Source organism: Micromonospora sp. NBRC 110037 (assembly GCF_001652995.1).
Taxonomy (GTDB): domain Bacteria; phylum Actinomycetota; class Actinomycetes; order Mycobacteriales; family Micromonosporaceae; genus Micromonospora; species Micromonospora chalcea.
In genome coordinates, this window is record NZ_BBVA01000006.1 from 1 (window position 1) to 441257 (window position 441257).

Below are 441257 nucleotides of genomic sequence, written 5' to 3' on the forward strand. Positions count from 1 at the left end.
CCTGCTTGCGCAGGTCGCGGATGTGCGCGAGGAGCCCTTGGGTGCAGCCGGCCGAGTCGGTGCGGATCAGGATCGGGGTGCCGTGCCGGTGGGAGTCCGGGATCTGGGCCAGGGCGGCGTCGAGGACGGTGATGTGGTCGGCGGTGGTGTTCGACCCGGCCCGGCCCTCCCGCAGCAGGCCGGACAGGGCCTCGCGGGTGTTGTCCAGGAAGCAGAACAACGGGTGGTAGCCGAAGGTCTTCTTCCAGGTCGGGGTCGCTGATTCCTTGTCCGAGTGGCACAGCACGATCGAGGCGTCCAGATCGAGGACCAGGCCGGGGACCGGCTGGCCAGCCGCGGTTGTCTGCGGGAGCCCGCCGCGGGTCTCGGCCAGCTGGGCCCAGGCCAGCTGGCGAGCCCGTGCCCGAGCGTCACGCAACCGACCCAGTGCCTCACCGTCCACGCCGGACAGGAGTCGCCACGCCGTCGGGTCCGACGCGACCGGACCGAACAAGTCCGCCTGGTCACGCAGCACGGCCAGGTCCGAGATCGCTTCACCACCGTCGGCGAGCATCACCGCCAGGTCCACCGCGACCCGGCCCGGGTCGTGCTGGCCACGCCGCCGCCGCAGACCGGCGAGGGCGTCGCCGAACGCCTCGGTCAGCCCGGTCACCTCCGCGACATCAGCCAGGAGACGAGCGCCGGCATGGCCGACCACGCCACGCCCGTCGGCACTCACGATGATCTTCGGGCGCGCTCCGGTAGCCTTCACTCGGTAAGTGCCTTCCGTGCGGGCGATCATGGGCCTTCGACAAGCCAGATCATCCCAGATCGGGAGGCACTTCCTCATTTCTGATCATGAACCACAGGCGGCCTTACTGAACGGCCGAGGCTAACTGCTAGAAGGATCAACGGGACCAGTATCGGTGTAGGCACGGAAATGGCGTCGGGAATTTCATTCGCCGAAGCGGCAACCCATGTAACCGCTGCGGCGATTGCGGCTACCAGTAGCCCGGATAGGGTTAGGGCGTGTCGAGCCGTTCGCTTCGAAGGCAGAAACTTTATCTCAATGGCGAATCGCCACCAGGTTGCGAAGAAATTCCCTTCCGTTGATCTTTCTGTTCGGTGATGCGCCCAGACGCGTGCCTTGTCCGACGGTTCGGACTCGATGGGGTCAGTGTGATCGGCCAGGTTGAGCTCTTGGTCAATCTGCTGGGACGGGCAACGCCCCTGGTTCACTGCATAACCCCAATCGTGCAAGCGAACAAGCTTCACTTCCTTCCTGCGTGTTGGATCGGGTGCGGTCGCTGTGCATAAAGACTGACCGACATGGGTCGTAGGACGAGACTCCTAGGCCCATTGTCATGGTCTCAACGTGCATCGCAAGACCCGTCGCACATGGTGTGCGATGTTCCAGCTTGGAGGGACGGTTGACTAGCAGCCCTGAACCCGTGAGTCTGTTGACGGGCGCCCATTGGTAACGCGAAGTGTCTTAAATTTTCCTGGGAACTGTCAGCAGCGATAAAGAGTACCGGGCATGGGAGAAGGGGATATATATGCCAGCGAAGGGGTCTGTTGAAGCGGGCAATGGCGGCGTTCCGAAACGGCGTGAGTCCGATGGCGGCATCACCCCTCCGGCAGTTGCGTCTGGAGGTGCGAGTGGGAGCAGCGGGCCGCTAACCCGTGTAACCGTCAATTTTACTCAAAGGTCAATGTTGGCGCTCGATAGTGCCGTCCGGAAGTCGGGAGATACCAGAACGGACACCATCAACCGCGCAATTCAAGTATATGATCTAGTGCAAGATGTCCTAAAGCGCGGCGATGGCCGAAGCCTGCTGATCAAGTATCCGAATGGCGAATGCGAGCGCCTGCTAATGATGTGACTACAGAGGTTGAAAGGCCAAGGTTCGAGTTATCTCGGTGGCTCGGGTTCGAGGGTCATGCCGGTGCTGGCGAAGAAGCCGGCGAGGAGATCGGTCTGTTGCTGACACGCGCGTAGTCGACGTTTGACCAGTTGGGCGAGGTGGTCGACACCGCGGGCGGCGGTGTTGGTCAGGCCGCGTTTCATCCAGCGCCAGACGCCTTCGGTGGGGTTGAGGTCCGGAGCGTAGGCGGGTAACCGGATCACGGTCAGCCACGGCCGAGTGGCGATCAGGGCCTGCATGCGGCGGCTGACGTGGGTGTTCAGGTTGTCCCAGATCAGCACCATCGGTGCCTGTAGACGCTGGTGGGTCTGGTCGAGGAAGGCGATGTAGTCGTCCTCGCTGAAGCTACCGCGTTCGCCTGTACGACCACGGTGCAGCCGGGTTCGCCACATCAACCGTCCTCGCTGTCCGGGCTTGAGGCAGACCAGGCCGGCGATCGAGACCCGGCCGGAGCCCTTGCCGGATACCTCGACCACCGGCGTGTGCCCCCGCCGGGCCCACGTCTTGGCCACCGGCGGTCGCATGACCTGGCCTGCCTCGTCCTGGAAGCAGATCCAGGCGCCTTGCGCCGCCGCTAACCTCTTACCGACGGCCACCGCCCGCGATGCCAGCCGGTGATCGCTTCGGGATCGCGTTCGATCGCCCGACGAGTGGGAACCTGCTGGCTGTACCCGATGCGATGCAGCAGATAGGACACCCCGCGCAGCGTGTAGGAGACGCCGAAGCGGCGTTCGATCACCTCGGCCACCCGCGCGAGGGTCCAGCGGGCATCGTCCCAGCCGTGCGCGATCGGCCCTTCGTCGAGCATCCCGGCCAGCTGTTTCAGCTGCTCAACCGAGAGTTTGCAGTCCGAGCCTCCCGGCCCGGCCGACGCCAGAGCCTCCGTTCCGCCAGCAGTCCACTGCCGTCGCCACAGACGCACCGACTTCTCGGAAACCCGCAGCTCAGAAGCGATCTGCGCGGTCGGTACGGACTTCTCGAACATGGTCGCGGCCTGGATCCGGACCTTCTCACGCCGGACCCGGGCTGCCGCGTTCATGCCACCACCAGCCGGATACCTCATGCCTCCGACCTACCGCCCACATCGACCCAGATCACGCAGACACGCCGACGGACGTCAGCCTTTCAACCTCTGTAGCCGCTCGACTCTTAACGCATTCGGGCAGATGTTGGACTTGAATGGCACCAATTCTTCCCAAGGGTAGAGCAGGAGCAGTCACCGCCGGGTATAGAAAGTAGGCAGGGCTGACCATCTCGCGGCGGCGGCCATTGGCGACACGGCTGCTGGGGAAAGTCCATTCCGTCTGTCCGTTGTAGTCGTGGCCGCGCGCAGCGCTGCATTATCCTGCCTTGGAGGCCCTCTTGCCGGCGAGACCCCTTGCGGCATCGTTGTAAACCCCTGTGCTCGTAATCGACGGAGCGTCGCTCGTCGACTTTGCCGGCTTCGTCTACGAGTTCTCGCAGCTGCTCTGTCACGCAACCCGAGCGGAAGCCTCGATGCCTTCAGCGACATCCTCTTCGAGCAGGACCCTGGGAGGCTGGCCGTTCTGCTGACCGCAGTCGGTGTGCCAGGCATGCAGCTGCCAGAGGCCTTGTCGGATACGCACTCGAGTTCGAACCGATCGTCCCTCGCGATCTTGTGGAGACTCGGATCAGTGCGGGCGTCTGGCAACCATGAAGGCCAGCGATGTCACCGTCGTCCCGACCTAGTCGCCTAGCGTCTGTCGACCTGCACGAAGGTTGTTGCGGCGGCGACGCCTTTGGCGACTGCGTGGGGTAGCGGCACGTTGTGAGCGAGTCGTGCGGCGAGGGTGCCGAGGAAGGCGTCACCGGCCCCGCTGGTGTTGATGGCCTTGACGTGTGATGCGGGGACGAGTGCGGTGTGGTCGGCATCGCTGTAGGCGGCGCCGCGAGCGCCAGCGGTCACCACCACCGCTCGTGGGCCCAGCTTGCGGAGTTCCTGCGCTGCGATCGACGGATTGGCATGGTGGCGGCCCAGTATCGCTGCCGCTTCGGCCTCGTTCGAAACGAACAGGTCGAGTGGGGCCAGGGCGGTCAGACCGAGCGAGGGATGTGGCACGAGGTTGCCGATGAGCGTCTCTGCGTGGTGATGCCGGAAGACGGCGTCAACGGCATCGGGCTGGAGATCGAGCTGGGTTACCACGATCGGAGCTCGTAGCTGCTGAAGTGCGTTGCGCACATGCTCGCTGGCGAGCTCAGTCTCTGTGGAGTGTGCGAGGACGATGTAGTTCTCGCCGTCGGGGGTGATCTCGATGATCGCGGTACCGGTCGGAGCCGATGGCACGACTTGAAGGAAGGACATGTCGATGGCCGCGTTGGTGAGGGCTCGGCTCAGGGAGGCGCCCCATTCGTCGTCGCCGACGTTGGTGATCAGGCTGGCGCGGACGCCCGCTTGTCGTGCGGCCAAAGCCTGGTTGAGGCTCTTGCCGCCCGGTGTGGTCGTCGCGGGTGACGAGGCGAACGTCGTCCGGCCAGCGACGGGCCGTTGGGGGATCCGCACGGTGATGTCGATGTTGGCGCGGCCGACGAAGGCGACATGCGGCGTACGGACCTGATCGGGTAGTTGGTGACTCATCCGCTGGTGGCCAGCTGGTCGAGGAGCTGTCGCACTTCCGGCTGGCTGGAGAAGGGTTCGAGTCGCCGGGCCAGGGTGGTGACGTTTCGGCGGACCCGAACCGAGCCCGTCGTGGTAGCCGTGGTCAACGCTTCAGCCGCGACGGTGGCGGCCTGGCCTGGTTCCGAAGCCGCCAGGTAGGCGTGCGCCGTGCGGGAGAGGTACACGCCCCGTTCGCGTCGGTAGCGGTCGGGCCACGTGTTGACGGCGTTGGTGAAGCTGTCGATGGCCCGACGCGGTTGGTTGAGGCGGAGCCATCCCTCGCCCTCCTGCGCCGCAAGGTACGGCCGGGTGCAGAACGAACCGAGGGCACTGCTTCCCCCGCTCGGCGGCCTGGCGGTCGCCACGAGTGTGTGGGCACGCTCGACCGCGGCCTGGAAAGCGGAGGCGTCCTGCGCGATGGCGCTGCCGTGCGCCTGCTGGATGGCGGCGAAGGCGTGCAGGAGCGGGGGCGTGTCGGGCAGGCGGGAAGCGGCACGGGCCAGCCCGACGACACAGTCCTCGTCCCCGGTTCCCACCATCCGCTGTGCCTTACGGGTCAGGACGTACGCCCAGAACTCCTGATCGTCGGCTTCCTGCGCCATGCTTCCCGCGCGGTCCAGCCAGCGGTCGCCCGCGGCCCGGTCGCCGAGATCGTCGCTGAGCCAACCCGCGAACTCGCTCCACCGTGCCTCGGTGCTGAGAAGCCGGTTACGAAGCTGTCCACGTGTCTGCCGACGCAGGGCGGCGATCAGCGCGATCTGCTGTTCGACGGTCGACAGGATGGTGAGGCCACCCAGCAGGTCGTCCGCTTGTACGAGGAGCGCGCGAAGCTCCGCGAAGTGATCGACAACGGCAGGGTCGACGGACCGTGGGTGAGAAACGCCTGTGGTGGTGACAACCGGCACGGCGGTGAGGCCAGCGGCCAGTTCCAGCAGAGCCCTCCGGCTTACCCGCAATGACATCGCCTGCCCATCGGACATGACCGCAAGCGTAACCGCGTCACCATCGTGAAAGTCCGTCTCACCTGCCACCGCGGCACCGGCGACCCGCGCGAGTGGTGCCGTCAGGCCGTTCGGACCACCGGCCGTCAGATCCGTGGCGGCGAGGTCGCGCAACGACTCCCGTGCCGGATCCGTCACCGGGACACCGTGAGTGCCAGCCGGTAGTGAGCGGTCCTCGACTTCGCCCCACCGCATGCGTTGTGCCGCTTCGACTTTCTCCTGATCAAGCTGCTGCTTCAGGCGCCGATAGTCGTCGTAGTCGGCCAGCAACTCTCCACCAGCGGCTAGGGCCGCTTCACAGCGCTGCCAGAAGATCCGGTCCGGGCATTGCTGCCCGCGCTCGACGCCCGCGATCGTGGTCCGGGAAACCGGCACCCGCCTCGCCAATGCCAACTGGGTCAGCCCACGCACGTTGCGCCAGGCGGCAAGCCTTGCACCCAGTGCCCGCTTCGCATCGTCTACCCGCTGCGGATCGATCATGACGCCCGTCCCTTCACAACCCCGTACGGACACGACGGCTGCATTGACGCAAAGCGACGTTACCGTAACCGATCTCCGCCAGAACCGGCCAGCGCCTCAACAACCCCGGCGCCGACGTCCTTGTCCGCGCCGAGCAACGTCTATCGGCGGGCGACCCGAGACCCGACTCCGGACCTTCGATGATGTGCGCGGTGTGTGCTCGAGAGCGGATGCCACCGTGGGGCAACCGGTGCCACCGGATGCCACGGCGGGTCAACGGGCCGGGTCGCTGCCGGGGTCCGTGTGCTCGGGGTGTGGTCATCGGTCGGCCCTGACCAGGGCGACGACGTGGGTGAACGTGGGCCACTCCCTGCCACCCCGGGTGAACCGGCAGGCCGCTAGACTGGGCACTCGCGCCCTCGTAGCTCAGGGGATAGAGCATCGGTTTCCTAAGACGACGCTCTATCTGTACCCATAGCTGGATGACCTGCGGGTTTCTATTTTGTTTTCACATTGGTGGGTCGCACGCGCCCGTCGCTGTGCTCGCTTGCTGAAGATCAGCAGAACAGGTGTAAGTCCTGCTCAGGCCCTTGTTAGGTCGGTTCGACGCGTCCTTGCGGGATCCGGTGAAGTTGCCGTGCCGCGTCAGTTTACGGTGCCGCGAGAGCGTGGGCCAGCAGCGCGGCGAGTTTGGCTGCGCGTGCCGGGTGGTGATGACTGATCCAGGTAACTCGTCCGATGAGGTATTGAGCGAAGTCGGGGTGGCCGGTCCGGTTCTGCGCGGCGAGGCCGGTGCGGGCGGCGTTGTGGAGGATGGCGCGGAGCTGGTCGTATTCGTCGCGTGGTGTGGCGGGGTGTTGGTTGACGACGAGTCCAGCGAGGAGTTGCCGGTCCGCGCGCCCGCGGACGCGGGTCTTGGCTGGATGGACTTGGAAGCCCTCGTCGCGGGCGATGTCGGTGACGTCGGCGATCAGGTCGTCGATGCGGCGGGTGGTGAGGTCGCCGGAGAAGGCGAGGTCGTCGGCGTACCGGCTGTAGGTGATGGCGAAGGCGTCGGCGAGGCCGGTGAGGCGTCGGTCGAGTCGGTAGGCGCACAGGTTGGCCAGTGCGGGTGAGGTGGGCGCGCCTTGGGGCAGATGGCCGGTGCGGAGCGCGGCGAGCCGGGCCGCTCGGTGCGGCAGCTCGGTCGGTGCGCGGCGCAGGACTGGGTGCGGGGTGCGGTTGGTGCAGAGTCCGGTGAGGGTGTGGGCGACGGATTCGGGGTAGCCGGCGGTGCGGAACAGGCCGTGGACGCGGGTGGCGGGGATGTGGGTGAAGAAGGCGAGCAGGTCGATCCGGACGACGACCGGCTGTGCGGTGTGGATGCCGGCGAAGGTGTGCGCGGAGCGGCCGGGGACGAATCCGTGGGCGGCGGGGTGGACCGGGATGGGGCCGAGGACCTCGGTGAGGAGCCGGCGTTGCAGGGCGCGCAGCCGGGACTTCGGTGCCTCGATCAGCCGGCCGCCCGCGGTCCACCGGTAGTGGTAATGGTGCAGGCGGTGGGCGGTGGCGCGGCGGTTCATGGCGCGTCGGTCGGCGTACCAGTCGAGGTGCTCGATGCTCAGGTCGAGCATCGCGGCCAGGTCATCGACGGTGTCTATGACTGGGGTGTGCCAGGGGCGGCGGATGGTGCGGGTCGGTGTCACGGGTCGGGCGCGGATGGCGATCGGTCGCTGGTGCTGGCGGGCGGTGGCGACTGCCGCGCGCAGTGGGTCGACGTTGCTCAGGAACGTGGCCAGTTCGCGTGGCCGGTCGGTGGGTGGGCGCGGGTAGGCGACCAGCACCGCGTCGGCGACCGGCCACAGCCAGCGCCGTCGTACTCCGAGGACGAGCCCACCCTGGTCGATGAGATCGGCGCGGCGCCAGCTGTCGCCGGCGAGGAACGCGTCGGCGAGCGCGGTGGCGAGGGCGTGAATGGTGGTCACGATCGGGCCGGTGGTGGCAGCGCGTCCCGACGATGCCCGGTCGTGCGGGTGCACAGGCTCGCGGAGCGTGCCGACGCACCTGTGGTGTGGTGCCGAGGTGAGTAGTCCGTCCCCGGGGTTGCCCCGGAGAGACCATGACCGGACCCCACGTGGGGGGCCGGCCTGGTCAGCTCGGGACACGCTGCCATGGGAGCAGCGTAGGGAACGGAGACCGTCATCGGTGTCCGCAGTGTGTGGGGCGGCGAGGAATACCGATGAGAGAGGCGGCGCCCGATGAGCTGGCCTCAACCATGACGGTCTCCTGATCGGTGTGCGATTGCTATTCGTGGCGCAAGAGTGCGGGGGTGGGGCGGCCGGCGGACGTGGTGGCCAGGATGGTGATCAGGGTGCCGAGGACGACCCCGGCGGCGGCAAGAGTGAGCATGGGCCTGATGGTGTGGAGCAGGTCGGCGAAGCTCGCAGTGCGCAGTACGGCTGCTGCCGTCCCGGCGGTGAGGATGACGGCCGCGGCGGTGATGAGTTGACCGAGGATCAGACCACTGACTGACTCGGTGAGGTCCGCGGCCGTGAGGGTTCGCCGGGGCGCGCCGATCACCGCGAGGGGGACGTTCGCGCGTCGGGTGGCGATCCTGCGGTCGACGGTGGACATGGCGAAGGCGATGAAGCCCATGGCGGCAGTGATGAGCAGCCCGGCGGTGACGAGGACGATGACGGCGCCGGCGTCGAAGCCGGTCGGGATCTCGCGGTATCCCTGCACCACTGCGGTGGGGGCGAGGGCGGCGGTGACGGCGTACCAGTCCTCGAGCTTGCCCTGGTCGGCGGTGACCTTCGCGACGATGGTCCCCTGCCGGGGCGTCTCGGCGACGACGATGTCGGTGCCTTGCCCGAACGGTGAGGTGTTCAGCGGGGCGGTGTCGGCAGGAATCGTGAAGGCCGTGACCGCGGCATCTCCGTCGTCGGCTGGCCTCAGGGTGGTCCCGGGCGGTAGCTGGTCGGACCACTTCGCCCGGTACGCCTTTCCCGGTGTGCAGGTCCAGGTGGTGTCGAACAGCACGGCGAGGCTGGCGCAACTGCCCCGGACGACAGAGACCTGTTGCTGCTGCCCGGCGACCGTGGCGATGCCGCTGAGGCTCTCGTAGTAGGCGATATTGTCGGTGCCGACGACGGGAGTCAGCTTGTCGGCGAGGGCTTGGTCACCAGTCAGGATCGTCTGCGGCAACCACCCGGTGTCGGACACCTGCCGGGCGGTGTTCGCCGCCTGATAGGCGGCGGTGCCGATGGTGCCCACGCCACCGATGAACAGAGCGACCATCAGCGCGCCGACCAGACGCGAGGCCAGGTTGGGCGCCTGCAGGACGCGACGTGCGGCGAGGGTCACCCACACCGGTCGGGCGGTCCACCGCAGCAGAGGTGCCCAGAGGCGGGTGAGCAGCGCTGGAAGAACGAGCGGCAGGGTGAGCGCCACGCCCAGCATCCCGGCGGCGAGCAACGCCAGTGCTGGCATCGTCGTGTCACCGAGCCACATCGCCGCCAGCAGCGCCATGACCGATGCGATGAAGGCGAGCAGCCGCCACGCTCGAGGTGCCGGGGTCGCGGTTCTACGGCGGGTGGTCACCGGGCGCAGAACAGCAGGCGTTGCCCCTGCCACGGCCACTATGACCGCGAACACCGCGATTATCGCTCCGGCGGTGGCGGCTCGACCGGCGCCGACGTGCACGTCCGTGGCGTACCAGCGGAAACGGCCCAACGACCAGTCGGCGCTGATTGCCCGTAGCAGCGGGAACGCCGCATAGCCGAGTGCGACGCCGATGGTGGCGGCGACACCGGTCTCGACCGCGTTGACCGCCTGTGCCTGTCGCGCCGACGCCCCGAGTAGCCGGAGCGCGGCCAGCCGCTGCTCCCGCGCGGAGGCCGACAGCCCGGCGGCGGTGGACAGCAGTACCGCCAGTGGTGCGAGGAGGAAGAACGCGAACGCGAACGCGACCATCCGTCCGGGAGTGAGCAGTCGCTCCAGATCAGAAGTGCCTCGCTGCACCGCCAACCGCCGGTTGGCATCGGAATCGCCGAAGCCCACCACCGGAACGGCGTCCGCCGGCATTCGAGCCGCGTCCACACCCACGTACGCGATCAGCTCGTCCGGCGCGGTCAGGCCCGCAGCGCCGATCGTGCCGACCACCCGCTGCGGGAAGCGCTGCCGCGCGTGCGGGTTGGCGGCGATGAGCTCACGCAGCGCCGGGGAAACCACCACCTCGCCGGCGGCCGGCAATTGCCCGACTCCGGGCGGAACGGGAGCACCACCGCTGGCCCCACTGACATTCACCCGACGTAGCAGGCGACCGGCGACCGCGTCATCGATCGTCAGGACCCGCAACCCCTGATCTGCGCCGGGTTGCGTCACCGGGGTCCGGGAGATGACCCGCAGGTCCTGGGCGTCCACCACGGTCGGCACCGCGAGCGCGCCGAGGACCAGCACGATGCCGACCGCCGCCCCGGCGCCGAGCAGCACCGTGCGCACCAGCGCCCGGCGTCCACCGCGCACCGTCAGCCGCAGTCCCAACCACATCCATGGCAGATAGCGACCTACGGCACTCATCGCGCAGCCACCGTCTCCAGCACGCGGCCATCGCGCATGCGCACCACCCGGTCTGCTCGCTGCGCCACCTCCGCGGCGTGCGTCACCACGACCACGGCGGCATGTCGTTGCCTCGCCGCGGCGAACAAGCAGTCCAGGACCGCCTCACCGCTGGTGGAATCCAGCGCGCCAGTCGGCTCGTCGGCGAAAACCACCTGTGGCTCGTGCACCAGTGCCCGAGCCACCGCGGCCCGCTGCGCCTGCCCACCCGACACCGCGCCCGCCTGCCGCGACGCCAGGTCTCCGATACCTAACTCCTCGAGCAGATGCAGCGCCCGTCGGTGAGCCACCGCTGCCCGTACCCCGGTCATCCGCAGCGGCAACTCCACGTTCTCGCCGAGTGTCAACTCCGGCACCAGGTCACCGAACTGCAACACAAACCCGAAGGAGGTCAATCGAAGGCGGCTGCGCGCCGCGTCCGACTCGGCCGACAGCTCCCGCGACCCGAAGTACACCTCGCCGGCGTCGGGACGCAGCAGGCCCGACAGCACATGCAGCAGGGATGTCTTGCCGCAGCCGGAGGGACCGGTGATCGCCACCGTCTCGCCCTTCTCGACGGCGAACGAGAGATCGTCGAGCGCGACGGTCCGGCCGAAGCGCAGCCGGACGCCTCGACAGCCAGCGAGACCGGGAAACGTCGTACGAGGCACCTTCATAGATGAACCCTATAGCCCTTCTGCTGTGGAGTGTGGGTATGAATCGCCGAACGAGCGGCCGTCGAGAGACGGCCGCTCGTCGTACCGTCGAACTAGCAGCTCACCAGTGCGAAGCTTTCCGCCTCGTTGTCGAAGTTCGCGAACGTGCGCAGGTTGCTCACGGAGGTGTTCTTCGAGATGGTGATACGGGTGCCCGAGAAGCCGTCGTTGTCGTACAGCACCGCGCACTTGCTGGTGTTGTTGATAACCGAGCTGATCTCGTTGTCCCCGTTGAATCCGTTGATCTCGTACCGGTCATTCGAGATGGTGCCCGGGACGTAGTCCACGTACTTGCTGCCGGTGTATCCGAAGTCTTCCCACATGCAGATCCGGCCGCTGGAACAGGTTCCCGCGGCGTACGCCGGGACAGCGAACCCGGCCACACCGAGGACGATTCCTGTTGAGGTGGCGGCCAAGAGCCGCTTGACACGGTGCGACATGTCGCTCCTTCTGCTGTAAGTGGAGAGGGGCGTTGCCCGCCATCCACCTTCGACTAAAACCTATTTCTCGCGCCTCAGAGCGTGCCGAACGCTGCTGCAGTCAACATTCGGTAAGCCGAAAGGTGAGGTGCCCTTGACTCGGGTGGAGATTCGGGGCAGGGCTAGCGGCGAAGATTGGCGGTCTCGTGCCGGTCGAAGCCGATGCTGGGCACATGCCCAGGAGTCGCCATATGGTCGAGCCGATCAATGCGGCAACGTCTGCTCAACGTATCCCCCGTGGATGTAGCAGTGCCGAGGTCAATGAGTCTCACAGATCACGGCCATCGATTCAACCCTTTGTGATCGGCTGGTTGCAGCATGCGTTTTGCGTGTGCACGGCGCACCTCGTGACCATGCGCCTCAGCCTCCCGCGCGTGGGCCCAGGTGTCGCATGGAAGCCACCCTGTCGTGGAGCGCCACGCCGCTTGCAGCGGGCGGCGGCGTTCCAGCTCTTGGATCGCCGTTCGACAGGTGGTGGCAGGTGCGGCGAGCGGGACGGGCTGTCCCCGCCGTCGAACGTCGTCGCAAGCCACTCGGGGTGGACGGGATGCACGCGCCCAGCGGGCGGGGTTGACACGCTCGCCCGAACACCGTCAGATGCAAGGGCCTGGCCCTCACGAAGCGGCGATCCTGCCCCGCTCATCGCCGGGTGTGGTTTCCGCCTGCGGCCACTGGTGGGCGACCTGCAACAGAGCCGTCGTGGGCGGCCATAGTGTGTTGTGAGGCAACAAATGCGACCGTCGGACGAGGAGTTGTGGTCCTCGATCGCCGCCGGTGACGAGGTGGCGTTCGGTCGGCTCTTCGACCGGTATTCCCGTCCGGTCTACAACCACGCGTTCCGGCTGACCGGGTCGTGGTCGACGGCCGAGGACGTCACGCAGGCGACGTTCCTCGTCGCGTGGCGCCGCCGGCACGACGCGCGACTCGTGGACGGATCGGCGCTGCCGTGGTTGCTGGTCGTCGCCACGAACGCGGTCCGCTCGGAGTGGCGGTCGGCGCGCCGGTGGCTTGCGCTGATTCGGCGTCTACCGGGAGAGCGGTACGCCGATGGTGACCTCGCCGAGGACGTCTCTGCGCGGCTCGACGACGAACGGCGGATGACCGAGGTCCTCGCGGTGGTCCGCCGGTTGCCGCCGGCCGAGCGGGAGGCGGTGGCGTTGTGCCTGTGGTCCGGTGTGTCGTACCCGGACGCGGCGGCCGTCTTGGGCATCAGCGAGGTGGCGGTGCGGTCGAGGGTCAGTCGTGCGCGCAGCCGCCTGGCCCGTTTGATGCCGCAGGAGATCCAGGAGGGGAAACGGTGAACGACATTCTCGACCTGCCCGCGGAGCGGGACCTGCCTCCGGGAGCGGCGCTCGCGATGCGGGCCCGGCTCCTCGGCGTCGCGAGCCCGCCTCCCGCACGTACGCCACGACTGAGGATCGCCGTGGCTGTGGCGGCGCTGCTGACCGTGGCGTCCGGGGCCGCGGCGGTGGCGTGGGACCGGCCGGACCGCTCGACCGCACAGGTGCTGGCGATGGGGCCCGGGGAGCTGTCGCCAACGCTGCAGAAAGCGGCCGAGCGGTGCCTGCAGTGGAGTTCCCCGCAACGACAGACCCGGCAAAGTCCGGGTGAGCAACCCGTCCCGGTGTCCCTGGCCGACCTCGCGGTGGCTACCGAGCGAGGTGACCGCGCGCTGGTGTTGTTCATGAACGACGTCGGCTACACCACGTGTGACGTGGAGTGGGCGGGAACGCCCCGGGAGTCCGGCGGGGGCGCCACTGAGCCGTGGCCGCACGGTGACCTGCTGCCCGGGCCGGTGCAGCGGCTGCTGCTGACCTCCACCGAGTTCGACGGCGGGGACGTCAGCGTCAGCGGCCGGGTCAGCAGCCGCGTCCACCGGCTCGTCCTCGATCACGGCGACGGCCACACCACCACAGCACGACTTTCCGATGGCACGTTCGGCCTCATGACCAGCGACGCAAGACTCAAGGCCGGCAACGACCCTGAACTGGTCAGCTACGACTCCGGAGGGATCGAGATCGACAGGCGCCCGCTGTTCCAGGCCGAGGACCAACTCGAGCACTGCTACACGGGCCCGGACGGGAAGCCGATCTACGGCAAACCGACCAGCGACTGCCGTCCCGCCGAGACGTGGGGGCGTTAGCCATGATTGGAGGCTGACCGCTGCCCGGGGCGTGGGTCGTCACTCACGGGTCAGCCCCGCCGGCAGCGCGTCCTCGCCGGGTCGGACCTGGCGGGAATTGGCCACCGGGTCACGGTCCAGGGTGTGAATCAGTGGTGCCGGGCCGCCGACGCAGGTCCAGGTGTCGTCCCACAGCGCGGAGACCAGCCATGACCGGTCGGCGGGGAAGAACAGATCGGGTAGAACGCCGTGAGCGTGGCGGATATGACCACCAGTGCGCCAGGTGAGGGCTTGCTCGAGGCCGGCCTCGACCAGCACGTACGGCCAGCTCCAGTAGAGGAACACCCTCGGGGCGTCGGGGAAGACGACGTCGTGGGCGCCGGTGTCGAGGTAGGCCAGCCACCACGGCTGGTCGGCGGTGTGCATGGTGAGGTCCTCGACCAGGGCCTGCTCGTAGGCGGCGGCGGTGACGTCATCGGCCTGGTACGTGGTGGCGTAGGCGTCAAAGACCGGCGGGATGGCGGTGGTGATCGAAACGCCGGCAGTGGTGTGCCCGGCGATCCAGCCCACGTCGGCGGCGGCGCCGATGCGCCAACTCCGCCCGTCCTTGCTGACCTGCACACCGCCATTCAAGCCGCTGCAGCGACGGTTGGCGTAGGAATCAGGCCAGTCAAGGAACGGCGGCCCGCCCGTTATGGGCAGTCACGCCGTACGCCTTCCCCGCGCTCGATCGATCCCCGGCTCTCGCACATCCTGTCCGAGGCGCCGGCCAGCGACGGCGGGAGGCTGGGTCGCCGTGCCCGCGGGGCCGGGGTGGGGATGGCTGTGTGTGTTCCGCCGTGATCGTGGCTGAGCTTCGAGGTGCCACCCGCTCCCGCCTCGCGGACGCGTTGGTTGAACGGGCACGGCCCCGGTGGCCGTAGAACCGATGCCTGGGGCGGTGGGTATGGCTGCGTGTGTTTCGCCGAGATTGCTTGGCTGACGGTAGGAGATGCCACCCGCCGCTTCATCGTCTGCGAGATTCGGTAGACCGCTGATGGAGATCCGCGACCTGCGTTCGCATCGTTAGAAGGTGCCGGCAAACCCGAACCCACAGACGAGGGCCCAACGAAGAAAACCGATCATGTGAAGGAGCGCGAGGGTGGCGAAGCTGTGGATCGGCGTGGACATCGGCAAGGCACACCACCACGTCGCCGCCGTTGATGGCGACGGTCGGCTGGTCTACTCCCGCCGGGTCGCCAACGACGAGACCGCCCTCCTGACGGTCATGGCCGAGGTGTCGACGCACGGCCGTCCGGTCTGCTGGGCGGTCGACGTCACCACCGGCCTGTCGGCGCTGCTGCTGACCCTGCTCTGGCGGCGCCAGGTCCAGGTCCGCTACGTCTCCGGCGCCGTCGCGTTCCACATGGCCGCTGCGTTCGCCGGGGAGAACAAGACCGACGCGCGCGACGCGGTGGTCATCGCCCAGACGATTCGCATGCGCCCGGACATCCCAATCCTGGATCCCTCCGACCGGCTCATTGCCGAGCTGACCGTGCTGACCGGGTACCGCGCCGACCTCGTCGGCCAGCGCGTCGCGACCCTGTTCCGATTGCAGGAACTGCTCACCGGGATCAGCCCGGCGTTGGAGCGAGCTGTGGAACTCAACCGCAAGGGCCCGATGATGGTGCTGGCCTGCTGGCAGACTCCGGCCGCGATCCGGCACGCCGGCGTCGACCGGATCACCGCCCTACTCCGACGCGGCCAAGTCAAGAACGCCGTCCAGGTGGCCGAGGCGATGGTGGCCGCTGCGCGGCAGCAGACCGTCACGCTCCCCGGCCAACGTGCCGCGGCCGTGGTGGTGGGGCAGATGGCCACCGAGATCCTCGCCCTCGAACAACGCATCGCCGCCGTCGACGACCTCATCGCCGAACACCTCAACCAGCACCCCTTGGCGCCGATCGTGGGCAGTCTGCCGGGCATGGGCCCCTTGCTTACCGCCGAACTGCTCGTCCACACCGCCGGCATGACCGAGTACGACAGCCCCGCGAAACTCGCTGCTCACGCCGGCTTGGCACCTGTTTCCCGCGACTCCGGAACGGTTTCCGGCAACCATCGGCAGCCTCGCCGCTATCACCGGCGGCTGCGGCACATTCTGTGGATGGCCGCCTTCACCGCCGCCCGAGAATGCCCCACCTCCCGCGCCTACTACGAGAAGAAACGCGCCGAAGGCAAAAACCACCGCCAAGCCATACTCGCCCTCGCCCGACGACGCGTCGACGTCCTCTGGGCCCTCATCCGCGACAACAAAACCTTCACCCAACCGGCACCAGCGGTTCGCGCCGCAGCCTGAACCAGCCCGCTCCCCGCCGACGCGACCCCGGTCCCGTCGGCCGTACCACCCTGCCTACCAAGATCATCCGAGTCACATGGAGACTCGGGGTGTGGTCCTGGGCTGGGCGAACACGGGTCCGGGGAACGTGGGTGAACGTGGGCCACTCCCTGCCACCCCAGGTGAACCCCCAGGTCGTTAGACTAGGCCCTCGCGCCCCCGTAGCTCAGGGGATAGAGCATCGGTTTCCTAAACCGTGTGTCGCAGGTTCGAATCCTGCCGGGGGCACCAGGTCAGACGCTTGATCAACGATCACTATTTCGCCTTCTACCTTGGCGCCGGCTGCCGTCACGAGGACTGAGCCTGCGTTTGGTGTTTCTGATCCACGCCAATGCACGCGAGGACTGACGCCGCGTCGGCCGCCAGGAAGAGCTGGAAATAGTAGGGAGGGTCGAGCTGCGTCACCCCGCCAAGTCGCACGGGCTGTTCACCGAGCGCATGGAGCGTCTCGACAGCCGCCGCGAACCCGAGCGTCGGAATGCCTCGATCCCTGGTAATCGCCTTCCGCCCTCGGTACGTGGACGCAAGGTTGTTGGCGGGGACCACGCCGTCCCAGATGCGGAACGACGCTCCCCGATCGAGGGCCTCACGACATGCCCTGATGACTGGGCTCTCGCCGGCAAGCAGAAACGTCAACTCATCGCGCTCCACGCAACGACGGTACAGCCATCCCGTACCGCCGAGCCGTCCCACTGAGTCTTCGCGGTCGGCGGGGCCTCGGAGTCGCACGGGTTGATCCTCCTGGGAGGCTGAGGGGGTGGAACAGTCTGCGTGGTCCGAGATTTCGGCGCTGGTGGCGGCGGCTCCGTATCCGGTGGAGGTGCTGCCGGTCGATTCGCAGCAGGCGGCAGCGTGTCTGGCGGCCCTGGAAATCACGACCAGGTCGTGGCTCGGGGCGGTGGTCGCCAACAGCGGTGCGCTGGTGATCGATCACGGTTGGCTTCGGGTGCTCGGTGGTGGGCGCGACGGGCTGCCGGGTGTGGCGGCCCAGATGGTTCCGGGGGCGGGTCGCCTGGTCGTCGCTTTCGATGTGATGGGCGGCCAGTTCGCGTGGTTGCAGGCGGAGCCGGCGGTGAGGCCGACGGTGCATTACTTCGGCCCGGAGGACCTGGCTTGGCAGGACCTTGAGCTTGGGTATGGCGACTGGCTGGAGGCGATGCTCACCGGTGCACTGACTGGCTTCTATGAGGGCTTGCGCTGGCCGGGGTGGGAGGCCGAGGTGGCCGGCGTTGCCCTGGATCAGGGGATCAGCGCGTGGCCGCCGCCCTGGACTCGGGAGGGCAAGGATCTCTCGGCGGTGTCTCGCAAGCCGATCCTGCTTGCTGAACTCGTCTCGGTTCACCAGGATGCGGCGCGTCAGCTCGGTTCTCTCTAGAACACCGCGCCGCCACGAGCCCGCGCCAGGTCAAGCCGTACGGAAATGCTCCCCTGGCTCAGCCGGGTCGGACAAGAAGGCGCGAACAGTGGCGGCGAACTGTGTTTGCGCGTCGTGATGCACCACATGACCGGCCGGCAGCTCGGCAAGGCGAGCGTGGCCGGCGCGACGGGCGATCATCTCGCGAGCGTGGCCGGCTGTCAGTTCATCGCTACGCGTTCCACGAATCAGGAGAGTCGGGCAGCTCACCGAAACCCAGTCCTTCCAGTGGTCACCGCTGAGTGCCTTCTGGGACGCCACCGTGTCGTCGATGTCGAATGAGAAGCCCCAGCCGTCGTCGGACTGGCGGAAGGAACATTCGAGGTAGGGTGTCGCCGCGCCCAGGGCCGCGGCCAGTGCGTCGCGGGTTGGCGCGTGGCGGGGGAGGCTCGTCGTGAACGACCAATCGACGTCTACGACCGCGCCGGCATCCTCGACGATGAGCGCGGTGACCCGGTCGGGGTACCGCCCGGCGTACTGATAGGCGTTCACTCCGCCGAGCGAGTGGCCCAGCACCGCCGCAGGGCCGACTTTCAAGTGCCGGTGGAACGCGGCGACGTCGGATATGTAGTCGTCACGCTCGTAGCTCTCGGCACGGTCCGACGCTCCGTGTCCGCGCTGATCGAGTGCGATCACCCGCCAGTGGGGTGCCAGCGCCTGGGCCAGCGGGGCGAATGCCGACGCTTCGTTGTAGTGCCCGTGAAGAGCCAGGAGCGGGGCACCCGATCCACCGAAGTCCAGATAGGAGAGCCTTCGGCTCTCAATCGCGAAAAACCCACGCATGGCCTGGGATGCTAGCCCCGGTCGTTGTCGGCGGTCGGGCGGCGTGAGCGGTTGGTCGCTGTGCCCGTTGCGTCCCCGGCGGTAGGGGCGACGGCGGTCAGCTGTTGGGCGTGTGCCAGGTTCGAAGCCTGCCGAGGTGCCGGATTCCGCCTACGGGCTGACCGTTCCCGACAGGTTGCTGACCCGGCCCATCGCGTCGAAGTCGACACGCAGGACCGAACCGCCCCGATCCTGCGCCGTCACCGACATCGGCGCCCGATCCAACCGCCACCCCTGCTGGTGCAGGAACGACTCGACGGCGACGCGGTGTTCCACCGGGAAGGACTGAAGCACCTGCGTCAGTACGGTCAGCACCCGCTCCGGCCGGACCGGCGCGGTGATCTGTGGCGGGGCGTCGTCGAGGTGGAAGAAGACCGCGCCGCCGTCGTACGGCCCGCGGTAGTAGCAGCGGCCGGTCAGGCCGGACGCCAGCAGGGCGAGGCGGTGTCCGTCGGCGCGCTGGAGCGGGAACGTGGGCGCGGTGAGTTCGGCGACGCCCTGCCGGTGCCCGTACTCGCGGAGCCAGCCGGCGAGATGGAGGAGCGTCGGCGGAAGGTTGCTGGCCTCGTTGGCCCAGGCCCACAGCCAGGTGCCGTCGTCGTGGCTCTCGGTACCGAGGAGCTGGATGCGGTACCGCAGGTCGGTTCCGAACGTCACTGTGCCGTCGGGCAGGTCGAGCTGCCAGTCGCGTTCGCCGAGCAGGTCGGCCAGCGCCAGTTGGCGGGCCAGGCCGGTGCCGACATGTTCGGCGAAGAGTCGATCAAACGTCGGCATCGCCGCAGTGTGCCAGACCTTCGGGTACGGGGCGGCCCCGCGTCCGGCCGGAGCCGGAGCGCGGGGCCGGCGGGTCAGCGGACCAGCGCTGCCACCAGCGTCCCGATGCAGGCGACGACGGCGGCGATGATCGGACTGAGCGTCTTGATGTACGCCAGGATGAGCCGGTGCCGGTCGGTCGGCTCGGCAACGGTTTCGTCCTCGTCCTCTGGTGTCTCGAAGTCTGACCCGTGAGGGATTACAGTCAACGTGACTCCTTCCGTTGCAGCGGTGGAGTCGAATGCGGCGTCCGGTGGCAGCCGGGCGCCGCCCTCTGTGTGAGGCGGCGCAGTACCGTTCGACGGTTCGAGCATGCTCCCGGCGGACAGCTAGCACAAGAGTGGGCAATTCACTGTCGGGTACCTGACAAGCAGATGCATCGCATCGAGAAAATTTCGGTGCCATCTCTTGCCAAATGCAATTTTCCGTGAAGCAGTTCAACCGAGCGTAACCACGTCAAAGCGCATGGTGAGCAGGCGTGCCGTCGGGCGCACCGGCTACGAGACGAGGAATCCGGTGGAGGGGCGGGTCAGGACGCCGGTCATCGGGAAGCGGGTGGAGCCGTTCCACCAGTGCCACACCACGCGCTCGCTTCCGTCGGCGGCGGCGAAGACGTCCATCCCGCCGGGGCCCTGGTGGTTGCCGGGCAGGCCGCGGATCGGGTTGAGCCCGGCGCTGCCGGTGAAGCCGAAGAAGGGCCGGGACACGCCTTCACGGATCGGGCTGCAGCGTGAACCGGGGAGAGGGCTTGCGCCGCAGCGGGCGATGCCGGTGGCGTAGCGCGCGCTGTCCCAGTTGTTGCCCGAGTACATGAGGTACCAGTCCCCGTCGGCGGCCTTCCACATCGACGGGTTCTCCACCACGTGCGTACCGCCGCTGGTCTTGGCGGTGTCCCAGGTGATGTCGGTGCTCTTGAGCATGTCCCGGCGGGTGTCCCAGATCGCGCGGCCCTCGCCGTCGGTGCGGACGGTGGAGATGCCGGTCTCGGCGCCGGAGGCGATGGCGTCGTCCCGGTAGGTGACGTACAGGTTTCCGCCGGCCACGAAGGGGTTGGCGTCGAGTGCCCACCGGCCGGCGTCCGGGCACGCCCATTCGCCCTGGTTCTGGAAGGGGCCGCGGGCGCTGTCGGAGATCGCTCGTCCGATGCACTTCTGGCCGGTGCCCTTGCGGGAGGCGGTGTAGAACATGAAGAACCGGCTGCCGAACTGCGCGACGCCGGGGGCCCAGACCGCGCCGCCGGGCTCGGCCCAGGCGCCCGGGCCGGACGGCAGGGCGTCGTGCGACGCGCAGTTCGCCATGCCCACGCTGTTGCCGGAGCCGTGGACGAGGACCGGTACGTAAAGCCTGCCGGTCGCGCCGCAGCGCGCGCCGGTCCCGGCGCCGACAGTGGTGCCGTAGGTGACGTACGAGCCGTCCTTGGCCAGCAGGGTGTCCGGGTCGGCCAGCGGGAAGGTGGACGAGTCGGCCAGCGTGGACAGGTCGCCGGTGGGTGCGGCGGCGGCGGGTGCCACCGCCGCCGCGGTGACCACCAGGGCGGCCGCGGCGAGGGTGACGAGCCCTCCGCGCGTTCGAAGGAATTTCACCGGCACTCCTTGATTGATGAAGGTAATTATCAGGGAAACGGTATCGACGGTCAGCGATGCCGTCAACGGGAGAGCGTGGGGGTCTGAGCGCGGGAAGCGGGGCCGCCCGGAGGCCTGCCGCGTTACGCTCCGTCGAGGGGACGTGTCACCCGCCGGGCCCTCAGGCCGGTGCCGGAACCCGTCGGTACCCTGGCAGGTCCTGGCCTGTCCGCGACGACATGAGGTATTCGTGAACGATCTTCGAGTGGTGGCGTTCGATCTCGACGACACCCTGGCGATTTCCAAGTCCCAGATCGATCGTCGGATGGCGGAGTTGCTCGGCCACCTGCTCACCGAGGTGGACGTGCTGGTCATCTCCGGTGGCCGGTTCGAGCAGTTTCAGTCGCAGGTGCTCGCCCACCTCGACCTCACCGAGGAGCAGCGCGACCGGCTGCACCTGATGCCGACCTGCGGCACCCGCTACTACCGCTGGTCCGACGGGGACTGGCGGCAGGTCTACGCGGAGGACCTGACCGAGGCCGACAAGGCCCGTGTCGTCGCCGCGCTGACCGAGTCGGCGCAGGCGCTGGGTCTGTGGGAGGCGAAGACCTGGGGCGACATCATCGAGGACCGGGGCAGCCAGATCACGTTCTCGGCGCTGGGGCAGTCCGCCCCGCCGGCCGAGAAGTACGGCTGGGATCCGGACGGCGACAAGAAGCGGCGGCTGCGGGACGCGGTCGCGGCGAAGCTGCCCGACCTGGAGGTACGCGGCGGCGGGTCGACCTCGATCGACGTGACCCGCAAGGGCGTGGACAAGGCGTACGGCATGCGGAAGCTGCTGGAACACCTGGACCTGAAGATCGACAACGTGCTCTTCGTGGGTGACCGCCTGGACGTGGGTGGCAACGACTACCCGGTCAAGGCGATGGGCATCCGTAGCGTCGCGGTCACCCGCTGGGAGGAGACCGCCGACTACGTCGAGAAGCTCGTCGACGACCTGGTGCGGCAGCGCGCCGAGCGCGCCTGAGCCCAGCCCCGACCCAGAGCCCGCCGGTTCCGGAACCGGCGGGCTCTGGCGGTATCGACGGTGATGAGGTAGGAACAGCCGAGAGAGCGCTCTCCCGTCCCATCACCGAACAGGCAGGCAGATGCGATCACCCGACCCCTCCCGCCGCCGTTTCCTCACGCTCACCGCCTCCGCGGCCTCGCTCACCGCCCTCGGCCTCCCGGCCGGCGCCGCCGCCGCGTCCCCGGCCGCGCGCCCCGCCCGCGAGCCCGACTTCGGCCCCAACGTCTTCGTGTACGACCCCAGCACGCCGGTCGAGGAGATCCAGTCCACGCTGGACCGGCTGTTCACCGCCCAGGAACGCAACGAGATGGGCTTCGACAGATACGCCGTGCTGTTCAAGCCCGGCCGCTACGAGGTGGACGCCCGGCTCGGCTACTACACGACTGTCGCCGGTCTCGGCGCGCACCCGGACGACGTGGAGATCCACGGCGCAGTCCGGGTGGTCGGTCAGCCCGACCCGAACTCGCCCGCCGGCATCTCCGCGCTCACCAACTTCTGGCGTTCGGCGGAGAACCTCGCGGTCACCCCGACCGACTGGTCGAACCAATGGGCCGTCTCCCAGGCGTCGCCGATGCGCCGCGTACACGTCAAGGGCGTGCTGTGGCTGGAACCCGGCAACGGCGGCTACTCCAGCGGCGGCTACATCGCCGACTCCAAGGTGGACGGCATCACCATCAACGGCTCCCAGCAGCAGTGGCTCACCCGCGACAGCGAACTCGGCGGCGAGTGGACCAACGGCGTGTGGAACCAGGTCTTCTCCGGCGTGATCGGCGCGCCCGCGCAGGGCTTCCCCGACCCGCCGTACACCACGCTGCCGACCAGCCCGGTGACCCGGGAGAAGCCGTACCTGTTCGTCGACGCCCGCGGGGCCTGGCGGGTGGCCGTACCGCGCCTGCGCCGCGACACCGCCGGCACCACCTGGGCCATCGGCGGCGCGCCGGTGCCGTCGCTGCCGCTGTCCGCGTTCTTCGTGGCCCGGCCCACCGACTCGGCGAAGCGGATCAACGCGGAACTGGCCCGGGGCCGGCACCTGCTGCTGACCCCCGGCGTCTACCACCTGGACCGGGCCCTGCGGGTACGCCGCCCGGACACCGTCGTGCTCGGCCTCGGCATGCCGAGCCTCGTGCCGGACCGCGGGGACGCGGCGCTGCGGATCGAGGACGTGGACGGGGTCCGCATCGCCGGAGTGCTCGTGGACGCCGGGCCGGTCGAGTCACCGGTGCTGGTCGAGGTCGGTGCGCGGCACTGCCACCGGTCGCACGCCACGAACCCGATCTCGCTCCAGGACGTCTTCTTCCGCATCGGCGGCCCGTACGCCGGGCGCGCGGTGACCAGCCTGGTGGTCAACAGCCGGCACACGCTCGTGGACAACATCTGGGCCTGGCGCGGCGACCACGGCCGGGCCGGCACGATCGGCTGGACCGTGAACACCGCCGCCACCGGCGTGATTGTCAACGGCGACGACGTGACCGCATACGGGCTGTTCGTCGAGCACTACCAGCGCTGGCAGACGATCTGGAACGGCGAGCGCGGCCGGACCGTGTTCTACCAGAGCGAGCTGCCCTACGACCCGCCGAGCCAGGCGGCCTGGCGCAGCCCGACCGGCAACGGCTGGGCCTCGTACAAGGTGGCCGACCACGTCCGCACGCACGAGGCGTGGGGGCTCGGCGTCTACTCGTACTTCAACCAGGGCGTCGACATCCGCTGCGACCGGGGGATCGAGGCGCCGCGCCGCGCCGGGGTGCGGTTCCACGACGCGATCACGGTGTTCCTCGACGGCAGCGGCGGGATCGAGCGCACGATAAACGACGTCGGCACCCCGGTCGTCGGCTCGTACGGCACCAGCACGGTAATCAGCTACCCGTGACGTCAGCGGCGGCCCGGCCGGTGATCCGGCCGGGCCGCCCGGCTCACCCGGCGAGCTGGTCGACGCGGGTGAGCACCTGGTCGACGAGTCCGTACTCGCGGGCCTGCTCGGCGGTGAACCAGCGGTCGCGGTCCCAGTCGCGCTGGATCTCCTCCAGCGTGCGCCCGCTGTGTCGAGCGATCAGCTCCTGCATGGTGCGCTTGACGTGCAGCATGTTCTCGGCCTGGATGGTGATGTCCGCGGCGGTGCCGCCCATCCCGCCGGACGGCTGGTGCATCATGATCCGCGAGTGCGGCAGCGCGAACCGCTTGCCCGCCGCGCCGGCGCAGAGCAGGAACTGTCCCATCGACCCGGCCATCCCGAGCGCCAGCGTCGCCACGTCGTTCTTGACGTACCGCATGGTGTCGTAGACGGCCATGCCCGCGCTGACCGAACCGCCGGGCGAGTTGATGTAGAGGAAGATGTCGCGCTCGGCGTCCTCGGCCGCGAGGAGCAGGATCTGCGCGCAGATCTGGTTGGCCGACGCGTCGGTGACCTCGGTGCCGAGGAAGATGATCCGCTCCTTCAGCAACCGTTCGAAGACCCGGTCGCCGAACGCCGGCTGCCCCTCGTCGAGCATCCAGATGCCACCCATCGCCGCCACCTCCGTGCCGCCGGTGGGCGGGGGACCGCCCGGGAACCCGGCGGTCTCCAGCGTCCGCCGGGCGCACCCGTGCGAACCAGGCTTTCTGCCCGGGGCAGATCCGCCGTGGGCAGAAGCTACGCGGCGACCGGCCGCCGCCGGCCGGCGCGGGCCCGCCGCCGGGCCAGCGTGACGGAGGTACGCGGACGGGGGCGGACGGCCGGGGCGGAGGGAGCCGGCCAGATCCGGATGCCGCCGGCGAACCCGATCGGCGTGGCGGCGTCGAACGCGGGACCGAGCGGCGCCGGCCCGAGATCCACCGGCCGCAGCACGCCGCCCAGCAGCGGCATGGCGGTGACCGGGCGGCGGGCGACGTGCGGCCGGAGCGAGACGGCGGGCCGCCGGGTGACGGGCGGCCGGGGTGACACGGCCGGGCGGCGCGTGACGGACAGCCGGGGCGGGCCGACCCGCAGGTGTGGCCCGGTGCGGGCGGACGGCACCCGGTCGAACCGGGCCGCCGAGATGCCGGGGCCGACCGGGGTCGGACGCTCCCGGCGCAGCTCGTCGCGGGCCTCTTCGAGCAGGTCGGCGAGGTGGATCCCGAGCGCGCGGCAGATCGCGGCCAGCACCTCGGAGGAGGCCTCCTTGCGCCCGCGTTCGACCTCGGAGAGATAGGGCAGGGAGACGCCGGCGGCCTGGGCCACCTCGCGCAGCGTGCGGCCCTGGCGCAGGCGGATGCGCCGGAGCACCCCGCCGATCACGCGTCGCAGCAACGACATGCCGGCCTCCTCGCGGTCGGGCGTCCCGGACGTCTCCATCATGCCCCGTCCACGCGCCCGGCACCTGCCCGGTCGGCCCCCGTGGTACCGACCGGGCCGGCGTGGATCAACGCCAGACGACCGCGCGGGAGTGCCAGCTCGGCGAGGTGAAGTAGGCCAGACCGACGATCAGGCCGGGGTCGTTGACGTTGATCGCGATGCTGCTCACCGCCCCGTCCGGCATCGGCAGCAGCTGGGACTCGGCGGTGGGTGAGGGCCAGATCATCGCCCGGCTCGTGGTGCCGTCGGTGCCGATCACCAGGCCCGAGTCGTTCACCGCCTGCGCCGTCGGGGATTCCGCGCCGGTGGCCAGCCGGTGCATCGTCGTACCGTCCCAGAAGAAGGCGGCGAACCGGCCGTCCGCGGTCCAGCTCCTGCCGACCACCTGACCGAGGTCGTTGATGCCGGTCGCGTCGCTCGTGGGTCCGCCCAGGGTGCCCAGCGACCGCAGGACGCCGTCGCGCCAGACGAATGCCTGGTTGACGAAGGGCGGATCGGTCCAGTCCTTGTAGCCGTAGGTGCCCGCGACGGTGCCGGCCTCGTTCACCGCGAGCGCGCTCGCACCCGGCGGGGCGTCGATGGTGATCTCGGTGTTCCCGGTCCGGACGAACGGCCGCCGCCCGGAGAAGCTGTCGGTGACGTGGTAGACGCCGACCACCCGGTCGCCCGCCGTGTCGTACGCGATGGAGAAGATGCCCCCGGTCAGGCCGAGATCCTGGATCTTCCCGTCCACCCAGGCCACGGCATGGCTGCTGCCGTCGGCCGCCTGGGCGGTGCCCACGATGCGCCCCCGCTCGTCGATCGCCTCGGCCTGGCTGTTCGGCCCGCCCAGCGTCCCCAGATCCTCGATCTGCCCGTCCACCCAGCGCACCGCGTGCCAGTAGCCGCTTGCCACCTGGGCCGACCCGACAACCACCCCGGCGCTGTTGACGTCCGACGCCGAGGTGCCCCCGCCCAGTGTCGGCAGCAGCACGGCCGTCCGCTTCGCCGTCGGCATCGGCGCCGGCGTGGTGCCGGTCGGCGTACCGGTGGGCGACGGTGAGGCGGTCGGCGTCGGTGTCGGTACGGCGGTCGGTGTCGGCGAGGCGGTCGGTCGTGGGGAGAAGGTCGGCGAGGGGACGACGGTGGGCTTCGGCCGGGTGGGCCGGGCCGTCCCGGGTGGGCGGTCCCCAGGCCGGTTCGCCACAGCGGGCGGCGCCCCGGCGACCACCATCCCGACTGCCACGGCAAGCGCGGCCAATGCCATGCGTGTACGCATCCGACGTCCCCTCGTCACGATCGGTGAGTCATCAGTCTCACCCGTGGGCGCGTCGATGGATCTGACGAAATCCTTACCGCTCCCGGGCCGCAGCGGCACCCGGCCCAGCCAGCCGGCTCGCGGCGTAACCGCTATCTTGAGGGCGTGCAGGCGACAGTGGCGGAGCAGGACCGACGGTGATCCATTTTCCCGCGCAACGGCGGGGGCCGCTGAGCGCGCTGAGCCTGCGCCTGCTCGCCGCCCTCGGCCTGGTCTTCGCCACCGTGGCGGTGGTCTGGCTGGACCGCGACGGCTACCGCGACGTGGACGAGAGCGGCCTGAGCCTGCTCGACTGCTTCTACTACGTGGTGGTCTCGCTCTCCACCACCGGGTACGGCGACATCACCCCGGTCAGTTCGTCGGCGCGGCTGGCGAACGTCCTGTTCATCACCCCCGCCCGGGTGCTGTTCCTGATCATCCTGGTCGGCACCACCCTGGAAGTCCTGACCGAGCAGTACCGCACCGGCCGTCGCCTGTCGCGGTGGAGGAGAACCGTGAAGGACCACGTCATCATCTGCGGCTACGGCACCAAGGGCCGCAGCGCGGTCTCCGCCCTGCTGGAGAACGGTACGGACAAGTCCAAGATCGTGGTGGTCGAGCGGAGCGGGCCGGCGCTGCGGCAGGCCACCTCCAACGGGCTGGTGACGATCGAGGGCTCGGCGACCCGCTCGTCGGTGCTGGAGCAGGCGCACGTGCGTACCGCGAAGTCGGTCATCATCGCGACCGACAGCGACGACGCCTCGGTGCTGGTGGCGCTCACGGTCCGGCAGCTCACCGCCGGTCAGGTCCGCATCATCGCGGCGGTCCGGGAGGCGGAGAACGCGCCGCTGCTCAAGCAGAGCGGGGCGCACCACGTGATCGTGTCGTCGGCGACGGCCGGGCGGCTGCTCGGCCTGTCGACCTCGGCTCCGCCCCTGATCGACGTGGTGGAGGACCTGCTCACCCCGGGTCAGGGCATGGCGCTGGCCATGCGGTCCGCCGAGCGCGACGAGGTGGGCCGCTCACCGCGTGAGCTGGAGTCGCTCGTCATCGCGCTGGTCCGCCGGGGCAAGGTGGTCACGCTCAACGACCGTGCGGGCGCGGTGATCGAAACCGGCGACATGCTCGTCCACGTCCGGGACGACCGGCCGCAGGCCACCTCCGCGATCTGACCCGGCCCGCCGGGCCGCCCGGTCAGCAGGCGCCCGGACCGCCTTCCGCGATCACTTCGCCGCAGGTCGACGACCGGCCCTGGGTAGCCCGGCGCAGGAGGTCGTAGAGCAGGTCCCGTTCGCCGGGGGCCAGCGCGCCGAGGACGTCCTCCTCCGCACCGGCGAGCGCGCACTCGGCCTCGCGTAGTCGCTTCGTGCCCGCGTCGGTGAGGCGTACCTCGTGCCGGCGGCGGTCCTCCGGCGAGCGGCGGCGCTCGGCCAGGCCGTCCGACTCCAGGTCGTTGAGCAGCCCGACCACGTTCGTGCTGTCGATCTGGAGCGTGCCGGCCAGCGCCTGCTGGCTGATGCCGCCGGAGTCGCGCAGCACGGTGAGCGCCACCAGGTGGCGGGGGCGCAGGCCCAGCGGGGCCAGCACCGACTCCGAGCGCAGCCGCATCCGCCGGGCCAGGTGGTCGAGCAGGGGCCCGGAACGGCGCTCGGACTCCTCGGCCGGTGCGGCGGACATGTGACCCAGTTTACGCGCTCCGAGGAACATCGACCTGCTATAAATAGTTGGTTCTACACTAACGATCGTCGGAGGAGGAATCACCAATGGCACACCTACTGCACATCGACTCCAGCATCACCGGGGAGCGGTCGATCAGCCGGCGGCTCACCGCCCGCGCCGCCGCCGCCTGGCGCGCCGCCCACCCGGACGGCACTGTCACCTACCGCGACCTGGGTCAGAACCCGCTGCCGCACCTGAACACCGCCAGCGGCCTCGCGCGCATGGTGCCGCCGGATCAGCACACCCCCGAGCAGCAGGCTTCCTGGCAGCTGACCCAGGAGGTGGTGGCCGAGGTGAAGCAGGCCGACACGGTCCTGCTCGGGCTCCCGCTCTACAACTACGGCCCGCCCAGCAGCGTGAAGTCCTGGGTCGACCACCTGATCGCCCCCGGCATCGCGTACGACCCGGTGACGAACGCCGGGCTGCTCGGCGACCGCCAGTTCGTCGTCCTGGTCAGCCGCGGCGGCGGGTACGGCCCGGGCACCCCGCGCGAGGGCTGGGACCACGCCGAACCGTGGCTGCCGCACGGCCTCTCCCTGACCGGGCTGGACCCGCGGTTCATCTGCGCCGAGCTGACCCTGGCCCCGGTCAACCCGGCGATGGCCGAGCTGATCCCGCTGTTCGAGCAGAGCCTCGCCGCGGCCGAGCGGGCCGTCGACGAGCTGTGGGTGCCCGCCCCGGCGGCCGCCTGACCGGGCCGCGTCACACGCGAGGGGCGGGCCGTTCCGCGGGGGAACGGCCCGCCCTTTCGCGTGACGGGTCAGCGGTGGATCAGAGGATCGTCCAGGTGTCGCCGCTGCCGAGCAGCGCCGCGAGCTGCTGCTCCGGGGTCTTGTCCACGCCCGCCTTGGCCGCCGCGACCTGCTCCTGCACAACGCTGTCGTAGGAAGGGCGGTCCACCGACCGGAACACCCCGATCGGGGTGTTGCTCAGGTCCAGGCCGGGCAGCCGGGACAGCGCGAAGGCGTACGCCGGGTCGGCCACGCCCGCGTCGTGCACGACGATCTCCTCAGCCGGCGTGTTCGCGGTCTCCCGGACCTCCAGCCCGAAGCCGCCCGGCGGGTGGACGACGCAGAACTGCCCGTCCTTGCCGAACGTGATCGGCTGCCCGTGCTCCAGCCGGATCAGGAAGTCGTCCCGGGTGGCCGGCTCCTTCAGCGGGTCGAACGCGCCGTCGTTGAAGATGTTGCAGTTCTGGTAGATCTCCACGAACGCCGAACCCTCGTGCTGGGCGGCGGCCCGCAGCACCGACTGGAGGTGCTTGCGGTCCGAGTCGATCGTCCGGGCCACGAACGTGGCCTCGGCGCCGAGCGCCAGCGACAGCGGGTTGAACGGGGCGTCCGCCGAGCCGACCGGCGTCGACTTGGTGATCTTGCCGACCTCGGAGGTCGGCGAGTACTGGCCCTTGGTCAGCCCGTAGATCCGGTTGTTGAACAGCAGGATCTTCAGGTTCACGTTGCGGCGCAGCGCGTGGATCAGGTGGTTGCCGCCGATGGAGAGCGCGTCGCCGTCACCGGTGACCACCCAGACCGACAGGTCCGGCCGGGACACCGACAGGCCGGTGGCGATCGCCGGGGCCCGGCCGTGGATCGAGTGCATCCCGTACGTGTTCATGTAGTACGGGAAGCGCGACGAGCAGCCGATGCCCGAGACGAAGACGATGTTCTCCCGGGGGATGTTCAGCTCCGGCATGAAGCCCTGCACGGCCGCCAGGATGGCGTAGTCACCGCAACCGGGGCACCAGCGCACCTCCTGGTCGGACTTGAAGTCCTTGGCGGTGAGCTTGAGGGCGACGGGCTCAGACATTCTTCAGGACCTCTTCCAGCATCGTCTCCAGCTCGGCGGCGGTGAACGGCAGGCCGCGGACCTGGTTGTAGCCGATCGCGTCGACCAGGTACTTCGCCCGGATCACGTGGGCGAGCTGGCCGAGGTTCATCTCCGGCACGACCACCTTGTCGTAGCGGCCCAGCACCTCGCCGAGGTTCGCCGGCATCGGGGCCAGGTGCCGCAGGTGGGCCTGGGCCACCGAGAGCCCGCGCTGACGCAGGCCACGGCAGGCGGCGCCGATCGGCCCGTACGTCGAGCCCCAGCCCAGCACCAGCACCCGGGCGTCGCCGTCCGGGTCCTCGACCTCGACGTCCGGCACCGGGATGGTCTCGATGCGGGCCGCCCGGGTCCGCACCATGAAGTCGTGGTTGGCCGGGTCGTACGAGATGTCGCCGGTCTTGTCGGCCTTCTCCAGGCCGCCGATCCGGTGCTCCAGACCGGCCGTGCCGGGCACCGCCCACGGGCGGGCCAGCGTCTGCGGATCCCGCAGGTACGGCAGGAACGTGGTGCCGTCCTCGCCGTTGGGCTGCGTGGCGAACTCGACCCGCAGGTCGGGCAGCGACTCCACGTCCGGCAGCAGCCACGGCTCCGAGCCGTTGGCGACGTAGTTGTCCGACAGCAGGATCACCGGCGTGCGATAGGTGAGCGCGATCCGGGCCGCCTCCAGCGCCGCGTGGAAGCAGTCCGACGGGGACTTCGGCGCGACCACCGCCACCGGGGCCTCGCCGTGCCGGCCGTACAGCGCCATGTTCAGGTCGGCCTGCTCGGTCTTGGTGGGCATACCCGTCGACGGCCCGGCCCGCTGCACGTCGACGATGACCAGCGGCAGCTCCAGCGCCACCGCCAGGGAGATCGTCTCGCTCTTGAGCGCCACGCCCGGGCCGCTCGTGGTGGTGATCCCGAGCGCGCCGCCGTACGAGGCGCCCAGCGCCGCGCCGACCGCCGCGATCTCGTCCTCGGCCTGCATGGTGACCACGCCGAACTTCTTGTGCTTGCTCAGCTCGTGCAGGATGTCCGAGGCCGGCGTGATCGGGTACGCGCCGAGGAACACCGGCAGCCCGGAACGCACCCCGGCGGCCACCAGGCCCAGCGACAGCGCCGCGTTGCCGGTGATGTTCCGGTAGGTGCCCGGCAGCATCTTGGCCGGCTTGACCTCGTACCGGACGGAGAAGTCCTCGGTGGTCTCGCCGAAGTTCCAGCCGGCCCGGAACGCGGCCACGTTCGCCGCCACCAGCTCGGGACGGGCCGCGAACTTGCGCTCCAGGAAGCGCAGCGTGGACTCGTACGGGCGGGAGTACATCCAGCTCAGCAGCCCGAGCGCGAACATGTTCTTGGCCCGCTCGGCGTCCTTCTTGGACACGTCGAGCTCGGCCAGCGCGCCGATCGTCATCGAGGTGAGCGCCACCGGGTGCACCGCGTACCCGGCGAGCGAGTCGTCGTCGAGCGGGCTGGTCGCGTAGCCGACCTTGGCCAGGTTGCGCCGGGTGAACTCGTCGGTGTTGACGATGATGTCCGCCCCGCGCGGCAGGTCGGCCAGGTTGGCCTTCAACGCGGCCGGGTTCATCGCCACCAGCACGTTCGGCGCGTCACCCGGCGTCAGGATGTCGTAGTCGGCGAAGTGCACCTGGAAGCTCGACACGCCGGGCAGGGTGCCGGCGGGAGCGCGGATCTCGGCGGGGAAGTTGGGCAACGTCGAGATGTCGTTGCCCAGCTGCGCCGTCTCCGAGGTGAACCGGTCGCCGGTGAGCTGCATGCCGTCGCCGGAGTCACCGGCGAACCGGATGACCACCCGGTCCAGCTGACGGATCTGCTTGGTCACACCCGCACCTCGCTTAACTGAGCGCCGTCGCCCTCGCCGGCCCGGCCCGCTCCGATTCTCACGTCAGAGCCTACGTCGCCACGTTAGGGCCACCTTGGTCGAGGTCCGACGTATGGGACTGGATCGGGCCGCTGTATGCCCCGCTTTGCAGCGTTTAGTACCTGGGTCCGTAACCCAGATCACCACGTATTCATGATCACCGGTCGGTTGCCGGCCGCTCCGGCACCGTGATGTCACTGCGGCGGCGCAGCGAGCGGGTCGCCAGCGTCAGCGCGAGCACGACCAGGAGGCCGGACACGGCGATCAGCGCGATCGCGGTCCGCCGGGTCGAGGCGTCGTCGTCGGTCGGCCCGCCACCGGCGGCGAGCACGCCCTGCGAGGCGGTCGGACCCGGCACGCCCACCGGCGGGGTGGCGTCCGCCGCGGCGGCGCTGATCCGGAAGCTCATCTGCACCTGCCGGTCCCGCCCGCTGCGCGGGTCCAGCCGGCCGATCACCGCGCCGGCCAGCGGGGCACGGCGCTGCGCCTCGGCCGAGGCGGCGAGCGTCAACCGCAGGGTCGCGGTCCGGCCGGCCGGCAGGACGCCCAGCTCGCACCGGGTCCGGTCGGGCGTCACCGCGGCGCAGCCGTTCTCGGTGTCGCCGGCAGTCACACCGGCCGGCAGGAGCACCTCGACACGGCCCGCGGCGTCGACAGCGCCGGTGTTGCCGAGCCTTACGGTGAGCGTGCTGGGCGCGCCGCTGATGTCGAACAGCACCTCGTCGGCGCGCAGCGAGATCCCGGGCACCGGCGGCCCGGGCGGGAAGAGCACCGGGAAGCCCTCGTCGTCGTACGCCGCTCCGCTGACCCCCGGCGCGACGGCGGTGACCTGCACGGAACCGGTCAGTGGCATGGTCCGCCAGGCGTCGCCGTCGACCCGTACCCGGATGGTCGCGCTGAACCGGGCGCCCGGCTCGGCGTCCCACCCGACGCAGCTGTGGTTGGCGCCGCCGGTCGGCTGGCAGCCCGGCGTGCCCGCGTCGGTCAGCCCGGGCGGCAGCGTGTAGGCGAGCGTGATCCGCTCCGCCCGGCCGCCGGTGTTCGTCACCGTCACCCGCAGCGTGGCAACCGTGCTGTCGGCATTCCAGTAGTCGGGGGTGAGCACCACGTCCTCGGTGTTCACCCGTACCCCGAGCGGCCCGCCGGGCGGCTGGGCCGAGGGCGGCGGCGGGGGCTGGACCGGCGGCACGACCGGCGGCGGCGCGCTGGTGGTGTTCGGGGCCGCGCTGGTCGGCGCCGGTTCGACGGGCGGGCTGCTGACCGGCGGGGCCGGCGCGGTGGTGACCGGCGGCGGAGGCGTGCTCGGGGGTGGCGGCGCCTCGGTGGGCGGCGGTGCGGGCGAGCTGGTTCCCGGGTCCGCGGTGGGGACCGGTTCGGTCGGCTCGCCGGCTGGATCGGCGGGTTCGATCACCCGGGCCAGGCCGGCCGGACCTCCGGCGGCGGCCGTGGCTCCGGCCGGCGCCACCGCCACCGCCGCCGCGACCAACGCGGGCACCAGCAGTGCGAGGGTACGACGGAGCGCGGCCCGCCGAACGGGTCGAACGCGCAGGCGGGCCATCTGTCCTCCGGGGCGGGTCAAGGTGTCCCATTATTCGGTGATGCTTGCCATCAGGCACTAGTCCTGCCAGGAAACGAATTCGTAACGTGTCCGGGACATCTGGACGGGACCGGTACGCTCCGCTCGTGACCGGATATCTCGGCTCGTACGCCACGCTCGGTCTGCTGCTGCTCGCCGCCGTGCTCTTCTTCGTGACGGCGTTCTCGGCGAACCGGGTGTTACGTCCGAGCCGCCCGGCCGAGCCGTGGGGCAAACGGGCCACGTACGAGTGCGGCATCGACCCGGTCGGCGGCGACTGGGCCCAGATGCAGATCCGCTACTACGTCTACGCCTACCTGTACGTGCTCTTCGCGGTCGAGGCGGTCTTCCTGTTCCCGTGGGCGCTGGTGTTCGACCGGCCCGGCTTCGGCGCCACCACCGTGGTCGAGATGGGCGTCTTCGTGGCGATCGTCGCGCTCGGCATCCTCTACGCCTGGCGGCGCGGCGTCCTGCGCTGGACCTGACCCGTCAGGCGCCGCGCGTCACCTGACCTCCTAGGCCAGCCCGCGCCGGGTCGCCGCCGGCGGCCGGTCGCCCCGGATCGAGGCCACCATGTCCAGCACCCGGCGGGTCTCGCGGACCTGGTGGGCGCGGAACACCCGGGCGCCGAGCCAGGCCGAGACCGCGGTGGCGGCGAGCGTCCCCTCCAACCGCTCGGGCACCGGCAGGTCGAGCGTCTCGCCGATGAAGTCCTTGTTCGACAGGGCCACCAGCAGCGGCCAGCCGGTGTCGGTCAGCTCCGCCAGCCGCCGGGTGATCTCCAGCGAGTGCCGGGTGTTCTTGCCGAAGTCGTGCGCCGGGTCGATCAGGATGCCGTCCCGGCGTACGCCCAGCCCGGCCGCGCGTTCGGCCAGCCCGGTCACCGTGGTGAGCACGTCGGCCACCACGTCGTCGAAGTGGGCCCGGTGCGGCCGGGTACGCGGCGCGAGCCCGCCGGCGTGCGAGCAGACCAGCCCGGCGCCGGTCGCCGCGGCGACCCGGGCCAGCGCCGGATCCGCCCCCGACCAGGTGTCGTTGAGCAGGTCCGCGCCGGCCGCCACCGCCTCCACCGCCACCTCGGCCCGCCAGGTGTCGATGGAGACGACCACCTCGGGGAAGGCGGACCGGACCGCGGCGATGGTGTCCACCGTCCGCCGGATCTCCTCGGCCACGTCCACCTCGTCGCCCGGGCCGGCCTTCACCCCGCCGATGTCGATGATCTCGGCGCCCTCGTCGACCGCGCGCTCCACCGCACGCAGCGCGCTGTCCTGGGCGAACGTGGCGCCCCGGTCGAAGAACGAGTCGGGCGTGCGGTTGACGATCGCCATCACCACCAGCTCACCGGGGCCGAACGTCCGTCCGCCCAGCCGCAACGCCCCGGTCATGCCTGCCTCCTCGTCGCCCGCGCTCGCCGGCCGGTCCGACGCTATCCGGTCCCGTGCGCGCCACCCCTGCCGGTCCCGTGCGTCGGACGCATTTACCGACCGGACGTCCCGGAGGGCTCGCCCGATCCCGGCCCGCATGCCACGATCTGTGCATGGGTGAGGTTCTGCTCCTCTTGGTCGTCGCGCTGACAGTCGCGGCGGTGGTGTTCGGCGTGACGGTGCTGGTCTCCGGCAAGGATCCGGGCCTGACACCGGCCGAGCCGGACGGGCGGGCCGTGCCCCTGCCGGGCAGCCGTCCGCTCGACGAGTCGGACGTGACAGGCGTCCGCTTCGACACGGCGCTGCGCGGCTACCGGATGGCCCAGGTCGACTCCGCGCTGCGCCGCGCGGCGTACGACATCGGCTACAAGTCCGAGCTGATCAGCGTGTTGGAGGCGGAGAACGCGGCCCTGCGCGACGGCCGCACCGAGGACGCCGACGCGCTGCGCCGGGCGCGCGAGGAGGCCGCCGCGACCCGCCCCGAGACCGAGCAGGCGCCCGACCCGGAGCCGGTGGTGATCGACCTGTCCGCGCCCGAGCAGCCGTCCCGTACCGACGCCGACGGACAGCCGGGAGGCACCCCGGCCGAGCCGGGCGTGGCGGAGGCCCCCGCCGCCGCGGCGACCGAGGACACCGTCTCCCCGGCGAACGGGATCGCTGCCGGCTCGGCCGACGACGACCGGGAGCGCGGTTCGGTGGTCCGGTCGGAGTCCGCGTGACCGGCGCCGGCCGCCCGGCCGACGACTTCACCGAGGCGTCCCGGCGCGGCGCCGGCGAGGTCACCGCCACCGTGATCGTCGACGCGCCGGCCGATCGCGTCTTCGCCGCGCTCACCGCCTGGGAACGCCAGTCGGACTGGATCCCGCTGACCCGGGTCCGGGTGGTCGAGGGTGACGGTGGCGAGGGCAGCCTGGTCGAGGCGGTCACCGCGCTCGGCCCGGCCGTGCTCCGGGACGAGATGCGTGTGGTCCGGGTCGACGCCCCGTACGAGGTCGGCGTGGTGCACTGCGGCAAGTTGCTGCGCGGCCCCGGCGTGCTGCGCTGCACCCCGATGGACCGCGACCGCACCCAGGTGGTCTGGCACGAGTGGTTCCACCTGCCGGGTGGCCCGGCCGGGCGGGTGGCCTGGCCGGTGCTCTGGCCCGGCTCGAAGTTCAGCCTCACCCAGGCGTTGAAGAAGTTCGCCCGGCTGGTCGAGCAGGGCCGGCTGCCCTGACCGGCGGTCGGCGCGGCGGGGCTGTCGGTGGCCCGGCCTATCGTGGACGCCGTGACTGACCTGGTGAACGGCCCCGACGGGCTGCCGCGCTGCGCGTGGGGAGCGAGCACCCCCGACTACGCCGTCTACCACGACGAGGAGTGGGGCCGGCCGCTGCGCGGCGACGACGCGCTCTACGAGCGGCTGACGCTGGAGGCGTTCCAGTCCGGCCTGTCCTGGCTGACCATCCTGCGCAAGCGGCAGGCGTTCCGGGACGCCTTCGCCGGGTTCCGGATCGAGTCGGTGGCCCGCTACGGCGAGTCCGACGTGGCCCGGCTGATGGCCGACGCGGGGATCGTCCGCAACCGGGCCAAGATCGAGGCGGCGATCGCCAACGCCCGGGCCGCGTCGGAGCTGCCCGAGGGCCTCTCCGCGCTGCTCTGGTCGTTCGCGCCGCCGCCCCGGGCGGCGCGCCCCCGGTCCTTCGCCGAGGTGCCGGCCACCAGCCCGGAGTCCGCCGCGATGGCCAAGGCGCTCAAGAAGCGGGGCTTCCGGTTCGTCGGCCCCACCACCGCCTACGCGCTGATGCAGGCCACCGGCATGGTCGACGACCACCTGGCCGACTGTCACGTGAGCGGTGACCGGGCCGGGGTGTGACCGAGCGCGCCACCTCCGGCGTGATGGGATTGGGACATGACCGACACCGAGCCGCGTACGAGCGGGACGACCGACGGTGAGACCACTACCGGCGCCTGGGCGGTGCTGCTGCCCGCCGAGCGCTTCGAGGCCGAGCGGCTGGTGCACCACGACGTGCTGGAGCTGACCGGGCCGGCCGCAGCGGACCGCCCGCGCCCCGGCGACCGGGTGGCGGTGCTGGTCGACGAGCCGCTGCGGCTGGTCGCGCTCGGCCGGGTCGCGCTCGCGGCGTCCGGGACCCGGGAGGACCCGGACGATCCGCAGTCCGACCTGGCGGCCGGGCCGCTCGTGGTCGCGTACACCCGGCGGGCGCTGGACGAGCCGGTTCCGGTCGACGGCCCGGCGCCGGACGGACCGGTGGTCGCGCTCGACCCGGCCCGCTGGCGGGCGCTGGCCGACCGGCTCGGCCCGCCGCCGGCCCGCAGCACCTGGCTGGTCAGCCTGGACCTGCCGATCGAGGCGGCGTCGCGGGCCGAGGCGGTCCGGATCTTCTGGTCCTACGTGCAGGAGCTGGGCCCGCGGGAGCTGCCGGCGTTCGTCTCGCCCTACGGCGACGAACTGGCCATGCAGGCGTTCGTGCTCGGCGTCGAGGCCAACCAGGATCCCGAAGAGGACGACTGACCCCCCGTCCCGGGCGGTAGCGTCCGGGACGAGGGCCGGCGCCGGCCGGCGTGGTCAAGGGGGTGCCATGCGGTTCCGGGACAGGGTCGTGCTGGTGACCGGCGGAGCGTCCGGCCTGGGCGAGGCGACGGCGCGCCGGTTCGCCGCCGAGGGCGGCAAGCTGGTGATCGCGGACATCAACACCGAGGGCGCCGAACGAATGGCGTCGAGCCTGCCGGACGCGCTCGCGGTGACCATGGACACCGGCGACGCCACCTCCGTCGAGCGCGGCATCGCCGAGGCGGTCGCGCGGTACGGCCGGCTCGACGTGATCTTCAACAACGCCGGCATCGACGGGCAGCAGCAGGCGCTGCACGAGATGGACCTGGCGAACTGGGAGAAGGTCCGCCGGATCAACGGCGACGGCGTGTTCTACGTGCTGCGGTACGGCATCGACGCGATGCTGCGCTCCGGCGGCGGCGCGATCGTCAACACCTCGTCCACGGCCGGGCTGACCGCGCAGGACAACATCTCGCCGTACACGTTCACCAAGGCCGGCATCGTCGGGCTGACCCGGTCCGCGGCCGTCGAGTACGCCGCCCGGGGCGTACGCGTCAACGCGGTCGCCCCGACAGTGGTGATGACCCCGCTCGTGGAGCACTTCATCGCGAACGCGCCGGACCCGGAGCAGATGCGCCGGCAGATGGAGTCGTTCAACCCGAAGCCCGGCATCCCGACCGCCGACGACGTGGCGGGCGTGGTGCTCTTCCTCGCCTCCGACGACGCGGCCTGGGTCACCGGGCACACGATCCCCATCGACGGCGGCTACGTGGCCCGCTGAGCGGGCGCGCGAGGGGTGCCCGGCGCCCGCCCCGGCCCGGTTCAGCGGCCCTCGAAGACCGGCTTCTGCTTGTTGACGAACGCCTTGGTGGCGGCGTGGTGGTCGGCGGTGGCGCCGCAGATCGCCTGCGCCTGCGCCTCGGCGGCCAGCGCGTCGGCGAGCGTGCCGGCGTCGGCGATGGAGAGCTGGCGCTTGATCGCCCCGTACGCGACGGTCGGGCCGGCGGCGAGCCGCGCGGCCAGCTCCTGCGCGGCCGGGAGCACCTGCTCGTCGTCGTCCACCAGCCGGTTCAGCAGGCCCAGCCGGCAGGCGTCGTCGGCGCTCACCGGCTCGGCGAGCATCAGCAGCTCTACGGCCTTGGCGTGGCCGACCAGCCGGGGCAGCGTCCAGGACGCGCCGGTGTCGGCGGCCAGCCCCACCCCGGCGAAGGCCATCAGGAAACGGGTCTTCGGGCCGCCGATGCGGAAGTCGGCGAGCAGGGCCAGTGAGGCGCCCGCCCCGGCGGCCATGCCGCGCACCGCGGCGACCACCGGCTTGGGCAGGTTGGCCAGCCGGGCGGCGATCGGGTTGTAGTGCGCCCGGACCGTGCCCAGCGGGTCGGCGTCGGCCGAGTCCAGCGTCTGCACGTGCTCGCGCAGGTCCTGCCCGGCGCTGAACGAGCCGCCCGCGCCGGTCAGCACCACGGCCCGGCAGGAGCGGTCGGTCTCCAGCTCGGCCAGGGTGTCCCGGAGCGCCTCCTTGAGCGCCACGTCGAGCGAGTTCATCGCCGTCGGGCGGTTCAGCGTCAGGGTGACGACGGCGTCGGTGCGGTCGACGAGCAGCGGCTCGGTCACGTTTCTAACGACCCTTCTGTCGTGCCAGGCGGTTGCTCGCGTCGAGGCACTGCTCGACGTACCGGTCGGCGGCCGGCCGGAGCCGGGCGGCGTGCCGGTCGAAGAAGCTGGCCGCGCTGGTGCCCGGCCACCGCTCGGGTAGCAGCGCCGGTGGCAGCTGCGGGTCCCGGAACAGGAACGTACGCCACGCGTGCACGAGCCGGAACCGGGCCGCGTACGCGTCCTCGTCGCTGCTGCGCACCGTGACGCCGGACAGGAGCGGCTTCTGCTCGGCGACGAAACGCTCGTACGCCCGGCCGATCTCGGCCAGGTCCCAGGCGCGGCGGACCACGCCCATCGCGCCGGGCGTGCCGGAGGTGTGGGCGGCGGTGAACCGCTCGTAGCGCACGCCCGCCTCGTCGAGCAGCAGGTCGACGTCCTCGCCGGCACGGGTGGCGACCCAGGTGCAGTCGTCGAGCGTGCCGTAGCCGAGGAAGCTGAGGTTGGCGGCGAGCCGCTGCCGGTCGCGGCGGGACGCGGGCGGGGTGAGCACCAGGAGGTCGAACCGTCCGTCCCAGCTGTGCCGTCCGGTCCGGTAGATCCGCGATGCCGCCTCGTCGAGTCGACGTGCCGCCTTCGGGGTGATCGAATACCCGGGTCCGGAGGCGAGCCGGAGTGGTTCCAGCCAGCCCTGGCGGACCATCCGGCTGACCGCGGTGCGCACCGCCGGTGGGGCGATCCCGAGCGGGGCGAGCAGCTTGACCAGGGCGGCGACGGGTGCGCGGCCACCTCGGGCCCGGAGGTGGTCGCCGTACAGGTCGAAGAGTGCCGACCGTGCCTGCATGACCGCACATTGTGACAGGCCTATCCAAGATAAGCTAGATGCTGTTACATCAATGCTGCTTCGGTTTGGGTCCGGCGGTGTTCATCAGGGAAAATCGTTGGTCGAGCCTCCCGTGATGGTTGCGGTTGGCGTTGGCGAAGTGGCTGTGGGGCAACTCACCGACCCTGGTGTAGGTCTGAGGGGAGACAACATGGCGGCGATGAAGCCGCGGACGGGCGACGGTCCGCTGGAAGTCACCAAGGAGGGCCGGGGCATCGTCATGCGTGTCCCGCTGGAGGGTGGTGGCCGGCTCGTCGTCGAGATGACTCCCGACGAGGCCACCGCGCTGGGTGACGCGCTGAAGGCGGCAGCGGGCTGATTCGAGGAGTGTCCGCGTGGCGTCCGCCGCGCGGGCGGTTCGTCATACCCTGAGCCACCGGCACCGCCGGTGGCTCAGGGCCTTCCTCTGCGGGTGAGCGATGAAACGTCCCCGTTGAAACCATTTCGGAGGTACGGTCCAGCGTGCTGGTCATTCGTCTGGTGAGTGGGCCCGCGGGGTCCGACGCTCTCGTCCTGCCCGTCCGTCCCGGGAAGCCCGACTCCGTGGACTCGTCCGGCTCTCCGGCCGAACTGGTCCCGACCGCCGTCGCGCCCGGTGACGACGTCCGGGCCGAGGCCGCCGCCCTGCTGCCCGCCACCCGGCTCACCGGCGCCGCCGGTGAGGTACGCGAGCACCTGCGTCCCGGCGGCGCTCCGGCACGGCTGTGGCTGCTCGGCGTCGGGTCCGGCGACGAGCGCGACTGGCGCACCGCGGGCGCCGCGCTGGCCCGCGCGGCGAAGGATGAGACGCAGATCACCATCGCGCTTCCCGGCGAGGCGACCGAGGCGCTGCGCGGCCTGGCCGAGGGCCTGCTGCTCGGCTCGTACCGCTTCCGCCTCACCGAGTCCGGCGGACGCCCGGCCCTGGCCGAGGCGCTGGTACTCGTCGACGACCCGGAGGCGCTCGCGGGCACGCTCGACGCCGCCCGGACCACCGCCGAGATGACCCGCCTGGCCCGGGACCTCACGAACACGCCCTCGTCCACCAAGAACCCGGAGTGGTTCGCCGAGCAGGTGGCCGGCGCCGCGTCCGGCCGGACCGGCCTGCACCTGCGGGTACGCGGTCCGCAGGAGCTGGCGGCCGAGGGCTTCGGCGGCATCCTGGCCGTCGGCGGCGGCTCCGCCAGCGGCCCCCGCCTGGTCGAGCTGGACTGGCGGCCCGACGGCGCGCGCACCCACGTGGTCCTCGTCGGCAAGGGCATCACGTTCGACACCGGCGGCATCTCGATCAAACCGGTGCCCGCCATGAAGCTCATGCGCAAGGACATGGCCGGCGCCGCCGCGGTGATCGCCGCGACGCTCGGCGCCGCCGAACTGGGGCTTCCGGTACGGGTCACCACGCTGGCCCCGCTCGCCGAGAACATGGTCAGCGGGTCGGCGTTCCGCCCCGGCGACGTGATCCGGCACTACGGCGGGCTGACCAGCGAGAGCACCAACTCCGACGCGGAGGGCCGGCTGGTCCTCGCCGACGCGATGGCGTACGCGGTCCGCGAGCTGAAGCCCGACCTGCTGATCGACCTGGCCACGCTGACCGGCGCGAACGCGGTGGCCCTCGGCAAGCGGCACGCGGCGCTCTACAGCGAGAACGACGCCCTGGCCGGCGACCTGCTCGACGCGATCACCGCGGCCGGTGAGCGGGCCTGGCGGATGCCGCTCGCCGACGACTACGTCGAACACCTGGCCAGCGACGTCGCCGACCTGCACAGCTCACCGGCGCAGGGCGCCGGCTCGGTGGTGGCCGCGCTGTACCTGCGGGAGTTCACCGGTGACCTGCGGGACCGGTGGGCGCACCTGGACATGTCCGCGCCGTCGTGGTCCGACGACACGCACGGCGAACTGGTCAAGGGCGCCACCGGCTGGGGCGTACGCGGGTTGCTGCGCTGGCTGGCGACGCTGGGCTGAATCAGGCGTGCCGGGGCATGATTCAGCTCTTCACGGCGGCGAGCAGGCCGTGGCCGACCGGCAGCAGCGCGGGCACCCAGTTCTCCGACTCGCGGATCGCCTTGATGGCCTCCCGCACGGTGACCGTCTCGACGTCCCGCGCGGCCGGATCGCCGACCCGGCCGGCCGCGAGCGCGCCGTTGAGCGCGAGCACCCCGCCGGGGCGCAGCAGCCGCAGCGCCGCGTCCACGTACGCGGCGAAGCCGGTGGCCGCCGCGTCCACGAAGACCAGGTCGTAGGCGCCGTCCGCGAGGCGGGGCAGCACGTCGAGGGCCCGGCCGGTGATGATCCGGGTACGCCCCGACGGGAAACCCGCCTCCTGGAACAGCCGCCGGGCGATGCGCTGGTACTCCACCTCGACGTCGATCGTGGTGAGCACCCCGTCCGGGCGCATGCCGCGCAGCAGCCAGATGCCGCTCACCCCGGTGCCGGTGCCGATCTCCACCACCGCCCGGGCGTTGCCGGCGGCGGCGAGCAGCCGCAGGGCGGCTCCCGACCCGGGCGTGACCGCCTCCAGGCCCACCTCGTGGGCGAGGGCGCGGGCCGTGCGCAGCACGAGGTCCTCGGTGACGTACGACTCGGCGAAGTGAAGCGCCTGGGCCGTCGAACTGCCGTGACCGGCGACCGTGGCGATGGGACACCTCCGGGGGCGGACTGGTGCGAGGGGCGGTATGCACTGTGAGCGTAGAGGCGGGCCGGTACCCGCGCAGCCGCGAGTCCGCTGTGAAGCGGTCACGGAGGGCAACCCCTGACTCCATTCGCGTCATCCGTGTAATCCTGGATGCGTCCCGCGCGTCACGGTCGTCCGGCTCCGCCGGTCTCCGGCGCGGGGCGAGGGGGACGGAGTGGGAGGCACCGACGTGACCGACGGCTGGGACTGGCGCCGGCCCGGCGGATCACCGGCACCGGGTGGACCGGCGCCGGGACGACCCGCGCAGGACGCCCCGGGTCAGGCGACGTCGCCGTGGTGGTCGGACGCGCTCGCCGACCCGTGGCGGGACCCGTACGCGCCGGCCGCCGTGGTCGTACCGGCGGCGCCGACACCGGGCGCGGGTGAGCCGGAGCCGGTCACCGATCCGGACCTGCCGACCCGGCCGGGGCTGCGCCAGATGGTGCTGATTTCCCTGGTCACCGCGTTGCTGGCCGGTTCCCTGGGCAGCGCCCTGACGTACGCCCTCCTGCGCGGCGGTGACGTGCCGACGCTCGGCGCGCAGTCGGGGCAGGCCCCGGCGCTGGCCCAGCGCAAGCCCGAGTCGCTCGCGGGCGTCGCCGAGCGGGTCCTGCCCAGCGTGGTCACCATCCGGGTGGTCAGTCTCGGCGGCACCAGCGAGGGCTCCGGCTTCGTGGTCAGCGCCGAGGGGCACATCGTCACGAACGACCACGTGGTCGCCGACGGCCCCGGAAAGGCGACGGTCGTGTTCAACGACGGCAGCACCGCCGCCGGCACCGTGGTCGGACAGGACCCGGAGTCGGACATCGCAGTGATCAAGGTCTCCCGCTCCGGGCTGACGCCGGTGCAGTTCGGCGACTCCGACGCGCTCGCTGTCGGTGACCCGGTGCTCGCGATCGGCTCGCCGCTGTCGCTCGCCAACACCGTCACCGCCGGCATCGTGAGCGCGCTGGACCGGACGATGCAGGCCGGCGAGCCGGGCGGGCCGACCCGCTACTACGCGGCGATCCAGACCGACGCCGCGGTCAACCACGGCAACTCCGGCGGCCCGCTCGTGGACGGCGCCGGCCGGGTGGTCGGGGTGAACTCGACGATCAAGTCACTGGTGGCCGACGGGCAGGAGGCCGGCAACATCGGTCTCGCCTTCGCCATCCCGATCAACCAGGCGAAGCGGATCACCGAGGACATCATCGGCACCGGCAAGGCCCGGCGTACGGTGATCGGCGCCCAGGTCGGCGGCACCGGCGCCACCGGCGGCGGGGTACGCCTCAACGCGGTCGAGCCGGCCGGTCCGGCGGCGGCCGCCGGGCTGCGTACCGGGGACGTGGTGCTGCGGCTGGACGGCCATCCGATGACCGACCCGACCGATCTGGTGGCGCTGGTGCGCAAGTACGCGCCCGGGTCGGTGGTGACTGTCGAGTACCGGCGGGGGTCGGCGCGGCAGAACGCCTCGGTGACGCTCGCCGCCGACGCGAAGTGAGCACCGGTCACCCCCTCCCGGATGGTCACCTGACGTGCGTAGTCTTGCCGTGGACACGGACGAGGAGGCCGCGGTGTTCGAGAACCTGAACTGGTGGGAGATCGGCGTCCTGCTGCTCCTGGCGCTGTTGATCTTCGGGGACCGGCTGCCCAACGTCATCAACGACGGTCTCCGGATGGTCCGCAACCTGCGCAGCATGGCGCGCAACGCCACCGGCGACCTGAGCCGCGAGCTGGGTACGGACATCCAGCTGGAGGACCTGCACCCCAAGGCGTTCATCCGCAAGCACCTGCTCAGCGAGGACGACGAGCAGGCGATCCGCAAGCCGCTGCAGAGCATGTACGACAACCTGCGCTCGGACGTCACCGGCGTGCACGACGAGCTGAAGGACGTCGCGAAGGCCGCCGACCTGCGTACCCCCAGCGTCGCGACCAGCACCCCCACCCCGCCGGCCCCCCGCCCGTCCTACGACGACGCCACCTGAGCCGGAAAAGGGACCGCCCCCTCTCGCGTGCGGCGGGAAGGGGCGGTTGGGGAGCGGTGGGAGCTAGCGGCCGGCGGGCTTCAGGCCCAGGGGCTTGCCGAGCAGGGACTCGCGACGCACGGCCAGGCGGTCGGCGACCTGGAACAGGGCCTTCGCGGCGGGAGCGTCCGGCTGCGCCAGCACGATCGGCTGACCGGCGTCGCCGCCCTCGCGTACCCGGGTGTCCAGCGGGATCTGCCCCAGCACCGGCACCTGCGCGCCGATGGTCCGGGTCAGCGACTCGGCCACCGCCGCGCCGCCACCGGCCCCGAAGACCTCCATCCGGGAGCCGTCCGGCATCTCCAGCCACGACATGTTCTCGATGACGCCGACCACCCGCTGGTGGGTCTGCAACGCGATCGCGCCGGCCCGCTCGGCCACCTCCGCGGCGGCCGCCTGCGGCGTGGTGACCACCAGGATCTCCGCGTTCGGCAGCAACTGGGCCACCGAGATCGCGATGTCGCCGGTGCCCGGCGGCAGGTCGAGCAGGAGGACGTCCAGGTCGCCCCAGTAGACGTCGGCGAGGAACTGCTGGAGCGCCCGGTGCAGCATCGGCCCGCGCCAGACCACGGCGGCGTTGCCGGGGGTGAACATGCCGATCGAGATGACCTTCACGCCGTGCGACTGCGGCGGCATGATCATGTCTTCGACGCGGGTCGGCGCGCCGTCGGCGCCGAGCATCCGGGGCACCGAGTGGCCGTAGATGTCCGCGTCCACCACGCCCACCGACAGGCCCCGCGACGCCAGCGCGGCGGCCAGGTTGACGGTCACGCTCGACTTGCCGACACCGCCCTTGCCGCTGGCCACCGCGTAGACGCGGGTCCGCGAGCCGGGCTGGGCGAACGGGATCACCGGCTCGGCAGTGGCGCCACCGCCGCGCAGCTTCGACTGCAGCTCCTGGCGCTGCTCCGGGCTCATCACCCCGAAGACGATCTCCACGCCGCTCACGCCGGGCACCGCGCCCACGGCGGCGGTGATGTCGCTGCGCAGCTTGTCCTTCAGCGGGCAGCCGGCCACGGTGAGCAGCAGCTCCACCCGGACCACGCCGTCGTCGTCCCGCTCGGCGGACTGGACCATGCCGAGTTCGGTGATCGGCCGGCGGATCTCCGGGTCGTTGACGGTGGCCAGGGCGGCCTGGATCGCGTCGGAGACGGTGCTGACGGGTGCTGACATGCCCGCAATGCTACGTCGCGGGTCATCGGCCACCGCCGCTGGCGGGGGCGGTGTGAGCGATTCGATGGCCGGTCAGCCCTCGTAGCGACCGTCCCGCGCGAAGTCGCCGTCCAGCTCGTCCCGGGGCTCGTCCAGCCGATCGGCGCCGGCCGTCCGGCGGGCCTCCCGCTCCTGCTGCCGCCGCTCCAGCTTGCGCCGCCGCTCGGCCGCCTCGTCCAGTTCCTCGCCCAGCCGGGTCAGCTCCGAGCGGAGGAAGTCCCGGGTCGCCACGTCACCCATCGCGATCCGCAGCGCGGCGATCTCCCGCGCCAGGTACTCCGTGTCGGCCTTCTGCAGCGTGGCCCGCCGCCGGTCCTCGTCCAGCGCGATCCGGTCCCGGTCCGCCTGCCGGTTCTGCGCGAGCAGGATCAACGGCGCCGCGTAGGACGCCTGCAGGGACAGGATCAAGGTCAAGAACGTGAAGGTGTACGGGTCGAATCGCAGGTTCGCCGGGGCCAGCGTGTTCCACAGGAACCAGGCCACCAGGATCAGCGTCATGTAGACGAGGAAGTTCGCCGTGCCCATGCCCCGGGCGATGCCCTCGGCCCAGCGGCCGAACGTCTCCGCGTCGACCCGGGGCAGGCGCAGGTTCCGCGGGGCGCGCGGCTGGTCCAGCCGGTCGCCCCGGCGCTGATCACTCATCGTCGCCGTCCAGGATGCCGTCGTCGGTGGTGGACGAGGGGGATGCCGCGTCCCGGTCCCGCCAGTCCCGCGGCAGGGAATGGTCGAGCACGTCGTCCACCGTCACCGCGCCGACCAGGCGGTTGGCCCGGTCCACCACCGGCATGCCGACCATGTCGTACGTGGCCATCCGGCGGGTGATCTCGGGCAGCGGGGTCGACGTCCGCAGCGGGTCGATGTCGTTCACCACGATCCCGCCGAGCAGATCGGCCGGCGGTTCCCGCAGCAGCCGCTGGAAGTGCACCATGCCCAGGTAGCGGCCGGTGGGCGTGGTCAGCGGGGCGCGGGTCACGAAGACCTGGGCGGCCACCGCCGGCGAGAGCTGCGCCTCCCGGATCCGGGCCAGCGCCTCGGCCACCGTGGCGTCCGGCGGCAGGATCACCGGCTCCGAGGTCATCACGCTGCCGGCGGTGCCGGAGGCGTAGCGCAGCAACTGGCGTACCGGGTCGGCCTCGTCCGGCTCCATCAGGTCGAGCAGCACGTCCTGCTCCGGCGGGGGCAGCTCGTTGAGCAGGTCGGCGGCGTCGTCCGGCTCCATCTCCTCCAGCACGTCGGCGGCGCGCTGGCGGTCCAGCGCGGCCAGGATCTCCACCTGGTCGTGCTCGGGCAGCTCGCTGAGCACATCGGCCAGGCGCTCGTCGTCGAGCGCTGCGGCCACCTCGTTGCGCCGGGCGTCGGGCAGGTCCTGGAGGGCGTTGGCGAGGTCGGCGGGGCGCATGTCCTCCAGGACGGCGAGCAGGTTCGCCGTACCCCGGTTGTCGCCGACCGCGCCGAGGCCGTGCACCCGGTCCCACTCGACCTGGTGGAGGTGGCCGCGCCGGGTGAGCCGGCCGGTGTGCTCGCGCACGGCGACCCGGCTCAGCGTCCACTCGCCGCCGCGGCTGCACTCCATGGCCACGTCCACCACGGAGCCGGCCCGGCCGCCCTCGACCTGGACCCGGCGGTCGAGCAGTTCCTGGAGCACCAGCAGCTCGTTCGGGCGCTTCTCGAACCGGCGCAGGTTGAGCGTGCCGCTGCCGAGCACCACCCCGTCGGGATCGATGGAGGTGATCCGGTTGATGGACAGGAAGATGCGCCGTCGCATCGGCATCTCCGCGACCAGGCCGACCACCTCCGGCGGTCGCTGGGTCGCGCGCATCCGCGCCACCGCGTCCCGGACGCGGCCGACCTGATCGCCGTTCGGGTCGAAAACGGCGACTCCGGCGAGTCGAGCGAGGTAGACCCGGTTCGGCGTGCTCACGGGCACCAGCCTAAGGGCCTACTCTCTAACAGCATGTCGACCTTGGGCTACGAGATCGTGGACGTCTTCACCGACCGCCCCTTCGCCGGCAACCCGCTGGCCGTGGTGTTCGGCGCGGAAGGGCTGGCCACCGAGCAGATGCAGGCGCTCGCGCTGGAGTTCAACCTGTCCGAGACGGTCTTCGTGCTCCCGCCGACACAGGTCGGCGCCACCTACCGGGCGCGGATCTTCACCCCCGCCGACGAACTGCCCTTCGCCGGGCACCCGAGCGTCGGCGCCGCGGTGACCGCGAGCCGGCGTGGCGTCTTCGGCGCGGGCCGGGTCACCCAGGAGTGCGGCGCCGGCGTCCTGCCGATCGAGGTGACTGCCACCGGCGCGACGCTCACCGGCGGCACGCCCACGCTCGGCCCGGAACTCGACCCGGAACCGCTGCTGGAGATGGTCGGCCTCACCGGCCCCGACCACGTCGGCCCGCCGCCGCGCGTCGCCGGGTGCGGCCTGGAGTTCCCCTACCTTCCGGTACGCCCGGACGCGGTGGCCCGGGCACGGTTGAACACGGCGGCGGCGGAGCGGTACGGCGTTGAGCACGTCAGCCTCTTCTCCTGGGACGCCGATTCGCAAACCGCGCACGCCCGGGTCTTCGTGCCGGGGCTCGGCGTGCCCGAGGACCCGGCGACCGGCTCGGCCGCTCTCGGGCTGGGCGTGTGGCTGGTCGCGAGCGGGCTGCTGCCCGGCGAGGGGCGCGCGGAGTACACCGTCCGGCAGGGCATCGAGATCCACCGCCCCTCCACGCTGACCTGCACGGTGACCGCCTCCGGCGGGCTGGCGCTGGGAGCGACCGTCTCCGGCCAGGTGATGCCGGTGGCCCGAGGCGAGATCACCGTCCCCCCGTTCATCGGCTGACCCCACCCCACCCCATCCCACCTTGTTGATCAAGGAGTTTGTGTCGGCGAACGGGCCTCTGGAGGACACGAACTCCTTGGTCAACCGGCCGGGGCGGGAGGGACGGGCCGGAATGGGGGAGGATGGCGGGGTGAGTGACGAGGTGGACGAGCGGGTGACTCCTCCGCTGGTGGACGAGGCGGTGAAGAAGGCCGCCGTCTGCTGGGTGAGCAGTGGCGGCGGCCCGGCGTACGCGCTGTGGTGCCTCCCGCTGGACGGCACGCTGCTGGTGGTCACCGGCCCCGGTGAGCAGGCCGCCCCCGGGCTGGCCGACAGCGAGACCGCCGAGGTCACGTTGCGCGGCGACCACGGCGGACGGATCGTCACCTGGTCGGCGCGGGTGACCCGGCTGCGACCCGGCACCGAGGAGTGGGACACCGCCGCGCCGCTGGTCGCGGCGAAGCGGCTCAACGCCTCAGGGGCCGCCGCCGAGCTGGTGGAGCGATGGGTGGCGCAGGGATGCGCGCTCAACCGGCTCGCGCCCGTCGGCGCCGTCGTGACCGGCACCGACCTGCCGGACAGCTCGCTGAGTGAGCAGCCCCGGCCGGCCCCCGTGGTGCGGGCCGTCCGCAAGCCGTTCCGCCTGCACCGCGTCCGCCGCCGCTGACCGCGAACCGCCGGGGCGTCAGGCGGCCGCCCGATCCGACCCGGCCACGTCCGACGCCCCGCGTCCGACGGGCCCGGTCAGGCGACGGGGACCGGGTCGAGCAGGCCGAGCACGTCCGTCAGCGAGGTCAGCGACGGCCCGTCGAAGCCGTGGTCGGCGTTGAGGACCACATGGCCGGCCAGATCCGGCGCGGCCAGCCGGACCGCGCTCAGCCCGGCCCGTTCCGCGCCGGTCAGTTCCTGGCTGTCGCCGTCGCCGACGTAGAGGCAGTCGGCCGGCGCCTGGCCGAGCCGGTAACACGCGGCGAGGTAGAGCTCCGGGTCCGGTTTGCAGCGCCCGAGGCGTACCGAGAAGATCTGGGCGTCGAGCAGCGGCGCGACCGGGAGCTGCGGCAGGAACGCCGGCAGCTCGTGCGTGCAGTCGCTGACCAGCCCGGTGCCGACGCCCCGGCGACGCAGCGCGGCCAGCACCGGGACCGCCTCGGCGCGCAGCCGGGTGTCGGCGCGTACGGCAAGGTGCCGGGAGGCGACGGCGGCGCGTACCGCCGCGTCGGACGGGTGGACGCCGAGCCGGGCGCACACCCGGCGCATGGTGGACTCGGCGTCACCGAAGGAGCCGCTGGCCCGTTCGTAGAAGCTGCTGTCCAGCACCTCCATCAGGGCCTCGGGGGAGCAGCCGAGCAGTTCGGCGGTGGCGATGTGGGCGGCTCCACGCCGCGCGCCGTGGGTCAGGGTGCCGAAGAAATCGAACAGCACGGCCTGGAATCTGGGCATGAGGGAACGCCTCCGGACGTCGAGGGGGGAGATCGCCGGGACGCATGATCGTAACGGAGTGCTGACTTTCCGTGTCGGTCGGGTGTTCGTGTGAGGATTACCGCTCGTGCCGACCGTTCCGCATCGCCCGCCGCTCGACGTGTTGACGGTGGGCGCGCTCGCCCTGGCTGTCGCCTCGGTGTCGTCCTCGGCGCCGCTCGTGGCGTTCGCCGCCGCCTCGGCGCTCGCTGTCGCGTTCTGGCGTACCGCGTTGTCGGCTGCGGTCCTCGGGCCGGTGGCGCTGACCCGTCGACGGGCCGAGCTGCGCGCCCTGACGGTCGGGCCGGGCCGGCGTGAGGGCCTCTACTGCGTACTCGCCGGGGTCGCGCTGGCCGCCCACTTCGCCACCTGGATGCCGAGCGCGCAGCTCACCGCGGTCGCGGCCGCCACCGCGCTCGGCGCGACGCAGCCGGTCTGGCAGGGCCTGATCGCCCGCTGGCAGGGGCGGCGGCTGCCGGCGGCGGTGTGGGCCGGCATCGCGGTGGCCGTGCTCGGCGCGGCGCTCGCCACCGGCGCGGACTTCGGCGTCTCGGGCCGGGCGTTCGCCGGTGACCTGCTCGCGGTGGTCGGCGGCCTGTTCGCGGCCGTCTACACCGCCTTCGGTGAGCGGGCCCGGGCCAGCATCAGCACCACCACCTACACCACCGTCTGCTACGGCGTGTGCGCGCTGGTCCTGCTGGTGGTGTGCCTGGTCGGAGGGGTACGCCTGCACGGCTTCGAGGGCACGACCTGGCTGGCGATCCTCGGACTGGTGGCCGGCGCCCAACTGCTCGGCCACTCGATGTTCAACTACGCTCTGCACCGGGTCTCCGCGACCACTGTGAGCGTGCTGATCCTGCTGGAGGCGCCCGGCGCGGCAGTGATCGGCTGGGTGTGGCTGGGCCAGCTGCCCCGGCCGCTGGCCCTGCCCGGCCTGGCGTTGCTGCTGGCCGGCGTGGCGGTGGTGGTGCTCGGCGGGGCGCGGGCCGGTCGCCGTGCCACGCCGGTCGCGGCGCCCGCCGACCCGGACCCGCTGGGCGACGCGGAGCGGGCGCGGCGACCCGGCGACGCGCCCGACTGAGCCGGTCGGGGCGAAGTCGCGCCGTTCCGGCCCCTGGATGGTCCCGTTTGCACGAAAGTGCTCAGGGTGGGGGCGGAGCGGGACGACGCGGCACAGGCGGGCACGGTCGTCACGCCCTCGGCCGAGTTCCCGCCGCTCGGCGACGAGGAACGGGCGGCCCTCGGCCGGATCGGCGAGCGGTGGCGCGGCCCGCGCCGCGCCGACGACCTGCCGGTCGACCCGACGCTGGGCCGGAACGACCACCATCCGGCGCCCACCCGCTTCGGCCGGCTGGCGCCGATCGACATGTTCACCGTGGCGCAGCCGGGGGAACTGGTCGCCACCGGCGCGGCGGACCTGCCCGGCAACCGGGCCGGCCGGTCCGTGGCCCGGGTCCGCCGGACCCTGATCGGTCCGCCGTTGTCCAGCGCGTCGGTGCTCTACGAGCGGATGCGCAAGCTGGTCGCGCTGCCGGTGCTCTCCTCGGATCTGCTCAGCTCCGTCGCGTACGGGCCGGAGGCGATGCTCGCGGTGCTGGTGCTGGCCGGGAGCGCCGCGCTCGGGCTGGCCCTGCCGCTGGCCGCCGTGCTGGTGGTGCTGATGGTCGCGGTCGGCCTGTCCTACCGGCAGACCATCCCGGCCTATCCGCACGGCGCCGGCTCGTACATCGTCGCGGGGGACAACCTCGGGCGTACGCCGGGACTCGCCGCCGCGGCCGGGCTGATGCTCGACTACGTGCTGACCGTGTCGGTGTCGATCGCGGCCGGGGTGCACGCGGTCACGTCGGCGCTGCCCGGCCTCGGCCGGTGGACAGTGCCGCTCGGGGTGCTGGTGATCGCCGTGCTGCTCGCCGGCAACCTGCGCGGCGTACGCACCGCCGGGAACATCTTCGTGCTGCCCACGTACGCGTTCGTGGTGGTGCTGCTCGTGGTGCTGGCGGTCGGGTACGCGAAGGCCGCCTCGCGGGGTTTCGCGCCGCTGCCGCCGCCCTCGGCGCCCGCGGCCGAGGGGCTGGGCCTGCTGCTGGTGCTGCGGGCGTTCTCCTCCGGGGCGGTGTCGATGACCGGCATCGAGGCGGTCTCGAACGCGGTGCCCGCGTTCCGCCCGACGGAGTGGCGCAACGCCCGCACCACGCTGGGCTGGATGGTCGCCATGCTGGTGACGCTGTTCGCCGGCCTGATCGGGCTGATCCACCTCGACGGTCTGGCGCCCCGCGCGGACGAGACGCTGCTGTCCCAGCTCGGCCGGGTCACGTTCCCCAGCGGTCCCGGGTACGCGATCCTGCAGGCCACCACCGCGCTGATCCTGCTGCTCGCGGCGAACACGGCGTTCAACGACTTTCCCCGGCTGCTGTTCTTCATGGCCCGGGACGGGCACGCGCCGCGCCGGTTCCTGCACATGGGCGACCGGCTGGCGTTCAGCAACGGGCTGGTGGCGCTGGCGCTGACCGCGGCGGTGGTGTTCGTCGCGTTCGGCGGGCACACCGAGCGGCTGATCCCGCTCTACGCGGTGGGCGTCTTCCTCGCCTTCACGCTGTCCCAGACCGGCATGGTGGTGCACTGGCGACGCCGCCGGGGGCCGGGCTGGCGTCGCCGGCTAGCGGTCAACGCGGTCGGCGCGACGCTGTCCGGCCTGGTGCTGCTGACCGCGGCGGTAGCCAAGTTCGCCGAGGGCGCCTGGGTGGTGGTGCTCGCGGTGCCGCTGCTGGTGTTGCTGTTCCGCCGGATCCACGGGCACTACGACCGGCTGCACCGCGCGCTGGCGCTGCACTCGCCGCCGTCCGCGCCGCCCGCCGAGTGCGACGAGCTGCCCCAGCAGGTACGCCACCTGGTGGTGGTGCCGGTGGCCCGGCTGAACCGGGCGTCGCTGCGCGCGCTGGCGTACGCGACCTCGCTCGGGCGGCCGACGCTCGCCGTGCACCTCGCTCCGGCGCAGGACGAGGCGGACCGGTTCCGGGACCAGTGGCGGGCCTGGGGCGACCACCTGAAGCTGGAGACGATCGTGTCGCCGTACCGGTCGGTGATCGGCCCGCTGGCGCACTACCTGGAGGCGCTGCACGCCGCGAGCCCGGACCTGACGCTCACCGTGATCGTGCCGGAGGTGGTGCTGCGCCGACGTCGGTACCGGCTGCTGCACAGCCGCGCCGAGCAGCGGCTGCGGACCGCGTTGCGGGCGCTGCCCGGCGTGGTGGTGACGAGCGTCCCGGTGCACGTGTCGCGGTGACGCTCAGAGGTATCCGGCGAAGTGGTCGGCGACCAGCGCTGCGACCGCCTCGGCGTCCCGGTCGAGGTCCACCTCGATCACGCGTACCCCGAGCGCCCGGGCGGCGGCGACCGCGTCGGCGGCGACCAGCTCGTCGCGCGCGATCCGATGACGCCACGCCCGCTCCGGGTCGCTCACGCCGGGATGCCGGGCCATCGCCCGCGGCAGCCGTTCCACCTGGTACGCGCGGAACTCCGGCGTCGGCACCAGCACCACCATCTGCCCTGTCGACTCGACGATCGGGGCAACCAGTTCGGGCCGCAGCCCCCAGCCCTCGGCGACCACCCGGCGACCGCTCATCAGCGCGCTCAGGTCGTCGAGCACCCACTCGAAGCGGCGCGGAAATCCGGCGAGGGTCTCGGCTGCCATCCGCTCCGGGTTCGTCGTCACCCAGGTCGCCTCCGCGTCCGGGCCGTCCGGCGGCTCACCCCGTCGGATCCGGTCGGCGATCCGCCGGTCGTCGTGCCCTCGCGCGTCGTGGCGGTCGTAGAGGTACGCGGTCAGCCCGTACCGCAGTGCCAACGTGACCGCGAGTGTCGTCTTGCCGGCCCACTGCGCGCCGCCGATCCAGAGTGCGCGGCGGGCGGTGGCCAGAGGATCGAAGTCCATGCCCCGACACTGCGCCTCGCCAGCCCCAAGATCAAGTCTTGTTCTCGGCGTCCCCGCGTGATGAAGTGAGGGAGAAGGCGCAGCTCAGACGTCGCGTACCTCCAGCACGCGGGTGGCGGGCGCGGCGTCGCCCAGCTCGGCGCGCAGCGCGACGCGGTCCGGGTCGACCAGGAACGCGTCCAGCCCGGCGCGGGCGGCGAACCGGATCACGTGCACCTCGGTCTCCCCGTCGCCGGTACGCAGCCGCCGTTGCAACTCGCCGCCGTGCCGGCCGAGCAGCGCCAGCACCGCGTCCTCGTACCGCCGCCCGGCGTCCGCGTCGGCGCTCAGGTCGACCAGCGCGACCAGCAGGACCTCGTTTCCCGTCGTCATGGCGTCGAGTGTCCCAGCGGACCGGCGGTCGTGGTGACCCGCTCAGGCGTCGACGCCGACGGCCTTCGCGCTGGCCGTCCAGAGCCGCGCGGCCAGCGCCGGGTCGGCCGCCTTGGGCCGGGGCCGATGCGGCTTGCGGTCGGCGTAGTAGCCGCCGTTCGTCAGCCGGGACGGATCCTGGCAAGCGAGCCAGACCAGCGTCTCGGCACCCTTCTCCGGGCTGCGGAACGGCAGCAGCCGCATGCCGAGCGCCACGATCCGGCTCTCGTTGCCGAAGCGGGTCCGCACCACGCCCGGGTGGAACACGTGCGCGGGCACCTCCGGCCAGCGCCGGGCCGCCTCGGCGGTGAACAGGATGTTCGCCTGCTTGCTGGTGCCGTACGCGCGGAACGGCCGGTACGAGCGCAGCGCGGAGTTGAGGTCGTCGGGGTCGAGCACGCCGCTGCGGTGCGCGTCCGAGCCGGTGACCACCATCCGCCCGATCCGGTCTCGCAGCAGGTTGCTGAGCAGGAACGGGGCGAGGTGGTTGGCCTGCATGCTCAGCTCGAAACCGTCGACCGTGGTGATCGGCTCCAGCACGATCGCGCCGGCGTTGTTGGCGAGCACGTCGATCCGGTCGTAGCGCTCGCGCAGGCGTTCGGCGAGCCCGCGTACGTCGTCGAGCACCGCGAAGTCGGCGCGGAACAGCTCCGGCTGCTCGCCGCAGCACTCGCGGACCCGCTCGCCCGCGGCGCGCAGCCGGGCCGGGTCCCGGCCGACCAGCACCACCTGGTCACCGCGGCGCGCCAGCTCCTCCGCGGCGGCCAGGCCGATGCCGGAGCTCGCCCCGGTCAGCACCACGATCCGACGCTCAGTGAGATCTTCCACAGGTCCATTCACCCCGGTCACGGCACGAGGTTACCGTGGCGTCACCACGCCCTTTGGGATCGTTAAGTTCTCGAAATCCACCGCTGCGCCGGCGCCTGCGCCGGACGCTGGAAGGAGCGCACCCATGACCGCTGTCGGTCGTCCCCGCCGATCCTGCCTGGCGGTGCCCGGCTCCAGCGTCAAGATGCTCGGCAAGGCCCAGGGCCTTCCCGCCGACCAGGTCTTCCTGGACCTGGAGGACGCGGTCGCCCCGCTGGCCAAGCCGGACGCGCGCAAGAACATCGTGGCGACGCTGAACGAGGGCGACTGGGCGGGCAAGACCCGCGTGGTCCGGGTGAACGACCTGACCACGCCGTGGACCTACCGGGACGTCATCGAGGTGGTCGAGGGCGCCGGGGCGAACCTGGACTGCATCATGCTGCCGAAGGTGCAGAACGCCGAGCAGGTGCACTGGCTGGACCTGCTCCTCACCCAGATCGAGAAGACGCTCGGCCTGGAGGTGGGCCGGATCGGCATCGAGGCGCAGATCGAGAACGCGGCCGGGCTGGTGAACGTGGACGCCATCGCCGGCGCCTCGCCCCGGGTCGAGACGATCATCTTCGGCCCGGCCGACTTCATGGCCTCGATCAACATGAAGTCCCTGGTGGTCGGCGCGCTGATCCCGGACTACCCGGGCGACCCGTACCACTACATCCTGATGCGCATCCTGATGGCCGCGCGGATGCACGACAAGCAGGCCATCGACGGCCCGTTCCTGCAGATCCGCGACGTGGACGCGTTCCGCGAGGTGGCGAAGCGCTCGGCGGCGCTGGGCTTCGACGGCAAGTGGGTGCTGCACCCCGGCCAGATCGACGCGGCGAACGAGGTCTACTCGCCGGCGCAGGCCGACTACGACCACGCCGAGCTGATCCTCGACGCCTACGACTACTACACCTCGGAGGCGGGCGGGAAGCTCGGGGCGGTGATGCTCGGCGACGAGATGATCGACGAGGCGTCCCGCAAGATGGCGCTCGTGATCGCCGCCAAGGGCCACGCCGCCGGCATGTCCCGTACGTCCTCGTTCACGCCGCCCTCGGCCTGATCGCGCGTCGGGCCGCCCCCGCGCCCGGGGGCGGCCCGGTGGCGTCAGTAGCTGCTGCTGGCGCTGGACGCGCCGATCGCGATCACGATCATCACGATGTAGAAGATGATGCCGGCGACCAGCAGAGCGGTCAGGATCCAGCCCACGATGATGGCCGCCGTGGCCATGCCCTCGCCCTGCTCACCGGTCTCCCGGATCTGCTTGCGCGCGACGTGGCCCATGATGGCGCCGATCGGCGCGGTGATGCACGAGGCGAAGCCGACGAGCGACAGGACCAGCGCCACGATGGCCATCGTGTTGGTGCGGGCCGGCGGCATCGCGTAGCCGGGATAGGCCCCCGGCGGCGGGTAGGTGCCCGGGGGCGGGTAGCCGGGCATCGCGGCGGCGTACGGGTCGCCGCCGGGTGGGGCGTACGGGGACTTCGCGCCCGCGTACGGGTCGGCGACCGGCGCGTAGGGATCGGCGACCGGCGCGTACGGGTCGGCCGGGCCCGGCTGGTTCGGAATCGCGGGCATGATCGGGTCGGCCGGCGGCGCCGAGTGCGGCCCGGCCGCCGAGGGGTCCTGCCAACCACCGGGCGGTGGGGGATAGCTCATCTGATCATCTCCAGGTACGTGGTCGGCTCAGGGTAGCCACCGGCTCGCGACACGGAGCACCCTCTTTCCGGGCGCGCGTTGCCCGGCGGGTCGGTACCGGGCAGGATCCTCGGCATGGCACTTGACGCGCGTGGGGGTCGGTCGCGACGGGACATGAGCCGGCCGGGGTCGGTGCGGCGCCCGCGTGGCGGCGAGCCGGTCGGCGCCGCCGACTCCGAACGGCCGGCGCCGCTGCCGGAACCGGCCACCATGCGGCTGGACGGCCGGGTCGCGCTGGTCACCGGCGCGGGCAGCGCCGACGGCATCGGGTACGCGACCGCGCGCCGGCTGTCCGACCTGGGCGCCCGGGTCGCGATCGTCTCCACCACCCGGCGCATCCACGAGCGCGCGGGCGAGCTGGGCGTCACCGGCTTCGTCGCCGACCTCACCGACGAGTCGGAGGTGGGCGCGCTCGCCGACGCGGTGGCCGAGCAGCTCGGCGACGTCGAGGTGCTGGTGAACAACGCGGGCCTGGCCAGCCGGGCCAGCCCGGAGGTGCTGCGGCCGGTGGCCCAGCTGACGTACGACGAGTGGCGCGGCGAGATCGACAGGAACCTGACCACCGCGTTCCTGTGCAGCCGGGCGTTCATCGGTGGCATGGCCGAGCGGGGCTGGGGCCGGATCGTCAACCTGGCCGCCACCGCCGGGCCGGTCAACGCGCTGCCCACCGAGGCGGCCTACGCGGCGGCCAAGGCCGGCGTGGTCGGGCTGACCCGGGCGCTGGCGATGGAGATGATCGCCGACGGGGTGACTGTGAACGCGGTGGCGCCGGGCATCATCCACACCGCGGCGTCCACCATGGCCGAGATCAAGCAGGGCCTGGGTACGCCGGTCGGGCGTCCCGGCACGCCGGACGAGGTGGCCGCCGCGATCGCGTTCCTCTGCTCGCCGGCCGCGTCGTACATCACCGGGCAGATGCTCGTGGTCGACGGTGGCAACAGCGTCCGGGAGGCGCAGTTCCGCTGAGCCTCAGTAGGTGCCGTTGTCGGAGTTGGCCCAGATCGCCAGCCCGATCCAGCCGCAGCAGGCCACCAGGCCGATCGCGGTGAAGATGTAGCTGAGGATCAGTCCCCAGGTGGCGAGCTGGTCGCCGTCCTCGCCGGTCTGCCGGATCTGCCGCTTCGCCAGGTGGCCGCAGACGATGCCGGCGGGCGCGAAGACGAACGCGAAGACCAGTGACAGGATGGCGAGCACGTTCGTGCCGCCGGGGCGTGGCCCCGGCCCGGGTGGGCCGTACTGGCCGTAGGGCGGCTGCGGGGCGTACGGGGGCTGCTGGCCCCACTGCGGATGCTGCTGGCCGTACTGCGGCTGCCCGTACGGCTGGCCGTGCGGCGGCGGCTCGTACGGTGAGGGTGGCTGCTCGTCAGTCACGCGCGCCCCTTTTCCCCAGGTGAACGGGCCCTCTCTCTTGCGGACGCTACCCGTAGCGGTGAACCTTTTCACAGCGGTTGTAGGGACTGGTCACCTTGGCTGCGCCGGTCCCGGGGCCGATACTGACCGAGCGTTCAGTTACCCCTGAGTAATGCGCCGACGACCCCGGAGGCTGAGATGGCCCGACTCGCCCAGACGCCCGGACTGACCGACGTGCAGCGGTCGATCCTGGAAACTGTCCGGGAGTTCGCCGACAAAGAGATCATTCCGCACGCGCAGCGGCTGGAGCACGCCGACGAGTACCCGAGCGACATCCTCGACGGCATGCGCGAGATGGGGCTGTTCGGCCTCACCATCGACGAGGAGTACGGCGGGCTGGGCGAGTCCCTGCTGACCTACGCGCTCGTGGTCGAGGAGCTGTCCCGGGGCTGGATGTCGATCTCCGGCATCGTCAACACGCACTTCATCGTGGCGTACCTGATCTCGCAGCACGGCTCCGCCGACCAGAAGGCCCGGCTGCTGCCCCGGATGGCCACCGGCGAGGTGCGCGGCGCCTTCTCGATGTCCGAGCCCGAGTGCGGCTCGGACGTCTCGGCGATCAAGTCGAAGGCCGTCCGCGACGGCGACAACTACGTCCTCAACGGCCAGAAGATGTGGCTGACCAACGGCGCGTACTCGTCGGTGGTGGCCACCCTGGTCAAGACCGACACCGGAGCCGACTCGGTCTACGGCAACATGAGCACCTTCCTGCTGGAGAAGGAGCCCGGCTTCGGTGAGACCGCGCCCGGCCTCACCATCCCCGGCAAGATCGACAAGATGGGCTACAAGGGCGTCGAGACCACCGAGATGGTGCTCGACGGCGTCACCGTGCCCGCCTCCGCCGTGCTCGGCGGCGAGGAGAAGGTCGGCCGTGGCTTCTACCAGATGATGGACGGCATCGAGGTCGGCCGGGTCAACGTCGCGGCCCGCGCCTGCGGCATCTCGATCCGGGCGTTCGAGCTGGCCGTCGCGTACGCCCAGCAGCGCCACACCTTCGGCCAGCCGCTCGCCCGGCACCAGGCCGTCGCGTTCAAGCTCGCCGAGATGGGTACGAAGATCGAGGCCGCGCACGCGCTCATGGTCAACGCGGCCCGGCTCAAGGACGCCGGCCAGCGCAACGACGTCGAGGCCGGCATGGCCAAGCTGCTCGCCTCCGAGTACTGCGCCGAGGTGGTCCAGGAGGCGTTCCGGATCCACGGCGGCTACGGCTACTCCAAGGAGTACGAGATCGAGCGCCTGATGCGCGAGGCGCCGTTCCTGCTGATCGGCGAGGGCACCTCGGAGATCCAGAAGACGATCATCTCGCGCGGCCTGCTCAAGCAGTACAAGCAGTAGCGTTCAGCGTTCCGCCACGCCGGGGGCCGGCTCCGGGGGTGTCACCGGCAACCCCACCGCCAGCGCCTCCGGCGTGGTCCGGAACGCCTCGATCGCGGCGATGAGCCGTTCGTCCGGCACGGCCAGGTCGCGTCCGCCGACCACCGTCCGGGGCAGCCGCTCCGGTTCCAGCCGGAGGTGCACACCGCCGGCGCGCTCGCCGGAGCGCCGGACGCCCCGGATCTCCGACCACGGGTACCAGTCCCCGCCGTACCGGAGCCCGCCGCCGGTCAACGCCAGCCGGCCGGTGAACCGCGTCTCCGCGTAGACCACCCAGCCCAGGCCGAGAGCCACCGCGGCCAGCACCGGCGGTCGCCCCGCCTCGACCTGCGGCCAGCGCTCGGTCAGGACCGAGAAACCGCCGAGGGCCACCACGACACCCGCTGTCACGTCCGCGGTCAGCCCCAGCCATCCCGCCGCCGACCGCCGGGCGACCAGCCCCGGTTCGGCGCCGTGCGGCCCGGCCACCCGGGGCCGCCAGATCAGCCGGCCGGTCCGCCGTGGCCGCCAGTACCGCTGCGCCAGGTGCCCCAGCATCACCAGCCACACCACGCCACGAGCCGCGTCGAGGTGCGACGGATCCAGCGCGAGGAGAACCCGGCCGCTCACCGCGGCCACCGCCGTACCGGCCAGGAGCGCGAACAACCGGCGGGACCACAACCCGTCGCGGTCGGGCACCGCCGCAGCCATCGGGCCGGGACCGGACATGCCCGGAAGGGTACGCGCCGCGTGCCGCGCCGTCAGTCGGCCGTCGGGCCGGAGGTACGGGTCAGTCCGGCGGCGGCCCGCTCCACGATGAGGCACCTGTCCTCGACGTAGTCGAGGCCCGCCTCCTCGGCGATCCGGCGCGCCTCGTCCGAGAAGATGCCGAGCTGCAACCACACCGCCGGGGCGCCGATCGCCACCGCCTGCCGGACCACGTCGACCGCGTCCCGCGCCGGGCGGAACACGTCGACCAGGTCGACCGGGTGCGGGATGTCGGCCAGCGTCGGATACGCCTTCTCGCCGAACAACTCGTCCACAGTCGGGTTGACCGGGATGATCCGCCAGCCGTGCCGCTGCATCTCCAGCGGTACGCGGTGCGCGGCCTTGCCCGGATCGCGGGAGGTGCCCACGACGGCGATCACGGCGGAGTCGGCGAGGATCTGCTGAGCGGAACGCATCCCCCGAGCCTAGCCCCGCCGGCGCGGGTCCTCCCCGCTAGAGGTAATGCTCAGCAGCGTTGTGGGTCTGCACCGGCAGGTGACAGGTGTAGTCACGCGGCCTGACTGGCCGGTGGGTGCATGATGGCCTCGAATTCAACGGGGTCAACCCGGACAGCGACCGCTGGCGTCGGCGGCGGTGATAGGTCCGTTCGATCCAGGTCACGATCGCGATCCGTAGTTGTTGGCGGGTGGCCCATGATCGGCGGTTCAGGACGTTGTTCTACAAGGAGTCCGAAGCCGCCGCGTCGCGCGAGTCGCTACCCTCCCGTTAGGTCAAGAAGCTTTCAGTAGTGACTATAGGAGGTTGTGCTTACGGGCGAAGGCGGGAAACTCAGCTCCCGAGCAGGGCAGACGAGCATCGGTTGCTCTGAGTGCCTCAATGAGGTTCCCCGCAGCCGTAAGGGTTTGTTTGCCGTCCCGGCAGGCCCCCGCGAGAAGCCAGATGGTGCCGTGCACCCGGGCGCCGTGGGCGCGGGCGACCTGCGTCGCGTTCCTGTCGTCCGTGATGGCCACCCCATCCCGCAGTTCGGCGGCAGCGAGGACGGACGCCTCCCCAAGGTCGCGCTCACCCGAGCCGAGCCGCGCGGCCCATTTGGTGAAGCACCGCACCTCATCGAGGGTGTCTAACTGGGCAGTGGTCAGCCAATCCGCCTCGCAAGCGACGGCCAGTTCACGATGATCCGCAGATCCCGCCCGCAACTCCTCCCGAACCACCTGAGTCGTCCAACAATCGGCATCGAGCAGCAGGTCCTGCAAGACGTCCAGCCGGTCAGCGAGAGTGAAGTGGCTGAGAACCATCGTGTCGAGTACAAGGACGGGGTTGGCTTGCGCCGACAGGCTCACGGCGCGATCTCCAGGTCGTCCTCCTGCGGCAGATCCTCGTCGGCGATGTGGCCATGCATCAACTCCAGAGCCCTCGCCCGGGTGATGCGCCTGTTCCGCCACGCGTCCATCACGGCCTGTGCGTAGGCGGGCGGTACCCGCACCGACACAAGGTCGGGCTGCGGCGCCCAGCCCAATGCCTCCATGAACTCCACATGCGTGGGCCGAACCTGGCTCCAGGATCTACGCGTCTCTGCGTCGATGGTCCCTGCCTGCTCAGCCTGCCGCAACGCCAGCAACCAAGAGGTACGGTATCGAGCCGCATAGCTCACGATCTGGTCCCGGCTCACCGTCCCGGGGGCTCCGGCTGCGGCAATCGCTTGCACGGGCAGCAGCAGTTCTGCGGCGAAGGCATCAATCACCGCCTCCCGTTCTGCACGCGAGGCACTCACGCCGAGGTCGGCAGAATACTCATCACCAATGATGAGATGCCCCAACTCGTGTGCAGCGGTAGCCCGACGGCGGCCAGGGTCGCCCGTAGTGCTTACGACAGCAACCGCGATGTCGCCCTCGACGAGCGATGCTCCGTCGCCTGGAAGGTCGGTGACCAGTACCCACTGACCTGCGCGCTCACAGACGTCCATGATGCTGCCGATCGGTGCATCGCCGAGCCCGAACCGCTGTCGCAGCCACCGGGCTGTCTGACGCGCATCATCCTCGGATTCCACTGAGTGCGGGTAGCGAAGCAGCGGACGGGTAAGCAATACGCCAAGATCCAGCAACTGCTGGACGTTGCGCAGCCACTCAACCATGGCGATTTCGAGGCGTTCCGACGATCGTGCTGCCTGAGTGTCCGTTTCCTCGGTCAACGGGGCCGCTCGTCGGGACAACACCGCCGGCGGCGGCTGAATCAAGTACTCCATCGACACTCTTAGTGCCCTGGAAAGCCGAGCCAGCTCCATGCCGTCCAAACGGCGGCTGCCAGCCTCAACCTTGGCCAGCATTGTGCGGTCCAGCCCCACCATCGCCGCGAGATCCTGCTGCGAGATCCCCAGCGACAACCGGGCTCGCCGTACCTGCTCACCGACGAGGGGCCAGACCCAACCATCAGCCATGGTGCGATAATCGCACACTTGGCGCTGGAGTGGGTCAACACACGGAAGTTCAGGGGTCAACCTCAGGGGCATTACCGCTAGAGCAGGGAGAGCTGTTCGGCGGCAGGCGCGGGCGGCGGGGTCTCCGGCAGCCGGCGGTTGTCGCCCGTCTCGCCCCGGTGCAGCCCGTGCCGGCGTGCCGCCATCCGCACCCGCGCTGTCACCTCCCGCTGGTACGCCTGCGGCGCGTACGAGCCGGCCTGGTAGAGCCGCCGGTAGCGGGGCACCAGGTGGGGGAACTCCCGGGCCAGCCAGCGGGCGTACCACTCCCGCGCGCCGGGCCGCAGGTGCAGCGGCAACGGCGTCACACTTGCCGCGACGGTGGCGGCGACGGCCGCGACGGTGGCGTCGATCGACTCCTCGTCGTCGCTGAGGCCCGGCAGGATCGGCGCCATCAGCACACCCACCTCGAAGCCGGCGTCGGCGAGCTGACGGACCGCGTCGAGGCGGCGGCGCGGGCTCGGCGTACCAGGCTCGGCCGCCCGCCAGAGCGCCTCGTCCACGAATCCCACCGAGTACGACACCCCGACCCGGGTCACCTCCGCCGCCTCGCGCAGCAGCGGCAGGTCACGCAGCAGCAGCGTGCCCTTGGTCAGGATCGAGAACGGGTTCGCGAAGTCACGCAGCGCCTCGATGATCGGCGGCATCAGGCGATAGCGGCCCTCGGCCCGCTGGTAACAGTCCACGTTGGTGCCCATGGCGACGTGCGCGCCGCGCCAGCGTGGGGCGGCCAGCTCGCGGCGGACCAGCTCGCCCGCGTTGACCTTGACGATCACCTTGCGGTCGAAGTCGGCGCCCGCGTCCAGGTCGAGGTAGGTGTGCGTATTGCGGGCGAAGCAGTTGTGGCTGACCACGCCGTTGGCGATGAAGTCGCCGGTGCCGGTGGTGATGTCCCACAGCGGAAGCTCCAGGCCGAGATCCTCGACGGTGGTCACCTGGAGGTGCGCCGCGCACTTGAGCGCCATGCCCTCGATCGAGCGCCGGGCGGTGACGGCCGGATCGGTGAGGTGGAAGAAGCGCAGCCGCTCGGGCAGCCCGCCGGTCAGCCGGAGCTGACGCGCTGCGCCCGGCATGCCCGGCACGTCGAGCGCCCACCGGAAGCCGAAACGCTCCAGCGCGCCGGACGTGCGGGCCTGGCTCCCGTCGTCCGCGACGCTGATCCGGAACACGCCCCGGTGGCAGGTGCCGGTGGCGTCGAACATGCCGGCCAGGTAGCCCAGCGACCAGTCGTCTGTCGTCTCGCCCGGCGGGTTCAGCAGGCCGGTGACGACCTCGGCCGGGCCGGACGTGCGTACCACTGTGGTCGTCGGCCGGCGGCCGACCCGGGTGACTGTGGCCCGCTCGACGGTGACCCCCGCGTCGGCCAGGTAGCGTTCGGCCAGCTCCAGCGCCTCCGCCTCGGCGGTGGCCAGCCGGAACCGGGCATCGGCCCGGTCGTCGTCGCGGAGCAGGGCGTGCAGGTAACCCCGGTGGTAGTCGGCCGAGCGCTTCGGCGCCACCGCGAACCGGCCGGTGCCCAGCAGGCGGTTGCGGGTGGTCAGGTGGGGACGGCGGCCGCCGCCCCGCATGCTCCCGGTGACGTGTTTCCAGCCGCGTTCGGTCAGGAACCGGTGGTCGCCGCTGGCGACGAGCGTGGTGCCGTCGGCCAGGGTGACCCGGTAGGCGCGCTTCACAGTGGACCACTTGTCGAGCACCGTGGTGACGACGTAGTGGCGGTAGGCGCCGCGCCGCCGGGTGCCGTAGATCCGGTCGCCGGGCTCCAGTTCGCTGATCGCCCTGGTGCGCCCGTCGGCCATCAGGATCGGCGTGTCCCCGCCCAGGCAGTAGACGCAGGCGTGTGAGCAGCCCCGGTAGGGGTTGATCGTCCACTCGAACGGCACACGCGACTGGCCGGGCACCCGGTTGATGATCGACTTGGCGCGGACCTCGTAGAACGTCATGCCGGCGAAGCCCGGGGTGTCGAAGGTGCGGGCGACGGCGCCGGGCAGCGCCAGCGGCAGGGGTGGAGCCGCCGGCGCCGCCCGATCGGGAGTCCCCTCGTCCGGGGGAGCGGAGAGGTTGTCCCAGCGCATGGAGCTCATTCGAACATGTGTACGAACAAAGCGCAAGTGACGCTGCGGACACCGCGCGCCGCCGTGCCCCGGGGCGGGGCAGGATGGGGGCATGGAGACGTCGACCTTCGTCTACGACGGCGACTGCGCCTTCTGCACCCGGTGCGCGCAGTTCATCGAGCGTCGGATCCCGACCGGCGCCCGGGTGGTCCCGTGGCAGTTCGCCGACCTGGCGGCGCTGGGCCTGACGGAGGCCGAGTGCGAGGAGGCGGTCCAGTGGGTGGGCGCCGACGGCTCCCGCGCCGCCGGGCCGGACGCCATCGCCCGGCTGCTCGGCGACAGCGGCCCGCTCTGGCGGTTCGCCGGGGCCGGACTGCGCCTTCCCCCGGTACGCGCGGCGGCCTGGCCCGCGTACCGCTGGGTGGCCCGCAACCGGCACCGGCTGCCGGGCGGCACGGCCGCGTGCGCGCTGCCGCAGGAGGCCCGGGAACGGCTGTACGGCCCGACCGGACGCCCGGGCCCGACCGCCTGACCGGCCGGGGGGCCGTGGTCAGGCGGTCGCGGTCGAGGACGGGTCGGGGGCCGGTGCCGGCGAGAGGGGCGCCGTCGCGGGCGCCGTCGGCGCGGCGGGCGGCGGACGGCCGAGCAGGCGCCTGACGAACACCACCGGACGGACCTTCTCCAGCGCCAGGAAGCTGGTCATCGCCACCAGGTGCGGCGCGAACGAGATGGTGATCGTCGCGATGGTCACCAGGTGGAACGAGTAGAAGAAGCCGACGGTCATCGTCCGCCACCGCGCCGGCAGCACGAACACCAGCGGGCTGAGCAGCTCGAACGCCAGGATGCCGAACTGCGCCACGATCAGCAGGTGCGGCACCTGCGCGATCAGGTCGGCGAGGTCGGTGCCGCGCCGGATGATCGCGCGGGCCAGCACCGAACCGTTCGCCCAGTCCAGGCCGCCGAAGCGGAACTTGGCCCAGGCGGCGAGGAAGTACGTGCAGATGACCGAGATCTGGGTGACCCGCAGCGCCCAGCCGCCCGCCTCGGTACGGGTCGGGTCGCCGTGCCGGGCGCGGCCGGCGGTGGGCAGCACGGCCAGCGCCACCAGGAGCGCGAAGCGGTCGTGGTCGACCTTGCCGTAGCTCATCGCCACGATCATCCACTCGAAGTACAGCGCGAAGACCGTCCAGCCGAGCAGCCGGTGCGCCCGGCCGGTGGCGGCGAGCAGCGCGGTGACCAGCAGCGCCCAGAACACCACGCCGACCAGGGCGGGGGTGGGGGTGGGCAGCGGGAGCAGCCGGCCGACGAGCAGCGGCTGGTAGAGGTCGCCGGGTACGTCGACCCGGGTGCGTACCCAGGGTGTGAACACCACCAGGTCGGCGGCGACGAAGAGGTAGACCAGGGTGCGGAACGCGGCGATCCGGCCGCGCGGGACCGCCTCGGTCAGCCAGGCGGTCATCCGCCGGTCTCCCAGCGCACGGCCGTCTCGTCGGTCCATCTGCCGGTCGGGCGGCCGCCCTGGATGTCGAACCAGCGGACCACGATGCGCACCTCGACCAGGTCGGGGGCGTCGGGGTGGCGTTCGGCGTACGCGTCGGCGACGGTCCGCAGCAGGCTCGGGTCGGCGGCGTAGCGGTTCTGCTGGCCCTCGATCTCGGCGCGGCGGATGCCGGTGGCGTCCTGGCCGAGCGGGACCACCGCGCCGGTGCGGTCCACGCCCTCGACCCGGGTGTCCGGGGCGGGCGCGTTCGGCGGGTCGGAGGTGGAGTACATCCGGAACGGCCCGAACGGGAAGTCGTCGTCGGTGCCGCGCACGGTGCCCAGGAGCAGCAGCGCCAGGCCGAGCAGGGTGGCGCCCACTCGGACCGCGCGCCCGCGGGCGGTCAAGGTCTCCATCGCATGGTGACGATACGGGAGTGAAGCGGCCGAAAGTGTCCCTCAGTCGGCCATTCCTCACTGTCCGTCCCGGCGGTGCGGCGGGCGTGGAAACGCCGCCGGCCGGCCCCTGGCGGGGTCGGCCGGCGGCGTCGGGTACGTCAGTGGTTGTGCTCGGCCAGCTTCTTGCGGACGTCGTCCATGTCCAGCGCCTGGACCTGCTCGATCAGGTTCTCCAGCGCGGACTCCGGCAGCGCGCCCGGCTGGGCGAACACGATCACGCCGTCACGGATCGCCATGATCGTCGGGATGGAGCTGATGTTGAACTTCGCCGCCAGCTCCTGCTGCGCCTCGGTGTCGACCTTGCCGAAGGCGATGTCCGGGTGCTTCTCCGAGGACCGCTCGTAGACCGGGGCGAAGCGCTTGCACGGGCCGCACCAGTCCGCCCAGAAGTCGAGCAGGACGATCCCGTCCTGGCCGGTCACCTCGTCAAAGTTGGCCGTGGTCAGCTCAACCGTTGCCATTGCTCTCTCCGATCACCGCGGATTGTCGTACGCCCGGTGGAACCAGGGTCAGTCCGTCCGAATTCCCGGCACGGTGGGGGCGAAACGCACAGCGCCCGGACGGTGACCCTGGGCACATCGAACTCTATCTGTGCGGGCCGCTCGTGCGGAACGCAAATGCATGCCGCACTTGCGTGACGGGACGTGATGGGAGCGTTTCCAAGGAGATCACGCACAGTTCTGGCTACGAATCAGTAACTTCGGGCTTGACGAGCATCTATCCAGCCTGCGGAGATCGCTTACCGACAGTGCGTCGGTGACTTTCCGTAGTGTTACGAAAAGGTAAATGTGACCTCCGTCTCTGTTGATGTGGTGCGCCGTACGGCAGAATTCTTCGCATCAGAGCGTGGGCGGCGGGTGCCGGGGAGGGCCCCGCCGCTCATTGCGTCCGGACCTCGGTGGCCCCCGGTGTGACATTTCCGCCGCGCGAGCGCCCCGCACCTCGCCTTAACAAGCGATAAGGCATGCTGTGCCGAACTCCATCGCCGCCTGTCGAAGGGGACAAGGATGCAGTTCGGCCGCTACTACGAGGAGTTCGAGGTCGGCGCGGTCTACCGGCACTGGCCGGGCAAGACGGTCACCGAGTACGACGACCACCTCTTCTGCCTGCTCACCATGAACCACCACCCGCTGCACATGGACGCGCACTACGCCGAGTCCGCCTCGCAGTTCAAGCGCAACGTGGTGGTCGGCAACTACATCTACTCGCTGCTGCTCGGCATGTCCGTGCCGGACGTCAGCGGCAAGGCGATCGCCAACCTGGAGATCGAGTCGCTGCGGCACGTCGCGCCGACGTTCCACGGCGACACCATCTACGGCGAGACGACGGTCCTGGACAAGCGGGAGTCGGCCTCCAAGCCCGACCGGGGCGTGGTCGCCGTCGAGACCCGCGGCTACAACCAGGACGGCACGCTGGTCTGCGTGTTCCGCCGCAAGGTCATGGTCCCCAAGAAGGAGTATGCGGCCGCCGCCGTCCCGGACGGCGTCGACCCGGAGCGTCCCAGCTTCCCCGAGCCGCGCTGACCCGCGTCCGTCCGGCTCACCGGGCCTCGTTCTCCGTTCGGCGGGGACGGGGCCCGGATCTCGTCCGGAGGCATATGCTCGGGCTGGAGGTGCCCATGAGCCACTCCGAAGCCGTAGAGCCGCCTTCCGCCGGTCGCCGCGCCGCGCCGCTCACCACCGCCGCGTACTCCGCGACGGAGTGGGACCTGCTCACCGACCTGCCCGGCCGCGTGCTGGTCGCCGCCGCGGCGCCCGGGCCCGGGCGTCCGCCGCGCGGTGTCGCCGCCGGCCTCGCCGGTCTGGACGCGGTGGCCGCCGGACGCGCCTTCGACAGCGATCTCGTCCGCGCCGTGGTGGCCGCCATCTACGCCCGCCACGACGGCGCAACCGAGCGGGACGAGCGCCTGACCGACCTGGTCGACCTGCTGGCCGCCGCCCGGGCCGCGGTACGGGTGCTGCGCCGCCGCGCCGATCCGGCCGACTCGGCGGCGTACCGGCAGTGGGTGGAGTCGGTCGCCGCCCGCGTGTGCCGCGCCGGGCAGACCACGCCGAGTCCCGCCGACCGGCGTTTCCTCGACCGGCTGGGCGGCGCGCTCGACCTGCGCTGACGCGCGGCGCCGCCGGGCCGTACCCTCGGCAACCGTGACCGACGACCAGCTCGACGTGGGTGTGGGGCCGTGGCCCGGTGACCCGCCGGACGACCCGCGCTACGACCCGGAGTTGCTCGTCGCCGGTGACCGGCGCAACGTGGTGGACCGGTACCGCTACTGGCGGCGCGAGGCGGTCGTGGCCGATCTGGACCGGCGGCGGCACGAGTTCCACGTGGCGATCGAGAACTGGCAGCACGACTTCAACATCGGGACCGTCGTCCGCAACGCCAACGCCTTCCTCGCCGCCGAGGTGCACATCGTCGGGCGGCGGCGGTGGAACCGCCGGGGCGCCATGGTGACCGACCGCTACCAGCACGTCCGGCACCATCCGACGATCGAGGAGTTCGTCGCCTGGGCGCGGGACGAGAGCCTGCCGGTGGTCGGGATCGACAACCTGCCCGGCTCACGGCCGATGGAGACCGCCGTGCTGCCGCGCCGCTGCGTGCTCCTCTTCGGTCAGGAGGGGCCCGGCCTGTCCCCGGTGGCGCGGTCGGCCTGCGACGCGCTCTTCTCGATCGCCCAGTACGGCTCGACCCGGTCCATCAATGCGGGCGTGGCCAGCGGCATCGCCATGCACGCCTGGATCCGGTCGTACGCCGGGCCGCCGCCGGACTGACGCCGCGGTTCCACCACCGGACGGAAATCCCACGCCGGTCGGCCCGCCCCGCTTGACGCCCCGCCGTGCGGGGGCGACGGTGAGGGTGTGACTGTCGCGGTGAGTTGTCCGAGATGCGCCGGGCCGGTACGCGAGCCGGACCTGATGCACGCCGAGCACCGGTGCCTGCGCTGCGGCCCGGTCGCGCCGCTGCACGTGCCCGAGCGCATCAACGACGAGATCATGGCCAGCGTGGTCGAGCGGATGGCTGCCGACCCCGACCCGACCGGCCGGCTCCGGATGCCGCTGTGGTGCCCGTGGCCGCTCCCACCGGGTTGGACGCTCACCGGCGTGGCCTGGGCGGGCGACGAACGCGCTGGAGTCCGGGCCACGCTGGTCGCCTGCGCCGGACCGGCCCCGCTGGACGGTGGACCGGCCGACCTGATCTTCGTCGCCGAGGAACCCGGCATCGGTCTCGGTTCCCGCTTCGCGGGACTGCCCGGCCCCGATCCCGGTCCCCAGGTGGAGGAGGCGTTGACCGATCCCGGCCCTGGTCATCCCGAGCGGCTGCCGCACGCGAAGATCCGCGTGGGCGGCCATCCGACTCCACTGTGGCTCGTACGCTCCGAAACGGATCGAAGCGCGTACGCCGGCGAGGCTCGGGGAATGTGGCTCCATGCGATAGCCTGGCCGGCGAGTGCGGGTCACCTCCTCGCGGAAGAAGTCGTGCTGCACGACCTCACCGAGTGGACACCGCCCGAACTCGTGTACGGCGCACCGTCTCCGTACCTGCACGGACGGGCCTGACCGCCCGCACCGGTGAGTCGGAGAGCGGACGCAGATATTCACGGTAAGACACCATGCTGATACTCTGGGTGCCGCTGCGGTAAACGGACCCGGCGCCGCGCGAGAGGATGGCCCGCTATGGTCAAGAAGGTCCTCACCTGGGCCGGCATCGCATTCTTGATCTTCTTCGTTGCGTACCGGCCCAACTCCGCCGCCGACGTCTTCAAGTCTCTCGGCGGCGGCATCATGGACATCGCGCAGGGCTTCGGCGACTTCTTCACCAACCTCGTCGCCTAGCCGCCCATGGGAAGCCCCTCCGGTCCACCCTTCGACCCGGACGACCCCGACCGGGCACGCCGGGAGCGCGACACCGAGCCGATCCCCCGGATCGACCCGGACGAGCCGCCCAGCGCCTACGGCCCCGGCCCGTACGCGGACGCGGACGACGCCGGCTACGGCAGCGCGTACACCGGTGAGGGGCGGTCCGGCCGGGCCTGGGCACGGGATCCGGACGGCTTCCCGGACCAGCCGATCTCCGAGGAGGAGCTGGCCGGGCTGCGGTCCGACGCCACCGGCATGGCACCCCGCCGGGTGCTGCCGTTGGAGGACGAGCCCAGCTCGCTCGTGGCGCGTTACCTCTTCCCCACCGAGCGCTACCGGGGCGAGTGGAAGCGCCACTGGATCCACCTCACCACCCCGATCATCGTCGGCGTGGCGGCCACGTTCGTGCTCGGCTACCTCTCCGGCTTCCTCGCCGGGCGGGACGTCGGCGCGCTGACCACCGTCGCCGTGCTGCTCTGGTTCGGCGTGATGGGCTGGGTCGCCTGGAAGGTCGCCGACTGGTGGTACGACCGGTTCATCCTCACCAACAAGCGGGTGATGGTGGTCAACGGGATCATCACCCGCCAGGTCGCGATGATGCCGCTCACCCGGGTCACCGACATGAAGTACGAGCAGAGCCCGACCGGCCGCGCGCTCAACTACGGCACGTTCGTGCTGGAGTCCGCCGGCCAGGAACAGGCACTCCGGGTGATCAAGAACTTGCCCAACCCGAACGAGCTCTACCTGCGCGTGGTCGAGGAGATGTACGAGCCGCAGGCGGTCGAGGCACGGCTTGGCAAGGAGGCCGACGAGGCGAAGGCCGACGACGGAGCTTGAAAGTTTTCGTCCGAACATCGGATGAACTGCACACCTTCCGCCATCGACCTGACCGACCGGGCCGTGGCATCCTGCCAGGCAGGACGGGGGGAGATGAGCGTGGTGAGCAGAGATCCGCTGGAGGAGGAGTTCCGCGAATTCGTCGCGGCCCGGTCCGGCGCGCTGCTGCGCACCGCCTACCTGCTCGCCGGTGACTGGGCCACCGCCGAGGACCTGCTTCAGACCGCGCTCACGAAGACCTACCTGGCCTGGAAGCGGCTCGGCGGGATCGAGGCCATCGAGCCGTACGCCCGCCGGGTCCTGGTCAACACGTCCACCAGCTGGTGGCGGCGCCGCTGGCACGGCGAGCGCCCCACCGAGGTGCTGCCGGAGCACGCCGGCGTCGACGAGATCGAGCAGCAACTCGACCGGGACGCGCTCTGGCGGCACCTGCAGGCGCTGCCCGCCCGGCAGCGGGCCGTACTGGTGCTGCGCTTCTACGAGGACATGTCCGAGGCGCAGACCGCCGCGCTGCTGGAGATCTCCCCGGGCACCGTCAAGAGCCAGACCTCCCGGGCGCTCAACACGCTGCGTCGCCGCCTGGGCTCCGAGGCGGCCCTGAGCCTGCCCGAGCCCGCCTCTCCGCCGCCCGCCCCGGCCGGCCGGCCGGGGCCGCCCGCGCGCGGAAACGAGCAGTCCGTGCCCCGGACCCCGGCGCCGCGACCCGCAGCCCGGGTGCCGCGGCCGGTACCGCCACCGGCGGCCCCGGTCCGCCCCGCCGTTCCGATCCCGGCGGAGAGCCGATGACCGGCATCCGGCACGACTGTGACAACCGGACCGGTGGCCCGGAGCGTCCATTGGCCGTGAGCGACGACGAGCTGGAGCGGGCGCTGCGGGAGACGCTGTCCCGCCGCGTCGCCACGTCCCGGCCGCTACCAGTCGACCCGGCCGGAGAGGTGCTGCGCCGGGCGCGCCGCACCGGCCGGCGGCGTACGCTCACCGGCCTGGCCCTGGCCGGCGTCGCCACCGTGTTCGTCACCACCGGCGTGGCCCAGTTTAGCGCCTCCGGCGGCGACGGCGGCACCCCCACAGTCGTGCTCGGCGACCCGCCCGGGCTCACCCCGTCCCCGCTGGCCTCGGGGCCCCCGATCACCCGCTTCGGGCCGGTCCGCGCCGAACTCGACCTGCTCGTCGGCGACCGGCTGGACACCAGCGGCGGCGAACGGCGGCAGCTGACCGGGGTCAGCGGCGTCGAACGGGCGCAGCGCGTCCACGACCGCGAGGGCTGGCTGATGACCTCGGCCGCCACCGCCGCCGGTCGTACCCTCTGGTGGGTTCCGGCCAACGGCACCGCGCCGCAGGTCATGCTCGCCGCCGCGGAGGCGGTCGCGATCTCCCCGGACGGGCGGCAGGTCGCCTGGCGGGACGGCCCCGAGGTGATCGCCGCCGGGGTGGTCGCCGGGCAGCTCATCGCGCCGGTCCGGACCCCCGCGCCCGACGGCGCCGTGCCGGTCGGGTTCGCCGGCGACGCCGTGCTGATCCAGCAGCCCGGCGAGGGCGGGGTGAGCGTCTGGGAACGCGCGCTCGGTGGGCAGCCGGCGCCGGCGAACCCGGACGTGCGCGCCGTCTACGGCACCCGGCCCGACGGCCGCCTGGTCGGCCTGATCACCGCCGACCGGCCCGGGCAGCACTGCCTGGCCCTGCTCGACCCGGCCCGCGACCTCGCGCCGGTGCGTACCGGATGCGGGGTGAAGCTGGCCGCCGACGGACTCGGCGGGGTGTCCGCCGACGGCCGGTGGCTGCTCGCGAACGGCAACGCCCGCTCCGCCCTGCTGGTCGACCTGGCCGACCCGGGCGCCTCCCCGGCCGCGCACCCGGCCGGCCCGGTGCTGGCCGGCGACGTGGCCTGGACCCACGCGGGCGTGGCGCTGCACGTGGACGCGACCGGCGGGCTGGTCCGGGTCAAGCCGGAGCGGGTGCTGGCCGGGGACCGGCCCACGGCGTCGCCTGTCGAAGGGCTGGCGCCGGGGGACCGGCCGGTGGTGGTGGCCGACGTCCCCGCCGCTCCGGAAGGCGCGTAGCGTCGGGCGGGTGAGCGATCCGGCCCGCATCGACCTGCACACCCACTCCACCGCCAGCGACGGCACGCTGACCCCGCCCGAGCTGGTCCGGGCCGCCGCCGACGCCGGGCTCGACGTGGTGGCGCTCACCGACCACGACACCACCGCCGGCTGGGCGCCGGCTGTCGCCGCGTTGCCGCCCGGCCTCACCCTGATCCGCGGCGCGGAGATCTCCTGCCGCTGGTTCGGCGTCGAGCCGGCGATCCCGCTGCACCTGCTCGCGTACCTCTTCGACCCGGCCGAGCCGGAACTGGCCGCGGAGCTGGCCCGGGTCCGGCAGGCCCGCGAGGAACGCGGCGAGCGCATCGTGCGGCTGCTCCAGGCCGACGGCATCCAGGTGAGCTGGACGGAGATCCTGGCCGGCGCGGACGGCGGCACCGTGGGCCGCCCGCACATCGCGCAGGCGCTGATCCGGGCCGGACTGGTCGCCACCACGAGCGAGGCGTTCGGGCCGGACTGGCTCGGCGAGCGGTACCGGCTGCCCAAGGACGACATCGAGGTGTTCCGCGCGGTGGCGCTGGTGCGGGCGGCCGGCGGCGTGCCCGTCTTCGCCCACCCGAGAGCCAGCCGGCGCGGCCGGATCGTGCCGGACGAGCTGATCGCGGACCTGGCCGCGGCCGGCCTGGCCGGCCTGGAGGCCGACCACGAGGATCACGACGCGGCCGAGCGGGAGCACGTCCGCCGGCTCGCCGCCGAGCTCGGGCTGCTGGTCACCGGCTCGTCCGACTTCCACGGCACGCACAAGACCGTCCGGCTCGGCGCGCACACCACCGGACCCGAGGCGTACGAGCGGATCGTCGCGCTGGCCCGCGGGGTGACCCCTGTCGCTTCGAGCTGAAGCGCTCCGGCGGCACGGCTACCGTGTCCGCGTGGATCTCAAGCTCTTCGGCGAGGTCTTCGTGACCCTGCTGGTGATCGTCGACCCGCCCGGAATGATGCCCATCTTCCTCGCGCTCACCGGGCCGTTGACGGCGCGCGACCGGAACCGGGCCGCCTGGCAGGCCGTGGCGCTGGCGCTCGGGGTCATCGTGATCTTCGCGGTGGCGGGGCAGACGATCCTGGCGTACCTGCACGTCGACCTGCCCGCACTCCAGGCCGCGGGCGGCCTGCTGCTGATCCTGGTCGCGCTGGAACTGCTGACCGGCAAGTCGGACGACCCGAGCCAGCAGGTCACCTCCAACATCGCGCTGGTGCCGCTCGGCACCCCGCTGCTGGCCGGGCCGGGTGCCATCGTGGCCACCATGCTCTTCGTCCAGCAGGCCGGCGGCGGCGTCGACTACCTGGCCATCGGGCTGGCCATCGTCGCGGTGATGGTCACCGTCTGGGTGGTGCTGCGCTTCTCCGGCGGGATCGTCAAGGTGCTGCGCCCCGGCGGCATCGAGGTGCTGACCCGCATCGCCGGCCTGCTGCTCGCCGCCATCGCCGTGCAGCTCATCGCCGACGCGATCGCCGCGTTCGTGACCCAGTACCTCAACAACGCCTGAGCGCTTCGTCCGCTGTCGTACCGGGGTGGCAGGATCTCAGGGGTGCGACGACAGTCAGCAGCCAGTGGCTCCCGGGCTCCCCGACCGCGCGCCGAGCAGTCCGAGCAGCTCGGCTTCGAGGGCATGCCGGAGCGCCTGTTCGTCTGCACACCGAGCAAACTCGGCGCGTACGCGGACTGTCCCCGCCGCTACCGCTACGCCTACGTGGACCGGCCCGCGCCGCCCAAGGGCCCGCCGTGGGCGCACAACTCGCTCGGCGCGAGCGTCCACACCGCGCTGAAGAACTGGTACGCGCTGGCCCCCGACCGCCGCCGCCCCGAGGTGCTCGGCACGCTGCTCAAGGGCACCTGGGTCCGCGAGGGCTACCGCGACGACGAGCAGGAACGCGACGCCTTCCGGCGGGCGCTGACCTGGCTGGAGAGCTACGTGGCGGGCCTCGACCCGGCCGACGAGCCGGTCGGCGTGGAACGGGTCGTCGCGGTGAAGACCGCGGTGCTCGCGTTCAACGGCCGCACCGACCGGATCGACTCGCGCCCCGGCCCGGACGGGCGGCCCGAACTGGTCATCGTCGACTACAAGACCGGTCGCACCGGCCTCGACACCGACGACGCGCGCGGCTCGCAGGCGCTCGCGCTCTACGCATACGCGGCCGAGCGGGTGTTCCGCAAGCCGTGCCGCCGGGTCGAGCTGCACCACCTGCCCACCGGCACCGTCGCCGCGCACGAGCACACGCCGGAGTCCCTGCACCGGCAGCTCACCCGCGCCGAGGACACCGCCCGCGACATCATGGCCGCCGAACGCGCGGTGGCCGACGGCACCGACCCCGACGCGGCGTTCCCCACCGAGCCGGGGCCGCGGTGCGGCTGGTGCGACTACCGGCGTACCTGCCCGACCGGCGCGCAGACCCCCGGCAAGGAGCCCTGGTCCGCCGTCGAGCGATTCGCCGACCAGGACTGAGCGCGCGTCGCCGTCAGGCCGCGGTCAGGCGGGCGGCGCGTTCCTTGGCGGCCTGCTGCAACGGGCCCTCCCGGTAGCGCCGGGGCACCGCGGCCAGCGCCAGCCGCAGCGCCCGCGCGCTCAGGTCCGCCGACAGCGCGGTGGTGGGCAGGCCCAGCCCGCCGTAGAGCCGCAACGCCCACGGCGGCAGCATCCCCAGCGCGGTGGCGGCGATACCGAGGTACGCCCAGCGCGGCGGCCCCAGGTTCAGGCCGACCCGCGCCGGCAGGCTGACCTTCCACGGGATCGGCGGCGCGGTCAGGAACAGCGCCGTCTCGGCCGCCTCCCGGGTCATCCGCAACTGCGGGCGTACGTCCCGGTAGTAGTCGGCCACCTCGGCGGCGGTGCCCGGCACGTCGTCCGGGTCCAGCCCCACCAGGGCCGCCGACCGGCGCTGCTCGGTGTAGTAGCCGTCCACCTCGTCGTCGGTGAGCGCCAGACCGGCACGCCGGGCGGTGCTCACGAACGACTCGACCTCGGTGACGTGCACCCAGCGCAGCAGCTCCGGCTCGTCGACGCGGAACTCCTCGCCGGTGAACGGGTCGGTTGCGCGCATCCGGGCGTGCCGCGCACGCACCCGCCGCCCGGCCGCCTGCGCCTCGGCCGTGGTGCCGTAGATCGTCGTCCCCACGTACGTCGCCGTGCGGACCAGCCGGCCCCAGGCGTCCGAGCGGTAGTTGCTGTTCTGCGCGACGCCCGCCATCGCACGCGGATGCAGCGCCTGGAGGTAGAGCGAGCGCAGGCCGGCGACGATCAGGATCGGTTCCTCGTGCACCTTCCACGTGACCGAACCCGGACCGAACAGGCCGAGGTCGTCAGTGTCCACCGATCAAGAGTGCCACGGCGTTCGCCGGTCACCCCCGGGTCGGTGTCCTCGGTGCGGCGCCCTCGGTGCTCGCTCAGTCGTCGGCGGAGCGGCGCGACTGGCAGGCCGGGCAGAGACCCCAGAAGGTCACCTCGGCCTCGTCCAGCTCGAAGCCGTGCGCCACGTTCGGGTCGAGGCACGGCGCGCTGCCCACCGCGCAGTCGACGTCGGCGATCTCGCCGCAGCCCCGGCACACCACGTGGTGGTGGTTGTCGCCGACCCGAGCCTCGTACCGCGCGGGGCTGCCGGCCGGCTCGATCCGGCGGGACAGCCCGGCCCGGGACAGCGCGCCGAGCACGTCGTAGACGGCCTGGGTGGAAACGGAGTCGATCCGCTGACGGACCCGGCGGGTGATCTCGTCGACCTCCAGGTGCCCACCGGCGGAGAGCACGTCCAGCACGGCGAGACGCGGTCGCGTGACCCGTAGGCCCCTCGACCGGAGCAGTTCCTCACCCGTGGACATGAATCCATGACAGCACGCAGGTGACAGGCCGACAAGCGAGCGTGCTCGCGGGTGGCCGGGGCCACAGGTGAACCGGCGGGGCCGCGTCTGCGTGTGTGGGGTTACACAGCCTCGCGACGTACGCTGTGCGCGCCTAACCACCCACTCGCCGGAGGTGTCGGTGTTCAGGGAATTCAACGGTCTGCCGCTGCACGTGCTCGTCATTCACGCGGTGGTGGTGCTCGTGCCGCTGCTGGCGCTGTTCGCCATCGCGTACGGATTGCTGCCCCGCTGGCGGCACCGGCTGGACTGGGCGGTCGCCGCGCTGGCCGTGATCACCCCGGCGGTCGCCTGGGTCGCGACCGAGTCCGGCGAGGAGCTGGAGGGGATCCTGCGCGCGAAGGGCTACCCGCCGGACCGGCTCCAGCAGATCAGTGAGCACGCGTCGTACGGGGACACGCTGTTCTGGTACGCGCTCGGGCTCGGCGCCGCGGCGCTGCTGCTCGTGCTGTCGACGAGCATCTTCGCCCGGGCCCGAGACCTACCCCGCTGGCTGTCGGTGGTGTCCGCCATCGTGTTCACAGTCGCGGTGGCGGTGCTGGCGGGCTTCGCGCTCGTGTATGTCTACCTGACCGGTGACAGCGGCGCCAAGATGGTGTGGGACGGCATCGTCTGAGCGTTGCCGCTCAGAACAGCAGCCGCGAGCAGAGCAGGCAGGTGAGCAGCACCAGCACCACGGCGACGACTGCCCCGACGCCGTAGGTGAGCCGCTGCGCGCGCTGCTCCGCCTGATCCATCGCGGCCATGTCCTGCGGCGGAAGCCGGCGGGGCGGCGCCGGCTGGACGTGCACCGGTGGCCGCCAGCCGGGCGGCGGAGGCGTGCTCGGCGGCGGTCCGGCGTAGCCACCGGCAGCCGGGTCACCGGCGGACCGGCCCGGCCAGGGCCCGCCGGCCACCGTCCAGCCGCCGGCCGACTCCGGCTTGGCCCACGGGCTCTCGGTGGCCGCCTCGCGCGACCACGGGCTGTTCGGCCCGGACGCCCCGGAGGTGTCGGCGGCGGTGACTCCCGTTCCAGCGGCGCCTTCCCCGGTCGGCTGGCTCCCGGCTTCGCCGGGTCCGGGCGCGTCCCACCCGGCGTGGTCGGCGGGGTGGCTCACGGGTCCGTGGTCGGCCGGGCGGCCCACGGGTCCGGAATCGGCGGGGTCGCCCACAGGCCCTGGGCCGCCCACAGGCCCTGGGTCGCCCACAGGCCCTGGGGCGGCCTGGCCGGAGCCCGACCCGCCCGGGCGGGACGCCCCGGCGTCGTTCTCCTCGCCCGTGGCCTGTTGCTCCGGGCGTCGCCAGGTCTCGTCGTCGGGGCTGCCACCGCTCGGCGTTGTCACGCCGTCCGACGCTACCAACGCCCCGGCCGGTCGGCCGCCCGACACCGACACCTCGGCGCGTACCTCTTGCGCGGCGGGGCGGGCTCCGACCCGCTGCCGGGCCCGACGGGATCGAGTGGCCGTTCAGGGTCGCGCCCCGTCCGTGTCGGGCTGTTCGGGATCACGGTGCAGTCCGCGCCGGGCTGTTCCCGATCGCAGCCCTGGCGGCGCCGGACGTCGCGGGGTCGAGGTGGCCGCCGTTCCGGCGGTATCGTTGCTGCTCGTGACCGACCCCGGCATCCGGGCACCGCGCGGCGACGACGACCGCGTGGTCGACCTCAGCGAAGACTTCGTGGTGCTGCCCGAACAGACCACCGACGACACCGACCGCGGCTGGGGCGAGCGCCCCGGCGGCAACGACGACTGGCTGCTCGCCGAGCGCCCGCCGCACTGGGACTGACCGCGGCTCCGCGTCACCCGCGTACGACCACGGCGAAGCGGCTGCCCTCCGGCAACCCGACCGCCCGGCGCGCCTGCTCGGGCGGCAGCGCCAGGTAGAGCGCGGAGGACCCGTCGACCGCCCCGGCGGCGCCGACCACGTCGAGCACCAGCGCGCGTGGCGCCAGCAGCGTGGGATCTGCCGACCCGCCGGCCGGCACCACCATCAGATCGACCCGGGCACCTGGACGCAGCACCGCGAGGGCGGCCGGCTCGGCCAGCCGGATCGGCACACCGACCGCACCGGCCGGCAACGCACGTGGGCCGCCGGGCGGCGTACCGGCCGGCGTCGTCGAGGCGGCCGGGGGAGCGCCGGGTTGGCAGGACGGAGGCGTCTGGAGCACCGCTGCGGCCAGCCCCAGCAGCACCGCGACGAGTGTGACCCGTAGGAGCGTCCGGCGTCGCGGCAGTCCGCGCCAGCGGACCGGACGCAACGTCGCCTCGCCATCCGCCACCGCTGCCTCCCACCGTCGGCCAACCATCCGACCGCAGGCTAGAACCGGGCCACAGTCTCCCGCCGCCCCACCGCTCACCCCTGTGGATAACCCGCCGCCCTGTGCACAACCGGCGCCTGGGCAGGGCCCGGCGTCACCACTTCGGGGAGGTGGTCACATCCGGGGCGGCCGGGGCCGCCAGTTCGGGGAAGTGGTGCTTTCCGGGCCGGTTGATGCAGCCATCTCGCCGAGCTGGTGAGCGAGGCGGGCTGATGCAGCAACCTCGCCGAGGTGGGGCGCAACTGTGACGGACAGGGCGGCCACACGCGATGTGGCCGCCCCGGAGACGGGACGGCCACGAGCGCGAGAGCGTTGGTCAGGAGGAGCTGGACGCCGCCGGCGCCTTGCTCGCCGTCGACCCGGAACCCGAACCAGAGCCGGATCCCGAACCAGAGCCAGAACCGGACGACCCCGAAGTGGAGGACGAGGACGAACCAGACGAGGACGAACCAGACGACGAGGACGACTCGGACTTGGCCGGCTTGCTCGCGGCGCTGGTGCCGTTGTCGGACCCGGACGTACGGGAGTCCGTGCGGTAGAAGCCGGAGCCCTTGAACACGATGCCCACCGAGTTGAAGAGCTTTCGCAGCCGCCCCTCACACGCCGGGCACTCGGTCAGCGGGTCGTCCGAGAAGGACTGCACCGCCTCGAGCTGGTGGCCGCACGCGGTGCAGGCGTACTGGTACGTGGGCACGTTCTCCTCCGGATCTTGGCACGGCCTGTTGGCACTCGTGGTATTCGAGTGCCAATGGTGCGTCATGACCCCCGGGTTCGTCCAGCGGAAGCGCCCGGGCCCACACCCGGGACGGCCACCAACCCGTCCGCCGGAGTGATCACACAGTGCACCGGGCGGTCGTGTGGCTGGGCGGGGACCGCCTCGACCAGCTCGCCGTCGTGCAGGAGAGCCACCGTCGGCGCGGTGGCGGGCACCCGGGCGAGCGCCCGGTCGTACGAGCCGCCGCCGCGGCCCAGCCGGATGCCCCGGCGGTCCACCGCTACCGCCGGCACCACTACGAGTCCCGCCGCGGCCACTGCGGCGCGGCCCCGGGTCGGCGCGGTCGGCTCGCGCATGCCCCGGCCGGCGGCGCGCAGCGACTCCCGCCCGGTGTAGGGGGCCCAGTCCAGGTCCAGGTCGTCGCAGAGCACCGGCAGCAGCAGCTCGGCGTCGGGCGGCAGCGCGGCCCGCAGCACCTCGGGCAGGTCGTCCCCGCCGGGCTCGGAGGCGACCGGCACGTACGCGCTCATCCTGGCCGGTCGCAGCCGGCGTACCAGGGTCACCAGCTCGGCCTGGACGGCGGCCGCCGCGACCGCGCGCTCGGGCGCGGACAGCGACCGGCGGGCGGCGAGCAGCGCGACGCGCATCTTCTGCTTCGCATCGTGCGCTTCATCCGAAAATTCCGGCACGCAACACTCCTGACGCAACGCTTGCCTAATGGTCGCTCTGTGTCAGCATCGCACCAAGGGGCGCGGAACTTCCGGGGGGAAGCTTGACGCTACGCGGGCGGTTGACGGCAGCCTTCCTCGCGGTGGTGCTCGGCCCCGTCCTGCTCGGCGCGCTCTTCGTCGGGGCGACGTTGAGCGCCGTCGACCGGAGCCGCGCCACCGAGCGACTGGGTCTGGCCGCGGCCGGTGTGCGTACCTCGATCGACGCGCTCTGCCAGCAACTGCGCGCGGCGGCCGACGCGGTCGCGCTGGTGGCCGACCCGGTCGCCCGGCCGCGTGCGGCCGACCAGGTGGTCGGCCGGGGGCTCGCCGCCGGCGTGCTGATCGCCGACGCCGCCGGCCGCACCAGCTACGCCACGGCGGGCGGTCCGCCCGGGCGCTGGCAGGACTGCGCGGGCGCCCCCGCCACCCCGATCGGCGCGCTCTCCGCTCAGGTGCGGCTGCGCGACCCGGCCGGCGCCGACCTCGGCGCGGTCGCCGCGGCGCAGCCCGTCGACCGGGCCTTCGTGGCGCGGCTCGCCGCCGTCACCGGCGTCGCGGTCACCCTCCTCGACGCCCCCGGGCAGATCACCCACACGACCGAAGAGCAGGGGGTACGCGCAGCGGTGCTGGCCGCCGCCGGCAAGGCGCGCGGGAACGGCGTGGCCGGGACGGGCGACGGCCGGTACGTGCGCCGGGTGGGCCCGATGCCCGGTCAACCGCTGCCGCTGGTGCTCTCGATTCCCGGCGAGCGCCCACCCGGCCTGTACGGCGCGCTGATCGCGGCGGTGGCGCTGGCCGCCCTGCTGGCCGTGCTGACCGCGTGGCGGCTCGCCCGGGTGACCACCCGGCCGCTGGGCGAGCTGGCCGGGGCGGTGGACCGGGTGGCGCAGGGCGACCTGAGCGCCCGGGTGCCGGTGCGCAGCCGGGACGAGATCGGGCGGCTGGCCAGCGCGTTCAACCGGATGGCCCGGGAGACCGGCAGTTACGTGGCGGCGCTGACCAGCAGCCGGGACCAGCTGCGCAACCACCTCGCCGTGCTCGGCGACACGCTCGCCAGCACGCACGACCTGCAACGCATCCTGCGGGTGATCCTGGACAGCGCGATCGCCGCCACCGGCGCCCGGGCCGGCGCGGTGCTGCTCGTCGACGCCGAGGGCGTGCTCGTCGGCCGGTGCGTCGAAGGGCTGACCGGACGCTGGCCCACGAGCGACCCGGCCGACCCGGCGACGCTGCGGGTCGCGGTCGGCGCCGGGGTGCTCGGCGCGGTCGCCGCCACCGGTGAGCCGCTGCGCGGCCGGTGGACCCCACCCGACGCCCCGACCGGGGAGCCGTCCTGCGAGACGTACGTGGCGGTGCCGTTCGCCACGCCCGGCGGCGCCGAGTCGCGCGGCCCGGACCGTCCCGGCCACCCGCCCGCCGACGGCGACCCGCCCGGCTCGGCCTGCGCCGCGCTCGGCGTGCTCGTGCTCTACGACCGGCTCGGCGGTCCCGAGTTCCACGACGACGACGTGGTGACGCTGCGGACGTTCGCCGGGCACGCGGCGGTCGCGGTGGAGAACGTCCGGGTGCACGAGGAGGCGCAGCGGCTCTCCCTCACCGACCCGCTGACCGGGTTGTGGAACTACCGCTACCTGCGCGAGTCGATCCGCCGGGAGGTGGAGCGGGCGAACCGGTTCGGCCGGATGCTCAGCGTGCTCGCGCTCGACCTCGACCGGTTCAAGCGCGTCAACGACACCTGGGGGCACGCCGCCGGGGACGCCGTGCTGGTCGAGTTCGCGCGCCGGGTACGCGGCGTGATCCGCGAGGTGGACCTCGCGTTCCGGCAGGGCGGCGAGGAGTTCGTGGTGCTGCTGCCGGAGACCGACGCGCGGGGCGCCACGATCGTCGCCGAGCGGCTCGGCGCGGTCGTACGGGACCAGCCGGTGACTGTCGAGGGAAGCACCGACGAACCGGTGCACGTGCCGGTGACCGTCTCCATCGGCATCGCCGTCTACCCGGACCACGCCGTCGACGGCCAGCAGGTGCTCGACGCCGCCGACGACGCGCTGTACGCGGCGAAGGCCGCCGGACGCGACGGCTACCGGCTGGCCCCCGCGCCCGATCCGGTTCCCACCCAGGAGATCCCGGTGGTGGCCGTGACCGTCAGCCCGCCGGACGGGCTGCCCCGGGCGGGCACGGCGGACGCGCCGGGCACCGTCCAGGGCGGCGCGTCTTCCGGTCCTCACCCGCCGCGGCAGAGCCGTGGCCGATAGTCTCGCGACATGTCGGAGCACTCAGCGAACCCCTCAGCGACCCGCGGTCGCTCCCGCGCGGTCAAGGCCGTGATCCCGGCCGCCGGCCTGGCCACCCGGTTCCTGCCGGCCACCAAGGCGGTTCCCAAGGAACTGCTGCCGGTCGTCGACCGGCCGGTGCTGCAGTACATCGTCGAGGAGGCCGCGCAGGCCGGCATCGACGACATCCTGCTGATCACCGGTCGCGGCAAGACCTCGATGGTCGACCACTTCGACCGCCGGCCCGACCTGGAGGAACGGCTCGCCAAGAAGCCCGAGCTGCTGGCCGAGGTCAAGCGCACCGAGGAACTCGCAGCGATCTACACGGTCCGCCAGCCGGAGCAGCTCGGCCTCGGCCACGCCGTCGGGTACGCCGAGTCGCACGTCGGCGACGCGCCCTTCGCGGTGCTGCTCGGCGACGAGTTCGTCAAGCCGTCCGAGCCGCTGCTGCCGGCCATGCTGGAGCTCCAGGCCCGCACCGGTGGCGTGGTGCTCGCCTTCTTCGAGGTCGACCCGGCCGAGACCAGCCGTTACGGCATCGCGTCGGTCGAGCCCGCCGAGTCGGAGTACGGCGACATCGCCGAGGTCGTCAAGGTCACCGGCATGGTGGAGAAGCCCAGTCCGGAGGAAGCGCCCAGCAACCTGGCGGTCCTCGGGCGGTACGTGCTCCCGGGGAAGATCTTCGACGCGATCCGGCGTACCGACCCGGGCAGCGGCGGCGAGATCCAGCTGACCGACGCGATGGAGCTGCTGCGTACCGAGGGGGTGCCGGTGCACGCCATCGTCTACCGGGGCACCCGCTACGACACCGGCATGCCGCTGGGCTACCTGCAGACCGTGGTGCAGATCGCGGCCGAGCGGGAGGACCTGGGCGCCGAGTTCCGCAAGTGGCTGGCCGAGTTCGTCAACAACGGCGACGAGACGGTCACCGCGGCGGTCCTCAACGGCATGCGTGACGCGTCCGGCGGTGCCGATACATGACCGCGACGGCCGACGCCGAGGCGGCCGCGAACGAGTTGACGCCGCTCGCCGACTACCTGGGCAGTGTGCTGCGCAGGTTACGCGCGCTGCCTCCACTCGACCTCGACCTGACCCAGGCGTACGGCAACGTGCTCGCCGAGGACGTGGTCGCCCCGCACTCGTACCCCGCCTTCGACCAGGCGGCGGTGGACGGGTACGCCGCGCGCTGGGAGGACATCTCCGGTGGGAGTCGGGGGCCGGGCTACGTCCCGGCCCCCTCCGGTATGCCCGGTGGCCGCAGCATCCGGCTCAACGTCGTCGGTGACCTGGGCGCGGCGAGCTGGCGGCCGGTTCGGCTCACCCCCGGCTCGTGCTTCTCGGTCGCGGCGGGCGCGCCGCTGCCGATCGGCGCCGACGTGGTCGTCCCGGTGGAGTGGACCGACCAGGGCATGGCCGCCGTCGAGATCTTCCGCGCCCCCAAACGGGGGTACGGGCTGCGCCGCGCCGGGGAGGAACTGGTCGCCGGCACACTGCTCGCCCGCGCCGGCGCGTACGTCTCACCGGCGCTGGTGGCGGTGTTCGCCGCCACCGGCATCGGGCACGTCGTGGTGCGGCCCAGTCCGCGCGTGGTCATCGTGGCCACCGGCGACGAGCTGGTCGACGTGGGCCGGGGCAGCCAGCCCGGGCAGGTGGTGGACACCAACTCGCACGCGCTCACCGCTGCGGCGGCCGAGGCGGGCGGGCTCGCGTACCGGGTGGGGATCTGCGACGACGACCCGGAGGCGCTGCGCGGCCTGCTGGACGACCAGACGCTGCGGGCCGACCTGATCATCACCACCGGCGGCACCGGCACCGGCCCGGGCGACATGGTGCGCCGCATCCTGTCCCGCCGCGAGGGCGGCCGGGCCGGACCGGTCACCTTCACAGAGGTGGCCCTCTATCCGGGAACGGCTCTCGGGTTCGGTACGGTCGGCGCCGAGGAGGTGCCGGTGGTGTGTCTTCCCGGTGAGCCCGGCGCGGCGCTGATCGGCTTCGAGGTGCTGGCCCGCCCGGCGATCCAGCTGCTGGCCGGCGCCGAGCCGGTGTTCCGGCCGAGCGTCCGCGCGCACCTGCTGGAGACGGTCTCGTCCCCGGTGGGGCTGCGCGAGTTCCGGCCCGCGCACGTGGCCGAGCGGCGTGGCGGCGGGTACACGGTGCAGCCGCTCGCCGGTGGCCCGTACACGCTCTCCGGCCTGTCCGACGCGAACGGTCTGCTGGTGCTGGGCGAGCGGGTCACCACCGCCGCCGCGGGGTCCACCGTCGACGTGCTCCTGCTGGACCGGCGCCGGTGAGCGCGAGGAGTGAGCTTGCGAGCCCCGTAGTCGCGAGCGAAAGGCAAGCCCGGTGAGGTTCTGGCGGGCTCCGGGGTGGCCGGCGGTGCTCGTGGACGGCCCGGTGGTGCTGCGGCCGTACCGGCGCTCGGACGCCGGCGCCTGGTCGGAGATCCGGCGCGCGAACCGCGAGTGGCTGGCGCCGTGGGAGTCGCACGTGCCCGGCGGCTGGTACGAGACCAACTCGCCGGCGGCGTTCCGGCTGGTCCACGCGGACCAGCGCAAGTCCGCGCGCAGCGGTGAGGGCATGCCGTTCGCGGTGTGCCTGCGTGAGGACGGCCGGGAGCGGCTGGTCGGCCACGTCAACATCGGCAGCATCGTGCGGCGGGCGTTCTGTTCCGGGTACGTGGGCTACTGGGTGGACTCCCGGGTGGCCGGCCGGGGCGTGATCCCGACCGCTGTCGCGCTCGCCGTGGACCACGCCTTCGGACCCGGTGGCCTGCACCGGATCGAGGTGAACATCCGGCCGGAGAACATGCCGTCCCGCCGGGTGGTGGAGAAGCTCGGCTTCCGCGAGGAGGCCTATCACGTGCGCTACATGCACATCGACGGCGCGTGGCGCGACCACATCGGATACGCGATGACCGGCGAGGAAGTAGTCGCCGAGGGCGGCTTGCTGGCGCGGTGGCACCGCGTACGTGACAACCGCCGCTGACGCGCCCGCACGGCGCGGCGCACTGTGAACTGGGTCGACGGCCCGTAACCTCAAGTAACTGCAAGCTGCGGCAAGCGCTGCCCGCCCGCATGAAGTGCGCCGTAAACGACGGTCGACGGAACAAGTTGCGGCGGGCGGCGCTCGCCGGAGAACTTTGGTGACGGGAGGGGTGAGGGTGCCCACGTCGGTGCTCCTCGCCGTCCTCGCCGCCGCCGGTCTGCTCGCCCTCGCTCCGGCGCTGGTCCGCCGGTACGACGCCACCGAGCGGCTGGTGGCGGAGCGGGCGCAGTCGACGGCGCGGGTGCTCCAGCGCCAGCGTCGACGGCGCACCGTGCCCGGGCGACGGCCGCTGCACCCGCCGCGCTCCCTCGTGGTGACCCTCAGTGAAGACTCCGACACGGGTAGTCTCGCCCGCCCGGTCTCCGCGCCACCGCTGCGCCGCCGTTCCGGCCGGCTCCGGCCCGTCTCCGCCGTCCCGGCCCAGTCCCGCCGACGGAACTCGCCCCGGCGGCGGCACACCCCGGCGATCTACCGCCGGCGCCGGGTGCTCGCCGCGCTGCTGCTGCTCAACCTGGTGGAACTGGGCGGCGTGGTACTTGTCGGACCCGGGTTCTGGATCAGCGTCTCGGTCACCGGCACGCTGCTCGTTGCGTACGTCGTGCACCTGCGGCAGCGTGCCCTCGCCGAACGTCGGCGGCGGCGCGCGGACGCCCGGGAGGCGGCCTGGCTGGCCGCCCGCCAGGCCGAGGTACGCCGCGAGCAGGCCCGGCGCGCGGCGGCCCGGCGGGAGGCGCAGCGCCGGCTGGCCGCCCAGCGCGAGGCGGTCCGGCGTACGGCGATGGGGCTGGACCGTCCCGCGGACCTGCCGCCCGCGGCGAGCGGCGGCTCGGTGTCCTACCGGCGGGCGGGTGGCCTGCGCGGACGCCCCTACCAGTCCGGCCGAGGCGCCTGACGCCCTCGCCTGGCGCGGCCCTCGTCGCCCGCGGCGGGCAATCTTGGAAGAAATGGGTCGCTCTGGGGGCCGCTTTCTTCCAAGATCTACGTGGGCGGTGGGGCGGTTCGCGTCGTGGGGGCGCTACCTGTTAGCCTTGTCGCCGGCCCACCCGGTGAAAGCTGGGTGGGACCGACGCCGGTTCGCCGGCGGAGGGGCTGTGGCGCAGACCGGTAGCGCACCTCGTTCGCATCGAGGGGGTCAGGGGTTCAAATCCCCTCAGCTCCACCCAGTTCAAAGGCCGTTTCCCGTGGTGGGAGACGGCCTTTTTCGAACCCGCTCGCGTCAGTCGAACAGCTGGTCGAGCGCTTTCTGTTCGAGGTCACGCCAGCGCTGGACGTCCTTCAGCGCCTTGGCGATCTCCTTCTCGTCGAGATGGTGGGCGCCTTCCTCGCGGATGCACGCGACGCTGAACGGCCGGCCTACCGACGGCGAGGTCTGCTCCAGCGCCTCCAGCACCCGTACCACGCCCACCACGCCGTACGCGACGGTGCGCGTGGTCATCCGGAAGTGGGACAGCAGCGCGCCGGCCTGCTGAGCCATCGGCGCGCCGGAGCCGATGGCGTGGAAGCCAACGTCCTCGTAGCGGCCGATGAGCCCGTTCGGGTTGATCTCCACGATCCACGGCCCGCCCTGGCTGAAGCCGGCCGCGAGCAGGTACGCCGACACCCCGCCGCCGGAGCCCTCGCCGGGCACGTCCGGGATGTAGTTCTCGTAGTGCTTCTTGAAGACGGGCAGGACGCGCTCCTGCAGCTCGCCGCCGATGTCCGGCGCTTCGAGGATGGCGGTGGCCGAGTCCTGGAGGAGGGGGCGCAGGTCGTTCAGCACTCCGCGCGCGCCGCTGCCGCCCCAGGCGGCGCAGTCGCCGAGCGGGTGCAGCTTCTGCGCGGGGAAGCTCAGACCGCGGTCGCTCTCGGTGATCTGGGAGTCCGCGCCGATCACCACCCCGTCGCTGCAGACAACGGCGAGTACGACGGTCATGGGGTCCTCCTGTGCAGGGGTGCGGGGTTGGGGCGCGAGGTACCCGGCATCCCGCCTGCCTACACCCGGCAGGGACGTCCGTGTGGCGGCTGACACCGGCCACAAGCCGGCGGTGCCCAGAATCAGACTGGGCGGTCTCGGTGAAGGCGCCACCCGGCAAACCCAGCGCCCGACAGCAGGGCGGTGGCGGCCACGAGGTTGAATACCGCGACGCGCTGCGCGCCGTGGTTCTCGGCGTCCTCCACCCCCGGCGCGAGGTCGTCGGGGTTGTATCGGATGCGTACTCGATCGCCCTCGTCGAGCTCGGGGCTGCAGCTCGTGCACTCCGCGCTCAGGGGTTCGCCGCTACGAGGTGTGAACTCCACGGTGACCTTGCTGGCGCGTCCATGACGGTCGACGTCGACGACTGTGGCGTCTGTGGTGAGGCCGCGGTTCGCGAGGCCAATCGCGGTCGTGCCGTTATAGAAGGCGGCGCAGCACATGAAGGCGGAAGAAGCGGTGAGGATGATCAACGCGCCAATCAGCTTGCGTTGTCGCGGGTGAAGTTGTTCCCAACTTTCGTCCACGTCGCGATGCTAAGCACCGACGTCAACGGGGATGCGCTACGACGACGGCTCGTGGAAGTAGACGGTGGCCGCGGTGAGGAAGAACGTGACCGCGTACGTGAACCGGCCTGCCTCGACCGCCTCGTCGAACTGCTCCTCGAACGCGCGAGCTTCGGCGGGGTCGAGTACGCCGCGCTGAGCCGCCGTACCGGCCCAACTGCGCAGGCCGAGAACGTTGTCGGCGGCGTTCGGGTTCCGAACCAGCAGCGTCCGGGGCTCGACGGTGACCTCGGCCAGGCCGAGCGTGGCGAGAATGCCGGCGTGCTGGTGAGCCAGGGTGCCGTTGCGGAGCATGACGTCGGCCCGGAATCTCAGCACGCGCCGGGCCAGATCCTGGTCGGCGATGTCGAGTACCTGCGTGTCGTAGTCGGGGTCGGCGAGAACTATCCGGCCACCCGGGCGGACGACCCTGGCGAGTTCCCTGATCGCGGCGCGGGGATCGGCGAGGTGCTGCACGGTGCGGTCGGCCCAGGCACCGTCGATCGAGTCGTCGAGGAACGGCAGCCGGTGGGCGTCGGCGACGGCGCACCGGGTCAGGCCACGGGCTCGCATGGCGACGGCCATGGTCAGGGAACGATCCACCGTCAGCACGGTGACGTCGTGATCGTCCCTCAGGCGGACCGCGCTCGCCCCGGTGCCCGCACCGACGTCGAGGTAGCGCCGGCCGGGCGACGGGCGGAGCAAGTCGCGTACCCGCTGCTGGTATGCCTGGTAGAAGGGCTCGCCGCTCAGGCGGTCGAGCACGCCCACCCACGATTTCGGGTCCGGCTGCCGGTCGACATCGGTGAATCCGTGCACGGACTGGAGCCTATTGCGCTGCTGTCGGTTGAACCCGCAGCGCCGACGCGCGTCAGCGGGGCCGCTTGTCCTCGACGTGGACGACGGTCAGCTCATGGCCGTCTCGATCTCGCTTGTGGCGCCCGTACAGACCGACAGCAAGGTCGCTGTCGTCCGAGACCTCGTCCGGGCCGACGTAGGTCAACACGTCGTTGTGATGGCCGTAGACCGCCCAGCCGGGGCCGGGATCGAGCGTGACGGTACCGAAGTCCGCAGACGGCGAGCCGACGTGGACGGGGCCGTACTCGCGCAGGATCTCGACGGCCTGTGCGGCGAGGTCGACGCCCGGCTCGGGGTCCGGCAGGACGACGCACGTGCCGTGCGCGAACACGACCCAGGACTTGCCGCTTCCCAGGATGATGCGACGCCAGGTGTCGGCCAGGCTGTCGTCGGACATGGAGCTGATCATTGCCGAGTTCGTGTGCCGTCGCTACCCGCGAACCGTCCCGCCGCCGAACCACCTGGTCAGCGCGCCCTCCAACGTCCGCTGGTCGTCGCCCACCCAGACGACGTGACCGTCCGGCCGCAGCAGCGCCGCGGGCACGTCCAGCTCGTCGCCGGTGCCGGCGACGAGCCCGACCCGGTCGGCCCAGCCGTCCACCGACAGCTTCCCGGTCCCGTCCAGCAACAACCCGCCGCCGGTACGCATCAGCTCGTACAGGCGTCCCTGCGGCAGCGGTACGTCGCGCAGCCGCCGCCCGAGCAGGGGATGACCCTCGTCGACGTCGTACCTGATGCTGATCGCGGTGACCTTCTCGATCAGGTAGCGGTTGACCTCGTCGAAGTCCATGAGCTGCGTCAGCACCTGTCGTACCGCCTGCGGTCCGGGCTCGTTCGTGGTCAGCAGCATCTGCGCGCGCGTGTTCGTCAGCACGTCGGCGGCCACCGGGCGCCGCTCGGACTCGTAGGTGTCGAGCAGGTCGTCCGGCGCCCACCCGTTCACCTCCGCCGCCAGCTTCCAGCCCAGGTTGAACGCGTCCTGGATGCCGAGGTTGAGCCCCTGCCCGCCCAGCGGCGGGTGGACGTGCGCGGCGTCGCCGGCCAGGAACACCCGCCCGACCCGGTAGTGCTCGGCCAGGCGGGTCGCGTCGCCGAAGCGGGACAGCCAGCGGGGCGAGTGCACGCCGAAGTCGGTGCCCGCGTACGCGGTCAGTTGCCGTTTGAAGTCCTCCAGCGTCGGCGGTGCCGAGGTCACGTCGGCCGCCGGCACGACCACCCGGAACACGCCGGGCCTGCCGGACGGGCCGAGCCCGAACCGCTTCTCGGTGCGGCGCACCTCGGTCATGATCGCGGTGATCTCGTCCGGTGAGGCGGTCACCTCCATCTCGCCGAGCAGCGTGTCGACTGTCGACGGCTCGCCGGGGAATCCGACGCCGAGCAGCTTGCGGACGGTGCTGCGCCCGCCGTCGCAGCCGACGACGAACCGCGCCCGAAGCGGCGGCGCGCTCGCGGAGTCGAGGTGGACGGTCACGCCGCCTTCGTCCTGCTCCAGCCCGGTCACCGCACTGCCGCGCCGGATCTCGGCCCCGACCTCGGCCGCGTGGTCGGCGAGCAGCCGGTCGGTGAGCGTCTGCGGGATGCCGAGCACGTACGGGTGGGCGGTGTCCAGGTCGGCGGGGGCGGGCTTGTCGATGCCGGCAAAGAAGCCCCGGATCGGGTGCTTGCCGCCGTTGTCGAGGAACCGCTCCAGCAGCCCCCGCTGGTCCATCACCTCGATGCTGCGGACGTGCAGCCCGAGCGAGCGCACGTACGGCGGCGGTTCGGGGTCCCGCTCCAGCACGAGCACGCCGACGCCCTGGAGGCGCAACTCGCTCGCCAGCATCATGCCGGTCGGCCCGCCGCCGACCACGATCACGTCGAACACAGCTTCCCCCGTGCCGATTGTCAGGCGACCGTCCCCTCGGGCGGCACGAACCGACCATAGCCGTTGTGCCGGTCAGCCTCGGCGGAACGTCCGGCGGTAGGTGTCCGGCGGCACGCCAACTGTGCGGTGGAAGTGCCGGCGCAGCGTCGTCGCCGTACCCATGCCTGATGCCTCGGCGACGGCGTCGATGCTGTCGTCGGTGTTCTCCAGCAGTTCCTGCGCCCGCCGGATGCGCTGGGTGGCCAGCCACTGCGACGGTGTGGCGCCGGTCGCGGCGGTGAAGTGCCGGACCAGGTTGCGGGTGCTCATGTTCGCCTGGCGGGCCAGGTCGGCGACGGTGAGCGGGCGGTCCAGCCGCGCCATCGCCCATGGGAGCAGCGCGGCGAGCGGGTGGTCCTCGCGGGCCGGGACCGGGGTGGTGACGTACTGGGCCTGGCCGCCGGCGCGGTGCGGCGGCACGACCAGGCGGCGGGCGACCGCGTTGGCGACTGTGGAGCCGTGGTCGCGGCGGATCAGGTGCAGGCAGAGGTCGATGGCGGCGGCCTTGCCGGCGGAGGCGAGCACGGTGCCGTTGTCCACGTAGAGCACGTCCGGGTCGACCTGCACGCGCGGGTAGCGGGCGGCGAGCGCCTCGGTGTGCGCCCAGTGGGTGGTGGCGCGCAGCCCGTCGAGGATGCCGGCGGCGGCGAGCACGAACGCGCCGGTGCAGAGGGAAACCATCCGGGCGCCCGCGGCGTGGGCGGCGCGGACCGCGTCGACCAGGTCGGACGGCGGGTCGGCGTCGGTGTCCTCGATCGCCGGGACGATCACCGTGTCGGCGCGGGCCAGGTGGTCCAGCCCGTGGTCGGGCGTGACGGCGAACCGGCCGACGCCGATCGGGCCGGGGCCGCAGACCACCAGGTCGTACCAGGGGTCGGCCAGGCCGGTCGGGTCGCGGACGAAGATCTCGCAGGCCGCGGCCAACTCGAAGTGCAGCATCCCGTCGGTGGCGGCGAGCGCGATGGTGGCCATGTCCGAAACTGTACGGGCATTGGCGTTTGCGACACTGGCCCCGCCCCGGCCAGCCCGGCGAGGATCGTTCCAGTCGATCTTCTGAGGGGGCGTCATGCGGGTGGCGGTGTTCGGGGCGTACGGGCACACCGGGCGGTTCGTGGTGGCGGAGCTGCGTGAGCGGGGGTACGAGCCGCTGCCGCTCGGGCGCGACGCCGGGAAGCTGGCGGCCGCGTTCCCGGAGGGGGAGCACCGGGTGGCGTCGGTGGACGATCCGGCCTCGCTGGACCGGGCGCTGGCCGGGGTAGCGGTGGTGGTCAACTGCGCCGGACCGTTCGCCTCGACCGCCGGGCCGCTGATCGAGGCCGCGTTGCGGGCCGGGATCCCCTACGTCGACGTGGCGGCCGAGATCGAGGCCAACCGGGACACGTTCGCGCACCACGCCGAGCGTGCCGAGGCGGCCGGCGTCGCTGTGGTGCCCGCCATGGCGTTCTTCGGCGGACTCGGTGACCTGCTGGTCACCGCCGCGATGCGGGACTGGACGGTGGCCGACGAGGCGCACGTCGCGTACGGGCTGAGCAGCTGGCACCCGACGGCCGGGACGGTCGCCTCCGGCGTCGTGTCGCGCGAGCGCCGCGACGGCCGGCGGGTCCGCTTCACCGGCGGGCGACTGGTGTACGCCGACGGCGACCTGCCCCGGCTGGACTGGGAGTTCCCGGCGCCGCTGGGGGTGCGGCCGGTGCTCGGCGAGTTCACCATGGCCGACGTGGTGACCGTGCCGAGTCACCTGGACATCCCGGAGGTGTGCACGTACATGACCGCTGACGCGGCCCGCGACCTGGCGGCGGGGGACGCTCCGGCCGCTGTGGACGAGCGGGGCCGGTCCGCGCAGACGTTCATCGTCGACGTGGTCGTGCGTGTCGGTGACGTCCGGCGGCGGGTGGTAGCCCACGGGCGGGACATCTACGCGATCAGCGCGCCGCTCGCGGTCGAGGCGGTGCACCGTTTGCTCACCGGGCGTACCCGGGTCAAGGGTGTCGCCTCGGCCGGCCGGATCTTCGACGCGCCGGACTTCCTGCGCGCGCTGTCGGACCACCTCACCGTGCGGTCGCTCGCGGCGTGACGGACGGAGACGGCCGGCCCCCCGGATCGGGTGGGCCGGCCGTCTCGCGGCGTGGTCAGCAGCTGGTGTAGCCGCGGCCGCCCTTGCCCCAGCTGCAGCTGTCGACCAGGCTGCCGGAGGGGTTGCGCAGGTAGGCGGTGTCGCCGTCGTTGTTCCAGACGTACGCGGCGCTGCCCCAGTAGCGGTGGGTGCCCTTGTTGGTGCCCTTGCCGGTGTGGATGACGATGCTGTTCCCGGCGGCCACCTTGAAGTCGCCGGTGAACGAGTAGACGTGGCCGGCCTTGTCGCGCACGTAGTAGCCCTTGAGGTTCTGGACCGTCTTGCGCTTGTTGGTCAGCTGGACGTACTCGGCGTTCAGGCTCGCGTTCGAGCGGGTGTCCTTGCCGGGGGAGTCGTAGTACACCTTGGTGATCATGAAAGGCGGCGTGGCGGCCTGGGCCGGAGCGGCGGCGGCGAAAGTGCCGGCGAGGGCGATGGTGATCGCCGACGCGATGCCGAGAAGCCTTCTGCGCACGATGTCCCCTTGAGGTCAGAGCGGTGTTGGAGGGCGAGAGCGTAGCGAGGATTCCCAGCCGAATTTGTTCCCGCGAGGCGTGTCCGCCCGCCTTCGGTCCGGCCGTCGGATCGATGTGTCCGGTCGTCGAACCGGCCCGGTCGGTGGGGTGAGGGTGGGACGCCGGAACGGCTATGCATTCACATGTGCCGATTGACAATGTTTGGAATCCAAACTTATTCTCGCGCTGGGCGGGTGCGCGCCCCGCCTTCCCCGTCCACGCGCCCACCCCACCACGAAGGAACCACCATGTTCCGCTCTTTCCGTACCGCCCGATTGCGGGTCGGCCTGGTCGCGGCGACCGCCGCCACACTCGTGGCCGGCACCGCACTGCTGGCGACGAACGCCCAGGCGGCGGCCGGCTGCCGCGTCACCTACACGACCGCCAGCCAGTGGCCCGGCGGCTTCACCGCGAACGTCGACGTGACGAACCTGGGTGACCCGGTCAACGGCTGGAACCTGCGCTGGACGTTCCCGTCCGGCCAGCGGGTCACCCAGGCGTGGAGCGCCACGGTCACCTCCTCCGGCGCCGACGTCACCGCCACGAACGTCGGTTACAACGGCGCGATCGCCACGAACGGCACCGTCTCGTTCGGCTTCAACGGCTCCTGGACCGGCGCGAACACCGCGCCCACCGGGTTCACGCTCAACGGCGTGGCCTGCACCGGCGGCGTCGGCGGAACCACCCCGCCCCCGCCGACCACCCCGCCGCCCACCACGCCACCGCCCACGACCCCGCCGCCGGCGGGCAACGCGATGGCCGCCGTCGCCGCCATGCAACCCGGCTGGAACCTCGGCAACTCCTTCGACGCGGTCGGCGCGGACGAGACCGCCTGGGGCAACCCGCGGGTCACCGAGGCGCTGCTGGACAACGTCCGGGCGCAGGGCTTCAACAGCATCCGCATCCCGGTGACCTGGAGCAACCACCACGGCGCCGCGCCGAACTACACGATCGACTCCGCCTGGCTCAACCGCGTACGCGAGGTGGTCGGCTGGGCGCTCGCCGACGGCTTCTACGTGGTGCTCAACATCCACCACGACTCGTGGCAGTGGATCAACACGATGCCCACCGACCGCACAGGCGTGCTGAACCGCTACAACGCGCTCTGGACCCAGATCGCCGCCGCGTTCAAGGACTCCTCGCCGAAGCTGACCTTCGAGAGCGTCAACGAGCCGCAGTTCACCGGCAGCTCCGGCGACGCGCAGAACGCCACGCTGCTCAACGAGCTGAACACGTCGTTCCACCGCATCGTCCGCCAGTCCGGCGGGAACAACGCCACCCGGTTGCTCGTCCTGCCGACCCTGCACACCTCCGCCGAGCAGGCCCGGGTGGACGAGCTGGTCAGCACGTTCAACACGCTCAACGACCCGAACCTGATCGCCACCGTGCACTTCTACGGGTACTGGCCGTTCAGCGTGAACGTCGCCGGCGGAACCAAGTTCGACGCGACGGTCCAGCAGGACCTGACCGACCAGTTCGACCGCGTCTACAACGCCTTCGTCACCCGCAACATCCCGGTGATCATCGGCGAGTACGGGCTGCTCGGCTTCGACCGGCACACCGGCACCATCGAGCAGGGCGAGAAGCTGAAGTTCTTCGAGTTCCTCGGCCACTACGCGCGCAGCCGCAAGCTGACCACCCAGCTCTGGGACAACGGCCAGCACTTCGACCGCACGTCGTTCGTGTGGAAGGACCCCGAGCTGTTCGCGCAGATCAAGTCGAGCTGGACCACCCGCTCCGGCACCGCGTCCAGCGACCAGGTGTACGTGCCGCGCACCGGCACGATCACCGCCAAGAGCCTGACGCTCAACCTGAACGGCACCACGTTCCAGGGGCTGCGCCAGGGCACCACCGACCTGGTCAACGGCACCGACTACACGGTCTCCGGCAGCACGCTGACGCTCACCGCGTCGGCGCTCACCCGGCTGGTCGGCTCCCGCGCGTACGGCGTGAACGCCAACCTCCAGGCCCGCTTCTCCGCGGGCGTGCCGTGGCGGATCAGCATCATCACGTACGACCCGCCGGTGCTCTCCAACGCGACCGGCACCACCGCCGCGTTCACGCTCCCGGCGCAGTTCCGCGGCGACCAGCTCGCCACCATGGAGGCCCAGTACGCGGACGGCAGCAACGCCGGCCCGCACAACTGGACCTCGTACAAGGAGTTCGACGTGACGTTCGCGCCGAACTACACCGGCAACACGATCGCGCTGAAGCCGGAGTTCTTCGCCGAGGTCAACGACGGTCAGCGGGTCACCCTGACGTTCCACTTCTGGAGCGGCACGAAGCTGACCTACTACGTGACGAAGTCCGGCAGCACCGTCACCGGCACGGTGAGCTGACGGCGACGGCACGGCTCGCGGCGGTGGGCGTCGACACCGCCGCGAGCCGGTCCCGGCGGAGTTCCCCGCCGGACCGATGAGTTCCCGGGCCGGCGACGGTCGACAGAGGCATGAACACGCTTACTCTGCAGACGCCCGAGGTCGACCTCGTCTACGACATTCGCACGCCGAGCGCCGCCGACGCCGGACACCGCCCGCTGTTCATGATCGGCCAGCCCATGTGCGCCGACGGCTTCGCCACGCTGGCCTCGTACTTCCCGGACCGGACCGTCGTCACGTACGACCCGCGCGGGCTCGGGCGCAGCGTCCGCAAGGACGGCCGCGGCGACGACGTGCCCGAGGTCCAGGCCCGGGACGTACGCGACATCATCGACGCCCTCGGCACGGGACCGGTGGACATGTTCGCCAGCAGCGGCGGCGCGGTGACCGCGCTCGCCCTGGTGGCCGCGTACCCGGACGCGGTGGCCACGCTCGTGGCGCACGAGCCGCCGCTGGTGCAGGTGCTTCCCGACGCCGAGGCCGCCCGGCGGGCCATGGCCGCCTGCCAGGAGGCGTACCAGAAGAGCGGCTGGGGCGCGGGTATGGCGGCGTTCATCGCCATGACGTCGTGGCGGGGCGAGTTCACCGACGAGTACTTCGCCCAGCCGCTGCCCGACCCCGCCGCGTTCGGCATGCCGACCGAGGACGACGGCAGCCGGGACGACCCGCTGCTCTCCGACCGCGCCGCGGCGGTCACCCGCTTCCGGCCGGACGTGGACGCGCTGCGCGCGGCGCGTACCCGGGTCGTCGTCGCGGTGGGCGAGGAGTCGGCGGACACCTTCACCGGACGCACGTCGGTGGCCGCGGCCGAGCTGCTCGGCGGCAAGGCCGCGGTCTTTCCCAGCCACCACGGCGGATTCCTGGGTGAGGAGATGGGCCACGCCGGGCAGCCGGAGGCGTTCGCGCGCCGGCTGCGGGAGATCCTCGACGGCGCCGCCTGACCGGACTCAGGCGCGGCGCACGTCGGTGACCATGACCGGGTAGGGGCCGGCCGGCATGTCGGCGCCCGCCTGGTCGGCCGGCACCACGTTCTCCATCCGCAGCCGCAGGGTGGCCGGGTCGGCGGTGTCCACGGTGATCCGCCACTCCCATCCGTCGCCGTACCCGGCGCTCAGCTCGACCGCCGCCGCGCCGCCTGCCGTGCCGGTCAGCGTCATCGGCGTCGGCTGCTGGTGCCACGAGTCGCCCCACCAGGCGACGAGCGAGCCCGGCTGCTCGCCGGCGGCGATCACCAGCAGACCGTCCTGCGGCCCGTCGCCCGGATGGGCCCACGAGTACGAAACGGTGGTCAGGTGGCCACCGGCGGCGGTCGCGACAATGGCGGTGGCCGGCGACTCGGCGAGCGGATCGGCGGGCATCAGACGGAAACCGCTGGTGCCGGCCCAGGACCCGGTGGCGTCAGTGAGAACCATCGCCCCAGGATAGGAACCACCCCCGACACCGCCCGCCGATGCGGATCACGCGGCGCGCCACCGGGCCCGGTCCTCGCCGGCCTTGCGCGTGCACCGCATCAGCGTGCCCTTGGCGGTACGGCCGGTCGCGCCGACCGGCGAGCAGAAAGCGCCAGGATGGACGGCGCCCTGGACGGTGCCGGTGGACGGCTTGGTGGTCCGGGGCGCGCTCGTGGTCCGCTTCGGTGTCGGCTTGGGCGTGGTCCGCTTCGGCTTCGGCCGGGGCGCCGGACGCGCGGTCGCGGTCTGCGGCGACGGCTCGGCGGCCCGCGTCGTCGGCGGAGCGGGCGGCGAGTCGGTCGGTGCGGCGACGTTCGAGGGCGAGCCGGACGAGTGGGCGGCAGGGGGCAGATCGGCGCTGCGCGCGGTCGCGGTCGAGGCGGCGCTGATCGACGCGGGCTTCTCGTCAGTCGCGCCGCCGACGGCGGCGATCCCGCCGCCGCAGCAGCACAGCACCAGCACGCCGCCGGACACGAGCACGGCTTTCGTGCCGCCGGAAAGCCGGCGCCACCAGGACTGATTCGATATCGGCCATGATCTCTGCGGTGATGGCTTGGTCACGCAACTCAGTCTGCTTGCGTCATCAATTATTGCGATTGGTCAACTGGCGCGTTTCGCATCGACGCTCGGCGACCCGTGCCGCCGATCCGTCGAGACACACAAGCCGATCATCGTGGATGACCGGACGCCGAGAGATCTTGGAAGATTTCGGCCCCTATGGCAGCCGTTTGCTTCCAAGATCTGGCTAGGCGGTGAAGTTGTCGTCGGCGTCGCGGGCGTCCTCCTGGATGTGCTCGCCGGGGCGCTTGCCGCGGATCTCGTCCAGTTCCCGCACCCGGTCGGCCTCGGCGTGTTCGTCCTGGTTCAGGTCACCCAGACGGGCCCGGGCCGGACCGGCCAGGTTCTCCAGGTCGTTGTTCGCCCGTTCGACGCTCATGCCGCCTCCCCGGATCGTCGCGTGGCGGCCCTCGCCGCCTGCCACGTCGCGTCCCCGCTGACCCGCACGGCAAACCGCCGCCACCGGATCGGCGTCAGCCCGCATCCGGCCGGCGGTCATGCGGTCGGCAGGGCCGGGATCATGTCCTCGGCGTGCCGCAGCGTGTCGGCCAGCCGGACGCGCGACTCGTCGTCCAGTGGGACCGACCGGGCCTGCCGTACCCGTTCCCGGACGGCCTCCGGCTCCCCGAGTTGCAGCGCCATCTCGGCCCGGTAGACCAGCGCCTCCACCAGGACGGCGGGTTCGTCGGCCGCGTCGGGCCGGGCCAGCGCGCCGTCGAGAATGCGCGCGGCCTGAGCGGGATTACCGCGCGAGTCGCCCTGCACCACGGCGTTGCCGAGCGTACGGGCGAGCCCGCCCCGGTCGTCGTCGGCGTCCGGCGTCGAGGCCCGGGCCACGAACCGGATCCAGTTGCCGCCCGGATCGACGATGCTGAACCCGGAATGCCCGTCCTGGTTGCGGCGGGGCCGGGGCCGGGTCATCCGGGGTACACCGGCGACCAGCACCTTGCCGTACGTGGCGCGCATGCCGTCGGCGAAGGCGCGGTGCAGGACGGTCAGGTCGTCGACCACCACCAGGCAGGAGCCGTACGAGTCGGCGGGGTCGAACCCGGGCATCCCGAAGAAGTGCAGGTTGAGGTCCTCCCGGCGCAGGGCCAGGTACGGGTTGGGGCGCTCCTGCCGGTGCGTCACCTCGAAGCCGAGCGCCTGGTAGAAGGGCGCCACGTCGTCAAGTGAGCGGCAGGGCAGCAGCGGGATGGTCGTCTCGTTCGCCATGCTCCGAGCCTGGCCACCGGGAGCGCCCACGCGCACATGGAAAGGCCCGAACGGCCGACGGGCATTGTCCGAACGGGCACCGGGGCCGGTCCGAGACGGACCGGCCCCGGTGCGGGGTCAGGCGCGGGTCAGGGCTTCCAGGACCCGGCGGTACGGAAGCGGTGCTTGTACTCGACGACGCCGTTCTGGTCCTTGACGTCGAAGATGAGCTGACCGCTGCGCTTGGAGCCGGCGGGCAGGTTGTTGCCCGAGGTCATCAGCTTGCCGCACCCCGAGAAGGCGCCACCGATGCCGTTCTCCTCGGTGCCGTCCTCGGCCACCCAGGAGAAGTAGAACGGGTTGATCGAACCGGTGCCCTTGGTGATCTCGGCGGTCACATCGGCGATCAGGAACATGCCCTTCTTCGGGCCGGGCATGATCTCGTTGCAGGCGGAGTTCCGGGTCCGGAAGTTGCCGACGGTGATCTCGATGGTGCCGTCGGTGTCGTTGACGATCAGCTTGTCGCCGGCCGGCATGTTGAAGGTCTTGTCGTCGGTGGTGCCCGGCTGCGGCGTGCCGGTGGGGCCGCCGGTCGGGGTCTGCTCGTCCGGGACGCCGTAGGTGACGCCCGGCGTGGGCAGCGAGTCAACCGCCTCCTGGGCCTTGTTCACGCCGCTGTAGACGGCGAAGATGCCGCCACCGCAGCAGAGCAGCAGCAGGAGCGCCGCGACGATGCCGATCGTGATCCAGACGTTCTTGTTCGACTTCTTGGCCGGCGGTCCGAACGGCGCTCCCGGCTGATACGGCGCGCCTGCGGGCGGGTACGGCTGCCCACCGCCCGGCGGCGGGTAGCCCCCCGGCTGCTGATACGCCGCGCCCGGCTGCTGGTACTCACTGCCCGGGGGCGGGTACGCGGCGCCCGGCTGCTGGTACTCGCCTCCCGGCTGCTGATACGCCGCGCCCGGCTGCTGGTACTCACCGCCCGGGGGCTGATACGCCGCGCCCGGGGGCTGATACGCCGCGCCCGGGGGCTGATACGCCGCGCCCGGGGGCTGATACTCACTGCCGGGCGGCGGGTACGGCGCGCCCGAGGTCGGCGGCGCCGGCGGGAACGCCTGGGTGGGAGCGGGCGGCGGGTACTGCTCACCCGGCCCCGGCTGCGGCGGGTACGGCGCCCCGGAGGCCGGCGGATACGGTGCTCCCGACACCGGCGGCTGCGGCGGCCCCGACACCGGCGGCTGCGGCGTGCCCGGAGGCGGCGGGTAGGGCGCGCCCGAGATCGGGGCCGTCGGCGCGTCCGGGGCGGGCGGCGGCTCGTAGGGGTCGCTCGGCGGCATCGGCGCGGTGGGGAACGCCTGCGTCGGCGGTTCCGGCGGCTGCTGGTTCGGGTCCGGTGACCCGGACGGAGGCTGAGGGTGGCTCACCGTACTCCTTGGGGCGCCTTCGGGATTTCAGTCGGAACGACGGTACAAGCCGGGGTCAACCCGGCCGACAGGGCGTCATCGATGTGGCAGGACGGCGGCGGTGCGGACCAGATCGTCGTCCACCGCGAACCGTCCGGTCACGCGCGACGGCGGGTCGGCCACCGGAGCGGCGGCGAGCCGGGCCGGCTCGATCTCGGCGTGGAACGTGCCCGCCTGCGGGTCGAGCGTGACGCGCGCGTCGGCGAAGCCCAGCCAGGTCCCGACGAGCGGGTGCCAGACCTTGTAGACGGTCTCCTTGGCGCTGAACAACACGGTCGGCCAGGGCATCCCGGCCGGCAGCCGGGCCAGGTCCGCCTCCTCGTCGGGGCGGCACACCTTCCGCCGTACCCCGGGGGAGAGCGGGCGGTGCCGCTCGGCGTCGATGCCGACGGCGCGCACGTCGGCGGCGCGGGCGGCAGCGGCCGCGCAGTAGTCCCGGGTGTGGGTGATCGCGCCGACCACGCCGGGCGGCCAGACCGGGGCCCGGTCCGCGCCGGCCGGCACCGGCGTGCCGGTCAGGCCGAGCGTGGCGAGTGCCCGGCGGGCGCAGACCCGGCCGGCGGTGAAGTCGCGGCGGCGGTGGAGCACCGCGCGCTCGCCCAGGGCGGCTCGTTCGGCCGGGAGCAGCTCGCCGGACCAGTCGGCCGGGCCGGCCACCGACACGGCGACCACGGCCGGCAGCAGATCACGCACGTGCGACGGATGACGGAGGCACGCGGTGAACGTACCGTAACGCTGGGGCGTGCGGTGGCGCTGAAGGTGTGTTGCGGGGAGGCAACCGGCCCATCACGACCACGATTCCGAACAGGGAAGGAGCGGCGGATGACGCGTGGCGCGGAGGCACCGGGGAGGCGGGACGGCGAGCACGTGCCGGTGACCCCCGACTGGACCTGCGGCTCGTGCGGTGACGAATGGCCCTGCGCCACGAAACGTCACCACCTGCTGAGCGAGTACCAGGTGGATCGGGCGTCGTTGAGCGTCTATCTCGGCTCCTGCCTGGCCGCGGCCACGCAGGATCTGCGCTCCGTGCCGGTCACCGCGCTCCAGGACCGGTTCATCGGCTGGGTGCCGCGCGGCTCGAGGACGATCTGAGCTCCCGGTGGCCGTCGTGTCGGGTTCACGACGGCCACCGGGAGTGGTCCTTCAGCCGCGGCGGGGCCGCCGGGTGAGCGCGAAGCCCACCACGCCGGCCACGGCGGCGAGCACGCCGCCCACGCCGGTCCACACCCAGCGCGAGCCCGCGTCGGGGAGCCAGCCGGTCAGGTCGGTCTCCTCCTCGGCCACCGGCTCGGGGGTCGGCTCGGCGGCCAGCACCGTGCCGGCCCTGGTGTTCGGCACCAGCGGCGCGGCCAGCTCGCCGTCGTCGCCGGACGCGCCGACCTCGTCGGTGGCGCCGACGAGCATCTCCACCTCGACCGGCAGGCCGAGGTCGGGCTCGGGCAGGTCGGTGACGGAGAGCCGGACGTAGTAGGTGCCGGGCAGCGGGTCGCCCGACCACGGCTCGGCCCACGGCCGTACCCGGCGCAGCGTGCAGCCGAGCGCCACGCTCGTGGCCGCCGCGTCCGCTGTCGGCGTCTGTGCGCCGGCCGTGCACGCCTGCCGGCGGCGCAGCCCGTCGAAGACGTCGACGGTCCAGGTGGACGCGCCGGTGCGTCGCTTCGGGAACGTGACGGTGGCGGTGATCTCGTGCACCTGCCCGGCGTCGGCCCGGAACGACCAGTACAGGTGGTCGCCGGTCGACGCGCCCACCTGCACCGGCTGCCCGGCGGTGACGGTGGTGGCGGTGAGGAACGAGGTGCCGGCCTTGGTCACAGTGGTCGCGCCCGGTGACGGACTGGGCGCGGCCAGGGCCGCCGCCGGGGTGAGCGCGAGACCGACGGCGGTGGTCGCCGCCGCGGCGCGGATCAGCGTACGCATGCTCAGTTCACCCTCCACGTGTGCACCCACCAGCGGGTGAGCAGTCCGGCGACCAGCCCGGTGAGCAGTCCGGCCAGCGTGAGCAGGAGCAGCAGCACCCAGCCGCGGCCGAGGTCCGGCCCGTCCGGGGCGGGGGAGGCGGCGACCACGTCGACCGTGAGCTCCACCGGCATACCCGGCTGGGTCTGCGTGCCGGGCTTGGCCGCGAAGGAGTTGCTGACCACCAGGCAGACGGTTCGCACGGCCTGCTCCGCGCCGGGGCTCGGCTCCGGGCTCGGGCCGTCGTCGTCCTCCTCCTCGGCGGCCGACCAGCGCAGTCCGGCGGAGACCACGTCGGTGCGCCCGCTTCCGGCGTCGACGCCGCGGACCAGTTCCCGCCCGTCCGGCGCGGTGGCGCGCAGCAGCACGCCGTAGTCCGGGTTGACCGGCCGGTCCAGCGCGACGCTCACCGAGGCGCGCAGCTCCTGGCCGGGCCGCACCGGCACCCGGTACCAGCGGTGCTCGGAGAACGCCTCCCGGTCGCTGTAGACGCCGGGGGCGAGCAGCGGCGCGCCCTGGCACGCCGCGCCGCCGCCGACCACCGCCGGGGTGGCCGTGTACGTGTCCCGGGCCCGGTCGACGAGCTGCTTGATCCGGCCGGTCAGCTCGTCGGCGCTCTGCGCCGCCGTGTAGGTGCCGCCGGTCGCGCCGGCGATGCAGAGCAACTGCTTGCGTACCTTCTCGTCCGGGGCGAGGCCGAGCGTGTCCACGACGAGCCGGGTGCCCTGGGCGGCCAGCTCGCGCGCCACCTCGCACGGGTCGGGCGGGGCGCAGGTGTCCTCACCGTCGGTGATCAGCACGATCCGGCGGGCGGTGCTGCCGGTGCCCAGGTCCTGCGCGGCGGAGCGCAGCGCCAGCCCGACCGGTGTGAAACCGGTCGGTCGCAGCCCGGCGACGGCGGCCTTGGCCTGGGTACGGTCCACCGGGCCGACCGGCACGATCTGCTGGGTGTCCAGGCAGCCCTGCTTCTTGTCCTTGCCCTGGTAGGTGGCGCCGAGCACCCGGATGCCGAGCTGTGTCTCGTCCGGCAGGGCGTCGACCACCTCGTTGAACGCCTGCTGCGCGACGGAGATCCGGCTGCGCCCGTCGATGTCCCGGGCCCGCATCGAGCCACTGACGTCGAGGACCAGCTCCACCTTGGGTGGCTCGGCGACGGGCTCGGAGGTCTCGTCGTCGGCCCCGGCGGGGCTCGGTCCGATCAGCGCGGCGGCCGTCAGCAGTCCGAAGAGGACAATCGTCGATCGTCTCTTGTTGATCACCGGGCGAAGTGTAGTGAGATCCACTTTGGAAGATCATCCGGGTCCGGCGTCCCTCCGCTCCTGCCTGGCGCCGGAGATCGAACCCGTTATGTTCCCGCAGGATGACCCACTGTTAGATGCCGGAGGTGAACCTTTCGGCAGTGGCGTGCCCGTCGCAAATCTGACCGGCCCGCACCCGTTGTGCCCGTGCCGGAGTGTGGTTAAGCTCTGTCTTGCGCGCCCCAATCGCCCGCTTCCCCCGTGGCAGGCGATCGGGGCGCGCTTCTTTGTGCCGGCGCCCGCGCCTCTAGATCCAGCGGCCGTCCAGCCACATCCGCGCCGACCACTCCGCGTACGGCAGCACCCGGCCCACGAAGATCGGGTAGAAGTACGCGAAACAGAGCGCCACCAGCAACACGTAGGCGCCCGCGATGATCCCGCCCACCATCCGCCGATCCCGCAGCTGCTGCGGATCGGGCGGCGCGGCCGTAGCGGTCGTCGCGGTTACCGGCGCCGGAGTGGTGATCGCGCCGAGCACATAGACCACCGCCAGCACCAGGAACGGCACCGCGGGCGCGGCGTAGAAGGAGAACATCGTCCGGCCGTCGAGCGCGAACCAGAACCACGGCAGCAGGCCGGCGGCGATGCTGAGCAGGATCGCGCCCGCCCGCCAGTCCCGCCGGGCCAGGCCGAGCCAGGCGGTCGCGGCGATCGCCGGCAGGAACGACCACCACAGCAGCGGCGTGCCCAGCAGCAGCACCTCCGACGCGCAGCTCGGCGCGCCACAACTGCCGTCCCCGGACCAGTGGAACGCCACCGGGCGGCCGAGCAGCAGCCACTGCCACGGCCAGGACTGGTACTTGTGCGGGTCGTCGAGCTGGGTGTGGAAGCCGTACGAGGCCTTGTGGTATTCCCACAGGTTGTTCAGCGCCCCGATGAACGGGGTGTCGCTCAGCTCCGGGTTGTTCGGGTAGCGCTCGGCCAGGCGGTAGTAGCCCTCGTCGCTGAGCAGCCAGCCCGACCAGGTCGCGACGTAGGTGACCACCATCAGCACGCCGGCCGCGAGCAGCCAGGGCAGCTCGTCCAGCACCGCGTCACGCCACGGACGGCGAACCCCGGCCGAACGGCGGACGCCCACCTCCCAGAACAGCACCAGCAGCGCGAACGCCGGCACGAAGTAGATCGCGCTCCACTTGACCGAGCAGGCACAGCCGAGCAGCACCCCGGCCGCCAGCCGCCACCACGGCCAGTTCCGCCAACCGGACGGAGGCCGCCCGGCCCGCCCCGGCCGGGTCGGGTCGAGCCCGGCCTCCAGGGCCCGCGTCCAGCGCCGTCGCCGGGCGTCCCGGTCGAGCACCAGCGCGCCGAACGCGGCCAGCACGAACAGCAGCAGGAAGATGTCGAGGATGGCCGTGCGGGACAGCACCAGGTGGAACCCGTCGAGCGCGAGCAGCAGGCCCGCCGCGCAGCCCAGCACCGTGGACCGGAACATCCGCCGGCCGATGCGGACCAGCAGCAGCACCGACAGTGTGCCGGCCACCGCCGCGCCGAACCGCCAGCCGAACTCCGGCGACGTCGTGATCAGGTGGCCCGGCACCGAGACGCCGCTGTCCGCGTCCTGGTAGCCGAAGGCCCACTCGCCGATCCCGATCATCCACTTGCCCAGCGGTGGATGCACCACGTACGAGGGGCCGTTGTCCTTGTAGTTCCACTCGACGCCGCGGTCGATCAGCCCGTACGCGTCCTTGGCGTAGTAGGTCTCGTCGAAGACCTTGCCGGGCGGGAAACTGAGCCCCACGAAGCGCAGGATCGCCGCGATCGCCACCACCACGGCTGTGGCCAGCCACGCCTGCCCCCGACCGATGCGGTCGTCGACGGTGGCGAGCCGGCGCCGCACGGCGGCGGGCAGCCCGCCCCCGTTGCCGTCGCCGCGCTCGGCGGTGGAAGGGTCCGGGTTCGCGCTCTGTGCTGTCGACGCACTCGTCACCCGGCGATCGTAGGCTGCGAGGGTGCCCGGTGGCGTCCATCGTCTCCGAAATTGGTACGACCATCGATGAGGGAGCACGCGCCGTGGGGGAAATGTCCGAGGTCGGACGGCTGGTGTTGCTCGGCGCGCCGCTGGGCAACCCGGCCGACGCGTCCGCCCGGTTCCGGGAGGTGCTGGCCGTCGCCGACGTGGTCGCCGCCGAGGACACCCGGCGGCTCACCCGGCTCGCCCGCGACCTCGACGTGACGGTGCCCGGCCGGATCGTCTCCTACTTCGAGGGCAACGAGGAGCGGCGCACCCCGGAGCTGGCCGAGGTGCTCGTCGCCGGCTACACGGTCGCGCTGGTCACCGACGGTGGCATGCCGAGCGTCTCCGACCCCGGATACCGGCTGGTCCGGGCCGCCCTGGACGCGGGCGTGCCGGTCACCGCCGCGCCCGGGCCGAGCGCCGTCACCACCGCGCTGGCGCTGTCCGGGCTGCCCTGCGACAGGTTCTGCTTCGAGGGCTTCCTGCCCCGTACCCCCGGCGCCCGCCGCTCCCGCCTGCGGGCGCTCGCCGCCGAGGACCGCACGCTGGTGTTCTTCGAGGCGCCGCACCGCATCGCCGGCGCGCTGGCCGACCTGGCCGAGGCGTTCGGCGCCGACCGGCCCGCCGCGCTCTGCCGCGAGCTGACCAAGACGTACGAGGAGGTGGTCCGCCGTCCGCTCGGCGAGCTGGCCGAGTGGGCCGCCGACGGCGATCCCCGGGGTGAGATCACGCTCGTCGTGGCGGGCGCGCCGGCCACGCCTGCGGTCCGGCCCGACGACGACACGCTGCGCGCCGCGGTGGCCGAGCGCGAGGCGGCCGGGCTGTCCCGGCGCGACGCGATCACCGAGGTCGCCACCGCGTACGGGCTGCGACGGCGCGAGGTGTACGCGGTGGTGCACAGCTGAAAGGAAGGGCCCCTTCTTAACGCCTGCGGTAGAGGAAGGGCCCCCTTTTAACACCTCACCTCACCAGGCGGCGGCCAGGAACCCGACGGTGATCAGCGCCGGCCCGGCCAGCGCCAGGCCGACCGCCCAGCGCCGCTGCCGCTCGTCCGCGAGCCGGGTCGCGCCGGTCCACCGGGCGATCCCGGCGGCGCACCCGGCCACCAGCGCCAGCCCGAGCAGCCAGCGCAGGTGCTGTCCGGGGCCGGTGTCCGCGTAGGCGGTCGATCCGTCCGGCCCGGTCATCCGGGCCGGCAGCAGGGTGCCGGTGGCGGTCCGCCCGGCCGGTACGCCACTGACCCGTACACCGTGGGCCTGGAACCGGTCGCCGTCGGCCAGGAAGATCCCCCGGCAACGCTGGGTGAGCCCGCCGCCCGCGCACTCGGTGATCATCACGGTGCCGCCTGTCGAATGCCCCGCGGCCAGCCAGAACGGCCCCGCGCTCACCCAGGCGAAGAACGCGGCGAGCAGGCTCAACGCCAGCAGCACGGCGAGGCCGACGGGCGGGGTCGGCGGGAGGACCGGGCGGGCCGGCGCCCGCCGGCCCGGTGGCCGGGCGGGGAGCGGGTGCGGCTCGTCGCGCAGCGGCGTGCCGTCCCAGTGCACCTCCTCGATCGGCGCCCAGCCGCCCGCCTGCGCGGCCCTACGCTGCCAGCGGGGCTGCCGCACCGGCACCCGGCTCGGCACCGCGTCCACCGGCGCGCCGGTGGTCGGCTCCACCTCGACCGGCGGGTCCGCCGGGTCGAGCCGGGGCTGCGGCGCGACGGGCGCGCCCGCCGGGGCGGGTCGCGCCCGCCGGGTGGTGGCCGCCGACGGCTCCGGCGCCGCTGGTCTGTTGGTCACGATGTTCATTTCACACCGGTACGCCCGGCTTGCGGTGAAGCTCACGCCGCGTGTCGGCGACAAATCGGACGTACGGCCGGCGCCTGCCGCCCATTGGTTCGCGGCCCGCCCACCGCAATCACTAGGCTTGCTGCTCATGAGTCACGTTCTCGCCGCGGTCGCCTGGCCCTACGCCAACGGCCCGCGCCACATCGGCCACGTATCCGGATTCGGCGTTCCCTCCGACGTCTTCGCCCGGTACATGCGGATGGCCGGCCACGACGTGCTCATGGTCTCCGGCACCGACGAACACGGCACCCCGATCCAGGTGCAGGCCGACGCCGAGGGAGTCACCCCGCGCGAACTGGCCGACCGCTACAACCGGGTGATCGCCGAGGACCTGCGGGCGCTGGGCCTGTCGTACGACCTGTTCACCCGCACCACCACGCGCAACCACTACGCCGTGGTGCAGGAGCTGTTCACCGGCCTGTACCGCAACGGCTACATCGTCCCGAAGGTCACCACCGGCGCGATCTCCCCGTCCACCGGCCGGACGCTGCCCGACCGCTACATCGAGGGCACCTGCCCGATCTGCGGCTACGACAGCGCGCGCGGCGACCAGTGCGACAACTGCGGCAACCAGCTCGACCCGATCGACCTGATCGACCCCAAGTCGAAGATCAACGGGGAGACGCCGGAGTTCGTCGAGACCGAGCACTTCTTCCTCGACCTGCCCGCCCTGGCCGACGCGCTGCGGCAGTGGCTGGACAACCGCGAGGGCTGGCGCCCGAACGTGCTGCGGTTCTCCCGCAACCTGCTCGACGACCTCCAGCCCCGGGCCATCACCCGCGACCTGGAGTGGGGCGTGCCGATCCCGCTGGACGACTGGCGGGACCGGCCGGACAAGCGGATCTACGTCTGGTTCGACGCGGTCATCGGCTACCTGTCCGCGTCCATCGAGTGGGCCCGCCGCACCGGCGACCCGGAGGCCTGGCGCAAGTGGTGGTCGGCGGACGGGGAAGGGAAGGACGCCCGCTCCTACTACTTCATGGGCAAGGACAACATCGTCTTCCACTCGGTGATCTGGCCGGCGCTGCTCGGCGGCTACTCCGGTGAGGGGGCCCGCGACGGCGAGCCGGGCGAGCTGGGCCGGCTCAACCTGCCCACCGAGGTCGTGTCCAGCGAATACCTCACCATGGAGGGGCGGAAGTTCTCCTCCTCCCGCAAGGTGGTCATCTACGTCCGGGACTTCCTGGAGCGCTACGACGCCGACGCGCTGCGCTACTTCATCGCGGTGGCCGGCCCGGAGAGCAACGACACCGACTTCACCTGGGCCGAGTTCCTGCGCCGCAACAACGACGAACTGGTCGCCGGCTGGGGCAACCTGGTCAACCGGTCGGTGTCGATGGCGGCGAAGAACTTCGGCGCCGTCCCACCGGTCGACCCGGCCGGGCTCACCGAGGCCGACCAGGCGCTGCTGGACACCGCGAAGGCGGGCTTCGCCACCGTCGGCGACCTGATCGCCCGGCACCGGCAGAAGCAGGCCATCGGCGAGGCCATGAAGGTCGTCGCCGAGGCCAACAAGTACCTCTCCGAGCAGGCGCCCTGGAAGCTCAAGGGCGAGGACGACAAGCCCCGCATGGGCACCATCCTGCACGTCGCGCTCCAGGTGGTCAGCGACGCCAACACGCTGCTCACCCCGTTCCTGCCGCACTCCGCCCAGAAGATCCACGAGCTGCTCGGCGGCACCGGCACGCACGCCCCGATGCCGGTGATCGAGGAGGTCGACGACCTCGACGGCGGGCCGTCGTACCCGGTGCTGACCGGTGACTACACGGTCGGGGCGCGCTGGGAGTCCGTACCCCTGGAAGTGGGCCGGCCGCTCGCGGCGCCGAAGCCGGTGTTCCGCAAGCTCGACCCGTCCATCGTCGAGGAGGAGCTGGCCCGGCTGACCGGCTGAGCACGCGCGCGAACCGCGGCCCCGGGGATCTCCCCGGGGCCGCGATCGTCCGCCGGATCAGGCGGTCGCCATGCTCGGCTTGCCGATGAACTCCATGATGGCCTTGTTGACCTCGGTGGGATGGGTCCACGGCGTGCCGTGCGGCGCACCCTTCAGCGTGACCAGCTTGGCGTCGGACAGCATGTTCACCAGCCGCTGGCCCGTCACCGGGAACGGCAGCACGTTGTCCTTGTCGCCCTGGATGATCAGCACCGGCACGTCGATGTTCGGCAGGTCACCGCGGAAGTCGGTCTGCCAGGCGTCCACCGAGTCGTGGGTGCCCTTGGCCGACGCCTGCGCGCCGATCTGCCAGTGCGCGTGGTACGCCTCGTCGCTGACCAGCTTCCCCCGGTTCTCACTGGCGTTGAAGAACGCGTCGCAGAACTGGGTCAGGTAGGCGAACCGGTCCTGGATGATCGCCTTCTGGAACCCCTCGAACATGCTCTTGTCGACGCCCTCCGGGTCGTCGGGCGTCTTCAGCAGGTACGGCGCCAACGGGGCCAGCAGGACCGCCCGGTCCACCCGGTCCGACCCGTACGCGCCCAGGTAGCGGGTCACCTCACCGGTGCCCATGGAGTGCCCGACCAGGATCGCGTTGCGCAGGTCCAGCTCGGTCATCAACACGTCCAGGTCGGCGGCGAACGTGTCGTAGTCGTAGCCCATGGCCGGCTGCGCGGAGTTGCCGAACCCACGCCGGTCGTACGTGATCACCCGGTACCCGGCGTTCAGCAGCGGACCGCTCATCTTCTCCCAGGTCGCCCCGTTGAACGGGAAACCGTGGATCAGCACGATCGGCTGACCGGAACCGTGATCCTCGTAGTACAGGTCGATGGGTGCGGAGTTCTCCGTACCGACGGTGACGAAAGGCATGTCGGGATTCCCCCTCAGCGCGGGCTTCTCGGACCCCAACGGCTTCCCGACCTGCCCCCGTCTATTCGTGCCGGGCCGGATAGGGCAGGTCCACCACCCGGTCGTCGGTCAGCTCGCCGCCCGGCGCCCAGACCTCGTACACGCCGCGTTCCAGACACTGCGCGCCGGTCGCGGCCACCGCGTCCGGATCCGGGCGGCGCAGCCGCAACCGCAGCCAGCCACCCTCCTCCCGCAGCACCAGGCACGGCGCCCCGCGCCAGGTCGCCGTGCGCAGCCGCCGGGCCGCCGCGTCCACCGGGTAGCGGGCCGCCCGGGTCATCGCCAGCACCCGGAACCCGCCCGGCTGGTCGGCCACCGCCTCGTACTCCGAACCCGCGTACGTGCCGACGAGCCGGGTCGAGCGCGGCGCCTCGCCGGTCGGCACGTACTCCTGATCGGCGGCCAGGCCGGGCACCGCGGCGAGCAGGTGCCGCCACTGCGGACCCGCCAGGCGCAGCCAGCCCCGCTGCTCCGCCTGGTAGGTGTAGAGCACCACCTCCACGCCCTCGGCCGGGTAGGCCAGCAGCGTGGCGTTCGCCGGCATCGGCAGGTCGGCGAACTCCCGGGTGACGAACTCCGGCACGAGCTGCGCGCTGCTCGGCACGAACCCGGTGCCCAGCACCGGCGGCCCGAGCCGGTCCCGGGGCGGCAACGCCATGAGGCCGCGGTGCGCCTCGCCCACCGGCACGTCGTAGTCGGCCGGGTCGGCGGCCCGCCAGCGCAGCGCGTACGCCACGTCACCGCCCTCGGAGTCGCCCCGCAGCACCGCCATCCCGGCTGGCGTCCGCAGGTGCGCCACGTCGTGCTCCCGGTAGCAGAAGCCGTGCGGCAGCCACCCCCGCACGTAGCCGGCGAGCTGCCGGGCGGAGAGCACCTTCACCATCCGGGTGCCCGGCCGGATCACCGCCGAGGCCCGCACCGCGGCCAGCGTCGGGTCACCCGCCGCCCCCGGCTGCTGGCTGAGCCGGTGTACGTACGCCCAACCCCGGTCCCGGTGCACCGGCATCAGCAGCGGCGCGTCCGTCTCGTCGACCGTCCCAGGGCCCCCGTGCACCGCGTCCACCTCGGTCGCGTGCACGAACCGGCGCCACGGATAGCCGCCCCCGGGCCGGGGACACCACTCGAAGCCAGGTGCCTCGTCGGCGCTGAACAGCTCGTACGCCGCGCCCCGGGCGATCTCCTCGGCCGGGTGCACCCGGCCGGCGTACGTCACGCGCAACCCGGCCCGGTCGGAGGCGGGCCCACCGGCATGGTCGGTGACTGTCACTCCGGGACGCTAAGCCCGCCAGATGTGGGGCGTGTGAACGGCCGGTGGCGGTCCGGGAACGCCGCACCGGGCCGGTGTGTGATGCTGGCCGCGATGACCGAGCAGACCGAGACCCGCAAGCAGCGCGCCGCCCGCCGGGCCGGGGAGTTCCCGCCCGCACCCGAGCCGCTGCCCGTACCCGTGCCGGACAGCCACACCCACCTCGACATCACCGTCGGCGAGTTCGGCACACCGCCGGGCGGCGCCTCCGGCGACGACCCGGTGGCCGCCGCGATCGCCGTCGCCGCCCGGGCCGGCGTGGACCGGCTGGTCCAGGTCGGCGTGGACGTCGACTCGTCCCGGTGGGGCGCCGACGTCGCCGACCGGTACGCAGCGGTGCTCGCCACCGTCGCGCTGCACCCGAACGAGGCGCCCCGGCTGGCCGACCTGGACGAGGCGCTGCGCGAGATCGAGACGCTCGCCGGCCGGGACCGGGTCCGGGGCGTCGGCGAGACCGGGATGGACTTCTTCCGTACCGGCGAGGAGGGGCGGGCCGCGCAGGAGGAGAGCTTCCGGGCACACATCGCCATCGCGAAGCGGCACGGCAAGGCGCTGGTCATCCACGACCGCGACGCGCACGCCGACGTGCTGCGCGTCGTCGACGACGAGGGCGCCCCGGACACCGTGGTCATGCACTGCTTCTCCGGCGACGCCGACTTCGCCCGCGAGTGCGTCCGGCGCGGCTTCCTGCTCAGCTTCGCCGGCACCGTCACGTTCGGCAGCGCCGCCGCGCTGCGCGAGGCCGCCGCCGTCACCCCGCCGGAGCAGATGCTGGTGGAGACCGACGCGCCGTACCTCACCCCGATGCCGCACCGGGGACGGCCCAACGCCTCGTACCTGATCCCGCTGACCGTCCGCTTCCTCGCCGAGACCACCGGCGCCGACCTGGACACCCTCTGCGCCGCCATCTCCACCAACGGTGAGCGCGCGTTCGGCCCGTGGCGTTAAGAAGGGGCCCCTCCATATCGCGAGGCGTTAAGAAGGGGCCCTTCCTTCCCCTCGGGCGGGGGCGCTTACGCTACGGGGCGTGACCGGACTCCTCGGCCCGGCGGAGATCCGGGAACTCGCCGCGCGCCTCGGCGTCACGCCGACCAAGAAGCTCGGCCAGAACTTCGTGCACGACCCGAACACAGTGCGCCGCATCGTCACCACCGCCGGGCTGACCCCGGACGACGTGGCGCTGGAGGTCGGCCCCGGCCTCGGCTCGCTCACGCTCGCCCTGATCCCGGTCGCCGCGCACGTGCACGCCGTGGAACTCGACCCGGTGCTCGCCGCCGCGCTGCCGGAGACCGCCGCCCGCTTCGCCGGCGAGGCCGCCGGGCGGCTCACCGTCCACCCAGCCGACGCGCTGCGGGTCACCGCCGCCGACCTGGCCGACCCGGCGCCGACCGCGCTGGTGGCGAACCTGCCCTACAACGTCGCCGTGCCGGTCGTGCTGCACCTGCTCGCCGAGCTGCCCACACTGCGGCACGGCCTGGTGATGGTGCAGAAGGAGGTCGCCGACCGGCTCGTCGCCGGTCCCGGCTCCAAGGTGTACGGCATCCCGTCGGTCAAACTCGCCTGGTACGCCCGCTCCCGGGCCGCCGGCAAGGTCCCGCCGAACGTGTTCTGGCCGGTGCCGAACGTCGACTCCGGTCTGGTCGCGTTCACCAGGCGCGAACCGCCCCGGCCGGACGTACCCCGGAAGGCCGTCTTCGCCGTCGTCGACGCCGCGTTCGCGCAGCGCCGCAAGACGCTGCGCGCCGCCCTGGCCGGCTGGGCCGGCGGCGCGGACCGGGCCGCCGCGGCGCTCGCCGCGGCCGGCGTGGACCCGTCCGCACGCGGCGAATCGCTCACCGTGGAGCAGTTCGCCGCCATCGCCGCGTCGGCCCCCGACGGCTCCGCCGCCGAGCAGTAGGCTGGCGCCGTTGCCCGACCCCGCCGAGGAGCTGACCGTGCAGAAGCCGTTCGACATCCGCCCGCGTCCAGGGGAGCGCACCCGGTGACCGAGGCATGGCGACCGGAGGACGAGGACGGGCAGCGGCGCGGGGCCAGCGGCCCGGTCAAGGTGCGGGTGCCCGCCAAGGTCAACCTGCATCTCGGGGTGGGACCGCTGCGCCGTGACGGCTACCACGAGCTGAACACCGTCTACCACGCGATCTCCATCTACGACGAGCTGACCGCCCGGCGCGGCGACACCCTCACCCTCACCATGGAGGGCGAGGGCGCCGGGGAGCTGGCGCTGGACGACACCAACCTGGCGCTGCGCGCCGCGCACGCGCTCGCCGGCTACGCGGGCGTCGCCCCGCACGCCCGGCTGCACCTGCGCAAGCAGATCCCGCTCGCGGGCGGGCTCGCCGGCGGCAGCGCCGACGCCGCCGCCGCGCTCGTCGCCTGCGACACGCTCTGGGGCACCGGGCTGTCCCGCGACGAACTGGCCGGCATCGCCGCCGACCTCGGCTCCGACGTGCCGTTCCTCATCCACGGCGGCACCGCGCTCGGCACCGGCCGCGGCGAGACGGTCAGCCCGGTGCTCGCCCGCCCCACCTCCTGGCACTGGGTGGTGGCGATCGCCGACGGCGGCCTGTCCACCCCGGCCGCCTACCGGGAACTGGACCGGCTACGCGACGCCGGGGCCGCCGGGACGCCGCTGGGCAGCACCGACGCGCTGCTCGCCGCGCTGCGCCAACGCGACCCGCGGGTCCTCGCCGCCACGCTCGGCAACGACCTCCAGGACGCCGCGCTGACCATGCGCCCGTCGCTGGCCGAGACGCTCAAGGCCGGCGAGGCCGCCGGCGCGCTCGCCGGCATCGTCTCCGGCTCCGGACCCACCTGCGTCTTCCTCGCCGCCGGCGAGTCCGACGCGGGGCGGATCGCCGCCGAGCTGACCGCCGCCGGGGTGTGCCGGGAGGCCCGCGTCGCGCACGGACCGGTCGCCGGCGCCCGCGTGGTCTGACGCCCCGTACCCTTGACTCAGGCGTCCCGGGCCCCGGGACGCCTGAGTCGTGAAAGGTGGGGAATGGCCAACATCGTCAACCTGGACCGGGTGTCCAAGGGGTACGGCGCCGCCGGGCCGCTGCTCACCGACGTCTCGCTCGGCCTCGACGACGCCGACCGGGTCGGCGTGGTGGGCCTCAACGGCGCCGGCAAGTCGACGCTGCTGCGGCTGCTCACCCGCACCGAGGAACCCGACGACGGCCGCGTCACCCACCGCCGCGACCTGCGCGTCGCCTGGCTGCCGCAGCGCCTGGACCTGGCCCCCGACCTCACCGTGCGGGACGTCGTGCTCGGCACCGCCTGGCTCGGCGAGAGCATGGGCGCCGAGCACGAGTGGGCCGGCGACGCGGGCGTGCGCGCCATCCTCGACGGCCTCGGCATGCCCCACCTCGGCCTGGACACGCCGGTCGGCCCGATGTCCGGCGGGGAACGCCGCCGGGTCGCGCTCGCCGCGCTGCTGGTCCGCGACGCCGACCTGCTCGTCCTCGACGAGCCCACCAACCACCTGGACGTCGGTGGCGTCGACTGGCTGGCCCGGCACCTCGTCACCCGCAAGGGCGCGCTCGTCGTGGTCACCCACGACCGCTGGTTCCTCGACGCCGTCTGCACCACCACCTGGGAGGTCGCCGACCAGACCGTCCGGGCGTACGAGGGCGGCTTCGCCGCGTGGACGCTGGCCCGCGTCGAGCGGCAGCGCGTGGCCGCCGCCACCGAGGCCCGCCGGCAGAACCTGCTCCGCAAGGAGATCGCCTGGCTGCGCCGCGGTGCCCCGGCGCGCACCTCCAAGCCCAAGTTCCGCATCGACGCGGCGAACGCGCTCATCGCCGACGTCCCGGAACCCCGCGACACCATGTCGCTGCAACGGCTCGCCACCGCCCGGCTCGGCAAGCAGGTGTACGACCTCGAACACGTGCGGCTGCACGCCGGCCCGAAGGAGATCCTGCACGACACCACCTGGCAGGTCGGGCCCGGCGACCGGGTGGCCATCCTCGGGCGCAACGGCGCCGGCAAGACCACCCTGCTGCGGATGCTCGCCGGGGTGACCGGCCCCGACGGCGGGCGCTTCGCCGCCGGGCAGACCGTCCGGCCCGCGTTCCTCTCCCAGGAACTCGCCGAACTCCCCGGCCACCTGCGCGTGCTGGAAGCCGTCGAAGAGGTGGCCCGGCGCGTGCAGTTCGGCGACCGGGAGATCAGCGCCGCCCAGCTCGCCGAGATCTTCGGCTTCGACGACCGGCGGCTCTGGACCCCGGTGAGCGACCTGTCCGGCGGGGAACGCCGCCGCCTGCAGATGCTGCGGCTGCTCGCCGGGGAACCCAACGTGCTCCTGCTCGACGAGCCCACCAACGACCTGGACACCGACACGCTCGCCGCGCTGGAGGACCTGCTCGACTCCTGGCCCGGCACGATCGTGGTGGCCAGCCACGACCGCTACCTGATCGAGCGGGTCACCGACGTCGCGTACGGCATGTTCGGCGACGGCCGGCTGGTGCACCTGCCCGGCGGCGTCGACGAGTACCTGGCGCGCGCCGCCGCGGCCGGCGGCCCGGCGCCCGCCGACCTCACCCCGGCCACCGCGGCGCCGGAACGCGAGGGCATGTCCGCCGCCGAGGTACGCACGGCGAAGAAGGAACTCAACCGGCTGGAACGGCAGATCGCCAAGCTGGAACAGAAGGAGGCGGCCCTGCACGAGCAGCTCGCCGCGAACGCCACCGACTACGCCCGGGTCGCCGAGCTGGACGCACAGCTCAAGGAGGTACGGGCCGAGCGGGACCGCACCGAGGAGACCTGGCTGGCCCTGGCCGAGGAGCTGCCGGGCGGCTGACCTGCCGCCGGGGTGGGGGGTGTGCGGCGTCACTGACCGGCGTACGGGACAATCACCGGTGGAACCCTCGTCCGAACGGTCTTTTGGAGACGCAGAGATGGCCCACACCCCCGTCAACCACCCCGCGCGGCCGATCTACCGGGCGATCGGCGGGATCGTTGGTCTGTACTTCGTCGTCTTCGGCGGCCTCGGCGTCATCGCCAGCGCCGGTGGCGATTTCTTCGCCCAGGACGACACCAAGGTTCTCGGCCAGGGCACCAACATGGCGTTCTCGCTGGTGTCGGTGCTCGTCGGCGTCGTGATCCTGGTCGGCACCGCGATCGGCCGCAACCTCGACGTGGCGATCAACCAGTGGCTGGCCTACACCCTGATGGTGATCGGCCTGGGCTCGCTGGCGTTCCTGCAGACCGACGTCAACATCTTCAACTTCTCGATCATGACCGACGTCGTGGTCCTGACCCTGGCGCTGGTGCTCCTGATGGCCGGCATGTACAGCAAGGTCGGCTCCGACGAGGAGCACGAGGCATGGCAGAAGGCCCGCCTGGTGCTCTGATCCCTCCTCGTACGAAGGCCCGGCGCGCCGCGCGCCGGGCCTTCGGTGTTTTCCGGACGCGAACGGACAACCCAGGCGACAATTGCCCCGAATCAGTCGCACGACTGGAGGGCACCATGGCGCACTTCCCGGTGAACCACCCCGCGCGGCCCCTCTACCGGGTGCTGTCCGGGCTCATCGGCCTCTACATCCTCGTCTTCGGCGTCTACGGCGTCTTCCTGACCTGGGGCGAAGGGCTGTTCGGCCGGGGCAGCAACTGGGCGCTGGGCCTGCGCACCAACCTGGCCTTCTCGCTGGTCTCGGTCGTCTTCGGCGCGGTCCTGCTGGTCGGCGCGTCCCGCCGCACCAATCTCGGCCACTACATGAACCTCACCGCCGGCGTGGTCTTCCTGGTCACCGGCATCCTGATGATGTCGGTGCTGCAGACCTCGGCGAACTTCCTCAACTTCTCGATGTCCACGGTCATCGTGTCGCTGCTGTTCGGGCTGATCCTGCTCGCCACCGGCCTGTACGACAAGGTCGGCACCGCCGAGCACGCCGAGGAGGAACGGCAGCGCCGCTACCACCCGATCGGCGAGCGCTGACGCGGCTGTTGCGCTGACGCGGCGTCAGCCCCGGGGGATCGGCCCGGGCTTCGACTCCAGGTGCGACAACCCGTTCCAGGCCAGGTTCACCAGGTGCGCCGCCACCGTCTCCTTGCGCGGCTTGCGCACCTCCAGCCACCAGCGCCCGGTCAACGCCACCATGCCCACGAGCGCCTGGGAGTAGAGCTCGGCGAGCTTCGGGTCGTACCCCCGGATGGAGAACTCGCCCGCCAGGATGTGCTCCACCTGGTGCGCCACGTCGTTCATCACGCTGCTGAAATTGCCGGTCGCCGACATCAGCGGCGACTCCCGGACCAGCACCCGGAACCCGCTGGTCTCCTCCTCGATGTAGGTCAGCAGCGTCAACGCGGCCTGCTCCAGCAGCTCCCGCGGATTGCCCGCGGTCAGCGCCGTGGTGATCCGGTCCAGCAGGGCCCGGACCTCCCGGTCCACCACCACCGCGTAGAGCCCTTCCTTGCCGCCGAAGTGCTCGTAGACCACCGGCTTGGACACCTTGGCGCGCGCCGCCACCTCCTCGATCGAGGTCGCGTCGAAGCCGCGCTCGGCGAAGATCTGCCGGGCGATCGAGATCAACTGCTCGCGCCGCTGCGTCGCGGACATCCGCACCCGGGACGGCTTCGCCGCCGGCGCGGGCCGCCGCCGGGCGCGGTCACTGCCGGGAACGTCGGTCACCCGCCCCATCCTGCCAGGCGAGGCGTACGCGGTCCGACCGGACGCCTCGTTGTCGTACGTACGTTCTAAGTTCGGTCCATGGTCGACCCACTCGCCGCCGAGGCGCGCCGCCTGCGTGTCGAGGAGCAGCTCTCCGTCGCCGACATCCGGGCCCGCCTGGGCATCGGCCGCGATCGGGTGTACGCGCTGCTGCGCGGCGTCCCGCCGCCGGAGTGGACCCGCCGGCCCCGTGCCCGTGACGACGACCGCGCCGAGGCGCTGCGGCTGCGGGCGGCCGGCCGATCCGTCAACCAGATCGCGGAGCAGCTCGGCGTGGCGAAGTCGACCGCGTACCAGTGGGTGCGGCACCTGCCGTTGAACCCGGACGACGCGACGGCCGAGCGGCGACGTGCCCATTCACGAGCGATGACGGAGGCGCGCTGGAGCGCGTACCGGGAGTCGCGGGACGCCGCGCAGGCCGCGGAACACGCCAGGTCCGCCGGGGTGGTCGGCGGGCTCGGTGAGCGGGATCTGCTGATGTTGGGCGCCGCGATCTACTGGTGCGAGGGCGCCAAGTCGAAGCCCTGGCGTCGACCGGTGACGGTCCAGTTCGTCAACACCGATCCGGGATTGCTGGCCCTCTTCCTCCGCTTCCTCGAAGTGTGCGGCGTGGACCGGACCGTGCCGACCTACCGGGTGAGCATCCACGAGTCAGCGGACGCGGAGGCGGCTGTGCGTTGGTGGGTGCGGCGGCTGCGACTGCCCGCCGAGCGGTTTCGCCGCACGGTGCTCAAGCGGCACAACCCGACCACGCCGCGGCGGAACACAGGCGACACCTATCACGGATGCCTTGTGATCACGGTGCCCCGCAGTCGCGAGCTCTACTGGCAGATCGAAGGTATGATCGCCGAGCTGTTCCGGATCACGGACGAGGCGCAAGGAAAAGTCGCTGATCCGTAGGTCTTGACATAGCGATGGGGTGTGGGGTAACGGCAACCCGCAGGCCTTTGGAGCCTTGAGCTCCTGGTTCGAATCCAGGCACCCCAGCTCATTCGTCGGATCGCTCCTGGGCGAACGACGTTTGTGTGGCCGGATGCGAATTGTGGCGAGCCGCGTGGTTAGCATGACCGCGAGACTGTCGCCGTCCCGACGGGAGAGCCACGTCGTGTCCCAGCCCCACCTCCGCACCGTTGTCGTGCTCGCCGCCGGTGAGGGCAAGCGGATGAAGTCGTCCCTGCCCAAGGTGCTGCACCCACTGCTCGGCCGTACCCTGCTCGGTCACGTCCTCGCCGCGGCCGGGCCGCTGCGCGCGGACCGCACCGTGGTGGTGGTCGGCCACGGCGCCGACCAGGTCCGGGCGCACCTGACCGACGTGGCCCCGGCGGCGACGCCGGTGCTCCAGGAGCGCCAGCTCGGCACCGGGCACGCGGTCCGCATCGCGCTGGACGCGGTGCCGGACGCGACCGGCACCGTCGTGGTGATCAACGGGGATGTGCCGCTGCTGCGGCCGGAGACGGTTCGGGCGCTCGTCGAGGCGCACGAGGAAGCCGCCGCGGCGGCGACGGTGCTGGCGGCCGAGGTGCCGGACCCGACCGGGCTGGGCCGGATCGTGCGGGACGTGCAGGGGCGGCTGGAGCAGATCGTGGAGGAGCGGGACGCCACGCCCCAGCAGCGCGCGCTGCGGGAGATCAACGCGGGCATCTACGCGTTCGACGCGGCCCGCCTGCGGGAGGCGCTGGGCAAGCTCTCCACCGACAACGACCAGGGCGAGGAGTACCTGACCGACGTCTTCGCGCTGCTGCGCGACGCCGGGGAGCCGGTGGCGGTGCACTGCGCCGCCGACCACGTGGAGACGCTCGGCTGCAACGACCGGGTGGAGCTGTCCGCGCTGCGGCGGCTGCTGCGGGACCGGGTGAACGAGGGCTGGATGCGTACCGGGGTCAGCATCCTCGACCCGCACACGACGTGGATCGACGTGACGGTGACCGTGGAACGGGATGCGGTGATCGACCAGAACACGCAGCTCCAGGGCGCCACGGTAGTCGGCGCGGGCGCGCTCGTCGGCCCGGACACCACGCTCGTGGACACGGTGGTGGGCGCGGGCGCGAGCGTGGTGCGCTCCCACGCGCTCGGCGCCGAGGTGGGGCCGGAGGCCAGCGTGGGGCCGTACGCGTACCTGCGGCCGGAGTCGCGGCTGGGCCGCAAGGCGAAGGTCGGCACGTTCGTGGAGACCAAGAAGACGTCGATCGGTGAGGGCTCGAAGGTGCCGCACCTGTCGTACGTGGGGGACGCGACGATCGGCGACCACAGCAACATCGGCGCGGCCACCGTCTTCGTCAACTACGACGGGGTACGCAAGCACCACACCACCATCGGCAGCCACGCGCGTACCGGAGCGGACAACATGTTCGTGGCGCCGGTGCGGGTCGGCGACGGCGCGTACACGGCTGCGGGTTCGGTGATCACCGGGGACGTGCCGCCGGGCGCGATGGCGGTGGCGCGGGGCCAGCAGCGCAACGTGGAGGGCTGGGTGCTGCGCAAGCGGGCCGGCACGGAGGCCGCGGAGGCGGCGCGGCGGGCCAGTGAGGATGCGCCGGAGTCGGGCGCAGCCGCAAGGGAAGGTGACTGACTCCACGGGGATCGGCGGGCCGTGGGTGGATCGCTGAACCGGGGGCATACTGCAACCGAACACTCCCCGGCCTCACCGCCGCCGGGCACCACCGACATACGGGAGCAGACGGGCCCATGGGCAGCATCGTCGCCGAAAACCGCAAGAGCCTGATGCTCTTCTCCGGGAGGGGTTTTCCGGAGCTGGCCAAGGAGATCGGTGAGGTGCTCGGCGTCGCGCCGACGCCGGCCGACGCGTACGACTTCGCCAACGGCGAGATCTTCGTCCGGTACAAGGACTCGGTTCGTGGTTCGGACGCCTTCGTGGTGCAGTCCGTGACGCACGGCGTGAACACCTGGGTCATGGAGACCCTGATCATGGTCGACGCGCTGAAGCGCGGTTCGGCCAAGCGGATCACCGTGGTGCTGCCGTTCTACCCGTACGCGCGGCAGGACAAGAAGCACCGCGGCCGGGAGCCGATCTCGGCGCGGCTGATCGCCGACCTGCTCAAGACGGCGGGCGCGAACCGCATCCTGACCGTCGACCTGCACACCGCGCAGATCCAGGGCTTCTTCGACGGCCCGGTGGACCACCTGTTCGCCATGGACGTGCTGGCGGAGTACGTGGAGCACAAGTACGCGGGCCGCCCGATGACTGTGGTGGCGCCGGACTCGGGCCGGGTACGTGTGGCGGAGCGCTGGACCGACCGGCTGGGCGGCTGCCCGCTGGCGTTCATCCACAAGACCCGCGATCCGCTCAAGCCGAACCAGGTCGTGGCGAACCGGGTGGTCGGTGAGGTCGAGGGCCGGGTGTGCCTGATCGTGGACGACATGATCGACACCGGTGGCACGATCACCAAGGCGGCGGACATCCTCAAGGAGCAGGGCGCGGCGGAGATCGTGGTCGCCTCGACCCACGCGCTGCTGTCCGATCCGGCGACGGAGCGGCTGAAGAACAGCCCGATCAGCGAGGTCGTGGTGACGAACACGCTGCCGCTGCCGTCGGAGAAGCAGTTGGACAAGCTGACCGTGCTGTCGATCGCCCCGCTGCTGGCGCGGGCGATCCGGGAGGTCTTCGACGACGGTTCGGTGACCACCCTGTTCGGTGGCCTGAGCTGAGGAGTGCCGGTCCGGTCGCCGGTGTTCCGGCGGCCGGGCCGATGCCCTGCGGAACCGGCGGCGCGGTGATATGGGGGACTGCCGGAGAGCCGGGAATTCCCTCGGGTAGACTGGTGCGGTTGCCACGGCGAGGGTGCCCGGCGGGCTGCTGACAAGCACCGCACGGAGGCGCCGTCATCGACGCGGTGCTCCGGGCGGTCGTTCATGACCCTAGCCCCAGCGAGCCCCTCGCCCCAGCACCGCCAGACGACAAGCCGCCGCAGCGAAGCATCAGGAGTTTCCCCGTGTCCGAGGTAAAGATCAGCGCCGAGCCCCGTACCGAGTTCGGCAAGGGTGGTGCCCGTCGTACCCGCCGGGCCGGCAAGGTGCCCGCCGTGCTGTACGGCCACGGCGAGAAGCCCAAGCACATCGCGCTTCCGGCGCGGGAGTTCGCCGCCGCGATCCGTAAGGGCGGCGCGAACCAGCTCTTCGCGATCGAGGTCAGCGACGGCACCCAGGTGCTGGCGCTGCCGAAGGCGATCCAGCGTGACCCGATCAAGGACACCTTCGAGCACGTGGACCTGCTGCTGGTCCGCCGGGGCGAGAAGGTCACCGTCGAGGTCCCGGTCCAGCTGACCGGTGAGGCCGCGAAGGACACGCTGATCGTGCACGACCACGACACGCTGTCGGTGACCGCCGACGCGACCAAGGTGCCGGACCACCTGGAGGCGTCGATCGAGGGCGCCGAGCCGGGCACCACGATCACCGCCGCCGACGTCGAGCTGCCGGCCGGCGTCGAGCTGGCCACCGACGAGGAGACCGCTGTCGCCTCGGTGACCGCCGCTCCGACCGCCGAGCAGCTCGAGGCCACCCTCCCCGAGGTCGAGGAGGCCACCGAGGAGGCCGAGGCCGAGGTCGGCGAGGAGACCGCCGAGGGTGCCGAGGGCGCTCCGGCCGCCGAGGGCGAGGAGGCCCCGGCCGAGGCGAAGACCGAGGCCTGACCGGTCCGCAAGGCTGTGCGACAGGCGTCCCCGGTTCCCGGGGGCGCCTGTCGGCGTATCGGGACGGCTGGTCGGGGAAGCGAGCGGGAAGGGGCGTCGGGTGACGGACGAGGCGGGGCCGTGGCTGGTGGTCGGCCTGGGCAACCCCGGCCGGGAGTACGCGGGCAACAGGCACAACGTCGGGTTCATGGTGGCCGACCTGCTGGCGGCCCGGGTGGGCGCGAAGTTCGGGCGGCACAAGCGCGCGATGGCCGAGGCCGCCGAGGGGCGGCTGGGGTTCGGCGGGCCGAAGCTGGTGCTGCTCAAGCCGTTGACGTACATGAACCTCTCCGGCGGCCCGGTGGCCGGGTTGGCGCAGTTCCACAAGATCCCGCCGGCGCACGTGATCGCGGTGCACGACGAGCTGGACATCCCGTACGGGCAGGTGCGGGTGAAGTGCGGCGGCGGCGAGGGCGGCCACAACGGTCTGCGTTCGATGTCGAAGTCGCTCGGCACGAAGGACTACGTGCGGGTGCGGTTCGGCATCGGCCGGCCGCCGGGCCGGCAGGACCCGGCTGACTACGTACTCTCGGATTTCTCCCCGTCGGAGCGCAAGGAGCTGGAGTTCCTGGTGGACCGCGCGGCGGACGTGGTGGAGTCGGTGGTTCTCAAGGGCGTGGAGCCGACGCAGAACCTGTACCACGGGGGCTGAGCAGTGGCCGGGGACCGAAGGGCGGGCGACGGGAGCATCATGGGCAGTCCTCCGATGATCGACGGCGGCTTCGCCCGGTGGCTGGCGTCGCGGGCCGGTCAGGCGCTGACGGCGTTGCGGACGGAGATGGGGTTCGCCGACGCGGGCGCGCTCCGGTCGGCCGGGGACAAGGTCTCGCACGATCTGATCCGCACCGAGCTGGCGAAGTGGCGGCCGGCGGACGCGGTGCTGTCGGAGGAGGACGAGGGTTCGCGGCTGGCCTGGACGGCGGAGGTGACGGACGCGGCGTTGTCGCGCCTGAACGCCGACCGGGTCTGGATCGTCGATCCGCTGGACGGCACCCGGGAGTACGCGGAGGAGGGGCGCTCGGACTGGGCGGTGCACGTGGCGCTCTGGTCGCGTCACGCGTCGACGCCGCACGGTCTGGTCGCGGGCGCGGTGGGCCTGCCGGCCCAGCACCGGGTGCTCGGCACGGACCATCCGCCGGCGTATCCGCCGATGACAGTGGAGGCGGCCGTGGGCGGCGGCCGGCGGGTCATCCGGTTGGCGGCCAGTCGTAGCCGTCCGCCGGTTTTCCTGACCGATCTGGCAGAGGACGTCGGCGCTCATCTGGTCCCGATGGGCTCGGCGGGCGCGAAGATCGCCGCCGTGGTCACCGGTGAGGTCGACGCGTACATCCACGCGGGCGGTCAGTACGAGTGGGATTCGGCCGCTCCGGTCGCTGTGGCGACGGCCACCGGTCTGCATGCTTCCCGGATCGACGGTTCTGCGCTGAAATACAACGGGGCCGACCCGCGTCTACCGGATCTGCTGGTCTGCCGCAAGGATCTCGCGAGTCGGTTGCTTGCAGCGTTGCAGCGGCATTCCGGGTAACCTGAGCGTTCTTCTTCACGAGTCCGACCTGAAAGGTCTGGAATCCGATGTACGGATCCGTGCGAATCGAGTTCGTGTCATGACGTCCCCCGCCGCGTACCAGGTGTCGCACCTCGACGCCCTTGAGGCGGAGAGCATCTTCGTGATGCGCGAGGTGGTCGCCGAGATGGAGCGGCCGGTGCTGCTCTTCTCCGGCGGCAAGGACTCGATCGTGATGCTCCGGTTGGCCCAGAAGGCGTTCGCGCCGGCCAACATCCCCTTCCCGGTGATGCACGTGGACACCGGGCACAACTTCCCCGAGGTGCTCGACTACCGCGACCAGCGGGTGGCCGAGCTGGGCCTGCAGCTGATCGTGGCGAGCGTGCCGGAGGCGCTGAACAAGGGCCTGGTCCGCGAGTCCGCCGACGGCATGCGCAACCGGATCCAGACGCCGGTGCTGCTGGAGGCGGTGGAGAAGCACCGCTTCGACGCGCTGTTCGGCGGCGCCCGGCGCGACGAGGAGAAGGCGCGGGCCAAGGAGCGGGTGTTCAGCTTCCGCGACGAGTTCGGCCAGTGGGACCCGAAGAACCAGCGTCCGGAGCTGTGGGCGCTGTACAACGGCCGGCACCACCCGGGCGAGTCGATCCGGGTGTTCCCGCTGTCGAACTGGACCGAGCTGGACGTGTGGCACTACATCGCGCGGGAGCGGATTCCGCTGCCGTCGATCTACTACGCGCACGAGCGCGAGGTGATCGAGCGCGACGGCATGCTCTACGCGGTGAACGAGTTCTTCCGGGCCCGCGCCGGTGAGCAGCCGTTCAAGGCCCAGGTGCGGTACCGGACCGTGGGTGACGCCTCCTGCACCGCGGCGGTCCGGTCGGACGCCGACACGGTGGAGAAGGTGATCGAGGAGGTGGCCGCCACGCGGATCACCGAGCGCGGCGCGACCCGTGGTGACGACCGGGTCAGCGAGGCCGCCATGGAGGACCGCAAGCGAGAGGGCTACTTCTGATGAGCGTCGAGACCCTGGCGCCGGCCGAGAGCGACACCGCGCGGCCGATGGACCTGCTGCGGTTCGCCACCGCGGGCAGCGTCGACGACGGCAAGTCGACGCTCATCGGCCGTCTGCTCTACGACACCAAGTCGCTGTTCACCGACCAGCTCGCCGCCGTCGAGGCGGTCAGCGCGGCGCGTGGCGACGAGTACACCAACCTGGCGCTCCTCACCGACGGCCTGCGCGCCGAGCGGGAGCAGGGCATCACCATCGACGTGGCGTACCGCTACTTCGCCACGCCGCGGCGCAAGTTCATCATCGCCGACACCCCCGGGCACATCCAGTACACCCGGAACATGGTCACCGGCGCCTCCACCGCCGACCTGGCGCTGATCCTGGTGGACGCGCGTAAGGGCCTGGTGGAGCAGTCCCGCCGGCACGCGTTCCTCTGCTCGCTGCTGCGGGTGCCGCACCTGGTTCTCTGTGTCAACAAGATGGACCTGGTCGACTGGTCGCAGGAGGTCTACGAGCGGATCGCCGACGAGTTCACCGCGTTCGCGGCGAAGCTCGACGTGCCGGACCTGACTGTGGTGCCGGTCTCCGCGCTCAAGGGCGACAACATCGTCACCCGCTCGGAGAACATGCCGTGGTACGAGGGTCCGTCGCTGCTGCACCACCTGGAGCGGGTGCACATCGCCTCCGACCGCAACCTGGTCGACGTGCGGTTCCCGGTGCAGTACGTGATCCGGCCGCAGTCCACCACCGTCACCGACTACCGGGGCTACGCCGGGCAGGTGGCTTCCGGTGTGCTCAAGCCGGGCGACGAGATCATGGTGCTGCCGTCCGGCTTCACCAGCCGGATCGCGGCGGTGGAGACCGCCGACGGCCCGGTGGACGAGGCGTTCCCGCCGATGTCGGTGACGGTCCGGCTGACCGACGAGCTGGACATCTCCCGCGGCGACATGATCTGCCGGCCGAACAACGCCCCGATGGCTGTGCAGGACATCGAGGCGATGGTCTGCTGGATGGACGAGACCCGCCCGTTGCAGGTCGGCGGCAGGTACGCGATCAAGCACACCACCCGCTCGGCGCGGGCGATCGTGCGTGGCCTGCACTACCGGCTGGACATCAACTCGCTGCACCGGGACGAGTCAGTGGGCGAGTTGAAGCTCAACGAGATCGGCCGGGTCCGGCTGCGCACCACGGTGCCGCTGCTGGCCGACGAGTACCGCCGCAACCGCACCACCGGCGGCTTCGTGATCATCGACGAGGCCACCAACCGTACGGTCGGCGCCGGCATGATCGTCGAGGCCGGCTGACCCCCTGCTTCGTAAGGAAGGGCCCCTTGTTAACAGCGCGCTGTTAACAAGGGGCCCTTCCTCTACCGCAGGCGTTAATAAGGGGCCCTTCCTTACACCCTCAGCCCAGGCGGGTGACGCCGTCGGCCGGGAGCACCGTGAGGGTGCCGGGGGCGGTGAAGCCGCGCTTCGCGTACGCCTCGGTGACGGCGGCGGCCACCGGGTCGGCGGCCTCGGCGTCGACCAGGGCGAGCACGCAGCCGCCGAAGCCGCCGCCGGTCATCCGGGCGCCGTACGCCCCGGCGGACAGCGCCGCCTCGACCGCGGTGTCGATCTCCGGCACGGTGATCTCGAAGTCGTCGCGCATGGAGGCGTGCGAGGCGGTCAGCAGCGGACCGGTGTCGCGGACCCGGCCGGCGCGCAGCAGCGCGACGGTGTCGAGCACCCGCTGGTTCTCGGTGACGACGTGCCGGACCCGGCGGCGGGTCTCGTCGTCGTCGAGGCGGGCCAGCGCGGCGTCGAGGTCGGCCACGTCGACGTCGCGCAGCGCGGTCACCCCGAGCGTCGCGGCGGCCCGCTCGCAGCTGCGGCGCCGGGCCGCGTACTCGCCGTCCGCGTGCCGGTGCGGCGCCCGGCTGTCGATCACCAGCACGGCCAGCCCGGCGGCGTCCAGGTCGAACGGGATCTGCTCGACCTCCTCGGTGCGGCAGTCGAGGAACAGGGCGTGCCCGGCCCGGCCGCGGATCACGGCGGACTGGTCCATGATCCCGGTGGGCGCGCCGACGTAGTCGTTCTCGGCCCGCTGGGCCAGCCGGGGCCACGCCTGCGCGGGCAGGTCGAGGCCGCCGAGGTCGACCAGCGCGGCCAGCACCGCCGACTCGATCGCGGCCGACGAGGAGAGCCCGGAGCCGACCGGCACGTCGGAGGCGACGGCGAGCCGCGCGCCCGGCACGTCGTGGCCGGCGGCGCGCAGCGCCCACACCACCCCGGCCACGTAGGCGGCCCAGCCGTCGACGCCGCCGGGCTCGTCGGCCTCCGCCGTGCCGAACTCGACCGGCTCGTCGTCCAGCTCCGACCAGACCGTCCAGCGTCCGTCGGGGGCGGGCGCGGCGGCGACCACGGTACGCAGCGGCAGCGCGAAGGGCAGCACGAAGCCGTCGTTGTAGTCGGTGTGCTCGCCGATCAGGTTGACCCGTCCGGGTGCCGCCCAGCGGCCGGCCGGCTCGGTGCCGTACCGCTGCCGGAAGCCGGCGGCGGCGCGGTCGGCAACGGTCATGAGGGCTGCCCCGCGACGTGGGCCCGGTAGAACGCCCAGGCGTCGCCGACCATGTCGTGCAGGGTGGGCTTGGCCGGCGTCCAGCCCAGCTCGTCGCGGGCCAGCGCGGAGGACGCGACCAGCTCGGCCGGGTCGCCCTCGCGGCGGGGGGCCACCTCGACCGGCACCGGGTGGCCGGTGACCTCGCGGACCACGTCGACCACCTGCCGGTTGGTGAAGCCGTTGCCGTTGCCCAGGTTGTAGATGCGGTGCCGGCCCGGGGTGGCGGCGTCGAGCGCGAGCAGGTGGGCGCGGGCCAGGTCCTCCACGTGGATGTAGTCGCGTACGCAGGTGCCGTCGACAGTGGGGTAGTCGTCGCCGAAGAGCTGGAGCTTCTCCCGCCGCCCGGCGGCCACGTCGAGCGCGATCGGGATGAGGTGCGTCTCCGGGTCGTGCCGTTCGCCGATGGCCAGCCCGTCGCGCAGGTACGCCCCGGCGACGTTGAAGTAGCGCAGCGAGACGGCGGCCAGGTCGTGCGCGATCGCCTCGGAGGTGAGCGCCATGTCGACGGCCAGCTTGGTCGCGCCGTAGGTGCTGGTGGGGGCCTTGACGGCCGTTTCCGGGATGGGTAGTTCGGTGGGGTTGCCGTAGACGGCGGCGGTGGAGGAGAAGACCATCCGGGGCACCCGGGCGGCGCGGACCGCGTCGATGAGCGCGATCGAGCCGACGGTGTTGGTGTGCCAGTACAGCTCGGGCCGGATCATCGACTCGCCGGCGGCGATGAGGGCCGCGAAGTGCAGCACGCCGTCGTACCCGGCGTCGGGGGTGAGCACCCGGGCGGCCTCGTGCACCGGCAGGTCGACGTGGGTCGCCTCGGGGGCGAGGGCTTCCCGGTGACCGGTGCGCAGGTCGTCCAGCACGGTCACCTGGTGGCCGTGGTCGAGCAGCATCCGGGTCACCACGCTGCCGATGTAGCCGGCGCCGCCGGTGACGAGCAGTTTCACGTCGGTCGTCCTCCTGCCTGGGCCGCGTCCCGCGGCCTTCCCGCGATCACCCTACGGCCGGGGGCGGTGTCGCGGCTGTCGAGTTGAGCCCGCCTCCATTCCATCACAATCCTTCATGACTGAACAGATCCGAACATCGGCCCGAGCGTACGGTGGCCGCTGTCTACCATCCTTCTCATGCGGGAGGGTGGTGGTCCCGGGCCCCGGCGGCGTCCGCCGGGGCGGCTCCGACGCGAACCCGGCCCGCTGGCCCGCACCGTGGCCCGCCTCGTGGTGCGGGCCGCCGACGGCGCCACCCGCCTGGTGACCGACCTGCTCGGCGCCAGCCCGGTCGCCGGCCGGGAGCGGATCAGCGAGGCCGAGCTGCGGGACCTGGTCGCGGCGAACACGCTGCTCGACGCCGACGAGCGCCGGATCATCGACGAGGTGCTGCTGGCCGGCGCCCGGCTCGTCCGCGAGGTCATGGTGCCCCGCACCGAGGTGGTCTTCCTCAGCGCGGCGCTGCCGCTGGCCCAGGCGCGGCGACTGGTCCGGGACGACCCGCACACCCGCTACCCGGTGGTCGACGGCACCCACGACGACGTGGTCGGCATGGTGCACCTGCGGGACGTGCTGCTGCGCCCGGAACCCGACCGGCCGCTGGTGGTCGGCGAGCTGACCCGCGAGGTGAAACGCCTGCCGGACAGCAAGCGCGTGCTCGCGGCGCTGACCGAGATGCGCCGGGAGGGCCACCACCTGGCCGTGGTCATCGACGAGTACGGCGGCACCGCCGGCATCGTCACCTGCGAGGACCTGGTCGAGGAACTGGTCGGGGAGATCCGCGACGAGGAGCACGGCCCGCCCGAGCCGGAATCCACCGGGCTGCCCGCCGTCGTGGACGGCCGGCTCAACCTGACCGACTTCGCCGAACGTACCGGGGTGCCGCTGCCCGCCGGCCCGTACGAGACGGTGGGCGGGTTCGTGATGGCCGCGCTGGGCCGGCTGCCGGTGGCCGGGGACGAGGTGCCGGTGGCGCTCGACCCGGAAGGCGGATCGGTCCCCGCCGATCCGGCCGGCTGGCTGCTGCGGGTGCTGGCGCTCGACGGCCGGCGGGTGTCCCGCCTGGCGGTCTCCGCCGCGCGGCTGCCCGAGCCCCGGCGTGAGGTGAACAGTCCGCTTCCGCCCGTACCCGCCCGATCCACCGGCCCGTCATGACGGACGCCGGGGCTTGCTGACAGAATTGCCGCCATGTCCGACGTACCCGCCCGCCCGCGCGTCTTCTCCGGCATCCAGCCGACGGCCGACTCGTTCCACCTCGGCAACTACCTGGGCGCGCTGCGGCACTGGGTGGCGTTGCAGGACAGCCACGACGCCTACTACTGCGTGGTCGACCTGCACGCGATCACCGCCGGGCACGACCCCAAGGTGCTCAAGCACCGCAGCCGGGTGGCCGCCGCGCAGCTGTTCGCGCTCGGCCTCGACCCGGAGCGCAGCACGCTGTTCGTCCAGTCGCAGGTGCCCGAGCACCCGCAGCTGGCCTGGGTGCTCGGCTGCATCACCGGGTTCGGCGAGGCCGGCCGGATGACCCAGTTCAAGGACAAGTCGCAGAAGCAGGGCAGCGAGCGGGCCAGCGTCGGCCTGTTCACGTACCCGATCCTGCAGGCCGCCGACATCCTGCTCTACCAGGCGAACGCGGTGCCGGTCGGCGAGGACCAGCGGCAGCACCTGGAGCTGTCCCGCGACCTGGCGCAGCGGTTCAACTCGCTGTTCGGGCGCACCTTCACGGTGCCCGCGCCGCACATCGTGAAGGACACCGCGAAGATCACCGACCTGCAGGACCCGACGGCGAAGATGTCGAAGTCGTCGTCCTCCCCGGCCGGCATCATCGACCTGCTGGAGGACCCGGCCCGCTCGGCCAAGAAGATCCGCTCGGCGGTCACCGACACCGGCCGCGAGATCGTCTTCGACGCCGAGGGCAAGCCGGGCATCAGCAACCTGCTCACCATCTACTCGGCGCTGTCCGGCCGGTCCATCGACGACCTGGTGGCCGCGTACGACGGCAAGGGCTACGGCGACCTCAAGAAGGACCTGGCCGAGGTGGTGCGCGAGTTCGTCACCCCGATCCAGGAACGCACGAACGGCTACCTGAACGACCCGGCCCAACTGGACAAGCTGCTCGCGCGGGGCGCGGAGAAGGCCCGCGTGGTGGCCGACGCGACGCTGCGTGCGGCGTACGAGCGGGTCGGTTTCTTCCCGCCGGTGCGGTTCGAGTAGCGGCCCGGGCGGGACGGGTGACGCAGCCGGAGGCCGGAGGGGTGGCGCGCGACGTGGCGGGCAATGACGCGGCGCCGGGCGGCGCGGACACGATCCAGATCGGGATCGCCGTCGACATCCCCGAGCCGTGGGGCGGGATGCTCACCCGCCGCCGGGTCGAGGCCGGCGACCCGGCGGCCGTCCCCGCGCACGTCACCCTGCTCGGGCCCACCGAGATTCCGGTACGCGCGCTGCCCGCCGTCGAGGAGCACCTGGACCGGGTCGCCGCCGCGCACCTGCCGTTCACGCTGCACCTGCGCGGCACCGGCACGTTCCGTCCGGTCACCCAGGTGGTCTTCGTGGCGGTGGCGGCCGGGATCAGCGAGTGCGAACTGCTGGCCGCCGCCATCAACTCCGCTCCCGAGCTGCGCCGCGAGCTGCGTTTCCCGTACCACCCGCACGTCACAGTGGCGCAGGACGTGCCACCCGAGGTGCTCGACAAGGCGTACGAGGATCTGGCCGACTTCTCCGCGCTGTTCCAGGTGGAGGCGTTCACGCTGTTCTCGCACAGCGGGGCTACCCGGTGGCAGCCCCGGCGCGACTTCCGGCTCGGCGGGGCGAGCTGAACATTCGACCGGCCGGGGCTCCTCCGCCACGGGCGGAGATCAGCGAGGATGACGGGGTGAACGTCTTCGGCCGGATCGAGGCGGCGGTCGGGCGCCGCATCGACGCGGCCCGGGGCCGGTCGTCGGTCTTCGACCACGTGTGGCGGGCCGGGACGCTCTACGCCGACCTGCTCGCCGGGCGGCTCGCCGCCGCCATCGCGTACTACGGCTTCTTCGCCGTGTTCGCGCTCGCGCTCGTCGCGTACTGGGTGTTCGGCGCGGTGCTGCGCGACAACGAGGAGGTCAGCCGCGCGGCCGCCCACTTCCTCGAAGAGAACCTGCCCTTTCTCGACCCGGCGCAGATCGCCGAGAGCAGCAACACCGTCGGCGTGGTCGGCCTGGTCATCCTGGTGTTCACCGGCATCGGCTGGGTGGAGGCGATCCGCTCCTCGCAGCGGCTGATGTACGGCTTCAACCAGCAGCCCGGCAACCTGGTGATGCGGCGGCTGGTCGACCTGGGCGTGCTGGTCGCGGTCTTCGTGCTGCTGTTCGTCTCGGTCGCCGCCGTGGACGCGCTGGAGTCGCTGCTGCGTTTCCTGCTGCGCAGCACCGGCTCGGTGGGCCTGACCACGGTCAGCGCGGTGCTGAGCGTGCTCGTCAACGCCGTGCTGGCCGCCGCGCTGCTGCTCGCAGTGCCCCGGCTGCGGATGAGCCGGCGCCGGCTGCGACCGGCGGTGCTCGCCGTCGCGATCGGCATCACCCTGCTCAACACGGTGGGGCGTTACTACGTGGTACGCACCGAGCGGAACCCGGCGTACACGGTGGTCGCCACCGCCGTGGGCCTGCTGCTCTACCTCTACCTGCTCAACCAGTTGGTGCTCTTCGGCGCGGCGCTCGCCGCCACCAGCCCGTACGGCCGGGTGGTGGACCTGGCCGAGGGCGGCGCCCGGGAGGTGGACGTGGAGGCGGACGTGCTCGACGAGGAAACCGAACCGGGAACGCCGGGAGGGGCGGGATGAGCGCGCGGATCCGGATCGACGCGGCGTCGGCGGTGCCGCCGTACGAGCAGGTGCGCGCGCAGTTCGCGGCGCGGATCGGCGACGGGCGGCTGCCGGTGGGGACCCGGCTGCCCGCGGTCCGGCAGCTCGCGGCGGACCTGGGGCTGGCGGTGAACACGGTGGCGCGGGCCTACCGGGAGCTGGAGGCCGCCGGGCTGGTCCAGACGCGCGGCCGGCACGGCACGGTGGTCGCGCCGGGGCGGGACGACGCCGTCGACCGGTTGCAGCAGGCCGCCGCCGGGTACGCCGCCGAGGCGCGCCGCCTGGGCGTCCCGCCGGAGCGGGCGGTCGCCCTGGTCCGCGCGGCGCTGGACGCCGGCACGCGTGGCTGAGCGTGGTCCCCTGAGCGGGGAGAGTCGAGCCGATGCGTTCCCCGGGCGGATCCCGTCCGACGATGATGGGCCGGTGGGCGCACTCGTGACACTCGACCTGCCGGACGACTCGCCGATGCTCGGCCTGCCGTGGATCATCACGTTCGGCCCGCTCGGCGCGGACGACGAGTGGGAGCCGGTGGTCTGCGGCCCGTACGAGCGGGCGCACGCGCTGGCGCTGGCCGAGGCGGTGGTGGCCGAGGAGCAGTTGATGGCGGTGGTGGAGCCGCTGCTGCCCGCGCTCACGCCGGAGGAGATCCGGGGTGAGATCGCCGCCGCGCAGATCGCCGCCGAGGACGAGGCGGCCGAGATCGACCAGGCTGACCTGTACGGCGACTTCGAGGACGTCATCGACGAGGAGCTGGAACGGGCCGCCGAGCGCGAGCCGGAGCCCGAGCCGGCGAAGGCGCCCGACCGGGAGGAGATCCGGGCCGGGTTCGCCCGGATCGCCGCGCTGCTCACCGCCAAGGGCGGCTGAGGACGCTCAGCGCGGCGGCCCGTCGAGCACGCAGAACTCGTTGTCCTCCGGGTCGACGAGCACCACGAAGCCCTCCGCGCCGGTCTGCCCGACGTCGGCGCGCCGGGCGCCGAGCCCGATCAGTCGCTCGACCTCCGCCGTCTGCCCCTCGTCGGCGACCAGGTCCAGGTGGAGCCGGTTCTTGCCGCGCTTCGGGGTGCCGCTGCCCTGCAACCAGACGGTCGGGCCGGGCCGGCCGGGCGGCGGGTAGAGCTTCGCGTTGCCGTCGTCGCCCTGCGAGACGGTGTAGCCGAGGGCGGCGGACCAGAACCGGGCCATCCGGTCCAGGTCGCTGACATCGAGGGTGTACTGCGCCACGCGTGCGGTCATCCCCTGGTGGTACCCCGGGCTGCCGGGATGGACACCGGCCCCCCGGGAGCGGACTCCCGAGGGGCCGGGACCACCTCACCCCCCACCACAAGGGGTCGGCAGCCCAGCCGCCCGTCGGCGCGGAGCACAACGGACGGCCAGGTCGTTGGCGGGTTACCCGGCTCAGCGCCGTTCGAACCACGCAGCCGCGTCCACCGGCAGGACGTGCCCGTCGCCCCGCTCGGTGAGGTCGGCGCTCGCGACGAGCGGGCGGCCGTGGCCGCTCACCGTCACGTCGGCGCCGCTGATGTTGACCACACAGGTCAGCTCGACGTCCGCGGCGGCGCGGCGGAACGCGAGTACGCCGGGCTCGGTCTCCAGCCAGGTGATGCCGCCGACCCCGGCGAGCGCCGGGTGCTCGTGCCGGATCCGCAGCGCGGTCCGGTACAGCTCCAGCGTCGAGCCGGGCGCACCGGCCTGGGCGGCCACCGACAGCTCCCGCCAGGTCGCCGGCGCCGGCAGCCAGCTCAGCTCGCTGCCGTCGGGCCCGAAGCCGTACGGGGGCAGGTCGCCGCCCCACGGGATCGGCACCCGGCAGCCGTCGCGGCTCTCCCCGGTACGCCGGAACGCCGGGTCCTGGCGCAGCTCGTCGGGGAGGTCCAGCACCTCCGGCAGGCCCAGTTCCTCGCCCTGGTAGACGTACGCGCAGCCGGGCAGCGCGAACATCAGCAGCGCGGCGGCGCGGGCGCGGCGCAGGCCGACCTCGCCGTCGCCGTACCGGGTGACGTGCCGCTGCCGGTCGTGGTTGGACAGCACCCAGGTGGTCGGCGCGCCCACGATCGTGGACTCGGCCAGCGCCGTGTCGATCACCTTGCGGAACGAGTCGGCCGACCAGGTGGCGTCGAGGAAGTCGAAGCTGAACGCCTGGTGCAGCTCGTCCGGGCCGATGTAACGGGCCAGCCGCTGCGGGGTCTCGGCCCACGCCTCGGCCACCGCCATCCGGCCGCCCGGGTAGCTGTCCAGGATCGGCCGCCAGGCGCGGTAGATGTCGTGCACCTCGTCCTGGTCGAAGTACGGCAGCCGGCCCTTGCCCAGCAGCTCGGACTGGCGCCGGCCGGTGGTCATCGAGTTGAAACCGACGTCCGGCAGGCCCTCGGCCTTGATCATTCCGTGGGCCACGTCGATCCGGAAGCCGTCCACGCCCCGGTCCAGCCAGAAGCGCAGGACGTCCTCGAACTCGGCCCGCACCTCGGGGTGACGCCAGTTCAGGTCGGGCTGGGCCGGGTCGAACAGGTGCAGGTACCACTGGCCGTCGACCACGCGCGTCCAGGCCGGGCCGCCGAAGATGCTCTCCCAGTCGTTCGGGGGCAGCTCGCCCTGCTCGCCCTTGCCGTCGGCGAACAGGTAGCGCTCACGCTCCGGCGAACCGGGGCCGGCGGCGAGCGCGGCGGCGAACCACGGGTGCGCGCTGGAGGTGTGGTTGGGCACCATGTCGACGATGATCCGCAGGCCGAGCGCGTGCGCGTCGGTGATCATCTCGTCGAAGTCGGTCAGGTTGCCGAACAGCGGGTCGACGTCGCGGTAGTCGGCCACGTCGTAGCCGGCGTCGACCTGCGGCGAGGTGTAGAACGGCGTCAGCCAGAGCGCGTCCACGCCGAGGTCGCGCAGGTAGGGAAGGCGCTGCCGGATGCCCTGGAGGTCACCGACCCCGTCGGCGTTCGCGTCGGCGAAGCTGCGGACGTACACCTGGTAGACGACCGCGGACCGCCACCAGTCGTCGTCGGCGGTCCGTGGCGTGGGGGTGGTGGCGGAGGTCATCGCTGTCGATTCCCGTTCTGTGGTGGCGCAGGGTGTCAGAGCAGAATGCCGCCACAGCCCTGCAAGAGTCAAGCATTCCTTGCGCAAGAAATGACAGCCATCACCCGCGCCGACCCTGCCCCCGTCTCCCGAATCCCGGGACGCCCACCCACCCCCACTACCGCCGATCCGGTCGATCATGAGGTTGACGGCAGTCTCTGCCCGCTTTGTCCCCGCCAACTTCATGATCGCCGCGCCCTGAGCCGGGGCTGGAGGGAAGGGGGAGGGGAGTGCGGGGCGTCAGGCGGGGATGGGGAGGGAAGGGGAGGACGGGCTGGCGGGGCGCTGGCGCTTCGGGGGGTCGGCGGGGCGGGTCACCGCGGTCGAGCCGCGTACCACCAGCTCGGGCCGGAACAGGTACTCGGAGTTCGGGGAGGGGTGGCCGTTGATCTCGTCGACCAGGGCCCGCACCGCCGCCACCGCCATGGCGGCCACCGGCTGGCGCACTGTGGTCAGCGGCGGGTCGGTGAACGCCATCAGCGGGGAGTCGTCGTACCCGACCACGGAGACGTCGTCGGGCACCGACAGCCCGCGCTGGCGGGCGGCCCGGATCGCGCCGAGCGCCATCAGATCCGAGCCGCAGACCAGTCCGGTCACGCCGCGTTCGATGAGCCGGCCGGCGGCGGCCTCGCCGCCCTCGACGCCGAACAGCGACAGCTCGGTCAGCTCGGTCAGCTCGTCGGAGGTGATGTCGGTGAGGCGCCCCATCGCGGCCTTGTAGCCGGCGACCTTGCGCTGCACCGGCACGAACCGGTCCGGGCCGGTGATCAGGCCGATCCGGCGGTGCCCGAGCGCGACCAGGTGGGCGACCGCCAGTTCGGCGGACTCCCGGTCGTCGCAGGAGACGAACGGCGCGGGGATGCCCGGCGCGTACCCGTTGATCATGACGATCGGCAGCGGCCGGGCCAGCAGCGTGCGGTAGCGGTCGTGGTCCGCGGCGGTGTCGGCGTGCAGGCCGGAGACGAAGACGATGCCGGAGACCTGCCGGTCCAGCAGCATCTCCACGTACTCGTCCTCGCGGACGCCGCCCGGGGTCTGCGTGCAGAGCACCGGTGTGTAGCCGGTGGGGGCGAGCGCGGACTCGATGATCTGGGCGAACGCCGGGAAGATCGGATTGTCCAGCTCCGGCACGACCAGGCCGACCAGCCCGGCGCTGCGCTTGCGCAACCGGGCCGGACGTTCGTACCCGAGCACATCGAGGGCGGTGAGGACGGCCTGCCGGGTCTCGGGGGCCACGCCGGGGCGGTCGTTGAGCACCCGCGACACCGTGGCCTCGCTGACTTCGGCCTGTTGGGCGATGTCGGACAGTCGAGCGCGCATGTGCGGCACTTTAGCCCAACGGCAAAGTCTTGCGTACACTTCTGCAAGCCCTTCCATTCTCTGCAACCTCTTGCTAACGTCCCCGCAACATGCGAGAGCAGCGGCGCAGCACCCCTGTGCCGGTCAGCAAGAAATTTCAGAGGTTTCCACTGGCGGGCCGCCCTTCCCCCGGCGGGCCGCCATGACGACAGGAGTACCGATGCGCATCCGTACCGCGGGTGTGGTCGCCGTCCTCGGCCTGGCGCTCGCCGCCTCCGGCTGTGGTGACAGCGGCAGCGACGACAAGCCGGCCGCCGGCGAGTCCGCCAAGGCGGCCGGCGGCAAGCTGGTCATCTGGGCCGACGACAAGCGCACGGCCGCCCTCAAGCCGTTCGCCGAGGAGTTCGGCAAGGAGAACGGCGTGACCGTCGAGGTCCAGGCCGTCTCCAAGGACCTGCAGACCAACTTCGTCACCGCCTCGCAGCAGGGCAGCGGCCCGGACGTCGTGGTCGGCGCGCACGACTGGATCGGCAACCTGGTCCAGAACGGCGCCATCGACCCGGTGCAGCTCCCGGCCGAGCAGAAGAGCGGCTTCAACGAGACCGCGATCAAGGCCGTCACGTTCAACGGCCAGCTCTACGGCGTGCCCTACGCCACCGAGAACGTCGCGCTGATCCGCAACACCGAGCTGGCCCCCGAGGCGCCGAAGACGATCGAGGACCTGGTCGCCACCGGCAAGAAGCTCAAGGCCGAGAAGAAGGCCAGCGAGATCCTGTGCCTGCAGTCCGGCCAGAACGGCGACGCCTACCACATCTACCCGCTCTACACCTCCGGCGGCGGCTACCTGTTCGGCACCACGGCGAACGGCGACTACGACCCGAAGGACCTGGGCGTGGGCAAGCCGGAGTCGATCGCTGCCTTCCAGAAGATCGCCAAGCTGGGTGAGAAGGGCGAGGGTGCGCTGAAGCGCTCCATCACCGGCGAGAACTCCATCGCCACCTTCACCGGCAAGAAGTGCGCGTTCCTGGTCTCCGGCCCGTGGGCAGTGGCCGACGCCAAGAAGGCCAACATCTCCTACGACATCTCCCCGGTCCCCGGCTTCGCCGGTGGCCAGGAGGCCCAGCCGTTCGTCGGCGTCCAGGCGTTCTACGTGGCCGCCAAGGGCAAGAACAAGGCCCTGGCCCAGGAGTTCGTCACCAACTACGTGACCAAGCCCGAGCTGGCCGTCGCGCTGTACAAGGCCGAGCCGCGCCCGCCGGCGCTGACCGCCGCCTTCGACCAGGTCAAGGGCGAGGACCCGGACCTGGCCAAGTTCTCCGAGGCCGGCAAGAACGGCCAGGTGCTCCCGGCGATCCCGGCCATGGCCGCGATCTGGGACCCGTTCGGCAAGGCGGAGGCCGCCATCATCGGCGGCGCCGACCCGGCCAAGACGATCACGGCCGCCGGCAAGACCATCCAGGGTCAGATCAAGTAATGAGCGCGCCGCTGTCCGGCCCGGGGTCTGCACCGCAGGCCCCGGGCCGGGAGCCCGCACGCCCCGGGCTCCCGCGCACGTCCCGTACCGCGCGGCAACACGCGCCGATCACCGCGACCGGCCTCGTCGTCAAGGTGGTCCTGCTCGGCCTGGTGGCCGGGATCGCGATCTGGGCGGCCTTCCCGCTCATCGAGGCCGAACACTGGATCGGGCTGGGCATCCTGGTGGCCACCACCGCCGGCCTGTTCTACCTCTACCTGAGCCGCCGGCACATTCCGGCCAAGTACCTGGTCCCCGGCACGCTCTTCCTGATCGCCTTCCAGGTCTTCCCGGTGCTCTACACCGCGAGCACCGCGTTCACGAACTTCGGCGACGGCCACCGCGGCAGCAAGGACGACGCGATCGTCGCCGTGCAGACCTCCTCGGTGAAGCAGGTCCCCGGCTCGACCGAGTACAACCTCACCATCGCCACGAAGGGCGACCCGGCGAGCGGCCCCCTGGTCTTCCTGCTCAGCGACCCGAAGACCAAGGACGTCTTCGCCGGCGACGCGGACGGGCTGCGCAAGCTGGACGCCGCCGACGTCGAGGTGAGCAGCCTCAGCGGCAAGATCACCGCCGCGGACGGCTACACCCTGCTGAACATCGGGCAGGCCAGCAGCCGCAGCGACGCCGTCACCGCGCTCATCGTGCCCACCGACGAGGGCGCCATCCGCTCCAACGGCCTCACCCGGGCCTACGAGGGCAAGGCGATCCGGGCGTACGACGCCGGCTGCGACTGCGTCAAGGACAGCGAGACGGGCAAGACGTGGACCGCCGACGAGGAGTCCGGCTCCTTCGTCGCCGCCGACGGCGAGCGTCTCGCCCAGGGCTGGAAGGTCGACGTCGGGCTGAAGAACTTCAGCACCGTCCTCACCGACCCGAACATCTCCGGCCCGTTCTTCGGCACGCTGGCCTGGAACTTCGCGTTCGCGATCGGCTCCACCGGCCTGACGTTCCTGCTCGGCATGGCCATCGCGCTCGCGCTGCACTCACCCCGGATGCGGGGTACCAACTTCTACCGGGTGCTGCTGATCCTGCCGTACGCCATGCCGTCGTTCGCGATGCTGCTGATCTGGCGGGACATGTTCAACACCGACTTCGGCCTGCTCAACAACCTGTTCGGGCTGGACGTCGACTGGTTCGGCGGCAACTGGTCGGCCCGGATCGCGGTGCTGCTGGTGCAGCTCTGGCTCGGCTACCCGTACATGTTCCTGGTGGCCACCGGCGCGTTGCAGGCCATTCCGCGGGAGCTGACCGAGGCGACCTCGGTCGACGGCGCGTCGCCCTGGCAGTCGTTCCGGTCGGTCACCCTGCCGCTGCTGCTGGTGGCGCTCTCGCCGCTGCTGATCGCGTCGTTCGCGTACAACTTCAACAACGTCAACGCGATCCTGTTCACCACCGAGGGCGGCCCGTTCGCGCCGGACAACCCGACGAACGGCGCCACCGACCTGCTGATCACCTACACGTACCGGCTCGCGTTCGGCGCGCAGGGCGCCGAGTTCGGCCTGGCCGCCACCGTCTCGATCTTCATCTTCGCGATCGTGGCGACGGTGTCGGCGATCAGCTTCCGGCGGACCCGTAAGCAGGAGGAGGTGTACTCGTGACCACAATCGCGCGGAAGCCCACGGCCACCCGCACGCCGGCCCGCCGCTCGCGTGGACGCTGGTTCGCGCAGGTCGGCTGGCGGCACGTGGTGGGCGTGCTGGCGGTGGCGTTCAGCCTCTTCCCGATCCTGTTCGTGATCTCGGCGGCGCTCAACCCGCTCGGCACGCTCTCCTCCACCGAGCTGCTGCCGACCGGCGCGTCGCTGGAGAACTTCACGAACCTGTTCGACCGGACCGCGTTCGGCCACTGGTTCCTCAACTCGCTGCTGCTGGCGGGCGTGGCCAGCTTCGCGTCGATCTTCCTGTCGTCGCTCGCGGCGTACGCGTTCTCCCGGATGCGCTTCGCCGGGCGCCGGGTCGGCCTGCTCGCGCTGCTGCTGATCCAGATGTTCCCGCAGTTCCTGGCGATCGTGGCGATCTTCCTGATCTTCACCACGCTCACCGACCTCTACCCGGCGATCGGGTTCAACACCCCGTGGGGCCTGTTCCTGCTCTACATGGGTGGCGCGCTCGGCGCGAACACCTGGCTGATGAAGGGCTTCTTCGACACGCTGCCGAAGGAGCTGGACGAGTCGGCGACCATGGACGGCGCGTCGCACGTGCAGGTCTTCTTCCGGATCATGCTGCCGCTGGTGGCGCCGATCCTCGCGGTGACCGGCCTGCTCGCCTTCATCGGATCGATCAACGAGTTCATCATCGCCAACGTGTTCCTCACCGAACCCGAGGCGAAGACGCTCGCGGTCGGCATGTACGGCCTGGTGGCCGGCGAGCGCAACAACAACTTCGGGATGTTCGCGGCGGGCACCCTGCTCACCGCGATCCCGACGGTGCTGGTGTTCCAACTGCTCCAGCGCTACATCGTCTCCGGACTCACCTCCGGAGCGGTAAAGGGCTGAGCCTCCTCGGCTCACGCTGCGGCAAGGGCGTCGTGTCGGCGTACACCGGAGCGGTTCTCGAGCGGACCGCCGCGGTCGGGTGAAACCGACCGCGGCGGGTGCCCGCCCCTCTCCCTGTCGGTACGACGCGAAAGGCAGCACCATGTCCCTTCAGCCGCACCACGACGGCTCCGCCACCTACGTCCCGGAGCAGGAGCCCGCGCTCGGGCAGACCGTCCCCGTCTTCGTCCGGGTGCCGGCCGGATCCGGCGTCTCCCAGGTGCACGTGCGCACCACCGGCGACGGCGAGCCGCGCTTCGCCGAGGCGCGGGTCGACCGCACCGACGACGGCGACGTGTGGTGGCGGGCCGACGTCGAGGTCCGCAACCCGGTCAGCAACTACCGCTTCCTGCTCGACGGCGAACGCGGCGCCCGCTGGCTCAACGCCGCCGGCCTGGCCGGGCACGACGTGCCGGACAACGGCGACTTCAAGCTGGTCAGCTACGCCCCGCCGCCGGCCTGGGCCCGGGACGCGGTGATCTACCAGATCTTCCCGGACCGGTTCGCCCGCTCGGCCGCCGCCGACGGCCGGACCGTGCCGGACTGGGCCATCCCGTGTGACTGGGACACCCCGGTCGTCGGCCGCGGCCCGGAGACGCCCCGCCAGTTCTACGGCGGTGACCTCGACGGCGTCACCGAACACCTGGACCACCTGGACCGGCTCGGCGTCAACACCGTCTACCTGACGCCGGTGTTCCCGGCGCGCTCCAACCACAGGTACGACGCGTCGAGCTTCGACACCGTCGACCCGCTGCTCGGCGGCGACGCGGCGCTGGCCCGGCTCGCCGACGCGGTGCACGCCCGGGGCTGGCGGCTGCTCGGCGACATCACCAGCAACCACACCGGCGACGCCCACGACTGGTTCACCGCCGCCGTCTCCGACGTCAACGCGCCGGAACGCGAGCTGTACTACTTCGACCTGCCCGGCTCGGACTACGAGTCGTGGAACGGGGTGAAGTCGCTGCCGAAGCTGAACTGGGGCAGCGCCGAACTGCGCCGCCGGTTCGCCACCGCCGAGGACTCGCTGCTGCGCCGCTGGCTGCGCCCGCCGTACGGGCTGGACGGCTGGCGGGTCGACGTGGCGAACATGACCGGGCGGCGGGGCGCTGACGCGTACACCCACGAGGTGGCGCGGCTGCTGCGCGAGGTGGTGGCCGAAACCCGGCCGGACGGGCTGCTGCTCGCCGAGCACGGCCACGACCACACCGGTGACCTGGACCGCGACGGCTGGCACGGGACGATGAACTACGTCGGCTTCACCGACCCGGTCTGGTCCTGGCTGCGCCACGGCGACGACCCGGTGCCGAACTTCCTCGGCACCCCGGGCGGGGTACGGCGGCGCGACGCGGGCGCGGTGCTCGCCACCATGAACACGTACCGGTCGTTGGTGTCGTGGCGCTCGTACACGCACTCGTGGCAGCTGCTCGGCTCGCACGACTCGGCCCGGATCCGCACCGTGGTCGGCGACGCGGCCCGGCAGGAGGTGGCGGCCGGACTGCTCGCCACCATGCCCGGCACGCCCGTGGTCTTCGCCGGGGACGAGCTGGGCCTGACCGGCACCAACGGGGAGGGCTCGCGTACCCCGATGCCGTGGCACCGGCGCCAGAGCTGGGACCGGCGCACGTTCGAGGCGTACCGGTCGTTGCTGACGCTGCGCCGCGACGAGCCGGCGCTGCGGCACGGCGGCCTGCGCTGGGTGTACGCGGACGCGGACACGCTCGTCTTCCTGCGCGAGGCGCCCACGTCGACGGTGCTGGTGCTGGCGAGACGTGCCCCCGGCACCCCGGTCCACCTGGCCGGCGTGGGCGCCGCAGACAACGTCTACGGCAACGCCCCAGCTCTCCACCCCGACGCCGACGGCACGGTGACCCTCCCCGCCGAGGGCCCCACGTTCCAGGTCTGGCGCCTCCGCTGACCCCACGCCCCGCCCCGTCGATCTTGCGGTTTCGGCCCGTGCCGTGCGGCTTTCGCACCGTATGCCGGGGCGGTAACTGCAAGATCGCGGGGGAGGGGTCACGGTATGACGGCAGGTCGGCCGGGTCATTACTACAAAGCGTCGTTGATGGGGGAGGATGGGCCGCGTGGAAGCTCTTCGACTGATTCTTCTCTACGTCCATCTGATCGGTTTCGCGCTGCTGCTCGGCGGCGCGATCGCCCAGTACGTCTCCGGCAAGCTGCGCATCAACGCGGCCATGCTCTGGGGCGCGATCATCCAGATCCTCACCGGCATCGGGCTGTCCGCCCCGCTGCGGGACGGGGACGAGCCGGCCCCGGCGAAACTTGTTACCAAGTTGGTGCTCGCGCTGCTCATCTTCGTCATGGTCTTCTTCTCCCGTAAGCGGGAGACCGTCAACCGCGGCCACTTCCTCGCGATCGTCGGGTTGACGCTGGTCAACGCTGCCGTCGCGGTGTTCTGGCGTTAGTTCGCCGCCAGTCGGGGAAGCTGCGGGAAACGGACGTTCGCGACACCATCGCGCACGCCCACCGGCCGGATAAGTGACCTGCCCCACCCAAGGGTTACACCGGGGTAACGGACGCTCAACAGTCGTGCACGATTGTCGGCCGGTGGGTGGGCGCGGGCGTACGCTCCCGTCCGTAACGTGGGACGCCGGCCGCACATCGCAGGCCGGCGCAAGGGCTGCGCACCGCGCACAACGCGGTGTGCAAGGGGAAGGAGACGTCTTGCGCTCTGTGCGTGGGATGCGGATTGCCTCCGTCATTGCGGCGGGTGGACTCGTGCTGGGCGCTGCCGCGTGTGGTGAGGCTCCGGACGACGACAACAACGCCGGCGGCGACGGCGGCAAGAAGTTCAGCGCCTGCATGGTGACCGACGTCGGCGGCGTCGACGACAAGTCCTTCAACGCCTCGGCCTGGAAGGGCCTGCAGGAGGCGAAGAAGGAGAACGACAAGATCGACATCAAGTACGTCCAGTCGAAGGCCGAGGCGGACTACGAGGTCAACCTGACCGGGTTCGTCAACCAGAAGTGCGACTTCATCCTGGCCGTCGGTGGCCTGATGTCGGACGCCACCAAGGCGGCGGCTGAGAAGAACCCGAACCAGCAGTTCGCGATCGTCGACGCCAACCCGGGTGTGTCGAACGTCTACCCGATGCAGTTCGACACCGCGCAGGCCGGGTTCCAGGCCGGCTACCTGGCCGCCGGGATGAGCAAGTCCGGCAAGGTCGGCACCTACGGCGGCCTGCCGATCCCGCCGGTCACCATCTTCATGGACGGCTTCGCCGACGGCGTGGCGTACTTCAACAAGGCCAAGAGCAAGAACGTCCAGGTGCTGGGCTGGGACAAGGCCACCCAGAAGGGCTCCTTCGCCAACTCGTTCGAGAAGCAGGACGAGGGCAAGAAGGTCTCCGACGCGCTCGTCGCGCAGGGCGCCGACATCGTGATGCCGGTCGCCGGTGGCGCCGGTCTCGGCACCACCTCCGCGGCCAAGGCCTCGGGCGGCAAGTACTCGGTCGTCTGGGTGGACATCGACGGCTGCGAGAGCACCCCGGACTGCTCGGCGATCCTGACCACCGTCGTCAAGAACATCCCGGACGCCGTCAAGGAGGCCGCGCTGAAGGCCGCCAGTGGCGAGAAGCTCCAGGCCACGCCGGGCTTCGTGGGCACGCTCGCCAACAACGGCGTCTCGATCGCCCCGTACCACGACTTCGACAGCAAGGTCCCGGCGGACCTGAAGGCCGAGGTCGACAAGATCAAGGCGGACATCGCCGCCGGCACCATCACCGTCACCTCGAAGGCCCAGCCGACCAAGTGACGGTCCCGCCGGCCGCCGCGGTGCGATCATCGGCAGCGGGGGCCGGCGGCCACCAGGTTTGACGATCCGGCCGTCCCGGCGCAACGGGGAAGGTACCCCGAGCGCCGGGGCGGCCGATCAGCTTGACTCCCCCCGACATCCCCACCCGGCGTGGTGGCGGCGCGGCAGGTCGCTACGCTGCACCATCGCTCGCACTCCAGGAGGTTGCGCTGAGACTCGAACTGCGCGGCATCACCAAACGGTTCGGTGATCTGGTCGCCAACGACCACATCGACCTGACGGTGGAGCCTGGAGAGATCCACGCCCTGCTCGGCGAGAACGGCGCCGGCAAGTCGACCCTGATGAACGTGCTCTACGGCCTCTACCAGCCGGACGAGGGCGAGATCCTGGTCGACGGCAAGCCGCTGAAGCTGAAGGGCCCGTCGGACGCGATCGCCGCCGGGATCGGCATGGTGCACCAGCACTTCATGCTGGTGCCGGTCTTCACCGTGGCGGAGAACGTGATGCTCGGCGCCGAGCAGGTCCGGGGGCCGTTCGCCGGCATCCTCGACCGGCGACGGGCCCGCCGCGAGGTCGCCGAGGTGTCCGAGCGGTACAACCTGCGGGTCGACCCGGACGCGGTGATCGAGGACCTGCCGGTCGGCATCCAGCAGCGGGTGGAGATCGTCAAGGCCCTCACCCGCGACGTCGACCTGCTGATCCTCGACGAGCCGACCGCCGTGCTCACCCCGCAGGAGACCGAGGAACTGCTCACGGTCATGCGGTCGCTCAAGGCCGCCGGCAAGTCGATCGTGTTCATCACCCACAAGCTTGGCGAGGTGAAGGCCATCGCCGACCGGATCACGGTGATCCGGCGCGGGAAGACGGTCGGCACCGCCGAGCCGAGCGCCAGCCGGGACGAACTGGCCGCGCTGATGGTGGGCCGCAGCGTCCGGCTGACCGTGGACAAGAAGCCGGCCACCCCCGGCAAGCCGGTCCTGGAGGTCTCCGGCCTGGTCGTGGACGACGACCGGCAGGTACGCGCTGTCGACGGCGTCGACCTGACCGTGCACGCCGGTGAGGTGCTCGGCGTCGCGGGCGTGCAGGGCAACGGCCAGACCGAGCTGATCGAGGCGATCATGGGCCTGCGCCCGGTGCTCGCCGGCACGATCAGCCTGGACGGCGAGCCGACGTCCGGCTGGTCGACCAAGAAGGTGCTCCACGCCGGCGTCGGCTACGTGCCGGAGGACCGCAGCGTGGACGGCCTGGTCAAGGAGTTCTCCGTGGCGGAGAACCTGGTGCTGGACATCTACGACCGGCCGCCCTTCGGCAAGGGCCTGTCGCTGAAGCCCGAGGCCATCGCGAAGTCGGCCCGGGAGCGGATCGAGCAGTTCGACGTCCGTACCTCCTCGGCCGACGCCGCGGTCGGCACGCTCTCCGGCGGCAACCAGCAGAAGGTGATCGTGGCCCGGGAGCTGTCCCGGCCGCTGAAGCTCTTCATCGCGGCCCAGCCCACCCGGGGCGTGGACGTCGGCTCGATCGAGTTCATCCACAGCCGGGTCATCCGCGAGCGGGACATCGGCACCGCGGTGATGGTGGTCTCCAGCGAACTGGACGAGGTGATCGGCCTGGCCGACCGGATCGCGGTCATGTACCGCGGCCGGATCATCGGCATCGTCGGCCCGGACACCCCGCGCGAGGAGATCGGCCTGCTGATGGCCGGCATCACCCCGGACGCCGCCACCCCGGACGCCGCCACCGCGACCGAGGGCGGCCCTGGCAACGAGGACGAGGCATGACCAACCCGAACCCCGTCTCGGGCTCGCCGGACAAGGAACCGGCGACCGAGGCGCAGGAGTCGCTGAGCGAGGCCCGGGCGACGCCGACGCAGCCGGCCGGTGACACCGAGCAGACGGTGCCCGCGACCGCGACCGCGAAGAGGCCGGACCCGGCCGGGGAGTCCCGTCCCGGCATGGGCCGGATGTTCCTGGACAACCTCTGGGCCGCAAACACGGTCACCGTGACGGTGCTCGCGGTGCTGCTGGCCATGGTGGTCGGCGCGGTGCTGATCATCGTGTCCGACCCGGAGGTGCTGGCCACCTACAGCTACATCACGGCTCGCCCCACGGACGCGCTGAACGCCAGCTGGACTGTGGTCAGCGAGGCGTACGCGAACCTGTTCAAGGGCGCGATCTTCGACCCGGACGCGGTCGGCTTCACCGCCGTCATGAGCCCGATCTCGGAGACGCTCACCTACGCCGCGCCGCTCGTCTTCACCGGCCTGTCGGTGGCGCTGGCCTTCCGCGGCGGCCTGTTCAACATCGGCGCCCAGGGCCAGGCGACGATCGCCGTCATCCTGGCCGCCGTGGCCGGCTTCGCGCTGCCGCTGCCGCCCGTCGTGCACCTGCTGGTGGCGCTGATCGCCGGCGCGCTCGGCGGCGCGCTCTGGGGTTTCATCCCCGGCATCCTCAAGGCCCGGGCCGGCGCGCACGAGGTGATCAACACGATCATGCTCAACTACGTGGCGGTCTACTTCCTGTCCTGGATCATCGTGCAGAACGGGGTGCAGAACCCGAACCGGGCGGACGCGATCAGCAAGCCGGTCGAGTCCTCCGCGCAGCTGCCCCGCCTGCTCGGCGACGACCTGCGGGTGCACGCCGGCATCCTGCTCGCGGTGGCGGCCACCTGGTTCATCGCCTGGCTGCTCAACCGCTCCACGCTCGGCTTCGAGCTGCGGGCGGTGGGCGCGAACCCGGACGCGGCCCGCACCGCCGGCATCAGCGTGACCAAGACGTACGTGCTGGTGATGGTGCTCGCGGGCATGCTGGCCGGGCTGGGCGGCTCGACCATGGTGCTCGGCACCACCGCTACCGCGCTGACCCCGCTGGTGATCGCGCAGATCGGCTTCGACGGCATCCTGGTCGCGCTGCTCGGGCGCGTGAAGCCGTGGGGCGTGCTGCTGGCCGCGCTGCTGTTCGGCGCGCTCCAGGCCGGTGGCAACCGGATGCAGTCGTACTCCGGCATCTCGCTGGAACTGGTCACCGTGCTCCAGGCGCTCATCGTCATCTTCATCGCCGCGCCTGCCCTGGTGAAGACGATCTTCCAGCTCCGGGCGGCCCGCGCCGCCCGGTTGCAGACGAGCCTCGCGAAGGGCTGGTGAGCATGTCCACCACCGCTGTCCCCGAGGTCGCCGTTACCGCGGTCGACGAGGGTTTCTGGACCCGTAACCGGAAGATCGGCGTGGTCCTGCTGGCGCTCGGCGTGCTCGCGGCGGTGCTGTTCGGCGCGCTCGCGACCGACCAGCACGCCCGGTTCACGCTCAGCGAGACCGAGGGCGGCGCCGCCCTGGAGATCAACGGTACGGTCGGCGCGATCCTGTTCGGGCTGATCACCGCCGCGGCCGGAGGCGCGCTGCTGGCCGGTGTGCCGAAGCGCTGGTTCGCGCTGCTGCTCGGCGCCGGGCTGGTCGCCTTCGTGCTGAGCTTCCTGTGCTGGCAGGTCTCCGCCGCGCCCGAGGGCCGCAACTTCATGCCGCTGGTGAACGTCGTGCGCGGCACGTTCATCCTGGCCCTGCCGCTGATCTTCGGCGCGCTCGCCGGTGTGCTCTGCGAGCGCTCCGGCGTGGTGAACGTGGCGATCGAGGGCCAGCTCCTGATGGGCGCGTTCTCCGGCGCGCTGTTCGGCAGCATGTCCGGCAGCGTCTGGGTCGGCCTGGTGGCCGCCGCCATCGGCGGCGCGTTCATCTCGTTCCTGCTGGCCGTGTTCTCCATCCGCTACCTGGTCGACCAGGTGGTCATGGGCATCGTGCTCAACCTGCTCGCGGTCGGCATCACCGGCTTCCTCTACGAGCGGCTGATGCAGACCGACGCGGCGAAGTACAACAGCGCGCCCCGGTTCGGCAACTGGGAGATCCCGCTGCTGTCCGACATCCCGCTGATCGGTCCGGCGCTGTTCCGGGGCAACATCTTCCTCTACCTCGGCCTGCTGCTGGTGCTGGTCATCCACCTGGCGCTGTTCCGTACCCGGTGGGGCCTGCGGACCCGCTCGGTCGGCGAGCACCCGACCGCCGCCGACACGCTGGGCGTGAAGGTGCTGCGGCTGCGCTACCGCAACGTGATCCTGGCCGGTCTGGTGGCCGGTGTCGGCGGCGCCTCGTACACGCTGGCGCTCTACTCGTTCACCAAGAACATGATCGGCGGTAAGGGCTTCATCGCCCTGGCCGCGCTGATCTTCGGCCGGTGGAGCCCGACCGGCGCGCTGCTCGCGGCGCTCTTCTTCGGCTTCGCCGACCAGCTCGCCACCTACCTGGGCGCTATCGGCAGCAGCATCCCGAGCCAGTTCCTGGCGATGCTGCCGTACCTGGCGACGATCCTGGCCGTGGCCGGGCTGGTCGGCAAGGTCCGGGCGCCGGCCGCCGACGGCAAGCCGTACATCAAGGGCTGACCGCCCGCCGCGACACCGTGCCCGGCGGGGCGACCCGCCGGGCATCGTCGTCTCCGGCCGCGCCGCGACCGATCGGCGCAAATTGGGCAGAATGGGAGTCGTGATGGAGATCGACTGGGAGCGGCTGCGGGCCGCCGCCACCGAGGTCATGCGGCACGCCTACGTGCCGTACTCGAAGTTCCCGGTGGGCGCCGCCGCGCTCGTCGACGACGGCCGCGTCGTGGTCGGCTGCAACGTGGAGAACGCCGGATACGGTGTGACGCTCTGCGCCGAGTGCGGCGTGGTGTCGCAGCTGCACGCGACCGGCGGGGGCCGGATCGTGGCGCTGTCCTGCGTCGACGCCACCGGCGAGCCGCTGATGCCGTGCGGCAGGTGCCGGCAGTTGCTGTGGGAGCAGGGCGGGCCGGAGTGCCTGGTCGAGTCGAAGGGCGGGCCGCTGCGGATGGCCGAGCTGCTGCCGCACGCCTTCGACGTGGCCGACATCGAGGCGGTGACCGGCGAGCACCCGGTGCCGGTGGTGCCGGACCGGCTGGCCGCCTGGCGGGGCCGGGGCACCGTGTTCGTGCACCCCGACCTCTCGGCCGGACAGCAGGTTTGGACGGCGTACTGGGAGCGGTCCTCCGGCGGCGCCGAGGACGCCGAGACCGGCGTGCTGGAGGAGGGCTCGACCTGGGACGACCCGGCGAGCGCGATCGAGTGGGGGTTGGCGCGTACGCCGCGCGTGGTGGTGGTGGATGCTTCGGGCACTGTCTTCTGGGCCGGTGAGGGTGAGCCTCCGTCGGAGATTCCGGTTCGTTGGGGTTGAGCTGGGGGAATCGGGCCGAGGGTGCCCGGCTCCGGGCGGTCAGGCTTGATCCCTCCGCCGGTCACCCTCGGCCCGATTCCTCGACGGTCACCGTTCGCTGGTGGGTGCGACCAAGCGCGATTACTGATTGGATCTTGTAAGTGAGTGCTTTTACGGCGGTTGACGTCATTCGGGCCAAGCGGGACGGGGGTGTGCTGAGCGAGGGGCAGATCGACTGGGTGGTCGACGCGTACACGAAGGGTCTGGTCGCCGACGAGCAGATGTCCGCGCTGGCCATGGCGATCCTGCTGCGCGGCATGACCGCGCCGGAGATCGCCCGGTGGACCGCCGCCATGATCGCCAGCGGCGAGCGGCTCGACCTGTCGCCGGTGGCCCGCCCGACAGTGGACAAGCACTCCACCGGCGGTGTCGGCGACAAGATCACCCTGCCGCTGACCCCGCTGGTCGCCGCCTGCGGCGCGGCCGTCCCGCAACTGTCCGGCCGGGGCCTGGGCCACACCGGCGGCACGCTGGACAAGCTGGAGTCGATCCCGGGCTGGCGGGCGGCGCTCACGAACGACGAGTTCATCGCGCAGCTCCGCGACGTGGGCGCGGTGATCTGCGCGGCCGGCGACGGGCTCGCCCCGGCCGACCGCAAGCTGTACGCGCTGCGCGACGTCACCGGCACCGTCGAGGCGATCCCGCTGATCGCCAGCTCGATCATGAGCAAGAAGATCGCCGAGGGCACGGGCGCGCTGGTGCTCGACGTGAAGGTCGGCTCCGGCGCGTTCATGAAGAACGCCGACGACGCCCGCGAGCTGGCCCGCACCATGGTCGAGCTGGGCGGCGCGCACGGCGTACGGACCGTCGCCCTGCTCACCGACATGTCCACGCCGCTCGGCCTGGCCGTCGGCAACGCGGTCGAGGTGACCGAGTCGGTGGAGGTGCTGGCCGGTGGCGGCCCGGCCGACGTGGTGGAGCTGACGCTGGCGCTGGCCCGGGAGATGCTCCACGCGGCCGGGCTGCCCGACGCCGACCCGGAGGCGGCGCTGCGCGACGGCCGGGCGATGGACGCCTGGCGGACGATGATCCGGGCGCAGGGCGGCGACCCGGACGCGCCGATGCCCACCGCGAACGAGGTCGAGGTGGTCACCGCGGCCGAGGACGGCTGGGTCGCGGAGCTGGACGCGTACGCGATCGGGGTGGCCGCCTGGCGGCTCGGCGCGGGCCGGGCCCGCAAGGAGGACCCGGTGAGCATCCCGTCCGGCGTGGTGCTGCACAAGCGACGGGGTGACCGGGTACGTGTCGGCGACCCGTTGTTCGAGCTGCGCGCCGAGCACGCCGAGCGGATCCCGGCCGCGCTGGCCGAGGCGCGCGAGGCGGTGCGGATCGCGCCGGACGCGCCGGAGGCGACGCCGCTCGTCATCGAGCGGATCGGCTGAGGGCCATGGTGCCGGGCCGGTCGGAGTCGCTATCCTCCCAGGCCAGGGGGGACCGACCGGCGAGGACCCGAACAGACAGGGACTGACCGTGCGCGTATCCGCCCCCGACCCCCGGGCCGTCCGGGAGGCGAGCCTGGACGAGCTGTCCCGGCTGGGCCTGCCGCTGCCCCCGCCGCAGTTCCCGCTGGTCTGGGAGCCGGGCGACGAGATCGAGCTGCGTCCGACGCCGGAGGTCGAGGCCCGGATCGCGGTGCTGCACGTGATCCTGGCCCGCTGCTTCGGCATGCCCGCGCAGGCGGCGATGAGCTGGCTGCTGGAGTCGCACCTGGTCGATTCGGTGACGCCGCCGGAGTGGCAGTTCGTGATGGGCGGCCGGGGTGACCACAGGTCGTTCGTGCTGCACCACGACGCGCTGTTCTCGCTGGCCTGGGTGCTCGGGCTGGCCAAGGAGCTGGACCCGACGGTGCCGGTGGACGAGCGGCTGGTCGAGCGGATGCCGAACCTGGTGGCGGGGGAGACGTTCGCCCAGTGGCAGGCCCGGATCCTGGCCGCGCCGCAGCACCCCGGGGACGCCGCCGCGCTGCTCGACCTGCACTACTGCCTGGACTGGGCGTACCTGGAGACGGAGAAGGCCGGCGGCGCGCTGCCGGGCCTGGTGGACGCCAACGCGATCGGTCAGCGCCGGTGGGCGCTGGAGTGGGCGGTGGTGCTGCGCGGGCCGTACCACGACGAGCCGCCGGGCTGGGAAGAGGTCGACCTCTCCACCTGAGCCGGGTCAGCGCGGGCGGTGCACGCCGAGCCGGACCGAGAGCGTGACCGGGACCGGCTCGGGCAGCGCGGCGACGCGCGCGGCGAGCCGTTCCGGTTCGGCGTGCCAGGCGCTCGGTCCCATCCCGACGAGCGTGGTGACCTCGGCGCGGGTCAGCGCGAGGCGGGCCCGGTGCCCGGTCGCGGACTCCTCGGCGAAGTGGGCGCCGAGGCTGCCCGCGACCCGGTCGGCTTTGGCCGGGTCCACCCGCAGCAGGTCCAGCGCCTCGACCAGTTCGGCCAGGTGGTCGGCGGCCGGGGTGACGACGAGCAACGCGCCGCCGGGGTCGAGCACCCGGTGGAACTCCGGGCCGTTGCGCGGCGCGAACACGTTCAGCAGCACGGCCACCGACCGGTCGGCCAGCGGCAGGCGCTGCCAGGTGTCGGCGAGCGCGGCGGCGGCCCGCGGGTGGGCGCGGGCCGCGCGGCGCAGCGCCGGCTTGGAGACGTCCAGGGCCAGGCCGGCGGCCTCCGGCAGCGCCGCCAGCACCGCCGCGAGGTAATGCCCGGTCCCGGCGCCGGGCTCGACCACCAGGGGGTACGGGTCGACGCCCGCGACGCGTACCGCTGTGGTCGCGAGCGCGGCGGCGACGGCGTCGTAGTGGCCGGCGGCGAGGAAGTCGGCGCGGGCGGCGACCATCTCGGCGCTGTCCCCGGTGTGCGGGGAGCGGCCGGCGAGCAGGTTGACGTACCCCTGCCGGGCGGTGTCGAAGCTGTGCCCGCGGGGGCAGCGCAGGGCGCGGGTGGTGCCGGCGGTGGCGGCGGTCAGCGGTTCGGCGCAGACCGGGCAGCGCAGCCGGGCGAGGATGCGGTCGTCCACGCCTCAGTCCTTCGCTTCCGGGCGGCCGGTGGGGCGGCCGGTGAGGTGGTCGACCACCCGGTGGCTGAGCGTGCCGAGCGCGGCCAGCTCCGCCGGGGTGAGCAGGTCGATCAGGTGCCGGCGTACGGCGGCGACGTGCCCGGGCGCGGCGGCTTCGACGGCCTGGCGCCCGGCCGGGGTGAGCGTGACGACCGAGCCGCGGCCGTCGGTGGCGCACTCCTCCCGGGTGACCAGGCCCCGCTGCTGCATCCGGGAGATGTGGTGGGACAGGCGGCTGCGGGACCAGAGCATGCGGTCGGCCAGCTCGCTGAGCCGCAGCCGCTGCTCCGGGGTCTCGGACAGGTCGCTCAGGACGTCGTAGTCCGGCTCGGAGAGGCCGGCGTCCTGCATCAGTTCCCGGGCCAGTTCCAGGTCGAGCAGGCGGCGCATGCGGCGGTAGCCGCGCCACGCGCGGTCCTCCTGCTCGTCCAGCCAACGCGGTTCGTCCACGGACCGATCCTACCGGTGTTGTTGACATGTCACCAAGTTGCGGTCTAGCTTGATGACATGTCAACCAAACTGCCGTCGCGGCTGGTGCGGCTGTTCGCCGGCCTGGCCCTGTTCGGCGTCAGCGTCGCGCTGATGGTCCGCGCCGACCTCGGGCTCGCGTCCTGGGACGTGCTGCACCAGGGGCTCGCCGAGCGCACCGGCCTGCCGATGGGCGTGCTGGTCAACGGTGTGGCGCTGCTGGTGCTGCTGCTGTGGATCCCGCTGCGGCAGCGCCCGGGCGTCGGCACCGTGGCGAACGTCGCGCTCGTCGGCCTGGCCCTCGACGCGACGCTGGCGCTCCTGCCGCCGGTCGCCCCGCTCGCCGGCCGGATCGGTCTGCTGGTCGCGGGCGTCCTGCTCAACGGCCTCGCCACCGCGCTCTACCTCGGCGCCCGCCTCGGCCCCGGCCCGCGGGACGGGCTGATGACCGGCCTGGCCGCGCGCGGCCTGCCGCTCGGCCCGGCCCGCACCGCGATCGAGGTGACGGTGCTGGCCGTCGGCTGGCTGCTCGGCGGCGCCGTCGGCCCCGGCACCCTGCTCTACGCGATCGGCATCGGGCCGATCGTCGCCTGGCTCGTTCCCCGGCTCACCGCGCCGGCCCCGGCCGCCGCCCCGACAGGAGTGACCTCACCATGCCCCGCCTGAACGTCGTCGTCGCCAGCACCCGCCCCGGCCGGGTCGGCCGTCGCATCGGTGACTGGTTCACCGCCGCCGCCGTCCGCCACGCCGGCTTCGACGAGGTGCGCCTGCTCGACCTGGCCGAGGTCGGGCTGCCCTTCCACGACGAGCCGCACCACCCGTCCGAGCGGAACTACGTGCACGAGCACACCCGCGCCTGGAGCGCCGAGATCGACGCCGGGGACGCCTTCGTGCTGGTGATGCCGGAGTACAACTACGGCTTCAGCGCGCCGCTGAAGAACGCGATCGACTACCTCTACCACGAGTGGCAGCACAAGCCGGTGGGCTTCGTCAGCTACGGCATGACCTCCGGGGGCCTGCGCGCGGTGCAGATGATCAAGCAGGTGGTGACCACGCTGAACATGACCCCGGTCAACGACCAGGTGGTCGTCTTCCTCCGGCAGTCGCTGGACGAGTCGGGCGAGCTGCGACCCGACCCCGGCCGCGAGGAGGCCGCCGCGCTGATGCTGGATCAGCTCGCCCGGCTGGCCGCCGCGCTCGCCCCGCTGCGGGTGACCGCATGAGCGCCCGGCTGTGGGAGCTGTTCGGCGAGCGCGGGCGCGGGGTGCTCGTCACCCTGCGCCGCGACGGCCGGCCCCAGCTGTCCAACCTCGACTACCTGGCCGAGCCCGGCCTGATCCGCTGCTCCACCACCGACGGCCGGGCGAAGGTGCGCAACCTGCGCCGCGATCCCCGGGCCAGCTTCCACGTGACCACCACCGACGGCGGGGCGTACGCGGTGGCCGAGGGCGCCGTGACGCTCACCCCGCCGGCCGCCGCCATCGACGACGCGACGGTCGACGAGCTGGTCGAGGTGTACCGGCGCATCCGCGGCGAGCACCCGGACTGGGCCGAGTACCGGGACGCCATGGTGGCCGACGGGCGGGTGGTCCTGCGGCTGGCGGTGGAGCGGGTGTACGGCTGGCGGCCCTGAACCGGCCCGGTCCACCGTCGCGCCCGTACCGGGGGTGACTAGGGTCGGAGCATGGTCGCAATCTCGTACGAGGACATCGTCAAGGTCCCGAAGGCGCTGCTGCACGATCACCTCGACGGCGGCCTGCGGCCCGCGACGATCGTCGAGCTGGCCGCCGAGGTCGGCCACGAACTGCCCACCACCGACCCGGCGGCGCTCGGCGTCTGGTTCACCGAGGCGGCGAACTCCGGCTCGCTGGAGCGCTACCTGGAGACGTTCGCGCACACGGTGGCGGTCATGCAGACCGCCGGCGCGTTGCGCCGGGTCGCCCGCGAGTGCGCGCTGGACCTGGCCGCCGACGGCGTGGTCTACGCCGAGGTGCGGTTCGCCCCGGAACAGCACCTGGAGCAGAACCTGACGCTGGACGAGGTGGTCGACGCGGTGGTCACCGGGTTCCGGGAGGGCAGCGCGCTGGCCGCCGAGGCGGGCACCCCGATCCGGATCGGCACGCTGCTCACCGCGATGCGGCACGCCGCCCGGTCGCAGGAGATCGCCGAGCTGGCCGTGCGGCACCGCGACACCGGGGTGGTCGGCTTCGACATCGCCGGCGCCGAGGCGGGCTTCCCGCCCACCCGGCACCTGGACGCGTTCGAGTACCTCCAGCGGGAGAACTTCCACTTCACCATCCACGCCGGTGAGGCGTTCGGCCTGCCGTCCATCTGGCAGGCGATCCAGTGGTGCGGCGCCGACCGGCTCGGCCACGGCGTACGCATCGTCGACGACATCACCCCCGGCAACCCGCCGGTGCTGGGCCGGCTGGCCGCGTACGTGCGGGACAAGCGCATCCCGCTGGAGCTGTGCCCGTCGTCGAACGTGCAGACCGGTGCCGCGGCCTCGATCGCCGACCACCCGATCGGGCTGCTGCGCGACCTGCGGTTCCGGGTGACTGTGAACACCGACAACCGGCTGATGAGCGGCACCTCGATGTCGCGGGAGATGGCGCTGCTGGTGGAGGCCTTCGGCTACGGCTGGAAGGAACTCCAGTGGTTCACCATCAACGCGATGAAGAGCGCGTTCATCCCGTTCGACGAGCGGCTGCGGATCATCGACGAGGTGATCAAGCCGGCGTACGCCGAGCTGATCGGCTGATCACGACTGGCGGGGGTGGCCGGAGAGCAGCGCGGCCACCCCGCGCAGCACCTGACCGGCCCGGGCCGCCTCGGCACCGAGCCCGGTCTGCCGGCGCAGCACGGCCGGCTCGGCACGCAGCAGCGCGACCCCGCGCCGGAGCAGCACCCGGGGCGCCTTGCGCTGCTCGGCGAGGTCCCGGGCGAGGCGGCGCAGGAACGTCGCGCCGCGTGGGCGGCGCAGCGCGTACGCGCCGGCGAGCACGCCCTGCCGGCGGCACTCGGCCACGATCTCGGCGGCGAAGATCCCCTCGGCGACAAAGATTGGCGATCCGTCGATGTCGAATGGCCGGGTGGCCACCCTGCGGTCCGCGCCGATCGCATAAACCGGCACTTCGGCCTTGCCCTCCCGAGCCAGTCGGGTGATTGTTTGCACCGCCATGTCCGCATCCCAGGACAGTGGGGACTCCCAATCCACCTGTCCGTTCCGACGCGGACACGTAGGGTCGTCGCCGTCCTTGTAGAAGTCGTCCAGGCAGAGCACCGGAAGTCCGGTTCGCTGCGCTATGTATGACTTTCCTGACCCGGAGGGGCCAGCGAGCAGGACAACGCGATGCGGGTGTTCCATTACCTTCAGTGACTCCGGCCAGACGGATAGCTATCAAATTGCATCAACATCTCATCACACCTCCGGTGAGGGACAACCTGGTCTTTCTCTTTGCGGGGCGGCGTGATGGAATCTCGGAGGTCCGACCCGCCGGGTCGGTCGCTCGGCGTTGCCCTCAGGTGACGTCGGGCGCGGTAATGCGAGGGCGGTGACGTGAGCAAACGGCCAACGACGGCGGGCTCCTTCCTGTCGCGGCTGCGCCGGCCGATGAGTCGGCTGCGCGACATGCCGATCTGGTCCAAGCTCGGTCTGATCATGATCGTGCCGACCATCGCCACGGTCGTGGTGGGCACCAGTGGTCTGGTCGACCACCTGGAGACGCTCAACAATGCCAACCGTGCGGGGGACCTGGCCAATCTGATCGGCTACTCGGGTGACCTGATCGACACGGTGCAGGACGAGCGGGTCGGCGCCGTGCTCTTCCTCGGCGCGAAGGAGTTCCAGACCCGGGCGCAGTACCAGGAGGGCTACAACCGGGCCAACCAGCGGGTGGACCAGGCGAAGTCGCCGTACCTGCGGCAGCGTGGCGAGATCGACGACCTGCCGCGCAACTTCGTCGGGCTGCTGGACGCGATCGACACCCAGCTGAAGGACCTCCCGGCGACGCGCAGCCAGGTGCTGAACGGCAAGCTCAAGATCAATGACGCCGACCTGACCTACCGGCAGCTGATCGAGGACCTGCTCGCGATCCGCGACTCCGCCACCCAGCTCGCCGGCGACAACGACCTGAGTGACCGGATGCGCGCGGCGGCCGCTGTCGCCCGGCAGAAGGAATTCCTGACCCAGCGCCGCGTGGTCGTCCACCAGGCGATCACCCAGAACCAGTACACCCCCGCGCTGCGCGAGCAGTTCATCGCCAGCGGCACCGGCCAGTCGCAGGCGTTCGCGACGTTCCAGGCGGTAGCCACCGACCCGGACAAGCTGTTCTACGACCAGACCGTCTCCGGGCCGGACCTGCGCCGGGCGGAGCTCTACACGAGTTTCATCTCGGGCAACAACAGCGGCTCGATGGAGAACGCCCAGTTCGGCGCGGACCAGTGGGACCAGGCCATGGTCGCCAACGCGAAGCTGATGCGGACGGTGGAGTCCCGCCTCGACGGCAACGTGGTCCGGCAGGCCGACGCGCTGCGCTCGGACACCCAGCGCCAGGTGTTCCTGGAGACCGGCCTGCTGCTCACCATGCTGCTGCTGGCCATCCTGTTCGCGTACCTGGTCGCCCGCTCGATGGCCCGCTCGCTGCGCGACCTGCGCCAGGGCGCCCTGGCGGTGGCCCAGTACGGGCTGCCGCAGGCCGTCGCCCGGCTGCGTGACCCGCAGGTGACCGGCCAGCTCACCCCGGTGCAGCTGGCCAACCAGATCGCCGAGCCGCTGCCGGTGCGCAGCAAGGACGAGTTCGGCCAGGTGACCGAGGCGTTCAACGCCGTCCACCTGGAGGCCGTCCGGACCGCCGCCGAGCAGGCCGCCCTGCGGGCGTCCGTCGCGACCATGTTCGTCAACCTGGCCCGCCGCTCGCAGATCCTGGTCGACCGGCTGATCGGCCACCTCGACCGGCTGGAGCGCGGCGAGGAGGACCCGGACCGGCTGGCCGAGCTGTTCCAGCTCGACCACCTCGCCACCCGGATGCGCCGCAACGACGAGAACCTGCTGGTGCTCGCCGGCGCGGACTCCACGCGTGTGCAGCGCGAGCCCGCCGCCCTGATCGACGTGCTCCGCGCCGCCCAGTCCGAGGTCGAGCACTACACCCGGATCGAGTTCGGGGTGATCGACCGGGACATCGAGGTCGCCGCCCACGCGGTGAACGACCTCGTGCACCTGGTCGCCGAGCTGTTCGACAACGCGACCGCGTTCTCCCCGCCCGACTCCCAGGTCATGGTGGAGGCCCGCCGGGTCGGCGACCGTGCCTCCCTATACGTGGAGGACCGGGGCATCGGCATCAGCCCGGAGCAGCTCCGTGACCTCAACGAGCGGCTGGCCACGCCGCCGCAGGTGGACGTCGCGGTCTCCCGGATGATGGGTCTGGTCGTGGTAGCGCGGCTGGCCGCCCGCCACGGCGTCCGGGTCGAGCTGCGACCGGGCACCGACCGGGGCACCGTCGCCGACGTGACGCTGCCCACCACGGTCCTGGTGCCGCGTGCCCTGGCCGGCCGTGGTCCGGGCGCGCCGGCCCTGCCGCCCGCCGCCCCGCAGCAGAGCGGACCGACGCCCGCCTTCGGCGCCCTGGCCGCTTTCGGCAACAACAACCCGCAGAGCCTGCCGCCGGCCCCGCACCCGGGCGCCTCCGGCAACCAGGTCACGCTCGGCGGACGCGCCTTCGACCCGGCGCCGCGCAACGGCTCGGGCACCCCGGCGAACGCCGGTGGCGCTCGCGCCATGCCGGCCTGGTCCGACCTGACCGGCGCCAACCCGGGCGACGGGGACGGCGGGTTCGGCTCCCGGCCCTCGTCCGGCTCCGGATTCGAGCCGCTGCCCCAGCGGCGCAACCCGGCCGAGGGCGACCCGGGCACCAGCGGCCAGCAGCCGGCGATCCCGCGCCAGCTGCCGAGCAGCCCCGAGGCGCGGCCCTACAGCCCGCCGCCGGTCTCCGCGCCGCCGGTCCCGCCGGTGTCGGCGCCGCCGCTGCCGCCGGTCTCCGGCGCCCCGGCCGCCGGCAACCCGCTGCCGTACCGTCCGGTCTCGGCCGCCCCGGTCTCCGGCGACCCGTTCTCCGGCCGTCCGGTCTCCGCGGCGCCGGTCTCCGGCGACCCGTACACGGGCCGTCCGGTCTCCGCCACGCCGGTCTCCGGGCAGCCCACGTCGGCCGCGCCGGTCTCCGGCCAGCCGGCCGCCGGTTACCAGGTCTCCGCGCCGCCGGCGAACCAGCTGCCGGCGCGACCGGTGACGCCCGGGCCGGGCGTCGGTGCGCCGCCGGTCTGGCCGCCGGTCACTCCGGCCCCGGCCCCCGCGGCGCCGGAACGGCCCACCAGCGGCATGGACATGACCACCGAGCTGCCCCGGGTGCCGCGCACGGAGATGCCGGCCACCGCGCAGCCCGCGACCGGCCAGCCGTCGGCCGCCGGCCCGGCGACGAACCAGCCGGCCGCCACCCCGGCGACCAACCGGCCGGCTGCCGCCCCGGCGGCGCGACCGGGCCCGGCAGCGCAGCAGCAGGGCAACCGCCAGCGGTACGCCGACGAGACGATGGAGCTGCCGATCTTCCGGGAGCTCGAGTCGGCGTGGTTCCGTACCCGCCGGCCCGGGCCCCACGAGGAGGCGGCGGCCCCGGCCCCGACGACGAACGGCGGCGACGCCACCCAGCAGTTCGCCAAGGTGGACACCGCCGGCCGGCCCGTGCCGCAGCCGACACCCGCAACGACAGGTAACGCACCGATGGCACACACTCCGACGGCCGGCGGAGCACCGCGTGACAACGGCGCGGCGAACGGGAACACCCGTCCCGCGTACGGCGGAGGGCTGCCCACCCGGCAGCCGACCGCGTCGCCGCAGTCCTCGCCCTGGCAGACCGCGGCCGACGACGGCTGGCGCGCCGCCTCGGCGGCCACCGAGGTGCCGGTCGCGGAGACCACCCAGAAGGGCCTGCCGAAGCGGAAGCCGATGGCGCAGCTCGTGCCCGGCAGCATCGACAAGCCTTCTGCCTCGGTGCAGCGGCGGACGCCGGAAGGCGTCCGGGGCCTGCTGTCGGCCTACCATCGGGGCGTGCAGCGCGGGCGTAACACCGACAGCAACACGACCGGCCCGGAGGGCACTCCGGGCGGGCAGCAGTCCTCGCAGTCTGGCTCAGGCCCGGTGGCCGGGAGCGGGCAGAAGGAGCAACAAGGATGACTACTACGCAGGATCTCGGATGGCTGCTCGCCAACTTCGCCGACCGGGTGCCCGGTGTGGCGCACGCGGTCGCGGTCTCGGCCGACGGCCTGCTTCTCGCCTCGTCCCGTGACCTTCCGCGGGACCGTGCCGACCAGCTCGCCGCGATCGCGTCCGGTCTGGTCAGCCTGACCCAGGGCGCGGCCCGCTGCTTCGAGGGCGGAGCGGTGTTGCAGACAGTCGTCGAGATGGACAACGGATTCCTGTTCCTGATGTCCATCTCCGACGGTTCGTCGTTCGCGGTGCTGGCGGCGCGGAGCTGCGACGTGGGTCAGGTCGGGTACGAGATGGCCCTGCTCGTGGACCGGGTGGGCGATGCCCTGACGCCGCAGCCGCGCACGGCTGTGGGGATGATGGGCTGAATGACGCGCTGGCCGGTGGGTCAGGTGCGGGAACAACAACGACAGCGACGGATGTCACCGGGGCGAGCCGGTGCCGGGTACGAGGGAGGTGAGCGGCGACATGGCGGATCGTGACGAGCCGACCGGCGCATTGGTCCGGCCGTACGCCGTCACCCGTGGTCGTACCCGTCCCCGGCTCGACATCGCCCTGGAGGCGCTCGTCGAGACGACGGTGCGCGGCCGAGCGGTTGCCACTGGCAATGGTGGCCACGGTCGTGAACACCAGTACATCGCCGCGTTGTGTGACGGACGTGTGCAGTCGCTCGCCGAAATCGCGGCGCGGATGCAGCTTCCGCTCGGCGTGGCCCGGGTGCTCATCGCCGACATGGCGACGGACGGCCTGGTCGCGGTCCACGAGCCGACCATTTTGGACGACTCCGACGACGCGGTGGGCACTGAACTGCTGGAGAGGGTGCTGAGTGGACTTCGCAGGCTCTGACATGTCGCACCGGCCGCCGGCCCCGAGCGGCCGAGTGACGTCGGCGAAGATCGTTATCGCCGGTGGGTTCGGCGTCGGCAAGACGACGCTGGTCGGCTCGGTCTCCGAGATCACGCCGCTGACCACCGAGGCGATCATGACCTCCGCCGGTGTCGGCGTCGACGACACCCGGCAGGTGCCGGGCAAGACGACGACCACGGTGGCGATGGACTTCGGTCGTATCTCGATCGACCGGGATCTGATCCTGTACCTGTTCGGTACGCCGGGTCAGACGCGGTTCTGGTTCATGTGGGACGAGTTGGTCCGGGGTGCGATCGGCGCTGTGGTGCTGGTCGACACCCGGCGGCTCGCCGACTGCTTCGCCGCCATCGACTTCTTCGAGCACCGGCGGCTGCCGTACCTGGTGGCCATCAACTGCTTCGACGGCATGCAGTACCACGATCCGCAGGACGTCCGGGACGCGCTGGCGATCTCCCGCGACGTGCCGGTGGTGCCGTGCGACGCCCGTAACCGGGAGTCCACGAAGCACGTGCTGATCTCGCTGGTCGAGTACGTGCTCACCATGCGGCGCTCGCGGGCCGTCGCACCCGCCTGACCGACGCGCGGAAGCGCCCGGCGGCCTGAGGCCACCGGGCGCTTCTTGCCGTCCGGGGACGGACACGGTACGCGGTCGCCCGGTGACCTCCAGGAAGGAATCGCCGGGCGGCGCTCCGGGTCAGCCGAGACGCGTCCAGCCGCCCCGGTAGACCTGGTAGACGGCGAGCGAGTCGGGTTCCATGCCACCGTGCCGCGCGGCGGTGAACGCGTACCCGCCCGCGATGCCCTGGACCGCCTGCGCCTGGAGCAGCGCCCGCAGGCGGCCCCGGTCCAGGCTCGTCGCCATCCGCGCCGACCACGCGAGGAGCTGGAGGGCGTCCGAGGCGTACGGGGCGAAGCCGGGGCTGCCGCCGTGCCGCTGGGTGTAGCGGGTGGCGAAGTCCCGCCGGGCCAGCTGCGCCGTGGTGGTGGCGGTCACCGCGGAGATGTCCAGGCAGGCCGGGTGCACGGCGTATGCGCCCTCCACGGCGGCGGCGTTGGCCCCCTGCACGGTGTCGTCGGCGACCGCGCCGGCGTCGAAGAAGATCGGGCCGCGGTGCCCGGCGGCGCGCAGCTCCCGTGCCGCGGCGCCGGAGTCCGGCGCGGTGGCCCAGACGACCACGCCGTCCCGCTCGCCACCAGCGACGCGCTCGGCGGCGGCGCGGAAGCGCCGGCCGGTCGCCGGCAGGCGTACCGTGCGGGCCAGGTCGGTGCTGCTGTCCGCGAGGGCCTCCCGCATCGCCCGCACACCCGAGTCGCCGTGCAGCCCGTCGGCGGCGAGCAGGGACACCTTCCGGACCTTCATGGACTCGAACAGCTCCACCAGGCGGCGTGCCATGTCCACGGCGTCCGGCGTGAGCTTGTAGGTGAACGTGCGCTCGTCGAGCGGCAGCACGATGCGGTCACCGTAGCCGAGCGAGAGGAACGGCGTCTTGACCTGCTGGGCGGCCGTCGCCAGGGCGACGGAGGTCTCGCCGAGCACGCCGCCGATCAGGGCCTGCGCCCCGGCCCGGGTCAGCTCGGCGGCGTGGCGGGCCGCGACCTCAGGATTGCTGCCGTTGTCCAGGATCTGGAGCCGGACCGACCGGACCAGGTTCCCGACCGGGAGGCCGGTGCGGTTGAGCGAGTCGGCGGTGAGCTGCAGGGCCTGCCGCTGGGCGACGCCGAGCACCGACCCCGCGCCGGTCAGCTCCAGGCTCGCCCCGACGATCAGATCCTGGTCGCTCGGCGCGCTGCTGGACGGGCCGTCCTCCGGCCGCTGGCCCTGCGGCGCGCAGCCTGCCAGCAGCACGCTCCCGGCCGCGGCGGCGAGGACGCCCCGCCGGGTGAGCACAGTGGAGTCGAACGCCGGTGTCGCCATTGGAATCGCCTTCCCACCCCGGCGAACAGGCGCCGCCGCTGGTCCGCCGGGTATGTTCCCGGCCGGTCCAGCTCAGCGTCAAATCGCCCAGGTGTGGGATGAAACACCCCACTCGTGGGCCTGGCGGACTCTGATCAGGAGCGGTAACCGGCCGAGCGGTACTCGTACTCCCGGTCGTCCTCGCGGTCCCCGGTGTCGCGGGTGAAGTCCCAGCCGCCGGCCGCCTCACGGCCCGGACGGCCGCCCACGGCGAAGCCGCCGATCTCCTGGCCACGCCGCCAGCCCCGGAAGTATCCGGTGGTGTTCTCGGCCAGGCTCGCCGCGTTCCGGACGATCCGCAGGGGACGCTCCTCGCGCAGCGGGGAGCCTGGCACCAGGTTGGCCTGCGGCACCCGCTTCGGCAGGCCGGCCTTGGTCTCCGCGCCGACGGACGGGCGGGCGGCCTGTTCGGCCGCCTGCCAGCCGGTGTCAGCGGTGCTGGACCACTCCAGGTCGGCCTCGTCCCCGTGCCCGACGAACCAGGCGGACTTGGCCTGCGCGAAGATCAGCAGGTCACCGTCGCCGTCGTCGGAGACCGGCGGCGGGCGGTGCTCCTTCGGCGCGGGACGCCGCTCGGGCGGGGCGGTCATGGGCACGCGGCCCGGGTCGCCCTGGTCGACCAGACGCAGCGGCGGCGTGTCCAGCCCGGGATCGGCCTGCCGGCTCATCTCGTCGCGCAGCGCCCGGTCGGCCAGCGGCGGAGGCTCCACCAGCCGCAGCATCGGCGGCTCCTGCGGAAGGTCGTCGGCGAGCCACGGCGGCGTGACCCGGCCCGGGTCGCTCGGCGCGTCCACGCCCCGTCCGTACGGGTAGGTGGTGCCCTCCCGCTCCCGGGCGGTGTCGTCCTCGTTGTTCACGAGCGGCCAGTTCGCCCGGGAACCCGGCGGGGCTGCCTCCGGCGCCGGTGGGCGCGGGGCCGGCACCGGGATGCTCAGGTCGGTGGCGCTGAACCCGCCGGTCGGCGGTTCCTGGTGCGGATTGGTCTTCGGGCGGGGCGGGATGACGGTGCGCTGCCGCTCCGCCCGCGCCTTGTTGATCGCCGCGGTGGTCAGCGTCGGCCGGAACGGCTCGCCGGCCTCGGCCGGCGGCACGGCGCCGCGCGGCGACGGGGCGATCGGGGTGATGCCGGGCGGCGGCGGAGGCGGCGCGGAGATGGGCCGGTTGGTGGGTCCGTCCACCCGCGACGGCAGCGGCGCGCCGGTCGGCTCGGGCCGGGACGGCGGCGCGGAGGCCGGACGGCCCAGCGAGGCAGCCGGAGCCACGGGAGTCACCGGGGCCGGAGCGACCGGCGGAGGCGTGACCGGGGCGGGAGCGACGGGTGGCGGGGCGAGCGGCCGGGGCGTCGTCGTGGCGGCCGGGCCGGAGACCGGCTCGGGCCGGCCGCGGCGCCCGCCGGGAATCGGCTCCGGGCGGCTGCGCCGCCCGGCCGGCTCGGGTGCGCCGGCCGGCTCGGGACGACCACGGTGTGCCGGCTCGGCGGCCGGCTCCGGCTGGACCGGCCGCACCGCGCGCAGGTCGGTGGCCGGGGCCAGCTCGTCGACCTGCTCACCGCGTCGGGCGGCGGCCCGGCGGCCGGTGGCGGGCGCGGGAGCGGTGCGTTCGGCGAGCGCGCCCACGAGCGCGTCGCATCCGGCGTCACAGGTCCGGACCGAGGCGACCGCCTGCCGTACCGTCTCGGCGACGGCGGCGGTGAGCGTCCGGTTGACGGTGGCCCGCCGGGGTGTCTCGGAGATGGCGACCCGCAGCGCGGTCACCGCGTCGGAGATGTCGCCCGCGTCCGCCAGACCCTCGGCGGCCAGCTGCGCGACCACCGCGTCGGCGGTCAGCCCGCCGTCGCGGCCACGGGCCGCGGAACCGGTGAGCATCCCCGGCTCGGGCAGCGCGTCGAGAACCGCGAGGGCGACCCGGTCCGCCGGGTCCGGATACGCGCGCAGCGCGGCCGGGTAGAGCTCGCGGAGCACCTCGCGCAGCGTCACCGCGGCCGAGTGCCGACCGCTCGCCAGCGCCGCGTGCGCGGCCAGGACCTGCGTGTATCCGGCTAGCTCACGCGGCGCCGGGAGGGTCACCGCGGAGAGCGCGCCGGCCTGCAGCGCGCGGGCCAGCCCGACCGCGCGGCGCTCGGCGGGCGGGGACTGCATCTCCTCCAGGGAGTCGTCGTCGGCGAAGCGCTCGGCGAAGTCGTCGACCGAGTCGTCGTCGGCGATCGCCAGCGGACGGCCGGCGGCGCTCAGCAGCGAGGTGACGATGTGGTCGTCGCTGTCCGCGGCGATGGCCGCGCCGCTCGGACCGCCGGACCGCTCCACCAGCAGCGCGACCAGCTGGGCGTACCCGGCGGCCTCGTCGGCGATCTCACAGACGTGCAGCAGACGGCCTGCGTCGTCGACCACAGCGGACGTCAGCGTCGTTCCGGCCGAAGCCGTTCGGTCGGCCGGATCTGCCGAGGCCAGACCGCAGTACACGCGCACGAGCGCCACGGCGTCGTCCTCCTCCCGGGACACAGGTCTTGCTCTGCCAGAGACTGATGCTCCCCGCTCCGGGTCAGTCGCGCCAGTCCACAACCGCAGAGATCTTGCCGACAATGGTGCGCCAACCCAAACTTGCGGTTTGTGCCCCGATTTTCTTCAGCCGGCGCCGACCCAGGAAACCACCGATTCCGCCGTTGACGGAAGCCCGCAGCGCCTCGTCCAGATCGTCCAGGCTCGAGCCGGCGGAGAGCATGTCCAGCACGGCCGGTAGCCGCAGCGCGTACGCCAGGTCACGGGCGATCTCACCAGCTTCGATGAGTAGCTCGTGGTCCCATGCGTCGTGGCCGCCGCGCAGGTTCTCCACCACCAGGTCGAGTTCGTAGGTGTCCTCGTCCAGCGGGGCGATGTCGGCCGGTTCCAGCCGTTCGGACAATTCATTCCAGCTGTCCAGTTGGGACAGGTCGTTGGGCGCGCCGGAACGGATGAAAGAGACCAATGACTCCGGGGTCTTGAACAGCAGGAGCCGGCCCTTGTGGGTGAGGAAGACCGGCACCTCCTCGTCGCCCGCGGCGTCCTCGTCCTCGTCGTCGTCCTCTTCGTCCTCGGACTCGGCCTTGTCCTCGGTCGCGTCGTCGTCCGCCTCGCCCTTGCGGCGCCCCTTGGCGGCCTTCTCGGCCTTGTCGTCGTCCTCGTCGTCCTCCTCGGCGGAGAGGGCGGCGAACTCCTCGTCGAGGATCACCACCTCCTCGTCGTCCTCGGTCTCGACGACCTGGCGGCGGGCCAGGAAGGGGTCGTCCTGGTCGCGCTCGGCGACGTCGGTCGGGGTCAGCTCGCGCGCCGGCCGGTACGCCCGCAGCGTGAAGCCGGTGCCGGCGGGCAGCGCGATCTCCACCGGGTCGATCCGCACCTCGTCCCAGAGCGCGCGGTCCGCCGGCGGGCGGTCCGCCTCGACCTCGTCGGCTGCGGCGGGCGCGTCGGTGTCGTCGAGCTCGGGCTCGTCGGCGTCGGGCCGTTGGGGCGACTGGCGGGCCACGCTGACCTCCGTGTGCGTTCGGTTGCCCACCCGGCGGCGTCGCGCCGCCGAGTGACTCTGCGCACATACCCTAGTGGGCGAACCGTTGCGGCCGGGAGCCGCACCCCTTGGCGTTCCGGAGGATCGACAAGTAGCGTTGCTACGCATGAAGGCGCAGGCGCTGCACGGACACCTCGACGCGCTGCTGCTCGCCGTGCTGGAACAGGGCCCGCGACACGGCTACGCGATCATCGAGGCGTTGCGTGCCCGCAGCGGCGGGACGCTGGACCTGCCCACCGGCACCATCTATCCGGCGCTGCGCCGGCTGGAGCGGGCCGGGCTGGTGGCGAGCACGTGGAGCACAGTCAACGGCCGGGAACGCCGCACCTACGAGCTGACCGAGGCCGGTGGCCGGGCGCTGGTGGGGGAGCGGGCCGGCTGGCGCGAGTTCAGCGCCACCGTCGGCCGGTTCCTCGGGGCGGACGAACCGCCCACGGCCCCGGCCTGAACCCCGCCGGCCGGACCGGTGGGCCGGCCGCTCGGGCGGCCGACCGGCTCAGCCGGCCAACCGCCGCTCGGCGAGCACCCAGCAGCGGGCGGCCCGGACCAGTGCGAACCAGGCCGCGGACACCACCGTCGCCCCGATGATCATCGGGGGCCAGGTGAGCGCGGCGTCCCACAGCCCGACCGACCAGCCGAACAGCGCGCCGCCGGCGGTCACGCCGAGCGCCAGGGCGCCGGTCAGACCGAAACCGATCAGCCGGGCCGGACGGACGAGCCGGGGCGACCCCCACCGGGCGGTGAGCGGGCCGACGAGCAACGCGGCCAGCGCCAGCGCGGCGATCACGCCCCAGATGACGTTCAGCCCGGCGGAGAGCAGCAGGTAGCTCGCCGGCGGCGGGGGACCGCCGCTCCAGCTCGACCCCTGCCAGGTCAGGTCACCGGCGGCGATCAGCACCACCGAGATCAGGAGCGTGCGCAGCGCCAGCCCGCGCAGCGCGCCGGTGGCCAGCTCGGCCTGGAACTCCGGCACGAGCTGCCGGTCGCTGCCGAACTCGGCGACCGCCCGCCGCTCCGCCTCCGCGCGCGGCAGGCCCTCCTCCCGGTACGCCTCGACGGCGTCCTCCAGCGCGTGCCGCGTCTCGGTCAGCAGGTCGGCCTTGAGCCGGTCCGGCCCGTACAGGCGCCCGGACAGCTCGCGCAGCCGGCGGTCGACCACCGCCTCGTCATGGACCCGCATGCGCACAAGCCTGCCATCGGGGGACGGGCTACCGCGTCAGGGAAAACCCCGATCGGATTCAGTGCGCGCTACGGCGTGACCGCCAGGTAGCCGCGTTCGGCCGTCTGCTGCCGCAGCCACTGCTCCCGGTACCACCCGGGGCGTGCCACCAGCTCGTCGTGCCGGCCGCGCTGTACCACCCGGCCGCCGTCGAGCACCACGATCTCGTCCAGCCCGGCCAGGCCGCTGAGCCGGTGGCTGATCAGCAGCACCGAGTGCCCGGCCGGGGTGGCGGCGAGCGTGGAGTCCAGCACCGCGTCGGCGGCGGACGGGTCGAGCCCTTCGGTCGGCTCGTCGAGCACCAGCACCGGCGGGGCGGCCAGCAGCGCGCGGGCCAGCGCGAGGCGCTGCCGCTGCCCGCCGGAGAGCTGCCCGCCCTGCTCGCCGACCACTGTGTCCCAGCCGTCGGGCTGTTCGCGTACCCAGTCGAGCAGGCCAGCCGCCCGGGTCGCGGCGACCAGGTCCGCCTCGGTGGCGTCCGGACGGCCGAGGAGCAGGTTCTCCTTGACCGTGGCGTGGAAGACGTACGCCTCGGCGAGCAGGCCGCCGACCACCCGGGGCAGATGCTCGTCCGGGATCCCGGCCACCGGCACGCCGCCTACGGTGACCCGGCCGGTGTCGGGGCGTACCGCGCCGGTGAGCACGGCGGCGAGCGTGCTCTTGCCGGCGCCGCTCGGCCCGACCACCGCCACCCGGCGGCCGGCCGGCAGGTCGAGGTCGAAATCGGCCAGCGCGGGGGCGGCCCCGGCCCGGTAGCGGACCGTCACGTCGGCGAACCGTACGTCGTGGCCGTCGATCGCGGGCTCCGGCGCGCTCGTCGGCGGCGCCGTGGCGGCGGGCTCGGCCAGCAGGTCGGCCACCCGGGCCAGCCCGGTCCGGAGCTGGGCGCGCTGGCGGGCCGCCGCGACGAGCGCGAGAGCCACCTCCACGGCGGCGAGCGACCCGACCGCGAGGACGCCGACGAGCACCCCGCCGACCCCGGCCCGCAGCGCCACGGCCACCACCGCGGCGGCGGTGAGGCCACCCACGAGTACGCCCGTCGCGTCCACCGCGAAGCCGGTAGCGGCGAGCCGGCGTTCCAGCTTCGCCAGCCGCGCGCCCCGGTTTTCGGCGGCGGCGAGCGCGGCGCCGGTGGCCCCGAACGCGGCCAGGTCGGCGGCGCCGTGGGTGAGGTCGACCGCGTCCACCGCGAGCGCGCCGCGCAGCGGGGCTACCTCGTCGGCGGCGCGGCGGGTGAGTCGGGTGGCCAGCGCGGGCAGCGCCGCGCCGGCCACCAGCAGGCCGATCGCGAGCACACCGGCGGCCGGCGGTGAGATCAGCGCGGCGACGCCGACCGCGAGCACGCTGACCACCGCCGCGGCCGCGCCCGGTACGAGCACGCGCAGGAGCAGGTCCTGGGCCGCCTCCACGTCCGACACCAGGCGGCTCAGCGCGTCCCCGGTACGCCGGCCGGCGTCGCGCCGGGCGGCGAGCGTGGCGAACACCCGGGCCCGTACGTCGGTGATCATGCGGAGCACGGCGTCGTGCCCGGCGAGCCGTTCGGTGTACCGCAGCACGCCCCGGCTGACCGCCAGCGCCCGGACCGCGACGATGGCCACCGTCAGCCGGTCCAGCGGCGGGCGGCCCGCCGCGCTCATCAGCAGCCAGGTGGCGGTGGCCATCAGCGCCAGGCCGGCGAATTCGGTGGCGGCGGCGAGCAGCCCGGCGCCGAGCAGCCGGCTCAGGTACGGCCGGGCCAGGCGCAGCACCGTCCGTTCCGCGCCGGGGATCATCGGGCCACTCCCGGCCCGGTGGCGGTCGGGTGCAGTTCGGTGACCCGGCCGTCCTCGACGCGCAGGATCCGGTCGGCGTCGGCGAGCAGCGCGGGCCGGTGCGCGACGAGCAGCGCGGTACGTCCGGCGACCAGCCGCCGGGTGGCGTCCAGCACGACCGCCTCGCTGGCGCTGTCGAGCCGCGCGGTCGGCTCGTCGAGCAGCACGATCGGCGCGTCCCGCAGGAACGCGCGGGCGAGCGCGACCCGCTGCCGTTGACCGCTGGACAGGCCGTGGCCGCGTTCACCGAGGCGGGTGTCCAGCCCGTCGGGCAGGGCGTCGACCACCTCGTCCAGCGCGGCGTCGGCAACCGCGGCGGCGAGCACGTCGTCCGGGGTGTCCGGCGCGCCGAGGCGGATGTTGTCGGCGAGCGACCCGGCGAACAGGTGCGCCCGCTGCGGCACCCACGCCAGTTCGCGCCGCCAGGCGTCCAGGTCGACTCCGGCCAGGTCCACGCCGTCGACGGTGACCCGGCCGGAGGTCGGTGCGACGAAGCCGAGCAGCAGGTTGAGCAGCGTGCTCTTGCCCGCGCCGCTGGGCCCGATGACGGCGATCCGGTCGCCGGGCCGGATGGTCAGCGTGACGTCGCGCAGCGCTGTGGTCCGGTCGTACGCGACGCTCACGCCCTCGAAGCGGATCTCGCCCCGGCCGCCCGGCGCGGGACGGCGGGGTTCGGTGGTGGCGGGCGCGTCGGTGGCGGAGAGCGTGAGCGCCTCGTCCAGCGCGGTGAGCCCTTCCATGCTGGCGTGGAACCGGCTGCCCGCCGCACGCAACGGCAGGTACGCCTCCGGGGTGAGCAGCAGCACCAGCAGCGCGGTGGAGAGCGTGAGGCCGCCGCCGAGCAGCCGGATGCCGACCGGCACCGCGACGAGCGCGACGGAGAGCGTGGCGACCAGTTCCAGCACCAGCGCGGACAGGAACGCGATGCGCAGCGTCTTCATGGTGGCCTGGCGGTGGCCGTCGGCCATCCGGCGTACCACGTCGACCTGCCCCTTGGACCGGCCGAACGCGCGCAGCGTGGGCAGCCCGGCGACCATGTCGAGGAAGTGCCCGCCGAGCAGTGACAGCCGCCGCCACTGCCGTTCGGTGGCGGCCTGCGCCTGCCAGCCGAGCAGCGCGCCGAAGATCGGGATGAGCGGGATGGTGAGCGCGATGATCAGCGCCGAGCTCCAGTCGGCGAACACGATCCGGGCCAGCACCGCCACCGGCACCGTGACGCTCAGCACGAGCTGCGGCAGGTAGCCGGTGAAGTAGGGGTCCAGCGCGTCCAGCCCGCGCCCGGCCAGCGTGGCGAGCTGCCCGGCCCGCTGCCCGGCGACCCAGGTGGGTCCGTGCCGGCCGACCGCGCCCAGCAGGTCGGCGCGCAGCGCAGCCTTGACCGTCGCGGCGGCCCGCGCCGCCACTGTGCCCTGCGCCCAGCTCACCAGCGCCCGCCCGGCGACCGCGGCCACGAGACCGGCCAGCGCCGGCCGGTGCAGCCGCCCGTCGAACGCGGTGGCCAGCAGCGTCGCCAGCGCGGTCGCCTGGGCGATCACCAGCAGCGCGGTCAGCCCGCCCAGCGCCGCGAGCACGGCAAGGTCGCGCCGGGCCGCGGGGACCCGACGCAGCAGACGCGGGTCGAACGGGCGGCGGTTCACCAGTACACCGGTGCCCTGCCGTCGATCCGTCCCCGGAACACCCACCAGCACATCGCCTGAAAGCCTAGTAGGGCCGGCACGAGCGGTAACGCGAGCCATCCCAACAGTGCCAGCGTCGGACGGCCGGCGGCCGCCTCGGCCACCGTCAGCGACGCTGCCGGGTCGGCCGTGGAGACCAGGATCCGGGGCCAGAGCGCGGCCCCGACCAGCGGCGCGGGCAGCGCCAGCGCCGTCGCGGTCGCGGCGAAGGCCACACCGGCCCGGGCCCGCCGCAGCGCCGCGCGGGCCGTCAGCAGCGCGGCCACGAGCGCCAACGGCAGGAGTACGGCCACAGCCGGGCGCGCCACCGCGGCGCGTACCCGATCGGAGAGCACGCCCAGGACGGTGGCCGCGCCGACGGCGACGAGTGCGGCGGGCACCAGGGCGCTCGCCAGCCGGGCGAGCGCCGGGGCGTCGGCGGAGGGCAGCCGGAGCGTGAGGAACGTCGCACCGTGCACCGCCACCAGCGCCAGCAGGGCCAGCCCCGCGGCGGCGACGAACGGGGTGGCGAGATGACCGACACCGACCACGTGCCCGTCGGCGCTCAGCGGCACGCCCTGGAGCAGCCCGCCGAGCACCGCGCCCCAGCCCAGCGCGGCGAGCACGCTGCCGACCACCACCACCCGGTCCCAGCCGGCGCGCGCCGTTCCGGAGACCGGGCGGCTGCGCAACTGCACCCCGGCGGTCACCAGCACCACCCCGGCCAGCGCGGCGAGCACCGCCGGATAGAAGCCGGAGAGCAACTCGCCCTCCAGCCGGGGGAACGCGCCGAACAGGATGCCGACGGCCGCCACCAGCCAGACCTCGTTGCCGAGGAAGAACGGCCCGAGCGCGGCGAGCGTGGCTCGGCTGCCCGGCGTCGGGCCGCGCCGGGCCAGCAGCAGGCCGACGCCGTAGTCGTAGCCGCCGAGCACGAGGTAGGTGGCGAAGAAGAGGCCGAGCAGGGCGTACCAGGCGAGTTCCACGGCGGGCTCCCTCAGACGAGCACTGGCTGGTGGTGGGGGTCGGTGTCGGGCGCGGGCGGTCGGCCGAGGGCGGGGTCGTACGCGCCGCGCGCGGCGTGCCGGGCCAGCAGCGTCCAGTTGGTCACCGCGAGCGCGCCGAGCAGCAGGCTGAACCCGATCAGCGAGGCGAGCATCAGCCCCGGCGAGACCGGGGAGACGGCCTGCGCGGTGGGCAGCAGCCCGTACGCGGCCCAGGGCTGGCGGCCGACCTCGCGGGCGATCCAGCCGAGCAGCATCGCCACGAACGGCAGCGGCAGGCCGAGCAGGATCAGCCAGAGCGGGAACCGCAACCGGATGATCCAGTCGCGCCAGAGCAGCGGCAGCAGGAGCCAGAGGGCGCCGAGCGTGAAGCCGATCAGGATCATGAAGCCGAGGCCGACGTTGGAGAGCACCGGCGGATCCCAGTCGCCGGGGCCGAACCGCGCGGTCCAGTCGGCGACGAGCGCGTCGCGCTCCGGCCCGCCGCCGAACTTCGTCGGCTGGAGCTGCGCGACCGGGCCGAACTGGGCGAAGCCGAAGCCCTGGAGCGTGCTGACCGCTAGCGCCGCGGTGACCAGGCCGAGGCGCAGCGAGGTGCGGAACAGCGCGTAGTCGCTTGTACGCCGCAGCAGGTGCCACGCGCTCACCGCGGCCATCAGCAGGCCGCCGGTGACCAGGCTCGCCGAGATCACGTGGCCGAACGCCATGCCGAACGTGGGATTGGTGAGCAGCGCGCCGAAGTCGGTGAGGTGGGCGATGCCGTCGCGGACCTCGTACCCGACCGGGTTCTGCAGCCAGGCGTTCGCCACCATGATCCAGAACGCCGAGGCGTACGCGGTGATCGCCACGCCCCAGAGCAGCGCCAGGTGTACGCCGCGCCGCAGCCGGTGCCACCCGAAGATCCACATGCCGAGGAACGTGGACTCCAGGAAGAACGCCACGAGCGTCTCGATGGCCAGCGGCGCCCCGAACACGTTGCCGACGTAGCGCGACAGCCCGCTCCAGTTCAGCCCGAACTGGAACTCCATCACGATGCCGGTGGCGATGCCGAGCACGTAGTTGATCACGTAGAGCTGGCCCCAGAACCGGGTCAGCCGCTCGTACACCGGTTTGCCGGTGAGGAAGCCGGCCGTCTGCAACCCGACCAGCAGCGTGACCAGGCCGAGCGTGACCGCCACGAACAGGAAATGGATCGAGGTGGTGGTGGCGAACTGGAGGCGGGCGAGGAGCAGCGGATCCACTGTCGTCCTCCCATGGGTCGACTCTCTTGTCGTAGTCAACCTACACGTAGCTTTACTACCTATAGAGGTGTGCGAACCCGGAGAAGTCCCTTAGGGGGCGAGATCAGCTCAGGAACAGGGCGAACGGCAGGGAGACGAGCGTGCCCGCGACGGCGAGCGCCATCGCGCCGAGCACCCGCGGCGGGCGGTCCGCGACGAGCAGCCGCTGCACCCGCACGTCCAGATCGCGGTCGCCGAGTCCGAGCGTGCCCGCCGGTTGCACCCGGTGCTCGGCGGCGGCGAACCGCCGCAGCGCGCCCGCGAGCGGCGCGTCCGCGTGCAGCTCCCGGGCCTTGTCGTCGGCGCGCATCTCGACCAGCAGCGCCACCCGCGCGTGCGCGTCCCGCACCCACTGGAACCAGGGCAGCGCCCGGCACAACGCGGTGAACGGCAGCAGCACCAGATCGTGCCGCTCCTGGGCGTGCGCCCGCTCGTGGGTGAGCACCGCCGCCAGCTCCGCCGGGTCGAGCAGGTCGAGCGTGCCCGCGCTCACCACCACCCGGGGCCGCACCCCCGGCAGGCAGTACGCCGCAGCGCTCGGGTGGTCGAGCACCAGCGCGCCGGGCACCGTCGGGTCACGCCGGGCCACCAGGTGCAGCAGCTCCCGGTGCCGGCGCTGGGCGCGTACCGCGCCGTGCAGGCTGCGTACCGTCGTGGTGAGCAGCACCACGCCGATGCCGAGACCGACGCCGACCAGGCTGAGGTGCACCGCGCCCACACCGGCCGGAAGCGTGCCGTGGGCCAGGTCGTCGGCCAGCGCCAGCAGCGCCCACCCGGTCGCCCGGTCGTAGACGTCGAGGCCCAGCGCCATCGGCAACCCCATGGCCGACAGGCCGAGCGCCAGCCCGACCGCCTGCCAGCACAGGATCGCCACCCGGGGCGCGCGCCACGTCCAGCGCGCGGCGGCGAGGACCTGCGCGGTCAGCCAGCAGGCCAGAATGGTCGCGGCGAAGTGCAGGGCGTACGCCACGGCGGCCGCCTACCGGTCCGTCGCCTCGTCGAGCGCGGGCCGACCGGGCCGGGGGTCCTCGATCCGGCCGGTCGGTCCGTCCTCGACAGTTGCGGGCCCGGTCGTCCCGGTCTCGACGGTCGTCCCGGTCTCGGCGGTCTCGGCGGTCGCTCCGGTCGCGGGGCCTGTTGCCCCGGCCTCGGCGCTGAGCGCGGCGCGGAGCACGTCCGCCTCCGTGCCGGTCACCGAACGGGCGAAACGCACCAGCGCGGCGTCCCGGCTGCCGCCGAGGTCGAGGGCTTCGAGCATGAGCTGGGCGATGTGCGCCTCGCGGGTGGCGGCGGGGCGGTAACGCCAGGCGCGGCCCTCCCGCTCGCGCTGCACCATGCCCTTGCCGGCGAGCCGGTCGAGCACGGTCATAACGGTGGTGTAGGCCAGTTCGCGGCCGTCCAGGGCGTCGGCGACCTCGCGCACCGTCACACCGCCCGAGGCGGCTGGTGCCGCGTCCCACAGCACGTCCATCACCGCACGCTCAAGGTCCCCCAGCCGAGTCACCCACCAATCCTACCCCCGGTAGTAGATCCCCTCCGCCGCCCCGGTCCCCGGTTCCGGTCCCCGCCCCTCCCTCCCGAAGATCAACACCAGCTCGGGGAGGTGGTGTGGTCCGAGGCGGCTCGATGCAGCCACCTCGCCGTACTGGTGTCGATCTAGCTCTCCTCGGACGACCCTGCCAAGATCCACTCTGCCTCGGGGAAGTGGTGCAGTCCCGGGTCGGCCGATGCGGCCCTCTCGGGGATCTGGTCTTGATCGTGCTGGCCTCGGGGTGGGCCCCTCGGCAAGATCAACGCCAGTTCGGGGAGGTGGTGGCATTCGAGGCGGGCTGATGTGACCACTTCGCCGTACTGGTGTCGATTTTGGTGCGTGGGAGGGCAGGGTCAGCGCCAGTTCGGGGAGGTGGTGCAGTCCCGGGCTGGTTGATGTGGCCACTCCGGGGAAGTGGTGTTGATCTTGCTGGGCGGCCGGGTGAGTGTCGGGGCGCGGCTCGGGTCACTTCGGAGGTTTTGGTGTTGATCCTGTCGGCCTCGTGCGGGCCCTTCGACAAGATCCACGCCAGTTCGGGGAGGTGGCGGCATTCGAGGCGGTTTGATCGGCCCACTTCGCCGTGCTGGTGTCGATCTTGCTCGGGTGGGACCGACGACCGTTCGCGGAAAGTGCGGGAACGGGAAGTGGCGGCAACCCGGGAGGGTGTGCCGCCACTTCGGGCCGGGACCGGACTGCCGTCGGTCAGACGCCCTTGGGGTGCCAGACCGTCTTGGTCTCCAGCAGCGTGGTCATCCGGGTGATGCCGGGATCGGCGTACCAGTCGTGGTCGGCCGGGGCCGGCCGGAGCACCCGCTTGAGGTTCTCCGCGGCCTTGATCTCCAGGTCGGCTGCCAGCTCGGCGTCGGTGACGCCGGTCAGGTCGATCGCGTTGACGTCCATGTGCGCGGCGAGCGTCGGCACGGTCTCGGTCAGCCGGCCGGTGAGGATGTTGACCACCCCGCCGGGCAGGTCGGAGGTGGCGAGCACCTCGGCCAGCGTCACCGCTGCCAGCGGCGCCGCCGGGGAGGCGGCCACCACGACCGTGTTGCCGGTGACGATCGCCGGGGCGATCACGCTCACCAGGCCGAGCAGCGCGGGCTCCTCGGGGGCGGCCACCGCCACCACGCCGGTGGGCTCCGGCGCGGACAGGTTGAAGTACGGGCCGGCCACCGGGTTCGCGCCGCCGTACACCTGGGACAGCTTGTCGGACCAGCCCGCGTACCAGACCCAGCGGTCGATCGCGGCGTCCACCTCGTCGGCCGGTACGCCCAGGGCGACGAACTGCTCGCGCCGGCCCTCCAGCATCTCGGCGACCCGGTAGAGGATCTGACCCCTGTTGTACGCGGTCGCCCCGGCCCAGCCCTTCACCGCGGCGCGGGCGGCCACTACCGCGTCCCGCGCGTCCTTCCGGGAGGCAAGAGACACGTTCGCGGATTGCACGAGATACGACCGTCCCGACTCGCTGCGCGGGAACTTCCCGCCGATGAAGAGCTTGTACGTCTTGCGTACCGCGACCCGCTCAGACATTGAGGTACCCCTCCAGCCCGTGCCGGCCGCCCTCGCGACCGTAGCCCGACTCCTTGTAGCCGCCGAACGGCGACGTCGGGTCGAACTTGTTGAACGTGTTCGCCCACACCACGCCCGCGCGCAGCCGGTCGGCCAGCCACAGGATCCGGGAACCCTTGTCGGTCCAGATTCCGGCCGACAGCCCGTACGGCGTGTTGTTGGCCTTTTCGACGGCCTCCGCCGGGGTGCGGAACGTGAGCACGGACAGCACCGGGCCGAAGATCTCCTCGCGGGCGATCCGGTGGGCCTGGGTGACGCCGGTGAAGATGGTCGGCGCGAACCAGAAGCCGCGCTCGGGCAGCTCGCACGGCGGCGACCAGCGCTCCGCGCCCTCGGCGGACCCGGCGTCGGACAGCTCCCGGATGCGGGTGAGCTGCTCGGCCGAGTTGATAGCGCCGATGTCGGTGTTCTTGTCCAGCGGGTCACCGACCCGGAGCTGGGCCATCCGGCGCTTGAGCGACTCCAGCACCCGGTCGGCCACCGACTCCTGGACCAGCAGCCGCGAACCGGCGCAGCAGACGTGCCCCTGGTTGAAGAAGATGCCGTTGACGATGCCCTCGACGGCCTGGTCGATCGGCGCGTCGTCGAAGACGATGTTCGCGGCCTTGCCGCCCAGTTCCAGCGTGAGCTTCTTGCGGGTGCCGGCGACCGAGCGGGCGATGGCCCGGCCCACCTCGGTGGAGCCGGTGAACGCGACCTTGTCCACGCCCGGGTGCTCGACCAGCGCCCGGCCGGTGTCGCCCGCGCCGGTGACGATGTTGACCACGCCGGCGGGCAGGTCGGCCTGCTGGCAGATCTCGGCGAACAGCAGCGCGGTCAGCGGGGTGGTCTCGGCGGGCTTGAGCACGACCGTGTTGCCGGCGGCCAGCGCCGGGGCGATCTTCCACGCCAGCATGAGCAGCGGGAAGTTCCACGGGATGACCTGCGCCGCCACGCCGAGCGGCTTCGGGTCCGGGCCGAAGCCCGCGTGCGGAAGCTTGTCGGCCCAGCCGGCGTAGTAGAAGAAGTGCGCGGCGACCAGCGGCAGGTCGACGTCGCGGGACTCCTTGATCGGCTTGCCGTTGTCCAGCGACTCCAGCACCGCCAGCTCGCGCGAGCGTTCCTGGATGAGCCGGGCGATCCGGAACAGGTACTTGGCCCGGTCCCGGCCCGGCATCGGACCCCAGACCTTCTCGTACGCGGTCCGCGCGGCGCGCACGGCGCGGTCCACGTCGTCGGCGCCGGCCTCGGCGATCTCGGCCAGCACCTCCTCGGAGGCCGGGTTCACCGACTTGAAGCTGCCGCCGGAGGCCGGGTCGACGAACGCGCCGTCGACGAAGAGCCCGTACGAGGGCTTGATGTCCACCACCGAGCGGGACTCGGGGGCGGGTGCGTATTCGAACATCGCGTTCAGTCCAGGGTGAAGTAGTCGGGGCCGGCGTAGACGCCGGTCGTCAGCTTGGTGCGCTGCATGAGCAGGTCGTTGAGCAGGCTCGACGCGCCGAACCGGAACCAGTCCGGGCTCAGCCAGTCGGCGCCGACCGTCTCGTTGACCATGACCAGGTACTTGATCGCGTCCTTGGTGGTCTTGATGCCACCGGCCGGCTTGACGCCGACCTGACGCCCGGTGGCGGCGCGGAAGTCGCGGACCGCCTCCAGCATCACCAGCGTCACCGGCAGGGTGGCCGCGACCGGGACCTTGCCGGTGGAGGTCTTGATGAAGTCGCCGCCCGCGAGCATGGCGAGCCAGGACGCCCGCCGCACGTTGTCGTACGTGGCCAGCTCGCCGGTCTCCAGGATCACCTTGAGGTGGGCGTCCCCGCAGGCTTCCTTGGTGGCCACGATCTCGTCGTAGACCTCGGCGTAGCGCCCGGCCAGGAACGCGCCCCGGTTGATCACCATGTCGATCTCGTCCGCGCCGGCCTCGACCGCCGCCCGTACGTCGGCAAGCTTGATCTCCAGTGGGGCCTGACCGGACGGGAACGCGGTCGCCACGCTGGCCAGGTGCACGCCGCTGCCGCGCAGCACCTCGGCCACGTACGGGACCATCGACGGGTAGACGCAGACGGCGCCCACGTGCGGGCAGCTCGGGTCGGCCGGGTCGGGGCGCAGCGCCTTCGCGGCCAGCGCCCGCACCTTGCCGGGCGTGTCCGCGCCTTCCAGGGTGGTCAGGTCGACCATCCGGATCGCCAGGTCGATCGCCTCGGCCTTCGCCGTGGTCTTGATGGAGCGGGTGCCGAGCTGCGCCGCCCGCTGCTCCGCGCCGACCTGGTCCACGCCGGGCAGGCCGTGCAGGAAGGTCCGCAGAGCGGTCTCGGATCGTCCCAGCTCGGAGAGATCCGACCGGGCCGACGTCGTTGTCGCCGTCATGCCCCGAATAGTACGCACTCGCGAGTCCTGTGATCTTGGTCACGGTGAACGGGTTGCGAGCGTCGTACGTGAGCGGGGTCGCTGGTCGGGCCGCACCCACCGTGCGCCGGTCCACGGAGCGGTAGGTTGAGCGATCGTGGACGTAACCGTCATTGACCATCCGCTCGCCCAGACGCGGCTGACCGCCATGCGGGACGCCCGGACCGACTCGTCGTCGTTCCGGGCCGCGCTGCGCGAACTCACCACCATGCTGGTGTACGAGGCCGCGCGCTCCTTCCCGGTCGAGAAGTACTCGATCCAGACCCCGGTCACCGCCACCGAAGGCAGCCGGCTGGCGAACCCGCCGCTGCTGGTGCCGGTGCTGCGGGCCGGTCTCGGCATGGCCGACGCCGCGCTCGGCCTGCTGCCCGAGTCGTCGATGGGCTTCGTCGGCCTGGCCCGCGACGAGGAGACGTACGAGCCTCGCGCGTACATGGAGTCGCTGCCGCGCGACCTCAGCGGCCTGCCGGTGCTGGTGCTCGACCCGATGCTCGCCACCGGCGGCTCGCTGGAGCACTGCTGCCGGCTGCTCGCCGACCGCGGCTGCACCGACATCACCGTGCTCTGCGTGCTGGCCGCGCCGGTCGGCATCGAGCGGCTGGAGCGCTCCGGCCTGCCGCTGCGCCTGGTCACCGCCTCGATCGACGAGGGCCTGAACGACTCGAAGTTCATCGTCCCCGGCCTGGGTGACGCCGGCGACCGCCAGTTCGGCGGCATGCCCCGTTTCTGATGCCGGTCCCGGTGCGGAGGGTCGGCCCTCCGCACCGGGAACCAGACTGCCCCGGCGAGTTGGTGCGCGGGGGTGCGGGGAGGCGCTAGCGTTCCGGGCCATGACTGGTGTTGCGCTCGCCGAAGAGCTGCTGCTCCTCGCGTACGACGACGAAACCGGCAAGGCCACCATGCCGCGGATCAGCCTTGACCTGGGCATGGCCGCGGCGGTGCTGGTCGAGCTGGCCCTGGCCGGACGGCTCGCGTACGCGGACGGGAACCTGGCGGTGATCGATCCGGCGCCGACCGGTGAGCCGATCGCCGACGCCGTACTCGCCAAGATCGCTGCGGAGACCCCGCACACGCCCTCGTCCTGGGTGCAGCGGCTGCGGCACGGGCTGCGCGACCGGATCCTCACCGACCTGTGCGGGCGGGGCGTGGTCCGGGACGTGGAGGAGACCGAGCTGGACTTCATCCACGTGCACCGCTACCCGGTGGCGGACCCCTCGGTCGAGGCGGACATCCGGCAGCGCCTGGCCGACGCGCTGACCAGCGGGCAGCTCCCCGACGAGCGGACCGCCGCGCTCGCCACGCTCGTCGCGGTGCTGCGGATGGAACCGGCGCTCGGGCTCACCGGCCCGGCCGCCGAGGACGCCGGGCGCCGCCTGGAGGAGATCGCCGCCGGCGCCGGGTTCTCCGGCACGGTGAGCCTGGACGACAGCGTGGTGCGCCCGTCGATCAGTCTGGTCATCGCCGCGCTGGGCCAGGCCGTCGACGCCGCCCTGGGCAAGCGGTAAGGAAGGGCCCCCTCTTAACGCCTCCGGTAGCGGAAGGGCCCCTTATTAACGCCTCGCGTTAATAAGGGGCCCTTCCTTACACCCGGTCAGAGGCCGAGGGCGGCGGCGATCTCGTTGCGCAGCTCGGTCACGGCGGCACGCGCGCGCTGCCGGGCCGCCGGCACGTCGCCGCCGGTCACCGGCTCCACCACCTCCAGGTACGCCTTGAGCTTCGGCTCGGTGCCGGACGGCCGGATCACCACCCGGGCCGCGCCGGTGCGCAGGATCACCACGTCCGCGTCGGGGAGCAGGTCGGTCGCCTCGGTCACCGGCTGCCCGAGCAGCGCGGTCGGGGTGGCCGCCCGGATCCGCGCCATCGAGTCCGCGATGACCCGCAGGTCCTCCACCCGGACCGAGAGCTGCTCGGTGTGGTGCACGCCGAACTCGGCGGCCAGCTCGTCCAGCCGGTCGAGGAGCGTACGGCCCTCGGCCTTCAGACCGGCGGCCAGCTCGGCGACCGTCAGCGCGGCGGTGATGCCGTCCTTGTCGCGTACGTGCTCCGGCGCGACGCAGTAGCCGAGCGCCTCCTCGTAGCCGTACACGAGCGGCTCCCGGCCGCCGCCGGCCCGGACGATCCACTTGAACCCGGTGAGCGTCTCGTCGTAGGGCAGACCCCGGGCCGCCGCCATGGCCCGCAGCAGCGCCGAGGACACGATCGTGGTGGCGTACAGGCCGGTCACGCCGCGTCGCATCAGGTGGTCGGCGAGCAGCGCGCCCACCTCGTCGCCGCGCAGCATCCGCCAGGACCCGGCGTCGCGTACGGCCACCGCGCAGCGGTCCGCATCCGGGTCGTTGGCGATGGCGAGATCCGCGCCGGTGCGGTCGGCGAGCGCGACGAGCAGGTCCACCGCGCCCGGCTCCTCCGGGTTGGGGAAGCTGACGGTCGGGAACGCCGGGTCCGGCTCGGCCTGCTCCGGCACCACGCCCGGCACGCCGAACCCGGCGTGCGCGAACGCGGCGGTCAGCACCGCGCCGCCCACCCCGTGCAGCGGCGTGTACGCCACCTTCAGGTCGCGCGGCCCGGTCGGGTCCACCACGGCGGCGGCCCGTTCCACGTACGCGGCCACCAGGTCGTCGCCGAGCACCTGCCCGGCCGGGCCGAGCGGCACCTCGGCGAGCGGGCCGACGGCCCGGATGGCCGCCTCGATGCCGGCGTCGGCGGGCGGCACGATCTGCGCGCCCGCGCCCAGCTCACCGCCGAGCTGCGCGCCCAGGTAGACCTTGTAGCCGTTGTCCTGCGGCGGGTTGTGGCTGGCGGTCACCATCACCCCGGCGACCGCGCCGAGCTGCCGGACCGCGAACGCCAGCACCGGCGTGGGCAGCGGCCGGGGCAGCAGCAGCGCCGGACGGCCCGCGCCGGTGGCCACCTGGGCGGTGCGCTCGGCGAAGGCCAGCGAGCCGCGCCGGGCGTCGTACCCGATCACCAGCGGGCCCTCGCCGCCCTGGGCCGCGAGCCAGCGGACGAGCCCGGCGGCGGCCTGGGTGACCACGGCGAGGTTCATGCCGTTCGGCCCGGCGCGCAGCGGGCCGCGCAGCCCGGCGGTGCCGAACGTCAGCGGGCCGGCGAACCGGTCGGCCAGGTCGGTCGCCGTGCCGGGCAGCCCGTCCAGGACGGCGCGCAGCTCGTCGCGGTCGGCCGGGTCCGGGTCGTCGGCGAGCCAGCGCTCGGCTCGGACGCGAAGGTCGTCTAGGTCAGTGGTTTCCGCCGCCATTGCCTCTTGATAGCACGGCGGCGGATCACCACTGGCCGTCGGCCTCGACTCAGTTCGCCTCGGTGAGCTGGAACGAGCCGACCATCGCGTCGAAGATCGGCTTGCTCTCCGCGAACCGCGCGTCGGTCGAGGAGAGGTAGAACGAGTAGACCTTGCCGTCCTTGACCACGCCCCGCCAGATGCCGTGACGCATGGCCTCACCCTCGCCGCAGGTGTATTCGAGCTGGCCCGCGGTCTGCCCGGCGAGCGGCTGCTCGGAAACCGACACCTCGGTGTAGGGGGCGGGACAGGTCTTGCTCTTGGCGCTGTTCTTGTTCAGGTTCCGCGAGGCGAACTCGGCCCAGCTGATCGAGGTGCCGCCCCACGGCTCGGCGATCACCCGCACCTTGCGGCCCTCGTCCTCGGGGTCGACGTAGTCGACGTAGAGGCCGCCGGTCTGCCGCTGCCAGCCCTTCGGCACCTGGATGGTCACGCCCTTGACGGTCTGCTCCTGCATTTCGGGCGCGGCGGCGGCCGAGTTCGACGGCAGCGTGCCCACGATCGGCGGTGGCGTGTCGTCGCCGCCGCTGGTCAGCGCGATCACGCTCACCAGCAGCACCACGGCGAGGCCACCGGCGGCGGCGAGCTGGACCTTGCGCGGCCACGCCTTGATCCGGCCGAGCAGGCCCTTGGCCGAGCCGAGCGCGCCGCCACCACCGGCGGCCGGAGCGGTGGCCGGCGTGGTCCACGGCTGGCCGGTGCCGGGCACCGACCACTGGTTGCCGCCGCCGTACACCGGCTGGGTGGCGTCGGCGGCACGGCCGTAGACCGGCTGGGTGGTCGGCACCTGCTGGGTGGCGTCCGCTCCGGCGCCCTGGCCGAGCCGGACCGTGGCGTCCGGCGAGATGCGCTGGGTGGCCTCGGGCGCGGGCCCGGACATCGCGCCGGTCGGGGTGTGCAGCGGGCCGGCCAGCGCGTCCGCGCTGGTCTCGTCCAGCGCGGCGTCGCCCGCCGCCGGCTTCTCGCCGGCGGGCCGCTCCCCGCGGCGCAGCGCGGCGAGCCGGTCGGTCAGCGACTCGTCCGGACCGATCATGGCCCGACCGCCGATCTGGCCGCTCGGCTTCGGCTCGGCCGCGATGGCCGGCGGCGTGGTCGGGCGCGGCACCGGCACCACCGCGTACGGGTCGGTGACCGAGTTGACCGCGGTGGCGGTGCTGGTCAGCGGCCCGGCGAGCAGTTCGCGCAGGTTGGCGCGGGCCCGGTGCACGTCCATCCGGCGGGCCGGGTCCTTCTCCAGCAGCCCCATCAGCACGCCGGTGAGCGGGCCGCTGCGCTGCGGCGTGGCGGGCGGGTCCTCGACCACGGCATGCATGGTCTCGATCGGGTCGCCCTTGTCGAACGGGGGACGGCCCTCGACCGCCGTGTAGAGCGTCACGCCGAGCGAGAACAGATCGCTGGGCGGCCCGAACTCCTGGCCCATGGCCCGCTCGGGGGAGATGAAGTGCGGCGAGCCGAGCACCATGCCCGGCGTGGTGAGCTGCACGTCGGTGGGCATCCGGGCGACGCCGAAGTCGGTGAGCACGCAGCGGCCGTCGGAGCAGATCAGCACGTTGGCCGGCTTGACGTCGCGGTGCAGCACACCGATGGCGTGCGCCACCTCCAGCGCGCCGAGCAGCGCGATGCCGATCTTGGCGACGGCGCGCGGCGCGACCGGCCCGTCCTCGATCACCATGTCGGCGAGGCTGCGGGCGTCCAGCAGCTCCATCACGATCCACGGCCGGCCGCCCTCGGTGACCACGTCGTAGACCTGCACCACGGCCGGGTGCTGGATCGCGGCGGCGGCGCGGGCCTCCCGCAGCGTCCGTTCGTAGAGCGCGTCGCGGTCGCTCGGGGCGAGCCCCGGCGGGAGGACGACCTCCTTGACCGCCACGTCGCGGCGCAGCAATGTGTCTGTGGCCCGCCAGACCGTGCCCATGCCTCCGTTGCCCACCGGGGAGCGCAGCGAGTAGCGACCACCGATGGTGGTGCCGGGCGCCGCGCGTCCAGTGGGGGGACTGGCCGGTCCGCCGCTCCACGTCGGAATCTGAGTCACAGAAAAGCCACCGGGGGATATCGAGGGGGCTGGGACACAACCCCTCTATCTTGCTGGTTCCGACGCCCGATGCGAAACCCGACGCGGCGGGCGTTTACCTACTCGACGGTATGTGGCCGGTTGCTCACCTCCGGTGGTGTGCCGTGGCCAGGTGTGCGGTATCCCTCACCCACCAGGCGGTCAGCGCGTCCTACCATCCGGTAATGAGCGATGCGCGGTCAAGCGAGTCGGGTTTCCCGATCCAGGGCGTCTACACGGCGGCAGACCTTCCGGCGGACCTGGAGGCCCGGCTGGGCGAGCCGGGCGAATTCCCGTACACCCGCGGGGTCTACCCGACGATGTACACCTCCCGGCCCTGGACGATGCGACAGTACGCCGGCTTCGGCACCGCGACCGAGAGCAACGCGCGGTACCACCAGTTGCTGCGCGCCGGGACGATGGGCCTGTCCGTCGCGTTCGACCTGCCCACCCAGATGGGGTACGACTCGGACGACCCGATCGCGCACGGCGAGGTGGGCAAGGTCGGGGTCGCCATCGACTCCATCGAGGACATGCGCACGCTGTTCGGCGGCATCCCGCTGGACAAGGTCTCCACCTCGATGACGATCAACGCGCCCGGCTCGGTGCTGCTGCTGCTCTACCAGCTCGTGGCCGAGGAGAACGGCGTGCCGGGGGCGGCGCTCAACGGCACCATCCAGAACGACATCCTCAAGGAGTACATCGCCCGGGGGACGTACATCTTCCCGCCGAAGCCCTCGCTGCGGCTGGTCGCCGACACGTTCGCCTACTGCCGGGCCGAGGTGCCCAAGTGGAACACCATCTCGATCTCCGGCTACCACATGGCCGAGGCCGGCGCCTCGCCCGCGCAGGAGGTCGCGTTCACGCTGGCGAACGGCGTGGAGTACGTCCGCGCGGCGCTCGCCGCCGGGCTCGCAGTGGACGACTTCGCGCCCCGCCTGTCGTTCTTCTTCGTGGCCCGCACCACGCTGCTGGAGGAGGTCGCGAAGTTCCGCGCGGCCCGGCGCATCTGGGCCCGGCTGATGCGTGACGAGTTCGGCGCGAAGAACCCGAAGTCGATGATGCTGCGGTTCCACACCCAGACCGCCGGCGTGCAGCTCACCGCCCAGCAGCCGGAGGTGAACCTGGTCCGGGTGGCGGTGCAGGGTCTCGGCGCGGTGCTCGGTGGCACCCAGTCGCTGCACACGAACAGCTTCGACGAGGCGATCGCGCTGCCCACCGAGAAGGCGGCCCGGCTGGCGCTGCGCACCCAGCAGGTGCTGGCGTACGAGACGGACCTGACCGCCACCGTCGACCCGTTCGCCGGGTCGTACGTGGTGGAGGCGATGACCGCCGAGGTGGAGGCGGCGGCCACCGAGCTGATGGACCGCGTGTTCGACCACGGTTCGGCGGTGGACGCGATCGAGGCCGGTTTCCAGAAGCGCGAGATCGAGCAGTCGGCGTACCGGATCGCCCAGGAGATCGACTCGGGTGAGCGGGTGGTGGTCGGCCTCAACCGGTTCCAGATCGACGAGGAGGAGCCGTACGAGCCGCTGCGGGTGGACCCGGCGATCGAGGCGGCACAGGGGGAGCGGCTGGCCCGGCTGCGCGCCGAGCGGGACTCCGGCGCGGTGGAGCGCGCACTGGCCGAGCTGCGTTCCGCAGCCGAGGGCGACGCCAACGTGCTTTATCCGATGAAGGAGGCGCTGCGCGCCCGGGCCACCGTCGGCGAGGTGTGCGGCACGCTGCGCGAGGTGTGGGGGATCTACCGGCCGAGCGATCGGTTCTGACGTTTTCAGGCGGCGGTCCCGTCGGCGCACGCAGGTGCCCGGCGCGGGCCGCCGTCGTGCGTCCGGTAGTGGTCTGAACTGGGCAAACGGGGCCGCTGAGGCGTACCGTTAGTCCCCTCCCGGGCGACGGCGCCCGGCCGGTCACGGCGGGTGGCCGGGCGGTGGCGCCCGGTGCCGCGCGTGTGCGATTCGGCGATTCGGGTAACCGGATCGGATGAACGGGACGGACAGCCTGTGCGGTCGACGGCCGGGCGGTCATGTCACCGTCGGGAGTCTTCCGGCAGCCGACAGTTGTCGCGCAATTGTCCGAGCGGCAGTTAATTGCCGCGACTAATGCGACAATTCGGAACAGCGGCCCGGATATTAGTGGCCGTTGAAACGGTTACGCGTTGTAGGAGGTGGGAGGCGGATGACGGGCTCCGACCGTGATCTACCTGCTGTCCCGCAGATATTCGAGCACTCTCACCAGGGCATTCGTGACGCTGCGCGGTCCGACCGCTACGCGAAAGATGTTGCGCAGCGTCACCGCCGGAGGTCTAGGCTGTCTGCTGTTCTACCCGATGATCCATCCATCTCTAGTGATCGAGAATTCGACGTGACGAGTGCGTTGACGCTGCCTTCCGGCGGCCCGCTGGCGTCGTCCCGGCCCGAGGCGCCGACCGGTTCCCAGCCCCTGCCCTTCGAGCTCGACCATCTCCTCGCGCTGCGCGTGCCCGGCCTGATCGCGACCCGCCGGCACCTCCACTCCCACCCGGAACTGTCCGGCGAGGAGTTCGAGACCGCCGCCCTGGTGCACCGCGAGCTGTCCCTCGCCGGGCTGAAGCCGCGCCTGCTGCCGAAGGGCAACGGCGTCATCTGCGACATCGACGGACGCCCGGACGGCCCGGTGATCGCGCTGCGCGCCGACATCGACGCGCTCCCGCTGGACGACCCGAAGGACGTGCCGTACCGCTCGACGGTGGAGGGCGTCTGCCACGCCTGCGGCCACGACGTGCACACGTCGGTGATGCTCGGCGTCGGCATGCTGCTGGCCCAGCTCGCCGACATCGGCCAGCTCGACGGCCGGGTACGGCTGATCTTCCAGCCGGCCGAGGAGATCCTGCCCTGCGGCTCGCTGGAGGTCATCGAGGCCGGCGGTCTGGAGGACGTGGTGCAGATCTTCGCGCTGCACTGCGACCCGAACCTGCCGGTGGGCAAGGTCGGCCTGCGGGTCGGCCCGATCACCGCCGCCGCCGACAACGTCACCGTCCGGCTCACCGGGCCGGGCGGACACACCGCCCGCCCGCACCTGACAGTCGACCTGGTGGACGCGCTCGGCCGGCTGGTGACCGAGGTCCCGACCCTGATCAGCCGCCGGGTGCCGGCCAACAGCGGGCTGCTGCTGGTGTTCGGCCACGCCTCGGCCGGCACCCGTTACAACGTCATCCCCTCCGAAGCGTGCGCGGCCGGCACGCTGCGGGTGATGGACCGCGACACCTGGGACGAGGCGCCTAAGATCGTGGCTCAGGTGGTGCGGGACGTGCTCGCGCCCACCGGCGCCACTGTCGATCTGGAATACCTGCGCGGCCGGCCGCCGGTGACGAACGACGCCGGCGCGATCGGCGTGCTCACCGCCGCCACCGCCGCCGCGCTCGGCCCCGACGGCATCGCCGAGACGCCGCAGAGCATGGGCGGCGAGGACTTCTCCTGGTACCTGGAGCACGTCCCCGGCGCGCTCGCCCGCCTCGGCGTGGGCCGCAGCGGGCCCAATGTGGACCTGCACCGGGCCTCGTTCGACGTGGACGAGCGCGCCATCGAGGCGGGCGTACGCCTCATGGTCCAGACCGCGCTGCGGGCACTGGCGGCGGCGCGCTGACCGGAGCGTCGGCCGGACCGGCCGGGCCCGGCGGCATCGGGCCCAGGCCCGGCTGCGGCATCGCGCCCGGGCCGGGCGGCGGCGTCCGCCGGGCCCGCCGGCGCCGCCACAGGAGCAGCAACCACAGCGGTACGCCGATCACCACCGCGAAGGGCAGCACCGCCCCGAGCACGGTCAGCGCGATGCGGGCCGAGGCCCGGAAAGCCGTCCACCCGCCGTCCAGCCCGCTGCGGAAGCCCAGATCCGCCTCCTCCTCGGCGGTGCTGGCGTCCTGCCCGAGCAACGTCACGGTGATGGTGGAGAGCGCGGTCAGGTCCGCCAGCCGGCGCTTGCGCGCCTCCAGCGCGGCCAGGTCCGCCTGACGGCTGCCCACCTCGTTCTCCAGCCGGACCAGCTCGTCCACCGAACTCGCCTGGGCGAGCAGCTTGCGGGCGCTCTCCACCCGCGCCCGCTGGGTGGCGATCCGGGCGTCCAGGTCGACCACCTGCTCGGTGACGTCCTCGGTGCGGATCTCCCGGCGCTCCTGGCGGCCGAGGCCGGCGAGCTGGTCGATCACACCGGCGAACTTGTCCGCCGGCACCCGCAGGGTCAGCACCGCCCGGGCCTCGGCGGAGCGGCTCGACCGCCGGTCGCCGCCGACGAACCCACCGGCCGCTGTCACCGCGGTGACCGCCTCCCGCGACGCGGCCTCCACATCGTCCACCCGGATCTGCATCGTCCCGGTGTAGATGATGGACCGCTGGTCGACCCGCAGGTCCGCGCCGCCGGTGCCGCCGGGAGCCGCCTGGTCGCGACCCGCGCCGCCCTCGGCGGGTTGCTCGCGCGCCGCGCCTCCGTCCATGGCCGGCGCGGCCGCGTCGCCGCCGCTGTCCTCGTCCGCGCCGCAGGCGCCCACGGCGAGCGCCGCGACCATGCCCACCGCCACCAGGGCAAGGCCCCGGAACCGTCGTCCACCCATTCCCCGTACTCCGATCGTCGGCGGCCCCGCCCACCGGGACCGATACCTCGGACGTGGCGCGTGGTCGCGCCGGTTCCGGCAGACTGCGCTGAGGACATCACGATTCGGTATGCGAGGAGTCACGATGCACGTCACCAAGTACTCGCACTCCTGTCTCCGGCTGGAGCACGACGGGGCGGTGCTGGTCGTCGACCCGGGTGGCTTCAGCGAGCCGGAGGCGCTGGACGGGGCGGACGCGGTGCTCGTCACCCACGAACACCCGGACCATGTGGACGTCGTCGCGCTCACCCGGGCGCTGGAGCGGCGGCCGGTGCCGGTGCACGGCCCGGCCTCGCTCGCCGGGGTGCTCGGCGACGCCGCCGAGGCGCTCGTCACCGTCTCGCCGGGGCAGTCGCTCACCGTCGCCGGAGTGCCGGTGCGGACGTACGGCGGGCAGCACGCGGTCATCCACCCGGACATCCCGGTGATCCCGAACATCGGCTACGTGTTCGCCGACGTCCTCTACCACCCGGGCGACGCGCTGTTCGTCCCGGACGACGTGCAGGTGGACACGCTGTTCGCCCCGATCCACGCGCCCTGGTCGAAGTTCTCCGAGGTGGTCGACTTCATCCGCGCGGTCGCCCCGCGCCGGGCGTACGCGCTGCACGACGCGCTGCTCAACGGCAACGGCCTCGGCGTGCTGGACCGGCAGTACACCGCGTTGTCCAAGACCGACTACCGCCGTCTGGAGCCGGGCACCCGGATCGACGTCTGAGCATGGCCGAGGTGCCCGCGGAGGTGATCCGGCAGCTCTACGCCACGCCGCCGGACCGGTTCGTCGCGGCCCGGGACGCCGCCGTCGCGCAGGCGCGGCAGTCCGGCGACCCGCGTACCGCCCGCGAGATCGCCAAGCTGCGCCGGCCCACGGTAGCGGCCTGGCTGGTCAACCTGCTCGCCATCCGCCGGCCCGAGCTGGTCGCCGACCTGAGCCAGCTGGCCGAGTCGCTACGCGCCGCGCAGCGCGACCTGCGCGGCGGCACGCTGCGGGAACTGTCCGCGCAGCGGCGCGCCGTCGTGGGCGCGCTGGTGGCGGAGGTACGCCGTCTCGCCGCCACCGAACCCGCCGCGCCACCGGCCGGGCGGCTGCCGCTGGGCGAGGTCGAGGCGACACTCAACGCCGCGCTGTCGGACACCGAGGTGGCCGAACAGGTGCGCGCCGGACGCCTGCTGCGGGCCAGCCACTACGCCGGGTTCGGCGAGGTGCCCCGCCCCCAGCTGCGGCTCGTGACAGGGGGCGAGGAGGCGCCTGTCGTACCGGATCGGGCGGCCGAGCGGGCCGACGCGCGCCGGGCCCGCGACGAGCGGGCGGCGCGGGCCGAACGGGCCGGGCGGCGGCGGACCGCGACCCGGGAGCTGACCCGGGCCCGGACGGACCTGGACCGGGCCGAGAAGGAGCTGGCGGCGGCCGATGCGGCCGAGCGGGACGGCGCCGCGACGCTGGACCGGATCGAGACCGAACTGGCCGAGCTGGAGCGTCGCCGGGCCGTGGCCGAGCAGGAGCTGAGCCGGGCCCGGCTGGCCCGGCGGGGCGCAGAACGGGCGGTCACCGCGGCCCGGCGCCGGGCCGGTGAGGTGGAGGCCGTGTTGGAGGCGCTCGACGCCGAAGAGGGGGATGCCGACACCGGTGACGACCGGGCAGACTGAGCGTGATGAATGGCTACGGTGGAGTGACGGGCGGCCGATGACTCCGGAACAGCTCGCCGCCGCCTGCAAACCGCTGGTGCTCGAACTCGGGGAGGCGTTCGCGCGCTGCCCGTCCACGCTGCGCCGGGCGCGGCTGCTGGGCATCTCCGGGTGGGCCTTCTACATCACCGGACGGGCCGGTGCGCTCGGTGACGTCCGCGCCGAGACCGTCGCCGCGGCGCTGGGCTTCATCGCCCCCGAGGCGGTCACCGACGGCTGGGACGCCGCCGCACGCACCGTCCCGCCGCTGGAGGTGGCCGCCGCCAACCTGGCCGAGTGCTGCCGGTGGGGCACCGCCCGGCTCGGTGACGGCGCCGAGTCGTCCCGGCTCGCCGCGCTGCTGGGCCGGGCGGTCGAGGCGGCGGACGGCAGCGGCATGCCGCTGTTCGCCGCCTGGCGGGCCATGCCGGTGCCCGACCCGTCGCCGGGCGCCCGGGCGGCGGTCGGCATGCTGCTGCTGCGCGAGCACTTCGCCGGGGCGTACCTGCTGGCGGTACGCGCGGCCGGTCTGACCCCGCTGGAGGCGGTGCTGGCCGGGCCGGAGGGCGAGGCGGGCGCGGCGGCGTGCGGCTGGGCGCCCCCGTACCCGCCGGTCGGGCCGCTGGTGCGACGCCGACTGTGGGCCGAGGCGGTGACCGACCGGCTGGCGTCGGCGGCGTTCCGCGCGCTCAGCACCGCCGAGGGGGCGGAGCTGCTGGGTCTGCTCGGCGCCGCGCGGAAGCGCGCCCGGCGCGGATAAATGGGAGGCGGCCCCGCTGGTCCGGCTGCCAGGATCTGGCCCGTGACGCTCCCCGCCGGCTGGTCGGCCCGCCGCCCGACCCTCGACGACGTGCCCGCGATCCTGGCTGTGGTGCACGCCTCCGACACGTTCGCCGTGGGCTACCCCGACTTCGACGCCGAGGATGTGCGGTCCGCGCTGATCGCGCCGTTCGTCGACCCGGCGCGGGACTCCTGGCTGGTCACCGACCCGGACGGTACGGCGGTGGCCTGGTCGATCCTGGCCAACCCCAGCGGTGCCGGCCGGGAATGGGTGGACGTCCTGGTCGACCCCGACCGTGGCGCCGACCTGCGTGCGCCGCTGCTGGCGCGGCTGCTGGAGCGGGTCGCCGAACGTGCCGCCGAGCGCGGCCTGCCCGCGCTCACCGCCCGCGCCGGCGTGTACGCGCCGGAGACCCGCTGGGCCGGTGAGCTGGCCGAGGCCGGGTTCACCCGGATCAAGCGCTACATCCGGATGAGCCGCTCGCTGGCCGACCTGCCCGCCGAGCCGGCGCCCCCGCCCGGGGTGACGGTGCGGCCGCTGCGCGCCGACGACGAGAACGACCTGCGGCTGTTCCACCGGATCTACGACACCGCGTTCCGGGACACGCCCGACCACGACCCGCTCGACTTCGAGCAGTGGCGGGACCTGCTGCCCTCGTACGGGAAGGTCTGGGACGAGTGGTTCCTGGCCGAGGTCGACGGCGAGCCGGCCGGCGCGCTCCAGTCCTCCGACCAGGCGCTCGACCAGGACCGGGGGTGGGTGCGGACGCTGTCGGTGCTGCCCGCGTACCGGCGGCGCGGGGTGGGTGCGGCGCTGCTGCGCCGGGCCTTCGCGGTCTACGCGGCGAAGGGCCGCGAAGGGGCCGGGCTCGGCGTCGACCTGGCCAACCCGACCGCACCGGTCACGCTCTACCGCTCCGTCGGGCTGGTGGAGGAGCGTTGGGTCGACATGTACGAGCGGAGCGTGCCCGCCTCGCGGGTGTGACCCGGCACCCCTCGTACCGGGGTCGCCGAGCGCGGGTGCGGCCGCACGGCGCACACTGTGGGTGTGGGAGACGCGCTACGCGGACGCGGTGCCGGTGGGGCGGGACCGCAGCTCGGTGACGTAGTCGTCCGGCGCGCCCGCCTTCTCCGCGGCGTTCGCCAGCTCCGACAGGTACCACGCGGTGGGCAGACCGCCCTCGTAACCGTCGAACACGTAGACCCACGCGGTCACGTCGCCGTCGAGCGTCGACACGCGCACGGTCAGCCTGCGGTACGTCTCGGCGGTCACGCCCTCGATCTCGTCGAGCTGCGCGGCGTCGTACGGGTGGATGTCGTAGAGCGCCACGAAGACCCGGTCACCCGGGGACTCGACAACGGTGCTGACCGAGCCCTCCCATCCGATGACGTCCTCGCCGGCGAAGGTGAGCCGCCACCCCTCCAGCCAGCCGGTACCCACCATCGGCGAATGCGGGCAGTAGGCGCGCATGCGGGCCGGGTCCAGGTTTGAGCCGTAAGCAGCGTAGAGACGCACGGCGACGACGATAGCCCGGCTGGCGGGTGGGGGAGAATACGACAGTGCGTGTCGAACCCGACGGGGAGAAGAAAGTCACTGTGAGCACAGACGAGGGGCTAATGCTGTGAGCCAGATCGTGATCATCGGCGGCGGGCCGGCCGGGTACGAGGCGGCCCTGGTCGCCGCGCAGTTGGACGCCGAGGTCACAGTGGTCGAGGCGGAGGGGGCCGGCGGCGCCTGCGTGCTCTCCGACTGCGTGCCCTCCAAGACGTTCATCGCCAGCTCCGAGGTGGTCACCGGCTACCGGGACACCGAGGAGTTCGGCGTGCACTCCGACGGCCTGGAGGCGGTCACCGTCGACGCCCGGGCGGTGCACGAGCGGGTCAAGCGGCTCGCGCTGGCCCAGTCCGCCGACATCCACACCAAGCTGGTCAAGGCCGGCGTCGAGTTCGTGGCCGGCACCGCCCGGCTCGGCGAGGACACGCTCGGCCACACCCACCGCGTGATCGTCACCCCGGCCGGCGGCGGCGAGGAGTACTCCATCGCCGCGTCGACGGTGCTCGTCGCGACCGGCGCGACCCCGCGCCAGTTGCCCACCGCCGTACCGGACGGCGAGCGCATCCTGACCTGGCGTCAGGTGTACGACCTGCCCGACCTGCCCGAGCACCTGATCGTGGTCGGCTCCGGCGTGACCGGCGCCGAGTTCGCCAGCGCGTACCTGGCCATGGGCGTCAAGGTCACGCTGGTCTCCAGCCGGGACCGGGTCATGCCGCACGAGGACGCCGACGCCGCGATGGCGATCGAGCGGGTGTTCCGCAACCGGGGCATGAGCATCCTGAACAACTCCCGCGCCGAGGCGGTCCGCCGCGTCGGCGACGGGGTGGAGGTGGTGCTCTCCGACGGTCGCCAGGTCACCGGCTCGCACGCGCTGATCGCCGTCGGCTCGATCCCGAACACCGCCGACCTGGGCCTGGCCGAGTACGGCGTGGAGCTGGCCCGGGGCGGTTATGTGACTGTCGACCGGGTGTCCCGTACCAACGTGCCGGGCATCTACGCGGCCGGCGACTGCACCGGCGTGCTGCCGCTCGCGAGCGTCGCGGCCATGCAGGGCCGGATCGCCATGTGGCACGCGCTGGGCGAGGCGGTCCGGCCGCTGCGGCTGCGTACCGTCGCGGCGAACGTCTTCACCGACCCGGAGCTGGCCACCGTCGGCGTCTCCCAGGACGAGGTGGACGCCGGCAAGACCCCGGCCCGCCAGGTGATGCTGCCGCTGTCCGGCAACGCGCGGGCGAAGATGGACGACCTGGCCGACGGCTTCGTCAAGCTGTTCTGCCGGCCCGCGAGCGGCCAGGTGATCGGCGGCGTGGTGGTGGCGCCGAAGGCCAGCGAGCTGATCCTGCCGATCACGATGGCGGTGGAGAACAACCTCACCGTCAACGAGCTGGCCCACACCATCACCATCTACCCGAGCCTGTCCGGCTCCATCACCGAGGCCGCCCGCCAGCTCATGCTCCACGAGCTGGAGTAGCCCCCTTCTTTCGTCGATCATGGAGTTGCGGCCCCCGACCCGACCGGTATGCCCGGTCTGTGCGGGGTCACAACTGCATAATCGACGACTTTGGTCAGGGTGAGGTGCAGGGCCAGGGTGGTGATGACTGCCGTCTCCGTGAGGATGAGCGCGCGCTCGATCAGGCCCAGCAGGGCCCGGTCGCCGGGGTAGGCGGACCAGATCATCGCGCCCGCCAGCAGCAGGCTGGCCACGGTCAGGCCGCGCAGCCAGGCCGCGGCTCCCGCGACCGGGTTGCGGGCCAGCAGCCAGCCGGCCACCGGTAGGGCCAGGAACGACAGCACCGAGGCGTACCGGTGCACGTACGCGGCGGTGTCCATCGGCGTACCCGGCTCGTTAGTGGGCACCACCGCCGCGGCCAGCAACCCGGCCGACCAGGCGGTGAGCAGCGCGAGCGGCACCCGGCCCGCACCGGCCCGGCGCAGCGCCGGCAGCAGCATCACGCTGGCCGCCGCGAGCACCGCCATCGCGGTGTCGATGACGCCGCCCCGATCGGAGACGGCGAAGTCGCTGACGGTCAGCGACCAGGGATCCAGATCGTCGCTCACCCCGACGTGACCCATCACCGCGAGCACCGCCGCCAGGACGATCCCGCCGAGGGCCAACAGGCCGCTGCTCCGCGTTCCAGGCATACGGCCAGCCTGTCGCCGGAACCGCCCCAGACGGATCCGGGACCACCACCCACTTCGCTACCCGGGTCGTCCCCTACCGGACCCCCGAGAACTCGTCAGGCCACGTCGAGGCGGATGTTCCCGATCCGGGCGACCACGTCGAGGTGTCCGCCCAGTCCGGTCACGTAGGCGCGCAGGATGTCCAGGTTGACGCCCTCGCCGTGCTCGATCTGGCTGATCCGTGCCTGAGACAAGCCGGCCGCTTCGGCCAGCTGGGCCTGGGTCATGCCCAGCTGCTTGCGGATCTCCGCCAGCTGCGCGCCGCTGACCGAAGCCAGCATCTGCTCGCGGAACTGTCCCCGCCTGGCCACACGCTCGCTGTCGTCCCACGAGGGATCGATACTTCGGGCCTTCGCCTTGACGTCGCGCCAGTTCGCCCCACCACTCATGGCTTTTCTTCCTTCAAGTTGATCAGGTGCTCCTGGAACCGCTCGTCCGCCAACGGAATGGCGAGCCGGTACCAACTCTGCCACTGCCCCGCCTTGTCCCCGGCCACCAGGAAGATGGCTTCACGGGAGGGGTCGAACGCGAAGATCATCCGAACCTCTGAGGCGCCGCTCGAACCTGGTCGTAGTTCTTTCATGTGGTGATATGCGCTGCCCTTGAGCCGGTCGACCAGTGGTCGGCCCAGTGCGGGACCGTGCTCCGCCAGCAGGTCGAGCGCCTCGCTGACGAGGTCAGCGGTGCTCGGCTCACTCGTGCACAGGCCCAGGAACCAAAGCTCGACCTCAGGATGAAGCCTGATCTCCCACACCTGGTCAATATAACGAAAGCTTATGCGCGTGCGGGTCAACTCGGGCCTGAGCGTCAGCTGCCGGTCGAGTCGGCGGTGGCCTCGGCGCGGGTCTGCCGGGCGCTGCTGATCCAGGTCATCGCCCACCCGGCCAGCGCGAACCCGGCCGCCGCCACCCCACCGATCAGCAGCAGCCGCCACGCCGAGTGGGTCAGCGCCGTACCGCCCAGGTGGCCGACGAGCGCGCCGTAACTGGACCAGGCGAGCGCCGCAGCCGCCTCGTAGGGCAGGAAGAGGCGGTACGGGTAGCGGCTGCGGCCGGCCGAGAAGCAGGCCGCCATCCGGCCGCCGGGCACGAACCGGCAGAGCAGGATCACCAGCGGCCCCGGCTCGCGCAGCCCGCGGGTGACCCGGGTGACGGCCCGGCGTGCCCGTCCGCGTGGCGTGGCCCGTGCCGGCCGGCGGGTCGGCGTGGTGCGGCCGATCAGGTAGCAGGTCAGGTCGCCGATGAAGACGCCGGCCGCGCCGACAGCGATGGTGACCGGCAGGCTGAGCCCGCCGTAGACGGTCAGCGCCCCACTGGTGATCATGACGAGCTGGGTCGGCACCACCGGGACGAAGGCGTCGGCGATCAGCAGGGTCAGCAGCAGCGCGTACGCCCACATGGGCGACGCGACGTCAGAGATGAGCTCGGCCACGACCGCCACCTCGCCGGAGTTCTCCGTTCGACCGGATCGAGGGTGACGCCGTGTCCGGCGTCACCACCACCGGCCCCACCTGGCGGTGACCAGCGACACCGACGGGCCGTAGGTGTGGAACGAGCCGACCCGGCCGGAAGTGACGGATGGGCGGGGCCGCGGAGCGGGGCGGCGGATCGACGGATCGCGGCGTACCGTTGGCGGGACGCGGCACCGGAGCCGTCGGGTCCCCCGTTCCCGATGTCCGGGCCGCCGCGGGTCGCCGGCAGGTCCCGTGTCGGCGACCCGCACCCTCTCTCCGAAATCCAGGTGCGCCGGTGTCGTCCGCGCGTCTACGGTCGGGGCATGCGCAGCGCGGTAGTGACCACGACGCCGGGTGTTCCCGGCGCGCCGCACTGACGTTTCCGTCGACGAGGCCCCGGGGCGATCCGCTCCGGGGCCTCGCGGCGTTCCGGGCCTGCTCGCCTCCGGGTCGTACCCGATCAAGGAGAGCGACATGATCGACCACCGCAGGCTCGGCCGGGACCTGGAGCTGTTCGTCTCCGACCCGCTCGCGGGCGCCGGGCTGCCGATCTGGCTGCCGGACGGCGCCGCCGCCCGGCACGCCGTCGAAGAGTACGTGCGGGAGCTGGAGCGGCGGGCCGGCTACCGGCACGTCTACTCGCCGCCGCTGGGCAAACGGGAGCTGTTCGAGCTGTCCGGGCACCTCGGCTACTTCGCCGACGACATGTTCCCGCCGATGCGGCTGAGCGCCGACGACGAGTTCGTGCTGCGTCCGGCGCTGTGCCCGCATCACGCGCTGGTGTTCCGCGCCCGGGGCCGCTCCTACCGGGAGCTGCCGCTGCGGATCGCCGAGCTGGGCGGCATGTACCGGGCGGAGCGTTCCGGGGTGCTCGGCGGGCTGTCCCGGGTGCGCGCCATCTCGCTCAACGACGCGCACACCTTCTGCGCGCTGGACCAGGTCGGTGACGAGGTCCGCGAGGTCCTGCGGCTGATCGGCGAGGCGCACGCCGCGCTCGGCGTCCGCCCCGCCGGGTTGCGGCTGTCGTTGCGCGGGCCGGGCCAGCGGTACGTGGGCGACGACGCGAGCTGGGCGCGGGCCGAGGACCTGCTGCGCGCGGCGCTCGACGGGGTGGACGTCGTGGAGGCGCCGGGCGAGGCCGCGTTCTACGGCCCGAAGATCGACATTCAGATCGTGGACGCGGCCGGCCGGGAGTCGACCATCTCCACCGTCCAGCTCGACTTCGACAAGCCGGAGCGGTTCGACCTGTCGTACACCGACTCGGACGGCCGCCGGAAACGGCCGGTGATGGTGCACCGCAGCCTCGTGGGCAGCATGGAGCGGCTGTTCGCGTACCTGATCGAGGTGCACGAGGGCGCGTTCCCGGCCTGGTACGCCCCGGTGCAGTTGCTGCTGCTCCCGCTCGACGCGGCGCAGGCCGACGCGGCCGCCGGGCTGGCCCGCCGGGCCGAGGCGGCCGGGCTGCGGGCCGAGGTGGACCATGCCGGCTCGCTCGGCGCCCGCATCCGCGACGCGGCCCGCAGGCGCATCCCGTACACCGGGGTGATCGGCCCCCGGGAGGCGGCCGACGGGTCGGTCTCGCTGCGTCTGCGCGACGGCCGGGTGCTCGACCCGATGCCCGCCGCGCAGGCGCTGGGCCTGATCGGCGCGGTGGTCGCGAGCCGGTCGGCGGCGCTGCTCCCGGTCTGACCCCGGCCCGTCCGGGTGCCGGGAAGGCACCCGGACGGGGACCGGTGTCGGACCTGTGGCCGGGTCCACGTCAGTTCCCGACCGGCGTGCCGGCGCCGGCACGCATTCCGTTCGGCGGGCCGGCCGGTGCCGGCGCCGGAACCTCGTCGGTGATCACCGCGCCGGTGAACTGCGCCCGGTAGAGCCGGGCGTACGCGCCACCGGCGGCGACGAGCTGCTCGTGGGTGCCCTGCTCCACGATCCGGCCCTGCTCCATCATCAGGATCAGGTCGGCGTCGCGGATGGTGGAGAGCCGGTGCGCGATGACGAAGCTCGTCCGGTCCGAGCGCAGCGCCGCCATGGCGCGCTGGAGCAGCACCTCGGTGCGGGTGTCCACCGAGCTTGTCGCCTCGTCCAGGATCAGCAGCGACGGCTCGGCCAGGAACGCGCGGGCGATGGTGATGAGCTGCTTCTCGCCGGCGCTGACGTTGCTGCCCTCCTCGTCGATCACGGTGTCGTAGCCGTCCGGCAGGCTGCGGACGAACCGGTCCACGAACGTGGCCCGCGCGGCGGCGAGGATCTCCTCCTCGGTGGCGTCCGGGCGGCCGTAGGCGATGTTGTCCCGGATGGTGCCGCCGAACAGCCAGGTGTCCTGCAGGACCATGCCGATCCGGCCGCGCAGGTCGTCGCGGCGCATCGTGGAGATGTCCACCCCGTCCAGCGTGATCCGGCCGGCGTCCAGCTCGTAGAACCGCATGACCAGGTTGACCAGCGTGGTCTTGCCCGCGCCGGTGGGACCGACGATGGCGACCGTGTGGCCCGGCTCGGCGACCAGGGACAGGTCGTCGATGAGCGGCTTCTCCGGGTCGTACCGGAAGGAGACGTGCTCGAACTCGACCCGCCCGTGCGGGTCGGCGATCCGGGCCGGCTCGGCCGGGTCGGGGCTCTGCTCGTCGGCGTCGAGCACCGCGAAGACCCGCTCGGCCGAGGCCACGCCGGACTGCAGCAGGTTGGCCATCGAGGCGACCTGGGTGAGTGGCTGGGTGAACTGCCGCGAGTACTGGATGAACGCCTGCACGTCACCGAGGCTCATCGAGCCCGACGCCACCCGCAGCCCGCCGACCACCGCGATGGCGACGTAGCTGAGGTTCCCGATGAAGAACATCGCCGGCATGATGATGCCGGAGACGAACTGCGCGCCGAAGCTGGCCCGGAACAGCTCCTCGTTCTTGGCGTGGAAGGCGGCCTCGACCTCCTTCTGCCGGCCGAAGACCTTGACCAGCTCGTGCCCGGTGTACGCCTCCTCGATCTGGCCGTTCAGCTCGCCGGTGTGCTTCCACTGCGCGATGAACTTGCCCTGGGACCGCTTCGCGATCTGGCCGGTGACCACCACCGACAGCGGCACCGCGACCAGCGCGACCAGCGCCAGCAACGGCGAGATCCAGAACATCATTCCGAGTACGCCGACGACTGTGAGCAGCGACGTGAGCAACTGGCTGAGCGTCTGCTGCAGCGTCTGCGACACGTTGTCGATGTCGTTCGTGACCCGGCTCAGCAGCTCACCCCGGGGCTGCTTGTCGAAGTACGGCAGCGGCAGCCGGTTGAGCTTGTCCTCCACGTCGGCGCGCAGCTTGAGCACGGTGCGCTGCACCACCCCGTTGAGCACCCAGCCCTGCGCCCACTGCAGGATGCTCGCGCCGATGTAGAGCACCACCGCGAACGCCAGCACCCGGCCCAGCGCGTCGAAGTCGATGCCGGCGCCGGGGATGACGTCCATCCGTGCCAGCATGTCGGCGAAGTTGCCGTTGCCCTCGGCGCGGGCCGCCTCCGCCGCCGCCTCGGTGGTGGTGCCGGGCGGGAGCTGCCGCCCGATCACCCCGCTGAAGATGATGTCGGTGGCGTGGCCGAGCACCTTCGGTCCGACGACGCTGAGCCCGACGCTGCCCAGGGCCAGCGCGAGCACGCCGGTGAGCTGGAGTCGGTACGGCCGCAGCCGCCCCAGCAGGCGGCGCGCCGACGGCCCGAAGTTCATCGCCTTCTCGGCCGGCATGCCCATGTTCATGTGCGGCGGTCCACCGGCGGGCCGGCGTCCGGCCGGAGGCAGCCGCTTCGGTTCGTTCTTCTGCTGCGGAACCGGCGCGCTCACGCGGCCACCTCCGCCGTCTGCTGCGACGCCACGATCTCGGCGTACGTGGGGCAGCTCTCCAGCAGTTCCTCATGTCGTCCCATCCCGACGACACCCCCGTCCTCGAGCACGATGATCTGGTCGGCGTCGACGATCGTGGAGACCCGCTGGGCCACGATTACCACCGCCGCGTCCGCGGTGACCGGCTTGAGGGCGGCCCGCAGCCGGGCGTCCGTGCCGAGGTCGAGCGCGGAGAAGGAGTCGTCGAAGAGATAGATCTCCGGTTTGCGTACGAGCGCACGGGCGATCGCCAGCCGTTGCCGCTGGCCACCGGAGACGTTCGTGCCGCCCTGCGCGATCGGCGCGTCCAGTCCGCCCGCCATCTCGGCGACGAAGTCACGCGCCTGGGCGATCTCCAGCGCGGCCCACAGGTCCGCGTCGGTGGCGTCCGGGTTGCCGTACCGCAGGTTGCTGGCGACGGTGCCGCTGAACAGGTACGGCCGCTGGGGTACCAGCCCGATCCGCCGCCACAGCTCATCCGGGGCGAGTTCCCGGACGTCCACGCCGTCGACCAGGACGGCGCCGGCGGTCGGGTCGACCAGCCGGGGGATCAGGGTCAGCAGCGTCGTCTTGCCGGCGCCGGTGGAGCCGATGATCGCTGTGGTCCGGCCCGGTTCGGCCCGGAACGAGATGTCGTGCAGCACCGGCGCGCTCGCGCCCGGGTACTGGAATCCGGCGCCGCGCAGTTCCAGCTCGCCGTGGCCGGTGACCTCGGTGACCGGGTCGGGCGCCGGCACCACCGACGAGTCGGTGTCCAGCACCTCCTCGATGCGTTCGGCGCAGACCGCGGCCCGGGGCACCATCATCAGCATGAAGGTGGCCATCATGACCGCCATCAGGATCTGCATCAGGTACTGCAGGAACGCGGTCAGCGCGCCGACCTGGATCTGGCCGGAGTCGACGCGCGCCGCGCCGAACCAGAGCACCGCGACGCTGGAGACGTTCAGGACCAGCATCACGATCGGGAAGATCAGCGCCTGGAGCCGTCCGATCCGCAGCGCGGTGGCGGTCAGGTCGGTGTTCGCCGCCCGGAACCGGTCGGTCTCGTACGGCTCCCGGACGAAGGCCCGGACCACCCGGATGCCGGTGATCTGCTCGCGCATCACCCGGTTGACGGTGTCGATCCGGGTCTGCATGAGCCGGAAGCCCGGCACCATCCGGCGGATGATCAGGCCCAGCGCGACGGCGAGCACCGGTACGCAGACCAGCATCAGCCAGGAGAGCCCGACGTCCTCGCGCAGCGCCATCACCACGCCGCCGACGCTCATGATCGGCGCGGCGACCAGCATGGTGCAGCTCAGCAGCACCAGCATCTGCACCTGCTGGACGTCGTTGGTGTTGCGGGTGATCAGGGACGGCGCGCCGAACCGGGCCACCTCGCGGGCGGAGAAGCTGTTCACCCGCCGGAAGATGGCGCCCCGCACGTCGCGGCCGAAGCCCATCGCGGTCTTCGCCCCGAAGTAGACGGCGGCGATCGAGCAGGCGATCTGGAGCAGGCTGACCAGCAGCATCCAGCCGCCCGTACGCAGGATCTGGTCGGTGTCGCCGACGGCGACGCCGCGGTCGATGATGTCGGCGTTGAGGCTGGGCAGGTAGAGCGAGGCGATGGTGCCGACGAACTGGAACGCCACCACGGCGACCAGCCATCGTCGGTACGGGCGTAGATGTGTGCGGAGCAGGCGGATCAACACGGATGGCTCCCCGTTGGCGGCTCGGTGTCGGACTCGCTGTCCCGGTTCAACCGACGGAGGTCTCCGTCGGACATGCCGGTGATGATTTCGATCAGGAACTCGCGGATGACCGCCCGCTTGTCCGGGTCGGCGTCGACGGACGTCAGTGGCCGGTCGCTGTGGATCATGTCGATGATGGTGCGGGCGTGCTCGCCGCCCTTGTCGGTGAGGGCGAGCCGGACGGTGCGGCGGTCCTCGGGCGCGCGGCGCCTGGTGACGAAGCCGTCGCGTTCGAGGGTGTCCACGATGCCGGTGAGCGTGGCGGGCCGGACGAAGCACAGCTCGGCCATTTCCCGGTGGCTCACGTCGCCGGATCGGAGGAGGATCATCAGGACCCGCATGCCGGCGGACGTGAGCCCGTGGTGTTCGGCGAGGTAACGCCCCCAGTGCTGCTCGACGACGTGGCCGGCGATGGAGACCAGCCGGCCGAGTGGCGCGTGGTGCAGGGCGTCGGGGAAGCGGACGAGCGGGCCCATGTTCACGAGCGTCAGATTAGCTCCCGAACCATCAGGGCCCAAACTATTTCTGAGAATCTCCTCAGCCGCGGTCGGCGCGGGCGCGCGGAGGCTCGTCCGGGGCGGTGGCGACGTACTCGCGCATCACCTCGGTGACCTCGCGCAGGAACGCCGTGGTGGCCTCGGCCTGCTCGGGGGTGAGCCGGGAGACCGCCCGGTCGACGCCGACGAGCATCGGGCGCAGCGCCTCCAGCACCTCACCCACGCCGCTCTCGGTCACCTGGAGGCTGAGCCGACGCCGGTCGTGCGGGTGCGGGGCCCGGGCGACGTGACCGGCCTGCACCAGCCGGTCCACGAGCGTGGTCGCCGAGGCGGACCGGATGCCGAGCCGGTTGCCCAGTTCGACCGGGCCCAGTGGCTCCGGGCTGGAGATCAGGTGATGGATCGCGGCGGCGTCGGTCGAGTTGAGGCCCAGGCGGCGGGCCAGCGCGGCCCGGGTGTCACCGGCGATCCGCAGCACCTCGCGCAGCGCCCGGGAGGTCTCGCTGCTCGGCGGCGGACCCGGTGCGGGCTCCCCGGTTGACGGCACCCCCTCCATGGGATAAAGCTAGCACTTCGGGTAGCTAGAAAATCTAGCTAAAGGGAGGGCGCCATGCGCGGCGACGGGCGCGGACGCTGGTTCGGGCTGCTGGCCATCAGCCTCGGCGTAGCGATGATCATCGTGGACGCCACCATCGTGAACGTCGCGGTGCCGCAGATCATCCGGGACCTCGACATCACCTCCACCGACGCGCAGTGGGTGCAGGAGGCGTACACCCTGGTCTTCGCCGCGTTGCTGCTGGTCGCCGGCCGCTTCGCCGACCGGTCCGGACGGCGGCGGATGTTCCTCGTCGGCGTCACAGTGTTCGTGGTCGCCAGCGTCCTCGCCGCGCTCGCCGGCTCCGGCGAGACGCTCATCGCCGCCCGGGTGCTCCAGGGCGTCGGCGGGGCGATGATGCTGCCCACCTCGCTCTCCCTGCTCAACGCCAACTTCACCGGCCGGGAGAAGGGCATCGCGTTCGCCGTCTGGGGCTCCACCATCGGTGGCGCGGCAGCGCTCGGGCCGCTGCTCGGCGGCTGGCTCACCACCACGTACTCCTGGCGGTGGGCCTTCGGCATCAACGTCCCGGTCAGCCTCGCCGTGATCGTGGCGACGCTCGTGCTGGTGGCCGAGTCCCGCGACGACCGGGCCGAACGCGGCCTGGACCTCACCGGCGCGCTGCTCTCCGTGATCGGCATGACCGGCGTGGTCTTCGCGCTGATCGAGGGCCGCACCTACGGCTGGTGGGAGCGGGAACGGCCGTTCAGCCTCTTCGGGCTGGACTGGACCGCGTCGATCTCACCGGTGCCGGTGGCCGCGCTCCTCGGGCTCGCCGCGCTCGGGCTCTTCCTGACCCAGCAGGTACGCCGTAACCGGGCCGGCCGTCCGGCACTGCTCGACCTGTCGCTGTTCGGCATCGGCTCGTTCCGCAACGGCATCCTGGCCGCCGCGATCGTCAGCCTGGGCGAGTTCGGCCTGCTGTTCGCGCTGCCGCTGTGGTTCCAGAACGTGCTCGGCTACAGCGCCTTCCGGACCGGCCTGGCGCTGCTGCCGCTCGCCGTCGGCAGCTTCCTGGCCAGCGGCATCGGCGCGCCGCTGACCCAGCGCTGGGGCGCGGCCCGGGTGGTCCAGCTCGGTGTCGCCGCCGAACTGGTCGGCGTGGCCGGGCTCGGATTCGTGGTCGCGCCGGACACCAGCTGGTGGGCGCCGGTGGGCTTCCTGTTCGTCTACGGCGTCGGCGTCGGCCTGGCCACCGCCCAGCTCACCGGCGTCTCGCTGTCCGAGGTGCCGGTACGCCGCAGCGGCCAGGGCTCGGGCCTGCAGAGCACCGCCCGGCAGGTCGGCTCCGCGCTCGGCATCGCGGTCCTCGGCACCGTGCTCTTCGCCGGCCTCGGCGGGCTGCTCGGCGACCGCCTGGCCGACCAGCCCGGCCTCGACCCGGCCCAGCGGGACCAGGTGGTCAGCGCGGTCAAGGAGAGCGCCGGCGCGGCGATCGGCGGGCTGGAGGCGGACCCGCGTACCGCGCCGATCGCCGAGGAGGCGAAGGCGGCGTTCTCCGACGCCACCCGGTACGCGGCATTCGCGGGCGCCGGCTTCCTGCTGATCGGCCTGGTCGCCTGCCTGCGCCTGCCGACAGTTCGCCACGGGGAGACCGGGGAATCCCAGCCCGCCGAAGCGGAGCCGTCCCGGGCCTGAGCCGGGTTCCGCCGGTCGGCGTGGGCGGGCGGGGTCGCCGGGCCCGCGGCGGGTCATCCGCCGAGGGTCACCGCCAGCGCCGCGGCCACGAAGACGACCTGGAGCACGGTACGGACGCCGAGCGGCGTCACCGGGCGCCCGGCGAGCGTGAGGCGTCGCCGTGCGGCTGACACGTTGGCCGGGAACATGGCGAGCATCAGCAGTGCCAGCCCGGCCGCCGCCGGGCGCGCGGTGGCCGGGAACAGCAGCGCGAGCGCGCCGGCCAGTTCCAGTACGCCGGTCACTGTGACCAGCAGGTCCGGCCGGGGCAGGGACGGCGGGACCATCGCGATGAGGTCGTCGCGACGGGACGCGAAGTGGGCCACGCCGGTCAGCACGAACATCAGCGCCAGCCCGACCCGCAGCGCGGGGTGCCACCCGTCCAGGGCGTCCACGCCGAGCAGGCCGGCTATCCGGGCCAGCGCGGTGCCGGCGAGCAGTGCGATCAGGGGTGCCATTGTCGATCCCTCCGACGAAAATCTTGTCGCTGACAAGATTGCGGCGATGGTGCCATCTTGTCAATGACAAGTTAGGGTGACCACATGGCCTCGTACCACCACGGCGACCTCCGCCGCGTCCTGCTGAGCACCGCCGCCGAGGCGATCGCCGAGTCCGGACCGGCCGCGCTGAGCCTGCGTGAGCTGGCTCGGCGCGCCGGGGTCTCGCACGCCGCGCCGGCGCACCACTTCGGCGACAAGGCCGGGCTGCTCACCGCGTTCGCCACCCAGGGTTTCGACCTGCTCGCCGACGCGTTGCGGCAGGCCGGGGACGACCTGCTCGACACGGGCGTGGCCTACGTCGGGTTCGCGGTGCGGCACCGGGCGCACTTCGACGTCATGTTCCGGCCCGAGCTGTACCGGGCCGACGACCCGGAGCTGGTCGCCGCCCGCGCCCGCTCCGGCGACGTGCTGCGCGAGGGGGTGGCCCGGCACACCGGGCGGGAGCCGGACGCCGACGCGCTCGCCGCCTGGTCGATCGTGCACGGCTTCGCCACGCTCTGGCTCTCCGGCGCGCTGCCGCCACGGGTGGGCGACGACCCGGAGGCTGCCGCCCGTACCGTGATCAGGCGGTTGTTCGACTGAGCGGGACCGAACGTCACCAGCTCGTCGGCAGCGGCATCCCCTCGGTGTAGCCGGCGGCGCTCTGCACACCGACGAGCGCCCGCTCGTGGAACTCCTCCAGGCTGCGCGCGCCCGCGTACGTGAACGCGCTGCGCACCCCGGAGATGATCTCGTCGATCAGGTCCTCGACGCCGGGCCGGCTCGGGTCCAGATACATCCGGGCCGAGGAGATGCCCTCCTCGAAGATCGCCTTCCGGGCCCTGTCGAACGCGCTGTCCTCGGCCGTACGGGCGCTCACCGCACGCGAGGACGCCATGCCGAAGCTCTCCTTGTAGCGCCGCCCGTCGGCATCGGTGTAGAGGTCGCCGGGGGACTCGTAGGTGCCGGCGAACCAGGAGCCGATCATCACGTTCGACGCGCCCGCGGCCAGCGCCAGCGCCACGTCGCGCGGGTGGCGTACGCCGCCGTCGGCCCACACGTGCCGCCCCAGCGAGCGGGCCGCCGCCGCGCAGTCGAGCACCGCGGAGAACTGCGGACGGCCCACCCCGGTCATCATCCGGGTGGTGCACATCGCGCCCGGCCCGACACCCACCTTCACGATGTCCGCACCGGCGTCAACCAGGTCGCGTACGCCATCAGCGGTGACCACGTTCCCCGCCGCCACCGGCACCGGCGGGTCCAGCCGGCGGACCGCCCGCAGCGCCTGGAGCATCCGCTCCTGGTGCCCGTGCGCGGTGTCCACGACGAGCGTGTCCACCCCGGCCTCCAGCAGCGCGGCGGCCTTGCCGGTGACGTCGCCGTTGATGCCCACGGCGGCGGCGATCCGCAACCGCCCCCGGTCGTCCACCGCGGGCTTGTACAGCGTGGCGCGTAGCGCGCCCTGCCGGGTCAGCACCCCGACCAGGCGGCCGTCGCCGTCCACCACCGGCGCGATCCGCCGCCGGCCTGCCGACAGCCGGTCGAATCCGGTACGCGGGTCCGCGTCCGCCGGCACGGTGTGCAGCTCGGTCGACATCACGTGCCGGAGCTGGGCGAAGCGGTCCACCCCGACGGTGTCCGCCTCGGTCACCACGCCCATCGGCCGGCCGTCCCCGTCGACCACCACCACCGCGCCGTGCGACCGCTTCGGCAGCAGGTGGATGGCGTCGCCGACGGTGTCGGTCGGGCCGAGGGCGATCGCCGTGTCGTGCACCAGGTGCCGCTGCTTGACCCAGCCCACCACGTCGGCGACGACCTCGATCGGGATGTCCTGCGGGATCACCGCCACCGCGCCGCGCCGGGCCACCGTCTCGGCCATCCGCCGGCCGGCGACGGCCGTCATGTTCGCCACCACGAGCGGGATCGTGGTACCCGTCCCGTCGGTGGTGGCCAGGTCGACGTCGAGCCGGGAGCCCACCTCGGACCGGTTGGGCGCCATGAAGACGTCGTTGTAGGTCAGGTCGTGCGCGGGGACCGCGCCGTGAAGGAACCGCACCCGGCCATCATTCCCGCCCCGGGCCGTGCCCGCCCCCGGTGGTGGCTCACACCACCCGGCCTCGCGCTGTTAAGAAGGGGGCCCTTCACTACCTCAGGCGTTAAGAAGGGGCCCTTCCTTACACCTCAGGCGATGGTGCAGATCGCGGCGCCGGACGTGATCACCGCGCCGACCTCGGCGGCGAGCCCGCTGACCGTGCCGGCCTTGTGCGCGTGCAGCGGCTGCTCCATCTTCATCGCCTCCAGCACCACGACCAGGTCGCCCTCGGCCACCTCGTCGCCGTCGGCGACCGCGATCTTCACGATCGTGCCCTGCATCGGGGAGGTGAGCGTGTCGCCGCTGACCGCGGCACCCGCCTTGCCTCCGCCGCCCCGGCGGGCCGGCTTCTTCGCGGCGGGCGCGGCTGCCGCCGTACCCGCGCCGAGCCCGGCGGGGAGGACGACCTCCAGCCGCTTGCCGCCCACCTCGACCACGACGGTCTCGCGCTCGGCCGGCTCGTCGGCGGCGCCGGGGGCGGCGGTGAACGCCGGTACGGTGTTGTCCCACTCGGTCTCGATCCACCGGGTGTGCACGGTGAACGGTTCGGCGGTGAACGCCTCGTCGCGGATCACCAGGCGGTGGAAGGGCAGCGCGGTGGCCATGCCGTCGACCACCATCTCGTCGAGCGCCCGGCGGGCCCGCTCCAGCGCCTCGGCGCGCGTCTCGCCGACGATGATCACCTTGGCGAGCAGCGAGTCGAAGTTGCCGCCGATCACATCGCCGGCCGAGATGCCGGTGTCCACCCGCACGCCCGGCCCGGAGGGCAGGCGCAGCGCGGTGACGGTGCCCGGGGCGGGCAGGAAGTTGCGGCCCGGGTCCTCGCCGTTGATCCGGAACTCGATGGCGTGTCCGCGCGGCGTCGGGTCCTCGGTGAAGCGCAGCTTCTCCCCGTCGGCGATGCGGAACTGCTCGCGTACCAGGTCGATGCCGGCGGTCTCCTCGGTCACCGGGTGCTCGACCTGCAGCCGCGTGTTCACCTCCAGGAAGGAGATCGTGCCGTCCGCGCCGACCAGGTATTCCACGGTGCCGGCGCCGTGGTAGCCGGCCTCGCGGCAGATGGCCTTGGCGCTGTCGTGGATCTGGGCGCGCTGGGCGTCGGTGAGGAACGGCGCGGGCGCCTCCTCGACCAGCTTCTGGTGCCGGCGCTGCAACGAGCAGTCCCGGGTGCCCACCACGATCACGTTGCCGTGCTGGTCGGCCAGCACCTGCGCCTCGACGTGGCGCGGCTTGTCGAGGTAGCGCTCGACGAAGCACTCGCCCCGGCCGAACGCGGCGACCGCCTCGCGGGTGGCCGACTCGAACAGGTGCGGGATCTCCTCCATGGTGCGGGCGACCTTGAGGCCACGCCCGCCACCGCCGAAGGCGGCCTTGATGGCGACCGGCAGGCCGTGGTCGACGGCGAACGCCATCACCTCGTCCGCGTTGCCCACCGGGTCCGGGGTGCCGGGCACCAGCGGCGCGCCGGCCCGCTGCGCGATGTGCCGGGCGGTCACCTTGTCGCCGAGGTCGCGGATCGCCTGCGGGGTGGGGCCGATCCAGGTGAGCCCGGCGTCGATGACGGCCTGGGCGAAGTCGGCGTTCTCGGAGAGGAAGCCGTAGCCGGGGTGCACCGCGTCCGCGCCGGACCGGGCCGCGACGTCGATCAGCTTGTCGATGCGCAGGTAGCTGTCCGCGGCGGTGTCGCCGCCGAGCGCGTACGCCTCGTCGGCGAGCGTGGCGTGCAGGGCGTCCCGGTCGGAGTCCGCGTAGACGGCGACGCTCGCCAGGCCGGCGTCGCGACAGGCGCGAATGACGCGGACGGCGATCTCGCCGCGGTTGGCGATGAGAACCTTGCGCACCTTGAGGCTCCTCCCGGGAGGTCGTTGCCGGGAGTTTAGCGGCCTACCTGCGGAGCCTAACGATCGCTCAGTGTGGGATGCGGCACTGTAGTCAAATTTGCCTATTACGCTTGTCCGGTGTCGGCAACGAGGATGATGATTCTGGGCCTGGTCCGGTGGATGCAGCCGGTGCACGGCTACGACGTGCGCCGTGAGCTGCTGAGCTGGAGCGCGGACAAGTGGGCCAACGTGCAGCCCGGCTCGATCTACCACGCGCTGCGCAAACTCACCGACGAGGGCCTGCTGCGGACCGTCTCGGTCGAGCAGGTGGGCGCCCGCCCGGCCCGCACCACGTACGAGGTGACGGCGAAGGGGGAGGACGAGTTCGAGACGCTGCTGCGCGCGCAGTGGTGGCAGGTGCAGGAGCCGCCGGACCCGTTCGTGGCGGCGTTCTCCTTCCTGCCGGCGATGCCGCGCGAGGAGGCCGCGGCGGCGCTGCGCAACCGGGCGAACCTCCTTCGCGCCGGGGTCGAGTCGATGCGCGCCTCGCTCGACTCGGACTGGGTACGCACCCGCAAGCCGGTGCACGTCGGGTGGATGTTCGAGCTGTGGCTGGCCCGCGCCGAGGCGGAGACGGCGTGGTGCGAGCGGATCGCGGAGCGGATCGAGTCGGGAGTGTCGTACCTGCCGGATGGGATGGAGCGGGCCGAGGGCTGGTCGGGCTGGACCGACGGCTCCCGGTGACACGACATAATCAACGTTGACCAAAGAAGCTATATCGCGTTAGCCTCGGCAGGAATCGCGGGGGATTCGTGCGTCCTCGCGGACGATCGGCGGCCGGTCAGGCCCGCCCGGACGACCAGGAGCAGAAATGATCGAGACCAGGGGGTTGCGGAAGTCGTACCGCTCCCGCGAGGGTCGCGAGACGAAGACCGTGGACGCCGTCCGCGGCGTCAACCTCGACGTCGCCGAGGGGGAGATCTTCGGCTTCCTCGGGCCCAACGGCGCCGGCAAGACCACCACGCTGCGGATGCTCGCCACGCTCATCGAGCCGGACGGCGGCGAGGCCACCGTGGCCGGCGCCGACCTGCGCAAGGACCCGGCCGAGGTGCGCCGCAGGATCGGGTACGTGGCCCAGGGCGGCAGCACCTGGGACGAGTCGAGCGCCCGCGAGGAGCTGGTGCTCCAGGCCCGCCTCTACGGCATTGGCAAGGCCGAGGCGCACCGACGCGCCGAGCGCGCGCTCGAAGCCTTCCAGCTCACCGAGTACGCCGACCGCAAGTGCAAGACCTACTCCGGCGGCCAGCGCCGGCGGGTCGAGATCGCGCTCGGCATCATCCACGAGCCGAAGATCGTCTTCCTGGACGAGCCGACCACCGGCCTCGACCCGCAGAGCCGCGCGCACATGTGGGACGAGATCCGCCGGCTGCGTACCGAGGGGATGACCGTCTTCATCACCACGCACTACCTGGACGAGGCGGACGCGCTCTGCGACCGCATCGCGATCATGGATCACGGCGAGATCGTCGCCGAGGGCACGCCGGCCGAGCTGAAGCGGGAGATCTCCGGCGAGGTGGTGATCGTCGGACTGGACGCCCCGAGCACCCCGCGCGCCGCCGAACTGCTCGACACCGAGGCGTACGTGAGCAAGCTGGAGACCGTCGACGAGGGCGGCCTGCGCCTCTACGTCGACGAGGGCGCCACCGCCATCCCGCAGGTGCTGCGCCGCCTCGACCACGCCGGGCTGGACCTGCGCTCGATCGAGCTGCACCGGCCCAGCCTCGACGACGTCTTCCTCACCAAGACCGGCCGCTCGCTGCGCGAGTCCTGACCCCCGGAGAAGCTGTCATGAAACTCGCCCGCGACACCTGGCTGATCTTCCAGCGCCAGACGCAACTGCTGCTGCGCAACCCGGTGTGGATCTTCGTCGGCGTCTTCCAGCCGGTGATGTACCTGCTCCTGTTCGCCCCGCTGCTCAAGCCCGCGCTGAACGCCCCGACGCAGGCCGCCGCGTACAAGATCTTCGTGCCCGGCCTGCTCGTGCTGCTGGCCATCTTCGGCGGCCTGTTCCAGGGCTTCGGCCTGATCGCCGAACTGCGCGCCGGCGTGATCGAACGCTCCCGGGTCACCCCGGTCAGCCGGCTCGCGCTGCTGCTCGGCCGGTCCCTGCGTGACGTGGTCTCGCTGATCGCGCAGGCGATCATCATCACGCTGCTGGCGCTCGCGTTCGACCTGCGCGTCTTCATCGGCAACCTGCTCCTGGCGTACCTGATGCTCGCCCTCATCGCGCTGATGACCTCGGCCGTCTCCTACGGCATCGCGCTCAAGGTCAAGAGCGAGGACGCGCTCGCCCCGCTCATGAACACCGTCGCGCAGCCGGTCCTGCTGCTCTCCGGCATCCTGCTGCCGCTCACCTTCGCCCCCGGCTGGCTCCAGGGCGTGGCCAAGTGGAACCCGTTCTCCTGGGCGGTCGAGGGCACGCGCGCGCTGTTCAACGGCGACCTCGGCAACGACCGCGTCTGGCAGGGCCTCGGCATCATCGCGGTGCTCGCCGCTGCAGGCGTTTTCTGGGCCGCCCGCCAGTTCGCCCGCAGTGTCCGCTGACCAGGGGAGACGTACCTCTCAGGAGGCAGGGGGCACCGGCGCCACGCGCGTAGCGTGGGCCGGTGCCCCGCCTCACCCGTGACCGGATCACCTGGCTGACCTACGCCCAGCTCGGTCTCTGGGGCTTCTTCCTCTACGGATTCGGCCCGGTCGTACCGCTGCTCCGCGACGAACAGGGCACCAGCGCCGCCGTCGCCGGCCTGCACAGCACCGGCATCGCCGTCGGCGCGCTGGCCGGCGGAGCGCTGTTCGCCCCGATCGCCCGCCGCCTCGGCCGCGGCCCCGCCATCTGGCTCGGCCTCGCCGGCGTCGCCGCCGGCGTCACCGCGCTCGGCCTGCTCCGCCCGCTACCGGCCACGCTCGCCGCCGTCGCGGTCATCGCCACCTTCGGCATGATGATCGTCAGTGGCGTCAGCGTGGTGCTCACCGCCCGGCACGGACCCGCCGCCCCCGCCGCGCTCACCGAGGCCAACGCCGCGTGCGCCGGCATGGGCATCCTGGCGCCGCTGACCATCGGCGCCAGCGTCGACGCCGGCCTCGGCTGGCGACCGCTGATGGCCGTCGAGGTCGGGCTGATCACGCTTGTCGCGCTCGCGGCTCTGACCTTCCGGGTACGCGGGCCGAACCGCGCCCCCGCTGTCGCGGCTGCCGGCACACCGGTCGCCGTGGCCGCATCCACCCGGGTGCCCGCCGTCCCCACGTCCGGGGTGGCCGAGGCCACCGCGCCCGCTCCGGCAGTACCCGCCGTCGGCGCATCCGACGCCGCCGTGCCCGCTCCGGGCGCTCCCGTCACCGTGTCGTCCGGGGGTGCCGCGCCTGTGCCCGCTTCGGCCGTGCCCGCGCCGGGGTTGCCGGCGTCGGAGGCGCCCGCCTCCGGGGTGCGTGGGGCAGCGGGGCGGCTGCCGCGTGCGTACTGGATCGCCTGGGTTCTGATGTCCGTCACCGGGTCGATCGAGGTCTGCCTGTCGCTCTGGACCGCCGACGTGCTGCGGACCCACGCCGGGCTGAGCGCGGGCGGGGCGTCGGCGGCGGTGGCCGCGATCGTCTGCGGCATGTTCGCCGGCCGGATCGCCGGTGGCCGGGCCGCGCTGCGCTGGCCGCCGGTGCCGCTGCTGCTCGGCGCGCTCACCGTCTCGCTGGCCGGGTTCGCGCTGTTCTGGGGCAGTACGGTCGGCTGGCTCGCCGTCACCGGCCTGGTCGTGCTCGGCCTGGGCAACGCGCTGCACTACCCGCTGGCGATCTCCATCGCGCTCGCAGTCGCCGGTCCGGCCGCCGACAAGGCGGCGGGCTGGTCGGCGTACTCGATGGGTGTGGGTTTCGGGATCGCGCCGGTCGCGCTCGGGTGGGTGGCCGACGGCGCCGGCCCGCACCCGGCGTTCCTGCTGCTGCCCGCGTTCATCGCGGTGGCGGTGCTGCTGACGGTGCGGCTGGGGCGTGCCTTGCCCGCGCCGGTCCGCGCGACCTGATCGACTCCGTTTCGGCGAGGTTGTGTTCGGGCCGGCTCAGAGCACTCGGGCGAGCGTGACGCCGTCGGCGATCGGCAGCATGACCGCCTCGACGCGCACGTCCGCGATCACCGCGTCGTTGAAGGCGGCGATCGCCCGGTCGTCGGCGTTGCGCGGGGCGAGCACCCGGCCGTCGCGCAGCGTGTTGTCGACGGCGACCACCGCGCCGGGGCGCATGCGCGGCACCAGCTCGTCCCAGTAGATCGGGTAGCCGACCTTGTCCGCGTCGATGAACGCGAAGTCCAGGTAACGCTCGCGGGGCAGCTCGCGCAGCGTCTGGGCGGCCGGGCCGATGCGCAGCTCGATCCGGTCCTGCACACCGGCGCGCTCCCAGTAGCGCCGGGCCACGCCCGTGTACTCCTCGGAGATGTCGAAGCAGGTCAGCCGCCCGCCATCGGCGAGCCCCCGGGCGATCGCCAGCGAGGAGAGGCCGGTGAACGTGCCCACCTCGACCGCCTGCCGTACGCCGAGCAGCCGGGTCAGGAACGTCAGGAACGCCGCCTGCTCCGGCGCGACCTGCATCACCGCCTCGGCGGGCAGGGCCGCCCGGGTCTCCTCGGCCAGCTCCCGGACGATCTCGTCCGGCGCGGACCCGTGGGCCACCAGATAGGCGTGCAGTTCCGGGGTGAGCGGCAGAGGCTTCGTGGTCATGTCCGGACGTTAGCCGAGATGCTCGATCTCCTGGCCCCCGGGCGCGACCTTCGTCCACAGGTCGACGATGCTCAGCTCCACCTCGGCGAGCAGCCGGCGCAGCAACGGCAGGGACAACCCCACCACCGTGCCCGGGTCACCCTCGATCCCGGTCAGGAACGCGCCGCCCAGCCCGTCGATGGTGAACGCGCCGGCAACGGCCAGCGGCTCGCCCGTCGCCACGTACGCGGCGATCTCCTCGTCGCTGATGTCGGCGAAATGCACAGTGGTCGACGCGACGGCCTCGGCCCGCGACTCGTGCGTCACGTCGATCAGACTGTGCCCGGTGTGCAGGACACCGCTGCGCCCGCGCATCCGCTGCCACCGCCGGGTGGCGTCCGCCGCGTCATCAGGCTTGCCGAGGATCTCACCGTCGAAGGCCAGCACCGAGTCACAGCCGAGCACGAGAGTGCGCTCATCCGGCGACGGCCGCAGCCGATCGCGTACGGCCTGCGCCTTCAACCGGGCCAACTCCAGACACAGATCCTCGGCGCGCTCGCTGACCACCTGCGACTCGTCCACGCCGCTGACCAGCACGTCGGGCTCGATGCCAGCGGCCTGGAGCAACTTGCGGCGGGCGGGAGACTGCGAGGCGAGCACGAGGCGCACCGGTACGGAGGTCGACACCCCGCCGACGCTACCGGCTGACCCTCGGCGGCGGGTCGTCGGCACGTCGGCGCCGACGCCAGAACAGGTATCCGCCGCCCGCCGCCACCAGCACACCCAGGGTGGCGAGCCCGCGTACGGTCGCGCTGCTGTCGTCGCCCTTTTCCGGGGCTGCCTCCGCCGACGCCGGTGGCGTGACGTTCGAGGACTCGAAGCCGAGCGGGGGGACATCAGCGGTGAGCGCCGCTACCAGGTCGATGACGCCATAGCCGTACTGGTCGTCGCGGCCTGGTGGTCCCTTGTCGACGGCGGTGGCGGTCAGCCGGTGGGCGACTTCCTGCGCGGGGAGGTTGGGGTACTTGGAGCGGATCAGGGCAGCAGCGCCGGCAACAATCGCGGTAGCACTGGATGTCCCCGTGCCCTTCGAATATTTGCCGCCGTAGCTGGTGCTGTAGATATCAACGGCTGGGGCAACAATATCAATCTCTGGCCCGCGGACTGAAACGGAAGCGTGGTTTCCCGTGCGGTCTACTCCTCCGACTGCAATTACACCGGGCTCACTTGCGGGATAGCCAACATGAGTGTCGTCGGGGGCGTTTCCGGCAGCTGCGACAACGATAATGTTGGCCGAAAGGGCAGCCCGAGTTGCGTTAACCAACTCGGGGCTTGATGCGCCGCTACTGGAGACGCTAATTATATCGGCATGTTGCGAGATTGCGTAGCGTATCCCCGAAGCGAGGTCATCTGCTTCTCCTATATTGTTCCCGCCGGAGGACTGGATTGGCAAGATCTTTGCCGCCGGGGCAATCCCAATCGCTCCTGTTCCGTCTGACTGCCCATGCGCGGCGATTAGGCCGGCCATGCTGGTGCCGTGACTGTTCAGGTCACTGCGGCCGTCGCCGGACCTGCCCGCTATTGTTGTCGTCCCGGGAAGTAGATTACTTAGTAGGTCTGGGTGGGGGTCAACGCCGGTGTCAGGAACTGCAACTAGCACCCCGCTCCCGCGGCTGATTGAATTGGCGTCATCCGCCCGTAAGTAGCGCAGGTGCCACTGGTCTGCCCGTATGAGGTCTGCGGGCGCAGTCGGTGCTGCGATCATTTGTTGTGCCGGTAGGGCTCCGAGGAGTGTCAGAAGTGCTGCCAGGAGCGGTCGACCCACACTCACCGGTTAAAGCCGATTGCTGGGCCAGGGTCTATCGGGCCGTCCTCTTCCGGTGGAAGCATCACGGGATCCACGCCTCTGTTGGTTCGCCATGGATGGTCCGCGTCCCACAGCGGTGTTCCCTCGCCGTCATGCTCGCGCCGGTTCCTAGTACCAAAGTGCGATGCTGCAGAAGGTGAGCCGCCTACTGGGAAGTTGCCGTAGCTAGCTCCTGGTTGAGTAGTTCGTCCTGCTCCAGGCCTAGAACCCGCCGCGCCGCTAGGTGCAGTGCCTGCGCCGCCACCAATGACCCCACCAATGGGATTTACGCGCCGCGGATTGTTGGGAGTTGGTTGGCCGATGCTCCCGCCTGTCGGTGTTCCAATAAAGCCATTGGGCAGAGCCTGGCGTCCGCTGCCGCCAGGTGAAGTGCGGTTCGGGTCGTTGAAAGGCAGGTTTGGCCCGCTCGGGGGTGCTGGCGGGCGCGGCGAAACTGGTCCCATGCTTCCTGTGGGTGCGAAACCTGCCTGGGCGCCAATGCTGGGCGTGGTTGGAGACGTCGGCTTGATGGGTGGCGCAGATGCCTCAGGCGGGGCCTGCGCCGTGCCAGGTGCGGCTGCTCCGAGTATCGGTCCGACGCCGCTGATCGGAGGCGTCAAGGGTTTCGTCTCGACGGGGGAGACCGCAGGGTTTCTAGGCGACGGTTTCCCCGAGCTGCCTGAAACCTGCACTGGAACGACAGGCGGGATAATTGGAGGAGCCTGGTCGTAGGTGTCGGGATCATTAACCTGACGACCTGGACGACCGGGGCCGACTGGTGTTGGCGGGCGCTGGAGCATGACCTGGGCGTGCTGTAGCTCGCCGCTCAACCCCGTCATCAACCCGCGCGCCCGTACGTTCAACTGCTCCAAGTCGTCGTCCGTGACCGGGGGCCGTTCCGGCAACCGGCTACCCGCCACCGCCTTCGGGTCGGCGATCGTCGCCTCGTACGCCCGCTTCTGCCGCAGCTTCTTCTCGTACTCCTCGTGCAGGGGTTGCAGCTCGGCCCGCGCGCTGCCGATGGCGCGGGTGGCGGCGGCGAGCGCGTCGTAGTTCGCGGCGGCGGCGTCGTGGGTGCGCTGCACGCGGTCGATGAGCTGGTCGAGTTCGGCGATGTACGCCCGCGCGGCGGCATTGGTCTCGGGTGGCCAGGCCTCGGCGAGGCCGCGCCGGTATTCCCGCAGCCGGCTGAGGTGGGTCAGCGCGAGGTCACAGACCTTGCGCCAACCGGCGACCTGCTTCCACTGGCCGGCGGTGTCCTGGTCCTGGAGGCACGCCCACATGCTGAGGACGTCCATCAGCCGCCAGTCGGTCAGCCCGGAGGTGCGTCCGCTGCCCCGTTCGATCACGGCAGGATCACCCGGCTCTGTTCGGGGGCGGTGGGGTCGGCCAGTGGCGGCAGCGGGCGGGCGACGGTGCTCGACGGCCCGGCGAGTGCCCGTTCGACGTCGGTGACCCGTGCGGAGGAGAACGCGTCGGCGTCGCCGTAGTGGTTGGCGATCCGGCCGGCGGCGTCGGCGAGCCGGCCGGTGGCGGGTGTCAGGTCCCATACGGCGCTGACCGCTGCCGTCTGGGTGTCGTGGTGGGCCTGGAGGAAATGGACCAGCTCGATGAAGGCGTCGGCCGGGTTGGGTACCGGGGCCTTCATGTCGTCGGCGATGTACGACAGATGCGGCGAGTAGTTGCGCGTCACCTCGTCCTGGAGGCGGTCGGCGAACTCCCGCATCTGTCGGATGTCGGCCTCGATGCCGCCGTAGCCGCGCAGCCAGCCGGCTGGCTGGTTGTCCTCCGGGATCATCGGAGCCTCCTGCCCGTCACCACACGGTTTCCCTGAGTGAGGTTAGTGGCTCAACGTGGATCCCGGCAGCCCCGCCCGGCGCCGCGGGTGGAACCAGACGTCAGCGGGGCAGGCCGGAGGCCCGCCACGCGCCGGCGCCGGCGACCGGGCAGGCGAGGGCGGGACGTGCGCTGCGCGCCCACTGCGACACGGGGGCCGGCGTGGCGGCCTGGGCCGGGCGGGTACGCACCATGATCGCGCCGACCAGAGCGGCCAGCTCCTCGGCGGTGGGCACGCCGCGGACGATCCGGAACAGCGGCTCTTCGGCAGACATGCCCCAAGGGTAACCGTCACGAATTCGACCTTCGCCGTACAGTGGCGTGCCGACGGTGTAGGCGTCGCAGCGGCCGGGTACGGTTTCTGCGATGTCGAACGCGCTCCCCCAACTCGTCGCCGACCGGTACCGGCTTATCACGCCGCTCGGTCAGGGCGGCATGGGCCGCGTCTGGAAGGCGCGGGACGAGGTGCTGCACCGGGACGTGGCCATCAAGGAACTGGTCCCGCCGCCCGGCCTCACCCCCGAGGAGCGCCGCGAGATGCGCGAGCGCTCGCTGCGGGAGGCGCGGGCGATCGCCCGGCTCAACAACGTCAACGTGGTCCGCATCTTCGACGTGCTGCGCACCGACGGCGATCCGTGGATCGTCATGGAGTACGTGGCGTCGAAGTCGTTGCAGGACACCATCGCCGAGGACGGTCCGGTCTCGTCGGCCAAGGCGGTCGAGATCGGCCTCGGCGTGCTGAACGCGCTGAAGGCCGCGCACAAGGCGGGCATCATGCACCGCGACGTCAAGCCGGGCAACGTGCTGCTCGGCGAGGACGGCCGCGTGGTGCTCACCGACTTCGGCCTGGCCACGATTCCCGGCGACCCGAACGTGACGCGCACCGGCATGGTGCTCGGTTCGCCCGCGTACATCTCGCCGGAGCGTGCGCGGGACGGCACGGCCGGGCCGGAGGCCGACCTCTGGTCGCTCGGCGCCACGCTCTACGCGGCGGTCGAGGGCAAGTCGCCGTACGCGCGTCCGTCGGCGATCGCCACGCTGGCCGCGCTCGCCACCGAGCCGCTGCCGCCGCCGCGCAACGCTGGGCCGCTCAAGCCGGTGCTCCAGGGCCTGCTGCGCAAGGACCCGGACGAGCGGATCACCGCCGAGGTGGCGGAGCGCATGCTGCGCAAGGCCGCCGGTCGCCGGGCCAAGGGCATTTCACTGCTGGACGGCGTACGCCGGCCGGGGCCGAACGGTCCGCGTGTGCCGCGCCCGCCGCTGGTGCCGGCGCCGCGCCCGGCCGACCAGGCCGAACGCGCGGCGACCTCGGTTTCCGGGGCCGCCACCGGGGGTACGGCCGCGGCCGTCGACCCGACAGCGAAGGTGGCGGCGCCCACCTCGGACGCCGGCCCGACGGCGAAGGTGGCTCCGCCGGCCGCCGATCCGACCACCAAGCTCGACCAGGCGCCTTCGACCGACGAGACCCGGGTGGACGACGAGGCCCCTGTCGACGGCGTCGACCCGGCGCTGGACGAGACGCGGCTCGACGGCGAGCCGGTCACCGACGCCCCGGCGCCGGTCAGCCCGGCCGTGACCGGCTCCGCACCGGTCAGCCCGGCTCCGGTGCAGGAGGCGCAGTCGACCGGCCGGGCCACGGTGCTGCCGGTCGAGAAGTCCGCGCCCAACCGGCGCAACCTGCTGATCGGCGCGCTGGTACTGCTGCTGCTGGTCGGTCTGGTGGTGGCCGTGCCGCTGCTGAACAACGGTGACGACGGCGACGGCGGTCAGCCGACGGCCGGCACCTCCGCGTCGGCGGCGCCGCCGCCCGCGGCGAGCGAGAGCGCGTCCCCGAGCGCCCCGGCGACCAGTGCGTCGGCCAGCCCCACGCCGTCGGCCAGCCCGTCGGCGTCCGGGGCCGCGTTGCCGGCCGGCTGGCGTCTCTACACCGGCCCGAACGGCTTCAAGGTGCCGATCCCGAACGGTTTCGAGGCGCGGGTCCGCAGCGACAACGTCGTGCTCTATGAGGTCGGTGGCGCTCGGCGGGTGCTGTTCATCCAGTGGACGCCGAACCCGAAGAAGGACGCGTACGCGGACTGGAAGAGCCAGGAGTCGAGCCGACGCAACTTCGTGCGCAACTACAAACTGGTCGGCATCACCAAGTGCGACCCCTACTTCCGCACCTGCGCCGACTGGGACTGGCTGGAGACGCGCAACGGCGACACCCGCTTCCACGTCCGCAACCGTGGTGTGGCGACCGCCAGCAACCGGGGCTTCGCGCTGCGCTGGGAGGTCCCGGCGAAGGACTGGGACGCCAACCTGGCGAACTGGGAGATCATCACCAAGGGCTTCGTGCCGGACCGTCAGAACTGACCGGGAATCCCGCCGGTCACGAAACTCGCTCGCATGGCTTTCCGTCCTCGGGGGTATGAATCCTCCGACGACGGAAGGAGGCGCGACATGGGTTACCGACGCAGGGACACCGGCCCGCGGCTGGCACTGTGGATGCTCGTTGCGCTCGGCGACGTCGTGCTGCTCCTGATCGCCGCCGGCCTGTCCGCGCCGGTCGCGGTCCTCGGTGTGCTGACCCTCACGATCGCGGGTGTGGCGGCGTGGCGCTGGATGCGCCGGACGCCCGTGCCGGCCTCCGCGCGCCGCAGAGCCTGAGCCACGTACGACGCGACAGTGGGACCGCCTCGCACGGAGGCGGTCCCACTGTCGTAAGCCGGTGGATCAGGTGTTGTTGGCCAGGGCGATCAGCCGGCTGCGGTCACCGTTCCAGTAGTTGCGGTCCACGTTGCCGCTGATCCCGGAGACGGAGCCGGTGCTCGTGTACTGCCAGAAGCTGTAGAACGGAGCACCGGCCGGCAGGGTGCCGGGCGAGCTGGCCCAGCGGGCGATCCACAGCGGGTGGTTGGCCCACGGGCCGCTCCAGCTGCCGGTGCACTGGTTCCACCAGCTCGTCGTGGTGTAGATGACCGCGTACCGGCCGGTGCGGGAGCGGTAGGTGTTGAGGAAGTCCTGGACCCAGTTGCGCATGCCGGTGGTGCTCAGGCCGTAGCAGTAGCCGCCGCTGTACGGGTTGCCCTCCAGGTCCAGCGCGGCGGGCAGCGTGCGGCTGTCGGCCGACCAGGCGCCGCCGTTGCTGGCCAGGTAGTTGGCCTGGGTGGAACCGGCGGAGATGTTCGGCCGGGCGAAGTGGTATGCCCCGCGGATCACCCCGGCGTTGTACGCGTTGACGTAGTTCGCGTTGAAGTTCGGGTCCTTGTAGCTCGTGCCCTCGGTGGCCTTGATGAAGGCGAACTGGATGCCCGCGTTGCGCACGCTGGTCCAGTTGATGCTGCCCTGGTAACGGGAGACGTCGATCCCGGGCGTGGTCGCGGCGGCGGCCGGTCCGGCGGTCGCCACGAGGGCCACGGCCGCGGTGGCGGCGGCGGCCAGGCCGGCAGCGAGGAGCCGGCGTACGGAGAGTCTGGTACGGGCCATGGTTGCCTCCAGAGGGACGTCCGTCTATTGACGCCCATCTTTGGAGCTTAGTGCCCTAGATCGCAATAGGGAGCAAGGAAATTTTCATCGACGCCCATCGTTCGCCCAGGTGGCGCGTCGTTTGCGGATCAGCGGAGCGCGCTCGGGTCCATCGCCCAGCGGAACGGCTCGGTGACACTGAGCGTCTCACCCGCCTTGGCCACCGCGTCCTCGACGTAGTGCGCGCCGTCGAGCCGGTGCAGCCGCAGCGAGTGGCTGTCGCCGTCCTGCTCGTGCGAGCTGTAGGACTCCAAGGGAGCTGCGCTCACCGACCTCACCTCCGCTCCGGCGCCTCGTCCGATCAGTCTCACACTCTATGAGACTCGGCCGGTCGAACGACACGGCTCGGGCCGGTAGGCTCCCCGCCCATGCCCCTGATCGACGGCCTCACCACGCTCTGGGACACGCTGATGAGCGCCCAGCCGGACCCGCCGCCGCTGCTGGTGGTGCTCACCGCCGTGGTCGCGCTCGCCGTGGTCGCCACCCGGCTGCCGTGGCGGATCGCCCGGAACGCGGTCACCATCGCGCACGAGGGCGGCCACGCGCTCGTCGCGCTGCTCACCGGCCGCCGGCTGCACGGCATCCGGCTGCACTCGGACACCTCCGGGCTGACGCTCTCCGCCGGCCGCCCCACCGGGCCGGGGATGATCCTCACGCTGCTCGCCGGGTACGTCGCGCCGTCGCTGCTCGGCCTCGGCGGCGCGTGGCTGCTGGCCGGGAACCGGATCACGCTGTTGCTGTGGCTGGCGGTGGCGCTGCTGCTCGCCATGCTGGTGATGATCCGCAACCTGTTCGGCGTGCTCTCGCTGCTGGTCACCGGCGGGGTGGTGCTCGCCGTCTCCTGGTACACCTCGCCCGAGGTGCAGGCCGCGTTCGCCTGGACGTCGGTCTGGTTTCTGCTGCTCGGCGGCGTACGACCGGTGTTCGAGCTGCACCGGCAACGCGCCCGGGGCCGGATGCCGCAGTCCGACGCCGACCAGCTCGCCCGGCTCACGCCGTTCCCGGCGCTGTTCTGGGTGGGCGTGTTCCTGCTGGTCAGCGTCGGGGCGCTGGTGGTCGGCGCGCTGCTGCTGGCCGGCCCGATCCTGGCCGACGCGGGGCTCACCGCCTGACAAGCGGCGTATCCGGCGGGCGAGGCCACATAGGGGCAGAATCGGATCCGTGCGATACGTGATCATCGGAGCGGGCGCGGTCGGCGGCACCATCGGCGTACTCCTGGCCGACGCCGGCCACGACGTGACGCTCGTGGCCCGCGGCGCGCATCTGGACGCGCTGCGGGAGCGGGGTCTGACGCTGCGCACGCCGGAGCGGGAGGTCACCGGCCGGCTGCCGGCGGTGGCCGGGCCGGACGGCCCGCCCCTGCCGGCCGACACCGTGCTGGTGCTCACCGTGAAGTCGCAGGACACCGTGGCGGCGCTGACGGCGTGGGCGGACGCGCCGGTCGAGGGCGGCGGAACGGCGGGCGAACGGCTGCCGTTCGTGCTGGCCCAGAACGGCGTGGCGAACGAGCCGGCCGCGCTGCGGCGCTTCGCCCGCGTACACCCGGTGTGCGTGTGGCTGCCCGCCACCCACCTGGAACCGGGCCTGGTGGTCGCCAACGGGCATCCGCACCCGGGCATGCTGCACATCGGCCGCTACCCGAGCGGCGCCGACGACACCAGCCGGGCGGTCGCCGCCGACCTGACCTCCGCCGGGTTCGTCGCGCCGGTGCGCGACGACGTGATGCGCTGGAAGTACGGCAAGCTGCTCGCCAACCTCGGCAACGGCCTCCAGGCGCTGCTCGGCCGGGACGTGCCCGAAGCCCTGTCGAAGCGGGTACGCGCCGAGGGCGAGGCGGCGCTCGCCGCCGCCGGCATCGCGCACACCACAGTCGAGGAGGAGGCCGCCGAGCGCGGTGACCTGGTGTCGCACCGGCCCGTCGGCGGCGAGGAGCGCTCCGGCGGTTCCACCTGGCAGAGCCTGGCCCGGGGCGCGGGCTCGGTCGAGACCGACCACCTCAACGGCGAGATCGTGCTGCTCGGGCGCCTGCACGGCGTACCCACCCCGGCCAACGCGGCGGTGCAGACCGCCGTCCGCCGGGCCGTCCGCGACCGGATCCCGGCCGGCGGCTTCCCACTCGGCGAACTCGAGAAAATGATCGGCTGAGCGGGCAACCGCACCAGGCACGCCAGGCGTGTCCCCTGCGACCGTCACTCGGGAGGTAGCAGGTGCCGGACGTCGACGGATTCGACGAGTTCTACCGGGGCAGCCGACAGCGGCTGCTCGGCTTCGTCTACGTGCTCACCGGCGACCTCGCCGAGGCGCAGGACGCCGTGCAGGAGGCGTACATCCGGGCCTGGCAGCGGTGGTCCACAGTGCGCGGATACGACGACCCGGAGGCATGGGTGCGGGTGGTGGCGAGCCGGATCGCGGTGAGCCGCTGGCGCAGCCTGCGCAGCCGGGCGCGCGCCTATCTGCGCCATGGCGCCGAGGAGAGCATGCCGGCGCCGAGCACCGACACGGTCGAGGTGGTGGCCGCGTTGCGGCGGCTGCCCGAGGAGCAACGCGTCGCTCTCGCGCTGTACTACCTGCTCGGCATGCCGGTCGCCGAGGTGGCCCGGGAGACCGAGGCCCCGGTCGGCACCGTCAAGGCCCGGCTGTCCCGGGGCCGAGCCGCCCTGGCCGAACTGCTCGCGGTAGTGGATCTGGAGGAGCCCGCCGATGCGTGACGACGACCTGGCGTTCATCGACGTGATGCAGCGGGACCTGCGCAACGTCCGCTGGGCGGAACCGGCCGAGCTGCGGGCACGTGCCCGGCGCCGCAGCCGCCGCACGGTGGCCGCCGCGGCGGTGGCGGTGCTCGCACTCACCTCCGGGGCCGCGTTCGTGGCCTCCGGGCGTGCCGCCTCACCAGCGCGGGCCCCGGTCGCCGCCAATCCGTCGGCGACACCGTGGAGCGCCACGGAGGTGCCCGCCGAGGCGCTGCTGCAACCGTCCGACGTGCGGCCGGCCGGCACCACGCCGTGGAACGACTCCGGCCTCGACGAGGAGATCCAGCTGGACAAGATGCTGGAGGTCTGCCGGCAGGAGCAGGGCCTGCGGACGGAGTGGGTGAAGTCCCGCTACTCGCGGTCGGTGACCCTCCTGCGGAAGCGGCCGGGCGCCGGTGACCAGTCGGCCCCGCAGGCGGTGGTCCTGCAGGATGTGCACCGGCTGGCGCCGCGGGACGGCGAGCGGCTCTTCGACGAGCTGCCCGCGCTGCTCGCGCCCTGCCGCACGTGGCGGTTCACCGGTCCGGTGGAGTTGAAGGGCAAGCGGGTCCAGGCGGAGGTCGTCCACTCCTGGCAGACGGTCGACAGCGGCTTCGCCGGCGACGAGTCGGTGCTCGTGCGGCACGCCGTCGGGCAGGGCCGACGGCTGGACACCGGGGCGCGGCTCGGTGACGGGACCCCGCCGAAGGAGCAGGTGGTGGTGCGGGTCGGTGACCTCGTCACGGTGCTGAGCACCGGACCGGGCGGCGACGAGGTGACACTGCGGGACCTGGCCCGGGTCGCGGCCGAGCGGCTGTGCCGCGCCACGAACCCGGGCTGCTGACGCCGGTGCCCCCGCCACCGAGGCGGCGGGGGCACCCGACGTACTACAGCGGGATGTTGCCGTGCTTCTTCGGCGGCAGCGTCTCGCGCTTGGTCCGCAGCACCCGCAGCGCCCGCACGATCTGCACGCGCGTCTCGTGCGGCGGGATCACGCCGTCCACGTAGCCGCGCTCGGCGGCGATGTACGGGTTGGCGAGCGTGTCCTCGTACTCGGCGATCTTCTCGGCCCGGACCGCGGCCGGGTCCTCGGCGTTCGCCAGCTCCGAGCGGTAGAGGATGTTCACCGCGCCCTGCGCGCCCATCACCGCGATCTGCGCGGTCGGCCAGGCGAAGTTCAGGTCCGCGCCGAGGTGCTTGGAGCCCATCACGTCGTACGCGCCGCCGTACGCCTTGCGGGTGATGACTGTGACCTTCGGGACGGTGGCCTCGGCGTACGCGTAGATGAGCTTCGCGCCGCGCCGGATGATGCCGTCCCACTCCTGGCCGGTGCCGGGCAGGAAGCCGGGCACGTCCACGAAGGTGAGCACCGGGATGTTGAACGCGTCGCAGGTGCGCACGAACCGGGCCGCCTTCTCCGACGCGGCGATGTCGAGCGTGCCGGCGAACTGCATCGGCTGGTTCGCCACCACGCCCACCGGGCGCCCCTCGACGCGACCGAAACCGACCACCATGTTCTGCGCGTACAGCGGCTGCACCTCGAGGAACTCGCCGTCGTCGAGCACGTGCTCGATGACCCGGTGCATGTCGTACGGCTGGTTGGCCGAGTCCGGGATCAGCGTGTCCAGCTCCCGGTCCTCATCCGTGACGTCGAGGATCGCGGGCGCGTCGAACACCGGCGGCTCGTCCAGGTTGTTCGACGGCAGGTACGACAGCAGCGCCTTGACGTACTCGATCGCGTCCTCCTCGTCGGTGCCGAGGTAGTGCGCGTTGCCGCTGCGGGTGTTGTGGGTACGGGCGCCGCCCAGCTCCTCCATGCCGACGTCCTCGCCGGTGACCGTCTTGATCACGTCGGGGCCGGTGATGAACATGTGCGAGGTCTGGTCGACCATGACGGTGAAGTCGGTGACCGCCGGGGAGTAGACGGCGCCGCCCGCGCACGGGCCCATGATCAGCGAGATCTGCGGGATGACGCCGCTGGCCCGCACGTTGCGGAAGAAGATCTCGCCGTAGAGCCCGAGGGACGTGACGCCCTCCTGGATCCGCGCGCCGCCGGAGTCGTTGATGCCGACGACCGGGCAGCCGATCTTCATGGCGAGGTCCATCAGCTTGACGATCTTCTCGCCGAAGACCTCGCCGAGGGAGCCGCCGAAGACGGTGAAGTCCTGCGAGAAGACGCAGACCTGCCGGCCGTCCACGGTGCCGTAGCCGGTCACCACGCCGTCCCCGTACGGGCGGGTCTTCTCCAGCCCGAAGTTGGTCGAGCGGTGCCGGGCGAACTCGTCCAGCTCGACGAACGATCCCTCGTCGAGGAGCATCTCGATCCGCTCGCGGGCGGTCTTCTTGCCCCGCGCGTGCTGCTTCTCGACCGCGCGTGCCGACCCGGCGTGCACCGCCTCGTCGAGCCGTCGCTCCAGGTCCGCCAGCTTGCCGGCGGTCGTGTGGATGTTGAACCCGGTCTCGGTAGTCACCCGTGGAATATAACGATGGTTCAGGTGTCTGAGGCTGTGCAGTACGCCTCATCCGGGCCGTAGGCTGGCGTGATGCCCGGCTCGCCGTACACGGATCTGGACCGACCGCCGCTCTCCGCGGCCCGGCTGCGGCGCGCGCTGGTCGCGCCGAACGGGCCCTGGCGACGCTTGGAGTTGCTGGCCGAGACCGGCTCGACGAACGCCGACACGGTGGCCGCGGCGCGGGGCGGCGAGCCGGAGGGCCTGGTGGTGGTCGCCGAGCGGCAGACCTCCGGCCGGGGCCGTCGGGGCCGTGTCTGGCAGTCGCCGCCGCGCGCCGGTCTCGCCACGAGCGTGCTGCTGCGGCCCGGCGAGGCGGTCCCCGAGCGCGGCTGGGCGCCGGTGCCGGTCACCGGGTACGGGTGGCTGCCGCTGCTCGCCGGTGTCGCGCTGGTCGAGGCGGTACGCCTGCTGGCCGAGCTGGACGCGCGGCTGAAGTGGCCCAACGACCTGCTGGTGGACGGCGCGAAGTGCGCCGGCGTGCTGGCCGAGGCGGTGCCGGGGGAGAACGACAGGCCGCCCGCGATCGTGGTCGGTGTGGGGCTGAACGTGACGCTGCGCGCCGACGAGCTGCCGGAGAACCCGACCGGGCTGCCCGCCACCTCGCTCCAGCTCGCCGGCGCCACCGCCACCGACCGGGACCCGCTGCTGCGGGCGCTGCTGCGCTCGCTCGCCGACTGGTACGAGCGCTGGCGTGACGCCGGAGGTGATGCGGAGGCCAGTGGGCTGCGCGAGGCGTACCTGGCCGGGTGCGCCACCATCGGTCGCCAGGTGCGGGTGTTGCTGCCCGACGGCAGCGAGGCGCACGGCACCGCGACCGGGGTGGACGCCGACGGGCAGCTCCTGGTGGAGACGAATGCCGAGACGCTGCGGCTGGCCGCGGGAGACGTGCTGCACCTGCGGTGAAAGGAAGGGCCCCCTCTTAACGCCTCCGGTAGAGGAAGGGCCCCCTCTTAACAACCACGGGCAGCCGCCCGCGCGGCCGATGCCGACGGGATGCGCCGACCGGTTACGGTCAGCGCGTCCTGTTCTGCGAGGAGGTTCCCCCGTGGCGTTCCCCGAAGACGTGCTCACCGAGGACGAGCACGTCGTGTTGCACCTGCACCCGCACTGGAAGGCCCTGATCCGGCCGGTCCTGGTGCTCGTGCTCGCCGTCGCGGCAGTCGTCGCCGGCTGGATTCTGCTGCCCGACGGCAGCGGCGGCACCATCGCGCTCTACGCCCTCGCGGTGGTCGCCCTGGCGCTGGTGCTGTGGCTGGCTCTGTGGCCGTTCCTGGTCTGGCGCACCACGCACTACCTGTTCACAAACGAGCGCGTCCTGCTCCAGCAGGGGGTGCTGTCGCGCAACCGGCGGGACCTGCCGTTGACCCGGATCAACGACCACGCCATGAACCAGCGCTTCGTGGAGCGGCTGCTCGGCTGCGGCACGCTGACCATCGAGTCGGCGGGTGAGCGCGGCCAGTCGGTGCTGCACGACGTGCCGGGCGTGGACCGGGTGCAGACGAAGCTGTACGAGCTGGTCGAGGCGCACCACGACAAGCACAGCCTGGGCGACGACGAGATGCGCGAGATCCTCGCCGACATGGCCGAGGGCAAGTCCCTGCGCGACCAGCCCTGACCGCGCCGCCGACCGAAGAGGGCCGGCACCCCCGGAAGCGGAGGTGCCGGCCCTCTTCGTCGGTCAGCGGCGCGCGCGGCGGGGCTGGAGTTCGGCGGCGAATTCGGCGTCCAGGTCGGCGCCGAGCGCGCCGCCGAGCCCGGCGTCAGCAGGTGCCGGACGGCCCCGGGGTGGCGCGTAGTCGGGTCGCCCGGCGCCCGGGGGAGGTTCCTCCTCCTCCAGCTCGCTCACCGACTCGGCCAGCTCGGCCACCGGGTCCATCTCGGCGACGTTGTCCCACTCGTCACGCGGCACCGAGTGCCAGGTCTCCTCGGCGTGCTTGGGCACCGGCTGGAAGACGAACGTGCGGTAGGACCAGAAGCGGAACAGCGTCGCCAGCAGGACACCGATGGTCTTGGCGACGTTCAGCGCCAGCAGTCCGTGTACGCCGAGGCCGTACTTGGCCAGGGCCAGGACGCCGAGTTCGATGACCAGACCGGCGCCGTTGAAAAGGAAGAACAGGACGTATTCCCGCCGGAGTGCCGATTTCGGCCGATCCCGGTACGTCCAGTGACGATTCATCAGATACGACGTGATCGTGGCGACAATCGTCGCGATCACGGTCGCTTTCAGCTGACCGTCGCGGAAAACCGTGAGTGCCAGGGCATTGAACACCGCGTAATTGATGACGGTGTTGATGCCGCCGACGATGCCGAATTTGAGCGCCTCGTGGATGAACTTCTGCCAGCGCTCGGGCAGCAGACGGACTCCAGGCATGCGGAACACCTTAGGCAGTGGGCTGGGCCGGCTCGGCCCGGCGGGTCGGGATGGGCGGTTCGTCACGCCCCGGACTCTCGGTCGTGGCTCGTTGCCGGAACGGGTGGTGTTCCCGCGTCGACGAAGACGAACCGTCGGTACGACCAGAACCGGAAGAGCGTCCCGAGGCCGGTGCCGACGATGAAGCTGGCGATGTTGTCGGCCAGCGGGGTCTGGAACACCGCCGGCCAGACCGCGCCCAGCCCGTAGTGGCTGACCGCGAGACTTGCCACCGCGATACCGAGACCGACCGCGTTGAAGAAGAAGAACAGCGCGTACTCCCGGGCCGGGTTGGAGCGCTGCCGGTGCCGCCAGGTCCAGAACCGGTTGCCGAGGAAGGCGACGGTCGCCGCGATCACCGTGGAGATGGTCTTCGCGGCGAGCGGCGGCATGTCCCGGCCGCTGGACAGGAAGTTGAAGAGGACGAAGTCGACCACGAAGGCGAAGCCGCCGACGGTGGCGAACTTGCTCAACTCGTGGATCAGGTGACCGAAACGGTCGAGTAGTGCTCCGATCGGACCCCGACGGGTCTGCGGAGCCCCCGGTTGGTCCCCGGTCATCGTCGCGGCCACCCGCCGAGAGTACCGGTTGTGGGGTACACGGGCGGACCGCAACGGCGAGTCGGCCACGACGGCTTCGTCGTGGCCCTCGCGGCCGGGCCGCCCGGGTCGGGGATCTGTCGCCCGTTCTCGATGTCCGTGAGCAGAGGGTAACCCGCTGTGTGAATCTGTGGAGCCCATCACGGAATCGTCTTTCACGACATGTTCGTACGCTTCCCCGCGATCGGGCGTCGCGGTCACTCCGGGGACGGAGCGGGCCGTCGAAGGTTCACCGCAGGATTTGCGTGAAACTGCGCGCGAAAGCGGGTATCAGATCGTGAAGCCGCAGCGTGGCCGTACCTTGTGCAGTTCTTCACAACCAGTCCCACTGACTGGCGAGGCAGTCCGGTTTACGCTGAGCCCAATCCCAGGTTTCCACGAGGCGGCGTACTTGCCCGCCAGAACTCGTGCACCCCATAGATCGGTCAGCGTCGACCACAAGGAGAAGTGACATGGTTGCTCCGGCTGCTGTTCGGGGTATCGATCAGGCCCCGACGTCCCACCCCAAGCTGCTGGCCTGGGTACGTGAGGTCGCGGAACTGACCACCCCCGACCGCGTGGTCTGGGTGGACGGGTCTGATGAGGAGTGGCGCCGCCTCACCGACGAGCTCGTCTCAAACGGCACCCTCATCCGGCTGAATCCCGAGAAGAAGCCCAACTCGTTCTACGCGCGTACCGACCCCACGGACGTCGCCCGGGTGGAGGAGCGCACCTTCATCTGCTCCGTCGACGAGGCGGACGCCGGCCCCACCAACAACTGGATGGCGCCGGCCGAGATGAAGCGGACGATGACGGAGCTGTACCGCGGCAGCATGCGCGGGCGCACCATGTACGTCATCCCGTTCTGCATGGGTCCGATCGAGGCCGAGAACCCCATGTTCGGCGTGGAGATCACCGACAGCCCGTACGTGGTCGCCTCCATGCGGATCATGACCCGGATGGGGTCGGCGATCCTGGAGGCGATGGGCGACGACGCCGACTTCGTGCACGCGCTGCACTCGATCGGCGCGCCGCTGGCCCCGGGTCAGCAGGACGTGGCCTGGCCGTGCAACGAGACGAAGTACATCTCGCACTTCCCGGAGACCCGGGAGATCTGGTCCTTCGGCTCCGGCTACGGCGGCAACTCGCTGCTGGGCAAGAAGTGCTACTCGCTGCGTATCGCCAGCGTGATGGGGCGCGACGAGGGCTGGCTGGCCGAGCACATGCTGATCCTCAAGATCACCTCGCCGGAGGGCAAGGTCTACCACATCGCCGGCGCCTTCCCGTCCGCCTGTGGCAAGACCAACCTCGCCATGTTGGAGCCGACCATCCCGGGCTGGAAGGTCGAGACCATCGGCGACGACATCGCCTGGATGCGGTTCGGCCAGGACGGCCGCCTCTACGCGATCAACCCGGAGTACGGCCTGTTCGGTGTCGCCCCTGGCACCGACTGGAAGACCAACGCCAACGCCATGCGGACGCTGGACCGCGGCAACTCCATCTTCACCAACGTGGCGCTGACCGACGACGGCGACATCTGGTGGGAGGGCATGGGTGAGCCGCCGGCGCACCTGATCGACTGGAAGGGCAACGACTGGACGCCGGAGAGCGAGAACCTCTCCTCGCACGCGAACAGCCGCTTCTGCACCCCGATCACCCAGTGCCCGATCCTGGCCGACGACTACTACGACCCGAACGGCGTGCCGATCGACGCGATCCTGTTCGGCGGCCGTCGGCGGGACACCATCCCGCTGGTCACCGAGGCCCGCGACTGGGTGCACGGCGTCTACATGGGCGCCACGCTCTCCTCGGAGACCACCGCCGCCGCCTCCGGCGCGGTCGGCGTGGTGCGTCGTGACCCGATGGCCATGCTGCCGTTCATCGGTTACAACGCCGGCGACTACTTCCGGCACTGGATCGAGATGGGCAAGGGCGCCGACGGCGACGAGGCCAAGCTGCCCAAGATCTACTACGTCAACTGGTTCCGCAAGGACGCCGAGGGCAACTTCCTCTGGCCGGGCTTCGGCGAGAACTCCCGCGTGCTCAAGTGGGTCATCGAGCGGTTGGAGGGCCGGGCCGAGGCGGTGGAGACGCCGATCGGCATGGTCCCGGCGCAGGACGCGCTCGACGTCGAGGGTCTGGACATGACCCCGGAGGACGTCCGGATCGCGCTGAAGGTCGACGCGGACGAGTGGCGCGACGAGCTGCCGCTGGTCACCGAGTGGTTCGAGAAGTTCGGGGACAAGCTCCCCGGCGTGCTCTGGGCCGAGCTGGACGCGCTGCGCGCCCGCCTCGACGCGGAGCCGCAGAAGTAGCAGGTGTGCCTGTTGCCCGCGCCGGGCAACATCGGATGCCATGAGGACGGCCGCTGAACCTGTCGAGGTCCGGCGGCCGTCCGCCGTCCGGGCGCTGACCACGCTGCTCGCCGTGACCGCGGCGGCCACCGTCGTGGTCGAGTTGCTCAACTACTGGTACGCCCCGGAGCAGGAGTTCGGTCTGGCCGTACGCACCGGCTGGGCGATGCTCCGATCGCTCGGCTTCCTGCTGCTGATCGGGCAGGTGAACAAGGGCCGGGTGGGCGCCCGGCCGTTCGGGCTGATCCTGGCGGTGACCACGATTTTCGCGGTCGGGCGGCTGATCGTGCCCCGGCAGGGGGTGCCCGCGCTGCCCGGCCTGATCGGGTTCGCCGTGCTCACCGCGCTCTGCGTCGCCGTGGTGGTGCTGCTCTACCGTTCCGAGGCGATCCGCGCGCACCTGGTCCGGCACCGCAAGGGCCTGGTCGTCGAGGGCGGGACGATCGCCTGGCGGGAGATGACGCCGAAGCGTCCGCAGGCGAACGGCTGGCTGCTCACCGCCCGGGTCGCGGCGTTCACCTACAGCCCGCTGATGCTCGTGCCGGCGCTGGTGGCGACCGGCGCCGTGCTGGACGGGCGGCTCGCCGCCGTACCGGCATTGATCTTCTGGTTCGGCGTCGGCATCGCGGTCAGCTACGCCGTCCTGTTCTGCACCGCGTTCCTGCTGCGCGACAAGGCGTGGGCGCGGAAGGGCCTGGTGGCCGTCACCCTCGGCGTCCTCGCGATCGACCTGCCCCTGTGCTGGTGGCTGCTCGGCGCCGACGGCCTGATCCGCGACGGCGCCCCGCTGGTCACGGCGGCAGCCCTCTGCGTCTGGTCGCTGTACCGGGCCACCCGGTCCCGTTGATGCCCGGGGTGGGGGCCGGCAGGGGAGGATGAGGGGGTGTGGGACGTCGTGGTGGTGGGGGCGGGGCCGGCGGGAGCGGCCGCCGCGCTCGGCGCACGACGGGCCGGGGCGGCGCGGGTGCTGCTGCTGGACCGGTCCGACTTCCCCCGCGACAAGGCGTGCGGGGACGGCATCGCCGCGCACGCGCTGGACGTCCTCGACGAGCTGGGCGTGACCGGGGCCGTCGACGGCTACCCGCCCCTGCCCGCGCTGCGCCTGGTCGCACCCGGTGGCGGCACCGTCGCCCGGACGCTGCCCCGGCCCGCGTACACGGTGCCCCGCCAGGTGTTCGACGCACGCCTGGTGGCGGCGGCGGTGGCGGCCGGCGCCGAGTTGCGGCGGCACACCGTACGCCGGGTGGAGATCGCTCCCGACCGGGTGGTGCTCGACGGTGAGCTGTCCGCGCGGGCGCTGGTCGGCGCGGACGGCGCCGGTTCGGTGGTCCGGCGCGCGCTCGGGCACCCGGTCAACCCGGACCGGCACCTGGCGCTCGCCATCCGGGGCTACCCGCCGGCCCCGCCGGGGCCGCCCGAACAGCTCATCGTCACCTCGGCGGCGCGCTGGCCCGCGTACGCCTGGGTCTTTCCGATCGGTGACGGTCGCGCGAACGTCGGGTACGGGGAGGTGCTGCGCGGCGAGCCGCTCAGCCGCGCGCACCTGCTGGACCGGATGGCCGCGCTGCTCCCCGGAGTCGACCCGGCCACGGTGACCGGCCTGCGCGCGCACCACCTGCCGCTGTCCACCCACCGGCCGGCGCCCGGGCGGGGCCGGGTGGTGCTGGCCGGGGACGCGCTGTCGCTGATCAACCCGTTCACCGGCGAGGGCATCTTCTACGCGCTGCGCTCGGGGGCGCTGGCCGGCGCGGCGGCGGCCGGCAGTCCGGCCGAGGCCGCCCGGGGGTACGCCGCCGCGCTGCGCGCCCGGCTCGGCACCCACCTGCGGCACAGCTCGGCGGCGGCCTGGCTGGCGCGTCGGCGCTGGGTGGTCGACGCGGTGGTCGGCGCGGCCGGGCGCGACGAGCGGGTCTACCGCACCGTGGTGGAGCTGGGGCTCGGCGACGGGCGGCTGGACGCCCGCACGCTCGCGGCGATCGCCGCTGACGTGCCGCGACCGCGCCGGACCGGCTCGCCGTCGGCTGATACGCCACCGAGACACTGATCTTTCTCACGGGTCGCTACCCTGCAAGGTGATGACTCTGCGGAAACTCCTCTACTCCGTGTACGAGCGCCGGCTGACGGCGAAGCTCGCGGGCAAGCCCGTACCCGCGCATGTCGGCGTGATGTGCGACGGCAACCGCAGATGGGCCCGGGAGATGGGCTTCGTCGACCCGAACGACGGCCACCGGATGGGCGCCGAGCGGATCAAGGAGCTGCTCCGCTGGTGCGACGCGGCCGGTGTCGGGCACGTCACGCTGTGGCTGCTCTCCACCGACAACCTCTCCCGCCCGGCCGCCGAGCTGGACCCACTGCTCCAGATCATCGAGGACCTCACCACCGAGCTGGCCGAGGAGGGCAACCCCTGGCGGCTGCGGATGGTCGGCGCGCTCGACGTGTTGCCGGCGCAGCACGCCGCCGCGCTCAAGGCCGCCGAGGAACGCACCCGGGACCGCGACGGCGGGGCTCAGGTCAACATCGCGGTCGGGTACGGCGGGCGGCGCGAGATCGCCGACGCGGTCCGCTCGCTGCTGGCGGAGCACGCCGCGAACGGCGGCACGCTCGAGGAGCTGGCCACCTCGCTCGACGTCGACCACATCTCCGAGCACCTCTACACCAAGGGGCTGCCGGATCCGGATCTGATCATCCGGACCAGTGGCGAGCAGCGGCTCTCCGGTTTCATGCTCTGGCAGAGCGCGCACTCGGAGTTCTACTTCTGCGAGCTGAACTGGCCCGACTTCCGCAAGGTCGACTTCCTGCGTGCCCTGCGCTCCTACGCCACCCGCCAGCGCCGATTCGGCACCTGACCCCCCGCCTCCCCGTCGATCTTGCACTTCCGGCCCCGCGTGCGCGGCTTTCGTCCCCGTTTGTCGGGGCGGCAAGTGCAAGATCGACGCGGAAAAGCGGGGTCAGGTCAGGTGGCGCAGGGCGTCGGTGAGGAACTCGGCCAGGGCGGCGGGGGAGTCCAGGGTCAGGTCGGCGGCGTCGGCCACCTCGTGCCCGGTCTCCGGGTTGGCCACGGCGACGCAGACCCCGAGGAAGCCGGGGTCGGCGGCGGCGCGGGCGCGCAGCGCGGCGAACGCCTTGATGTCGGAGACGTCGTCACCGAAGTACCAGGCGCCGCCGGCGTCCCGGACCGTCTCGCCGATCACCATGCCCTTGTCCCGGTCGACGGGGGGCTTGAGTTCCAGCACCATCCGGCCCGGCTGGGCGCGCAGGCCAAGCCGCTCGGCCTGGGCGCGGCCCCACTCCTGCACCAGCTCACCGAGCTGCGGGGCGGTACGCCAGTGCAGCGCGACGGAGAGCCGCTTGAACTCGACCAGCGCGCCCGGCGGCAGCTCGGCGCGGGCCTGCTCGGCCAGCTCGGACATGGTGGGCACCCACGGCAGAGCGGCCGGCTCGGTGACCGTCTCACCGCCGGAGTGGCTGTGCTCCAGGCCGTACAGCCCGTACAGGTCGATTCCGGCGAGGCCGCCGAGGTGGTCGCGGAGGAAGTCCACCGGCCGGGCGGAGACGATGGCGATCCGCCGCACGTGCGGGGCGAGCGCCTCCAGCGCGGTGAGCACGTTGGGCGCGGGCCGGACGGCCGTGGGGTCGTCGTCGACCGGCGCCAACGTGCCGTCGAAGTCGAAGAAGAGAACGACGTCCCGTGCGCGATCGGCGGTCGCACGCCAGGCGTGCTCCGCGTTCAACGGGGTCTTCGGCTGCTGGTTGCCCAGATTCAACGGCGGCACGCGCGTCAGCGTACCCCGCGCCGGGCGGCGTATTCGTGGCCGAGATGTGACGTGGGAACGTCGTGGGGATCAGCGTTCGGCGGCTCCCCGTCCCCGGCGCCCGAACGGCACCACTGCCGCCTCCTGCCCGTGGCTGAGCAGGTAGCCCTCCACGAAGCCGGTGTTGCGGTCGCCGGTGTGCGCCTCGATCTCGTTCAGCCGCGCCACCAGGAACTCGGTGAGCGCGCTGACCCGGTCGTTGAGACGATCGTGCAGTTCGGCGACGACGGCGAGGATCACCGCGGTGCCGGCCGTGGTGAGCGCGAAGAGGTTGACGACCAGGGGAAGCTGCCCGCCGTCCAGTACGCCGACCACCACGTTGCCGGTCACGCACGATGTCAGCGACACCACCGCGACCACGACTGCCAACCATTTCAGGGTCATGGACAGACCCCTCCTTCTGTCCCGCAGGGCTGGGTTCGGCTGTGTCCCGTCCCCCCGCCGATGACGAGCCCCTAGCAGTACAAACGTGGACGCTAGCGGGTCCGATCCGTCCCCGAGGCGAAACGATCGGGTCTGACCTTCCGTTCTTTCGCCATCTGAGGAACTACCCGGCCTGTTTCCCCCTATTTCGGACACCGCCCGGCAGTGTCGGGCGATATGCGAGGTAACGAATGGTTTCTCGAATGTGGAACTTCTCCGCGTCCGACACGGTCGGGTCGACCAGTCGGCGCAGCAGCGCCTCCACGTCCGGGTCCATCGGAGGTGGGGTGGGCGTGGCCCGTGGGCCGGCGGCGCGGTCCCAGCCGAGCGCGGTGAAGGCGGCGGCCGGATCGAGCCCGAGGCCCTCGCAGAAGGCGACCACCCGCTCGGCCTCCGGGTCGCTGGCCCAGTCGCCGCGGACCCAGCGGTTGATGGTCTGGCGGGAGACGCCTGTGCGCCGGGAGACCTCGGTGCCGCTCCAGGCCCGCAGCGCTCGCGCGTCGTCGAGCGCACGTCGGACGAAGGTGGCGAAGGCGATCTTCCGTGCGTTGGCCGTCTCGGTCACCCCGTGACGGTACGGCCAGTCGGTCCCGTCGGGCGGTCTCGGCACGCTGCTGTCACGCTGGCGTGACGGTGATCGCGGTTTTCCGGTAAACGATCCAGTGCTGCTCCTGAGGGGTGTCACCTGGGCAGAATAGATGGACACGAGTACGGCGGCAAAGGTCTGAAAAGCTGATACTGTCACGCTCATGAGACAACTTACGGTGTGTCACGTGCTTGAGACGACGAGTGCTCACATGCGTCACTCCGCGGGTGCCGAGGGGGTCTCGTGACCGAGCTCGCGACCCGTGCCCAGGCCTTCGGGCTGATCGCGGACGGCGTGTCCGCCGGGCTGAGCGCCCCCTGGCGTCTCTATCTCGCCCGCGGGTGCCGGTATCTCTCACTCAGCGTCGGCGACCGGGGGGAGTGGGACGCCTGGCGTACCCACCTCGGCTGCCCCGAGCTGAGCGTGCGGGTCTACGACTCCGGCGGCGAGATCCGCCGGGCGTCGGTGGCCGAGGTGATCCTCGACGGCTGCCGGATCAGCGTCGAGCTGGTCGAGGAGGTCAGCACCGACGACCTGGAACGCCTGCTGGTGGTCGACCCACTCCCCGGGACGGACGAGCGATGACCCCTTTTCTCGCCGTGGTGCTCGTCCTGGTGCTCGGCTCCACCTGCTACGCGGCCGGTCGCCTGCACGGGCAGCTGAGCTACCGCATCGGCTACCGGTTCGGCTACCGGCAGGGCTACTTCGACGGTGACCGGGGCGCCTGGAACCGCCGCCGTCGAGATGCCCAGGCCGCGATCGCCTCGGCGCTGTCCGCCCCCGGCGCGACAGTGGTGACGTCGGCCGGGCGCTCGGCCGTGCCGTTCGCCGGCACCGCCGTACCGGCCGCTGTCGCCGTGCGGTCCGGCTCCGCCCCGGCCGTCCGGGTCACCGCCACCGCCCAGCTCGGCGCGGTGGGGCGGGCGGGCACCACGTACACCGGATCGTCGTTCGGCGCGGCCGGCGCCGGGCCGAGGGCCGGCACGCTGGCGCGGCGGCCGGGCTGAGGCCCGCACCGCGACGCGGTGCCGCCCGTGGGCGACCGGCCGGGATGCGCGCAGGGGGCATGCATCCCGGCCGGTTCCGGTCCGCCCGTCACCCGAACAGGTGTACGTCCGGCGACTGGCACGCGATGATCCACGCGCACCTCTAGCCCCGCGGCCCCGCGGCGATTAGCGTCTAGGCATGGCGCGGGGTTTTCCCGGGCCAGCCGGACAGCCCGGACCTGCGTCCTCGCACACGGGGCCCGCATCCGACCCCGTGTCCTCCGGGCACCGGAAGAGGCGGAACTCGGGTGGCCGGGTGCCCATCCGCGGAGCAGGCCTGTGACCACTCGCCGTACCCCCGCCGGAGCCGAGCAGCAGACCCCGGCCTCGACCGCCCAGACCCGCCGGACCACCCGCAGCCGCCGCAGCGCCGCCGTCGAGGCCGAGGAGCCCCGACCAGCCGGCCCGGCCTTCGTCCTGGACACCTCGGTCCTCCTCTCCGACCCGGCGGCGTTCCACCGCTTCGCCGAGCACGAGGTGGTGCTGCCGCTGGTGGTCATCTCCGAACTGGAGGGCAAGCGGCACCACCCCGAGCTGGGCTGGTTCGCCCGTCAGTCGCTGCGCATGCTCGACGAGCTGCGGGTACGGCACGGCCGGCTGGACCGGCCGGTGCCCGCCAACGAGCAGGGCGGCACGCTGCGGGTGGAGCTGAACCACACCGACGACGGGGTGCTGCCGCCCGGCTTCCGCAACGAGTCGAACGACGCGCGCATCCTGTCCGTGGCGCTGAACCTGGCCGCCGAGGGGCGTGAGGTCACGCTCGTCAGCAAGGACATGCCGCTGCGGGTGAAGGCGGCCTCGGTCGGCCTGCGCGCCGACGAGTACCGCCACGGCCAGGCCAGCGATCCGACCTGGACCGGCATGGCCGACCTGGACCTGTCCGAGGAGGAGATCGGCCGGCTGTACGCGGGCGAGACGCTCGACGTCGACGCCGCGGCGGGCCTGCCCTGCCACACCGGTCTGGTGCTGCACTCGGGGCGCGGCTCGGCGCTGGGCCGGGTGCTGCCGGACAAGACGGTCCGGCTGGTCCGGGGCGACCGGGAGGCGTTCGGCGTGCACGGCCGCTCGGCGGAGCAGCGGGTCGCGCTCGACCTGCTGCTGGACGAGTCGATCGGCATCGTCTCGCTCGGTGGCCGGGCCGGCACCGGCAAGTCCGCGCTGGCGCTCTGCGCCGGCCTGGAGGCGGTGATGGAGCGACGCCGGCACAAGAAGGTGATCGTGTTCCGTCCGCTGTACGCGGTCGGCGGCCAGGAACTCGGCTACCTGCCCGGGTCGGAGTCGGAGAAGATGTCGCCGTGGGCGCAGGCCGTCTTCGACACGCTCGGCTCGGTGGTGCACGAGAACGTGCTGGAGGAGGTCACCTCGCGCGGGCTGCTGGAGGTGCTGCCGCTGACCCACATCCGCGGCCGGAGCCTGCACGACGCGTTCGTCATCGTCGACGAGGCGCAGTCGCTGGAGCGGGGCGTCCTGCTCACCGTGCTGTCCCGGATCGGTCAGGGGTCGCGGGTGGTGCTCACCCACGACGTGGCGCAGCGGGACAATCTGCGGGTCGGCCGGCACGACGGGGTGACGGCGGTGATCGAGGCGCTGAAGGGACATCCCCTCTTCGCGCACGTCACGCTCAGCCGATCGGAGCGTTCTCCGATCGCCGCTATGGTCACCGATCTACTGGAGGACATCCCCGGCTGACCGCCGCTTTTGCTCCACTTTATCCTGATTTTCAGGGTGACGCAGATCACTTTTAGGCCCGGCCATTTCCCACCGGCCTCACTGTGCGCAATGGTGTCCATCGAGCGTCACCGACCACTCGGGAGCCATGTACGCCCCGCAGTCACACCGGTACCGGAGCGCTCGCGGCACCTCGGCGCGGCCCGGCAGGCCACGCGTGCCGCGTCCCTGCCCCCGACGAAGGGAAACTTCGTGAGTCGGCTGTGGAGCCGGTTCGGCGCCCGCACCGCCGCTGTGGCACTGCTCTCCGTGGGCGTGGCCGGCGGCTTCTATCTGGGCGAGGATCGCCAGACCCAGCAGCAGGGCCTGACCGCGCAGGTCGGCCTGGAGGTCGACCAGGCGGAGTACGCGTACCAGCGCGAACGGCTGTCCGACCACCGCGTGGACTCGTCCCGGCAGCGTGCCGCCGAGTACCAGGCGAAGCTGCGTGCCGCCGCGGCGGCGAAGGAGGCCGCCGAGCGGGCCAAGAAGGCCGAGGCGGCCGCCGCCACCCGCAAGAAGGAACGGGAGGCGGCGGAGAGCGAGACGAAGATCAAGCCGTACGACGGGCCGATCCCGTCCTCGTGCGCGGAGTACAGCGGCAACCGGAAGATCGGTTGCGCCGTCATGCTCGACAAGGGCTTCGGCATCGACCAGTTCCCGTGTCTGGACAAGCTCTGGACCAAGGAGAGCGGCTGGAACCCGAAGGCGTCCAACAGCTCCTCCGGGGCCTACGGCATCCCGCAGGCCGTGCCGGGCAGCAAGATGGCCTCGGTCGCGGACGACTGGAAGACGAACCCGGCGACCCAGATCACGTGGGGTCTCGGCTACATCAAGGGCCGGTACGACACCCCGTGCGGCGCCTGGCAGAAGTCGCAGAGTTCAGGCTGGTACTGACGTCGTGACGACGGCGGGACACCCGGGCGGAACCGGGTGCCCCGCCGTCGTCGTACCCGGCCCCGACTGGCGGCCCGCCACTTTTACTGATAGCTCTTGGTAGGTGACCTGGCCTGACAGCCCACGCGGCGGCGACCCTCACCGGTTCGGCACCGATGCGTTCTACGCGGCGCTCGGCCGGGCCTTCGTCGCCATGTGCGCGGTCGTGCCGGTGCTGTTCCTCATCGAGGCGCTCGACGTCGGCCTGCGACTCGGCCTCGACTACACCGCCGGCATCATCCCGCAGCGGATCCAGGGCCTGGACGGTGTCTTCTTCTCGCCGTTCCTGCACGCCGGCTGGAACCACCTCTACAGCAACAGCATCCCGCTGATCCTGCTGGGCACGTTCGTGCTCGCCGCGGGCACCCGCCGGTTCCTCTGGTCCACCGCCGTCATCATCCTGGTCAGCGGCCTGGGCGTCTGGTTCACCGGCTCACCCAACTCGGTGGTGGTCGGCGCCAGCGGCGTCATCTTCGGCTACCTCGGCATCCTGCTCACCCGGGGCGTCGTCGAGCGGAGCTGGTGGAACTTCGCCGTCGGCCTGCTCGTCGGGTTGCTCTACGGCTGGCAGCTGCTCGGCATCCTCCCCACCGACGAGCGCGTCTCCTGGCAGGGCCACCTGTTCGGGCTGCTCGGCGGCGTCGTGGCGGCGATCCTGTTCCGCCGCCGCAGGGACACCGGCGACGCCGACCACCTCGGCTCACCGAGGATGACGCTGCCCTGACGGCGCGTTGATCAGACCCCGGGACATGCTTGCCCGCGGCCACCCGCCCGCCTACCGTTTCGGCATCAGCGAGGGTTGATCCCGAAGCGGAAAGTGACGGTGAGCCATGCGCGAGGTCGATGTCGCCGTGATCGGGGCCGGTCCCGCCGGGCTCTTCGCCGCCTACTACGCCGGATTCCGCGGGCTCTCCGTGTCGGTCATCGACGCGCTGCCCGAGCCGGGCGGTCAGATCACCGCCATGTACCCGGAGAAGCTGATCCTCGACGTCGCCGGCTTCCCCGCGATCAAGGGCCGCGAGCTGGTCGCGAACCTGGTCGCCCAGGCCGCGCCGTTCCACCCCGACTACCAGCTCGGCGTACGCGCGGAAAAGCTGTCCTACCTCGACGGCCGGCCGGTGCTCGGCCTGGCCGGCGGCGAGCAGCTGAGCTGCGGCGCGGTGCTGGTCACCGGCGGGCTCGGCAGCTTCACGCCCCGGCCGCTGCCGGTCGCGGAGAGCTTCACCGGCGGCGGCATCGTCTACTTCGTGCCGCAGCCGGCCGAGCTGACCGACCGGCACGTGCTCATCGTCGGTGGCGGCGACTCGGCGTTCGACTGGGCCGCCACGCTCGCGCCGCTGGCCCGGTCGGTGACGCTCGTGCACCGGCGGGACCGCTTCCGGGCGCACGCCGCCACCATCGAGCGGGTCCGCGCGCTGCCGGTGCGGATCGTCGTCAACGCCGAGGTGAGCCGCCTGTACGGCGAGGAGACGGTCACCGGCGCCGAGCTGACCGTACGCGGCGGCGAGGCGGAGACGCTGCCGGTCGACACGGTGGTGGCCGCGCTCGGCTTCACCGCCGACCTCGGCCCGCTCGCCGAGTGGGGGCTGAACATCGACCGGCGGCACATCGTGGTGGACAGCGCGATGGCCACCAACCTGCCCCGGGTGTTCGCCGCCGGTGACATCACCGAATATCCGGGCAAGGTCCGCCTGATCGCCACCGGCTTCGGCGAGGCGGCCACGGCTGTGAACAACGCGGCTGTCGTCATCGACCCGACCGCGCACCTGTTCCCCGGTCACTCCTCCGACGGCACCTGACGCCGCATCCTCACCGTTCCGTGGCCGGAGCGCGACTGTCCGCGCCCACGATGGACGGATGCGTCCCTCCGAGTCGACAGCACCCGACGGTGCCCGGATTTCGCTCGCCTGGCTGGGTCATCCGGGAACCGTGCTCTCGTTGATCGTGCTGGTGCTCAACGACCATGTGTTCAAGGCGGCCTTTCCGGGCCTGGTGACCGGCAAGCTGAGCGACGTCGCCGGGCTGGTGCTCGCGCCGCCGCTGGTGGCGGTGCTGGTGACGCTGGCCGTGCCCGGGCTCCGGCCCCGGGCCGTCGCCGGTTTCGCGCTGGGTTCGGTCGGTGCCGGCTTCGCGCTGGTCAAGAGCAGTGGGTACGCCGCGACGGCCGCCTCCGGTCTGTGGAGCGTGGTGAGCGGGCCGTCGCTGATCCGGGCCGACCGGACCGACCTGCTCACCCTGCCGGCGCTCGCGGTGGCCGCGTGGACGTGGAAGGCGGCACGGCGGGACCCGGTGGGGCACCGGGCCGCCCGGCTGGTCCGGCTGGTCGTGCTGCTGCCGGCGGCGCTCGTCGCGGTGGCGGCCACGAGCCCGATCGAGCGCCCCGACGCGGTCGCCACCAAGGTGGTCGACGGTCGGCTGGCCGCCGGCGCCGCCACCGGCCCGATGTCGGCGGAGGAGGGCATCCCCACCTGGTGGCGGATCAGCGACGACGCCGGCGTCACGTGGCGCGACCCGGTGGACGCCGAGCAGGAGGCCCTGTGGAAGCGCGTGCCGACCAGGATCGGACCGGACCACCCGGTGTGCGTTGCCGCCACGCCCCAGCGTTGCTACCGGGTGGCGTCGGGCCGGATCCGCGTGGAGGAGAGCGACGACGCCGGACGGACCTGGCGACTGTCCTGGGAGATCCCCGAGAAGCAGCGGGAGTTGTTGAAGGCCCGCTACGAGGAGGCCGGGCCGGACGGGAAACGGATCACCGGTCAGGACCTCGCCGTACTCGACGTCCCCGGTGGCGGACACGTGGTGCTGGTGGCGAACGCCCGGGACGGTTTCGCGTTGCGTGACGTCGCCGGCAGGTGGCAGCGGATCGGTTTCCCGGGTGGCCGGTGGGAAGGGGAGCCGCCGCCGCTGGGCATGATCTCGCCGGGGGACCGGTACGACGACACGGTCCGTGCGCTGCTGCTGGTGCCGGCGTTGGTCGTGCTGGTGCTTCTGGTCGCCCGGACACGGGCCGCCCGGGCGTCCGGTCACGGCTCGTCGCTGCCTGTCCTCCAGGGCGCGCTCCAGGTCCTGATCGGGATGCTGCTGTTCGCGGTCTGGACGAGCGAGAACACCACGCTGGTCAGACTGGCTCCGCTGGTCGTCGTGCCGCTGTTGCTGGGCGCCGCGGTGCTCACCCTCGTCTCGCGCGATCTGTGGGCGGCGCCCGGCCGGTGGGTCGCCGAGGTGCTGGCCGCCGCGGGCCTCACCGCGGCGCTGGCCGGGGCGGCGATGGTGGGATGGCTGCACGGCCGACCGGTGTACGCCGGGACAGCCGTCGTGCTCGCCGTGCTCGGCACGGTGCCAGGGCTGCTGCTCGGCTGGCGGGCGGCCCGGCTGATCGGGCCGTGGCGACCGCCGTACGAGCCGCCGTACCCGCTGGCGGTCCCGGTGGACCGCTCGCGGCCCGGCTGACCCGGCGTCAGGGCAGGCCGATGAGGTCTGCCATCAGGCCGATCTGGTGGTCGAAGTACTCGTCGCGGTGCGGCAGCGCCCGGTTGATCCGGCCGAACAGCTCGAAGCTGATCAGCCCGAACAGCTGGGTCCAGCCGGCCATGCCGCGGGCCAGCAGCGCGGGCGGTACGTCCATGCCGATCTGCTCGACCAGTTCGGTCACGTCGCCGCGCAGCGGCTCGGGCAGTTCCTGGTCGGGCGGGGCGAGCCGGCCGGTGGCCAGCCCGTCGCGCAGGATGCCGATCAGCGTCAGCGGTGGACGCTGGGCCGGCACGATGGTTTCGTCGGGGGCCGCGTACCCGGGCACCGGGCTGCCGTAGAGCAGCGCGTACTCGGCGGGGTGGGCCAGCGCCCAGGCGCGGGCGGCCCGGCAGGCGGCGAGCCAGCGTCCGCGCAGGTCGGCCTGGTCGGCGGCGGCGTCGGCCGCCTCCACCGCGTCGCCGAGCGCGTCGTACGCCTCCAGGATCAGCGCGGTGAGCAGGTCGTCTCGGCTGGGGAAGTAGCGGTAGATCGCCGAGGAGACCATGCCGAGGTCCCGGGCGACCGCGCGCAGCGAGAGGTTCGCGCCGTCGGTGTCCAGGTGGCGGCGGGCCACCGTCTTGATCTCTTCGATCATCCCGGCGCGGACCCGGGCGCGCAGTGAGGGAGCGACCATGCCCTCACTCTGCCACGGATGAGAGCAGCAATCAAAAGAGAGAGCACTGCTCTTGACGTCGACCTGCATTTGAGTCATGCTCTGTTTCGAGAGCGGTGCTCTCGCTTCGGACAACTGCTTCAGAAAGGGTGGATCTGTCATGGCCCTGCATGTGATCGTCGGCGCCGGCCCCGTCGGCACCGCCACCGCCGACCTGCTCGCCGAGCGCGGCGAGCAGGTACGGGTGGTCACCCGGCGCGGCACCGGCCCGGAACACCCGGCGGTCGAACTGGTGGCCGCCGACGCCGCCGACGCGGACCGGCTCACCGAGCTGACCAAGGGCGCGGCCGCGCTCTACAACTGCGCCAACCCGGCCTACCACAGGTGGGCGACGGACTGGCCGCCGCTGGCCGCCGCCCTGCTCACCGCCGCGGAGCGCAGCGACGCCGTGCTCGCCACGGTCGGCAACCTCTACGGGTACGGCCCGGTCGACGCCCCGATGACCGAGGCGACCCCCCTCGCCGCCACCGGCGTCAAGGGCCGGGTCCGCAACCGGATGTGGGCCGACGCGCTGGACGCCCACCGCGCCGGGCGGGCCCAGGTCACCGAGGTACGCGGCTCCGACTACATCGGGCTCGGCGGCAACTCCCTGCCCATGATGGTGCTGCCCAAGGTGCTCGCCGGGCAGCGGGTGTTCCTGCCTGTCGACTGGGACGCCCCGCACACCTGGACGTACGTGCCGGACGTCGCCCGTACCCTCGTCACGGCCGCGACCGACCCGCGCGCCTGGGGACGGGCCTGGCACGTGCCGAGCCCGCCGCCGGTTCCCATGCGGCGTCTGGCCGAGCGGGCGGCGCAGCGGGCCGGCGTGGCGGCGCCACGGCTGGCCCGGATGCCCTACCCGGTGCTCTGGCTCGGCGGCCTGGCCGACCCGTTCGCCCGCGAGATGCGGGAGACCGCGCACCAGTTCGCCGCGCCGTTCGTGATGGACTCCAGCGCCGCCACCACCACGTTCGGGATCGAGGCGACGCCGCTGGACCGCGTCGTCGACGAGATGGTCTCCGGCCTGCGCGCCCCGGCCCCCGCCGCCCGTTAGGGGCGGGGGCGGGACGCCGCCGGGCTCACTCCTGCTCGGCCAGCGGGCGGCCGTCGAAGTCGACGGCCGAGTAGAGGGCGAGCTTCTCCAGGCGGTGGTACGAGTCGATCACCCGGATCGTGCCGCTCTTGGAGCGCATCACGATCGACTGGGTGTACGCGCCACCGGAGCGGTAACGCACGCCGCGCAGCAGGTCGCCGGAGGTGACGCCGGTGGCCACGAAGAAGCAGTTGTCGCCGGTGACCAGGTCGTCGGTGAACAGCACCCGGTCCAGGTCGTGCCCGGCGTCCAGTGCCTTGCGGCGCTCCTCGGCGTCCTTCGGCCAGAGCTTGGCCTGCATCATGCCGCCCATGCACTTCAGCGCGCACGCGGCGGTGATGCCCTCCGGGGTGCCACCGATGCCCATCAGCACGTCCACGTCCGACTCGCCGCGGGCCGCCGCGATGGCCCCGGCGATGTCGCCGTCGGAGATGAACCGGATCCCGGCCCCGGTACGCCGGATCTGCTTGACCAGGTCGTCGTGGCGCGACCGGTCCAGCACGCACACGGTCACCTCGGCGGCGTCGGTGCCCTTGACCTTCGCGATCCGGTGGATGTTCTCGGCCACCCCGGCGTTGATGTCGACCACGTCGGCGTACATCGGGCCGACGGCGAGCTTCTCCATGTAGAAGACGGCGCTCGGGTCGAACATCGCGCCGCGCTCGGCCACCGCGAGCACGGCGAGCGCGTTCGGCATGCCCTTGCTCATCAGCGTGGTGCCGTCGATCGGGTCGACCGCCACGTCCACCTCGGGGCCGGTCCCGTCGCCGACCTCCTCGCCGTTGAACAGCATCGGCGCGTTGTCCTTCTCGCCCTCGCCGATCACCACGACGCCGCGCATCGGGATGGAGTTGATCAGCTTGCGCATGGCGTCGACCGCTGCGCCGTCGCCGCCCTCCTTGTCGCCCCGGCCGACCCAGCGGCCGGCGGCCATCGCCGCGGCCTCGGTCACCCGTACCAGATCGAGGGCGAGGTTGCGGTCGAGATCCTGGGGCGTCCGCGTCCTGGTGGTTGTCATGGCGGCCTCCTCGCGACGTTGCGGGGTGGGACCGGCGGTCGTCGCCGCCGGTTTTGTCGCTGATCCTCACACGATCTCAGGTTCGCGGTCCCGGCGGGGCGGAGGAGGGCAGGATCACGCCTCCCGGCGGGCTGCGACAATGGCCGGGTGGAAGCCGCACAGCCTGCCGACCGCGCACCGACCGACGCCACCCCGCCGGACGGCCAGCCACCGGTCCGACCGGGTGGCGGCCCGACCCCGCCCGAGGGCCAGCCCGCGCTCGTCGCGGAGCAGGGCGAACCGGCCGCCGCGGGCGACACGCCCGCGCCGCCCGCCGGCAAGGAGAAGGCCCGCTCCGAGCGGTCGCCGAAGGACATGGCGCTGTCCCTGCTGATCCTGCTGGTCCCGATCGCGCTGCTGCTCGCCTTCTACCGCGGCTTCCTCGGCGGCGACTCGCCGGTCACCGTCGACCCGGCGTCCGCGCTGGAACAGGCCCGCTCCGCGAACGTCTTCCCGGTCAGCGCGCCGACCGGTCTGGGCGACGACTGGCGTACGGTGAACGCCCGCTTCCGGACCGAGGCCGACGGGTCGACGCTGCGGATCGGGTACGTGACCCCGGAGGGCCGCGGCGCGCAGCTCGTGGAGAGCAACGTCCCGGCGGAGAAGCTCCTCCCGGCCGAGCTGAGTGAGGGCCGGCCGCAGGGGGCGGCCGACCTGCCCGGCGGGCTGAGCTGGCAGCGCTACACCGCCCGCGGCAACGAGCAGGCGCTCGTCCTGCTGGAGCCGAACCGCACCGTGATCGTGGTCGGCGACGCCGGGGAGACGGAGCTGCGCAAGCTCGCCACGTCACTGCGCTGACGTCCGCCCTCCGGGTGAGGCGGGATTGCGGATCCCCGCTTCCGGGAACAGAAGGGACATCGAGCCCGGACGACCCACCTGGAGAGGTTGACGTGAAGATACGACGCTTCAGCGCCACCGCGTTCGCCGCGGCGCTGCTCATTCCCGGCCTGGCGGCCTGCAACGGCGACGCGACGACCTCCGGCGCCTCCTCGACCCCGAGCGCCTCCGGCAGCGTCGCACCGAGCGCCACGGCGTCCAGCAGCGCGGCCAAGCAGGCCCTGCTCGACTCCACGAACGCGATCCGTGAAGGGAACTTCAAGTTCACCATGACCGGTGCGGGCTCCACCGCCGAAGGGCAGGTGCACGAGCCGAGCCAGAGCGCCGACATGCGGATGACCATCGGCGACCCGTCGTCGGACCTGATGATGAAGCTGGACCTGATCCACGCCAAGCCGGACAGCTGGGTGAAGCTGGAGCTGGGCGGCACGGCGGCGACCCAGATCCCCGGCGTGAAGAACCTCAACACCGGCAAGTACCACCACCTCGACCAGAACCGGATCAAGGGCAACCGGGCGCTGGGCTTCGACTTCGAGAAGCTCGACCCGGCCGGCAGCGCCGTGCTCACCCAGGGCATCACCGAGGTACGGCAGACCGGCGAGGGCACGTACGAGGGCACCGTCGACGTGTCCAAGGCCGCCGAGGCGGGCTCGCTCGACCCGGCCGTGATCACCGCGCTCGGCGCGCAGGCCCAGTCCGTGCCGTTCACCGCCAAGGTCGACACGCAGGGCCGGCTCAGTGAGATGGTGCTCAAGATCCCGGCGGCCGGGCAGAACGCCGCACAGGACCTGAAGATCACCTACACCGACTACGGCAACGCGGCGGCGGCCCAGAAGCCCCCGGCCGACCAGGTCGTCGAGGCGCCCGCCGAGCTGTACAACCTGTTCAACTGACCTCCGCGGTGGGGTTCGGCGATCACGCCGGACCCCACCGTCAGTCCTCGGCGCGCTGCCGCGCGGCGTCGATACGGGCGCGCGCGCCGTCCAGCCAGCGCTGGCACACCCCGGCGAGTTGCTCGCCGCGCTCCCAGAGGGCCAGCGACTCCTCCAGCGAGGTGCCGCCGGCCTCCAGCTTCTCCACCACCGAGGCCAGCTCGGCGCGGGCCTGCTCGTAGCTGAGCTGCTCGTCCTTCGTCCCGGTCATCGTCTCTCTTTCCTCAGCCGTCGACGGTGGCGGTCAGCTCGCCCTCGGCGAGGCGTACCCGCAGTGGATCGCCCTTGGCGACCTCGGACGCCGCGCGGACGACGTGGCCGTCGGCGCGCTGCACGATCGCGTAGCCGCGCTCCAGCGTCGCGGCCGGGGACAGCGCGCGCAGCCGGGCCAGCGTGTGCCGCAGGTCGTCGGTGGCCCCCCGCAGCCGGTGCTCCAGGGACCGGCCGGCGCGGTCACGCAGCGCCGACACGTCCACCGCCCGCTGCTCGACCATCACCTGCGGCCGGGCCAGCACCGGACGGGAGCGCAGCAGGTCGATCCGGTGCTGCTCCCGGTCGACCAGGTGACGAACGGCCCGTTCCAGCCGGGACCGGGCCTGGCCGATCAGCCGGACCTCCTCGGTCAGGTCCGGCACGATGCGCTTGGCCGCGTCGGTCGGGGTGGAGGCGCGCACGTCGGCCACGTAGTCGAGCAGCGGCGCGTCGGTCTCGTGGCCGATCGCGCTGACCACCGGCGTGCGGCAGGCGAAGACCGCCCGGCACAGCGTCTCGTCGGAGAAGGGCAGCAGATCCTCGATGCCGCCACCGCCCCGGGCGATGACGATCACGTCGACCGCCGGATCGGCGTCGAGCACCTTGAGCGCGCCGACGATGTCCGGCACCGCGCCCGGCCCCTGCACCGCCACGTTGATCGTGCGGAAGTCGACGGCGGGCCAGCGGCGGCGGGCGTTCGTCAGCACGTCCCGCTCGGCCGCCGAGGCGCGGCCGGTGATCAGGCCGACCCGGCCCGGCAGGAACGGCAGCCGCCGCTTGCGGGACCGGTCGAACAGGCCCTCGGCGGCGAGCAGCTTCTTGAGCTTTTCCAGCCGGGCCAGCAGTTCACCGAGGCCGACCTGGCGAATCTCGTCGGCGCGCAGGCTGAGCGTGCCCCGCGCGGCGTAGAACTCGGGCTTGGCGTGCAGCACCACCCGGGCGCCCTCGCGCAGCTCCGGCGCGCCGGCGTCCAGCACGTCGCGGTTCGTGGTGACGGTGAGGCTCAGATCGGCCGACGGGTCGCGCAGCGTGAGGAAGACGGTGCTCGCGCCGGGCCGGCGGCTGATCTGCGCCACCTGGCCGTCGACCCACACCCAGCCGAGGCGGGCGATCCAGGCGCCGACCTTCTGGCTGACCACCCGGACCGGCCACGGCTCCTCGGCCGTGCTCCGCCCGTCCGGCTTGCTCTGCCCGTCCGGCCTGCTCTGCCCGTCCTCTCCCGCGCTCACCAGCACACCCTACGGCCCGGGACCGACAGCGCCCGCGCGCGCCTCGCGGCCGCTGCCGCGCGGGAGAGCGCCACGTACGATGGGCGGGTGACTGACGCTGAGACGACTCCCCGGACCGGCAAGCGCGTGCTCCTGGCCAACCCCCGCGGCTACTGCGCGGGCGTGGACCGGGCGGTGCAGACCGTCGAGGAGGCGCTGAAGCTCTACGGCGCGCCGATCTACGTGCGTAAGCAGATCGTGCACAACAAGCACGTGGTGCGCACGCTGGAGGCCCAGGGCGCGATCTTCGTGGAGGAGAACGAGGAGGTGCCGGAGGGCGCCACCGTCATCTTCTCCGCCCACGGCGTCGCCCCCGAGGTGTACGAGCAGGCCAAGGAGCGCTCGCTGCGGGCGATCGACGCCACCTGCCCGCTGGTCACGAAGGTGCACCACGAGGCCCGGCGGTTCGCCGCGCAGGACTACGACATCCTGCTCATCGGGCACGAGGGGCACGAGGAGGTCATCGGCACCGCCGGTGAGGCGCCCGCCCACATCCAGCTCGTCGACGGCCCCGACGGCGTCGACAAGGTCACCGTGCGCGACCCGGAGAAGGTGGTCTGGCTGTCCCAGACCACGCTGTCGGTGGACGAGACGCTGGAGACCGTGGCCCGGCTCAAGAAGCGCCTGCCGCTGCTCCAGTCGCCGCCCAGCGACGACATCTGCTACGCCACCTCCAACCGCCAGCACGTGGTCAAGGAGATCGCCCCCGAGTGCGACGTGGTGATCGTGGTCGGCTCGCGCAACTCCTCGAACTCGGTCCGGCTGGTCGAGGTGGCGCTGGACGCCGGCGCCCGCGCCGGGCACCTGGTCGACTTCGCGCACGAGATCGACGACGCCTGGCTGGCCGGGGCGAGCACTGTGGGTGTGACCTCCGGCGCGAGCGTCCCGGACGAGCTGGTCCAGCAGGTGCTCGCGCACCTGGCCGAGCGCGGCTTCGGCGACGTCGAGGAGATCACCACCGCCGACGAGCGGCTGACGTTCTCGCTGCCGCAGGAACTCAAGCGCGACATGAAGGCCGCCGCCGCGGCGCGCGGCTGACGGGAACGCAACGGCCGTCCGCCGCGTCCAACCGACCATGAAGACTCCTCGTACGGTGCTCGTCGCACTGCTCGCCGGCCTCGCGCTGACCGCCTGCGCCGCACCCGGCGACGGGTCCGCCGATCCCAGCCCCAGCCCGAGTACGACGGGAGCCGCCCCGGTGACCAGCCAGCCCGATCCCGGCACCGGCCCGAGCCGGCCGGACCCCTCCTGGAAGGGCGGCCCGTCGACGCCGCCGGGCGTCGGCGGCACCGTCATCACCGGAACCGTGCAGGCCGGGGTCGAGCCGAACTGCCTGCTGCTCGACGGCCACCTGCTCGTCGGCGGCCCCCGCGACGTGCTCAAGGCCGGCGCCCGGGTCGAGGTCACCGGCCGTCCCGAACCGGGCATGATGACCACCTGCCAGCAGGGCACCCCGTTCGTGGTCGAGTCCGCCCGCCCCGCCTGACCTGGCTACTGAAGTCCCGGCCGGCAGGCCGACGAAGCGTCGAACCATCTGTTGTCAGACTGGGCGGCTCTGCGTCACCTGCCGGGCGTCGTCCAGCCCTGGACGTCTCCACAACGTCAGAACGGCAATCGTGAGAAGCGCAGCGCCGATCCATGCACCGAGCCGCAGAAAGACGAATCCAAATCCAAGCCAGACCGGGATCGGCTCCGCCGGCGCGCTGAGGGCCTGGCCAAGGGCCAGTGCGCTCACTGCCGCGGCCGGTAGCAACGCGACGCTGCCGGTGATGAAGAGCACCACGACCGGCTGGCTTTCAGCGGCCGGCCGACGCCGTATGTGATGTGCGATGCCGGCGATCATCCACCAGCCCGCAATCGCCCCCAACGCCGCACCGGCCAGGGCCGCGGGCGACGCCAGCGCGGGGGCGGTGCGAGTTACCGAGGCTTGAACGCCCACGCGATCAGCGTCGACGACGCCCTGTGAGCCCACCTCGATCCGCCAACCATCGCGATACGCCACGAAGGTCGGGCAGCATGTCTCGTCCAGGACGGGCCCGACGTCCCATCCCGCCCGCCGCAGCGGATCGCGGGCGTTGTTGACGGCAGAGACTGCGGCGGACCGGTCCGGCCAGGTGCTCAACCAGCTCACCGAGCCGGTACGGTAGCCGTCGGTCCCGAGTAGTAGATCTTTCCAACCTCGCTCGGCGTCCGCAGCGAAGACCGCCTCGAGCCGATGAGGCCCCTCGGAGTTTGCCGGCAGAGCCGGTTCGATCATCCTTTGCGCTTCCCCGTCGGTCGGCAGCGCAGGCGCAGTCTGCCAGGTCAAGAAAGACAGGAAGGAAGCCGCGGCGACGGCGCAGAGCAAGGCCGCCACGAATGCCGCCGAAAGCTCCCACCTTCCCCGAACAGCCAGCTTCTCACGGGCCGTGCCGATGAACGCCGCGACCACCCGTCGTGGCCGAGCTGATGGCGGTCGGGTCATGATTTCCCCTTAAGCGGTGGCGCTGACGCGGTCAGGGCGCTGCTCACCTTAACACCCTGAGCCCATTGGAATGCGGTTGAGAATTAATGGATATGAAATGAATTGGTGTGGGCGCCAAGCGCCCGCACCAATTCATTTCACGCTTTGGTTCGCTTAGTAGATCCAGACGCCGTTGTAGATGCGGATCCAGCTTCCCTTACCGTAGAACCATCCACGGTAGAAGATGCGATGGGTGGTCGACCTGAAGCAGTCGGTGTCGCGCCAGCCGAAGTAGGAATTCGAGCTCTTTCCGCTGGGAAGGTTGCCGTACGGCCCGGTCACCGAGCATGAGGTGTGGCTCGACGAATCGCGGCTCAGGTTGAGTGTCTTTCCGCTCCGGTTGTGCACAACCCCACAGAACACGTTGCACGAAGTGCCGTTGGTGCAGTCCGGCGGCGGTGCGAGAGTCCTGAACGCGCCACCGCCCTCCTCGCAGGCCAGCGACGGGATGGCCAGCTTCGCCTCGGCCACGTCGAGGTCGAGCCCTGCGGCGTCGATCTCTTCCTGAGTCGTGCCGAGCTCGACGATGATGATGGTTTCTTCTGGTTCGTCAGCCCATGCTGCGCCGCTGTTCGGAAGAGTCAGGCCGCCAATTGAAATGGCCAGCGCGCCCAATGTCGCCAACAATGCGCGACGGATTCCCCGCATGTGCACCTCGTTCTCTGGAAGGGGTGTTGCGGACACCATACATAGACATCGAAGTATCGGCAAGCGGCTAAGAGTGGCCGGGCTTAATTGCCTTAATGTCCGTTATGCCAAAGGGGGCATCGTGCAATGCGGCAGTCTGGCAGAATGCGATTCTGTCTCGACTTGGGCGGGCAGGCGCAGCTGCCGCATGCGCTTCGGCGAGCCGCGCTGTGGCTCAGAATTCGTGGTGGCGAAGCTCGGGCGCCTGCGGCTGCCTCGGCGCCAGCTCGACCTGCGCCGGGGCGGCCAGCTCGTCGTCGGAGACGCCCAGCTCGGCCAGCTTCCGCGCGCTCACCAGCACCCGGGCCTCCAGCGAACCCACCGCCCGGTTGTACGCCGTCACCGCCCCGCCCAGCGAGCTGCCCAGCTTGCCGACGTGGTCGCCCAGCGTGGACAGCCGCCCGTACAGCTCGCGGGCCAGCGAGTGGACGGTCGCCGCGTTGCGCGCCAGCGCCTCCTGCCGCCACGAGTAGGCCACCGTGCGCAGCAGCGCCACCAGCGTCGCCGGGGTCGCCAGCACCACGTTGCGGGCGAACGCATGCTCCAGCAGGGACGGGTCGCGTTGCAGGGCCACGTCGAGGAACGGGTCGGCCGGCACGAACAGCACCACGAACTCCGGCGTCTGGTCGAACGCCGACCAGTAGGACTTGGCGGCCAGGCCGTCCACGTGCGCACGCAGGTGCCGGGCGTGCGCGTCCAGGTGGGTGTCACGCCCCCGCTCGTCGCGCGCCTCCATCGCGGTCAGGTACGCGTCGAACGGCGCCTTCGCGTCCACCACCACCGTCCGGCCGCCGTGCAGCCGGACCACCAGGTCGGGGCGTACCCCCTGGTGGTCGGTCGCGGCGGTGACCTGCTCGCTGAAGTCGCAGTGCTCCAGCATGCCGGCGGCCTCGACGATCCGGCGGAGCTGGTGCTCGCCCCAGCGGCCCCGCACCTGCGGCGCGCGCAACGCGGCCACCAGCTGCTTGGTCTCGGTGCGCAGCTCGCCGGAGACCGCGCTCATGGACCGCACCTGCTCGCGCAGCTCGGCGTACGCGTCGACCCGGTCCCGCTCCAGCTCGGCCACCCGCTGCTCGTAGCGGCGCAGCGTGTCGTGCAGTGGCGCGACCGCGCGGGCCACCGCCTCCTGCGACTGCGCCGTGGCCTCGTAGCTCAGCGCCCGCATGGACTGCTCCAGCCGGCCCTCGCCCGCCTTGGTCGCGGCGAGAGTCGCCTCCAGGCGGGCGATGTCGGCCGCCGCGCGCGCCCGCGCGGCCAGCCAGCCCACCGCGCCGCCCGCGGCGAGGCAGAGCACCACCACGGCCAGCGTCGCAAAGCTCATGGCCAAGAGCTTGCCAAACGGGTACGACGTGCGCCCGGTGGGTACGTTCGAGTCATGGAGTTCGCGTTGTGGCTGTTCCTGATCCTGCTGCTCGGAGGTGCGTTCATGTTCTGGCGGAGGGGGAGCAGATCGCGTCGCTCGAACGAACTGGCCGACGCCCGCGCCGAGGCGCAGCGGTGGTACGAGCGGCTCGGCGGCCAGCTGATGAACCTGCACGGCGACGCCCCGGCGGTCCGCCAGGCGCTCGCCGACGCGGGTGAGCGCTACAACGCGGCCGGTTCGCAGCTGGAGCAGGCGAGCACGCCGCGCCAGTTCGGGCTGGCCCGGGAGACCGCGCTGGAAGGGCTGGCGTACATCCGGGCGGCGCGTACCGCGATGGGCATCGACCCGGGCCCGGAGCTGCCGCCGCTCGCCGCCGCCCAGGGCGCGGGCGCGCTCACCAAGGAGCGTCAGGTCGACGTGCAGGGGCAGACGTTCCGGGCCGGACCGCAGCCGGGCAACGCGACGCCCTACTACTACCCGGGTGGCCGGTTCCAGGGGCGGCCGGTGCCGGCCGGCTGGTACTCCACGCCGTGGTGGAAGACCGCGCTCGGCGCCGGCGTCGGTGTGGTCGGCGGTCTGCTGATCGCCGACGCGCTGTTCTCGCCCGCGTTCGCCGACCCCGGGTACGGCTACGACGCCGGCTACCAGGAGGGCTTCGGCGACGGCCAGGACTTCGGCGACCAGGGCGGAGACATGGGCGGCGGTGGTGACTACGCCGGTGGCGACTTCGGCGGCGGGGACTACGGCGGTGGCGACTTCGGTGGCTTCGGCGGCGGAGATTTCGGCGGTGACTTCGGCGGCGGCGACTTCTAGCCGGCACCGCCGCGCCGGGCGCGGTGCGCCGCGCGTCGGGCGCTGCTCGCGACGCGCCGCGCGCAGGCGTTAAGAAGGGCCCCCTCTTATGCACGAGGCGTTAAGAGGGGGCCCTTCCTTACACCTCAGCCGGTGTTGCGCATGCCGGCGGCGATGCCGTTGACGGTGGTCAGCAGCGCCCGCTCCAGCGCCGTACCGTCGTTCGGGGCACGCCGCCCACCCGGCGCGGTCGCCACCGCCCGCCCGGCCGCACCGGATTCGCGGTACTGCCGCAGCAACGCCACCTGGAGGTGGTGCAGCGGCTCCAGGTAGGTGTCCCGCACGGCGAGCGTGCGCTGCAGCACGGGGGAGTTCTCCAGCAGCGCCGGCGAGCCGGTGACGGCCAGCACCTCCTGCTTGGTCAGCTCGTACTCCTGCTCGATCTTGTCGAAGATCGGGTGCAGCTTCTTCGGCACCAGCGTCTCCACGTACCGCCGGGCGATGGTCAGGTCGGTCTTGGTCAGCATCATCTCGACGTTCGACAGGAACGTGCGGAAGAAGTGCCAGTTCCGGTTCATCTCGGCGAGCACGTCGGCCAGCCCGGCCGCCCGGGCGGCGGCCAGCCCGGAGCCCACGCCGAACCAGCCCGGCACGATCTGCCGGGTCTGCGTCCAGCCGAACACCCACGGGATGGCCCGCAGGCCGGACAGGCCGGCGCCGGTGTTCGGGCGCTTCGCCGGCCGGGAGCCGATGTTCAGCGCGCCGAGCAGCTCGGTCGGCGTGGAGGCCCAGAAGTACGCGGGCAGGTCCGGGTCCTCGACCAGCGACCGGTACGACCGGAACGCCGACTCGGACACCACGTCCATGGCCGCGTCCCAGCGCTCCAGCATCTCGGCCGGCTGCCGGGGCGCGGTGTGCAGCAGCGTCGCCTGAAGCACCGCCGCGACAGTCAGCTCCAGGTTCTCCCGGGCCAGCGCCGGCAGCGTGTACTTGTCGGAGATGACCTCGCCCTGCTCGGTCACCTTGATCGCGCCGTCCAGCGTGCCGTACGGCTGGGCCAGGATCGCGTCGTGTGTGGGACCGCCGCCACGGCCGACGGTGCCGCCCCGGCCGTGGAACAACCGCAGGTGTACGCCGTGCCGCGCGGCCACGTCCCGCAGCGCGCGCTGCGCCCGGTGGATGGACCACTGGCTGGTGGTGATGCCCGCCTCCTTGTTGGAGTCCGAGTAGCCGAGCATCACCTCCTGCACGTCGCCCCGCGCCGCCACCAGCGCCCGGTACGCGGGCAGCGACAGCAGCTCGTCCAGCAGCTCGCCGCCGGCGTTCAGCTCGGCCGGGGTCTCCAGCAGCGGCACGATGCCGATGCGGGCCCGCCCGGAGTGCACGTCCACCAGGCCGGCCTCGCGGGCCAGCACCACGGCGGCGAGCACGTCGTCCACGCCGAGCGTCATCGAGATGATGTACGACTCGATCACCTCGGGGCCGAACCGGTCCTGCGCCTCGCGGATGGCCGCGAACACGTCGAACGTCTTGCGGGCCGACTCGGTGAGCGGGCTGTCCTGGGTGGAGAGCGGCCGGCGGCCGGTCAGCTCGTCGGCGAGCAGCTTGGTGCGCTCCAGCCGGGTCAGCGCCGGGTAGTCGGACACCTCGCCGACGGCCTCGTAGAGCTGGGCCAGCACCTCGTGGTGCTTCTCCGCGTGCTCCCGGATGTCCATGGTGGCCAGGTGCAGCCCGAACGCGGACACCGTACGGATGGTCGAGGCGAGCCGCCCGACGGCGGTGAGCTGGCCGGAGTTGCGGGCCAGCGACGCGCGCAGCAGCTCCAGGTCGGCGATCAGCTCGGCCGAGCCCCGGTAGTCGCGCCCCGGCACGTGCGGGGTGTCGGCGCGCAGCCGCTCCCGGGTGTTGGCGAGCTTCGCCTTCACGCACCGCGCCTTGAGCCGGTACGGCTCCTCCGCGTTGACCCGGCGGAACCGGGGCGCCACCTCGGGCAGCGCGTCCAGGTCCTTGGCGAGGCTGGCGGACAGGTCGAGCGACACCGCGCGCAGCCGCCGGGACACGCTGACCTCGGTGATCAGCTCGTCCATCGCCTTCTCGGTGGCGGCGATGCCGTGCTCGTGCTGGATGCGCAGCACCTCGCGGGTGACCACCGGCGTGACGAACGGGTTGCCGTCGCGGTCGCCGCCGATCCAGGTGCCGAAGCTCAGCGGGCGGGACGTCGGTGACGTCTCCACGCCGAGCGTGCGCAGCGTGTCGGCGAGGTCGTCGAGGACCTGCGGCGCGGCCTCGGCGTACAGGTCGCGCAGGTAGTAAATCGCGTTGCGCGCCTCGTCGGTCGGGTCCGGCCGGTCCAGCCGCAGCTCGTCGGTCTGCCACATCAGGTCGAGCAGTTCGGCCAGGCGGCGGTTCGCCGGGCCCTCGTCGCTGGCGCCGTACAGGATCGCGTTCGCGGTCTCGGTGTCCAGCTCGTCGGCGACCGCGCGCAGCTTGGACAGGATGGACCGGCGGGCCGCCTCGGTCGGGTGCGCGGTGAAGACCGGGCGTACGGCCAGCCGGCGGGCCGCGGCGGCGATCTCCTCGGCCGGTACGCCCCGCTCGGCGATCATCTTGGCGGCCTGGTCCAGCCAGCCGCCGTCGGTGGCGCGGCGGCGGCGCAGGTCCCGGGCGCGGTGCACCTGCTCGGTGATGTTCGCCAGGTGGAAGTAGGTGGAGAAGGCACGGGCGAGCTTCGTGCCGGTGGTGACGTCGAGCCCGGCGAGGCGCTGGGCGGCGGCCGGCGCGTCGGAGCGGACCTGGGCGCGGATCTCCTCGACCAGGTCGAGCAGCGGGCGGCCCTCCTGCCGGGCGAGGGTCTGCCCGAGCAGCGTGCCGAGGCGGCGGATGTCGGCCCGGAGAGCGGCGTCGGGGCCGTCGTGGTCGTGCTGGTCGGTCACGGTTGCGCTCCTTACGCGAGGACGAAGGACAGCGCTGTCCGACTCCCCTGGATCGTATCCGCGTATCCCCGGGGGACAGGAGGGGGACCGCGTGATGATCTGCACTCTGGGACGGCCCGCCGGTCAGCCCCGGTCGACGGCGTGCCGGCCCGGCGCCGGGCGCCGTCGGGCGCGGAACATGGTCGCGGTGAGCAGCCCGGCCAGGCCGGCGACGACCCAGATCAGCAGGCCGGTCAGCGCCCAGCCGCCGCCGCGCCAGTCGAAGTAGATGGCCGATTTGAACAGGTCGGTGGCGAGGCCTGGAACGTTCCAGCGGTGCATGCCGCGCAGGAGCGGCGGCAGGAACTCGGGCGCGTAGATGCCACCGGACCCGGGGTTGCCGAGCACCACGAGCAGCAGGATCACGATGCCGGTGCCGAGCAGTCCGAGCCAGCCCTGCACGGCGGCGGCGACCATCCCGGCCGCGAACGCGGCGAGCGCGCCGACCACCGCCACCGCCGCCACGTGACCGGCGAACACGCCGAGCACCGGTCCGACCAGGATCGCCCCGATGACGCCGAGCAGGATCGCGTGCACCGCGAGCGTGGCGATCCGCAGCCCGGCCCGGCGCAGGTCGCGGGGGCTGGTGCCGAGTGAGATGCCGAGCGCCGTGGACGCCAGGTAGCCGCCCAGCACCACGCCGACGGCCAGGTAGAACGGGACCAGGCCGCGCGGGTCGTCGCCGGAGACCGGCACGTCGTCGGTGACCTGAAGCGGCACCCCGGCCTGCCGGGCCGCCTCGGTGAACACGTCGGTGACGAGTTCGGTGGCGGCGGGCGCTCCGGCGCTGGCGGTGGCGAGCGTCAGGCCACCGTCAGGGGAGGAGCTGAGCACCGCGTACACCGATCTGTCGGTGAGGCCGTCCTGGGCGGCGCCGCGGCTGTCGTACCCGACGGGTTTGATCGTGTCGGTGCGGGCGCGGACGGCGGACATCACGGCCTGGGCCTGCTGGTCGCCGGTGACGACGGCGACCGGGATGTCGCGCGGGTCGGGCTTGTGCAGCGCGCCGACGTAGGCGGCGATGAACGCGCTGGCCAGCGCCAGGGTGCCGAGGATCAGCGCCGCCGTGCGCGGCAGCCAGTCCCGGGTACGCAGTTCCGGCTCGTCGTCCACGCGCTCAGCCTATTGGCGGCATTTGCCTGGCTGAGGCGGTTTCGTCAGGGCGAAAACCGCTGGTCCGGGCCGATAGCGTCGGGCCATGCAGGCACCCGTCTATCCCCCCAAACCGAAGCCGGGCGACCGCGTCGCGGTCGTCTCACCCTCCGCCGGCCTGCCGGGTCTCTTCCCCCACGTGTACGAGCTGGGGCTGCGCCGGCTCCGCGACGAGCTGGGGCTGGAACCGGTGGAGTACCCGACCACCCGCGTCATGGGCGCCGACCCGCGCGACCGGGCACGTGACCTGATGGCCGCGTTCACCGACCCGACGATCACCGCCGTGCTGGCCACCGTCGGCGGGGACGACCTGATCACTGTCACCCCGTACCTGAACGACGAGGAGCTGTGGGCCAACCCGAAGCCGTACTTCGGCTACTCGGACAACACCAACGTGCTCAACCACCTCTACCGGCTGGGCGTCGTCGGCTACCACGGCGGGTCCGTGCTGGTGCACCTCGGGCGCTCCGGGAAGCCGCACCCGCTGACGCTCGACTCGCTGCGCGCCGCGCTGTTCACCTCCGGCTGGTACGAGCTGACCGCCGCCCCCGAGTGGGGCGACGAGCCGTGCGACTGGCGCGACCCGGCCACGCTGGCCGAGGAGCCGCCGATGTACCCGTCCGAGGGCCGGCGCTGGCACGGCCCGGCCGAGGTGGTGCAGGGCCGCACGTGGGGCGGCAATCTGGAGATCCTGCACTGGCTGATGGCGACCGACCGCGTTCCGCGCGCGGCCGACCTGGCCGGCTCGGTGCTGGTGCTGGAGACCTCGGAGGAGATGCCGTCCGTGCAGGAGGTCTTCCGGATCGTGCGGAACCTGGGCGAGCGCGGGTTGCTCGCCGGCTTCCCGGCGATCGTGGTGGGCCGGCCCAAGGCGTGGGACTTCGACCGGCCCCACACGGTCGCGGAGCGGCTGGCCTGGGCCGCCGACCAGCGGGCGGCGATCCTGTCGGCTCTTGCCCCCTACGCGGGCGACCCGGTGGTGGTCTTCGACGTCGACCTGGGCCACACCGACCCGCAGCTGATCATCCCGTACGGCGGCGAGATCCGCGTGGACGCGGTGGAGCGACGGATCGCCGTCCGCTACTGACCCCGCCGCCCGCCTGCTCGGTGGAACGGCATGGGTGTCTACGTCGCCGTTTGACACCCATGCCGTTCCACTCACGCCTCGAGGTGGCGGTCAGTGGAACGTTATGGGTGTCTCAGCGCCCTTTTGACACCCATGGCGTTCCACCCGGCGCTTGGCGGCGCTTGGCGGGCGGCGGTTGGCGGCGGGCGGCGGCGTGGGTCAGGTGGCCACGACGGCGAAGGCGCGGACCGGGAACGTGCCCATGCCGGCGACCCGTGGCGGGGCGGCGGTGAACCGGAAGCCGGTCGGCGGCAGCGCGTCCAGGCCGGTCAGGTGCTCCACGATCGGCACCCCGGCGGCCAGCAGACCGGTGTGTGCCGGGCGCTGACCCGCTGCCGCCGGAGTCATGTCGTCGATGTTGATCGAGTCGATGCCGACGAGCGCCGCGCCCGCCTCGGCCAGCCACTGCGCACCGTCACCGGTCAGGAAGGGCGCCTCCGGCGCGGCGTACCTGTCGGTGCCGAAGTGCGCGTCCCAGCCGGTGTGCAGCAGCACCGCGCACCCGGCCACGTCGTACGGGGCGAGCATCAGCCGGTCCACCGCCCGGGTACCGGCGGGCACCCGCACTACCAGGCCGGGCAGGTCGGCGAGGCGGTCCAGCGGCACCCCGGTCAGGTCCGGGCCGTCGGCGAAGCGGTGCGACGGCGTGTCCACGTACGTGCCGGTGTTGGCGATCATGTCGATCCGGGCGACGTGGAACTCGACGCCCGGCGCGTACCGATTCCGGGACTCCTCCCGGGTCAGCCAGTCGCTGATCGCCGGGCCGGGCCAACCGGGCAGCGTGACCAGCCCTTCGGCGATCACGTGACTCAGTTCGACGAGCTTCCGCCCACCGGAGGCCGGCACATCGAGGCCCCGTCCGCCCTTGTGCGGCTCCTCGACCACGGTCCGGTTGGTGATCCGCACCTCGCCGACCATGAGCAGCCCGAGGTGCCGGACCAGCAGCGCGGCCACCTCGTCGTCGGTGACGTCCGGGTGCGGCACGTCCAACCGGAACCCGTCCGTGCGCAGGCCACCACCGTTTGCGAAATCCACCTGGGCGTCGAAGACCGCCCGATACTCGACCATCCGCCCACCGCACCACGCCCGGCCACGGCCGGTCAAGATCGAAGATCGGGCGGGCCCGGATCGTCGGTGGAGGGGGATAGGCTCGAACGGTGCACCCCCCGTCCGGCTGGACGCGGGGTCGTCGTCGTGTGTCGATCCGCTGGAAGTGATCACTGATGCTCACCGGACTCTTCTCCGCCGCCCTGGCCGACCCGGGGCTGGCCCGGGCGCGTGACCTGGCGCGCTCCGGTGCCGCGCAGGTCGACGGGCTCGACCTCACCGCCCCCGCCGCGCTGCGCCCGTTCGCGGTGGCAGCGGTCGCCGCCGACGAGCCGGCCGGCGGCGCGGGCCGTCCCGTGCTCGCGGTCACCGCCACCACCCGGGAGGCCGACGACCTGGCCTCCGCGCTGGGCAGCCTGCTGCCGCCGGAGCAGGTGGCGGTCTTCCCGTCCTGGGAGACGCTGCCGCACGAGCGCCTGTCGCCCCGCTCCGACACGGTCGGGCGGCGCCTCGCCGTGCTGCGCCGCCTCGCCCACCCGGAGGCCGCCGACGCGCACGGCCGCACCGGGCCGCTGCGGGTCGTCGTCGCGCCGGTCCGGTCGCTGCTCCAGCCGCAGCTCAAGGCCCTCGGCGACCTGGAACCCGTCCAGCTCGCCGCCGGTGACGAGGCCGACCTGGAAGAGGTCGCCCGCCGGCTCACCGACATGGCGTACGCCCGGGTCGACCTGGTCACCAAGCGCGGCGAGTTCGCGGTACGCGGCGGCATCCTGGACGTCTTCCCGCCCACCGACGAGCACCCGTCCCGGGTCGAGTTCTGGGGCGACGAGGTGGAGGAGATCCGCACGTTCGCGGTCGCCGACCAGCGCACCATCGAGGGCGTCGCGCAGATGTGGGCGCCGCCGTGCCGCGAGCTGCTGCTCACCCCGGACGTGCGGGAGCGGGCCGCCGCGCTCGCCGCCGAGCACCCCGAGCTGGCCGAGATCCTGGACAAGCTCGCCGAGGGCATCCCGGTGGAGGGCATGGAGTCCCTCGCGCCGGTGCTGATCGGCGCCGACGCGCTGGAACTGCTCGTCGACTGCATGCCGGCCGGCACCCACGTACTCCTCTGCGACCCCGAGCGCATCCGCACCCGCGCGCACGACCTGGTGCGTACCTCGGAGGAGTTCCTCCAGGCCAGCTGGGCCGCAGCCGCCGTCGGCGGCCAGGCCCCGGTCGACCTCGGCGCCGCCGCCTTCAAGACCCTGGCCGAGGTACGCACGGCAGCCCGCGCCCTGCGCCAGCCCTGGTGGACGCTCGCGCCGTTCGGCCTGGTCGAGGCGGACGCGGCACCGGCCCGGCAGCCCTGGGAGGACGCGCCGGCCGAGGTCGACGTCACCCCCGACGACGCCATCGCGGTGAGCCTGGCCGCCCAGCCGGCCCCGCTCTACCACGGCGAGACGGCCCGGGTGGTCGAGGACCTGAAGCGCTGGGCCGGCGAGGGCTGGTCGATCGCGCTGGTCTTCGAGGGGCACGGCCCCGCCCAGCGGGCCGTCGAGGTGCTCCGCGACGCCGGTCTCGGCGCCCGGCTCACCGAGGAGGTGCCCACCGCGCCCGCACCGGGCGAGCTGCTCGTGTCGTGCGGCTGCCTGACCGCCGGCTTCGTCGACGAGGCGTCGAAGTTCGTGCTGCTCACCGGCAACGACGTCACCGGCGGCCGGGGCACCTCCACCCGCGACATGCGCAAGATGCCCAGCCGGCGGCGCAACACCATCGACCCGCTGGAGCTGAAGGCCGGCGACTTCGTGGTGCACGAGCAGCACGGCATCGGCCGGTACGTCGAGCTGGTGCAGCGCACGGTCAACGGCGCCAGCCGCGAATACCTGGTCATCGAGTACGCGCCGAGCAAGCGCGGCCAGCCCGGCGACCGCCTCTTCGTCCCGACCGACCAGCTCGATCAGCTCTCCCGCTACGTCGGCGGCGAGCAGCCCACGCTGCACAAGATGGGCGGCTCGGACTGGCAGAAGTCCAAGGCGCGGGCGCGCAAGGCGGTCCGCGAGATCGCCGCGCAGCTCATCCAGCTCTACGCCGCGCGCAAGGCGTCCAAGGGGCACAACTTCGCCCCCGACACCCCGTGGCAGCGGGAGCTGGAGGACGCCTTCCCCTGGCAGGAGACGCCGGACCAGCTGGCCGCCATCGAGGAGGTCAAGCGGGACATGGAACAGACCGTCCCGATGGACCGGCTGATCTGCGGCGACGTCGGCTACGGCAAGACCGAGATCGCGGTACGGGCGGCATTCAAGGCGGTGCAGGACGGCAAGCAGGTGGCGGTGCTGGTGCCGACCACGCTGCTGGTGCAGCAGCACTACAACACGTTCGCCGAGCGGATGAGCCAGTTCCCGGTGTCGATCCGGCAGCTGTCCCGGTTCCAGACGCCGAAGGAGACCGAGCAGACGCTGGAGATGGTCGCCGCCGGCACCGTCGACATCGTCATCGGCACCCACCGGCTGCTCCAGGCGTCCACCCGGTTCAAGCAGTTGGGCCTTGTGATCATCGACGAGGAGCAGCGGTTCGGCGTCGAGCACAAGGAGCACCTGAAGACGCTGCGCGCCTCGGTCGACGTGCTCGCCATGTCGGCCACCCCGATCCCGCGCACGCTGGAGATGGCGATCACCGGCATCCGGGAGATGTCCACCATCGCCACCCCGCCGGAGGAGCGGCACCCGGTGCTCACGTTCGTCGGCGCGTACGACGACCGGCAGGTGGCCGCGTCCATCCACCGCGAGCTGCTCCGCGACGGTCAGGTCTTCTATCTGCACAACCGGGTCGAGTCGATCGAGAAGACGGCCCGCAAGTTGCGGGAGCTGGTGCCGGAGGCCCGGGTCGCGGTGGCGCACGGCCAGATGGGCGAGGAGGCGCTGGAGAAGGTGATGGTCGGCTTCTGGGAGAAGGAGTTCGACGTCCTGGTCTGCACCACCATCGTCGAGTCCGGCATCGACATCCCGAACGCCAACACGCTCATCGTGGAGCGGGCCGACCTGCTCGGCCTGGCCCAGCTGCACCAGATCCGCGGCCGGGTCGGCCGGGGCCGCGAGCGGGCGTACGCGTACCTCCTCTACCCGCCGGAGAAGCCGCTCACCGAGAACGCGCACGAGCGGCTGGCCACCATCGCCCAGCACACCGAACTCGGCGCGGGCATGTACGTGGCGATGAAGGACCTGGAGATCCGCGGCGCCGGCAACCTGCTCGGCGGCGAGCAGTCCGGCCACATCGAGGGCGTCGGCTTCGACCTGTACGTCCGGATGGTCGGCGAGGCGGTGTCCGCCTTCAAGGGCGAGAGCACCGAGGAGGAGACGGAGGTCAAGGTCGACCTGCCGATCGATGCGCACCTGCCGCACGACTACGTCGGAGTGGAGCGGCTGCGCCTGGAGATGTACCGCAAGCTCGCCGAGGCCCGCGACGCCGAGCGGCTGCGCGAGGTGGTCGCCGAGATGACCGACAGGTACGGCGAGCCGCCCGCGCCGGTGCAGAACCTGGTCGCGGTGGCACGGTTCCGGCTGCTGGCCCGCCGTTACGGGCTCACCGACGTGTCGATGCAGGGCAAGCACATCCGGTTCGGCCCGCTGCCGCTGCCCGACTCGAAGCAGATGCGGCTCAAGCGCTACCACCCGGACTCGGTCTACAAGCAGGCGCTCGACCAGGTCAGCGTGCCCCGGCCCAGCACCCGGCGGATCGGCGGCGAGCCGCTGCGCGACCAGGCGTTGCTGGAGTGGTGCGAGCAGCTCCTGGCGGATGTCCTGGGCAAGCCCGAGGAGCTGGCTCGTGCGGTCCCGGCGGGTGCGCGATGAGGTGGGTGGAGTCACAGGCCGGTACGGGGCGTGAGAGAGTGAGCCACATGCGTGCACGTCGTTCCCTCGTCGCCGTCAGCGTCGCGGCTCTTGCCGCGCTCTCTCTCGCCGCCTGTGGCCGGTCCGCCCCGGACGTCGCCGCCTACGTCGGAGACACCCGTTACTCCGTCGAGCGGGTCGATGCGATCTACGACGACGCGCAGCGGCAGTACGCGGACGCCGTCCGGAACCAGGCGCCGCAGACGCCGTCGCCGGAGGAGCTGCGGTCCCCGGTGACCCGGCAGGACGTGCTGAACCTGCTCGTCGCGCTCGACCTCGGCAAGCGCGTGGCGGCCGAGAAGGGCCTCCAGGTCACCGACGAGGTGTCCCCGGAGCAGCTTCAGCAGCCGCTGCGGATGCCGGCGACCACCGAGTACACGAAGCTGTGGGGCGAGTGGGTGGACCTCTCCGCCACCCTTCAGCAGAGCCTGCCCCCGGCCGACCTCAGCGACGAGTCCCTGATGGCCGTCTACCGCGCCATCGAGAAGACCGGGGCGATCCAGCCGGGCCTGACCGTCGACCAGGTCCGGCAGGCGTTCGGCGAGGCCGGGTTCGTGCGCAGCGCCACCGCGCTCAGCAACGTGCTGCAGCAGCAGGCCGAGAAGGTGGACGTCAGCGTCAACCCCCGGTTCGGGGTGAGCGGCGTGCCGTCGCTCGTCAACACCGGCCAGTCGCTCGTCTTCTACTCCCTGCCCTACGTCAACCAGGACGGCCCGGTCACCGACATCTCGACGCCGGAGGCGCCGGCCGGTGGTTCGCCGGCCCCCGGAACCGCATGACCGCGCGCATCGTCCTGCTCGTCACCTCGCCCCGGCTGCCCGCCGGCCTGCTGACCTCGGCCGCCTGGGACGCCGTACGCTCCGCGCCGGTCCTCGCCGGTGCGGAGAGCGAGCTGACCCGGGCGGTCCGGACGGCCGGCGCCGAGGTGAGCGTGGTGACCGAGGGCGCGACCCAGGCGCTGCTCGACGCCGCCGCCACGCACGGCGGGGCGGTGTGGCTGGCCGGCCCGGCCGGCGACGAGACGCTGGCCCGTGAGCTGGGGCTGCGGCTGGCCCGCGAGCCCGGGCTGGCCGAGCTGGAACTGATGTACGGCTCGTGGGACCCACCCGGCGCCCGGCTGCTCGACGCGGTCGAGGTGATGGACCGGCTGGCCTCCCCGGGCGGCGACCCGTGGAAGCGGGCGCAGACCCACCGCAGCCTGGCCGGGTTCCTGCTGGAGGAGTGCTACGAGGCGTACGACGCGATCAGCGCCGACGACACCGACGCGCTCCGCGAGGAACTGGGCGACGTGTTGCTCCAGGTGCTGCTGCACGCCCGGCTGGCCGAGGACCTACCGGACGGCAAGAGCTGGACCGTCGACGACGTGGCCGGAACGCTTGTCGACAAGATGGTGCGGCGTAACCCGCACGTGTTCTCCGGCGAGCCGGCCGGCTCGATCGAGGAGATCGAGGCGAACTGGGAACGGATCAAGCGGGATGAGAAGACCCGCGAATCGGTGCTGGACGGCATCGCGCTGAGCCAGCCCGCGCTCGCGCTGGCCGCGAAGATCCTGGACCGCGCCGGCCGGGTCGGCCTGGCCGTACCGCCCCCGCTGGCCGAGTCGCAGGTGGACCCGGAAGCGCGGCTGGGGGCGAGCCTGCTGGCAACTGTCGCCGCCGCCCGGCAGGCCGGCATCGACCCGGAGGCCGCCCTGCGCCGTGCAACCTTGGCGTACGCCGAGGCGGTCCGAGCCGCCGAACGCCCCACCTGACCCCGCCCACCCCTCCCGCCCTCCCGCCCCGCCCTCCCGCCCTCCCGCCCCGCGATCTTGCACTTGCGGCCCCCTGGGCATCGCAAATGTCCCTTCCGTCCGGGCAGGAAGTGCAAGATCGCGGAGGGCTGCCGGGTCGGGTTGCGTGGTGGCGGGACAGGCTGATGGGGGTCGGCGTTTCGCCGCCCTTGTCCGCCCGGTCGGGACCCAGCGCGCTGCCGGCCCGAGTCGAGCCCTCTCGCTTCCCGAGACTCGTAGACCGCATCTCGGGATCGGCCGTAGATCTTGGTATGAAAGGGCCCTCATAGGGGCCGTTCCGTACCAAGATCGGCCCAGCCACCCGGCGGGCCGTGTCGGTGATCAAGGAGTTTGGGGTCGCGGCGGGCACTACTGGGGACGCGAACTCCTTGATCAACGCGGAGGGTGGCCCGGCGGGCGGGAGCTGGGTCGGGAAAGGGGTCGGGGGTGATCGGTAGGGTGCCGGGTATGGAGTCGTTCGTACCGCTGGCGGAGCGGATCGTGGAGGCGTTGCTGGAGAGCCGGCCCGGGCTGGCCACCTCCGCCGGGGACCACCGCTACGACGACCGGCTGCCCGATCTGTCCGCGGACGCGCTCGCCGCCGATCAGGCGATGCTGAAGGACGCGGCGGACGCGCTCGCCGAGATCGACCCGGATGCGCTCGACGTGGCGGAGAGCGTCGACCACGCGCTGCTCACCAGCATGATCGACAGAGGGCTGTTCGAGGCCACCGAGATTCGCGCCCACGAGTGGGATCCGCTGCGCCACAATCCGGGGCCGCTGCTGCACGCCCTGCTGGCCCGTCCCTTCGCCCCCGCCGAGGAGCGCCTGACCAGCCTCGCCGGGCGCCTGTCGGCCGTACCCGATGCGCTTGCGACAGCGCGCGCGACGCTGCGGGACATGCCGCGCATCCACGCGGAGACGGCGGTCGGGCAGTTCACCGGCACGGCGGCGCTGATCCGCGACGAGGTGCCGGCGTTGCTCGCCCAGGCGCCGGCGCTGCGTGACCGGGTCGGCCCGGCGGCCACGGAGGCGATCGCCGCGCTGGAGGAGTTCGTGGCGTGGCTGCGGCAGGGTCTGGCGGCCGACGCGGGCCCGGGGCGTGACCCGCGGCTGGGCCGGCGGCGCTGGGAGGCGCGGCTGTGGCACACGCTCGACACCGAGCTGAGCGCCGCCGAGGTGCAGCGCCGCGCCTGGGCCAACCTGGACCGGGCCACCGAGGAGATCCGCGCGGCGGCCGTCGAGCTGGTCGGTGGCCCGGCCGACGACGAGACGGTACGCCGGGCGCTGGACCTGCTGGCCGCCGAGCACCCGGACGACGCCACCATCGTCGACCTCGCCTCGGTGACGCTGGACGAGGCGAGTGACTTCGTGCGCCACCACGACCTGGTCAGCATGGTCGGTGACCCGTGCGTGATCCAGGAGATGCCGGAGTTCGCGCGGGGTGTGGCGGTCGCCTACTGCGATTCGCCGGGGCCGCTGGAGACGGCCGACGTGCCGACGTTCTACTGCATCGCGCCCACCCCGGCGGACTGGCCGGCGCAGCGGGTCGAGTCGTTCTACCGGGAGTACAACGACCACATGATCCGCAACCTGACCGTGCACGAGGCGATGCCCGGCCACTTCCTCCAACTCGCCCACGCCCGTCGCTACGACGGGCCGACGCGGGTACGCGCGCTCACCGAGTCGGGCGTGTTCATCGAGGGCTGGGCGGTCTACACCGAGGAGCTGATGGCCGGGCTCGGCTTCGGCGGGCTGCCGGTGCGGTTGCAGCAGCTCAAGATGCAGTTGCGGATGACCATCAACGCGCTGCTCGACCAGCTAGTGCACTGCGACGATCTGCCCGAGTCCGAGGCGATGGCGCTGATGACCGGGCGCGGCTTCCAGGAGGAGGGGGAGGCGGCCGGCAAGTGGCGGCGGGCGCTGCTCACCTCCACGCAGCTGTCGACGTACTTCGTCGGCTACAGCGAGATGGCCGACATCGCCGCCGCCCGTCCGGACGGCGTGCCGGTGCGCGACTGGCACGACGCCATGCTGGCGTACGACTGCCCGCCGCCGCGCCACCTGCGCACCCTGCTGGGGGTGTGAGGGCTCACCGGCGGGCGGCGACCGCGTCGATCAGCCAGCGCGACAGGGAGTACGCGGGCGGCAGCTCGGCGGGCAGCGCGTCGACCGGGAACCAGCGCGCCTCGGTCAGCTCTGTGCCGTCGGCCACCGGTTCTGCGGCCGGGTCGGTCACCTCGGCGGTGAACCCGGCGAGCAGTGTGCCCGGTCCGGTCAGCGCCCACGGCTGGCTGTCCACGTACGCGGGGCGGCGCAGGGTCAGGCCGACCTCCTCGGCGACCTCGCGGTGCACCGCCGCCTCCAGCGACTCGCCGGCCTCGACGAATCCGGCGACGAGTGCCCACAAACCGGTCGGGCCGTGCGCGTGCCGGACCAGCAGGAGTTCGCCCGCTGCGCCGGCCGGGCCGGGGCGGGTGATCGCGGTCAGCACCGCTACGGACAGCGGCACGAACACGGTCAGCCCGCAGTCCGGGCAGCGCCGCGCGGTCTCGCCCGGCACGTCGGACAGTTCGGCCCGGCACGCCCCGCACCACCTGTGCGTACGCCGCCAGGTGACCACGGCGAGCGCCCGTCCGGCCAGGTCGGCGTGGGGTGCGGGCAGTTCGGCGGCGAGGCCGCGCCAGCCGCGCCACCGGCCGGGCAGCGACTCGGGGTCGGTGACCTCGGCCGCCCATGCCGGGGTGCCGTCGAGCGTGCCGACGGGTGTCCAGGCGAGGTCGCCGGGCAGCGCGCCGATGCGCAGCGGCTGCGCGGCGTCCGGGCCGGTCAGCAGTTTCCGGCCGGCGACCGGCAGCGCCAGGTCGCCCGGCTGCGGCGGCCGCCCGTGATCGGCGGCGGGCCGGAACCCGGCGCCGTCGGGCGGGGTCACGACGTGGCGGGGCGGCGGTCCACCACGCCCGCGCCGGCCGGCACGGCGAACGCGGCGGCCTCGACGCTCTCGGTGTAGCGGCTCAGCGTCACCTCGGCCGGCTTGCCGTCGATCGTGCCGGAGAAGCTGCCCAGCACGCCTTCGTTCGTCACGCAGGTGCTGAAGCGCTCACCGTCGTGGGTGACGTTCACGCAGGTGGCATGGTGCCCGGCCAGCGTGGTGTCGCTCTGCTCGATGACCGCGTCCGGCGCGAGCGCGGCCTCGGTGAGCAGCCGGATCACCGCCGGGGGCGTGACCAGGCCCTGCTTGCGTGCCTCGTCGTAGACGATCACCGAGGGCTTTCCGGCGGTGAGCACGGGCGGAGACACGGTGCAGGAGGTGCGGGCGGCGGTGCTCGCGCACCGGGTCACCGACTCCTGGGTCACCGTGATCTTGCCGCCGGGCCAGGTGTACGTGGAGCGCAGCGGCTTCCTGGTCTGCGCGATCGAGGCGGTGCGACCGCCGTCGAGCTGGTAGTCGGCGGCCCAGGTCTGCTCCAGCGCCCGGTCCATCCGCGCGGCGAGGTCGTTGACCAGGTCGGCCCGACCGAGCGCGACGCCCGCGTCGTCCAGGGCCTGGCAGCCGGTGACCGAGAGCGACGCGATGACCGAGGCGGCGAGCACGCGGAGAGTCGTCGAGGCGGCAGGCATGATGCCCAGCCTTGTCGATCGACGCAACCTCTCGCAAACCGGTTGCCGGTTGACGACCGGTAATCCGGGAATGTCCGTCTCAGCAAGCGCCTCGGGGGCCGCCCCGAGCGGCGTACGGCGGGGCGGGGACCGATACGCTGCGTTCAACACCTGCCTCAGCCGCACCGTCGCGGCCCATATCGGACCGGAACCACACAAACGAGGAGCGACTCAGTGGCAACCATCGAGGGAATCGTCGCCCGGGAGATCCTGGACTCGCGGGGCAACCCGACGGTCGAGGTCGAGGTCGGGCTCGACGACGGCACGATCGCCCGCGCCGCGGTGCCGTCCGGCGCCTCCACCGGCGCCTTCGAGGCGGTCGAGCTGCGCGACGGTGACAAGGACCGCTACCTGGGCAAGGGTGTCGAGAAGGCCGTCGCCAACATCGAGGACCGGATCGTCGACCAGCTCATCGGCTACGAGGCCAGCGAGCAGCGGCTGATCGACCAGAAGATGATCGACATCGACGGCTCGGACAACAAGGGCGAGCTGGGCGCGAACGCCATCCTCGGTGTCTCCCTGGCCGTGGCCAAGGCCGCCGCGGGCAGCGCCGAGCTGAGCCTGTTCCGCTACCTGGGCGGCCCGAACGCGCACCTGCTCCCGGTGCCGATGATGAACATCCTCAACGGTGGCGCGCACGCCGACTCGAACGTCGACATCCAGGAGTTCATGATCGCGCCGATCGGCGCGCCGACGTTCCGGGACGCGCTGCGCTCGGGCGCCGAGGTCTACCACGCGCTGAAGTCGGTGCTGAAGAAGAAGGACCTGTCGACCGGCCTGGGTGACGAGGGCGGCTTCGCCCCGAACCTGCCCACCAACGCCGCCGCGCTGGACCTGATCGCCGAGGCGGTGGAGAAGGCCGGTTACCGGCTCGGCACCGACATCGTCTTCGCGCTCGACGTGGCCGCCACCGAGTTCTTCGACAACGGCACGTACACGTTCGAGGGCACCGCGAAGAGCGCCGAGGAGATGAGCAACTACTACACCAAGCTCGCCGGCGACTACCCGATCGTGTCGATCGAGGACCCGCTGGCCGAGGACGACTGGAGCGGCTGGGCCACCCTGACCGCCGCGCTCGGCGACCGGATCCAGATCGTCGGCGACGACCTGTTCGTGACCAACCCGCAGCGCATCGCCCGGGGCATCGCGGAGCGGGCCGCCAACGCGGTGCTCGTCAAGGTCAACCAGATCGGCTCGCTCACCGAGACGCTGGACGCCGTCGACCTGGCTCACCGGGCCGGCTTCAAGTGCATGATGAGCCACCGTTCCGGCGAGACCGAGGACACCACCATCGCGGACCTGGCCGTCGCCACCGGCTGCGGGCAGATCAAGACCGGCGCCCCGGCCCGCTCGGACCGGGTGGCCAAGTACAACCAGCTCCTGCGGATCGAGGAGGAGCTGGCCGACGCGGCGCGGTACGCCGGCGCCGGCGCGTTCCCGCGTTACCGTTCGGCCTGAGCGAGCGCTCCGGGGGAGGGGTGTGACGATGCAGCAGCGCCGCACACCGGGTGGCCAGCGGCCCGCCCGTCGGCCGGGTCAGCCCGGCCGGACGGGCGGCGCCCGGGTCCGGTCCACGGCCCGCGACAACGGCGTCCGCGCGGAGACGCGCGCCGCCGGCCGGTCACCCGGCGCGTCCCGGGCCAGCGACGGCGTACGCTCCGCGAGCCGCCCCGCCGCGGCCCGGCGTACCGCTGCCGGTGGTCCGGTCAAGCGGCTCACCGCACCCCAACCCCGGCGCTTCACCGGGCGCGCCACAGTGCTGTTCGCGGTGCTGATCGCGCTCGCGCTGGCGTACACCTATCCGGTCCGGGTCTACCTGGACCAGCAGGCGGACATCGAGCGGATGGAGGCCGCGCAGGCCGCCCAGCGGGCCGAGATCGAGCGGCTCACCGCCGAGGCGGCCAAGTGGAAGGACCCGGAGTACGTCAAGACGCAGGCCCGGGAGCGGTTCTTCATGGGCAAGCCGGGCGAGACGCTGCTGGTGGTGCTCTCCGACCCGGAGGGCGCGGCCAAGGACGCCGGCAAGGACGCGAAGCCGGGGGCGCCGACCGCGCCGGAGCCCTGGTACGACACCCTGTGGTCGAGCGTGCGGGCGGCGAACGCCGAGCGCCAGGACAAGTGAGCTTTGATTCGAGAGGCACAACCTTGAGCGTCGTACCACCGCAGGAGCCGGCGGCGGACTCCGTACCCCCGCCGGAACGCCAGCCGGCCACCGAGGCCGACCTGGCCGCGGTGGCCGCGCAGCTCGGACGCCCGCCGCGCGGCACCCGTGCGGTGGCCCACAGGTGCCCGTGCGGCCTGCCCGACGTGGTGGAGACGACGCCCCGGCTGGCCGACGGCACGCCGTTCCCGACGCTGTTCTACCTGACCTGCCCGCGTGCCACGGCGGCGTGCAGCCGGCTGGAGTCGGCCGGGCTGATGAAGGAGATGGCCGAGCGGCTCGCCGAGGATCCGGAGCTGGCCGCGCGCTACCGGGCCGCGCACGAGGACTACCTGACCCGCCGGGAGGCGATCGGCGAGGTGCCGGAGATCGCCGGCATCTCGGCCGGTGGCATGCCGGGGCGGGTGAAGTGCCTGCACGTGCACCTGGGGCATGCGCTCGCCGCCGGGCCGGGGGTCAACCCGTTCGGCGACGAGACGCTGGCGCTGGTGGAGAAGTGGTGGGCCGCCGGCCCCTGCGTGGACGTGCCGGCGGAGTGAGATGAGCGCCGACCAGATCACTGTGCGCCGGGCCCGCACCGCCGACGTGCGCGGCATCCGGCGGCTGGTGGACACCTACACCGACGACCGGCGGCTGCTCAGCAAGGCGACTGTGACGCTGTACGAGGACGTGCAGGAGTTCCGGGTCGCGGTGACGCCGGACGGCACGGTGGTCGGGTGCGGCGCGTTGCACGTGATGTGGGAGGACCTGGCCGAGATCCGGACGGTGGCGGTCGACCCGTCCTGCCGGGGCCACAAGATCGGGCACCGGATCGTCGGTGAGCTGATCGACTCGGCGCGCGACCTGGGCATCGCCCGGATCTTCGTGCTCACGTTCGAGACCGGCTTCTTCGGCTCGTTCGGCTTCCGCGAGATCGACGGCGCGCCCGTGCCGCAGCCGGTCTACGAGCAGCTCCTGCGCTCGTACGACGAGGGTGTCGCGGAGTTCCTGGACCTGGAACGGGTCAAGCCCAACACCCTGGGCAACTCCCGCATGCTGTTGCGCCTCTGAGCTGCCCCGGGCGGGCTGCCGTAGGGTGGGCGCCGTGAGTGCGCGTGTGGCAGCCATCGACTGCGGGACCAACTCGATCCGACTGCTGATCGCCGACCTGCCCGACCCCTCGGCCGGGGAAACGGCGCCGCTCGTGGACGTCAGCCGGCGGATGGAGATCGTGCGGCTGGGGCAGGGCGTCGACCAGACCGGCATGCTCGCCCCGGAGGCCATCGAGCGGACCCGGGTGGCGCTCGCCGACTACGCGGCCGAGATCGAGAAGTCCGGTGCCGACCGGGTCCGCATGTGCGCCACCTCGGCCTCCCGGGACGCCTCCAACGCCGCCGACTTCCGGACGATGGTCGAGCGCACGCTCGGCGTACCGCCCGAGGTCGTGACCGGCGACGAGGAGGCACGCCTGTCGTTCACCGGCGCGGTGCGCGGCCTGCCCGCCGACGCCGAACCGCCGTACCTGGTGGTCGACATCGGCGGCGGCTCGACCGAGTTCGTCGTCGGCACCCGCGCCGACGGCGTCCGGGGCGCGATCTCGGTGGACATCGGCTGCGTCCGGATGACCGAACGCCACCTGCACGGCGACCCGCCGACCGCGGCACAGATCGCCGCCGCCGAGGCCGACATCGCCGCCGCCGTCGACCGCGCGCTCGCCGCCGTGCCCGGCCGCGAGGCCGCCACGCTGGTCGGGCTGGCCGGTTCGGTCACCACCGTGGTCGCGCTGGCGCAAGGGCTCCAGGAGTACGACCCGAGCCGCATCCACCACGCCCGCGTCTCGTACGAGCAGGTGGCCGAGGTGACCGCCGACCTGCTCGGCAAGAGCAGTGAGCAGCGGCTGGCGTACCCGGTGATGCACCCGGGGCGGGCCGACGTGATCGGCGCGGGCGCGCTGGTGCTGCGAGTGATCATGGAGCGGGCCGGGATGCCGTCGGTGGTCGCCTCCGAGCACGACATCCTCGACGGCATCGCCTGGAGCCTCGCCTAGCCCTCTGGCCCCTTCCGGCGGTGATCAAGGAGTTTGTGTCCGATCCGGACGCCTCCGGGGCCGCCAACTCCTTGGTCAACAAGAAGGGCCGATCTGTTCGACCGTTTCATCGGATGGACCGCCCGCCTGTAGGTGCTGTGTCGTTGACGGTAGTGCGTATTGCGCACTACTGTGCGGAGCGTGGATACCACGCAGCTCCTCAAGGGCGTGCTCGACCTCGCGGTGCTCGCCGTGCTCAAGGACGAGGACGGGTACGGCTACGACATCCTGCGGCGGCTACGCGAGGCCGGTCTCACCGAGGTCGGCGACGCCTCGGTCTACGGCACGCTGCGCCGGCTGTTCGCGGCCGGTCTGCTCACCACGTACGTGGTGCCGAGCGAGTCCGGGCCGCACCGCAAGTACTACTCGCTCAACGCCGCCGGGCGTGACCAGCTCACCCGCTCCGGCAAGACCTGGCGCTCGTTCGCCACCACCATGGACGCGTTGCTCGACGATCGGGGGATGGCGGCATGACCGTCACGGGGCAGGAGATCACGGACTACGTCGACCGGGTGCGGGCCGCGCTCGCCGACCTGCCACCGGAGGTCCGCGACGAGTTGACCGAGGAACTGCCGGAACACCTCGCCGAGGTCGCCGCCGAGGGCGAGGGCACGCTGGTCGACCGGCTGGGCACCCCCGAGGCGTACGCCGCCGAGCTGCGCGCCGTCGCCGGTGCCCAGCCGAGCCGGCGGCCGGCGCGTTTCCACCGCCTCGCCGAGGCCCGGCGGGAGGCGGCCACCCAGCTGCGTCTGCTCGACCGCCAGCTCGGCCCGGTCTTCGGGCACGAGACGGTGAGCGACTTCCTGCGTCCGCTGCGTCCGGCCTGGTGGCTGGTGCGCGGATGGCTGGCCGCGCTGATCGTGGCGTGGATGGTGGACGGCCGGTCCGGCCTGGTGCCCCGGCTGGACGGCAACAGCTCGACGGGGCTGTTGCTGCTCATCGGCGCGGTCGTCGCGTCGATGTGGTGGGGTCGCCGCTCCGCCGGGATCACCGGGTGGCGGCGGCAACTGCACCAGATCGCCACCGCCGCGCTGCTGCTGTTCTCCTTCGCCGTGCTGGCCCAGGTGGACGAGCGCGCCGACACCGACAGCTACGGCAGTTACGAGCAGACGTCGGTGGACCACAGGTACGACCGGATCGAGGACGTCTTCGTCTACGACCAGCAGGGGCGGCTGATCCGCGACGCGCGGCTCTTCGACCAAAACGGCGTGCCGATCCGGCTCGGCTGGCCGAGCTGCATGGCTGACGCCGGCGCGGTGCCGGAGATGCGTAACACCTACCCGTACTGCCCGGAGCTGGCCCCGTTCGGTCCGCCGGCCTCGCCGTCGATCGCTCCGCCCGCACTCGCGCCCACCGGCAGTGCCACCCCCACCGCTTCCCCGGAACCCACGTCAACTCCCTGAGCGCGCGCTCGATCCGGCGAGATCTTGGAAGGAAACGGCCCTCATAAGGGCCGCAAGCTTCCAAGATCTCGCCGGGTTGTGGTGCGGGGCGTCGGCCACTGGTCTGTGAGGTCTACAGGAGGTGAATGCCACTGTTGTTCTGTCTTCCCCGGGCCGCTGACCGCGTGGCACGCTACCGGCACGTAACAGCCAACTGTGCGACCAGCCAACGTTGACTGACCGCAAGGAGGACGGGCCCATGGGCGAGATGGTGAGCTTCACCGGCAACGGGGGGACGAGCGAGGGGTATCTCGCGATACCCTCCGGCGGTGTGGCCAGCCCGGCGGTCATCGTCATCCAGGACTGGTGGGGTCTCGTACCCCACGTACGGGCCGTGGTCGACCGCTTCGCGGAGGCCGGCTTCGTCGCGCTCGCGCCCGACTTCCGGCACGGCGGACCGGCCGTGAAGCCGACCGAGCCGCGGCTGATGCTCAACAGCTCCCAGATGGACGAGGCGGCGAGCGACATCGCCGCTGCCGCCGAATACCTGGCGAGCCGGCCCGAGGTCGCCGGCAAGGTGGGCTGCGCCGGGTTCTGCGCGGGCGCCAGCCTGGCCCTGTGGTCCGGCACGTTCTCCGAGCGCATCGTGGCCACCGCCGGGTTCTACCCGCGCCTGCCCTGGGAGGGCATGGCCGTGGGAGCGGCGGACGAAGGCGGCTGGGCCGGCTACGCCGGGAAGGCCGCGCTCATCCACTGCTCCGAGGCGGACGGCCTGTCCGCCGCCGACGGGGTGCAGAGCGTCCGCCGGTCCATCGAGTCGGCCGGTGGCACCTGCCAGACGTTCGACTACCCGGGCACCGCGCACGCGTTCTTCAACGAGGACCGGCCGGAGCACTTCGACCAGCGGGCCGCCGCCACCGCCTGGGCCCGCACGCTGGAACTGTTCCGGGCGAAGCTTGGCTGAGTCGCGTACCCCGCAGGACGTGGTCGCCCGCGCCGCGCGGGCGGCCGACCTGGCCGACCTCGACGGCGCGGTCAGCGACTGCTTCGCCTGCCCGCGCCTGGTGGCGTGGCGGGAGGAGGTGGCGCGGGTCAAGCGCGCCGCGTTCCGCGACCAGGACTACTGGGGACGGCCGGTGCCCGGCCTCGGCCCGCCGGACGCGCGCATCGCCATTCTCGGTCTGGCGCCGGCCGCGCACGGCGGCAACCGCACCGGCCGGATCTTCACCGGGGACCGGTCCGGTGACGTGCTGTTCGCCGCGTTGCACCGGGCCGGGCTGGCCAACCAGCCGACGAGCGTCTCCGCCGACGACGGCCTGACGCTGCGCGAGACCCGCATCTTCGCGGCCGTGCGGTGCGCGCCGCCGGACAACAAACCCACCCCGGCCGAGCGGGACACCTGCGCGCCGTGGCTGCACCGCGAGGTAGAACTGATCCGGCCCACGCTGCGCGTCGTGGTCGCGCTGGGCGCGTTCGCGTGGGCCGCGTGGTGGCCGGTGCTCCGTCAGGTGTACGGGCAGCGACCGCCCACGCCGCGACCGGCGTTCGGCCATGGGGCACACTGGTCCGGCGAGTCCGTGCCGGACCTGCTGGGCTGCTACCACGTCAGCCAGCAGAACACGTTCACCGGCCGGCTCACACCGGCGATGCTGGACGACGTGTTCACCCGGGCGAAGGACCTGGCCGGGGTGGACTGAGGAACACCTGAGGCGGTGGGATGGATTTCGGCGTACTGCGCAGGTGGTGGCCGGTCGCCGCGGTGACGGTGCTGCTCGCGCTCGCCGCGTTCGCCGCCGGTCACTCCGCCATCGGGGCCAGCCGGATCCCGCCGGCCGCCGACACCATCCCGTACGTGCCGGAGTACCCGTCGCCCGAGGCGGTGCCGTCGTACCCGGTGGAACCCCGCGACGTGGGTGAGTCCACGTCGGGCGGTGTGCCCGACTGGCTGGCCACCGCCGCCGTGGCGTTGCTGTTCGCGGTGGTGCTGGGCGCCATCGGGTACGTCCTGTGGAACGTGCTCCGGGGCGCGCTGCGGCGGACGACCCGGGCGGTGCCGGTGCGGCGCTCCCGGCGTACCGCCGAGGGGACCGCGCGTGAGGTGGTGGCCGCGCTCGACGCCGGGCTCGTCGAACTGGACGACCGCTCCACCGACCCGCGTACCGCTGTGATCGCGTGCTGGGTGCGCCTGGAGGAGGCCGCCGAGGACGCGGGCGTGCCCCGGCACACCGGCGACACCCCGACCGACCTGGTGGCCCGGCTGCTGCGCGGCGACCCGGAGGCCGGCATCCCGGCGATCGCCAGCGCCGACGTGCTCGACGGGTTCGCGCACGTCTACCGGGAGGCCCGGTACGCCACGCACCCGGTCGACGAGCACACCCGGGACCAGGCCCGCGCCGCGCTACGCCGGCTGCGCGGCGAGCTGACCAGCCTGGCGGGGGAGGCGTCGTGAGCACCAGCATCGACGACCTGCTGTCGTTCGGCGAGGAGCCCGCCGGGGAGGACGTACGCCCCTCGGGCGGTGGCCGGGCACGCCTGCTGCTGCGTACCGCGGCGGTCACGGCCGCCGTCGTGGTGGTGGTCGTGGTCGGGCTGCGCGCGGTCGGCCTGAAGGTGCCGATCTGGATCATCGTGGCCGGGGTGCTCGCCGTGCTCGCCGTACGCCGGGTCACCGCCGCGCTGTCGCCCCCGCCGCCGCCCCGCGCCGGCGCCCGGACGCCCGCCGGTGAGGAGCCCGGCACCTGGAACTGGTCCGCCCGGGACGCGCTGCGCACCGCGATCAACGGCTGGGAGCGCCCGCTGGACTGGTCCGGCGACAACCGGGAGCGGTTCACCGAACGCATCCTGCCCCGCCTCGGCGAGCTGGCCGACGAGCGGCTGCGCCAGCGCCACGGCGTCACCCGCGAGTCCGATCCGGCCCGCGCCCGCGCCCTGCTCGGCGAGCCACTGTGGACGTTCCTCACCACCCCCGCCCGCCGCCCTCCGTCGCCGCGCGACCTCGCGGCGATCGTCGCCGAACTGGAGAAGATCTGATGAACGACGTGGACCGGAGCATGGCCCCCGCCGAGGTGGGCCGGCTCGCCCGGGCCGTCCTGGAGGCGGTCGGCACCGTCGTGGTCGGCAAGCGGGACGCGCTGGAGCTGGTGCTGGCCGGCATCCTCGCCGGTGGTCACGTGCTGCTGGAGGACCTGCCCGGCCTGGGCAAGACGCTCACCGCGCGCTGTTTCGCGCAGGCGCTCGGGCTGGACTTCCGGCGGCTCCAGTTCACGCCGGACCTGCTGCCCGCCGACGTGACCGGCTCGTTCCTCTACGACCAGAGCAGCGGCGACTTCGCGTTCCGGGCCGGGCCGGTGTTCACCAACCTGCTGCTCGCCGACGAGATCAACCGGACGCCGCCGAAGACGCAGTCGGCGCTGCTGGAGGCGATGCAGGAGAAGCAGGTGTCGGTGGAGGGCGTGACCTACCGCCTGGACGAGCCGTTCCACGTGCTGGCCACCGCGAACCCCATCGAGTACGAGGGCACGTACCCGCTGCCGGAGGCGCAGCTCGACCGGTTCCTGCTGCGTGTCTCGTTCGGCTACCCCAGCCACGACGAGGAGTGGGACGTGCTGCGCCGCCGGATCGCCCGCCGCCGTGAGGAGGCGGAGATCAAGCCGGTGGTGGACGCCGCGACGCTGCGCGCCATGCAGGCAGCGCTGGAGGACGTGGTGGTCGAGGACTCGGTCGGCCGGTACATCGTGGCGCTCACCGCCGCCACCCGGGAGCACCCGTCGGTGCTCGTCGGCGCGTCCCCGCGCGGCTCGCTGGCGCTGCTCCTGCTGTCCCGGGTCCGGGCGGTGCTCGCCAACCGCGACTACGTGGTGCCGGAGGACGTCAAGGCGGTGGCGGCGCCCGCGCTGGCGCACCGGATCACGCTGCGGCCGGAGATGTGGCTGCGCCGGGTGGATCCGGCGTTCGTGGTCGGCGAGGTGCTGGAGTCCACGCCCGCCCCGGCCAGCGGCGCGCTGCCCAGCTACGCCGCCGGGCGCTGATGGATCGGGCCGAGGCGGCGAGCGGCTGGGCGCCCACCTGGGCGCTCGGCCGGGCCGTGCTGCTCACCGGCGTGCTGCTCGTCGCGGCGGTCCTGCTCGGCCGCATCGACCTGGTGGTGCTCGCCACGCCGTTCGCGCTGGGCACCGCGTACGCGCTGCGCCGCCGCCCCGCGGGCCTGCCGGAACTGGAGCTGGGCGTCGCGGACACCCACCTGGTCGAGGGCTCCCCGCTGGCCGCGACCGTCGCGGTGGCCAACCCGGACCTGGTCGGGTACGACCTCGCGGTGGTGCGGACGCGGATGTCGCGCTGGCTGCGCGTGGAGCAGGTCGGCTTCGGCGGCGCCGGGCTGGACGTGAGCCGCTCCGGCGGGGCGGACCGCCCGTTCGTCACCTCCGTACCCCGGGGCAGCGCCGTCGACCTGGAGCTGACCGGCACGGCGCTGCGGTGGGGGCGGCACCCGATCGGCCCGGCCGGGGTGCGGGTCGCCGTCGCCGACGGGCTGCTGGTCTCCCGCGCGGTGATCACCGACCCGATCCGGGCCCGGGTCTACCCGCGTACCGAGCCGTTCGACGCGGTCGAGGCGATGCCCCGGGCCGCCGGGCTGGTCGGCGCGCACCGGTCGCGGCGGCCGGGGGAGGGCGGCGAGCTGGCCGGGGTACGCGTGTTCGCGCCCGGCGACCGGCTGCGCCGCATCGACTGGCGGGTGTCGCTGCGAGCGCGCCAACTGCACGTGGCGGCGACGCTCTCGGACCGGGACGCCGAGGTGGTGGTGCTGCTGGACGTGCTCGCCGAGGCGGGCCGCTCCGGTGGCGTGAACGGCCCGGCGTCGGTGCTGGACACCACGGTTCGGGCCGCCGCCGCGATCGCCGAGCACTACCTGCACCGCGGTGACCGGGTGTCGATGCTGGAGTACGGCCCGGCCGCGCGCCGGCTGCGTCCGGCCACCGGGCGGCGGCAGTACCTGACCGTGCTGGAGTGGCTGCTCGACGTGCACGCCGAGTCGTCCCCGCACGAGCCGTACGACCAGGTCTTCGGCCCGCAACTGCTCTCCTCGGACGCGCTCGTGGTGGTGCTCACCCCGCTGCTGGACGAGCGGTCCGCGCAGATGCTGGCCCGGCTGGCCCGCGGAGGCCGGTTCGTGGTGGCGGTGGACACGCTGCCGGCCGAACTGCCGGTGCCGAAGGAGCGGGGCTGGGCCGAGGTGGCGTACCGGCTGTGGCGGCTGGACCGGGACACGATGATCGGCCAGCTCCGCGAGCACGGCGTGCCGGTGGTGCGCTGGGCCGGCGCGGGCAGCCTGGACGAGGTGCTCCGCGACGTGGCCAGGCTGGCGACCGCCCCGAAGGCAGGACTCAGATGACGGATGCCCTGGTCGAGCGGGTACGGGCACTGCGGTACGCGGCCGCCCGGGTCAGCCCGCTGCCGCTGCTGGTACGCGGCGGCATCTTCCTCACCGTGCTGGCCGGTTTCCTGCTCGCGTACCCGGTGCAGGCCCTCACCGCGCGCTCGCTGCTGGCCCTGGCGGTGGCCGCGGTGCTGCCGGCGTTCGGTCCGCGCCGGATCTGGCCGACGTTCGCCGCGCTGGTGACGGTCGGCGGTTGGCTGCTGGCCACGCTCGGCTTCGACCGGCCGCCGGCGCTGTGGCGGCTGCTCGCCGTGGCGACGCTGCTCTATCTGGCGCACTCGCTCTGCGCGCTCGCCGCGTTGCTGCCCTACGACGGGCTGATCGACCCGGACGTGGTGTTCCGGTGGTTGAGCCGGGCGGGCGGGGTGGTGCTCGCCAGCGCTGTGCTCGGCGTGGTGCTGGCGTGGCTGGGTGGCGTCGGCGGGACGGACGGCTCGCAGGCGGCGACGGTGGTGGGGCTGCTGGTGGCGGTGGGGCTGAGCGCGCTGCTGGGCTGGTTGCTGCGTCGCAAGTGACGCAGCGTTCCGGTGACGTTGCGCAGGTCACATGGGTTGTGCTCCGTCACAGAAGGGGGTCTCGCGCGGGATTACCGGGGGCCCCCGGGGAAAGATAGATGACGTGAACCCGAAGCGGATCCTTGTCGTGGGTGCCGGTCACGTGGGCCTGTACGCCGCTCTGCGCCTGTCCAAGAAGCTGAGCAGGCGTGAGGCCGAGGTCATCGTCGTCGACCCGCAGCCGCACATGACGTACCAGCCGTTCCTCCCGGAGGCATCGGCGGGCAACATCTCCCCGCGGCACGCCGTCGTGCCGCTGCGGCGGGAGTTGCGCAAGTGCACCGTGGTGGCGGGCACCGTCACCCGGATCGACCACGACCGCATGACCGCAGTGGTGCAGCCGATCAGCGGCCCGGCCCGGGAGATCCAGTACGACCACGTGGTGGTCGCGCCCGGCTCGGTCTCCCGCACCCTGCCGATTCCCGGCCTGCACGAGCACGGCATCGGGTTCAAGACCATCGGTGAGGCCATCTACCTGCGCAACCACGTGCTGGACCGGCTCGACGTGGCGGCTTCCACCACCGACCCGGCGGTACGCAGCCGCGCGCTGACGTTCACCTTCGTCGGTGGCGGCTACGCCGGCATCGAGGCGCTCGCCGAGATGGAGGACATGGCCCGCGACGCGCTGCGCTACTACCCGGAGCTGAAGCCGGAGGAGATGCGCTGGGTGCTGGTCGAGGCGACCCAGCGGGTGCTGCCCGAGGTCGACCGGGACATGGGCGCCTACACGGTGCAGCAGCTGATGAAACGGGACATGGACATCCGCCTGGACACCCGGCTGGAGTCCTGCGTCGACGGTGTGGTGAAGCTCTCCGACGGCGACAGCTTCCCGTCCGACACCATCGTCTGGACCGCCGGTGTGAAGCCGTCGCCGATGCTCGACGCCACGGACTTCCCGCGCGACGAGCGCCGCCGGGTCACCTGCCGGCCCACGCTGCAGATCGTGGACGGCGACCGGGTGGTCGAGGGCGCGTGGAGCGCCGGCGACTGCGCCGCCGTGCCGGACCTGACCAAGGAGCCGGGCAACTTCTGCTCGCCGAGCGCCCAGCACGCGGTGCGGCAGGCGGCGCGGATGGCCGACAACATCGCCAACGTGATCCGCGGGCGCGAGCCGGTCGACTACAAGCACAAGCACGCCGGCAGCGTGGCCAGCCTCGGCCTGCACAAGGGTGTGGCGCAGGTCTACGGCATCAAGATGACCGGCTGGCCGGCCTGGTTCATGCACCGGACGTACCACATGTCGCGGATCCCCTCGTTCAACCGCAAGGTGCGCGTGGTGGTCGACTGGACGCTGGCGTTCTTCCTCAAGCGTGAGGTGGTGGCGCTGGGTCAGCTGCACGACCCGCGTGAGGAGTTCGCCGAGGCGTCCGCCCCGCCGGTCGCCGCGCGCGTCTGACGCCTGCCGGACGAAAGGCCCTTCCCGTACGCGGGAGGGGCCTTCGCCGTGTCCGGGATCAGAAGCGCCAGGTCCAGGCGTCGGCGAGCCGCGTACCCGGCCGCCCGAACAACTGCTCCAGGGTGCGGCGCAGCATGTCCGCGTGCGGCGCGTCGTCGGTCACCGCGACGCAGGACGCGCGCCAGAACTCGACGTCCCGGGCGGCCTGGCGGCGCTGCCGGTCACCGACCGCCGGCGCCACGCCCCGGCGGGCCACGTCGGCGAGCAGGGCCGAGGTGGGGCGTTGCCAGGTGCCCATGGTGGCCGAGCCGCCCCGCCCGTACGGGCCGATGAAGAAGCCCTCCGGCATGGCGAAGCCGACGCCGGTGGCGGTGGCCCAGCGCATCGGCCAGGGGGTCTGCGGAGTGGCGGTGGGCACCGGCACCAGCACCCCACCGGGGCGTACGCACTGCCGCCAGTGGCCGCCGGTGACGAACTCGGGCAGCGGCGGCCGGTCCATCGTGGGCAGCGGCGTCGGCAGGACGCTGAGCACCGCCGCGCCGACCGCGATCGGGACACCCCGGCGGGCCCGGCCGGACTCGCCGAGCGCCCGGTGCACGGCGAGCGTGAGCACGGTACCGACCAGCGGCAGCACCGCCAGCGCGAAGCGCATCGGCAGCGCGCCGTCCACCACCGGCAGCCCGGCCAGCAGCCGGTACGGGCCGGGAAGCCCGGTCCGTTCGCCGCCGACCACGACCTCGGGGCCGAGCGCGAGCGCGGCCGTCACCAGCGCGCCTGCCACCAGCGCCACCACCAGCGGCCGCCGGCCCAGCCAGGCCGCGCAGCCGACCGCGACCAGCAGCAGCGGCCAGCCGAGGAACGTGGTGAACTCGGCCGGACCGGTGGTCAGCCGGACCGCCTCCGGGCTGCCGAACACGGTCAGCGCGGAGAGGCGGGTCCAGCCGGCCAGGTCGGCGGAGAAGTAGGCGGGCGGGAACATCCCGTCGGCGACGCCCTGCGGACCGGCGAACTGCACCCAGAGCGGGTACGCCAGCACGAGCAGCGCCAGCCCGGCCGCGCCCAGCAGCCCGCGGGCGAAGCCGGGACCGGCCCGGCGCAGCAGTTCCCGGTCGGCCAGCCCGTACGCGAGCGTCATCACCGCCAGCGTGAGCGCGGTGAGGAAGAGCACCTCCTCGCCGACGAACACCTGCACGGTGACGACAGCGGCGAGCCCGGCCGCCGACGAGACCATCCGGCGGCGGTCCGGGCCGTCCGGGCGCCCGGCCGGGTCGGCGGCGCGTAGCAGCCGGACGACCAGCCAGACCAGCGCCGGGACCAGCCACTGCGCGGTCATGTGCAAATGGCCGTTGCTCTGCGAGACCATGCCCGGCCCGAAGCCGCACAGTGACGCGCCCAGCCCGGCCGCGAGCGGACGGGCCCGTAGGACGCGGGTGAACAGCAGGTACCAGGCCAGCGCGGTACCGGCGAGGTTGAGCGCGACCAGCAGCGCGAACGTGACCGGCGCGCCGAACGCCAGCGTGACCGGGGCGAGCAGCACGCCGAGCGCGACGACCGAGGTGTTCGCCATCAGGTTGACCCCGTCCGGCGCGTTCAGGCGGTCGCTGACCAGGCTCAGCTCGCCGCGCAGGGCACGCGCGTCGAGCGCCAGGAACCACTCGTACAGCGTCTGGTCGGCCGGGTTGAGCGCGAGTACCCGCGTGCCCGGCGCCGGCCAGAGGCCGTGGGTGAGCCAGGCGGCGAACGCGGCGAACGCCAGCCCCACGAGCAGGTCGGCGCGGCGCCGCCGGACGGCGGCCGTCATCCGCCGCGTGACCGTCGCCGGGCGGGCCGCCCGGACCTGGTCGGGCCCGGAGGCCGTGCGGGCGGCGCTGGTCACGGCCTCGACCATAACGGCCGCAGCCGTCGGGGTACGCCGGGTCGCGGCCGAGCCGCTACGGTGAGATCTGCACCGCGCGTGTCGGCGCGCCGGTGTCACCCGCCCGGGTGGTGGAACGGCAGACACGGCCGCCTTAAAAGCGGCTGCCGCAAGGCGTGCGGGTTCGACCCCCGCCCCGGGCACACGAACTCTCAGGTTTCCCACAGCTAGCCGTCGCACGCGCGATTGCGGCCACGTCTACCCTGGAGTAGCACGTCTACGTGCGATCGACCCCCTGAGGGAGGCCTGAGAAGTGAAGACCTCGAACCCGGTGCTCGCCCGGCTCGGCCAGGCGGCAGAGCGTGAGCGGGCGGCCGGGTACGCCCAGCCCGGGCCTTACGGTCAGCCCGGATACCCCCAGCAGCAGTACCCGCAGCAGCCCTACGCCCAGCCCTACCCGGGCGGCTACGGCCAGCCGGTGGCACCGCCCACCGTGACCCCGATGACGCTCGACGACGTGGTCGTCAAGACGGTCCTCATGCTCGCCATCCTCGGCGCCTCAGCCGCTGCGGCCTGGGTGCTCGTGCCGGACTCGCTCGTCGGCGTGGCGTGGATCGGCGCCGCGGTGGTCGGCCTGGTGCTGGGTCTGATCATCTCGTTCTCCCGGATGGCCAACCCGGCGCTCGTGGTGGCGTACTCGATCATCGAGGGCGTCTTCGTCGGCATGGTCAGCAAGGCGTTCGAGGCGCGGTACGACGGGATCGTGCTTCAAGCCGTGGTGGCGACCTTCGGCGTCTTCTTCCTCATGGCGATGATCTACAAGGCGCGGATCATCCGGGCTACCCCGAAGTTCGCCCGCATCCTGGTCTCGATCATGGCAGGCCTCTTCGCGGTCATGCTGATCAATTTCGTGTTGTCCCTGGCCGGCGTGAACACTGGCTTGCGGGATGGCAGCAAGTTGGCCATCGGCTTCAGCCTGGTCTGCATCGTGGTGGCGTCGCTGAGCTTCGTGCTCAACTTCGCCGACATCGAGGAGGGGGTCCGGATGGGACTCCCGCAGCGCTACTCGTGGACGGCCGCCTTCGGCATCGTGGTCGGCCTGGTCTGGCTCTACATCGAGATCCTGCGGCTGCTCAGCTACTTCCAGGGCGACGACTGACGTCTCGCTTTCCGCCGACGCCCGCCTGCCGCATCCGCGGCGGCGGGCGTCGCCGTTTTCCCGTCCCTGCCGTGCCGACCGGGGCAGAGTGGGACTCGGGTACGTGGGCGGGAGGTGGTCACGGTGCGCAGTGCCAATCCGGTGCTGGACCGGCTGGACGACGTCGGCCGCGCCGAACGGCAGGTGCTCGGGGTCGGAACCGCCGACGCGATGACGGTGGCCGACGTGGTGAGCCGCACCGTGGGCCTGCTGCTGGTCACCGGCGTCACGGCGGCGCTGTCCTGGGTGCTGGTGCCGCGGGCCGCGTGGATCTCCGCCGCGCTGGCCGGAAGCGCGCTGGCCAGCCTCGCCCTGGTGCTCGTCATCTCGCTGAAGCAGATCACCAGTCCGCCGGTCATCGTCGGGTACGCCGTGTTGCAGGGGTTGCTGCTCGGGGTGGCCAGCCGCGCCTTCGAACTGGTCTACCCGGGCATCGTGGCGCAGGCGGTGGTCGGCACGTTCGGCGTCTTCCTCGGCATGGCGGTGCTCTACCGGGCCCGGCTGGTACGCGCCACGCCGCGCCTGGCCCGCCTGGTCATCGGCACGCTCGTCGGGATCGTGGCGATCGGCCTGGTCAACCTGTTCGCGTACCTGTTCACCGGGCGGCAGGGCGTGGCCGTCTACAGCCTCAGTGACCGGGTGGGCTGGCTGCCGTACGTGTTCTCGGTGGTGGCGATCATCGCCGGGGCGCTCAGCTTCATCCTCGACTTCGACCTGGTCGAGCGGTCGGCCGCGAATCGGCTGCCCCGCCGCTACGCCTGGTACTGCGCGTTCGGGCTGCTCGTCGGGCTGATCTTCCTGTACTGGCAGATCCTGCGCCTGCTCAGCTACGTACGCCGCTGAGCACGCTCCGGCCCGGCGTCGCCGTAGACTCGGCGGCGATGAGCGCAGCGGAACTGGACCGGGCGGTGACCCTGCTGGTCCGACAGGTGGGGCACTGGCAGCAGCCGCGCTGGTCGGCCAAGGCCGAGGGCGGCAACGTGTCCCGGGCCGACCTGGTGCACAAGCTGGTCCAGGAGATCGCCAACCTGGCCGCCGACGCGGCGGGCGAGCCGCGCCGCGAGGTGCCCCGGCTCCCCAGCGACCAGGCCCTCCCAGACCAGCTCCGCGTGGTAACCGCCGACCTGACGCTGGCCGATCCCCCCGCCCCCGTCCTGGCCGAGGCCGCCGAGGCGATAACCCGAACCCGCGGCGCCCTCTGACCTGCCCCCTGCCCTTTCGTCGCGTTGATCATGAAGTTGGCGGCGACAAAACGGACGCGGATCCCCGCTAACTTCATGATCGACCGGGTGGCGGGGGCGGTCAGGGGTTGAGCCAGCGGCGTGCCTTGCGGCGTCGGGCCCGGTCGCGTGCCCGCAGGACCGCCGGGCGGTCGTGGCCGGCGGCCTCCGCCTGCCTCCCGTGCAGCAGGCCGTAGGTGAACGTGTTCTCGCCGTCGGCGTACGCCTGGAGCGCCTGCCGCCGCAGCGTCTCCCGGGTCACCACCGAATCCTGGTGGGCGCCGAGCAGATCCTGGAGCGCCTTGAACCGCTTCACCAGGCGGGCGGCCGGTTTGCCGGCGCTCGGCTCCCGCATCTCCACCGCGTACCGGGCCGCCTTGTGCTTCTTACGCGTCTCGTGCAGCGCCGCGTCCCCGGCCGTCCCTTCGAGCGTGAGCGCCCGGTCCAGCCGTTCGTCAGCGCGGCGTACCGCCTTGCGGATCCGCCGGTCCACCCAGCGCCGGCCCACGTCGGCCGGTGCGCCGTCGACCAGCCGATCCAGGCGGGCCAGCAGCTCGGCATAGCGGTCGGAGTCCAACGCGGACCGCAGCGCCGCCGTCGTCCCGGCCAGGTCGGCCGCGAACCGCTCGCCGATCCGCGCGGCCACCGGGCCGAGCACCAGCTCGTCCGGCAGCTCGTGCACCGCCTCGGTGAGCCGGGCCGCCATCACCTGGGTGTCGCGGACCCGGCCCAGCTCACCGCCGAGCCAGCGCAGCTCGGCCCGGACCGCCTCGCTCTCCCGGCGGTCCCACAACCCCCGGAACGTACGCAGCGTCGCCCGCAACCGGCGGGCCGCGACGCGCATGTCGTGGACCGCGTCCTCGTCACCCTGGTACGCGGCCGCGTGGTTGCCGACGATCGCGTCCCGCTGCGCCCTGGCGTACGTGAGGACCGGCCCCGCCGGGCCGTCCGGTTCCCGGTCGTCGAAGCGCTCGATCCGGCCCGCGACGGCCCGGTGCGACTTGCTGACCGCCACCTCCCGGGCACCTGCCGCGCGCAGCCGCTCGCCCAGCGCGTCGAGCAGCGCCTCGTCGCCGTCGACCAGCTCGATCTCGATCTCGTGCCAGGTCCGCGCGGCGCCGTCCACCAGATCCTCGGACCGGACGTCGTCCTCGGCCACCTCGGCCAGCACCCGGCCGTCCGCGTCCAGCAGCCGCCGTTCCCGGCGGCGGTTGACCACCCGGGCGGCCGGAGCGACGGTACGGCCCCGCGACGCGCCCCGGATCAGCGCGACCATCTCGGCCGGCGGGCCGTCGTCGGACGCCCCGGCCGGGAACTGGTGCTCGACCCGCGCGCCGCCGACCGCGCCCACCTTGAGATGCCAGCCCGCGTCGTGCCCCCCGGTACGACGACGCAGCGCGTGCCCGCTGCGCAGCAGGAGCAGGTCATCGGTGTCCCAGTAGACGGCGTCCAGATCCGAGACGGTGGCGTCGGACATGGTCACGACGCCACCGCACCCGGTCAGGTCGGGCAGCTGGAAACCCTCGTCGCCGGAGTACTTGCGCTCACGTTCCACGACGGTCGCCATACGGCCTCCCGCACCCGGCCCGCGCGCCGGCGAACCGGTCTCAGCTCAGTCGCTCCAGCACCATCGCCATGCCCTGGCCGCCGCCGACGCACATGGTCTCCAGACCGATGGTCTTGTCGTGCCACTCCAGCGCGTTGAGCAGCGTGCCGGTGATCCGGGCGCCGGTCATGCCGAACGGGTGGCCGACGGCGATCGCGCCGCCGGCGACGTTCAGCTTCTCCTCCGGGATGCCGAGCTGCCGGTACGAGGGGATCACCTGCGCGGCGAACGCCTCGTTGATCTCGACCAGGTCGACGTCGTCGATGGTCATGCCGGCCCGCTTCAGCGCCTGCTTCGACGCCTCGACCGGGCCCAGGCCCATGATCTCGGGAGAGAGCGCGCTGACGCCGGTGGAGACGATCCGGGCCAGCGGGGTGAGACCCAGCTCGGACGCCCGCTCGGCGCTCATGATCACTACTGCGGCGGCGCCGTCGTTGAGCGGGCAGCAGTTGCCGGCGGTGATCCGGCCGTCCGGGCGGAACACCGGCTTCAGACCGGCCACGGCCTCCAGGGTCACCCCGGCGCGCGGGCCGTCGTCGGTGCTGACCACCGTGCCGTCCGGCGTGGTGACCGGGGTGATCTCGCGGGCCCAGAAGCCGTCCGCGATCGCCTTCTCCGCGAGGTTCTGGCTGCGGACGCCGAACGCGTCCATGTCCTCGCGGGTCACGTCGTACACCTGGGCCAGGTTCTCCGCGGTCTGCCCCATGGCGAGGTAGATGTCGGGGAGCTGCCCGGCCTCGCGCGGGTCGGCCCACACCTCGGCGCCGCCCTGGGCGCGGGCCGCGGAACGCTCCCGGGCCTCGGCGAAGCGGGGGTTCTCCCAGCCGCCGCCGACCAGCGCCTGCGCCTCCGGCGGCAGCGTGTCCGAGTTGCCCCGGGCGTACCGGGAGACCATCTCCACACCGGCGGAGATGAACACGTCGCCCTCACCGGCCCGGATCGCGTGCATCGCCATCCGCGTGGTCTGGAGCGAGGACGCGCAGTAGCGGGTCAGCGTGGCGCCCGGCAGGCCGTCCAGGCCCATCAGCGTGGCGACCACCCGGGCCATGTTGAAGCCCTGCTCGCCGCCGGGCAGGCCGCACCCGAGGTAGAGATCGTCGATGGTGGTGGGATCGAGCGCCGGAACCTTGTCGAGGGCGGCCTGGACGATGGTGGCGGCGAGGTCGTCCGGGCGGACCTCGCGGAGGGAACCCTTGAACGCGCGGCCGATGGGGGACCGGGCGGTGGCGACGATGACGGCGTCGCGGGGCGACTCAATCGGCATGAGCCAACGTTAACGCGCCGGTAACATGCGCGGGAAGGTGTGCGGCGGGCGGGAAATGTCACCCTGTGGGCGGTCGGCGGTGGTGCCGGAACGCGACAGTCGCCGCCGCCTCGACCGCCGGCAGCAGGGCGTGCGCCCAGATCCGGTAGCCGTCGGCGGACGGGTGGAAGCCGTCGCGGCAGAGCGTGCCGGCATCCGCGCGGAACACCGGGCCCGTCTCGGTGCCCAGGTCGACAACCGTGCCACCGGCGTCCAGCACGGCCGCTGTCTGGGCCCGTGCCATCCGCCGGCCGGACCAGCCGAGCACCTGACGCAGCGGGGCGGCGACCGCGCGTACCGCGCCGAGGTCGGGGCAGGTGCCCACCACCACCTCGACGTGCGCTTCCCGCAGCCGGCGCACCGCCGAGCCGAGATAGGCGGCCGCGTCACCGGGGCGGCTCAGCGCCGTCGCGTCGTTCGCCCCGATCAGCACCACCGCCACGTCGGGCCGCTCGCCGAGCAGCGCCCGGGCCACCTGGGTGGCCAGGTCGGTGGCGCGGGAGCCGGAGACCCCGACGCTGGACAGATGCACCCGGCGGCCGTGCGGCCCCTCGGCGAGCAGGTTCGCGAGCTGACCGCCGATCGTCTCCTCGAAGCGGTCGACGCCGACACCGAGCGCCGACGAGTCACCGAGCAGCACCAGCCGCAGCGGCGGCGCGTCCGCCCGGCCGACCGTCGCGCGCAACACCAGACCCAGCTCGGGCTGGGCGTACTCCCGGCTGCGGGCGGCGATGGCCTGCCCGGCGAGGACCGCTGCGCCGCCCACCGTGCCGGCCAGCAGCGACAGGGCCGCCGCCCGGCCCCACCGGGCCACCTCGTTCCGCTCGCTCATGACAGCACTCCGCTTCGCTCCGTGCCGTCATGAGGCACGTTTGCGCTGAGCTGGCCGATTCGCTCGCTGCGCTCGCTCATGACAGCACTCCGCTTCGCTCGCTCATGCCGTTTCCTCCAGGGTGGCCGAGTCGGCGGCGCTGCCGGTCGGGGGCAGCGCGCCGACGCCGAAGAAGGCCCGTCGGCGAAGCTGCGCCCAGCGTCCGCCGGGCCCGCGGTCGCGACCCCGGAGCTGGGCGCCGCTGACCTCCGTGCCGGCGTGCCGGGCCGCCTCGTGAGCCGCCTCCGGGAGCGACCGTACGCCTTCCACGCCGGGCAGGACAGGCCTGCGTTCCGGGACCGCGCCCAGCGCGGACAGCACGGTGGGCAGCAACGCCGCCGCGGCTATCGCGTACCCCTCGGCGGAGGGGTGGAACCGGTCCCAGGCGAACATCCGGGCGGGCTCGGCGGCGAACCGCGGCCCGAGCATGTCGCCGAGTGAGACGGCCCGGCCGCCGGCCTCGACCACGCCCACCGTCTGCGCGGCCGCGAGCTGGCGGCTCCAGCGCCGGGCCAGCCAGCGCAGCGGCGGCTGGATCGGCCGGATGGTGCCCAGGTCGGGACAGGTGCCGACGACCACCTCGCAGCCGGCCGCCCGCAGCGTGCGGACCGCGTCGACCAGGTAGCGCACGGCCAGCCCCGGCGGCGTGCGGTTGGTGACGTCGTTGCCGCCCACCAGGATCACCGCCACGTCCGGCTCGACCTCCAGGGCGGACTCGACCTGCGGTTTCAGCCCGGACGAGAGCGCGCCCACCACGGCGAACCGGTGCAGGCGTACCGGCCGGTGCAGGCGGCGGGACAGCCCGGTGGCCAGCAGCGAGCCCGGTGTCTCCCGGCGCCTGTGCACGCCGTAGCCGGCTGCCGAGGAGTCGCCCAGGATGACCATGGTGACCGGCGGGCCGGGCAGCTTCGCGCCGTACACGCCGTCGCAGCGCGGTGGCGGGGCCTGCGCCATCGGGATGGTGCGCCGGGCCTGCCGGGCCTGGCCGAGCAGCACCCCGCCGGTGGCGGCGGTGGCCGCCACCGTGGCGCCCGTGCCGATCGCCGCGAGGCGGGCGATCTGCCGGACGCGCTGCCAGTGGACCGGCGCGACGGAACCAGCGTCCCCCATGAACCGACAGTATCGCGCCGGTACGACCACTGCTGTCCTTGATCGGATGGCTGGGCGGCGCCCGGACTGGGTACCGATGGGGGTGGCGGACGCGGGCTTGCCCCCGGGCCGCACCATGGTCGGGCGGAGAGGGGCGAAGACATGGGGAAGACGTTGAAGCGCAGCGCCGCGTTCGCCGCGCTGGCCCGGGCGCTGGCGGCCGGTACGCGGGGCGGGCCGTCGCTCGGGGCCCGGCTGGCGGCGCTGCCGAGGATGATCCGCGCCACCACCAGGGGCGAGTACGACGGCGGCCTGCGCCTGGCGCTGATGGCCGGCGCGACCGCGTACATCGTCAGCCCGATCGACCTGCTGCCGGAGATCCCGCTGGCGATCTTCGGGCTGGCCGACGACGCGGTGATGGTCACCTGGCTGGCCGGCAGCGTGCTCGCCGAGACGGAACGGTTCCTGGAGTGGGAGGCACGTCGCAGCTCGGTCATCCCGGGGCATGTGGTGCCCTGACGGCACGTACGCTGGTCGGCGAACTGACGGCTGACCGACCGCCCCACGACGGCGGCGCGACGAAGGGCACAACGAGGTGCAGTACTACGACAACGTCGTCGAGCTGATCGGCAACACCCCGCTGGTCCGCCTGCGCAACGTCACCGAGGGCATCCAGGCCACCGTGCTGGCGAAGGTGGAGTACGTCAACCCGGGCGGCTCGGTCAAGGACCGGATCGCGATGCGCATGGTGGAGGACGCCGAGAAGGCGGGCATCCTGCGGCCGGGCGGCACGATCGTGGAGCCGACCAGCGGCAACACCGGCGTCGGGCTGGCCCTGGTGGCCCAGCTCAAGGGCTACCGCTGCGTCTTCGTCTGCCCGGACAAGGTCAGCCAGGACAAGCAGGACGTGCTGCGCGCGTACGGCGCCGAGGTGGTGGTCTGCCCGACCGCCGTCGCGCCGGAGGACCCGCGCTCCTACTACAACGTGTCCGACCGGCTGGCCCGGGAGATCCCCGGCGCGTGGAAGCCCAACCAGTACAGCAACCCGGCCAACCCGCGCTCGCACTACGAGACCACCGGCCCGGAGCTGTGGAAGCAGACCGAGGGCAGGATCACCCACTTCGTGGCGGGCGTCGGCACCGGCGGCACCATCTCCGGCATCGGCCGCTACCTCAAGGAGGCGTCCGAGGGCCGGGTCAAGGTGATCGGCGCGGACCCGGAGGGCTCGGTCTACTCCGGCGGAACCGGCCGGCCGTACCTGGTCGAGGGCGTCGGTGAGGACTTCTGGCCGGAGACGTACGACCGGAAGATCGCCGACGAGATCGTCGAGGTGTCGGACAAGGAGTCCTTCGAGATGACCCGCCGGCTCGCCCGCGAGGAGGGTCTGCTGGTCGGCGGCTCCTGCGGCATGGCGGTGGTGGGCGCGCTGGAGGTGGCCCGCAAGGCCGGCCCGGACGACGTTATCGTGGTGCTGCTGCCGGACGGCGGCCGGGGCTACCTGTCGAAGATCTTCAACGACAAGTGGATGGCCCGGTACGGCTTCCTGGACGACTCCGGCACCGAGCCGACGGTGGCCGACGCGCTCGCCGGCAAGCCCGGTGGCCTGCCCGAGCTGGTGCACGTGCACCCGACCGAGACGGTCCGCGACGCGATCGACTACATGCGCGAGTACGGCGTCTCGCAGCTCCCGGTGCTCAAGGCCGAGCCGCCGGTGGTGACCGGTGAGGTGGCCGGTTCGATCGCCGAGAAGGACCTGCTCGACGCGCTGTTCACCGGCCAGGCCCACCTGCACGACACGATCGAGCGGCACATGGGCGAGCCGCTGCCGATGATCGGCGGCGGCCAGCCGGTGAGTGAGGCGGTCGGGCTGCTGGAGAAGGCGGACGCGGCGCTGGTGCTGGTCGACGGCAAGCCCAAGGGCGTGCTGACCCGCCAGGACCTGCTGGCCCACCTCGGCGCCCGCTGACCCTGCTTGTAAGGAAGGGCCCCCTTTTAACACCGCGGTGTTAAAAGGGGGCCCTTCCTCTACCGGAGGCGTTAATAAGGGGCCCTTCCTTACAAGCGGCGGGCGTAGCGGAGCTGGGGGACCAGCACCCGGCCGATGTGTTCGTCCCGCTCATCACCGGTGGCGGTCCAGCCGCCGCGCTCGTAGAAACGGCGCGCGTGGGCGTTGTCCCGCAGCACCCACAGCACCGCGCGCGTCCAGCCCCGGGCCCGCATCGCGTCGAGCGCGTCCACCATCAGCGCCCGTCCGGTGCCCCGGCCCCGCTCGGACGGCTCCAGGTGGATCGCGTTGAGCAGCCCGGTCGCCGGGTCGCCCTCGTCGTCGGGCCCGAGGTAGCTGAAGCCCACCAGCTTCCCGTCCCGCTCGGCCACCGTCATCCGGTGGTCCGCGCCCTCCCAGGTCAGCCGTTCCACCCAGTAGCGGCCCATCGCCTCCGGCGTCGGGTCGGCCAGCGCCTCGGGCGGCAGGAACGACGAGTACGCCGCCACCCGGGAACGCTGGTGCAGGGCGCCGACCGCCATCAGGTCGGCCTCGGTCGCGGAACGTAGGGAGATCGTCACCCGGGCGACGGTACCCGCCGGGGCGGCACCTGTACCGTCTGAAGATCCTCGGCGATCACCAGATCACCGGAGAAGTGCTCGCGGGCCTCGTCGTGGAAGCGGCGCGGGTCGGCGTACCGCTGGGAGAAGTGGGTGAGCACGAGCGTGCGTACCCCCGACTCGGCCGCGACCCGCGCGGCCTGGCCGGCGGTGAGGTGCCCGACCTCGGCGGCGAGCGCCGCCTCCGACTCCAGGAACGTCGACTCGATCACCAGCAGGTCGGCGTGCTCGGCGAGCGCGTACACGCCGTCGCAGAGCCCGGTGTCCATCACGAACGCGAACCGCTGCCCCGGCCGGACGACGCTCACCTCGTCCCGGGTGACGCGGCGCCCGTCGCGGTCCAGGTGGCCGTCGCGCAGCAACCGCCCCACGTCCGGACCGGCGATGCCGTACGCGGCCAGCCGCTCCGGAAGCATCCGGCAGCCGTCCGGCTCGACCAGCCGGTATCCGTACGTCTCGATCGGGTGCCGCAGCCGGCGGGCCTCCAGCGTGCCGACGCCGAGCGTGATCCGCTGCCCGTCGACGTCGATCGGCTCGACTGCCAGTTCGGCGGTCTCGTAGAAGCTGGAGGCGTGGCGCAGCCGGGCGAAGTACTCGGCGCCGCCGGCCGGGAAGTGCACAGCCACCGGGCGCGGTACGCGGTCCAGCGAGAGCCGCTGGATCATGCCGGGCAGCCCGAGGCAGTGGTCGCCGTGGAAGTGGGTGACGCAGATCCGGGTCAGGTCGGTGGCGGTGACCCCGGTGTGCAGCATCTGCCGCTGGCTGCCCTCGCCCGGGTCGAAGAGGATCACCTCGTCGTCCCAGCGCAGCAGGTAGCCGTTGTGGTTGCGCTGCCGGGTCGGGGCCTGGCTGGCCGTACCGAGCACCACCAGCTCACGCATGGACACCGCACCCTCCCGAGCGCAAAAAGCGACCCCCGGGGCTTCCGCGCTCGCGCGCGGGCCGGCTGGACTGGGCCGGCACCCCGGGGGTCGGGTGGCTGTCGTGGTTTCGCCGCACCGCTGCCACACGGTCTCGACGATCCTGCAGGTGCCCGCCTCGCGGCGGGCGAGATTTCACTGTCGAGGACAGCGGCTAGCGGACAGCCACCTCACGAGTCCGATTGCTATACAAGTCTGGACCACCTCCTTTCCCGTGTACCGCCACGCTATCCACTTCGCGGCGGCCGCGGCAACGGATTTCGATCACAGGCCCGGTCAGTCCAGGCCGATCGGGCCCTCGCGCGGGCCGTCCTCGTTCGCCGGCTGCACGGCGAGCGACGGGAAGTCGGCCAGGTCGCCCTCCGGCTCGGCGTCCCACTCGGGGAACACCAGCGGGCTCTGCAGGTAGAGGCAGAGCAGCTGGGTGAGCTGGTGCAGGCCGTCGAGGTGGGTGCGCTCGTGGCCGTGGGTGGCGTCCACGCCGAACCCGAGCAGCGCCACCCGGGCGTGCGCCCCGGCCTCGACCGCGGCGGCCACGTCCGAGCGGTAGTAGTCGAACACGTCCCGGACCAGGTCGACGCCGTGTTCCTTGGCGATCGAGGCGAGGTTGCGGGTCAGGTGGTAGTCGAACGGGCCGACCCCGTCGCCCATGGCGAGTGTCGCCGCGGTCTCCCGGGACTGCTGGCCCGGCGCGACCACCGCCGCGTCCACCGACACGATCTCCGCGACGTCCGGGTCCAGCCCGTGGCTCGCGCCGTGGCCGATCTCCTCGGTGACGGTGACCAGCAGGTGCGCGGTGACCGCCGGGGTGACTCCGGCGTCGACCATCGCCTTGAACGCGGTCAGCACCGCCGCCACGCCCGCCTTGTCGTCCAGGTGGCGGGACTTGACGTACCCGTTCGGGGTGATGGTGGGGTTGGGCAGGAACGCGACGAAGTCCCCGGCGTCGATGCCGAGCGCCCGCAGCCCGGCCTCGTCGTGCACCGGCTCGTCCACCCGCACCTCGACCAGTTCCCAGCCGACGCCCTGCAGGTCGACCGCCTCGTTGTAGCGGTGCCCGCTCGCCTTCAGCGGCAGCACCTGGCCGGTGACGACCCGCTCCAGGTCGTCGGTGAAGATCCGCACGTGGGCGCCCTCGGCGAAACGGGCGCTGTGCGTACCGATCGGGTTGACCTCCAGCCGGCCGTTCTCCTTGAGCCGCTTCACCATGCCGCCGATGGTGTCGGTGTGCACCACGATCGCCCGGTCGGCGCCGGTCGACCGGGGGCCGGGCAGACAGGCGCTCAGCGCCCCGCGACGGGTCAGCGTGGAGCTGATCCCGATCGCGGAGAGCCGCTCGCCCACGTACTGCTGGATGTGGTCGGTGCGCCCCGACGGGCTGGGGATCTCCAGCAGCTCCACCAGCACCTGGCGGAGGTAGTCGAGGTCGAGCTTGAGCGGTTGGGGCTTGCGTGCGGTCATGCCCCAGAGCTTGCCGCACCGGCCGGCGACCAGAGTCGCTGCGGTGCCCGGGTACCCGGGAAGAGCAGGTCGACGAAGCGCTCGGCGGTGGGCTGCGGTTCGTGGTTGGCCAGTCCGGGCCGCTCGTTCGCCTCGATGAACACGTGTTCCGGCCGGTCCGGGGCGGGGACCAGCAGGTCCAGCCCGGTGACCGGGATGTCCAGCGCCCGGCTCGCGGTCACGCACGCCTCGGCGATCGCCGGGTGCAGCTCGGCGGTCACGTCGTGGATCGTGCCGCCGGTGTGCAGGTTGGCCGTCCGGCGTACCGCGAGCACCTCGCCCTCCGGGAGCACGTCGTGCATCCGGTACCCGGCCTCGGCCACCACCTCGCGGGTCATGTCGTCGATCGGGATGCGGGACTCGCCCCCGGTGGCGGCGGCCCGGCGGCGGCTCTGCCGCTCGATCAGCTCGGTGATGTCGTGCACCCCGTCGCCGGTGATCTGCGCCGGGCGGCGTACCGCAGCGGCGACCACCTCGTGGTCGATCACCACGACCCGCAGGTCCTCGCCCGCGCGCAGCTCCTCGATCAGTACGTCCGGGCAGAACCGGCGGGCCAGCTCGACGGCCGCGGTCAGCGCCTCGGGCGTACGCACGCCGACGGTGATGCCGTTGCCCTGCTCGCCCCGCGCCGGCTTGACCACCACCGGACCCACGTCGTTCAGGAACGCCACGTCGTCGGGCTCACCGGTGGCGGTACGCCCGCGCGGCACCGACAGGCCCGCCTCGGTGAGGATGCGCCGGGTCACCCGCTTGTCGTCGCAGCGGCTCATCGCCACCGCCGAGGTCAGCTCCGACAGCGACTCGCGGGTGTGGATGGTCCGGCCGCCGGTGGTCAGCTTCAGCTCACCCCAGTGCGGGTCGGTCACCTCCACCCGGATGCCGCGGCGCATCGCCTCGTCCGCGACGATCTTCGCGTACGGGTTCAGCTCGTCGTACCCCTCGGGCATGGCGGGCAGGAACAGGCGCTCGTTGATCGGGTTCTTCCGCTTCACGCAGAGCGTGCCGGTGCGGTGGAAGCCGAGGCGCTCGTACAGCCGGATCGCGCCCGAGTTCTCAGCCAGCACGGACAGGTCCACGAACGCCCGGCCGCGCCCGTCGAGCCGGTCGGCGAGCGCGGTGAGCAGCGCCTGCCCGGTGCCGGGCGGGGCGGTGTTGAAGTCGACTGTGAGGCACCACAGGCTCGCGCCGTTCTCCGGATCGCCGAACACCGCGACGTGGTCCACGCCGGTGATGGTGCCGACCACCTCACCCGTGGTGTCCTCGGCCACCAGGTGCAGGAACCGGTCCGTGCCGGCGTTGTCCACCAGCACCTCGACCGGGGCGGTGACCATGCCGTTGCGCGCGTAGATCCGGTTCACCGCCTCCGCGTCGACGGCGTCACGCAGCGGCCGGACGGTCAGCCCGGGCACCTCGCCGCCCTCGGTCGCGGCGGGCCGCTTCTCGCCCAGCGGCAGCCGGTACGTCAGCGACGGGTCGATGAACAGCTCGTCCGGAAGCCGCGACACCAGCACGTGCGGGTCGCGCAGGTAGATGCAGATGTCCCGGGCGCCGACCGCCTCGGAGCGCAGCACGTCGGCCACGTGCACCTGGTCGTCGAACGTCTGCCCGAACACCAGCCGGCCCCAGCCGCAGTCCAGCACCACGCCCGAGGCGTCGGTGGACGTGGGCTCCGGATGCCGCTGCTCCGGCGTACCCGGTGCGACCGGGTCACCGCCGGGGCCGATGCGTTCCCGGCGGCGCCCCAGCACCCGTTCCCGGTCGGTACGTGCCGTTCCGGTGGCGAGGGTGTCGGTCACGGTCAGTCGATTCCGTGGCTCTGGAGCCACATTTCCAGGAGTCCCAGTTGCCACAGCTTGTTTCCGTTCAACGGGGTCAGTTCGGCGTTCGGGTCGGCGAGCAGCGCGTCGACGTAGTCGGCGCGGAACAGGTCGCGACGGCGCGCCTCGGGCGCGGTGAGCGCGTCGCGTACCCGGTCGAGGAGCTTGCCCTCCAGGTGGGTGAGTCCGGGCACCGGGAAGTAGCCCTTGGGCCGGTCGATGACCTCGTGGGGCAGGACCCGCCGGCCGATCTCCTTGAGCACGCCCTTGCCGCCCTGGGCCAGCTTCAGCTCCGGCGGGCAGCTCGCGGCCAGCTCGACGAACTCGTGGTCGAGGAACGGCACCCGGGCCTCCAGCCCGTGCGCCATGGTCATGTTGTCGACCCGCTTCACCGGGTCGTCGGTCAGCATGACCTGGGTGTCGATCCGCAGGCCGGCGTCGACGGCGGTCTGCGCGCCCGGGCGGCCCAGGTGCGCGGCGACGAACTCCCGCGCCGGGTCGCCGTCGGCCAGCCACGCCGGGTTGAGCACCCGGGCCAGTCCGGCCGCGTCGCGGTCGAAGAACGCCTTCGCGTACGTCTCGAGCGCCTGCTCCCGGTCCACCCCGGCCAGCGGCGGGTACCAGTGGTAGCCGCCCAGGATCTCGTCCGCGCCCTGACCCGACTGCACCACCTTGACGTGCTTCGCGACCTCCTGGCTGAGCAGCCAGAACGCGACGCAGTCATGGCTGACCATCGGTTCGCTCATGGCCCCGACGGCGGACTCCAACGGCGGCAGCAGGTCGCCGGTGGGCACCCGGATCTGGTGGTGGTCGGTGCCGAACGTCTTCGCGACCAGGTCGGAGTAGACGAACTCGTCGCCCTCCCGCCCGCCCACCGCGTCGAAGCCGATGGAGAACGTGGCCAGGCCGGACCGGGCCTGCCCCTCGCCGGCGAGCAGCGCGACGACAAGGCTGGAGTCGAGGCCGCCGGAGAGCAGCACGCCCACCGGAACGTCGGCCACCATGCGGCGGCGTACGGCGGTGGTCAGCGAGTCGAGCAGCGCGTCCTGCCAGTCCCGCTCGGACCAGCCGGCCCGCTCGGCGGCGCGGCCGAACGACGGGTCCCAGTAGACCCGCTCGTGGGTGGAGCCGTCCGCCTCGTACACCCGGACGGTGGCCGGCGGCAGCTTGGTGACGCCGGCGAGGATGGTGCGCGGCGGCGGCACGATGCTGTGGAAGCTCAGGTAGTGGGCGAGCGCCACCCGGTCGATGGTGGTGTCGATGCCGCCACCGGCGAGCAGCGCCGGCAGGGTCGAGGCGAACCGGACCACGCCGGGGCTCTCGGCCAGGTAGAGCGGCTTGATGCCGAGGCGGTCCCGGGCCAGCACCAGGCGGCCGGTGTCGCGCTCGCTGATCGCCACGGCGAACATGCCGATCAGGTGGTCGACGAAGTCGAGCCCCCACTCGGCGTACGCCTTGACCACTACCTCGCTGTCGCCGGACGAGAAGAACCGGTGGCCCTTGGCCTGCAGTTCGGCGCGTAGTTCCCGGTAGTTGTAGATGCAGCCGTTGAAGACACCGGTGAGCCCGGCGGCGGCGTCCACAATGGGTTGGCCGCTCGCCGCGGACAGGTCAATGATCTTCAGGCGCCGGTGTCCCAGCGCGGTCGGCCCTTGCGACCAGACGCCGCTGTCGTCGGGCCCTCGGTCACTCATCGTGGCCGCCATCCGCTCCACGGCCGAGACATCGGCGCGTGAACCGTCACGGCGGAACTCTCCCGCAAGTCCGCACATACGAGCCAATGCTGCCAGAGGTTGTTTCGGTTCGCCTGTTGAGACGATGACGAACGTGTGACAGCTTGCTACGATGCGCCGTCACGCAGCGTGGTTGCCGCGCACAGCGTCGCTTCCTGCCCCCCAGGGCGCGGATGCCGGAAATCGGGCCCGTGCCGGCTGTGAGGAACGCCGCATGCCCGTCCAGCCGCAGCCGGAATCCGCGATCTTGGAGTTGTGGTGCCTGTGATGCCGGTTTCGCGAGGGTTGCCAGGCACCACAACTCCAAGATCGGTGGAGGGGTCTAGCCGGCGGTGCGGGCCACGCCGACCGGGCAGCTCAGCCCGTTCGGTCCGTGGTTGCAGTAGCCATTCGGGTTCTTCGTCGGCGCCAGGTACTGCTGGTGGTAGTCCTCGGCGAAGTAGTAGTCGCCGAGCGGCGCGATCTCGGTGGTGATCTCACCCTTGCCGGCCCGGGCCACGATCGGCGCGAACGCGTCCCGCGACGCCTTCGCAGCGGCGGCCTGCTCGTCGGTGGTGGTGTAGATCGCCGAGCGGTACTGGGTGCCCACGTCGTTGCCCTGGCGCATGCCCTGGGTCGGGTCGTGGTTCTCCCAGAAGACCTTGAGCAGGTCCTCGTAGGCGATCTTCGACGGGTCGTAGACCACCTGGACCACCTCGGCGTGCCCGGTCATGCCCGAGCACACCTCCTCGTACGTCGGGTTGGTGGTGTAGCCACCCGCGTAGCCGGCGGACGTGGTGATCACGCCGGGGAGGGTCCAGAACAGCCGCTCGGCGCCCCAGAAGCAGCCCATGCCGAAGACAGCGACCTGCGCGCCCTCGGGGAACGGGCCCTTCAGCGTCGACGGCAGCACCTCGTGCCGGTCGGCGATCGGCATCGCGATCGGGCGGCCCGGCAGGGCCTGGTCAGGAGAGATCATCTCGGCCTTCATGCGGCGGAGGAACACGGTGGGACTCCTCTCTTGGCTTTCCCAGCGTGTGCAACAGCGTGGCCCTCCGGTTCCTTACCCGCCCACCGCGACGTCAGGCCAGCGCCGCCGAGATCCGCCCGGCGAACGCCTCGGCCTCGGCGTCACCTGCGTACCGGGTACGCGGCCAGAAGAAGCCGCGCAGACCGTCGCCCTTCGTCCTGGGAACCACGTGGGTGTGCAGGTGCGGTACGGACTGGGACACCCGGTTGTTCATCGCCACGAACGTCCCACCGGCGTCCAGACCGGTCTCCACCGCCACGGCGATGCGCTGGACCAGCCGGAAGTAGCCGGGCAGCGCGTCGGGCGGCAGGTCGGACAGGGTGACCAGGTGGGTGCGGGGCACCACGAGCACGTGCCCCTTGAACACCGGGCGGGTGTCCAGGAACGCGACCCCGTCCGGCTCGTCGGTGACCCGGAACGCGGGCACCTCGCCCGCCACGATCCCGCAGAACACGCACCCGCTCATCCGCCCACCCTAGGTCCGACCCGCCCACCCCACCTCCGGGCGAGCGTTGATCATGAGGTTGGCGGCGACAATTCGGACGGCGACCACCGTCAACCTCATGATCGACGAGAAGACCGGCCGTAGGTCAGGCGCGATCGAGGTAGGCGTCCCAGTCATCGTCGGGGATGCCGGTCGGGCCGGTCTCGCCGTTGGCGAGGCGCGCCCGGATGTCCGCCTCCCACCGACGGGCCCAGCGCCTGAGTCCGCCGATTTCGTCCTCGCCGAGACCGTAGGAGGCGAATGTCTCCACGTCGAGCTCGTCGACCCCGCCGAGTCGGTCGGCCAGCTCGTGAAGCGAAAACGCGACGGTGTGCCGGGCGCCCAAGGATTCGAGTCCCGTGAACTCCACGATCCGGCTGGCAGCGCATACGTCGATGTAGTCGCGATGCGCGGCGCGGTCGTGAAGCGCCCTGACCTTGAGGCCGATGGCATCCTCCAGCGCGAGCACCGGGCCGATCTGCAACCTCGCCGGCGGCCCGATCGCCTCTTTCAAGAGGTCGACCTCGCAGGCGAAACCCTGCCCCTCGACCAGCAACCGGGCCATCCGCGGCGTCGCCTCAACGACCCGGCAGCCGAATTCTCCGGCTCGGTACGCCTCGGCCAGCCGCGCCGCCACGAGGGGCAGCGGCAACGCGGTTGCGGTGGCGAAGTCGATGTCGCGGGACGGTCGGCTCACGAGATCGTGCGCGGCGAGTGCGTAGCCACCCGCGAGTACCAGACCGAGGTCGTCACCCGCACGGAATCCGACGTGCAGCAAGCGCGTGTGCAACTCGTCCACGGCTAGGCTGCCAGGCCCGGCATTCTGCTCTCCCAGAGTCGGATCACCCGGTGCGCGGTCAGCTTGCGGATGCGGGACCAGTCCTGCCGGAGGAGCGCCGGGTTGACGTACCGGACGATGTCCTCGCGCTGCCCGCAGTCCATCAGCGTGCGGTAGAGCGTGAGCCGCTGTCCGCTGTCGTCGACGTCGAACTCGCTGAGCCCGGACCACGCGAGGCGGGTCGGCAGCGTGACCCGGCCGCGCTCGGGCCCCTTGAGGTCGTCCAGTGACGTGGGGATCCGGTCGGCGACGCCGTGCAGGCGGGAGGGGAGCGCCTCGGTCGTACTCACCGGACCAGTATGGCCGACCACCCCGACAGAGTCCTGGTTGTGACAGGCGCGCCCGGCCTACCGGGAGCAAAGGGGAAGCGGGCGGACTAACGTCTGCGGCATGAGGCACGGCTTCGACACACTCGCCATCCACGCCGGTCAGGCCCCGGAGGCCCGCACCGGCGCGGTGATTCCGCCGATCTACCAGACCAGCACGTACGCCCAGGACGCCGTCGGCGCGCCGCGCGAGGGCTACGAGTACAGCCGCTCCGGCAACCCCACCCGGGACGCGCTCCAGGAGTGCCTGGCCGCGCTGGAGGGCGGCCAGGTGGCACTCGCCTTCGCCAGTGGCCTGGCCGCCGAGGACACGCTGCTGCGGACCGTCTGCAAGCCGGGCGACCACGTGGTGATCCCGGACGACGCGTACGGCGGCACCTACCGGCTGTTCGCCAAGGTGGCCGAGCGCTGGGGGCTTGACTACACCCCGGCGAAGGTCTCCGACCCGGACGCCGTGCGCGCGGCGATCCGCCCGGGCGCCACCCGGATCGTGTGGGTGGAGACGCCGACCAACCCGCTGCTCGGCATCGCCGACATCGCGGCGCTGGCCGCCGTGGCGCACGACGCCGGCGCGCTGCTGGTGGTCGACAACACGTTCGCCTCGCCGTACCTGCAGCAGCCGATCGCGTTCGGCGCGGACGTGGTGGTGCACTCCACCACCAAGTACGTCGGCGGACACTCCGACGTGGTCGGCGGCGCGCTCGTCGCGGCGGACCGGGCGCTCGGCGAGGAGCTGCGTTACCACCAGAACGCGATGGGCGCGATCAACGGCCCGTTCGACGCCTGGCTCACCCTGCGCGGCATCAAGACCCTCGGGGTACGGATGGACCGGCACTGCGACAACGCCGAGCGGATCGCGGCCTACCTGGACGGCCACGCGAAGGTCGCGCAGGTCATCTACCCGGGCCTGCCCTCGCACCCCGGCCACGAGGTCGCCGCCAAGCAGATGCGGCGGTTCGGCGGCATGATCTCGTTCCGCGCGGCGGGCGGCGAGGAGCATGCCGTGGACATCTGCAACCGATCCCGGCTGTTCGTGCTCGCCGAGTCGCTCGGCGGCGTCGAGTCCCTGATCGAGCACCCGGGCCGGATGACACACGCAAGCGCTGCGGGCTCGCCGCTTGAAGTTCCCGGCGATCTCGTGCGACTGTCTGTCGGCATCGAGACGGTCGACGACCTGCTCGCCGATCTGGAGCAGGCCCTGGGCTGACCGCTGGCTGGGGAGGGTGGCAGTGCCGGAGATCTTGCCGACGACGTGGGTCGGTGCGACCGCGAAACAGATCGCCCGGGCGGTACGCCGTGGCGACGTCTCCGCCACCCAGGTCGTCGCCGACCACCTGGATCACGTCACCCGGGTCGACGCCGACCTGGCCGCGTTCCGCACGGTACGCGGCGGTGAGGCGATCACCGAGGCGGAGAAGGTCGACGAGCAGGAGGAACTGGCGAACCTCCCGCTCGCCGGCGTGCCGGTGGCGGTCAAGGAGAACACGCCGGTGGCCGGCCTGCCCACGTGGAACGGGTCGGCCGCCATGCGTACACCGGTGGCGGAGGCCGACCACGAGGTGGTCCGGCGGCTGCGCGGAGCGGGCGCGGTGATCCTGGGCGTGACCCGGATGCCGGAACTGGGCCTGTGGGCGCTCACCGACGACGAGACCGCTGCCACCCGCAACCCGTGGGATCCGGCGCGTACCCCCGGCGGCTCCTCCGGCGGCGCGGCCGCCGCGGTGGCCGCCGGGCTGGTGCCGATGGCGCACGGCAACGACGGCCTCGGGTCGATCCGCATCCCGGCGGCCTGCTGCGGCCTGGTCGGGCTCAAGCCCGGCCGGGGCGTGGTGCCCTGCCAGCTCGGCGCGGACGACTGGTTCGGCCTGACCGAGCACGGCATGCTCACCAGCACCGTGGCCGACGCGGTGGTCGGTTTCTCGGTGCTGGCCGGCCGCCGGCCGGACAAGCTGGTCCCGCCGGCGCGGCTACGGGTCGGCGTCTCGCTGCGCTCGCCGGTGCGCGGCGTCTCGCCGGACGCCCCGAACCGGGACGCGGTGGCCGCCGCCGGCCGCCTGCTCGCCGCCGCCGGTCACGACACCGTGCCCACCGACCCGGTCTACCCGACCCGGCTCGGCCTGCAGGGCATCGCCACCTGGTTCGCGGCGGCCGCCGCCGACGTGCGCGCCGCCGGGATCGCCCCGCGCCAGCTCCAGCGCCGCAGCCGCCGGCACGTCACGCTCGGCGAGTGGGCGCAGCGCCGGGGGTACGTGCGGGAGGCCGACCGGGCGGCCTGGCGCGAACGGTCGGTGAACTTCTTCGCGGACAACTCGATCGACCTGCTGCTCACCCCGGCGCTGGCCGGGCCGCCGCCGGAGGCCGCCGGCTGGTCCGGCCGCTCCTGGCTGGCGAACATGTCGGCGAACATCAGGTACGCCCCGTACGCGGCGCCGTGGAACATCGCCGGGCTGCCGTCGATCGTGGTGCCGGTCGGCCGCCGCCCGGACGGGCTGCCGGTGGGCGTGCAGTTCGTCGGCCCGCCCGGCTCCGAGCTGCTGCTGCTCGGCGTGGCCGGTCAGTTCGAGATGCAGGCGCCGTGGGCGCGGCACGCCCCCGGCTACCCCCGCGTCGGAACGGGGTCGCCGGCCACGGCGTGATCGTCTAGCGTGTGCGCACCCTGTCGCGCACACCAACTCGGACGGTCCCCGATGAACTGCCAGACCTGCGGGGACGCCACGTCCCCGGCCTTTGAGGAGTGCCAGCGCTGCGGTACGCGCGTCGGCCAACCCGCCGTGAGTCCCGGCGTGCCCACGTACGGCGTGCGCGGACTGGCGGTGGCCGGGGCGTCCGCGGTCGGCGCCGCCACCCTGTGCTACCTGCTCACGGCTCTGTTCCCGCTGGTTGGTGTGCGGATGGCCCGCTCGGCCGCCGAGCAGCTCGACCGGGACGTGCTGCTCGGCGCGGTGCTGGTCGAGGTGCTGTTCACCCTGCCCTACCTGCTCGCCCTGCTGACCGCGGGGACGCTCGTGGTGATCTGGACCTGGCGGGCGCGCAAGAACCTGGACGCCTTCCCGGGCGCCGTGCCGAGCCTGAGCCCGGCGTGGGCGATCGCCGGCTGGCTGGTGCCGTTCGCCAACCTCGTGGTGCCGGCCCGGGTGCTCGCCGACCTGCTCCGGAACAGCGTCTGGCAGCGCCGCCAGTCGTGGCTGGTCGGGGTGTGGTGGGTGAGCTGGCTGGTGTTCCTGATCGGTGACCGGTTCGTCGCGCAGGCGCAGCAGCAGCGGTACGACCGGCTGACCGAGCTGCCCCGCAACGACGCGGAGTTCGGCACGTACGTGCGCTACTACGAGGAGGCGCTCGCGCCCCGGCTGGTGCCGGCCTTGGCCTGCCTGGTCGCCGGGATCGCGTTCGTCGTGCTGATCCGCCGGATCTCCGCCGCCCAGCAGGACCGGCTCGCCCGGGCCGTGCCCGCGTGGCCGGGTCAGCAGGGGTGGCCGGGTCAGCAGGCGTGGCCGGGTCAGCCGGGCGGGCCGGGGCACGCCGACCGGCCCGCTTCCGTCGCGCCGGTGCCGCCCGCGCCGTCGGCCACGTCGGCGCAAATCCCACCGGGGCCGGGTGGCACGATCGGGGCATGACGGAACTGGTCGGTCTCGCCGACGTTCAAGCTGCGCGGGAACTGCTCGGCGGTGTCACCCGTACCACCCCGCTGGAGCCGTCCCGGCCGCTCAGCGCCGCGCTCGGCGGGCCGGTCTGGCTCAAGTGCGAGAACCTGCAACGCGCCGGGTCGTACAAGGTGCGTGGCGCGTACGTGCGGATCTCCCGCCTCTCGGACGAGGAGCGGGGCCGGGGCGTGGTCGCGGCGAGCGCCGGCAACCACGCCCAGGGGGTGGCGCTCGCCGCCGGGCTGGTCGGCGCGCACGCCACCGTCTTCATGCCGGTGAACGCGCCGCTGCCGAAGGTCGCCGCGACCAAGGGGTACGGCGCGCAGGTCGAGCTGGTCGGCAACACGGTGGACGAGTCGCTCGTCGCGGCGCAGACCTTCGCCGAGCGGACCGGTGCGGTGTTCATCCACCCGTTCGACCACGCGGACGTGATCGCCGGTCAGGGCACCGTCGCGCTGGAGATCCTCGAACAGTGCCCGGACGTGCGCACCATCGTGACCGGGGTGGGCGGTGGCGGACTGGTCTCCGGGATGGCGGTGGCGGCCAAGGCGCTGCGTCCCGACGTACGGGTGATCGGGGTCCAGGCGGCGAGCGCCGCCGCCTTCCCGCCCTCGCTGCGGGCCGGCGAGCCGGTACGCCTGCCCTCCTTCGCGACGATCGCCGACGGGATCGCCGTCGGCCGGCCGGGGGAGCTGACCTTCACCCACGTCCGCAAGCTCGTCGACGACGTCGTCACGGTCTCCGAGGAGGACATCTCCCGGGCGCTGCTGATGCTGCTGGAACGCGGCAAGCAGGTGGTCGAGCCGGCCGGCGCGGTAGGGGTGGCGGCGCTGCTGTCCGGCGCGGTTGAGGTGACCGCGCCGGTGGTGGCGGTGCTCTCCGGCGGCAACATCGATCCGCTGCTCATGCTCCGGGTGATCGAGCACGGTCTGGCGGCGGCCGGCCGTTTCCTGCGGATCACGGTGCGCTGCGTCGACCGGCCCGGCCAGCTCGCCTCGCTGCTCGGCGAGATCGCCGAGCACCGCGCCAACGTGGTGGACGTGGTGCACCAGCGGGCCAACCCGCACCTGCGCCTGGGCGAGGTGGAGGTGGCCCTGTCCGTGGAGACGCGCGGGGTGGAGCACTCGGACACCCTGATCAGCGCGTTGCGGGCCAGCGGCTACCAGGTGGTCTTCACCGGCGAGGGCTGAGCCCCTCGGTGGAACACCGACGTCACAGCGGAACGCGAACGCCCCGGCCGGATGATCCGGTCGGGGCGTTCGGGTGTGCGGCTCGGGTCCGAGGAGCCTGTCAGCCTCGGTCGGGTTCGGGACCCGAGCCATCCGGCGCGGGTCCGGAAGGTCAGCCGCTGTACGGCTCGAAGGAGACGATGGTCACCTTGATATCGGCGCCGCTCGGCGCGGTGTAGGTGCAGGTCTGCCCCGCCTTGCCGCCGAGGATGGCCTGGCCGAGCGCGGACTCGGGGCTGTACACCGTCAGGTCGGTGGTGGAGGCGATCTCCCGGGAGCCGAGCAGGAACGTCTCGCTGTCGTCCGCGTCGTCGTCGAAGTAGATCGTCACGACCATGCCCGGCGACACCGCGTCGGTGTCCGGAGCCTCACCGACCTTGGCGGTGCGCAGCAGCTCCTTGAGGTAGAGAATGCGGCCCTCGGCCTTGCCCTGCTCCTCGCGGGCGGCGTGGTAGCCACCGTTCTCCCGCAGGTCGCCCTCCTCGCGCCGGGCGTTGATCTCGGCAGCGATGACCGGCCGGTTGGCGATCAGCTCGTCGAGCTCTGCCTGCAGACGGTCGTAGGCGTCCTGGGACAGCCAGGTGGCGGGCGCCTCGTTTCCATTTGTGGACACAGGCGGTCTCCTCGGTTGGTGCGGACTGGCTGACAGGTGAACTTGCAAGGCTACCAGTGCCGCACACGTCGAGGTGTGCTCAATCACCCCGGTGCCGGCGACGGGACCGGGGTGCGGTTGCCGGCGGCTCGCCGGCGCTCCGGCTCAGCCGGCCGGCCGGCAGCGCAACACCTCACCGATGAACGGCCGGGCGCTCGTGGGCACCTCCTGGCGGGTCCGGATGTGGCGCTGGCCCGGCTCGGCGCTCACAGTGGTCTCGATGCTGCCCACCTGGGCGCCGTCGTGCGAGCGGGCCCGCAGCAGACAGGTGGCGGAGCCACCCGGCGGCACGGTGACCCGGAAGTCGACTGTCACCCGGGAGTCGGTGATGTCGGAGTAGCTGATCATCTCGCCCTGGTACTCCGGGTCGCCGTACTGGTAGTAGAGCTTCGCCGCGCCCAGCCCGAGGACGGCGAGCAGGACCGCCACCGTCAGGGCGAGCAGGACCGGCCGGCGGCGCCCCGGCTCCCGGCGTCGGCCGTACCGGCCGGGCGGGTAGACCGGCGCCTCCGCGGCGACTGTGGCGTGCGTCTCGCTCACCGGCGGGTATCTCCTGGCGTTGTTGTCGGCGGCATCGGCAAGAATGGCTAGGTCCATCTTCCCAGCCCGGCGCTGAGTCAAGGATGGCAGGTCGGCCTGGACCGGCGGGCGTGGCCCTGGCCACTCCGGTGGCGGCCCCCGACCGGCCGTCACGGGGGCTTTCGCGGGCGCGGGGGGAGATTCCGGCAGGTCAGCCGACCGGAGGGTGGTCGGCGGGCACAGACGAGGAGCGCCGAAGGTGGCAGAACAGCTGCGTCTCATGGCGGTGCACGCCCATCCCGACGACGAGTCGAGCAAGGGTGCCGCCACCATGGCGAAATACGTCGCCGAGGGGGTGGACGTCCTCGTCGTCACCGCGACCGGTGGCGAACGGGGCAGCGTGCTCAACCCGAAGATGGACCGCCCCGACGTGTGGGCCAACATCGGTGACATCCGGCGGGCCGAGATGGACGCCGCCCGGGCGATCCTCGGCGTCGAGCAGGCGTGGCTCGGCTTCGTCGACTCCGGGCTGCCCGAGGGCGACCCGCTGCCGCCGCTGCCGGAGGGCTGCTTCGCCCTGCAGGACGTGGACGTCGCCGCCGCGCCGCTGGTGCGCCTGATGCGGCAGTTCCGCCCGCACGTCGTCACCACGTACGACGAGGAGGGCGGCTACCCGCACCCCGACCACATCATGACCCACAAGGTCACCGTGGCGGCGTTCGACGCGGCCGGTGACCCGGAGCGCCATCCCGAGCTGGGCGAGCCGTGGCAGCCGCTCAAGCTCTACTACGACGTGGGCTTCTCCCGGGCCAAGATCATGAGCCTGCACGAGGCGGTGCTCGAAGCCGGGCTCGAATCGCCGTACGGCGAGTGGATGAAGCGCTGGGACGAGCGCCCCGACAAGGGTGCGCGGATCACCACTCGGGTCGAGTGCGCCGACTACTTCCCGGTCCGCGACGACGCCCTGCGCGCCCACGCCACCCAGATCGACCCGGACGGGTTCTGGTTCCAGGTGCCGATGGAGCTGCAGAAGCGCGCCTGGCCGACGGAGGACTTCCAACTCGCCCGGTCGCTGGTGGACAGCCCGCTGCCCGAGTCCGACCTCTTCGCGGGCGTACGGGAGGCGTGCCGTGCCCACTGACCGGGCCGGGGTCTACCCTGGTGCGCAGTCGCACATCGGAGGAACACCATGCTGACCGCCGTCGAGGTGCTCGCACAGAACAACTTCGGTGACACCCGCACGGGTGGTCTGGCCGGTCCGATGGGCCTCTTCCTCATCGTTGCGCTGGCCACCGTCACCGTCCTGCTGATCCGCAACATGAACGCCCGGCTGCGCCGGCTGCCCGACCGCTTCCCGCACCAGGGCACCCCGGGCCGGGCCGATTCCGCAGTCGCCGATCCGACAGAAGGGCTCGTCGAGCAGGATTCACCGACGAACACGCCCAGCGGCTCCCAGCAGCGACGGAACAGCTGAACACCGCGTGAATCACGCCCAAGCCGGTCGTCGCCCCCTGTTGCGACCACCGGCTTTGGCTTAGCCTTCCGCCGGGGGGACCGTCAGGCCCCGGACCCTGCGCGGAAGGGGGACGCCGATGTCGAAGGCAGCACCGGCCCCCGGCCATGCCTCCGCCCGGCCCGGTGACGGGGCGGCCCCGTGACCACCGAGCCGGCCGACCGTCCCCCGGACCGGGTCGGCCTGCGCGGGACGCCGACGGGCGTCGTCGTGTTGACCGTCGCGGTCGCGTTCACCGGTCTGCTGGCCGCCGTCCTCGGCCTGGTCGTCCCGCCGCACCTCCCGGTGGACCACCCGCTGCCCGGCCCGGCGCGGTTCGGCATCGCCACTGTCGCGTTCGCGGTTGCCCAACTCGCCCGGCTGCGCTTCCGTACCGCGTCGGGGATGGTGAGCATCACCTGGGGCGAGGCCGCGCTGGTGGTCTGCCTCTGGCTGGTGCCGGCCGGCTGGCTTCCGGCCGCCGCCCTGCTGGGCGTGGGCACCGCCTGGACCGTGATGTCGGTGGTCTCCGACCGTCGACCGGCCCTGGAACTGGCGGGGATCGCCGGCTCGCTCACCGCCGCCACCGCGCTCGCGGCGGCCGTCGCGACCGCCCTCGGCCCGCCGCTGCTCGCCGCGCCCACCCCGGAACTCGCGCTCACGCTCACCGCCGCCGCGGTGACGTACCTGCTCACCACCGCCTTCCTGGGCGCCGTGACGCTCGCGCTGCGGCACGGCATCCCGATGGGGCCGCCGCTGTTCGCCGCGCTGCGCGGCAAGCTGCTCATGTTCGTCGGCAACGTGGCGGTCGGCCTGGTGGTCGTCGCGCTTCTCGAACTCGACGCGCGCTGGCTGCTGCTCCTGCCGCCGCCGCTCTGGCTGCTCCAGCAGACCTACCGGCACCGGCTGCGGGCCGACCAGGAGCGCCGGACCTGGCGGGCGTTCGCCGAGGCCACCGCCGCGCTCAACCAGCTCGACGAGCGGGGCGTGGCGACCGCCGCGGTGACCGGCGCGCTCACGCTGTTCGGCGCCGAACTGGTCGAGGTCGACGTGGCCCGGGGCGAGGGACGCTGGCGCCGGTACCGGGCCGACCGTGGCGGGCAGGTCCGGGACCGGGAGGTGGAACCCGCCGGGTGCGCCGGCGTCGCCGAGCACGAGTTGATGCGCCGGCTCGTCGTGGGCTCCGCCGAGGTCGGCCGGCTGCGGGTGCGGTTCGCCCGGTCCGCCCCGCCGAGCGCACGGGAACGCGACGGCGTGGCGGCCTTCGGGGACGCGCTCGCCGCCGCCCTGCACGACGCCGCCACGCATCGGGAGCTGCGGCTGGTCACCGCCCGCTCGTCGTACGACGCGGTGCACGACCAGCTCACCGGCCTGCTGAACCGGGCGGCGCTGCTCACCAAGGGGGACCAGGCGTTGCGGCAGCGCCCGCACGACCACCCGGTGGCCCTGCTGCTGCTCGACGTGAACCAGTTCAAGGAGGTGAACGACACGCTCGGGCACTCGGCGGGTGACCAGCTGCTGCGGCTCACCGCCAGCCGCCTCGCCGCGCTGACCCGGCCGGGCGACCTGCTCGGGCGGCTCGGCGGCGACGAGTTCGCGCTGCTGCTGACCTCGGTGCCGATGGTCGAGGACCGGACGGCCCCGCTGGCGTACGCGCTGCGCCAGGCCCGGGAGGTCGCCGAACGCCTCGCCGCCCCGACCGAGGTGGCCGGGGTACGGATGTCCGTCGAGGTGGCAGTGGGCGTGGTGGTGGCCGACGCGGGCGCGGCCGACCTGACCGAGCTGCTGCGGCGCGCCGACATCGCCATGTACCAGGCGAAGGAGGGCGGCGGCAGCGTCGCCGCGTACGACAGCTCCCGCGACGCGGCGAGCACCGACCACCTGGCGTTGCTCGCGGAGATGCGGGAGGCGCTGGCCGCCGACGACCAGCTGGTCCTGGCGTTGCAGCCGGCGGTGGACCTGGCCACCGGCGCGCCGACCGGCGTGGAGGCGCTGATCCGGTGGCGGCACCCGCGCCGGGGATGGCTCGGCCCGGCCGACTTCATCCGCCCGGTGGAGAACAGCGAGCAGCTCGGCAGCTTCACCCGGTACGTGCTGGACAAGGCGCTGGCCGTGGCGTCCGCGTGGGCGCGGGACGGGCTGGACGTCCCCATCTCGGTGAACCTGTCCGCGCGCAGCCTGCTCGACCCGCGACTGCCCGCCGAGATCGACGAGGCGCTTCGCCGCCACCAGGTCCCGCCGCACCGGCTGGTCCTGGAGATCACCGAGACGGTGGTGATGAGCGAGCTGGAGATCATCGACGAGGTGCTGGCCACGCTGCGCGCCATGGGCGTGCAGCTCGCGGTGGACGACTTCGGCACCGGTTTCTCCTCGCTGACGTTCCTCACCCGGATCGCCGTGGACGAGCTGAAGGTGGACCGGTCGTTCGTGCTCCGGATGGCCGACTCGCCCGAGGCGGCGGCGATCGTCCGGACCACCGTCGGGCTGGCCCACGAGTTGGGGCTGCGGGTCGTGGCCGAGGGCGTCGAGACCGCCGAGCAGCGCACCGCGCTGGCCGAGCTGGGCTGCACAGCCGCGCAGGGCTACCACTTCTTCAAGCCGATGCCCGCCGACAAGATCGCCGCGGTGCTCGGGTCGCTGCGCGACGGCGCCCGGGGCAACGTCTTCCCGCTGCGCGCCGACGGCGCATCCTGACGCCTGCCGCACCGGCGGCGTCGGAAGGCGATGGTGGATAGGGTCGGGTGGTGAACCGACTCGCCAAGGCCACCTCGCCCTATCTGCTCCAGCACGCCGACAACCCGGTCGACTGGTGGCCGTGGTGCGAGGAGGCGTTCGCCGAGGCGAACCGGCGCGACGTGCCGGTGCTGATCTCGGTCGGTTACGCGGCCTGCCACTGGTGTCATGTGATGGCTCACGAGTCGTTCGAGAACGAGGCAGTGGCCCGGCTGATGAACGACGACTTCGTCTGCGTGAAGGTCGACCGCGAGGAGCGCCCCGACGTCGACGCGGTCTACATGACCGCCACCCAGGCGATGACCGGGCAGGGCGGCTGGCCGATGACCGTCTTCGCGACGCCGGACGGCACCCCGTTCTTCTGCGGCACGTACTTCCCGCGAGCCAACTTCATCCGCCTGCTCGGCTCGGTCGCCACCGCCTGGCGCGACCAGCGCGAGGCGGTGCTGCGGCAGGGCGCCGCCGTGGTCGAGGCGATCGGCGGCGCGCAGGCGGTCGGCGGCGTGACCGCGCCGCTCACCGCCGACCTGCTCGACGCCGCCGCGAGTCAGCTCGCCCGGGAGTACGACGAGACGAACGGCGGCTTCGGCGGCGCGCCGAAGTTCCCGCCGCACATGAACCTGCTCTTCCTGCTCCGGCACCACCAGCGCACCGGCTCGGCGCGCAGCCTGGAGATCGTCCGGCACACCTGCGAGGCGATGGCCCGTGGCGGCCTCAACGACCAGCTCGCCGGTGGGTTCGCCCGCTACTCGGTGGACGGCCACTGGACGGTGCCGCACTTCGAGAAGATGCTCTACGACAACGCGCTGCTGCTGCGCGTCTACACCCAGCTCTGGCGGCTCACCGGCGACGGGCTGGCCCGCCGGGTGGCCCGGGACACCGCCCGGTTCCTCGCCGACGAGCTGCACCGGGCCGGTGAAGGCTTCGCCTCGGCGCTGGACGCGGACACCGAGGGCGTCGAGGGGCTCACCTACGTCTGGACGCCCGACCAGCTCGTCGAGGTGCTGGGGGCCGACGACGGCCGGTTCGCCGCCGACCTGTTCGAGGTCACCGCCGAGGGCACGTTCGAGCACGGCAGCAGCGTGCTGCGGCTGGCCCGGGACGTCGACGACGCCGACCCGGCGGTGCGGGCCCGCTGGCAGGACGTGGTGGGCCGGCTGCTCGCCGCCCGCGACACCAGCCCGCAGCCGGCCCGCGACGACAAGGTGGTGGCCGCCTGGAACGGGCTGGCGATCACCGCCATCGCCGAGTTCCAGCAGGTCGCCGCGCTGCTCGTGTCCCCGGACGACGAGGACGCGAACCTGATGGACGGCGTGCTGATCGTCTCCGACGGCGCGATGCGGGACGCCGCCGAGCACCTGGCCACCGTGCACGTGGTGGACGGGCGGCTGCGCCGGGTCTCCCGGGACAAGGTCGTGGGCGAGCCGGCCGGTGTGCTGGAGGACTACGGCTGCGTCGCCGAGGCGTTCTGCGCGATGCACCAGCTCACCGGCGAGGGGCGGTGGCTGAGCCTGGCCGGTGAGCTGCTAGATGTGGCGCTGGCCCGGTTCGCCGGCCCGGACGGCGCCTTCTACGACACCGCCGACGACGCCGAGCGCCTGGTCACCCGGCCCGCCGACCCGACCGACAACGCGACCCCGTCGGGCCGCTCGGCGATCGTCGCGGCGCTCGTGGCGTACGCGGCGCTGACCGGGGAGACCCGCTACCGGGAGGCGGCCGAGCAGACGCTGTCGACTGTCGCGCCGATCGTCGACCGGCACGCCCGGTTCACCGGCTATGCCGCCACTGTCGGCGAGGCGCTGCTGTCCGGGCCGTACGAGATCGCGGTGGCGACCGGCGACCCGGAGGGCGACCCGCTGGTGGCCGCCGCCCGGCGCCACGCCCCGCCCGGCGCGGTGGTGGTGGCCGGCGCCCCGGACCAGCCCGGCGTGCCGCTGCTGGCCGGACGGCCGTTCGTCGACGGGCGGCCCGCCGCGTACGTCTGCCGGGGCTTCGTCTGCCAGCGGCCGGTGACCGGCGTCGAGGAGCTGGTCGCGCAGCTCGGCTGAGCGGAGCGGGCCGGGCCGCCCTCGCGGTCCGGCCCGGCACCGGCCCTTATAGGCTGGCGGCGCTATGGACTCCCGTACCGGTCTCCCCGTCGTGGGCATGGTGGGTGGCGGCCAGCTCGCCCGGATGACCCACCAGGCCGCCATCGCCCTCGGCCAGTCGCTGCGCGTGCTGGCGCTCGCCCCGGACGACGGCGCCGCGCTGGTCGCCGCCGACGTCCAGTACGGCGACCACACCGACCTGGCCGCGCTGCGTACGTTCGCCAAGGGCTGCGACGTGGTCACCTTCGACCACGAGCACGTGCCCAACGAGCACATCCGCGCGTTGACCGACGAGGGCGTGAAGCTGTTCCCGCCGGCCGAGGCGCTGGTGCACGCGCAGGACAAGCGGGTGATGCGGGAACGGCTCGGTGAGCTGGGCGCGCCGAACCCGGCCTGGCGTCCGGTGGAGTCCCCGGCCGACCTGATCGCCTTCGGCGAGGAGACCGGCTGGCCGGTGGTGCTCAAGGCCGCCCGGGGCGGCTACGACGGGCGCGGCGTCTGGATGGTCGACGACGCCGGCGCGGCCGGTGAGCTGGCCGCCACGCTGCTCGCCGGTGGCACGCCGCTGCTGGTCGAGGAGCGGGTGGCGCTGCGCCGGGAACTGGCCGTGCAGGTGGCGCGGTCGCCGTTCGGGCAGGTCGCCGCGTACCCCGTGGTGGAGACGGTGCAGCGCGACGGCATCTGCGTCGAGGTGCTGGCGCCCGCGCCCGACCTGCCGGAGGAGCAGGCCGTCGCCGCGCAGCAGCTCGCCATCGACCTCGCGACCGCGCTCGGTGTGGTCGGCCTGCTCGCGGTGGAGCTGTTCGACACGCCGTCCGGGCTGGTAGTCAACGAGCTGGCCATGCGGCCGCACAACTCCGGTCACTGGACCATCGAGGGGGCCCGGACCTCGCAGTTCGAGCAGCACTTGCGGGCGGTCCTCGACTACCCGATGGGGGACACCTCGCTGACCGCGCCGGTCGTGGTGATGGCGAACGTGCTCGGCGGCGAGCCGGGCGGCATCTCCATCGACGAGCGGCTGCACCACCTGTTCGCCGCCGAGCCCGGGGCCAAGGTCCACCTGTACGGCAAGCAGGTCCGCCCCGGCCGCAAGATCGGGCACGTCACCGTGCTCGGCAACGACCTTGAGGACGTACGGGCCCGGGCCGCGCGTGCCGCCCGCTGGCTCCAGGAGGGGCACTGATGAGCACCGTCGGGCTGATCATGGGCAGCGACTCGGACTGGCCGGTCATGCGGGCCGCCGCCGAGGCGCTGGACGAGTTCGGCGTGCCGTACGAGGTGGGCGTGGTCTCGGCGCACCGCACCCCGGGCAAGATGATCGAGTACGGCCGGGCCGCCGCCGGTCGGGGCGTTCAGGTGATCATCGCGGGCGCGGGCGGGGCGGCCCACCTGCCCGGCATGGTCGCCTCGGTCACCCCGCTGCCGGTGATCGGTGTCCCGGTGCCGCTGAAGTACCTGGACGGGATGGACTCGCTGCTGTCCATCGTGCAGATGCCGGCCGGTGTGCCGGTCGCCACCGTCTCGATCGGGAACGCCCGCAACGCCGGCCTGCTGGCGGTACGCATCCTGGGCGCCTCCGACCCGGTGCTGCGCGACAGGATGGCCGCCTACCAGGCGAGCCTGGAGGATCTGGTCGCCGAGAAGGAAGCCGCGCTGCGCGCCTCCCTCACCTGACCGTTCGTCACTCTTCGTGCTTGACTCGGTTGGTTGCTGAGCGTGACCGGCTGGGCGGGCGGCTGTTTGTGCCCTCCGCCGACTTTGCTCTGCAGCCATCGACGCAGCGCGGCCTTGAACTGCGGTTCTGCGTTTCCTCGAAATTGGCTCCGCAACGGCACTCGTCACGGTGGGTGACCGTTGCCTTCGTGGCTGCAGAGCAAAGTCGGCAGAGAGGTGCCCCGCCCGCCCCGGCACTTCGACACGGAGTGTGACCGGACTGAACGGCCGGGGAGACGCCGCGAGCCGGCCGGGCAGGGCGCTGCGGACCGGCTGGGTGAGGTGCCGCGGACCGGCGGGCACGCGGCCCGGCGGCGGGCGAGTCGGGCGTGAGTCGGGCGGTCCCGGCAGCGCCAGGCCCGATCGGCTCACCGCATGCCGCGCAGCGCGGTCTGCAGGCGCTCCTGGGCGCGGCGGCGACGCTCGTTGCTCGCGCCCAGCGCCAGCAGCACGATGCCGACCGGGATCAGCACCAGCCACGGGCCGAGGCTGAACAGCGCGTGCACGGCCGCGATCGCGGTCACCGCGGCGCCCACGATCACCGGGGCCTGCTGCCGGCTGGTCGAGCCGAAGATGAGCACCGCGACGGCGCCGAGCAGCAGCAGCACCTGGCGCAGCATGCTGGAGTCGGTGGCGATCACGATCGCCAGCGTGGGCAGGAAAGCGGTGACGAGCGCCGGGCCGTACGCCACCCAGCTCGACAGGTCGGGCCGGTGGCGCAGTTGCAGCACCCCGACCAGCAGGGCGAGCGCCGCGAACGGCAGCGTGTACGCCTCCGGCAGCGCCACGTCGGCCACCCGCATCAGGATCCACCAGGCGCTGATCTCGCAGGCCACTACCGCCCAGAACAGCAGGTTGCGCTCCATCGGCCGGCGCCCCGGACGGGTGGCCGCCACGCCGAGGACCGCGCCCCACGCGGCCAGCAGCGCGGCGATGTGCCGGGGCGAGTCGTACGCCAGGGCCAGCGCGATGAGCGCCGCCCCGAAGCCGCTCCACTCGACGGTGGCCGCCTCCCGGTACGCCTCGGGGCGGCGCAGCCGGGGCAGCGTGGCGGCGAAGACCTGCAACGCCGCGCCGACAGCGAGTACCCCGAAGGCGGACCAGACCGCGGCGAGCCCGGACTTCAGGCCGACGGTGAGCACGAAGAGTTGCGCCATCAGCGAGCCGAACAGCCAGCCCAGGATGCGGGCGCGCTGGGTGGTGCCGAACAGCGCGGCGACGGCGCCCACGCCCACCGCGCCGCCGAGCGTGAACACGGTCAGGTCGCTGGTGGCGAGGCTGCCGGCCAGCCCGGCGCCACCGGCGGCCAGCCCGAGGGCGAAGACCAGCACCCGGGCCACCCGGATCGACCGGCCCGGCTCGGCCAGCGCCGGCGGTGGGGTCAGCGCCAGGCCGAGCATCGAGATGGTGAACACCGCCAGCGCGGCCAGCGCGGTCACCGGCCAGCCCCGGCCGAGCGCCACCGGCGTGATCAGCAGCGTGACCGCCGCCCCGGGCAGGATCACCGGCACCGCACGGGACCGCCGGCCCCCGCTGAACCCGGTGGCGGCGAGCGCCGCTGTCACTGTGAGCAGCAGCGCGGTGAGCACGTGGGTGGGATTCACCGCGTTCGCCGGCGGGGTCAGCAGCTCCGGTGGCGGCCCCTGCCACACCCGGCTCAGCACCGCGAACGGCGAGAACAACGCCACCACAAGCGCGGGCGCCAGTGTGGCCAGCGCCAGCGCGGTGGGCAACGCCGCGGCGGCGAGCGCGCCGGCGGCCGGGCTGACCCGCCAGCGCAGCACCGGATCGTCCGGGTCACGTCGCATCGCCCCGTTCAGCAGGACGGTCCAGCGGCGTACCGGCCGGGCCGAGCCGGCGGGCGGGACCGTGGCGGCCCGTACCAGTTCGGCGAGCACGCCGAGCAGCGCGGCGGCGGCGGCGAACACGCCCGCCGGCAGGCCGACCGCGAGCGCGGCGGCAGCGGTGACGGTGGCCGCGCCGACCACCGCCACGCTGGCGAACGGGAGGTACTGCGGCACGTACCGGCGCGCGGCCGCGATCGCGGCCAGACCGATGCTGGTGGCGGCCAGCGCGGCGGTCAGCACCACCTGGGGCGGGTGGCCGAACGCGGCGGCCAGGGCGGCCACCGCGCCGGGCAGGGCGAGCACCGCGGCGCCCGCGCCTGCGCCGCCCACCTGCACCAGGTGCGGCGGCATGCCCTCGGCGCGTACGTCGTCCACGAGCGACGGCGCGAGCGTACGGGCCAGGGCGGCCACCGTCGCCCCGATCAGCGCGATGCTGCCGAGCGCCAGCGCCGTGGTCCCCGGGCGGACCAGTCCCGCCCCGGCCGCGTGCAGCGCGACCACACCGGCCACCGTGGCCCGGGACAGCGAGGCCCGGGGATCGACAGCGGCCACGGCCGCCATGCCGTAGACAGTGGCCACCATTGCGCCCACCACCACCGGGGACCACCAGGGCAACTCGAACGCGGCCGGCGCGCCCACCGTGGCGAGCACGACGGCCAGGCCAGAAACGTCGTACTTCCACGGCGCCGGCAGCAGGACGGCGGCGGTCACCGCGAGCAGCACCAGCGCGACCGGTGCCTGCCAGGTCGACCCGCCCGTCGGCGCGGCCGGCCACCCGCTCAGGTCCCCGGCCCAGATCGGGCCGGGGGTGGCCAGCACGCCGAGCCCGCCGCGCAGCGCGCTCCAGGCGGCGATCAGGCCGAGGAGCAGGCCACCGGCGGCGATGCCGAGGATCGGTCCGCGCCGCCACTCCTCCGGCAGCGCCCGGGCCGCCACCGCGACCAGCAGCACCAGCGCGGAGGCCACCACGAGCTGACCGCCGGGGGCGAGCACCGCGGCGATCCGGGCCAGCGTGGCGACGAGCGCCACGGTGGTGGCGGCCAGGGCCAGGTCGGACCCGTCCAGGGACATGTCGGCGCGGCGCCCCGCGTCGATGCGCGGCGCGAGCGCCAGCAGCGCGGCGGCGACCAGGAGCAGACTGCCCACCCAGGCGTCCGCCGAGGTCGCGCCCGGCGCGCCGAACGCGGCGGCGGCGACGGCCACCGTGCCGAGCACGGTGCCCAGCGCGTGCGGAATGCTCAGGTGCCGCTGCGCCACCTGCACCAGGGCGGCGTAGCCGAGCGTGACGCAGACGGCGAGGAAGCTCGCCGCGAGGATCGGAACGGTGATCTCGCGCAGGTTCGCCGGAGTGGCGATCGGCGGGGTCGGCGCGGTGGCGGCGACGAACGCGGCGACGGCGCCCGGCAGTGCGAACGCCGCGCCGCCGGCCGCCCAGGCGCAGACGGTGTCGGTCGCGGCGGCGGCGAGCCGGACCCGAGGGGCGAGGGAGACCAGCGCGCCGGCCAGGAAGAGCAGCGTCAGCGCTGCGGCGGTCAGCGCCGGCCGGGCGAGCGCGGCGCCGGCGCCGATCAGGCCCAGCCCGGCCGCGGTGACCGCGTGTGTCACCGCCGCGCGTTCGGTGCCGGCGCTCAGGCCGAGCACACCGACGACGACCGCGGTCAGCAGCATCGGCCAGCAGGCCGCCGCCCACCCCAGGCCGAGCGACGCGGGTACGGCGAGCGCGGTGAGCGCCGCGCCGACCACCGCGAACTCACGCCGGATCTCGGGCGGCAGCGCGATCACGGCGGCGACGGTGAGCAGCAGCGCGCTGGCGGCGAGCTGCCAGCCGGTCGGGCCGACCGCCCGGGCCAGCTCGGCGTGCCATCCGCTCAGGTCCGCCGACCAGGCCGGCAGCGCGGCCCGGAGCGGCGCCAGCCCGGCGCGCAGCGCGCCACCGGCGACCACCAGGCCGCTGACCGTGAGCGCCACCGCCGACGCGAGCTGCGGACCCCGCCGGGCCGCCTCCGGTACGGCCCGGACGGCGAGCCCGGTCAGCGCGATGACGGCGGAGATCAGCAGCAGGGACCGGCCCGGCAGGGCCACCGAGGCGACCCGGCCGAGCGCGCCGATCACCGCGAGCGTGAGGATGCCGGCGCCGACATCGGGCAGCGGCGGCCGGCGCAGCACGAGCGTGCCGGCCAGCGCGACCAGGGCGGCGAGCAGCAGCACCGCGCCCGATGCGGCGGCCGGCGGGACGGTGGCGGCGCGCAGCAGGCCGGTGACCGCGTACGCCAGCGCGACAGCGACCGCCACGCCGTGCAGCAGCCAGGTCAGCTCGGGCAGCCACGGCACCGGCCGGGCGGTGGCGGCCGGCTCCGGGGGAGCGTCCCCGCCGAGCACCTCGCCGACCTCCTCCGGCGCCGACTCGGGCCGGTCCTCGTCGGCGCGTTGCCGGGGCGGGACGGGCAGGGTCGGCGCGGTGGCGGGCAGGTCACGCCGGACCGGCCGCTCACGTACCACAGCGGAACGGACGAGCGCGAGGTCGAGCACGGCCACCACGGTGAGCACCAGCGCCCAGCCGACCGGCCCGGTGATCCGCTCGTACGCCAGCAGCGGCAGCACCGGCTGGGCGGCGAGCACTGTGGCGAAGCGTGGCGCGCGCAGACCCGTCCCGTACGCGTACCCCAGGGCGACGAGCGTGGTGACCAGGAAGATCGTCCCGGCGAACGCGGCACCTGATCCGTCGCCGCCGATCCGGTCCACGGCCCAGAGCGCGTACCCGGCCAGCGGCACCAGCAGCAACCCGACCGCGGCGACGGTCTCGGCGGTGGAGGTCAGCCCGCGCCGGGCCAGGACCGGCGGGGCGACGAGCATCAGCGCCGTCGCCACCAGCAGTACGCCGAGACGCGCCAGCGCGTCCATCGAGCTGGTGGCCACCGCCGCGAAGACCACCGCGGCGACGCCGAGCAGGAGCGCGCCCAGCCCCAGCGGGATGTTCTGCACCTCGCGCGAGGACGCCTCGGGCGGGTGCTCCGGGTCGTCCGCATCGAGCCAGCGGGGGCGACCGCGCGGCGGCGACGGGGGCAGGTCCTCCGGCGGCCCGGGCGGCGAGGTGCCCTGGCGGGGCACCCGGGGCGGCGCGCCGGTGGCGGCGGTGGGCGGGCGGCGGCCGGGCCGGCGGCGCAGGACCCGGCGCGGCCGGGTGGCCTGCCGGACCCGTTCCTCACCGGCGTGCGCCAGGATGTCCCGCTGGAAGAGGGCAGCCTGCATCTTGGCGGCGATCTGCCGCTGTTCCCGGGCGATCTCGGCGTCGCGGGCCTTCATCTCGGCGATCGAGCGCTCGATGTCGGCCAGGTGCTCGGCCCACTGCGGCTGGTGCGCGCCGCAGTGCGGGCAGACGACGGCGGGCTTGATGTCCTGCCCGCACGAGGCGCACCTGAAGCTCTCCACGACAGTCTCCCGTCCGCCCGTGCCCTCGCACTGTGGACCTCCCAGAGGCAGCATGCCTTGAGTGGGCCGGGATTTCGACAGTTGCCGCCGCGTTCCGGACAACAAAAAGCGGACCGGCCGCCGGGAGACGTTCCCGGCGGCCGGTCCGCGCGGTCAGCGGATCAGGGGCGGCCCATGCCGCGGTACTCCCAGCCGGCCTGCGTCCACAGTGTGGAGTCGAGGCAGTTGCGCCCGTCGACCACCTTGCGGCCGTTGGCCAGCTCGCCCAGGGCCACCGGGTCGGCGTTGCGGAACTCGGCCCACTCGGTGAGTACGCAGACCAGGTCGGCGCCGCGGACGGCGTCGTTCATGGTCTCCTCGTACGTCAGCTCGGGCACCGCGCGGCGCGCGTTCTCGATCCCCTGCGGGTCGAACACGTGCACGTCGGCGCCGGCCTTGCCGAGCAGCGCGGCGACCGCGAGCGCCGGCGCGTCGCGTACGTCGTCGGTGTTGGGCTTGAACGTGGCGCCGAGCACCGCGACGCGGGTGCCGGACAGGTCCGGCCCGGCCGGGCCGGAGCGGCGGCCGAGCAACTCGGCGGCGAGCTGCACGACGCGGCTGCGCCGGCGCAGGTTGATCAGGTCGACCTCGTGCAGGAAGCGCAGCGCCTCACCGGCGCCCAGCTCCTGCGCGCGGGCCTGGAAGGCGCGGATGTCCTTGGGCAGGCACGCGCCGCCGAAGCCGAGTCCGGCCTGGAGGAAGCGGTTGCCGATGCGCGGGTCGTAGCCGATCGAGCGGGCCAGCTGGGTGACGTCGCCGCCGGCGGCCTCGCAGACCTCCGCCATCGCGTTGATGAAGGAGATCTTGGTGGCGAGGAACGCGTTCGCGGCGACCTTGACCAGCTCGGCGGTGGCGAAGTCGGTGACCACGAGCGGTACCTCGCGGTCCTCGGTGGCGGCGAGGTCGAAGACGCCCTTGTGCGCGGCGTAGAGCATGCCGTTGGCCCACTCGCTCTTGACGCCGACCACGATCCGGTTCGGACGCAGCACGTCGTCGACGGCGAAGCCCTCCTGGAGGAACTCGGGGCTCCACGCCACCTCGACGCCGAGGTCGGCCGGGCTGTGCTTGCCGACGAGCTGCTCCACCCACTCGGCGGTGCCCACCGGCACGGTGGACTTGCCGACGATCAGCGCCTTACGGGTCAGGTGCTGGGCCAGGCTGGTCACGGACGCCTCGACGTACGACAGGTCGGCGCCCATGCCGTCGGCCCGCTGCGGGGTGCCGACGCAGATGAAGTGGACGTCGCCGAAGTCGGCGGTCTCGTTGATGTCCGTGCTGAATCGCAGCCGGCCCGCGGCCAGGTTGCGCCGCAGCAGCTCGTCGAGGCCGGGCTCGTGGATCGGCACCTCACCGGCGTTCAGCTTGGCGATCTTGTCTGCGTCGACGTCGAAGCCGAGCACCTCGTAGCCCAGTTCGGCGTAGCAGATGGCGTAGGTCGCACCGAGGTAGCCGGTGCCGAGGAACGTCACCCGGGGGCGGGGGGCGCCGGACGGCGGGGTCACCGCGGCGATGGCGGGCATCGGCTGGGTGTTCGGGTACGGAATCGTCACGCCTGTCTTCTCCGCTCGCACTGGCGGCGCTTCCATGCGTCGCATTCTGCTGGGGGCGCCTGGGCCGGGCACCGAGGGAACTGAATTTCTGCTGTGAGGGTAGTGGGGCCGGGCGGGCGACGCTCGGGCGCGAGCCTACCCGCCGGTAAGGTCCGGCAGGGGCCGGTGGCTATCCTTCAGTTTGCGGCAGTCTTCGGCCCCCGGGCGGTACAGACTGCGCATGATAGCGGTGAAAGGGGAGGGCCGACATGGCCGCAGAGCAGTCGTTCGACGTCTACCGGTTGCCGGAGGAGCACGAGGCGATCCGGGAGGCGGTCCGTGAGGTCTGTGCGGCCAAGGTGGCACCGCATGCCGCTGAGGCCGATGAGACAGGTGAGTTCCCGAAGGCGTCCTACGAGGCGCTGCGGTCCGCCGACTTCCACGCCCCGCACATCCCGGTCGAGTACGGCGGCGCCGGCGCGGACGCGCTGGCCACGGCCATCGTGATCGAGGAGGTGGCGCGGGCCTGCGCCTCGTCCTCGCTGATCCCGGCGGTGAACAAGCTGGGCACCATGCCGCTGCTGCTGGCCGGCTCCGAGGAGCTGAAGCGCAAGTACCTGACTCCGGTAGCGGCCGGGGAGGGCATGTTCTCCTACTGCCTCTCCGAGCCGGAGGCGGGCTCCGACGCCGCCGCGATGACCACCAAGGCGGTACGCGACGGCGACCATTGGGTGCTCAACGGCGTGAAGCGGTGGATCACCAACGCGGGCGTCTCCGAGTACTACACCGTCTTCGCCGTGACCGATCCCACAGCCCGGTCGAAGGGCATCTCCGCCTTCGTCGTGGAGAAGTCCGACCCGGGCGTCAGCTTCGGCGCCCCGGAGAAGAAGCTCGGCATCAAGGGCTCGCCGACCCGCGAGGTCTACTTCGACAACGTACGGATCCCGGCCGACCGCATGATCGGCGCCGAGGGCACCGGCTTCGCCACCGCGATGAAGACGCTGGACCACACCCGGGTCACCATCGCCGCGCAGGCCGTCGGCATCGCCCAGGGCGCGCTGGACTACGCCAAGGGCTACGTCCAGGAGCGCAAGCAGTTCGGCAAGCCGGTCGCCGACTTCCAGGGCATCCAGTTCATGCTCGCCGACATGGGCATGAAGCTGGAGGCGGCCCGGCAGCTCACGTACGCCGCCGCCGGCCGGTCCGAGCGCGGCGACGCGGATCTGACCTACTTCGGCGCGGCCGCGAAGTGCTTCGCCTCGGACGCCGCCATGGAGATCACCACCGACGCGGTCCAGCTGCTCGGCGGCTACGGCTACACCCGCGACTACCCGGTCGAGCGGATGATGCGGGACGCCAAGATCACCCAGATCTACGAGGGCACCAACCAGGTGCAGCGCATCGTCATGGCCCGTCAGCTGCTCAAGGGCTGACCGGAGGCGTTCGGGCGGGCGGGCCGGTGCACACCGGCCCGCCCGCGCTCGTTCAACGGCTCTCGGTGCCCTCCGGCCGGCCCGCGCCGCGCGGCGGGGCGGACCACGGCGACTCGCCGCCGGTACGGCGGGGCAGCGGCTCGGTCGGGCTCTCGGGGTACGCCAGCGTGAGCGGTGGCGTGTCCGGGTCCTTCGCCGGCGCCGGAGGCCAGTCGGTGAGCGTCGGCTTGTGCTCCACCGGCGCGGCGGCCGGGGTCAGCTCCGCCTCGGCCGGCGCGGGTGTGGCGGGACGCCGCCAGCGGCTCGTGCTGAACACGGCCATCAGCAGCAGCACGCCGATGAGGAACAGCGTGCCGTTGTCGAGCGGGTCGCGCAGCGGCAGCGGGTCACCGAGCAGCTTCAGGTCACCGGGCACCCGGTCCCGCACGCTGAACGGCGCGACGAACAGCCCGAGGTACGGGACCGCGAGCAGCAGGCCGGCCACGAGCGGGCCGAGCGGCGAGAAGCGCAACGTGCCGAGCAGGCCGAGCAGGATGCCGGCGACGCCCAGATAGACGGCCGGCTCGATCAGGTTCGGCGTGCTGTACGTCCCGATCTCCACCCAGCGGTCGACGGTCCGCTCAGATCCGTCCTGACCGAGCGTGACGAGCACCCAGGTGACGGGCGCCACCGCCAACCCGGCGAGGAAGCTCCAGAGATGTCGCATCCGCGCACCGTACCGTTTTCGGCATGACAGATCATCCCGCGGTCCCGCCGGGTAAGCCGACCTCGTACTCCCGCGTCACGCTCAGTCGCATCATGACCGCGGTCGATGTCAATCTGTACGGGACCGTGCACGGTGGGGTACTGATGAAATTCGTGGACGACGTTGCTGGCGCGGCGGCGGCCCGGCACAGTGGCGGCACCGCGGTGACCGCCTCCATCGATGAGATCGTCTTCTCCGAGCCGGTCCGGGTGGGCGACCTCGTGCACGCGCACGCCCAGATCAACTGGACCGGCAGCACCTCGATGGAGGTCGGCGTGAAGGTGGTCGCCGAGCGCTGGGACTCGGCCGAGGAGGAACCGGTCCGGGTCGCCACCGCGTACCTGGTCTTCGTGGGCGTCGACGTGGGTGGCACGCCCCGTCCGGTCCGGCCGGTGCTGCCGGAGACGCCGGAGGACGAGCGCCGCTTCCGGGAGGCCGAGATCCGGCGGGCGCACCGGCTGGCCCGCCGCCGGGCGATCCAGGCCCACCGCGCCGGCTGAGGTGTAAGGAAGGGCCCCTTGTTAACGCCTCCGGTAGAGGAGGGGACCCCTATTAACACCCCCGCCGACACACGCCGCCTCCACCGGCGCCTGGACACCCGCGGAGGGCGAGGTGTTAACAAGGGGCCCTTTCTCTACCGGAGGCGTTAACAGGGGGCCCTTCCTTACACGCGGGCCACATGGGGTGGGGGTGCGGGGTGTGGGCGGGCCACGCCCCGTGCGCCGTGCCCGGCGCGGACAATGGCGGCACGAGGTAGGGCAAGATGGCGCCACGGCCCCGGCACACCGTCGTGGCAGGGCCTCAGGGAGGGTGGATCAGTGGCTGACGTGCTGTGGACGCCGCCGGCGGACGTGCGGGAGCGGTCCCGGATCGGTGACTACCTGCGCTGGCTGGCCGAGCACCGCGGGCTGGAGTTCGCCGACTACGACGCGCTGTGGCAGTGGTCGGTGACCGACCTGGAGGCGTTCTGGCGCTCGATCTGGGACTGGTTCGACGTGGTCGCGCACACCCCGCCGACGGCGACGCTGACCGACCGGGCCATGCCCGGCGCCCGCTGGTTCCCCGGCGCGACGCTCAACTACGCCGAGAACGTGCTGCGCATGCCGGGGCTGGGCGACGACGACCCGGCGGTGATCGCGCACGGGCAGACCCGTGCCCCGGAGACGCTCACCGCCGTCGAGCTGCGCGAGCGGGTCCGCCGGGTGGCGGCCGGGCTGCGCCGCCTCGGCGTGGGTGCGGGCGACCGGGTGGCCGCGTACGCGCCGAACATCCCGGAGACGTACGTCCTGCTGCTCGCCACCGCCAGCCTCGGCGCGATCTTCTCCTCCTGCGCGCCCGAGTTCGGCACCCGCAGCGTCACCGACCGCTGGCAGCAGATCGAACCGACGGTGCTGGTTGCAGTGGACGGCTACCGGTACGGCGACAAGCCTGTGGACAGGCGCGCCGAGGTGGCCGCGATCCGGGCCGCGCTGCCGTCGCTGCGGCACACGGTCGCCATCGCGTACCTCGATCCGGACGGCCGGGCCCCCGACGGCGCGCTGCCGTGGGCGGAGCTGGCGGCGCCGACCGACGAGCCGTTGACGTTCACGCCGGTGGCGTTCGACCACCCGCTCTACGTGCTCTACTCCTCCGGCACCACCGGCCTGCCCAAGCCGATCGTGCACGGCCACGGCGGCATCCTGCTGGAACACCTCAAGATGCTGGCGCTGCACCACGACCTGGGTCCGTCCGACCGGTTCCTGTGGTTCACCACGACCGGCTGGATGATGTGGAACTTCCTGGTCTCCGGCCCGGCGGTGGGCGCGGCGATCGTGCTGTTCGACGGCAACCCGGGCCACCCCGACCTGGGCGCGCTGTGGCGGCTGGCCGCCGACACCGGCACCACGTACTTCGGCACGTCCGCGCCGTTCCTGCTGGCCTGCCGCAAGGCCGGCCTGGTGCCGCGCGAGGTCGCCGACCTGTCCGCGGTGCGCGGCCTCGGCTCGACCGGCGCGCCGCTGCCGGCCGAGGGCTTCACCTGGGTGTACGAGAACGTCAGCGACCGCCTCCAGCTCCAGTCGCTGTCCGGCGGCACTGATGTGTGCACCGGGTTCGTCGGCGGCGTGCCGCTGCTGCCGGTGTACGCGGGGGAGATCGCCTGCCGGGCGCTGGGCGCGAAGGTGGAGGCCCGCTCGGCCGACGGCAGCGCGGTGATCGGGCAGCTCGGCGAGCTGGTGATCACCGAGCCGATGCCGAGCATGCCGGTCGGGTTCTGGAACGACAGGGACGGCGCGCGCTACCGGGAGGCGTACTTCGAGGTCTATCCCGGGGTGTGGCGGCACGGCGACTGGATCACCGTGAACGAGCGCGGCGGGTGCGTGATCACCGGCCGGTCCGACGCCACGCTCAACCGGGGCGGCGTACGCCTCGGGACGGCCGAGTTCTACTCGGTGGTCGAGGGGCTGGACGAGGTGGTCGACTCGGTGGTCGTGCACCTGGAGGACGACGAGGGCGGCGCGGGTGAGCTGCTGCTGTTCGTGGTGCTCGCCGAGGGCCTGGAGCTGGACGACGACATGCGTAAGAAGATCTGCCGGGAGCTGCGTACCGCGCTGTCGCCGCGGCACGTGCCGGACGAGATCCACCAGGTCCGGGCCGTGCCGAGAACGTTGAGCGCCAAGAAGCTGGAGGTCCCGGTCAAGAAGATCCTCACGGGCACCCCGGTGGACAGCGCGGCGGCCAAGGGCGCCCTGGCCAACCCCGAGTCCCTGACGGCGTTCGCCGCCCTGGCCCAGCGCCGGTCCACCACCGACAGCCCCGTCTCGCGTCGCTGATCCCGCCGTCCCCGTCGACCCGCCCGTTGATCTTGCACTTTCTGCCCCGGCGAACGGGGCGAATCACCCGCCCCGAGGGCCGAAACTGCAAGATCAACGGGGAGAGGGCGGGCGAGGGTCAGGGCAGGGTGTGGGTGGTCTTCTCGGTTTCGGCGCGGGAAGCCAGGCGGGTCGGGTCGGGGTGGGCGCACGCCACCACGCTGGCTCCTGCCGTGAGCGGGGTGAGCAGCCAGTCGACCGGGTCGGGGTGGGTGGTCACGTCTACCAGGAGGCGGTCGCCCTGGGTCAGGCCCAGCTCGGTGGCGCGGGCCGTCGCGCGGGCCAGCAGCGCCGCGTCCCCCTCGCCACCCTCGGGGTACGGCGTGAAGTGGTCGCCGTGTCCGCGTACCGCCGTCACGAAGTCGGCGTAGCCGGCGGGCACCTGCCGCATCGGCAGCGCGAACGGGTCGAGCGCCAGCGCGTACCGCTCGCCGGCCGGCCACCCGGCCGCCCCGTCCGCCCGGTCGGCGGCCACGAACAGCACCTCCACCGGCCCCGGCGCGTCGGTCACCGTCAGTTTCGCCGACCAGCAGCCGAGCAGCACGGCGGCGGTCTGCCAGTGCGGCGGCAGCAACACGCCGGCCGGGTCGCCGGGCGCGGCGCCGATCTCGTCGGTGAGCAGGTTCGCGGTCTTCGCCACCCAGTTCGCAAGCGTCGCGCCGGACAGTTCGGTGCGCTCGCCGGTGGCGTCGTCGTACCAGGTCAGCAGCGGTCGGGTGGGGTCCGGCGCGATCGCGTCGGCGAACACCCGGGCAATGTTGTCGGCCATCGGCGCGAACGATACGCGCCCCGCGTGCGTACTCGATGACAACGTCAAGTCGGCGTACCGTCGGGTCGCGGTCAGCGTTGTGCGCCCGGCGCGGCGTACGCTTGCCGACAGTGTTCTTCCCCACAACTGCGCCATCTGAGGAGCCGCCCCGTGACCGCCGGTCGCCCGCCCCGCGTTCTCATCGACGCCACGAGTGTCCCCGCCGACCGTGGCGGCGTCGGTAGATACGTCGACGGACTGCTCGGCGCGCTGGGCCGGGTCTGCGGCACCGGCGTCGACCTGGCGGTGGTGAGCCTCCGCACCGACCTGGAGCGCTACACCCGGATGCTGCCCGGCGCCGAGGTGATCCCCGCCCCGGCGGCGGTGGCGCACCGGCCGGCGCGGCTGGCCTGGGAGCAGACCGGCCTGCCGCTGCTGGCCCAGCAGGTGGGCGCGGAGGTGCTGCACTCGCCCTTCTACACCTGTCCGCTGCGGGCCGGATGCCCGGTGACGGTCACCGTGCACGACGCGACGTTCTTCACCGAGCCGGAGCACTACGACAAGTCGCGCCGGACGTTCTTCCGCAGCGCCATCAAGACCTCGCTGCGGCGGGCCGGCCGGGTGATCGTGCCGAGCAAGGCCACCCGGGACGAGCTGATCCGGCTGCTGGACGCCGACCCGACCCGGATCGACGTCGCCTATCACGGCGTCGACCAGGACGCCTTCCACGCGCCCGGCGACGAGGAGAAGGCGCGTGTGCGGGCCCGCCTGGGTCTGGGCGACAGCAGCTACGTCGCGTTCCTCGGGGCCAAGGAGCCGCGCAAGAACGTACCCAACCTGATCCGCGGCTGGGCGCGGGCGGTGGCCGACCGGCCGAACCCGCCGGCGCTCGTGGTCGCGGGCGGTCAGGGGCACGACGACGACATCGACCGCGCGGTGGCCGAGGTGCCGTCGCACCTGCGGCTGCTGCGCCCGGGCTACCTGCGTTACGCCGATCTGCCCGGCTTCCTCGGTGGCGCGCTCGTGGCCGCCTACCCCTCCTACGGCGAGGGCTTCGGCCTGCCGATCCTGGAGGCGATGGCGTGCGCGGCCCCGGTGCTCACCACGCCGCGCCTGTCCCTGCCCGAGGTGGGCGGCGACGCGGTGGCGTACACCAGCGAGGACCCGGACCAGATCGCCGCCGACCTGGCCGCTCTGCTGGACGACGAGCCGCGGCGGCTCTCGCTGGCAAAGGCCGGGTTCGACCGGGCCAAGGAGTTCACCTGGGAGTCCAGCGCGGACGTGCACATCGCGGCCTGGCGACGGGCCCGGTCCTGAGGGCCGGCGGGGCGGCCCCGGCCGACCGACCGTGACGACTCGCCCGCTTCGGGCATGATGTGCTGATGTTCTACGCCGTCATCCCGGCGGGTGGCAGTGGCACACGGTTGTGGCCGCTGTCCCGTGCCGGCCATCCCAAATTCCTCCACCCGCTGACCGGCACGCCGGCCTCGCTCCTGCAGGCCACTGTCGACCGGTTGTCGCCGTTGACCACACCGGAGCGCACGCTCGTGGTCACCGGGGCCGCGCACGCCGCGGCGGTGGCCCGGCAGCTGGCCGGCGTGCCGGAGGAGAACATCCTGGTCGAGCCGTCGCCCCGCGACTCCTGCGCGGCGATCGCGCTGGCCGCCGCGGTGATCGCCGCGCGTACGCCGGACGCGGTGATGGGCTCGTTCGCCGCCGATCACCTGATCGGCGACCCGGCCCGGCTGGCGGAGGTGGTACGGCAGGCCATCCGCGGCGCGGAGCAGGGGCTGCTGATGACGGTGGGCATCACCCCGACCCGCCCGGAGACCGGCTACGGCTACCTGGAGACCGGCGACCCGGTGGGGGACGGCACGCTGCGCCCGGTACGCGAGTTCAAGGAGAAGCCGGCCGCCGAGGTGGCCGAGGTCTACGTCAACTCCGGCCGGCACCTCTGGAACGCCAGCATGTTCGTCTGGCGGGTGGACGTCTTCCTCGCCGAGCTGGCCCGCCAGGAGCCCGAGCTGCACGCCGGGATCACCGCCATCGCGGCGGCGTGGGGCACCCCGGAGCAGGACGACGTGCTGGGCCGGGTCTGGCCGACGCTGCCCCGGATCTCGGTCGACTACGCGGTGATGGAGGGCGCGGCGACGGCGGGCCGGGTGGGCACCGTGCCGGGTGACTTCGGCTGGAACGACGTCGGTGACTTCCACACGCTCGGCGAGGTGCTGCCGGCCGACGGCGCCGGCAACGTGGTGCTGGGCGGCGACGCCAAGCCGGGCGTGCTGCTGCACGACACCACCGGCACGGTCGTGGTGTCGCACTCCGGCCGGCTCGTCGCCACCGTGGGGGTGCACGACCTGATCGTGGTGGACACCCCGGACGCGCTGCTGGTCTGCCCGCGTGACCGCGCGCAGGACGTGAAGAAGGTCGTGGACGAGCTGAAGGAACGCGGCGAGGAGGGCCTGGTCTGATCCGGCCGGTGCGGCCGCCCGCTTCCGGTCAGCGGGCGGCGCGACGGGCCAGCACGGCGAGCGCCGGTGGCACCAGCTGGGCCGTCGCGTGGGCGAGCGGCTCGGGCAGCCGGTCCGGCGGGAACCAGCCGAGCGCCTCGGACTCCGCGCTCACCTGCTCGACCGCCCCGGCCGGGGCCAGCACCGCGTACCGGACGTCGTAGTGGAACGACCCGCCCTGGCAGGCGACCTGGTGGATGTCCACGTCGATCGGTTCCGGCTCGATCGTCAGACCGGCGATGCCGGACTCCTCGGTGGCCTCGCGCAGCGCGGCCGCCACCAGCGTCCGGTCGCCCGGCTCGCAGTGCCCGCCGAGCTGCACCCACCTGCGGATCTTGCCGTGCAGGCAGAGCAGCACCCGGCCGTCCGGGTCGAGCACGAGCGCGCTGGCGGTGACGTGCCCCGCCCGGTGTGTCCGGCTCATCGCCGCCGGCCCGTCGGCCAGCAGCGCCAGCGTCCGGTCCCGGGCGGCGCCGGCGGCCGGGCTGGTCGCCGTCCAGCGGCTCAGCGCCGCGACGGCGTCGGCGTGCAGGTCGGCGTACGTGGTGAGATCGGTGTCGGGCACCCGGACACTCTACGAGCGCCACTGCGCTGCGTCTGCGCGGCGACCCACCGGCGGATGAGCGAAAGCCGGGCGGCACCCCTGCGACGATGTCGCAGACCCTCGTGGTGCCGCCCGGCCACGCCCGTCAGCCGGCGACCGGGTCGAGACTGCGCCCCGGCGTCGGCGGGCAAGGAAGAGTTTGCCGAACCGGTCACCTCACCGTCGAGGTCTTTCACCTCAGGCTTAAAGATGGAGATTACTGCCGACGGGTAAAGTCGAGCCGTGGCGGGCACCCCCGCCGTCCGCACGGGAGCACTCCATGTTGAAGATCGTTTTCTCGGGCGAAGACGTCCTGCGGACCCGGGTCGCCCCGCGCGCGGACCCGCTCTGGGAGCTGGTTCTCAGCCTGCACCTGCTCCAGGGGCGCAGCCGCGACCCGATGATGACCACATGGCGGCGGACCGTGGCGCACGGGCTGCGCACCGACAGCGACGCCGAGCAGTACCGCCTGCTCCTCGCGCTCAACCCGCCGCGTGGCTACTTCCCCGACTTCCTCACCCCGTTCGCCAGCCGGGAGGGCTTCGAGGTGGGGCTGGACGCGGTCCGCGGCACCCCTACGGACATGCTGCGCCGCGACCTGACCCGGCTCGCCGAGGAGACCACGTTGCCGCCCTCGGCGACGGCGCTCGCCCGGGGTGAGCCGGAGACACTGCACCACCTCACCGACTCCATGGCGCGATACCAGTCGCTGGCCGTCACGCCGTACTGGGCCCGGGTGCAGGCAGCGGTCGAGGCGGACCGGGCCCGGCGTGCCCGCGCCATGCTCGACGGCGGCGCCGAAGGGCTGCTGGCCAGCCTGCGTCCGAACATGCGGTGGAACTCCGGCGTGCTGGAGGTGCTCGACTATCCGGACACCCGGGAACTGCACCTGGACGGGCGCGGGCTGCTGCTCGTCCCGTCGTTCTTCTGCTCGCGTACCCCGGTGGCGCTCGTCGACCCGACCCTGCCGCCGGTGCTCGTCTACCCGGTGGACCGGCTGGCCGGCCTGACACCGGCGTCCGGCGCCGCCGGGTCACCGCAGGGCGAGGCGCTCGCGGCCCTGATCGGCCGCACCCGGTCGCGGGTGCTGCATGCCGCCGACGAGGGCTGCACGACCGGCGAGATGGCCCGCCGGCTGCACATCTCCGCCGCCGCGGCCAGCCAGCACACCACAGTGCTGCGCAACGCCGGGCTGCTGGTCAGTCAGCGCGAGCGCAACACCGTCCTGCACACGCTGACGCCGCTGGGCCGAGCCGTCCTCGACGCCTGACCTCCGCCGGGCCGTCTCAGAGCGCCAGCGTGGCGCTGGCGGCGCTGCCGGCCGGGGGCGGGAGCAGGACGGAACCGATTCCCTCGGCGGCCAGCGCGGCACGCAGGCGTTGCACGTCCGCGCCGAACCGGACCAGGTCCGCCGGGTCGAGCGGGGTCGGCGCCGCGCCGAGCAGCAGGCCGGTGGCCGAGGCGGGCCAGCCGGGCACGGTGGCGGCGAGCCCGGCGCGTACCTCGTCGTCTGTGACGTGCGTGAAGGTCGTGCCCGGCGCTACCACGTCGGCCACCGAGCCGATCGCCCGCCGCACCGCGTCCGCGTCGGCGGGCTCCGGCCCGGCCCGGTCCGGCAGCGTCGCCGCCGCCCGCAGGCCGGCGGCGCGCGCCTCGGCGGTACCGAGCGAGAACAGGTCCATCGAGGCGTCGCGGACGAGCGCCCGGGCGCCCTCGTCGTCGTCCCGGGGGGTGCCGAGGTAACCCCGGACCACCGCGACCGGCACCTGGTCGCACTTGCCCTTGATCAGCTCGCCGGCGCCGGCCAGTTCGTCGACCACCGCCATCTGGGTGACGAACAGTTCGTTGCCGTACGGGTCGACCTCGCCCCGGTGGTCGCGGATCGCCGGCATGCCCGCCACCCCGAGCGCCACGTCGGTGAGCCCGTTGCGCCACGGGCGGCCCATGGTGTCGCTGACGATCACGGCGACGTCGAGGCCGTACCGGTCGCGCAGCGCGGCACGCAACGCCCGCGCGGAGGCGTCCGGGTCGGCCGGCAACAGCACCAGGCGGGTCTTGTCCACGTTCGACGCGTCGATGCCGGCGGAGGCCATCACGAACCCGTGGTGGGTCTGCACGATCCGGGTGGCGCCCCGCGTCGCCACCACCCGGGCGGTCTCGCCGTCCAGGATCCGGTCCCGCGCCTCGAGCCGTTCCGGACCGTCGGCGGGCACGTCGACCAGCCGGCCCTCCGCCTTCGACACGATCTTGCTGGTGACCACCAGCACGTCGCCGTCACGCAGCCACGGCGCCGCGCCGGCGATCAGCGCCGCCAGGTCGTCGCCCTCGGTCACGTCGCCGATGCCCTGCACCGGCAGAATCTCCAGCCTCACATCAGCTCCAGCGCGGCGCGCACCATCGCGGCGGTCGCCGCCTCGTCGGTCATCCGCAGCGGCGCCGCGCGGACCACCACGTCCGGCACCGCCGTGCCCTCGTCCTCCGGCGCCACCAGCCAGCCGTCGAGCAGCCCGCCGGTGGACCGGGCGCCGTAGAGGCCGGCCACCCCGGCCGCGCTGCACTCCACGCCGAGCACGGCGAGGCAGCGGTCGGCCATGCCGCGTACCGGCGCGCCGCCGATGATCGGTGACACCCCGATCACCGGGGCCGGCCCGCCGGTCACCGCGTCGCGCAGGCCGGGCACGGCCAGCACCGGGGCGATGCTGACGACCGGGTTGCTGGGCGCGATCAGCACCACGTCCGCGGCGGCGATCGCCTCCACCACGCCGGGCGCGGGCTTCGCCGCTTCGGCGCCCACGAAGACGAACCGGTCGGTGGGTACGTCGGCGCGGTACCGCACCCACCACTCCTGGAAGTGGATCGCGCGCCGCCCCTGCTCGTCGGTGACGACGGCATGGGTCTCCAGGCGCTCGTCGGTGGCCGGCAGCAGCCGTACGCCCGGTTGCCAGCGCGCCGCCAGCGCCTCGGTGACCTGGGACAGCGGATAGCCGGCGTTGAGCATCGTGGTGCGGACCAGGTGGGTGGCGATGTCCTTGTCGCCCAGACCGAACCAGCTCGGCTCCGCGCCGTACGCGGCCAGCTCGTTCTTCACCGTCCAGGTCTCGCCGACCCGGCCCCAGCCGCGTTCCGGGTCGGCGCCGCCGCCGAGCGTGTAGAGCACGCTGTCCAGGTCGGGGCAGACCTTCAGCCCGTGCAGCAGCAGATCGTCGCCGACGTTCACCACGGCGGTCACCTCGGCGCCCATCTCGCGGGCGTACGCCCGTACGCCGAGCAGGAAACGGGCGCCCCCGATGCCGCCGGTCAGAACCACGATGCGCATGCGTCCATCCTTCCGCACGTGCCGCCGTCGATCGCTCGGTGGCCGGAGAGACTACGCTCACTTCGGCAACTGTCCGCTTTCGTCCCCTGGGGGAGTCCGTGACCAGCCCCGCCGAGCCCGCGTCCGGCGACGCCGCGCAGGCCAGCCAGTTGATCAAGCCGTTGCGCGAACTGGCCGCGCTCGTCCTTCTCGGCGCCAACGCCGTGCTGCTCTTCGTCGGCCTGCTGCGCCTGCTGGTGCCGGTCGACGACTACAGCACGTTCAGCGGCCGGGCGGGAAGCACGTACTTCAGCTTCGTCGGCCTGGAGGCGACGGTCCTGCCGTTGCTCGCCGTCCTGATCGCCACCGTGATCCGCCCGGTCGTGCCGAAGGCCAAGCTGATCACGCAGGTGGCGCTGGTCGAGTACGCCGTGTCCGCCGTGTTCGGCGCGCTGACGTTCCTGATCTGGCTGGTCGGCCGGCTCGCCGACGGTGAGGTGCTCGATGCGTTCCTCGGTCTGCTGACCCGCGCTGCCTGGCTGGCGCTCTTCGCGGTCGCCGCGTTCGTGGTGTTCAAGATCTGGCGCACGCTCTACTACGTGCCGAAGCCCAAGGCGCAGCCGGGCGTGTACGGCCAGGCCCAGCCCGGCTGGCCGCAGCAGCCGGGGCAGCCCGGCGGCTACCCCGGTCCGGGTGGCTACCCGCAGCAGCCCGGCCCGGGCTACCCGCAGGCCGGCTCGCCGCCGCCCGGCTGGCCGCAGCAGCCCGGCCAGTACGGCCAGCCGCAGTCGGCGCCGCCGTTCAACACCGCGCCGCCGCACGCCCCGCAGTCCGGCCCGCCGTTCGCCGACCCGCAGCCGGCCCCGCAGGCCGGCTCGCCGTTCGCCGGTCCGCAGCAGGCGCCGCAGTACGGCTCGCCGCAGTCCGCGCCGCCGTTCGGCCAGCCGCCGTCGGCCGACCCGACGCAGGCGATCCCGCGCCAGTCCGCCGAACCGGGCGCGTCGACGCCCGCCGCCGACGACGAGCGCACCCAGCGGTTCGACCGCGAGGACCCGAACCAGCCCCGCTGAGCCGCGCGGCGGGCGACGGAGCGCCGTCGCCCGCCCGACGGCAGGCTCCCGACGGCCCGCGCCGGTCCCGCTGTGAGGCGGGCCACGCGGGCCGTCCCGTTGCCCGGACCGCGAGCGGGCGCGGGCGGCCTGTCGCCCGGCAGCGCATAGGCTGGGCGGATGGTTGATCGCAGCGACCCCGAACCGACCGAGGCGAGCGTCCGGCGGGCGCTGGGACGGGCCGCCACCGGCCGGGCGCTCGACGCCGACGAGGCCGGCGCGCTGCTCGCCGCGCGCGGGCAGATGCTCGACGAACTGCTCCGGATCGCCGGTGAGATCCGCGACGCCGGGCTGCGCGACGCCGGGCGGCCGGGCGTGGTCACGTACTCCAAGAAGGTCTTCATCCCGCTGACCCGGCTCTGCCGGGACCGTTGCCACTACTGCACGTTCGCCACCGTGCCGCACCGGCTGCCCGCCGCCTACCTGGAGCGCGACGAGGTGCTGGCGATCGCCCGCGAGGGCGCCGCGCAGGGCTGCAAGGAGGCGCTGTTCACGCTCGGCGACCGGCCGGAGGAGCGGTGGCCGGCGGCCCGCCGGTGGCTGGACGAGCGGGGGTACGACTCGACGCTGGACTACCTGCGCGCCTGCGCGGTGGCGGTGCTGGAGGAGACCGGCCTGCTGCCCCACCTCAATCCGGGCGTGCTCTCCTGGTCGGAGCTGCAGCGGCTCAAGCCGGTCGCGCCGAGCATGGGCATGATGCTGGAGACCACCGCCACCCGGCTCTGGTCCGAGCCGGGCGGCCCGCACTACGGCTCACCGGACAAGGAGCCGGCGGTCCGCCTGCGGGTGCTCGACGACGCCGGCCGGGTCGGGGTGCCGTTCACCACCGGCATCCTGATCGGCATCGGCGAGAACCGGGCCGAGCGGGCCGACGCGATCTTCGCGATCCGCCGCGCGATGCGGGAGTACGGCCACCTCCAGGAGGTGATCGTGCAGAACTTCCGCGCCAAGCCGGACACGGCGATGCGCGGCATGCCGGACGCGGAGCTGCACGACCTGGCCGCCACCGTGGCGGTGGCCCGGGTGCTGCTCGGCCCGAAGGCCCGCATCCAGGCTCCGCCGAACCTGATCGCGGGCGAGTACGACCTGCTGCTGCGCGCCGGCATCGACGACTGGGGCGGCGTCTCCCCGGTCACGCCCGACCACGTCAACCCGGAGCGCCCCTGGCCGCACCTGGAGGAGCTGGCGGCGCGTACCGCGAGTGCCGGGTTCACGCTGCGCGAGCGGCTGACCGTCTACCCGGAGTACGTCCGCGCGGGCGGCCCGTGGCTGGACCCGCGCCTGCTGCCGCACGTCACGGCGCTCGCCGACCCGGCCACCGGGCTCGCGGTCGAGGAGGCCCGCCCGGTGGGGCAGCCCTGGCAGGAGCCGGAGGAGACCTACGGCGGCCGGACCGACCTGCACGCCACCATCGACGTCACCGGCCGTACCGAGGACCGGCGGGGCGACTTCGACAGCGTGTACGGCGACTGGGCCGAGGTGGCCGGCAAGGTGGCGCCGCAGGCGCGCGCGGGCGTACCCCTTGCCGGTGGCGCGGACGCCGACCTGCGCGCGGGCCTGCGGCTGGCCGCGGACGACCCGGCCGCGCTGCTGACGCCGGCGCACGAGGCGAAGGCGCTGGCGCTGTTCGGCGCGGACGGCCCGGCGCTGGACGAGTTGTGCCGGCTCGCCGACGACGCGCGCCGGGACGCGGTGGGTGACGACGTGACGTACGTGGTGAACCGGAACATCAACTTCACGAACGTCTGCTACGTGGGGTGCCGGTTCTGCGCGTTCGCCCAGCGGGAGAGCGACGCCGACGCGTTCCGGCTGTCCCTGGAACAGGTCGCCGACCGGGCCGAGGAGGCGTGGACGGCCGGCGCGACCGAGGTCTGCCTTCAGGGCGGCATCGACCCGAAGATGCCGGTCACCGGCTACGCCGACATCGTCCGGGCGATCAAGGAGCGGGTGCCGGGCATGCACGTGCACGCGTTCTCCCCGATGGAGATCGTCACCGCCGCCGCGAAGGCCGGCGTGCCGGTGCGGGAGTGGCTGCTCCAGCTCCGCGAGGCCGGGCTGGACACCATCCCGGGCACCGCCGCCGAGATCCTCGACGACGACGTGCGCTGGGTGCTCACCAAGGGCAAGCTGCCGGCCGCCGCCTGGGTCGAGGTGGTGAGCACGGCGCACGAGCTGGGCATCCGGTCCAGCTCCACGATGATGTACGGCCACGTCGACCACCCGGGCCAGTGGCTGGCCCACTTCCGGGTGCTGGCCGGGGTGCAGGACCGTACCGGCGGGTTCACCGAGTTCGTGGCGCTGCCGTTCGTGCACACGAACGCGCCGATCTACCTGGCCGGCATCGCCCGCCCGGGTCCGACGTGGCGGGAGAACCGGGCGGTTCACGCGATGGCCCGGCTGCTGCTGCACGGGCGGATCGGCAACATCCAGTGCTCCTGGGTGAAGCTCGGCGACGAGGGCACGGTGGCGATGCTGCGTGGCGGCTGCAACGACCTCGGCGGCACGCTGATGGAGGAGACCATCTCCCGGATGGCCGGCTCGGGCAACGGCTCGGCCCGTACCGAGGAGCAGTTGCGGGCCATCGCCACCGCCGCGGGCCGCCCGTTCCGCAAGCGGACGACCGCGTACGGTCACGCCGGCGCCTGAGGTCGAACCTTTCCCCGTCGCCTGCCGTACCTGTGGATGCCGGCGGCGGTTTCGGCGAGGACCGCCGCCGGTGACCCCAGAACCGGGGCCCGGCGGTGTCCGGGCGTCCCGGGCCCGTTGCGGCGCTGCGGCGCCGGTCCGGAAAGGTTGCCGATGAGCACTGACGAGACCACCGACGCGCCGAAGAAACGGCGGACCTGGCCGCGGTTGACCCGCAGGCAGACGCTCACCGCCGCGGCGAGCGCGACGCTGGGCGCCGCCGCCCTCACCGTGCCGGGCCTGTCCGCCGCGCAGAACTCCCCCACGGCGAGCCGGCGCGACGAGCCGATCGTGGCTCACCTCCGCGACGCCGCCACCGGCGCGATCGACGTCTTCGTCGGTACGACAAGGGTCGAGATCCGCGACCGCGGTCTGGCCGACCGCCTGGTGCGCGCCGCCGGCCGGCGCTGATCCCACCCCTCCACCGGCGTGGGCTCCCGGCGCCGGTTCCGTCTTCCGTTCCCCCAACGAAGGTGCGTCCGTCATGTCCTCTCACCGCGAGGCCCCGGAGATCGCCAAGGATCCGGTCGCCGACAGTTCCGACCTGTACGCGTTCGTCACGCCGAGCCAGCCGGACACGGTCACGTTGATCGCCAACTACGTGCCGGTGCAACTTCCCTCCGGCGGCCCGAACTTCTTCGAGTTCGGCGACGACGTCCGGTACGAGATTCACATCGACAACGACGGCGACGGTAATCCGGACGTCACCTATCGTTTCGAATTCACCACGGAGATCACGAACCAGAACAGCTTTCTCTACAACACCGGGCCGATCGAGTCGCTGGAGAGCAAGAACTGGAACCGGCGGCAGTTCTACCGGCTGACCCGGATCGCCGACGGCCGGGCGCGGGTGCTGGCGCACAAGCTGCCCTGCCCGCCCTGCAACGTCGGGCCGCTGTCCACCCCGAAGTACCAGAACCTGGTACGCCAGGCGACGTTCAAGCTGTCCACCGGCGAGAAGGTGTTCGCCGGACAGCGGGCCGACGGCTTCTTCGTCGACCTGGGCGCGGTGTTCGACCTGGGCACGCTGCGGCCGTTCCAGCAGTTGCACGTCGCCGGCAAGAAGCTGTTCCAGGCCGAGGGTGAGCCGGTGAACGCGCTGGACCGGCTGAACGTGCACAGCCTCGCCGTGCAGGTGCCGCTGAGCCAGGTGCGCCGCAAGGCGGCCCGCTACGGCGTGGCCGACCGCGCCTCGACCATCGGGGTGTGGACCAGCGCGTCCCGCCAGCAGGTCCGGGTGCTCGGCGACCGGGTCTCCGCGGACACCGCCGCCGGCCCGTTCACCCAGGTGTCGCGGCTCGGTAACCCGTTGTTCAACGAGGTCATCGTGCCGATGTCCAGGAAGGACGTCTGGAACACGCTGCCGCCGTCGGAGGACAAGCGCTTCGCCGGGTTCGTCGAGCGGCCCGAGCTGGCCGCGCTGCTGCCGGCGCTGTACCCGGGCGTGTTCGGAAATCTGGACGCGCTGAACAAGTCCAAGAAGCCGCGCGCCGACCTGGTGGCGATCCTGCTCACCGGAATCCCGGCCGGACTGATCGACGGCTTCGCCAACACCACCGGCGACGTCCAGGCGGACATGCTGCGGCTGAACACGGCGATCCGGCCCAGCCGCACACCGGACCGGTTCGGCGTGCTCGGCGGCGACCTGGCCGGTTACCCGAACGGCCGTCGCGTCGCCGACGACGTGGTGACGATCGCGCTGCGTGCCATCGCGGGCCTGACCGTGCCACTTGTCGACAAGACGTTCCGCCCGGACGCCGCCGCCGCGGCGGTCACGCCGGGTCTGAGCGCGGCCGACGTCACCGCGCCGTTCCTGGCCGACTTCCCGTTCCTCGGCACACCGTACGACGGGTTCGGCAACCCGCAGGCGAAGAAGTCCTGACGGGAGACGCGGATGTCACACCATCACGATCTCGGCCCGTCGGAGGTCGGCAGCGTCGTGCTCGACCTCGGCGGCGACCGCGGCGCGCTGATCATCCACACCGGCCGGGACCTGCACGGCCGGGAAATCGAGATCAGCCGGGCGGACCTCGACAGCCCGCGGACCCACTCCGCGGTACGCGAGCGGCACGTCCTGGACGGGGTCTTCCACAGTGCCGTCTACCCGGATCTGGAGGCGGGTGTCTATACCGTCTGGTGGGACGAGAACACATCGGCCGGCGCGATCTCTGTTACCGGTGGGTGTATCGCCGAATTCGTCTGGCCGACCAGCTCACCCGCCCGGGTGGACTGAACCGGCGACCGCGCCGACGCCTGCGCCCTGTCCACATGGTGGACGGGGCGCAGTCGGCGTTGGACGGCTCGGCGGGCGGTACCGCAACGAGCGCGTTACCCTTTGGCCCACCAATTCTGATCTTGGTACGAGCGGCCGGCGGGGGCGTCCGGCCGGCCCGCCGGCGGTGCGCCACGGCAGAAAACTTCCGGCAACTCGCCGGGGAGGGCGTTACTCGTCCGGGGTCTGAATCGATAGGGCAGGTTGCGAGGCTACGGGCGACCGCGGCGGTCGTCCCGGACGTGTCGGGAGGGCGACTCCATTATCAAGTTTGGCTTGACGGCGCACGCATTACACGCGTGTAATTTGAATGGGGTTGTTCGCACGGAACGCAACAAATGGTGACCGTACGGACAGGCACGCCTTTCGCGTGGGGGGTTGCAGCGGCGAATGACGCCGGTGCGCGACAAGGAGGCAATCGATGGACGGCCAGCTCGAGGTGGCCGACCTGCTCGGGAACGCGCCGGAGTGGCAGGAGCGGGCGCTCTGCTCGCAGACCGACCCGGAGGCGTTCTTTCCCGAGAAGGGCGGCTCGACCCGCGAGGCGAAGCGCATCTGCTCGCGGTGCGAAGTGAAGACGGAATGCCTGGAGTACGCGCTCGGCCACGACGAGCGGTTCGGAATCTGGGGTGGCCTCTCCGAGCGGGAGCGGCGCAAGCTCAAGCGGCGGGTCGCCGCCTGATCCACGTACGGGCCGACGGGCGGTGGGGGCCGTCCGGGCCCGGGTCGCTGTCCGGCCGGCGGGGGCCGGCCGGGTGGCGGCGTCAGGCCAGCTCGTCCGGGTCCACCCCGAGCAGATTCGCCACCTGCTCGATGATCACGTCGTGCACCAGGTCGGCGAGATCCTCGCGGTCCATCGCGCGGAACTCCAGCGGCCGCCGGTAGAGCACGATCCGCGGCGGCACCTCCTGGCGGCCGGGACGCCCGGGCAGCAGCCGGGCGAGCGGCACCTCGCCGTCCTCCAGCACGTCCGAGTCGTAGACGTTCAGATCCGGCGGGACGTCCTCGACCGCGAACTCCACCCCGGCCAGCTCCTTGGCGAACCGGCGTTCGAGCGTCTCCACCGTGTCGAGCACCAGGTCGTCGAAGACCTCGGCCTTCGTCCGGGCCAGCGGGACGGTGGCCGGCACCAGCCGCCCGCGCAGCCCGCGACCGTGCCGGTCACGGTGGGTGCGCCGGCCGGAGCCGGGGCGGCGGTTCTGCGGGCTCGTCATGACGGACAGGGTAGCCCGGGGTGGCGGTCCACCCGTCGCCGCGCGGCTGTCCGGCGCGCCGGGGAGCCGATCGGAGGAATTGTGATCACCATGACGGGCGTGTCGTAACGCGAAGCGGTGCGCCGGACCCGGTAATGGGGATACCCTGCCGCCGTGAGGTCACCACGGCGCTGCTCCCGTAACGGCTGCCCCCGGCAAGCGGTCGCCACATTGACCTATGTCTACAACGAGTCGACGGCGGTGGTGGGCCCGCTCGCCGCGTTCGCCGAACCGCACACGTACGACCTGTGTGAGCCGCACGCCCGCAGCCTGACCGCCCCGCGCGGCTGGGACGTGGTGCGGCACGAGGGTGAGTTCGAGCCGCCGCCGCCCACCACCGACGACCTGGTGGCGCTGGCCGAGGCGGTCCGTGAGGCCGCCCGCCCCGCCCCGCCCCGTCCCCCCGAGGACGAACCCACCACCAAGCCCCAGGCCCCCCACCAGCAGGGCCGCCGGGGCCACCTCCGGGTCATCCCACCCCACCACTGACCGACCCCGCCGGCCTCCGCGCGTTGATCAAGGAGTTTGTGTCAAGGAAACCGTGTCCGGAAGACACAAACTCCTTGATCAACGGATTGGGAACCCGGGGTCAGTGGCCCAGGAAGCGGTTGAAGAGGTCGGCTCGGCGGGACGTGCGGGACGTACGGTGCTCGGTGTGGTCGGCTGAGGACATGATCCTCAGGCCGGCGTTCATCGCCAGCCAGCGCAGCGGCTCCGGTTCCCAGCGCGGGGAGCGGTGGCCCACCCAGGGAAGTGCCGTGAGGTCGGTCTCCACGCCGCGGATCAGGTCGGCCAGCGTACGACCGGCGAGGTTGCTGGTGCCCACTCCGTCACCGACGTACCCGCCGGCCCAGGCGAGCCCGGTGCGGCGGTCCAGCCCCACCGACGCGGCCCAGTCCCGGGCCACGCCGAGCGGCCCGCCCCAGGCGTGCGTCACCGGCACGTCCGGCCCGAGCACCGGGAACAGTTCCCCGAGCGTCCGGCGCAGCGCCGCGAACACCCGCGGCTCCCGGTCGAAGCCCGGCCGCACCCGGGAGGCGTAGTGGTAGGGCGCGCCCCGCCCGCCGAACGCGAGCCGGCCGTCGGCGGTGCGCTGGCCGTACACGATGACGTGCCGGTAGTCGGAGAACGTCTCCCGCTCCGCCAGCCCGATCCGCGCCCACGTCTCCTCGGGCAGCGGCGGGGTGGCCACCATCAGCGAGTAGACGGGCGCCACTGTGCGCCGCTGGCCGGGTAGCCCGGGCGTGTAGCCCTCGGTCGCGCGGACCACCACCGGCGCCCGGACCACGCCCGCCGGTGTCACCGCCGCGCCCGGCCGCAGCGCGGTCACCGGGGTGCGCTCGTGGATGCGTACGCCCCGGCGCTCCACCGCCCGCGCCAGGCCCCGGACGAGCTTCGCCGGGTGCACGGCGGCGCAGTGCGGGGTGTACGTGCCGCCACGTACCCCCTCGGCGTCGCACCGCGCGGCGGCCTCGGCGGCGTCCAGCAGCGTCAGGTCGTCGTCGGTGAGCCCGTGCGCGTGGGCCTGGTCGACCTCGGCGCGGGCCCGGTCGAGCTGGACCTCGCTGCGCGCCAGCGTCACCGTGCCGCCGGCCCGCCAGTCGCAGTCGATGCCCTCGGCGGCGGCGACCCGCCCCACCTCGCCGACCGTGTCGTGCATGGCCCGCTGCAGGGCGAGCGCGCGGTCCCGGCCGTGGCGTCGGGCCAGCGCCGGCAGCGAGGTGGGGAACAGCGCCGAGCACCAGCCGCCGTTGCGCCCGGATGCGCCGTACCCGGCGATCTCCCGCTCCAGCACGACGACGCGCAACGTGGGGTCGGCCTCGGCCAGGTAGTACGCCGTCCACAGCCCGGTGTACCCGGCGCCCACGATCGCCACGTCGGCGTCCGTGTCGCCGGGCAACCCGGGTCGCGGTGTCAGCGGCTCGTCCAGGCTGGACAGCCAGTACGAGAGGTGCCGGTAACCGGTCATCGGCTCAGAGTCGGGACCACGCCTCGGTCAGCACCGCGCGCAGGATCTGCTCGATCTCGTCGAAGTGCTGCTGGTCGGCGATCAGCGGCGGGGCGAGCTGCACCACCGGGTCGCCACGGTCGTCGGCCCGGCAGTAGAGCCCGGCGTCGAACAGCGCGGTGGACAGGAAGCCGCGCAGCAGCCGCTCCGACTCGGCCTCGTCGAACGTCTCCCGCGTGGCCTTGTCCTTGACCAGCTCGATGCCGTAGAAGTAGCCGTCACCGCGGACGTCGCCGACGATCGGCAGGTCGTGCAGCTTCTCCAGGGTGGACCGGAACGCGCCCTCGTTGGCCCGGACGTGCCCGATCAGGTCCTCCCGGGCGAACACCTCCAGGTTGGCCAGCGCGACCGCGCAGGAGACCGGGTGGCCGCCGAACGTCACGCCGTGCGCGAACATGCCGGTCTCGGTGAGGAACGGCTCCATCAGCCGCTCGCTGGCGATCATCGCGCCGAGCGGGGCGTAGCCGGAGGTGATGCCCTTGGCGGTGGTGATGATGTCCGGCTGGTAGCCGTACCGCACCGCGCCGAAGTACTCGCCGAGCCGGCCCCAGGAGCAGATCACCTCGTCGCTGACCAGCAGCACGTCGTACGCGTCGCAGATCTCGCGTACCCGCTCGAAGTAGCCGGGCGGCGGCGGGAAGCAGCCGCCGGAGTTCTGCACCGGCTCCAGGAAGACGGCGGCGACCGTCTCCGGCCCCTCCCGCTCGATCGCGCGGCCGATCTCCTCGGCGGCCCAGCGGCCGAACGCCTCGGGGTCGTCGCCGTGTTCGGGGGCGCGGTAGAAGTTGGTGTTCGGCACCTTGATGCCCCCGGGCACCAGCGGCTCGAAGTCGGTCTTGATGCCGGGCAGGCCGGTGATCGACAGCGCGCCCATCGAGGTGCCGTGGTAGGCGATGTAGCGGCTGACCACCTTGTGCTTGGTGGGCTTGCCGGTGCGCTTGAAGTAGGCCCGGGCCAGCTTCCACGCCGCCTCGACGGCCTCGGAGCCGCCGGTGGTGAAGAAGACCCGGTTCAGGTCGCCGGGCGTGAGCGTGGCGATCTTCTCGGCCAGCTCGACGGCCTTCGGGTGGGCGTACGACCAGAGTGGGAAGTAGGCCAGCTCGCCGGCCTGCTTGGCGGCGGCCTCGGCCAGCTCGGCGCGGCCGTGGCCGGCGTTGACGACGAACAGCCCGGCCAGCCCGTCCAGGTAGCGGCGGCCCTGCGCGTCCCAGACGTACGCGCCCTCGCCCCGGACGATTGTCGGAACCTCGCCGGCGGGGTAGCTCGCCATGCGGGTGAAGTGCATCCACAGGTGGTCGGTGGCGTTGGCCATGTCAGCCCCATCGGGTCTCGGGCCGGTCAGGGGTGACACCGGCCGCTCTGCCCACGGTTATCCCACAGGCGGTGCCGATAAGGCAAGCGAAGAAGCTTCACCGCGACGGATTCAGCGCCATATCACTGCGCTGTCAACGGAATCCGCATCAGGCGGTGCCCCAGCTGTAGGTCTGCTTGCGCAGCTTCAGGTAGACGAACGCCTCGGTGGAGAGCACTCCGGGCACGCCGCGCAGCTTCTGCAGGATCTCCAGCAGGTGCGCGTCGTTGCGGCAGACCACCTCGGCCAGCAGGTCGAACGAGCCGGCGGTGATCACCACGTAGTCGATCTCCTCGAACTCGGCCAGCCGGTCGGCCACCGACTCCAGGTCACCGTCGGTGCGCAGCCCGATCATGGCCTGGCGGGGGAAGCCGAGCTGGAGCGGATCGGTGACCGCGACGATCTGCATGACGCCCGCGTCGAGCAGCCGCTGCACCCGCTGGCGTACCGCCGCCTCGGAGAGGCCCACCGCCTTGCCGATGCTCGCGTACGGGCGGCGCCCGTCCTCCTGGAGCTGCTCGATGATCTGCTTCGCCACGTCGTCGAGCAGAACGTGATTGGCTCCTTCACGCACGGTGACCCGACGGCCGCCGTTGGCGTTCTCCTGGTGCCGGTTGACCATCGACGCTCCTTGTGTCCGATTCTTCGTATCGAGCGTAGTGCCCCGCGCAGTCTGGCGTATTTCGTGGCGACTGGCTATTCCAGCAACGGAATCCCTTGTGAGAGAGGTTTTCTCATGTCAGGATCAGTCGTCCATCGCCACTGACCCTCCCGCCGGCGTGCCGCCCCCCGTCCCGCCGCCGACGATGCCCCCCAAGGAGTCGTCACATGCGTAGTCCCCTTCGGACCCTCACCCGGCGTGGTCTGCTCACCGGGACCGTCGGCTCGGCCGCACTGCTCGCCACCGCGGGCGCCCTGGCCGGCTGCGGGACCAAGGGCGCCCAGCAGACCGAAGCCGGTTGCAAGAGCGAGGATCTGTCCGCCACCGAGAAGAAGGTCGCCTTCTCGAACTGGCCGCAGTACATGGACACCGACGAGAAGGACGAGTCCAAGCGCCCCACGCTCGACGCGTTCGTCGCCGCCACCGGCATCCAGGTGACGTACACCGAGGACGTCAACGACAACAACGAGTTCTTCGGCAAGGTGCGCAACCAGCTCGCCGGGTGTCAGAGCACCGGCCGGGACATCATGGTGCTCACCGACTGGATGGCCGCCCGGGTGATCCGCCTCGGCTGGGTCCAGAAGCTGGACAAGTCGAAGATGCCGAACGTCGAGGCGAACCTGCTGCAGTCGCTGCGCGGTCGCTCCTTCGACGCCGAGACCCAGCTCGCCGTCCCGTGGCAGTCCGGTCTCGCCGGGCTCGCGTACAACGCGAACGTCACCAAGGAGATCCGCACCGTCGACGAGCTGCTCACCCGCCCCGATCTCAAGGGCAAGGTGACTGTGCTGTCGGAGATGCGCGACACCATCGGCCTGCTGCTCCAGTCGCTCGGCCACGACCCGGCCAAGTTCACCTCGGCCCAGTTCGACGACGCGCTGAACAAGCTGAAGAAGGCCGTGGACAGCAAGCAGATCCGGCGGTTCACCGGCAACGACTACGCGCCCGATCTGGCCAAGGGCGACATCGCCGCGTGCATCGGCTGGTCCGGCGACGTGGTCCAGCTCGGCTTCGACGACGAGAAGATCAAGTTCGTGGTGCCCGAGTCCGGCGTGATGCTCTGGTCGGACAACATGCTGGTGCCGAACAAGGCCACCCACAAGGCCAACGCCGAGGCGTTGATGAACCACTACTACGACCCGGCGGTGGCGGCGAAGCTGGCCGCGTACGTCAACTACATCTGCCCGGTGCAGGGCGCGCAGGCCGAGATGGAGAAGATCGACCCGGACCTGGCGAGCAACCCGCTGATCTTCCCGGACGACACGATGCTGTCCAAAGCCAAGGTCTTCATGGCGCTCGACGAGGCGCAGGAGAAGGAGTACGAGACCAAGTTCCAGCAGGTGATCGGCGCGTGAAGGGGCAGCAGACCCCGGCCGGCGACCTGCGCCTGGTCGACCTGACCAAGCGGTTCGGCGTCTTCACCGCCGTCGACGACCTCACCCTCACCATCCCGCAGGGCTCGTTCTTCGCCCTGCTCGGCGCGTCCGGCTGCGGCAAGACCACCACACTGCGGATGATCGCCGGGCTGGAGCAGCCGACCAGCGGGCAGGTGCTGCTCGGCGAGCAGGACATTGCCGGGCTGCGGCCGTACAAGCGGCCGGTCAACACGGTGTTCCAGAGCTACGCGCTCTTCCCGCACCTGGACATCCACGAGAACGTGGCGTTCGGGCTGCGCCGCCGCGGCATCCGCAAGGTGAGCGACCAGGTGGAGCAGATGCTCGCGCTGGTGCAGCTCGAAGGGTACGGCCGACGCCGCCCGGCCCAGCTCTCCGGCGGCCAGCAGCAGCGCGTCGCGCTGGCCCGGGCGCTCATCAACCACCCGCAGGTGCTGCTGCTCGACGAGCCGCTCGGCGCGCTCGACCTCAAGCTGCGCCGGCAGATGCAGATCGAGCTGAAACGGATCCAGACCGAGGTCGGCATCACGTTCGTGCACGTCACCCACGACCAGGAGGAGGCCATGACGATGGCCGACACGGTCGCGGTGATGAACGCCGGCCGGATCGAGCAGCTCGGCGCGCCCGCCGACATCTACGAGTACCCGGCCACCGCGTTCGTGGCGAACTTCCTCGGCCAGTCCAACCTGCTCGCCGCCGAAGCCGGCGGGCGCGCCGCCGACGACGTGCTGGTCACGGCGCACGGCTCGCGCTTCTCGGTGCCCGCCGGCCGGGCCCGGCTCACCGACGGGCCGGCCTTCCTCGGCGTACGTCCGGAGAAGCTGCACCTGGTCGACGACCCGGACCGGGTGCCGGCCGGACACCAGCACGTCGGTGGCGTGGTCAGCGACGCCTCCTACGTCGGGGTGAGCACCCAGTACCTGGTGCGCACCGCGTGGGGCAGCGAGCTGACCGCGTTCGCCGCGAACAGCGGGCTGGGCGGTCAGTTGGCGGTCGGCACGGCGGTGACCGCGCACTGGGATCCGCGGCACGCGTTCCTGCTGCCCCGGGCCGCCGGTGAGGACGACCAGACCGCGCCGCTGCTCGACGAGCCGCCGGTGGGTGCGTCGGCATGAGCGAGCGCAGCGAGCGAATCGGCTGGCTCAGCGCGAAGGTGTCTCATGGCGGCACGGAGCGAAGCGGAGTGGCGGCATGAGCGCGCTGGCCCACGTACCGACCTCCGCCGGGAAACCGGCGCCGCCGCCGTTGCGGCGCGGGCGCAGCCGGCTCCTGCCGTACCTGTTGCTGCTGCCCGGCGCGGTCTGGCTGCTCGTCTTCTTCGCGCTGCCGCTGGTGCAGCTCGCCTCGGCCAGCCTCTACGACCCGGCCGGCTCGCTCTCCACCGGGTACGCGATGACCTGGGCGTTCGGCAACTACCCGGACGCGCTCCAGGCGTACTGGCCGCAGTTCTCCCGGTCGTTCCTCTACTCGGCGATCGCGCTGGTGCTCGCGCTGCTGATGGGCTACCCGCTGGCGTACGCGATCGCGCAGAAGGCCGGCCGGTGGAAGAACCTGCTGCTGGTGGCCGTGGTCGCGCCGATGTTCACCAGCTTCCTGGTGCGCACGCTGGCGTGGAAGACCATCCTGTCGGACAACGGCGCGCTGGTCGGGCTGCTGCGCGACGTGCACCTGCTCGGACCGGACGGCCGGCTGCTGGCCACCCCGATCGCCGTGGTGCTCGGCCTGACCTACAACTTCCTGCCGTTCCTGGTGCTGCCGCTGTACGCGAGCCTGGAGCGGCTCGATCCCCGGCTGCTGGAGGCGGCGAGCGACCTGTACGCGAGCCCGCTGCGCGCGTTCGCCAAGGTCACGCTGCCGCTGTCGATGCCCGGCCTGATCGCCGGCACGCTGCTGTTCTTCATCCCGGCCACCGGTGACTACATCAACGCCGAGCTGCTCGGTACGCCGAACGAGTACATGATCGGCAACGTCATCGACTCGGCGTTCCTGGTCCGGCTGGACTATCCGCAGGGCGCGGCGCTGTCGTTCCTGCTGATGGCCGCGATCCTGGCGATCGTCTTCGTCTACCTGCGCCGCGCGGGAACGGAGGAGGTCCTGTGAGCAGACTGAAGCGCTGGCTCGCCGACCGGTGGGTGATGGGCGTGGCCCTGCTCGTCCTCGGCTACCTGACGCTGCCGATCATGGTGGTCGCCGGTCTGTCCTTCAACCGGCCCTCCAGCCGGCTATCCTACGACTTCAACGAGTTCACGCTCGACAACTGGAAGCAGCCCTGCGCCACCTCGGACATGTGCGACGCAGTGGTGCGCAGCATGCAGATCGGGCTCATCGCCACAGTCGTCTCCACGCTCCTCGGCACGCTGATGGCGTTCGCGCTGGTCCGGCACAGCTTCCGCGGCCGGTCCGGGCTCAACGGTCTGATCTTCCTGCCGATGGCCACCCCGGAACTGGTGATGGGCACCTCGCTGCTCGCCCTCTTCGTCGCCGCCGGGGTGCCGCAGGGCTTCTGGACGATCGTCATCGCGCACGTCATGTTCTGCATGTCGTTCGTCGTGGTCACCGTGAAGGCCCGGCTCTCCGGCATGGACCGGCGGCTGGAGGAGGCCGCCATGGACCTGTACGCCAGCGAGTGGCAGACGTTCCGAAGGATCACGCTGCCGCTCGTGCTGCCCGGCATCGTGGCCGCCGCGCTGCTGGCGTTCTCGCTCAGCTTCGACGACTTCATCATCACGAACTTCAACGCCGGCACCACAGTCACGTTCCCCATGTACGTCTGGGGCGCCTCCCAGCGGGGCATCCCGCCGCAGGTGAACGTGATCGGCACGGCCATGTTCGTGATCGCGTTGCTGCTGGTCGGGGCCACCTCGCTGCGCGGGCGGCGGGCGCGACGGGCCGCCCTCGCGGTGGTCGCCACACCGGCGGGCAAGCCATGACACTCCCGCATACCGGCCGGGCGCTGGCCGACGCCGCGCCCGTGCCGTACTGGCTGGACCGCCCGGAGCGGCCCGACCCGCTGCCGCCGCTGTCCGGCTCGCACACCGCCGACCTGCTCGTGGTCGGCGGCGGGTACGCCGGACTGTGGACCGCGCTGCTCGCAAAGGAGGCCGACCCGGACCGGGACGTGCTGCTGGTCGACGCGGGCACGTGCGGCTGGGCGGCGTCCGGGCGCAACGGCGGGTTCTGCGCCGCCTCGCTGACCCACGGGCTCGCCAACGGCGTCGAGCGGTTCCCCGGCGAGATCGGCGAGCTGGAACGGCTGGGCCGGGAGAACCTGGACGCCATCGCCGCCACGGTGGCGAAGTACGACATCGACTGCGACTTCGAACGCACCGGTGAGCTGGCGGTGGCGGTCGAGCCGTACCAGCTCGACGGGCTCGCCGCGGACGCCGACCTGGCCCGCCGGTACGGCCACGACGTGCGGCTGCTCGACCGCGACGAGGTACGCGCCGAGGTGGCGTCGCCGACGTACCTGGGCGGGATGTGGGACCGCGACCGGGTGGCGCTGCTCGACCCGGCGAAGCTCGCCTGGGGACTGCGCCGGGCCGCACTCGACCTGGGCGTACGCGTGCACGAGCACACCCGCGTCACCGGCCTGGCCGGCGACGGCGCGGCGCTGCTCGCCAGCACGGCGGGCGGCGCGGACGCGGCGCCCGGCGCGGTACGGGCGCGGCAGGTCGTGCTCGCCACGAACGCGTTCCCGCCGCTGCTGCGCCGGCTGCGTTCCTGGATCGTGCCGGTCTACGACTACGCGCTGATGACCGAGCCGCTGACCGCCGCGCAGCGCGACGCGATCGGCTGGCGGCACCGGCAGGGGCTCGCCGACACCGGCAACCAGTTCCACTACTACCGGCTCACCGCCGACAACCGGATCCTGTTCGGCGGCTACGACGCGATCTACCACTACGGCAACCGGGTGGCGCCCGCGCTGGAGCAGCGCGAGGCCACCTTCACTACGCTCGCCTCGCACTTCTTCACGACGTTCCCGCAGCTCGCCGATGTGCGCTTCAGTCACCGCTGGGGTGGCGTCATCGACACCTGCACCCGGTTCTGCGCGTTCTTCGGCACCGCGTACTCCGGACGCCTGGCGTACGCGGCCGGGTTCACCGGGCTCGGCGTGGGCGCGACGCGATTCGGCGCCCGCGTGACGCTCGACCTGCTCTCCGGCACCGACACCCCGCTGACCCGGCTCGACCTGGTGCGCCGCAAGCCGCTGCCGTTCCCGCCGGAACCGGTCCGGTCCGTGGGCATCAACCTCACCCGCTGGTCGCTCGCCCGCGCCGACGCGCGCGACGGACGGCGCAACCTCTGGCTCCGTACTCTCGACCGTCTTGGACTGGGGTTCGACTCCTGATGCGTATCCTCCTCGTCGGCGCCGGTGGCGTCGGCTCCGCAGCCGTATCCATCGCCGCCCGCCGTACCTTCTTCGAGCTCATGGTGGTCGCCGACCACGACCCGGCGCGGGCGGCGCGGGCCGTCGCCGGGCACGGCGACCGGTTCGTCGCCGCCACTGTGGACGCGTCCTCCGCCGACGCTGTGGCCGCGCTGTGCCGGGAACACCGGATCACGCACGTCCTCAACGCGGTCGACCCGCGTTTCGTCATGCCGATCTTCGACGGCGCGTTCGCCGCCGGGGCCGACTACCTGGACATGGCGATGTCGCTGTCCCGGCCGCACCCCGAGCGTCCCTACGCCCAGACCGGGGTCAAGCTCGGCGACGAGCAGTTCGCCGTCGCGGAGCAATGGGCCGCCGCGGGGCGGCTCGCGCTCTGCGGCATCGGCGTCGAACCGGGCCTGTCCGACGTCTTCGCCCGCTACGCCGCCGACGAACTCTTCGCCGAGATCGACGAGATCGGGGTACGCGACGGCGCGAACCTGACGGTCGCCGGCTACGACTTCGCGCCCTCGTTCTCCATCTGGACCACCATCGAGGAGTGCCTCAACCCGCCGGTGATCTGGGAGGCCGGGCGCGGCTGGTTCACCACCGAACCGTTCAGCGAGCCGGAGGTCTTCGACTTCCCGGCCGGGATCGGCCCGGTCGAGTGCGTCAACGTCGAGCACGAGGAGGTGCTGCTCATCCCGCGCTGGGTCCAGGCGAAGCGGGTCACCTTCAAGTACGGCCTCGGCGCCGAGTTCATCGAGGTGCTGCGCACGCTGCACAAGCTCGGGCTCGACTCGACCGAGCCGGTGCGGGTACGCGGCGTCGACGTGTCGCCGCGCGACCTGGTGGCCGCCGCGCTGCCCGATCCGGCCACGCTCGGCGACCGGATGAGCGGCAAGACCTGCGCCGGCACGTACGTCACCGGCACCGGCCCGGACGGGCGGCCGCGCCGGGTCTACCTGTACCACGTGGTCGACAACGAGTGGTCGATGGCCGAGTACGGCCACCAGGCGGTGGTCTGGCAGACCGCAGTCAACCCGGTCGTGGCGCTGGAGCTGCTCGCCACCGGCGCCTGGTCCGGCACGGGCGTGCTCGGTCCCGAGGCGTTCCCGCCGACCCCCTTCCTGGACCTGCTCACCGGCTACGGTTCGCCGTGGGGGATGGAGGAACGATGACCCGGTACGGCCCGATGTACGGCCCCGACATCACGTTCCTCGGCGTGCCGCCGTGCACGGTCGAGGAGCCGGTCACGTACGCCGACGCGGACGTGGTGATCATCGGGGCGCCGTTCGACGGTGGCACCTCGCACCGGCCCGGCACCCGGTTCGGGCCGTCCGCCATCCGGCAGGCCTGCTACCTGCCGCACGACGGCTCCCGCCCGTCGCTGGCGCTGCGCGTGGACGGGCTGAAGGACCTGTGCGTCTACGACGCCGGCGACGTGGAGATGTTCAGCGGCGACATCGAGCGTTCGCTCGCCGCGCTGGAGACCGCCGTGCACGCGGTCGCCGCCGCCGGGGCGATCCCGGTGGTCCTCGGCGGCGACCACTCCATCGCGCTGCCCGACGCCACCGGCGTGGCCCGGCACCACGGGCTCGGCCGGGTGTCGCTGGTGCACTTCGACGCGCACGCCGACACCGGGGACGTCGAGTTCGGCTCGCTGCACGGCCACGGCCAGCCGATGCGCCGGCTGATCGAGTCCGGCGCGGTACGCGGCGACCGCTTCCTGCAGATCGGGCTGCGCGGCTACTGGCCCGGCCCGGACACGCTGGCGTGGATGGCCGAGCAGCGGATGCGCTCGTACGAGATGACCGAGATCGTGGCGCGCGGCCTGGACACCTGCCTGACCGAGGCGTTCGGCATCGCGACCGACGAGTGCGAGGGCGTGTTCCTCTCCGTCGACGTGGACGTGGTCGACCCCGGCATGGCCCCCGGCACCGGCACGCCCGAGCCGGGCGGGTTCACCTCCCGGCAACTGCTCGACGCGGTCCGCCGGGTCTGTTACGAGCTGCCGGTGGTCGGGCTGGACGTGGTCGAGGTCGCCCCGCCGTACGACCACGCCGACATCACCGCGTACCTGGGCAACCGGGTGGTGCTGGAGGCGCTCTCAGCGATAGCCCGCCGCCGCCGCGACGCCGAAACCGGAACCCCGTGGAACCCCACCCAGCCCCTCCTGGATGACCGCTGACTGGTAGGCCGGGATGTTTAGCCCGGGCTATAGTCAGGGCATGGGTGCGGACGGGAAGCGCTGGTCGGTCCGGGTCACCGGAGAGGTCCGGCACTGGCTGCGCGACCTGCGGGACCACGACCCGGCGTCGTACGAGAGCGTCCGGGTGGCGGTGGACAAGCTGGCCGAGGTCGGGCCGGGGCTGGGCCGCCCGCTCGTGGACACGCTGCGCGGAAGCAGTCTCCGTAATCTCAAGGAGTTGCGGCCCCGCTCCGGTCGGGACGTGGCTATCCGGGTGCTGTTCGTCTTCGATCCGTGGTCGCAGGCGGTCCTGCTGGTCGCCGGCAACAAGGCGGGCGACTGGAGTCGCTGGTACCGGCAGCACATCCCGGCGGCGGAGGTTGCCTACAAGGCTTGGCTCGACAGCGAGCGCGAGCGAAGGGGGGAGTCGTGACGGAGTTCTATCACTGGGACGAGGTCCGCGCCGAACTCGGCGGCGACGACGAGGCCTACGAGGCGGAGCGCGCCCGGACCGACGCCTGGGTGAGCGCGTTCCACCTGGCCGAGGAGCGCAAGCGGCTGGGCCTGACCCAGCGGCAGGTCGCCGAGATCATGGGGGTCACGCCCGGCCGGGTGAGCCAGATCGAGAACGGCGACCTCGACGTCAACGAGGTGGCAACGCTGAGCCGGTACGCCAATGCCCTCGGAGCCCGGCTGCGGATCATCTTCGACTACGGCGACGACCTCCGGCAGATCGCCTGACCGGAGGCCGCCGAGGCGGTCAGGGGCGGGCGCAGCGGGGGCGCAGGCGTACGGGCTCGGTGGTTTCGGTGATCGAGTTGGGCTCGATCACCAGGCGGGCGATCGTGGTGGCCGGGCCGGGGCGGAATCTGCCCTGGTCGGCGGGGATGGTCGCGGTCCAGGTGCCGGCGGGGCGCTCGTCGGTGCACGCGCCGATCACGCCGAACCCGAAGCCGTTGACCGAGCCGCGCCGCTGGTCGAGGTGCACCTCGATGTAGGCGAGGCCGCGCTCGGCGCCGCAGTCGAACCGGCCGCCGACGGTGGCGGTGTGCGCCCGCCCGTCGGCCGTGCCGAACCAGTTGACGGAGATGCTCGGAGAGGCCGCCGGGGCGGCGACGGCGGCGCCGGGTGAGAGCCCGAGCGTGGCGGCGGTGGCCAAGGCGGTGAGGCCGGCGGCGAGCACTGGCTGTCGGACCGGGTGCATGGGCGGTCTCCTGTCGGGCGGTGGGATGCGACTCCGAAGTGGACGGCGTCAGCATCCCACCGCCGCGATGCCCGCGAGCTGCAAGATCTCGGACAGATCAGCGGTTCAGGTGGGACCGGATGAGGAACCGGACGCCCTCCGGTGCCTCCAGGGAGAAGCCGCTGCCCCGGCCGGGCACCACGTCGACGGTGAGCCGGGTGTGCTTCCACAGCTCCCACTGGGCCTTCGACATCCAGAACTCCACCGGCTCGGGCACGCCGTCGACAGTCAGCGAGGCGAGCAGCACGTCCGAGCCGCCGGTGCGGAACTCTCCGGCCGGGTAGCACATCGGGGCGCTGCCGTCGCAGCAGCCGCCGGACTGGTGGAACATCAGCGGGCCGTGCTGCCCCCGCAGCGACCGGATCAGGTCGGCCGCCGCGGGGGTCACTGTCACGGTGTCGCCCATCAGAAGAAGCCGAGCTTCTTCGGCGAGTAGCTGACCAGCAGGTTCTTGGTCTGCTGGTAGTGCTCCAGCATCATCTTGTGGTTCTCCCGGCCGATGCCTGACTGCTTGTAGCCGCCGAACGCCGCGTGCGCCGGGTAGGCGTGGTAGCAGTTCGTCCAGACCCGGCCGGCCTGGATGGCGCGCCCGGCCCGGTACGCGGTGTTGAGGTCCCGGGTCCACACGCCCGCGCCGAGCCCGTACAGCGTGTCGTTGGCGATCTTCACGGCGTCGTCCAGGTCGGCGAAGGAGGTCACGGACACCACCGGGCCGAAGATCTCCTCCTGGAAGATCCGCATCGAGTTGTCGCCCTCGAAGATCGTCGGCTGGACGTAGTAGCCGCCGGACAGCTCGCCGCCGAGGTCGGCCCGCTCGCCGCCGGCCAGGACGCGAGCGCCCTCCTGCCGCCCGATGTCCAGGTAGGACAGGATCTTCTCCAACTGGTCGTTGGAGGCCTGCGCGCCGACCATCGTGTCGGTGTCCAGCGGGTGCCCCTGCTTGACCGCCTTCGTCCGCTCGACGGCGGCGGCGAGGAAGTCGGAGTAGTGGCCCTGCTGGATGAGCGCCCGGGACGGGCAGGTGCACACCTCGCCCTGGTTGAGGGCGAACATGGTGAAGCCTTCGAGAGCCTTGTCCAGGAAGTCGTCGGAGGCGGCGCTGACGTCGTCGAAGAAGATGTTCGGGCTCTTGCCACCGAGTTCCAGCGTGACCGGCTTGATGTTCTCGCTGGCGTACTGCATGATCAGCCGCCCGGTGGTGGTCTCGCCGGTGAACGCCACCTTCGCCACCCGCGGCGAGGACGCCAGCGGCTTGCCCGCCTCGACGCCGAAGCCGTTCACCACGTTGATCACGCCCGGCGGCAGCAGGTCGCCGATCAGCGAGAGCAGGTAGTGGATCGAGGCGGGCGTCTGCTCGGCCGGCTTGAGCACCACCGCGTTGCCGGCGGCCAGCGCCGGGGCGAGCTTCCACACCGCCATGAGGATCGGGAAGTTCCACGGGATGATCTGCCCGACCACGCCGAGCGGCTCGTGGAAGTGGTAGGCGACGGTGTCGTCGTCGAGTTCGCCGAGCGAGCCCTCCTGCGCCCGGATCGCCCCGGCGAAATAGCGGAAGTGGTCGATCGCGAGCGGGATGTCGGCGGCGAGCGTCTCGCGTACCGGCTTGCCGTTCTCCCACGTCTCGGCGATCGCCAGGGACTCCAGGTTGTCCTGCATGCGGTCGGCGATCCGGTTGAGGATCAGCGAGCGTTCGGCGACCGACGTGCGGCCCCACGCGTCGGCCGCGCCGTGTGCCGCGTCCAGCGCCTTCTCCACGTCCTCGGCGGTGCCCCGGGCCACCTCGCAGAAGGTCTGCCCGGTCACCGGGGTCGGGTTCTCGAAGTACTTGCCACCGTGCGGCTTCACGTACTCGCCGCCGATGTAGTGGTCGTAGCGGGACTGCCAGTGGGTGGGGGCGTCGTAGCGCGTCATGGGTACCTCCGCCGTCCGTCTGGGGTGGATGGCGGGCAGGCTAGTTTCCAGGACGTTGCAGGAACGTTGCGCGCGGCAGCGCGTACTCCTCGGCGAGCTGGCGGGCCCGCGCGAGCGCGAGCGGCCGGCGGGGCGCGCCCGGCGGCAGCGCCCGCGCCAGGGCCTGCCAAGCGGCCAGGTCGTCGGCGCCGGCCGCCGTCGCGGTCCAGGCCGCGAGCAGCCCCGGGTCGCCGCCGGCCAGCACGGCGGCGCGCAACTGGCCGTCGACCAGGCGGCGCAGTCGCGCGACTCCCGGTGCGTCCGACAGGGGCAGCAGGGGCCCACGGTACGCGCGCAGCGCCGCCGCCGGATCGCCACGTTCCAGCAGTTCGGTGACGGTACGGAAGTCGGCGCGCACGGTCGGGCGCAGCCGGTACGGGCGGGAGTCGAGCAGCTCCTCGCCGAGCACGCGGCGCAGCCGGGACAGCTCGGCGCGCAGCGTGACCGGGTGCCGCCTGTCGTCGCCGTAGAGGTCGAGGCCGAGCTGTTCCCCGGTGCGCCCCTCGGGATGGTCGACGAGCAGCACCAGCAGCTCGCTGTGCCGGCGACCGAGCCGGATGCGCCGGCCGCCGACGCGCAGCTCCGCCTCGTCGCGGCCGAGCGCCGACACGTACGCGACGTCCGGCGCGGCGGGCGCGACGCCGGCCAGGAACGCCTCGGCGGCCCGGGCGGTGGCCCGGACCAGAGCCAGGCTCTGCGGGTTGGCCAGGTGGTCCCCGCCGGTGATGTCGACGGCGCCGAGCAGCGCGCCGCTGACCGGGTCGTGGATCGGCGCGGCGGCGCAGGTCCAGCGCTGCACCGGCCGCACGAAGTGCTCGGTGGCGAAGATCTGCACGCCGTGGTCGACGGCGAGGGCGGTGCCGGGCGCGTTCGTGCCGGCGTGCGCCTCGTCCCAGCGTGCGCCCGGTACGAAGTTCATCCGCTCGGCGTGCCGCAGCACCCCGGGGTGGCCCTCCACCCAGAGCAGCCGCCCGGCGGCGTCGCAGACCGCCATCAGGTGCGCGCCGTCCTGCGCGATGCCGCCGAGCAGGTCGCGGAAGAGCGGCATCACCCGGGCGAGCGGGTGCGCGGCGCGGTACGTCTCCAGCGCGTCGTCGGTGAGGTCGACCGGCGCGGTGGCCTCCGGGTCGAGCAGCGCGGACCGCTCCCAGGAACGGGCCACCACCTCCCGGACCCGGCCGGATGTGGTGCCGGCGGTGAGGAACGCCTCGTGGGCGGCACCGACCTGCGCGATCCGCTCCGCCGGATCCGCGCCGAACTCCAGGGCGAGCCACGGGTCAGCCACCAGCGCCTCCTTCCACCCATCGTGACCCACCTCACGCCCGAGCGCCAATGCGTGATCCGGGTCACTTCAGCGGTGCTCGCGCCGCCCGCGGACCGGACGAACGGCCCAGACGGCCGTACGCCGGTTGTCGCAGCGTGGCCCGCGTGGAGGATGGCTGCTGCGGACGCTTACAGAACCCTTAACTCCGGCCTGCGAAGGTGTGCCGGACGACGAGGGAAGACACGGGGAGCGCAAGGTGCGGGTGCTGGTGGCGGACGACGAGCGGCTCTTGGCGGACACGGTCGCCGAGGGGCTGCGACGGTTCTCCATGGCTGTCGACGTCTGCTACGACGGCGACGGCGCGCTGGAACGGATCGGGGTCAACCGGTACGACGTGGCGGTGCTGGACCGGGACATGCCCGGCGCCACCGGCGACGAGGTGTGCCGGAGCCTGGCCGGGTCCGACGCCGGCACCCGGGTGCTGCTGCTGACCGCAGCCGCCGGCATCCGGGACCGGGTCGCCGGCCTCGGGCTGGGCGCCGACGACTACCTGACCAAGCCGTTCGCGTTCGCCGAGCTGGTGGCGCGGGTCCAGGCGCTGGGCCGCCGGTCCACGCCGGCGCTGCCGCCGGTGCTGGAACGGCACGGCGTGGTGCTCGACGTGGCCCGGCACACCGCTACCCGGGACGGCCGCCCGCTCGGGCTGAGCCCGAAGGAGTTCGCCGTCCTGCACGTGCTGATGCGGGCCGGCGGCCGGGTGGTCAGCGCCGAGGAGCTGCTGGAACAGGCGTGGGACGAGTTCGCCGACCCGTTCACCAACGCGGTCCGGGTGACGGTGATGACCCTGCGCAAGAAGCTCGGCCAGCCGTCGGTCGTCCACACCGTGCCGAAGGCCGGCTACCGGATCGGCGAGCCGGAATGAGCCCCCGTCGCCGCATCCTGCTGGTCGGGCTGCTCGCCCTGCTCGCCGGGTTCTTCGTGCCCAACATGGTCAAGTCGCTGCTCGAACTGGTGTGGGGGCAGGCCCAGTGGTTCTGCGGCCTGGCCACCATCGGCGCGGTGTGCGAACCGGGCCGCCCGTTCGTCCCGCTGTTGCCGCTGCTGGTCCAACTGCTGGTGCTGGTGGCCGCCGGATTCGCGGTGTGGGGAGCGGCCCGCTGGTGCCTGCGCCCGGTGCGCGACCTGGCCGCCCCGATGGCGAACCTGGGCCCGCAGAACCTCGGTTACCGCATCCGGCATCGCGGCCGGGACGAGCTGGCCGGGCTCGCCCGCGCGGTCGACGCGATGCTGGACCGGGTCACCGCCGGGTACGAGGGGCAGCGGCGGTTCGCCGCGAACGCCTCCCACGAGCTGCGTACGCCGCTCGCGGTGCAACGCACGCTGATCGAGGTCGGCATGGCGCAGTCGCTCACCGGTGAGCAACTGGAGCTGCTGACCGCGCAACTGCTCGCCACGAACGAACGCAACGAGCGGCTGATCGAAGGGCTGCTGGCGCTCAGCGAGAGCGACCAGGGCCTGCGGTCCTCCACCCCGCAACGCCTCGAACAGATCGTCAGCGGCGTGCTGGCCGCGTACGCCGACCGGGCCGCCGAGGCCGGCGTGACGGTCGAGACCCGGCTGTCGCCCCGGATCGTGACCGGCGAACGGGTGTTGCTGGAACGCCTGGTCACCAACCTGGTGGAGAACGGCATCAAGTACAACCGCCCGGGCGGCCGGCTCGTCGTCACCGTCGGCGGCGACCCTGCGCTGACCGTCACCAACAGCGGGCAGGCCGTGCCCGCCGAAGCGGTCGACGGGCTGTTCGAACCGTTCCGGCGCCTCGCCCGGGACCGGACCAACCAGGGCGGCGGCGCCGGGCTCGGCCTGGCCATCGCCCGCTCCATCACCCAGGCGCACGGCGGCATCATCGCTGCCCGCCCAGGTGACGACGGCGGCCTGCGGGTCGACGTCCACCTGCCCCACGTGGGCTGACCACCCCACATACGACTCCGGGAGCCGCCGTCGCGGCATCCCGCGATGACACCTGCCCGAGGACCGGACCGGCGGCACCGCCGCCTGCCTTGGAGAGGGCCGGAGAGGAGACCGCAGTGCCGACGCGTACCGAGGGGAGCGCACCACCCGGTGACCGGGTGGCCTGGGCCGACGTGGCGAAGGGCGCCTGCATCGTGCTCGTGGTGCTCTGGCACGTCGTCGTCAAGGACTACCTGCGCATCGACTGGCGGGCCGGCCTGCCGGTGCCGGGCGCGTGGGGGCTGCTCGGCGAGCAGCTGCTGCCGCTGCGGATGCCGTTGTTCTTCGCGATCTCCGGCATCTTCGCGGCGAACGCGGTGGCCCGCCCGTGGCGGGTGTCCGGACGGCCCCGGATCACGCGGAACCTCTACCTGTACGCGATCTGGCTGCTGATCCACACCGCGCTGCTGGCGCTGGCGCCCGGCTTCCCGACCGACCGGGCCACCGACCCGGGTGAGCTGCTGGCCCAGCTCACCGTGACGCCGTCGAACCTGTGGTACCTGTACGCGCTGGCGCTCTACTTCGTGCTCGCCAAGGCGCTGCGCCGGGTCCACCCGGCGGTACTGCTGACCGCCGCGGGCGCGCTGTCCGCGGTGGCGGCCACCGGGCTGCTGGACAGCCCCGGCAACCGGGGGCAGGTCTACCAGAACCTGGTGTTCTTCCTGGCCGGGGTGCGCCTGAAGCCGTACCTCACGCGGTGGGCGGACGGCGCGAGCACCCGGCGGCTCGCCGGCACCGGCGCGGCGTACGCGATCGGGCTGGCCGCCATGGGCCTGGCCGGCGTGCAGAGCTGGCCCGGCGCGTACCTGTTCGTCTCCGTGCTCGCTGTGGCGTTCGGGCTGACCGCCGCCGCCCGGCTGGCCCGGCACCGCCTGGCCGGTCCGGCGCTGGCCCGGCTGGGCCGCCGCACGCTTGGTGTCTACGTGATCCACATGCCGGTGCTGGCGCTGCTGGACCGGCTCCTCGCCGCGCCGGTGGCCGGTCTGGGCGGACCCGGCCGGGCGCTGCTGGTGACCGTCTACCCGGTCCTGCTCACCGCGCTCGTGCTGGCGCTCAGCCTCGCCGCGCACCGCGGCCTCACCGTGCTCGGCGCGCGCTGGCTGTTCGACCTGCCGCGCCGCCGCGTCCACTCGAATCCCGAAGGAGAGACCATGCCCCGAATCGACGGGCCAGCGCTGCCGGACCGCACACATGTCGAGGAGGCCGCCCGCGCGCTGTCCGGCCGGGTGGTGCGTACCCCGGTGCTGCACAGCCCGGTGATCGACCGCCTGGCCGGCGCCCGGATCCTGCTCAAGGCGGAGAACCTGCAGGACGGGGGCTCGTACAAGATGCGCGGCGCGATGCTGGCGGTGGGCCGGCTCGCCGCCGCCGGGCACACCGGCGTGGTCGCGCAGAGCACCGGCAACCACGCCGTCGCGGTGGCGCTGGCCGCGCGTCGGCACGGGCTGGCCGCGACCGTCGTGCTGCCGGTGGACGCCGCGCCGGTCAAGGTGGACCGGGCGCGGGCGGCGGGCGCCCGGGTGGTCCGGGCGGGCACCACGGTCGAGGAGCGCCTCGCCGTCGCCCGGCGGATCGCCGAGGTGGAGGGCCACCCGCTGGTCGACGCGTACGACCACCCGGACGTGGTGGCCGGGCAGGGCAGCGCCAGCCTGGAGCTGATCGAGGAGGCGGCGCGTCGCGGCACACCGCTGGACGCGCTGGTGGTGCCGGTGGGCGGGGGCGGGGGCATCGCCGGGGCCTGCCTGGCCGTGGCCGGAACGCCGATCCAGGTGTACGGCGTGGAGCCGGTCGGGTGCGACTCGCTGGCCCGCAGCCTGGCCGCCGGACGGCCCACACCCGTCGCCCCGGCGCCGAGCCTCGCCGACGGGCTGCGCCCCGGGTGCGTCGGCGACCTGCCGTTCGCGGTGGCCCGCACCGGTGTGCGGGGCGTGGTCCGGGTCGACGACGACGCGATCGTCGAGGCGTTCCGGCTGCTCCTGCTGGACCTGAAGGTGCTGGTCGAGCCGTCCGGCGCGGCCGCGCTGGCCGGCGCGCTGCGGCTGGACGAGGTGAGCGGTCCCGGCAGTTCGGGCACCGGGACGCGGCGGACGGTCGGCGTGGTGCTGACCGGCGGAAACGTGGAAGCGGACCTGGTGGCCCGGTTGGCGGGCGACCCGATGACGGCAGGAGTGGCGGCATGAGAGCGACAGTGCGGATCGGTGTCCTGTTCGGAGGCCCGTCGGCGGAACATGAGGTCTCCTGCGCCTCGGCGCTGGGCGTGGCCCGCGCCCTGGCCGGGCAGGGGCACCGGGTGGTGGCGCTCGGCCTCACCCGTACCGGCGGGCTCCGGCTGCTGCCCGAGCCGGTGCTCGCACAGCACCTCGGCACGGTGGCGGCCGGACGGGCGATCGACGACCGGCTGCCGGTCACCGGCCCGGCGGTGGAGCTGCGGCGCGGGGCAGCCGCCGGGACTGTGGCGGTCACCGCCGCCGACTCCCCGGCCACCGTGCACGCCGAACTGGACGTGGTGTTCCCGGTGCTGCACGGCCCGTACGGCGAGGACGGCGTGGTGCAGGGGCTGCTGGAATCACTCGGCGTGCCGTACGTCGGGTGCGGCATCCTCGCCTCCGCCGTCGGCATGGACAAGGTGGCGATGAAGCGGGCGCTGCGCGCCGAGGACGTCCCGACGACGCCGTACGTCTGGTTCGACGAGCCGACCTGGCGGGCCGCGGCGGACCCGGAGAAGCTGGTCGTCGGGCTGCGCGGGCCGCTGTTCGTCAAGCCGGCCCGGATGGGCTCCTCGATCGGCATCTCCCGGGTCGCAGGCGGCGACGACCTGGTCGCGGCCGTGGAGGAGGCGTTCCGGCACGACCACGTGGTGCTGGTCGAGCAGGGCGTGACCGGCCGGGAACTGGAGTGCGGCGTGCTCGGCGGCTGGCAGCCCGAGGCGTCGGCGGTCGGCGAGGTCCGGGTCGCGGGCGGCTGGTTCGACTACCGGCAGAAGTACTTCGGCGACGCCGACCCGATGATCGTCCCGGCCCCGCTGCCGGACGAGGTCACCGAGCGGATCCGCGAGCTGTCGGTACGGGCGTTCACCGCGATCGGCGGCTGGGGCCTGGCCCGGGTCGACTTCCTCTACGACGAGACCACCGGCGACCTTTACGTCAACGAGCTGAACACGCTGCCCGGCTTCACCGCGCACTCGATGTACCCGAAGGTGTGGGCCGAGTCCGGCGTCGCGTACCCCGAGGTGGTGGACCGGCTGGTCGCGCTCGCCTTCACCCGGCACGCGGCCCGGCCGTCCACCGCACACCCCGGGGGTACGCCGTGATCCTCCTCTCCGACCCCCGCGTCGCCGCCGTGTCCAGCCGGGACGACGGCGAACCCCTGGTGGACCTGCGCGAGGTGCCCGGGCTGCGGGTGGACGAGCGGGCCGCCGACCCCGCCGGGGCGTACGCGCGGGTGCGGTGCGGTGTCGCGGACCGCCTGCTGGCCGCGCAACGCGCGCTGCCGGCCGGGCTGCGCCTGCTCGTGGTCGAGGGCTACCGGCCGTACCGGGCGCAGCTCGACATCTTCACCGGCTACCGGGACGAGCTGCGGCGGCGGCACCCGGACTGGCCGGCGGACCGGCTGCACCGGGAGACCACCAAGTTCGTGTCGCCGGTCGAGGTGGCCCCGCACAGCACCGGCGGAGCAGTCGACCTCACGTTGTGTGACGCCGACGGGGTGGAGTTGGACATGGGCACGGTGCTCGACGCCACCCCGGAGGAGAGCGCCGACGCCTGCTTCACCGCCGCCCGGCACATCCCGGTGAGCGCGTGGCGCAACCGGAACGTGCTGGTGGCGGCGTTGAGCGGCGCGGGGATGGTGAACTACCCGACGGAGTGGTGGCACTGGTCCTACGGCGACAGGTACTGGGCGCTGATGACCGGTGCGCCGCACACCCGTTACGGTCCGTTGTAGCCCGTCGGTTCAGGTGAACGTTCCGGCCCTCCCGTCCGTACCACGCGGGGAACGACAGCGACGACGGGAGAGAACGTGAGGGTGCAGCGTAAGCACGCGATGGCGGCAATCGTGGCGGTGACCGCCACGGTGGCGGTCTCGGTGGGAACCGGACTGGGATTCGCGGACACCGCGCCGGTCGGGCGGTCGGCCTGCGCCGGGTCGGTGACCTTCTCGGCCGAGAGCGGCCCGCCGGCCGCGACGAGCGACAGGTTCCCGGTGGGCACACGCCTGCGGGTGACGAACCTCGACAACCGCAAGGTGGCCACGGTGACGGTCACCGGGCCGTCCGGTAGCTGCGTGCTGCTCAACGCCGCCGCCATGGACCTGGTACGCGAGCCGGGCAAGAACGTCATCCGCCGCAACGTGGTGGAACGCCTCGACGGCGGCGCCGCTCCGGCCCCGGGCGCGCAGCCGGGCGAGACCCGGCCCGGCGCCGCGCAGCCGATCGGCGGCAGCGTCTGCTCCGGCGCGCTCACGTTCTTCGCCGAAGGTGGGGCGCCGGCCGCCACCAGCGGCCAGTTTCCGCTCGGCACCCGGCTTCGGGTGACGAACCTGGACAACAACAAGGCGGTGACCGTGACTGTCACCGGGCCGTCCGGTAGTTGCGTGCTGCTCAACACCGCCGCCATGGACGCCATCCGGGAACCGGGCAAGAACCTGGTCCGGCGCAACACCGTCGAGCTGATTCGCTGAATTCCGGGGTGGGACACCATGGGCCGGTCCTGGGGATGATCGGCCCATGGTGTTCCACGTCCGGGGTCAGCCGAAGGCGGCCGCCAGGATGTCCAGCCCTCGGCCCAGCTCGTCGTCGGAGATGACCAGCGGCGGCAGGAACCGCAGCACGTTGCCGTAGGTGCCGCAGGTCAGCGTGAGCAGCCCGGCCGCGTGGCAGGCCGCCGAGATCGCCGCCGTGGCGGCCGGGTCGGGGGTCGACGTGCCCGGTACGACGATCTCCACGGCGAGCATCGCGCCCCGGCCGCGTACCTCGGCCACGCGCGGGTCACCGGCGGCGATCGCGCGCAGCCGCTCACCCATCACCGCGCCGATCCGGCGCGCGGCGGCGGCCAGGTCCAGCTCCCGCATCGTCTCGATCGACGCGAGCGCGGCGGCGCAGGCGATCGGGTTGCCGCCGTACGTGCCGCCCAGACCGCCGACGTGCACCGCGTCCATCAGCTCCGCCCGGCCGGTCACCGCCGCCAGCGGCAGCCCGCCCGCGATGCCCTTGGCCAGCGTGATCAGGTCCGGCTCGACGCCCTCGTGCTCGCAGGCGAACCAGTCGCCGGTGCGGCAGAAACCGGTCTGGATCTCGTCGGCGACGAACACCACCCCGGCCGCCGTCGCCCACTCGCGCAGCGCCGGCAGGAAACCCTCAGCGGGTACGACGAAACCGCCCTCGCCCTGGATCGGCTCGATCAGCAGCGCCGCAACGTTCTCCGCGCCCACCTGCTTCTCGATCATCTCGATCGAGCGGGCCGCCGCGGTGGCGCCGTCCAGCCCGCCGTCGCGCAGCGGGTACGACATCGGGACCCGGTAGACCTCACCGGCGAACGGCCCGAACCGGTGCTTGTACGGCATGTTCTTCGCGGTCAGCGCCATGGTCAGGTTGGTCCGGCCGTGGTACGCGTGGTCGAACACCACCACCGCCGGCCGCCCGGTCGCGTGCCGGGCGATCTTCACCGCGTTCTCCACCGCCTCGGCGCCGGAGTTGAACAACGCTGAGCGCTTCCCGAAACCACCCGGGGTCAGCGCGTTGAGCTGCTCGCAGACCGCCACGTACGACTCGTACGGCGCGACCATGAAGCAGGTGTGGGTGAACCGCTCGACCTGCGCGCGTACCGCCTCGACCACACGCGGCGCGGAGTTGCCCACGTTGGTGACGGCGATGCCGGCGGCGAAGTCGATCCACTCCCGCCCGTCCACGTCGGTGATCGTGCCGCCGCCCGCCCGGTCCACGTACGCGGGAATGGTGCTGCCGACGCCCCGCGCCACCGCCTCGACCCGGCGCTTGTGCAGCTCCTCGCTGGTGGCCATCGCGATCAGCCCTCGATGTTGTGCATGACGTGCTTGACCCGGGTGTAGTCCTCCAGGCTGTAGACCGACAGGTCCTTGCCGTGGCCGGAGTGCTTGAAGCCGCCGTGCGGCATCTCCGAGACGAACGGGATGTGCGTGTTCACCCAGACGCAGCCGAAGTCCAGCCGCCGCGTCATCCGCATGGCCCGGCCGTGGTCGCGCGTCCACACCGAGGCGGACAGGCCGTAGTCCACGCCGTTGGCCCAGCGCACCGCCTCGTCCTCGTCGGAGAAACGCTGCACGGTGATGACCGGCCCGAACACCTCGTCCTGGATGATCTCGTCGGCCTGGCGTACGCCGGAGACCACGGTCGGGGCGTAGAAGAAGCCGCGCTCGCCGACCCGGGCGCCGCCGGTGGTGACGTTCGCGTGGTCCGGCAGGCGGTCCACGAAACCGCTCACCCGGGCGAGCTGGTTGGCGTTGTTCAGCGGGCCGTAGAGCACGTCGGCGTCGTCCGGCCCGCCGGTACGGGTGTTGCGGGCCTGCTCGGTCAGCGCGGCCACGAAGTCCTCGTGGATGCCCGGCCCGGTCAGCACCCGGGTGGCCGCCGTGCAGTCCTGACCGGCGTTGAAGTAGCCGCCCATCGCGATCGCCTCGGCCGCCGCCGCCACGTCGGCGTCGTCGAAGATCACCACCGGGGCCTTGCCGCCCAGCTCCAGGTGCGTCCGCTTCAGGTCCGGCGCCGCCGCGGCGGCGACCTCCATGCCCGCGCGGGTCGAGCCGGTGATCGACACGAGCTGCGGGGTCGGGTGGGAGACCAGCGTACGGCCGGTGTCGCGGTCGCCGCAGACCACGTTGAACACACCCGGGGGCAGGTGCTCGGCGGCGATCTCGGCCAGCAGCAGCGTCGACACCGGCGTGGTGTCCGACGGCTTCAGCACCACCGCGTTCCCGGCGGCGAGGGCCGGGGCGATCTTCCAGACCGCCATCATCAGCGGGTAGTTCCACGGCGTCACCTGGGCGCAGACGCCGATCGGCTCGCGCCGCACGTACGAGGTGTGCCCGGCCATGTACTCACCGGCCGAGCGGCCCTCCAGCAGGCGCGCGGCGCCGGCGAAGAAGCGCAGCTCGTCCACCGCCGGCGGCAGCTCCTCCTCGGTGGTGAGCTGCCGGGGCTTGCCGGTGTTGCGGACCTCGGCGTCGACCAGCTCGGCGGCCCGCGCCTCCACCGCGTCGGCGAACTTCAGCAGCGCCCGCTGCCGCTCGGCCGGAGTGGTGTCGCGCCAGGTCTCGAACGCGGCGGAGGCGGCCTTCATCGCCGCGTCCACGTCCGCCGCGCCGGAGACCGGGGCCTGGGCGAAGACCTCGCCGGTGCACGGGTCGATCAGGTCGGCGTAGCCGCCGTCCACCGGGTCGACGTACTCGCCGTTGACGAAGTTGCGCAGCTGCTGCTGGTCGCTCATCAGAAGTCTCCGTGAAGGTGGCCGGGGAGAGGGTCAGCGGAGGTTATCGCAATCTGACTGCCATCTTGGCTACTAAATCCGAGGCAGACAAGGGTTTGAGCAACTGTTTCCGCGTGGGCACCTGTGGTCTAGGCTGCCGGTCGTGGAGCCGAGAGCCTTCTACGTCGCCGGTCGCCCCGCCCACGGCGAGGACGAGCTGACAGTCACCCACCCGTACGACGGGCAGCCGGTGGGGCGTACCACGCTCGCCACGGCCGACCAGGTCGAAGCCGCAGTCGCGGGGGCCGCCCGGGTAGCAGCGGAGGCCGCGGCCCTGCCCGCGCACGCCCGCGCGGCCGCCCTCGACCACGTCTCCCGCCGGCTCGCCGAGCGGGCCGACGAGGTCGCCGCGCTGATCACCGCCGAGAACGGCAAGCCGGTCAAATGGGCCAAGGCCGAGGTGGGGCGCGCGGTCTCCACGTTCCGCTGGGCCGCCGAGGAGGCCCGCCGCTTCTCCGGAGACCTGCAACGACTCGACACCGACCCCGCCGCCACCGGCCGGATCGCCCTGGTCCGGCGGGTTCCGCGCGGCCCGGTCCTCGGCATCACGCCGTTCAACTTCCCGCTCAACCTGGTCGCCCACAAGGTCGCCCCAGCGCTCGCCGTCGGTACGCCGATCGTGGTCAAGCCGGCCCCGGCCACCCCGCTCACCGCGCTGCTGCTCGGCGAGATCCTGGCCGAGACCGACCTGCCCGAGGGCATGTTCTCGGTGCTGCCGCTACCGAACGAGCGCGCCGCCGAACTGGTCGCCGACCCGCGCCTGCCGGTCGTGTCGTTCACCGGCTCCGGGCCGGTCGGCGCGGCCATCCGCCGGGCCGCCCCGGACAAGCACGTCACGCTGGAACTCGGTGGCAACGCCGCAGCGGTCATCTGCGCGGACTGGTCGGCGGACGACGACCTGACGTTCGCCGCACAGCGCATCGCCACGTTCTCCAACTACCAGGCCGGGCAGTCCTGCATCGCGGTGCAGCGCGTCTACGTGCACGAACGGCTATACGACGGCTTCCTGCCCCGGCTCGTCGCGGCGGTACAGGCGCTGCGAACCGGCGACCCGCGCGCCGAGCTGACCGACGTCGGCCCGCTGGTGTCGGTCGAGGCGGCGCAGCGCGTCGAGACCTGGGTGGACGAGGCGGTCACCGCCGGCGCCGTCGTCGAGACCGGCGGGCGGCGCGACGGCGCGACCTACCCGCCCACAGTGCTCAGCGGCGTACCGGCCGACGCGAAGGTGTGCGCCGAGGAGGTGTTCGGACCGGTGCTGGTGGTCGCCCCGGTCGCGGACGACCGGGCCGCGTTCGCCGCCGTCAACGACTCCGCGTACGGCCTGCAGGCCGGCGTCTTCACCCACCGGCTCGACGTGGCGTTCGACGCCGCCCGCACGCTCGAAGTGGGCGGTGTGATCGTCGGGGACGTGCCGTCGTACCGGGCCGACCAGATGCCGTACGGCGGGATGAAGGGCTCCGGCGTCGGGCGGGAAGGGCTGCGCAGCGCCATGGACGACTACACCGAGCCGCGGGTGATGGTGCTGACGGGCGTGCCTCTCTGATCGCTTGGCCTCACCAGGTGCCGTCGTCGCGGACCCGGGCGGGGGCGCGGCCGAGCAGCAGGGTGGTGAGGGCGGCGTCGATGTCGGCGCCGAGGAACCACTCGCCGGCCTGGTCGAGGGCGAAGATCCGGCCGTGCTCGTCGACGGCGAGGATGCTCTCCTGACGTTCGCTGCCGAGCGGGAAGAGGCGCGCGCCGATGACCGCGCCGAAGTCGGCGAGAGAGTCGGCGCTGTGCGCGGCCCGGAGCGGATTCGTGGTGAACCGGCTGATCCAGACCTGCTCCCCGGGGCCGCGTCGCCGGCTCAGGACGGCCGGGAACGCGGTGAGCGCCGCCTCGGCGGCAGGGAAGGGCTCATGCCGGTGATGCTGCCCCGCGATCTCTCTCGTCTCCGTCATCGCGCCCATCGCGAGCGCCTCGTTGAACATGCTGATCTGCCAGCCGCCGTCCATGAGCGCGTGGGCCACCTCGTCGGGAAACCTCCCGGGTTGAATGACCTCGCGTGGTTCCGGGCGCCATTCCTCGACGAAGGCGAGGTCAGGCCACGGCAGTAACCCGAAGCGCACCAGGAACTTGACGCACGAGTCGCAGGGAAGGTCGGCGAGTCCGCCAAGCGGATCACCCGGCTCGCGGCTGCGGTAGACCTCGATCCGGCTGGTGCCGAGCAGGTCGCGGGCGTCCTCGATGGTCAGTGGTGGCAGACCTTCGGCGGTCCGGCGGTGGTCGTGCTCGTACAGCGCGTCGGAGACCACGATCATCTCGGCGTGCCGCTCGCCGCCCCGCACCAGATGGCCCGGGGTCAGGTCGTCCAGGTAGGACTGCACCAGCGGATGGTGCCGGACCTCGACATCTCCTTTGGCACCCTGCGCGACGTGCCGGCGGCCGTCGAGCGTGAGGTGCGCCGCCGCGCCCGGCGTGGGCAGCCGGGTCAACTCGCGCAGCAGTTGGGCGGCCGGGTCGACGGCGCGCGGCGCACGGGGTTCATCGGGCCGCTGCTGCCGGTACAACGCCTCGACCGCCGGCGCCGGAATCCGCGGCCAGGTGGAGACCTCGCCGGTCTCCTTGTCGATGACTGTGGTCGGCAGGTCGCCGGGCAGCGCCCGGGCATCGGCGGACACAGTGGACAACACCACGTAGCCCAGGTCGAACTCCTCGACCACCGGCGTGCAGGGAAAACCGAGGCGGTCGGAGTCCCGCCGGGCCCATACCGAGGCGATCTGCTCGGCCTGCTGTCGCTCGATCACCACTTGAAATTACCGGACCCCACGGATTTCGTGGCACCCGGTATGGTCGGGCCTACCCACGGTGACGGAAGGGGTGCGGCGGTGGCCGAGAGTGCGGACCGGGATGCGAACCGTGCACTACGCGCGCGATTCGACGAGGTGTACGGCCAGTACCAGCGGTTGCGGTCCGGTCTGGACGAACTTCAGGTCAAACTGGCCGAGCTGCGGGTCACCGAACGCTCCGACGACGGTCAGGTGACCGCTGTGGTCGGCGCGCGAGGCGAGCTGATCAGCGTCGAGGTGAGCCCTGCCGTCTTCCGGGACCGGGATGCCGGAGGGCTGAGCCGGAAGATCACCGAGACCGTGCTGCGCGCCTCCACGGCCGCGGTCACCGCCACCCGCGAGCTGGTCTCCGGCTATCTGCCCCCGGGTTCACCGTCGGTCGAGTTCCTGCGTACCAATGACTTCGGCGCGCTGCTCGGCCGGGCCGACGCCGTGCTGGCACGCGGCGAGTGACAGGTGGCCGGGGGAGAGATCTGGCTGGACCCGGACCGGGCCCGGCGCGGCGGCGCCGACCTGACCCTGTCCGGTAAGGCGATGAGCGCGGCCCGGCGGGAGACAGGCGACCCGATCGCGACTGCGAGCGCCCAACGACCCTGGGGCCGGGACGACATCGGCGTCGCCTTCGACAAGCACTACCAGGGCTACGCCGAGACGCTGCTGCGGGCGTGGGAACAACTCGGCCGGTCGCTGGAGGTCCTCGGGTCGGACGTCGTCCGCTCGGTCGCGGCCACCGTGGAGACGGACCTGAGCAACGCCCGTGACCTCGGAAAGATCCCCCAGCAGGGCCACAACCCGCGTCGGCCCTGGCGCTGACCACCGGAGGATCCGCGCGTGAGCATGCTGCCCAGCCCGATCCCGCACCCGCTCGACTTCTGCCCGTGGGACGTGCCCGGCTGGATCTACGAAGCGCTCGACTGGGTCGTGGGCGTCGAGTGGCCGGAGGGCAACGAGCGCTCCGTCTGGGACCTGGCCGACCAGTGGTACGGCGTCGCGGGCGTCCTGACCGGTCCGCGCGACGACGCCACCGCCGCCGCCGGTGAGGTGAAGAGCGGATACGGCGGCGTCGGCCTGGTCGCCGGCGCGTTCGACAGGGCCTGGCACAAGCTCGCCGAAGGTGAGGATGCGCCGCTGCACGTCCTCGTGGCGGCCACCGACGAGTTGGGCCGGCTGGTCGACTCCTGCGGCTGCGACATCGAGGGCGCGAAGCTCGAAGCCTGGATCGAGCTGGGCATCCTGGTGGTGGAACTGCTGGCCCTGGCGGTGGCCGCCGTGCTCACTCTGGGCGCCGCCTCCCCGGCGGCCGCCGCCGCGATCACCGCGACGAGGGTCGTCGTCCAGCAGATCTTCAAGCGCCTGGTGGCCCAGCTCGCCCGCAAGGCGGTCAAGCAGGGGCTCAAGGAGGCGGGTGAGCGGGCCGCGAAGGAGGCGGCGAAGGCCGCTGCCCGTGGACTGGCCCGACGGGCGGCGCTCGGCGGCCTGGTGGAGGCCGGTCAGGAAGCGGGTACCAACCTCGCGACGCAGGCGTATCAGAACACCACCGGCCGACGTGACGGCCTGGACCTGACCGACGTGAGCACGTCGGCTCTCGGCGGCTTCGCCGGTGGGGCGGTCGCGCCGCTCGCGGGTCTGGGCCGTCATGCGAGCGGGCGGTTCGCCGAGATAGGCGAGCGGTTCGGCCGGGAGATGGCCGGGGAGACGCTGGCCGAGACCGCGGCCGGATTGGCCACCGGTCACGGCCCGTCGCTGGAGGATCTCGCGCGCGCCGCGGCGTCCGGCGCGACCGGCTCCGCCACCGGCCAGACCGACTCCGCGCTGCAACGCCGCCTCGACGGGCAGTTGAGCGGGCTGACCGTTCCGCCGGTCGGGCTGGACGTGCCACCCGTCGGCGACCCCGTCGGGCTCATCCCGGCCCAGCGGGTCGCCGAGCCGCTCGTCCAGGGCGGCGATGCGATCGGGGGCGCCGTTCCCGTGACATCGACGCACGTCTCGCCCCAGGTCGTCGGCCCGCACCCGCTCGCCGTGGACCTGCCCCGCCCCGCGCCGGAACCCCCAACGACGCCGCTCGGCGATGCCGTCCCGCACGACGTGGCACGTCCGACGGTCGCCGCGAGCCCCACGTTGTCCTCGGTGATCACGGACGCGCCCGTCGCCACGCCCTCGTCGACCGCGCCCGGCGTCCACAGCGGCGCGGGTCCGGTGGCGGCGCCGATCGACCACCCCACGCCGTCCTCGACCAACTCCATTCACACAGCAGCAGTGCCGACGACACTGCCAGCATCGCCTGCCGACCACCCACAGGTCGCGACGCCACCCGCGGCGGACCGGGCCGTTCCCATCAGCAATCGAGGTCAGGCAGGACCGCCTCCGGCCTCACCGGTCAGCGCTCAGCCAGGACCGCATCCGGGAGCGCCGGCCGTCGGGCCCGACCCCCGGCCGGGGCCGAATCCCCGTTTCCCGCTGCTGGAGTCCTTGGCTCCGCATCGCCCTCCCACCGACTCCCCAACGCCCCACCCCGGCCCGTTCGATGTCCAGTCGCGGCCCCGCGAGACCGCCGAGCAGCGTGCCGCGCGGCTGAAAGCTGATCGGGAGGGCCTCGACCGGCGGCGCTACCAGGGCTATCTGCAGTCTCAGCGTGCCCTGCACGAGGAGAACCGGCAGCAGGCGCAGATCAAGGAACTGCGTGACCTCGCCGAACAGCACTACGAGGCGGCGCGTTGGCTCCTCACGCAGGCACACGAGCTGCGCCAAGCCGGGCAACACGACCTCGCTGACCGGCACGTGCGGGAAGGGCGGCGGCGAGAGCGCCTGCACTACCGGGCCGTCGACGAGGTGGAGGCGGTGCGTGCCGGCCAGCGTCTGCCGCGCGAGGTGATGGTCGAGGACGACCTCGACTTCTACCGGATCAACGACGACGTGGCGGACCTGGCCGTCGGCGCGGTCGAGACGGCCGACCATTCCGCGCTCACCGGCCACGGCCACCCCGAACCGATCGACAGGTCCCGGCCCTACGGCCGTCGGGGAGGGCTCCGGCCACCGCTCGCACTGCATCAGACCGACCTGGAACGGCAGATGCCCCGCAACCCGGACGGCAGCGTCGCGCGTACCGCCGATCCCCGGCGTGGCGGATGGTTCCGCCTGGCGAACGACGGCGGACCGGCGGCGGACGCGACCCGGGGCATCAACTGCCTCGACTGCACCCTGTCGCTGTTCGAGACATGGGTCCACGGACGGCCGCGGGTCGCCGCTCCGCGTACGTTCGACGGCTACCTCGGCGGTGACGTGCTCCGCCCGGTGGGCGGCGAGGCGGACGGACCGCTGCGGGTCGAGCAGACCACTGGCGGCCGGTTCCAGAACCTGTGCCCGGTCGACCGGCCCGGCATCACCGGCCCGCAGCGCCAGTGGCTGGTGGATCGCGGCTACCGCGACCTGTACGCGCAGTTGGCGTCGGGCGGCCACGGCAGCTACGCCTTCCTCATCACCAGCTTCGAGGGTGGCGGATCGCACGCCTGGGTGGCGTTGAACCAGAACGGCACGGTCCTCTTCCTCGACCCGCAGTCGGGCGCCGTCGCCGACCGGCCGCTCTACCACCACAGCGGTCGCCCGTTCGAGGGCAACGTGGTCGGTGTCGACGCGCTGGTGCTCGGCCCTGACGGACGGCCGATGCCGCTCACCGGCCGCCCGCCCGGCACGTTCAACGTCCTGCCCGAGCCCTTGCCCCGCCCGGCGCCGCCACGCCTGCCCGAGCCGCCGCCGACCGACGACGGGAACGCGCCGGACTTCAATCACGTCCACCTGCTCGGCGAGTCCACCACTTTCCACACCCGGGCGGACGCACCCCCGCCGGGCAGCGCGCCGCCCGTCGAGCCGCAACCCGACCGGGTACGCGAGGAACACCGGCAGGCGCACGCCGACCGGATAGCCGGCGGGCTCTACGTACGCGACGTGCTCGCCGAGAGCGGAAGCCTCGACGCGGCCTTCGCCGCCGGGGTGACACCCGTCGAGCTGGCGCAGGCCGCCGACGCGCCGACGCTGCGGTGGCTCGCACCCGGGCTGGACGATGCCGCAGCGGCCGACCTCAGCCGGTTGTTCGCGGACCCGCGCGTGCAACGGATGCTCGACCAGAGCTGGGAGGCGCCGCCGCGACGGGAGGAGTTGCTGGCCGAGACGCTGGTACGGCAGCTCGCCGAGCGGCCCGACCTGGTCCGGATGATCCTGGCGACACCGGAACTCGCGAACTCCCTGACCGCGCGACCGCTGACCCTGCATCACCTGGCCAGCCACCAGCAGGCCATCGACGTGTTGCAAGACGTGGTAGGCGAGATCCGGGAAAGGGGGGCTGACGTCGTTGCATCGACGGAACCGCCGGCCCTGATGCCGACTCCATTGACAGGCGCCCACCTTGAGGTGAGCGAATCCTTCACGACTGATGGCGTGGAGGCCGCGCAGCCGGGTTTCGATCTGACGCGACTCGGTGACGCCGCGTATCGGAAGCGGTTCTTGGACCAGTTGTATGAGGAAGCCGCTGTCGCACAGTCGGAGCTCAACTCCCTGGGGCGGGATTTGGCAGAGTCATGCGGTGGTGCCGAATATCACCCACGTCGTGAGCCCAAGGACCGTGCGCGGGCTGAGGACAAGATCAAGGGCTACGGCGGCGATGCGTCACAGCTGAAGGATCTCGCGGGCGGCTACGTCTCGTTTGGCAACCTCGACGAACTCTACGGCGGACTCGCACGTCTGAGGAATGACGGGCGACTGGATCTGGTGAAGTTCGAAGACCGCTTCCAGAGCCCACAGAAAAGTGGATACCGAGACGTCCAGATGTTCCTTCGTGCCTCCAACGGGCACATCGCTGAGTTCCGGCTGCAACTGGCGCCACTCGACAGAGTGGCGACCTGGGAACACTCCCTCTTCGAAGTGCGGCGCGACCTCGAAGCGGTCGCCCGTGAGGAGGGACGTAGCGTGACGGTGACGGAGTCCGCGATTCGTCGGGCGGTGCTTCGGCGCCAGCGAGAGCTGTTCTGGGAGGCTCTTCAGACGGCGCTGCACAAGGAGCGTGAGTGATGGCTACAGTCGACGGCGTCGAACTTCCCGCTTATTTCGAGCACTACGACACGCCTGTGAAGCTGGTCGCCACACCGGATGGCGGCCACGCCGCTTGGAAGCTGGACCGCTCAACTGGGGGTTGGCGGCCGGCGGACGAGCTCATCGACGACGTGATCGGTGGCGTGGGCGGCGAGATCTACGTGCGCTCGGCTGATGCCTTCGTGCAGCACGTCGAGCAGTTGCGCGGACGCTACCTGAGCGGAGAGGGACCGATCTTCGCGCTCTACGAGACGGTCCGGGCACTGGCGGCGCCCGCCATCGCGGAGAGGCGGCCGTTCACCGCGGAGGAAGCGGCGTTGATCAAGGGGATCCGGCGGCGGACCTTCGTGATGTTCGAGGAGCAGCTCCAGCAGGCCGGTGACCCCGCCGCCGACCCCACCATCGCCGCCACCCCCTCCTGACACGCCATGTCCGTCGACGAAGATCCGGCCGTGCCGTACGTGCCGCCCGCCGACGCGACGGAGGCGAGGCGCGTACAGGAGGAGCTGCGGTCGCGGGTGGACCTGGTGGGGCCCGGTCCCGCCACGCCCGCGACGGTGGCCGGCCTGGACGTGGCGTACGCGCAGGACGGTGTTTTACTCGCCGCCGCCGTCACGGTGCTGGACGCAGTCAGCCTCGCCGTGGTGGACGAGGCGGTGTGCGTGGGGCGGCCCGCCTTTCCGTACGTGCCGGGGCTGTTCGCCTTCCGGGAGATGCCGGCGCTGCTGGCCGCGTTGGACCGGCTGACCGTCCGCCCTGAGTTGCTGGTGTGCGACGGGCACGGGCTGGCGCACCCGCGCCGGTTCGGGCTGGCCTGCCATCTGGGTCTGGTGACCGGGCTGCCCGCGATCGGCGTGGGGAAGACGCCGCTCGTCGGCTCGTGGACCGGGCCGGGCCCCGAGCGTGGTGACAGCGCCGACCTGTGTGACGAGGGCGACGTGGTCGGGCGGGTGCTGCGTACCCGGGACGGCGTCCGGCCGGTCTTCGTCAGCGTCGGGCACCGGATGGGGTTGGACAACGCGGTCGAACGGGTACTGGCACTGACGCCCCGGTACCGGCTGCCGGAGACGACCCGGACGGCCGACCAACTGTGCCGCCGGGCGCTCGCCTCGGCCGTCGTCTCCGGCGGTGACCTGGACCGGCGGTGATCGCGTGGCGCGGCACACATGTGGCGTGGTCGATGCGAAGGTGCCCTCCGGGCCCGGTAGTAACCTGACCGGCGGATCCGGTCCGGACGCAACGGTGAGGTGGGGATGTCGGTGGGGCGGCACGCGGCGCGGTGGGCCATTGTCGGCGCGCTGCTGGGTGGCCTGATCGCCGTACCGGCGTCGCCGGCGTCGGCCCGGGACGACCGGGTCGGGCTGCGCTCGGCGGGCAGCTTCACCGCCGGGGGTTCGCCGGGTGGCGTGACTGTCGAGGTGCGCAAGCGCACCGACGGCTGCGTGCAGCTGCGTACCGCGATCGGGCTCCGGTTGGAGGGCCTTCGGGCGGACCAGGTGCGGGTGCAGGTGGCCGCCGGCGACGGCTGGACGCCGGTGCCGGTCTCCGGTGGTGACGGCGCGGTCGCCACCGCCCAGGTCGCGCCGGTCGACCGGCCGCTGTGCAAGGGCAAGGGCGCCACCGTGCGCTACCGGGTGTCCTTCCTGGCCGGCGTCGTCGGCGGGCGGTTGGAACTGGCGGGCGAGGCGAGCGCCGCGAACGGTGACGTGCTCGGCCGGGCCGGTGGGTCGGCCCGGCTGGTGGGCGCGCCGCGTACGCCGAGCCCGAGTCCGTCCCGCAAGCCCTCGCCGACGCCCAGCGCGAGCGAGACCACACCGGCCGAGGTGACTGACACGTCGCCGGTCGCCGCTGCCGTCGCCCCGGCCACCGCCGCGGCCGACGACTCGTCGTTCGGAGGTTCCATGATCATGTGGTTCGGTATCGGGCTGGTGCTCGTCGGCGCCGCGCTCATCGTCCTGCTGCTGCGCCGCAGTCGCGCCGACCGCAGCGGCGGCGGGCCGGTCGCCGACCAGCCGCCGGTCCCGCTGCCACGCAGCACCACCACCTACCGCTCCGGCGCCACCGGGCCGGCCCCCACGGTGTACGGCGGCACGCCGGCGCCCCGTCCGGCGGGCAGCGTGTACGGCGCGCCTTCGTCCGGTCCGACCCCGCCCGTCTCCGGGCCGACGCCGCCCGCGCCCGCGGGCGGGGACGCGACGAGCCTCCTGCCCCGCTTGCCGGACTGAGGCCGAACCCGACCGGCTCCCGGGGTTACCGTGACGGTGGGTGGTCACGCCGTGACCCGGTGGCCGCCACCTGCCCGGCCGGAGGACCGGACACCGGGGCCGAACGGGGCCCGGTGCCGGGGCCGGTTGGCCGATAAGATCGCGTGCGCCGATCGGCACCGCCGACCGGTGAGACCGCATACGTGGAAGGAGCCGCGCCGTGGCCCTGGACCCGCAGTTGCTCGAGATCCTCGCCTGCCCGGACACGCATCACGCCCCGCTCGACTACGACGCGCAGGCGCAGACGCTCACCTGCACCGAGTGCGGTCGCATCTTCGAGGTCCGCGACGACGTACCGGTGCTCCTGCTGGACGAGGCGCGCGGTGGACCCGCGGCCGACGAGGCGCGGGGCGGGTCGTCGCGGTGATGGAGGGTACGGCCGGGGTCAGCGGGCACCGGCACGCCGATGAGGCCCTGCTCGACGACGCGGCGCTGCTGGCCGAGCGGGACCCGGGCGGCATGCTCCGGCACACCGCGTCCGCCGGCGCGCAGGTGCGTGAGTCGGCGGCGCTGGCCGCCGAGGCCAACCTGTCAGTGCTCGCCGACGACGGCCGGCCGCGCGCGGTGGTCATCGCCGGCATCGGCACCGCCGGGCGTACCGGTGACGTGCTGGCCACTGTCGCCGGGCCGCGCTGCCCGGTGCCGGTCATCCCGCACCGCAGCGCCGGCGTGCCGGGCTGGGTGGGCGCGGCGGACGTGGTCATCGCGGTGAGCGCGTCCGGGCGCAGCCCCGAGGCGCTGGGCGCGGCCGAGGCGGCGCACCGCCGTGGCGCCCGGCTGGTGGCAGTGGGCGCGCCCGACTCGCAACTCCAGTCGGTGGCGGAGCGGGCCCGGGCGCCGTTCATCCCGGTGCCCCGGCGCGCGCCGGCGCGGGCCAGCCTCTGGGCGCTCACCGTGCCGGTTCTGCTCGCCGCCCGTACCCTCGGGCTGGTGAAGGTCAACGAGGCCGACCTGGCGGAGACGGCGGCCCGGCTCGACGCGGACGCCGATCGGTGCCGGCCGACCGCGGAGTCCTTCGTCAACCCGGCGAAGTCGCTGGCGCTGGGGCTGTCCGGCTCGATCCCGATCGTCTGGGGCTCGTCTCCGCTGGCGACCGTCGCGGCCCGGCGGTTCGGCGACACGTTGTCCGCCAACGCCCGCTACCCGGTGGTCGCCGGCGCGCTGGGCGAGGCGGGGCGGGGTCGTGTCGGCCTGCTCGACGGCGTGTTCGGCGGCCTGGCCGAGGGCGAGCGGGACATCTTCGCCGACCCGGGCGACGACGAGTCCGACGGCACCCGGCTGCGGCTGGTGCTGCTGCGCGACGGCGGGCTCAACGCCGACGACGACACCGACGAGCCGCTGGCGGTCGAGGAGCGCCGCGCGGACGCGGTGCAGACGCTCGCCGAGCGCCGTGGGGTGCGCTGCGACGTGGTGACCGCCGAGGGCGGCTCCGCGCTGGAGCGGCTCGCGTCGCTGGTGGCGGTCCCCGACTTCGCCTCGATCTACCTCGCCCTGGCACACGGCCTGGACCCGATGGCGGTACCGGCCATCACGGAGATGAAGGAGCTGGCGAACCAGTGAGCACACGGGGCATCGAGCGAGGCGGGGAATGAGCGCGAACGGGGGCACGAAGGCGATCGTCGCCGCCCTGGCGGCGAACCTCGGTATCGCCGTCACCAAGTTCGTCGCGTTCGCCCTCACCGGCTCGTCGTCGATGCTGGCCGAGTCGATCCACTCGGTGGCCGACTCGGGCAACCAGGGCCTGCTGCTGCTCGGTGGCCGGCGGGCCAAGCGGCAGGCCACGCCGCAGCACCCGTTCGGGTACGGCCGGGAGCGCTACATCTACGCGTTCATCGTGGCGATCGTGCTGTTCAGCCTCGGTGGCCTGTTCGCGCTCTACGAGGCGTACCACAAGGCGTCCGATCCGCACCCGATCGAGAGCTGGCAGTGGGTGCCGGTGGCGGTGCTGGTGGCCGCGATCGTGATGGAGGGCTTCTCCTTCCGTACCGCGATCAAGGAGTCCAACCTGGTCCGGGGCAACCAGACCTGGGTGCGGTTCATCCGCCGGGCCAAGGCCCCGGAGCTGCCGGTGGTGCTGCTGGAGGACTTCGGCGCGCTCGTCGGTCTGGTCTTCGCGCTGTTCGGCGTCGGCATGACGCTGATCACCGGAAACGGCATGTGGGACGCGGCGGGCACCGCGATGATCGGTGTGCTGCTCGTGGTCATCGCGGTCACGCTGGCGATCGAGACCAAGAGCCTGCTGCTCGGCGAGGGCGCGGAGCAGGGCGAGCTGGCCAAGATCGAGCAGGCCGTCACGAACGGTCCCGAGGTCGAGCGGATCATCCACATGAAGACGCTCTACCTGGGCCCCGAGGAGCTGATGGTGGCCGCGAAGATCGCGGTGCCGGCCTGGGAGACCGCCGAGGACCTGGCCCGCGACATCAACGCGGTCGAGGCCCGGATCCGGCGTGAGGTGCCGACCGCCCGGGTGATCTACCTGGAGCCGGACATCTACTCGCCGGAGGCGGAGCGGGCGGGCACCGGGCAGGCGGCGGCGACCGCCGTCCCGGAGGCCGCGACCACCGGCGAGGCGCACGCGGCCGACGAGGTGGCCGGGCGGCCCGGGAGCTGACCGATGGAGCTGTTGCAGGGCCGGATCCGTGACTACGCCTGGGGCTCGCGCACCGCGATCGCCGAGTTGCAGGGGCGGCCGGTGCCGAGCAACGGGCCGGAGGCGGAGCTGTGGCTGGGCGCCCACCCGGGCGCCCCGGGCACCGTTCAGCGGGACGGCCGTCCGGTCAGCCTCACGGAGCTGCTGGTGGCCGAGCCGGGCCACTGGCTGGGTGAGCGGCTGGTCGGCCGGTTCGGCACCCGGCTGCCGTTCCTGCTGAAGGTGCTGGCCGCCGACTCCCCGCTGAGCCTCCAGGCCCATCCGGACGCCGAGCAGGCCCGCGCCGGGCACGCCGCCGACGTGGAGCGGATCAACTACGTGGACCCGTACCACAAGCCGGAGCTGCTGGTGGCGCTCTCGGAGTTCGACGCGCTGTGCGGCTTCCGCGATCCGGGGGAGTCGGCGGCGGCGATCGCCGCGTTCGGCGTACCCGCGCTGGAACCTGTGGTGGCGGCGTTGCGCGCCGGGCCGGCGGGGCTGCGGGAGGCGGTACGCCTGCTGTTGAGCTGGCCGCGGGCGGAGCGCGCCGGGCTGGTGGCGGCCGTGCTGGCGGCGGCGGACGCCGGTCCCGGGTCGGCGGACGCCGAGCTGGTACGCACGCTGGCGGCCGGCTATCCGGAGGATCCGGGCGTGGTGGTGGCGTTGCTGTTGCACCACGTCCGGCTGGCGCCCGGCGAGGGCATCTGGATGCCGGCCGGGAACCTGCACGCCTACCTGCGCGGCACCGGCGTGGAGATCATGGCGGCCAGCGACAACGTGCTGCGTGGCGGGCTGACCCCGAAGCGGGTGGACGTGGACGAGCTGCTGCGGGTGCTCCGGTTCGAGGTGCTGACCGAGCCGGTGCTGCGGCCGGAGACGGTGGCGCCCGGGGTGCTGACGTGGCCGGTGCCGGTGGAGGACTTCGCGCTGCACCGGGTCGAGGTCGCCACCGGGTCGCCGGGGGCGCGGTTGACGCTGCCCGGGCCGCGGGTGGTGCTCTGCCGGACCGGGAAGCTCACCGTTGACGACGGGGTGGGCGTGGTCACGCTCGGCGCGGGACAGGCCGCTGTGGGCACGGCGGCGGGAGGTCCGCTGACGCTGAGCGGGGACGGCGAGGCGTTCGTCGCCACCTGTGGCCTGCGCTGAGCGCTCAGCAAAAAGCCGCAAGTCCGACTTTCCCGAAATAGCTTGACGGTCCACTGGCGTGGTGTGACCCTATGGGTACGCAGCGTTGTCGCGACGAAGGTCCGATGACGTGCGGGGGAACCAAACCGGGGGGATGCACGGGGCGGCCGGGCCGTGGACGGAAAGTCCGTCCACGACCGACCGCCCCGTGCGCTGTCCGCCGACCGGCCGATTGTGTGCTCGGTCAACCGGGCACCGGCCGGGTGGGTCGCGCGCGTAAGGTGGAAGGCTGCGCACCACATCGTTCGACAGGAGCTTCCATGACCAGCACCCTCCCCGCGGCCTCCAGCGGCGCGTCGTCGCAGGCTCGGCCGAGCACCCTCGCCGAGGGCGACTACAAGGTGGCGGATCTGTCGCTCGCCGCGTTCGGTCGCAAGGAGATCCGGCTCGCCGAGCACGAGATGCCCGGCCTGATGGCGATCCGGCGTGAGTTCGCCGAGGCCCAGCCGCTGGCCGGCGCCCGCATCACCGGCTCGCTGCACATGACCGTCCAGACCGCCGTCCTGATCGAGACCCTTGTCGCGCTCGGCGCGCAGGTCCGCTGGGCGTCCTGCAACATCTTCTCCACCCAGGACCACGCCGCCGCGGCGATCGTGGTCGGCCCCGAGGGCACCCCGGAGGCCCCGGCCGGCGTGCCGGTCTACGCCTGGAAGGGCGAGACGCTGCCGGAGTACTGGTGGTGCACCGAGCAGGTGCTCGCCTGGCCGGACGGGCAGGGCCCGAACATGATCCTGGACGACGGCGGCGACGCCACCCTGCTCGTCCACAAGGGCGCCGAGTTCGAGAAGGCGGGCGCCGTACCGCCGGTCGAGTCCGCCGACTCCGAGGAGTACGCGGTCATCCTCGAACTGCTGCACCGCTCGCTGGCCGAGGACAACCAGCGCTGGACCCGGATCGCCGCCGGCATCAAGGGCGTCACCGAGGAGACCACCACCGGTGTGCACCGGCTCTACGAGATGCACCGCGCCGGCACGCTGCTCTTCCCGGCCATCAACGTCAACGACTCGGTGACCAAGAGCAAGTTCGACAACAAGTACGGCTGCCGCCACTCGCTCATCGACGGCATCAACCGGGCCACCGACGTGCTGATCGGCGGCAAGATGGCAGTGGTCATGGGCTACGGCGACGTGGGCAAGGGCTGCGCCGAGTCGCTGCGCGGCCAGGGCGCCCGGGTCGTGGTGACCGAGGTCGACCCGATCTGCGCGCTCCAGGCGGCGATGGACGGCTACCAGGTCGCCACGCTGGACGACGTGGTCGAGCAGGCGGACATCTTCATCACCGCGACCGGCTGCTTCGACGTCATCACCAACGAGCACATGGCCCGGATGAAGCACCAGGCCATCGTGGGCAACATCGGCCACTTCGACAACGAGATCGACATGGCCGGCCTGGCCAAGCGCAGCGACGTGACCCGGGAGAACATCAAGCCGCAGGTCGACGTGTGGCGCTTCGACGACGGCCACGCGATCATCGTGCTCTCCGAGGGCCGCCTGCTGAACCTGGGCAACGCCACCGGCCACCCGAGCTTCGTGATGTCGAACTCGTTCGCCAACCAGACGATCGCGCAGATCGAGCTGTTCACCAAGACCGAGGAATACCCGATCGGCGTCTACGTGCTGCCCAAGCACCTGGACGAGAAGGTCGCCCGGCTGCACCTGGACGCGCTCGGCGCGAAGCTGACCACGCTCACCAAGGAGCAGGCCGCCTACCTGGGCGTCTCCACGGAGGGCCCGTTCAAGCCCGACCACTACCGCTACTGAGTTCACACTCCGGAAGGGACCGGGGTCGGCCGCCGCGCGGCCGTCCCGGTCCCTTTTCGCGTACGGGGTGGGCCGGCGGGTGCCGAACCGGGTGACGTTACCGCGATCAGCTTGACGTTTGCTGTGAACAGGAGGAAGGTATGCCTGCCCTAAGTTAGCGACCACGGAGCAGCTGATGTTCGCCACGTACCTGATCGGCCTGCGCGAGGGCCTGGAAGCGACACTTGTGGTCAGCATCCTCGTCGCGTTCCTGGTGAAGTCGCAGCGCCGCGACCGGCTGCCGCAGGTGTGGACCGGCGTCGGCCTGGCCGTGGCGCTCTCCGTCGGCTTCGGCTCGCTCATCCAGTACACCTCGACCTCGCTGCTGCGCACCTCGGAGTCGCGCGAGCTGTTCGAGGCGGTCACCTCGGTCGCCGCCGTGGTGTTCGTGACCTGGATGATCTTCTGGATGCGCCGGGCCGCCCGCACCATCGCGGGTGAGCTGCGCGGCAAGCTCACCGACGCGCTCGCGGTCGGCTCCCTGGCGGTCGCCGGCATGGCGTTCCTCGCGGTCATCCGGGAGGGCCTGGAGACCGCGCTGATCTTCTACGCCGCCGCCGAGAGCGCGGCCGGCGGCACCGGGCCCGGCTCGCTGCTCGCCCTGGCCGGCGGCATCGCCACCGCCGTGGTGATCGGCTTCCTGCTCTACCGCAGCGCCGTCCGGATCAACCTCAGCCGGTTCTTCACCTGGACCGGGGCGCTGCTCATCCTGGTGGCCGCCGGCATCCTCAAGTACGGCGTGCACGACTTCCAGGAGGCGGGCGTGCTGCCCGGCCTGAACGACCTGGCCTTCGACATCTCCACCACGCTCGACCCGAACGCCTGGTACGGCGCACTGCTCGCCGGCATGTTCAACGTCACCGCCGCGCCGACGGTGCTGGAGCTGGTCGCCTGGGTCGCGTACGCGGTCCCGGTGCTCGTGCTCTTCCTGCGCAAGCCCGCCCGGCCCGCCAAGCCGGTTCCGGCCGCCGCCACACCCGCCGCGCCGGCCGACGTCGCCGCTGTTCCGTCCCCCCGCGCCTGAACCACCCGTTCCCGAGGAGACCGCACGATGCGTACCACCCGACTCGTCGCGCCCGCCGCCGCCGGGCTGCTCGCCGTCGCCGGACTGACCGGCTGCGGGGGCGGTGACGACGCCGACGCCAAGAACGGCGGGCCGATCGCAGTCAAGGCCACCGACACCGTCTGCGAGGTCGCCGACACCGAGATCGACGCCGGTCAGGTCACGTTCAAGGTGACGAACAACGGTTCCAAGGTCAACGAGTTCTACGTCTACGCCGCCGGTGACCGGGTGATGGGCGAGGTGGAGAACATCGCCCCCGGGCTCAGCCGGGAGCTGCGCGTCGAGCTGACCGCCGGCACGTACGAGACGGCCTGCAAGCCGGGAATGAGCGGCCGGGGCATCCGGGGCGCGCTGAAGGTGAGCGGCACCGCCGCGACTGTCGCCCCCGACGCCGCGCTGACCCAGGCCACCGAGAGCTACCAGCGGTACGTGCGCAGCCAGACCGCCGCGCTGCTGACGAAGACCGAGGAGTTCGTGGCCGCGGTCAAGGCGAAAGACGTGGCGAAGGCCAAGGCGCTGTACCCGGTGGCCCGCACCTACTGGGAGCGGATCGAGCCGGTCGCGGAGAGCTTCGGCGATCTCGACCCGAAGATCGACGGCCGCGAGGAGGTGGTCGAGGAGGGCATGGAGTTCACCGGCTTCCACCGGATCGAGAAGGACCTCTGGACCACCGGCGACGTCAGCTCCGACGGCCCGATCGCCGACCGGCTCCTGGCCGACGTGAAGGCGATCGTGGCCAAGGCGGACGCCGAGAAGCTCACCCCGCTCCAGCTCGCCAACGGTGCCAAGGCGCTGCTCGACGAGGTCGCCAGCGGGAAGATCACCGGCGAGGAGGAGCGCTACTCGCACACCGACCTCTGGGACTTCAACGCCAACCTGGAGGGCTCCAAGGCGGCCGTCGCCGCGCTGCGTCCGGCGCTGGAGCAGCGCGCGCCCGACCTGGTCAAGCAGCTCGACAGCGAGTTCGCGAACGTGGAGACCACGCTCGGCAAGCACCGCGCCGGCGACGGCTGGAAGCTGCACACCCAGCTCGGCAAGGACGAGCTGAAGGAGCTGTCGGACGCGGTCAACGCGCTGGCCGAGCCGGTCAGCAAGGTCGCGGCGGCAGTCGCGCGATGACCGGCCCGGCCGGCGGTGACGCGACGAGCGAGCCGAACCGCGAGCGGACCGGCCGCGGCCTGTCCCGGCGCCGGGCGATGACCCTGGCCGGCGTCGGCGTGGCCGGTGTCGCCGGGGTGGCGGGTGGCGCGGGCGCGCTGCTCGCCGGCGGGAACGAGGCATCAGCGACCGGATCGGCCGCCGGTTCCGTGCCGTTCCTCGGCGAGCACCAGGCCGGCATCACCACCCCGGCCCAGGACCGGCTGCACTTCGTCGCGTTCGACGTGGTCACCAAGGACCGGGACCGGCTCGTCGCCATGCTCCAGGAGTGGACCGCCGCCGCGGCCCGGATGACCGCCGGGAAGGACGCCGGGGTGATCGGCGCGGTCGGCGGCATGCCCGAGGCTCCGCCGGACGACACCGGCGAGGCGCTCGGGCTGCCCCCGTCGCAGCTCACCCTCACCGTGGGCTTCGGACCGACGCTGTTCCGCGACGCGCAGGGCCGGGACCGCTTCGGCATCGCCGCCCGGCGTCCGGCCGCCCTGGCCGACCTGCCGCACTTCGCCGGGGACGCGCTGCGGCCGGAACTGTCCGGCGGCGACATCTGCGTCCAGGCGTGCGCCAACGACCCGCAGGTCGCGGTGCACGCCATCCGCAACCTCGCCCGGATCGGCATGGGCGTGGTGAGCGTCCGCTGGTCGCAGCTCGGCTTCGGGCGTACCTCGTCGACGTCGCGGGACCAGGCCACGCCACGCAACCTGTTCGGCTTCAAGGACGGCACCGCCAACCTCAAGGCCGAGGACGCCGCCCTGCTCCGCGACCAGCTCTGGGTGCAGCCCGGTGACGGCCCCGACTGGATGACCGGCGGCTCCTACCTGGTCACCCGGAAGATCCGGATGCTGATCGAGACGTGGGACCGCAGCCCGCTGGCCGAGCAGGAGATGATCGTCGGCCGGACCAAGGGCAGCGGCGCGCCGATCGGCCGCCGGGACGAGTTCGACGAGCCGGACTTCGCCGCCAGGGGCGACGACGGCGAGCCGCTCATCGCCGACACCGCGCACGTACGGCTGGCCCACCCGGACACCAACGACGGCGCCCGCCTGCTGCGCCGCGGCTACAACTTCGTGGACGGCTCGGACGGGCTGGGCCGGCTCGACGCCGGGCTGTTCTTCATCGCCTACCAGCGCGACCCGCGCCGGCAGTTCGTGCCGATCCAGACCCGGCTGGCCCGCAACGACGCGATGAACGAATACCTGCGGCACGTCTCCAGCGGCCTGTTCGCCTGCCCGCCCGGCCTGCGCGACGCAGCCGACTGGTGGGGGCGCGCGCTGTTCTCCTGAAGCCGGCTCAGCTCACCCGAGGCGGCTCAGCGGCGTACCGGATCGGGTTCGACCTGCGGCGCGGCGGGCCGCAACCGGCCCGCGCCCGGCCCGGCGGGGCCTGGCAGGACGGCGCCCGGCCCGGTGGAGCCCGGCAGCACGGCGGGCGCCGGGACCAGCTCCGGCCAGAGCGTGGCGGCGACCGCCCGGCTGCGGCCCAGCCGGTGCGCCGCCCGCCGCCCCCGCTCGGCGAGCACCGCCGACAGGTACGCCCAGTCCGGCGCGGCCCACGGCGGAGGCGGCGAGGTGACCGCCGCGACCTCCGTCCACAGCCCCCGGCCCAGCCGGAACCGGTCCGGTTCGGCGAGCTGGGGCAGCCGGTCCAGGTACTGCCGCACGGCCAGCGCCAGCCCGTCGTCGAGGCGGGTCAGGTCGAGCGTGCCGGCCCAGGCCAGCAGCGGCGGCGCGGCCGGCGGCAGCGGCCGCCACAGCGTCGCGCCCCGGGTGTGCACCACGAGCGTGCCGGCGACCAGGTCACCCAGCCGGCGTCCGCGCGGGTCGGTGAGCATCACCGTGACGCTCGCCGCCCAGCTCAGCAGCGGCAGCACCAGCCCGGGCCACTCCACCGCGACGCCGACGAGCGCCCGCGTCAGCGACTGGGCCACCCCCACCGGGCCGCCGTCGGCCCGGACCACCCGCAGCCCGACGGCCAGCTTGCCCACCGTCCGGCCACCGGCGAAACGTTCCATCACCACCGGATAGCCGATCAGCACCAGCACCAGCAGCACGATCTGCAGCGCCCCCGCCAGGGCGGCGTCGAGGTAGTCCCCGAGCAGGGCGAGCGCCACCATCCCCAGCACCGCGCCGAGCACGAGCGCCAGCGCGAGCTGGATCACCGCGTCGATCAGCAGGGCCAGCACCCGGGAGCCCAGCCGGGCCGCCCGGACGTCCAGCTCCACCGCCTCGCCGCTGACCAGACCGGCGTCGGCCCACCGGGGCGGTGGGGGAGGTTGCGCGCGCACCCCGACAGTGAACACCATGGACGCCGAACGGGGGAGGGCGAGTGGATCTCGATGCGTACGTGGCCGAACACAACGCCGAATGGCGGCGGCTGGAGTACCTGACCGGGCGGCGTCGCCTCGACGCGGCAGAGGTCGACGAGCTGGTGGCGCTCTACCAGCGCAGCGCCACGCACCTGTCCGCCCTGCGCGCCCGGGCGCCCGAGCCGGCGCTGGTCAACCGCCTGTCCCACCTGGTCCTCGCGGCCCGCGCCCGGGTCACCGGCCGTCAGCGGTTCTCCTGGGCGGCGGTGGGCCGGTTCCTGGCCGCCGACCTGCCCGCCGCCCTCTACCGTGCCTGGCCGTGGTGGTGCGGCGTGGCCACCGGGTTCAGCCTGCTCACCGCGTTCCTCATCTGGTTCGTCGCCGGCAACCCGGACACCGCCGCCGCGTTCGTCGGCGACGAGGCCGCCCGGGAACTCGTCGACTCCGGTTTCGCCGGTTACTACACCGAGTTCGCCGCGCCCACCTTCGCGTTCCACCTGTGGACGCACAACGCCTGGCTGGCCGCCCAGTGCCTGGCCGCCGGCGTGCTCGTGGTGCCGGTGCTCTGGCTGCTGTGGCAGAACGCGCTGAACATCGGCGTGGTCGGCGGCGTGATGGTCGCCTACGGCCGGGGAGACGTCTTCTTCGGCCTGATCACACCGCACGGCCTGCTGGAACTGACCGGCATCTACGTCGCCGCCGGGGTCGGACTGCGTACCGCCTGGGCCTGGATCGCCCCGCCCGCGGACCTCGGGCGCGGCCGGGCGGTCGCCGAGGCGGGCCGGCTCGCCGTCGTGGTCGCGGCCGGGCTGGTCGGCCTGTTCGCGGTCTCCGCGCTGGTCGAGGCGTTCGTCACCCCGGCGCCGCTGCCGGTCGCGCTCCGGGTGGCCGCCGGCGCCGCGGTGTGGCTGGCCTTCCTCGCGTACGCGCTGGTGCTCGGCCGGCGCGCGGTCAGAGCTGACCGAGGGACTTGAGCCGCAGGTAGGTGTCCGCGACGGCCGGGGCGAGCCGGTGGGCCGGCACGTCCACCACCGTCACCCCGTAGCGGGACAGCGCGGCGCGTACCCGGTCCCGCTCGGCCAGCGCCCGCCACGCCGACGCGGCCGCGTACGGGTCGTCCGGGCCGGTCGGGGTGGCAGTGGCGAGCCTGCTCAGCACCGGGTCGCTGCCGGCGGCCAGCACCACCCGGTGCCGGGTCGCCAGCCGGGGCAGCACCGGCAGCAGCCCTTCGCCGATCGCGCCCGCCTCCAGCGCGGTGAACAGCACCACCAGGCTGCGCTGCCGCTCCCGGCGCAGCACCTCGCCGGCGATCAGCTCGAAGTCGGTCTCGGCGAGCGTCGGCTCCAGCGGCGCCACCGCCTCGACCAGCCGGGCGAGCAGGGCCGGACGGCCGCTGCCGGTCACCCGCGCCCGGATCTCGGTGTCCGCCGCCAGCAGGTCCACCCGGTCACCGGCGCGGGCCGCGAGCGCGGTGAGCAGCAGCGCCGCGTCGATGGCGGTGTCCAGCCGGGGCTCGTCGCCCAGCCGGACCGCCGAGGTGCGGCCGGTGTCCAGAACGCAGACCAGGCGCCGGTCCCGTTCCGGGCGCCAGGTGCGGACCAGGATGTCGGCGCGCCGGGCGCTGCCCCGCCAGTCGATCGAACGGACGTCGTCGCCCACCGCGTACTCGCGCAGCGTGTCGAACTCGGTGCCGTGGCCGCGCCCCCGGGTCACCTGCACACCGTCGATGACCCGCAGCCGGGCCAGTTTCTCCGGCAGGTGCCGGCGGGAGTCGAACCGGGGCAGCACCCGCAGCGTCCACGGCGGGGTGGCGGGCTGCCCGGCGCGCTGCCGGGCGCCCAGGCGCATCGGCCCGAGCGAGCGTACGGTCAGCGCCACCGCGGGCCGGTCGCCGCGCCGGGTCGGGGTGAGCCGGACCGGCAGCGTGGCGACGCCGCCGGGCGGCACGGTGAGCAGGCGCTGCGGCGGCACGTCCGGGCGGGCCCCGGCCGACGGCACCCAGGCGTCGCGCACCTGGGCGTACAGCGTGTGGTGGGTCGGGTTGGTCAGGTGCAGCGTGACGGTGGCGGTGCCGCCGAGCCGCACCGTACGGTCGCCGGAGCGGGTCACCGTGAGCGCGTGCGGCGGGGCGGCCATCGCCCGGTCGAGCGCCACCAGCAGCAGCACCACGACGGTCAGCACGGCCACCCCGACGAACGGCGCCGGCCAGAACGGCAGCGTCAGCGCGCCCACGCCGAGCAGCAGACCCGCCCGCCAGGTCATCGCGGCGTCGGCACGGTGGCCAGCACCGAGTCCAGCACCGCGTCCACGGTCACGCCCTCCAGTTCCGCCTCCGGGCGCGGCCGCAGCCGGTGCCGCAGCGTGGGCCGGGCCACCGCCTTCACGTCGTCCGGCGTGACGTGGTCCCGGCCGGCCAGCCAGGACCACGCCTTGGCGGTGTTCAGCAGCGCGGTGGCGCCCCGGGGCGACGCGCCCAGCTCCAGCGCCGGGGCGGAACGGGTGCCCCGGCACACGTCCACGATGTAGCCGAGCACCGGCTCGGCCACGTGCACCCGCTGCACCTCGGCCCGGGCCGCGGCCAGGTCCGCCGCACCGGCCACCGGGCGTACGCCGGCGGCACGCAGGTCACGCGGGTCGAAACCGGCGTGGTGCGCGCGGAGCACACCCAGCTCCTCCTCCCGCTCCGGCAGCGGCACCGTCAGCTTGAGCAGGAAGCGGTCGAGCTGCGCCTCGGGCAGCGGGTAGGTGCCCTCGTACTCGACCGGGTTCTGGGTGGCCGCGACGATGAACGGGTCGGGCAGCGGACGGCGCTCGCCCTCGACCGAGACCTGCCGTTCCTCCATCACCTCCAGCAGCGCCGACTGCGTCTTCGGCGGGGTGCGGTTGATCTCGTCGGCGAGGAGCAGGTTGGTGAAGACCGGCCCCTCCCGGAACGTGAACGCGGCGGTGCGCTGGTCGAAGATCAGCGAGCCGGTGACGTCGCCGGGCATCAGGTCGGGGGTGAACTGCACCCGCTTGGCGTCCAGGTCGAGCGCGGCGGCAAGCGTCCGCACCAGCAGCGTCTTGGCCACCCCCGGTACGCCCTCCAGCAGCACGTGCCCCCGGCAGAGCAGCGCGATCACCAGCCCGGTGACCACGGCGTCCTGCCCGACGACGGCCTTGGCCACCTCGGCGCGCAGCCGGTGCAGGGCGGCGCGGGCGCCGGACGGGGCGGTGGTCGTGACGGGTCCGGTCACCGGGTGTCTCCTTCGCTCGGATGCGGGGCCAGGGTACGGGTCAGGGCGTCCAGTTCGCGGGCCAGCTCCAGCAGCTCGCGGTCCTTCTCCGGGGCGGGGCCGTAGAGCAGTTCGGCCACCCGTTCCGGGTCGGCGCCGGCACGCTCGGCGATCCGGGCGGCCACCTCGTCGTCGGGCGTGTCCGGAGGCAGGTTGAGCCGGGGCAGGAGCCGGTCCAGCGCGGCGGCGCGCAGCGTCTCGGCGACCGTGTCCCGGGCGCCCGCCCGGCGGTAGAGCCGCGCCCGGCCGCGTACCGTCTCGGCGGCCCGCACGGTCACCGGCAGCGGCTCCGACACCGGTGGCCCGAGCCGGCGGGCCCGCCAGAGCACGACGAGCAGCCCGGCCAGGGCGAGCTGCGCCAGGAGCGCCCAGAACCACTGCGGGAAGGCGCCCCAGAGCGGGTTCTCCCACGGCGGGTCGGCGCGGTCGGGCGGGTCGGGCCGTTCCGACCGTTCGCCGTCGCCGCCCTGGGCGGGCTCCTCGCTGAAGGGTTCCGGGGACCAGCTCGGGCGGGTCGGGGCCGGTACCGGCTCGGGCAGGTCGAGCCAGACGAGCGGGCGGTTCCCGCCGAGCAGACCGGTGGCGAGGGCCTCGTTGCCCCACTCGCCGATCCGGTCGTTGCGGAACGGGTCGCTGGCGCCGGCCAGCACCACCTCGACCCGTCCGGGGACGCGCAGCAGCGCGCCGCCGTAGCAGTGGCCGACCTCGGCCGGCCCGGCGTAGCGCTGCAGGTCGATCGCGGCGGTGCCGGCCCGGACCGCCTCGGGCAGCGGGCACGGCGTGCCGTCCGCGTCCGGCGGCACGGCCCGCGCGGCCCAGCGCCGGGCGGCCGCCTCGACCGGCGTGTCCAGTTCGGCGAGCACCCGCGGGGAGGGCTCGACGAACACCAGGCGGGTGCCCGGGGGCAGGGCGGTCAGGCGGTCGAGCAGGTCCGGGTGCACCAGTCCGGGCGCGGGCACGAAGACGGTGCTCGGCGCGATGCCGGCGGTCTGCAGCACCCCGTCGAACGCGGTCTCCCGGCGCACCGGCACGCCCTGCGCGCGCAGCGCCTCGGCGAGCCGGCTGCCCCCGTCGTCGTCGGTGGCGACCGGGGAGAGGAAGCCGGGCTCGTCGGTGTCGGGCCGGTCGACGGCGTGCAGCACGAGCGTGGTCACGATCAGCAGCACGGCCAGCCCGAGCGGGACGAGCAGCCGGTGCCGCCGACGGCGCGGCGTCGCGGCGGTGGCCGTCTCCGCCGGCGTCACGGTGGCGGTCATCGCGGCTCCTCCCCGGTCAGCTCGCGACGCAGGTCGGCGGCGAGTTCACGCATCCGGTGGTCGTGCGCGGCGGTGGCGGGACGCTGGGCGTACCAGAGGTCGGAGAAGATCGCCCCGGCGGTGTGCAGCGTCGGCCGCACCTGGGGCCGGGCACGGGCCGCCGCCTCGGTCAGCTCGACCACTGTGAGCCCGGGGCGGGGCTCCACGACGTGCCGCGTGACCAGGAGCCGGACCATCTCGCGCAGCCGTTCCCGGACCGCCTCGGCGTACCGGCCCTCGGCCGCGAGCCGGTCGGCCAGCCCGGGCGCGCCGGCCGGCACGGCCTCCGGGGTCCGGGGCTCGGGCACGCGTACCGGCGGCGGATCGGAGCGGCGGCGGCGCGCGGGCCGGCGCAGGCGGGGCAGCCGCAGCCGGGGCAGGCGCGGCAGGCGCAGCCGGGGCAGTGAGAACCGGGGCAGCCGGCGGGGCACCCAGGCCGGGAAGAAGTACCAGCCCAGGGCGGCCAGCAGCGCGACCGCCAGCAGGATCAGCGCGGCCAGCGGCAGCGGCAGCAGGTCACCGAGGGCCGCCACCGTCTCGGTCCACCACCGGCTCACCGCTGCGCCGCCAGCAGGACCGGTTCCGGTACGCCCGCCGGCGCGCGGGAGAGCCGGATGTCCAGCCCTTCGGTGCGGATCCGGGTCTCCAGGTGCAGCACCGCGTCCAGGCAGGCCAGCGCCGGGTACGCCAGCGCGTTCACCGCGGCGAAGGCGGCGACGGTCACCGGCAGCGCCCAGGCGGACACGTCGAACAGGCCCAGCATGCCGAGACCGTGATAGACGCCCAGCCCGATGCCGAGCCGGATCAGCCACCAGCCCAGGTAGCCCAGCAGCCGGACGGCGGCGGCCCGCGCGCTCACCCGGCCCGCCAGGCGGATCGCCCGCCACGGGGCCCGGTGTCCGGGCACCCCGTCCAGCACCAGCACCGGCACCACCAGGCCGAGCAGCCCGTACGCCAGGAACCAGCCCGGCCCGGTCAGTGCGGCGAGCGTGACGACGGGGCCGACCGCGACGGCGGCCAGCACCACGGGGCCGGGCCGGGAGCCGCGCAGCAACTCGGCCGGCCCGGGACGGCGCCCCAGCAGGGCCGCGCCGGCGCCGCGCGCGGCCGGGCCGCCCAGCAGCGCGATGATCGCCGCCTCGGTGCCGGCGCCGGTCGCCAGCAGCAGCCAGTACCAGGGCAGCGAGTCACCGAAATCCGCCGGCCACCACTGCGGCGGGTCGGCCTCGACCAGCAGCCGCAGCGGGTGGAGCACCGCCTGCTCGGCGAGGGCCAGCACGAGGGCGAGCGGGACGAGCACCCGAGCGTGGTCGCGCAGCAGCAGCACTGCCGCGTCGAGCAGTTCGCCGACGGTCAGCGGACGGCGCGGCAGTACCGCGGTCGGGCCGGCGTCGGGCACGCGTACTCCTGGCGGGCAGGGCGGAGGTGGCGGGCGGCGCGGCGCCCGAGGGATCATGGTTGCACGGCGGGTCCGCATCCGGTGGACCCGTCCGCCCTGACGCGCCACGCTGTGCGGCCACGCCGCTTGCTGTGGTGCGCGGGCCCGCTCGGCGCTACCGTGCCGTGGAGACGCCGAACCCCTCCAGACGAACGGGGATGGAACGATAAACCCCATGAGAGCCCGGGTACTCGTGGTCGACGACGACCCCGCCCTCGCCGAGATGCTCGGCATCGTGCTGCGCAGCGAGGGCTTCGTGCCGTCCTTCGTCGCGGACGGCGAACGGGCGTTGGCCGCCTTCCGCGACAACCGACCCGACATCGTCCTGCTCGACCTGATGCTCCCCGGCATGAGCGGCATCGACGTGGCCCGCGCCATCCGGGGCGAGTCCGGCGTGCCGATCGTGATGCTGACCGCCAAGAGCGACACCGTGGACGTGGTGCTCGGCCTGGAGTCCGGCGCCGACGACTACGTGGTCAAGCCGTTCAAGCCCAAGGAGCTGGTGGCCCGGATGCGGGCCCGGCTGCGCCGGGGCGAGGACGTGGCCCCGGAGATGCTGACGATCGGGCCGCCCGGCAACCAGATCACCATCGACGTGCCGGCGCACACGGTCAGCCGCGACGGCGACGAGGTGAAGCTGACCCCGCTGGAGTTCGACCTGCTGGTCGCGCTCGCCCGCAAGCCGCGTCAGGTCTTCACCCGCGAGGTGCTGCTGGAACAGGTCTGGGGCTACCGCCACGCCGCCGACACCCGCCTGGTGAACGTGCACGTGCAGCGGCTGCGCGCCAAGATCGAGCCGGATCCGGAGCGACCCGAAATCATCCTGACCGTGCGGGGCGTGGGTTACAAGGCGGGTACCGGATAGCCTGGTCAGCACTGTGGTGACCACCCCGCTGCCGGACACGCCGACCGCCGAGCCCCGCCGGCTCCACGCCGTGCGGGCGCTCTGGCTCGCCCTGAGCGGCCGGGTCGCCCGGCTGGTCGCCGCGGTGCACCAGGCCTGGCGGCGGTCGCTCCAGGTGCGTGTGGTCACCATCACGCTGGTGGCGTCGAGTCTGCTGGTGGGCGGTTTCGCCTACCTGATCGCCGACAAGATCACCAGCATCCTGCTGGAGAACGCCGAGACCGACGTGCGGCTGCGGCTGAGCAACGGCAGCGAGTACGCGGCGAAGCAGTTCAACCTCTACAGCCAGCCGCAGGAGGCGCAGCTCCAGAACACCATCGACGGCACGGTGAACTACCTGGCCGGCGGTGACCCGACGCAGACCAGCGGCGTCGTGGTGGCGATCACCGCCGACAACTTCGCCGAGTTCATCGAGCCGCGCACCACGCCCGAGGTGCCGGTCGGCACGGTGATCGGCGACGAGCTGCGGGCCGCCGTGGCCTCCGGCAAGGTCGCCCACCAGATCCGCACCGGGTCGCTCGGCGGCGAACGCACCAAATACCTGGTCTACGGCTCCCCGGTGCCCACCAAGTTCGGGCAGGTCGAGCTCTACTACCTCGTACCCCTGGCCCGGCAGGACGCGACGGCGGCCGACGCCCGGGCCACGGTGGTCGCCACCGGCGTCGCGCTCGTCCTCCTGCTCGGCCTGCTGGCCGCCCTGGTCACCCGCCTGGTGGTGACGCCGGTACGGGTGGCCGCGCGCACCGCGCAGCGGCTCTCCGCCGGCCTGCTCGACCAGCGCATGGTGGTGAACGGCGAGGACGACCTCGCCCTGCTGGCCGCCTCGTTCAACCAGATGGCGACGAACCTGCAACGGCAGATCCTCCGGCTGGAGGAGATGTCCCGGCTGCAACGCCGGTTCACCTCCGACGTCTCGCACGAGCTGCGGACCCCGTTGACCACGGTCCGGATGGCCGCCGACCTGATCTTCGCCGAGCGGGACGAGTTCGACCCGGCGGTGGCCCGCAGCGCCGAGCTGCTCCAGGCCGAGCTGGACCGGTTCGAGGAGCTGCTCACCGACCTGCTGGAGATCAGCCGGTTCGACGCCGGCTTCGCGGTGCTGGACAGCGAGCCCACCGACCTGGTGCCGGTGGTGCACCGGGTCACCGAGCGGCTGGCCGGGCTGGCCGAGCGGGTCGGGGTCACGATCGAGCTGGACCTGCCGGACACTCCGGTGATCGCCGAGGTCGACCCGCGCCGCGTCGAGCGGGTGCTGCGCAACCTGGTCGGCAACGCGGTCGAGCACGGCGAGGCCAAACCGGTACGGATCACCCTGGGTCAGGACCGCAGCGCGGTGGCGATCACCGTGCGGGACCACGGCGTCGGCCTCAAGCCGGGGGAGGAGAAGCTGGTGTTCAACCGCTTCTGGCGGGCCGACCCGTCGCGGGCCCGGCAGACCGGCGGCACCGGGCTCGGCCTGTCGATCAGCCTGGAGGACGCCCGCCTGCACGGCGGCTGGCTGGAGGCGTGGGGCGCGCCCGGCCAGGGCGCCCAGTTCCGGCTCACGCTGCCGGCCCGGGCCGGGGACCGGCTCACCACCTCCCCGCTGCGGCTGGTGCCGGCCGACGCCACGGTGCCGTTCGGCGGTCCCCGCGACGGCGGCCTGCTCGCCATCGGCCCGGGCACCGACGCCGGAACGCTGACCGTGGAGCCCGCCGCCGACGGCGACCGGGCGGAGGTCCGGCCGTGAGCCGCCGCGCCCTGGCCCTGCTGCTGGCCGGCGCCCTGCTTCCGGCCGCGCTCGTCGGCTGCGGCATCCCGGGTGAGACAGACGTCCAGATCGACGGCTCGGTGCCGGCCGCGCAGGGCGGAGCGCTCAACGGCAGTCCGGCCCGGCCGCCCGAACCGGCCGACAGCAGCGAGCCGGTGCCGTTCATCGAGAACTACCTGCGGGCGGCGGCGGCCGGGGAACGCGACCAGGCGTACGCCCGGGCCCGGAAGTTCCTCGCCGAGGAGTCCCGCGACCTGCTCCCGGGCAAGCCGCAGACCAGCGAGGTCGAGTTGACCGTGGTGCGGCTGCGGGAGAAGCCGGAGAGCACGCCGCCGAACAACCAGGGCACCAGCACGGTGACGCTCAAGGTGCAGCAGGTCGGCGTGCTGCGGGCGGACGGCACGCTCGGGCCGCCGGTGGCCAGCGACACGCAGTACGTCTTCGAGCTGCGCCGCGCCGAGCCGGCCGGGACCGGGCTGCTGATCACCGAGGCGCCGAACGTGCTGCTGGCCAGTGACTCGGCGATGCGTGAGTACTACCGCCCCCGCACCGTCTACTTCTGGAACTCGGACCAGACCCGGCTGGTGCCGGACCAGCGCTACCTGCTCTCCTCGGCGCCGACCGAGCGGCGGATCACCGAGGTGATGAAGTGGCTGGCGGACCGCCCCTCGGATTGGCTGGCCGCCGGCGTGACCGGGTTGCCCGACGGCACCCAGCTGATCAACAACGCGACCGGGACGGACGGGCACTGGGAGATCAACCTGAACATGCCGGGGGCCAACGAGCAGCGGCTGAACCGGCTCGGCACCCAGTTGGCCTGGTCCCTGTCGGACCTGGACGGCGTGGTCGACCTCAAGATCCAGAACCAGAAGCGGCTGACCGTCGACCTCCGGCGGGAGCGCGTCTCGGTCGTCGCGTACCCGCGCGGGGCGAACCCGATGCGGTTGGGCGTCTACGACGGCGCCGTACGCCCACTGGCGTTCGGCAACGAGCCGCGGGCCGCCGTGCCGCTGCCGCCGGAGGAGAACCGCAACGTGGTCTCCGCCGCGCTCGCCCGTGCCGAGGAGCAGGTGCTGGCCGCGCTCGTCGTGACCGGCGCCGACAACCGCAAGCGGCTCAAGGTGGGCTCCGGCGCGGAGCCGGTGGCCACGCTCAACGCGAGCGACCGCACGTTCCGCGCGATGAGCCGCCCGACCTGGCTGCGGTCGCTGACCAAGGCCCGGCCGGGTGGCCTGGTGGCGGCAGACGGCAAGCTCTACCGGTTCGACGGGTCGGGCCGGATGAGCGAGATCGCGCTGTCCGTGTCCGGCCCGGTGACGGCGGTCGCCGGTTCCCTCGAAGGCCACCGGGTCGCACTGGTCAGCGGCGGCGCGCTCTACGTCGCCGCGGTCAGCGTCGACGGCGGCGTGGTCAACCTGGGACAGCCGCGCCGGGTGGCCACCCTGCTCACCGGCGTGACGGTGGTGGACTGGGTGGCGGAGAACGAACTCGTGCTGGCCGGCAACGAGGCGGACCGGCGTTCGGCGATCCACCAGCTCAGCGTCGACGGCGTGTGGGAGACCCCGCTGGCGGTGGAGATCGGCGCCCCGGTCACCCAGCTCGCCGGGTATCCGGGCGGCAGCGACCGGGGCCTGGCCGCGTTCTCGTTCATGTTCGAGACGGACGGGGCGGCCTGGCGGAACAACCCGTTCGACTTCGTCAAGCGGGAGCAGGTGCTCGACGTGCCGGCCGGCAGCCGGGCGACCAACCCGACCGCCCCGTTCTTCCTCTACTGAGCCGCCGTGCGTGACCTGGGCGGGCTCTGGTCGGACCTGACCGACCTGGTGCTGCCCGCCGGGTGCGCCGGCTGCGGCGGGGGAGCGCCGCGGCTGCGGCAGGGCTTCTGCCCCGGCTGCGTACGCGAACTGGAGTCGCTGCGCCCCGCGCCCACCCGGCCCGATCCGGCCCCGCCCGGCCTGCCGCCCTGTGTCGCGCTCGGCCCGTACGGCGGGGCGCTGCGCGAGGCGCTGCTCGCGTACAAGGAACGGGGCCGGCACGGGCTGGCCCGGCCGCTCGGCGCGCTGCTGGCGGAGGTGGTCGCCGAGGCGGTGGGGCCGCCCGGCCCGGTGACGCTGGTGGCGGTGCCGGACACCGCCCGCGCCGCCCGGGCCCGCTACGGCGACCACCTGGACCGGCTGGTCCGCCCGGCGGCGTCCCGGCTGCGCGCGGCCGGCTGGCCGGTACGCGTGCTGCGACCGCTGCGGGCACTGTCCCGGCCCGACTCGGTGACGCTGGACAGCGCCGGACGGGCCACCGCGGCCGAGGCGGCGTTCCGGTTGCGCCGCCCCGTGACCGGACACCACCCGGCCGGGACCGTGGTGCTGCTGGACGACATCGTCACCACCGGCGCGACGCTCGCGGCGGTGAGCCGGATGTTGCACCGCGCGGGAATGACGCCAAAGGCCGCGGCCGTGCTCGCCGCAACGCAAAAGCGGCACGTTCGGTGACGCTTCGTGTATCCGTTTCACCCCATGGTGTATGAGGTGTTAAATTCCGCAACCCCTTTCGGCAACCAGGGGTGACGGTTGGCGGTACAGGAGTTAGCGTTTCGGTGTCGGGGGTAGAGAGGATGCCAACCTTCCCCCGGCGCTGGAAGGAGGCGTAGCCGAACACCACCGGTCGACGCCGAGCGGGGCCCTCCCGGGCGGGTCGACCGGATTCTCCGGACCGAACGACCGTCCGAACAAGGGAGGTCACGTGGACATCGTGGTCAAGGGCCGTAACGTCGAAGTGCCGGACCATTACCGGGTGCACGTAGCCGAGAAGCTCGCGAAGATCGAACGCTACGACCAGAAGCTCATTCGCGTGGACGTCGAGTTGTTCCACGAGCGCAATCCACGCCAGGCGGACCACTGCCAGCGAGTGGAGATCACCTGTGTCACGCGCGGCCCGGTGATCCGGGCCGAGGCCTGCACGAGCGACTTCTACAGCGCGCTCGACGCCGCAATCGCCAAGTTGGACACCCGCTTCCGCCGCGCTGCGGACCGCCGCCGGGTGCACCGGGGGCGGCACGCGCCGATCTCCGTGGCCGCCGCGACCGCCGGACTGCCGGTGGCCGAACTCGACGGGCCCGGCCTGGCGGCGCGCGACGGCCACGGCGCCGCCACCGCCGTCGCCGAACGTCCCGACGAGGACGGTTACGTCGAACCCGACGACCAGCCGTGGCACATCGCCCGGGCGAAGGTCCACCCCGCCGATCCGATGACCGTCGACGACGCGCTGTTCCAGATGGAACTGGTCGGCCACGACTTCTACCTGTTCCAGGACAAGGAGTCCGGCCGCCCGAGCGTGGTCTACCGGCGGCACGCGTACGACTACGGGATCATCCAGCTCGACACGTGACCCCTTGACCGGTGAGACGGGCCCCCGCACGCGCGGGGGCCCGTCTCAGTTCTCGTCGGTGGCGAGCCGGCCGTAGACCACCGAGTCGACCCGGGCGCCGTCCGGGCCGGGCAGCCGCCCGCGCAGCAGCCCTTCCCGCCGGAAGCCGGCCCGTTCCAGCACGCGCTGCGAGGCCACGTTGTCCGGCCGGGTACCGGCCCAGAGCCGGGCCACCCCGATGCCGAACGCCCACCCGGCGACCAGCCGGACCGTACGCGCGGCCAGCCCGCGCCCGCGCGCCTCCGGCAGCAGGCTGTAGCCGATCATCGCCTGGCCGGTGGCGGGCTCGTCGTAGAACAGCGCGCACCCGCCGACGACAGCGCCGGTCACCGCGTCGACGATCGCCAGGTCGGCGGCCTCGCCGGCCAGCCAGCGGCTCGCCGCCAGCCGGCAGCGCCGCGCGAGCGCGGCCCGCTCCGGCGCCACCGGCGGCACTCGGTTCGCCACCACCTCCGGCAGCGAGTGCAGCCGGTGCAGCACGTCGGTGTCCGCCGGCCCCACCGGGCGCAGCGTCACCACGCCGTCGGTGAGCCGGCCGCCGGGCAGGTCCGGCAGCAGACGGGCGACCGGTCCCGGCGGGTCGTCGGCCAGCCGTACCCAGGCGATCAGATCCTCGCGTACGCCGCCCGCGCTCGCGCCCGCCGCCCGGCGTACGCCCTCGTGCCGGTAGCCGCAGGCCAGGGCGATGCGCTGGCTCGGCACGTTGTCGACGCGGGTGAGCAGTTCCAGCCGGGCCGCCCCGGCGGCGAACGCACGCTCGGTCAGCAGCCGGGTGGCGGCGCTCGCCACGCCCCGGCCGCGCGCCGCGGGACCCACCCAGTAACCGATCTCGTAGCTCGCCCGCTCCGCGCTGAGCCGGCTCAGACCGATGCTGCCGAGGAGCCGGTCGGTGGCCGGGTCGGCGATCGTGTACGCGGCCCCACCCGCCGCCCACGCCGCCGGCGAGCCCTCGGTGATCCACCAGCGGGCGGCGTCCTCGTCGTAGGGATCGGGCAGCAGAGGCATGAACCGGCGGGTCTCCGGGTCGGCGCACCCGGCCACCATGTCCGGCACGTCCCCGAGGTGGCACGGCCGCAGCCGTACGCCGTACCCCTCGATCGTCTCCGGCGTCACACCAGGTCCTCCGGCAGCAGCGCGCCGATCCACGCGTCCTGGCGCTCGCCGCGGTGCTGGACGCCGCCGCGCAGCGTGCCCTCGACGGTGAAGCCGGCCTTCTCGGCGGCCCGCCGCGAGGCGGTGTTGCCCACGTTGGCCCGCCACTCGATCCGGGCCAGGCCGAGCGTGGTGAAGCCCCAGGCGCACACGGCGGTGAGCGCGGCCGGCAGGTAACCCCGGCCGCGCGCGTGCGGCGCGGTCATGTATCCCACGTCGGCCACCAGCGGGTCGTTGGGGAGGATGCGCAGGTCGATCGAGGCGACGTAGCTGTCGTCCGGGTCGGCCACGGCGAACGTCGCGGCGGTGCCCCGGGCCCAGGCCGGGCGGACCAGGTCGTGCAGGAAGCCCTCGGCGTGCTCCGGCCGGTACGGGTGCGGCACCGTGGTCCAGCGGATCGTCTGCTCGTCCTGGCAGGTGCGGGTCACCGCGGGCAGGTCGCGCTCCTCCAGCGCGCGCAGCCGCAGCTCGGTGTCCCCGGCGGTGGCGAACAGGACCGGCTGCGGGCGGCCGAAGACCGCCGCGCGGCGGGCCTGCAGCGTGTCCGGCCCGTAGGGGACCGGGTCGCCGGGCGCGGCCAGCTCGGCCGGGAACAGGGAGCCGATCCAGCCCTCCGGACGGCCGCCGGGGCTGGGGTGGGCCAGCCGCAGTTCACCCTCGACGCGGAAGCCGGCGCGCAGCGCGACCAGCCGCGAGGCGTGGTTGCCGATCTCGGCCTGCCAGGTGAGCCGGCGCAGCTTGAGCGCGTCGAACGCCCAGCGGGCGAGCGCGCGGGTGGCGCGGACCGCGACGTCCCGGCCCCGGGCCCACGGCGCGGTCCAGTAGCCGACCTCGGCCGAGTCCAGCTCGCGGTCCACGGAGACCAGGCCGCACGAGGCGAGCAGCTCCCCGGTGCCGGCGTCGCAGACCGCGAACGGTGCGCCCGCGCCCTCGGCCCAGGCGGTCGCGCTGAACGTGGTCACGAACTCGGCGGCGTGCTCCGGCAGGTACGGGCGAGGTACGGTGGTCCAGCGCTGGATGTCCGGATCCTGGCAGGCACGGTGCACCGCGTCGGCGTCCGCCGCACGCCAGGGGCGCAGCAGCAGGCCGTCCTCGATGATCTCCACAGGCTCCATCCGAGCCATCGTGCCGGATCGTTCGCGCACGGCGTAACCCGATTAGCGGCCGGTGGCGCACGGTCGCGGCGTTATGTCGGGTTCCGGAGCCCGGACCGCCGCCACCAGTGACCATCGTCGCCTCCGAGCGCCTACGATGGTTCGAGACCGTCTAGGGGAGCGTTGATCCGTGTCGATTCTGGAAAAGGTCCTTCGCGCCGGCGAGGGGCGCATGGTGCGTCGGCTCAAGGCCATCGCGGCCGCCGTCAACTCGATCGAGGACGACTACGTCAACCTCAGCGACGACGAGCTACGCGGCATGACCGACCAGTTCAAGGAGCGGCTCGCTGACGGCGAGACCCTCGACGACCTGCTGCCCGAGGCGTTCGCGGTGTGCCGTGAGGCGGCCTCCCGGGTGCTCGGCCAGCGTCCCTACGACGTCCAGGTCATGGGTGGCGCGGCGCTGCACTTCGGCAACATCGCCGAGATGAAGACCGGTGAGGGCAAGACGCTCACCTCGGTCATGCCGGTCTACCTGAACGCGCTCGCCGGCAAGGGCGTGCACGTGGTCACCGTGAACGACTACCTGGCCGAACGCGACGCCGCCTGGATGGGCCGGGTGCACGAGTTCCTCGGCCTGCGCGTCGGCGTGGTGCTGCCCAACCGGCCCGCCACCGAGCACCGCGCGGCCTACGAGTGCGACATCACCTACGGCACGAACAACGAGTTCGGCTTCGACTACCTGCGCGACAACATGGCCTGGTCGAAGGACGAACTGGTCCAGCGCGGCCACTTCTTCGCCGTGGTCGACGAGGTCGACTCGATCCTCATCGACGAGGCGCGTACCCCGCTGATCATCTCCGGTCCGGCCGAGCACTCCGCCCGGTGGTACCAGGAGTTCGCCACCGTGGTGGCCCGGCTCCAGCCCGGCACCGACGGCGAGGGCGACTACGAGGTCGACTACGCCAAGCGCACCATCGCGATCACCGAGCGCGGCGTGGCCAAAGTGGAGGACCGCCTCGGCATCGACAACCTTTACGAGTCGGTGAACACCCCGCTCGTGGGCTACCTGAACAACGCCATCAAGGCCAAGGAACTCTACAAGCGCGACAAGGACTACATCGTCAACGACGGCGAGGTCCTGATCGTCGACGAGTTCACCGGCCGCATCCTGCACGGCCGCCGCTACAACGAGGGCATGCACCAGGCGATCGAGGCCAAGGAGGGGGTGGAGATCAAGCAGGAGAACCAGACCCTGGCCACCATCACCCTCCAGAACTACTTCCGCCTCTACGACAAGCTCTCCGGCATGACCGGTACCGCCCAGACCGAGGCGGGCGAGTTCAACAAGGTCTACAAGGTCGGCGTCGTGACCATCCCGACGCACCGGCCGATGGTCCGGCTCGACCGGCCCGACGTCATCTACAAGACCGAGAAGGCCAAGTTCAACGCCGTCGTCGAGGACATCGCCGAGCGGCACGAGCAGGGCCAGCCGGTGCTCGTCGGCACCGTCTCGGTGGAGAACTCCGAGATCCTGTCGCACATGCTGCGCCGCCGCGGCATCCCGCACTCCGTGCTGAACGCGAAGTTCCACGCCAAGGAGGCGGAGATCGTCGCCCAGGCCGGGCGCAAGGGCGCGGTCACCGTCGCGACCAACATGGCCGGCCGCGGTACGGACATCCTGCTCGGCGGCAACCCCGAGTTCCTCGCCGCGAACGAGCTGCGCCAGCGCGGGCTCGACCCGGTCGAGCAGCCGGAGGAGTACGCCAAGGCGATGGAGGAGATCCTCCCGACCTGGAAGCAGGCGTGCGACGTCGAGGCGGAGGAGGTCGCCGCCGCCGGTGGCCTCTACGTGCTGGGCACCGAGCGGCACGAGTCCCGCCGGATCGACAACCAGCTGCGCGGTCGCGCCGGCCGGCAGGGTGACCCGGGCGAGTCCCGCTTCTACCTGTCGCTGCAGGACGAGCTGATGAAGCGCTTCCGAGCCGGCGCGGTCGAGGCCGTGATGGACCGCTTCAACATCCCCGAGGACGTGCCCATCGAGTCGAAGATGGTCACCCGGCAGATCAAGAGCGCCCAGGCCCAGATCGAGGGCCAGAACGCCGAGATCCGCAAGAACGTCCTCAAGTACGACGAGGTGCTGAACAAGCAGCGTCAGGTGATCTACGCCGAGCGCCTGCGGGTGCTCAACGGCGAGGACCTGTCCGACCAGGTCCGCAACATGATCGACGACGTGGTGACCGCGTACGTGGTCGGCGCGACAAGCGACGGCTACGCCGAGGACTGGGACCTCGATCAGCTCTGGTCCAGCCTCAAGCAGCTGTACCCGGTCGGCGTCACAGTCGACGAGCTGGAGGAGGAGGTCGGCTCCCGCTCGGGCATCGACCAGGACTTCCTGCTCGCCCGCCTGAAGGAGGACGCGCACGCCGCGTACGACAGGCGCGAGGAGAGCCTCGGCGAGGAGGCGGTCCGCCAGCTCGAGCGGATGGTCCTGCTCCAGGTGATCGACCGCAAGTGGCGCGAGCACCTCTACGAGATGGACTACCTGCAGGAGGGCATCAGCCTGCGGGCGTACGCCCAGCGCGACCCGGTCATCGAGTACCAGCGCGAGGGCTTCGACATGTTCGCCACCATGATGGACGGCATCAAGGAGGAGACGGTCGGCTTCCTCTACAACCTGGACGTGCAGGTCGAGGAGGCCGAGCCGGAGGCCGAGGAGGTGCAGCTGCTGGAGAAGCCGGTGGAGATCCGGGCGAAGGGTCTCAACCGCGCGCCGCAGCAGCAGGGCCTGCAGTACTCCGCTCCCGCCGTGGACGGCGAGGCCGGTCGCGGCGCTCCGGTGATCGAGCGGCCCGAGCAGCAGGCGCCGGCGCTCGGCATCGGCCAGCAGTCGGAGCGCCCTGCCGCCGCCGGGCCGCGCCGGGCTCCGGCCGGTGCGAGCGGCCAGGCGGTCGCGGCGAGCACCGCCCGGCGGGCCGCCCCGGGCCAGGTCGACGGCGGCGAGGGCCCGTCCCGTAACGCGCCCTGCCCGTGCGGCTCGGGCCGCAAGTACAAGCGCTGCCACGGCTCGCCCAACGGCGGCAACTGACCCCGAACGCCCACGACGGGCCCCGGCCTCCCGGCCGGGGCCCGTCGCCGTCCCTGGGTTCCCCCAGGGCCCTCGCTCTCTCCCGCGGTCTTGCAGTTCCGGCCCTCATCATGCCCGATTCATGCCGTTATCTACGGGACGGAAGTGCAAGATCGGCGCCGGTGGAGGCGCGGGTGGCCGCGGCGCGGTCGAGCCGGGTCCGGGGGGCCCACGACCGGGCTCAGAGGACGTCCAGGACGAGGCACAGCCAGGTGCCTCGGCGGCGTTCCAGGCGTATCGCAACGGCCCAGCTCGTGCCTCCGACGCCGGCGAACACGGCGGTGGCCTCGACCGCGCCCGCGCGGGGCTCGCAGACCCGCAGACGCCGCAGGAGCAGAGTCGGCCGGGCGGTACGGCGGCGGACCGGGGTCACCCGGCGGGCTGCTCGGGTCAGCTCGGCCGCGACCGGGCCGGCCGACTCGGGCACACAGAGCGGCCGGAGCTGGCCGGGCGGCCGGAAGCCGTTGACGATCTCCAGGAAGGTGCGGACGAATCGGTGTGCGGCCCGTGTTCCCTCGGGTGCGGCGGACGCGAGGGCTGACGCGGGGGTGCCGGTCCAGCGTGGCCAGGCGGGTGCCGGGTCCGGGGCGCGGCCGGCGGGGCGTGCGGCGGCACCGCGGCGCGGATCGCTCAGGTCGAGGGTGAGCTGCCCGACGGGACTCCACAGCGGCTCCTCGTCGACGCACGGCGGGTCGAGTGGCGGGGCGGGCCGGAGACGGACCGGCGGGCGGGGTGCGCGGGGACGGCGGGTGTCGACCATCTCGAATCCTTGCGTTTGCCTTCGTTTGCCTCCGACAGGGCTTCATCTTCCCGGAATGGCGTCACCGGCGTCAATGGCCGACGGTCCTCGGGTGGTCACTCCTCGTCGCGCTCACCGAGCGGGTTCCCGCGTACCCACTCCGCCGTCTCGGCGTACTTCCGCTCGATGTATTCCTCCAGCCGGGAGCGCTCGACCCGCCACTGCCCCCGACCGCCGATCTTGATCGCCGGCAGCTCGCCACTGCGAACCATGTGGTAGACCTGCGAGTCCGAGACGTTCAGCTCGGCGGCGACGTCGGACAGCAGCAGGAACCTCGACTCCACGGTGACTCCCGGGGTTGGCTTCGTTTGCCTTAGTTTGCCATCACCGGCTGACATCGCCCCATGCCCGTTCGCCTGACACACCGGCGGGAGACTTCACCCGCGCGGATGCCGGGTGTATGACGGTCCTGGCGTACGGCATGATCGGCGCCCGGAGCCGGCGTCCGCCGGTGAGTGGCCTGAATGCGGGAGTGACCGGTGACCGACGAGCTTGTCCGGGTGTACCTGCCGGCGACCGTACCCATGCTCGCCCGGCTGCGCGAGGAGGGGCTGACCGCCGAGGCGGCGCACGCGGTCACCCCGGAACTGCGCGAGTGGTACGCCGAGGGCGACGAGGAGGAACTGGAGTACGTGGCCTTCACCCGGGCCGCCCAGGACGCGCTGTTCCTGCTCCGGAGCGACCCCGCCGCGCCCCGGCGACGGGTTGTCGTCTCGGCCGACCTGCCCGCCCGGGCGGTCGGACGAGTCGGCGGCGAGCTGGGGTCCAGCGTGGTCCGGCCGGCCGGACCGGTGCCGGTGAAGTCGGTCGCCGCGCTTCATGTCGACGGCGCGGAGGCGGTCGAGGACGTGGCCGCTGCCGTCGAGGTGGTGGCCGAGGCCCAGGCCGGCGACCCGGACGCCCAGTTCACCGTCGACGGCGCCGAGGACCACGAACTGGAGTGGTACGACGTGACCGAGCTGGACCTGCTGCTGCGCGAGGCCGGCTGAGCCGGCGGCTCAGGACGCCGCCGGCTCGTCCGTCTCGTCCTCGACCGGGCGGGGGCCGAGCGTGCGGCCGAACACGATGAGCGTGGTCAGCGCGCCCACGAAGAGCACCCAGATCCCGTTGTCCACCCGCGAGGTGCCGAGCGCGGTCTGCGCGACCTCGTCGGCCTCGCTGAGCGCGGCGGCCAGGTCGAGCAGCCCGCGGCCGCCGATCCGGATGATCACCTCGGTGAGCAGCAGGAGCAGGCCCGCGCCCGCGCCGGCCACCAGGTACGCCGGCCAGCGCAGCGGCGACGCCACGCCGTCACGGCGCTCGGCCCGGCGACGGGACCAGGTCAGATAGAGGTACGCGGCGAGGCCGGCGAGCAGGCCGGCGAGCAGCGATTCGGTACGCGAGACCCACTTGGCGGCGTCGAGCACCGACTGCTGGGTCTCCCCGGCGCCGAACAGGTCGGACAGCGGGTCCCGGGCGCGGCTGAACAGCACCACGAAGATCTGCGCGGTGAGCGTCGCAGCGGTGATCGCACCCACCACCCGGGCCTGACGCGCGCCCGCCATCGCGCCGCCGATGATCGCGGCTGCCGCCGTGGTCCCGGCGATCGTGTTCGTGGTGGCGTTGTCGGCGTACGTCAGGTTGATCGCCACCGCGGCGAGCAGCCCGACCACCAGGCCGGTCCCGACGGCGGCCAGGAACCGCAGCGTGGCCCGGCCGAGCCGGTTGGTCGCGGCCAGGGCGACGGTGGCGCCGGTGACCAGCGCCGCGGTGATGACGCCGGGCAGCGCGTACGCGGAGAGGCTGATCGCGGTCACGCCGGCCGCGGTCGAGTGGATCGCCTCGCGGGTCGACCAGAGCATGGCGGCCAGCCATCCGAGCGAGAGCAGGGCGAGTACGAGCGCGCCCGGGGCGAACTCCGGCCGACCGCCGGTGACAGTCCCCTCGTCCCCATGCGCGTATCCGGCTGCGTCCTCGCCCGTCCGAGCCTCGCTCGCCGGTGCCTCGCCCGACGGTGTCTCTCCGGAGGGCACCTTGACGGAGGACGCCTTGACGGAGGACGTCTCGACGGTGGCCCCGTCGCCCGTGGTCGGCCCGACGGTCTCGGGCTGATCCGTCTCCGCGGCCGTGGAGCTGCCGGGCTGGTTGCTCATCGTCTTCCCTTCGACGGTCGCCGGATCCCCGAGCCGGGCCGGGCAGGTCACCGGTCATCCAGCGTACGCGGCGCATCACCACTCCTCGGGCGGGCCGTGTGCCGTGTGCGCGTTGATCGACTGCAGTACGGCGATGTGGTGGCATCCCGAGGGCCCGGATACCGCCATTTCCCCGAGGTGGAGTGGATCAATGGCCGATAACCGCCAGCCGGGCGGGCCGTGTGGTGCCGTTGGTCGACTCCAGCTCGGGGAGGTGCCGCCCGGAGGCCCGGAACACCGCCACCCCCGAGGTGGGCTGGATCAAAGGTCGAGTAAGCGCCGACGAATCGTCGACGAACTGGGGCGCGATCCGATGTTTCGTCGGATCCGGGTCGGTTGGGGCCGACGGTCCGGAGATGAACCGGCCGTCCGGTGTGCCAGGGAGGCGCGTCCGGCGGGGGCTTGTCGTGACAGAATCGGGGCCAGGTCCCGCCGCCGCCCACCCCGCGGCGCCCCGGTGTCCGGCCGCCCGGCCGGCGCCCGCGGGTCCGGTTTCGCCGTCGCCGTCGAGATCGCCAGGAGCCTGTTGATGGACGCCGTGTTCTCCGTACCCGAGCCGCTCAACGAGCCGGTCCACTCCTACGAGCCCGGCAGCGCCGACCGGGAACGGCTCCAGCGGCGGCTGGCCGAACTGGCCGCCGAGCGGATCGAGCTGCCCATGACGATCGCCGGCGAGCGGCGGATGGCCGGCGGCGCGTCGATCGACGTGGTGCAGCCGCACAAGCACGCGCACGTTCTCGGCGTCACCGGGCACGCCACCCACGACGACGCCCGCGCCGCGGTGCAGGCCGCCAAGGACGCCGCGCCGATGTGGCGCGCGCTGCCGTTCGAGGAGCGGGCCGCGATCTTCCTGCGCGCCGCCGACCTGCTGGCCGGCCCCTGGCGGGACACGCTCAACGCGGCCACCATGCTCGGCCAGTCCAAGACCGCCGTGCAGGCCGAGATCGACTCGGCGTGCGAGCTGATCGACTTCCTGCGCTTCAACGTGCACTTCGCCCGGCGGCTCCTGGCCGAGCAGCCGCTGTCCTCGCCCGGGGTCTGGAACCGCCTCGACCACCGGCCGCTGGAGGGCTTCGTCTACGCGATCACCCCGTTCAACTTCACCGCGATCGCCGGCAACCTGCCGTCCGCGCCGGCCATGCTCGGCAACACGGTGGTCTGGAAGCCGTCCCCGACGCAGCAGTTCGCGGCGCACTTCACGATGCGCCTGTTCGAGGCCGCCGGCCTGCCGCCCGGCGTGATCAACATGGTCACCGGCCGCGGCGAGGAGGTCTCCGAGGTGGTGCTCGCCGACCCGGACCTGGCCGGCATCCACTTCACCGGCTCGACGAAGGTGTTCCAGCACCTGTGGAAGACCGTCGGCGACAACATCGCCCGCTACCGCGGTTACCCCCGCCTGGTCGGCGAGACCGGCGGCAAGGACTTCGTGGTCGCGCACACCAGCGCCGACGTGGACGCGCTGCACACCGCGCTGATCCGGGGCGCCTACGAGTACCAGGGGCAGAAGTGCTCGGCTGCCTCGCGCGCGTACGTCCCGCGGTCGATCTGGGAGGGCGGGCTGCGCGACCGGCTCGCCGCCACCGCGGACTCGCTGACCTACGGCGACGTGACCGACTTCAGCAACTTCGGTGGCGCGGTGATCGACGACAAGGCGTTCGGCCGGCACACCGCCGCGCTGGAGCTGATCAAGGGTGACGACTCCTGCCGCATCCTGGCCGGCGGCACCGCCGACGACTCGGTCGGCTACTTCGTCCGGCCGACGCTGTTCGAGTGCTCCGACGCGGCGCACGAGACGTTCACCACCGAGTACTTCGGGCCGATCCTCGGCGTGCACGTCTTCGACGACGCCCGCTTCGACGAGGTGGTCACCCAGGCCGAGTCGATCGCGCCGTACGCGCTGACCGGGTCGATCTTCGCGACCGACCGCCGGGTGGTCGACCAGGTGGCGGAGAAGATGCGGTACGCGGCCGGCAACTTCTACATCAACGACAAGCCGACCGGCGCGGTGGTCGGGCAGCAGCCGTTCGGCGGCGCCCGGGCCAGCGGCACCAACGACAAGGCGGGTTCCTGGCACAACCTGGTCCGCTGGATGTCGCCTCGGACGATCAAGGAGACGTTCGTTCCGCCGACCGATCACACCTACCCGCACATGGGCTGAGACGCTCGAAGAGGGCCCGTCCCGGCCGGGACGGGCCCTCTTCCTCATCCGACAGTGCACATCGGACCGGTCCGCGGGTGCCGAAATAGGCAAATCCTGGACGCCAGAGCCGACAAAGTGGCAGCTTAGAGGGCATGGCGGATTCCGGAGTCAACCCGACGGCGGCAGCTTTGCTCGGCCTGCTGCACGACGGCCCGATGACTGGCGGCCAGTTGATGGCCGCGGCTGAGCGCCGGCTGGCGCCGTACTGGTCGATGACCCGCAGTCAGGTCTACCGGGAGCTACCGGTCCTGGCCGAGAAGGGTCTGGTGCGTCTCGGCAAGCCCGGGCCGCGCATGAGTCAGCCGTACGCGCTGACAGCTGCCGGTAAACGGACATTCTCCCGCTGGCTGGCGGAGAATCCCGGCAAGGACACCATCCGTAACCCGATAGCGCTACGGATGGCGTTCGGCAACCTGCACTCGGCGAGCCAGCTCAAGAACCTCTACGCGACGGCGAACGAGTACCACACCGAGGCGCTGGCGGCGGTGCGGGAGCAGGTCAAGAACGCCAAGAAGGAAGGCGAGAGCTACGACGCCAGCGCGCTGGAGTTCGCCGTCGCCTACCACAAAGCGGCGCTGTCCTGGCTCAAGACCGCGCCGGTCGGCTGACCACCTGCAGCAGGTTGAGGGAACGACGCAGTAGTCTTGTCTGTCGTGACCGCTGCCGATTACGCCGAACAGCTCAAGGAACTCGACGCCACGCTGCGCAACATCGAGGCCGTGCTCGACCTCGACAAGCTGCGCGAGCAGAAGGCACGGCTGGAGCAGGAGGCCTCCGCGCCCGACCTCTGGGACGACCAGGCCAAGGCGCAGCAGGTGACGTCGCAGCTGTCGTACGTCAACGGCGAGATCACCAAGCTCGGCGACCTGCGCTCCCGGCTCGACGACGCCGGGGTGCTGCTGGAGCTGGCCCAGGCGGAGGACGACCCGGGCGCGCTGACCGAGGTCGAGTCGGAGATCGCCGGGCTGACCAAGGCCATCCAGGAGATGGAGGTCCGCACGCTGCTCTCCGGCGAGTACGACTCGCGGGAGGCGCTGGTGGCGATCCGGGCCGGGGCCGGCGGCGTGGACGCCGCGGACTTCGCCGAGATGCTGCTGCGGATGTACCTGCGCTGGGCCGAGCGGCACGGCTACCCGACCGAGGTCTACGAGACCTCGTACGCCGAGGAGGCGGGCCTGAAGTCGGCCACCTTCACGGTGAAGGTGCCGTACGCCTACGGCACGCTCAGCGTGGAGTCCGGCACGCACCGGCTGGTGCGGATCAGCCCGTTCGACAACCAGGGTCGCCGGCAGACCAGCTTCGCCGGCGTCGAGGTGCTGCCGGTCACCGAGCAGACCGACCACATCGACATCCCGGAGAACGAGGTCCGGGTGGACGTCTACCGGTCGTCCGGGCCGGGTGGGCAGAGCGTCAACACCACCGACTCGGCGGTGCGGCTGACCCACATCCCCACCGGCATCGTGGTGACCTGCCAGAACGAGAAGTCCCAGCTGCAGAACAAGGCCTCCGCGATGCGGGTGCTCCAGGCCCGGCTGCTGGAGCGCAAGCGGCAGGAGGAGGAGGAGAAGATGGCCGGCCTGAAGAGCGGCGGCACCAGCTCCTGGGGCGACCAGATGCGCTCGTACGTCCTGCACCCGTATCAGATGGTGAAGGATCTGCGTACCGAACAGGAGACGGGCAATCCGTCCTCGGTCTTCGACGGTGACCTGGACAGCTTCATCGAGGCGGGAATCCGCTGGCGGAAGCAGCAGCAGCTCAGCGCTGACGGTGCGTGATCACGTTCGGACTGAGCGCGTCATCGATCCCGTTCTGACCGGGTAAATCGATGACGCGCACCGCTTCGGCGGGCCTGGGGGCTTGGCTCTGCGGTTACACCGCGTAGACTACCGACCCGTGATTCAGCTTGAGCAAGTGACGAAGACGTACCCGAAGGCGTCCCGGCCTTCGCTCGACAACGTGTCCGTCTCGATCGAGAAGGGCGAGTTCGTCTTCTTCATCGGTCCATCCGGCTCCGGCAAGTCCACCATCATCAAGTTGCTGCTGCACGAGGTCACGCCCAACAAGGGTCGCGTCGTCGTCAACGGCAAGGACGTGACGTCGATGCGTTCCTGGAAGCGACCACACTTCCGGCGTTCCATCGGCTGCGTCTTCCAGGACTTCCGGCTGCTGCCGAACCGCACCGCGTACGAGAACGTGGCGTTCGCGCTGGAGGTGATCGGCAAGACGAAGGCGGTCGCCCGCCGGGTCGTGCCGGAGGTGCTGGAGCTGGTCGGTCTCGGTGGCAAGGAGCACCGCTACCCGCACGAGCTCTCCGGTGGTGAGCAGCAGCGTGTGGCGGTGGCCCGGGCGTTCGTCAACCGGCCACTGATCCTGCTGGCCGACGAGCCCACCGGAAACCTGGACCCGGACACCTCGATCGAGATCATGCGCCTGCTGGACCGGATCAACCGCACCGGCACGACCGTCGTGATGGTCACGCACGACTCCAACATCGTGAACCAGATGCGGCGCCGGGTGATCGAGATCGAGAGCGGCCGCATCGTGCGCGACCAGGCCCGCGGCGTCTACGGCTGAGCCGTACGACGTTCCGTAGACCCTGACGACGAACCCTCACGCCGGAGAGCCGGAGGAATATCCCGATGCGGATGAAGTACGTCCTGTCCGAAGTACTGGTCGGGCTGTGGCGCAACGTCACCATGACCATCGCCATGATCATCACAATGGCGGTGTCGCTGTTCATGCTGGGCGGCAGCGGCCTTCTGTACCAGAAGGTCGGCGACATGAAGGACCTCTACTACGAGAACGTCGAGGTCTCGATCTTCCTGAAGACCGACGCCACCAAGGAACAGGTCGACGCGCTGGGTCAGCAACTCGACCAGGACCCGCTGGTCAAGGACTCGACGTACGTCAACAAGGACCAGGCGTACGAGCGCTTCCAGCAGATGTACGCCGACGCCCCGGACCTGGTCAGCGCGGTCAAGCCGGACCAGCTTCCCGAGTCGTACCGGGTGAAGCTCAACGATCCCGAGCAGTACAAGGCGATCTACGACAAGTACAAGACCGCCGAGGGCATCGACACGATCGTCGACCAGAGCAAGCTGCTCGACAAGGTCTTCGGCGTGCTCAGCGGCTTCCAGAACGGCGCGCTCGCGATCGCTATGGTGATGGCCGTCGCCGCCCTGCTGCTCGTCGCGAACACCATCCAGGTGGCCGCGTACAGCAAGCGGCGTGAAGTGGCGGTCATGAAGCTGGTCGGCGCGTCGAACTGGTTCATCCAGGCGCCGTTCGTGCTGGAGGCGGTGGTGGCCGGTCTGTTCGGCTCCATCCTCGGCCTGCTGGCGTTGATCGCGGTGAAGGTGCTCGCGGCCGGCAGTTCGATGGCGGCCCTGGAGGGTCTGATCACCCCGATCTCCTGGTCCGACATCTTCCTGACCTTCCCGCTGATGGCCGCCGTCGGTGGCGTGGTCAGCGCGGTCACCGCCTGGGTCACGCTCCGCTTCTACCTGCGGGTCTAGTCACCCGTCCGGCTCCGGCAAGGGCCCTCCCGCGCGGAATAAACCGCGCGGGAGGGCCCTTGTGGTTCCGGTAGCATGATCTTCGCTCGCCGGCCGGTGGCCGGCGACGGACCGGGAGGGAGGTGGCGCCGATGCCACGGGAAAAGGGTCGCAAGGTGGTCGCCTCCAACAAGAAGGCGCGCCACGACTACGCCATCCTCGACACGTACGAGGCGGGCATGGCGCTGACCGGCACCGAGGTGAAGTCGCTGCGGGCCGGGCGGGCGTCGCTCGTCGACGCGTTCGCCCAGGAGCGGGACGGCGAGATCTACCTGCACGCCATGCACATCCCGGAGTACGCCCAGGGCACCTGGACCAACCACGAGCCGCGGCGTACCCGCAAGCTGCTGCTCAACCGGATCGAGATCGACCGGCTGCTGGGCAAGCTCAAGGAGAGCGGCCTGACGCTGGTGCCGTTGCAGGTCTACTTCTCCGACGGCTGGGCCAAGGTGGAGATCGGCCTGGCCCGGGGTAAGAAGTCGTACGACAAGCGCCAGGACCTGGCCAAGCGGGACGCCGCCAAGGAGATCGCCCGGGCGGTCGGCCGGCGCGGCAAGGGCATGGCTGAGTGATACGTCCGGTTCGTCCGGCTGTCCGCGTCGGGCGGGCCTCGGGATGAATCTGGTTGCGCCAGGCGTTAGGCTTGGTGTGCTGCCGACAGGGGCAGCGCTTCGAGGGGGTGACTGGTTTCGACTTCGTACGCAGCGACAGGGGAAGCGAGCCGAGGAAGCCGACGTCGTCTCGAGAATCGGTCGTCGGAAACCAATAAGCGCCAAGAACAATCGCGCTGACTTCGCTCTCGCCGCCTGAGGCGAGTAGCAAGTCTGTCGGCCTGGGAGCGCCTTCGACCCAGTTAGCCGGCATCAGCTAGAAGGCTGGCCAATCGGACCCGGTCGCGGGGTCCGTGCGGCGAGATCAATCAGCGACTGGGCCCGTCACACCAACTTGCTCGCGTGAGCGGTGGGGCCGAGTAGAGGCACAGCGAGCTGCGCTCGGAGAAGCCCTGACAAACCGGCGAAGGACCCGGGTTCGATTCCCGGCACCTCCACTACACGGCCTGTGCGCCCCGGTCCACGAGGACCGGGGCGCACAGTCGTCTGAGGCCTCTGAGCCTGCCGGGGCAGATGGTGCCAATGTGGCAGATGAGGCGCGTCGCAGCGCTGGACAGGGCCGCGCACCGGGTCCACCATCGCCATACGGGTTCGCCCAGCAGCGGGAGGTGTCCCATGGTCACCAGTCCGATCCAGCAGCCGATCTCCGTGCTCCCCACCGCTCCCGGTGACCTGCGCGCCCTCGCCCGGGCCACCGGCGGCCCGCGCTGGCGGGAGCGCCTGCTCACCGACCTCGACCCGGTCCGGCGGGGCTTCACCGAACACGTCCGTGTCACCGAAGGGCCGGGAGGCCACTACGCCGACCTGGTGCGCGCCGCGCCGCGGCTGCACCGGGGCGTACGCCTGCTGGTCGCCGAGCACGCCGCGATCCTGGCGGCGCTGGCCGCGCTCCAGCACACGGTCCGGCTGCCCGGGGCGTCCGCCGCCCAGGTGCGGGCCCGCACCGTGGACCTGCTGCGCGCGCTCGACCGGCACCGGCGCCACGGTGCCGACCTGCTCTGGGAGGCGTACCAGGCCGACCTCGGCGGCGAGGACTGAGCCCGGGGGAACCGGCCGGGACGGGCCGGCGTCCAACCGGTATGCGTCGCGTGCTCGCCCTGCTCGGGATCTCGTTGCTGACCCTCTCCGCCTGCGCCACGCCCGGCGCCGCTCCCGTCCGGACGCCGCCCACCGGCCCGGACCAGCGGCCCGCGTTCACCGAGCGGGCCGAGGAGGTCGCCGCCGGCTGGCGACCCGGGCCGGGCTGGCGCGACGGGTACGTGCCGCTCCAGGACGCCACTGTGCTCACCGGCGACCCGGGCTTCACCGACGAGACGAAGGTGGCGTTCGGAGCGGGCTGGTACCGGGACCAGATCCCGATCCCGGCCGCCGTGCCGAAGGACGGCACGATCCGGTTCCCCGACGGCACGCTGCGGGTGCCGCTGGTCAGCGCCGCCGACGCGTACGCCCAGCTCCGCCAGGGCGACCCGCCGCCCTGCGACGGGCGCCCCGCCGCGCCCGACCCGGCACCGACCGGACGGCCCGGCCCGAACGACCCGGTGTCGACCTCGGCGCCGACGCCGTGCGTCCCGCTCACCGTGACCGAGGTACGGCTGGGCAGCGCGCCGGTGTGGACCAGCCGGGGCCGCGCCGACGTGCCCGCCTGGCTGTTCACCGTGGACGAGCTGGCCGTACCCGTGGCCCGGATCGCCGTCGCGCCGCGCGTGACCGGCCGGGCGCCCGGCGGTGCGGTGCCCACCCGGCCGCTCCCGGCCGGCCTGGTGTCCGCTCAGCAGTTGCGGGCGGTCGAGGGCAACCGGATCGACTACGTGCTCGGCGTCGGCGCCTGCGACGGCCCGCCCACCCCGCTCGTGCTGGAACGGCCGGACGTGGTGGTGATCGGCGGCGCCGTGATCGCCTCCACCGGCGTCTGCACCGCGCAGCTCGTGCTGAAGCCGGTCAGCGTCACGCTCGACGCGCCGCTCGGCGGCCGGGCCGTGCTGGACGCCGCCAGCGGCGCCCCGCTGATTGTCCAGCCCGGCTGAGTCTCAGAGGATCCGTGGCACGTCGGTGCTGATCGGCACCGGCAGCACCGTCGGCCGGTCCGCGGCCAACGCGGCGGCGAGCGCGGTGCCGAGCCCGTCCAGCGTGGTCACCGCACCGGCGCAGCCGTAGCCGTGCGCCACCGCCGTCACGTCCAGCCCGGGCAGGTCCAGCGCGGGCACACCAGGGGTGTGCTTCAGCTCGGCGAACGCCTTCAGGATCGCGTACTGCTGGTTCACCGGAACCACGACGGCGAGCGGCAGGCGCAGCCGCGCCGCCGTCCACAACGCCTGGACCGAGTAGTGGAACGAGCCGTCGCCGACCACCGCGACCACCGGGCGGCCCCGCCCGGTGTCGCGTTCGGCGAGCGCCATGCCGACCGCCGCCGGCAGCCCGAAGCCGAGCCCGCCGCTGGCCATCGTCAGGTACGAGCGCGGCCGCTCGATCGGCAGCCGGCGGCGCAGCGCGGCCAGGTTGGACGGCGACTCCTGCACCAGCACCCCGTCCGCCGGCCACGCGGCGGCCAGCGCGGCGAACAACGCGTCGGCGCTGGGCGGGTCAGCCTGCTCCGGCGGGGCCGGCTGCGGGCGCGGTGACGGCGCGGGACGGTCGGCCGCCGGCAGCAGCTCGCACAGCGCGGCCATGGTCAGGCGGGCGTCGCCGAGCAGGCTGTCCCCGACCGGGGCGCGGGCCGCCTCGTCCGGGTCGTCTGTGACGTGCAGCAGCCGCGCGTCGCCGGGCAGGTAGTCGCCCGGCACGTGCGGGTAGTAGCGGAACACCGGCGCACCCACCACCAGCACCACGTCGTGGCCGCGCAACGCCTCCGACAGCGGCCCGATCGCGTACGGCAGCACGCCCCGGAAGTGCGGATGCCGCTCGGGGAACACGGCCCGCTCCGGCGCCGGGGCGGCCCAGACCGGGGCGGCCAGACGCTCGGCCAGCGCCACCGCGTCCGGCCAGGCGTCCGACCGGTCCACCGCCGCGCCGAGCACCAGCGCCGGGGCACGGGCGGCGGCCAGCGCGTCGGCGAAGCTCCGCAGCCGGTCCGGGTCCGGCGCGATCCGGGTGGCGACGGTACGCACCTGCGGCGGCGGGTCGGCCGGGCGGTCCCAGTCGTCCATCGGCACAGAGAGGAAGACCGGCCCGGCCGGTGGCTGCACCGCCGAGGCGTACGCCCGCATGAAGGCCGCCGGGATGTCCTGCGCGCGGGCCGGCTCGTGGGCCCACTTGACGTACGGCTGGGCCAGCTCGACCGCCCGGGGGCTGGCCAGGCGCGGCTCGATCAGCAGCATCTCGCGGGTCTGCTGGCCGGCGCTGACGATCAGCGGCGTCCGGTTGTGCCAGGCGGTGACCAGGTTGCCCATGCCGTTGCCGGTGCCCGGCGCGGTGTGCAGGTTGACGTGCGCGGGCCGGCCGGTGCCCTGGGCGTAGCCGTCGGCCATCGCGACCGCCGACGCCTCCTGCAGCGCGTGCACGTAGTGGAAGTCGGCCGGGAACTCCTGCAGGAACGGCTCCTCGGTCGAGCCCGGGTTGCCGAAGACCGTGGTCAGCCCGAGCGCGCGCAGCAGGTCGTAGGTCGCCTCCCGCACCGTCGCCATCGCCGGCTGCCTCCGTCCTGCCTGCGGATGCCGGAGACGGCCCGGTGCCCGGTCCCCCGACCAGCCGAATCTATCGGGCCGAGGCCGACTTTTCGGGCGCTTCCCGCGCTCAGGGCAGCGGGAACGGCAGCTTGATCCCGTCCAGCGCGTGCCCGCACCCGCACTCCCGCTCGGCGGGCAGCGCCGCCACGGCGTCCAGCAGCAGCCCGCGCAGCCGGTCGGTGTTCTCCGCGAAGACCCGGAACACCTCCTCGTGGGTGACCGACTCGCCCGCCTCGACGCCCGCGTCCAGGTCCGTCACCAGCGCGATCGACGTGTAGCAGAGGGCCAGCTCACGGGCCAGCACCGCCTCCGGGTGGCCGGTCATGTTGACGATCGTGCCGCCCATCGAGGCGAACCAGCGCGACTCCGCCCGGGTCGAGAAGCGTGGACCCTCGACCACCACGACGGTCCCGCCGTCCACCGCCGGCACGCCCCGACCGGCCGCCGTGTCCAGCAGCGTGCGCCGTCCCACCGGGCAGTACGGATCGGCGAACGACACGTGCACCGCGCCCCGGTCGTAGTACGTCTGCACGCGCCCGCTGGTGCGGTCGATCAACTGGTCCGGCACCACGAACGTGCCCGGACCCAGCTCCGGCCGCAGGCCGCCCACCGCGCAGGGTGCCAGCACCTGGCGTACGCCCAGCGACCGCAGCGCCCACAGGTTCGCCCGGTAGGGGATCAGGTGCGGCGGGTAGCGGTGATCACGCCCGTGGCGGGGCAGGAACGCCACCCGGCGACCGCCCACCTCGGCGACGGTGATCGGGCCCGACGGCTCGCCGTACGGGGTGTCCACCACGTGCTCCACCCCGTCGAGCAGGGCGTAGAGACCCGACCCGCCGATCACCGCCAGTTCGGCCTGCGCCGCCATCCGACCCTCCCTCGATCCGTCGTGATCACCCGCCGTCAGACCTTAACCAGCGGGCCGGACGCAGGCTATGGTGCGTGACATGGCGTTGACAGGATGGACGGTCGACGGCCTCGGGCCCGTACGGGCGCACGGCTGACGGGTGTCGGACATGCAGAGTGAGGGGCAGGCGATCGGTGGCCGAGCCATGGAGTCGATGACCGGACGACTGCTGGTCGCGACACCAGGGCTCAAGGATCCGAACTTCGACCGTACGGTCGTGCTGCTCGTCGCCCACGAACCCGGCGGCGCCCTCGGGGTGGTGCTGAACCGCGCCACCGAGGTCTCGGTGGCCGACGTGCTCGGCGACTGGAGCGACCTGGCCCGCGACCCGGCCGTGCTGTTCGAGGGTGGCCCGGTGCAGCCCGACTCCGCCATCTGCCTGGCCCGGATGCGGCACCCCGTCCGGCCGGTCAAGGGCTTCCACCGCGTCTCCGGCGCGGTCGGCACCATCGACCTCTCGGTCGACCCGGAGAAGCTGCGCGAGGCGGTCGGCGGGATCCGGGTGTTCGCCGGTTACTCCGGCTGGGGCGCCGGACAGGTCGAGCGCGAGATCGAGGAGGGCTCCTGGTTCGTGCTCGACGCGCTGCCCGGTGACGCCTTCGTCGACCGGCCGGATGATCTCTGGCCGATGGTGCTGCGCCGGCAGGGCGGCATGATGGCGGCGGTGGCCCACTTCCCGCCGGATGTGGCACTGAACTGACCCCCTCGGTGGGGGACCCCCGCGAGATGACCATGCGGGGCGGCGTGTGTATAGTTCTTCCCGTGCCCGGGCGACCGGGGACGATCGCAAGGGGCCGTGGCGCAGCTGGTAGCGCACCACACTGGCAGTGTGGGGGTCAGGGGTTCGAGTCCCCTCGGCTCCACCCTTGAAGCAGGTCAGCGGCCTGGTCGAGTAATCGTCGACCGGGCCGCTGATTCGTTGGAACGTGATCACGCTTTCTCATGAGCCTTGCGTGCTGCATCCAGAAATCGAGCCTTGTCGGCTGCTGCCCACATGACCGGCGCACTGCGCCCTTCTTGTTCCCCCTTGCCGCTACCCGCAGGCCGGCAGTCTGGCAGTCGCCCAATGTCTGCGGTCGACGAGCGAACCATGCGTTCGTGGGGCGACGCACGGACGGTGTCTGCTGACGTCATCAGAGAAATCCTGCTCGGTCGGGCCGGGCAGCATGTAGATCCCCGAGGGCTCCGGCTGCGTGGCGCGCGCATCGCCGGGCGCCTCGACTCGAGTATGTGCACAGCGATGTGCGGCTTCATTTGATCATGACCGCCATAGGAGCATCGGGATGCCGAGGTGTTCTTGATCAGTCTTCAGCTGCGCACCTAGTGGTATCGAAGAACGGGCTGGCGATCGCGCTGAGCAATTGCCTGGCCGGTGCAAAGTTTGGATCCACGTGGCGGCCGAGGATGACGGCGGCAACGGTGGCGGCACCGGCGACCTTCAGTGCGTGCGCCAGGGACTGTGTTCGCGCCCCGGTCGTCCAGGTGTCCTCGAGGATCAGCGCATGAACGGGCGCAAGCGAAGTGGGGAGGGACGGCTTGAACCAGTCGGCGTGAAAGTCGTGATCCTCCGGACCGTAGCTCGGGTTGACCGTGCTGTTGATCCAGGGCAGCCGGAGCCGGTCGCCGACAAGGTCGGCAAGCGGATGTGCGCCAGTGCGGCTGCGGGTGCTCGGGACGGTGATGACGTGCGTTGGGGAGGCTCCCGTACTGGACGTTATACACGCGAGATGGTCATGCAGGAACAGCAGCAGGAGCGCAAGCAAGCTTCGCCGAGCCTGCTCGGACGGAGCTGTGCCCTTGTACGTCCGGAGGTTGTAGTGGTGTTGCCAGGTGCGTGGCGAGTAGGAGATCGGTAGTACGAGGTCCGCGAGAAGGCCCTGGGACCGAGCGACGTGGGACTGGCAGCGGAAGCAGAGCGAGTAGCCCTCGTTCCGTACTCCCCGGCACGTCGGGCAGATCCAGGGGTGTGCCGGTAACGGGTTGCGCAGGTAGCCGCGCTGGACCTCGACGTGCCGGCTGATGATGGTCCAGCGCTGGTCAGCGGAGGGCGAAGTCAGGGAAGTTCTCCAGGCCGGCGTCGGTGGGCTGGTAGCTGAGGATGTCGTCGACGGCTTCCAGCAGCTGCGCGGTGCCGTGGACGACGTAGACGCCCGGGTTCTCGGCGAACGTCTTGGCCCAGTCGCACCGCATGACCTGGCTCGTCAGCACGACGGGACGGCCGTGCTGGAGGGCGAGCCGGGCCTGGATCCGTGCTCCGCTGGTCTCACCCGCCTCGACAACGACCGTCGCGACTGCGTACCCGCTCATGACGGCGTTGCGCATGGGGAAGCTCTGCCTGCTCGGCGGGGCGTCCGGCCAGAACTGGGAGATGACGAGCCCGACCTCGGCAATGTGGTCCTGCAGGCGCTGGTTCGCGGAGGGGTAGTACCGGCGGATCCCGGTGCCGATGACCGCGACCGTTCGCCCACCTGCCTCCAGCGCAGCTGAGTGTGCGGCGGTGTCGATGCCGGCGGCCAGCCCGCTGACCACGGTCACCCCGCGGCCTGCCAGGGTGGTGGCGACGGCTCGGGCGATCCGCAGCCCTTCCTCGCTGGCCTTGCGACTGCCGACGACGGCCACTGCCTGGTCGTGAACCCGTAGATCACCTCGGCTGAACAGGAGCGGTGGCATCTCCCGGATGCCGCGCAGCTGTGCAGGGTAGGTGTCTTCGAAGAAGGCGTGGACGCCGACTCGATCAGCTTGCCAGCCGGTGATCTCGGCGACGGCAGCGCTGATCAGCTCGGTGGTTGAATTCCCGTCCGGAAAGAGCGTGTCGGAGTGGCCGACCGTACGGTCCAGGACTGCCCTGGCGCTGCCGTTTTCCTGGATGTCGAGAGCGATCTCCGACCAGCGCGCGCGAGGCCGGCGAAGTAGCGCGACCAGGGAGGCCCGCTCGATCGTCGCCGTGTCCATGGGCACGATCGTAGGCCCTGGGCTGCGTTCCTGGCTCAGCCATCCTGGCCTGTGTTGATGACGAGAACCCCCGGCGGACGTCATCGCTAGAACGTATGTTCGATTCTGGCTGGAATCAAGAGCGGACCGACACTGGGCGACCGATCCTGCTTCCCCTTGCTGTCCAGGTGAGCGAAGGCTGGGGTTCGGCGGCGGCGCAACACCGCCGCGCTCGATCGGACGGCACGCCTTCCTTGCCTGGCAAGAGCGCCGCCGTGTTGAACGACCGGCGGGAACAGCGCGGGCCGAACGGGAGCCGTCATCGGTAGATGCGCCGTACCGGCCGATGCCGTCATCGAGGACGGCCCGAAAGCAGGATCATCAGGTGGTGGCTCCGGGGGATGATCATGAGCGTCCGCCCGTGATCCGACCGTGAGGGAGAGCACCGTGAACGACGCCATCCGCATCCGCCAGGCCGGTCCGGACGACGCGGCCGTGGTGGACGCCCTGGTCCGGGAGATCGCGGCCCACGAGGGGGAGAGCGAGCACGTCGGCGCGACCCCCGACCGGTGGCGCGAGGTGCTCGGCCGCGCCGACGTGACGGTCCTGCTTGCCGAGCGGGACGGTGAGACGCTCGGCTACGTCTCCGCGCAGCGGCGGCTGCACATGTGGAGCGGTGAGGACATCCTCGCGCTCGACGATCTGTTCGTCCGCGCCGAGGCCCGCGACGGTGGCGTGGGCCGGCGGCTGATGACCGCGCTGGCCGAGCGGGCCGCCGCCGAGCGGCTGGTCATCCGCTGGGAGGTGAAGCCGGAGAACGAGGCGGCACAGCGGTTCTACCGGCGGCTCGGCGGGACGCTCTACCCGAAGGTGGTCGTCCGCTGGCTGCCGGAGAGCTACCTGCCGCTGATCGAGGACAAGGCGTAGCGGCTCAACCGGCCGCCCGGCCCGCGAGCACCAGCGCCCAGCACAGCGCGCCGAACCCCGCAGTGCTCGCCACCGCCCGGACCACGTTCCAGGTGACCCAGGCGGACTCGAAGCGCTCCCGTGCCGCACCGAGATCCGCAGAACCGGCCGCCGCGAGCGCGTCGTTCAGCGGCACGTTCACCGCCACCGTGACGACGAACATCACCAGGTAGAGAGCAAGCCCGACGACGATCCACGGCAGCGCCGGCCGGACCGCCCCGCGCCACGCCAGCACCGCCGCGAGCGCGGCCAGCACCGGCGTACCCAGGAAGGCCAGCAGGAACCAGCCGTTGACGATGGTGACGTTGATGCGCTGCATCGCGTCCACGAACGTGCGGTCGTCCGCGCCGCGCAGCGCCGGCATCACCGCGTACGCGAACGCGGCGAACAGGCCCGCCATCAGCCCGGCCCCGACTGTGGCGCCGACCAGCGTCAGTTGTTGTACGAGTCGCATGTCCTCATCGAACCGCCGCGCGGTGAGACGGCCCATGGCCAGGACGCGCGATCCTGTGTTCAATCGTCTCCGTGGACGCCGTCTCCGGCCTGCTCGACGGTCCCCGGGCGCGGGGCGCCTTCCTGCTGCGCTCGATCCTCACGCCGCCCTGGTCGATGCTGATCCGGGACGAGGCGCCGCTCACGCTGGTCGCCGTGGTGCGGGGGGACGCCTGGATCGTGCCGGAGGAGGGGGAGGCCGCGCGGCTCGGCGACGGTGACGTGGCGATCGTGCGCGGCCCGGCCCCGTACACGGTGGCGGACGACCCGGCCACGACGCCGCAGGTGGTAGTGCACCCGGGGCAGCGCTGCACCACGCCGGACGGGCGCGAGCTGTTCGCGATGACGCGGTGGGGCGTACGCACCTGGGGCAACGGACCGGACGGCCGGACCGTGCTGCTCACCGGCACGTACCCGGTGCGGGGCACTGTCGGGCGGCGGCTGCTCGACACGCTGCCGCCGCTGGCGGTGGTCCGCCGCGAGTCCTGGGACTCTCCGCTCGTGCCGTTGCTGGCCGACGAGATCGTCAAGGACGACCCCGGCCAGGATGCGGTGCTGGACCGCCTGCTGGACCTGCTGCTCATCGCCGCGCTGCGGGAGTGGTTCGCACGGCCCGGGGCTGCCGCGCCGGGCTGGTACCGGGCGTACGCGGATCCGGTGGTCGGCCGCGCGCTGCGGATGCTGCACGACGACCCGGCCCGGCAGTGGACGGTGGCGTCGCTGGCCGCCGAGGTGGGGCTGTCGCGGGCGGCGCTGGCCCGGCGGTTCACCGCCCTGGTGGGCGAGCCGCCCATGTCGTACCTGACGGGCTGGCGGCTGGCGCTCGCGGCCGACCTGCTCCGCGAGCCCGGCGCCACTGTCGGCGCGGTGGCCCGCCGGGTCGGCTACGGCAGCTCGTTCGCGCTGAGCACCGCGTTCAAACGCCGGTACGGCACGAGCCCTCGTCGGCACGTCGACGGGGCTAGATTGACCGGATGACTGTCGACCTGTTCGCCGGCGTCCCGATCCACGACATCGCCGTGTCGACGGCCTGGTACGAGCGGCTGCTCGGCGCTCCGCCGCAGTTCCTGCCCAACGACCACGAGGCGGTGTGGGAGCTGGCCGAGCACCGCTACCTCTACATCGAGGTGCGGCCCGACCACGCCGGTCACGCCATGCAGACTGTCTTCGTCGAGGACTTCGACTCCCGTCTCGCGGCGATCGCCGCCCGAGGGTTGGAGCCGGCTGCGCAGGAGACCTACGACAACGGCGTCCGGAAGGCGATCTTCCACGACCCGGACGGCAACGAGATCGGCTTCGGCGGCGGCCCCGCCTGACCGGGCCGCGGCGATCCGCGGCCCGGTCGGCGACGTCAGCGTGGACCGCGCGTCTTCGGCAGGTCGAACTGGTCCGCCCGGCGGCAGTCCTTCGGGCCGCCGACCGCCTGCGGGCCGACCTCCTCCAGTGCCTTACGGGCGCGCTGCCGACCGAGGTTCCAGGCGTACCAGGGGTCGGGCTCGGCGAGGTCGTCGGCGATCCAGCTCAGCGTGCACCGGCGTACCGGGTCGGGAAGCTTGGCCAGCGACGGCGTCGCGTCGGCGGACAGCGCCCGCAGGTACCAGGCGTCGATCTTGCCGGTCTGCTCGTACCGCAGCGTGTTGCGGCGGGCGACGTAGTCCTCCGGGTTGAGCACCGCCAGGCCGAGCAGCATCGTCACGGCCAGCGCGACGGTGGCGCCGGGAATCCACCGGCCCTTGAACCGGACGCCGGCCAGGATGATCATCAGGAAGACCGTGCCGAGCAGCATCTCGAACGCCATCACGAAGATCCGCTCGCCGGTGAAGCTGTAGACCTTCTGGTACGTCCACATGCGGGACAACGCCGACGCCACGATCACCACGCTCAGCGCGCTGATCAGCCCGAGCAGCACACGCAGCAGGACGCGCTCGACCGGCCGCTCCCGGCGCGCCCAGCGGCCCACGCCGCCGAGCACCGCCACCGTCAGCAGCGTGACGAAGAGCAACTGCCAGAAGCCGCTGCGCGCGTACTCGGCGTAGCTGAGACCGGCGACCCGCTGCACGTGCTGCTGCCCGCCGAAGAGCACAGTGAACTGCACCACCACGAACCCGGCGAACAGCAGGACGAGCGCGCCGATGGCCGGGGCCCACTCCAGCAGGCCGATCCGTCGCTCGCCGGACCTGTCCACGGTGGACAAGTCGGGCGGCGCGGCGAGCGTGTAGACCGCGGCCACCGCGATCAGCCCGCCCACCACGGCCAGGAACACCCAGCTGAACACCGAACCCATGTCGGTCTCGGGAACGAGCGAGCCGAGCGCCTCGGAGAACGCCGCGTCGGCGGAGGCGAGCAGACTGCCGAAGACCACGAGCACCACGACCGTGGCGACCACCGAGACGGTCACCTTGCTCACCGTCGCCGCCGACGCCGAGGCGGTGACGTGCCGGCGTACCCAGGGCAGGCCGCGTAGCGCCGCGAACGGCGTGGCGACCAGGCCGAACAGGATCGATCGCACCAACCGCCCGCCGACGATCGCGAGGGTGGCGCAGCCCAGCGCGCCGAGCACGCAGAACGTCACGAGCCACCAGGCGTTGCGGAACGCCGGCACGGCCATCAGCGCCAGCGCGGCCGCCGCCCACCCGGCCCGGATGAGCCGGTCGGCGCGCGGCAGGTCAGCGGTCTTCGACCGGATCGCCAGCACCACCGCGACAGTGAGCGTGAGCCACCCCAGGAACCAGCCGACGCCGACCCGGCCCAGCGGCACGAAGGCCGCGCCGCCGACTGCGCCGGCCAGCACCGCGAGCGGCACGGCCCGGCCGGTCGCCGCCTTCGGGCCGGGCCACCGCGCGCCGAGGAACGAGGTCCGCGGCGTCGGCGGTCGCGGCGTCCAGACCGGCGCCTGCGGGTGGCCGGTCCACCCGACACCGGGGTACGGCGGCGCGCCCACCGGCCGACCGGGAGGCTGCGGCATCCCCGGAGCGTGCGGTGTGACCGGCGCGGGCGACGCGCCGGGGATCAGCGCGGGCGACGCGCCGGGGATCGGCGGCGTGCTCGGGGTCCCGGGCCGGCCGGAAGCGTGCGGCGTGCCGGGCGCGCCGGAACCGGCCTGCGGGTGCCCACCCGGTGCGCCCGAACTGGCCAGTGTGCCGGAGCCGGCTTGCGGGTTCGGCTCATCCGACGGGGACGAACCCGGGGCGGCAGGCGAACCGGTGGCCGGAGCCGTCGTGCCGGCGCCCGAGGTGGACGGACCCGCCGATGCGGCGTCCTCGGCAGCCGAAGGGGTTCCGTCGGCTCGGGTGGCGGCAGGCCGGGCCGCCGGAGCGGCGTCCGGCGTGGCGGCGACGGGCTCCGCCGGACGGTCGGCCGGTGCGGTGGCGGGCTCCCCATGATCAGCCGCCCCCGTCGAACCGTCCCCGGCCGGGGACACGCCCGCGCCTGCGGAAGCCGGCGGCGTCTTGGCGACGTCGCCGGTGGTGGGGGAGAGGGCGGCATCCTCCACCGGGGAGCGTTCGACGGCCGGTGCTGTCGCCTGGGCAGGCACCGCGCTCGGCTGGCCGGCCGCCGGCACCAGCGGGACGAACAGCGCGTACCCCTGGGTGCCGGGCGGGACGGTGACCGGAATCGCCCAGCCGGGCTGCCCCTCCGCGCCGGGCCACGGCACCGGTGGGGGCGCGCCCTCCATGCTGGGCATCACCAGCAGATAGGGCTGGGAAGGTGGGACGTCGCCCGCGGGAGGCCCGTTCGCCGGGGCGGCGCGGGAGGGCTCGGGGGACGGTTCCGGCTCGGGCAAGGGACGCTCCTCGATCACAGGGTTTCGTCACTCTAGGTCCACCCACATGCGCCCCGCCGCCCCGTCTGTCCGTTCGGTCACGTCGGCCCGGCCGATCGGCGCGGATCGAACCTTTGACGTCTCGCGGCCGTACCAGTGCGCGGGAGGTCGATCACATGGCCGCACGCCGCGCGCTCGTCGCGCTCGCCGCCGTCGCCGTGACGGTGCCGCTCGCCGCCACGCCGGCCGGCGCGCACGGTGCGCCGACCAGCCCGCTGAGCCGGGCCGCCACGTGCGGGCCGGAAGGTGGTGGCCGGGCGCGGACGCCCGCGTGCCGGGCCGCGATCGCCGCCGGAGCGGCGGTACGCGAGTGGGACAACATCCGGGTCGCCCGCGTCGACGGGCGGGACCGGGAACGCATCCCGGACGGGGAACTGTGCAGCGGCGGGCTGTCCGCGTACCGGGGGCTGGACCTGCCGCGCGCGGACTGGCCGGCCACCACGCTCACCGCCGGTGCCCGGCACACGTTCCGCTACCGCACCACCATCCCGCACCAGGGCACGTTCCGGTTCTACGTCACCACCGGCTCGTACTCGCCGCAGCGGCGGCTGACCTGGGCGGACCTGGAGAAGAAGCCGTTCCTTCAGGTCACCGACCCGCCGATCCGCTCCGGCGCGTACGAGATGCGGGGGCGGCTGCCGGCCGACCGGACCGGCCGGCACATCGTCTACGTCATCTGGCAGAACTCGGACACCCAGGACACCTACTACTCCTGTTCGGACGTGATCTTCCGGGCGGCACGCGGTGAGCCGGACGCGACACCGGCAGCGCCGGAGGCGAGCGCGTCGCCTCCGCGTACCCTCGCCGGGGCGGCGACCGACGACGAGCCGGCGGTGCCGGTGGCGACGGTGACCGACGGCGGACCGCTGTCCCGGCCGCTCGTGCTCGGCGCGGCGGCGCTCGTCGTCGCGCTGCTCGCCGCGGCCGTGGTCGGACGGCGGCTGAGCCGGGCCGGCGGCCCTCCGCCCGGACGGCCGTGCGGTGTCCGCAACCACCGCGCCGGGCGGCGCCGCGTCTGGTGAGTCAGCCGAGCAGGCCCTCGATCTCGGCCAGGTCGTCACCGGCGAGGTCGAGGTTGTCCAGCGCGGCCACGTTGCCCTCCAGCTGCGCCACGCTGCTCGCGCCGATGATGAGGCTGGTCATGCGCGGGTCGCGCAGCGCCCAGGCGAGGGCGAGCTGGGCGAGCGTCTGACCGCGCCGCTCGGCCACCGCGGCGAGCCCCCGGACCGTCGCCATCGTCTCCTCGTCGAGGTCGGCCTCGTTGAGGAAGACGCTCGTGCGCACCCGGGAGTCGGCCGGGATGCCGGTGAGGTAACGGTCGGTGAGCAGGCCCTGGGCGAGCGGGCTGTACGCGATGCAGCCGGCGCCGACGCCCTCCAGCGTGTCCAGCAGGCCGTCGCTCTCCGTCCAGCGGTTCATCATCGAGTACGACGGCTGGTTGATCAGCAGCGGCGTGCCCAGGTCGCGCAGGATCTCGGCGGCGCGCTCGGTCTGCTCCGAGTCGTAGTTGGAGATGCCCACGTAGAGCGCCTTGCCGGAGCGGACGATCGCGTCGAGCGCGCCCATCGTCTCCTCCAGCGGGGTCTCCGGGTCGAACCGGTGCGAGTAGAAGATGTCGACGTAGTCCAGCCCGAGGCGGCGCAGCGACTGGTCCAGCGACGAGATCAGGTACTTGCGCGAGCCCCACTCGCCGTACGGGCCGGGCCACATCAGGTACCCCGCCTTGCTGGAGATCACCAGCTCGTCCCGGTACGGCTTCAGGTCGCCTGCGAGCAGCCGGCCGAAGTTCTCCTCCGCCGAACCGGGCGGAGGACCGTAGTTGTTGGCCAGGTCGAAGTGGGTGATGCCGAGGTCGAAGGCGCGGCGGACGATGTCGCGCTGCCGCTCGAAGGGCCGGTCCGGTCCGAAGTTGTGCCACAGGCCGAGGGAGATGACGGGGAGCTTCAGCCCGCTCCGGCCGCTGCGCCGGTAGATCATCTCGTGGTAACGGTCGTCGCTGGCGAGGTATGTCACGGGGCCATTCTGTCCGCAGCGGAGTGCGGCCGCAGCGGCGCGGGTACGTTCGGCCACATGCGTTACGTGCAGCTCGACACCCCCAAGCCCATCTCCAAGATCGGCCTCGGCACCTGGCAGTTCGGCTCCAAGGAGTGGGGCTACGGCCCCGACTACGAGCGCCGCGCCGCCGAGATCGTCCGGCGGGCGCTCGACCTGGGCGTCACCCTGTTCGACACCGCCGAGCTGTACGGCTTCGGCCGCAGCGAGCGCATCCTCGGCTCGGCGCTGGGCGACGACCGGAGCAAGGTCGTCGTCGCCAGCAAGATCTTCCCGCTGCTGCCGGTCGCCCCCGTCGTGCAGCAACGCGCGGTCGCCTCCGCCGCCCGGCTCGGCGTCGACGGCATCGACCTCTACCAGGTGCACCAGGCCAACCCGGTGGTCGCCGACACCACCACCATGCGCGGCATGCGCTCGCTGCAGGACGTCGGACTGGTCGGCGAGGTCGGCGTCAGCAACTACGGCCTGCGCCGGTGGCGGTTCGCCGAGGCCGCGCTGGGCCGCCGGGTGCTGAGCAACCAGGTCCGCTACAGCATGATCGACCGCGGCCCCGAGGAAGACCTCATCCCGTACGCGGAGCAGGCCGGCCGGATCGTCATCGCGTACTCGCCGCTGGCGCAGGGTTTCCTCTCCGGCCGCTACGACGCCACGAACCCGCCCGCCGGGGCGGTACGCCGGGCCAACCCGTACTTCCTGCCGGAGAACCTGGAACGCGGCACCGCGCTGATCGCCACGCTGCGCGAGGTCGCGGACGCGCACGACGCCACGCCGAGCCAGATCGCGCTCGCGTACGTGCTGCGGCACCCGAACGTGGTGGCCATCCCCGGCGCGTCCGGGGTCGAGCAGATGGAACGCAACGCGGCCGCCGCCGAGATCGACCTGACCGACGACGAGTACGCCGCGCTGGTTGCCGCCGCGCACGCGTTCCGCCCGGTCACCGGCCTGGCCGCGGTGCCCCGGATGGTCCGCGCCCGCCTCGGGAGGTGAGCGGCGCTCCGGCGGCGTCAGTGGCGACGGGCGCCGCCGGTCACCGGAGCGCGCTAGCGTGGATCGGGTGACCGCTCCCAACCAGGTTCCCCCGGTCCCGCCCGCCGAGCTGCCGAGCACGCTCGGCGCGTTGCGCGCGGCCGGCCACCAGTACCGCACGGTCAAGCAGGAACTCCGAGACAACCTCCTCGCCCGGATGGGCTCCGGCGAGGACCGCTTCCCCGGCATCGTGGGCTACGAGGACACGGTGCTGCCCGAGGTCGAGCGCGCGCTGCTCGCCGGGCACGACATGGTGCTGCTCGGCGAGCGCGGGCAGGGCAAGACCCGCCTGATCCGCTCGCTCGGCGCGCTGCTGGACGAGTGGACCCCGGTGATTCCCGGCTCGGTGCTCAACGAGCACCCGATGCACCCGATCACCCCCGCCTCCCGGGCACTGGTCGACTCGGCCGGCGACGACCTGCCGATCGGCTGGCTGCACCGCTCGATGCGGTACGGCGAGAAGCTCGCCACGCCGGACACCAGCGTCGGCGACCTGATCGGCGACGTCGACCCGATCCGCCTCGCCCAGGGGCGCACGCTCGGCGACCCGGAGACCATCCACTTCGGGCTCGTACCGCGTACCAACCGGGGCGTCTTCGCCGTCAACGAGCTGCCCGACCTGGCCGAACGCATCCAGGTGGCGCTGCTCAACGTGCTGGAGGAGCGCGACATCCAGGTCCGCGGCTACCAGCTGCGGCTGCCGCTGGACCTGCTGCTGGTGGCCAGCGCCAACCCGGAGGACTACACCAACCGGGGCCGGATCATCACGCCGCTCAAGGACCGGTTCGGCGCGGAGATCCGTACCCACTACCCCCTCGACCTCGACCTGGAGCTCTCGCTGATCCGGCAGGAGGCCGACCTGGTCGCCGTCGTACCGGAACACGTGCTGGAGGTGCTGGCCCGGTTCGCCCGCGACGTGCGGGAGTCCCCGTCGGTGGACCCGCGCTCGGGTGTGTCCGCCCGGTTCGCCATCGCCGCCGCGGAGACGGTGGCCGCCGCCGCGTTGCGTCGGTCCGGTCTGCTGGCCGGTGCCTCTGCTGCCTCGGGTGGCGGGGCCGGGTCGGCGCCCCGGCCGGAGGCGCCGGTGGCCCGGATCGGCGACACCGTGTCGGTCACCTCCACGCTGCGCGGCAAGGTCGAGTTCGAGAGCGGCGAGGAGGGACGCGAGATCGAGGTGCTCGCGCACCTGCTGCGTACCGCCACCGCCGAGACGTTCCGCGCCCGCCTGGCCGGGCTCGACCTGTCCGGCTTCACCGCGATCGTCGCCGAGGGCGGCGCCGTGGAGACCGGGGAACTGGTCTCCTCGGCCGAGCTGCTGCGCCAGGTCGGCACCGTACCGGGGCTGGCCAAGGTGCTCGACCGGCTCGGGCTCGGCGACGCGCCCAGCCCGGAGGAGGCCGCCGCCGGCATCGAGTTCGTGCTCGAAGGGCTGCACCTGACCCGCCGGCTCGGCAAGGACGTCACCGAATCGGGGCGCACCGTCTACGGGGACCGGGACTGACAATGGCCGGCGGCAACCGCTTCCGGTACGGGCAGTGGCGCGGCGGACCCGACCCGCTCGCCCCGCCGTACGACGTGCGCGCCGCGGTGGACGCGGTCGGCTCGGACGTGCTCGCCGGCGGCAGCCTGCGCGAGTCGCTGCGTGAGCTGCTGCGGCGCGGCCCGCAGGGGCGGGGCGGCCTGGACGACCTGGCCGCCCGCGCCCGCCGCCTGCGCCGGGAGGCGCTGCGCCGCGGCGACCTGGACGGCGCCGTAACCCGGGCCCGGGCGCTGCTCGACCAGGCGCTCGCCGCCGAACGCGACGAGCTGCGCGGCCGCGACGGCGACGACGCCCGGTTCGCCGAGGCCGTGCTCGACAACCTGCCCCGCTCCACCGCCCGCGCGGTGTCGGAGCTTTCCGGGTACGACTGGGCCAGCGCCGAGGCCCGGCAGACCTACCAGCGCATCCTCGACGGGTTGCGTGGCGACGTGCTGGAGCAGCGCTTCGCCGGGCTGCGCGACGCGGCGCGGGCCGCCGCCGACCCGGCCGCCCAGCGGCAGCTCGCCGAGATGATGCGCGACCTCAACGACCTGCTCGCCCGGCACGCCCGCTCGGAGGACACCACCGACGCGTTCGCCGAGTTCATGGGGCGGCACGGGGAGTTCTTCCCGGAACGGCCCAGGAACGTCGACGAGCTGATCGACGTGCTGGCCCGGCGGGCGGCTGCAGGTGAGCGACTGATGCGGTCGCTGTCCGACCGGCAGCGCGAGGAACTGGCCGGACTGATGCGCCAGTCGCTCGGCGACCGGCTCGCCGGTGAGTTGTCCCAGCTCGACGCGCACCTGCGGTCGCTGCGGCCGGACCTGAACTGGCAGCGCGGCGAGCGCGTACGCGGCGACCAGCCGCTCGGCTACGGCGAGGCCACCGGCGCGCTCGACGAGATCGCCGAACTCGACGAACTGCTGGACTCCCTCGACCAGGACCAGCCCGGCGCCACGCTCGACGACGTCGACGTGGAGGCGGTCGCCCGCACGCTGGGCCGCGACGCCGCCGACGACGTACGCCGGTTGCAGGAACTGGAACGCGAACTGCGCCGCCAGGGCTGGGTCACCCGCGACGCGGACGGGCTGACGCTCAGCCCGAAGGCGCTGCGCCGGCTCGCGAGCACCGCGCTGCGGCGCGTCTTCTCCGACCTGACCGCCGGCCCGCGCGGCCAGCACGACCTGCGCACCGCGGGCGCGGCCGGCGAGGTGAGCGGGGCGTCCCGCCCCTGGGAGTACGGCGACGAGCAGCCGCTGGACGTGGTGCGCACACTCACCCGCGCGGTACGCCGGGCCGGCCCCGGAGTGCCGGTACCGCTCGCGGTCGAGGACTTCGAGGTGGTGGAGACCGAACGGCGGGCGTCGGCGGCCGTGGTGCTCTGCGTCGACCTGTCGTACTCGATGATCTCGCAGGGGCGCTGGGGCCCGATGAAACAGACCGCGCTGGCCCTGTCGCACCTGATGGCCACCCGGTTCCCGCAGGACGCGCTGCAGATCGTCGGCTTTGGCCGGGAGGCGATGCCGCTGACCCAGCAGGAGTTGGCGGCGGTGGAGCCGGACATGCAGCAGGGAACCAACCTCCAGCACGCGCTGCGGCTCGCCGGCCGGCACCTGCGCCGCCACCCGGGCGCCGAGCCGGTGGTGCTCGTGGTCACCGACGGCGAGCCCACCGCGCACCTGGACCCGGGGGACGGCGAGGCGTACTTCCACTGGCCGCCGCTGCCGGAGACCATCTCGGCGACGATCCGGGAGGTGGACCGGCTGACCCGGTACGGCGCGACGCTCAACCTGTTCATGCTGGGCGACGACCCGGGGCTGCGCCGGTTCGTGGACGCGGTGGCGCGGCGCTCGGGTGGCCGGATGTTCACCCCCGACCTGGACGACCTGGGCGAGTACGTGGTGTCCGACTACCTACGAGCCCGCCACGGCCGCCGCTGACCCCGCGCTCCCTCATCCTCCCGCCCCCCGGTCCCCGCGCTCCCTCGTCCTCCCATGTTCTCGCATGTTCTCGTCGATCTTGGAGTTGTGGCGCCCAGGACGCCCGGCTTGACACCTTTCGCGAGGCACCACAACTCCAAGATCCCGACCCCAGGCCCCTGAGTGCGCGCGATCTTGCACTTTGGTGCCCCGCAAACCTGGCGAATCGGGTGCTCGGAGGGCGCAAACTGCAAGATCGCGGGGCCGGTCGCGGCCGCTTCGCTCCCGTCCAGCGCACCGCACCGCCCTGCCCGCTCGCGTCGATCATGAACTTGGCGGCACCTGGTGTCCGTTATGTCGCCGCTAACCTCATGATCAACCCTGTGGTGGGTGCCCGGGGAGGCTTCTTCGAGGGTGATCAAGGGGTTTGTGTCCTTGTGGGTGCCGGAAAGGGCCGCAAACTCCTTGATCGCCGGGGTGCAGAGCGAGGTGTCCGGATGGGCTGGGCGAGTCTGGTCGGTGGTGTGCGGGTTGTCGGGTTCGGGGGTGGTGGGCGGCACTTTGGGGGTGGAATCGTGGGCGGGCCGGTGGCGTTGTAACCGGGTGAACGATCGAGCAGGGCCGCGCCCCCGGAGCGAGGGGGTGCGGGCTGTGGGAACAGTGCCGGTCGTTGAGTACGTGCGGCGGCGTGAGCCGCGGGGAATCATCCCGCCCGGCTGGTCGTTGAGCATGGTTCCGACGACGTGAGCCCCGCGCCGCACCCCCGACAGCGTGAGCTGGCCCGGGAATGATGCCGGGCCGACAGTCGTTGGACATCCTCCCGGCGCCGCGTAGAGGCCCACCAGCCCCCGCGAGCAGCCGAGATCCCCCTTGAGACTTTCTTGAGCGCCTGACGGTGCCCACGCACCCCCGGTCCCCCCGGGGGGTGTGTCGACCCCCGAATGGAGCCCCCATCATGAACACGATTCTGCGTAAGAGCATCCTGGGTATTGCTGGTCTGGCTTTCACCGGTGGCGTGTTCGCCGGCCCGGTCGCCGCCCACGCGGCCGACACCACCCACGCCGCCAAGCCGGTCACCGCCACGGTGCAGTCCGACAAGCTGATCCCGCACGGCGTGCAGGGCGCCCAGTCCCGCATCGACCTCAATGACGAGCAGACCAAGAACGTGAAGGCGATCATCGCGGCGACGAAGAAGGCCGGCATGGACGAGCGTGCCGCGGTCGTGTCGATCGCGACCGCCCTGCAGGAGTCGAAGCTGGAGAACCTCGGCCACCTCGGTGACCGTAACGACCACGACTCGCAGGGCCTGTTCCAGCAGCGCCCCTCCTCCGGTTGGGGCACGGTGGAGCAGATCACCGACCCCGAGTACTCCACGACCGCGTTCCTGAAGGGTCTGAAGCAGGTCGACGGCTGGAAGGACATGCCGCTGACCAAGGCCGCCCAGACCGTCCAGGTCTCCGCCTACCCGGACCACTACGCCCAGTGGGAGCAGCAGGCCGCCGACCTCGTCGCTGAGCACTGGAACAAGTAAGTGAGTGTTTGAGATTTGGGGTGCGGCGGCGTGTCGGGTTGAGGTGAGGGAAGGCCCTCGGTAGGTCCGGTGGTGTCGAGCCAACCGTTTCCATACCGAGGGCCTTCTGATGACGTTGTACCCGATCACTGTCACGCCGTCCGCGTCGCCCCGCCGTTATCCGTCGCAGCGGGTGCGGCGGGAACGGGAACGGGCGGTGCGGCGGCGGTATCCCAGTGATCTGACCGATGCGCAGTGGGCGTTGATCGCGCCGCTGGTCACGCCGGTGTCGGTCGGTCGGCGGGGGCGGCCGCCGTCGCATCCGATGCGGGCAATCGTCACGGCGATCTTGTATGTGGCCTGCACCGGTTGTCCGTGGCGGGCCCTGCCGCGGGAGTTCCCGCCCCCGGGGACGGTGTACTGGTGGTTCGCTCGATGGCGCGATGACCACACGTTGATGCGTCTGCACGACCGGTTGCGGGAGCAGTGCCGTACCGCCGCCGGACGGCACGCGCATCCCAGCGCCGGAGCGATCGATTCTCAGTCGGTGCGCGCCGCGGACACCGTGCCCCGACACAGCCGCGGTTTCGACGTCGCGAAGAAGGTCAACGGCCGTAAACGCCACATCGTCGTGGACACCATGGGCCTGCTCCTGGCCGTCATGATCACCGGCGCGCACGTCAACGACCGCACCATCGCCCGTGACCTGCTCTGGCGCACCCGGCTGTTCCACCCCCGCCTA

417 protein-coding genes, 5 tRNA genes, 1 other RNA gene and 3 pseudogenes are annotated in these 441257 nt (G+C 72.6%); 243 read left to right on the forward strand and 183 right to left on the reverse strand.

Translation table 11 applies throughout. From position 1 onward, the window contains the following. The 9 genes from A4R25_RS18365 to A4R25_RS18405 form a co-directional block, all read right to left on the reverse strand. Positions 1 to 781, reverse strand: a 781-nt coding sequence (locus tag A4R25_RS18365) for a transposase (protein ID WP_197494931.1), incomplete at its 3' end; no start/stop codon positions are given. Between the two features lie 1110 nt (positions 782 to 1891). Continuing rightward, on the reverse strand, positions 1892 to 2500 hold the full coding sequence (locus A4R25_RS18370) for a transposase (RefSeq protein ID WP_120332276.1): 609 nt from the start codon (positions 2498 to 2500) through the stop codon (positions 1892 to 1894). Beyond that, positions 2479 to 2943, reverse strand: coding sequence for a winged helix-turn-helix domain-containing protein (locus A4R25_RS18375; RefSeq protein ID WP_225319901.1), 465 nt, complete (start codon positions 2941 to 2943; stop codon positions 2479 to 2481). The genes A4R25_RS18370 and A4R25_RS18375 overlap by 22 nt, the downstream gene beginning before the upstream one ends. Positions 2944 to 3618: 675 nt before the next feature. Then, positions 3619 to 4500 carry a PfkB family carbohydrate kinase gene (locus A4R25_RS18380; RefSeq protein ID WP_051611164.1) on the reverse strand — a complete coding sequence of 294 codons (882 nt, stop codon included), beginning with the start codon at positions 4498 to 4500 and terminating at the stop codon, positions 3619 to 3621. After that, positions 4497 to 6002, reverse strand: coding sequence for a helix-turn-helix transcriptional regulator (locus A4R25_RS31860; RefSeq protein WP_046569661.1), 1506 nt, complete (start codon positions 6000 to 6002; stop codon positions 4497 to 4499). The genes A4R25_RS18380 and A4R25_RS31860 overlap by 4 nt, the downstream gene beginning before the upstream one ends. A 629-nt stretch (positions 6003 to 6631) precedes the next feature. After that, on the reverse strand, positions 6632 to 7945 hold the full coding sequence (locus A4R25_RS18390) for a reverse transcriptase family protein (RefSeq protein WP_046569686.1): 1314 nt from the start codon (positions 7943 to 7945) through the stop codon (positions 6632 to 6634). A 319-nt stretch (positions 7946 to 8264) separates the two neighbouring features. Next, on the reverse strand, positions 8265 to 10538 hold the full coding sequence (locus tag A4R25_RS18395) for a hypothetical protein (RefSeq protein WP_157539117.1): 2274 nt from the start codon (positions 10536 to 10538) through the stop codon (positions 8265 to 8267). After that, positions 10535 to 11233 carry an ABC transporter ATP-binding protein gene (locus A4R25_RS18400; protein WP_046569657.1) on the reverse strand — a complete coding sequence of 233 codons (699 nt, stop codon included), beginning with the start codon at positions 11231 to 11233 and terminating at the stop codon, positions 10535 to 10537. Before A4R25_RS18400 ends, A4R25_RS18395 begins: the two co-directional genes overlap by 4 nt. Positions 11234 to 11325: 92 nt before the next feature. Beyond that, a complete protein-coding gene (locus tag A4R25_RS18405) occupies positions 11326 to 11712 on the reverse strand; it encodes a peptidase inhibitor family I36 protein (protein ID WP_082171164.1) in 387 nt (128 codons plus the stop codon). A 770-nt stretch (positions 11713 to 12482) separates the two neighbouring features. Between A4R25_RS18405 and A4R25_RS18410 the strand changes: the two genes are divergently transcribed. Together A4R25_RS18410 and A4R25_RS18415 are read left to right on the forward strand one after the other, a co-directional pair. Further along, positions 12483 to 13052 carry an RNA polymerase sigma factor gene (locus A4R25_RS18410; RefSeq protein ID WP_047890474.1) on the forward strand — a complete coding sequence of 190 codons (570 nt, stop codon included), beginning with the start codon at positions 12483 to 12485 and terminating at the stop codon, positions 13050 to 13052. Next, positions 13049 to 13894, forward strand: a complete 846-nt coding sequence (locus tag A4R25_RS18415) for a hypothetical protein (protein WP_047890475.1) — start codon at positions 13049 to 13051, stop codon at positions 13892 to 13894. Before A4R25_RS18410 ends, A4R25_RS18415 begins: the two co-directional genes overlap by 4 nt. Positions 13895 to 13933: 39 nt before the next feature. Here A4R25_RS18415 and A4R25_RS31505 read toward each other — a convergent pair whose 3' ends face one another. After that, positions 13934 to 14494, reverse strand: coding sequence for a hypothetical protein (locus A4R25_RS31505; protein ID WP_176722852.1), 561 nt, complete (start codon positions 14492 to 14494; stop codon positions 13934 to 13936). 520 nt (positions 14495 to 15014) lie between these two features. Between A4R25_RS31505 and A4R25_RS18425 the strand changes: the two genes are divergently transcribed. Further along, positions 15015 to 16205, forward strand: coding sequence for an IS110 family transposase (locus A4R25_RS18425; protein WP_047890476.1), 1191 nt, complete (start codon positions 15015 to 15017; stop codon positions 16203 to 16205). Positions 16206 to 16399: 194 nt separating this feature from the next. Next, positions 16400 to 16475 (forward strand) — tRNA-Arg (locus tag A4R25_RS18430). Positions 16476 to 16532: 57 nt separating this feature from the next. On the opposite strand, the gene A4R25_RS18435 is transcribed toward A4R25_RS18430, so the two are convergent. Further along, on the reverse strand, positions 16533 to 16895 hold the full coding sequence (locus A4R25_RS18435; RefSeq protein ID WP_064447554.1) for a hypothetical protein: 363 nt from the start codon (positions 16893 to 16895) through the stop codon (positions 16533 to 16535). Positions 16896 to 17001: 106 nt separating this feature from the next. Here A4R25_RS18435 and A4R25_RS18440 point away from each other — a divergent pair, with 106 nt between their 5' ends. Then, positions 17002 to 17619 (forward strand): DUF2625 family protein, encoded by a 618-nt coding sequence (locus A4R25_RS18440; protein WP_064447555.1) that lies wholly within the window; start codon positions 17002 to 17004, stop codon positions 17617 to 17619. 30 nt (positions 17620 to 17649) lie between these two features. Here A4R25_RS18440 and A4R25_RS18445 read toward each other — a convergent pair whose 3' ends face one another. The 4 genes from A4R25_RS18445 to A4R25_RS18455 form a co-directional block, all read right to left on the reverse strand. Next, positions 17650 to 18441: an alpha/beta fold hydrolase gene (locus A4R25_RS18445; RefSeq protein WP_064447556.1), complete on the reverse strand. Its 792-nt coding sequence runs from the start codon at positions 18439 to 18441 to the stop codon at positions 17650 to 17652. Positions 18442 to 18591: 150 nt separating this feature from the next. After that, positions 18592 to 19254: a DUF6882 domain-containing protein gene (locus tag A4R25_RS18450; protein ID WP_064447557.1), complete on the reverse strand. Its 663-nt coding sequence runs from the start codon at positions 19252 to 19254 to the stop codon at positions 18592 to 18594. Positions 19255 to 19328: 74 nt separating this feature from the next. After that, the gene (locus A4R25_RS31510; RefSeq protein WP_013283846.1) at positions 19329 to 19502 is read right to left on the reverse strand and encodes a hypothetical protein; all 174 of its coding nucleotides are present in this window, start codon (positions 19500 to 19502) and stop codon (positions 19329 to 19331) included. Positions 19503 to 19790: 288 nt separating this feature from the next. Next, on the reverse strand, positions 19791 to 20876 hold the full coding sequence (locus A4R25_RS18455) for a family 43 glycosylhydrolase (protein WP_064447750.1): 1086 nt from the start codon (positions 20874 to 20876) through the stop codon (positions 19791 to 19793). A 229-nt stretch (positions 20877 to 21105) separates the two neighbouring features. On the opposite strand from A4R25_RS18455, the gene A4R25_RS18460 reads away from it, so the two are divergent. Together A4R25_RS18460 and A4R25_RS18465 are read left to right on the forward strand one after the other, a co-directional pair. Further along, positions 21106 to 21882: an HAD-IIB family hydrolase gene (locus A4R25_RS18460; protein ID WP_064447558.1), complete on the forward strand. Its 777-nt coding sequence runs from the start codon at positions 21106 to 21108 to the stop codon at positions 21880 to 21882. A gap of 121 nt (positions 21883 to 22003) precedes the next feature. After that, positions 22004 to 23791, forward strand: coding sequence for a hypothetical protein (locus A4R25_RS18465; protein WP_064447559.1), 1788 nt, complete (start codon positions 22004 to 22006; stop codon positions 23789 to 23791). 43 nt (positions 23792 to 23834) lie between these two features. Here the strand turns inward: A4R25_RS18465 and A4R25_RS18470 are convergent, their stop codons facing one another. From A4R25_RS18470 to A4R25_RS18480, 3 genes are all read right to left on the reverse strand, one after another. After that, positions 23835 to 24425: an ATP-dependent Clp protease proteolytic subunit gene (locus A4R25_RS18470; protein ID WP_064447560.1), complete on the reverse strand. Its 591-nt coding sequence runs from the start codon at positions 24423 to 24425 to the stop codon at positions 23835 to 23837. Between the two features lie 125 nt (positions 24426 to 24550). Further along, a complete protein-coding gene (locus A4R25_RS18475) occupies positions 24551 to 25192 on the reverse strand; it encodes a helix-turn-helix domain-containing protein (protein WP_064447751.1) in 642 nt (213 codons plus the stop codon). Positions 25193 to 25298: 106 nt separating this feature from the next. Next, positions 25299 to 26489 carry a hypothetical protein gene (locus A4R25_RS18480; protein ID WP_157539119.1) on the reverse strand — a complete coding sequence of 397 codons (1191 nt, stop codon included), beginning with the start codon at positions 26487 to 26489 and terminating at the stop codon, positions 25299 to 25301. A 176-nt stretch (positions 26490 to 26665) separates the two neighbouring features. On the opposite strand from A4R25_RS18480, the gene A4R25_RS18485 reads away from it, so the two are divergent. Continuing rightward, on the forward strand, positions 26666 to 27679 hold the full coding sequence (locus A4R25_RS18485) for a TrkA family potassium uptake protein (protein ID WP_064447562.1): 1014 nt from the start codon (positions 26666 to 26668) through the stop codon (positions 27677 to 27679). A gap of 22 nt (positions 27680 to 27701) precedes the next feature. On the opposite strand, the gene A4R25_RS18490 is transcribed toward A4R25_RS18485, so the two are convergent. Continuing rightward, positions 27702 to 28184 carry a MarR family winged helix-turn-helix transcriptional regulator gene (locus A4R25_RS18490; RefSeq protein ID WP_231915576.1) on the reverse strand — a complete coding sequence of 161 codons (483 nt, stop codon included), beginning with the start codon at positions 28182 to 28184 and terminating at the stop codon, positions 27702 to 27704. An 86-nt stretch (positions 28185 to 28270) separates the two neighbouring features. On the opposite strand from A4R25_RS18490, the gene A4R25_RS18495 reads away from it, so the two are divergent. Then, positions 28271 to 28918: an FMN-dependent NADH-azoreductase gene (locus tag A4R25_RS18495; RefSeq protein ID WP_064447564.1), complete on the forward strand. Its 648-nt coding sequence runs from the start codon at positions 28271 to 28273 to the stop codon at positions 28916 to 28918. 79 nt (positions 28919 to 28997) lie between these two features. Here A4R25_RS18495 and A4R25_RS18500 read toward each other — a convergent pair whose 3' ends face one another. The 3 genes from A4R25_RS18500 to A4R25_RS18510 all read right to left on the reverse strand — a co-directional run bounded on the left by A4R25_RS18500 (position 28998) and on the right by A4R25_RS18510 (position 33406). Continuing rightward, positions 28998 to 30032 carry a 2-oxoacid:ferredoxin oxidoreductase subunit beta gene (locus tag A4R25_RS18500; RefSeq protein WP_064447565.1) on the reverse strand — a complete coding sequence of 345 codons (1035 nt, stop codon included), beginning with the start codon at positions 30030 to 30032 and terminating at the stop codon, positions 28998 to 29000. After that, complete coding sequence (locus A4R25_RS18505) at positions 30025 to 31872, reverse strand: 2-oxoacid:acceptor oxidoreductase subunit alpha (RefSeq protein ID WP_064447566.1); 1848 nt, start codon at positions 31870 to 31872, stop codon at positions 30025 to 30027. Before A4R25_RS18505 ends, A4R25_RS18500 begins: the two co-directional genes overlap by 8 nt. Positions 31873 to 32068: 196 nt before the next feature. Beyond that, a complete protein-coding gene (locus tag A4R25_RS18510) occupies positions 32069 to 33406 on the reverse strand; it encodes a hypothetical protein (RefSeq protein WP_231915592.1) in 1338 nt (445 codons plus the stop codon). Positions 33407 to 33594: 188 nt separating this feature from the next. Between A4R25_RS18510 and A4R25_RS18515 the strand changes: the two genes are divergently transcribed. Next, complete coding sequence (locus tag A4R25_RS18515; protein WP_030501070.1) at positions 33595 to 33972, forward strand: NADH-quinone oxidoreductase subunit A; 378 nt, start codon at positions 33595 to 33597, stop codon at positions 33970 to 33972. Positions 33973 to 34002: 30 nt separating this feature from the next. Here A4R25_RS18515 and folP read toward each other — a convergent pair whose 3' ends face one another. Beyond that, complete coding sequence (gene folP, locus A4R25_RS18520) at positions 34003 to 34872, reverse strand: dihydropteroate synthase (protein ID WP_043326936.1); 870 nt, start codon at positions 34870 to 34872, stop codon at positions 34003 to 34005. 152 nt (positions 34873 to 35024) lie between these two features. Here folP and A4R25_RS18525 point away from each other — a divergent pair, with 152 nt between their 5' ends. From A4R25_RS18525 to A4R25_RS18545, 5 genes are all read left to right on the forward strand, one after another. After that, on the forward strand, positions 35025 to 35630 hold the full coding sequence (locus tag A4R25_RS18525; RefSeq protein WP_064447568.1) for a DivIVA domain-containing protein: 606 nt from the start codon (positions 35025 to 35027) through the stop codon (positions 35628 to 35630). After that, complete coding sequence (locus A4R25_RS18530) at positions 35627 to 36127, forward strand: SRPBCC family protein (protein WP_043326933.1); 501 nt, start codon at positions 35627 to 35629, stop codon at positions 36125 to 36127. Before A4R25_RS18525 ends, A4R25_RS18530 begins: the two co-directional genes overlap by 4 nt. 51 nt (positions 36128 to 36178) lie before the next feature. Continuing rightward, positions 36179 to 36763 carry a DNA-3-methyladenine glycosylase I gene (locus A4R25_RS18535; protein ID WP_064447752.1) on the forward strand — a complete coding sequence of 195 codons (585 nt, stop codon included), beginning with the start codon at positions 36179 to 36181 and terminating at the stop codon, positions 36761 to 36763. A 36-nt stretch (positions 36764 to 36799) separates the two neighbouring features. Next, positions 36800 to 37423, forward strand: coding sequence for a hypothetical protein (locus A4R25_RS18540; RefSeq protein WP_064447569.1), 624 nt, complete (start codon positions 36800 to 36802; stop codon positions 37421 to 37423). Positions 37424 to 37490: 67 nt separating this feature from the next. After that, positions 37491 to 38243 carry an SDR family NAD(P)-dependent oxidoreductase gene (locus A4R25_RS18545; RefSeq protein WP_064447570.1) on the forward strand — a complete coding sequence of 251 codons (753 nt, stop codon included), beginning with the start codon at positions 37491 to 37493 and terminating at the stop codon, positions 38241 to 38243. Between the two features lie 41 nt (positions 38244 to 38284). Here A4R25_RS18545 and A4R25_RS18550 read toward each other — a convergent pair whose 3' ends face one another. Then, positions 38285 to 39076 carry an enoyl-CoA hydratase/isomerase family protein gene (locus A4R25_RS18550; RefSeq protein ID WP_043326927.1) on the reverse strand — a complete coding sequence of 264 codons (792 nt, stop codon included), beginning with the start codon at positions 39074 to 39076 and terminating at the stop codon, positions 38285 to 38287. Positions 39077 to 39080: 4 nt separating this feature from the next. After that, positions 39081 to 39899, reverse strand: coding sequence for a PaaX family transcriptional regulator C-terminal domain-containing protein (locus tag A4R25_RS18555; RefSeq protein ID WP_043326925.1), 819 nt, complete (start codon positions 39897 to 39899; stop codon positions 39081 to 39083). 190 nt (positions 39900 to 40089) lie between these two features. Here A4R25_RS18555 and A4R25_RS30390 point away from each other — a divergent pair, with 190 nt between their 5' ends. Together A4R25_RS30390 and A4R25_RS18560 are read left to right on the forward strand one after the other, a co-directional pair. Beyond that, positions 40090 to 40257, forward strand: a complete 168-nt coding sequence (locus A4R25_RS30390; protein WP_013283866.1) for a DUF3117 domain-containing protein — start codon at positions 40090 to 40092, stop codon at positions 40255 to 40257. Between the two features lie 143 nt (positions 40258 to 40400). Further along, complete coding sequence (locus A4R25_RS18560; protein ID WP_064447571.1) at positions 40401 to 41879, forward strand: M17 family metallopeptidase; 1479 nt, start codon at positions 40401 to 40403, stop codon at positions 41877 to 41879. 22 nt (positions 41880 to 41901) lie between these two features. Here the strand turns inward: A4R25_RS18560 and A4R25_RS18565 are convergent, their stop codons facing one another. Next, positions 41902 to 42552: an O-methyltransferase gene (locus A4R25_RS18565; RefSeq protein ID WP_255358665.1), complete on the reverse strand. Its 651-nt coding sequence runs from the start codon at positions 42550 to 42552 to the stop codon at positions 41902 to 41904. Positions 42553 to 42763: 211 nt separating this feature from the next. Between A4R25_RS18565 and A4R25_RS18570 the strand changes: the two genes are divergently transcribed. Together A4R25_RS18570 and A4R25_RS18575 are read left to right on the forward strand one after the other, a co-directional pair. Continuing rightward, the gene (locus tag A4R25_RS18570) at positions 42764 to 44068 is read left to right on the forward strand and encodes a S1C family serine protease (RefSeq protein ID WP_176722725.1); all 1305 of its coding nucleotides are present in this window, start codon (positions 42764 to 42766) and stop codon (positions 44066 to 44068) included. Positions 44069 to 44141: 73 nt separating this feature from the next. After that, positions 44142 to 44552: a preprotein translocase subunit TatB gene (locus A4R25_RS18575; RefSeq protein WP_043330672.1), complete on the forward strand. Its 411-nt coding sequence runs from the start codon at positions 44142 to 44144 to the stop codon at positions 44550 to 44552. Between the two features lie 63 nt (positions 44553 to 44615). On the opposite strand, the gene A4R25_RS18580 is transcribed toward A4R25_RS18575, so the two are convergent. The 3 genes from A4R25_RS18580 to A4R25_RS18590 form a co-directional block, all read right to left on the reverse strand. After that, a complete protein-coding gene (locus A4R25_RS18580; protein ID WP_030501083.1) occupies positions 44616 to 45764 on the reverse strand; it encodes an Mrp/NBP35 family ATP-binding protein in 1149 nt (382 codons plus the stop codon). Between the two features lie 72 nt (positions 45765 to 45836). Next, positions 45837 to 46445, reverse strand: coding sequence for a DUF1003 domain-containing protein (locus tag A4R25_RS18585; RefSeq protein WP_064447572.1), 609 nt, complete (start codon positions 46443 to 46445; stop codon positions 45837 to 45839). Then, positions 46438 to 47724, reverse strand: coding sequence for a magnesium transporter MgtE N-terminal domain-containing protein (locus A4R25_RS18590; RefSeq protein WP_064447753.1), 1287 nt, complete (start codon positions 47722 to 47724; stop codon positions 46438 to 46440). The genes A4R25_RS18585 and A4R25_RS18590 overlap by 8 nt, the downstream gene beginning before the upstream one ends. 33 nt (positions 47725 to 47757) lie before the next feature. Here A4R25_RS18590 and A4R25_RS18595 point away from each other — a divergent pair, with 33 nt between their 5' ends. After that, positions 47758 to 48627, forward strand: coding sequence for a PhzF family phenazine biosynthesis protein (locus A4R25_RS18595; protein ID WP_064447573.1), 870 nt, complete (start codon positions 47758 to 47760; stop codon positions 48625 to 48627). 112 nt (positions 48628 to 48739) lie between these two features. Further along, the gene (locus tag A4R25_RS18600; protein WP_197494932.1) at positions 48740 to 49273 is read left to right on the forward strand and encodes a hypothetical protein; all 534 of its coding nucleotides are present in this window, start codon (positions 48740 to 48742) and stop codon (positions 49271 to 49273) included. Positions 49274 to 49350: 77 nt separating this feature from the next. Here A4R25_RS18600 and A4R25_RS18605 read toward each other — a convergent pair whose 3' ends face one another. After that, positions 49351 to 50046 (reverse strand): HAD family hydrolase, encoded by a 696-nt coding sequence (locus tag A4R25_RS18605; RefSeq protein ID WP_064447575.1) that lies wholly within the window; start codon positions 50044 to 50046, stop codon positions 49351 to 49353. Between the two features lie 106 nt (positions 50047 to 50152). Here A4R25_RS18605 and A4R25_RS18610 point away from each other — a divergent pair, with 106 nt between their 5' ends. Together A4R25_RS18610 and A4R25_RS18615 are read left to right on the forward strand one after the other, a co-directional pair. Beyond that, entirely contained in the window at positions 50153 to 51145 is a 993-nt protein-coding gene (locus A4R25_RS18610) for a DMT family transporter (protein WP_064447576.1), read from the forward strand. A gap of 66 nt (positions 51146 to 51211) precedes the next feature. Further along, positions 51212 to 53347: an APC family permease gene (locus A4R25_RS18615; RefSeq protein WP_231915577.1), complete on the forward strand. Its 2136-nt coding sequence runs from the start codon at positions 51212 to 51214 to the stop codon at positions 53345 to 53347. 3 nt (positions 53348 to 53350) lie between these two features. Here A4R25_RS18615 and A4R25_RS31865 read toward each other — a convergent pair whose 3' ends face one another. The 3 genes from A4R25_RS31865 to A4R25_RS18630 form a co-directional block, all read right to left on the reverse strand. Next, entirely contained in the window at positions 53351 to 53995 is a 645-nt protein-coding gene (locus A4R25_RS31865; protein ID WP_064447578.1) for a hypothetical protein, read from the reverse strand. An 84-nt stretch (positions 53996 to 54079) separates the two neighbouring features. After that, complete coding sequence (locus A4R25_RS18625) at positions 54080 to 54367, reverse strand: hypothetical protein (protein ID WP_043326906.1); 288 nt, start codon at positions 54365 to 54367, stop codon at positions 54080 to 54082. A 42-nt stretch (positions 54368 to 54409) separates the two neighbouring features. Further along, entirely contained in the window at positions 54410 to 55234 is an 825-nt protein-coding gene (locus tag A4R25_RS18630) for an SDR family NAD(P)-dependent oxidoreductase (protein ID WP_166455797.1), read from the reverse strand. A gap of 124 nt (positions 55235 to 55358) precedes the next feature. On the opposite strand from A4R25_RS18630, the gene A4R25_RS18635 reads away from it, so the two are divergent. Beyond that, complete coding sequence (locus A4R25_RS18635) at positions 55359 to 56315, forward strand: CoA ester lyase (RefSeq protein WP_064447579.1); 957 nt, start codon at positions 55359 to 55361, stop codon at positions 56313 to 56315. Between the two features lie 44 nt (positions 56316 to 56359). Here A4R25_RS18635 and A4R25_RS18640 read toward each other — a convergent pair whose 3' ends face one another. Further along, a complete protein-coding gene (locus A4R25_RS18640; RefSeq protein ID WP_043326901.1) occupies positions 56360 to 56911 on the reverse strand; it encodes a DUF4190 domain-containing protein in 552 nt (183 codons plus the stop codon). A 114-nt stretch (positions 56912 to 57025) separates the two neighbouring features. Between A4R25_RS18640 and A4R25_RS18645 the strand changes: the two genes are divergently transcribed. Further along, positions 57026 to 57916, forward strand: a complete 891-nt coding sequence (locus A4R25_RS18645) for an SDR family NAD(P)-dependent oxidoreductase (RefSeq protein ID WP_036342954.1) — start codon at positions 57026 to 57028, stop codon at positions 57914 to 57916. Between the two features lie 3 nt (positions 57917 to 57919). Here A4R25_RS18645 and A4R25_RS18650 read toward each other — a convergent pair whose 3' ends face one another. Next, positions 57920 to 58321 (reverse strand): DUF4190 domain-containing protein, encoded by a 402-nt coding sequence (locus tag A4R25_RS18650; protein WP_043326898.1) that lies wholly within the window; start codon positions 58319 to 58321, stop codon positions 57920 to 57922. Positions 58322 to 58498: 177 nt separating this feature from the next. Between A4R25_RS18650 and A4R25_RS18655 the strand changes: the two genes are divergently transcribed. Continuing rightward, entirely contained in the window at positions 58499 to 59695 is a 1197-nt protein-coding gene (locus A4R25_RS18655; RefSeq protein ID WP_013283885.1) for an acyl-CoA dehydrogenase family protein, read from the forward strand. A gap of 3 nt (positions 59696 to 59698) precedes the next feature. Here the strand turns inward: A4R25_RS18655 and A4R25_RS18660 are convergent, their stop codons facing one another. The 6 genes and pseudogenes from A4R25_RS18660 to A4R25_RS18680 form a co-directional block, all read right to left on the reverse strand. Then, positions 59699 to 60442: a hypothetical protein gene (locus A4R25_RS18660; RefSeq protein WP_064447580.1), complete on the reverse strand. Its 744-nt coding sequence runs from the start codon at positions 60440 to 60442 to the stop codon at positions 59699 to 59701. Positions 60443 to 60474: 32 nt separating this feature from the next. Next, the gene (locus A4R25_RS18665; protein WP_064447581.1) at positions 60475 to 60897 is read right to left on the reverse strand and encodes a CoA-binding protein; all 423 of its coding nucleotides are present in this window, start codon (positions 60895 to 60897) and stop codon (positions 60475 to 60477) included. 136 nt (positions 60898 to 61033) lie between these two features. Beyond that, positions 61034 to 61156: pseudogene (locus A4R25_RS30730) on the reverse strand (IS3 family transposase); the annotation flags it as partial. Positions 61157 to 61233: 77 nt separating this feature from the next. Further along, positions 61234 to 61782: a hypothetical protein gene (locus A4R25_RS18670; protein WP_064447582.1), complete on the reverse strand. Its 549-nt coding sequence runs from the start codon at positions 61780 to 61782 to the stop codon at positions 61234 to 61236. Continuing rightward, a complete protein-coding gene (locus A4R25_RS18675; RefSeq protein WP_043330670.1) occupies positions 61779 to 62876 on the reverse strand; it encodes a helix-turn-helix domain-containing protein in 1098 nt (365 codons plus the stop codon). The genes A4R25_RS18670 and A4R25_RS18675 overlap by 4 nt, the downstream gene beginning before the upstream one ends. 77 nt (positions 62877 to 62953) lie before the next feature. Continuing rightward, positions 62954 to 65080: an intein-containing Rv2578c family radical SAM protein gene (locus A4R25_RS18680; RefSeq protein ID WP_373888010.1), complete on the reverse strand. Its 2127-nt coding sequence runs from the start codon at positions 65078 to 65080 to the stop codon at positions 62954 to 62956. On the opposite strand from A4R25_RS18680, the gene A4R25_RS18685 reads away from it, so the two are divergent. Next, complete coding sequence (locus A4R25_RS18685) at positions 65079 to 65498, forward strand: thiol-disulfide oxidoreductase DCC family protein (protein ID WP_043326890.1); 420 nt, start codon at positions 65079 to 65081, stop codon at positions 65496 to 65498. The genes A4R25_RS18680 and A4R25_RS18685 overlap by 2 nt on opposite strands. 18 nt (positions 65499 to 65516) lie before the next feature. Here the strand turns inward: A4R25_RS18685 and A4R25_RS18690 are convergent, their stop codons facing one another. From A4R25_RS18690 to trxA, 3 genes are all read right to left on the reverse strand, one after another. Continuing rightward, positions 65517 to 66425: an HTTM domain-containing protein gene (locus A4R25_RS18690; protein WP_064447584.1), complete on the reverse strand. Its 909-nt coding sequence runs from the start codon at positions 66423 to 66425 to the stop codon at positions 65517 to 65519. Further along, on the reverse strand, positions 66422 to 66862 hold the full coding sequence (locus A4R25_RS18695; RefSeq protein ID WP_064447585.1) for a hypothetical protein: 441 nt from the start codon (positions 66860 to 66862) through the stop codon (positions 66422 to 66424). The genes A4R25_RS18690 and A4R25_RS18695 overlap by 4 nt, the downstream gene beginning before the upstream one ends. Before the next feature lie 140 nt (positions 66863 to 67002). Continuing rightward, a complete protein-coding gene (trxA, locus tag A4R25_RS18700) occupies positions 67003 to 67365 on the reverse strand; it encodes a thioredoxin (protein ID WP_018789069.1) in 363 nt (120 codons plus the stop codon). Between the two features lie 528 nt (positions 67366 to 67893). On the opposite strand from trxA, the gene A4R25_RS18705 reads away from it, so the two are divergent. From A4R25_RS18705 to A4R25_RS18750, 11 genes are all read left to right on the forward strand, one after another. Further along, the gene (locus A4R25_RS18705) at positions 67894 to 68427 is read left to right on the forward strand and encodes a MaoC family dehydratase (RefSeq protein ID WP_338013367.1); all 534 of its coding nucleotides are present in this window, start codon (positions 67894 to 67896) and stop codon (positions 68425 to 68427) included. Positions 68428 to 68522: 95 nt separating this feature from the next. Beyond that, positions 68523 to 69014, forward strand: coding sequence for a hypothetical protein (locus A4R25_RS18710; protein ID WP_043330668.1), 492 nt, complete (start codon positions 68523 to 68525; stop codon positions 69012 to 69014). Positions 69015 to 69048: 34 nt separating this feature from the next. Beyond that, a complete protein-coding gene (locus tag A4R25_RS18715) occupies positions 69049 to 69672 on the forward strand; it encodes an RNA methyltransferase (RefSeq protein ID WP_043326883.1) in 624 nt (207 codons plus the stop codon). 99 nt (positions 69673 to 69771) lie between these two features. Next, positions 69772 to 70458 (forward strand): TFIIB-type zinc ribbon-containing protein, encoded by a 687-nt coding sequence (locus tag A4R25_RS18720; RefSeq protein ID WP_307189064.1) that lies wholly within the window; start codon positions 69772 to 69774, stop codon positions 70456 to 70458. A gap of 117 nt (positions 70459 to 70575) precedes the next feature. Next, the gene (locus tag A4R25_RS31520) at positions 70576 to 70734 is read left to right on the forward strand and encodes a hypothetical protein (RefSeq protein ID WP_013283898.1); all 159 of its coding nucleotides are present in this window, start codon (positions 70576 to 70578) and stop codon (positions 70732 to 70734) included. Between the two features lie 6 nt (positions 70735 to 70740). Further along, positions 70741 to 71595 (forward strand): PH domain-containing protein, encoded by an 855-nt coding sequence (locus A4R25_RS18725; protein ID WP_043326880.1) that lies wholly within the window; start codon positions 70741 to 70743, stop codon positions 71593 to 71595. Between the two features lie 93 nt (positions 71596 to 71688). Next, positions 71689 to 72381 (forward strand): SigE family RNA polymerase sigma factor, encoded by a 693-nt coding sequence (locus tag A4R25_RS18730; RefSeq protein ID WP_064447586.1) that lies wholly within the window; start codon positions 71689 to 71691, stop codon positions 72379 to 72381. A gap of 56 nt (positions 72382 to 72437) precedes the next feature. Beyond that, complete coding sequence (locus A4R25_RS18735; protein ID WP_223201248.1) at positions 72438 to 73655, forward strand: hypothetical protein; 1218 nt, start codon at positions 72438 to 72440, stop codon at positions 73653 to 73655. 10 nt (positions 73656 to 73665) lie between these two features. Beyond that, positions 73666 to 74532 (forward strand): PHP domain-containing protein, encoded by an 867-nt coding sequence (locus A4R25_RS18740; protein ID WP_064447587.1) that lies wholly within the window; start codon positions 73666 to 73668, stop codon positions 74530 to 74532. 31 nt (positions 74533 to 74563) lie between these two features. Further along, on the forward strand, positions 74564 to 75178 hold the full coding sequence (locus tag A4R25_RS18745) for a MarC family protein (RefSeq protein ID WP_064447588.1): 615 nt from the start codon (positions 74564 to 74566) through the stop codon (positions 75176 to 75178). Positions 75179 to 75301: 123 nt separating this feature from the next. After that, positions 75302 to 76135, forward strand: coding sequence for a PD-(D/E)XK nuclease family protein (locus A4R25_RS18750; protein ID WP_223201448.1), 834 nt, complete (start codon positions 75302 to 75304; stop codon positions 76133 to 76135). Positions 76136 to 76148: 13 nt separating this feature from the next. Here the strand turns inward: A4R25_RS18750 and A4R25_RS18755 are convergent, their stop codons facing one another. Further along, the gene (locus tag A4R25_RS18755; protein WP_043326868.1) at positions 76149 to 77000 is read right to left on the reverse strand and encodes an oxygenase MpaB family protein; all 852 of its coding nucleotides are present in this window, start codon (positions 76998 to 77000) and stop codon (positions 76149 to 76151) included. 73 nt (positions 77001 to 77073) lie between these two features. After that, positions 77074 to 77502, reverse strand: coding sequence for a Fur family transcriptional regulator (locus A4R25_RS18760; RefSeq protein WP_030501115.1), 429 nt, complete (start codon positions 77500 to 77502; stop codon positions 77074 to 77076). Between the two features lie 160 nt (positions 77503 to 77662). Here A4R25_RS18760 and A4R25_RS18765 point away from each other — a divergent pair, with 160 nt between their 5' ends. Beyond that, positions 77663 to 78157 (forward strand): DUF2231 domain-containing protein, encoded by a 495-nt coding sequence (locus A4R25_RS18765; protein WP_064447754.1) that lies wholly within the window; start codon positions 77663 to 77665, stop codon positions 78155 to 78157. 10 nt (positions 78158 to 78167) lie between these two features. Here A4R25_RS18765 and A4R25_RS18770 read toward each other — a convergent pair whose 3' ends face one another. After that, entirely contained in the window at positions 78168 to 78638 is a 471-nt protein-coding gene (locus A4R25_RS18770) for a hypothetical protein (protein ID WP_082931080.1), read from the reverse strand. A 487-nt stretch (positions 78639 to 79125) separates the two neighbouring features. On the opposite strand from A4R25_RS18770, the gene A4R25_RS31525 reads away from it, so the two are divergent. After that, entirely contained in the window at positions 79126 to 79302 is a 177-nt protein-coding gene (locus tag A4R25_RS31525; RefSeq protein ID WP_166455806.1) for a hypothetical protein, read from the forward strand. Between the two features lie 13 nt (positions 79303 to 79315). Here the strand turns inward: A4R25_RS31525 and A4R25_RS18780 are convergent, their stop codons facing one another. The 3 genes from A4R25_RS18780 to A4R25_RS18790 form a co-directional block, all read right to left on the reverse strand. Next, entirely contained in the window at positions 79316 to 79822 is a 507-nt protein-coding gene (locus A4R25_RS18780) for a flagellar biosynthesis protein FlgA (RefSeq protein ID WP_231915579.1), read from the reverse strand. A gap of 328 nt (positions 79823 to 80150) precedes the next feature. Further along, positions 80151 to 80594, reverse strand: coding sequence for an FmdB family zinc ribbon protein (locus A4R25_RS30735; protein ID WP_231915581.1), 444 nt, complete (start codon positions 80592 to 80594; stop codon positions 80151 to 80153). Beyond that, the gene (locus A4R25_RS18790; protein WP_064447591.1) at positions 80591 to 81238 is read right to left on the reverse strand and encodes a 5-formyltetrahydrofolate cyclo-ligase; all 648 of its coding nucleotides are present in this window, start codon (positions 81236 to 81238) and stop codon (positions 80591 to 80593) included. Before A4R25_RS18790 ends, A4R25_RS30735 begins: the two co-directional genes overlap by 4 nt. A gap of 83 nt (positions 81239 to 81321) precedes the next feature. Here A4R25_RS18790 and A4R25_RS18795 point away from each other — a divergent pair, with 83 nt between their 5' ends. The 6 genes from A4R25_RS18795 (at position 81322) to A4R25_RS18820 (ending at position 87733) form a co-directional block, all read left to right on the forward strand. Next, entirely contained in the window at positions 81322 to 83511 is a 2190-nt protein-coding gene (locus tag A4R25_RS18795) for a diguanylate cyclase (RefSeq protein WP_197494933.1), read from the forward strand. A 9-nt stretch (positions 83512 to 83520) separates the two neighbouring features. Next, a complete protein-coding gene (locus tag A4R25_RS18800) occupies positions 83521 to 84510 on the forward strand; it encodes a UTP--glucose-1-phosphate uridylyltransferase (RefSeq protein ID WP_043326860.1) in 990 nt (329 codons plus the stop codon). Beyond that, entirely contained in the window at positions 84507 to 85820 is a 1314-nt protein-coding gene (glp, locus tag A4R25_RS18805; RefSeq protein ID WP_043326858.1) for a gephyrin-like molybdotransferase Glp, read from the forward strand. The genes A4R25_RS18800 and glp overlap by 4 nt, the downstream gene beginning before the upstream one ends. 52 nt (positions 85821 to 85872) lie before the next feature. Then, on the forward strand, positions 85873 to 86514 hold the full coding sequence (locus A4R25_RS18810) for a GNAT family N-acetyltransferase (protein ID WP_030501124.1): 642 nt from the start codon (positions 85873 to 85875) through the stop codon (positions 86512 to 86514). Positions 86515 to 86683: 169 nt separating this feature from the next. Continuing rightward, positions 86684 to 87466 carry a hypothetical protein gene (locus tag A4R25_RS18815; protein ID WP_176722722.1) on the forward strand — a complete coding sequence of 261 codons (783 nt, stop codon included), beginning with the start codon at positions 86684 to 86686 and terminating at the stop codon, positions 87464 to 87466. Positions 87467 to 87659: 193 nt separating this feature from the next. After that, a tRNA-Ala gene (locus tag A4R25_RS18820) sits at positions 87660 to 87733 on the forward strand. 57 nt (positions 87734 to 87790) lie between these two features. Here the strand turns inward: A4R25_RS18820 and A4R25_RS18825 are convergent. The 6 genes from A4R25_RS18825 to A4R25_RS18850 form a co-directional block, all read right to left on the reverse strand. Next, positions 87791 to 88486 (reverse strand): hypothetical protein, encoded by a 696-nt coding sequence (locus A4R25_RS18825; RefSeq protein ID WP_064447594.1) that lies wholly within the window; start codon positions 88484 to 88486, stop codon positions 87791 to 87793. A 122-nt stretch (positions 88487 to 88608) separates the two neighbouring features. Continuing rightward, on the reverse strand, positions 88609 to 89052 hold the full coding sequence (locus tag A4R25_RS18830) for a DUF3592 domain-containing protein (RefSeq protein ID WP_140946572.1): 444 nt from the start codon (positions 89050 to 89052) through the stop codon (positions 88609 to 88611). Positions 89053 to 89088: 36 nt separating this feature from the next. Then, positions 89089 to 89889 carry a methyltransferase domain-containing protein gene (locus A4R25_RS18835; RefSeq protein ID WP_064447595.1) on the reverse strand — a complete coding sequence of 267 codons (801 nt, stop codon included), beginning with the start codon at positions 89887 to 89889 and terminating at the stop codon, positions 89089 to 89091. Between the two features lie 52 nt (positions 89890 to 89941). Further along, positions 89942 to 90325 (reverse strand): hypothetical protein, encoded by a 384-nt coding sequence (locus A4R25_RS18840; RefSeq protein WP_197494934.1) that lies wholly within the window; start codon positions 90323 to 90325, stop codon positions 89942 to 89944. A gap of 33 nt (positions 90326 to 90358) precedes the next feature. Then, positions 90359 to 91792, reverse strand: a complete 1434-nt coding sequence (rox, locus tag A4R25_RS18845; protein ID WP_064447596.1) for a rifampin monooxygenase — start codon at positions 91790 to 91792, stop codon at positions 90359 to 90361. A gap of 72 nt (positions 91793 to 91864) precedes the next feature. Beyond that, positions 91865 to 92803, reverse strand: coding sequence for a helix-turn-helix domain-containing protein (locus A4R25_RS18850; RefSeq protein ID WP_064447597.1), 939 nt, complete (start codon positions 92801 to 92803; stop codon positions 91865 to 91867). Positions 92804 to 92897: 94 nt separating this feature from the next. On the opposite strand from A4R25_RS18850, the gene A4R25_RS18855 reads away from it, so the two are divergent. Continuing rightward, positions 92898 to 93905, forward strand: a complete 1008-nt coding sequence (locus A4R25_RS18855) for a saccharopine dehydrogenase NADP-binding domain-containing protein (RefSeq protein ID WP_064447598.1) — start codon at positions 92898 to 92900, stop codon at positions 93903 to 93905. 55 nt (positions 93906 to 93960) lie between these two features. Here A4R25_RS18855 and A4R25_RS18860 read toward each other — a convergent pair whose 3' ends face one another. Beyond that, positions 93961 to 94419 carry a lamin tail domain-containing protein gene (locus A4R25_RS18860; RefSeq protein WP_064447599.1) on the reverse strand — a complete coding sequence of 153 codons (459 nt, stop codon included), beginning with the start codon at positions 94417 to 94419 and terminating at the stop codon, positions 93961 to 93963. Positions 94420 to 94707: 288 nt separating this feature from the next. Between A4R25_RS18860 and A4R25_RS18865 the strand changes: the two genes are divergently transcribed. Next, a complete protein-coding gene (locus A4R25_RS18865) occupies positions 94708 to 96798 on the forward strand; it encodes a cellulase family glycosylhydrolase (protein ID WP_064447600.1) in 2091 nt (696 codons plus the stop codon). Between the two features lie 110 nt (positions 96799 to 96908). Next, the gene (locus tag A4R25_RS18870; protein WP_064447601.1) at positions 96909 to 97778 is read left to right on the forward strand and encodes an alpha/beta fold hydrolase; all 870 of its coding nucleotides are present in this window, start codon (positions 96909 to 96911) and stop codon (positions 97776 to 97778) included. Between the two features lie 6 nt (positions 97779 to 97784). Here A4R25_RS18870 and A4R25_RS18875 read toward each other — a convergent pair whose 3' ends face one another. Further along, positions 97785 to 98249 (reverse strand): hypothetical protein, encoded by a 465-nt coding sequence (locus A4R25_RS18875; protein WP_064447602.1) that lies wholly within the window; start codon positions 98247 to 98249, stop codon positions 97785 to 97787. 103 nt (positions 98250 to 98352) lie between these two features. Here A4R25_RS18875 and A4R25_RS18880 point away from each other — a divergent pair, with 103 nt between their 5' ends. Continuing rightward, positions 98353 to 98808, forward strand: coding sequence for a hypothetical protein (locus tag A4R25_RS18880; protein WP_157539121.1), 456 nt, complete (start codon positions 98353 to 98355; stop codon positions 98806 to 98808). 225 nt (positions 98809 to 99033) lie between these two features. Here the strand turns inward: A4R25_RS18880 and A4R25_RS18885 are convergent, their stop codons facing one another. The 4 genes from A4R25_RS18885 to A4R25_RS18900 form a co-directional block, all read right to left on the reverse strand. After that, entirely contained in the window at positions 99034 to 99225 is a 192-nt protein-coding gene (locus A4R25_RS18885) for a hypothetical protein (protein ID WP_043326835.1), read from the reverse strand. 116 nt (positions 99226 to 99341) lie between these two features. After that, positions 99342 to 100061 (reverse strand): hypothetical protein, encoded by a 720-nt coding sequence (locus tag A4R25_RS18890; RefSeq protein ID WP_064447604.1) that lies wholly within the window; start codon positions 100059 to 100061, stop codon positions 99342 to 99344. Positions 100062 to 100189: 128 nt separating this feature from the next. Further along, on the reverse strand, positions 100190 to 101464 hold the full coding sequence (locus A4R25_RS18895) for a hypothetical protein (protein WP_231915582.1): 1275 nt from the start codon (positions 101462 to 101464) through the stop codon (positions 100190 to 100192). A gap of 75 nt (positions 101465 to 101539) precedes the next feature. Beyond that, the gene (locus A4R25_RS18900) at positions 101540 to 102196 is read right to left on the reverse strand and encodes a 4'-phosphopantetheinyl transferase (RefSeq protein ID WP_043326831.1); all 657 of its coding nucleotides are present in this window, start codon (positions 102194 to 102196) and stop codon (positions 101540 to 101542) included. Between the two features lie 129 nt (positions 102197 to 102325). Here A4R25_RS18900 and A4R25_RS18905 point away from each other — a divergent pair, with 129 nt between their 5' ends. After that, positions 102326 to 102595: a hypothetical protein gene (locus A4R25_RS18905; protein ID WP_043326829.1), complete on the forward strand. Its 270-nt coding sequence runs from the start codon at positions 102326 to 102328 to the stop codon at positions 102593 to 102595. A 51-nt stretch (positions 102596 to 102646) separates the two neighbouring features. Here A4R25_RS18905 and A4R25_RS18910 read toward each other — a convergent pair whose 3' ends face one another. The 3 genes from A4R25_RS18910 to A4R25_RS18920 form a co-directional block, all read right to left on the reverse strand. Further along, the gene (locus A4R25_RS18910) at positions 102647 to 103420 is read right to left on the reverse strand and encodes a hypothetical protein (protein ID WP_064447605.1); all 774 of its coding nucleotides are present in this window, start codon (positions 103418 to 103420) and stop codon (positions 102647 to 102649) included. Positions 103421 to 103422: 2 nt separating this feature from the next. Continuing rightward, positions 103423 to 104718, reverse strand: coding sequence for a VWA domain-containing protein (locus A4R25_RS18915; protein ID WP_043326826.1), 1296 nt, complete (start codon positions 104716 to 104718; stop codon positions 103423 to 103425). A 286-nt stretch (positions 104719 to 105004) separates the two neighbouring features. After that, positions 105005 to 106684, reverse strand: coding sequence for a dolichyl-phosphate-mannose--protein mannosyltransferase (locus A4R25_RS18920; RefSeq protein WP_064447606.1), 1680 nt, complete (start codon positions 106682 to 106684; stop codon positions 105005 to 105007). Positions 106685 to 106776: 92 nt separating this feature from the next. On the opposite strand from A4R25_RS18920, the gene rsmI reads away from it, so the two are divergent. Further along, a complete protein-coding gene (gene rsmI / locus A4R25_RS18925; RefSeq protein ID WP_064447607.1) occupies positions 106777 to 107616 on the forward strand; it encodes a 16S rRNA (cytidine(1402)-2'-O)-methyltransferase in 840 nt (279 codons plus the stop codon). Between the two features lie 60 nt (positions 107617 to 107676). Here the strand turns inward: rsmI and A4R25_RS18930 are convergent, their stop codons facing one another. Beyond that, complete coding sequence (locus A4R25_RS18930) at positions 107677 to 108504, reverse strand: hypothetical protein (protein WP_205796080.1); 828 nt, start codon at positions 108502 to 108504, stop codon at positions 107677 to 107679. Between the two features lie 127 nt (positions 108505 to 108631). On the opposite strand from A4R25_RS18930, the gene metG reads away from it, so the two are divergent. Continuing rightward, a complete protein-coding gene (gene metG, locus A4R25_RS18935) occupies positions 108632 to 110434 on the forward strand; it encodes a methionine--tRNA ligase (protein WP_064447758.1) in 1803 nt (600 codons plus the stop codon). Between the two features lie 57 nt (positions 110435 to 110491). Here the strand turns inward: metG and A4R25_RS18940 are convergent, their stop codons facing one another. Both A4R25_RS18940 and A4R25_RS18945 read right to left on the reverse strand, forming a co-directional pair. Beyond that, the gene (locus tag A4R25_RS18940) at positions 110492 to 111343 is read right to left on the reverse strand and encodes an alpha/beta fold hydrolase (RefSeq protein WP_043326820.1); all 852 of its coding nucleotides are present in this window, start codon (positions 111341 to 111343) and stop codon (positions 110492 to 110494) included. A gap of 61 nt (positions 111344 to 111404) precedes the next feature. Next, a complete protein-coding gene (locus tag A4R25_RS18945) occupies positions 111405 to 112649 on the reverse strand; it encodes a hypothetical protein (protein ID WP_064447608.1) in 1245 nt (414 codons plus the stop codon). Between the two features lie 81 nt (positions 112650 to 112730). Here A4R25_RS18945 and A4R25_RS18950 point away from each other — a divergent pair, with 81 nt between their 5' ends. From A4R25_RS18950 to A4R25_RS18975, 6 genes are all read left to right on the forward strand, one after another. Next, entirely contained in the window at positions 112731 to 113636 is a 906-nt protein-coding gene (locus A4R25_RS18950) for a TatD family hydrolase (RefSeq protein WP_064447609.1), read from the forward strand. Between the two features lie 79 nt (positions 113637 to 113715). Next, the gene (gene rsmA, locus A4R25_RS18955; protein ID WP_064447610.1) at positions 113716 to 114585 is read left to right on the forward strand and encodes a 16S rRNA (adenine(1518)-N(6)/adenine(1519)-N(6))-dimethyltransferase RsmA; all 870 of its coding nucleotides are present in this window, start codon (positions 113716 to 113718) and stop codon (positions 114583 to 114585) included. An 84-nt stretch (positions 114586 to 114669) separates the two neighbouring features. After that, the gene (locus A4R25_RS18960; RefSeq protein WP_064447611.1) at positions 114670 to 115623 is read left to right on the forward strand and encodes a 4-(cytidine 5'-diphospho)-2-C-methyl-D-erythritol kinase; all 954 of its coding nucleotides are present in this window, start codon (positions 114670 to 114672) and stop codon (positions 115621 to 115623) included. Between the two features lie 63 nt (positions 115624 to 115686). Further along, a complete protein-coding gene (locus tag A4R25_RS18965; protein WP_064447612.1) occupies positions 115687 to 117486 on the forward strand; it encodes an ABC-F family ATP-binding cassette domain-containing protein in 1800 nt (599 codons plus the stop codon). 97 nt (positions 117487 to 117583) lie between these two features. Beyond that, a complete protein-coding gene (locus A4R25_RS18970) occupies positions 117584 to 118039 on the forward strand; it encodes a DUF4383 domain-containing protein (RefSeq protein ID WP_043326811.1) in 456 nt (151 codons plus the stop codon). A gap of 116 nt (positions 118040 to 118155) precedes the next feature. Beyond that, a complete protein-coding gene (locus A4R25_RS18975) occupies positions 118156 to 118623 on the forward strand; it encodes a DUF4383 domain-containing protein (protein ID WP_043326810.1) in 468 nt (155 codons plus the stop codon). A gap of 24 nt (positions 118624 to 118647) precedes the next feature. Here the strand turns inward: A4R25_RS18975 and A4R25_RS18980 are convergent, their stop codons facing one another. Further along, positions 118648 to 119316: a TetR/AcrR family transcriptional regulator gene (locus A4R25_RS18980; RefSeq protein WP_043326808.1), complete on the reverse strand. Its 669-nt coding sequence runs from the start codon at positions 119314 to 119316 to the stop codon at positions 118648 to 118650. A gap of 78 nt (positions 119317 to 119394) precedes the next feature. Here A4R25_RS18980 and A4R25_RS18985 point away from each other — a divergent pair, with 78 nt between their 5' ends. The 9 genes and pseudogenes from A4R25_RS18985 (at position 119395) to A4R25_RS19025 (ending at position 127857) form a co-directional block, all read left to right on the forward strand. Continuing rightward, positions 119395 to 120255, forward strand: a complete 861-nt coding sequence (locus A4R25_RS18985; RefSeq protein WP_064447613.1) for a helix-turn-helix domain-containing protein — start codon at positions 119395 to 119397, stop codon at positions 120253 to 120255. A gap of 15 nt (positions 120256 to 120270) precedes the next feature. Then, positions 120271 to 120342: transfer RNA gene (locus A4R25_RS18990), tRNA-Gln, on the forward strand. A 76-nt stretch (positions 120343 to 120418) separates the two neighbouring features. Beyond that, a pseudogene (gene glmU, locus A4R25_RS18995) lies at positions 120419 to 121984 on the forward strand (bifunctional UDP-N-acetylglucosamine diphosphorylase/glucosamine-1-phosphate N-acetyltransferase GlmU); the annotation flags it as partial. A 56-nt stretch (positions 121985 to 122040) separates the two neighbouring features. After that, a complete protein-coding gene (locus A4R25_RS19000; protein ID WP_030501163.1) occupies positions 122041 to 123021 on the forward strand; it encodes a ribose-phosphate diphosphokinase in 981 nt (326 codons plus the stop codon). Positions 123022 to 123305: 284 nt separating this feature from the next. After that, entirely contained in the window at positions 123306 to 124001 is a 696-nt protein-coding gene (locus A4R25_RS19005) for a 50S ribosomal protein L25/general stress protein Ctc (RefSeq protein WP_013283957.1), read from the forward strand. A gap of 100 nt (positions 124002 to 124101) precedes the next feature. Continuing rightward, complete coding sequence (gene pth / locus A4R25_RS19010) at positions 124102 to 124692, forward strand: aminoacyl-tRNA hydrolase (RefSeq protein WP_043326805.1); 591 nt, start codon at positions 124102 to 124104, stop codon at positions 124690 to 124692. 39 nt (positions 124693 to 124731) lie between these two features. Further along, positions 124732 to 125565 carry an inositol monophosphatase family protein gene (locus A4R25_RS19015; RefSeq protein ID WP_043326804.1) on the forward strand — a complete coding sequence of 278 codons (834 nt, stop codon included), beginning with the start codon at positions 124732 to 124734 and terminating at the stop codon, positions 125563 to 125565. 79 nt (positions 125566 to 125644) lie between these two features. Beyond that, entirely contained in the window at positions 125645 to 126556 is a 912-nt protein-coding gene (gene cysD / locus A4R25_RS19020; RefSeq protein ID WP_030501167.1) for a sulfate adenylyltransferase subunit CysD, read from the forward strand. After that, positions 126556 to 127857: a sulfate adenylyltransferase subunit 1 gene (locus A4R25_RS19025; protein WP_064447614.1), complete on the forward strand. Its 1302-nt coding sequence runs from the start codon at positions 126556 to 126558 to the stop codon at positions 127855 to 127857. The genes cysD and A4R25_RS19025 overlap by 1 nt, the downstream gene beginning before the upstream one ends. A 100-nt stretch (positions 127858 to 127957) precedes the next feature. Here A4R25_RS19025 and galK read toward each other — a convergent pair whose 3' ends face one another. Together galK and galE are read right to left on the reverse strand one after the other, a co-directional pair. Next, complete coding sequence (gene galK, locus A4R25_RS19030) at positions 127958 to 129112, reverse strand: galactokinase (protein ID WP_043326802.1); 1155 nt, start codon at positions 129110 to 129112, stop codon at positions 127958 to 127960. Further along, positions 129109 to 130095, reverse strand: a complete 987-nt coding sequence (galE, locus tag A4R25_RS19035; RefSeq protein ID WP_043326801.1) for a UDP-glucose 4-epimerase GalE — start codon at positions 130093 to 130095, stop codon at positions 129109 to 129111. Before galE ends, galK begins: the two co-directional genes overlap by 4 nt. A 177-nt stretch (positions 130096 to 130272) precedes the next feature. Between galE and A4R25_RS19040 the strand changes: the two genes are divergently transcribed. From A4R25_RS19040 to A4R25_RS19065, 6 genes are all read left to right on the forward strand, one after another. After that, entirely contained in the window at positions 130273 to 131289 is a 1017-nt protein-coding gene (locus tag A4R25_RS19040) for a hemolysin family protein (protein WP_223201244.1), read from the forward strand. A 33-nt stretch (positions 131290 to 131322) separates the two neighbouring features. Beyond that, positions 131323 to 132348 (forward strand): tryptophan--tRNA ligase, encoded by a 1026-nt coding sequence (gene trpS / locus A4R25_RS19045; RefSeq protein ID WP_043326798.1) that lies wholly within the window; start codon positions 131323 to 131325, stop codon positions 132346 to 132348. Positions 132349 to 132365: 17 nt separating this feature from the next. After that, positions 132366 to 132953, forward strand: coding sequence for a 2'-5' RNA ligase family protein (locus tag A4R25_RS19050; RefSeq protein ID WP_043326796.1), 588 nt, complete (start codon positions 132366 to 132368; stop codon positions 132951 to 132953). A gap of 56 nt (positions 132954 to 133009) precedes the next feature. Further along, positions 133010 to 133951 carry a YhjD/YihY/BrkB family envelope integrity protein gene (locus A4R25_RS19055; protein WP_043326794.1) on the forward strand — a complete coding sequence of 314 codons (942 nt, stop codon included), beginning with the start codon at positions 133010 to 133012 and terminating at the stop codon, positions 133949 to 133951. Then, positions 133948 to 134322 carry a GntR family transcriptional regulator gene (locus A4R25_RS19060; RefSeq protein ID WP_043326793.1) on the forward strand — a complete coding sequence of 125 codons (375 nt, stop codon included), beginning with the start codon at positions 133948 to 133950 and terminating at the stop codon, positions 134320 to 134322. The genes A4R25_RS19055 and A4R25_RS19060 overlap by 4 nt, the downstream gene beginning before the upstream one ends. Positions 134323 to 134395: 73 nt before the next feature. Beyond that, complete coding sequence (locus A4R25_RS19065) at positions 134396 to 134839, forward strand: hypothetical protein (RefSeq protein ID WP_043326791.1); 444 nt, start codon at positions 134396 to 134398, stop codon at positions 134837 to 134839. Positions 134840 to 134845: 6 nt separating this feature from the next. Here A4R25_RS19065 and A4R25_RS19070 read toward each other — a convergent pair whose 3' ends face one another. The 3 genes from A4R25_RS19070 to A4R25_RS19080 form a co-directional block, all read right to left on the reverse strand. After that, positions 134846 to 135208: a VOC family protein gene (locus A4R25_RS19070; protein ID WP_043326789.1), complete on the reverse strand. Its 363-nt coding sequence runs from the start codon at positions 135206 to 135208 to the stop codon at positions 134846 to 134848. A 162-nt stretch (positions 135209 to 135370) separates the two neighbouring features. Continuing rightward, positions 135371 to 137005, reverse strand: a complete 1635-nt coding sequence (locus A4R25_RS19075) for a glycoside hydrolase family 13 protein (RefSeq protein WP_064447615.1) — start codon at positions 137003 to 137005, stop codon at positions 135371 to 135373. 279 nt (positions 137006 to 137284) lie between these two features. Beyond that, on the reverse strand, positions 137285 to 138364 hold the full coding sequence (locus A4R25_RS19080) for a LacI family DNA-binding transcriptional regulator (protein ID WP_043326785.1): 1080 nt from the start codon (positions 138362 to 138364) through the stop codon (positions 137285 to 137287). 199 nt (positions 138365 to 138563) lie between these two features. On the opposite strand from A4R25_RS19080, the gene A4R25_RS19085 reads away from it, so the two are divergent. The 12 genes from A4R25_RS19085 (at position 138564) to A4R25_RS19140 (ending at position 153583) form a co-directional block, all read left to right on the forward strand. After that, the gene (locus A4R25_RS19085; RefSeq protein ID WP_064447616.1) at positions 138564 to 139817 is read left to right on the forward strand and encodes a maltose ABC transporter substrate-binding protein; all 1254 of its coding nucleotides are present in this window, start codon (positions 138564 to 138566) and stop codon (positions 139815 to 139817) included. Continuing rightward, positions 139817 to 141460, forward strand: coding sequence for an ABC transporter permease subunit (locus A4R25_RS19090; RefSeq protein WP_043326781.1), 1644 nt, complete (start codon positions 139817 to 139819; stop codon positions 141458 to 141460). Before A4R25_RS19085 ends, A4R25_RS19090 begins: the two co-directional genes overlap by 1 nt. After that, on the forward strand, positions 141457 to 142356 hold the full coding sequence (locus A4R25_RS19095; protein WP_043326779.1) for a sugar ABC transporter permease: 900 nt from the start codon (positions 141457 to 141459) through the stop codon (positions 142354 to 142356). The genes A4R25_RS19090 and A4R25_RS19095 overlap by 4 nt, the downstream gene beginning before the upstream one ends. A gap of 142 nt (positions 142357 to 142498) precedes the next feature. Further along, positions 142499 to 144310, forward strand: coding sequence for a glycoside hydrolase family 13 protein (locus A4R25_RS19100; protein WP_064447617.1), 1812 nt, complete (start codon positions 142499 to 142501; stop codon positions 144308 to 144310). Positions 144311 to 144476: 166 nt separating this feature from the next. Beyond that, on the forward strand, positions 144477 to 144818 hold the full coding sequence (locus tag A4R25_RS19105; protein WP_043330653.1) for a hypothetical protein: 342 nt from the start codon (positions 144477 to 144479) through the stop codon (positions 144816 to 144818). A gap of 277 nt (positions 144819 to 145095) precedes the next feature. Next, entirely contained in the window at positions 145096 to 146166 is a 1071-nt protein-coding gene (locus tag A4R25_RS19110) for a BMP family protein (protein ID WP_043326775.1), read from the forward strand. Positions 146167 to 146288: 122 nt separating this feature from the next. Beyond that, complete coding sequence (locus A4R25_RS19115; protein WP_064447618.1) at positions 146289 to 147944, forward strand: ABC transporter ATP-binding protein; 1656 nt, start codon at positions 146289 to 146291, stop codon at positions 147942 to 147944. Positions 147945 to 148117: 173 nt separating this feature from the next. Beyond that, positions 148118 to 149305, forward strand: a complete 1188-nt coding sequence (locus tag A4R25_RS19120; protein WP_373888011.1) for an ABC transporter permease — start codon at positions 148118 to 148120, stop codon at positions 149303 to 149305. Positions 149306 to 149307: 2 nt separating this feature from the next. Next, positions 149308 to 150588 carry an ABC transporter permease gene (locus A4R25_RS19125; RefSeq protein WP_043326769.1) on the forward strand — a complete coding sequence of 427 codons (1281 nt, stop codon included), beginning with the start codon at positions 149308 to 149310 and terminating at the stop codon, positions 150586 to 150588. 103 nt (positions 150589 to 150691) lie between these two features. Beyond that, positions 150692 to 151393, forward strand: coding sequence for a cytidine deaminase (locus A4R25_RS19130; protein WP_043330652.1), 702 nt, complete (start codon positions 150692 to 150694; stop codon positions 151391 to 151393). 140 nt (positions 151394 to 151533) lie between these two features. Then, positions 151534 to 152814 (forward strand): thymidine phosphorylase, encoded by a 1281-nt coding sequence (locus A4R25_RS19135; RefSeq protein ID WP_043326767.1) that lies wholly within the window; start codon positions 151534 to 151536, stop codon positions 152812 to 152814. Positions 152815 to 152902: 88 nt separating this feature from the next. After that, positions 152903 to 153583: a DUF4272 domain-containing protein gene (locus tag A4R25_RS19140; RefSeq protein ID WP_043326765.1), complete on the forward strand. Its 681-nt coding sequence runs from the start codon at positions 152903 to 152905 to the stop codon at positions 153581 to 153583. Positions 153584 to 153589: 6 nt separating this feature from the next. Here A4R25_RS19140 and A4R25_RS19145 read toward each other — a convergent pair whose 3' ends face one another. Further along, positions 153590 to 154441: a putative RNA methyltransferase gene (locus A4R25_RS19145; RefSeq protein ID WP_064447620.1), complete on the reverse strand. Its 852-nt coding sequence runs from the start codon at positions 154439 to 154441 to the stop codon at positions 153590 to 153592. 3 nt (positions 154442 to 154444) lie between these two features. Next, entirely contained in the window at positions 154445 to 154930 is a 486-nt protein-coding gene (locus tag A4R25_RS19150) for a MarR family winged helix-turn-helix transcriptional regulator (protein WP_043326762.1), read from the reverse strand. Between the two features lie 57 nt (positions 154931 to 154987). Here A4R25_RS19150 and A4R25_RS19155 point away from each other — a divergent pair, with 57 nt between their 5' ends. Genes A4R25_RS19155 through A4R25_RS19170 form a run of 4 tightly spaced genes read left to right on the forward strand, consistent with a single transcriptional unit; the run spans position 154988 to position 157709 of the window. Beyond that, positions 154988 to 155614 (forward strand): YitT family protein, encoded by a 627-nt coding sequence (locus A4R25_RS19155; RefSeq protein ID WP_064447621.1) that lies wholly within the window; start codon positions 154988 to 154990, stop codon positions 155612 to 155614. Further along, positions 155602 to 156171 carry an NADPH-dependent FMN reductase gene (locus A4R25_RS19160; RefSeq protein ID WP_064447622.1) on the forward strand — a complete coding sequence of 190 codons (570 nt, stop codon included), beginning with the start codon at positions 155602 to 155604 and terminating at the stop codon, positions 156169 to 156171. Before A4R25_RS19155 ends, A4R25_RS19160 begins: the two co-directional genes overlap by 13 nt. Beyond that, on the forward strand, positions 156168 to 156581 hold the full coding sequence (locus tag A4R25_RS19165) for a PPOX class F420-dependent oxidoreductase (protein WP_064447623.1): 414 nt from the start codon (positions 156168 to 156170) through the stop codon (positions 156579 to 156581). Before A4R25_RS19160 ends, A4R25_RS19165 begins: the two co-directional genes overlap by 4 nt. 51 nt (positions 156582 to 156632) lie before the next feature. Beyond that, positions 156633 to 157709 (forward strand): adenosine deaminase, encoded by a 1077-nt coding sequence (locus A4R25_RS19170; RefSeq protein WP_043326756.1) that lies wholly within the window; start codon positions 156633 to 156635, stop codon positions 157707 to 157709. On the opposite strand, the gene A4R25_RS31870 is transcribed toward A4R25_RS19170, so the two are convergent. Beyond that, positions 157710 to 158048, reverse strand: a complete 339-nt coding sequence (locus A4R25_RS31870; protein WP_223201242.1) for a hypothetical protein — start codon at positions 158046 to 158048, stop codon at positions 157710 to 157712. A 459-nt stretch (positions 158049 to 158507) separates the two neighbouring features. Between A4R25_RS31870 and A4R25_RS19180 the strand changes: the two genes are divergently transcribed. The 4 genes from A4R25_RS19180 to A4R25_RS19195 all read left to right on the forward strand — a co-directional run bounded on the left by A4R25_RS19180 (position 158508) and on the right by A4R25_RS19195 (position 163647). Next, the gene (locus A4R25_RS19180) at positions 158508 to 162173 is read left to right on the forward strand and encodes a sensor histidine kinase (RefSeq protein ID WP_064447624.1); all 3666 of its coding nucleotides are present in this window, start codon (positions 158508 to 158510) and stop codon (positions 162171 to 162173) included. Continuing rightward, complete coding sequence (locus tag A4R25_RS19185) at positions 162170 to 162574, forward strand: roadblock/LC7 domain-containing protein (RefSeq protein ID WP_013283992.1); 405 nt, start codon at positions 162170 to 162172, stop codon at positions 162572 to 162574. Before A4R25_RS19180 ends, A4R25_RS19185 begins: the two co-directional genes overlap by 4 nt. 100 nt (positions 162575 to 162674) lie before the next feature. After that, the gene (locus tag A4R25_RS19190) at positions 162675 to 163052 is read left to right on the forward strand and encodes a DUF742 domain-containing protein (protein WP_030501200.1); all 378 of its coding nucleotides are present in this window, start codon (positions 162675 to 162677) and stop codon (positions 163050 to 163052) included. 1 nt (position 163053) lies between these two features. Further along, positions 163054 to 163647, forward strand: a complete 594-nt coding sequence (locus A4R25_RS19195; protein ID WP_030501201.1) for an ATP/GTP-binding protein — start codon at positions 163054 to 163056, stop codon at positions 163645 to 163647. Between the two features lie 120 nt (positions 163648 to 163767). On the opposite strand, the gene A4R25_RS19200 is transcribed toward A4R25_RS19195, so the two are convergent. The 3 genes from A4R25_RS19200 to A4R25_RS19210 all read right to left on the reverse strand — a co-directional run bounded on the left by A4R25_RS19200 (position 163768) and on the right by A4R25_RS19210 (position 168555). Further along, a complete protein-coding gene (locus A4R25_RS19200) occupies positions 163768 to 164988 on the reverse strand; it encodes an ABC transporter substrate-binding protein (RefSeq protein ID WP_043326752.1) in 1221 nt (406 codons plus the stop codon). A 134-nt stretch (positions 164989 to 165122) separates the two neighbouring features. Beyond that, on the reverse strand, positions 165123 to 167525 hold the full coding sequence (locus A4R25_RS19205) for a hypothetical protein (protein ID WP_043326750.1): 2403 nt from the start codon (positions 167523 to 167525) through the stop codon (positions 165123 to 165125). A 40-nt stretch (positions 167526 to 167565) separates the two neighbouring features. Then, a complete protein-coding gene (locus A4R25_RS19210; RefSeq protein WP_064447625.1) occupies positions 167566 to 168555 on the reverse strand; it encodes a hypothetical protein in 990 nt (329 codons plus the stop codon). A 115-nt stretch (positions 168556 to 168670) separates the two neighbouring features. Here A4R25_RS19210 and A4R25_RS19215 point away from each other — a divergent pair, with 115 nt between their 5' ends. Continuing rightward, positions 168671 to 169012 (forward strand): PadR family transcriptional regulator, encoded by a 342-nt coding sequence (locus A4R25_RS19215; RefSeq protein ID WP_043326746.1) that lies wholly within the window; start codon positions 168671 to 168673, stop codon positions 169010 to 169012. Between the two features lie 48 nt (positions 169013 to 169060). Here the strand turns inward: A4R25_RS19215 and A4R25_RS19220 are convergent, their stop codons facing one another. The 10 genes and pseudogenes from A4R25_RS19220 to deoC form a co-directional block, all read right to left on the reverse strand. After that, the gene (locus tag A4R25_RS19220) at positions 169061 to 169744 is read right to left on the reverse strand and encodes a permease prefix domain 1-containing protein (RefSeq protein WP_043326744.1); all 684 of its coding nucleotides are present in this window, start codon (positions 169742 to 169744) and stop codon (positions 169061 to 169063) included. 68 nt (positions 169745 to 169812) lie between these two features. Next, a pseudogene (gene cydC / locus A4R25_RS19225) lies at positions 169813 to 171609 on the reverse strand (thiol reductant ABC exporter subunit CydC); the annotation flags it as partial. Continuing rightward, the gene (gene cydD, locus A4R25_RS19230; RefSeq protein ID WP_064447626.1) at positions 171552 to 173231 is read right to left on the reverse strand and encodes a thiol reductant ABC exporter subunit CydD; all 1680 of its coding nucleotides are present in this window, start codon (positions 173229 to 173231) and stop codon (positions 171552 to 171554) included. The pseudogene cydC and the gene cydD, both read right to left, overlap by 58 nt. Beyond that, complete coding sequence (locus A4R25_RS19235) at positions 173228 to 174235, reverse strand: cytochrome d ubiquinol oxidase subunit II (RefSeq protein ID WP_064447627.1); 1008 nt, start codon at positions 174233 to 174235, stop codon at positions 173228 to 173230. The genes cydD and A4R25_RS19235 overlap by 4 nt, the downstream gene beginning before the upstream one ends. Positions 174236 to 174246: 11 nt before the next feature. Further along, positions 174247 to 175494, reverse strand: coding sequence for a cytochrome ubiquinol oxidase subunit I (locus tag A4R25_RS19240; RefSeq protein WP_064447628.1), 1248 nt, complete (start codon positions 175492 to 175494; stop codon positions 174247 to 174249). 103 nt (positions 175495 to 175597) lie between these two features. Continuing rightward, complete coding sequence (locus tag A4R25_RS19245; protein WP_043326742.1) at positions 175598 to 176503, reverse strand: M56 family metallopeptidase; 906 nt, start codon at positions 176501 to 176503, stop codon at positions 175598 to 175600. 9 nt (positions 176504 to 176512) lie between these two features. Continuing rightward, positions 176513 to 177037 carry a BlaI/MecI/CopY family transcriptional regulator gene (locus tag A4R25_RS19250; RefSeq protein WP_064447629.1) on the reverse strand — a complete coding sequence of 175 codons (525 nt, stop codon included), beginning with the start codon at positions 177035 to 177037 and terminating at the stop codon, positions 176513 to 176515. Positions 177038 to 177766: 729 nt separating this feature from the next. After that, the gene (locus A4R25_RS19255) at positions 177767 to 178591 is read right to left on the reverse strand and encodes an aldehyde dehydrogenase family protein (RefSeq protein ID WP_064447630.1); all 825 of its coding nucleotides are present in this window, start codon (positions 178589 to 178591) and stop codon (positions 177767 to 177769) included. After that, the gene (locus A4R25_RS19260) at positions 178584 to 180014 is read right to left on the reverse strand and encodes an aldehyde dehydrogenase family protein (RefSeq protein WP_064447631.1); all 1431 of its coding nucleotides are present in this window, start codon (positions 180012 to 180014) and stop codon (positions 178584 to 178586) included. Before A4R25_RS19260 ends, A4R25_RS19255 begins: the two co-directional genes overlap by 8 nt. A gap of 5 nt (positions 180015 to 180019) precedes the next feature. Next, positions 180020 to 180979 (reverse strand): deoxyribose-phosphate aldolase, encoded by a 960-nt coding sequence (gene deoC / locus A4R25_RS19265; protein WP_030501215.1) that lies wholly within the window; start codon positions 180977 to 180979, stop codon positions 180020 to 180022. Positions 180980 to 181115: 136 nt separating this feature from the next. Here deoC and upp point away from each other — a divergent pair, with 136 nt between their 5' ends. Together upp and A4R25_RS19275 are read left to right on the forward strand one after the other, a co-directional pair. Further along, positions 181116 to 181748, forward strand: coding sequence for a uracil phosphoribosyltransferase (upp, locus tag A4R25_RS19270; protein ID WP_043326733.1), 633 nt, complete (start codon positions 181116 to 181118; stop codon positions 181746 to 181748). A 100-nt stretch (positions 181749 to 181848) separates the two neighbouring features. Then, the gene (locus A4R25_RS19275; protein ID WP_030501217.1) at positions 181849 to 182523 is read left to right on the forward strand and encodes a GPP34 family phosphoprotein; all 675 of its coding nucleotides are present in this window, start codon (positions 181849 to 181851) and stop codon (positions 182521 to 182523) included. An 86-nt stretch (positions 182524 to 182609) separates the two neighbouring features. Here the strand turns inward: A4R25_RS19275 and A4R25_RS19280 are convergent, their stop codons facing one another. Further along, on the reverse strand, positions 182610 to 184274 hold the full coding sequence (locus A4R25_RS19280) for a phospho-sugar mutase (protein ID WP_064447632.1): 1665 nt from the start codon (positions 184272 to 184274) through the stop codon (positions 182610 to 182612). A gap of 49 nt (positions 184275 to 184323) precedes the next feature. Then, a complete protein-coding gene (locus A4R25_RS19285; protein ID WP_064447633.1) occupies positions 184324 to 186345 on the reverse strand; it encodes a serine/threonine-protein kinase in 2022 nt (673 codons plus the stop codon). A 203-nt stretch (positions 186346 to 186548) separates the two neighbouring features. Between A4R25_RS19285 and A4R25_RS19290 the strand changes: the two genes are divergently transcribed. Next, the gene (locus A4R25_RS19290; RefSeq protein ID WP_043326726.1) at positions 186549 to 188132 is read left to right on the forward strand and encodes a methylmalonyl-CoA mutase; all 1584 of its coding nucleotides are present in this window, start codon (positions 186549 to 186551) and stop codon (positions 188130 to 188132) included. A 595-nt stretch (positions 188133 to 188727) separates the two neighbouring features. After that, positions 188728 to 189987 (forward strand): amidohydrolase, encoded by a 1260-nt coding sequence (locus tag A4R25_RS19295; protein ID WP_043326724.1) that lies wholly within the window; start codon positions 188728 to 188730, stop codon positions 189985 to 189987. Here the strand turns inward: A4R25_RS19295 and A4R25_RS19300 are convergent. Beyond that, on the reverse strand, positions 189944 to 190945 hold the full coding sequence (locus A4R25_RS19300; protein WP_064447634.1) for a DUF4349 domain-containing protein: 1002 nt from the start codon (positions 190943 to 190945) through the stop codon (positions 189944 to 189946). The genes A4R25_RS19295 and A4R25_RS19300 overlap by 44 nt on opposite strands. A gap of 124 nt (positions 190946 to 191069) precedes the next feature. On the opposite strand from A4R25_RS19300, the gene A4R25_RS19305 reads away from it, so the two are divergent. The 4 genes from A4R25_RS19305 to A4R25_RS19320 are packed head-to-tail and all read left to right on the forward strand — an operon-like array spanning position 191070 to position 194411. Next, positions 191070 to 191699, forward strand: coding sequence for an MBL fold metallo-hydrolase (locus tag A4R25_RS19305; RefSeq protein WP_064447635.1), 630 nt, complete (start codon positions 191070 to 191072; stop codon positions 191697 to 191699). Between the two features lie 2 nt (positions 191700 to 191701). Beyond that, positions 191702 to 192628, forward strand: a complete 927-nt coding sequence (locus A4R25_RS19310) for a hypothetical protein (RefSeq protein WP_064447636.1) — start codon at positions 191702 to 191704, stop codon at positions 192626 to 192628. Between the two features lie 37 nt (positions 192629 to 192665). Further along, complete coding sequence (locus A4R25_RS19315; RefSeq protein WP_064447637.1) at positions 192666 to 193406, forward strand: hypothetical protein; 741 nt, start codon at positions 192666 to 192668, stop codon at positions 193404 to 193406. Between the two features lie 42 nt (positions 193407 to 193448). Then, entirely contained in the window at positions 193449 to 194411 is a 963-nt protein-coding gene (locus A4R25_RS19320) for a GNAT family N-acetyltransferase (RefSeq protein ID WP_064447638.1), read from the forward strand. A gap of 75 nt (positions 194412 to 194486) precedes the next feature. Here the strand turns inward: A4R25_RS19320 and A4R25_RS19325 are convergent, their stop codons facing one another. After that, on the reverse strand, positions 194487 to 194942 hold the full coding sequence (locus tag A4R25_RS19325; RefSeq protein ID WP_030501227.1) for a gamma-glutamylcyclotransferase: 456 nt from the start codon (positions 194940 to 194942) through the stop codon (positions 194487 to 194489). Positions 194943 to 195048: 106 nt separating this feature from the next. On the opposite strand from A4R25_RS19325, the gene A4R25_RS19330 reads away from it, so the two are divergent. After that, on the forward strand, positions 195049 to 196452 hold the full coding sequence (locus tag A4R25_RS19330) for an NAD(P)H-quinone dehydrogenase (RefSeq protein WP_043326713.1): 1404 nt from the start codon (positions 195049 to 195051) through the stop codon (positions 196450 to 196452). Between the two features lie 17 nt (positions 196453 to 196469). On the opposite strand, the gene A4R25_RS19335 is transcribed toward A4R25_RS19330, so the two are convergent. From A4R25_RS19335 to A4R25_RS19350, 4 genes are all read right to left on the reverse strand, one after another. Continuing rightward, positions 196470 to 197123, reverse strand: a complete 654-nt coding sequence (locus A4R25_RS19335) for a DUF998 domain-containing protein (RefSeq protein ID WP_064447639.1) — start codon at positions 197121 to 197123, stop codon at positions 196470 to 196472. 95 nt (positions 197124 to 197218) lie between these two features. Continuing rightward, positions 197219 to 197551: a helix-turn-helix domain-containing protein gene (locus A4R25_RS19340; protein ID WP_064447640.1), complete on the reverse strand. Its 333-nt coding sequence runs from the start codon at positions 197549 to 197551 to the stop codon at positions 197219 to 197221. Further along, positions 197548 to 197916: a type II toxin-antitoxin system RelE/ParE family toxin gene (locus A4R25_RS19345; protein ID WP_064447641.1), complete on the reverse strand. Its 369-nt coding sequence runs from the start codon at positions 197914 to 197916 to the stop codon at positions 197548 to 197550. The genes A4R25_RS19340 and A4R25_RS19345 overlap by 4 nt, the downstream gene beginning before the upstream one ends. Positions 197917 to 197969: 53 nt before the next feature. Further along, positions 197970 to 198593 (reverse strand): DedA family protein, encoded by a 624-nt coding sequence (locus A4R25_RS19350; protein ID WP_043330647.1) that lies wholly within the window; start codon positions 198591 to 198593, stop codon positions 197970 to 197972. 496 nt (positions 198594 to 199089) lie between these two features. Here A4R25_RS19350 and thrS point away from each other — a divergent pair, with 496 nt between their 5' ends. Continuing rightward, positions 199090 to 200304, forward strand: a complete 1215-nt coding sequence (gene thrS, locus A4R25_RS19355) for a threonine--tRNA ligase (protein WP_043326709.1) — start codon at positions 199090 to 199092, stop codon at positions 200302 to 200304. A gap of 70 nt (positions 200305 to 200374) precedes the next feature. On the opposite strand, the gene A4R25_RS19360 is transcribed toward thrS, so the two are convergent. The 4 genes from A4R25_RS19360 to A4R25_RS19375 form a co-directional block, all read right to left on the reverse strand. Further along, a complete protein-coding gene (locus A4R25_RS19360; RefSeq protein ID WP_043326707.1) occupies positions 200375 to 202429 on the reverse strand; it encodes an ABC transporter ATP-binding protein in 2055 nt (684 codons plus the stop codon). Next, complete coding sequence (locus A4R25_RS19365) at positions 202426 to 204159, reverse strand: ABC transporter ATP-binding protein (RefSeq protein WP_064447642.1); 1734 nt, start codon at positions 204157 to 204159, stop codon at positions 202426 to 202428. The genes A4R25_RS19360 and A4R25_RS19365 overlap by 4 nt, the downstream gene beginning before the upstream one ends. Then, positions 204153 to 204674: a MarR family winged helix-turn-helix transcriptional regulator gene (locus A4R25_RS19370; protein ID WP_043330646.1), complete on the reverse strand. Its 522-nt coding sequence runs from the start codon at positions 204672 to 204674 to the stop codon at positions 204153 to 204155. Before A4R25_RS19370 ends, A4R25_RS19365 begins: the two co-directional genes overlap by 7 nt. 61 nt (positions 204675 to 204735) lie before the next feature. Further along, positions 204736 to 205251: a MarR family winged helix-turn-helix transcriptional regulator gene (locus A4R25_RS19375; RefSeq protein ID WP_064447643.1), complete on the reverse strand. Its 516-nt coding sequence runs from the start codon at positions 205249 to 205251 to the stop codon at positions 204736 to 204738. Positions 205252 to 205305: 54 nt separating this feature from the next. Between A4R25_RS19375 and A4R25_RS19380 the strand changes: the two genes are divergently transcribed. After that, on the forward strand, positions 205306 to 206928 hold the full coding sequence (locus A4R25_RS19380) for an MFS transporter (RefSeq protein ID WP_043326702.1): 1623 nt from the start codon (positions 205306 to 205308) through the stop codon (positions 206926 to 206928). Positions 206929 to 206981: 53 nt separating this feature from the next. Here A4R25_RS19380 and A4R25_RS19385 read toward each other — a convergent pair whose 3' ends face one another. Further along, the gene (locus tag A4R25_RS19385; protein ID WP_064447644.1) at positions 206982 to 207425 is read right to left on the reverse strand and encodes a DoxX family membrane protein; all 444 of its coding nucleotides are present in this window, start codon (positions 207423 to 207425) and stop codon (positions 206982 to 206984) included. Between the two features lie 84 nt (positions 207426 to 207509). Here A4R25_RS19385 and A4R25_RS19390 point away from each other — a divergent pair, with 84 nt between their 5' ends. Continuing rightward, entirely contained in the window at positions 207510 to 208049 is a 540-nt protein-coding gene (locus tag A4R25_RS19390) for a TetR/AcrR family transcriptional regulator (RefSeq protein WP_064447645.1), read from the forward strand. Positions 208050 to 208062: 13 nt separating this feature from the next. Here A4R25_RS19390 and A4R25_RS19395 read toward each other — a convergent pair whose 3' ends face one another. Further along, positions 208063 to 209502, reverse strand: coding sequence for a GuaB1 family IMP dehydrogenase-related protein (locus tag A4R25_RS19395; RefSeq protein ID WP_064447646.1), 1440 nt, complete (start codon positions 209500 to 209502; stop codon positions 208063 to 208065). Positions 209503 to 209627: 125 nt separating this feature from the next. Beyond that, positions 209628 to 211379, reverse strand: a complete 1752-nt coding sequence (locus tag A4R25_RS19400) for a biotin carboxylase N-terminal domain-containing protein (RefSeq protein WP_064447647.1) — start codon at positions 211377 to 211379, stop codon at positions 209628 to 209630. 132 nt (positions 211380 to 211511) lie between these two features. Between A4R25_RS19400 and A4R25_RS19405 the strand changes: the two genes are divergently transcribed. The 4 genes from A4R25_RS19405 (at position 211512) to A4R25_RS19420 (ending at position 215428) form a co-directional block, all read left to right on the forward strand. Continuing rightward, positions 211512 to 212102, forward strand: a complete 591-nt coding sequence (locus A4R25_RS19405; protein WP_043326691.1) for a PadR family transcriptional regulator — start codon at positions 211512 to 211514, stop codon at positions 212100 to 212102. A 127-nt stretch (positions 212103 to 212229) separates the two neighbouring features. Next, positions 212230 to 213189, forward strand: a complete 960-nt coding sequence (locus tag A4R25_RS19410; RefSeq protein ID WP_064447648.1) for an ATP-binding cassette domain-containing protein — start codon at positions 212230 to 212232, stop codon at positions 213187 to 213189. 17 nt (positions 213190 to 213206) lie between these two features. Next, on the forward strand, positions 213207 to 213962 hold the full coding sequence (locus A4R25_RS19415; RefSeq protein ID WP_013284036.1) for an ABC transporter permease: 756 nt from the start codon (positions 213207 to 213209) through the stop codon (positions 213960 to 213962). A 62-nt stretch (positions 213963 to 214024) separates the two neighbouring features. Then, a complete protein-coding gene (locus A4R25_RS19420; protein ID WP_043326683.1) occupies positions 214025 to 215428 on the forward strand; it encodes a sugar MFS transporter in 1404 nt (467 codons plus the stop codon). Between the two features lie 36 nt (positions 215429 to 215464). On the opposite strand, the gene A4R25_RS19425 is transcribed toward A4R25_RS19420, so the two are convergent. From A4R25_RS19425 to A4R25_RS19445, 6 genes are all read right to left on the reverse strand, one after another. Continuing rightward, on the reverse strand, positions 215465 to 216118 hold the full coding sequence (locus tag A4R25_RS19425; protein ID WP_064447649.1) for an O-methyltransferase: 654 nt from the start codon (positions 216116 to 216118) through the stop codon (positions 215465 to 215467). Positions 216119 to 216127: 9 nt separating this feature from the next. Beyond that, positions 216128 to 216784, reverse strand: a complete 657-nt coding sequence (locus A4R25_RS19430; RefSeq protein WP_043326679.1) for a nucleoside triphosphate pyrophosphatase — start codon at positions 216782 to 216784, stop codon at positions 216128 to 216130. A 10-nt stretch (positions 216785 to 216794) separates the two neighbouring features. Next, on the reverse strand, positions 216795 to 217862 hold the full coding sequence (locus tag A4R25_RS30740; protein ID WP_082931073.1) for a S8 family serine peptidase: 1068 nt from the start codon (positions 217860 to 217862) through the stop codon (positions 216795 to 216797). A gap of 62 nt (positions 217863 to 217924) precedes the next feature. Beyond that, positions 217925 to 219292 (reverse strand): hypothetical protein, encoded by a 1368-nt coding sequence (locus A4R25_RS31185; protein ID WP_157539123.1) that lies wholly within the window; start codon positions 219290 to 219292, stop codon positions 217925 to 217927. Further along, positions 219289 to 219741, reverse strand: coding sequence for a hypothetical protein (locus tag A4R25_RS19440; protein ID WP_064447651.1), 453 nt, complete (start codon positions 219739 to 219741; stop codon positions 219289 to 219291). The genes A4R25_RS31185 and A4R25_RS19440 overlap by 4 nt, the downstream gene beginning before the upstream one ends. Before the next feature lie 100 nt (positions 219742 to 219841). Continuing rightward, complete coding sequence (locus A4R25_RS19445) at positions 219842 to 220054, reverse strand: acyl-CoA carboxylase subunit epsilon (RefSeq protein ID WP_064447652.1); 213 nt, start codon at positions 220052 to 220054, stop codon at positions 219842 to 219844. Between the two features lie 91 nt (positions 220055 to 220145). Between A4R25_RS19445 and A4R25_RS19450 the strand changes: the two genes are divergently transcribed. Both A4R25_RS19450 and A4R25_RS19455 read left to right on the forward strand, forming a co-directional pair. Beyond that, positions 220146 to 222131, forward strand: a complete 1986-nt coding sequence (locus tag A4R25_RS19450) for a serine/threonine-protein kinase (protein WP_064447653.1) — start codon at positions 220146 to 220148, stop codon at positions 222129 to 222131. A gap of 87 nt (positions 222132 to 222218) precedes the next feature. Further along, positions 222219 to 222425, forward strand: a complete 207-nt coding sequence (locus tag A4R25_RS19455; RefSeq protein ID WP_043326669.1) for a hypothetical protein — start codon at positions 222219 to 222221, stop codon at positions 222423 to 222425. A gap of 66 nt (positions 222426 to 222491) precedes the next feature. On the opposite strand, the gene A4R25_RS19460 is transcribed toward A4R25_RS19455, so the two are convergent. Then, positions 222492 to 223244 carry a GH25 family lysozyme gene (locus tag A4R25_RS19460; RefSeq protein ID WP_043326667.1) on the reverse strand — a complete coding sequence of 251 codons (753 nt, stop codon included), beginning with the start codon at positions 223242 to 223244 and terminating at the stop codon, positions 222492 to 222494. Positions 223245 to 223372: 128 nt separating this feature from the next. Further along, the gene (locus A4R25_RS30745) at positions 223373 to 223552 is read right to left on the reverse strand and encodes a hypothetical protein (RefSeq protein WP_231915583.1); all 180 of its coding nucleotides are present in this window, start codon (positions 223550 to 223552) and stop codon (positions 223373 to 223375) included. Positions 223553 to 223651: 99 nt separating this feature from the next. Here A4R25_RS30745 and A4R25_RS19465 point away from each other — a divergent pair, with 99 nt between their 5' ends. The 4 genes from A4R25_RS19465 (at position 223652) to A4R25_RS19480 (ending at position 226856) form a co-directional block, all read left to right on the forward strand. Continuing rightward, complete coding sequence (locus tag A4R25_RS19465; RefSeq protein WP_043326662.1) at positions 223652 to 224395, forward strand: M50 family metallopeptidase; 744 nt, start codon at positions 223652 to 223654, stop codon at positions 224393 to 224395. A 49-nt stretch (positions 224396 to 224444) separates the two neighbouring features. Further along, positions 224445 to 225428, forward strand: a complete 984-nt coding sequence (locus tag A4R25_RS19470; protein WP_064447654.1) for a ketopantoate reductase family protein — start codon at positions 224445 to 224447, stop codon at positions 225426 to 225428. A gap of 62 nt (positions 225429 to 225490) precedes the next feature. Further along, the gene (locus tag A4R25_RS19475) at positions 225491 to 225991 is read left to right on the forward strand and encodes a SigE family RNA polymerase sigma factor (RefSeq protein ID WP_043326656.1); all 501 of its coding nucleotides are present in this window, start codon (positions 225491 to 225493) and stop codon (positions 225989 to 225991) included. Next, positions 225984 to 226856, forward strand: coding sequence for a hypothetical protein (locus tag A4R25_RS19480; protein ID WP_043326653.1), 873 nt, complete (start codon positions 225984 to 225986; stop codon positions 226854 to 226856). The genes A4R25_RS19475 and A4R25_RS19480 overlap by 8 nt, the downstream gene beginning before the upstream one ends. A gap of 43 nt (positions 226857 to 226899) precedes the next feature. Here the strand turns inward: A4R25_RS19480 and A4R25_RS19485 are convergent, their stop codons facing one another. Next, positions 226900 to 228483, reverse strand: a complete 1584-nt coding sequence (locus A4R25_RS19485; protein ID WP_043326650.1) for an acyl-CoA carboxylase subunit beta — start codon at positions 228481 to 228483, stop codon at positions 226900 to 226902. A 72-nt stretch (positions 228484 to 228555) separates the two neighbouring features. On the opposite strand from A4R25_RS19485, the gene A4R25_RS19490 reads away from it, so the two are divergent. Both A4R25_RS19490 and A4R25_RS19495 read left to right on the forward strand, forming a co-directional pair. Next, positions 228556 to 229428 carry a biotin--[acetyl-CoA-carboxylase] ligase gene (locus tag A4R25_RS19490; RefSeq protein WP_043330645.1) on the forward strand — a complete coding sequence of 291 codons (873 nt, stop codon included), beginning with the start codon at positions 228556 to 228558 and terminating at the stop codon, positions 229426 to 229428. A 142-nt stretch (positions 229429 to 229570) separates the two neighbouring features. Then, complete coding sequence (locus A4R25_RS19495; RefSeq protein WP_043326648.1) at positions 229571 to 230140, forward strand: PH domain-containing protein; 570 nt, start codon at positions 229571 to 229573, stop codon at positions 230138 to 230140. A 63-nt stretch (positions 230141 to 230203) separates the two neighbouring features. Here the strand turns inward: A4R25_RS19495 and A4R25_RS19500 are convergent, their stop codons facing one another. Continuing rightward, positions 230204 to 230896, reverse strand: coding sequence for a GtrA family protein (locus A4R25_RS19500; protein WP_043326646.1), 693 nt, complete (start codon positions 230894 to 230896; stop codon positions 230204 to 230206). Between the two features lie 62 nt (positions 230897 to 230958). Further along, on the reverse strand, positions 230959 to 231495 hold the full coding sequence (locus A4R25_RS19505) for a GtrA family protein (protein ID WP_043330644.1): 537 nt from the start codon (positions 231493 to 231495) through the stop codon (positions 230959 to 230961). A 491-nt stretch (positions 231496 to 231986) separates the two neighbouring features. Here A4R25_RS19505 and A4R25_RS19510 point away from each other — a divergent pair, with 491 nt between their 5' ends. The 4 genes from A4R25_RS19510 to A4R25_RS19525 are packed head-to-tail and all read left to right on the forward strand — an operon-like array spanning position 231987 to position 236713. Beyond that, positions 231987 to 233828 (forward strand): phosphoenolpyruvate carboxykinase (GTP), encoded by a 1842-nt coding sequence (locus A4R25_RS19510; RefSeq protein ID WP_043326644.1) that lies wholly within the window; start codon positions 231987 to 231989, stop codon positions 233826 to 233828. A 40-nt stretch (positions 233829 to 233868) separates the two neighbouring features. Further along, a complete protein-coding gene (locus tag A4R25_RS19515) occupies positions 233869 to 234714 on the forward strand; it encodes a hypothetical protein (protein ID WP_064447655.1) in 846 nt (281 codons plus the stop codon). Positions 234715 to 234750: 36 nt separating this feature from the next. After that, positions 234751 to 235911, forward strand: coding sequence for a geranylgeranyl reductase family protein (locus A4R25_RS19520; protein WP_064447656.1), 1161 nt, complete (start codon positions 234751 to 234753; stop codon positions 235909 to 235911). Positions 235912 to 235942: 31 nt separating this feature from the next. Continuing rightward, positions 235943 to 236713 carry an isoprenyl transferase gene (locus A4R25_RS19525; RefSeq protein ID WP_043326637.1) on the forward strand — a complete coding sequence of 257 codons (771 nt, stop codon included), beginning with the start codon at positions 235943 to 235945 and terminating at the stop codon, positions 236711 to 236713. Between the two features lie 102 nt (positions 236714 to 236815). Here the strand turns inward: A4R25_RS19525 and otsB are convergent, their stop codons facing one another. From otsB to A4R25_RS19540, 3 genes are all read right to left on the reverse strand, one after another. Then, positions 236816 to 237640: a trehalose-phosphatase gene (gene otsB / locus A4R25_RS19530; protein ID WP_064447657.1), complete on the reverse strand. Its 825-nt coding sequence runs from the start codon at positions 237638 to 237640 to the stop codon at positions 236816 to 236818. Positions 237641 to 237709: 69 nt separating this feature from the next. Continuing rightward, positions 237710 to 238063: a hypothetical protein gene (locus A4R25_RS19535; RefSeq protein ID WP_013284062.1), complete on the reverse strand. Its 354-nt coding sequence runs from the start codon at positions 238061 to 238063 to the stop codon at positions 237710 to 237712. A 163-nt stretch (positions 238064 to 238226) separates the two neighbouring features. Further along, entirely contained in the window at positions 238227 to 238667 is a 441-nt protein-coding gene (locus tag A4R25_RS19540; protein ID WP_030501268.1) for a helix-turn-helix transcriptional regulator, read from the reverse strand. A 264-nt stretch (positions 238668 to 238931) separates the two neighbouring features. Between A4R25_RS19540 and A4R25_RS19545 the strand changes: the two genes are divergently transcribed. The 7 genes from A4R25_RS19545 to A4R25_RS19575 all read left to right on the forward strand — a co-directional run bounded on the left by A4R25_RS19545 (position 238932) and on the right by A4R25_RS19575 (position 245827). Continuing rightward, positions 238932 to 239273, forward strand: a complete 342-nt coding sequence (locus A4R25_RS19545) for a hypothetical protein (protein ID WP_064447658.1) — start codon at positions 238932 to 238934, stop codon at positions 239271 to 239273. Further along, positions 239270 to 239695, forward strand: a complete 426-nt coding sequence (locus A4R25_RS19550) for a hypothetical protein (protein ID WP_064447659.1) — start codon at positions 239270 to 239272, stop codon at positions 239693 to 239695. The genes A4R25_RS19545 and A4R25_RS19550 overlap by 4 nt, the downstream gene beginning before the upstream one ends. 318 nt (positions 239696 to 240013) lie before the next feature. After that, on the forward strand, positions 240014 to 241423 hold the full coding sequence (locus A4R25_RS19555; RefSeq protein WP_043326627.1) for a PhoH family protein: 1410 nt from the start codon (positions 240014 to 240016) through the stop codon (positions 241421 to 241423). Between the two features lie 231 nt (positions 241424 to 241654). After that, entirely contained in the window at positions 241655 to 242338 is a 684-nt protein-coding gene (locus A4R25_RS19560; protein ID WP_043326625.1) for a transglycosylase SLT domain-containing protein, read from the forward strand. Between the two features lie 103 nt (positions 242339 to 242441). Beyond that, positions 242442 to 243101 carry a rhomboid family intramembrane serine protease gene (locus A4R25_RS19565; protein ID WP_064447660.1) on the forward strand — a complete coding sequence of 220 codons (660 nt, stop codon included), beginning with the start codon at positions 242442 to 242444 and terminating at the stop codon, positions 243099 to 243101. A 106-nt stretch (positions 243102 to 243207) separates the two neighbouring features. Continuing rightward, entirely contained in the window at positions 243208 to 244176 is a 969-nt protein-coding gene (locus tag A4R25_RS19570; protein ID WP_043326622.1) for an NAD(P)/FAD-dependent oxidoreductase, read from the forward strand. 58 nt (positions 244177 to 244234) lie between these two features. Beyond that, positions 244235 to 245827, forward strand: a complete 1593-nt coding sequence (locus tag A4R25_RS19575; protein WP_157539125.1) for a hypothetical protein — start codon at positions 244235 to 244237, stop codon at positions 245825 to 245827. Between the two features lie 7 nt (positions 245828 to 245834). On the opposite strand, the gene A4R25_RS19580 is transcribed toward A4R25_RS19575, so the two are convergent. Next, the gene (locus A4R25_RS19580) at positions 245835 to 246521 is read right to left on the reverse strand and encodes a TetR/AcrR family transcriptional regulator (protein ID WP_043326618.1); all 687 of its coding nucleotides are present in this window, start codon (positions 246519 to 246521) and stop codon (positions 245835 to 245837) included. A 139-nt stretch (positions 246522 to 246660) separates the two neighbouring features. Here A4R25_RS19580 and A4R25_RS19585 point away from each other — a divergent pair, with 139 nt between their 5' ends. Beyond that, the gene (locus A4R25_RS19585; protein WP_064447662.1) at positions 246661 to 247596 is read left to right on the forward strand and encodes an NAD-dependent epimerase/dehydratase family protein; all 936 of its coding nucleotides are present in this window, start codon (positions 246661 to 246663) and stop codon (positions 247594 to 247596) included. Positions 247597 to 247621: 25 nt separating this feature from the next. On the opposite strand, the gene glpX is transcribed toward A4R25_RS19585, so the two are convergent. Further along, positions 247622 to 248653: a class II fructose-bisphosphatase gene (glpX, locus tag A4R25_RS19590; RefSeq protein WP_043326614.1), complete on the reverse strand. Its 1032-nt coding sequence runs from the start codon at positions 248651 to 248653 to the stop codon at positions 247622 to 247624. A gap of 147 nt (positions 248654 to 248800) precedes the next feature. Here glpX and A4R25_RS19595 point away from each other — a divergent pair, with 147 nt between their 5' ends. Beyond that, positions 248801 to 249490: a DUF4245 domain-containing protein gene (locus tag A4R25_RS19595; RefSeq protein ID WP_064447663.1), complete on the forward strand. Its 690-nt coding sequence runs from the start codon at positions 248801 to 248803 to the stop codon at positions 249488 to 249490. 92 nt (positions 249491 to 249582) lie between these two features. Further along, positions 249583 to 250422, forward strand: a complete 840-nt coding sequence (locus tag A4R25_RS19600) for a hypothetical protein (RefSeq protein WP_064447664.1) — start codon at positions 249583 to 249585, stop codon at positions 250420 to 250422. Between the two features lie 40 nt (positions 250423 to 250462). Here the strand turns inward: A4R25_RS19600 and A4R25_RS19605 are convergent, their stop codons facing one another. Next, positions 250463 to 250672, reverse strand: a complete 210-nt coding sequence (locus tag A4R25_RS19605; protein WP_064447665.1) for an exodeoxyribonuclease VII small subunit — start codon at positions 250670 to 250672, stop codon at positions 250463 to 250465. Positions 250673 to 250685: 13 nt separating this feature from the next. Further along, on the reverse strand, positions 250686 to 251942 hold the full coding sequence (xseA, locus tag A4R25_RS19610) for an exodeoxyribonuclease VII large subunit (protein WP_082931083.1): 1257 nt from the start codon (positions 251940 to 251942) through the stop codon (positions 250686 to 250688). An 87-nt stretch (positions 251943 to 252029) separates the two neighbouring features. On the opposite strand from xseA, the gene A4R25_RS19615 reads away from it, so the two are divergent. Then, the gene (locus A4R25_RS19615) at positions 252030 to 253019 is read left to right on the forward strand and encodes a 4-hydroxy-3-methylbut-2-enyl diphosphate reductase (RefSeq protein ID WP_064447666.1); all 990 of its coding nucleotides are present in this window, start codon (positions 252030 to 252032) and stop codon (positions 253017 to 253019) included. Positions 253020 to 253056: 37 nt separating this feature from the next. Next, positions 253057 to 253467: a hypothetical protein gene (locus A4R25_RS19620; protein ID WP_043326603.1), complete on the forward strand. Its 411-nt coding sequence runs from the start codon at positions 253057 to 253059 to the stop codon at positions 253465 to 253467. Positions 253468 to 253521: 54 nt separating this feature from the next. On the opposite strand, the gene A4R25_RS19625 is transcribed toward A4R25_RS19620, so the two are convergent. From A4R25_RS19625 to A4R25_RS19635, 3 genes are all read right to left on the reverse strand, one after another. Continuing rightward, complete coding sequence (locus tag A4R25_RS19625; protein ID WP_157539127.1) at positions 253522 to 254445, reverse strand: hypothetical protein; 924 nt, start codon at positions 254443 to 254445, stop codon at positions 253522 to 253524. 153 nt (positions 254446 to 254598) lie between these two features. Then, positions 254599 to 255132 (reverse strand): hypothetical protein, encoded by a 534-nt coding sequence (locus A4R25_RS19630; protein WP_064447668.1) that lies wholly within the window; start codon positions 255130 to 255132, stop codon positions 254599 to 254601. 214 nt (positions 255133 to 255346) lie between these two features. After that, on the reverse strand, positions 255347 to 256492 hold the full coding sequence (locus A4R25_RS19635; protein ID WP_064447669.1) for a DNA recombination protein RmuC: 1146 nt from the start codon (positions 256490 to 256492) through the stop codon (positions 255347 to 255349). A 54-nt stretch (positions 256493 to 256546) separates the two neighbouring features. On the opposite strand from A4R25_RS19635, the gene A4R25_RS19640 reads away from it, so the two are divergent. Continuing rightward, a complete protein-coding gene (locus tag A4R25_RS19640; RefSeq protein WP_043326597.1) occupies positions 256547 to 257347 on the forward strand; it encodes a hypothetical protein in 801 nt (266 codons plus the stop codon). Between the two features lie 125 nt (positions 257348 to 257472). Here A4R25_RS19640 and ppc read toward each other — a convergent pair whose 3' ends face one another. Both ppc and A4R25_RS19650 read right to left on the reverse strand, forming a co-directional pair. Continuing rightward, positions 257473 to 260259, reverse strand: coding sequence for a phosphoenolpyruvate carboxylase (ppc, locus tag A4R25_RS19645; RefSeq protein WP_064447670.1), 2787 nt, complete (start codon positions 260257 to 260259; stop codon positions 257473 to 257475). Positions 260260 to 260382: 123 nt separating this feature from the next. Next, positions 260383 to 261411 (reverse strand): hypothetical protein, encoded by a 1029-nt coding sequence (locus tag A4R25_RS19650; RefSeq protein ID WP_064447671.1) that lies wholly within the window; start codon positions 261409 to 261411, stop codon positions 260383 to 260385. Positions 261412 to 261496: 85 nt separating this feature from the next. Between A4R25_RS19650 and A4R25_RS19655 the strand changes: the two genes are divergently transcribed. Further along, complete coding sequence (locus A4R25_RS19655; RefSeq protein ID WP_064447672.1) at positions 261497 to 262537, forward strand: S66 peptidase family protein; 1041 nt, start codon at positions 261497 to 261499, stop codon at positions 262535 to 262537. A gap of 198 nt (positions 262538 to 262735) precedes the next feature. On the opposite strand, the gene A4R25_RS19660 is transcribed toward A4R25_RS19655, so the two are convergent. Then, on the reverse strand, positions 262736 to 263644 hold the full coding sequence (locus tag A4R25_RS19660) for a cyclase family protein (RefSeq protein ID WP_064447673.1): 909 nt from the start codon (positions 263642 to 263644) through the stop codon (positions 262736 to 262738). 155 nt (positions 263645 to 263799) lie between these two features. Between A4R25_RS19660 and mfd the strand changes: the two genes are divergently transcribed. The 4 genes from mfd to A4R25_RS19680 all read left to right on the forward strand — a co-directional run bounded on the left by mfd (position 263800) and on the right by A4R25_RS19680 (position 271342). Continuing rightward, entirely contained in the window at positions 263800 to 267447 is a 3648-nt protein-coding gene (mfd, locus tag A4R25_RS19665) for a transcription-repair coupling factor (protein ID WP_064447674.1), read from the forward strand. Between the two features lie 47 nt (positions 267448 to 267494). Further along, positions 267495 to 268265 (forward strand): SurA N-terminal domain-containing protein, encoded by a 771-nt coding sequence (locus tag A4R25_RS19670; protein ID WP_064447675.1) that lies wholly within the window; start codon positions 267495 to 267497, stop codon positions 268263 to 268265. Further along, positions 268262 to 269236: a nucleoside triphosphate pyrophosphohydrolase gene (locus A4R25_RS19675; RefSeq protein ID WP_064447676.1), complete on the forward strand. Its 975-nt coding sequence runs from the start codon at positions 268262 to 268264 to the stop codon at positions 269234 to 269236. The genes A4R25_RS19670 and A4R25_RS19675 overlap by 4 nt, the downstream gene beginning before the upstream one ends. Before the next feature lie 486 nt (positions 269237 to 269722). Further along, the gene (locus A4R25_RS19680) at positions 269723 to 271342 is read left to right on the forward strand and encodes a DUF885 domain-containing protein (RefSeq protein ID WP_064447677.1); all 1620 of its coding nucleotides are present in this window, start codon (positions 269723 to 269725) and stop codon (positions 271340 to 271342) included. Positions 271343 to 271346: 4 nt separating this feature from the next. On the opposite strand, the gene A4R25_RS19685 is transcribed toward A4R25_RS19680, so the two are convergent. Continuing rightward, the gene (locus tag A4R25_RS19685) at positions 271347 to 272186 is read right to left on the reverse strand and encodes an NAD(+) diphosphatase (RefSeq protein ID WP_064447678.1); all 840 of its coding nucleotides are present in this window, start codon (positions 272184 to 272186) and stop codon (positions 271347 to 271349) included. Then, positions 272183 to 272875 carry a hypothetical protein gene (locus A4R25_RS19690; RefSeq protein WP_064447679.1) on the reverse strand — a complete coding sequence of 231 codons (693 nt, stop codon included), beginning with the start codon at positions 272873 to 272875 and terminating at the stop codon, positions 272183 to 272185. The genes A4R25_RS19685 and A4R25_RS19690 overlap by 4 nt, the downstream gene beginning before the upstream one ends. 213 nt (positions 272876 to 273088) lie before the next feature. Between A4R25_RS19690 and eno the strand changes: the two genes are divergently transcribed. The 15 genes from eno (at position 273089) to A4R25_RS19765 (ending at position 285906) form a co-directional block, all read left to right on the forward strand. Further along, positions 273089 to 274372: a phosphopyruvate hydratase gene (gene eno, locus A4R25_RS19695; protein ID WP_064447680.1), complete on the forward strand. Its 1284-nt coding sequence runs from the start codon at positions 273089 to 273091 to the stop codon at positions 274370 to 274372. 28 nt (positions 274373 to 274400) lie between these two features. Beyond that, positions 274401 to 275036, forward strand: a complete 636-nt coding sequence (locus A4R25_RS19700; protein WP_043330639.1) for a septum formation initiator family protein — start codon at positions 274401 to 274403, stop codon at positions 275034 to 275036. A 23-nt stretch (positions 275037 to 275059) separates the two neighbouring features. Beyond that, positions 275060 to 275614: a DUF501 domain-containing protein gene (locus tag A4R25_RS19705; RefSeq protein WP_064447681.1), complete on the forward strand. Its 555-nt coding sequence runs from the start codon at positions 275060 to 275062 to the stop codon at positions 275612 to 275614. Position 275615: 1 nt separating this feature from the next. Further along, complete coding sequence (locus A4R25_RS19710) at positions 275616 to 276125, forward strand: amino-acid N-acetyltransferase (protein ID WP_043326570.1); 510 nt, start codon at positions 275616 to 275618, stop codon at positions 276123 to 276125. A gap of 46 nt (positions 276126 to 276171) precedes the next feature. After that, positions 276172 to 277101: a Ppx/GppA phosphatase family protein gene (locus A4R25_RS19715; RefSeq protein WP_064447682.1), complete on the forward strand. Its 930-nt coding sequence runs from the start codon at positions 276172 to 276174 to the stop codon at positions 277099 to 277101. A gap of 180 nt (positions 277102 to 277281) precedes the next feature. Continuing rightward, positions 277282 to 277614 carry a PadR family transcriptional regulator gene (locus A4R25_RS19720; protein WP_030271259.1) on the forward strand — a complete coding sequence of 111 codons (333 nt, stop codon included), beginning with the start codon at positions 277282 to 277284 and terminating at the stop codon, positions 277612 to 277614. Beyond that, complete coding sequence (locus A4R25_RS19725; protein ID WP_064447683.1) at positions 277611 to 278543, forward strand: hypothetical protein; 933 nt, start codon at positions 277611 to 277613, stop codon at positions 278541 to 278543. The genes A4R25_RS19720 and A4R25_RS19725 overlap by 4 nt, the downstream gene beginning before the upstream one ends. Before the next feature lie 238 nt (positions 278544 to 278781). Then, the gene (locus A4R25_RS19730; protein WP_043326560.1) at positions 278782 to 279486 is read left to right on the forward strand and encodes a dienelactone hydrolase family protein; all 705 of its coding nucleotides are present in this window, start codon (positions 278782 to 278784) and stop codon (positions 279484 to 279486) included. Between the two features lie 19 nt (positions 279487 to 279505). After that, positions 279506 to 280219 (forward strand): uracil-DNA glycosylase, encoded by a 714-nt coding sequence (locus tag A4R25_RS19735; RefSeq protein WP_064447684.1) that lies wholly within the window; start codon positions 279506 to 279508, stop codon positions 280217 to 280219. 20 nt (positions 280220 to 280239) lie between these two features. Further along, positions 280240 to 280971 (forward strand): DUF4129 domain-containing protein, encoded by a 732-nt coding sequence (locus A4R25_RS19740; RefSeq protein ID WP_043326558.1) that lies wholly within the window; start codon positions 280240 to 280242, stop codon positions 280969 to 280971. After that, positions 280968 to 281552: a hypothetical protein gene (locus A4R25_RS19745; RefSeq protein ID WP_064447685.1), complete on the forward strand. Its 585-nt coding sequence runs from the start codon at positions 280968 to 280970 to the stop codon at positions 281550 to 281552. Before A4R25_RS19740 ends, A4R25_RS19745 begins: the two co-directional genes overlap by 4 nt. Further along, positions 281552 to 282550 carry a MoxR family ATPase gene (locus tag A4R25_RS19750; RefSeq protein ID WP_043326556.1) on the forward strand — a complete coding sequence of 333 codons (999 nt, stop codon included), beginning with the start codon at positions 281552 to 281554 and terminating at the stop codon, positions 282548 to 282550. Before A4R25_RS19745 ends, A4R25_RS19750 begins: the two co-directional genes overlap by 1 nt. Next, complete coding sequence (locus tag A4R25_RS19755; protein ID WP_064447686.1) at positions 282550 to 283911, forward strand: DUF58 domain-containing protein; 1362 nt, start codon at positions 282550 to 282552, stop codon at positions 283909 to 283911. The genes A4R25_RS19750 and A4R25_RS19755 overlap by 1 nt, the downstream gene beginning before the upstream one ends. Continuing rightward, positions 283908 to 284471 (forward strand): hypothetical protein, encoded by a 564-nt coding sequence (locus A4R25_RS19760; protein ID WP_043326554.1) that lies wholly within the window; start codon positions 283908 to 283910, stop codon positions 284469 to 284471. The genes A4R25_RS19755 and A4R25_RS19760 overlap by 4 nt, the downstream gene beginning before the upstream one ends. Before the next feature lie 103 nt (positions 284472 to 284574). Further along, a complete protein-coding gene (locus A4R25_RS19765; RefSeq protein ID WP_043326553.1) occupies positions 284575 to 285906 on the forward strand; it encodes an NAD(P)/FAD-dependent oxidoreductase in 1332 nt (443 codons plus the stop codon). Between the two features lie 58 nt (positions 285907 to 285964). Here the strand turns inward: A4R25_RS19765 and A4R25_RS19770 are convergent, their stop codons facing one another. Next, complete coding sequence (locus A4R25_RS19770) at positions 285965 to 287794, reverse strand: hypothetical protein (RefSeq protein ID WP_064447687.1); 1830 nt, start codon at positions 287792 to 287794, stop codon at positions 285965 to 285967. An 89-nt stretch (positions 287795 to 287883) separates the two neighbouring features. Here A4R25_RS19770 and A4R25_RS19775 point away from each other — a divergent pair. From A4R25_RS19775 to A4R25_RS19790, 4 genes are all read left to right on the forward strand, one after another. Beyond that, positions 287884 to 287964: transfer RNA gene (locus tag A4R25_RS19775), tRNA-Leu, on the forward strand. 110 nt (positions 287965 to 288074) lie between these two features. Then, positions 288075 to 288920, forward strand: coding sequence for a Bax inhibitor-1/YccA family protein (locus A4R25_RS19780; protein WP_043326550.1), 846 nt, complete (start codon positions 288075 to 288077; stop codon positions 288918 to 288920). A gap of 123 nt (positions 288921 to 289043) precedes the next feature. Continuing rightward, complete coding sequence (locus A4R25_RS19785; protein WP_064447761.1) at positions 289044 to 289802, forward strand: Bax inhibitor-1/YccA family protein; 759 nt, start codon at positions 289044 to 289046, stop codon at positions 289800 to 289802. A 38-nt stretch (positions 289803 to 289840) separates the two neighbouring features. Beyond that, complete coding sequence (locus A4R25_RS19790) at positions 289841 to 290161, forward strand: hypothetical protein (RefSeq protein WP_064447688.1); 321 nt, start codon at positions 289841 to 289843, stop codon at positions 290159 to 290161. A 100-nt stretch (positions 290162 to 290261) separates the two neighbouring features. Here A4R25_RS19790 and A4R25_RS19795 read toward each other — a convergent pair whose 3' ends face one another. The 4 genes from A4R25_RS19795 to A4R25_RS19810 form a co-directional block, all read right to left on the reverse strand. After that, entirely contained in the window at positions 290262 to 291746 is a 1485-nt protein-coding gene (locus A4R25_RS19795; protein WP_064447689.1) for a CYTH and CHAD domain-containing protein, read from the reverse strand. Positions 291747 to 291786: 40 nt separating this feature from the next. Further along, positions 291787 to 293049, reverse strand: coding sequence for an acetyl-CoA C-acetyltransferase (locus A4R25_RS19800; protein WP_043326544.1), 1263 nt, complete (start codon positions 293047 to 293049; stop codon positions 291787 to 291789). Between the two features lie 58 nt (positions 293050 to 293107). Beyond that, positions 293108 to 293920 (reverse strand): SGNH/GDSL hydrolase family protein, encoded by an 813-nt coding sequence (locus A4R25_RS19805; RefSeq protein ID WP_064447690.1) that lies wholly within the window; start codon positions 293918 to 293920, stop codon positions 293108 to 293110. Positions 293921 to 294022: 102 nt separating this feature from the next. Further along, the gene (locus A4R25_RS19810; protein WP_043326540.1) at positions 294023 to 295069 is read right to left on the reverse strand and encodes an SGNH/GDSL hydrolase family protein; all 1047 of its coding nucleotides are present in this window, start codon (positions 295067 to 295069) and stop codon (positions 294023 to 294025) included. Positions 295070 to 295210: 141 nt separating this feature from the next. Here A4R25_RS19810 and A4R25_RS19815 point away from each other — a divergent pair, with 141 nt between their 5' ends. Together A4R25_RS19815 and A4R25_RS19820 are read left to right on the forward strand one after the other, a co-directional pair. Then, positions 295211 to 295567, forward strand: coding sequence for a YkvA family protein (locus A4R25_RS19815; protein ID WP_013474058.1), 357 nt, complete (start codon positions 295211 to 295213; stop codon positions 295565 to 295567). 76 nt (positions 295568 to 295643) lie between these two features. Beyond that, positions 295644 to 297014: a cystathionine beta-synthase gene (locus tag A4R25_RS19820; protein ID WP_043326537.1), complete on the forward strand. Its 1371-nt coding sequence runs from the start codon at positions 295644 to 295646 to the stop codon at positions 297012 to 297014. A gap of 89 nt (positions 297015 to 297103) precedes the next feature. On the opposite strand, the gene A4R25_RS19825 is transcribed toward A4R25_RS19820, so the two are convergent. From A4R25_RS19825 to A4R25_RS19865, 9 genes are all read right to left on the reverse strand, one after another. Next, complete coding sequence (locus A4R25_RS19825; RefSeq protein WP_043326535.1) at positions 297104 to 297613, reverse strand: GNAT family N-acetyltransferase; 510 nt, start codon at positions 297611 to 297613, stop codon at positions 297104 to 297106. Then, positions 297610 to 298539, reverse strand: a complete 930-nt coding sequence (locus A4R25_RS19830; protein WP_043326533.1) for a ribonuclease Z — start codon at positions 298537 to 298539, stop codon at positions 297610 to 297612. The genes A4R25_RS19825 and A4R25_RS19830 overlap by 4 nt, the downstream gene beginning before the upstream one ends. Before the next feature lie 309 nt (positions 298540 to 298848). Continuing rightward, positions 298849 to 300033, reverse strand: coding sequence for an osmoprotectant NAGGN system M42 family peptidase (locus A4R25_RS19835; protein ID WP_030501323.1), 1185 nt, complete (start codon positions 300031 to 300033; stop codon positions 298849 to 298851). Further along, positions 300030 to 301868: an N-acetylglutaminylglutamine synthetase gene (gene ngg / locus A4R25_RS19840; RefSeq protein ID WP_043326531.1), complete on the reverse strand. Its 1839-nt coding sequence runs from the start codon at positions 301866 to 301868 to the stop codon at positions 300030 to 300032. The genes A4R25_RS19835 and ngg overlap by 4 nt, the downstream gene beginning before the upstream one ends. 2 nt (positions 301869 to 301870) lie before the next feature. Then, on the reverse strand, positions 301871 to 303661 hold the full coding sequence (locus A4R25_RS19845; RefSeq protein WP_064447691.1) for an N-acetylglutaminylglutamine amidotransferase: 1791 nt from the start codon (positions 303659 to 303661) through the stop codon (positions 301871 to 301873). 283 nt (positions 303662 to 303944) lie between these two features. After that, positions 303945 to 304607 carry a peptide-methionine (S)-S-oxide reductase MsrA gene (gene msrA, locus A4R25_RS19850; RefSeq protein WP_064447692.1) on the reverse strand — a complete coding sequence of 221 codons (663 nt, stop codon included), beginning with the start codon at positions 304605 to 304607 and terminating at the stop codon, positions 303945 to 303947. 76 nt (positions 304608 to 304683) lie between these two features. After that, positions 304684 to 305097, reverse strand: coding sequence for an HIT family protein (locus A4R25_RS19855; RefSeq protein WP_064447693.1), 414 nt, complete (start codon positions 305095 to 305097; stop codon positions 304684 to 304686). Between the two features lie 124 nt (positions 305098 to 305221). Further along, positions 305222 to 305914 carry a nucleotidyl transferase AbiEii/AbiGii toxin family protein gene (locus tag A4R25_RS19860; protein ID WP_158559962.1) on the reverse strand — a complete coding sequence of 231 codons (693 nt, stop codon included), beginning with the start codon at positions 305912 to 305914 and terminating at the stop codon, positions 305222 to 305224. A 2-nt stretch (positions 305915 to 305916) separates the two neighbouring features. Continuing rightward, the gene (locus tag A4R25_RS19865) at positions 305917 to 306243 is read right to left on the reverse strand and encodes a hypothetical protein (protein WP_064447694.1); all 327 of its coding nucleotides are present in this window, start codon (positions 306241 to 306243) and stop codon (positions 305917 to 305919) included. A 100-nt stretch (positions 306244 to 306343) separates the two neighbouring features. Between A4R25_RS19865 and A4R25_RS19870 the strand changes: the two genes are divergently transcribed. The 4 genes from A4R25_RS19870 to ilvA all read left to right on the forward strand — a co-directional run bounded on the left by A4R25_RS19870 (position 306344) and on the right by ilvA (position 311110). Beyond that, complete coding sequence (locus tag A4R25_RS19870; RefSeq protein ID WP_043326515.1) at positions 306344 to 307486, forward strand: cystathionine gamma-synthase; 1143 nt, start codon at positions 306344 to 306346, stop codon at positions 307484 to 307486. Positions 307487 to 307502: 16 nt separating this feature from the next. Further along, positions 307503 to 308915, forward strand: coding sequence for an amidase (locus A4R25_RS19875; RefSeq protein ID WP_064447695.1), 1413 nt, complete (start codon positions 307503 to 307505; stop codon positions 308913 to 308915). Positions 308916 to 309062: 147 nt separating this feature from the next. Continuing rightward, positions 309063 to 309893 (forward strand): DUF4328 domain-containing protein, encoded by an 831-nt coding sequence (locus A4R25_RS19880; RefSeq protein ID WP_231915585.1) that lies wholly within the window; start codon positions 309063 to 309065, stop codon positions 309891 to 309893. Continuing rightward, positions 309890 to 311110: a threonine ammonia-lyase gene (ilvA, locus tag A4R25_RS19885; protein ID WP_064447697.1), complete on the forward strand. Its 1221-nt coding sequence runs from the start codon at positions 309890 to 309892 to the stop codon at positions 311108 to 311110. Before A4R25_RS19880 ends, ilvA begins: the two co-directional genes overlap by 4 nt. A 151-nt stretch (positions 311111 to 311261) precedes the next feature. On the opposite strand, the gene greA is transcribed toward ilvA, so the two are convergent. Together greA and A4R25_RS19895 are read right to left on the reverse strand one after the other, a co-directional pair. After that, complete coding sequence (greA, locus tag A4R25_RS19890) at positions 311262 to 311762, reverse strand: transcription elongation factor GreA (protein ID WP_043326508.1); 501 nt, start codon at positions 311760 to 311762, stop codon at positions 311262 to 311264. Between the two features lie 144 nt (positions 311763 to 311906). Then, positions 311907 to 312341 (reverse strand): DUF4307 domain-containing protein, encoded by a 435-nt coding sequence (locus A4R25_RS19895; RefSeq protein ID WP_043326506.1) that lies wholly within the window; start codon positions 312339 to 312341, stop codon positions 311907 to 311909. Positions 312342 to 312579: 238 nt separating this feature from the next. Here A4R25_RS19895 and mca point away from each other — a divergent pair, with 238 nt between their 5' ends. The 6 genes from mca (at position 312580) to purE (ending at position 320306) form a co-directional block, all read left to right on the forward strand. After that, complete coding sequence (gene mca / locus A4R25_RS19900) at positions 312580 to 313461, forward strand: mycothiol conjugate amidase Mca (RefSeq protein WP_043326504.1); 882 nt, start codon at positions 312580 to 312582, stop codon at positions 313459 to 313461. A 48-nt stretch (positions 313462 to 313509) separates the two neighbouring features. Next, positions 313510 to 313794, forward strand: a complete 285-nt coding sequence (locus tag A4R25_RS19905; protein WP_043326501.1) for a hypothetical protein — start codon at positions 313510 to 313512, stop codon at positions 313792 to 313794. A gap of 222 nt (positions 313795 to 314016) precedes the next feature. Continuing rightward, the gene (locus tag A4R25_RS19910) at positions 314017 to 316506 is read left to right on the forward strand and encodes a bifunctional diguanylate cyclase/phosphodiesterase (RefSeq protein WP_064447763.1); all 2490 of its coding nucleotides are present in this window, start codon (positions 314017 to 314019) and stop codon (positions 316504 to 316506) included. 50 nt (positions 316507 to 316556) lie between these two features. Further along, on the forward strand, positions 316557 to 318593 hold the full coding sequence (locus A4R25_RS19915; protein ID WP_064447764.1) for a thioredoxin domain-containing protein: 2037 nt from the start codon (positions 316557 to 316559) through the stop codon (positions 318591 to 318593). A 64-nt stretch (positions 318594 to 318657) separates the two neighbouring features. Next, complete coding sequence (locus tag A4R25_RS19920; protein WP_064447698.1) at positions 318658 to 319815, forward strand: 5-(carboxyamino)imidazole ribonucleotide synthase; 1158 nt, start codon at positions 318658 to 318660, stop codon at positions 319813 to 319815. Next, entirely contained in the window at positions 319815 to 320306 is a 492-nt protein-coding gene (gene purE, locus A4R25_RS19925; RefSeq protein ID WP_043326491.1) for a 5-(carboxyamino)imidazole ribonucleotide mutase, read from the forward strand. Before A4R25_RS19920 ends, purE begins: the two co-directional genes overlap by 1 nt. Positions 320307 to 320713: 407 nt before the next feature. Here purE and A4R25_RS19930 read toward each other — a convergent pair whose 3' ends face one another. Together A4R25_RS19930 and A4R25_RS19935 are read right to left on the reverse strand one after the other, a co-directional pair. Continuing rightward, positions 320714 to 325621: an SCO7613 C-terminal domain-containing membrane protein gene (locus A4R25_RS19930; RefSeq protein WP_064447699.1), complete on the reverse strand. Its 4908-nt coding sequence runs from the start codon at positions 325619 to 325621 to the stop codon at positions 320714 to 320716. A gap of 161 nt (positions 325622 to 325782) precedes the next feature. Beyond that, positions 325783 to 327210: a UDP-glucose/GDP-mannose dehydrogenase family protein gene (locus tag A4R25_RS19935; RefSeq protein ID WP_043326489.1), complete on the reverse strand. Its 1428-nt coding sequence runs from the start codon at positions 327208 to 327210 to the stop codon at positions 325783 to 325785. Between the two features lie 248 nt (positions 327211 to 327458). On the opposite strand from A4R25_RS19935, the gene A4R25_RS19940 reads away from it, so the two are divergent. Further along, positions 327459 to 328622: an acyl-CoA dehydrogenase family protein gene (locus A4R25_RS19940; RefSeq protein WP_043326488.1), complete on the forward strand. Its 1164-nt coding sequence runs from the start codon at positions 327459 to 327461 to the stop codon at positions 328620 to 328622. A 52-nt stretch (positions 328623 to 328674) separates the two neighbouring features. On the opposite strand, the gene A4R25_RS19945 is transcribed toward A4R25_RS19940, so the two are convergent. Next, the gene (locus A4R25_RS19945; protein ID WP_064447700.1) at positions 328675 to 329328 is read right to left on the reverse strand and encodes a hypothetical protein; all 654 of its coding nucleotides are present in this window, start codon (positions 329326 to 329328) and stop codon (positions 328675 to 328677) included. Positions 329329 to 329351: 23 nt separating this feature from the next. On the opposite strand from A4R25_RS19945, the gene A4R25_RS19950 reads away from it, so the two are divergent. Together A4R25_RS19950 and A4R25_RS19955 are read left to right on the forward strand one after the other, a co-directional pair. Next, on the forward strand, positions 329352 to 329867 hold the full coding sequence (locus A4R25_RS19950) for an acyl-CoA thioesterase (protein WP_030501344.1): 516 nt from the start codon (positions 329352 to 329354) through the stop codon (positions 329865 to 329867). A gap of 318 nt (positions 329868 to 330185) precedes the next feature. Further along, complete coding sequence (locus A4R25_RS19955; RefSeq protein ID WP_064447701.1) at positions 330186 to 332177, forward strand: acetoacetate--CoA ligase; 1992 nt, start codon at positions 330186 to 330188, stop codon at positions 332175 to 332177. Positions 332178 to 332295: 118 nt separating this feature from the next. Here A4R25_RS19955 and A4R25_RS19960 read toward each other — a convergent pair whose 3' ends face one another. Then, on the reverse strand, positions 332296 to 332985 hold the full coding sequence (locus tag A4R25_RS19960; protein WP_064447702.1) for a TIGR03089 family protein: 690 nt from the start codon (positions 332983 to 332985) through the stop codon (positions 332296 to 332298). A gap of 150 nt (positions 332986 to 333135) precedes the next feature. Here A4R25_RS19960 and A4R25_RS19965 point away from each other — a divergent pair, with 150 nt between their 5' ends. Both A4R25_RS19965 and A4R25_RS19970 read left to right on the forward strand, forming a co-directional pair. Then, the gene (locus A4R25_RS19965; protein WP_030501347.1) at positions 333136 to 334281 is read left to right on the forward strand and encodes a glycosyltransferase family 1 protein; all 1146 of its coding nucleotides are present in this window, start codon (positions 333136 to 333138) and stop codon (positions 334279 to 334281) included. A 65-nt stretch (positions 334282 to 334346) separates the two neighbouring features. Further along, positions 334347 to 335438, forward strand: coding sequence for a mannose-1-phosphate guanylyltransferase (locus A4R25_RS19970; protein WP_043330633.1), 1092 nt, complete (start codon positions 334347 to 334349; stop codon positions 335436 to 335438). A 28-nt stretch (positions 335439 to 335466) separates the two neighbouring features. On the opposite strand, the gene A4R25_RS19975 is transcribed toward A4R25_RS19970, so the two are convergent. Next, positions 335467 to 336042 carry an NUDIX hydrolase gene (locus tag A4R25_RS19975; RefSeq protein ID WP_064447703.1) on the reverse strand — a complete coding sequence of 192 codons (576 nt, stop codon included), beginning with the start codon at positions 336040 to 336042 and terminating at the stop codon, positions 335467 to 335469. Positions 336043 to 336340: 298 nt separating this feature from the next. On the opposite strand from A4R25_RS19975, the gene A4R25_RS19980 reads away from it, so the two are divergent. Further along, positions 336341 to 337330 carry a helix-turn-helix transcriptional regulator gene (locus A4R25_RS19980; protein WP_043326482.1) on the forward strand — a complete coding sequence of 330 codons (990 nt, stop codon included), beginning with the start codon at positions 336341 to 336343 and terminating at the stop codon, positions 337328 to 337330. A gap of 16 nt (positions 337331 to 337346) precedes the next feature. Here the strand turns inward: A4R25_RS19980 and A4R25_RS19985 are convergent, their stop codons facing one another. Beyond that, the gene (locus A4R25_RS19985; protein ID WP_064447704.1) at positions 337347 to 338432 is read right to left on the reverse strand and encodes a coenzyme F420-0:L-glutamate ligase; all 1086 of its coding nucleotides are present in this window, start codon (positions 338430 to 338432) and stop codon (positions 337347 to 337349) included. Then, complete coding sequence (cofD, locus tag A4R25_RS19990) at positions 338429 to 339376, reverse strand: 2-phospho-L-lactate transferase (RefSeq protein WP_064447705.1); 948 nt, start codon at positions 339374 to 339376, stop codon at positions 338429 to 338431. Before cofD ends, A4R25_RS19985 begins: the two co-directional genes overlap by 4 nt. 98 nt (positions 339377 to 339474) lie before the next feature. On the opposite strand from cofD, the gene A4R25_RS19995 reads away from it, so the two are divergent. From A4R25_RS19995 to A4R25_RS20020, 6 genes are all read left to right on the forward strand, one after another. Continuing rightward, on the forward strand, positions 339475 to 340425 hold the full coding sequence (locus tag A4R25_RS19995; protein WP_064447706.1) for a hypothetical protein: 951 nt from the start codon (positions 339475 to 339477) through the stop codon (positions 340423 to 340425). A 159-nt stretch (positions 340426 to 340584) separates the two neighbouring features. Further along, the gene (locus A4R25_RS20000; RefSeq protein ID WP_064447707.1) at positions 340585 to 343110 is read left to right on the forward strand and encodes a bifunctional FO biosynthesis protein CofGH; all 2526 of its coding nucleotides are present in this window, start codon (positions 340585 to 340587) and stop codon (positions 343108 to 343110) included. Positions 343111 to 343263: 153 nt separating this feature from the next. Beyond that, positions 343264 to 343560: a hypothetical protein gene (locus A4R25_RS20005; RefSeq protein WP_030501355.1), complete on the forward strand. Its 297-nt coding sequence runs from the start codon at positions 343264 to 343266 to the stop codon at positions 343558 to 343560. Positions 343561 to 343633: 73 nt separating this feature from the next. Further along, positions 343634 to 345031, forward strand: coding sequence for a DUF4331 domain-containing protein (locus A4R25_RS20010; RefSeq protein WP_064447708.1), 1398 nt, complete (start codon positions 343634 to 343636; stop codon positions 345029 to 345031). Between the two features lie 12 nt (positions 345032 to 345043). Further along, the gene (locus A4R25_RS20015; protein ID WP_043326469.1) at positions 345044 to 345382 is read left to right on the forward strand and encodes a hypothetical protein; all 339 of its coding nucleotides are present in this window, start codon (positions 345044 to 345046) and stop codon (positions 345380 to 345382) included. Between the two features lie 460 nt (positions 345383 to 345842). Further along, positions 345843 to 346103, forward strand: a complete 261-nt coding sequence (locus A4R25_RS20020; protein ID WP_013284161.1) for a WhiB family transcriptional regulator — start codon at positions 345843 to 345845, stop codon at positions 346101 to 346103. A gap of 82 nt (positions 346104 to 346185) precedes the next feature. Here A4R25_RS20020 and A4R25_RS20025 read toward each other — a convergent pair whose 3' ends face one another. Beyond that, complete coding sequence (locus A4R25_RS20025; RefSeq protein WP_018787548.1) at positions 346186 to 346635, reverse strand: metallopeptidase family protein; 450 nt, start codon at positions 346633 to 346635, stop codon at positions 346186 to 346188. Positions 346636 to 346788: 153 nt separating this feature from the next. On the opposite strand from A4R25_RS20025, the gene A4R25_RS20030 reads away from it, so the two are divergent. Further along, positions 346789 to 347163: a DUF3499 domain-containing protein gene (locus A4R25_RS20030; protein ID WP_043326466.1), complete on the forward strand. Its 375-nt coding sequence runs from the start codon at positions 346789 to 346791 to the stop codon at positions 347161 to 347163. 100 nt (positions 347164 to 347263) lie between these two features. Here A4R25_RS20030 and A4R25_RS20035 read toward each other — a convergent pair whose 3' ends face one another. The 3 genes from A4R25_RS20035 to A4R25_RS20045 form a co-directional block, all read right to left on the reverse strand. Continuing rightward, positions 347264 to 348643, reverse strand: a complete 1380-nt coding sequence (locus tag A4R25_RS20035; protein ID WP_064447709.1) for an FAD-binding oxidoreductase — start codon at positions 348641 to 348643, stop codon at positions 347264 to 347266. Between the two features lie 4 nt (positions 348644 to 348647). Further along, on the reverse strand, positions 348648 to 349994 hold the full coding sequence (locus tag A4R25_RS20040; protein WP_064447710.1) for an aspartate aminotransferase family protein: 1347 nt from the start codon (positions 349992 to 349994) through the stop codon (positions 348648 to 348650). 148 nt (positions 349995 to 350142) lie between these two features. Next, positions 350143 to 350655, reverse strand: coding sequence for an Lrp/AsnC family transcriptional regulator (locus A4R25_RS20045; RefSeq protein ID WP_030501361.1), 513 nt, complete (start codon positions 350653 to 350655; stop codon positions 350143 to 350145). 206 nt (positions 350656 to 350861) lie between these two features. Here A4R25_RS20045 and A4R25_RS20050 point away from each other — a divergent pair, with 206 nt between their 5' ends. The 9 genes from A4R25_RS20050 to A4R25_RS20090 all read left to right on the forward strand — a co-directional run bounded on the left by A4R25_RS20050 (position 350862) and on the right by A4R25_RS20090 (position 359386). After that, complete coding sequence (locus tag A4R25_RS20050) at positions 350862 to 352046, forward strand: spermidine/putrescine ABC transporter substrate-binding protein (RefSeq protein WP_064447711.1); 1185 nt, start codon at positions 350862 to 350864, stop codon at positions 352044 to 352046. Further along, a complete protein-coding gene (locus A4R25_RS20055; protein WP_064447712.1) occupies positions 352043 to 353200 on the forward strand; it encodes an ABC transporter ATP-binding protein in 1158 nt (385 codons plus the stop codon). Before A4R25_RS20050 ends, A4R25_RS20055 begins: the two co-directional genes overlap by 4 nt. Before the next feature lie 76 nt (positions 353201 to 353276). Beyond that, positions 353277 to 354185 carry an ABC transporter permease gene (locus tag A4R25_RS20060; protein ID WP_064447713.1) on the forward strand — a complete coding sequence of 303 codons (909 nt, stop codon included), beginning with the start codon at positions 353277 to 353279 and terminating at the stop codon, positions 354183 to 354185. Further along, positions 354182 to 355015: an ABC transporter permease gene (locus A4R25_RS20065; protein ID WP_082931077.1), complete on the forward strand. Its 834-nt coding sequence runs from the start codon at positions 354182 to 354184 to the stop codon at positions 355013 to 355015. Before A4R25_RS20060 ends, A4R25_RS20065 begins: the two co-directional genes overlap by 4 nt. Next, the gene (locus tag A4R25_RS20070; protein WP_043326455.1) at positions 355012 to 356433 is read left to right on the forward strand and encodes an FAD-binding oxidoreductase; all 1422 of its coding nucleotides are present in this window, start codon (positions 355012 to 355014) and stop codon (positions 356431 to 356433) included. The genes A4R25_RS20065 and A4R25_RS20070 overlap by 4 nt, the downstream gene beginning before the upstream one ends. Beyond that, positions 356433 to 357635, forward strand: coding sequence for a saccharopine dehydrogenase family protein (locus A4R25_RS20075; RefSeq protein WP_043326453.1), 1203 nt, complete (start codon positions 356433 to 356435; stop codon positions 357633 to 357635). The genes A4R25_RS20070 and A4R25_RS20075 overlap by 1 nt, the downstream gene beginning before the upstream one ends. Continuing rightward, positions 357632 to 358645, forward strand: coding sequence for an agmatinase (speB, locus tag A4R25_RS20080; protein WP_064447714.1), 1014 nt, complete (start codon positions 357632 to 357634; stop codon positions 358643 to 358645). The genes A4R25_RS20075 and speB overlap by 4 nt, the downstream gene beginning before the upstream one ends. A 40-nt stretch (positions 358646 to 358685) precedes the next feature. Beyond that, on the forward strand, positions 358686 to 359078 hold the full coding sequence (locus tag A4R25_RS20085) for a type II toxin-antitoxin system RelE/ParE family toxin (RefSeq protein WP_043326449.1): 393 nt from the start codon (positions 358686 to 358688) through the stop codon (positions 359076 to 359078). After that, entirely contained in the window at positions 359075 to 359386 is a 312-nt protein-coding gene (locus A4R25_RS20090; protein ID WP_013284175.1) for a helix-turn-helix domain-containing protein, read from the forward strand. The genes A4R25_RS20085 and A4R25_RS20090 overlap by 4 nt, the downstream gene beginning before the upstream one ends. 19 nt (positions 359387 to 359405) lie before the next feature. Here A4R25_RS20090 and A4R25_RS20095 read toward each other — a convergent pair whose 3' ends face one another. The 4 genes from A4R25_RS20095 to A4R25_RS20110 form a co-directional block, all read right to left on the reverse strand. Beyond that, positions 359406 to 359849, reverse strand: coding sequence for a hypothetical protein (locus A4R25_RS20095; RefSeq protein WP_064447715.1), 444 nt, complete (start codon positions 359847 to 359849; stop codon positions 359406 to 359408). A gap of 97 nt (positions 359850 to 359946) precedes the next feature. Further along, a complete protein-coding gene (locus tag A4R25_RS20100; RefSeq protein ID WP_043326443.1) occupies positions 359947 to 360294 on the reverse strand; it encodes a DUF779 domain-containing protein in 348 nt (115 codons plus the stop codon). Further along, entirely contained in the window at positions 360294 to 361799 is a 1506-nt protein-coding gene (gene adh, locus A4R25_RS20105; protein WP_043326441.1) for an aldehyde dehydrogenase, read from the reverse strand. Before adh ends, A4R25_RS20100 begins: the two co-directional genes overlap by 1 nt. A 40-nt stretch (positions 361800 to 361839) precedes the next feature. Next, a complete protein-coding gene (locus A4R25_RS20110) occupies positions 361840 to 363123 on the reverse strand; it encodes a hypothetical protein (protein ID WP_064447716.1) in 1284 nt (427 codons plus the stop codon). A gap of 235 nt (positions 363124 to 363358) precedes the next feature. Between A4R25_RS20110 and A4R25_RS20115 the strand changes: the two genes are divergently transcribed. The 6 genes from A4R25_RS20115 (at position 363359) to A4R25_RS20140 (ending at position 369789) form a co-directional block, all read left to right on the forward strand. Then, positions 363359 to 364024 (forward strand): response regulator transcription factor, encoded by a 666-nt coding sequence (locus A4R25_RS20115; RefSeq protein WP_043326436.1) that lies wholly within the window; start codon positions 363359 to 363361, stop codon positions 364022 to 364024. Further along, on the forward strand, positions 364021 to 365073 hold the full coding sequence (locus A4R25_RS20120) for a HAMP domain-containing sensor histidine kinase (protein ID WP_064447717.1): 1053 nt from the start codon (positions 364021 to 364023) through the stop codon (positions 365071 to 365073). The genes A4R25_RS20115 and A4R25_RS20120 overlap by 4 nt, the downstream gene beginning before the upstream one ends. A gap of 116 nt (positions 365074 to 365189) precedes the next feature. Continuing rightward, complete coding sequence (locus A4R25_RS20125) at positions 365190 to 367292, forward strand: pyridoxal-phosphate dependent enzyme (RefSeq protein ID WP_064447718.1); 2103 nt, start codon at positions 365190 to 365192, stop codon at positions 367290 to 367292. Beyond that, positions 367289 to 368422, forward strand: a complete 1134-nt coding sequence (locus A4R25_RS20130; protein WP_064447719.1) for a D-alanine--D-alanine ligase family protein — start codon at positions 367289 to 367291, stop codon at positions 368420 to 368422. Before A4R25_RS20125 ends, A4R25_RS20130 begins: the two co-directional genes overlap by 4 nt. Beyond that, positions 368419 to 369054 (forward strand): M15 family metallopeptidase, encoded by a 636-nt coding sequence (locus A4R25_RS20135; protein ID WP_064447720.1) that lies wholly within the window; start codon positions 368419 to 368421, stop codon positions 369052 to 369054. The genes A4R25_RS20130 and A4R25_RS20135 overlap by 4 nt, the downstream gene beginning before the upstream one ends. A 75-nt stretch (positions 369055 to 369129) precedes the next feature. Then, positions 369130 to 369789: a hypothetical protein gene (locus A4R25_RS20140; RefSeq protein WP_064447721.1), complete on the forward strand. Its 660-nt coding sequence runs from the start codon at positions 369130 to 369132 to the stop codon at positions 369787 to 369789. 66 nt (positions 369790 to 369855) lie between these two features. On the opposite strand, the gene gabT is transcribed toward A4R25_RS20140, so the two are convergent. Next, on the reverse strand, positions 369856 to 371127 hold the full coding sequence (gabT, locus tag A4R25_RS20145; RefSeq protein WP_064447722.1) for a 4-aminobutyrate--2-oxoglutarate transaminase: 1272 nt from the start codon (positions 371125 to 371127) through the stop codon (positions 369856 to 369858). Positions 371128 to 371132: 5 nt separating this feature from the next. Continuing rightward, positions 371133 to 372569 (reverse strand): gamma-aminobutyraldehyde dehydrogenase, encoded by a 1437-nt coding sequence (locus A4R25_RS20150; protein ID WP_030501380.1) that lies wholly within the window; start codon positions 372567 to 372569, stop codon positions 371133 to 371135. Positions 372570 to 372711: 142 nt separating this feature from the next. Here A4R25_RS20150 and A4R25_RS20155 point away from each other — a divergent pair, with 142 nt between their 5' ends. Beyond that, complete coding sequence (locus A4R25_RS20155) at positions 372712 to 374151, forward strand: aldehyde dehydrogenase family protein (protein WP_064447723.1); 1440 nt, start codon at positions 372712 to 372714, stop codon at positions 374149 to 374151. 10 nt (positions 374152 to 374161) lie between these two features. On the opposite strand, the gene A4R25_RS20160 is transcribed toward A4R25_RS20155, so the two are convergent. After that, the gene (locus A4R25_RS20160; protein WP_064447724.1) at positions 374162 to 375397 is read right to left on the reverse strand and encodes an SUKH-3 domain-containing protein; all 1236 of its coding nucleotides are present in this window, start codon (positions 375395 to 375397) and stop codon (positions 374162 to 374164) included. Between the two features lie 78 nt (positions 375398 to 375475). Here A4R25_RS20160 and A4R25_RS20165 point away from each other — a divergent pair, with 78 nt between their 5' ends. The 14 genes from A4R25_RS20165 (at position 375476) to efeB (ending at position 391896) form a co-directional block, all read left to right on the forward strand. Then, entirely contained in the window at positions 375476 to 375889 is a 414-nt protein-coding gene (locus A4R25_RS20165) for a YbaB/EbfC family nucleoid-associated protein (RefSeq protein ID WP_043326418.1), read from the forward strand. A gap of 3 nt (positions 375890 to 375892) precedes the next feature. Then, on the forward strand, positions 375893 to 376249 hold the full coding sequence (locus A4R25_RS20170) for a hypothetical protein (RefSeq protein ID WP_064447725.1): 357 nt from the start codon (positions 375893 to 375895) through the stop codon (positions 376247 to 376249). A gap of 228 nt (positions 376250 to 376477) precedes the next feature. Next, positions 376478 to 380497 carry a toxin glutamine deamidase domain-containing protein gene (locus A4R25_RS20175; RefSeq protein ID WP_231915588.1) on the forward strand — a complete coding sequence of 1340 codons (4020 nt, stop codon included), beginning with the start codon at positions 376478 to 376480 and terminating at the stop codon, positions 380495 to 380497. Then, on the forward strand, positions 380497 to 380940 hold the full coding sequence (locus A4R25_RS20180) for a hypothetical protein (RefSeq protein ID WP_064447766.1): 444 nt from the start codon (positions 380497 to 380499) through the stop codon (positions 380938 to 380940). Before A4R25_RS20175 ends, A4R25_RS20180 begins: the two co-directional genes overlap by 1 nt. 6 nt (positions 380941 to 380946) lie before the next feature. Then, on the forward strand, positions 380947 to 381666 hold the full coding sequence (nfi, locus tag A4R25_RS20185) for a deoxyribonuclease V (RefSeq protein ID WP_064447727.1): 720 nt from the start codon (positions 380947 to 380949) through the stop codon (positions 381664 to 381666). Between the two features lie 105 nt (positions 381667 to 381771). Next, positions 381772 to 382743, forward strand: coding sequence for a hypothetical protein (locus tag A4R25_RS20190; protein WP_064447728.1), 972 nt, complete (start codon positions 381772 to 381774; stop codon positions 382741 to 382743). A gap of 199 nt (positions 382744 to 382942) precedes the next feature. Then, positions 382943 to 383149, forward strand: a complete 207-nt coding sequence (locus A4R25_RS20195) for a Trm112 family protein (protein WP_030501390.1) — start codon at positions 382943 to 382945, stop codon at positions 383147 to 383149. After that, positions 383146 to 384342: an SIS domain-containing protein gene (locus A4R25_RS20200; RefSeq protein ID WP_043326408.1), complete on the forward strand. Its 1197-nt coding sequence runs from the start codon at positions 383146 to 383148 to the stop codon at positions 384340 to 384342. Before A4R25_RS20195 ends, A4R25_RS20200 begins: the two co-directional genes overlap by 4 nt. A gap of 28 nt (positions 384343 to 384370) precedes the next feature. Further along, on the forward strand, positions 384371 to 385393 hold the full coding sequence (locus A4R25_RS20205) for a cation diffusion facilitator family transporter (RefSeq protein WP_043326407.1): 1023 nt from the start codon (positions 384371 to 384373) through the stop codon (positions 385391 to 385393). Between the two features lie 3 nt (positions 385394 to 385396). Next, positions 385397 to 386557, forward strand: coding sequence for a mannose-6-phosphate isomerase, class I (gene manA, locus A4R25_RS20210; RefSeq protein ID WP_043326406.1), 1161 nt, complete (start codon positions 385397 to 385399; stop codon positions 386555 to 386557). A 299-nt stretch (positions 386558 to 386856) separates the two neighbouring features. Then, on the forward strand, positions 386857 to 388356 hold the full coding sequence (ahcY, locus tag A4R25_RS20215) for an adenosylhomocysteinase (protein WP_043326405.1): 1500 nt from the start codon (positions 386857 to 386859) through the stop codon (positions 388354 to 388356). A gap of 175 nt (positions 388357 to 388531) precedes the next feature. Then, complete coding sequence (efeU, locus tag A4R25_RS20220; protein WP_043326403.1) at positions 388532 to 389419, forward strand: iron uptake transporter permease EfeU; 888 nt, start codon at positions 388532 to 388534, stop codon at positions 389417 to 389419. Positions 389420 to 389446: 27 nt separating this feature from the next. Next, positions 389447 to 390577, forward strand: a complete 1131-nt coding sequence (gene efeO / locus A4R25_RS20225) for an iron uptake system protein EfeO (protein WP_043326401.1) — start codon at positions 389447 to 389449, stop codon at positions 390575 to 390577. Beyond that, positions 390574 to 391896: an iron uptake transporter deferrochelatase/peroxidase subunit gene (gene efeB / locus A4R25_RS20230; protein WP_043326398.1), complete on the forward strand. Its 1323-nt coding sequence runs from the start codon at positions 390574 to 390576 to the stop codon at positions 391894 to 391896. The genes efeO and efeB overlap by 4 nt, the downstream gene beginning before the upstream one ends. 26 nt (positions 391897 to 391922) lie before the next feature. Here the strand turns inward: efeB and A4R25_RS20235 are convergent, their stop codons facing one another. After that, positions 391923 to 392915: an RDD family protein gene (locus A4R25_RS20235; protein ID WP_064447729.1), complete on the reverse strand. Its 993-nt coding sequence runs from the start codon at positions 392913 to 392915 to the stop codon at positions 391923 to 391925. A gap of 23 nt (positions 392916 to 392938) precedes the next feature. Between A4R25_RS20235 and A4R25_RS20240 the strand changes: the two genes are divergently transcribed. Next, a complete protein-coding gene (locus A4R25_RS20240) occupies positions 392939 to 393892 on the forward strand; it encodes a stage II sporulation protein M (RefSeq protein ID WP_064447730.1) in 954 nt (317 codons plus the stop codon). Here the strand turns inward: A4R25_RS20240 and A4R25_RS20245 are convergent. From A4R25_RS20245 to A4R25_RS20265, 5 genes are read right to left on the reverse strand one after another with little or no spacing between them, the layout of a single operon-like run. Next, a complete protein-coding gene (locus A4R25_RS20245) occupies positions 393870 to 395180 on the reverse strand; it encodes a DUF58 domain-containing protein (protein ID WP_064447731.1) in 1311 nt (436 codons plus the stop codon). The two genes, A4R25_RS20240 and A4R25_RS20245, sit on opposite strands and share 23 nt — an antisense overlap. Continuing rightward, the gene (locus A4R25_RS20250; protein WP_064447732.1) at positions 395177 to 396154 is read right to left on the reverse strand and encodes a MoxR family ATPase; all 978 of its coding nucleotides are present in this window, start codon (positions 396152 to 396154) and stop codon (positions 395177 to 395179) included. Before A4R25_RS20250 ends, A4R25_RS20245 begins: the two co-directional genes overlap by 4 nt. Further along, positions 396151 to 397449, reverse strand: a complete 1299-nt coding sequence (locus A4R25_RS20255; RefSeq protein WP_064447733.1) for a DUF4350 domain-containing protein — start codon at positions 397447 to 397449, stop codon at positions 396151 to 396153. The genes A4R25_RS20250 and A4R25_RS20255 overlap by 4 nt, the downstream gene beginning before the upstream one ends. Then, entirely contained in the window at positions 397446 to 398045 is a 600-nt protein-coding gene (locus A4R25_RS20260) for a DUF4129 domain-containing protein (RefSeq protein ID WP_064447734.1), read from the reverse strand. Before A4R25_RS20260 ends, A4R25_RS20255 begins: the two co-directional genes overlap by 4 nt. Next, entirely contained in the window at positions 398042 to 398887 is an 846-nt protein-coding gene (locus A4R25_RS20265) for a hypothetical protein (RefSeq protein ID WP_064447735.1), read from the reverse strand. The genes A4R25_RS20260 and A4R25_RS20265 overlap by 4 nt, the downstream gene beginning before the upstream one ends. Before the next feature lie 214 nt (positions 398888 to 399101). On the opposite strand from A4R25_RS20265, the gene mtrA reads away from it, so the two are divergent. The 5 genes from mtrA (at position 399102) to hpf (ending at position 404961) form a co-directional block, all read left to right on the forward strand. Beyond that, on the forward strand, positions 399102 to 399791 hold the full coding sequence (gene mtrA, locus A4R25_RS20270; protein ID WP_030501405.1) for an MtrAB system response regulator MtrA: 690 nt from the start codon (positions 399102 to 399104) through the stop codon (positions 399789 to 399791). Between the two features lie 16 nt (positions 399792 to 399807). After that, positions 399808 to 401559 (forward strand): MtrAB system histidine kinase MtrB, encoded by a 1752-nt coding sequence (gene mtrB / locus A4R25_RS20275; RefSeq protein ID WP_369799310.1) that lies wholly within the window; start codon positions 399808 to 399810, stop codon positions 401557 to 401559. Continuing rightward, complete coding sequence (locus A4R25_RS20280) at positions 401556 to 403355, forward strand: LpqB family beta-propeller domain-containing protein (RefSeq protein WP_043326390.1); 1800 nt, start codon at positions 401556 to 401558, stop codon at positions 403353 to 403355. The genes mtrB and A4R25_RS20280 overlap by 4 nt, the downstream gene beginning before the upstream one ends. A gap of 6 nt (positions 403356 to 403361) precedes the next feature. Next, the gene (locus A4R25_RS20285) at positions 403362 to 404066 is read left to right on the forward strand and encodes a ComF family protein (RefSeq protein WP_064447736.1); all 705 of its coding nucleotides are present in this window, start codon (positions 403362 to 403364) and stop codon (positions 404064 to 404066) included. Between the two features lie 250 nt (positions 404067 to 404316). Next, on the forward strand, positions 404317 to 404961 hold the full coding sequence (hpf, locus tag A4R25_RS20290) for a ribosome hibernation-promoting factor, HPF/YfiA family (protein WP_064447737.1): 645 nt from the start codon (positions 404317 to 404319) through the stop codon (positions 404959 to 404961). 45 nt (positions 404962 to 405006) lie between these two features. Here the strand turns inward: hpf and A4R25_RS20295 are convergent, their stop codons facing one another. After that, entirely contained in the window at positions 405007 to 406113 is a 1107-nt protein-coding gene (locus tag A4R25_RS20295) for a GNAT family N-acetyltransferase (RefSeq protein ID WP_043326385.1), read from the reverse strand. Next, entirely contained in the window at positions 406110 to 407267 is a 1158-nt protein-coding gene (locus A4R25_RS20300) for a GNAT family N-acetyltransferase (RefSeq protein ID WP_064447738.1), read from the reverse strand. Before A4R25_RS20300 ends, A4R25_RS20295 begins: the two co-directional genes overlap by 4 nt. Before the next feature lie 169 nt (positions 407268 to 407436). On the opposite strand from A4R25_RS20300, the gene secA reads away from it, so the two are divergent. Next, entirely contained in the window at positions 407437 to 410334 is a 2898-nt protein-coding gene (secA, locus tag A4R25_RS20305; protein WP_043326381.1) for a preprotein translocase subunit SecA, read from the forward strand. 220 nt (positions 410335 to 410554) lie between these two features. Here the strand turns inward: secA and A4R25_RS20310 are convergent, their stop codons facing one another. Together A4R25_RS20310 and A4R25_RS20315 are read right to left on the reverse strand one after the other, a co-directional pair. Further along, on the reverse strand, positions 410555 to 411133 hold the full coding sequence (locus tag A4R25_RS20310; RefSeq protein ID WP_043326379.1) for an Rv3235 family protein: 579 nt from the start codon (positions 411131 to 411133) through the stop codon (positions 410555 to 410557). A gap of 95 nt (positions 411134 to 411228) precedes the next feature. Further along, complete coding sequence (locus A4R25_RS20315; protein WP_030501414.1) at positions 411229 to 411456, reverse strand: helix-turn-helix domain-containing protein; 228 nt, start codon at positions 411454 to 411456, stop codon at positions 411229 to 411231. A gap of 195 nt (positions 411457 to 411651) precedes the next feature. On the opposite strand from A4R25_RS20315, the gene A4R25_RS20320 reads away from it, so the two are divergent. Next, on the forward strand, positions 411652 to 412161 hold the full coding sequence (locus tag A4R25_RS20320; RefSeq protein ID WP_043326377.1) for a hypothetical protein: 510 nt from the start codon (positions 411652 to 411654) through the stop codon (positions 412159 to 412161). 9 nt (positions 412162 to 412170) lie between these two features. Here A4R25_RS20320 and A4R25_RS20325 read toward each other — a convergent pair whose 3' ends face one another. After that, positions 412171 to 413304, reverse strand: a complete 1134-nt coding sequence (locus A4R25_RS20325; protein WP_064447767.1) for a hypothetical protein — start codon at positions 413302 to 413304, stop codon at positions 412171 to 412173. Positions 413305 to 413872: 568 nt separating this feature from the next. Here A4R25_RS20325 and pruA point away from each other — a divergent pair. The 9 genes from pruA to A4R25_RS20370 all read left to right on the forward strand — a co-directional run bounded on the left by pruA (position 413873) and on the right by A4R25_RS20370 (position 421732). Beyond that, the gene (gene pruA / locus A4R25_RS20330) at positions 413873 to 415501 is read left to right on the forward strand and encodes an L-glutamate gamma-semialdehyde dehydrogenase (protein ID WP_064447768.1); all 1629 of its coding nucleotides are present in this window, start codon (positions 413873 to 413875) and stop codon (positions 415499 to 415501) included. A gap of 134 nt (positions 415502 to 415635) precedes the next feature. After that, on the forward strand, positions 415636 to 416151 hold the full coding sequence (locus A4R25_RS20335) for a PadR family transcriptional regulator (RefSeq protein ID WP_043326375.1): 516 nt from the start codon (positions 415636 to 415638) through the stop codon (positions 416149 to 416151). Between the two features lie 45 nt (positions 416152 to 416196). Beyond that, entirely contained in the window at positions 416197 to 417318 is a 1122-nt protein-coding gene (prfB, locus tag A4R25_RS20340; protein ID WP_043326373.1) for a peptide chain release factor 2, read from the forward strand. Between the two features lie 118 nt (positions 417319 to 417436). Further along, the gene (gene ftsE, locus A4R25_RS20345; RefSeq protein WP_013284225.1) at positions 417437 to 418117 is read left to right on the forward strand and encodes a cell division ATP-binding protein FtsE; all 681 of its coding nucleotides are present in this window, start codon (positions 417437 to 417439) and stop codon (positions 418115 to 418117) included. Between the two features lie 65 nt (positions 418118 to 418182). Further along, positions 418183 to 419058 carry a permease-like cell division protein FtsX gene (ftsX, locus tag A4R25_RS20350; RefSeq protein ID WP_030501420.1) on the forward strand — a complete coding sequence of 292 codons (876 nt, stop codon included), beginning with the start codon at positions 418183 to 418185 and terminating at the stop codon, positions 419056 to 419058. A gap of 131 nt (positions 419059 to 419189) precedes the next feature. Beyond that, positions 419190 to 419669, forward strand: coding sequence for an SsrA-binding protein SmpB (smpB, locus tag A4R25_RS20355; RefSeq protein ID WP_030501421.1), 480 nt, complete (start codon positions 419190 to 419192; stop codon positions 419667 to 419669). Positions 419670 to 419772: 103 nt separating this feature from the next. Then, positions 419773 to 420148, forward strand: a transfer-messenger RNA (tmRNA) gene (ssrA, locus tag A4R25_RS20360). A gap of 175 nt (positions 420149 to 420323) precedes the next feature. Continuing rightward, entirely contained in the window at positions 420324 to 420746 is a 423-nt protein-coding gene (locus A4R25_RS20365) for a hypothetical protein (protein ID WP_043326371.1), read from the forward strand. A 41-nt stretch (positions 420747 to 420787) separates the two neighbouring features. After that, positions 420788 to 421732: a hypothetical protein gene (locus tag A4R25_RS20370; RefSeq protein ID WP_064447739.1), complete on the forward strand. Its 945-nt coding sequence runs from the start codon at positions 420788 to 420790 to the stop codon at positions 421730 to 421732. A gap of 3 nt (positions 421733 to 421735) precedes the next feature. Here the strand turns inward: A4R25_RS20370 and mdlC are convergent, their stop codons facing one another. After that, a complete protein-coding gene (gene mdlC, locus A4R25_RS20375) occupies positions 421736 to 423328 on the reverse strand; it encodes a benzoylformate decarboxylase (protein WP_064447740.1) in 1593 nt (530 codons plus the stop codon). A 109-nt stretch (positions 423329 to 423437) separates the two neighbouring features. Beyond that, positions 423438 to 424238, reverse strand: coding sequence for an S-methyl-5'-thioadenosine phosphorylase (locus A4R25_RS20380; protein WP_064447741.1), 801 nt, complete (start codon positions 424236 to 424238; stop codon positions 423438 to 423440). A 148-nt stretch (positions 424239 to 424386) separates the two neighbouring features. Between A4R25_RS20380 and A4R25_RS20385 the strand changes: the two genes are divergently transcribed. Then, positions 424387 to 424977 (forward strand): YqgE/AlgH family protein, encoded by a 591-nt coding sequence (locus tag A4R25_RS20385; RefSeq protein ID WP_043330624.1) that lies wholly within the window; start codon positions 424387 to 424389, stop codon positions 424975 to 424977. 90 nt (positions 424978 to 425067) lie between these two features. After that, positions 425068 to 425140 (forward strand) — tRNA-Ala (locus A4R25_RS20390). A 438-nt stretch (positions 425141 to 425578) separates the two neighbouring features. On the opposite strand, the gene A4R25_RS20395 is transcribed toward A4R25_RS20390, so the two are convergent. After that, complete coding sequence (locus A4R25_RS20395; protein ID WP_223201227.1) at positions 425579 to 426040, reverse strand: hypothetical protein; 462 nt, start codon at positions 426038 to 426040, stop codon at positions 425579 to 425581. 274 nt (positions 426041 to 426314) lie between these two features. Next, positions 426315 to 427229 (reverse strand): DNA-processing protein DprA, encoded by a 915-nt coding sequence (locus A4R25_RS20400; RefSeq protein WP_043326361.1) that lies wholly within the window; start codon positions 427227 to 427229, stop codon positions 426315 to 426317. Between the two features lie 426 nt (positions 427230 to 427655). Between A4R25_RS20400 and A4R25_RS20405 the strand changes: the two genes are divergently transcribed. Then, positions 427656 to 428135, forward strand: coding sequence for a GNAT family N-acetyltransferase (locus A4R25_RS20405; protein WP_064447769.1), 480 nt, complete (start codon positions 427656 to 427658; stop codon positions 428133 to 428135). Between the two features lie 4 nt (positions 428136 to 428139). Here the strand turns inward: A4R25_RS20405 and A4R25_RS20410 are convergent, their stop codons facing one another. After that, positions 428140 to 428628, reverse strand: a complete 489-nt coding sequence (locus A4R25_RS20410; protein ID WP_064447771.1) for a DUF1772 domain-containing protein — start codon at positions 428626 to 428628, stop codon at positions 428140 to 428142. A gap of 71 nt (positions 428629 to 428699) precedes the next feature. On the opposite strand from A4R25_RS20410, the gene A4R25_RS20415 reads away from it, so the two are divergent. Beyond that, positions 428700 to 429644 carry an AraC family transcriptional regulator gene (locus A4R25_RS20415; RefSeq protein ID WP_082931079.1) on the forward strand — a complete coding sequence of 315 codons (945 nt, stop codon included), beginning with the start codon at positions 428700 to 428702 and terminating at the stop codon, positions 429642 to 429644. Next, positions 429641 to 429982 (forward strand): VOC family protein, encoded by a 342-nt coding sequence (locus A4R25_RS20420; protein WP_064447743.1) that lies wholly within the window; start codon positions 429641 to 429643, stop codon positions 429980 to 429982. The genes A4R25_RS20415 and A4R25_RS20420 overlap by 4 nt, the downstream gene beginning before the upstream one ends. A 35-nt stretch (positions 429983 to 430017) precedes the next feature. Here A4R25_RS20420 and A4R25_RS20425 read toward each other — a convergent pair whose 3' ends face one another. After that, positions 430018 to 432450: a DUF4153 domain-containing protein gene (locus tag A4R25_RS20425; protein WP_064447772.1), complete on the reverse strand. Its 2433-nt coding sequence runs from the start codon at positions 432448 to 432450 to the stop codon at positions 430018 to 430020. A gap of 155 nt (positions 432451 to 432605) precedes the next feature. Between A4R25_RS20425 and A4R25_RS20430 the strand changes: the two genes are divergently transcribed. Then, positions 432606 to 433511 carry a lytic polysaccharide monooxygenase gene (locus A4R25_RS20430; protein WP_064447744.1) on the forward strand — a complete coding sequence of 302 codons (906 nt, stop codon included), beginning with the start codon at positions 432606 to 432608 and terminating at the stop codon, positions 433509 to 433511. A gap of 1 nt (position 433512) precedes the next feature. On the opposite strand, the gene mgrA is transcribed toward A4R25_RS20430, so the two are convergent. Next, positions 433513 to 434502: an L-glyceraldehyde 3-phosphate reductase gene (mgrA, locus tag A4R25_RS20435; protein WP_064447745.1), complete on the reverse strand. Its 990-nt coding sequence runs from the start codon at positions 434500 to 434502 to the stop codon at positions 433513 to 433515. Positions 434503 to 434559: 57 nt separating this feature from the next. Here mgrA and A4R25_RS20440 point away from each other — a divergent pair, with 57 nt between their 5' ends. The 5 genes from A4R25_RS20440 to A4R25_RS20460 all read left to right on the forward strand — a co-directional run. After that, entirely contained in the window at positions 434560 to 435528 is a 969-nt protein-coding gene (locus A4R25_RS20440) for an aldo/keto reductase (RefSeq protein WP_064447746.1), read from the forward strand. Positions 435529 to 435586: 58 nt separating this feature from the next. Continuing rightward, positions 435587 to 437068, forward strand: a complete 1482-nt coding sequence (locus A4R25_RS20445; protein WP_064447747.1) for a hypothetical protein — start codon at positions 435587 to 435589, stop codon at positions 437066 to 437068. 2 nt (positions 437069 to 437070) lie between these two features. Further along, the gene (locus tag A4R25_RS20450) at positions 437071 to 439026 is read left to right on the forward strand and encodes a VWA domain-containing protein (RefSeq protein ID WP_064447748.1); all 1956 of its coding nucleotides are present in this window, start codon (positions 437071 to 437073) and stop codon (positions 439024 to 439026) included. 934 nt (positions 439027 to 439960) lie between these two features. Continuing rightward, the gene (locus A4R25_RS20455; RefSeq protein ID WP_064447749.1) at positions 439961 to 440536 is read left to right on the forward strand and encodes a hypothetical protein; all 576 of its coding nucleotides are present in this window, start codon (positions 439961 to 439963) and stop codon (positions 440534 to 440536) included. A 109-nt stretch (positions 440537 to 440645) separates the two neighbouring features. Beyond that, on the forward strand, positions 440646 to 441257 hold a 612-nt coding region (locus A4R25_RS20460; RefSeq protein ID WP_157539131.1), incomplete at its 3' end, for an IS5 family transposase.

Coding starts and splice junctions, on each gene's coding strand:
- A4R25_RS20070 (WP_043326455.1), top strand. CDS start 355,012: ATGACACTCCCGCATACCGGCCGGGCGCTGGCCGACGCCGCGCCCGTG.
- A4R25_RS19410 (WP_064447648.1), top strand. CDS start 212,230: ATGATCGAGACCAGGGGGTTGCGGAAGTCGTACCGCTCCCGCGAGGGT.
- ftsX (WP_030501420.1), top strand. CDS start 418,183: ATGCGGATGAAGTACGTCCTGTCCGAAGTACTGGTCGGGCTGTGGCGC.
- A4R25_RS19085 (WP_064447616.1), top strand. CDS start 138,564: ATGCGCATCCGTACCGCGGGTGTGGTCGCCGTCCTCGGCCTGGCGCTC.
- A4R25_RS18870 (WP_064447601.1), top strand. CDS start 96,909: ATGAACACGCTTACTCTGCAGACGCCCGAGGTCGACCTCGTCTACGAC.
- A4R25_RS18625 (WP_043326906.1), bottom strand. CDS start 54,367: ATGACGACGGGAAACGAGGTCCTGCTGGTCGCGCTGGTCGACCTGAGC.
- thrS (WP_043326709.1), top strand. CDS start 199,090: ATGATCGACCACCGCAGGCTCGGCCGGGACCTGGAGCTGTTCGTCTCC.
- A4R25_RS19060 (WP_043326793.1), top strand. CDS start 133,948: ATGAGCGCGCGGATCCGGATCGACGCGGCGTCGGCGGTGCCGCCGTAC.
- A4R25_RS19710 (WP_043326570.1), top strand. CDS start 275,616: ATGAGCGCCGACCAGATCACTGTGCGCCGGGCCCGCACCGCCGACGTG.
- A4R25_RS18825 (WP_064447594.1), bottom strand. CDS start 88,486: ATGACCGTCGTACTCGCCGTTGTCTGCAGCGACGGGGTGGTGATCGGC.
- A4R25_RS20000 (WP_064447707.1), top strand. CDS start 340,585: ATGGTTGATCGCAGCGACCCCGAACCGACCGAGGCGAGCGTCCGGCGG.
- A4R25_RS20385 (WP_043330624.1), top strand. CDS start 424,387: ATGCAGAGTGAGGGGCAGGCGATCGGTGGCCGAGCCATGGAGTCGATG.
- A4R25_RS19460 (WP_043326667.1), bottom strand. CDS start 223,244: ATGGCCCGTACCAGACTCTCCGTACGCCGGCTCCTCGCTGCCGGCCTG.
- A4R25_RS19220 (WP_043326744.1), bottom strand. CDS start 169,744: ATGCGGGTCCATGACGAGGCGGTGGTCGACCGCCGGCTGCGCGAGCTG.
- A4R25_RS19040 (WP_223201244.1), top strand. CDS start 130,273: ATGCGGGAGGGTGGTGGTCCCGGGCCCCGGCGGCGTCCGCCGGGGCGG.
- A4R25_RS19380 (WP_043326702.1), top strand. CDS start 205,306: ATGCGCGGCGACGGGCGCGGACGCTGGTTCGGGCTGCTGGCCATCAGC.
- A4R25_RS19130 (WP_043330652.1), top strand. CDS start 150,692: ATGGAGATCGACTGGGAGCGGCTGCGGGCCGCCGCCACCGAGGTCATG.
- A4R25_RS20245 (WP_064447731.1), bottom strand. CDS start 395,180: ATGACCTGGCGGGCGGGTCTGCTGCTCGGCGTGGGCGCGCTGACGCTG.
- adh (WP_043326441.1), bottom strand. CDS start 361,799: ATGACGCGCTACGACGCCCCCACCCACTGGCAGTCCCGCTACGACCAC.
- A4R25_RS19305 (WP_064447635.1), top strand. CDS start 191,070: ATGCACGTCACCAAGTACTCGCACTCCTGTCTCCGGCTGGAGCACGAC.
- A4R25_RS19185 (WP_013283992.1), top strand. CDS start 162,170: ATGACTACTACGCAGGATCTCGGATGGCTGCTCGCCAACTTCGCCGAC.
- A4R25_RS18580 (WP_030501083.1), bottom strand. CDS start 45,764: ATGTCAGCACCCGTCAGCACCGTCTCCGACGCGATCCAGGCCGCCCTG.
- A4R25_RS19805 (WP_064447690.1), bottom strand. CDS start 293,920: ATGAGCGAGCGGAACGAGGTGGCCCGGTGGGGCCGGGCGGCGGCCCTG.
- A4R25_RS19385 (WP_064447644.1), bottom strand. CDS start 207,425: ATGGCACCCCTGATCGCACTGCTCGCCGGCACCGCGCTGGCCCGGATA.
- A4R25_RS19170 (WP_043326756.1), top strand. CDS start 156,633: ATGGTCGCAATCTCGTACGAGGACATCGTCAAGGTCCCGAAGGCGCTG.
- A4R25_RS31520 (WP_013283898.1), top strand. CDS start 70,576: ATGGTCAAGAAGGTCCTCACCTGGGCCGGCATCGCATTCTTGATCTTC.
- A4R25_RS20335 (WP_043326375.1), top strand. CDS start 415,636: ATGGCGGATTCCGGAGTCAACCCGACGGCGGCAGCTTTGCTCGGCCTG.
- A4R25_RS19680 (WP_064447677.1), top strand. CDS start 269,723: ATGGAGTCGTTCGTACCGCTGGCGGAGCGGATCGTGGAGGCGTTGCTG.
- A4R25_RS18695 (WP_064447585.1), bottom strand. CDS start 66,862: ATGGAGACCTTGACCGCCCGCGGGCGCGCGGTCCGAGTGGGCGCCACC.
- A4R25_RS18480 (WP_157539119.1), bottom strand. CDS start 26,489: ATGCGTACACGCATGGCATTGGCCGCGCTTGCCGTGGCAGTCGGGATG.
- A4R25_RS19500 (WP_043326646.1), bottom strand. CDS start 230,896: ATGCCTGGAGTCCGTCTGCTGCCCGAGCGCTGGCAGAAGTTCATCCAC.
- A4R25_RS19505 (WP_043330644.1), bottom strand. CDS start 231,495: ATGACCGGGGACCAACCGGGGGCTCCGCAGACCCGTCGGGGTCCGATC.
- A4R25_RS20310 (WP_043326379.1), bottom strand. CDS start 411,133: ATGGTCGACACCCGCCGTCCCCGCGCACCCCGCCCGCCGGTCCGTCTC.
- A4R25_RS19960 (WP_064447702.1), bottom strand. CDS start 332,985: ATGGCCGACAACATTGCCCGGGTGTTCGCCGACGCGATCGCGCCGGAC.
- rsmI (WP_064447607.1), top strand. CDS start 106,777: ATGTCCGAGGTCGGACGGCTGGTGTTGCTCGGCGCGCCGCTGGGCAAC.
- A4R25_RS18905 (WP_043326829.1), top strand. CDS start 102,326: ATGACGCGTGGCGCGGAGGCACCGGGGAGGCGGGACGGCGAGCACGTG.
- A4R25_RS20015 (WP_043326469.1), top strand. CDS start 345,044: ATGTCACACCATCACGATCTCGGCCCGTCGGAGGTCGGCAGCGTCGTG.
- A4R25_RS19675 (WP_064447676.1), top strand. CDS start 268,262: ATGACCGCGCGCATCGTCCTGCTCGTCACCTCGCCCCGGCTGCCCGCC.
- A4R25_RS19605 (WP_064447665.1), bottom strand. CDS start 250,672: ATGACCGGGACGAAGGACGAGCAGCTCAGCTACGAGCAGGCCCGCGCC.
- A4R25_RS18500 (WP_064447565.1), bottom strand. CDS start 30,032: ATGTCTGAGCCCGTCGCCCTCAAGCTCACCGCCAAGGACTTCAAGTCC.
- A4R25_RS18975 (WP_043326810.1), top strand. CDS start 118,156: ATGGCGCACTTCCCGGTGAACCACCCCGCGCGGCCCCTCTACCGGGTG.
- A4R25_RS20180 (WP_064447766.1), top strand. CDS start 380,497: ATGGCTACAGTCGACGGCGTCGAACTTCCCGCTTATTTCGAGCACTAC.
- A4R25_RS18760 (WP_030501115.1), bottom strand. CDS start 77,502: ATGTCCACGGGTGAGGAACTGCTCCGGTCGAGGGGCCTACGGGTCACG.
- A4R25_RS19075 (WP_064447615.1), bottom strand. CDS start 137,005: ATGACCTCCGCCACCACCCCCACGCCACGGACCGCCGACGACGACTGG.
- A4R25_RS18780 (WP_231915579.1), bottom strand. CDS start 79,822: ATGGTTGGCCGACGGTGGGAGGCAGCGGTGGCGGATGGCGAGGCGACG.
- A4R25_RS20380 (WP_064447741.1), bottom strand. CDS start 424,238: ATGGCGGCGCAGGCCGAACTGGCGGTGATCGGCGGGTCGGGTCTCTAC.
- A4R25_RS19525 (WP_043326637.1), top strand. CDS start 235,943: ATGACTCTGCGGAAACTCCTCTACTCCGTGTACGAGCGCCGGCTGACG.
- A4R25_RS19635 (WP_064447669.1), bottom strand. CDS start 256,492: ATGAGCTTTGCGACGCTGGCCGTGGTGGTGCTCTGCCTCGCCGCGGGC.
- A4R25_RS18585 (WP_064447572.1), bottom strand. CDS start 46,445: ATGAGTGATCAGCGCCGGGGCGACCGGCTGGACCAGCCGCGCGCCCCG.
- metG (WP_064447758.1), top strand. CDS start 108,632: ATGAGTCACGTTCTCGCCGCGGTCGCCTGGCCCTACGCCAACGGCCCG.
- A4R25_RS19390 (WP_064447645.1), top strand. CDS start 207,510: ATGGCCTCGTACCACCACGGCGACCTCCGCCGCGTCCTGCTGAGCACC.
- A4R25_RS19790 (WP_064447688.1), top strand. CDS start 289,841: ATGAGCGCAGCGGAACTGGACCGGGCGGTGACCCTGCTGGTCCGACAG.
- A4R25_RS20005 (WP_030501355.1), top strand. CDS start 343,264: ATGAGCACTGACGAGACCACCGACGCGCCGAAGAAACGGCGGACCTGG.
- A4R25_RS18940 (WP_043326820.1), bottom strand. CDS start 111,343: ATGCCTTTCGTCACCGTCGGTACGGAGAACTCCGCACCCATCGACCTG.
- A4R25_RS19815 (WP_013474058.1), top strand. CDS start 295,211: ATGGGGAAGACGTTGAAGCGCAGCGCCGCGTTCGCCGCGCTGGCCCGG.
- A4R25_RS18885 (WP_043326835.1), bottom strand. CDS start 99,225: ATGAGCGTCGAACGGGCGAACAACGACCTGGAGAACCTGGCCGGTCCG.
- A4R25_RS19570 (WP_043326622.1), top strand. CDS start 243,208: ATGCGCGAGGTCGATGTCGCCGTGATCGGGGCCGGTCCCGCCGGGCTC.
- A4R25_RS18525 (WP_064447568.1), top strand. CDS start 35,025: ATGGGTGAGGTTCTGCTCCTCTTGGTCGTCGCGCTGACAGTCGCGGCG.
- A4R25_RS20440 (WP_064447746.1), top strand. CDS start 434,560: ATGCGTTACGTGCAGCTCGACACCCCCAAGCCCATCTCCAAGATCGGC.
- A4R25_RS19070 (WP_043326789.1), bottom strand. CDS start 135,208: ATGACCGCACGCGTGGCGCAGTACACCCTCGATGTCAGCGACCTGGAC.
- efeB (WP_043326398.1), top strand. CDS start 390,574: ATGACCGGCCCGGCCGGCGGTGACGCGACGAGCGAGCCGAACCGCGAG.
- A4R25_RS19255 (WP_064447630.1), bottom strand. CDS start 178,591: ATGTCTGAGCGGGTCGCGGTACGCAAGACGTACAAGCTCTTCATCGGC.
- A4R25_RS19620 (WP_043326603.1), top strand. CDS start 253,057: ATGAAGACTCCTCGTACGGTGCTCGTCGCACTGCTCGCCGGCCTCGCG.
- A4R25_RS19200 (WP_043326752.1), bottom strand. CDS start 164,988: ATGGCGACACCGGCGTTCGACTCCACTGTGCTCACCCGGCGGGGCGTC.
- A4R25_RS18655 (WP_013283885.1), top strand. CDS start 58,499: ATGGCCCGACTCGCCCAGACGCCCGGACTGACCGACGTGCAGCGGTCG.
- A4R25_RS18665 (WP_064447581.1), bottom strand. CDS start 60,897: ATGCGTTCCGCTCAGCAGATCCTCGCCGACTCCGCCGTGATCGCCGTC.
- A4R25_RS31865 (WP_064447578.1), bottom strand. CDS start 53,995: ATGGACTTCGATCCTCTGGCCACCGCCCGCCGCGCACTCTGGATCGGC.
- A4R25_RS31860 (WP_046569661.1), bottom strand. CDS start 6,002: ATGATCGATCCGCAGCGGGTAGACGATGCGAAGCGGGCACTGGGTGCA.
- A4R25_RS19480 (WP_043326653.1), top strand. CDS start 225,984: ATGCGTGACGACGACCTGGCGTTCATCGACGTGATGCAGCGGGACCTG.
- A4R25_RS18595 (WP_064447573.1), top strand. CDS start 47,758: ATGTCGACCTTGGGCTACGAGATCGTGGACGTCTTCACCGACCGCCCC.
- A4R25_RS19905 (WP_043326501.1), top strand. CDS start 313,510: ATGCTGACCGCCGTCGAGGTGCTCGCACAGAACAACTTCGGTGACACC.
- A4R25_RS20400 (WP_043326361.1), bottom strand. CDS start 427,229: ATGGACACGGCGACGATCGAGCGGGCCTCCCTGGTCGCGCTACTTCGC.
- ilvA (WP_064447697.1), top strand. CDS start 309,890: ATGACGGAACTGGTCGGTCTCGCCGACGTTCAAGCTGCGCGGGAACTG.
- A4R25_RS19015 (WP_043326804.1), top strand. CDS start 124,732: ATGGGCAGTCCTCCGATGATCGACGGCGGCTTCGCCCGGTGGCTGGCG.
- cysD (WP_030501167.1), top strand. CDS start 125,645: ATGACGTCCCCCGCCGCGTACCAGGTGTCGCACCTCGACGCCCTTGAG.
- A4R25_RS19310 (WP_064447636.1), top strand. CDS start 191,702: ATGGCCGAGGTGCCCGCGGAGGTGATCCGGCAGCTCTACGCCACGCCG.
- A4R25_RS18445 (WP_064447556.1), bottom strand. CDS start 18,441: ATGCGTGGGTTTTTCGCGATTGAGAGCCGAAGGCTCTCCTATCTGGAC.
- A4R25_RS18850 (WP_064447597.1), bottom strand. CDS start 92,803: ATGGCCACCATCGCGCTCGCCGCCACCGACGGGATGCTGCACTTCGAG.
- A4R25_RS18475 (WP_064447751.1), bottom strand. CDS start 25,192: ATGTCGTTGCTGCGACGCGTGATCGGCGGGGTGCTCCGGCGCATCCGC.
- A4R25_RS18950 (WP_064447609.1), top strand. CDS start 112,731: ATGCTGGCCGCGATGACCGAGCAGACCGAGACCCGCAAGCAGCGCGCC.
- A4R25_RS19585 (WP_064447662.1), top strand. CDS start 246,661: ATGGCCCTGCATGTGATCGTCGGCGCCGGCCCCGTCGGCACCGCCACC.
- A4R25_RS19465 (WP_043326662.1), top strand. CDS start 223,652: ATGCCCCTGATCGACGGCCTCACCACGCTCTGGGACACGCTGATGAGC.
- A4R25_RS18540 (WP_064447569.1), top strand. CDS start 36,800: ATGACCGACACCGAGCCGCGTACGAGCGGGACGACCGACGGTGAGACC.
- A4R25_RS19080 (WP_043326785.1), bottom strand. CDS start 138,364: ATGCGCGCTCGACTGTCCGACATCGCCCAACAGGCCGAAGTCAGCGAG.
- A4R25_RS18680 (WP_373888010.1), bottom strand. CDS start 65,080: ATGCCCCCATCCTGCCCCGCCCCGGGGCACGGCGGCGCGCGGTGTCCG.
- A4R25_RS18710 (WP_043330668.1), top strand. CDS start 68,523: ATGAGCCACTCCGAAGCCGTAGAGCCGCCTTCCGCCGGTCGCCGCGCC.
- A4R25_RS20050 (WP_064447711.1), top strand. CDS start 350,862: ATGCGTAGTCCCCTTCGGACCCTCACCCGGCGTGGTCTGCTCACCGGG.
- trpS (WP_043326798.1), top strand. CDS start 131,323: ATGTCCGACGTACCCGCCCGCCCGCGCGTCTTCTCCGGCATCCAGCCG.
- A4R25_RS18490 (WP_231915576.1), bottom strand. CDS start 28,184: ATGTCCGCCGCACCGGCCGAGGAGTCCGAGCGCCGTTCCGGGCCCCTG.
- A4R25_RS20150 (WP_030501380.1), bottom strand. CDS start 372,569: ATGAGCGACCAGCAGCAGCTGCGCAACTTCGTCAACGGCGAGTACGTC.
- A4R25_RS19980 (WP_043326482.1), top strand. CDS start 336,341: ATGTTGAAGATCGTTTTCTCGGGCGAAGACGTCCTGCGGACCCGGGTC.
- A4R25_RS20455 (WP_064447749.1), top strand. CDS start 439,961: ATGAACACGATTCTGCGTAAGAGCATCCTGGGTATTGCTGGTCTGGCT.
- A4R25_RS18985 (WP_064447613.1), top strand. CDS start 119,395: ATGGTCGACCCACTCGCCGCCGAGGCGCGCCGCCTGCGTGTCGAGGAG.
- A4R25_RS19415 (WP_013284036.1), top strand. CDS start 213,207: ATGAAACTCGCCCGCGACACCTGGCTGATCTTCCAGCGCCAGACGCAA.
- A4R25_RS19625 (WP_157539127.1), bottom strand. CDS start 254,445: ATGACCCGACCGCCATCAGCTCGGCCACGACGGGTGGTCGCGGCGTTC.
- A4R25_RS18400 (WP_046569657.1), bottom strand. CDS start 11,233: ATGAAGGTGCCTCGTACGACGTTTCCCGGTCTCGCTGGCTGTCGAGGC.
- A4R25_RS19155 (WP_064447621.1), top strand. CDS start 154,988: ATGTCAACCAAACTGCCGTCGCGGCTGGTGCGGCTGTTCGCCGGCCTG.
- A4R25_RS30390 (WP_013283866.1), top strand. CDS start 40,090: ATGGCGGCGATGAAGCCGCGGACGGGCGACGGTCCGCTGGAAGTCACC.
- A4R25_RS19535 (WP_013284062.1), bottom strand. CDS start 238,063: ATGACCCTGAAATGGTTGGCAGTCGTGGTCGCGGTGGTGTCGCTGACA.
- A4R25_RS19315 (WP_064447637.1), top strand. CDS start 192,666: ATGACTCCGGAACAGCTCGCCGCCGCCTGCAAACCGCTGGTGCTCGAA.
- A4R25_RS18395 (WP_157539117.1), bottom strand. CDS start 10,538: ATGAGTGCCGTAGGTCGCTATCTGCCATGGATGTGGTTGGGACTGCGG.
- efeO (WP_043326401.1), top strand. CDS start 389,447: ATGCGTACCACCCGACTCGTCGCGCCCGCCGCCGCCGGGCTGCTCGCC.
- A4R25_RS18375 (WP_225319901.1), bottom strand. CDS start 2,943: ATGAACGCGGCAGCCCGGGTCCGGCGTGAGAAGGTCCGGATCCAGGCC.
- A4R25_RS20020 (WP_013284161.1), top strand. CDS start 345,843: ATGGACGGCCAGCTCGAGGTGGCCGACCTGCTCGGGAACGCGCCGGAG.
- A4R25_RS19700 (WP_043330639.1), top strand. CDS start 274,401: ATGCAGCAGCGCCGCACACCGGGTGGCCAGCGGCCCGCCCGTCGGCCG.
- A4R25_RS20085 (WP_043326449.1), top strand. CDS start 358,686: ATGGGTGCGGACGGGAAGCGCTGGTCGGTCCGGGTCACCGGAGAGGTC.
- mfd (WP_064447674.1), top strand. CDS start 263,800: ATGCTCACCGGACTCTTCTCCGCCGCCCTGGCCGACCCGGGGCTGGCC.
- purE (WP_043326491.1), top strand. CDS start 319,815: ATGAGCACCGTCGGGCTGATCATGGGCAGCGACTCGGACTGGCCGGTC.
- A4R25_RS19760 (WP_043326554.1), top strand. CDS start 283,908: ATGACGGATGCCCTGGTCGAGCGGGTACGGGCACTGCGGTACGCGGCC.
- A4R25_RS18470 (WP_064447560.1), bottom strand. CDS start 24,425: ATGGGTGGCATCTGGATGCTCGACGAGGGGCAGCCGGCGTTCGGCGAC.
- A4R25_RS18890 (WP_064447604.1), bottom strand. CDS start 100,061: ATGGCGAACGAGACGACCATCCCGCTGCTGCCCTGCCGCTCACTTGAC.
- A4R25_RS19770 (WP_064447687.1), bottom strand. CDS start 287,794: ATGGTCGAGGCCGTGACCAGCGCCGCCCGCACGGCCTCCGGGCCCGAC.
- speB (WP_064447714.1), top strand. CDS start 357,632: ATGACCCGGTACGGCCCGATGTACGGCCCCGACATCACGTTCCTCGGC.
- A4R25_RS19800 (WP_043326544.1), bottom strand. CDS start 293,049: ATGCCGATTGAGTCGCCCCGCGACGCCGTCATCGTCGCCACCGCCCGG.
- A4R25_RS19450 (WP_064447653.1), top strand. CDS start 220,146: ATGTCGAACGCGCTCCCCCAACTCGTCGCCGACCGGTACCGGCTTATC.
- A4R25_RS19425 (WP_064447649.1), bottom strand. CDS start 216,118: ATGACCACGAAGCCTCTGCCGCTCACCCCGGAACTGCACGCCTATCTG.
- A4R25_RS19970 (WP_043330633.1), top strand. CDS start 334,347: ATGTTCTACGCCGTCATCCCGGCGGGTGGCAGTGGCACACGGTTGTGG.
- A4R25_RS19280 (WP_064447632.1), bottom strand. CDS start 184,274: ATGGCGGCGGAAACCACTGACCTAGACGACCTTCGCGTCCGAGCCGAG.
- A4R25_RS19100 (WP_064447617.1), top strand. CDS start 142,499: ATGTCCCTTCAGCCGCACCACGACGGCTCCGCCACCTACGTCCCGGAG.
- A4R25_RS20300 (WP_064447738.1), bottom strand. CDS start 407,267: ATGGAGCCTGTGGAGATCATCGAGGACGGCCTGCTGCTGCGCCCCTGG.
- glpX (WP_043326614.1), bottom strand. CDS start 248,653: ATGACAACCACCAGGACGCGGACGCCCCAGGATCTCGACCGCAACCTC.
- A4R25_RS19515 (WP_064447655.1), top strand. CDS start 233,869: ATGAGGACGGCCGCTGAACCTGTCGAGGTCCGGCGGCCGTCCGCCGTC.
- A4R25_RS18640 (WP_043326901.1), bottom strand. CDS start 56,911: ATGAGCTATCCCCCACCGCCCGGTGGTTGGCAGGACCCCTCGGCGGCC.
- galK (WP_043326802.1), bottom strand. CDS start 129,112: ATGACCGTTGCCGACCGCGCCGCCGCCGGCTTCCGGCAGCGGTACGGC.
- A4R25_RS19405 (WP_043326691.1), top strand. CDS start 211,512: ATGATGATTCTGGGCCTGGTCCGGTGGATGCAGCCGGTGCACGGCTAC.
- A4R25_RS20035 (WP_064447709.1), bottom strand. CDS start 348,643: ATGACCGGTTACCGGCACCTCTCGTACTGGCTGTCCAGCCTGGACGAG.
- A4R25_RS19855 (WP_064447693.1), bottom strand. CDS start 305,097: ATGAGCGGGTGCGTGTTCTGCGGGATCGTGGCGGGCGAGGTGCCCGCG.
- A4R25_RS20325 (WP_064447767.1), bottom strand. CDS start 413,304: ATGAGCAACCAGCCCGGCAGCTCCACGGCCGCGGAGACGGATCAGCCC.
- gabT (WP_064447722.1), bottom strand. CDS start 371,127: ATGGCCACCAGCGAGGAGCTGCACAAGCGCCGGGTCGAGGCGGTGGCG.
- trxA (WP_018789069.1), bottom strand. CDS start 67,365: ATGGCAACGGTTGAGCTGACCACGGCCAACTTTGACGAGGTGACCGGC.
- pruA (WP_064447768.1), top strand. CDS start 413,873: ATGGACGCCGTGTTCTCCGTACCCGAGCCGCTCAACGAGCCGGTCCAC.
- A4R25_RS19845 (WP_064447691.1), bottom strand. CDS start 303,661: ATGTGCGGACTTGCGGGAGAGTTCCGCCGTGACGGTTCACGCGCCGAT.
- A4R25_RS20075 (WP_043326453.1), top strand. CDS start 356,433: ATGCGTATCCTCCTCGTCGGCGCCGGTGGCGTCGGCTCCGCAGCCGTA.
- manA (WP_043326406.1), top strand. CDS start 385,397: ATGGAGCTGTTGCAGGGCCGGATCCGTGACTACGCCTGGGGCTCGCGC.
- A4R25_RS19000 (WP_030501163.1), top strand. CDS start 122,041: ATGGGCAGCATCGTCGCCGAAAACCGCAAGAGCCTGATGCTCTTCTCC.
- A4R25_RS19440 (WP_064447651.1), bottom strand. CDS start 219,741: ATGATCCCGGAGGACAACCAGCCAGCCGGCTGGCTGCGCGGCTACGGC.
- A4R25_RS20025 (WP_018787548.1), bottom strand. CDS start 346,635: ATGACGAGCCCGCAGAACCGCCGCCCCGGCTCCGGCCGGCGCACCCAC.
- A4R25_RS19660 (WP_064447673.1), bottom strand. CDS start 263,644: ATGGTCGAGTATCGGGCGGTCTTCGACGCCCAGGTGGATTTCGCAAAC.
- A4R25_RS19090 (WP_043326781.1), top strand. CDS start 139,817: ATGAGCGCGCCGCTGTCCGGCCCGGGGTCTGCACCGCAGGCCCCGGGC.
- A4R25_RS19750 (WP_043326556.1), top strand. CDS start 281,552: ATGAACGACGTGGACCGGAGCATGGCCCCCGCCGAGGTGGGCCGGCTC.
- A4R25_RS19755 (WP_064447686.1), top strand. CDS start 282,550: ATGGATCGGGCCGAGGCGGCGAGCGGCTGGGCGCCCACCTGGGCGCTC.
- A4R25_RS18450 (WP_064447557.1), bottom strand. CDS start 19,254: ATGCCGACGTTTGATCGACTCTTCGCCGAACATGTCGGCACCGGCCTG.
- A4R25_RS19630 (WP_064447668.1), bottom strand. CDS start 255,132: ATGCGGGGAATCCGTCGCGCATTGTTGGCGACATTGGGCGCGCTGGCC.
- A4R25_RS18410 (WP_047890474.1), top strand. CDS start 12,483: ATGCGACCGTCGGACGAGGAGTTGTGGTCCTCGATCGCCGCCGGTGAC.
- A4R25_RS18930 (WP_205796080.1), bottom strand. CDS start 108,504: ATGAACATCGTGACCAACAGACCAGCGGCGCCGGAGCCGTCGGCGGCC.
- A4R25_RS20410 (WP_064447771.1), bottom strand. CDS start 428,628: ATGCGACTCGTACAACAACTGACGCTGGTCGGCGCCACAGTCGGGGCC.
- A4R25_RS19260 (WP_064447631.1), bottom strand. CDS start 180,014: ATGTTCGAATACGCACCCGCCCCCGAGTCCCGCTCGGTGGTGGACATC.
- A4R25_RS18645 (WP_036342954.1), top strand. CDS start 57,026: ATGGCACTTGACGCGCGTGGGGGTCGGTCGCGACGGGACATGAGCCGG.
- A4R25_RS19940 (WP_043326488.1), top strand. CDS start 327,459: ATGGCCGCAGAGCAGTCGTTCGACGTCTACCGGTTGCCGGAGGAGCAC.
- A4R25_RS19510 (WP_043326644.1), top strand. CDS start 231,987: ATGGTTGCTCCGGCTGCTGTTCGGGGTATCGATCAGGCCCCGACGTCC.
- A4R25_RS19445 (WP_064447652.1), bottom strand. CDS start 220,054: ATGTCTGCCGAAGAGCCGCTGTTCCGGATCGTCCGCGGCGTGCCCACC.
- A4R25_RS20060 (WP_064447713.1), top strand. CDS start 353,277: ATGAGCGCGCTGGCCCACGTACCGACCTCCGCCGGGAAACCGGCGCCG.
- A4R25_RS18605 (WP_064447575.1), bottom strand. CDS start 50,046: ATGCCCAGATTCCAGGCCGTGCTGTTCGATTTCTTCGGCACCCTGACC.
- A4R25_RS19275 (WP_030501217.1), top strand. CDS start 181,849: ATGACTGGTGTTGCGCTCGCCGAAGAGCTGCTGCTCCTCGCGTACGAC.
- A4R25_RS20100 (WP_043326443.1), bottom strand. CDS start 360,294: ATGGGCGACACCGTGACAGTGACCCCCGCGGCGGCCGACCTGATCCGG.
- A4R25_RS20120 (WP_064447717.1), top strand. CDS start 364,021: ATGAGCCCCCGTCGCCGCATCCTGCTGGTCGGGCTGCTCGCCCTGCTC.
- A4R25_RS20040 (WP_064447710.1), bottom strand. CDS start 349,994: ATGGCCAACGCCACCGACCACCTGTGGATGCACTTCACCCGCATGGCG.
- A4R25_RS20255 (WP_064447733.1), bottom strand. CDS start 397,449: ATGACCGCCACCGTGACGCCGGCGGAGACGGCCACCGCCGCGACGCCG.
- A4R25_RS19120 (WP_373888011.1), top strand. CDS start 148,118: ATGGGCCGGATGTTCCTGGACAACCTCTGGGCCGCAAACACGGTCACC.
- A4R25_RS18465 (WP_064447559.1), top strand. CDS start 22,004: ATGCGATCACCCGACCCCTCCCGCCGCCGTTTCCTCACGCTCACCGCC.
- A4R25_RS18750 (WP_223201448.1), top strand. CDS start 75,302: ATGCCGGAGCGCCTGTTCGTCTGCACACCGAGCAAACTCGGCGCGTAC.
- A4R25_RS19950 (WP_030501344.1), top strand. CDS start 329,352: ATGACAGATCATCCCGCGGTCCCGCCGGGTAAGCCGACCTCGTACTCC.
- A4R25_RS18910 (WP_064447605.1), bottom strand. CDS start 103,420: ATGCGTACGCTGATCCGCGCCGCGGCGGCGACCACCGCCGTCGGTCTC.
- A4R25_RS18970 (WP_043326811.1), top strand. CDS start 117,584: ATGGCCCACACCCCCGTCAACCACCCCGCGCGGCCGATCTACCGGGCG.
- A4R25_RS18555 (WP_043326925.1), bottom strand. CDS start 39,899: ATGCAGGCACGGTCGGCACTCTTCGACCTGTACGGCGACCACCTCCGG.
- A4R25_RS18545 (WP_064447570.1), top strand. CDS start 37,491: ATGCGGTTCCGGGACAGGGTCGTGCTGGTGACCGGCGGAGCGTCCGGC.
- A4R25_RS19870 (WP_043326515.1), top strand. CDS start 306,344: ATGAGGCACGGCTTCGACACACTCGCCATCCACGCCGGTCAGGCCCCG.
- A4R25_RS18495 (WP_064447564.1), top strand. CDS start 28,271: ATGGCACACCTACTGCACATCGACTCCAGCATCACCGGGGAGCGGTCG.
- A4R25_RS18865 (WP_064447600.1), top strand. CDS start 94,708: ATGTTCCGCTCTTTCCGTACCGCCCGATTGCGGGTCGGCCTGGTCGCG.
- A4R25_RS18800 (WP_043326860.1), top strand. CDS start 83,521: ATGTCGGAGCACTCAGCGAACCCCTCAGCGACCCGCGGTCGCTCCCGC.
- A4R25_RS19810 (WP_043326540.1), bottom strand. CDS start 295,069: ATGGGGGACGCTGGTTCCGTCGCGCCGGTCCACTGGCAGCGCGTCCGG.
- smpB (WP_030501421.1), top strand. CDS start 419,190: ATGCCACGGGAAAAGGGTCGCAAGGTGGTCGCCTCCAACAAGAAGGCG.
- nfi (WP_064447727.1), top strand. CDS start 380,947: ATGTCCGTCGACGAAGATCCGGCCGTGCCGTACGTGCCGCCCGCCGAC.
- A4R25_RS20205 (WP_043326407.1), top strand. CDS start 384,371: ATGAGCGCGAACGGGGGCACGAAGGCGATCGTCGCCGCCCTGGCGGCG.
- A4R25_RS18635 (WP_064447579.1), top strand. CDS start 55,359: ATGACCGCTGTCGGTCGTCCCCGCCGATCCTGCCTGGCGGTGCCCGGC.
- A4R25_RS18380 (WP_051611164.1), bottom strand. CDS start 4,500: ATGAGTCACCAACTACCCGATCAGGTCCGTACGCCGCATGTCGCCTTC.
- A4R25_RS19490 (WP_043330645.1), top strand. CDS start 228,556: ATGCCCGGCTCGCCGTACACGGATCTGGACCGACCGCCGCTCTCCGCG.
- A4R25_RS19165 (WP_064447623.1), top strand. CDS start 156,168: ATGAGCGCCCGGCTGTGGGAGCTGTTCGGCGAGCGCGGGCGCGGGGTG.
- A4R25_RS19740 (WP_043326558.1), top strand. CDS start 280,240: ATGGATTTCGGCGTACTGCGCAGGTGGTGGCCGGTCGCCGCGGTGACG.
- A4R25_RS20045 (WP_030501361.1), bottom strand. CDS start 350,655: ATGGTCAACCGGCACCAGGAGAACGCCAACGGCGGCCGTCGGGTCACC.
- A4R25_RS20010 (WP_064447708.1), top strand. CDS start 343,634: ATGTCCTCTCACCGCGAGGCCCCGGAGATCGCCAAGGATCCGGTCGCC.
- A4R25_RS18405 (WP_082171164.1), bottom strand. CDS start 11,712: ATGTCGCACCGTGTCAAGCGGCTCTTGGCCGCCACCTCAACAGGAATC.
- mtrA (WP_030501405.1), top strand. CDS start 399,102: ATGAGAGCCCGGGTACTCGTGGTCGACGACGACCCCGCCCTCGCCGAG.
- A4R25_RS19195 (WP_030501201.1), top strand. CDS start 163,054: ATGTCGCACCGGCCGCCGGCCCCGAGCGGCCGAGTGACGTCGGCGAAG.
- mdlC (WP_064447740.1), bottom strand. CDS start 423,328: ATGGCGACGGTGCGGGAGGCGACCTACGACCTGCTGCGCGCGCTCGGG.
- A4R25_RS18725 (WP_043326880.1), top strand. CDS start 70,741: ATGGGAAGCCCCTCCGGTCCACCCTTCGACCCGGACGACCCCGACCGG.
- A4R25_RS18730 (WP_064447586.1), top strand. CDS start 71,689: ATGAGCGTGGTGAGCAGAGATCCGCTGGAGGAGGAGTTCCGCGAATTC.
- A4R25_RS30735 (WP_231915581.1), bottom strand. CDS start 80,594: ATGACGCACCATTGGCACTCGAATACCACGAGTGCCAACAGGCCGTGC.
- A4R25_RS20235 (WP_064447729.1), bottom strand. CDS start 392,915: ATGGTGTTCACTGTCGGGGTGCGCGCGCAACCTCCCCCACCGCCCCGG.
- A4R25_RS19795 (WP_064447689.1), bottom strand. CDS start 291,746: ATGGCGACCGTCGTGGAACGTGAGCGCAAGTACTCCGGCGACGAGGGT.
- A4R25_RS18600 (WP_197494932.1), top strand. CDS start 48,740: ATGGGGGAGGATGGCGGGGTGAGTGACGAGGTGGACGAGCGGGTGACT.
- A4R25_RS20420 (WP_064447743.1), top strand. CDS start 429,641: ATGACTGTCGACCTGTTCGCCGGCGTCCCGATCCACGACATCGCCGTG.
- A4R25_RS18855 (WP_064447598.1), top strand. CDS start 92,898: ATGCGGGTGGCGGTGTTCGGGGCGTACGGGCACACCGGGCGGTTCGTG.
- A4R25_RS19125 (WP_043326769.1), top strand. CDS start 149,308: ATGTCCACCACCGCTGTCCCCGAGGTCGCCGTTACCGCGGTCGACGAG.
- A4R25_RS19110 (WP_043326775.1), top strand. CDS start 145,096: ATGCGGATTGCCTCCGTCATTGCGGCGGGTGGACTCGTGCTGGGCGCT.
- efeU (WP_043326403.1), top strand. CDS start 388,532: ATGTTCGCCACGTACCTGATCGGCCTGCGCGAGGGCCTGGAAGCGACA.
- A4R25_RS19835 (WP_030501323.1), bottom strand. CDS start 300,033: ATGACCGCACGCAAGCCCCAACCGCTCAAGCTCGACCTCGACTACCTC.
- A4R25_RS19690 (WP_064447679.1), bottom strand. CDS start 272,875: ATGCCTGCCGCCTCGACGACTCTCCGCGTGCTCGCCGCCTCGGTCATC.
- folP (WP_043326936.1), bottom strand. CDS start 34,872: ATGACCGGGGCGTTGCGGCTGGGCGGACGGACGTTCGGCCCCGGTGAG.
- A4R25_RS18875 (WP_064447602.1), bottom strand. CDS start 98,249: ATGGTTCTCACTGACGCCACCGGGTCCTGGGCCGGCACCAGCGGTTTC.
- A4R25_RS18685 (WP_043326890.1), top strand. CDS start 65,079: ATGGAGACGTCGACCTTCGTCTACGACGGCGACTGCGCCTTCTGCACC.
- A4R25_RS19640 (WP_043326597.1), top strand. CDS start 256,547: ATGGAGTTCGCGTTGTGGCTGTTCCTGATCCTGCTGCTCGGAGGTGCG.
- A4R25_RS18840 (WP_197494934.1), bottom strand. CDS start 90,325: ATGTCCGACGACAGCCTGGCCGACACCTGGCGTCGCATCATCCTGGGA.
- ahcY (WP_043326405.1), top strand. CDS start 386,857: ATGACCAGCACCCTCCCCGCGGCCTCCAGCGGCGCGTCGTCGCAGGCT.
- A4R25_RS20430 (WP_064447744.1), top strand. CDS start 432,606: ATGGCCGCACGCCGCGCGCTCGTCGCGCTCGCCGCCGTCGCCGTGACG.
- A4R25_RS19655 (WP_064447672.1), top strand. CDS start 261,497: ATGCAGGCACCCGTCTATCCCCCCAAACCGAAGCCGGGCGACCGCGTC.
- A4R25_RS20130 (WP_064447719.1), top strand. CDS start 367,289: ATGAGAGCGACAGTGCGGATCGGTGTCCTGTTCGGAGGCCCGTCGGCG.
- A4R25_RS19215 (WP_043326746.1), top strand. CDS start 168,671: ATGAAGGCGCAGGCGCTGCACGGACACCTCGACGCGCTGCTGCTCGCC.
- A4R25_RS19920 (WP_064447698.1), top strand. CDS start 318,658: ATGGACTCCCGTACCGGTCTCCCCGTCGTGGGCATGGTGGGTGGCGGC.
- A4R25_RS18660 (WP_064447580.1), bottom strand. CDS start 60,442: ATGTCCGGTCCCGGCCCGATGGCTGCGGCGGTGCCCGACCGCGACGGG.
- A4R25_RS18675 (WP_043330670.1), bottom strand. CDS start 62,876: ATGGCTGATGGTTGGGTCTGGCCCCTCGTCGGTGAGCAGGTACGGCGA.
- A4R25_RS19370 (WP_043330646.1), bottom strand. CDS start 204,674: ATGGGCCCGCTCGTCCGCTTCCCCGACGCCCTGCACCACGCGCCACTC.
- A4R25_RS19580 (WP_043326618.1), bottom strand. CDS start 246,521: ATGGTCGCTCCCTCACTGCGCGCCCGGGTCCGCGCCGGGATGATCGAA.
- A4R25_RS19190 (WP_030501200.1), top strand. CDS start 162,675: ATGGCGGATCGTGACGAGCCGACCGGCGCATTGGTCCGGCCGTACGCC.
- A4R25_RS19375 (WP_064447643.1), bottom strand. CDS start 205,251: ATGGAGGGGGTGCCGTCAACCGGGGAGCCCGCACCGGGTCCGCCGCCG.
- A4R25_RS19550 (WP_064447659.1), top strand. CDS start 239,270: ATGACCCCTTTTCTCGCCGTGGTGCTCGTCCTGGTGCTCGGCTCCACC.
- A4R25_RS19730 (WP_043326560.1), top strand. CDS start 278,782: ATGGGCGAGATGGTGAGCTTCACCGGCAACGGGGGGACGAGCGAGGGG.
- A4R25_RS19670 (WP_064447675.1), top strand. CDS start 267,495: ATGCGTGCACGTCGTTCCCTCGTCGCCGTCAGCGTCGCGGCTCTTGCC.
- A4R25_RS19945 (WP_064447700.1), bottom strand. CDS start 329,328: ATGCGACATCTCTGGAGCTTCCTCGCCGGGTTGGCGGTGGCGCCCGTC.
- A4R25_RS30740 (WP_082931073.1), bottom strand. CDS start 217,862: ATGATCGCAGCACCGACTGCGCCCGCAGACCTCATACGGGCAGACCAG.
- A4R25_RS18965 (WP_064447612.1), top strand. CDS start 115,687: ATGGCCAACATCGTCAACCTGGACCGGGTGTCCAAGGGGTACGGCGCC.
- A4R25_RS19455 (WP_043326669.1), top strand. CDS start 222,219: ATGGGTTACCGACGCAGGGACACCGGCCCGCGGCTGGCACTGTGGATG.
- A4R25_RS20450 (WP_064447748.1), top strand. CDS start 437,071: ATGGCCGGCGGCAACCGCTTCCGGTACGGGCAGTGGCGCGGCGGACCC.
- A4R25_RS19340 (WP_064447640.1), bottom strand. CDS start 197,551: ATGAGTGGTGGGGCGAACTGGCGCGACGTCAAGGCGAAGGCCCGAAGT.
- A4R25_RS19575 (WP_157539125.1), top strand. CDS start 244,235: ATGCGTCCCTCCGAGTCGACAGCACCCGACGGTGCCCGGATTTCGCTC.
- A4R25_RS19025 (WP_064447614.1), top strand. CDS start 126,556: ATGAGCGTCGAGACCCTGGCGCCGGCCGAGAGCGACACCGCGCGGCCG.
- A4R25_RS19160 (WP_064447622.1), top strand. CDS start 155,602: ATGCCCCGCCTGAACGTCGTCGTCGCCAGCACCCGCCCCGGCCGGGTC.
- cofD (WP_064447705.1), bottom strand. CDS start 339,376: ATGCGCATCGTGGTTCTGACCGGCGGCATCGGGGGCGCCCGTTTCCTG.
- A4R25_RS19290 (WP_043326726.1), top strand. CDS start 186,549: ATGAGCGATGCGCGGTCAAGCGAGTCGGGTTTCCCGATCCAGGGCGTC.
- A4R25_RS20370 (WP_064447739.1), top strand. CDS start 420,788: ATGCGTCGCGTGCTCGCCCTGCTCGGGATCTCGTTGCTGACCCTCTCC.
- A4R25_RS20095 (WP_064447715.1), bottom strand. CDS start 359,849: ATGCACCCGGTCCGACAGCCAGTGCTCGCCGCCGGCCTCACCGCCTTG.
- deoC (WP_030501215.1), bottom strand. CDS start 180,979: ATGACGGCGACAACGACGTCGGCCCGGTCGGATCTCTCCGAGCTGGGA.
- A4R25_RS18690 (WP_064447584.1), bottom strand. CDS start 66,425: ATGACCGCCTGGCTGACCGAGGCGGTCCCGCGCGGCCGGATCGCCGCG.
- A4R25_RS20190 (WP_064447728.1), top strand. CDS start 381,772: ATGTCGGTGGGGCGGCACGCGGCGCGGTGGGCCATTGTCGGCGCGCTG.
- A4R25_RS19300 (WP_064447634.1), bottom strand. CDS start 190,945: ATGGGTGGACGACGGTTCCGGGGCCTTGCCCTGGTGGCGGTGGGCATG.
- A4R25_RS19335 (WP_064447639.1), bottom strand. CDS start 197,123: ATGCCTGGAACGCGGAGCAGCGGCCTGTTGGCCCTCGGCGGGATCGTC.
- A4R25_RS19725 (WP_064447683.1), top strand. CDS start 277,611: ATGACCGTCACGGGGCAGGAGATCACGGACTACGTCGACCGGGTGCGG.
- glp (WP_043326858.1), top strand. CDS start 84,507: ATGACCGCGACGGCCGACGCCGAGGCGGCCGCGAACGAGTTGACGCCG.
- A4R25_RS20365 (WP_043326371.1), top strand. CDS start 420,324: ATGGTCACCAGTCCGATCCAGCAGCCGATCTCCGTGCTCCCCACCGCT.